Below are 461,373 nucleotides of genomic sequence, written 5' to 3'. Positions count from 1 at the left end.
TATTACCACTTCTCGGTGTAGGGGGAAACCAAATTTATCATGCAGAATCTTCAGGCGTAGAAATGAAAAATGATAAATTGCGACCGCGCATTTCTGAAGTAGCAAAACTGCTATGGTTGTGTTATTTCTTTTTCACTGCTTTGTGTGCAATTTCTTACTGGCTTGCGGGCATGAACTGGTTTGATGCGATTTCACATAGCTTTGCAACCCTATCAAATGGTGGATTTTCAACGCATAATGCAAGTTTACCGTATTTTAATAGCTCAGCTATTTACGTGATTTCAGCTATTTTTATGTTGGTGGGGGGATGTAACTTTAACTTGCATATCATTGCATTGAGTCATTTTCCACATAAAACAACCTTAACAACCTATTGGAAAGATCCTGAATTTAGATTTTTCGTATTCCTACAAGCCGCCTTTATTATTATTTTCTCATTAGGACTTTATATCCACTTTAATAATATCTCGCTCACACAGGCTTTTGTGAAAGGATCAGCTCAGGTGACTACCATGTCAATGAACTGTGGCTATTCAGTTTATAATATTGATGATCTGCCACCATTCCTTTCCATGCTTCTTGTGTTTGCGTGTTTATTAGGAGGCTGTGCGGGTTCAACTTCAGGTGGCTTAAAAATGATTCGTGCGTTAGTGCTTTGGTTACAAGGAAAACGTGAATTATTAATGCTGATTCACCCGAATATCATTCATCCAGTGAAACTCGGAGATAATGTTGTTCCACGCCGTGCGTTAGAAAATATTTGGGCATTTCTGATCGTGTATATTCTCGTATTCTGGCTTTGTGTATTTGGTGCAATTGCTTGTGGTATGGGTGGTTTTGATGCGATCGGTGCGGTAATTTCGACGATTACCAATACAGGACCTGGTCTAGGATCAACCAGCGAAAACTTTAGCTCAGTGCCAGACGCATCGAAATTAGTTTTCTCATTTGCAATGGTAGCAGGACGTTTAGAGTTCTTCTCATTACTCGTTGTCTTTATGCCAGCATTCTGGAAAAAATAATTAAAAACAATAAACACGCCCCGATTTTCCTAAAAATTTATGCGAAAATCGGGGGCGTGTTTTTTATTTATTTTCGCAATTCTTTTAAAATTGCGGCGTAATCAACTTTTACATTTCGCCATAAGGCAAAACTCTCTGCTCCTTGTGCAAGTAGCATTCCTAAACCATCGGCGTAATCAGATATTTGGTAAGATTTTAATTTTTTGATGAAAGGCGTATCTTCATGCAATTTGTATTGCATATCATAAAAGTGCGGGATATGACGTACCCAGTTGCCTAATAATGTGAAGTCTTCACCATTTAAGCCTAGAGAAGTCGCATTAATGCAAAGATCAAACCGCTGTGTTGCAATATCGGCAAAAGAAATGGTGCTAATTGCCCCAAGATCTTGAAATTCATTAACCAGTGCCTGGGCTTTTTCTTCATTTCGGTTTGCAATAAAGATATGTTGCTGGGCTTGGAGAAGGGGATAAAGTACCCCTTGGGTCGCACCACCCGCACCGAGAATAAGAATATTCTGGTGGGGTACTAGCCAATTTAAACGGGTTAAATCGTTGACCAACCCAATACCATCGGTATTGTCAGCGTAGAGGCGTCCATCTGGAAGTTTTTTAAGCGTATTACAACTTTTAGCATGTAAACAACGTTCGCTATGAAGATCAGCGAGAGCAAAAGCACGTTGTTTAAAAGGGGCGGTAATATTACATCCCATGGCACCATCTTGAAAAAAGAGGGATAACTCTTGTTCAAAACGTTCTAAAGAACCTAATTTTTTGGTGTAAACAATTGGTTGCCCTGTTGCTTTTGCAAAGTCCATTTGGATGCGTGGCGAAAGGCTATGTTCAATAGGATTTCCCCATACCGCATATTGATCACGATTTTCTTGCATAATTTACCCTTGGCGCACGATTTGATTTGTAAATAAATCTTTGATTTGAGATGGATTTTTTGCACCACCAACTTGTCCTTCTAGTACTGGAAAGTCTTTGCCAAATTGTTGGTAAACTTCGGCATAGGTTCTCGCAGGTTCTTTACCAGTGAGATTAGCACTGGTTGAAATTAGTGGCATCTTTCCTCTCTCGCATAGTGCAGTTACATCAGGATGAGCGCATAAACGAATTGCAATGGTGTCAAATTTTCCACGAACTAGGCGAGGTACGTCCATTTTCACAGGGACGATCCATGTTGTCGCAGGGGTATAAAGTTGATTGAGGCGCTGATATTGCTCATCAGTTAATGCTTCCAGATCAACGAAATCTTGAAAATAGTGGAGAGCAGGGGCAATGAGGATAAGTCCTTTTTCAATTGGGCGCTTTTTTAAAGCGAGTAAACGTTGGATGGCCGTTTCACTGTAAGGATTACAACCTAATCCAAACACTGCTTCTGTTGGATAAGCAATTACCTCATCATTCAATAAGGCAGCAATAATTTGTTGTGTATTCATAAAGTTATTCGTGTTTTTCTGATTCAATAGGAATATCAAATGTTTTTTCACAATGTGGGTTAACGCATTGGAAAGATCGATGATGTTCCGTTATTTTTTTTAATAAAGCTAATTGACCATGACAATCTGGGCATGTTTGAAAAACAGGTTTTTCATTAATTATCATTTTGCATTTAGGAAATTGATCGCATCCATAAAAGCTTTTTCCAAAACGACTACGGCGTAAAACAAGTTGCCCCTTTTGACAAAGTGGACAAGGATATTTTTCACTTGGTGTTTCTTGCACTTGGTGATGGAGTACATAATCACAGTCTGGATAAGCACTACAGCCAATAAACATGCCATAAGTACCTTGTTTTAATTGTAAATTTTCACCACATTTTGGACATAGTTCTGGTAAATCGTGAATAATTTGAAATTGTGAAGTTGTACGTAAAGGTTTTAAATAGTCGCATTCTGGATAGCCAGTACAACCGAGAAATAAGCCTCGTTTACTTTGTTTTATTTGTAAAACTTTACCGCATTTGGGGCAATATTCTTCTTGTTTATGCGGAGAGAAAAGTGAAGTCATAACCAAACCTTTATTAATGGATCATGATGTTATTTTGAAGTAAGCTATCGCAAAAAGCTATTTTTTAGATAAAAAAATGGCGACAATGGGAATGTCGCCAACTTCTCCGTACTGACTCGCATTATCTTTGCACAGAGAAAAGGGGGAAAATGACCTTTTTATCGTCTTCCAATGTCTTACAGCGTAGTGGAAGTCCATAAAGGCGCTCTAACCGATTTTCTTGTAACGCCTCATAAACAGGCGCATACAACCACTGTTGTTCTGGAAGTAATAATAAACACTGATCTGCCACAAGTTGGGCATGGTAAGGATCATGTGTTGTAAAAAGTACCGTTTTGTTTTGTTCTTTTGCCAATTTAGCGATGAAATTTAAAACAATCTGTTGATTAGCCAAATCTAGCGCCGAAGTGGGTTCATCTAAAACAATAAAGTCCGCTTCTGACATCAAGGCTCGTGCTAATAAAATTAACTGTTGTTGCCCACCTGATAAATGGTTAAACACCATATGTGCAAGGTGAGAGATTCCTAATTCCATCAATAATGCTAATGCGTGGGCTTCATCTTCAGGAGTTGGCTCATAAAAGAGTCCAACACGTTGACTTAATCCCATTAGCACAACATCTAGGACTAAATAGTCAAAACTCATTGTATTGTGTTGAGGCACATAACCGATATTCTTAACGCAATTTATTGAACCACTGAGTTTCGGCAAAATTCCTACGAGAGTATGGAGTAATGTTGTTTTACCCCGCCCATTTGTGCCAAGTATGGCAACGACTTCACCTTGTTGTAAACGGAGTGATATAGGTAAGCAGAGTGGTGTTTTATGACCGAAAGTGATATCGGTTGCTTCTAATATTATTTTCGCCATGATTTATTCTTTGCCAGTAAGAAAATAAACAACGGCGCGCCGAACAATGCCGTGATAATACTCAGGGGAATTTCAGATTGGCTTAAGGTACGTGCTAAGTCATCAACTAACAACATGATGATAGCACCCGCCAAGAAGGTTGTTCCCAATAATTTACGGTGATCGGCACCAACCAGTAACCGACCAATATGCGGTACGACTAAACCAATCCAGCCAACAGCACCAGTGACAGCAACTTGTGAGGCAATGAGTAATGCACTTAAAAATAATACACAGTAGCGTAAAGGGGTTACATGTAACCCCAACGCTTTGGCTTCAATGTCGCCCAAGGAGAGTATATTGATACGCCAGCGTAGTTTGTAAAGTACACCGCCAAAAATAACAATAGGTATCCACACAAGCCCTAACTTTTGCCAATTTGCCGTGGAAAAACTTCCCAACAACCAAAACACAATATTCGGTAATTTCTCTTCGGTGTCAGCAAGGTATTGCACTAAGTGAACTAACGCAGCAAAGATACCGCTTAAGACGATACCTAATAAAATCAGCATTAAGCGATCACTTTGCCCGAATAAGCTGGCAAGAAGATAAATTAGTGCTAAGGCTAATAGACCAAAGAAGAAGGTATTTAGCATCAATCCAAAGGTTGAAAAGCCTAATAAAATGGCCAAGGTCCCACCAAAGGCGGCACCTGAACTTACGCCAATAATATGAGGATCGACAAGGGGATTATGAAAAACACCCTGCAAAATAGCCCCACTAAAGGCTAACAGTCCGCCGACACCAATAGCGAGTAAAACTCGAGGTAAGCGAATATCTAATAAAATATGCTTATCAATCGCAGTTAAATGAGTTTGACTTGTAAAAGAACAAATAATTTTGGCGAAGCCAACGGGATATTGCCCTAGCGTGAGTGAAAACATACTCACGACCAGTAGTAATATCATTAAAATTAAGTTAATTTTTCTCGAATCTTTGTGGCGCATTATTTAACGTTTGGCGCAGCAATATAATTCGTACGATAGAATTGGTGATAGTAATCCTGTACTTTTTTCGCCAAATCTACATCTTTAAATCGTTGCGGATAAAGGGTTTTTGCCATCCAAAGCTCCCCTAACGCTACAGCTTCTGGCATTGGGTAGCCCCATGCCTTCGCATATTGTGGCATCAAATATACTTGATGATCTTTGACCGCTTTCAACCATTTCCAACTGTCGGAATCATTGATTTCGGTATAGACAGAAGGGAAACGATTTTGTACAAAAATAACTTGTGGATTCCAATTTAAAACTTGTTCCATAGATACGGCTTTGTAACCTTTTAAGGTTGCTGCAGCCACATTAACTGCACCTGCACGTTGCATCATCACACCTGTATATTTTCCACTACCGTAGGTATGGAGATCAGGGTTGGCAAGATAAACACGCACACGTTGTTCAGGTTTTAAATTAGCAAGACGTTCTTTGATTAATTTTTGATTGGCAAAGGTCGCTTTAATAAGTGCTTCACCATTTGCTTGTTTGTTAATGACATTTGCAATTAAACGGATCCCTTGTTTTAGCCCTTCGTTGTAAGCGTACTGCGGATCTTTGAGGGTTGGATTCATTTTATTATTTTGCGATTTCGGCTCAACACGCAAAGAGATTCCAATTACTGGAATACCTTGAGCCGTAATTTGTTTAATCATGCTTTCTGGCGCATAGTTTGCAACAAAAACTACTTGCGGTTTTAATGCCATTAAACTTTCAATATTTACATTCGTTAAATCGCCAGGCATCGGCATATTTTTAAGACTCGGTGCTAGGCGCAGATAATTTTCCCCGAGATCTTTTTCCCAGCTTGAAAGTACGCCCACAACGTCTTTCATACCATCTAATTGATTAATAATATTCAATGTTTGATGTTGTAAAACAACAACACGATTGACAGCATCGGGAATAGTCACTTCACGACCTAATTGATCAGTAATTTGGCGATCGGCATGTGCTAATGTTGAGAAAAATAATCCCGAACCTAGCGTGATAGCCATGAAGAGTTTTTTCAATTTCATAAATATACCCAAGATTAACTCCATTAACGTTATGTATAAAATTTTATATAAACTTTTTGAGTAGTGCAAATTTTATTTATATAAAATGAAATATTTTTTCTTATGGTAATTTATGCATAATTAAAAAAAATAATTACATTCTTAGATAAAAATCCTTAAAAATTTTAATAAAATCAATGCTATATTTATTTTCTTTATCGTAAATAACAAGATGTTCTTCTTGACAAGGTTTAGGCATTTTAGAAAAAGTCATTAGCATTCTAGAGGGCTGTTTACCAGATTTCGTTGTAATAATACATTTTCTAATACAATGAAAAGGGGCTTTCTCGATAAGATTTTGTGCAGCATCAAAGGGCAATACGAAAGAAATTTTTCCCGTTTCAGTTAAAAAATTAGCGGCAATTGTGAGCCAATCTAAATGAGAAAGTTCTGTATAGCGGGCTAAATCACGTGCTTGATTTTTACAAGGTTGTGCTTTAGGAAAATAGGGAGGATTTGCAAGAATATGATCAAAACACGCCCCGATTTTCGGCAAAATTTCTGCAATATCGCCTGAATAAAGCTGAATATTTTCTTTCCATGGGCTATTTTTAAAATTTTGTTGAGCTTGTTTGGTTGCCATTGCATCTTTCTCAATTGCGATAATGGAAAAATCTTGCGATACCGTGGCGAGGCGTTGTGCGGTCATTAACGCAATAAGTCCCGTACCCGTTCCCATATCCAAGACAGATTTGGTATTTTCTAAATCAGCCCAACCACCTAGTAAAACCCCGTCAGTTCCTACCTTCATTGCACAATGCGTTTGTTCGATAGAGAATTGTTTAAAATGGAAAAATTGTGGCTTAGGTTGGTGAGAAGAGGACATTTTTTTTGGAAAGCTCCGTATTTTTGTTGGAAGTACGTTATAATTGCCCTAATTTTAAATGAAAGGATTACAGAGAAAAAGATGAATACAGCGACTTTTGAAAGTTTCGACCTCTCGCCAGCGCTTCTCGCAGCAGTGGAGAAACAAGGTTATAGCCGCCCAAGTGCCATTCAGGTAGAAGCCATTCCAGCTGCCATGGATGGATTAGACGTATTAGGTTCAGCGCCCACTGGGACAGGGAAAACCGTAGCTTTCTTGCTACCTGCTATCCAGCACTTACTGGATTATCCACGTCGTAAACCCGGTCCGCCACGGGTACTGGTATTGACCCCTACCCGTGAATTAGCCATGCAAGTCGCAGAACAGGCAAAAGTACTTGCTCAATTTACTTCCCTTAAAATTGCAACGATTACGGGAGGAATATCTTATGAAGAGCATGGTGAAATTTTTAACGAAAATCAAGATATTGTCGTAGCAACCCCAGGGCGATTATTACAGTATATCCAACAAGAAAATTTTGATTGCCGTGCTGTTGAAATTTTAATTTTTGATGAAGCCGATCGCATGTTGCAAATGGGATTTGGTCAAGATGCAGAACGTATTGCGGCAGAAACACGTTGGCGTAAACAAACCTTACTTTTCTCTGCAACCTTAGAAGGTGAGTTATTGCAAAGCTTTACTGAGCGTTTACTAGAAAATCCAGTTAAAGTGGATGCCGAACCAAGTCGTCGCGAACGTAAAAAGATTCATCAATGGTATTATCATAGCGACAGCAAAGAACATAAGATCAAGCAAGTTGCGCGTTTTATCCAAACTGAAGATGTACAACGAGGTATCATTTTTGTCCGCCGTCGTGAAGAGGCGCAAGAGCTTTCTGATATTTTACGTAAGCGTGGCATTCGTTCTACCTTTATTCAAGGTGAGATGAATCAATATCAACGCAATCAGGCGATTGAAAGATTGAAAAATGGTGTGGTAACCGTGCTTGTTGCGACCGATGTTGCCGCGCGAGGAATTGATATTGAAGATATTAGTCATGTGATGAACTTTGACTTACCGTACAGTGCGGACGTATATACACACCGTATTGGGCGCACGGCACGTGCAGGTAAAAAAGGAACCGCCGTTTCTTTCGTTGAAGGGCATGATTATAAATTATTGGGTAAAATCAAACGCTATACTCAAGAATTGCTGAAAGCTCGTGTGCTTGAAGGATTAGAGCCTCGTACCAAACCGCCAAAAGATGGTGAAATTAAAAAAGTCAGCAAAAAATCAAAAGCAACCAAAAAAGCAAAAATTGCCGAGAAACAAAAGGCAGCCAAGAAAACCAAACAAAAATTACGTCATAAAGATAGTAAAAATGTGGGTAAACGTCGTAAGACGGCTACTAGTGATGCTGCAGAAAAATAAAAAGAAAACCGCTGAATACCAGCGGTTTTTTATTGCATAAATTTTTCGGAAAATCGGGGCGTGAGTTACAAGAGATTTTTTCCATCATTAGATTGTAATTTGGTGACAAGCCAAATGAGGAATAACCCAAAAAGGCTGGTCGTGAAGAAGGTGTAACTAAACGCATGTTGGAGTAAATCACTTGGTAAAATATTGCGATAGCCTGCAAGAATAGTAGAAGCGACAGCGATACCTAACCCAATTCCTACTTGTTGCGTGACACTCAATAATGTTGAACCGACACCAGCAGATTCCTGTGCTAGATCCCCAATCGTGAGCGTATTAATGGAAGTGAATAAAATCGACATGCAAGTTCCGTATAACGAAAATAGCACTACGATCCAGATAATTGGCGTAGATTCATGTAATAAGCCCATCATCGCAACCACGATCATAATCCCAATCGCACTATAAATTAAGGTTGTACGATAACCAATACGTCTTAATAATGGTGTAACAATACCTTTGGCGATAATAGAGCTTAAAGCAATAGGGGCGAGTAGCCAACCCACCATATCCGCACGGTAGCTGAAACAAATTTGGAACATTAGCGGAATTAGGAAAGGGATACTTGATGCACAAAGGCGAACGAATAGATTAATTGTTAAGCCTAAGCGGAAAGTACGGATATTGAAAACGTGTAAAGACAAGAGGGGGGCAAGGTGGCGTTTTGCATGGCGATAATAGGCAATGAAAAAGAGTACCCCAATTATAAATAGGAGGATCGCCCAATAGATAGCTACGACACTTTCGGCAATGAGATCAAGCCCTAATGTGATCCCAACCAAACCTCCAGCGAAGATAAAAAATCCTTTAAAATCAAGTGGTTTTGTTTCTCGAGTAAAATTAGGCATATAGTAAGCTGCCGCAAAAATACCGAGTAACCCGATAGGAATATTGATTAAAAATATCCAATGCCAACTCGCATAAGTTACTAGCCAACCCCCTAGGATTGGACCGAGGATAGGTCCCAACAATCCTGCGACAGCCGCTAAATTCCACGCATGAATAAGTTGTTTTTTAGGGACTGCTTGAATAAGTGTTAATCGTACAACAGGCATCATTAAAGCACCGCCCATACCTTGTATGATACGGAATAGAACAAGGATATCGAGTGATTGTGACATAGCACAACCAATAGATCCTAGTACAAAAACGGCGACCGAGTAGCGGAAAACGTGTAAGCTTCCAAATCGATCTGCCATCCACGCACTCAAGGGGATAAAAAGGGCAACACTCAATGCGTAGGCAATGATGGCAAGTTGCATATTAAGCGGTACGGTATGTAATGCTTTTGAAATTGCGGGGAGTGCTGTATTAAGAATGGTGGCATCTAAGGTTTGCATAAAGAAAGCAAGCGCTGCTATCCATGCTAAACCAAAATATTCTTTCGCTAATTTCTGTTTTTTTTCAGAAACTTCAGTCTCGCCCGAATTTTCGGATTTTTTTCTAAAAATATTCAAATTAATATCCTTTATTGCTTTATCCACCAATCTTTGATGAAGCGTGCGATTTGTTCGGGATTATTTATATCCAATACAGGCACATTGCATGAGATTGGATAGTTGGTAGCAATAGCGATAGTAAAGGTATCAATATCGGGCAGAGGGCGAGCCATTTCTTGGCGATGTAATAAAATCTTCGGAATAGGCTCATCTTTAAACCCTTCGACGAGCAGGATGTCGTTTAATGAAGGATCAAATTGTTTGGTTAGCTCTGCAAGTGTAATCGGTGCTGTAGGTGTTTCTGACATAATAGCCCAGCGCTTATCAGAAACCAATGCGACTTGAGCAGCCCCAGCCTCTTTCATTCGCCAGCTATCTTTTCCTGGAATGTCAGTTGATGCATCATGATGAGTATGCTTGATGACACCGATGCGTAAATCATATTTTTGTAAATAGGGTAACAGTTTTTCTAGTAATGTTGTTTTTCCACTATTACTATAGCCTGAAATCCCTAGTAATTTAGGAGAATTATACATGGATATTTTATCTTCTTCTTTTAAGGATAAACACGCAATAAAATCGGCTGATAAGCAGGATGAGATGCGAGTTTATCTGCAAAAATTTTTACAATAAAAAAGCAGAGGGTTGTGCAGGCAAAAATAATAGCAATGCAAATTAATTCACTGCTACAAAAATATTGGCTGACAATCGTACTCACGACTAAGGTTAAAAGCGGAATGGTGTAAAGTAATAAACTTGCAAGAACGAGCGCTTTTTCTTTCAATCCTATTTCAACCTGTTGTCCTATCCTTAACGGGGTTAATGTTTCAATAATGAATACATGATCTGACTTATTTTTCTTTTCATTGGTTAAATCAGATAGCGCAGCACTACCGCAAGAATCTTTAGCAGTACACGCCGTACAGCCGCCTTGACGTTGGCATTTGATTGTCGCTTTTCCCCCATGATAAGCAACAACCACTCCTCGTTCAGTTAACATAATTAGTTACTCTTAATATTTTCAATAATGCGTTTTGCTGTAGAAACTGGAATCTCTCCAATACAGGTAAAATCTTGGTTGTTTTGTGTTCTAGTGTAAAGTGATAATGCACCACGTGACCAGTTTTTATCTGGTGCGTCGGGAATAATGCTTGGCGCAACGTTTATTGTAAAGGAAAAAATTCCATCCGAATAGAATTGTGTTTCAATAGTTTTACCATTTAATGTATTAACTGTTTGTTTTATAAGGTGAAATCCATTAGGTAGCCAAGTTGGTTTCCAAGAAAAAGCACTTTTAGGTGATTGTAGTTTTGTGCTAATGAAAGGAGGCATATCTAAGGCATCAAGTGCAGAAATAAATTTTTTTACATTGGTTAACGGAATGAAGTCGACAACACGGAATTGGGCAAGCAAATTGCCATTATGATCAAGAATATCTTGACGTAATAACATATGATTTTTGGCATTTAGAAATAAAACCAGCTGATCACGATAACCATCTTTTGGTACAATACGTAATGTAGTAACAACATGATCGGCAATGCGGTTCATTCCAACAGGAATGATGTCGTAATATTTGCTTACATTTTTTAAATTTGCCCATAAGATACTTGGGAAATTATCGATAATATAATGTCCACGAATAGAGAAAGTTGGGTACAGTGGTGAAAAGTAGCTAATAATATCGCCCCTTTGCAAGATTTCTTGCTGAATACCGTCCATTGTGGTTAATTGAGCATAGTTTTTATTATCGGCATATGCATGATAATAACGGAAAGACTCTATACTTGCAGGTGTGATATTAACAAAAAACAGCCCATAATCTGTCATAGCATGGTTTGTTTGCATTAATTGTAGTTGTTGCATCGGCGATAAGTTTTTTGAGGAAACTTTTGGAAGATTTTGCGACATTGCATGGTCTTCAGGAGTCGCAACAACCATTCTCTCCGCATCGATTTGTTTTGAGGAGGTTGGAGTACTGGCTTGAGCAAGGGTAGGGGCAAAAAATAGAGTCAAAATAGCAAAGAGAGAGATAAATGGCATTTTGAGAACAGAAAAAATGACATTTTTAGACATAAAATACTCCAATTAATATTAAAAATCACCATAGTGTTGATAGCTTAATATGATGATTTTTATTCAAATTTATTTATGGATTTCTGAAGCATAGAGTCTGCGTTGTAGTTCATAACTTTGAACCATTTCGCCGATTTGTTTATTTTTTTCTTCCATTTGTTTTGGTGTCACAATAAATTGATGTGGTACGTTATAACTTACATCTTGGACTTGATTGTTAAAAGGAAGTGTTTGTAAAACAGGAATCGCACTTTCCGCAGGTTTTTTGGTAAATTGTTGTACGCCAAAAACAGCGACTAAGCAGACACTGGCTGCAACGCCTAATTGTAACATCGGCATGAAAGCCGGTTTAAGTTTCTGCCAAAATTTCTTTGATTTTGGCATGACTTTTTGTTGCGCTACTAAGATAGGTGCTTCTTCTGACTCTAAAGCTTCAGCGACACTTTTAGTAAAATCATCACCTAAAATGAAATCTGATTCTTTACGCATAACATCTCGAATAAGATGGAAATTTTGCCAAGTCTTTTCTAATTCAGGATCTTGGCTTATCTTGCGTAGCGTAGAACTATTGATTTCCTCTCCATCCATTAATGCGGATACTGAGATTTTTTGCATAAGTTACTCCGTTTGTAAAACCGTAATTTAATTTTGAAGCAGAGGGGCTATTTCTGTTTCAATGAGTTCACGTGCTCTAAAAATACGTGAGCGCACCGTTCCAACGGGACAATTCATAACACCTGCAATTTCTTCATAGCTCAAACCATCTATTTCACGTAAAGTGATAGCTACGCGCAGGTCTTCCTGCATATTAGCGATTGTCGTAAAAACGATATTTTTCAATTCATCTGAAAGTAATTCATTTTCTGGTGTCGCTACATCCCGTAAGGCTGTACCGGAATGAAGAACTTCGGCATCTTCGGCAAGAATATCTTCATTCGGTGGACGTCTGCTTTGAGACGTTAAGTGATTTTTAGCGGTATTCACCGCAATCCGATAGAGCCAAGTATAAAAAGCACTTTCGCCCCTAAATGTGTGGATAGAGCGATAAGCTTTAATAAAAGCCTCTTGAGCAACATCGGCAATTTCATGAGGATTAATGTAACGAGTGAGCAAACCGGCAACTTTGTTTTGATAACGTGCCACTAACAAATTAAAGGCTTTCTTATCTCCCTGTTTTACTCTTTCCACTAATGCCTGATCTGTTAGCTTTTCGGTCATATTACCTCTTTTTCCCTTACAAATCTGACACCAAAATTTATTGCTCTTTGGTAGTTAGATAGGTTTTATATTGAAAAGTTCAAAATCTAAATTAGTGTTCCATCTTAGATTGAATCAATGATATTAGGTTCTGTAATTTTGCATCATCGGCAGGTTTATTATTAAAGAACCAAGAAAATAACTGCAGATCACTACAAGCTAATAAACGCAAGAATGTAGATTTTTGCTCGTCAGAAAGACTATTAAAATGTTGTTTGTAAAAAGGCATAATGACCTTATCCAATTCTAACATACCACGACGGCAATCCCATTCAATACGAAATTGATCCCTTTCTTGCATAGTTGACATCCTTTGAAATAATGAACCCTCTAAAAAGATTTAGAGGGTTCTAAAAATTATAAAAATGCATAAATAATTAGTAAAACAATAAGAATGATAATAATAGATAAGGAGATACGATGAGCTCCTTTCTTAACAGCACATTTTCCCATGTGGGTTTCTTCAAGTGCTTCTTTTACTAAATCGTTATTACGTTCCCCAGTATAGATTTCAGCTTTCTCAAAGGCATGTAAGCATTCTTGTGCAGTATGTTTGATTGCAGCCATCGTGGATGTTCGGTAAACAGGTTTCCCCTTAAATTTACTTAAATCGATATCATGATCGGTTGCAACAATAACGACATCGGCTTGTTCAATATCTTTAGATGACAGAGGCATAATATGAGGCTCATCATGGTCATCTTTATGATTTCCATGCATTTCGACTTTAACTTGCCAGTTTTGTTCTTTTGCATAATCTGCAATGGCTTTAGCCGATAAGAAAGTTTGCGTCTCGCTATGAGGAGCAGAGGTAATAGCAACAATATTTTTTTTCATTGACGATTTCCACAATGGATCTTACTTAAGGTAATCTTCGTAAGGTTTGCATTCTTTTAACGCTTTTTCTAAAACTGCTTTAGAATCATTGAATGCTTTTTCTTCATCCGCAAGATATACTTTTTTCCCTTTGTATGCATCATTAGGTGTGAGTGAATTTCCGAAAGCAATGATAAGTTGTGCTTCCTCTACGTTATGAACAACGATAAGTCCATGATCTTCAAAAAGACGAGTAAGACGTTCCATTAGTTGGAATTCTTTTACATCACCGAAGTAAGCTGCTGGTACAAAATAAACAGTTTTAATCATAAGAAACCTCTTGATATCGTTTAAAAGTTCTTGGAATCTTAGCAGAAAATACCTCATACGGGAAAGAAAAATATACAGAATTCCGAATGAGGTATTCAAAGATTAGTAGCCGTTACCTTCAGCAATTTTGCCGCTGATAATAGCAATACCAGCACTTGCACCAATACGGTTTGCACCGGCTTCAATCATTGCCATTGCTGTTTGAGTATCGCGGATACCGCCTGATGCTTTCACGCCAACATTTTCGCCAACAGTTTTGCGCATTAATGCGATATCTTCAACTGTTGCACCGCCTTTATTAAAGCCAGTAGAAGTTTTAACAAAGCCTACACCAAGACCTTTACAAATTTCGCAAGCATGAACAATTTCTTCTTTAGTGAGAAGGCAAGTTTCTAAGATGACTTTTAAGGTTTTACGTCCACATGCTTCAAGAACAGCATGAATATCATCACGCACTGCGTCCCATTGATGAGATTTAATTAAACCAACATTGATCACCATATCAACTTCATCAGCTCCCGCTTCAATTGCTGCTTTCGCTTCAAATGCTTTTACTGATGGTAAGTTTGCACCAAGAGGGAAACCAACAACAGTACAAATTTTTACATCAGAACCTGCAAGTTCTTTTTTGGCAAGAGGAATGAAACCAGAATTGATACATACGGACCAAAAATGGTGTGCTTTTGCTTCCTCGCAAAGTTTAATAATGTCCTGTTCAGTTTTCTCTGCAGTTAAGGCAGTGTGATCGATAAATTGAGCAATTTCTTGGGGATTATTGATTTTAATTGTCATTTTATTTTCCTTCTTTGTGCTAAAAACTATCCGTATGATAACGCAAAAGAAATTACAAAAGAATAAGAAATCAGAGGGAAATAGCCGAGAAAATCCGATTAATTTTTATAGAAAGTATTATAAAATCTTGACCTTTTTTTATGGATATTGTGGTAGAATTCTGCCGTTCAACTTAGGTAGTAGATATGTTAAACCAAATACGAATCATTCTAGTAGAAACATCGCATAGCGGCAATATTGGTTCCAGTGCACGTGCAATGAAAACCATGGGACTGACAAAGTTAAGATTGGTTGCACCGCAGTGTGATATTGATGAGCAGGCAGTAGCCTTATCCGCTGGAGCGGAAGATGTGTTAAAGCAAGCAGAAATTTTTTCTTGTTTCGATGAGGCTATTGCAGATTGTGATCTAGTCATCGGAACGAGCGCACGTTTACGTCATCTACAAAATACTCTTGTCGATCCCAAAGACTGTGGCGAAAAGGTGATGGCATATCTTCATCAAAACCCCGAGGCAAAAATTGCACTGGTATTTGGGCGTGAACGGGTTGGGTTAACGAATGAAGAACTTTTAAAATGTCGTTATCATTTTTATGTACCAACGAATCCAGACTATGGTTCGCTTAATTTAGCGATGGCTGTGCAGTTGGCATGTTATGAATTACGTCAAGCATGGCTGAAAGCTGGTGATGATTATCAACTAGGTAAAACAACTCATAAAGATATGCGTATTTATCCTAAAGCAGCTGATTTTGCTTATTTTTTCAAACAAACAGAAACTCTATATCGTGAGCTAGGGTTTATTAAAAATGATGGTGTAATGCAAAAATTGCAACATCTATATCAACGTGCTGATTTAGATAAAGCAGAACTTAATTTATTGTGCGGTATGTTGAGCATTGTTCAGAAGAAATTAAATGATTAGGATAAAGTTGACTATTTTAGTCAGGAATGTATTATATGTAAGCAGTAAGTCCGGTAAAAGATAACAAAGGATTTTTAGAATGAAATTAACATCCAAAGGTCGCTATGCTGTAACCGCGACTTTAGATATTGCACTACATAATCAACAGCAAGCGGTGAGTTTAGCTGAAATTTCAGAAAGACAACAGATCTCACTTTCTTATTTAGAACAGCTTTTTTCTAAATTACGTAAGCATGGGATTGTGGCAAGTGTGCGAGGTCCAGGTGGTGGATATAAATTAAACTTACCACCAGAAGAAATTTCAGTTGGTATGATTATTAATGCTGTAAACGAGAATATTCAAGCTACAAAATGTTTAGGACATGGTAATTGTAAAGGCGGTATTCAATGTCTAACGCATGCACTCTGGGAAGAATTGAGTGGCAGAATTGAAGAATTTTTATATGACATTACGCTAGCAAGCCTCGTCAAACAACAGACTCAAAAACAGCGACAACGCAAAGAAAAATAAAATATTACATAATTTAGAGTGAGAAAAAGAATGCAATTACCTATTTATCTAGACTATGCTGCCACTTGTCCAGTGGATCAACGTGTAGCAGAAAAAATGATGAAGTTTATGACTAAAGAAGGGACTTTTGGTAACCCTGCAAGTCGTTCACACCGTTTTGGTTGGCAAGCGGAGGAAGCGGTAGATGTAGCACGTAACCAGATTGCTGATCTTATTGGTGCGGATAGCCGCGAAATCGTTTTCACATCAGGTGCGACAGAATCTGATAACCTTGCGATTAAAGGTGCTGCACACTTCTACAAAACCAAAGGTAAGCACATTATTACCTGTAAAACAGAACATAAAGCAGTATTAGATACCTGCCGTCAATTAGAACGTGAAGGTTTTGAAGTCACCTACTTAGCGCCAAAATCTGATGGGCTTATTGATCTAGCAGAACTTGAAGCGGCAATGCGTGATGACACTATTTTAGTTTCTATTATGCATGTAAATAATGAAATTGGTGTGATCCAAGATATTGAAAAAATTGGTGAAATGTGTCGTGCACGCAATATCATTTTCCATGTGGACGCAACTCAATCTGTAGGTAAAGTAGACATTGATTTAAAAAAATTAAAAGTTGATTTAATGTCTATGTCTAGCCATAAACTTTATGGACCGAAAGGGATTGGTGCGCTTTATGTTCGCCGTAAACCACGTGTTCGTTTAGAAGCGATTATCCACGGTGGTGGTCATGAACGTGGTATGCGTTCTGGAACATTACCTGTTCACCAAATTGTTGGTATGGGTGAAGCTTATGAAATTTGCCATAAAGAAATGGCAACAGAAATGCCTCGCTTAAAAGCACTTCGTGATCGTTTGTACAATGGGTTAAAAGATATTGAAGAAACTTATGTAAATGGTTCAATGGAACACCGTGTTGATACCAACTTAAATATCAGTTTCAACTATGTTGAAGGTGAAAGTTTAATGATGGCATTACGTGATATTGCGGTTTCTTCTGGTTCAGCATGTACTTCAGCAAGCCTTGAGCCATCGTATGTATTACGTGCTTTAGGTTTAAACGATGAGTTAGCGCATAGTTCTATTCGTTTTACTGTTGGTCGTTTCACCACTGAAGAAGAAATTGATTATACAATTGAGCTTGTTAAAAATGCCGTAGCAAAATTACGTGAATTATCTCCACTCTGGGATATGTATAAAGAAGGCATTGATTTAAATACCATTGAGTGGACAGCTCATTAATTTTGGAAAGTAGAGGAAATAAAAAATGGCATATAGTGATAAAGTGATCGATCATTATGAGAATCCACGCAACGTAGGTTCTTTTGATAAAAAAGATCAAAATGTTGGTAGTGGCATGGTGGGTGCGCCTGCATGCGGTGACGTAATGCAACTTCAAATTAAAGTAAATGATGAAGGCATTATTGAGGACGCAAAATTTAAAACTTATGGTTGTGGATCAGCGATTGCCTCTAGCTCATTAGTTACTGAATGGGTAAAAGGTAAATCATTAGATGAAGCACAGGCGATTAAAAATAGCGATATCGCAGAAGAACTTGAATTACCACCAGTAAAAATTCACTGTTCTATTTTAGCTGAAGATGCAATCAAAGCAGCGGTTGCGGACTATAAAGCAAAAAAAGCAAAAGCATAATAGGGTGAAAAGTGTGGGGATAACGCCACACTTTTCCTTTTTATTTTACTAAACTGATAAAACGACGGGGAAACGTATGGCGGTAACCTTATCTCAAAGCGCAGTAGAGCGTGTTAAAACCTTCCTAGAAAAACGTGGTAAAGGTGAAGGTGTGCGTCTTGGTATCAAAACATCTGGTTGTTCGGGTATGGCATATGTGCTTGAATTTGTTGATGAAATTAATTCTGATGATCGTGTTTTTGAACAAGATGGTGTCAAAGTCATTGTTGATGAAAAAAGTCTAGTGTATTTAGATGGTACGCAATTAGATTTCGTAAAAGAAGGATTAAATGAAGGCTTTAAATTTACCAACCCGAATGTTAAAGATGAATGTGGGTGTGGTGAAAGCTTTAATGTTTAATTTTTTACGCCCCAGTTTTCGAAAAATTTTATACAATGCGTAAGATTATTCAGATAGGAGCAAGATAATGCATAATCCATTTACTCTTTTTGATTTACCAGTAAATTATCAAATTGACGAAACCTTGTTAAAAAGCCGTTACTTACAGCTACAAAAACAACTTCATCCTGATAATTTTGCGCAAAGTTCACCTCAAGAGCAACGTTTAGCTATCCAGAAATCAGCCCAAGTGAATGATGCTTGGCAACAGCTGAGCGATCCAGTATTGCGTGCAGAATGTATTATCGCCTTAAATGCTGGTGATACGTTAATCTCATCTGAAACAAATCACGATCTTGAATTTCTTATGCAGCAAATGCAATGGCGAGAAGAACTCGCTGATATTGAAGAGAAGCAAGATCTTGACTTATTGGATGAACTTACTAAACAAGTAAACGAAGTTAGACAGCATGTACTAACTGAGCTTGTAAGTTCATTAGATGAGAAAAATTGGATCCAGGCTAAACAACAAACAGACCGTCTTCGTTTCATCCAAAAATTATTTGTAGAAATTGAACGCGTGGACGATAAGCTCTCTGATTTTTAATTTTCCATTAATAGTAAGTTATAGAGATTATTTATGGCACTTCTACAAATTGCCGAACCAGGACAAATGGCTGCACCGCATGAACAAAAATTAGCGGTCGGGATCGATCTTGGGACAACAAATTCCTTATTGGCTACCGTAAGAAACAGTAGTCCAGAAATATTATTGGACGAACAGGAACGTCCTTTAACACCTTCCGTGGTACATTTCGCACCAGAAGCAACAACTATTGGTTATGAAGCTCTTGAATTGGCTTCAAGTGATCCCAAAAATACCATCATTTCTGCAAAACGTTTAATCGGACGCAGTTTAGTAGATATTCAAAATCGTTATCCTAAATTACCTTATGCGTTTACTGCGAGTGCCAATGGATTACCGATGATGGAAACTGCACAAGGTACGAAAACCCCTATCGAAGTTTCTGCAGAAATTCTTAAAAAATTAAAAACATTGGCTGAAGCACGTCTAGGTGGTGAATTAACAGGCGCAGTAATTACCGTTCCTGCCTATTTTGATGATGCTCAACGTCAAAGTACAAAAGATGCGGCTAAGTTAGCGGGATTACATGTTTTACGCCTTTTAAATGAACCAACAGCTGCTGCAATCGCATATGGTTTAGATAGCCAAGAAGAAGGAATTATTGCGGTTTACGATCTGGGTGGCGGGACCTTTGATATTTCTATTTTACGTTTAAGCAAAGGTATCTTTGAAGTCTTAGCGACAGGTGGTGATACAGCATTGGGCGGTGATGATTTCGATCACCTATTAGCAAATTGGATTGTCGAAAAGTCACATCATCAGCCAAAAGATCTGAAAGAACAACGTGAGTTATTAGAACTTGCGACAAGTTTAAAAGTTACACTTAGCGATCAACACAGTGTTGCGTTCGGGTACGGTAACTGGACGGGAGAAATTTCACGTCGTGATTTTGATGGATTGATTGAACCTCTTGTAAAACGCTCATTATTGGCTTGTCGCCGAGTATTAAAAGATGCGAAGTTAACCATTGATGATGTGAAAAATGTCGTCATGGTCGGTGGGTCAACTCGTGTGCCTTTTGTACGTTCACAAGTGGGTGAGTTTTTTAATCGTCAACCACTGACAAGTATAGACCCTGATAAAGTCGTAGCTTTAGGCGCTGCGATTCAAGCAGATATCTTAGCGGGAAATAAACCTGATAATGAAATGTTATTACTTGACGTGATTCCATTATCATTAGGTATTGAAACAATGGGCGGTTTAGTGGAAAAAATTATTCCACGTAACACCACGATTCCTGTTACCCGTGCGCAAGATTTCACGACATTTAAAGATGGGCAAACAGGGATGAGTGTTCATGTTGTCCAAGGTGAACGTGAATTAGTAGAAGATTGCCGTTCGCTTGCACGTTTTAGCTTAAAAGGTATCCCTCCAATGGTAGCGGGTGCTGCTCAAATTCGTGTAACTTATCAAGTTGATGCTGATGGTCTGCTCAGTGTTACTGCTATGGAAAAATCGACAGGTGTTCAATCAAGTATTCAAGTAAAACCTTCTTATGGTTTGACGGATGAAGAAATTGCGCAAATGCTAAAAAGCTCATTGGAACATGCCAAAGAAGATATTGAATCACGTCAGTTAGCAGAGCAACGTGTCGAAGCAAAACGTGCTTTAGAAACAGTGAATGCTGCCCTTAAACAGGACGTGAAATTGCTTGATGATGCTGAGCTTGCTCAAATTGTCCAAGCAATGAAAGCACTAGAAAATTTATTGCCAGTTGGCACAATGCTTGAACTTAAAGAAGGTATCCAAGCGTTAGATAAATCGACACAACATTTTGCCGCAAAACGTATGGATCAGTCTGTCCGAGCGGTTTTGACAGGACAAAGTGTCGATAATTTAGAGGAATAAGAGGAAGAAATTATGCCAAAAGTTATTTTTTTACCGCACGAAGATATTTGTCCTGAAGGTATGGAAGTTGAAGTAGCTGAAGGTGCGAATTTATTAGAAAGTGCATTGGAAGCGGGCGTTGATATCGATCATGCCTGTGGTGGTGTTGGTGCTTGTACGACTTGCCATGTTATCGTTGAAGAAGGGTTTGATAGTCTTAATGAAAGCAGCGAACAAGAAGACGATATGTTGGATAAGGCATGGGGCGTCACGATGAATAGCCGTTTAAGCTGTCAGTGCCGAGTAGGGAAAGAAAATTTAACGATTGAAATTCCAAAATATACGTTAAATCATGCTAAGGAAGAATTATAAGATAATCCATTGAGGGGAGAATACCGATGAATATTCAACTAGCCATTAAGCAACATCAATTAGAATTGCTTTTTCAACAAGGATCTTATGGGCTTGAAAAAGAGAGTGTACGAATATGGCAAAATGGTGAATTGGCAACAACGCCTCATCCACATATTTTTGGTAATCGTCGGTTTCATCCCTATATTCAAACAGACTTTGCTGAAAGTCAGCTAGAACTTATTACGCCACCCAATAAGACGGTGCATGATACCATGCGTTGGCTTTCAGCGATTCATCAAATTGTACTTCGTACTTTACCTGAAGATGAATATATTTTTCCTTTCAGTATGCCACCTCGCCTGCCTAATGAAAGTCAAATCCAGGTGGCTAAATTAGATAATCCTGCTGATGTTGCTTATCGAGAACATCTTGTTGAGATTTACGGTAAGAAAAAACAGATGGTGAGTGGGATTCATTATAATTTCCAAATCTCACCAGAGTTTATCAAGCAACTTCATCAAATTTCGGGACAAAAAGAGAGTCTTGTTGAATTTCAGAATGCACTTTACCTTAAAATGACCCGTAATTTTTTACGTTATCAATGGATATTGGTGTATTTATTGGCAGCGACACCTACTGTCGATGCTGCCTATTTCCGTGATGGCTCGCCATTAAAAGCAGGGCAGTACGTACGTAGCTTACGCACTAGCCGTTATGGATATGTGAATGAACCAGAAGTCGTTGTATCTTTTGATAGCTTACAAGAGTATGTCAAAACACTCGAACATTGGGTAAGTATTGGTAAATTACAGGCAGAAAAAGAGTTTTATTCTAATGCGCGCTTGCGTGGTGCAAATAAAGCACGGGATCTGCTCGCATCGGGTATCCAATATATTGAGTTTAGATTATTCGATCTCAACCCATTTGAAGCTTATGGTATGAGTGAAGAAGATGCGAATTTTATTCACTATTTTATTCTTTTAATGCTTTGGCTTGATGAAGAAGGCACCCAAGAAAGTGTTCAGCTCGGTAAAGCACGCCTAGCTGAAGTTGCGTTAGAAAATCCGCTTACAGAAACAAAATTTAAAGCGGAAGGGGTGGCTATGATGGATAAACTATTGGCAATGCTAGATAGTTTACACGCCCCAATTTCCGTAAAAAATTATGCACAATCAAAACGTGAACAGTTTAATGATCCAAGCCAAACCCTTTGTGCAAAAGTTGTGAAAGCGATTGAAGAAGTCGGAAGTTATGAAAAATTAGGTACCGAACTTGCGATTAAATATAAAGCACAAGCGATGGAGCATTTTTTCTGTTTGGAAGCCTTTGCTAACATGGAACTTTCTACCCAAACTTTAATGTTTGATGCAATTGTTAAAGGGCTAAAAGTTGAGATTCTAGATGAGCAGGATAATTTCTTAAAATTGCAATTTGCTGAGCATATTGAATATGTGAAAAACGGCAATATGACGGGAAAAGATAGTTATATTGCACCGCTTATCATGGAAAACAAAGTGGTAACGAAGAAGGTATTAAAAACCGCAGGCTATAACGTTCCAGATAGTATTGAGTTTACTGATCCCGAAGTGGCAAAGGCAAGTTTCCCATTGTTTTTTGATAAACCTATGGTGATTAAACCAAAATCAACGAACTTCGGTTTGGGAATCAGTATTTTCCAAGATGGCGTAAAAGATAAAGAAGATTTTGCGAAAGCCATAGATATTGCCTTTAGAGAAGATAAATCCGTTATGGTAGAGAATTATCTTACTGGAACGGAATATCGTTTCTTTGTGATTGGTGATAAAACATTAGCGGTTTTATTGCGTGTTCCCGCTAACGTAGAAGGGGACGGTGAAAAAACGATTCGCCAACTTATTGAAATTAAAAATGATCATCCTCTTCGTGGTGATGGCAAACGAACTCCATTGAAAAAAATTGTGTTGGGCGATATTGAATTATTACAATTAAAAGCACAAGGATTAACGCCTGATAGTATCCCTGCGAAAGGTGAAATTGTACAACTGCGTGTAAATTCTAATATTAGCTCAGGTGGCGATAGTATTGATATGACGGATATTATGCATCCAAGTTATAAAGATATCGCAGTGGGCATTACAAAAGCATTGGGTGCGGCAGTTTGTGGGGTTGATTTGATTATTCCAGATTATACTCAACCTGCCACGGATAGTATCCATTCCTGGGGCGTAATTGAAGCGAATTTTAATCCCGCAATGCTTATTCATATTTTCCCACATCACGGCACCCCACGACGAGTGACGAGAGATGTATTGGAAATGCTTTTCCCAGAAATGAAATAGGATAAAAAACCGCAACATTGATTGCGGTTTTTCTTTAAGATCTAGTTTGTTATAGCAACGTAGAAAGTTTTTCCCAAACCATATTGGGTTGGATATCAATAAGACTTTGATGATAGCCCTCACTACTATCAGAACCTTTGCGAATTTTAATTAATCCCCCTTCAATTAGGCGAATAATGATCGCTTTATCCGATAATGGTGGTGTATAAGTTGGGCTTGTTGGTCCATAAAGTGCAACCAGTGGGCGATTAACGGCAGCGGCGATGTGCATAAGTCCACTATCATTGCTCACAATCGCTTGGCAATCTGCGATTAAATCGACGGCTTGGTTTAATGTCGTCGCTCCTGCCAAATTGCAGCAAAAAGATCGCATTTCTTCCGGTAAAGACTGAATAATTTCTTCACCTACTGCATGATCTTTTGGGGAACCAAAAATACGTATTGCAAAGCCTTTCTCGATAAGAAGTTTAGCTAGATTAGCATAGTGATAGTGTGGCCAACGTTTCGCTGGACCAAATTCTGCACCGGGACAAAAACCAATAACTTGGCGTTCATCTTCATACTTTAATTGTTCTGCAAAGTGTTGTTTGGTAAGCAGAATGTCTTGTTTAGAGTAGGAGAGTGCGGGTTTCTCAATAACGATATCCTTAGCCAATGGAACATCGGTTTTATCGTAACCAAGAGCAATATAACGTTGCACCATCATTGGGTAATCTTTTTTATTCGGGCGTAAGTCATTTAAAATAAAGTATCGACTTTCCCCTTTCCAACCACGGCGAAGTGGAATTTTCGCAAAAAGTGGAATAAATGCCGATTTAAAAGAATTTGGTAAAACCACCGCCATATCATATTGGTTTCTAAGTGATTTACCTATCTGATAACGTGTTTTAATTTCGAGTGCTTTATGTCCGATTGGCATCGTAATTGCGTTACGGACTTCTGGCATTCTTTCTAGTAAAGGTTTGCACCAATTTGGGGCAAGTACATCAATTTCACAGTTAGGATATTGCGTTTTTAAGGTTTTATAAAGGCTTTGGGACATGACCATATCCCCAACCCAAGATGGACCAATGATTAAGATATTCATACAAAATATTATTCAGAATTTAAATTGGCTATTATTGTACCTATTGTTTTATCAAAAGTCGCCTGTAAGCTCGATACTTACGTTACCATTCAGCAAAATAATCTGAAATCTCTTCATCGCTCATGCCAATAAATACCGAAAATTCATCGCTATTAAACCCATGTGAGAACATATATTGCCAAATTTTTTGTTTTTGTTTAGGTGTTAGGCTTTCTTGGAAGAAAGGGAATTTTTTACGCAGTACATTAAGGGCAACAGCTTGCCAATTAATGGCATTGTCTTCTTCCATTTCGGTAAGTACGTCAGAAATAGTACTTTCTTGCACACCTTTTAGTTGTGTCAATTCTTGCTGGATTCGTTTTAGCCCATATCCACGTTGTGAACGGGCGCGTAGATAGTTTTCGGCAAAACGGTGATCGCTTTGCCAATGGCGTTCTTGGCATTTGCCAATAGCATATTCAATTTCATCTTCACTATAGGCTTTTTCTTGGAGCTTACAACGTAATTCAAATTCGGAATATTCACGGCGCGATAATAGATTAATAACATAATTAAGAGCAAATGATTGGCGTTGTTGTGTTTCCATACCTCTTTCCTGAAAATATTATGTGCTAGGTTAAGAAAAAACCACGCTTATGCGTGGTTTTACAATAAAGATGAATTGTTTATTCGTCATCTGTTATGCGTTCAATGCTTTCGGCATCATCTTCATCACCCGATGCATCAATTTCTGCAAATAACGCTTGATCTGGATTTGCGAGTAATTCTGCACGGAGTTTTTCTTCCAACTCTTGCATTTTTTCAGGATGATCTTCTAACCATTTTTTCGCATTGTTTTTACCTTGACCAATTTTTTCGCCTTCGTAAGAGAACCATGCGCCTGATTTATTGATAAGTTTTTGTTTAACACCTAAATCAATGAGTTCACCAGTTTTAGAGATACCTTCCCCATAAAGGATTTGGAATTCAACTTGGCGGAATGGCGGTGCAACTTTATTTTTCACCACTTTAACGCGGGTTTCATTACCTAAGATTTCATCACCATTTTTCACGGCACCAACACGGCGGATATCAAGACGCACTGACGCATAGAATTTTAAAGCATTACCACCAGTGGTAGTTTCTGGATTACCGAACATAACGCCGATTTTCATACGAATTTGGTTGATGAAAACAACCAGGCAGTTAGAATTTTTAATTTGACCTGTTAATTTACGCAATGCTTGTGACATTAAACGTGCTTGTAACCCTACATGAGAGTCACCCATATCACCTTCAATTTCTGCTTTTGGTGTTAGTGCAGCTACTGAGTCCACAATCACTACATCTACCGCACCAGAACGTACTAATGCATCACAGATTTCAAGTGCTTGTTCACCATTATCTGGCTGAGATACAAGAAGATTTTTAATATCTACGCCTAGTTTTGCCGCATAGATTGGATCAAGTGCGTGTTCTGCATCGATAAAGGCACAAGTTTTCCCATTTTTTTGGGCTTCTGCGATAACAGAAAGGGTAAGGGTTGTTTTACCAGAAGATTCGGGACCAAAGATTTCTACAATACGACCCATTGGCAAACCACCGATACCAAGTGCGATATCTAAGCCTAGTGAACCTGTTGAAATGGATTCAATATCTAAGTTTTGTGTTTCGCCCAATTTCATAATTGAGCCTTTACCAAATTGTTTTTCAATTTGACCTAATGCGGCTTCGAGTGCCTTTGCTTTTTCCTCTGGAGTTGCCATTTTTTATCCCTTTCTGATAAATAATAAGACTGATTGGGTAATAATATAACTGTATTCTTATACAGTATCAAGTGCTTTTTTGGTGTGAATTTAAAACAAAATAAGACAAATTTTCGGCATTTTGCGGAAAAGATGAATTATTTTAATGATTAACGCTTAAACAAAACCATGTTTTCGAGAAACATGTGATGATGGACATCTACGGCAAAATTCTCGAAGTTTTCTACCATTTTGTTTACGAGATCGGAAGATATTTTATTATTTTCCAATTTGATTTTCGTAAGTAATTCAGAAAGTTGCTGTACTGATTGGGCAAGAATAATATGTTCTTTTGTAAGTTTATCCCAATTCACTTTTTCTCCGTGGAGAATTTTAGGGTAGAGGTCTTGTTCCTCTGATTCAAAATGATTTAATAATTCTTGATGTGCCACAATAAATTTTTGGTAAAAACTCAATAGCAAAGCATTATCGGGATATTTTTCACATGCTTGTAAAATAGTGTCTTCAAGTTGAGTCAGAATGAATCTTTCACGTTGATGATGTCGATCAATAATATACTGAATGAGGGCATCAGTATCCAAAATAGCAGCATTACGTGTAGATTGAGCTAAACTTTGCATCGATTTTGTCCTTATTAATATTATCGAAAAAAGCTTACTACAAATGGTAAGTAATAAAATTGCTCACCATAATACGCATAATTGTAAGGCTTGCAAAGGTTATTATTGATCATTCAAACTTAATTTGAGGAATGCTGCCTCATTTGCCTCTGAAAGTGCATCTTCTAGTGACGCACCACTTGATGCAGCCACGACAGCAGCTATCGTTCCTTCAATTAAAGGTGCATAACTTAAATGGACTTTTTCTGCTATTGCAGGATCAAGTAAGTCCAATGCGGTCTGTGTGCCAAGAATAGCACTTCCGAGATCCACAAAAACGATCACACCCTCTTCAGTAAATGCATTCTCAATCGCATGAATAATTTTAATAGTGTCTGTTCCAATACCATCAGGAGAATCTTCCAATCCTCCTGCAGCAACTATTTTACATTCAGGTGCTTTGATTTGGTTGGCAAGTGCTACAACACCTTCTGCTAACGCTTGACTATGGGAAACAATGACAAAATTAATCATGGCAATTCTCCATAGTCTGTGCAAGTGCTTTGAAAATATAACTGGTAGAGGTTGCACCAGGATCTTGATGACCGCAACTACGCTCATGTAAATAACTTGCACGCCCTTTTTTGGCAATTAAAGGAGTGGTGTCATGAGCAGCATGTTCTGCGGTATCAGCAAGGCATTGGAAAAGAGCAGGGGAATTTTCATGTTTATCTAATGCGAGTTGAAAGTCATGCAATACTGGAATTAAAACATCGCAAATGGTTTTATCACCGAGTTCTGCTCGTCCTCGAGCAATTAAACCATCACTTCCAGCTTTTAAAACATCATAAAATTCATTGAGAGTAAGTATTTCCTTGTTTTGAGCAACTTGTGCTGCTTTCAGGAAGAATGTACCAAATAACGGACCGCTAGCCCCTCCTACTTTTGATAATAATGTCATGCCTACCGTTCTTAAAATTGTACCAATATCTTTATTGGCAACATCAGGCAGTTTTTCTACCACGTAATTAAAGCCACGTTGCATATTTAATCCATGATCCGCATCACCAATTTCTCTATCAAGTTGTGTCAGGTAATCTTGTTGAGCGGTAAAGATATGGTGACAATTTATGAGCCACTGATAAATAGTATGACGAGTAATATTCATGGACTTCTCCTTAAGTTTTATTTTCCCCACCGCATGGCAGGTGTAACAACTGGGGCATCCCATAAGGTGAGATCATCTTCGTTTGTTTGTAATAAGGTAATAGAAAAGCCTTGCATATCTAAAGATGAACAGTAGGTGCCAATAAGAGAACGTTTAATTTTTATACCAAAATTATCACAACATTGTGTAAGTTTATGGTATATACCATATAATTCTGAGGTTGGTACGGTACCTAAATTATTGACTAAAGCGATAACTTCATCACCTTTTTGTAAAGGATGTTTACTTTGTTCCGTTTCACGCCAAGTGTTTTTATTTCTATCCCATTGGCGTAATTTGCGTTGATAAGTACTATTTTCAATTAATGTCGAAAACATTTGCTCGACAGTATCATCTAAATTTGTATAAGGGCGGCGTTCAATACCAGGTTCACCATGAATTCCGACACCAAATTCCATTTCATTTTCGGTTAGCATAAAAGAGGGTTTACCCGCTGCAGGGACGGTACATGCATTGAGTGCTACGCCAATCGAATGCCCTTGATTATTCAAACGCACACCAAGTGCTTCAATTTTATCAAGACTATCACCACGAGAAATTGCAGCACCTAACATTTTTTCAATTAGGACTGTGTTGGCAACCCCACGGCGCCCTGCGGTAAATAAACTATCTTTTACAGCGACATCGTCATCTACGATGATGAAACTAACTTTTCCCCCCATATCGGCGTAAAGCTCGGTAGCAGTTTCAAAATTTAGAACATCTCCCGTATAGTTTTTTACGAGAAAAACTACCCCCTTACCGCTATCTACAGCCATTGCACAACTAAGCATTTGATCAGGTGTCGGGGAAGTAAAAATCTCTCCAGGACAGGCAGCAGTTAACATTCCTTCACCAATGAAACCAATATGCATAGGTTCATGACCGCTACCACCACCTGAAATAAGCGCAACTTGGTTTGCGATGGGCGCCTCTTTACGTTTGATAAAACAGGGATCTAGATTTAATTCACATTGTGGATGAGCTTTGATAAACCCATGAAGTTGTTCTGATAGAATGGTATCTAATTGATTAATGAGTTTCTTCATGCTGACGCCCTTATTTGAAAAAGTGATGATTAAATAGGCTATTTAGTGTCAGTTTACAAAAATTTATGCGAAGAAACTGGGAAGGTGATCACAAATTAAGAAATTGATAAAAATGACGCCCCAATTTTCATAAATTTTTTGGAAAATTGGGGCGTGAAATTGAAATTAAAATTAATCGTCGAAGTTATTAATTAATGTCATTGATGGGAAGAAATAAAGATTACCCGTTACCGCTTGTACGAAGTCTAAAAGGCGATCGTAATTGCCATCTTTATCTGCGGTAATCATTTGTTTGATAGAAGTTAATAACACATCAGGATTTGCTGCAAAACCGACAAACATAGTACCGTGTTGTTGAGCATTCCCAAAAGGACGATTTTGACGGAACATTTTTTGTTCTACATCATCAAAAAATACTTTACTTTTAGCATTATGCGCCCAGACAGGTTTTACGTTATCTGCTAATTCAATATCATCAAATTTGGTGCGACCGATTACTTTTTCCTGATATTCAACAGGTTCTTTATCCCATGGAAGGAGATTATCAATATCTACATATTTTTGGACAAGTAAATAGGTTCCGCCTTTATGTAAATCAACGTCTTCTTCAACAAGAACTGTATCAAGGCGTTCTTGTAATTTAGGATTTTCTGTACCATCAACGAAATCAATTAAATCACGGCTATCTAAGTATTTATAACCTTGAGTATCTTCGGTTAAATCAGCTTTATTGAGGAATGCACGGCGAATATGTTTTGCCGCTTGGAAATTTAAATCCATACGTTCTGATTTAATCATGAAGAAAATATCGCCTGGAGTAGCGGGAAATTCACGTTTGCCATTTTTAAGCGGTTGAAAAGCAGTAAGTTGTTTTGGTTTTGGTAAGTCATTGAAAATACGTTCCCAGCCATTCAAAGATACACCGAAACTGACAGATAAATGGGCATTTGTATCTTTTTGTCCGATAGATTTTTGAATAACAAAGACTTGAGCTAATGCTTCTTTGATATCTTCAGCACTTACGCCATCTTTAATTACAAAAGTAAGATATTCCGCAAAAGAATTTGGATCAGTAATGGTGCCTTGTTGGGCAAGTTCAAAACGATGCATAGAGTACTCCTTAACAAATAACGTAATTAATTGGGCAATTTTAGATCATTTTATAAGACGAATCATCAATTAATCCAGACTATTTTTGTGAAAAAAGTGTCACAGAATTTTGCCAAATTTGCTGTTTTAATTGCTCACATTGTAACGGTGTAAGCGATTTCAAGTCACATAATGTATGAAAAATGGTTGGGATATTACTCGGAGTATTAGCTCGCCCTTGTTGCCCAGCTAAAGGCATATCAGGGCTATCTGTTTCTAAAAGTAAACAATCGTTAGGCAATTTTACGATGGCTTGGCGAGTTTTATTGGCTCGAGGGTATGTAATGACACCACCAACACCGATGAAATAACCAAGATCTACAAATTGTTTTGCTTGTTCATAACTGCCTGAAAAACCATGAATTACGCCACGAAATTCGGGAGAATTTTTTTTCAAGATAGCGAGAAGTTGGGGATGGCTTTTTCGGCTATGTAGGCTCACAGGAAGTTTAAATTGTTGCGCTAATTCAAGTTGTGCATGAAAAAATACGAGTTGTTTTTGCCAAAGCACAGGTGTAATCAGGGATTCAATACCTCGTTCTAAACCGATTTCAGCGATAGCGCAACAATTTGGTGCACGATGCATGAGGGCATCTTCAAGTTTTAATAAATCATTAGTTTGATGTTGTTCGATGAAGAGTGGATGCAGACCTAAGCCAAAGGGAATCTGTTGTTGGAATGGGGCGGTGAGTTGAGGAAATTCTGTAAATTGTTGTGCATTTACGGCAGTTAGCAACATTTTCTGTACATTTGCTCGATTTGCATCGTCAACAATTTGTGATAGTGGACGTTGTGTTCGTTGAGCCAAATAATCCAGATGAGTGTGGGTGTCAAAAAACATAAATTTCTCCGAAAATCATGGCGTTATTAAATTTTGTAACAGATTTTAAATGACCAAAATACGATAGAAAAAATGGATAAAAACCAAGGTAACTGGTCGGATGTGTCTTTGAAATAACCAGCTTTCATTGTGTATAAAAAATATTTTCCGTATATTCCACCCCGATTATTTTACCCGTGGTGGATTGGATTATATATGAAACAAAAAAATGCTAAAAACCTTTTGAATGTTTTTCAAAAGACAGCCCTTGCAGCTGCTGTACTTTCTTTATCAAGTGTTGCTTCAGCATCGGCTTTTCAACTCTCTGAAACTTCTGTATCTGGATTAGGACGTGCTTTTGCGGGCGAAGCAGCAACAGCGGATAATGCGTCTGTTGTCGCAACTAACCCAGCATTGATGACACAATTTAAACGTGCGGAAATCAGTGCAGGGGGCATTCTGTTTGCACCTAATTTGGATGTAAATGGAGAAATCCTTTCAACAGGAACTAAAGTTAGTGATCACAATATCGCACCAGCACAATTTGTACCGCAATTTTATGGGGTAATGCCTATCAATGATAATTTTGCGATCGGTGCTGGTATAAACCTAAATTATGGTTTAACGACAGATTATAATGATAATTTCATGGCGGGTTATCTTGGCGGTCATACGCATATTGCCGCAGTGAATACTAACTTTAGTGCAGCTTACCGTTATAATAATTGGAGTTTCGGTTTAGGTGCGAATGTGGTTTATACTCGTGCTGAAATTCGCCGTAATATGGGTTATTTAAGTGAATTAGCAAAACAAGCTGTGAATAATCCAGGTGAAACGATTGCGAATGCACAAAAAAATGGTGTCATTACTGCTAGCCAAGCTCAACAAATTCAAGCAGGGTTAAAAAATCCGATTATTCAACAAGCTGTCCAACATGCAGCACAACAGATTAATAAACTTCAGCCAAATTCAACACTCGTTAAACTTCGAGGAGATAATGTTAGTTTCGGTGTAAATGCGGGTATTACATATAACTTTAATGAAAATAACCGTATCGGTATTGCTTACCATTCACCGATTGAAGTTCACTTCAAAGGTAAGTTTACTAACAGTTTATCTGATTTAACCTCTGATCCAGTAATAAATGGACTAATTAATCAAGAACTTGCAAAACAAGGCATCATTCCAACGAATGGTAAAGAAATTGATGGTCGTTTGAAAATCGTCTTACCAGACTACGTAGAACTTGCTGGTTATGACCGTTTAACAGATCGTTGGGCGATTGGATATAGTGCGAAATGGACGAACTGGAGTCGATTTGATGAGCTTCATGCAACTCGTAAAGCAACGGGTGGCACTTTATTTACTAAACAAGAAGGCTTTAAAGATAGCTGGCGTTATGCAATTGGCACTTCTTACGACTTGAGTGATCAATGGACAGTGCGTACAGGTTTCGCTTATGAAACAAGTGCGATGGGACACCATTATACGATTTCAATCCCTGATACCAAACGTTATTGGTACACTGCTGGGGCAACTTATCGTCCAACCACCAACCTTTCTATTGATGTTGGGGCAGCATACTTACATGGTAAGAAATCTCACTTTACCGAAGAAGCGAATAACCCAATTCAAGCAGCAAGCTTTGACGTTACCGCAAGTGCAATGCTTTATGGTTTAAACGTTAATTACAAATTCTAATTCGTAGGATAAATCAAACACTTGTAGGAAAAAGCTCGCTTTGGCGAGCTTTTATTTTACCAATGTTCTTCATCAGATAAGGAAAGAAATGCCTCTTCGCCTGGAATAGTTTTTTCTTCATCCGCCCACTCACCAAGATCAATTAATTGGCAGCGTTTGCTGCAAAATGGACGATAAATATTTTTGCTTGTCCATTCCACGTCTTTTTTACATTGTGGACATTTTACAGTGAGGATTTCAGTAGTCATACGGTTCTCTTTTAGTAAATAAAAATATCACATCTTGAACGAAATAAAACTTCATCGAAGTATTTTGAAAAAGAAGCTTAAATTATAGTTATGGTAAGAGTAAAAAAAAATTGAAAAATAAACGATGGATTGCTATATTCTTAAGCAGTTTGGATTAAGTTTATACATATTAAGGAGACCATTATGAAAGCACTCGTGTATCACGGTGATCATAATATTGCGCTTGAGGAAGTGCAAAAACCTGTTATTGAAAAACCTACTGATGTGATTGTTCGCATCACTAAAACCACTATTTGTGGTACTGACCTTGGTATTTATAAGGGTAAAAACCTTTATATGCGTGATGGCATTATTTTAGGCCACGAAGGGGTTGGGATTGTTGAAGAAGTGGGTAGTAGTGTTTCCCAATTCAAAAAAGGTGATAAAGTTATCATCTCTTGTATTACTGCTTGTGGTAGCTGTGACTACTGTAAAAAACAACTTTATGCACATTGCCGTGATGGTGGTTGGATTTTAGGTCATATGATTGATGGTACACAAGCTGAATATGTTCGTGTTCCACATGCAGATAATAGCTTATTTAAAATTCCAAATGAAATTGATGATGAAGTAGCAGTAATGCTGAGTGATATTTTACCGACTGGGCATGAAATTGGTGTGCAATACGGTAATGTAAAACCAGGTGATGCTATCGCGATTATCGGTGCAGGTCCTGTTGGTTTGGCAGCATTGTTAACCGCTCAATTCTATTCTCCATCAATTATTATTATGGTTGATTTAGATGAAAATCGTCTTCAATTGGCGAAAGAATTAGGTGCAACTCATGCTGTAACACCAACTGGCGATATTAAACAAAAAATTGCAGAAATTGTTGGTCCAGACGGTGTGGATGTTGCGATTGAAGCGGTAGGTATTCCTGCTACTTGGGATATTAGCCAAGAAATCGTTAAACCTGGTGGTCATATTGCTAACGTAGGTGTTCACGGTAAACCAGTAGAATTCCAAATCCAAGATCTTTGGATTAAAAATTTAACTATTACTACTGGTCTTGTAAATACTAATACAACACCAATGCTAATGCGTGCAGTAGCAACAAATAAATTACCAGTAGGTAAATTGATTACTCACCATTTCGATCTCGATCAAATTCGTCATGCATATGATGTTTTCTTAAATGCAAGTAAAGAAAACGCAATTAAGATTATTATTAATGCAGACTAATTAATAGATGTTCTAAAAGGAAGGGAAACAGATGTTTCCCTTTTTATTTTAACGTTTATAGCGATCAGGGAAGTCTTGAGCAATGTCTGTAAAAATTCCAGCTACTCCCCAGTTAAATAATTGATTAGCTCGTGCTAAATCATTTACCGTCCATACATTAATTTTATATCCATATTTTAAAAATTCACTAACCATCTCTTTGGTTAGTCCATCATTTTGTGGATGGATATAGCGTGCTTGGCAGTTTTTCATGGTTGTTAACCAATCTTGATGAATGCTGTTGGAATCAAATAAGCATGCGACTGGTAATCCAGGGCATTTTTCTTTTAATAACATCAACATATTAGGATCAAAACTTGAAATGATGATTTCACGATTTGGATCTAATTTTTGGATTGCATGAAGAAAGTTATCAATGAGTAGGGTTGCCGTTTTTGGATTTGATGAATAAGATTTGAGTTCAAAATTGACGTTGAGTTCTAAACGATTAATAAGGTCGATCACACTGTCTAGTGTCGGCAGGGGTTCGCCAATAAAATTATCGCTAAACCAACTTCCCGCATCAATAGATTGAAGATCATGTTCAGTTAATTGAGAAAGTGAACCACAATGATTTGTACAACGATCTAATTCATTATCGTGGCTAATTACAACAGTGCCATCTTTTAGAATATCTAAATCACATTCAAACCATTTTACGCCGTATCCTTTGCAGCGTGTAAATGCAGATAATGTGTTTTCAGGTGCAATACTTGACATTCCACGATGGGCAAACAAGATTTTTTCCATTTTTCTCCCCGTGTTATCAGTTATCAGATATGTCTATTTTGCAACTTTAGGGAAGAAAAAACTAGTCTTTCTTCAGATAAGAAAGGCTAGTTTTTTTAATGTAAACAATAAATTAATGATTTCCACAACAAGGACTAATTCCATTTTTTAGGAACATCGCAGTGACGGTATCCATCGTGCGAATATGTTGAATCAGCCATGGCACAACATCAAGTGCGATAAATTTTTGTAAGGCGATAGGATTGGCATTTTGATTAAATTTATCAATTTCTGCACGAATAATAGCAAGGAAATTATCATGTTCATTTTTATGAATAATATATGGAGGAAAGTGTGTACGCTGCATTTCAACTTCTTCACCATTAAAGTGTGAAATAGTATGGGCGTACCATTTTTCACAATAATCGCTGACGTCTTCTTTAGCCTCTGGACTTGGTTCAGCCTCGTATGCGATGAGCTTATCATTAAGTGTATTCAACATTTCAATATCTTCTAAATGTACTTCATTCATAAAGTCCATTGCAACTAACGGCAAATCTGTTTTTTGAACTAGCATATTGTTCTCCAATATTTATAGAAAATTATTTAAACTCTTTCCTTTATCAAAATAAAAAGGCGATTTTTTATCGCCTTTTTATTTTATCATACTTATGATTAATTATTCATCATCATCAATCCAATGTTCTGCTCTTTTAACTGCTTTTTTCCAACCTTTATAACGACGTGTTCGTTTTTCTTCATCTTGATCAGGCATAAAGCTTTGTTCAATAATGGCAGTATCTTGTAGTTCCTCTAGATTTTTCCAAAAGCCTGTCGCTAAACCTGCAAGATAAGCAGCGCCTAGTGCTGTGACTTCTTTAACAACAGGTCGTTCAACAATAGTATTTAAAATATCAGCTTGGAATTGCATTAAGAAATTATTTGCTGTTGCTCCGCCATCTACACGTAAACTTTTTAATGTTGTACCACTATCAGATTGCATGGCCTCTAAAACATCTCGAGTTTGATAAGCAATTGATTCAAGAGTAGCACGCACGATGTGGTTGCGGTTTGCGCCACGAGAAAGACCTAGAATTGAGCCACGCGCATACGGATCCCAATATGGCGCACCTAGACCAGTAAAGGCAGGGACAACATAAACACCATTACAATCAGGGACTTTTTGAGCGAAATATTCACTATCTTGAGAATCATGAATAATTTTTAATTCATCTCGTAACCATTGAATAGCCGCACCAGCCATAAAAATAGAACCTTCTAATGCATAAGCTGGACCACCTTTAGCATCACAAGCAATCGTTGTTAATAAACCATTACGAGATTGTACAGCGGTATCACCTGTGTGCATTAACATAAAGCAACCTGTACCATAGGTATTTTTAGCTTGCCCCGCACGGACGCAAAGATGTCCATAAAGTGCAGCTTGTTGGTCACCCGCAATGCCAGCGACAGGGATACGAACACCCCCCATACCACCAATATTAGTTTGACCATAAATTTCAGAGGAATTTTTTACTTCAGGTAGCATAGAACGTGGAATATCCAAGAGTTCTAGCATTTTGTCATCCCATTGTTTAGTATGAATGTTAAATAACATGGTTCGGGATGCATTGGTATAATCCGTAACGTGGACACGACCTTGGGTTAATTTCCAAACTAACCATGTATCTACTGTACCGAAAAGTAATTCGCCACGTTCTGCTTTTTCACGTACACCTTCAACATTATCAAGAATCCATTTAATTTTTGAGCCTGAAAAATAAGGGTCAACAACAAGCCCTGTAGTTTGGCGAATATATTCTTCATGTCCATCTGCTTTAAGCTGATCAGTAATTGGGGCTGTACGGCGACATTGCCACACAATTGCATTATAAACAGGTTTTCCTGTTTCTTTCTCCCATACGATGGTGGTTTCACGTTGGTTAGTGATCCCAATTCCAGCGATAGTATCTGGACGAATATCTGCTTTTGCGACGACTTCGTGAAGAACTGAACTTTGGCTTGCCCAAATTTCCATAGGATCGTGCTCTACCCAGCCAGCTTTGGGATAAATTTGAGTAAATTCGCGTTGTGCAACAGCAATTACTTTAGCGTTATGATCGAGTAATAATGCACGGGAGCTTGTTGTACCTTGGTCAAGTGCAATAATGTATTTTTTTTCAGCCATAAATGTTTCCTTGATAAAATTTGCGAATGTGTACTGGATAATAAAGAATCAACTATTATTTTGCGTCATGGATATGTGATTGTTTTAACTTATCTTGTTCTAGTAAAAAGTTAACGCCCGTATCTGGGAAATCAGTAAAAATACCTGTAGCACCAGCTTTGAATAATGCACTGTACATCTCATCGACATTTTTAAAGAATGGTGGTAGGGCATCTTTGCGAACTGTATAAGGGTGGACTTGTAGATTGGTATATTGGGCGATCTCTTTCACGAGTGGCGTAAAATTCACTTTGCCTGGTTTTGATGTTTTTTCATCAATAAGCATATACCAGCCTGGACCAATACCGTCTGCATATTTACTGATCTCTTTTAACGCACCTGGCTTAAACATCCAGTTATAGTCATAATTTACCCATTTACCCTTAGCATTTTTTTCTTCCGTTTCATGCCAATCGTTATATGCAATCAATTGAACCAGTTTTAAGTCCATATTAAGTTGTGGCATAAGTTGGGTTTTAATACGTTTTAATTCATTATAATCAAAGGTTTGTAGATAAATTTTATCTGTTTTTTTAGTATAACCATATTTTTTTAACATTTTGAGCGTAGCGAGTGCGATATCTTTGCCCGCTTTATGATGTAACCATGGTGCTTTGATTTCAGGATAAATCCCAATTTTGTGTCCTAAAGTTTTTTCTAACCCTTGAATAAATTGTAATTCAGTCTCGAAAGTATGAATTTTGAAAGAAGGGCGCCATAGTGGAAAACGGTCTGGATAAACGAGTTGTTGTTCACCGTCAACTGTTTTAAACGTTTCCGTCATTTTTAATTTCTGAATTTCATCTAATGTAAAATCCATCACATAATAATGTCCATCACGTTTTCTATCTGGATAAATTTCGGCAACATTAGTAATGCCATCAAGATAAGGATCATGGATAACAACCAGGTAATTATCTTTAGTCATTGCAAGATCTTGTTCAATATAATCAGATTTCTGCCCGATGGCTAATGCTTTAGCCTCTAAGGTGTGTTCTGGTAAATAACCTGTTCCGCCACGATGTGCGATAATAATTTTCCCATCGGCTGATTGGGCAAAAGCATTCGTTGAAAACGCCGTAGTAAGTAATATGCCAGTTAAGCCTAGTATTTTAATTTTCATACCCATAAAAGTTTCCTCATTTTTAGTGCATAAAAAAGGCAAGTTTTTTAAAAACTTGCCTTATTAACGATTAATTATTTTTTGCCATTGTTTTATGGTGTTTCTCTTCTTGTAACATAGTCAGAAGAAGCAATAAACAAGCGATGATAGAACCCGCAATCATGATATGGAAACCACTATCCCAGCCATAACGAGTTGCTGCCCAGCCGATAATTGCACTTGCTGCTACGGAACCACCAAGGTAGCCGAATAATCCTGTGAAACCTGCAGCGGTACCTGCTGCTTTTTTCGGAGCAAGTTCAAGTGCATGTAAGCCAATAAGCATTACTGGACCATAGATAAGGAAACCTACGATGACCATCATTGTCATTGCCATATCTTGAGATGGTGTTTTCCAATAAACCCAAAGGGCAATAGTGGTTGCTACCATAAAGATAAAGCCAGTTAAACCACGTTTTGATTTAAATACGTAGTCAGATACCCAACCGCAGAATAATGTACCTGGAATAGCTGCAATTTCATAAAGTGCATATGCAGTTGATGACTTATCAATATTGAAATGACGGACTTCTTTAAGATATGTCGGTGCCCAGTCTAATACGCCGTAGCGAATCAGATATACAAACACATTTGCAATTGCGATGTACCAAAGAAGTTTATTTTTAAAGACATATTTCACAAAGATTTCTTTAGCGGGTAATTCTTTTTCGGATTTTTCTGCATCGTAATCGTCTGGATAGTCATTCTTATATTCTTCGATTGATGGCAAGCCACAAGATTGTGGGGTATCACGCATGACAATAAATGCAATGAATGAGGCAATAATTGCTGCAATACCCGGATAATATAATGCTTCTTGCCAAATAGCACGCTGTGGTACATCGTTAATAGATGGAAGTTGATGGCTATAAGCGTAAATACTGGTTGCTAGCATAAGGAGCAATGCAGGTACTGCACCACCTAAGTTATGTGCGGTATTCCAAATAGATACGATGGTGCCACGTTCTTTTTTAGACCACCAGTGAACCATGGTGCGTCCGCAAGGAGGCCAACCCATCCCTTGGAACCAACCATTTAAAAAGAGCAGAATTGAAATGATGTAAATGGAACTTGTTGCAAATGGGAAAAGCCCCATTGCTACCATAGTTGCACCAGAAAGGAATAATCCTAAGCTGATAAATGCACGGGAGTTTGAACGATCTGAAACTGAACCCATGATAAATTTAGAAATACCGTATGCAATTGATACGAAAGCTAATGCATAACCTAAATCTGCTTTGGTATACATCCCTGTTTCAATCATCCCAGGCATAGCAAGGGCAAAGTTTTTACGGACGAAATAGTAAGCCGCATAGCCAAAGAAAATTCCCATAAAAACTTGCCAACGTAAGCGACGATACGTGGGATCAATCTTTTCTTTCGGTAAACGCTCAATATGTGGAGCAGGGGATAAGAATTTAAGCATAATGACCTCGTTAAAGTGGTTAAGACGCCCCAATTATCAAAAAAAATTACGAAAATTAGGGCGAGACTTTTAGAAATAATATTGTTTTGCTAAGTCTTGGAATTGCTGAGTTTGGTCTGCTATCCAGGCCTCGTCTTTGCCCAATTCTTTTGCCATCACTTGAGCAACTTTTTCAGCAGAATCGCTAGCTGCACGAGCATCTAAGAATAAAAGACGAGCGCGACGGGCTAACACATCTTCAACAGAAAGTGCCATTTCTTCGCGGACAGCCCAAATAACTTCTGCCATAAAGAAAGGATAATCAGGGTGAATTTTTTCCGCATATTCTGGATTTTCTTTAGCAATCGCTTCGATGTATTGGCGATCGCTACCGTAGAAACCAAGATATGTACTCCAATCCGCTGGCGCATAGCCGTGAATATGAAGGTTTTCAGTATGACAAGTTTTTTGTGGTAATAGACCTGCATTGATGGCTGCATCAATGGTATCTTCTGCCATTTGACGATAAGTCGTCCATTTACCTCCGATGATATCTACTAAACCAGAAGCATTGACTTCGACTTTATGGCTACGTGAAACTTCTTTAGTCGATTGACTGCTATCTTTCGGTGCTGCAAGTGGGCGTAAGCCGACATATACACAGCGCACATCTTCACGAGTCGGTGCTTCAACTAAATAATCTTTGGCAGTTTTTAGAATGAAATCTACTTCTTGTTCGAGTGGTTTTGGCTCGTATTCAGCTTCTTTCACGAGGGTATCGGTAGTGCCTACAACCAGTTTGTCATGCCATGGCACGGCGAATAGAACACGACCATCAGAGGTTTTGGGTACCATTAGTGCAGATGCACCAGGCAAGAATTTACGATCAATAACGAGATGGATTCCTTGACTTGGCACGATAGTATCCCCTGCACTTGGATTATCCATTTTATTGATTTCATTAGTGAAAACACCAGTTGCATTAATAACACATTTTGCTTTTACATCAAATTCTTCACCGTCTATCATGTCTTTTACTTTGACACCACAAACTTTACCTTGAGCATTTTTGTCAAGACCGATGACACCGCAGTAATTTACTACTGTTGCACCTTGTTCAATTGCGGTCTGGGCAAGATTGATTGCAAGGCGAGAGTCATCAAATTGACCGTCGTAATAGCAAACGGCATTATTTAATTTTTCTGGTTTTACGCCACAGAGTTCTTCATTTGCTTGGCGTTGATTTAAATATTTTGTACGACCAATACTTAATTTTCCAGCAAGCGCATCGTAGATGCTAAGACCAAGGGTATAGTAATAAGCAGTCCACCATTTTTCTCCTGGAATAATGAAAGATTCACTTTTAAAAAGGTGAGGTGCATTTTTTGCTAGACGACCACGCTCACGTAATGCCTCACGCACTAATTTTACGTCACCTTGAGCGAGATAACGGACGCCACCATGGACAAGTTTTGTACTACGGCTAGATGTACCTTTAGAGAAATCGACACGTTCAAGTAGAAGTGTTGAGTAGCCACGGTTTGCTGCATCGACAGCAATCCCTAATCCGCTTGCTCCACCACCAATGATGACGACATCCCATACTTTATCTGTTTTTGCTTGTTGTAATTGATCTGCACGTTTCATTTCGATACCCTTCATCTTAAGTTTTACTCTATTTGTAGTAAGGATAAGAGAAAGAGTAGTTAACGACAATCATGTTGTATTTTTTTTGTGATAGCAGTCACATAAAAGTTAAATATTTTTTAAGAATATAATTATTTAAGGTAAAAATAGTTTAACAATGTAACTAAAAATTTAGAGTGATAACAATATGATTATCAATAAAATTTTTTTATTTTTTAGTCTAGCTTGCTAATCTCAAAGCTGCGATTTGGATAAATATAGATGGTGCAGGGTTAATACTTCTTTAGCAAGATGACAAAAGTTTTCTGACAGATCAATGTTGTTTTCGATAATTTCTGTTGCCCATTTTAAGCGTTCTACCCGAGAAATCTGTGATGAGATTATTTTTTTTATGAGCTTTTCTGACTGTTGATCTCGTTGGCAAGTGCGATTTAATTGAGTTTCTTCTGATACATCTACGACTAAAATAGATTGGCATAGATTATTTAAACCATTTTCTATAAGCAAAGGAACGACAAATAAAACATAGGGGGATTTTATAGCGGAGAGTTGATCAAGACATTCTTGGCGTATGATGGGATGTAGTAAGGTATTGAGCCAATTTTTCTCGCCAGGATTTTCGAAAATTTTTTTGCGTAATAAAGTACGATTAAGTGTACCATCAGCTAATAGAATTTCTTGTCCAAAATGATTCGCAATCATTTTTAAAGCGGGTTTCCCACAGGCAACGACTTCTCGTGCCACGATATCAGCATCCACGATAGGAACACCAAGGGCTGCAAATAAGTAGGCAATTGTACTTTTTCCACTTCCGATGCCACCTGTTAGACCGACAATATAGCTCATGATAATATCCTTTTTATTTTCTTTATTTTCTTAGTATAAAACGCTTTGTAATAACAGCAAAGTTTGACTTACTGCTAGAAAAGGAACGAAGGGAATTTGTATGATATTTCTTTGCCAATACCGAGCAAGTAGAACATAAGTGATTCCGAGTAGGCTAGCAATAAGGATAAGCCATGGAATTTGAATCAAAGAAAGTGAACTGCATAGCCCTAACATCAACCAACAGTCCCCCATGCCTAATGCCTCTTCTTTATAAATACATTTTGCAATAAGTGAAATAATATAAAACGTATTAAATCCAATAATAGCGTGATAAAGACTGGAAATTAAGGAGAGATCTATAACGTGATAAATTACAGCATTAATGCCCAAAAAGAAAAGGAAGTAGCAAAGTTCAATAGGAATGAGGCGATAACGTAAATCAAATAGGCATAATAGCCATAGTGTTTCAAAATATATGTTGAAGTATAAAGTTACCATTATATTTTGGTAAACGTGTTGTGTGAGGAAAGTAATTATTATTGAAATAATAATAAAACTTGTCACACAGAAACGTTGAGATGAATAAAAATATTGTGGAATGTTAAAGCTAATCCCATGATTTGTTTGTGGAAGTAGGTCGGGATATAAAGTAGTAAAATTTTTCCAGATTTGTTTTGCTATGGCTTTGGGATAGAAATTTAAATAAGTATAAGAGAGATAGCCACTTATAGCACTCATTAATCCAAATGTGATGAGAGTAAATAACATATTCTATCCTTGTATTAGTGAGCCCATATTAAAGATAGGAAGATAAAGCCCTAACATAATAGAACCAATCAATATACCAATAATGACCATCATAACGGGTTCAATTAACTGTGAAATCAGCGCTATTTCATGGTCTAATTTTTCCTGAGTGTTTTCGGCAATTTTTTCTAACATGAGCGGGAGGGAACCTGTTTTTTCACCAAGTTGAATCATATGCTTAGCTTGTGCAGAAAATAATTGTGTGCTTAATGAGGTTGAGAATGCATAACCCTGCATTAAGGCTTTACAGGTTTTTTCAATACTCTTTTTAAGAATCGGATCTTGTATGGAAGTACGTTCAGCTTGTATAAAACAACGTAAAGCCTCATTTAATGGGATACCAGCCTTTAACATAAGACTGAGGTTTTGGGAAATATGATATTGGCGATTCAGGCGATTGAAGCGGCTGAAAAATGGGGTTTGATTACGCAATTGCTGGCGTAATCTATGGAAGATTTGTGGAAAAAAGTATTTAGTAAAAGAGAATAGTGCAATGAAAATACTTATCCAGTAAATACCTTGCGTACGAATAAATTGTGAAATTATTAAAAGAATTTGCGTAAAAAGTGGGAGTGTTTGTTGGTGGTTTGCATACATTTGTGCAAATTGTGGAACGATAAAAATTAAGAGTAATAATGTTAATAAACATGAAACGCCCAATACGAGGCTTGGATAGAGCATGATTTTTTGGATTTTGCGTTGAATACTCAAACGTTGTTTTTGATTTTCGGCAATTTTATTGCATAAATGAGGCATGTTACCAGTCATTTCGCCAACTTTAATTAATGATAATTCTTGAAAAGTTAGATATTTATTTTCTTTTGTCATCGCATAGGAAAGTGAATATCCTTGGTTTAATAGGGTGATTAATGCTGAAATCCAACGATAAAGAGCAATATTGGTACAATCTTGTAAAGTAATTTGCAGCGCAATTTTAATAGGGATATTTGCTTTTAAGAGGACAGCAAGTTGTGCAAAAAATTGATAAATAATTTGCTGGCTGGGTGCTGTATTTAATTGCCAATTTTTTTGAATAGAAAGATGTTTTAAGCCTCTCTGTAAAAGTTGTTTTTGGGCTATTGATTTATTTTGAGCAATGATTTCGCCGTGTTCTTTTTCTTGAAAGGGATTTACGCCTTGCCAACGAAAACTATGCAAATGTGGCTGACTCTTCATAATCATTTCCTAATACACGATAAATTTCGTCATTATCCGTAATACCCTTTTGGACTTTAAGTAAACCACTCTCACGTAGATGTGGAAAATCAATATAAACAGCCCCTTCTTTCTCATCAGGTAATGGTCGTAAAAATTGGAAAATACCTATTCGTCCTTTATATCCATTATGGCATTTACAATTTTTCATTTTATGTGATGATTTTTGGCAGTGTGGGCATATTCTTTTTACTAAACGTTGAGCGATGATCAATAAAAGAGCGTGATCTAATTCATATTGCGAAATGCCTAATTGTTTTAAACGTGCGATAGCTGAAGGCGCATCGTTTGTATGTAATGTGGATAAAACCAAATGTCCTGTTTGAGCAGCATGCAATGCGATCTTAGCACTTTCTTCATCACGAATTTCGCCGAGCATAATAATATCGGGATCTTGCCGTAGAAAAGTACGGAGTAAGCGAGCAAAAGAAAGTTGGATAGCAGGATTTATTTGACTTTGTGTAATGCCAGGTAAGATGACTTCAATGGGATCTTCTGCTGTCAGAATATTCTTTTCTCCATCATTAAGCCGTGCTAATGCACTGTAAAGTGAAATGCTTTTGCCACTTCCAGTCGGTCCTGTCACTAGAATAAGTCCTTGGGGTTGACGTAAGGCCCATTCAAAAAGAGTACATTGCGGTTCTGTCATTCCTAATTGTGAAAAATCAGTGAAAATAGGCGTATTGTGTTGTAAACGTAATACAATTTTTTCTCCAAATTGAGTTGGTAGTGAGGAAAGACGAAATTCTAAGTAATCAGATAAGGGCGTTTTAAATTGAAAATGACCGTCTTGTGGTAAACGTGATTCACTAATATCTAATTTCGCAAGTAGTTTTAAGCGAGAAAGAATACGTGATATCGAGTTAGCAGGCATTTTTTTATAAAGTGCTAGTGTTCCATCAATACGGAAGTAAACCATTAAATTATTTGCCTGTGGATTAAAATGAATATCTGATGCACGTTGTTTTAATGCATCTTCAAAGCATTGGTTCAACCATAGAATAATTCCATCTTTTTGTTCTTCCTCAACGGAATAACCTCCAGACAAAGGTGATGGTGAAATTGGTTCGTAAAAGGTATCAAGTGTTATACCATCTTGTGGTGTTTGGAGTTGTTGTAAAAGTGCTTTTAATTGTTCATGGCATAATTCAACGGGTTCTATTGTTTTCGCAGTGAGAAAAGAAAATATCTCTACGGCTTGTAAATTTTCTAAACTTTCTACACCAAGCCAGAGCGTATCATTATCTTCTACGAGTGGAATGGCGAGATATCGACATAGAATGTGGTATTGGCTTTTATTTAACTGCCACCTTTCGCTGGACAGTTGAAATTGATTACCTTCAACATCAAAGACACATGGTGGTGTAGAAACGTTTATTGTCATATCAATTCCTATTGAGCTTGACAGAATGCAGCAGGGAAAACAGTTTTATCAGAACAAGTCACGGTCCACTGATTTTGGGCATTTGCTGGTGGTGTTAAATGGTATTCGATGCCTTTCAAATTATTTTGTCCAATAACAGAAATTACCCCTGCTTTTACAGTAAGAGATTGGATTCGACCTTGATTACTGATGTTATCAGGAATCCCATTTTCACCTGCATTACAAGTTGTCAGATCATCAGTTTGTAATAAGCATAATTCGACGGCTGATTTATAAGGTGCAGAGGCTTGAATAAGTTCTGTGACGGCCGCTTTTTTTGTATAGTTTTGGTAGGAAGGAATGGCAATAGTCGCTAAAATTGCCACGATTGCGATGACAATCATCAGTTCAATGAGGGTAAATCCACGATATAATTTCTGAGAAATAATCATAATAGACTCCAATAGTTAAATAGTAGAGTGGTATTATGAAGTAGGACTTTAAGGAGAAATAAGTTTCCCTTTATTTTTTACGATCTTCCTCACAGAAAGGCAAAATTATGTCTCAAAAACAACAGAATATAGTCGCTCCTCTGCAATTACAGATCATCAATGGTACTCTGCCCACCGTGGACCAGTGTCCATCCCCGCATTTTGATAAACGTCCCGATATAAATGATATTTCACTATTAGTGATTCATTATATTAGTTTGCCGCCAGAAGAATTTGGTCAGCATTTTATTGATGATTTTTTTCAAGGAAAACTCGATCCTAATGCGCATCCCTATTTTAAAGAAATTGCGGATTTACGCGTTTCTTCTCATTGTTTGATTAATCGTGAAGGAAATATAACGCAGTACGTTAATTTAAATGATCGTGCTTGGCATGCAGGATTATCTTCATTTCAAGGGCGTGATAGATGTAATGATTTTGCGATAGGGATTGAGTTGGAGGGGAGTGATAATCAACCGTTTACACAAGCCCAGTACGATACGCTCATTGCGCTAACGAAATCAATTATGCAAGCTTATCCGAAAATTACAGCAGAGCGAATTGTGGGGCATTGCCATATTTCACCAGAGCGTAAAATAGATCCAGGCAAATATTTTGAATGGGATAAATATTTAACGGCAATAAAGTAAAAAATTTTCCGAAAATCGGGGCGTAAAAAAACCTCTCAAGTGAGAGGTTTTTTAATTTATGGAAATTATTCGTCTAAGAAGCTACGTAATGTTTCGCTACGGCTAGGGTGGCGCAATTTACGTAGTGCTTTTGCCTCGATCTGACGGATACGTTCACGGGTAACATCAAATTGTTTACCCACTTCTTCTAACGTGTGGTCTGTATTCATATCAATACCAAAACGCATACGTAATACTTTCGCCTCACGTGGAGTAAGACCTTCAAGTACTTCGTTAGTCGCCATTTTAAGGCTTTGTGCTGTTGCAGAATCTAACGGTAATGCTAGGTTAGTGTCTTCAATGAAGTCACCTAAATGTGAATCGTCATCATCACCGATCGGAGTTTCCATAGAAATAGGTTCTTTGGCAATTTTAAGCACTTTACGGATTTTTTCTTCTGGAATACCCATACGTTCTGCTAACTCTTCAGGCGTTGCTTCACGTCCCATTTCTTGTAAACATTGACGAGAGATACGGTTAAGTTTATTAATCGTTTCAATCATATGTACTGGAATACGGATAGTACGTGCTTGATCTGCAATTGAACGAGTGATGGCCTGACGAATCCACCAAGTCGCATAAGTAGAGAATTTATAACCACGACGGTATTCAAATTTATCTACCGCTTTCATCAAACCAATGTTACCTTCTTGGATAAGATCAAGGAATTGTAAGCCACGGTTAGTGTATTTTTTCGCAATAGAGATAACTAAACGTAAGTTAGCTTCTACCATGTCTTTTTTCGCACGGCGTGCTTTTAATTCGCCTTGAGAAACTTTATCGCAAATTTCATGAAGTTGTTCGAGGGTTAAACCTGTTTCTTCTTCAATTTTTGCTAAATTATCAATGTGTTGGCGGATTTCAGGCTCATAACGAGCAAGTTTTTCTGCCCAAGTTTTTTTCACTTTTAACGCTTTATCTAACCAAGCTGCATTGCTACCTTTATTTTTGAAGCGTTCTGTAAAGTCATCTTTTGGCATTTTTGCACGTTCAACAGCAAGAGTACGAATTTGGCGTTCTTCTTGGCGAACACGTTTTGCCATTGCACGCATTTCTTCGATGAGGCGGTCGAATTGTTTTGGTACAAGGCGGAATTGAATGAAAATTTCGGATAATGCTTGAATTTGATCTTTAGCCGCTTTGCGAGTACGACCGTGTTTTTCAATCGCTTTAATGGTTTTATCGCACTGTACTTTTAATTCAGTGAATTTTTCACGTGCAAATTCTGGATCGATGCTGTTATCGCTATTTTCATCCGCATCATCACTATCATCTGTATCATCATCACTGTCATCTTCATCATCATCGTCATCAGCGATTGATTTTTTATGTGAATTGCTTGGTACGATTTCATCATCTTCATCGATTGGTAAATCGTCTTCATCTGCACCTTGAGCTTCTGCTTCAATTTCAGCATTGAGATCAACAAAGCCTGTAACAAGGTCAGCAAGGCGCATACCACCTTCTTCAACCAAATCATATTGTGCAAGGAATGGAAGTAGGACAGTTGGGTATGCTGCGATAGCACTTTGAACTTCTACGATACCTTCTTCAATACGTTTAGCGATGCTAATTTCACCGTCACGGGTTAAAAGATCGACACTTCCCATTTCACGCATATACATACGGACTGGATCAGTTGTGCGACCAAGTTCTGCTTCAACGGTAGAAAGAACCTGGGTTGCTTCTTCTACAGCGTCATCATCTGCATTGTTAGAAACATTTTCATTTAAGATAAGATCATCGGCATCAGGTGCAGCTTCTAGCACTTGAATACCCATGTCATTAATCATTTGGATAATATCTTCAATTTGATCTGCATCGAGAAGTTCACTTGGCAAGTGATCGTTTACTTCTGCATAGGTCAAATAACCTTGTTCTTTACCTTGCGCAATTAAAAGTTTTAATTGAGATTGTTGGGTTTGTTCCATATAAAATTTGCCTCAAAAAAGAAGAATGTTACAGTGAATGCACAAAACTGGACGAGTGTACCACTGTTGAAAAAGATTAACTATTATTTTATAAGTGATTTCCCTGAATAAGCATGGCTAATTCCACTCTTTCTTGATCTTCTAAACCAGAAGATCGTTCTTTTGCAATAAGCGTTGCGATCCGCTTTTCCAAATATTGTTTTTGGATAACACGTAAATTTTCAATAAACGTCATTTCATAAAGGTTCTCATCTTCTACAAGATGATCCCAAGTTGCAAGAATTTCAAGGGCATTGAAGAACTTACTTTCACGCCAATTTTCTAAAAGTTGCCCTGTTGTTAATCCAATATGCTCTTTACACTGTTGAAATAATTGGGAAAATAGTGAAAAGCCGACATCTTGGAGTTCATCCACTGGAGGCAAGATAATTTCATCGCCAGCAGCTGTTTTAAGATTAGCAAGGCTTGGATCTTGTAGTAATAAGCTAATTAATACACGAATTGGTGTAATTTTTCGATCGGTTGTCGTCGTTTTTTTATCAGGTGTTGCCTCTTCATCTTTTTGCTGTTGGTATAGTTTCATAAGTGCTTGTCTATCCCACACACCCACTAAACCTTGTAGGGTGGTAATCAGATGATTTTTTAGCATTTCACCAGGAATTTTAGCGATAAGAGGCATACTCAGTGACACTAATTTGATTTTGCCTTCTTCGCTAGAAAAATCAATTAATGGTTTTAAATGGTTGAAGAAGAAGTCACTAAACCCTTGTGCATTTTCAATATAAGCCTCAAAACTTTCTTTACCATATTTACGCACGAAAGTATCAGGATCTTCACCATCAGGTAGAAAAATAAATTTAATTTGGCGACCATCTTCTAAAAGTGGTAAAACATTTTCTAGTGCGCGCCATGCCGCATCTCGACCTGCGCGATCCGCATCATAACAGCAAACAATTTTATCGGTATGGCGATAAGCAATACGAAGTTGCTCAGGTGTGGTTGCTGTGCCAAGGCTTGCAACAGCATAATCTACGCCAAATTGTGCAAGTGCGACCACATCCATATAACCTTCAACAATTAAAAGTTGTTGAATATCATTGCGATTTTGTAAGACTTCATATAAACCGTATAATTCTCGCCCTTTATGGTAAGTTGCTGTTTCAGGGGAGTTGAGATATTTAGGCTTATCCGTATTATTTAAAACACGCCCACCAAAAGCAATAACACGCCCACGGCGATCACGGATTGGGAAAATTAAGCGGTCTCGAAAACGATCGTAATGTTTACCACGATCATTTGATGCAAGCATACCGAGATCTAATAAATCTTTCTGATAATTGGGGCGTGATCTAAAGGTATTTGTCAAAATATCATAACCCGCTGGCGCATAACCAATAAGATAGCGTGAAATCACTTCTGGTGAGAGATCACGAGTTCGCACATAATCCAATGCAGGCATGGAATGTGTCAATTGATCTCGGTAAAAAAGGGCGATCTGTTGCATAAGATCGTAAAGATCACGCTTAGCTTGTGGTGCAGGTTGAGGTTTTTGCGGATCAAAATTTGAGGATCGTTCGTAAGGGACGTCTAATCCTAAGCGACTTGCGAGTTCTTCTATCGCTTCAACAAAAGAAAGCTGATCATATTCCATCAAAAAAGTAATCGCATTACCTTTCGCATGACAGCCAAAACAATAATAGAATTGTTTTTTAGGGCTCACAGTGAAAGATGGTGTTTTTTCATGATGAAATGGGCAACAAGCATGGTATTCGCGCCCTGCTTTTTTTAATTTCACTCGACTACTAACGACATCAACAATATCTGTTTTTGCTAAAAGATCGTCAATAAATCCACGTGGAATGCTACCCGCCATTGTTTTGCCTGCTTATAAGTGATAGAGAATAAATGGAATTGGTATTTTGCCAAAAAAGGTCTTTATTATACAACAAAACCGTGACGCTCAACGCATCACGGTCTGTATAACTCGGTCTACTAAAAAAGTAAAAGATTCGACTTAATTAGTATAAACGTGTGTTACGTGCATTTTCACGAGCAACACGTTTTGCATGACGTTTTTTACGAGTTGCGTTTTCACGTTTGCGAATAGTAGTTGGTTTTTCGTAGAATTCGCGGCTGCGAACTTCTGCTAAGATTCCTGCTTTTTCGCAAGAACGTTTAAAGCGACGTAATGCAACGTCGAAAGATTCGTTTTCACGTACTTTAATTACTGGCATATGCCATCACCTCAATAATAGATATTTTGCAAAATTTATGTGTATATCAATAATGAACGCACGTGCGTTGCTAATTGATAGTCAAATAAGGGTCGCAATTTTAATCTAATTTTGGCTCAAAAGCAAAATAAACTTTGATCTTTTGCGGAAAATCCTTAACTAAACTTTTTAAATTGGCATAAACAGGGTAAAATCTTCGCCACTTTTTTAGGCTAAATTAAGAACAAATTCAGGAAAAAAATGCGTATTTTAGGAATAGAAACCTCTTGTGATGAAACAGGTGTCGCAATTTATGATGAAGAAAAAGGATTAATTGCAAACCAATTATATACTCAAATTGCAATGCATGCCGATTATGGCGGCGTAGTGCCAGAGCTTGCTTCGCGTGATCACATTCGTAAAACGGCACCTTTAATTAAAGCAGCACTTGAAGAAGCAAATTTAACTTCTGATGATATTGACGGTATCGCCTATACTGCAGGACCTGGATTAGTAGGAGCATTACTTGTTGGATCGACTGTAGCAAGATCTTTGGCATATGCATGGGGTAAGCCAGCTGTGGGTGTTCATCATATGGAAGGGCATTTATTGGCACCAATGTTGGAAAAAGATCGTCCTGATTTTCCATTTATCGCATTATTAGTTTCTGGTGGACATACTCAGATCGTACGAGTAGATGGTGTTGGGAAATATGAGATCCTCGGCGAAAGCATTGATGATGCGGCAGGTGAAGCCTTTGATAAAACAGGAAAATTATTAGGAATTGATTATCCAGGTGGAGCAGAATTATCTCGTCTTGCTGAAAAAGGATCGATGGATCGATTCCATTTTCCTCGACCAATGACGGATCGTCCTGGACTAGATTTTAGTTTTTCAGGTTTAAAAACATTTGCAGCGAATACGATTAATCAGATTCTTAAAGAGAAAGGTGAACTTTCAGAACAGGACCGAGCAGATGTAGCGTGTGCCTTCCAAGCAGCAGTAATTGATACGATGATTATCAAATGTCGCCGTGCATTAAAACAAACTGGCTTAAAACGCTTAGTGATTGCTGGCGGTGTGAGTGCAAATAAACCTTTGCGTGCAGGTTTGGAAAAATTAATGCAAGAATTTCACGGACAAGTTTTTTATCCTCAACCACAATTCTGTACTGATAATGGTGCGATGATTGCATATGTTGGTTTCTTACGTTTAAAACATGGCGAAACATCTCCGCTCTCTATCCAAGTTAAACCACGTTGGGCAATGACAGAATTAGCGGCAATTGAGGAATAAAAAATGGCAAAACTTTATTTTTATTATTCCTCTATGAATGCAGGAAAATCGACAACACTATTGCAATCTGATTATAACTATCGTGAACGTAATATGCGTACTTGTGTTTACACTGCAGCGATAGATGATCGTTTTGGTGTCGGAAAAGTATCTTCACGCATTGGTATCAGTTGCGATGCCAAGTTATTTAATAAAGAAACTAATTTATTTGAAGATATTCGCCGAGCGGATGCTGTTCAACACTTAGATTGTATTTTGGTAGATGAAGCACAGTTTTTGACAAAGCAGCAAGTTTTTCAATTGAGTGAAGTCGTAGATAAATTAGATATCCCCGTATTATGCTATGGATTAAGAAATGATTTTCGTGCTGAGCTTTTTGAAGGTAGCCAATATTTATTAGCTTGGGCAGACAAATTGGTAGAATTAAAAACAATTTGTCACTGTGGTAAAAAAGCAAATTTTGTTTTGCGTCTTAATGCTGATGGGCAGGTTATGAAAGATGGTGAACAAATTCAGATTGGTGGCAACGAAAGTTATATCTCTGTATGCCGTAAACATTACAAGGAAAAAATTTTCTAATAATTTGATACGAAAGGAAAATATATGCGTAAAGCAATAGCGGTTGTTTGCACTGTGCTTGTAGTAGGGATCGGATTTACGGTATGGAGTGGTTACCAAAAAATTACGCAATTTCCTAAGCAAAAATTAACTGTTCAAGCGGGGCAATTATTAGATGTGCCTCGTGGAACGACAACAAAAAGACTCGCAAAACTTATTGAAGAAGATCATATTCTTGCTGATGCAAGCTTATTACCTTGGTATTTAAAATTGCATCCAGAATTAGGACACATCAAAGCGGGTGCTTATTCATTAAATGGCGTATCTGATGTTCAGGATTTATTAGAGTTAGTGAATAAAGGGAAAGAAGTACAATTTCAAGCTCGTTTTATTCAAGGTACAACGTTTAAAGAGTGGCGACAAATTTTAGATAAATTATCTCATCTTAAACATACGTTACTCGGTAAAACAGATGCTCAAATCTATGCATTACTTGGGTTACCGACTACGACAGGAAATACCAATTTAGAAGGGTGGTTTTATCCTGATACGTATAGCTATACGCCTGATTCAACTGATCTGGAGCTACTAAAAAGAGCGAGTGTGCGGTTACAAAGAGGGTTAGCAGAAGCGTGGGAAAGTCGGGCAAAAGATTTGCCACTTAAAACGCCATATGATCTATTAATTCTTGCTTCTTTGATTCAAAAAGAAACGAGCCTTAAAGAAGAACAGCCGAAAGTGGCAGCAGTTTTTGTAAATCGTCTTAAAAAGGGTATGCGTTTACAAACCGATCCGACAGTCATTTATGGTATGGGCGATAATTATCACGGAAATATCCGTAAGAAAGATTTAATGACGCCAACGCCTTATAATACGTATATTATTAATGGGCTACCGCCAACACCAATTGCGATGGTAACGCAATCCGTATTAGAGGCAGCGGCACATCCTGCGGATATCAAAGCATTGTTCTTTGTTGCAGATGGTACAGGTGGACATAAATTTAGCGATACGTTAAGTGAACATAATCAAGCAGTACGTCAATATTTGCAGTGGTATCGTCAACACATTCAAGGGAAAAAATAGAATGCAAACAGGCAAGTTTATTGTCATCGAAGGATTAGAAGGTGCGGGTAAAACAACGGCTCATCAATATGTAGTTGAACTGTTGAAAGCACAGGGAATTACTGACATTATCACGACACGTGAGCCAGGCGGAACGCCATTGGCAGAAAAACTCCGTCAATTAATTAAACATGAAAATGAAGAAAATATTACTGATAAAGCAGAACTATTAATGCTTTATGCTGCGAGAGTGCAATTAGTTGAAAATGTAATAAAACCCGCCTTAGAAAAAGGGACTTGGGTTGTGGGTGATCGTCATGATTGGTCCTCTCAAGCCTACCAAGGTGGGGGACGAGGTATGGATAAAGCATTGATGCAAACATTACGCACGGCTGTGTTAGGTGATTTCAAACCTGATTTTGTTTTGTATCTAGATATTGATCCTACACTAGGTTTAGCAAGGGCGCGTGGTAGGGGAGAACTTGATCGTATTGAAAATCAAGCAATGGATTTTTTCACTCGTACTCGTCATGCTTATCTTGATTTAGTGCAACATGAGCCAAATGCTGTATTAATTCATGCAGGTGAACCACTAGATAGCGTTAAAGCACAAATTAAACAGGCAATTGAGAATTTTGTTAAAAATACGCAATAAAATCAAAGAAAAAAGAGACTATGCAACCACTTTACCCTTGGCTTATCACTGATTATCAAAAAATTACCTATGCCTTTCAGCGTGGGCTAGGGCATCATGCGTTGTTATTTAAGGGTGATACTGGTTTAGGCATTGAAGAATTAATTTTCCATATCTCTGGGTTTTTATTATGTCAATCTCATGAGGTACATCCTTGTGGGCATTGTCATCAATGCCGCCTTTATCAAGCAAATAATCATCCTGACTTTTATCACTTAGCACCGATTGAAGATAAAGATATCGGGGTGGATCAAGTACGTGAAGTGTTAGAAAAATTAACGCAGTCTGCTCAGCAAGGCGGAAATAAAGTTGTGTTTATTGATGGGGCTAATCGATTAACGGAAGCTGCAGCTAATGCAATTTTGAAAAATCTAGAAGAACCACGACCAAACACGTATTTTTTGATTAAGAGTGAACAGGGATTGCCACTTTTACCGACGATTTATAGCCGTTGTCAGCCATGGTTAATTGCCAGCCCTTCTGCGATGCAAAGCGTAGCGTGGTTACAAACACAATTACCTAATATATCAGAAGATATTTTGTTGCCTGCATTGCGGATGAGCGCCTATAGACCTTTATCTGCTCTTAATTTCGTACAAGAGAATTTATTAGAACAGAGAACAACATTATTGCGTCATTTCTGGCTTTTTTACACACGATTATCGCCACTAGAAATTTTACCTTCATTTGATAAAGCCATATTATTTCAACAACTTGATTGGATAGAAGCTTTTGTAAATGATAGTTTAAAATACAAGTTAGGTATCTTTTCTGGTTGGCAATGTGCAGATATCGCAAAAGGTATAGAACGATTTGCTGCAAATTTAAGTGTAGATTCATTGTTAGGTATTCAACAGATTTTACAAAAACTGCGTACAGATTTACGTGAGATTAATGCAGTGAATCAGGAATTAATTTTATTAGATGGGCTTACACAATTAATTACAAAAATTTTTGCCCCAAAACTTAAGGAAATAGAATAAATGTTTATTGTCGATAGTCATTGTCATTTAGACGCATTAGATTATGAAAAATTACATGAAAATGTCGCCGATGTGATTGCGAAAGCAAAAGCACAGGATGTGAAACATATGTTAGCGGTTGGGGTTACGCTTGATCGTTTTGAAAAGGCTTACGATATGTTAAGTCCTTTTAAGGAAGTGTCACTTGCCTGCGGTATTCACCCCTTAGATATTGAGGATGAGAAAATTGATTTTTCACGTCTTCGTCGTTTGGTGCAAGATCCTAAAGTTATTGCACTCGGCGAAATGGGGCTAGATTACTATTACAGTGAAGAAAGTAAAGCTGAGCAACAATCTGTTTTTGCAGAACAAATTCAAATCGCAAACGAAGTGAATAAACCAATTATTGTTCATACACGTCAAGCACGAGCAGATACTATTAGCCTATTAAAAGAAATGCAGGCAGATAAATGTGGTGGGGTAATTCACTGTTTTACAGAAAATTGGGAAATGGCAAAAGCGGTGTTAGATCTTGGTTTTTATATCTCAATTTCTGGTATTATTACTTTCAAAAATGCCGAAGAATTACGTGATGTAGTGCGTAAGGTGCCTGTGGATCGGTTACTTGTCGAAACGGATAGTCCATATCTAGCACCAATTCCATATCGAGGAAAACAAAATCAGCCAGCTTATACTCGTCAAGTGTGTGAATATTTAGCAACGTTAAAAAATCATAAAATAGATGATTTTGCACAGATTACGACAGAAAATTTTGAGCGTTTATTTAAAATTGATGTACAATCTTTAGGCTAAGGGTCTAGGAGTAAGGAGTATCAAATGAGATATGTAAAAGATTTTTTATTTATCGTGATCTTTGCTATTTTTGCAAGTTTAGCTATTGGTGTAAATTATGTTATGCCAAGCTATCGTACGGCTTATATTACAGGAATTGAAGTAAAACGTATGGACAAGGATGGGCTAATCAGTAAGTCTAATGTGGCAGATGGTCCAACACGTGATGTTTATTTTGTTTATACCCATGCACCAGACAACGATAGTAGTGTAAAAGTATATCGTGATGAGGATACTCGTTGGGGGTTCCCATTCTACTTTAAATTTAATTCTGCTGATGTGGCTGCCATGGCTCAAAGCCTTGAAGGTGATCATTTAGTGCAAATTAAATATTATGGTTGGCGAATTAAAATTTTTGATACTTATCCAAATATTGTATCAATTAAACCAATTATGAAAGCAGAAGAAGTATCTAGCCCAATTGTAAGTTATATTCTATATATCCTTATTTTAATTGGATTTATTGTGAGTATCCAATTTGTGCGAGGATGGTTCGATAGCCATCAAAAAACACACCAGAAATAAAGCGTATTTCTGAAGAACACCGCACTTTTTTAAGTGCGGTCTTTTTTTTAATTTATTGAGAGTAGAACATGAGCAAAACACCAAATATTGGCTTCGTAAGCCTTGGGTGCCCTAAAAATTTAGTTGATTCGGAACGTATTTTAACGGAATTAAGAACTGACGGTTATAACATTATTCCTACTTATGAAAATGCGGATTTAGTGATTGTAAACACCTGTGGATTTATTGATAGTGCGGTACAAGAATCATTAGAAACTATCGGTGAAGCACTAGAGGAAAATGGTCGTGTTATCGTAACGGGCTGCCTTGGAGCAAAAGAGGATCAAATCCGCCAAGTACATCCAAAAGTACTGGAAGTGAGTGGTCCACACAGTTATGAAACAGTGATGGAGCAAGTCCATAAATATGTACCAAAACCAGAGCGTGATCCTTTCGTCAGCTTAGTGCCAGCACAAGGCGTGAAATTAACGCCAAAACACTATGCTTATTTAAAAATTTCTGAAGGATGCGATCACAACTGTACATTCTGTATTATTCCTTCAATGCGAGGAAAATTAGATAGCCGTGATATCACACAGGTATTAGATGAAGCGAAACGCCTTGCTGATGCAGGCGTAAAAGAATTATTAGTAGTATCACAAGATACTTCTGCGTATTTGCTTGATCAAGGTAAAGAAAATCAAAATAAAACCGTTTTCTGGCAAGGTAAACCGATTAAAAATAATCTTGTTAGCCTTTGCCGTGAGCTTGGTACACTGGGTATTTGGGTGCGTTTACACTATGTGTATCCATATCCGCACGTTGATGATTTAATTCCACTTATGGCAGAAGGAAAAATTCTTCCGTATTTAGATATTCCACTTCAACACGCAAGTCCTAAAATTCTAAAAGCAATGAAACGCCCAGGTGCGGTGAATCGTGTATTAGAACGCATTAAACAATGGCGTGAGATTTGCCCAGAATTAACCTTGCGTTCTACTTTCATTGTAGGTTTCCCAGGTGAAACAGAAGAAGACTTCCAAATGCTATTGGATTTCTTAAAAGAAGCACAACTTGACCGTGTGGGCTGCTTTAAATTTAGTCCTGTAGAAGGGGCGACAGCAACAGATATGCCTGATCAAGTACCAGAAGATGTGAAAGAAGAACGCTTCCACCGCTTTATGCAACTTCAACAAGAAATCTCTGCGCAACGTCTTCAACAAAAAATTGGCAAAACGTTACCAGTGATGGTGGATGAAGTGAATGAAGAAGGCATTATTGGACGCTCTATGGCAGATGCTCCAGAAATTGATGGGCTAGTGTATATCGCTGCGACAGAAGATTTTAAACCGACCGTAGGTGAAATTCTTCAAGTCACAATTACTGATGCAGATGAATATGATTTATGGGGTGATGTTGTGATTGATTAATCACGCCCCGTTTTTCGGAAAAATTTATACAAATCTCACACTTCCCTTAAAAGTGTGAGATTTAACTAATTTATCAAAAATTCTTTTCCTCGTTTTAACACTCATTTAAACATTCTTACTTAAAAACCTTTCCTCAGACGAAACCCATTGCACAAAAAAATCCATTACCTATTATCTTATTAGTCATAAACTTTGTAGGGGATTAAATATGTGGGAAATTATTGTTGCAAGTGCGGTTACGATAGCCGTGGCATATTTTGTGTTAAAGGGATATCAAGCCCAAGCTACCCTCATGGGTGGTGGCATGCTTCTTATGTTGATTGCATTTATTTTTGGTACAGGTATGCCATTGCCAGCTGATAAATCAACAGGCTCGTATCTATTGGATATTTTTCAATATATGAAGAATACCTTTGCAGAACAAAATGCAGGACTTGGGCTAAAAATTATGGCAATTGCCGGCTTTGCTCTTTATATGCAACAGGTTGGGGCATCAGCGGCACTTGTTAAAGTTCTCACAAAACCTTTAGAAAAGATCCGCCATAAACCTTATTTGTTTATGGCTCTATGTTTTTTAGTCGGGGAATTTCTTTCTATCTTCATCACTAGCGCATCTGGATTAGGCGTTTTACTGATGGTGACGCTTTACCCATTAATGCGAGGCGTAGGATTAACACCATTAACTGCCTGTACACCAATTGCGACTGCCGTCGCCGTGGAAATGGGACCAGCACAAGGCAATGTGAATTTTGCCGCTGACATTATTGGCATTAATGTGGTGGAATACGTAGTGAAATATCAAATTCTAGTCAGTATTGCTTCTTTAGCTGTTATTGCCGTCCTATTAGTCATCGTGAATAAATTCCTTGATCGTAATACCGTTGACACAAATTGTGATGGTGATGATGACTTAAATATTGATGATCAAACTCAAGGTACATTAAGCAAAGCACCGACCATCTATGCGGTGTTACCTATTATTCCGCTTGTGTTAATTTTCATGTTTAACAAACTCACAATTAGTAGCATTAATATGGATGTCACCACAGCCATGTTTATTTCCGTTGTGATTGCACTAATTTTTGAATATATCTCCTTACGGCAAGGTAAAAAGGTCGTCAATTCATTACAAGTTTTCTTTGATGGCATGGGAAAACAATTCGCCACTGTTGTAACTTTTATTGTGGCAGGGCAAACTTTTGCAGAGGGTTTAAAAGCCATCGGCGCAATTGACATTATTATCCATAGTGCAGAAACCGCTGGTTTTGGACCGATCGCCATGACTATCGTAATGGTGGTGATCATTATGGTGACATCTATTCTTATGGGTTCTGGAAATGCCGCATTTTTCTCTTTCGCCAATTTAGTTCCAGAAATTGCAGGACGCATGGGGATTGCACCGGTCATGATGTTATTGCCAATGCAATTTGTTTCCGGTATGAGCCGAAATATTTCGCCAATCGCACCAAACGTGGTAGCCATCGCAGGTGTTGCAAATGTTTCACCATTTACACTCGCAAAACGTACTGCGGTGCCAATGTTAGGTGGTATTATTATTTCTACACTGATTAGTTTATTAACCTTTTAATAGGAGATGTTTATGCAAGTTTTCATGTTAAGTAATGGCAAATTACCGACCTCCAAAGTGTTATTAGAATTTGCATTACCTGAAATTAAGGCCTCATTTTTAAAACAAAATGTCCAAAGAGTTGTTGTAATTCCGTATGCAGTTATCCGTTTAAGCTACGACGAACGAGTGAATAGCGTGCGCGATAGCTTTAGTGATATGCCGTTAGATATTAAAGGTATCCATGAATTTAAAGATCCTGTTGAAGGTATTGAATGGGCAGATGCGATTTTAGTGAGTGGTGGAAACACGTGGTATTTAAATAAATCACTTCATGATTTTGGGTTAATCGAACCAATCCGTAAAGCCGTATTAAAACAAAATAAAGTGTATGTTGGCTGGAGTGCGGGTACAGTGATTTGTGCGCCAACAATGTGTACAACCAATGATATGTGTATCGTAGATGCCGCGATTACATCTTCACTTAATTTTGTTCCTTTCCAAATTAACCCGCATTATATTGATGCAACGATCGAAAACCACATGGGTGAAACTCGAGATGAACGTATTTTAGAATATTGTATTCGTAACCCACATCAAACCGTTGTAGGCATTCCAGAAGGAAGTTGGTTGCATCTACATGACGACGGACTAGATTACCATTGCCCAGCAGCTAAACCTTATGCCGTGTTTAAATATGGCAAAGAAAAACAAACTTGCTTCCAAGAAAATATGAGCCAGTTTTTAGAATAATTTGGAAAAGCCTAAAAATTTTTACGAAAATTGGGGCGTGATTTATAAAACTACCGTCACAAAAAGAAAGCAAAACATTTTTGTGGCGATAGTTTTTAGTCGAATTGATTCAAATTATTTTTGTTCGGGGAGTAAATTAAAACGGTTATTTTCATTACGGCTAGGTAAAACTAACAGAATAAAGAGAATAATACCGCCGATTAACGGAACAAATCCAATGAGTTGCCACCAACCTGATAAATTTACATCGTGAAGACGGCGTGCAGTTATTGCCCAAGTTTGGATAAGGATAACAAGTGGATAGGCAGAGCATATTGTGTTAATTACAAAGGTAAAAATCGCAATAGGCATTGAAATTGAATTACCTGATTGGGCGAATTGCACGCTACAAGCAAAAGAAATAGCAGTTATTATACCAATTAGTATAAAAACTAAAATTTGGGCTAAAACAAACAACCAATATTGCTTACGTGTTGCACGACCTTTAAAAGAAAAATTCTTTACAGTATCAATAAAATTTTGAAAAAAATAGTTCATTAGAACCTCTATAGTTGTGTATAAATTACAAATTGTTTATCTAAAAAATAAACTGGCGCATTGTACAAAAAGAAACAACAATTCAGAAGAACTATTTTTAATCAATTTTAATCTTAAGAGAGTGTTACGCAGAGCGTTCTAAGTCTAATAAAAATTGTTTGAGCGAGGTCCCGCAATCATACCCGCCTAAACCACCATTTTTCTGAATAACTCGGTGACAAGGGATCACAATTGGTAATAAATTAGCATTATTCGCCCCGCCAACAGCCCGAACCGCATTTATATTACCCACTTTACGTGCGATATCTTGATAAGAACAGGTTTTTCCATAGGGGATAGTCATTAATGCCTGCCACACCTTTTTCTGAAAATCAGTTCCTTCTAAAAATAGGGGGAGTGAAAAACTTTTAGATTCCTTATTGAAATAAGCGGTTAATTGTCGCTTTGCCTCTAATAAAAGCGGCGTTTCTTTTTCACAAAGTGTTGCATTTAATTTTTTTACTAAACGATTAAGATGCGTGTAGAGCTCGCCCTCAGGTGTAAATTGAATAAAACACAACCTATTTTGGTAATCGCCAAGCCATAGGGTACCGAGAGGGGAAGACATTGTTGATGTGAAAATCGTCATACAGATTCTTAATGGATGGAACAAAGGAGCTATTCTGCTTAATTATTGTTCTGTTTTCAAGTTTTGAAAATAGATAAATTCATTTACATAAGCAAAATGGATAAATTATAAACAAAAAATAACAAAATTATAAGTAATAATACTTAAATATAAGTATATTTTATAATTTTAATAAAAAAGTTAAAAATTTTTTAAAAAAGTGCTTGCAAAGGTTTTCAAAATATCTATAATACGCCCCACACAACGACGCGACGTTGTTAACAAGAATTTACTTCTCGCGTCGTTGTTTTTTGTTCTTTAACAACTAACTAGACAATCTGTGTGGGCACTTGTTGATTGACTTTGTTTAAATAATTTAACTAAGTCTTAATGAGTGTCAAACTAGAAATTCATTTTAAATGAAAGACTTTTTGTCAGCTTATTGAGCGAATCAAGCTTTGAATTGAAGAGTTTGATCATGGCTCAGATTGAACGCTGGCGGCAGGCTTAACACATGCAAGTCGAACGGTAACAGGAAGAAAGCTTGCTTTCTTTGCTGACGAGTGGCGGACGGGTGAGTAATGCTTGGGAATCTGTTTCATGGAGGGGGATAACTACGGGAAACTGTAGCTAATACCGCGTAATATCGAGAGATTAAATGTGTGGGACCGCAAGGCCACATGCCATGAAGTGAGCCCAAGTGGGATTAGATAGTTGGTGAGGTAATGGCTCACCAAGTCGGCGATCTCTAGCTGGTCTGAGAGGATGACCAGCCACACTGGGACTGAGACACGGCCCAGACTCCTACGGGAGGCAGCAGTGGGGAATATTGCACAATGGGCGCAAGCCTGATGCAGCCATGCCGCGTGAATGAAGAAGGCCTTCGGGTTGTAAAGTTCTTTCGGTGGTGAGGAAGGTTGGCGTGTTAATAGCACGTTGACTTGACGTTAGCCACAGAAGAAGCACCGGCTAACTCCGTGCCAGCAGCCGCGGTAATACGGAGGGTGCGAGCGTTAATCGGAATAACTGGGCGTAAAGGGCACGCAGGCGGTGACTTAAGTGAGGTGTGAAAGCCCTGGGCTTAACCTAGGAATTGCATTTCATACTGGGTCGCTAGAGTATTTTAGGGAGGGGTAGAATTCCACGTGTAGCGGTGAAATGCGTAGAGATGTGGAGGAATACCGAAGGCGAAGGCAGCCCCTTGGGAATATACTGACGCTCATGTGCGAAAGCGTGGGGAGCAAACAGGATTAGATACCCTGGTAGTCCACGCTGTAAACGATGTCGATTTGGGGATTGGGCTTTAGGTCTGGTGCCCGTAGCTAACGTGATAAATCGACCGCCTGGGGAGTACGGCCGCAAGGTTAAAACTCAAATGAATTGACGGGGGCCCGCACAAGCGGTGGAGCATGTGGTTTAATTCGATGCAACGCGAAGAACCTTACCTACTCTTGACATCCATGGAACCTTGTAGAGATACGAGGGTGCCTTCGGGAACCATGAGACAGGTGCTGCATGGCTGTCGTCAGCTCGTGTTGTGAAATGTTGGGTTAAGTCCCGCAACGAGCGCAACCCTTATCCTTTGTTGCCAGCGGTTTGGCCGGGAACTCAAAGGAGACTGCCAGTGATAAACTGGAGGAAGGTGGGGATGACGTCAAGTCATCATGGCCCTTACGAGTAGGGCTACACACGTGCTACAATGGCGTATACAGAGGGCAGCGAGCCTGCGAGGGTGAGCGAATCTCAGAAAGTACGTCTAAGTCCGGATTGGAGTCTGCAACTCGACTCCATGAAGTCGGAATCGCTAGTAATCGCGAATCAGAATGTCGCGGTGAATACGTTCCCGGGCCTTGTACACACCGCCCGTCACACCATGGGAGTGGGTTGTACCAGAAGTAGATAGCTTAACCTTCGGGAGGGCGTTTACCACGGTATGATTCATGACTGGGGTGAAGTCGTAACAAGGTAACCGTAGGGGAACCTGCGGTTGGATCACCTCCTTACCAAAATGAAGCGACAGTGAGTGCTCACACAGATTGTTTTAGTAGTTGTAAACAACAAAAGACAAGACTTTAAAGATACGATGTCGTATTAAAGTTTTAAAAGTATCTTTAAATGTTGTCCCCATCGTCTAGAGGCCTAGGACATCGCCCTTTCACGGCGGTAACAGGGGTTCGAATCCCCTTGGGGACGCCATTTAAAGATATTTTATTGTCTTAATTGTTCTTTAAAAATTTAAAATCAAGCTGAAAACTAAAGAGACTTTCAAGTAAAGTCTGAGTAGTTAAAAATCTTATGCTGAAAAAGGCAGCATAAGTCGAGTTGTTAATCGCAATCTTAATATGAAAATATTTGAGGTTGTATGGTTAAGTGACTAAGCGTACAGGGCGGATGCCTTGGCAATCAGAGGCGATGAAGGACGTGCTAATCTGCGAAAAGCTTGGGTAAGGCGATAAGAGCCGTTATAACCCGAGATATCCGAATGGGGAAACCCGATAGATGAAGAATCTATCATCTCTTTTTGAATATATAGGAAAGAGAAGCAAACCGGGAGAACTGAAACATCTAAGTACCCCGAGGAAAAGAAATCAACCGAGATTCTGTTAGTAGCGGCGAGCGAAAGCGGAAGAGCCTGTAAGTGATAGCAAAAGCGTTAGGAGAATGAGCTGGGAAGCTCAATCATAGAGGGTGATAGTCCCGTATCTTAAAACGCTTTTGTGGTACTGAGCTTACGATAAGTAGGGCGGGACACGTGTTATCTTGTCTGAAGATGGGGGGACCATCCTCCAAGGCTAAATACTCCTGATTGACCGATAGTGAACCAGTACTGTGAAGGAAAGGCGAAAAGAACCCCTGTGAGGGGAGTGAAATAGAACCTGAAACCCTGTACGTACAAGCAGTGGGAGCCACTTCGTGTGGTGACTGCGTACCTTTTGTATAATGGGTCAGCGACTTATATTTTGTAGCGAGGTTAACTGAATAAGGGAGCCGTAGGGAAACCGAGTCTTAACTGGGCGACTAGTTGCAAGATATAGACCCGAAACCCGGTGATCTAGCCATGGGCAGGTTGAAGGTTGGGTAACACTAACTGGAGGACCGAACCGACTAATGTTGAAAAATTAGCGGATGACCTGTGGCTGGGGGTGAAAGGCCAATCAAACCGGGAGATAGCTGGTTCTCCCCGAAATCTATTTAGGTAGAGCCTTGAGCGGACACCTTTGGGGGTAGAGCACTGTTTCGGCTAGGGGGCCATCCCGGCTTACCAACCCGATGCAAACTCCGAATACCAAAGAGTGATACTCAGGAGACACACGGCGGGTGCTAACGTTCGTCGTGGAGAGGGAAACAACCCAGACCGCCAGCTAAGGTCCCAAAGTCTATATTAAGTGGGAAACGAAGTGGGAAGGCTTAGACAGCTAGGATGTTGGCTTAGAAGCAGCCATCATTTAAAGAAAGCGTAATAGCTCACTAGTCGAGTCGGCCTGCGCGGAAGATGTAACGGGGCTCAAATATAGCACCGAAGCTGCGGCATCAGACGTAAGTCTGTTGGGTAGGGGAGCGTTCTGTAAGCGGATGAAGGTGTACTGAGAAGTATGCTGGACGTATCAGAAGTGCGAATGCTGACATAAGTAACGATAAAACGAGTGAAAAACTCGTTCGCCGGAAGATCAAGGTTTCCTGTCCAACGTTAATCGGGGCAGGGTGAGTCGACCCCTAAGGCAAGGCTGAAAAGCGTAGTCGATGGGAAACGGGTTAATATTCCCGTACTTGTAATAACTGCGATGTGGGGACGGAGTAGGTTAGGTTAGCCATCTTTTGGATTAGATGGTTTAAGCCGGTAGGCGGAATATCTAGGCAAATCCGGATATTCTTAACGCCGAGAAGTGATGACGAGCAACTACGGTTGTGAAGTAACTGATACCACACTTCCAGGAAAAGCCACTAAGCTTCAGGTTATTATAAATCGTACTGTAAACCGACACAGGTGATCAGGTAGAGAATACTCAGGCGCTTGAGAGAACTCGGGTGAAGGAACTAGGCAAAATAGCACCGTAACTTCGGGAGAAGGTGCGCCGGTGGTAGTTGTAGTCCCTCGCGGACGAAGGCGAATCCGGTCGAAGATACCAGCTGGCTGCAACTGTTTATTAAAAACACAGCACTCTGCAAACACGAAAGTGGACGTATAGGGTGTGATGCCTGCCCGGTGCTGGAAGGTTAATTGATGGGGTTAGCGCAAGCGAAGCTCCTGATCGAAGCCCCAGTAAACGGCGGCCGTAACTATAACGGTCCTAAGGTAGCGAAATTCCTTGTCGGGTAAGTTCCGACCTGCACGAATGGCATAATGATGGCCAGGCTGTCTCCACCCGAGACTCAGTGAAATTGAAATCGCCGTGAAGATGCGGTGTACCCGCGGCTAGACGGAAAGACCCCGTGAACCTTTACTATAGCTTGACACTGAACCTTGAATTTTAATGTGTAGGATAGGTGGGAGACTATGAAGCGAGAACGCCAGTTCTTGTGGAGTCGTTGTTGAAATACCACCCTTTAACGTTTGATGTTCTAACGACGTACCTGAAACGGGTACTCGGACAGTGTCTGGTGGGTAGTTTGACTGGGGCGGTCTCCTCCCAAAGAGTAACGGAGGAGCACGAAGGTTTGCTAATCACGGTCGGACATCGTGAGGTTAGTGCAATGGTATAAGCAAGCTTAACTGCGAGACAGACAAGTCGAGCAGGTACGAAAGTAGGTCATAGTGATCCGGTGGTTCTGCATGGAAGGGCCATCGCTCAACGGATAAAAGGTACTCCGGGGATAACAGGCTGATACCGCCCAAGAGTTCATATCGACGGCGGTGTTTGGCACCTCGATGTCGGCTCATCACATCCTGGGGCTGAAGTAGGTCCCAAGGGTATGGCTGTTCGCCATTTAAAGTGGTACGCGAGCTGGGTTTAGAACGTCGTGAGACAGTTCGGTCCCTATCTGCCGTGGGCGTTGGAGAATTGATTGGGGCTGCTCCTAGTACGAGAGGACCGGAGTGGACGCATCACTGGTGTTCCAGTTGTCTCGCCAGAGGCATTGCTGGGTAGCTACATGCGGAAGAGATAAGTGCTGAAAGCATCTAAGCACGAAACTTGCCAAGAGATGAGTTCTCCCCGACTTAAAGTCGGTAAGGGTTGTTTGAGACTAAGACGTTGATAGGTCTGATGTGTAAGCGCTGTGAGGCGTTGAGCTAACAGATACTAATTGCCCGAGAGGCTTAACCATACAACACTCAAATATTTTTAGAGAAAAGATTTGAAAGAAAGTCGGTTTTCAGTGAAGATTTTAAAGACTTAACGAAGCGAAGAGAAAGTAAAACGCAAATAAACGTTAAGTAAAGAACGACGAAAAGACAGATTATAAAGAATAATCCTGGCGGCGAAAGTGCAGTGGTCCCACCTGACCCCATGCCGAACTCAGAAGTGAAACGCTGTAACGCCGATGGTAGTGTGGAGTTACTCCATGCGAGAGTAGGACACCGCCAGGTCTCAACACCAACCTCTTGAGCAATCAAGAGGTTTTTTTATGCCTGAAATTTAAGAGTTTTCCTTTTTATTATCAAAGGTTTCACCCCTCTTCCCTGTAATTTTTATGTGATTTGAGTAAGTAATTCGATTAGGCTATAATCCTACTTCTAATTAGCTACTATGATAAAAGGAGAAGATAATGATAAGTGGTGCAAAGTTTTCTGATGATCGTCAGTATCGCTATGTATTGTGGCGCATATGGGATAATAGCGAGCCATATGTTACTTTTGTTTGTTTGAATCCTTCAACAGCAGATGAAAAAGAAAATGATCCTACAATAAGAAAATGTATCAGTTATGCGAGAAAATGGGGATATGGGGGGATTTATGTGATTAATCTTTTCGCATTTCGAGCAACTGATCCTAGCTTATTATTAGAGCAAGAAGATCCTGTCGGTAAAGACAATGATTATTGGATTACAAATATTACTCGAAATTCTGCAATGGTGATTGGAGCTTGGGGTAATAGTGGAAGAAAAGTAGAGCATTTTACAATGCGTACGAAAATGATAAAAAATCTTATTCCACAGCTTCATTATTTAATTCTCAATAAATCTGGGGAACCGAGTCATCCATTATTTTTATCGACTGCACTCAAGCCAATTCGCTTTTCAGAATAACATTCTCTAAATTTAAAAAAACAGTCCTTTTTAGTTAAATAAACTGATTGTTAAATAATCTAAAACTGGGGATAAATCGTCAAATTGTTTGTTTGCTTGTTTATTAATCTATGCTTGGTTAAATTTAAACCAAAATCTTGGCGCTTAAACGCCTTTAAAACCTGTTAAGAGTGAACGGTATCTTGTTTTATCTTTAGAGATAAAAACAACATAAATTGGTTAAAAGTACAATTAACTTATGGTGATTTATTATGTTATCTTTATTTAAAATTTTACGCTTAGAATACCCCGAAATGAATTTAGAAAATACGAAAATTCACTTAGCAGCGTATAACAGAGAAAATTTTCCACGGAAGTTTGTGGCTGTATTGACTCCGTTTTTAGTAAAGCAACATACTTGGGTAATTTAAAACGAGGAACAAACATGCAACATCCAGTAATTGAGTTTTATCTCGGAAAACGTAAAAGCCTTGAAGGATTTTCTTTGGAAGAAATGTGGAATATGTCTGATTTGATTTTTAGTGACGGTTATTTTTGGATTCCATGGCTATTACCGATTACACCTTTTAAGAATAAAGAGGTTGTTGTTGGGCGGAAATGGAATAAGCGCGTCCCTATCTTTTCACAGGCAGATGCAGATGTTTTTGCACAAAATGAAGATATTCAAAAGTGTTACTTAAAATCTATTGATCGTATTTTTGCTTATTTTGAATTAGAACGTGAGGGAAGTTTAGTTTTTCCTACAAAAGTTTTGCAAGATCGTTCTTTTTGGCTACATCCTGCAGGGCATGAAACGAAAAAAATATCTCGCCTAATTCATAGTTTATCGGTATGTGGACAATTTGAGTTAGCGGTTAATTTACAAAAATTGGCAATTTCACTTGGCACCGAAAAAGGTTATATCCAAGATAAAACCTTAGGTATCTGGCAGAAGATTATTTAATCTAAAATATATAAAACTCCTCTATTATTTAGAGGAGTTTTTGTAAAAATTTTTACGAAAATTGGGGCGTGATTTTATTTTTTAATGGCGATCATTGACCCAAAATTAAAGCATTGGAACCATAATTCAACTTGCGCAAAGCCGACATCTTTTAAACGCTTTTTATGTAACTCAATACTATCTGTACGCATCACATTTTCTAGTGCCGTACGTTTTTGGCTGACTTCTAATTCACTATAACCATTTGCACGTTTAAATTGATGGTGTAAATCAATGAGTAAATCATCCATTTCTTTTTCGTCAAAACGGAATTTTTCCGATAATACTAAAACCCCACCTTTATTTAACCCTTGATAGATTTTTGTTAAAAGGGCAATGCGATCTTCAGGAGGGAGGAATTGTAAAGTAAAGTTCAACACCACCATAGATGCATTTTGAATATCAATCTTACGGATATCCGCTTCTAAAATCTCTACGGTTACGTCACTATGGTATGCATTCAAATACTGACGAGCGCGTTCAACCATCGGAGCAGAATTATCCACACCAATAATTTTTACACCTTCCACATTTTCCACATTACGGCGAATAGAAAGGGTTGCGGCCCCACGCGAACAACCGAGATCGTAAACGTTAGAATTAGATGTAACAAAGCGGCTTGCCAGCATGCCGATTGCGGTGATGATATTAGAATAACCAGGAACAGAGCGGGAAATCATATCTGGAAAAACTTCCGCGACTTGCTCATCAAAAGTAAAGTCACCGAGTTTTTGAATCGGTGCAGAGAAAATTGTGTCTTTCATAAAATATCCTGAGGACTAAAATGCGGTTATTTTAGAGAAAGTTTTATATCCACTCAAATAAATTTCTTTTGCCCGTTTTTTGGGGTTGTCTTTTAAGCTATAATTTAAAAGTTTTTTACTCAATTTTTAAGGAATTGCTATGATGCGAACACATTATTGTGGGGATTTAAACCGCACAAATATCGGTGAAAACGTCACGTTAAGTGGCTGGGTGCATCGTCGTCGTGATTTAGGCGGCTTGATTTTTATTGATATGCGCGACCGTGAAGGTATCGTGCAAGTAACTTTCGATCCACAATTCAAAGACGCACTTGAAAAAGCAGCAAGCTTGCGTAATGAATATTGTATTCGTGTAGAAGGCGAAGTGATTGCACGTCCAGAAAATCAAATTAACAAAAATATGAAAACTGGCGAAGTAGAAGTGTTAGCGAAAAACCTACATATCTACAACGCATCGGATGTGCTTCCATTAGACTTCAACCAAAATAATACTGAAGAACAACGTCTAAAATACCGCTATTTAGATTTACGTCGTCCTGAAATTGCACAACGTTTCAAAGTACGTGCAAAAATTACCAGTTTCGTTCGTCGCTTTATGGATGATCACGGTTTCCTTGATATGGAAACCCCGATGTTAACCAAAGCGACACCAGAAGGTGCACGTGACTACTTAGTGCCAAGTCGTGTACACAAAGGTAAATTCTACGCACTTCCACAATCACCACAGCTTTTCAAACAGCTTCTTATGATGTCTGGTTTTGATCGCTATTATCAAATTGTGAAATGCTTCCGTGATGAAGATTTACGTGCCGATCGTCAACCTGAATTTACCCAAATCGATGTGGAAACCAGTTTCCTAACTGCACCTGAAGTTCGTGCATTAATGGAAGAAATGATCCGTGGTTTATGGATGAATATCTTAGACGTTGATCTTGGTGAATTCCCACAAATGACCTTCGCAGAAGCAATGCGTCGTTTCGGTTCAGATAAACCTGATTTACGTAACCCATTAGAACTTGTTGATGTTGCAGATATCGTTAAAGATGTTGATTTCAAAGTATTTAGCGGTCCAGCAAACGATCCAAATGGTCGTGTAGCAATGATTCGTGTACCAAACGGTAACGGCATTACTCGCAAACAAATCGACGATTACACTAAATTTGTTGGTATCTACGGTGCGAAAGGTTTAGCGTGGTTAAAAGTTAATGATGTAACGACTGGTCTTGAAGGTGTTCAAAGCCCAATCGCAAAATTCTTAACGGAAGATGTATTAAAAGCATTATACGAACGTGTTGGTGCACAAACTGGTGATATCTTCTTCTTCGGTGCAGATAGCATTAAAGTGACAACTGACGCAATGGGCGCATTACGCTTAAAACTTGGTACAGACCTTGGCTTAACTGATTTAACAGCATGGAAACCGCTTTGGGTTATCGATTTCCCAATGTTCGAACTTGATGATGAAGGTAAATTAAGTGCAATGCACCATCCATTTACCTCACCAAAAGATCGTACACCAAAAGAATTACAACAAGATCCACTTAATACCGTAGCGAATGCTTACGATATGGTTATCAACGGTTACGAAGTGGGCGGTGGTTCTGTACGTATCTACGAAGCACCAATGCAACAAATGGTATTCCATATTCTTGGCATTGACGAAAAAGAACAACGTGAAAAATTCGGTTTCTTATTAGACGCATTAAAATTCGGTACACCACCACACGCAGGTTTAGCGTTTGGTTTAGACCGTTTAACTATGCTTTTAACTGACACCACCAATATTCGCGATGTTATCGCTTTCCCTAAAACAACTGCTGCTGCATGTTTAATGACTGACGCACCAAGCCGTGCAAACAGCCAAGCATTACATGAATTAGCGATTGCTGTGGAAGAAAAAGCATAAACTAAAACAAAAAAGTGGGGTAAAACCCACTTTTTCTTTCTGTGCGGGGCAAAATGAAACGTAAGAAGTTAGCTATTTATCTCAGTATGCCTTTTTTACTTGGGTTAATTGCTATTATCGTTGCGAATTTGATGGTGATCTTAACGCCAACGGAGCGTATAGCCGATGTTAAAAAATTACCCCAGCATCAACCTTGCCTGGTTTTAGGTACGTCTAAGTATTTGAAAAAAGGTGGGATAAATGCCTTTTATGCTGATCGAATGGAAGCGGCGGCGATGGCATTCAAATTTCATAAATGTGCTAACTTTGTGCTTTCTGGAAATGGGCGCTATGGTGAAACCAAACGCATGCGTTTAACGTTAATGCGTCTTGGCGTACCAGAAACAGTTATTCAGCAGGATCAAAAAGGTTACCGTACTATTGATTCTATCCGCAATTTTAAAACTATCTATGGATATCACCGTGGCATTGTGATTTCACAAGGCTTTCATAATCAACGAGCCCTTTATTTAGCTAAGCGTGAACATCTTTCGCTTATCGGTTTTGACGCCCCGAAAATCAAACCTTATTTTGGATTTTTTACGCAAGTGCGTGAAGTTTTTGCAAGAGCAAGAGCGGTGTGGGATGTGTATTTTACCGAGCCGACATTTCACGTAAAATAGATGTTTTCTTAAATTGGTAAACGGTAATGACTTACAAAAATCCTGAAAGTGTTTTGGTTGTGATTTATGATGCAGTGTCGCATGAGGTGTTGATGTTGCAGCGACAAGATGACGTGTATTTTTGGCAGTCAGTAACAGGCTCATTGGAAAAAAACGAAACGCCACGTGATACGGCGTTGCGAGAAGTTTTGGAAGAAACAGGCATTGATATTGTAAAAGAGGGTTTGGATCTGATAGATTGCCATAAAAGTATTGAATTTGAAATTTTTCCGCAATTTCGCTACCGTTATGCACCAGATGTCAGCAAAGTTAAGGAACATTGGTTTTTATTGCCTTTAAATAGTAAACGTATTCCTCAGTTGGCAGAACATCAGGCTTACCGTTGGCTTTCGCCTGAAGATGCCGCTCAATTAACAAAATCGTGGAATAATGCCGAGGCGATTTTAGCTTTTCTTTGATTTATATCTATTTTTAAAAAGAGATTTTTATTGAGTCATAAGTATTTTTTCTATACACTTTGCTCAAAATTAATTAATTCTTTTGAGGTATAGGAGAAGAGAATGGCTAATACCGCATTATTAAAAAATGAAAGTGGGATGATCAAAAATGGGATTGTAGGCTTTAGTTGGACAACGTTATTTTTTGGTTTCTTTGTTCCCCTTATCCGTGGCGATGTAAAATGGCTTATTATCATGTTGATATGCGATATTATCACAGGTGGTTTGGCGAATATCGTTTTCTGTTTCATTTATAATAAACTTTACACTGAAAACCTTATTTCTCAAGGCTTTGTACCAGCAGATGATCATAGCAAAATGATGCTTCAAAAAAGCGGCATTTTAATGGCTAGCTAATTCATTACACACCGACAATCATATTAATGACAGCTCGCTAATGCTATCTTAGCGAGTGTCATTTTATTTCCTATCTAAATAATTTTTCAAAATCCTATGTTTTTCAGACAATAATTAAATTACTATTTGATATATTTTGCTCATCTCCAATAGATGAATCAAATTACCTAAGGATAAAAAAATGGCGAGAGAAGTATTTTTAAAAAATAATATGGGTGTGGTAAAAAGTGGCTATGTCGGTTTTAGTTGGACGGTCTTTTTCTTTGGCTGTTTTGCGCCACTTTTTCGTGGTAATTTTTCATGGTTTTTAATTATGGCATTTGTTGGCATAGTTAGGGTTATTGCAGAACGCCTTCCTCCTGAATATTATGCGTCTAGTAATGGGCAGATGTGGTTTTCTATTATTTTTATCGTAATTCATTTATTTTTTAGTTTTACTTACAACAAATTTTATACGCAAGGACTGATAGGCAAGGGGTTCTATCCTGCGGATAATGTCAGCGAACTTCTTTTGAAAAAATACCGTATTTTATAAGTCGCTTTAAATCTTAAAAAATCTCAGAAAACGCCTACTAAATGTGAAATAGTGGGCGTTGTTGTCGGTGTATGTTTGAATAAAAATTGAAATTTTGCCGTATTTTCGCTATAAATAGGCACGAATTTTTACGCCTCAATTTTCCGAAAAATTTTTCATAAATTTAGGCTCTTTAATTTTTTTAAACGATAACGCAAATTGCGTCAAGAAAAAGGATATATAACATGGCAGGACATAGTAAGTGGGCAAATATTAAACACCGCAAAGCAGCACAAGATGCACAACGCGGTAAAATCTTTACCAAACTTATTCGTGAATTAGTAACCGCTGCAAAAATTGGTGGCGGTGATGTGAATGCAAACCCACGCTTACGTACCGCTGTAGATAAAGCATTAGCAGCAAACATGACTCGTGACACCATTAACCGTGCAATCGACCGCGGTGTGGGTGGTGGTGATGACACCAATATGGAAACCCGTATCTATGAAGGTTACGGTCCAGGTGGCACTGCATTAATCGTTGAATGTTTAAGTGATAACGCAAACCGTACTATTTCTCAAGTACGTCCAAGCTTCACAAAATGTGGTGGTAACTTAGGAACTGAAGGTTCTGTAGGTTATATGTTTAGTAAAAAAGGTTTAATCCTTATCTTAGAAGGTGATGAAGAAACCTTAACAGACGCTGCAATCGAAGCAGGTGCAGAAGATATCGAACCACAAGATGATGGTAGCTTTGAAATTACTACTGCATGGGAAGAACTTGGTGCAGTACGTGATGCGTTAGAAAAAGCGGGTTACAAATTAGAAAGCGCTGAAGTAACCATGATTCCATCTACAACCGTTGAATTAGATGCTGAAACTGCACCTAAATTCATGCGTTTAGTAGATATGTTAGAAGATTGCGATGACGTTCAAAACGTATATCACAATGCTGAAATCAGCGACGAGATTGCTGAAACCCTTTAATCTGCTCTAAATAAGAAGGAGAGAGTGATGAAATCGTATGTTAAAATCTTATCACTTGCGAGTGTATTCGTTTTAGCTGCTTGTAGTAAACAAGTTCCAGTAGCATCTCAAAATGTAGCACCTCAAACTAATGTAACAACACAAACCGTTACTTATATGTGTGGTGCGAAACATAATCATCCGATGCATGTAACTTATCAATTTGCTGGCAATGATGCAGTTAAAGCTGATGTGCAATTTGCGGGTAAAACCTATGCAAATTTAGTACGTGTTAAAGACATCAATGACACCACAAAATTTGAAAATGCACAAAAATGGGTGTGGTTAGTCGATGGTATTAATGCGCAGAATGTAACGAAAAAAGATGGCATGATGCTACTTCAACACACTGCACAAGCAGATAAAATTTTGATTAACTATTGTGATGTTAAAAAATAGTTTTTCGATTCATTATTCTCTTTTTTAAAGGATAATCTTGCATATGAAAACTGTACATGTGACGACAAAAAATGCGTTGACGCTTGCCAAAGAGCAAGGCGTGGATGAAATTGTTGTGACAGGTCGTTTAGCAAAAAAATTAGATACGGTAAAAAAAGTAGCGACGGCAGGCACAGCGGTGATTGCATTGATCACCACTGCGGTAGGAGCGATGCCTTTTACAGGTGGGCTTTCTGCGTTCGCTGCTGCACCAATTGCTGCTATGACAGGCTTTGAGATTGCTGCCATTATTACGGCAGTGAGTCTTGGTATCGGTTTGATTGTCGCACTGTTTCGTGATTATGAAGAAATTAGTTTTATGAACGACAAGTTAGTTTTACGCAAGAAAAAAAGAAATAAAGATTAATGATAAAAAGCGAGCAGAGGCTCGCTTTTTCGTATGGAAAGAAAATGAGCATTATTTTAGGTATCGACCCAGGATCGCGCATTACGGGATACGGCGTGATTCGTCAACAAGGGCTGCATTTGGAATATTTAGGGAGCGGGGCAATTCGTACTGAGGTTGCTGATTTACCTAATCGTCTAAAGCGTATTTATGCGGGAGTGAGCGAAATTATCACCCAGTTTCAACCCGATATGTTTGCGATAGAAGAAGTATTCTTGGCTAAGAATGCCAGTTCTGCGTTAAAACTTGGGCAGGCACGCGGAACAGCAATAGTTGCGGCAATGAACCATGATTTACCTGTTTTTGAATATGCGGCTCGCCGAGTTAAACAGACGGTAACAGGAATTGGCTCAGCGGATAAAAGCCAAGTCCAGGCAATGGTAACCAAACTTTTACGCCTTTCTGCAACGCCTCAAGCCGATGCGGCGGATGCTTTAGCGATTGCCATAACGCACGCCCATACCATTAAATATGCCCACCAAATTACGCAAACACCACTTGGCAAACAAACCCAGGCATTACTGCAAAGTCGTTACAGTCGTGGACGCTTTCGTTTAAAAGCAGAATAAATAAGTGGATGTTTATACAGTATTATTTTATACTAATGTATATTTTTTAAATCATTGAAGGCACTTATGATCGGTCGATTAACGGGTATTTTAGCTGAAAAACAACCTCCTGAAATTTTGCTTGATGTGCATGGCGTGGGCTATGAACTGCTCTTACCTATGACAAGTTTTTATGATCTTCCTGAATTAAATCAAGAAGTCACATTATTTACGCATTTTGTGGTGCGTGAAGATGCTCAGCAACTCTATGGTTTCTCTCACAAAGCAGATCGTCATTTATTCCGCGAATTAATCAAAACGAATGGGGTAGGACCTAAGTTAGGTCTAGCCATTTTATCGGCGATGTCAGTGGAAGAATTTTCATATGCCATTGAACGTGAAGAAGTGTCTAAGTTAACCAAAATTCCAGGCGTGGGTAAGAAAACAGCGGAACGCTTAGTAGTTGAATTGAAAGGGAAATTTAAAGATAGCGTACAACGTGATTTCTTTATCGAAAGTAAAACTCTCCCTTCTTCATCACCTACACTTGAGAAAATGGATAATATGGCTGCCCAAGATGCGATTGCAGCACTAATTGCACTGGGTTATAAGGCTTCTGAAGCTGAAAAAGCAGTAAAACGTGTTGCGAAAGAGGATTTAAATAGCGAACAGCTTATTCGTGAAGCCCTAAAATCAATGCTTTAAGGATAAACAATGATTGAAGCAGATAGAATAATTAGCGGGCAGGCCCAATTTGATGAAGATTTTATTGATCGTGCGATTCGCCCTAAATTATTAGAAGATTATGTCGGGCAACCGCAAGTCCGTGAACAGATGGAAATTTTCATTAAAGCGGCAAAAATGCGTCAAGATGCCTTAGATCATCTTTTAATTTTTGGACCACCTGGGCTGGGGAAAACCACCTTGGCAAATATCGTTGCCAATGAAATGGGAGTGAATATCCGCACGACATCAGGACCTGTTTTAGAAAAAGCAGGGGATTTGGCAGCGATGTTGACCAATCTTGAACCGCATGATGTGTTGTTTATCGATGAAATTCACCGTCTTTCGCCAGCAATTGAGGAAGTGTTATATCCAGCGATGGAAGACTATCAGTTGGATATTATGATTGGTGAAGGTCCAGCAGCACGTTCCATTAAATTAGATTTACCACCCTTTACCTTAATTGGTGCGACAACGCGTGCAGGCTCCTTAACTTCACCATTGCGTGATCGTTTTGGGATTGTGCAACGTTTAGAGTTTTATTCAGTACCTGATCTTAGTGCGATTGTTCAACGAAGTGCGGATTGTTTAAACCTTACTATTGAGCCTGATGCTACCCAGGAGATTGCCTGTCGTTCTCGTGGAACGCCACGCATTGCGAACCGCCTATTGCGCCGTGTGCGTGATTATGCGGATGTCAAAAATGATGGGCATATTACCGCTGAAATTGCTCGCCAAGCCTTGACGATGTTAGATGTCGATCAGGCAGGGTTTGATTTAATGGATCGCAAATTATTGCAAGCGATTATCGAACGCTTTGATGGTGGTCCTGTTGGGTTGGATAATTTAGCGGCAGCAATTGGCGAAGAACGGGATACGATTGAAGATGTCTTAGAACCTTTCTTGATTCAGCAAGGTTTCTTACAACGCACGCCTCGTGGTCGCATTGCTACAGAAAGTACTTACCGCCATTTTGGTTTACGCAAATTAACGGAATAAATAAAAAGACGCCCCGATTTTCCAAAAAATTTATCGAAAATCGGGGCGTGTTGTTTCTAAAATTTGCAGTTTTCTCTCGTCGCTACATTACCACAATACTTTAGAAGTCATTTTGTCATTTAGGCAAAAATTTTTACCTGAGATTGACAATTCTGGATACGTGGGCTGTCTGCACTCGTTGCATAAATTGAAGTCTGGCATGCAGTATTTTCGATTGCAGTTACTCCCCAGCGTTGCTGATTTTCCCTTGCATAATTAGGGACAAGTCCATGCGAGAATGGACACTCAGACATTTGTTTACTAACATTCATATAAGTTCCTAATCCTCTTTATTATTTTTATTTATTTTAACTATTAAAATTATAAAATAAATACATGATGACCTATCAATATAATTACGATTTTAATTTTAAATAAAATATTTTATAAAAAAATACCGCCATGACGGCGGTATTAAGTTTATAGAGGAATAATAAAATTATTTCACATCAAAGCGATCATTATTCATCACTTTAGTCCATGCTTTAACGAAATCGCGGACAAATTTTTCACGGTTATCGTCTTGTGCATAGTGTTCAGCATAAGCACGAAGAACTGAGTTTGAACCGAATACAAGGTCAACACGAGTTGCAGTGTATTTGGTTTCACCTGTTTTACGATCCACAATGTTGTAGAGGTTGTCTGCAACAGGTTGCCAACGATAATTCATGTCAGTAAGGTTCACGAAGAAGTCGTTGGTTAACATACCTGGGCGATCGGTGAATACACCTTCTTTGCTGTGGGCAAAGTTGGTATCAAGCATACGCATACCACCGACTAATACAGTCATTTCCGCTGCAGTAAGTCCGAGCAATTGCGCACGATCAAGCATCAATTCTTCAGGTTGTACCGCATATTTTGTTTTCACAAAGTTACGGAACGCATCGTGTAATGGTTCTAATGGTGCAAAAGATTCAGCATCTGTTTGTTCTGCTGTTGCATCGCCACGTCCACTTAGGAATGGAACAGGAACATCAAAGCCTGCTGCTTTAATCGCATTTTCTAGACCAACAACACCACCAAGCACGATAAGGTCAGCCAAACTTACGCCTGTAGAGGATTGTTGTTTAATTTTTTCATAAACAGACAATACATGCGCTAAACGTGCAGGTTCATTTGCTACCCAATCTTTTTGTGGAGCAAGTGCAATACGTGCACCATTCGCACCACCGCGATAGTCAGAACCACGATAGGTTCTCGCACTGTCCCAAGCCGTTGTAATAAGATCTGAATTGCTTAACCCTGATGCACGAATTTGATCTTTTAATTCCGCTACTTCTTGTTCAGAAAGTGTTTTTCCTGCTGGAATTGGATCTTGCCAAATTAAATCTTCCGCAGGTACATCGCTACCAAGGTAACGTGATTTTGGACCAAGATCACGGTGAGTTAATTTAAACCATGCACGAGCGAAAACTTCGGAGAAGTAAGCTTGGTCGTCAGCAAAGCGTTGCGAAATTTTGTTATATTCAGGATCAATTTTTAATGCCATATCCGCATCGGTCATAATTGGCATACGACGTTTTGTTGGATCGTGAGCATCAAGTGGCATATCTTTTTCTTCAATATGCATTGGTTCCCATTGCCATGCACCAGCTGGAGATTTTTTAAGCCACCAGTCGTGGTTCATTAACATTTTGAAATAACCGTTATCCCATTGGGTTGGATTAGTTGTCCAAGCGCCTTCAATACCACTAGTGATGGTATCACCTGCATTGCCTTGACCATTTTTGTTATCCCAGCCTAAGCCTTGTTCGTGTAATGGTGCTGCTTCAGGTTCTTCACCTACAAGTGCAACGTTACCATTACCGTGACATTTACCAACTGTATGTCCACCCGCTGTCAACGCAACAGTTTCTTCATCATTCATTGCCATACGAGCAAAGGTAGTGCGCATATCACGAGCTGTTTTTAGCGGATCAGGTTTTCCGCCTACACCTTCTGGGTTTACATAAATAAGCCCCATTTGTACAGCTGCAAGTGGATTTTCTAATTCTTCACGGTTTTCGCTATCTGCATAACGTTTATCGCCAGCTGCAAGCCATTCTTTTTCGTCACCCCAGTAAATATCTTTTTCAGGGTGCCAAATATCTTCACGACCACCGCCGAAACCAAAGGTTTTTAATCCCATTGATTCGTAAGCCATATTACCTGCAAGGATAATTAAGTCCGCCCAAGAAAGTGCGTTACCGTATTTTTTCTTAATTGGCCATAAAAGACGACGTGCTTTATCTAAGTTTGCGTTGTCAGGCCAAGAGTTTAATGGCGCAAAACGTTGGTTACCAGTTGATGCACCACCACGACCATCAGTTGTACGGTAAGAACCTGCTTGGTGCCATGCCATACGAACCATTAAACCGCCGTAGCTGCCCCAGTCAGCTGGCCACCAATCTTGACTTTCAGTCATTAATTTTTTTAAATCACTTTTTACTGCTTCAAGATCGAGTTTAGCGAAGGCTTCACGATAGTTGAAACTTTCATCATAAGGATTGGTTTTGCGATCGTGTTGATGCAAAATATCCAAGTTTAATGCATTTGGCCAAAAAGCTTGTACTTCTTGATCATGATTTGTAGCTGCACCATGTGCAATCGGACAACCGCCTGATTTTTTAACTTCTGTTTTTTGGTGCATAGGACAATTTTTAATATCAGTCATAAATAAGCTCCAATAAGTTTAATTAAAAAAACTCAATTAATGTATTAGTGTTTGTTAGATAATAGCTATTAATTCTAAATTATCAATATACTAATATCTATCAAACTAATAAGATTATTTAATCGTTAATGAGGTGATTAGGGGATTGTTTATGTATTAAAAATAGGCTAAAAGGTCTAAGATTTAGCTAAAAAAAAGCTAATTTGTTGTTTATTCCTACAAATAAATAAAAAATTTAAAATTTTTGTTGATTATTAAAATAAATCCAGTAATATACGCCCCCGTTACAGCATGACGGGTCGTTAGCTCAGTCGGTAGAGCAGTAGACTTTTAATCTATTGGTCGAAAGTTCGAATCTTTCACGACCCACCACTCATGCAAAACCTCATAAATGGGTCGTTAGCTCAGTCGGTAGAGCAGTAGACTTTTAATCTATTGGTCGAAAGTTCGAATCTTTCACGACCCACCAATTTATGAAAACCTATAAGCGGGTCGTTAGCTCAGTCGGTAGAGCAGTAGACTTTTAATCTATTGGTCGAAAGTTCGAATCTTTCACGACCCACCACTTATAGCCAAGTTTGAAACCTTTCATTGGGCCGTTAGCTCAGTTGGTAGAGCAGTAGACTCTTAATCTATTGGTCGAAGGTTCGAACCCTTCACGACCCACCAACTTATCTTACTTATTCCATTTATTTTAAAAATATCCTATTGTGGGATTTTTGTTTTATTTGCAATCCATTTATTTATTCTTTTTTTATATTTTTTCTTTAATTTTGCGATCTTGTACGCAAAATTTCTAAAAATTTGATCGGAATGAGCGCCTTCATCCTTATCCTTTCTCTCATGTCTATCAAATAATTTTTTTACATGTACACTTCAATTAAATCTGCATTTTCAAATCTAGAATTGTTGATTGTTCTTTCGCTTATGAGCGCATTGAGTTTTATAGGGCTTTCGATGTGGAAGCAAGTTGATGATAATGTGCGTTTAATGCATGAAAGCCAACAAGTTACGGTATTTCTTACTCAACTTAAACAGCAAGCGATCGATTATCAAAATAAATGGGAGCTTTGGGGTTATCAGGAAGCTAATTCAACACATTGGTGTTTATTGGCAAAACCTAGTCAATCCATTTTTATGCCTGATAGTTGCACTTGTTCGGCAGCGGCGTGCAAAGATTTTCTTATCTATAATCCCATTGAAAAGAGTGAATTAGTTATTCCAAAAAACGATTCTTTCTATTTAATTACGTTATTTAATGGAATTCGGGGACGTAGTAAATCGAATCATTTTGCTCTCGCTTTGGAGAAACAATGTCAGAAATTTATTTTTAATGACCGCCTAACGATGCGTCTTGAAAAGGGGAAATGTTGAGATGTTGTATCGTGGGCAAACTTTATTAAGTTTAATGGTAGCGATGGCGCTCTCAATTATATTACTCTTTGTTTTAATTGAATTTTTTATACAAATCCAATATCAAAATACCCAACAATTTTCTTATCTATATTTACAGAAAACACTTGAAAGTCGTTTAGATCAAATGGTACGAGATATTCGCCGAGCTGGATTTCAAGCACCTAATGATCATGTGATTGCGAGTAATTTTAGCTATTTTCAGCAGGCAAATATCTGGAAAGTATTAAGAATTAATTCAGGATTAGGTGAGACAGAGCAAAGCTGTATTTTATTTTTTTACGATTTAGATCAAAGTGGGTGTTTGGGCGGAAAAAATAATCGTGGCAATGCTGATGATAAAAAAACGTATTGTATCCGCAATGGACATAATGCGATGGGAAATATTGAGAATGAATTATTTGGCTATCGTTTGTATCAAGGTATGTTGCAAACACGGAGTTTACAGAAGAAAGATGTAGATAGCTATTGTGATGAGAAAACATGTCGCAGTTATATGTCCGAAGATCAATGTAATCAGGGGAAATGGGAAAATTTATTTGATAAAAATGCGATTCGTATTTTATCTCTACATTTTCAACCGATGGCAGATAATCGTGCTGTGCTGGTTCAGTTAACGGGACAACTTATCCATAAACCTAATATTCAATATCAAACTCAAGCCGTTATCCCATTAATTAACTTATGGAAAGATGAGCATGCAACTACGCCACGGTTTCATTAGTCTAATGCTTTTATTTTTGTTACTTCCCTTGGCTATTGTTACATTATGGGGGAGTCAAGCATTATTGACACGCTATGCCAAAATTCATTTTAATCATCAAAAAGCTCAGCAAAGTCACTGGAAGTTGGAACAGGAAAGTACCGATTTTCAAAAGCTGAAACAGCAATGTGCTGAGATAAAACAGGATGATCATCATCCTTTTCGCATAAATTTTTCCGAAAATCTGGGCGTGAAAAAATTACAATTTGGGAGCTTTTGTCGTTATTTCTCCTTATTGGGAGCTGTGCCGAAGAAAAATCTTTTATTAGGGCAATGGCAGGACTATGTTCATGAAGATTTATTGCCTGAGTTGCATATTTTCCCCTACGTACAACCACTAGTCTTAACGAAAAAGATGCCGTTGTCTGTTTATTATCTGGATAAAGCTGAAAATGAAATTGTGGTACAAGGCACGGTGTATGCCCTTATCCTCGCTAAAGGGAATTTACATATTCGCGGAAAAGGGACTCTGCGAGGGATGATTATCACGCAAGGACAACTTTACGGCTTACAGCGCAATCGCTATGGGGCATGGGTAGAAGACACACAACGATGTACAACTAAAATCACCTCACGGTGTAAAGATAAAATCCGCTTGGTGTATGACAAAAACATACCGATTTTATTACATCAATTAGGTAAATGGGCGTGGCAGAAAGGGAGTTGGTATGATTATCAATACACCTATTAAAATATCGCGTGGGATTTCGCTTTTGGGCGTATTGGTGGCATTAATGAGTTTTAGCCTTGTATCTATTATTTTTTTCAAATGGCAAACTCAACAAGCTCGGCAAGCAAAAATGATTTTCCAACAGGTACAAATTCAGCGAATTGTTGAGAATCAACATCAGCGACAGTGGTTGCATTTAGAGTGTGAACAGGAAGTCTATCAAAATCAAAGACGTTTTTTTATTCAATGTGATAATGGGGATGTCAAGGTTCGTGCTAAAATAAGATGATCAACATTTTATGAGGGCTCGCGGGTGTTTTACATTTACTATTCCAACCTACTCGAAACGCAAAAAGATATTTTATTACATTTAATTCAATCTCGTCCTTTGACAAATCCGTTCCAAAAGGAAACGATTTTAGTACAAAGTCCAGGGATGGAGCAGTGGTTAAATTGGCAAATAGCGGAGAGTATGGGAATTGCGAGTAATATTGCTTACCCGATGCCTGCAAGTTTTATTTGGCAACTTTATGTTGATAATCTGCCGAACGTTGAGGAGCAAAGCCTATTTAAGAAAGATAGTTTAGTATGGCGGTTAATGCGTTTGTTACCTCACTATTTAGATACGCCTGAATTTTCTCCGTTACGTTACTATCTCGCCACTTCGCAGGAAATGGCACAACAGAAATGTTATCAACTTTCTTATAAAATCGCCGATCTGTTCGACCAATATCTTGTGTATCGTCCTCATTGGATAAACGCTTGGGAAGAAAAACGAGATGACGAGATCTCACAAGAAATTCTACGTTATGTCCAAGAAAAAACACCACATCTTGCTACCCAAATTCAACAGGATATTGCATGGCAAGGGATTTTGTGGCGAGCGATTGTGGATGATATTAAAGCTGAAACACAAAGTACCCAAGTACACCACCGTGCGAGTTTACATCATCAATTTCTCGAATTTTTAAGTCAGCAAGCGCCAAAAAATTTACCTGAGCGTTTATTTATCTTTGGGATCTCGGCATTACCGCGCACTCATTTAGAAACGTTACAGGCATTAAGTCAATATTGTGAGATCCATTTATTTTTTACTAATGGTTGTAAGGAATATTGGGGAGATGTATTAGATCCTAAGATCTGGAAAAAAGATCAATTACGACAACGTCTACATTATCTTCATCAACAGCCTTTAGAAAGTTATCCACAGGCACCTTGGATTTCAGAAACGCAACAACAAAATATCGCTCAGCAACCGCATATGACGACCAGTTATGCGGAGGAACTTGCAGTTGGGCATCCGTTGCTTGCAGCATGGGGGAAAATGGGGCGTGATTTTTTATATTTGCTTACTGAACTTGCTTCACAAGATACCGTTCCCGTCCACGAGATTGAGGCTTATGTAGAAAGCCACGGAGGCACGTTATTAAATCAAATCCAGCAACGCATTTTGGATTTCACACCTTCTCAGAAAGGAACTTTAGAATTTAATAAAGACGATCAATCATTGACTATCCATTCATGTTATAGCCCGATGCGTGAGGTGGAAGTGTTGCAGGATTATTTATTACACCTTTTTAATACTCACCCCGATATTGAGCCAAAAGATGTGGTGGTGATGGTGGCGAATATTGATAGTTATACGCCGTATATCCAAGCAGTTTTCGGGCAAAGCGAACCTTATATTCCATTTGCGATCTCTGATAATAAATTAACGGAAAGCGATGTATTAGTGGCAAGTTTTTTAAAATTATTACAATTAAAAAATAGTCAATTTAGTGCTGAAGATGTTCTGGAATTTTTAGATATTCCGATGATCCGCCAGAGATTTGAAATTGAATTACAAGACTTAGAGCTTATCCGAAATTGGGTGAAAACGGCGGGTATTCGTTTTGGATTAGAAAAAGAACCCGTTACCAATCATGAAACGAGCGCAGAAACGGCCCTGAAGAATTACAATGCATGGCAAGCGGGCTTAGAACGTATTTTATTAGGCTATAGTTTGCGTGAAGAAAATGGGATTTGGCAGGATAGTTTAGCTTTAGATGGAACCTCGGGCTTACAAGGTCAACTAGCGGGGAAATTGGTTGAATTTATTGAGGCACTATGGACGTGGCAACGTGTTCTCTGTGAGCCACAAATTATTAGTGTGTGGCATGAGAGCTTAACCGAATTAATTACCCGCTTTTTTGATGCGAATCAGCAAAACCAAATTTGGTGTTATCTCAAAGAGGCGATTGATAAATTACAAGAAAATGTCGAAAAAGGAGATTATCCTGCGCCGATTGATAGTGAAGTGATTACGCAAAGTTTACAAGAACGTTTGCAAGAACATCAAAATAGTTATCGCTTTACACTCGGCAAAATGAATTTTTGTACTCTATTACCAATGCGATCGATCCCATTTAAAGTAGTCTGCTTACTCGGGATGAACGACAGTGATTACCCACGGATCCAAGATCCAAATAGTTTTGACTTAATGCAATTTCATCACCAAAAAGGTGATCGTTTCCGCCGTGATGATGATCGCTATTTATTCTTGGAAGCGTTGCTTTCCGCACAACAGTACTTTTATATCAGTTATGTTGGGCGGTCGGTGAATGATGATACAGTAAAAGAACCATCGGTATTGGTAAACCAATTAATGGATTATCTTAAAGAGAATATCGATGGTGATGCAGATGAAATTCAACGTAATCTTTGGCAACAACACGCCTTAAATGCCTTTTCTGCCCAAAATTTTATGGGAAAATCGCCATCATTCGCACGAAAATGGCTACTTATGGCAAAAGGGGAATATAGTGGAGAAGGGCAAAGTTTTATTGCACCACTTGCACCCAAATCCATAATTGAAACGATAGAAATTGAGGATTTAATCAGTTTTATTGCTAACCCAGTTCGTTATTGCTTTGAAAAACAACTTGGGGTTTATTTCCGACAAGAATTAGAAACTATTGAAGATCGTGAGAATTTTCAATTAGATAATTTACAAAGTTATCAAATTAATAACCAATTATTGCAACATCGCCCCGATGAATTTTCTCAAGAATGGCAAAAGTGGGGGATAAAAGGGATGTTGCCACGTGCAAAATTTGCAGATATTGAGGAGCGAAAATTTTTTGAGAAATTAGCCGAATTTCGTGAGCAATTAATGCAATATCTTCCTCATGAAAATGGTCAAATTTCTCAAGAGGAAAGTGATTGGCGACAATGTGATTTTCCAGATTTAGCGGTAAAACTCCAAGGCAATATTGGACATTTATATCATAATAAACAACAGTTTATTCATTTTCGCTTAGCAAAAGTAAATGAAAAAGATCTAATTAGTACGTGGGTTTATACTCTCTTTTTATGGGCAAGTTGCTCTGATAAAAAAGCATATTTACCGAGTTATTATATTGGTAATGATAGTATTTGGCAGTTAGGTAAAAATTTAACGCCAGAAAGTGCGTGGACTCAATTACGACTTTATGTTGAGGATTTTCTGCTTGCCCAAGCGCAAATTTTCCTACTGCCTTCAAAAGGGCTTTTGGATTTTATTAAAGCAACGTTTAAACAGGAACACATTGATTCAGCATTTATCAGGGCACTAATTGAAGAAATGATTAGTCAGGAGGAAAGTTGGCGTATGGATGTTTATTGGAAACGTTTAGCAAGCCAGCAAAATTTTGCGGCATATTTATCATCAAAAGCAGAAGAATTATTTTTGACTTATCAGAAATGGTTTACGTTATTAGCGGAAAATGCAAGGAAAATATAACGGAAATAAAAGGCGCCCCAAAAATCAAAAAAATTTATGATTTTTGGGGCGTAAATTTAGAAAGGATGAATAAAATATTATAAGAATATCGATTATTTTAATATTTTTTATTTTAAAGTTTACCTATTATAGAAATTGTAGATAATTTTTTTTAATGTGCTAGATTCTAACCACCAAAGCAAAATTAAATTAGGTGTTATACCAACAGAATTAAAGGGGGAATTGTTATGTTAAAAATAAAATTTTACTTGCCTTTCTTCGTGCTTTTTTTGAGTACAGGAGCCTTTGCAATGCCACCCGCTGGTGCCAATCCACCTCAATCAACTAATTTTTATGTGTCCACCTTTAGTTCAAGTTATATTGAATCCGTGACACAAGGCGATAAGGTGACTAAACAGGGTGAGGCGACTGTTGCTAATATGCTGTGTAGTAAATATAACTTTGATACGACAATTTCCCGTTTGAAAAAAGCATTTGCTGATAAAAATTTACCTCTTTTAAAACAGGTTGATAATCCAGTCAGTACTAAAGAGTCAGGTGTGCATCGTTCCGTTACATTAATGTTTGGAAATTTACAATCTAAAATCGCACAGTCACCCTTTTTTGCGCTTAATTTACCGTTGAAAATTGTCGTAACACAAACAGATTTTGGTGTGAAAGTAAGCTTTAATAGTACACAATCACTGGTTAAGAAAAATAAATTAACTCAACAAGATGTGGTTAATAACCTCATCAAAGCAGAAATGCTGATCACGAAAACCATTACTCAATAAGGAGATAATTATGTCTAATGTATGTGCAACAAAATTAAATACTTATCTTGCTAACCTCATGGTGTGGACAGTGAAATTACATAATTACCATTGGAATGTGCAAGGTCCTACATTTGTTCCTCTTCATCATTACACTGAGGAAGTTTATGACCAAACTTTTGAAAAATTTGATGAAGTAGCGGAAATTTTAAAAATGCGTGGAGAAATGCCATTAGCAACAATGAAAGAATATTTAGCCGTTGCAACGATGCAAGAAACTCCAACTAAAGCATATAGTTGTTGTGAAGTTCTTTGTATGTTGGAAGCTGATGCTGAATTAATGCTTGCTGGAGCTGTAGATATCCGCAATGATGCTTGTGCAAAAGATGATTTCCAAGTACAAGCATTATTTGAAGGTTACATCAGTCACTTCCAAAAACAACTTTGGTTCTTAAAAGCAATGAAACAGCCTGACACAAAATGTTGCTAATGTTTAAAAAGAAAAATTAAAACATGTTTTACGCCCCGATTTTCGTAAAAATTTTTACGATTTTCGGGGCGTCACTATTTTAAAGCGTACTTAAAATTGTAGCGACATCATGGCGACATTGGTTAAGCCATTGGCGTGCTGATGGCTTTAAATAAGATTGTTGCGTTGTCAGAAAATCTTTGACTAATGGCAATTGATTCGGATATTGATGAAGTAATCGTGTCAATTCAGGTAAACTTATCAAGAATGGACGATGAGCATAGGCAAAATCGGCTAGGGCGACGTTATCTATATCGTTTAAGTCCATGTGTTTTTCTGGAAAATTATCTAAATCAAGCTGACTTTCCAAAGGGTAATGCGACAGTGCAAAGTTTCGTTGGAAATTGTTGATGATACTTTCACAAAATGTTTTTCCTGCTGAGGTAAGCGGTAAAACGGCGACTGCAGAATAACAACCACTGGAGGCGGTTTGCTGGTGGCTAAGATAGGCAAGACGAAATCCCGCTTTGCGCCAGAAGTGAGCAAGTTTTTCATCATATCCAAAACTGACTGAAAGGTAGTCAATATTGTCTCTTTCAAGTAATTGTTGCTTAAAAGCAGCTAACAATTTTTGTCCGAAACCTTGGTTTTGCAATCTAGGGTGTACCGCAATGCGCGAAATACGCACCGAACGCAATTTACCTGCACGTAAATCAAGATGATTTTGGAGCAGTAATTGGGCGACTAAATTTCCACTAGGACGACGTTCTCCACGGCGAATAGCGACCAGTAATGCTTCATTGTGCATATCACCTTCTTCCAAACCCCAAATCCCACTTTGTAAACGGTTCCTCTCATCGTAACTGGCAAAAAATTGCTGGCGTGGTGCATCAAGCAAACGGCGTAAATCCAGCGGAGTAGTACGATAATGCGCTAATTTTAGTAATTGATAAAAATCAGTAAGATCAGTGTTTTTATCTAATTGTGTTTGGCGTAAAAAGCGGTAGGTACTATTGGAATTTTGCGGTTCATTAAGTGAATTTGGTGCGACAAGAAGTAAATCCTCAATAAATTTTTCAAGAGGATCATGCTTTTGCCAACGTAGTGGCGCATCTAAACTAAGTGCATGAAAATTTTTCGCCGTACTTTGCATGAATTTTAGGCTAAAACCTTGTCCCGTACCTTCGTAGCTTTCAATGGTCGTTGTGCACAATACTTTTTCAAATGCCGTGCAAAGGGTTTGCAACATAGGAAGCGGTAGCATGGCGGCTTCATCAATAAAAAGCCATTTTCTTTGTTGGCGAATAGTGGCTAAATTTTCTAGTAAGGCATCTGGCGCACAAAAAGGGATTGGCAGATTGCAAAATTGCTGAAGTTTTTGGACTGCCTTTTTATTTGCTGCGGTAAGCAATAATTGCTGTGGATCTTCTTGCAACAAGAAATCTGCTAAAAAACCTGCCAAAGCTGATTTGCCTCGTCCTCGTTTGGCGGTGAGGATAAAGCGTTGCACGGGATGCGTTTTAATTTGATTTAAAAGCACCTCTTGTTCTCCCGTTGGACGAGGAATAAGTGATTGAATATCAGCAGGTTGCACAAGATAAAAAGGGATAGCTTGCGGCTGAGTGAACAGCGGGAAACCTGCATTTTTAACAGTATCTTGAAAAATTTTCCGAAAATGGGGGCATGATTGAACTATTCCATCAGCCCAACGAAGACTATCGAGATCTGTTTCGGATTGAAAACTTTGCCAATCGTTGATCCAAAGATAAAGTGTTCCACCTGCGAGTAGTGTGCCACTGGCAATCGCAAGTGCCTCTAAATGCAATGCTTTTCGGCAATCAAATAAGATCGTCTGCCATTCTTGACCAAGGGCGTTTTTAGCTTTGGAAAATGGGAATATATCCGCATTTAAATGGGGCAGACCAGCCTGCGTATCATGGCAAAAGATCGCTAAGGATTGGGCTAGGTTGGGAGAAAATTGGGCGCTGAATTGGGCATCGAGCCACTCTTCAGCACCCGCAACGAGGATTAATCGGCGTGATTGCATGTGTCTTCTTTTTCACAAGCATAAGGGTCGGCAAAGCCAAGATTTTGCATAATTTGTGTTTCTAAGCTTTCCATGATTTCAGCCTCATCGTCTTCAATGTGGTCGTAGCCTTGTAAATGGAGGCAGCCATGTACAATCATATGCGCCCAATGGGAATCTAAGGTAATTTGTTGTTCTTGCGCCTCGCGTTCAACGACTTGGCGGCAGATAATTAGATCACCGAGTAAAGGAATTTCCACTTCAGGTGGGCATTCAAATGGAAAAGAAAGTACATTGGTTGGACGATCTTTACCACGATAAGTCAGGTTCAATTCATGGCTTTCTGCTTCATCTACGATACGGACAGTGATTTCATTTGCTGTGGTATTTGGTTGAATCGCAGCACTTGCCCAAGTTTGTAATTGTTCTTCTGTTGGTAAATTCTCGGTGTTTTCACACGCTAATTGAAGGTCAATAATTGCCTCAGTTGTCATAGTTATTCCTTAAAAATGAAGGTAAGTAAAGGTTGCCCATAATGTTAAAGAGGCACTTAAAATAAGTAAAATTAATAAAATGAGATAATCCAATTTCTTTTCAAAGAAAAGGACAGCGCCAATAATAACCAGTAAAAGAATATGAATGGCAAAATAAAGAATCCAAGCAATTTGATTTGGAAATTCTACACTATTTAAATAGCAATAACCGAGTAAACCAAAAATAACCACGGCATTTATAAATAATGCAATGAGCATGGTCATTGGTAATAGTGCCATAAAATTGTGTAAGCGATTTTTCGCTGAAATAAGCATGAGATTTAATAAAATCGTTCCCACCAATAATTGTGCAAATGGATTAAAAATTGGAAGATAAATGAATGGAGTATTCATAAACATCATCAAATACACCAAAATAGCCACAGCACCGATACCTAATCCCATATAGATAAATGGTAAACGTTCTTGATGTTTTTTAGGTTGGAGCCAAATCGCAACGGTCATGCCAATCCCACACATGCTGACTAAATCAGTGATGAGATAATTGTAATTGGAAAAACCACTGACACATAACCACACGATCCAGAAAAGCAATAAACCTTTATTCGCATTGATTAAACGTCCACGTTGACCAGGACACATATCTGCTTTAAGAAAAAGCCACAAACTTAACATTTGTGCAGTGACTACAGCTAATGATAAATGCGAAATTGCATAGGATTGAGGTTGTAAATAGAGGGTAAATAAGTCTATTACCAATAAAATAACGGAGGGTAATAAGGCGTATGTTACCTGACTGATTTTGGAGTTTTCAGAAGACATATTCGGTAAATCCTTTAATGATAAAAAGTCATTTTATTATCCAATAATTTTATATTGGTGCAATGAATTTGCAAGAAAGCTGATATTTTTTAGCGTTTTTAGGTAGTATTTTTATTTTTGCACTACTAGAATAGGGGATTAATTTTATTTTCTTAAAAATTAGGAAATGGAAAATGCAATAATCAGGATTCATTTTCCATTAATGCATCATAACAAGAATTAAGGACAGAGATTATGCCCCTTCTTTCCGTAGCAAAATTTGGCGGAACAAGTGTCGCTGATTTTCCCTCTATGCAGGCTTGTGCAGACATTTTAGCCGCCGATCCCCATTCACGTGTTGTTGTTCTTTCCGCTTCCGCTGGCGTAACTAATTTGCTAGTTGCCCTTGCTAATGGTTGTGAACAAGATAAGCGTGATAAATTATTTGCGGAAGTGGTGCGTATCCAAGAAAACATTTTAAGCGAATTATCGCATTCTGAAGTGATTCGCCCATCAGTTGAAGAACATTTGACGAAGATTAAAGAATTAGCGGATGTGATAGCAGACAGTGCGCCATCTCTGATGCTAACGGATGAACTGATTAGCCGTGGTGAAATGATGTCTTCATTGATCTTCGTTCATCTTCTACGTGAGCGTGGTGTGGATGCTGAATGGGTCGATGTGCGTACGATTGTGCGTACAAGTAGTCACTTTGGCAAAGCATTACCAGATGAAACCGTAACAAAAGAAAATGTTGAGCGTCATATTAATCCATTACTTCAAGTGGGAAAAATTGTGGTGACTCAAGGTTTTATCGGGAGGGATGAAGAAGGTCATACGACAACATTGGGGCGTGGTGGAAGTGATTATTCCGCAGCATTGCTTGCTGGCGTGCTTGGTGCAAAAGATGTTTTAATTTGGACGGACGTGGCAGGCATTTATACAACAGATCCAAGAATCGTACCTGTAGCATGTCGTATTGATAGCCTAACTTTTGAAGAAGCGGCTGAAATGGCGACCTTTGGGGCAAAAGTATTACATCCTGCAACATTACGTCCCGCTGTTCGGAGCAATATTCCAGTTTATGTGGGTTCTAGTAAAGCACCAAATGCTGGTGGAACGTGGGTAACGAAACAAACTTCGCATACTCCGACTTTCCGTGCGATAGCGGTAAGACATGAGCAAACGTTGCTTACACTTTCTCGTTTGAATATGTCGCAAGAATCAGGTTTTTTACACAAAATGCTTTCGATTTTAGATAAGCATCATATCGCAGTAGATGCGATTAATGCATCCGATCTAAGTGTTGCGTTAACTTTGGATAAAATTGTGAGTGGCTGTGGATGCGGCAAAGGAGAACTTTCAGAACAATTACTGGAAGAATTAAGTCGGGTAGCAAGTGTAAAAGTCACAACTGGACTTTCCTTGATTGCATTAGTCGGGAATAATTTAGATACGCATTCTGGTTTGGTGAAAGATATTTTCACTGTTCTTTCTGGTTTTAATATTCGTATGATTAGTTATGGCACAAGTACGAATAATATTTGTTTATTAGTCCAAACGGAGCAAGCGACGGATATCGTCCGTGCGTTACATAAAAACTTATTTGAAAATTAAAAGGTTACTTTTTTTATTTATCTTGCACCGATTATGAAGGTATTCACATCGGTGCTTTCTATTTTTATATGTGAGATAAAAAGGGCGAATGATTAAGCGGATACACGCCCGCTTTTTCTTTAAATCTTAGTGCTTTTGTGCTTATAATACGGGTCATTTTTATTACACAGATGATATGAATTGGAATTAACTCATGACAGATCAAACTACAGATTATAAAAACACGCTGAATCTGCCTCAAACAGATTTCCCAATGCGTGGTAATTTGGCACAACGCGAGCCAAAAATGTTACAGAATTGGTACGATAAAGATCTCTACCAAAAAATTCGTCAATCTTCAAAAGGCAAAAAATCTTTCATTTTGCATGATGGTCCTCCATATGCAAACGGTAATATTCATATTGGTCATGCTGTTAATAAAATTTTAAAAGATATTATTATTAAATCAAAAACTGCATTCGGTTACGACTGCCCATACATTCCAGGTTGGGATTGCCATGGTCTTCCTATCGAACTTAAAGTAGAAGGTTTAGTTGGAAAACCAAACCAAAAAATTTCAGCGGCAGAATTCCGTGAAGAATGTCGTAAATACGCAAGAACGCAAGTTGAAGGTCAGAAAAAGGACTTCATTCGTCTTGGTGTGTTAGGGGACTGGGATCATCCATACCTTACTATGAATTTTGACACCGAAGCGAACATCATTCGTACATTTGCGAAAGTGATCAAAAATGGTCACCTTTATAAAGGTTACAAACCTGTTCATTGGTGTTTAGACTGTGCGTCTTCATTAGCGGAAGCCGAAGTAGAATACGAAGATAAAACTTCACCATCTATCTATGTTGCATTCAAAGCAGCAGATAACGTAGAAGTTGCAAAACGTTTTGGTTTAACTGATGTAGGTGAAATTGAAGCCGTTATTTGGACAACTACCCCTTGGACAATTCCATCAAACCGTGCAATCTCTTTACACGGCGATTTAGAATATCAAGTGGTAAAAGTTGGCGATCGTCAATTTATCCTTGCTGAAGCATTAGTTGAAAGCGTTGCGAAAACAATGGGCTGGGAAAACTATGAAATTCTTGGCACAACCAAAGGTGAAAACCTTAACGGTTTAATGTTCCATCATCCATTCTATGCGTATGATGTACCATTTATTCTTGGTGAACACGTCACAACTGAAGGCGGTACAGGTTTAGTTCACACAGCACCAGACCACGGTTTAGATGACTTTAATGTTTCTCAAGCAAATGGCGTAACTTTAGTTGGTTTAATCAATAACGACGGTATCTTCACAGACAAAGCCGAATTCTTCGCAGGCAAAAAAGTCTTTGAAGCTAACCCACTTGTTATCGAAAAATTACAAGAAGTGGGCGCATTATTAAAAGTTGAAAAAATCCGTCATAGCTATCCACACTGCTGGCGCCATAAAACACCAATTATCTTCCGTGCAACCCCACAATGGTTTATCGGTATGGATAACCACGGCTTACGTGAAAAAGCATTAGGCGAAATCAAATCTGTACGTTGGATTCCAGATTGGGGTCAAGCGCGTATTGAAAAAATGGTTGAAAACCGCCCTGACTGGTGTATCTCTCGTCAACGTACTTGGGGTGTGCCTGTAACATTATTCATTCATAAAGATACTGAAGAACTTCATCCACGTAGTGTTGAAATTGCAGAAGAAGTGGCAAAACTTGTTGAAAAACAAGGTATTCAAGCATGGTGGGATTTAGATCCTAAATCTGTATTAGGTGATGAGGCCGATCAATATCGCAAAGTAATGGATACGTTAGACGTATGGTTTGACTCAGGATCAACTTATGCCTCGGTAGTTCAAAGCCGCCCAGAATTTAACGGTGCGGACATTGATTTATACTTAGAAGGTTCTGACCAACATCGTGGTTGGTTCATGTCATCTTTAATGCTTTCAACCGCAACAGATAACAAAGCACCTTACAAACAAGTATTAACTCACGGTTTCACCGTAGATGGGCAAGGACGTAAAATGTCTAAATCTATCGGTAACATCGTAACGCCTCAAGAAGTGATGGATAAATTCGGTGGTGATATCTTACGTTTATGGGTAGCATCAACAGACTATACGGGTGAAATGACCGTATCTGATGAAATCTTAAAACGTGCTGCAGATAGCTATCGTCGTATTCGTAATACCGCGCGTTTCTTGCTTGCTAACTTAAATGGTTTTAATCCAGAAACTGACCTTGTAGCACCGCAAGATATGTTGCCACTTGATCGCTGGGCGGTAGATTGTGCATTACAAGCGCAAAATGATATTGAAACTGACTATGAAAACTACCAATTCCACTCAGTAGTGCAACGTTTAATGCGTTTCTGCTCAGTAGAAATGGGGTCATTCTATCTTGATATCATCAAAGACCGTCAATACACCACAAAAGCGGACAGCCTTGCACGTCGTAGCTGCCAAACTGCATTATGGCACATCGCTGAAGCATTAGTTCGTTGGATTGCGCCAATTCTTTCATTCACAGCGGATGAAATTTGGCAAGTACTTCCTGGTGCTCGTAGCGAATTTGTCTTCACCGAAGAATTCTACAAAGATTTATTCGCATTAGACGATAACGAAAAAATGAGCGATGCATACTGGCAACAAATTCAAGTATTACGTAACGAAGTAAACCGTGTACTTGAACAAGCTCGTAACGATAAAGTTATCGGTGGTGGTTTAGAAGCAGAAGTAACGCTTTATGCAAATGAAGAATACTTACCGCTTTTAGAAGCCCTTGGTGATGAATTACGTTTCGTTTTAATTACGTCAAAAGCAACCGTGAAACCACTTGCTGAAGCCGATGTTGCTGAAGGTGAGGTGAAAGGTCTTGCAGTGAAAGTAGAACGTTCACAAGCAGAAAAATGCCCACGTTGCTGGCATTATTCCGACACTATCGGTCAAAATGCGGAACATCCAACTCTTTGCGCACGTTGTGTTGAAAACGTGGCAGGTGAAGGCGAAGTGCGTCATTTTGCTTAATTAATAACGCAACGAATCAAGCCTCTGAAGGTCATGAGCTTTCAGAGGCTTTTTAGTAAATATGAGAAATTGCAAAAATTTTAGCGAAAATCGGGGCGTGTATTTTTTAAGAGTCGTGCAGAAAAATCGTGCTATACTGCACACTTTATGTGAATGATTTAGGAAAGTTACAAATGAAAAAATCTGGCGTTGTTTTTACCTGGCTTATCATAGCGGTAATTTGTTTAGATATGTTTACTAAGTTTTTGATTGTAGAACATTTTTCATTGTATGAAAGTGTTGAAATTTTACCTATATTCAATTTAACTTACGTCAGAAATTTTGGCGCTGCCTTTAGTTTTTTAGCAGATCATTCTGGCTGGCAGAAATTTTTATTTGAAGGGCTGGCTATCGTGATTTCACTCTTTTTGTTTATTCTAATGGTACGAAATAAACGAACACAGATTTTACAAAATTCTGGCTATGCTTTAATTATTGGTGGTGCGCTTTCCAATGCCTATGATCGTTTTACACGAGGTTATGTGGTCGATTTTTTCGATTTTCATTATCACCAATGGCATTATCCTGTATTTAATGTGGCAGATATTGCGATTTGTATTGGTGCGGGATTATTGATTTTAGATACATTGAGAAAAGATAAAAAAGCGAAAGCGGGGAATAAATGAGAATTATATTAGCAAATCCACGAGGCTTTTGTGCGGGGGTTGATCGTGCTATCAGTATTGTTGAATTGGCATTAGAGCTTTATGGTAGCCCGATTTATGTACGTCACGAAGTTGTGCATAATCGTTTTGTCGTGAATGGATTACGTGAGCGTGGAGCGATTTTTGTAGAAGAATTATCTGAAGTGCCAGATGGCGCAATCGTAATTTTTTCTGCACATGGGGTTTCGCAAGCTGTGCGCCAAGAAGCAAAAGATCGTGGTTTACGTGTTTTTGATGCGACTTGCCCATTAGTTACGAAAGTGCATATGCAAGTAGCCCGTGCAAGCCGTAAAGGGATGAAAGCCATCTTAATTGGGCATGAAGGACATGCTGAAGTAGAAGGCACAATGGGACAATACGACAACGCCGAAGGTGGAATTTTCCTGATTGAAGATGTGGAAGATGTTGCAAAATTACCACTTCGAGCCGATGAAGATTTAACTTTCATGACGCAAACGACACTTTCGATTGATGATACGCACGACGTGATTGAGGCTTTAAAAGCAAAATATCCAGCAATTCAAGGTCCTCGCAAAAATGATATTTGTTATGCAACAACGAATCGTCAACAAGCAGTGCGTGACTTAGCCGCACAATCTGATTTTGTTGTTGTCGTAGGTTCAAAAAACTCATCAAATTCTAACCGTCTAGCAGAGCTTGCGGTACGAATGGGCGTGCCTGCGAAATTAGTTGATGATGCAAATGATCTTGATCCAGCATGGTTTGCGAATGTGAAAACTATTGGCGTAACGGCTGGTGCATCGGCACCAGAAGTATTGGTTCAATCAGTTATCGAACGTTTACAAACATTTGGGCCAAGAACAGTTGAAGAACTTCAAGGTTGCCAAGAAGATACCGTCTTTGAAGTGCCACGTGAATTACGTGTTAATGTAAAAGAAGTGGAATAAAAAAATGCCGAAAGTTTTACTTTCGGCATTTTGACCATGAGGGTTAATGATTTACCAACCCACTTTAAATTCTAGTTGATTAGGCTCGACGACAATTGCTTTGGCAAATTTTTTGATAAGATGTTGCATGAATTTGTCATCATTTAAACGATAAATTGGCGTATCTTTTAATAAATCAGCCATACTATCGTTTAGCCAAGGTAATACTTTTTCTACGTCATCCATGTATTTTTCTGGGGTGACATCCGTTTTTATAATGTGGAAGTCTTTAAGATATACGGCACCAGTATTTGGATCGTAGTAGGGCAATGCACTAAATTCAATTTGGATTTGTGTTTGTAGTTGATCTTGCTTTAACAAGGTAAAATTTCCCGTTAAAGTGGCCGACATATTAATACGATTTGGCTCTTGCCCAATATTTGCTTTCATATTGGAAATATCATAATTAAAAGTAAAAAATCCAGGGAATCCAAAGGATTGATTGAGTTTTACTTTTTGTAATAAATATTGATTTACGTCTTGATTATTTAGGCTGTATGGAAAAGTAAACTCAAAAGCCGAGGCTTGAGTCGAACAAAAAATTGCCAAAAAGCTAATCAAAACAAGAAAGGGCTTTCTTAAAAACATAGGCTTTTCCTGTAAAAGAGAGTTTATAATAGATAACCCGTATAGCATACTCAATCTTTAGACAAGGCTCAAACGGGTTTTAAAATTTTAAACGAATAATAAATTAATATGAAAAAACAATTTCCCGATTTTTTAAGTGTTGTAGCAAATGAGCTTGAAGCACATAAAGGTACTCGCATTCACTCTTTTTACTTTCAAGACAAAAAATATTGGTTAAAACAACCAGAACAGCTTGAAGGTATAGAACGTTTTTTGAAACCAAGCCCTAAGCGATCGTTTCAGAAAGAATTAGATAATTTACGTTTTTTAAGCCAACATTCTGCACCTGTTGCTAAATTAATGTGTTATGGCGATGATTATATGGTTTTAGAAGATGCAGGCAGAAGCGCTAGTAGCTATATTGAAGGGCGTGAGCAATCAGATGATTTCATTAATCAAATGCTTGCAACTTGTGGCACAACACTTGCAAATTTACATCGCCAAAACCTTACTCACGGTCGCCCTGCATTGCGTGATATGGTTTATAAAGATGGTAAAGTCTGTTTTGTTGATTTTGAAAACGGTAAAATGGGGAAAAATCTTATGCACCAGAAGGTGCGGGATAGCTTGCTTTATATTCATAGTTTAGGGCGTGCTGAATTTTTGAAACCTGAACAAATGGCGATAGCAATTGAGCATTATCATCATGTTTGTGATAAAGATGAATGGCAAGCAATGTTAGATTTTTTAGATACATATCGACCACTTTACCGTTTTTTATGTCTATTTAAGAAAGTTGCTCGTACGGATTTGCAAGCAATTTACCGTTTATTTGAATATATGGGTGCTTTTCGGACAAAGCAAAATAGATAATAGAGAGATGAATATGAAAAAATATTTGCTTGTATTATTGATGATTTTAACTTTAAATGCTTGTTCGCTAGGCTACGGTGGTGGCTGGGGCGTAGCTGGTGGCTCAAATACGACGCCTGCATTAAATGTCGGGCTTAATTTTGGTACTAATTTTGATTTATAAATAATCAATAAGCAACATTATGTCCTTTTTTAGGCAAAAATTATAGAAAATATACTTGCAATTTTTTTTCAAAAAACTATAATACCGAACATATTTTTTCGGACGCGGGGTGGAGCAGCTTGGTAGCTCGTCGGGCTCATAACCCGAAGGTCGTTGGTTCAAATCCAGCCCCCGCAACCAATTACAAAGTTCAGTAAGAAGGACCCCTCAACGATGGGGTTTTTTTATACAAGAAATTCAGGATTTGTACTGTTTTTTGTACAAATAAAAGTAAGACTGGGCGGTTCGCCCTTTTTTTACGCCTTTAATTTAATGAGGAGTTGAAATGGCAACCTTAGAAGAAAAGTTACAAAATTTATTGCAACCAGTCGTGGAAGATTTTGGTTGTGAATTGTGGGGGATTGAAACCCAACGTGTTGGACGTTTCTTAACCTTACGTATTTTTATTGATAAGCCAGAAATCGGTGTTACTATTGACGACTGTGCAGATGTTAGCCGTCAAGTAAGTGCATTATTAGATGTAGAAGATCCAATTGCGGACAAATATAATCTTGAAGTATCTTCTCCAGGAATGGATCGCCCATTATTTACTTTGGCGCAATTTAGCCGTTATATCGGTCAAGAAATCGTTGTACACTTACGAATTCCGATGCTAAATCGTCGTAAATGGCAAGGTAAACTTGTTGATGTGCAAAATGATATGATTTCTCTTGAAGTAGATGGGGAAGTACAACAATTTGCTTTTGGTAATATTCAAAAAGCTCATATCGTGCCACAATTTTAAGAAATATTAAGGATTTATAAAATGAGTAAAGAAATTCTACTAGCAGCTGAAGCTGTTTCAAATGAAAAATTATTGCCACGTGAAAAAATTTTTGAAGCTTTAGAAAGTGCAATTGCGCTTTCTACTAAAAAGAAATATGACCAAGACATCGATGTACGTGTTGTTATCGATCCAAAAACAGGCGAATTTGATACTTTCCGTCGTTGGATGGTTGTTGAACATGTTACTCATCCAACTAAAGAAATGACCTTAGAAGCGGCACGCTTAGATGACGAAAACATCCAAGTAGGTGATTTTGTTGAAGATCAAATTGAATCTATCGCATTTGACCGTATTGCAATGCAAACTGCGCGCCAAGTGATTAGCACGAAAATCCGTGAAGCAGAACGTGCAAAAGTAGTTGAACAATTTGTTGATCACGAAGGTGAAATCGTGACAGGTACGGTGAAAAAAGTAAACCGTGATAGTGTAATCTTAGATTTAGGTAACAAAGCAGACGCTATTATTTTACGTGAAGATTTATTACCACGTGAAAATTTCCGTCCTGGTGATCGTGTGCGTGGTGTGTTATACAAAGTTGCGCCAGAAAGCAAAGGTGCACAACTTTTCGTAACTCGTGCAAAACCAGAAATGCTAATTGAATTATTCCGTATTGAAGTACCAGAAATCGGCGAAGAAATGATTGAAATTAAAGGTGCTTCTCGCGATCCAGGTTTACGTGCGAAAATCGCTGTAAAATCAAATGATAAACGTATCGATCCAGTAGGTGCGTGCGTTGGTATGCGTGGTTCACGTGTACAAGCGGTGATGAATGAATTAGGCGGTGAACGTGTCGATATCGTACTTTGGGACGAAAATCCAGCACAATTCGTTATTAATGCAATGGCACCTGCGGAAGTGAGTGCGATTGTGGTAGATGAAGACAATCACTCAATGGATATCGCTGTTGATTCTGCAAACCTTGCAAAAGCAATTGGTCGTAATGGACAAAACGTACGTTTAACTAACCAATTAACTGGTTGGGCAATCAACGTAATGACCAATGAAGAATTAAATGCAAAACACCAAGCAGAAGATAAGAAAATTATTCAACGCTTCATGGATGCATTAAACATTGATGAAGAATTTGCTCAACTTCTTGTAAACGAAGGATTTGAAAGTCTTGAAGAAGTTGCATATATTGCGGTGAATGAATTAACTGCAATTGACGGGCTTGAAGATGAAGATCTTGTTGAAGAATTACAAGCAAAAGCAAAAGATGCGTTAACAAAAGCGGCATTAGCCGAAGAAGAAGCATTAAAACAAGCAGATATTGAAGATCGCTTGTTAGCATTAGAAGGCATGGATCGTCACATTGCTTTGAAATTAGCAGAAAAACATATCACTACCCTTGAAGAACTAGCTGAACAAGGCGTAGATGACTTAGCAGATATTGAAGAATTAGATCCGCAACTTGCGGCAGACTTAATCATGGCTGCACGTAATATTTGTTGGTTTAATGAGGCTTAATGCTTAAGGAGGAACAATGACCGATAAAAAAGTGGCAGCTGACAAAGCTGACATGCCGAAGAAAATGACGCTAAAGCGTCGTGTGGAAACGACCGTTACTGGTACGACTACAGCGGGCAAAGCGAAAGAAGTAAAGGTAGAGGTTCGTAAAAAACGTACTGTTGAAACTGACGCAGCTAAGCAAGCCGCTAAAAAGGCAGCGGAAGAAGCAAAACAAGCTGCTTTAGCAAAAGCGAAGGCTGAAAAAGAAGCAGCAGAGAAAGCGGCAGCTGAAAAAGCTGCTGCTGAAGAAAAAGCGAAAAAAGAAGCAGAATTAAAAGCAAAACAAGCTGCAGAAGCACAAGCTAAAAAAGATGCAGCAAAAGCGACTAAAAAAGTCGATGCTGAAAAAGCAAAACGTTTAGCGGAAGAAGAAGCTTTCCATCGTAAAGCAGATGAAATGGCAAAACAAAAGGCAGAAGAAGCCGCACAAAAAGCGACTGAAGATGCAAAACGTTTTGCAGACTATGAAACGAAACAAGATATGAACGAAGATTATACGGATTATAATTTAACTTCTCGTTATGCACAGGACGCAGAAGATGAAGAAAGTCGTCGTAACGAAAATGCTCGTGGACGCGGTAAAAATAAAATTGCTAAAGTAAAAAAAGGTCGTGAAGAAATCGGCACAAAACGTGACCGTCAAGCAGATCGCCGTCAAAAAGATACTCGTGCTAAGGGCAAAGGTAAAAATGCGAAACGTGGTAGCGCTTTGCAACAAGAATTTACCAAACCAGCAGCACCAGTTAGTCGTGATGTAGTAATTGGTGAAACTATTACAGTAAAAGAACTTGCTGACAAAATGGCAGTAAAAGCGACTGAAATCATCAAAATTATGATGAAAATGGGCGAAATGGTAACGATTAACCAAGTGCTAGACCAAGAAACTGCACAACTTGTTGCGGAAGAAATGGGACACAAAGTTATCTTACGTAAAGAAAATGAACTAGAAGAAGCAATTCTTGGCGATCGTGATCTTGAAACCGAAAAAGTAACTCGTGCTCCAGTTGTGACTATCATGGGTCACGTTGACCATGGTAAAACCTCATTACTTGACTACATTCGTAAAGCAAAAGTTGCAGCGGGTGAAGCGGGTGGTATTACTCAGCACATCGGTGCTTATCACGTAGAAACTAACGGTAAAATGATTACCTTCTTAGATACTCCAGGACACGCAGCATTTACCTCAATGCGTGCACGTGGTGCGAAATCTACGGATATCGTTGTACTTGTTGTTGCAGCAGATGATGGTGTGATGCCACAAACTATCGAAGCGATTCAACACGCAAAAGCAGCGGGTGTACCATTAGTTGTTGCGGTAAACAAAATTGATAAACCAGAAGCAAACCCAGATCGTGTTGAACAAGAACTATTACAATATGATGTAATCAGTGAAAAATTCGGTGGGGAAGTACAATTCGTTCCAGTATCTGCAAAAGCAGGGATGGGGGTTGATGAACTTCTTGATGCGATTCTATTGCAATCAGAAGTATTAGAATTAACAGCCGTAAAAGAAGGTATGGCAACAGGGGTTGTAATTGAATCTTACCTTGATAAAGGTCGTGGTCCTGTCGCAACTATCCTTGTTCAGTCTGGTACTTTACGTAAAGGCGATATCGTACTTTGTGGATTTGAATATGGTAAAGTACGTGCAATGCGTGATGAAAATGGTAAAACCATTGAAGAAGCAGGTCCGTCAATTCCAGTGGAAGTATTAGGTCTTTCTGGTGTACCAGCAGCGGGTGATGAAGCGACTGTTGTACGTGATGAGAAAAAAGCACGTGAAGTAGCACTTTATCGTCAAGGCAAATTCCGTGAAGTGAAACTTGCTCGCCAACAAAAAGCGAAACTTGAAAACATGTTTAGCAACATGGCAGAAGGTGATGTAGCTGAACTTAACGTTATCGTTAAAGCAGACGTACAAGGTTCTGTTGAAGCAATTGTTCAAGCACTACAAGAACTTTCTACCGACGAAGTGAAAGTAAAAGTAGTCGGTTCTGGTGTAGGTGGTATCACTGAAACTGACGCAACCTTAGCGGCTGCATCAAATGCAATTATCCTTGGATTCAACGTACGTGCTGATGCAACTGCACGCCGTGTAATTGAAACTGAAAACATTGATTTACGTTACTATTCAATCATTTATGAATTATTAAATGAAATCAAAGCTGCGATGAGCGGTATGCTTGCGCCTGAATTTAAACAAGAAATTATTGGTCTTGCAGAAGTGCGTGATGTATTCCGTCACCCTAAATTTGGTGCAATCGCAGGCTGTATGGTAACTGAAGGTGTAGTGAAACGTAATAATCCAATCCGTGTTTTACGTGATAACGTAGTTATCTTTGAAGGCGAACTTGAATCTTTACGTCGTTTCAAAGATGACGTGAACGAAGTGCGTAACGGTATGGAATGTGGTATCGGCGTTAAAAACTACAATGATGTGAAAGTAGGAGATCAAATCGAAGTATTTGAAGTAGTTGAAATTAAACGTTCAATCTAATTTCTAACTTTTCATCTAAATTTCACACGCCTCGATTTCCGTAAAAATTTTCACGAAAATCGGGGCGTGTTTACTCATAAGGAAAAATAAAATGGCAAGAGAATTTAAACGTGCAGACCGTGTTGCACAAGAATTACAAAAAGAAATCGCCGTTATCTTACAACGTGAAGTAAAAGATCCTCGTATTGGAATGGTAACCGTATCTGATGTTGAAGTGACTCGTGATCTTGCTTATGCGAAAGTTTTCGTCACTTTCTTATTTGATAACGACCAACAATATATTGATCAAGCGATGAAAGGGCTAGAAAAAGCGGCCCCTTATATTCGTACATTAGTCGGCAAAGCGATGCGTTTACGTATTGTCCCTGAATTACGTTTTGTCTATGACAACACCCTTATCGAAGGGATGCGTATGTCTAACCTTGTTTCTAGTGTCGTGCGTGAAGACGAAAAACGCCACCAAGAAGACGACAAGGCAGAATAATGGCGAGAAAGAAAAAAGGGCGTGATATCCACGGTGTTTTCCTCTTAGACAAAGATCAAGGCATGAGTTCAAATGGCATTATGCAACGTGTTAAACGTTTATTTAATGCCAATAAAGCAGGGCATACGGGAGCGTTAGATCCGCTTGCAACAGGCATGCTCCCTATTTGCCTAGGTGAAGCAACCAAATTTTCACAATTTTTATTGGATGCGGATAAACGCTACGTTGTTACGGCAAAATTAGGGGAACGTACGGATAGTTCTGATGCCGATGGACAAGTTGTTGAAACTCGCCCAATTACTTGTAGTCTGGGTGATATTCTTGATGCATTGAATGATTTTCGTGGCGATATTCTTCAAGTTCCAACAATGTTTTCCGCATTGAAATATCAAGGAAAACCGCTTTACGAATATGCTCGCCAAGGAATTACAGTTGAACGTGAAGCTCGTCCTATTACAATTTTTGAGCTTAAATTTATTGAATGGCAAGCCCCTTACTTGACCCTAGAAGTTCATTGTTCTAAAGGGACTTATATTCGTACGCTTGTTGATGATTTAGGTGAGAAATTAGGTTGTGGTGCGCATGTTACCATGTTACGCCGTCTTGCAGTTGCTGATTTCCCCGCAGAAAAAATGATGAAATTGGCGGATCTTGAGGCATTAGCAGAACAAAGTGGTGATGATTTTAGTCAACTAGATGCACTTCTACTGCCAATGGATAGTAGCGTATCTCGGTTGCCTCGTTTAGATTTGACCTCAGAACAAGCAGAAGGAGTGCGTTTTGGACGTCGAGTTCGTTTTGACAATCATACTTCTCTAGGTGGACAAGTCAGAATTTTTGATGAACATGAGCGTTTTATGGGGATTGCTGAAATTGATGGGCATCTTATTCGTCCTCAGCGATTAGTCGTTTATTAGTAAAAAGCATCACGAAAGTGGTGCTTTTTTATTGTTATTGCAAGATTAAATTTATAGGGATTAATAGTTATTGTTATAGAAGCGCCGTAAATATATACATGAATGTATTAAGAAATGGTGTAAAAAACGTGATAAAGATCACAAAATTGAAATAAAAATTTAGTTTAATTGATTAAAAAATATAATGAATTGTATCAAAAATAAGTCAAATTAAATAATAATGAGAATAATTAAAAATCTTTTAAAATCATATTGTTATATTTATTTAATCTATAAAAAATTATTTTTTGTAAAATAATTGTTATGAATTTTTTAATAAATCATATATTTAACTTATTGTTTTATAATGATTTTATACCTTTATAAAAAAGTTCCAATAATATTGACAAAACTTTTTAGGCCAATATAGAATGTCAGTCATAGAGATACAGGACAAGGTGTATTTCTTTATTTTCTCACATGGTGTTTACATAAAGATTGAAGTCCTTTATGCAAACAAAAATAAACCTTTTAAAGGGTATTAATTATGAAAAAATCTCTCGTCGCTTTAACTGTTGCTGCAATCGCTGCATCTGGTGCAAATGCTGCAACTCTTTTCAATCAAAATGGTTCTAAATTAGACGTGACTGGTTCTGCACGTGTTATGTTAGTTAATCAAACTGGTTCTCGTACAGATTTACAAAATGATGGTTCACGTGTTAACTTCAAGTTTACTCAAGCAATCAGTGATGATTTATCAGCATTAGGACATATTGAAATCCGTCCTAGTGGTGAAGATTTTGGTGGTGGCATTACAACAAAATATGTGTATGCTGGATTAGAATCAAAATCTGTTGGTGAATTAACTTTCGGTAAACGTAAAACAGCAGGTGACAACTTTACTTTAGCTGATCCAACAGAACAATTCACTAACGTAAAAGGTGCTGTAGGGTTAACCACAAATGCTCAAAAAGTAATTAACTTTACATCTAGTGATTATTACGGTTTCGGTTTACAAGCAAGTTATATCTTTGATAATAGTGCTGCAAAACGTAGTGATGTAGTGAAAACAGATGCAAATGGTAACTCAGTTACAGTTGATACACGTGATGGTGATGCAAATGCATGGCAAGCACTTCTTACCTATAATGTAGATCTTGCACAAGACGTATCAATGCAAGCACATGCACTTTATGCAATTCAAAAAGCTACTAATAAAGACGATCAGTCAAATACTGTTTCTAATAAGATTTGGGGTCTATCAACAGGCTTAAATGCATATAATTTTGGCTTAGCAGTGGATTATTTACATGCTAAACAAAATTCAAATAATACTGCAGACTTTATGTCTTATATGAGCCAATCTAATAAAGATACTACAATCAATGCAAAAGAAGCGAAAGCCTTCCAAGTAGCAGCAACTTACCAAGTTACTGAACCAATGGATGTATATGCGGTATTCCACCAATTTAAATACAAAGATATTGCTGGTGTGAGTGGAACTAGTGTGCGTTTACGTGGTTTCTCTTTAGGTTCACATTACCAAATTAATAAAAATGTATTAACTTATGTAGAATATGATTCTAATAAAGCTAATATGAGCGATGCTAAACGTGATAATAAATTCTATGCAGGTTTACGCGTATTCTTCTAATGTTTAGTTAGAAAGATTAGTATCAATAAAATCCCCACTTTTGTGGGGATTTTTTTATTTCAATTTAAAAGATTATAGGCAATACAGAAAGTTATTTTATTTTCTTGCAACTAATATATTGCAATTAATTTTTTCGTGATATCCACAGCCTATACAGAAAATTAGCCGATAAAATTTCCATCAATATACCTTGTATTCGATTATTTTTAATATAGAAAAATATATTTAATGACAAGATGTTATGATTAAAAAATAGTAATTTAATTAAAAATGACGCAATTTTTCAAAAAAATGATGAGAATAAAACCAAAGAGAGTTTTATTTTTGTGCACAAAGTTATCCACAATCTTATGCACAAAAAACTAGCGATTTTTCCGATGGGCTCGAGGGTGGGCCTTATCGTAGGTAGCTGCGAGATGTTGAAAGTCTAAATGGGTATAGATTTGTGTTGTGGAAAGATTACTATGCCCAAGTAATTCTTGTACGCCTCGTAGATCAGCACTATTTTCCAATAAATGTGTAGCGAATGAGTGGCGGAGTTTATGCGGATTTAAGTGCGTGTCCAATCCTTGTTGGATTGCCCATTTTTCCATACGTTGCTCAATTGCACGTTGTGTAAGGCGTGTTCCCATTTTATTGACAAAAACAGCATTATCTTTAGGCTCAAAACGAGGGCGGATATCTAACCATTTTAATAACGCCTCTTTGGCATAATGTCCAAATGGCACAATACGTTCTTTGTTCCCTTTCCCTAAAATACGTAGCTCCTGATCATCCCATTGAATATCTGCAAGGTTAAGATTGCGCAATTCGGATAGACGTAATCCTGAACTATACATTAATTCAATCATAGTACGATCACGGACATCAAAGATGTCATTACTATCGTTTGCTAAGAGTTTTTGCACCTGCTCATTATTTAAATGTTTTGGTAAGTGTTTAGGTAACTTCGGGGGAGAGATACCCAGTGCAGGATTAGCAGAAATGATACCTTGTTGAATAAGATAGGTAAAGAAACTGCGTAATGCTGATAAACGTAGCGCGAGGCTACGAGAATGCAAGCCAGCTTTTTTTCCTTCTGCCAGCATAAAACGAATGAGACTTGGCGTAACGTCTTGCCAAGCCAAAATACCATTTTGAGTGAAAAGTTTATGAATTTCATTCAGTTGGCGTTGGTAATTTTGGCGTGTAATTGCACTTAATTGACGCTCAATACGCAGATACGCATCATATTTTGCCATCCATTGTTGCATTTCAGTTACTTCACTCATAGTCGAATTACTCCATCGTAAACATGTGTTGCTTCGCCAGTCATATAAAGTGGACTATTACCACCTTGCCATTCGATATCTAAACTGCCACCAGGTAAGTCAACACGGACTTTAGAAGCTAAAACGCCCTGCATAATACCCACTGCAACTGCACCGCAAGCTCCGCTACCACAGGCTTGGGTTTCACCACAACCACGCTCATAAACACGCAACTTAATATGGTGTGGATTGAGGACTTGCATGAAACCAACATTGGTTTTTTCAGGGAAACGTTCATGCTTTTCTAAAAGGCGACCAAGTGGGGCAATATCCATATTTTCTACATCATCTACTTGTACGACACAATGCGGATTTCCCATGGATACCACCCCGCAAATAACAGTTTTAATTTCCGTCATGAGTAAGTAATTTTTTTCAAATTTTTTAGCGGTAAAGGGGATTTTATTTGGTTGCCAAATTGGGGTACCCATATTAACACGGACTAAGTCTTTATCTAAAAGTTTGAGTTCAAGTTTGCCCTTAGCTGTACTGACGAGAATATCTTTTTTATTGGTTAAATGTTTGAGGTGAACAAAACGTGCGAAACAACGTGCGCCATTGCCACACATTGCAACTTCACTACCATCAGCATTAAAAATACGATAATGGAAATCTAATTCAGGATCATAAGGTGGTTCAACAATTAATAGTTGGTCAAAACCGATGCCCAAGTGGCGTGAAGCAAGGCGTTGAATAGTTTCGGGTGTGAAATAGACGTTCTGGGTTACGCCATCCACGACCATAAAATCATTGCCTAAACCATGCATTTTAGAAAAGTACATAATAATCACTAAGTTGCGTAAATGATGAATAACTTATTATAGTCAGGTGGCGATAAATTCTCAAAGTTCCAGAATAACTTTTTATAAAAAAGCCTAAAATTTTCGGATAAAAATATGCCCCGATTTTCTTAAAAATTTATGCTCTTTATATAAATTTTATCGAAAATCGGGGCGTGTTCAGTTAAAACAACTTATTGTTTTTTATGTAATGTCATTTTTTGGAAACCAATCAATAAGATGACGGTTGTAAAGTAGAACATGTTACCAATACGATGACGCATTAATACATCAGTTAATCCACAGCCCATAATCGTAATGATAAAGGTAATTCCCATAATACCGAAGACTTGAGAAAGCGGATTGTTTAATGCGACTTTGATATTTTTAGCAAAAATCCACATTGGAACCAAGAATACGCTTAGTAGCGAAAGTAGCCCTAAGATCCCGAATTTACTGCCTTGCTCTAAGAAAATATTATGTGCATGGGTATAAGTGCCAGCAACATGAGAAATAAAACCTTCTTCAGCTTGCTGTTGGCGCATTACATTTGTTCCTCCCACGCCCCAACCGAGGATAGGTTTTTCTTCCATTCCACGTAATGCACTTTTATAAAGTTGTAAACGAATACCGATACTAGTATCGCAGTGTGAACTATCCACGCATTGTGCAATTTCACCATCGACGAGATTCCAGCGACTTTGTGCTACTTTATAAGCGACGCCCCCCGATGCGATAGCGACAATTACAAAAAAGGCGATAAGTTTTTTAGAGAGCAAATCACGGTTTAACCAAAGCACGGCAACAAAACCTAAAGCGAATCCAACAAGCGCACCACGATTCATACAAAGTAAACTTGCCATAAAGGCTGAAATGAAGGCAAGTGAGCTGATAAGGGTTAAACCTTTTTGTTTAATACGGTAATAGTAGATTGCGAGTGAAAATGCGAGCATGGCGATGCCCATTGCCACATTGCCTGCGGTAATGCGGTTATATTTCATAAAAGGATCAGCCCAGTGTAAGTAGAATTTTTCGATAACTGCTCCTGCGCCAATACTAAAACATGCGACAAAAAAGAGTCCAATGAAATAGTGAATGTTGAGTTTTACTCGTGTGAAAATAGTTAGGATTGGGAGTAATAATAGGGCTTTACATGGGATATCTAAGAATGATAAACGCCCGTGATATTCAAACATTGAGAGCATCGGTACAATCAGGTAACTCGCAAAGGCAAGGATTAAGATTTTTGTTGATGCTTCCATTTGGGTTTGATGTTGCTTGATATTTAGCCCCATATAATACAAACCAAAAAGGAGTAAAATGCCTGGAATGATGTAGTAACTTGTTTGAGCGAACAGTGGGAAAATAAAAAACATTCCCATTAAACAGGACAATAAGATTGCCATTTTAGACGATTTTAGCGTTTCCATGCGACCTCAAAATTGCTAAATAGCGTATGATATGAATGAAAAAGGCATATTTTCCGAAGAAGATATGCCTATGTGAATAAATAAATTAAATATCTAAATTTGCACGTAATGCGTTACTTTCAATGAAGTCACGGCGTGGTTCAACATCATCACCCATTAATGTGGTAAAGAGTTGATCTGCTTCTACGGCATCTTTGATCGAAACTTTAAGCATGGTACGAGAATTTGGATCCATCGTAGTTTCCCAAAGTTGTTTCGGATTCATTTCACCTAACCCTTTATAGCGTTGGATTGTAAGTCCACGGCGTGATTCTTTGATTAACCAAGATACGGCATGGTCGAAAGAATCTACGGCTTGGCGGCGTTCACCACGTTCAACGTATGCACCAGCTTCAAGTAAACCTTGAAGTTGTTCGCCTAAATGAATGATTTGAGCATATTCATGACCTGACACAAATTCAGTATTTAAAATATAATCTTGTTCAATACCATGCTGACGAACGGCAATGATAATGTCATATACGCCACGTTCTGCATTGAATTCGACTTTAGCACGATAGCTACTACCGTTGGTTTCGATATTATTTAAACGTGCGATGAAACTTTCTGCCCAATCACTTGCAAGCATTTCATTACCCAACATGTCAACGGTCAGTTTTGGTTGGTAAACGAGATTATCTAATAAGTGCATTGGATAGTAACGGCTATAACGTTGAATCATACGGCGTACTTGGTGATATTCACTAAGAAGTTTTTCTAAACTATCGCCACGCATCGCTGGTGCGTTTTCATTTACGTATAAACTTGCTTCTTCAAGTGCAAGATTTAATTCGTACTGCGCCATGGCTTCATCATCTTTGATGTAAAGCTCATTTTTCCCTTTTTTCACTTTATAAAGTGGTGGTTGAGCAATATATACATAGCCACGTTCAATGAGTTCTGGCATTTGACGATAGAAGAAAGTCAGTAACAACGTACGGATGTGTGAACCATCCACGTCCGCATCGGTCATGATAACGATGCTGTGGTAACGGAGTTTATCTGGATTGTATTCATCACGACCAATACCACAACCAAGGGCTGTAATGAGGGTTCCTACTTCTTGAGAAGAAAGCATTTTATCGAAACGTGCTTTTTCAACGTTAAGAATTTTCCCTTTTAACGGTAAAATTGCTTGGTTTTTACGGTTGCGACCTTGTTTCGCACTACCACCCGCAGAGTCCCCTTCCACGAGGTAAAGTTCTGAAAGAGCAGGATCACGTTCTTGGCAGTCAGCGAGTTTTCCTGGAAGTCCCGCAATATCTAATGCACCTTTACGGCGAGTCATTTCACGTGCTTTACGAGCGGCTTCACGTGCGCGTGCTGCTTCTAAGATTTTAGACACGATAATTTTTGCATCCGTTGGATTTTCGTCTAAGTATTCTTGAAGGCGTTCATTCATTACAGATTCAACCGCGCTTTTCACTTCAGATGAAACGAGTTTATCTTTCGTTTGAGAAGAGAATTTTGGATCAGGCACTTTGACAGATATCACCGCTACTAATCCTTCACGTGCATCATCACCTTGCGTGTTGATTGTTTTTTTATCTTTTTTGTTGGAATTTTCTTCTGCGTATTTATTTAAAACACGGGTCAATGCGCCACGGAATCCAGAAAGGTGGGTACCGCCATCACGTTGAGGGATATTATTGGTAAAACAATAAACATTTTCTTGGTAGCCATCATTCCACTGTAATGCTACTTCAATACCGATACCGTCCTTTTCAGTTGCGATATAAAACGGTTTAGTATGAATTGGGTTTTTATTGTGGTTTAAATACTCAACGAATGCTTGAATACCACCTTCGTAGTGGAAATGTTCTTCTAAACCATCACGTTGATCAATTAAACGAATTGAAACACCTGAGTTTAAGAATGAAAGCTCACGTAAACGTTTTTTCAAAATGTTGTATTCAAACACGGTGTTTGCAAAAATTGATGGGCTTGGCCAAAAGCGAACTTCTGTTCCAGTTTTATCAGTTTCGCCAATAACTTTTAATGGTGCTTCAGGCTCACCTAAATGATAAATTTGTTCATGAACGTGACCTTGACGGCGAATAGTGAGTTGTAGTTTATCAGAAAGTGCATTTACAACAGATACACCAACCCCGTGTAGACCACCAGATACTTTATATGAGTTGGCATCAAATTTACCACCAGCATGAAGGACAGTCATAATCACTTCTGCGGCAGAGATCCCTTCTTCTGGGTGAATATCAACAGGAATACCACGTCCATTATCACGAACGGAGACAGAGTTATCAGAATGAATGGTGACGACGATATCCGTACAATAGCCTGCAAGTGCTTCGTCGATCGCATTATCTACGACCTCGAATACCATGTGATGTAAGCCCGTACCGTCATCAGTATCACCAATATACATCCCTGGGCGAGTACGTACAGCTTCTAGACCTTTTAAGACGCGAATACTCTCCGCACCATAACTTTCTTTAGCATTATCTGACATAAAATTTCTCTTTTTTTCATTCAAAAATTATCGAATATTATAGCAAAATTTTGTTCAAAACGCCCGATATTTAACAGGAAATTTACCAATAATAAAGTAACTTTCTTACGCCCCGATTTTCGTAGAAAATTATGCACTTTCTGTTGGTATTTTTTGACATTGCGGGCAGAAAAAGCTGTTACGTTGACCAATAACAAGGTTCTCAATTGGCGTAGTACATTTAGGACAAGGTTGCCCTTTTTTCCCATAAATTAGCAATTCTTGTGCAAAATAACCTGGCTTTCCATCGGGTTGTTGAAAGTCTTTTAAAGTCGTACCACCTTGTTGGATGGATTTTTCTAATACTGCCTTAATAGTTTTGGCTAACGTATGGCACTCTTCTAAACTTAACTGATTTGCAGGAAGTTGTGGATGAATATGGCAAAGGAAAAGTGTTTCGTTGGCATAAATATTACCAACGCCAACGACAACGGCATTATGCATGAGAAAACCTTTTACAGGCATTTTGCGCCGACGGCTTTGTTTAAATAAGTAATCCCCACTAAAGCTTTCATCTAAAGGTTCGGGACCAAGGTTTTTGAAAACAGAGAGATCTTCTGCTTTCTCAGCCCAAAGCCACGCACCAAAACGGCGGGGATCGTTGTAGCGTAAAATTTTGCCATTACTCAAAACAAAATCTACATGATCATGTTTAGATGGGGCTAAATCTTTATCGACGACACGGAGGGAGCCTGACATGCCAAGATGTCCAACAATATCGCCTTTTTCTGTATGAATAATAAGATATTTTGCACGACGAGAAAGTCCTTTGACTTTGACATCATGAAAAGTTTTTAGAATATCTGGAACCATCCAACGTAGTTTTGGCTGTCTTATAATAATTTGTTGAATAGTGTGATTGAGAAGGTGTGGTGTAATACCACGCTTAGTCGTTTCTACTTCTGGTAATTCTGGCATAGTTGATCCTTAAAAAAATAAAGCTACTAAGAGTTATCTTAATAGCTTTATGAAATATGGAAATAGATTTATCGGATTATTTAAAAAAACCTGAGTGGGCTTTGATCTCAGCATCACCCATTTTTTCTTTTAGTGCTTTATTGCCTTGTGCTTCTAAGCGATTCGCATCTGCTTCTGATTGTACTTTATCAATTTTAGCTTTAGCGTGAGCAAGTTCAACATCGACAAATTCATCAGCACGATTAGCGCGAGCTTCTTTCATTTTGATGTCTAACTCTTTATCTTTTAATTGTAAAGTACGCAGTTTATCTTCGTAATCTTGATCACGTTTTTTATCTGCGAGTTGTATTGCTGCTTGGCGATCTCGTTCGGCACGAATCGCTGCAGCACGTTTTGCTGCTTTTGCTCGTACTTTTGCCGCTTCATGTGCCTTGGCGTTTTCTTGAGCTTGATAGGCGACAGAAACGGTGCTTATATCTGTTGTTAAATCCGCAAAGACAAAAGGGGTTGAAAACAAAGCGGTTAAAGTGATAACTGCGACAGACGTAGTTTTAAGTGAGCGCATAGATATTTCCTTTAATTATTTTTTCGGACAGATCGCATTAGGTTGGATACGGGTTTCATTTGAGTTACCCATGCCAGTAATCATTAAGGCTTGACCACGATGGAATTGGCAAGGTTGACCTGCTTGGGTAGAATTATAAACTTGGTTTGTACCTTGAACACGATATGAAATACTTACGCCTGGTACAAGCACGGTACTTTTTATCATTGAACCAGCAAGCGCACCTGTTGTGCCTCCAGCAACGGCACCTGCAGCAGCGCCTGCACCACTATACTGATAACCGACAATACCACCGACCACAGCACCTAATAAAGTACCAGCAGTTTGGGCAATTTGTTTTTCATCACTATTATTAATACGAACTTTTGCAGGTAACACTGCAAGAATAGTGACAGGTTTCACTTCTTGTCGGGTATTCAATTGATTAGCACCAAAAACATCAGACTGAAGATATTCCCCAGTAGGCGCACAACCTGCAAGTGCAATACCAGAGATAAGGACCGTAGCAAGAGTTTTTTTCATATGAATCATCCTTTGTTAGAGATATGGAGAAACATCAAATCAGATTAGAGCAGTTATTATTCAATAACAAATTGGAAGTATTCTAAATGTTGTAAAAAAAATGAGCAACTATTAAATAATGATTTAATGTATGTGAAATTATAACAAGGATAGGAAAAGAGGGAGATAAAAAAACCCGAATTAAATTCGGGTTTCTTGTACACAAAAGCAAATTATTTAATTTTTGCTTCTCGATAAATAACGTGTTTGCGAACAACTGGATCAAATTTTTTGATTTCCATTTTGCCTGGCATGTTACGTTTGTTTTTATCAGTTGTGTAGAAGTGACCAGTGTTAGCACTTGATACTAAACGGATTTTATCACGAGCACCTTTAGCTGCCATTTTTTAGCTCCTTAGATTTTCTCGCCACGGGCACGGATGTCAGCTAAAACTGCATCGATACCTTTTTTATCAATAATACGCATACCTTTCGCTGTTAAGCGTAAAGTTACGAAACGTTTTTCACTTTCAACCCAGAAACGGTGAGTGTGAAGGTTTGGTAGGAAGCGACGACGAGTCGCGTTCAAAGCGTGTGAACGGTTGTTACCAGTCACTGGACGCTTGCCTGTTACTTGACAGACTCTAGACATATTCTTCTCCGATAAATATATAAGCTCGAGCTTGGGTTCGATTGACACGGTTTACATGGTGTGAAACCCTGTACTAAACCTTGCCGGCCTCGTCAGGCCGTATACCGACCCATCCAATATTAAAGGTCGGCAATTATACGAGTTTTATGTCGTTTTATCAAGCATAAAACTCAGCGACTTAGCATAAAATGACACCCGCTTAATCCTTATGTTGTAGTTTGACTAAAAAAAATGCATTGGTTTTTGATTGATAAATTTTAGTATTTTGATTAAAGGCAACCATTCTCTGCAAAGGAAAAATAGCAACCTTTTCCGATAATAAAATGATCCAATACCCGAATATTCATAAATTTTGCGACCTTTTGAATATCTTGAGTAATACTCCGATCGGCATTACTTGGTTCTGCAAGCCCAGAGGGATGATTATGAGCAAGGATAAGAGCAGCGGCATTGCAATAAAGTGCGGTTTTGATAATTTCACGGGGATATACCATGGCACAATTTACCGTGCCCAGAAACATTTCCTCACTTTTGATAAGGCGATGTTGATTATCCAAAAATAGGACAAAAAATACTTCACGTTCACGATGAGCGAGTTCACTTTGCAGATAAAGTCTTGCGACTTTTGCTTCAGTAAAAATTTGTTGCGTTCGCATTTCTTGCTCAAGATAACGTTTTGTCATTTCGGTGGTGGCTTGGAGTTGGATAAATTGCGTGATGCCTAATCCTTTTAAACTACAAAATGTCTTTTTATCGGCACTGATAAGCTCACGTAAGGATCCAAATTCTGCTAACACATTGTGAGCAAGTTGTAGAACAGGGCAATTTTTGGTACCAGTGCGTAGGAAAATAGCCAGTAATTCTTCGTCAGTCAAAGCACTAGCACCAAAGGTTAAGAGTTTTTCACGAGGCATTAATGATGAGCACATAAAAATTTTCCTTTTTGGAGAATAGCGTAAGGAATTTCAGAGATCTTGATAGTATTGTGCAGACATTTTTCGACATTGATCGCAAAAGAAAAGTTTTTATCTGCTATATTTTCAGTAAAATAGTGAGAGTATGAATTAAATCTAATGAGCGGATGAAATGGAAAATTTGCAAAATAAAAATATTGTTATTGGGATTACAGGTGGCATTGCTGCCTATAAAACAATTGAATTAATTAGACTTTTAAAAAAATCACAAGCAAATGTACGAGTTGTATTAACGCCTGCGGCGAAAGCCTTTGTTACGCCACTCACGTTGCAAGCCATTTCAGGAAATCATGTTGCAGAAAGTTTGTTAGATCCGAGTGCGGAATTAGCAATGGGACATATTGAATTAGCCAAATGGGCAGATTTGGTTGTGATTGCACCAGCATCGGCGGATTTTATTGCACGGTTACGTGTAGGTATGGCAAATGATTTACTTTCTACGCTTTGTTTAGCTACCTCTGCACCGATTTTATTGGCACCAGCGATGAATCAACAAATGTATCATCAAGCGATTACCCAAGAGAATTTAGCTACACTACAAACCCGTGGGGTACGTTGTATTGGACCGAATGCGGGAGAGCAAGCGTGTGGTGATGTTGGGAAAGGACGTATGAGCGAGCCCGCAGAAATTTATCAGGCGATTCAGCAATCTTTCGTTGAGCCTGATTGTCAGGGGTTATCGGTAGTCATCACTGCTGGAGCAACTCGTGAAGCACTCGATCCTGTTCGCTTTTTAAGTAATCATAGTTCAGGTAAAATGGGTTTTGCATTAGCGGAAGATTTTGCGAAACGTGGTGCGAAAGTAACAGTCATTGCAGGATCGGTGAATTTACCGACTCCACAAGGCGTAGAACGCATTAATATTGTGAGTGCTGAGGATATGCTTGAGGCGGCAAAAAAAATGGCTCCTCATCACGATATTTTCATTGCGTGTGCAGCGGTTGCGGATTTTAGACCTGCCGAAGTGTGTAAGCAAAAAATGAAAAAAGATCCCAAAATGGCAACGGAAACCATGACATTAACCTTGATCAAAAATCCTGATATTGTTGCTACGATTGCAGCAATGCAAGAAAACCGTCCGTTTGTGGTAGGTTTTGCTGCGGAAACACAAGATGTTGCAGATTATGCAAAAGATAAACTAGTGCGCAAAAATCTAGATATGATTTGTGCAAATGACGTATCAAATGGGAAAGGATTCAATCAGGAACAAAATGCGATTCAATTATTTTGGAAAGCGGGTGAAACGATTCACGAAAAATCTTTACCACTTGCGAGCAAATTACAGTTAGGTAATGAGATTATTGATGCCATTTTGACGCAATTTAAAAAATAAAAAATTAAATTCACGCCCCGATTTTCGCATAAATTTTTAGGAAAATCGGGGCGTCTTTTTATTTATTTTTTGCCATTACTTTTTCTGTTGAAGTCGTAATTTTCTCACCTGGATACGGGTCATTAAGCAATGTATCGTACGGAACATTCTTTTCAAGATTAAACACTTCAATATTTTTATCAGGGATATCACTCCAGAAATGATAGTTTTGATCTAAATCTGGGGTAGAAATACCAAGCCATTCGGCAAAACCTTGAATAAAATGATGTGCACTGCGTGGCACATGTACCATAGTATGAGCAGTGTCATCACTTGATAATTTAATAAATGGCACTTGGTAATCTTGTTTAAATTTACCATTGTGTGTCATTGAGGAGTCTTTTTGTTGTGATGCCGTAAGCGATGCGTAGTTCGGCAATGATACGGTTGCTAAATTATCAACATCGGCGACAGCATCGGCAGAATAGGAGTTTGCTAGCCCATGATCGCTAAAGTAAATAAGCGAATAGGATTGGTGCTGCGCCTTGAGTAAATCGACAACTTGTTTAATAAAATGATCTGTGAGGTGGATAGTATCCACGTAGCAAGAAAGATTTTTATTCTTAAAGTTGAAAATTTTCTCTTTATCGCTGTCTAGACGTGAGCAGAAATCAGGATGTGATCCCATCAAATGGAAAATAAAGAGACGTGGTTTTGAATCTTTATTCTGTTGTTTTAACGCATTTTTAAAATAAGGAAGTAGTTTCAAATCGCTAATATTTTCTGTGTTATAGCCGCCCTTATGTGTAAAGTATTTTTGATTAGACATCGCACCAAGACGAGAGGCAACGGTATCAAAACGCCCAATTGCTCCTTGATTTGACATCCAAATTGTTTCAAACCCCGCCGCTTTTGCAAGAGTGATGATGTTGTAAGCGTAGTTTAGATGCCCTTTTTCTATTCTTTCTTGGTAAAGTGTTTTAATTAAAGAGTGATAGGTTGCTGGTGCAGCCGAAATATAAGCGGAGTTAAAGTATCCGTTAGTTTTGTCTAAGAACGGTGTGTCGTCTAGCGGAAAACCGAAGACGTGGTGATAATCACGGCGAGCAGATTCACCAATAATTAAAACATAATTTTGGTATTTAGGTTTGACGGATGTAATTACCCATGGATCTTTAATGTTTTGAGCCTCTTCGAGGGCTTTTTTATCTGCATAGTAGTTTTCTGTACTATCAACAAGATTAGCGTAGAAACGCAAAATATTATTATTGGAATACGTTAAAGACCATGCTGGGGCAAGAGTTTGTACATCAAGTGGATCATTTTTGTGTTGAAAATAATATTTGATTGGTAAAGCAATTGAGCCAACGATACCGCCAAAAATTAAAATCCCAGTCAGAATTTTACGATTTTTAACTTCCTTCGGCGTATCATCTTGTGGTTTTGGTTGTGCATAAGCCAAGCGTAATGTGAAGTATAAGCAGATCACATAAAAAATAGGGAAGTAAAAATCTTCCAACGAAAAGTTTTTTAGAAATGCAAACGACTCTCCAACATTTGTCTCAAAAAAGGCTGCAACTACGCCAGAGTTTAAGTCCGAATAATGAAGGCTTACAGGATAGTAAAGTAATGGGAATAAGCTTATAAAGAAAAGCGTATAAGCAAAGATTCTACGGTTAAGTAAAAATAGCCCACAATAAAAGAAATAAATCGTGAAAAGCCCAATGAAATTTGCTCTATCAGGCACGATGAGCATGGAAAGGAAGCTAAAAAAGAAAAGCCAAATATAAAAAAACGAGATTTAAAGTACGAGAAAATTCTTTTTAGCATTTGGCGCTTCCTTCTATTTCAATGAGTTAGTTCAAAATTGTTGTTTCCTATCTTGCGCCGCGTACAACAATGGTTTTCCCATGGGCTGATATAAGGTCATCATTTTCTAACATTTTTAAGATTCTGCCAACTGTTTCTCGCGAACAGCCGACCATTTGACCAATTTCTTGACGGGTAATTTTAATTTGCATGCCATCTGGATGAGTAAGTGCATCAGGCATTTTGGCAAGATTCATCAGGGTTTGGGCAATACGACCAGTGACATCTAAGAAAGCGAGGTTGCTTGCTTGTTTGGATGTGTTATGAAGTCGATGAGAAAGTTGACCTGCAAGATACATTAAAATTTGCGGGTTAATATTAACAAGCTGTAGGAATTTGCGATAAGAAATCTCAGCAATTTGGCAAGAGGTTCGAGTTTTTACCCAAGCATTACGGACTGAATTTTTATCAAAAAGCCCTGACTCTCCAAAAAATTCGTTATCGCTAAGATAAGTCAGAATCATTTCTTTTCCTTCCTCATCTTTTACCATAACGACGACGGTCCCACGGATAACGTAGTAAAGCGTATCCGCTTTTTCACCTGCGTGAATAAGCGTACTTTTTTCTGGATATTTGCGAATATGGCAATGTGAAAGAAACCAATCTAAAGTAGGGTCGATTTGTTTCATTTTTTCTTTTACGTCAGATTGTTGTGTTTGTTCGGCATTTGGAAATGCTGATTTTACATAGAGATTCGACATAAGATTTCCTATTTTTCAATGTATGTATGAGGCTTTATATCAAAGGTTTCATGTAACTCAGACCAGAAAATAACAGCCTTCCCTTGCTTGATCTGCTGTAATAAATTTTCTCTTTTTTCATGTAATGAGAGTTCTTCTGCTCCGTAATCTGTTCCTTCACGAAGAATAAAACTTTCAATTAGATTGATGAGGGTTTCCTCTTTTAAACTTTGCCAAGGAATGATCATCTTATTTGCTCCGTATTAAGCTTTACCTGAATGACCAAAACCTCCAGTACCACGTTCGGTTTCTTCAAAATGTTCTACAACATTAAAAGTTGCTTGGACAACAGGTAAAAAGACAAGTTGAGCGATGCGATCACCCGCAGAAATTTTAAAAGGTTCAGTGCTGCGGTTCCAAATTGGCATCATGAGTGGACCTTGATAGTCAGAATCAATTAGACCAACCAAATTACCTAAAACAATACCATGCTTAGAGCCTAGACCTGAACGAGGTAAAATTGTTGCACAAAGTGATGGATCACGGATATAAATCGCAATTCCAGCAGGGATAAGTCGAGTTTCGTTGGGTTGTAAGACGACATCTTCTCCAACCATCGCACGAAGATCTAAGCCAGCAGAACCTGGAGTCGCGTATGCTGGTAATGGAAATTCTTTACCCAAACGTTTATCTAAAATTTTAATATCAATACTTTTCATTATCATACTGCCTTTTATTTAGTGAAAATTTTGCTGCTATCAACAGCTAAAACTGACTGATTCTAGCATACGAGCAAAAGGGAGAATAGGGGAAGCCATTTTTTCTTTATCGGGTTGGTTTCTCATTGGGCAAGGATAGCTTTAACTTTTTTGCCAAAATTTTAATTTCATTCAACGAAAGTTCTTTATATTCACCTATTGCGATATTGTCTAATGTTAAGTCACCAATATTATAACGGATAAGGCGCAATGTTGGATTACCGACGTGAGCGGTCATTCTTCTAACTTGGCGATTGCGTCCTTCTGTAATTTCTAGCCTTAACCATGTGGTAGGGATATTTTTGCGTTCTCGGATTGGCGGAATACGTTCCCATAGTGGAAAAGGAGGCAACATGCGTTCTGCTTTAGCAGGTAAGGTTTTTCCATCATTTAATGTGATACCTTGACGTAATTTTTGTAAGGATTCATCGGATACGTCGCCTTCAACTTGTACAAAATATACTTTAGGTAATTTAAATTTTGGATTAGCGAGGCGGTGTTGAATTTCTCCGTTATTCGTCAGTAGTAATAGACCTTCACTATCACGATCAAGCCGACCTGCTGCATAAACTTCAGGAACTGGGATAAAGTCTTTTAATGTTTTGCGACCACTGTCATCGCTAAATTGTGTTAAAACATCAAAGGGTTTATTAAAAAGCACCACTTTGGTTTGTTCCAAGGTTTTTTTTATTGGTGATTTTTTTGCAACGGGCGTGTTTCTAGGGGATTGTGCTTTGCGAGAAAAATGTGTTTTGGATGGGCGAAATCTTGTTTTTTGCATGGAAGTAGTATTGATTTAAATTAAGATGGAACATAGTTTAGCATTTTTTATATAAATTTCCTTTCACTTTAGAAAAATCGGCTAGTTACGTTAAGACTGTAAAAGCAACTGAAATACGGCTAGAATACACGGTCTAACCTGTTAATAAACCCATACCAAAAAGGATTCTAAAATATGGCTGCACCCCGTTTTGTTCATTTACGAGTACACAGTGATTTCTCTATGATTGATGGCTTACCCAAAGTAAAACCATTGGTAAAACAAGCAGCTAAACAAGAAATGGTCGCATTAGGTTTAACTGATTTTATGAATTTCTGCGGACTGGTAAAATTTTATGGGGAATGCTTAGGAGCGGGAATTAAACCTATTATTGGTGCTGATTTCAAAATAAAAAGTGATTTGCTTGGCGAAGACTTTTTCGATTTAACCCTTTATGCGAATAACAATGCAGGTTACCAAAATATTACCTTATTGCTTTCTAAAGCTTATCAGCGTGGTTATACCGATTTCCCTTACATTGATCAAGAATGGCTGATTGAACATGCAGAAGGGGTCATCATTTTATCGGGCGGTAAAGAAGGGGATATTGGGCAATTATTATTGCGTACCCGTACAGAACCTGAGTTACTTGAACAAGCAGTAAGTTTTTATGAAACACATTTTCCAGATCGTTTTTATTTAAGTTTAAGTCGGACAGGTAAAAATGATGAGGAACGTTATATCCAAGCTGCAGTTGCACTGGCAAAAGAAAAGAATTTACCTGTTGTGGCTGTCAATGATGTTTGTTTTTTAGAGCCTGAAGATTTCGAGGCACATGAAATTCGTGTGGCAATTCATGACGGTTATACGTTAGATGATGCAAGACGCCCTAAGAATTATACCCGCCAACAATATTTCCGCACAGAAGCTGAAATGTGTGAGCTTTTTGCGGATATTCCAAGTGCATTAGAAAATAGTGTGAAAATTGCAGAACGTTGTACGGCAACCTTGCATCTTGGAGAATATTTCTTACCACAATTCCCAACAGGGGAGATGAGTACTGAAGATTTCTTAGTACAAAAAGCACATACTGGCTTAGAAGAACGTTTGAAAATTCTTTTCCCAGATGAGGAAGTGAGAGCGAAAGAACGTGGCAAGTATGATGAACGCTTAGAGGTTGAACTAGGCGTAATTAACCAAATGGGATTCCCTGGATACTTTCTTATCGTGATGGAATTTATTCAGTGGTCTAAAGATAATGATATTCCTGTTGGACCTGGGCGTGGATCGGGTGCAGGATCGCTGGTTGCTTACGCATTAAAGATTACCGATTTGGATCCGTTAGAATTTGATCTGCTTTTCGAACGATTCTTAAATCCTGAACGTGTATCTATGCCCGATTTTGACGTAGATTTCTGTATGGATGGACGAGATCGTGTTATTGATCATGTTGCAGAAACCTATGGTCGAGGAGCAGTATCTCAAATTATTACCTTCGGTACAATGGCGGCAAAAGCCGTTATTCGTGATGTTGGACGTGTTCTTGGGCATTCTTATAGCTTTGTCGATAGAATTTCTAAATTAGTGCCCACTGAACCTGGCATGACATTAGAAAAAGCATTTGCTGCTGAGCCGAAATTACCCGAAATTTATGAGGCAGATGAAGAAGTTAAAGCACTCATTGATATGGCTCGCCGCTTAGAAGGGGTTACTCGTAATGCAGGAAAACATGCGGGTGGGGTAGTTATTGCTCCGCATTTGATCACTGACTTTGCTCCGCTTTATTGCGATAGCGAAGGGAAACATCCTGTTACGCATTTTGATAAAAGCGATGTGGAATATGCAGGGCTAGTGAAATTCGACTTTTTAGGGTTACGTACGCTAACTATCATTAAATGGGCATTGGATATGATTAATCCTCGCCTCATTGCGCAGGGTAAGCCACCCGTTGATATTAACCATATTCCTCTTGATGATCCAAAAGCATTTGAGCTTCTTCTTAAAGCGGAAACCACAGCGGTATTCCAGTTGGAATCTCGAGGCATGAAAGATCTGATTAAACGCCTACGTCCAGACTGTTTTGAAGATATCATTGCGTTGGTGGCATTATTTCGACCTGGTCCGTTGCAATCAGGGATGGTGGATAACTTTATCCGCCGTAAACACGGTGAGGAAGAAATTTCCTATCCAGATGCGGAATATCAACACATCTCTCTCAAACCGATTCTAGAACCAACCTACGGCATTATTTTGTATCAAGAACAAGTGATGCAAATTGCCCAAGTTTTAGCAGGTTACACCTTGGGTGGGGCGGATTTATTACGCCGTGCGATGGGTAAGAAAAAACCTGAAGAAATGGCAAAACAACGTAGTGTGTTTAAAGCAGGCGCTGAGAAAAATAATATTGATGGCGAACTTGCCATGAAGATTTTCGACTTGGTAGAAAAATTTGCAGGTTATGGTTTTAACAAATCTCACTCGGCTGCGTATGCACTCGTTTCCTATCAAACACTCTGGTTAAAAGCCCATTATCCGGCTGAATTTATGGCAGCCGTAATGACATCAGAAATGGATAATACTGACAAAATTGTTGGGCTTTATGATGAATGTTTACGCATGGGACTAACTGTGGTTCCACCTGATATAAATACTGGGAAACATCAATTTACCGTTAATGATAAAGGGGAAATTGTCTATGGTATTGGCGCAATTAAGGGGGTTGGTGAAGCACCGATCGGTGCAATTGTAGAAGCCCGAAAAGAGGGTGGTTTCTTTAAAGATTTATTTGATTTATGTGCAAGAGTTGACTTAAAACGTGTGAATCGCCGTACTTTTGAAAGCCTGATTAAATCGGGGGCTTTTGATAAACTCGGACCTCATCGTGCAGCCCTTGCAAAAAACCTTGAAGATGCCTTAAAAGCCGCTGATCAGCATGCGAAAGATGAGGATATTGGGCAAGGGGATATGTTTGGCGTATTAACTGATCGCCCAGAAGATGTCGAAACCAAATATGCGAATACACCAAAATGGACAGAACACCAAATTTTAGAAGGTGAGCGAGAAACCCTCGGACTTTATTTAAGCGGGCACCCGATAAGTCGTTATTTGCCTGAATTAGAGCATTATGCGAGTACACGTTTAAAAGATTTAACGCCAAGCCGTCGTGGGCAGATGAGTGTTGCTTGTGGTCTGGTCGTAAACTTCCGTGTAGCGACAACGAAGAAAGGAAATCGTATTGGTATCGCCACACTAGATGATCGGTCAGGTCGTCTTGATGTGACTTTATTTGGTGAGGCGTTAGATAAAAATATCGAAAAAATTGCGAAAGACAATATTATCGTGTGTAGCGGGCAAGTGAGCTTTGATGATTTTAGTCAGGGATTACGCATGAATGTGCGTGATGTGATGTCATTAGAAGAGGCTCGGGTACATCGTGCAAATCATCTTGCGATAAGCCTTTCACAAGACAAAATCACACCTGCGTTATTACGTCGATTAAAAGAAATTATTCAGCCTTACAGTGGAGGAGCGTTGCCTATTCAACTGTATTATCAAAGTCCACAGGGAAATGCGTTGGTACGTTTTGGCACACAGTGGGCGGTAAATCCACAGGATCCTCTTTTGAATAATTTAATGGAATTTTTAGGCAGTGATGCGGTTGAATTGGTTTTCAGAAATTAGACACGCCTCATTTTTCGATAAATTTTATGGGATTTAACGAATTTGTTAGATAACAAAATGGATAATTGGCAACGTGCATTTGTGCTACACCGTAAACCCTATGGTGAAAGCAGTTTACTCGTTGATATTTTTAGTGAAGAGACTGGGCGCCTTACTTTATTAGCAAAAGGCGCTCGGGGAAAACGTTCACCTTGGAAAAGTGTTTTACAGCCATTCACTCCGTTATTAGTCCGCTGGTCTGGGAAGGGCGCGTTAAAAATTCTTACCCGAGCTGAAGCTGCCGCTATAACCTTACCTTTACAGAATGCTGCGTTATATAGTGGTTTTTATGTGAATGAAATTATGATTCGGTTATTGGAAAAAGAAACAGCCTATCCTGCACTGTTCCAAGATTATTTAACATGTTTAACTGAATTAACCCAATATCCAGAACATTTAGAAGCAACTTTACGGACATTTGAGTTTAAGTTACTCGATTATCTAGGTTACGGAATTGATTTTTGCCATTGTGTCGGAACAGGAAAACCTGTCGATGAAAATATGACATATCAATATCGTGCTGAACGTGGTTTTATTGCCTCTATTGTTAAGGATAATATGACGTTTTATGGGCGCGAATTATTGGCTTTTGCGGAAAGAGATTTTTCTGATCCGCAAGTCAGAATTGCAGCAAAACGCTTTATGCGGGTAGTATTAAAAAGTTATTTGGGCGATAAACCATTAAAAAGCCGTGAACTATTTTCACAAGTTTATTTAGGAAAAAATAATTTAAAACTTTACTAGAAATGACCATGTTTAATTATATAGTACGGTGTATTTTGGAAAGGAATTGTAAATAAAATATATAGTAAACATGCATTTATTGTGAAATATTTCCCCAAAGTTTGCAAAAAGGGGGTAGAATAACCCCGCCTTTTTACCGTAGATAGGAAAAAAATATGGTTGCAATTCGAGGAACTCATTTATTAAATCCAGATAATTTTGATTTAAAAAAATGGAGCAGTACCCTAAACGTCCCTGCTGAGGTTGAAGCAGATTTGGAGCAAGCATGGAATTTTGCTTGTGAAAAAGTGATGGTAAGGGAACTTGATAAAGCACCTATTTATTATCTTCTAGCTGGCCCAGAAATGGTAGAAATTCTGCATAGTTTAAATATGGATGCAGAAAGTCTTGTCACTGCAATGTTATTTCCCGTCCTTACGCAAGGTAGCGATGATACCGTCCTTGATGAAATTGAAGAAGTTTTTGGAATAAAAATTCGTAAATTACTGAAAGGCGTGGCGGATATGGATAACATTCGTCAAATTAATACAGCTAATTCTAGTAATACTACCCAAATTGACAATGTTCGCCGTATGCTTTTAGCCATGGTGGAAGATTTTCGTTGCGTGATTATTAAATTGGCTGAACGGATTATTTTCTTACGTGATGATGCTCATAATCATACTCAAGAAGAACGGGAATTAGCGGCAAAAGAATGCAGTAATATTTATGCACCACTTGCGAATCGTCTTGGAATCGGACAATTGAAATGGGAATTAGAAGATTATTGTTTTCGTGTATTACATCCTGAAAGTTACCGAATTATCGCAAAATTGCTTGGAGAACGTCGTTTAGATCGTGAACAATATCTAGATGATTTTGTTTGTGAATTACGTCAATACCTTAAAGATAATCTTTATGAAGTTGATGTGTATGGGCGACCAAAGCATATTTACAGCATTTGGAAAAAAATGCAGAAAAAACATCTGGAATTTGAACAACTCTATGATGTGCGGGCCGTACGCATTATTGTTAAAGAATTACAAGATTGTTATGCCGTACTCGGTTTAGTTCATACGCATTTTAAACACTTACCAGATCAATTTGATGATTACGTTGCTAATCCGAAACCAAATGGCTATCAATCTATTCATACTGTTGTCTTAGGAAAAGACGATAAACCCGTCGAAATACAAATTCGGACCCAACAAATGCACGATAATGCTGAATTAGGCGTTGCGGCACATTGGAAGTACAAAGAGGGCATTGTTGGTGGGAAAACAGATTATGAAGAAAAAATTGCATGGTTGAGAAAACTTTTAGCGTGGCAAGCGGATATAGTGGATTCTGGCGATATCTTGGCGGAAGTACGCTCACAAGTTTTTGACGATCGGGTTTATGTCTTTACGCCACGAGGTGAGGTAGTAGATCTACCAACAGGCTCAACGCCGTTAGATTTTGCGTATGCAATTCATAGTCAAATTGGGCATCGCTGTATCGGCGCAAAAGTTGGTGGGCGGATTGTACCTTTTACCTATCAATTACAAATGGGTGATCAGGTAGAGATTCTTACTCAGAAAAATCCAAATCCAAGTCGAGATTGGGTAAATCCAAATTTAGGCTTTACTCGCACTCCGAAAGCACGCAGTCGCATTAATGCTTTTTTTAAAAAATTGGATAGAGAGAAAGATATTCCGCTTGGCAAAGAACAATTTGAACATGAAGTCAATGCATTGGGGCTAAATTTAAAACAAGCTGAGAAAAATGCATTGATGCGCTACAACCTCAAGCATATGGATGATTTTTATGCGGGGATTGGTTCTGGTGATATTCGTTTACAACACCTGATGAATTATTTACAAAATAAAAAAGGTAAAGCGACTGCTGAACAAGCGGATGCAGATATTTTACGTCAAGTAGCAAGTCGTACGACAGTTATCAATAAAGATGATAGAAATCAATTGGTTACTGTAGATGGTGTTGGAAATTTATTGCACTATATGGCGGGTTGTTGCCAGCCTATTTATGGCGATACCATAGCAGGTTATATTACCCTTGGGCGAGGCATTTCTATTCATCGTGTTGATTGTGAACAATTTATTGAGATGCAAAATAGCCATCCCGAACGTGTCGTCGAAGCTCATTGGGGACAAAAATATTCTCAAGATTTTCGAATTAGTATTCAGATTGTAGCAAGTGATCGCCATGGATTATTACGAGATATTACGACGGTTTTAGCCAATCATAAAATTAATGTCCTTTCTGTATCTACACACGCAGAAAGTAAAAAACAATTAGCGATTATTCAAATGGATATTAAATTAAGCGATGTCGATAGCTTGAGTAAAGTTTTGCTGGGATTAACGCAAATTCCAGATGTCATTGAAGCAAAACGTTTATAACTAAGAGAAAAATTATGCAACAAACGAAAGGATTAACGCATCTTATCAATTCAACACGTTATTCAATTAAAGGACTTAAAGCCGCATTGAGCGAGACTGCTTTTCGTCAAGAATTAATTCTAACAGCAATTTTAGTACCACTCGCATTATGGCTTGGTAAAAATAAAATTGAATGCATTTTACTAATTTGTTCCGTGCTTTTGGTGTTGGTTGTTGAACTGTTAAATACTGGAATAGAAGCAGTAGTGAATCGAATTGGAACGGAATATCATGAATTATCAGGTCGAGCAAAAGATTTGGGATCCGCAGCCGTTTTTGTTGCATTAGTCATTTTATTTGTGACGTGGTTTGGTATTTTAGTTTTTTAAAAATCGAAAACACGCCCTCATTTTCGTAAAAAATTATGTCTAAACGGTATTCGTGGATGAATACCGCTTTATCTAAATAGCGTATTAAAGTGAAAGTATTGCGAACCTTAGCAAGATAACAAAAATCTTGATATGGTTGCTTTATTGCAATCCTGTGAACTGGTAAACTAGCGCTACTTTTTTATATCGAATTAAGGAATTAAATATAATGCGAGCAAGTAAATATCTTTTTTCAACATTGAAAGAAACACCAAATGATGCTCAGGTTGTGAGTCACCAACTTATGTTACGTGCAGGGATGGTACGCCCTTTAGCATCAGGGCTTTATACATGGTTACCAACCGGCTTGCGTGTACTTAAAAAAGTTGAAAACATCGTTCGTGATGAAATGTCTAGAACTAGTGCATTAGAAATTGAAATGCCAGTTGTTCAACCAGCAGAATTATGGCAGGAATCTAAACGTTGGGAACAATATGGTCCAGAATTACTTCGTTTTGTTGACCGTGGTAATCGTGATTTCGTGCTTGGACCAACTCACGAAGAAGTTGTCACTGATTTAGTTCGTCGTGAAATTACCTCATACCGCCAATTACCGCTTGCATTATATCAAATTCAAACTAAATTCCGTGATGAAGTACGCCCACGTTTTGGGATTATGCGTAGCCGTGAATTTTTAATGCAAGATGGTTATTCTTTCCATTTAAGTCACGAATCATTACAAGAAACTTATGAAGAAATGTATCGTGCTTATAGCAACATTTTCCTACGCTTAGGCTTAGATTTCCGTGCAGTGCATGCAGATACAGGATCTATCGGCGGTAATGCATCTCATGAGTTCCAAGTTTTAGCAGATAGTGGGGAAGACGATATCGTATTCTCAACAGATTCTGACTATGCAGCAAATATTGAACTTGCAGAAGCAATTGCAGTAGGTGAACGTCAAGCACCAACAGCAGAAATGATTTTGGTTGATACGCCAAATGCAAAAACCATTGATGAATTAGTGCGTGAACACGGATTAAAAGCAGAAAAAATTGCGAAAACCCTTATTGTTAAAGGGGCAACCGAAGAAGCTCCTTTAATCGCATTAATGGTACGTGGTGATCATGAATTAAATGAGATCAAAGCACAAAAACATCCACTTGTTGCTGATCCACTTGAATTTGCAACCGATGAAGAAATTCGTGCCGTAGTTGGTGCGGGTACAGGTTCGCTTGGTGCATTAGAATTAAATATGCCAATTATCGTTGACCGTAGCGTTGCGATCATGAGTGATTTTGCGATGGGTGCAAACCAAGATGGTAAACATTATTTCAATGTAAACTGGGAACGTGATTTACCAATGGCAGAAGTTGCAGATATCCGTAATGTTGTAGCAGGTGATGTAAGTCCAGATGGTAAAGGTACACTTCATATCAAACGTGGTATTGAAGTTGCACATATTTTCCAACTTGGTAAAAAATACTCTGAAGCAATGAATGCAACCGTTCAAGGTGAAGATGGTCGCCCACAAGTGATGACAATGGGTTGCTATGGTATCGGTGTAAGTCGTGTTGTAGCTGCTGCGATTGAACAAAGCCATGACGATCGTGGTATCATTTGGCCAACTGATGAAATTGCACCATTCAAAATGGCAATCGTACCAATGAACATGCATAAATCAGAAGTGGTAAAAGAATTTGCAGAACAACTTTACGATGATTTACGTTTCAAAGGCGTAGAAGTTATTCTTGATGACCGTAATGAACGCCCAGGTGTGATGTTTGCGGATATGGAATTAATCGGTGTGCCACATATGATCGTAATTGGTGAGAAAAACCTTAACAACGGTCAAATTGAATATAAAAACCGTAAAACAGGCGAAAAATTATTAATTTCTAAAGATGAGTTAATGACTTTCTTAGCCTCTCTTTAATTAGTTGTTCATAAAGAAAAATGCCTGCTGATGCAGGCATTTTTTATATATTATTTTTGTTTATTAGTTGTTAAAACTTTTCCTTGATACTCGCCCGTTAAAGATTCTAAGAAGGCTTTAATATCAGAAACTTGTTCTGGAGTAAGATCTGTACCACTTTGATAATGTGCCATAAGTTTAATCGCTTCTCCTAGATCTGTTACGCTGCCGTCATGGAAATAAGGTGCGGTCAATGCAACATTGCGTAGCGTTGGCACTTTAAATCTATGTAAATCTGCTGGGTTTTGTGTTTGGGAGAAACGTCCTTTATCAGCATCTGTTTGTGGTTGTTTACGATTAGCGAAATAATTATCGTATATTCCGAACAATTCATAAGACTGTCCACCTAATGCAACGCCGACGTGACAAGTGCTACATTTATTTTCAATGAATAATTTATATCCTTTGATTGCACTTGGACTAAGTGCTTTTTTATCACCCTTGAGATATTTATCAAATGCACTGTTTGGTGTAATTAATGTTTTTTCAAATTCAGCAATTGCGTTCGTAATATTTTCTGGCGTAATAGCTGGGTAAAGTTCGAGGAATTGTTTTTTGAGAGCCTCATCTTGAGAAAGTTTATGGATGATTTCATTCCAATCTTTTGATCCCATTTCAACTGGATTGAGTGGCGGACCTCCAGCCTGTGCAGCAAGATCTTTAGCACGACCATCCCAGAATTGAGTTTTATTAAATGCTGCATTAAATACTGTTGGAGCATTAATTCCCCCTTTTTGCCCTTTAATTCCTGTAGAGGTAACAAGTCCATCTACACCACCATTATTTAGTTGGTGGCAAGTGTGGCAAGAAACAGTATTATCCCCTGAAAGACGCACGTCATGGTATAAAATGTTGCCTAAGGCTGCCTTTTTAGCATCAATAGAAAGGGCATTTGGGATTGGTTGGACACTACGTTTTGCATCAACGCCTTGCGTATTTTGTGGTAAGAATTTTTGTTGGCGCTGTTCATAAATCCAATCGAGTAATAGGTTATTTTCTTCTTGAGTTAAACCGCTTCCCCAGTGGATCATTTTAAAACGTAGAGGAGGCATGCTGTTATCTTTTAAGACATGTTCTAATTTTGCTAAATCAACCTCTGAGATTTTGCTCGGATCTTTTAAGCCTTCTAAAAAAGTATTTAAATTGAATAATTGATTACCACGTTTGATATCGAGATCAACTAATTTATTTAAACCAGGGATATTGGCATAAAAAGGTAAAGTGGGATTTGGGGTATGGCAATTTTGACACCCACTTTCATGTAAGATATTCGCAATTTGTTGATTTTTACCAGGATATTGCTGTTTTAATAGTTTTTCAGTTTGGGCTTTGTCAAAATTATGGACATACCCAACCGTCCCCAAATAGCCGATAACACCGAGAATACCGCAACCTAAGATAAATTTTTTCATCATGACTCCATAAAATAAGTTATACAAAAAATATGGTTTTGATTATAAAAGGAGTCTAAGGTTAAAAGTTGATCTATATCAAAAATTAAAAGCAAGATAGCCTATATATTCAATAGGTAAAATTAAACATTAATTTTAACTAACTATATTGAATTACTTAATAATTTTATAATGTGTTATTGAGTTATAAGATTGAAATAATCATCCGGTGTATCAATATCTTGAAAAATACCTGTTGATTCAGGAAGATTTAAGTAATGATAACAAAACATTTCTAAAAGAGATTTCATTTTGCTCGTGCGTTTTGGCGCTAGGCGAATAAAAGGAATAACCGACTTAGGTAATAAGACGGGGTGTCCAGTATTTTTTTTATTTCCTGGAAAGACAATTGTATTTTCCTCAACAGGATGTTGGATCAATGTTTCAAAGACGGAAGGATCTATACAGGGCATATCGCCATGCGTAATGAAAAAATGATCACCTTTTATGTATTCAACGCCGCATTGAATGGATGAAAACATACCCTGTTGAAAATCAGGATTGTAAACGGTAATAATATTGGGATTATCCGCATATTTTTGTTGTAAAACGTCATGACGGAATCCTGTGACCAAAATGATTCTTTGACAGGTATTTAACGCATTTTGGATCGCATGATCGAGGATCGTTTTGCCTTTGTAAGGAAGATCTTGCTTCCAGTCATTCATACGGGTTGATAAACCAGCACTAAGAATAATACATTCCATATCTAAATTCTCTTGAGTGTAATCGTGTTTTTAGTTGCAATTAAGTCAGCCATGATTGCTATTGCAATTTCAAAAGGTGTACGGCTTCCGATATCTAATCCAATTGGACCATGTAAGCGAGCGAGAGTAGCATCATCGTATTCGCCAATACGTTTTAAACGCTCTAAACGTTTTGCATTGGTTCGAGAGGATCCTAATGCACCGACGTAAAAAGCATTTGACTCTAAGCCAGCCATCATCGCTAAATCATCGACACGAGGGTCATGAGCAAGTGCTAATACTGCTGTTTTAGGGGTTACATTTTTCTCTACAAAGTCATCAGGTGATTGCCATTCGACTTCAATCCCCCCTTTTTCTACCCCCCAGTGCCAACTTTGGCGGTATTCTTCACGAGTATCACAGATGCGCACCGTAAAATTACCTTTATGTGCGAGGCGAGCTAACTCTTCGCTTACTTGACTTATTCCAATAAGAAGAAGTTGATATTTTTGTTGATAATTTTGGATTACCCAATCATCAGTTCTGTTTTTAGGAACGGAAGAAAAAATTTCTCTTTCTCCAGTGGTTAAATTGACAAGGCGAGAAAAATCTTGATCGGCATCGGCATATTCAAGCCAATGTTGAATATTAGTAAGATGACTAGGGTTAAGTTTTTCAATAAGAAGTTGGATATGTCCGCCACAAGGTAATTCATAATTTCCTGGTTCGGTGGCGATATGTGAACCATAATCAAACGTACGTTGACTATTTGTAAGTTTATCTTCTTTTATTAATTTAACGAAGGAGTCTTCAACGCAGCCGCCAGAAATTGATCCAAAACGGATATTTCCATCAGTCGCAAAAAGTGAACCAACGGGACGAGGTGCGGAACCATAAGTGGATAAAACACTGCATAAATAGATCGATTTCCCACTCTCTAACCACTTATAAACCTTAGTGAGAACATCTTGGTCTAATGCATTCATATTATCTCCTATTAAAACATAATCATAAATAAGCTCCCTCGTATCATGAAGGGAGCTTAATTTAATGGCAATGATGATTAATGATTAATTTTATTAATCACTGTTTGTACATCATTTTCAGCTACTGTAGGCATAGTAGATGTAGCGAGTGATTTATGTAAGAAGTTAATCAAATCAGTTATTTGCTTGCTATTAAGTCTATCTTTATAGCCAGGCATTGCATAATAAGATTTTAAGTGTCCATAAGTTTCTACTGGAATGCCATTCATAACTACTTCTACTGTATTGTAGATATTCGGGTTACTTATAGTTGCATTATGGAAAAGGGGAGGCGCAACATTTGGTGTACCTTCACCATGATTGCCATGACAACCCGCACAATGGGCCATATAGATGCCATAACCTGGCATTGCCATGTCTTCTTTTGTAAATGCAGTAAGATTATTAGCCACTTTAACTTGATTATCTCCATCAAGTAAATAAGTTACGATAGCATCAATATCCGCTTGTTTAGCATGGGTAAGGCTATGTTTTTCCACAATAAACATTTCATCAAAAGAAGTACCTTTGGGGGATGTGCCATCTTTAAGGAATTGCGTAAGATTATCTTTATTCCAGCCTTCACTGATTAATCGTTTAGTAGTGAGGTCAGGGGCATTAACGCCATCAACTACCGCACCTTGCAATGCCTTATTATTTTCACTACCCATAATAAAATTACGAGGAGTATGGCATTCACCACAGTGTCCGAGTCCTTCTACAAGATAGTGTCCACGATTCCAACTTGCAGATTTCTGAGGATCATTTTTGAATGGTTGATCGTTAAATTCCAACATATTCCAGAATTTTAAACCAAAGCGAATATCTGCTGGGAAGATCAGATCATTTTCACGATTTTTTTGATCGACAGGTTTAGTCTGCATGAAATAGGCATATAAAGCCTTCATATCATCAGGGGTAAGTTTTGAATAGGATACATATGGCATCGCTGGATAGAGGTTACCAATCGGTGCTACCCCTTTTTGTACCGCATTGACGAAATCCTCATAGGTATAATTACCGATACCATATTTTTTACTACTGCTAATATTAGTCGAATAAATAGTACCTAGTGGTGTTTTAAATCCTCGACCACCGCCATAAACCTGTCCTGTAGCGATAGTATGACATCCTGAACAGTCACCTAAGTCTGCCAAATAAGCGCCTCGTTGGATGAGTTTTAAATTATCGGTACTTGTATTATCTGCCGCAAAGGTGGTTTGCGATAGACCTGCTAATCCTAAAGCTATTAGTGTTAATGCTGATTTTTTCATTTGATAAGCCCCCCTTGCGATAGGATAAGATCACGTAGCCCCACATAATACTTGCGATAGCCCGTACAGCGACAAATATGCGTTTTTAAGGTGTTTTCAATTACTTGTTCAACTTCTTCTTTAGCGATAGGGTTTTTCTTCAATTTTTCTACGAGAACAGTAGATTCATTGACAAAGCCAGATGTACACCAACCACATTGGAAAGAAAAATGATCAACAAAGGTTTGTTGGACTGGGCTTAACGAAACAATTTGTCCCATTGGATTACGTTTTGCGTGACCTTCAATAGTACGTAACGTCTTACCATTAAATGCCCCGACCCCGTTAATACAGGTACGTTCGGTATGAGATGTACCATCTGGTTCATCAACAATGATTACGCATGCATGACAAACACCTATACCACAACCAAATTTTGTACCTGTAAGATTTAAATATTCATGCAGGAAGTCGATCATTTTTAGTGACTCATCCACTTCAAAAGGACCTACTTTTTTATTATTAATAGTCATTTGTACGGTAATCATAGGAAAGTCTCCTTAATATCTTGTGGCGTTACAGGTAAATGATAGAAACGTTTATTTGTGATTTGGTAAAGGGCTTCCATAATTGCAGGAACAATTGGAATCATTACAACTTCAGCAATACCTTTACGTTGATCATGATCACCTGTTGGTGGGAGAATAGTATGTTCCATATTCCAGACACCAACTTGGTTCGCAAGAGGAACATGATAACGGTTTAAGTTCCATGTACCATTACCTGGACCTTCAGTACCACCTGGCAGATATTCATGCAGAGCATAACCGATACCCATGACTAAACCACCTTCAATTTGACCTTCTACAAGTTCTTTCACAATGACTTTTCCCGCATCCAACCAAGTATGTGTTCGAATGATCTCAACGGTGCCTGAACCTGGTTCAACAGCAAGATCAACGACGGTCGCACAAGGCGCATAATAAACTACCATAGCATTATTCAGATCGGTGCTTGGATAACGTACATTTTGACGATCTAGGAGTTGCCAGCCATCGTCATTCATTAAGGCTTTTTTATCAGCGCTTGCGCCTTTACCATATTTAATTGCTAAAGCATCAATTTGATAACGTTTGGTTTCGCCATCAATGGTAAAATCGGCTTCAACCCAAGCCCAGCGGTTGAAAGAATGAACCATTGCAGATGTTACAAAACCGTGCTGGTGGGCATATTCGGCAAGGGTCGGTAAATCAAGAGGAATGAAGCCTTTTGCCGTTAGTTTACCATCTACCCAAGTAGCATTTTCTGGTGAGCCAAAATCAATATCAGCGTACTTAGTACCATCGGAATAATAGAGTTTTGCCCAAATTGCTTTGGCGGCAGGCCATAGACCATAATTAAAAATGATCTGAGCGGCATTTTCAGTCGCTTTACTTTGGAAGTAAGCAGAATTTGAAGCTGAAGAAGCCATTTCGATAGTTGGTGTCCAGCGAGGATCTTGTGCCATCTTAGTTTGGTAAGCTTCAGACATAGTAAATGAAGATTGAGTTTCGACTAATTTTAGCGGATCCCAAACATTTACACCGGCAAGATTAACTGTGTCAGCAGCACGTCCAAAGAATGGTGCAATAACTGCGCCTTGAGAAGTTTGAGAACCCGTACCAATCTCAACAGCGGCGACACCCATTACGATATTGCCTTTTTCATCTAGTTCAATGTACGTAGCAGGGGAGTCATTACCAGTACCGTAGTCTTTAGTACAGATAGCAAAGCCAGTTGCGAATTTTTTATTTGGATTTTTGGCTTCAAACTCTTTTTTACGTTTGAAACGATCTGTCCAAATTTCATGGTGTTGAACTTGATCAAGGATTTCTTGATAGTGTTCAGTACTAGATGGGATCGCCCCTTGAGTATTTGCTTGTCCGACCTTGATCGCATTTTTCTTGCGGATCTCAATTGGATCCATATTAAGAATTTGGGCAACTTCATTAACCATCATTTCCATGGCAGACATACTTTGCAAAGTACCGAAACCGCGCATTGAACCAGAGGTGACATTATCGGAAACGTAAGCATTTGCCATTAAGTCATTTTTAGGCAAATAATAGATAGATTGAATCGCACTCGCCCCAACAGAAGCAACAGCTGAACTGAAGTTTGCGCGACCACCACCATCTAATTCCATAGTACTGATTAACCCTTTGAATAAGCCTGTTTTTTTATCAACAGCAAGTTGATTATGCATATCAAATGGATGACGTTTCATTCCTGATTGGAATTGTTGGAAACGATCATTCGCCATACGAACAGGTTTATCGCAGTACATGGCAGCTAACAATCCATAATATGGAAGGATAGAGTGATCTTTACCTCCAAATCCCCCACCGATGTAAGGTGAATGAATGACAAGGTTTTTAATTTTACCAGCAAGTGGGCCAGTGGCTAACATTTCGCTTGCATTTTTGTGAATATTAGCAGGCGATTGCGAGGTTGGAATAGCATGCATCGTTTGGGTTTTTGCATCATACCAACCATTGAAGCATTCAGGTTCCATAAACATTGGATCGATGAATTGGGTTTGGTAATGACGATCTAAAACAAAGTAATCAGGATTTTTGAAATCTTCAGCAATTTCAGCGGCAATTGCCATTTGTTGTTCAATAGGCGTACCTGTAGCATTTGGAGCAGGCCATACTGGTTTATGATTTACATAAGGCGGAAAATTCACTCCGTCTTTTAAGGCACTATATTTATCTGGAAGCACACCTTGTGGATTACCTTCTACACGGGTAATACGCCATGTTCCCCATGGATTTTGGCTATCCGCCCAAAGCGGTGCTGTTTCACCAAGTTTGATCACATTTTTATTAAATTGAATCATGTTTTTAGCACGATCGAATTTAGGGAAAGTGTCAAAAATTAATAAAGCGACAGTTTGACCAATATAATCAGGAACTCGTCCTTTAGAAACAAGCATATCTACACCATAAAATGAAGGGAGGTGTACATTATCTGCTTTTAATGTTTCTGCGGTGATAACTTTGATTGGTTTAATATTATCGGGAAGAAAATCTAAATTAATTCCTTCAAAAATACGATCCGCACGATCAACACGAATATAATAGGCCCAATATTGTTCATTTGGCCAACCATCGATATCAATAGCACGAAGATCTCGTCCGTAAATTTTTTCACCTGTTACTTTGGCAACTGCATCGACACGATGATTAACATGTCCGTCGTTTTGCCAACTTTCTGCGAGTTCTGGTGAAATAAGAGAATTTGAACCATTTAGATTTAACTTAAAGCGAGCCAATACAGGAATGGTATATAACGTAATACCTGCAAGGACACCCTGTTTAATGAAATGACGTCTAGAAAGATCGTAAGGCATATGACCCCCTATAAGGATTAATGTCGTTATAAATCAAAAGTAGATTAAGTATTTATAATACCCATCAGTACAAATTCTACACTTAAAAATAGTTATGTAAATATCAAATTTTCGTTAAAAAATACACAAATAAATACTAAAATATTGTTATCAATTTTAAAAAGGTTAAAGTATAGATGGGCGGTTATTTCGCCTTACTTTTTGCAACGATAGATAAAAAAAAGAATATTTCAGGGTATAGTGAGTACTTCTTTATTGGAAGAATGAATAAATGAACAGAATATATACTATTATTTTTTATGCTTTATGTTTTTGCTTCAGTTCTCAGATAATTGCAGCGCAAAATTCTACAATTAAATTTGCTAATCTTACTTGGGAAAGTGGGCAGTTTACGACAGCTGTATTACGGCAATTAATTGAAAAGGGTTATGGTTATCCGACAGCGTTAGTTTCTGGCGCAGATGTGGCATTGGAAACAGGTTTAATTCAAAATGATATTCAGGTCATTGGTGAAGTATGGATGGGACGATCGCCTGTTCTTGCTAAAGGCATAGCCGAAGGAAAAGTGGAGTTAATTGGTAACACTTTAAAAGGCGGTACTGTACAAGGATGGTATATTCCGATGTATATACATGAACAGTATCCGCAATTAAAGACCGTACAAGATCTAGCGAAATTTGCTAAGGATTTTCCAGATCCTCAAAATCCACAGAAAGGGCGTTTTTTAAATTGCCCAACGGGGTGGACGTGCGAAATTTTTAATAGTCATCTCCTCAAGAATTTTCACCTAGACAAATTATTTACTAATCAACACCCTGGTACGGGGGCGGCGATGGATAGTGAGATTGCCTCTTATTATGCACAGAAAAAACCAATTCTTTTTTATTATTGGCAACCATCTGGCTTAATGGCGAATTATGAGGTTTACCCCTTAAAATTTCCACCATATGATGCCAAATGCTGGCAGGAAATGCTTGATCCTAACAGTAAAAGTACTTGTATTTCTGATTTTCCTGTTTCGCAATTAACGGTAGGGGTTTCGACCCAATTTGCAAAAAATTATCCGAATTTGCTGGCGTTAATGAGTAAAGTTCAATTCAATTTGCATGAGATGAATCAGCAAATTTATGAAATGACGAAATATCATCGTAGTGGTGAAGAACAAGCGGTTTTATTCTTAAAAAAATACCCGAGCCAATGGAAAAAATGGGTGCCTGAAGATGTTGCTTATCGTATTGAGCAGCAACTTGATACAACACCAAAGGTCACAGAGCATTTCTTTCCACAGTGGTCATTGCAAAGTGATTTTAATCAAGGATTACAAGATGTTGTAAAACGTTATGGCAGTATTTTCCGAAAATTAAGTCTTTTCCTACAGCAAGATATACTAAATCCTGTCAGCCACACATTGTTAGAAATTCCAGCATGGTTAATTATCTTATTTACCATGATATTAGGGTGGCATAGTACAAAACGTATTATTTTTGCTTTATTTTCTGGTGTAGGCTTATATTTAATTGGTGGTTTTGGTTTATGGCAATCTTCAATGCAAACCATTGCCTTAATGTTTGTATCTATTGGATTGACGGTGCTTATCGGTATTCCATTAGGGATTTTATTTGCACGTACACCGAAACTTTATCGCATGATATTGCCTCTTTTAGATGTCGCACAAACAATGCCAAGTTTTGTATATCTCATTCCCGTATTGATGCTTTTTGGTCTGGGAGAGGTCCCTGCAATTTTTGCGTGTCTTGTTTATGCCATCGTACCTCTTATCCGCCTTACTGTTTTAGGGATTAGAGATATTCCTAAAGAACTGATAGAGGCTGGACAGGCTTTCGGAAGTTCTTCTTGGCAAATGTTAAAGTGGGTTATTTTACCTACTGCTAGACCTCAAATTATGGCAGGTTTAAATCAGACAGTAATGATGTCTTTGTCAATGGTAGTAGTTGCCTCAATGATTGGTGCATCGGGGCTTGGACAAATTATCTTACAAGCAATTCAAACGCTCAATGTAGGGTTAGGCTTACAAGCTGGCGGTGCTATTGTGATTCTGGCGATTATTGTTGATCGTATTACTCAAGGGTACGGTGGACAATATGCCCCGCTATTAAATAGAGAAGAACAACATATGGAGATGGATGATGCAACAAATTGAATTTAAAGATGTTACTAAAATTTTTGGTAAAACAGTTGCATTAGATCATATTAGTTTTACCTTACCTGCTCATCAAATTAATTGCATTATGGGCTTATCAGGCTCGGGAAAATCTACGTTATTGCGACATATCAATCGCTTACTAGAACCGACCTCTGGTGAGGTCTGGGTAAATGAGCAAAATATCGCTTTGTTGGATAAGCAGGCGTTGCAATATTTTAGGCAAACTCAGGTAAGTATGGTGTTCCAGCATTTTGCGCTTTTCCCCCATCTAAACGTTTTAGAAAATATTGCCTACGGTTTACAAGTGATGGGAGAGAAGAAAAATATTCGATTGGAAAAAGCTCATCACTGGTTAGATGAAGTGGGATTAAGCGATTACGGCTTACGTTTACCAGCAGAGCTCTCTGGTGGACAGCAACAACGCGTGGGGATTGCTCGAGCTTTTGCATGCGACACTCCGATTTTATTAATGGATGAACCGTTTTCAGCGCTTGATCCAATTAATCGTCGTAGTTTGCAAGATCTTTTATTACAGTTGCAGAACAAATGGCAGAAAAATGTTGTATTTGTCACGCATGATTTAGATGAAACGGAATATTTAAGCGATAGTGTGATTTTGATGAAAGCAGGGAGAATTGAGCAACAAGGGGATTTCCAATCGCTTAAGGAGCATCCTGCTACGCCATATGTAAAAGCATTTATGCAAAATCGTATTCGTTAAATGCTATCACGCCCCGATTTTCTAAAAAATTTTTACGAAAATCGGGGCGTGATTTATTTAGATTTGATATTTGCTTTTATCACCAATATCAAAATGAAGTGGCATACGCCATTTCTGAATAGTCAAAATCAGTAAAAGTACAGTCACAATTACTGCGAGAATATAGCTGACTACCTGCCAATGTAAGACAAGCGATAACCAAAGCAATGCCATAAAAATAGGTTGGTAATTTAAGCCAAATACTCTGAAACAAAAGTACTCTTTAAAACATAGTCCACCGATTACAAAGAATGCAGCACCTAATGCTAGCCAATGGTAATGCGTGACAGAAAGAATAAGTCCAACCCACATCGCATACTGGAAAAGAATACGATAATTCTTAAGGTAGAGATGCACACTAGATGCCAGCATTGTAGCGGCAATTAATACACCAATTGTGTATGATTGAGCATGATGGATAACGCATAGCGGAACCATAATCGTAGCTAAAACATAGCCAAGACGATAAATGATAACAGTAAGATAGTCCAAACTATCCATCGGTGATTTCACTTGTGGATCAGCCATAAAGCACTCCTATTTCACGAAAAGATTAAAGGGTTTCGAGTAACGCTAACACCATTTTTGAAGATTGTTTCGCCGCAATTGGTAAAAATTCTTCAAAAGAAATATTTGCTTCGCCATTACCTGCATCTGAAATAGCACGAACGACGACGAAAGGCACCGCAAAAGCCCCGCAAACTTGAGCAATCGCAGCAGCTTCCATTTCAACAGCTAAGACTTCTGGAAAGTCACGTTTAATTTGCATAAGCGCATCGCCACCTTGAATGAAACTATCACCAGATGCAATCAAGCCAAATTTAATATGTTGACCTTGTGCTTTTGCAACAGTTGCAATTTGTTTTACTAAATTTTCATCAGAAGTGAAACGAGCAGGGCATGCTGGAAGTTGACCTTTTGCATAGCCGAATGCAGTAACATCTGCATCGTGGTGAACGGTTTCGGTAGAAATTACCACATCACCAACAGCTAAGCCTTCACCCACGCCACCTGCTGAACCCGTATTCAAGACTAAATCTGGTTTTGCAATGTTTAAAAGAAGGGTTGTACCCATTGCAGCTGCAACTTTACCAATACCTGATTGCATTAATGCAATTTCTTTATTACCGATTTTTCCTTGATAAAGGGTACAGTTAGCAATTTTAGTCACGGTTTTGTCTTCTAAAAGACCTGCTAAAATTTCAACTTCTTGTGGCATAGCGCCGATAATTCCAATTTTCATAAATAAATTTCCTTGTTAGTTAAGAGGCTCAATATGTTCAACGAGGAGTTGAAGATTACGTTGCCCACGAAATTCGTTAATATTTAATTTATAGACAAGACGTACTTCTTTTAATGATAAATCTGGATATAGACTACGATCAATATTAAAAGCGATGGCATCTAGTAATGGTCCGCCATTTTTAGGCTCAATCAGTAATTTTAAATGAGCATCCTTTAAGAGGCGTTGTTGTAAAATTTTAAATTCACCCTCAAAAATAGGCTCAGGGAAAGCCTGCCCCCATGGACCAGCTTGATTAATTAATTCTGCCGTTGAAATCGAAAGTAAATCTGGTGTTAACTCACCATCAGTCCAGATAATCCCTTGCATCGAATCATCTTTTACCCAATCTTTTACCACTTGGTTAAATGCTTTTTGGAAGTCAGATAAATATTCTGTTTTAAGACTTAATCCTGCAGCCATGGCATGCCCACCAAATTTAACGAGCATATCAGGGTAAAGTGAGTTTACGCGTTCTAAAATATCACGGATATGGATACCTTCAATAGAACGAGCAGAACCACGAAGAATACCTTCTTTATCATCGGCAAAGGCAATGGTTGGACGATGATATTTATCTTTAATGCGAGAGGCCAAAATACCAAGTACACCTTGGTGCCAATCAGCTTGATAAAGTGCAATAGCGTAAGGCAAGTCTTGTTCAAAGTTAGGCATATTTTGACAAAGTCTAAGGGCTTCTTCTTTCATGCCACTTTCTATTTCGCGACGTGCTTGATTTAAAGCGTCTAAGTCATAAGCTAAAGCACGGGCCTTTTCCATTTCTTTACACAATAGAAGCTCAACCCCAGCAGACATGTTATCTAATCGCCCCGCAGCATTTAGGCGAGGAGCAATCGCAAATCCTAAATCGCCAGCGGTTAATTTTTCACGATTACGATGTGCAACTTCAATTAATGCCTGAATACCAGGGCGGCAATGTCCCTTTTTGATTTGTCCCAAGCCTTGGAAGGCAAGAATACGGTTATTTTGGTCTAGAGGTACGACATCAGCAATCGTACCCAAGGCAACGAGATCGAGTAGATCAAGAAAATGCGGTTGAGATTGTTGATCGAATTTTTTTAATTCTCGTAATTTCGCACGCACTGCCAGCATTAAATAAAATGCCACACCAACGCCTGCTAAGGCTTTAGATGGAAAAGTCGAATCGTGAAGGTTTGGATTGATGATGCAATCTGCAATGGGGAGATTTTCCCCAGGAAGATGGTGATCTGTGATAAGCACTTTTACATTATGTTGTTTTAGAAAAGCGACCCCTTCTAGTGAAGAAATCCCATTATCAACCGTAATGACTAAACCTGCTTGGCTTGCAACAGCCATTTCAGCCACATCTAAACTTAATCCATAGCCCTGATCAAAGCGGTTTGGAATCAGATAACTTAGATTTTTAAAACCAAGTTGAGAAAGTGCATCCATCATTAATGCGGTACTTGTGGCACCATCTGCATCAAAATCGCCAACAATGATGATATTAGATTGTTTATCAAGGGCATCAATGAGTAATGCTACGCCTTGTCCAATCTCAGAAAGGAGATTGGGTGGGAGTAATTTTCCAAAAGAACGATCGAGTTCTACGCTTGTATTCACATGGCGAGCACGATAAATGCGATCAAGGAGTGGATGTTCACAGATTTTGTCACCTATTGGAATAGGACGACGTTTAATGAGTTTTTGTTCTCTTTTCATAGTGCATCTTAAGATACAAGGGCATAAATTGCCCTTGTATTTGTTTAATTAAAGTGTCATTGCAGCGATCCAACCAAAAACGAGCAATGGAATATTATAGTGAATAAACGTTGGTACTACGGTATCCCAAATATGGTCGTGTTCGCCATCGATATTTAAACCAGATGTTGGTCCTAAAGTGGAATCTGAAGCTGGTGAGCCTGCATCACCTAATGCAGCAGAAACGCCTACGATTACCACCGTAGCAAGAGGAGAGAAACCTAAACTAATGCAAAGTGGTACATACACAGAGGTAATAATTGGTACAGTTGAGAAAGATGAACCGATACCCATGGTAATGAACAACCCGATTATTAGCATTAAGAATGCCGCAACACCTTTACTGTGTGGACCTACGCCGTGGCTTAAGGTCGCCACCAAAGTTTGCACAGAACCTGTAGCATTAATCACGGCAGCGAAACCAGAAGCAGCAATCATAACAAAACCAATCATTGCCATTAAAGTTAAACCTTCGTGGAAGATATCGTTACTTTCTTTTAGTTTAAATACACCGCCTAGTCCAAAAATCACTAATCCTGCTACACCGCCAATAATTGTCGATGAGGTAATAAGTTGTAATGAGAAAGTCACTAAAATTGCAACTAACGCAATAATAACGTGTGATTTTTTGATACTTTTAATTTGACGATCAATCACTTCAAGTGATGGTGCCTCAACGGTACTGGTGTAGTGACGAGGTTTACGGTAAGAAATAAATACCGCCACTAAAAGCCCTAATAACATTCCTAGAACAGGAATAGTCATTGCCATAGTTACTTGGCTAACATCGGTGTGTAATCCATAAGGCGCACCCGCAATGTTAATATTTTTTACGAGAATGCTTTCAATGAAGATTTTACCAAAGCCAACGGGTAGCCACATATAAGTTGCGGTCAAACCAAAGGTAAGCACACAGGCAACTGCACGGCGGTCCAATTTTAAACGGTTAAAAATGGAAATGAGTGGCGGTACCATGATTGGAATAAACGCAATATGCACTGGAATCACGTTTTGAGATGAAATCGAGAAAGCCAGTAAGATTGCTAATAAAATATATTTTAAATATGCTACTGATTTACCCGTAGGGCGTTTCCCCATATGGTGAATAACTTTATAAGCAAGTAAATCGGTAATACCAGAACGGGAAATTGCAACAGCAAAAGCACCAAGAATTGCATAGTTCATAGCAACTTGTGCACCCCCACCTAAACCGTTTACAAAAGTATTGATGGTGTTGGTGATACCAATATCACTGGTAAAACCTGCGAGTAATGCAGAAAGTACTAATGCCAACACGACATTTACACGTAGTAAGCTAAGTATCAGCAATACAATAATAGAAAGTATTACTGGATTAAAAAGTAACATCTTTTATCCTTATAATATGTATTAAAATATGGTTAACTTATTGAAAATAAAATAATAATTTAGAGAAAATTACTACGCTAGACCTGCTAAGGGGGTCTAATGGAATGACAAAAGATGATGGGGATAGCCGCATTGCTGATTTACCTTAATTGCAAAATCGCAACGCAGCGCCTGAAAATTTTGACTATATAAATCTGCCGATGGCATAAAATAATTCCTTTAAATTAAAAATTTATTCATTATATACCTGTAAATATTTTTGATGTCTAGTAAAACAATAAATTTTTCCGAAAATCGGGGCGTAATCAAAATTATTTACAGATTGGTGTATGTGGAAAACCACCAAGATTTTTTAAATAATTCACCATATAACAAAAAAGCTCTGCTGTACGTTCGGTATCATATAATGCACCGTGAGCCTGTTTATGATCAAACGGAATTGCCGCACATTGGCATGCCTTGACTAAAACGGTTTGCCCAAACATCAATCCTGCCATACTTGCCGTATCAAAAATTGCAAAAGGGTGGAATGGATTACGTTTTACTTTCGCTCTTTCCACCGCTTCCATTAAGAAACTTTGATCGAATGTCGCATTGTGAGCAACCACAACTGAACGTTGACAGCCTGCAGCTTTTTGTTCATGACGAATTAGTTTAAACATTTCACGCAATGCATCGCCTTCATCAATGGCTTGGCGAAGTGGATCATCGACATTAATACCATTAATTTTTAATGAATCAGGGTTAAGATTAGCCCCTTCAAATGGCGAAATATGCGCATGGAAAACTTTGTCTGGGCAAAGCATACCATTTTCATCGACTTTAAGTGTAATAGCGGCAATCTCAAGTAATGCGTCCGTTTTAGCATTGAGTCCGCCAGTTTCAACATCAATAACCACAGGGAAAAATCCACGGAATCGATTTTTTAAAAGGTTGGGATCTTCTGTCGGTACTTCGTTTAATTGTTCTGTCATTGCGATTCCTTAATTTCCTAATCCTGCTTGCGCCATTTTATTTTCGATAAATTCAATTTTATAGCCATCAGGATCTTCGGCGAAGGCAATAATGGTTGTCCCACCTTTTACAGCACCTGGTGCCCGAGTAATTTTACCGCCTGATTGAACGACTTTTTCACAGAATTTAAAAATATCATCAACACCGATCGCAATATGTCCAAAACCTGTACCGAGGTCATATTTATCTTCATCCCAGTTATAAGTGAGTTCTAAAACAGCACTGTTTTCCTCATCACCGTAACCGAGGTAAGCGAGAGTATAGCGATATTCAGGATTTTCACTGGTACGTAATAAACGCATACCTAACGCATTTTGATAGAAGGTAAGAGAGCGGTCTAAATCGCCGACACGAAGCATAGTGTGTAAAATTCGCATGATTTTTCTCATCAGATTAAATAGCGGTCGAGTATGCCACAAATATGAAGAAAACTCTAATTTAAAATCATGCTTTGAGCAGTGAATAAATGAAATGAAAAACTTTTTATCAACCTTGAAAAAAGATTCCTTTTCTTCAAGGAAAAAGCTATGATGGTTCGAAATAGATTGTTTTTTAAACTAATTGCTAAATCATTGCACAGGCACAAAAATCTTGCTAAAGTGCGTGCACTTTTTTTGACATTGGACGATAAAATGCAACAAGATTACCTAGATTTTGAGTTACCGATTGCAGAATTAGAAGCAAAAATTGATGCTTTACGTAATGTAACTCATAAAGATGAAAAATTAGATTTAGATGATGAAATCGCGCGTTTACAGAAGAAAAGTACTGAATTGACGCAGAAAATTTTTTCTCATTTAGATGCTTGGCAAGTATCTAAATTAGCACGACATCCGAATCGTCCGTACACTTTGGATTATATCAAAGAAATTTTTACTGATTTCCAAGAATTAGCAGGCGATCGTGCTTTTGCTAATGATAAAGCGATTGTTGGTGGACTCGCTCGTCTAGATGGTGAACCTGTTATGGTTATTGGGCATCAAAAAGGGCGTTGTACGAAAGATAAAATCGCACGTAATTTTGGTATGCCTGCGCCAGAAGGCTATCGAAAAGCACTTCGATTAATGCAATTAGCAGAACGTTTTAACTTACCTATCTTTACCTTTATTGATACTCCAGGAGCTTATCCAGGGGTTGGCGCTGAAGAACGTGGACAAGCTGAGGCAATTGCACGAAATCTACGTGAAATGTCAACTTTGAAAGTTCCCGTAATTTGCACTGTTATTGGTGAAGGTGGTTCTGGCGGTGCATTAGCAATTGGTGTGGGTGATACAGTTAATATGTTGCAATACAGCACATATTCTGTGATTTCTCCTGAAGGTTGTGCATCCATTTTATGGAAAAGTGCAGATAAAGCCTCAACCGCAGCAGAAGCATTAGGTATTACAGCACCAAGATTGTTAGAACTTGAATTGATTGACAACATTGTTCCAGAACCGTTAGGTGGTGCTCATCGAGATCACAAACAAATGGCTGAGAATTTAAAAATTTGTCTAGTGAAAGAATTAGCTGAATTACGTCAATTTGATACAAATACTTTACAAGAAAGACGTTATCAACGATTGATGAATTACGGATACTGTTAAGCATTGAATGAAAATAAAGTGTGGCATTATGTCGCACTTTATTTTTATGGATAACTTCTAACGATGAGGAAGAAAACTATGAAGCATATTTTATCTATTCAATCACATGTTGTATTTGGTTATGCGGGTAATAAGGCTGCTACGTTTCCAATGCAACTTCTTGGTGCAGATGTATGGGCATTGAATACCGTACAATTTTCTAACCATACTCAATATGGTAAATGGAAGGGTGAAGTATTACCAAAAGGACTTATCGGTGAAATTGTTCAGGGTATTTTAGGGATTGATAGATTAAAACTCTGTAATGCCGTTTTATCAGGATATATGGGCTCGGCTGATCAGGTACAAGAAATCATTGATGTTGTGCATGAAGTGAAAAAAGCAAACCCTGAAGCGATTTATCTGTGTGATCCTGTTATGGGACATCCTGATAAAGGTTGTATTGTCGCTGAGGGTGTTAAGGAAGCTCTTTGTGAGTTGGCTGTTCCTGAAGCGGATATTCTTGCGCCAAATCTTGTAGAGCTTCGAGTTATTAGTGGACAACCCGTAGAAAATTTTGAACAAGCGATTACTGCGGTAAAAACGATTCTTGCAAAAGGGGTTAAAAAAGTTTTAGTGAAACATTTAAGTAATGTTGGAAAAGAAAAAGATACTTTCGAGATGTTACTTGGTACCACTGATGGTATTTGGCATATTACACGCCCACTTTATGCTTTTAAATTACAACCTGTTGGTGTTGGCGATCTTACGTCTGGTATTTTCTTAGCGAATTTATTAAATGGAAAATCAGATATTGAAGCTTTTGAGCATACTGCAAACGCAGTTAATGAAGTAATGAGATTAACTTCACAGTCTGAATTGTATGAATTGCAGATAATTGCAGCAAGAAATGAAATTCTTAATCCAACTTGTCACTATAAAGCAGTGAAAGTTGCTTAGGAAAAATTAATAAAAATATAAAAAAAGTAACGGGGCTTTGCAAAAGATATATAAAAAATGGTCGCTTAAAGTTTATTATATAAACATTAAGATCATAAATTATTCAAACAATAAAAAAAAACGATTTTTTTTAAAATTATTGTTGACTTAGGGACTGAAAAATCGTTTAATAAGCCCCGTTGAGACGTTACGCAGTAATTAAAACACTGATACGCAACGTTGCCTCGATAGCTCAGTCGGTAGAGCAGGGGATTGAAAATCCCCGTGTCGGTGGTTCGATTCCGCCTCGAGGCACCACTATTCCTCCTTAGTTCAGTCGGTAGAACGGCGGACTGTTAATCCGTATGTCGCTGGTTCAAGTCCAGCAGGAGGAGCCAAATTCTGAAAGGTCGCTTTAATAGCGGCCTTTTTTCATTTTAGCATTCCTAAAAAAATAAATCATTCCGCAAAAAAGTAATTGAATATTAATTCAGCAAAGTGTGATCTCTCCCATAAATTAAAATGTGATAGTTTCGTATAATTCTTTCTACTAAATATAAATTTCTATTTAGTAGATAGAATTTTAGATAACATTATAAAAATATAATCATTATAACTATCTTATTTTTATTAAATTAAATAATTTGGAGGGTATATGGGAATCACTCATAAGGAATTGCAAGATAGTATTCCAGATAAAAATAGTATTGAATGGAAAGAAGCAATCCGTTTTGATAGTACAGATTGGGGCTGGATTATATTAAGTATTGGAATGGCTATTGGTGCGGGTATTGTATTTTTACCCGTACAAGTTGGTCTGATGGGATTGTGGGTTTTCTTATTGTCATCCGTATTAGGCTATCCAGCGATTTATCTTTTTCAACGATTATTCATCAATACCTTAGCGACCTCGCCAAAATGTGAAGATTACCCAAGCGTAATTGCGGGATATTTAGGCAAGAACTGGGGAGCATTTTTAGGATTACTCTATTTTTTAATGTTGTTAATTTGGGTATTTGTTTATTCAACCGCCATCACCAATGATACCGCATCTTTTCTGCAAAGTTTTGGTTTGACTAAAACCTTATGGTCAGAAAATCCATTTTATGGATTAGTATTAATTTGTATTTTGGTGACGTTGGCATCGCAAGGAGAAAAATTTCTATTTAGAATATCTTCCTTTATGGTTTTAACCAAAATTAGCGTGGTAGCCATTTTAGGATTATTAATGGTAAGTAAGTGGAATTTAAGTAATATTGGTGCAATACCCGCTACACCATTATTGTTAAAAAATTCTGTTGTCATGTTGCCATTTACTTTGACTTCTATTCTATTTATTCAAAGCCTAAGTCCAATGGTAATTTCTTATCGTAGCCGTGAAAAATCTATTGCTGTGGCTCGTTATAAAGCAATGAGAGCAATGCGCATCTCATTTATCATTTTATTTACTGTTGTATTTTTTTATGCAGTTTCTTTCACGTTAGCCATTAGTCACGAACAAGCAGTAAGTGCTTATAAGCAAAATATTTCTGCGTTAGCATTAGTAGCTCAGGGAATGAGTGGAGACACATTGAAATTATTGAGTTTAATATTAAATGTTTTTGCTGTTATGACGGCATATTTTGGCGTGTATTTGGGGTTCAGAGAAGCATGCCAAGGACTTGCGATGAATGGACTAAGACGAATAATATCAGAGGAGAAAATTAATCCGAATTATGTCCGTTATGGCATCATTCTCTTTACAATTTTACTTTCCTGGAGTGCGATTGTATTAAATGCACCAGTATTAAGTTTTACTTCAATTTGTAGCCCTATTTTTGGTATGGTTGGATGCTTAATTCCCGCTTATTTAACCTATAAAGTTCCTGCTCTGCATAAATATAAAGGCATTGCACTTTATATCATTATTGCAACGGGGATTCTGCTTTGTATATCGCCATTTCTTGCGTTTTAGGTATTTCATGTCGTGGCAGGCATTATCGTTCTCTCAAATGACGATAAATTGTATGGATCGAAATTCCTGTCACTTCTGCAACTAATTGTTGACTATTTTTAAAATTGAATACACCAAGACAATCTAAACGATGTACAAGGGTCCTTGCTTTTTTGCCAGCACTAATTGTTTTATCTAACGTAATTTCTTGATAGGCATTTTCGATGGTTGTTTTTAACATTTCCTCTGAGCTATTTGTAAAGATCTCAATACTTTTTGTTTCTTCGCTGTTGGAGAGCGCAGGTAAAACAAAAGGACGGATGACTTCTTGAAAAGGTGCATCTAAATCTACATTTACACAGAGTGTACCAATAGCCTCACCTTGAGGATTCCGAATAATCGTAGTTGTTGAGCGTAGATTTCTACCTTTAGGCGACTTATTAAAATAGGGGACTGATAAATCTTCTTTTGCCGCAAGTTTATTTAAGACAAAATTTGTAATTGGAGCGCCTACATCACGTCCAGTGATATGACCATTAACAATTTTTATGATAGAGGGGTTACGCAGATCTAGGCTGTGTAATACTACTTCTGTATGATCGCCAAAGGTATTGGCGATCGCAGTAACCACATTATCAAAAGCAGCAAGAATCGCCTCATCTTGGGGGGTTAATATTTTCATAAGTTTATAATAAATGTACTAATTTACATCAGAGTAATTTGTTTCTTTTATTACTCTGACATTATTTCAATAATAGTATGATCTGTTTCAGCCATACCGTAGGTAACAAGTTTTCCAATATTTTGAATAGTTTGTTCTAGTATATCACCAACGATCCCTTGATTATGTGCTTCTTTATGTTGTAGTGCCATTAAAAATCCATTGATTGCAGCGTTTGTAGCTGTTTTGACTTTCATTGCACAAGTTGATTTTGCACCATCACAAACCATTCCCGCACAATCGCTCAATACATTTTGTGCTGCAAAACAGCTTTGCTCATAAGATCCGTTTGCGAGGTAAACCATAGCCGCAGCCGTCGCTGCTCCAGTAACTGTATTGCCACAAAATGCAGAGAGGGGAGGGTAAAAGGATTTTATATAAATTGCCCCTAAGTGGCTTATGATTAATGCTCTAGCAAGTTGTTCTTGTGAGTTATCATAATGTTTTGCGGTTAAATAAACAGGGATCGTCGCTGTAATACCTTGATTTCCACTACCAAAGTTACTCATTGCAGGTAATGTGGCACCTCCCATCCTAGCATCAGAAGCACTAGCCGTGTACATAATAATTTGATTGGCGAAATCTTGGCTTAGTACACCTGATTTTATGCCTTGTTCAATAGTTTTACCGATACAAAGACCATAATCTTTAGTGAGTCCTTCAAGCGCTAATGCGTGATTCAGTTTACAGGCATCTAAAATAAATTTAATGTCTTCAAAATTGGCATGAGTGGCGTAGTCATAAAGCTTTTTAAAAGAAATATCTATTCCCGTACAAATTGATCCAGTTGAGCTTACTTTTCCTTTATCTTGTTGGAAAATAATACGATTATTTAATTTTTTACAAATAATCTGGGTATGTCCACCCTTTAGCTCTACAGAAGCATGATCTTTTCCATCCGTCATTTCGATAAGGCAATAAATAAAATCATCAATATCTTTACGCATCACATGGATTTTATTATTCCCAATCAAAGTCTGAGCTTTTTGTACAGTATCCTCATCAATATCAGCTAATACTTCCAGCCCTTTTTCTGCATTGCCCCCTAAAGCGCCAACACCCGCTGCAATGGCAAGCCCCATTTTACCAGTACCAGGAACGAAAACACCCATTGCGTTTTTATAAAGGTTATCAGAAACATAAACATTAATTTCAGTGGGAGAATTTGATAGCATTTTTCGAGCAGTCGCTGCAGCATATGCGGCAGCAATAGGCTCAGTGCAACCTAAAGCAGGTTTAACCATTAACTTTATAATACCCTCATAAGCAGCCCAATTTGGATTCATTGGTTCCTCCTTAATTATTTTATTATTTATTGTAGATTTACCACTTGTTGTTAGATCAATTTCAAGCCTTTATAAAACGGAAAGTTCTCTTTGTTAAAATGGGTCAGAAAAATACAATAGATGCAGTACGACATCTTATTTGTTTTGACTACAAAACATACCTATAAAGAGTGGTAAGTGTTCAAAAATAAGAAAAAACCTATAATGCTCTATTCTGTTAATTCCGTCACATTTTGTGTCGATAAATTCGATTTACTTAGATCTATATCAATTTAATTGGAAAAAAGTATAAATTACGCGCATAAAAAATACAAAAAAAATTGCAAAATACAATAATTTTTTCAATAAAGTGGGGCGTGTTAAGCATTTTTAAGATTTTTGATAGGAAATAACGAATTTTAAAATCGTCTTAGGATAAATTTGCTTTCTCTTTTGCTAAAAAAGTTCAATCTAAGTAGAAAAAATGCATTTATTTGGTTAAAATGTGCATCTTGATTTTTATCAAAAATTAATTCGGTTAATTTTGAATTTTCCAAAGAGAAAATTTAACGAAAAAGAATTTGAGTATTATTTAATTATGTTTTGCTTAAGCGGATGATTTTTTGGCTTAAGCTGTAGCTCAAGACGAGGTTACGATATTTATCGTAGCTGTTTTTTTTAACTAACGAAAAGTAGTGCAAACAATATGATTACGATTAAAAAAGGCTTGGATCTTCCTATTGCAGGGAAGCCAGAACAAGTAATCCATAACGGCAATGCTGTTAGCGAAGTTGCTTTGCTTGGTGAAGAATATATAGGTATGCGTCCTTCGATGAAAGTTCGTGAAGGCGATGAAGTGAAAAAAGGTCAGGTTCTATTTGAAGATAAAAAGAATCCTGGTGTGCTTTTCACTGCACCTGTAAGTGGTAAAGTTACTGCGATTCACCGTGGTGAAAAACGCGTTTTACAGTCGGTTGTTATTGAAATGAAAGGGGATGAACAGGTTACTTTTGCAAAATATGCAGAAAATGAGCTGGAATCCTTAACTGATAACGATGTACGTAAGAATCTTCAGGAGTCTGGTTTATGGACTACTTTAAGAACGCGTCCATTCGGTAAAGTACCTGCTATTGATGCAATTCCGCATTCTATTTTTGTTAATGCGATGGACACTAATCCGTTAGCAGCAGATCCGACAGTAATCATCAATGAAGAAAAAGATGCATTTGTAAATGGATTAAAAGTACTTGGTCAGCTTGAAACAGATAAATTACATTTATGTAAAGCTGCTGGTGCAAATATCCCAGCAGTAAGTGCAAAATGGTTAGATGTACATGAATTTAAAGGACCACATCCTGCGGGTTTATCAGGTACTCATATTCATTTTATTGATCCAGTTGGTACAAATAAAACTGTTTGGTATATCAATTACCAAGATGTTATTGCAATTGGTAAATTATTCACTACCGGGGAACTATCATCTCAACGTGTTATTGCGTTAGGTGGTCCACAAGTTAATAAACCTCGTCTAGTACGTACTTTTGTAGGTGCGAATCTTTCTCAATTGACTAATGGTGAATTAAAAGCAGGGACTAATCGTGTTATCTCAGGTTCTGTATTAAGCGGAACAAAAGCTGAAGGTCCTCATAATTATTTAGGTCGTTATGCATTACAAGTATCTGTAATTGAAGAAGATCATAATAAAGAATTTTTAGGTTGGATCATGCCTGGTGCTGATGAATATTCTGTAACTCGCACTGTGCTTGGTCATTTCCGTAAAAAATTATTTAACATGACAACCTCTTTACATGGCGCATACCGTGCAATGGTACCAATTGGTCTTTATGAACGTGTAATGCCATTAGATATCCTTCCAACACTTTTATTACGTGATCTCGCATCTGGCGATACAGATAGCGCACAAGCATTAGGTTGCTTGGAATTAGAAGAAGAAGATTTAGCATTATGTACCTACGTTTGTCCAGGTAAAATTGAATATGCTCCACTTCTACGTCAAGCATTAGAACAAATAGAGAAGGATGGCTAAAAAATGGGTTTAAAACATCTTTTAGAAAAAATGGAACCTGCTTTTTTACCGGGTGGTAAATTTGAAAAATGGTATGCATTGTATGAAGCAACAGCAACCTTTTTATATACACCAGGCACGGTAACAAAAGGTGCATCACATGTACGTGACGCAATTGATTCCAAACGTATGATGGTATTGGTATGGCTTGCATTATTCCCAGCAATGTTCTACGGGATGTATAATGTTGGTCTCCAATCATTTTCTGCATTACATATGGGCGACTTCGCTCACAATATCGCATTAAACGTTGCTAACGATTGGCATTTTGCATTAGCAAATGCATTAGGTATTTTATCTCCTGATGCAGGCGTAGGTGCGAAAATGGCACTTGGTGCTATTTTCTTTCTTCCTATTTATATCACCATTTTCCTTGTTGGTGGTTTCTGGGAAGTGTTATTCGCAATGGTACGTAAACACGAAGTAAATGAAGGTTTCTTTGTAACTTCTATCTTACTTGCATTAATCGTGCCTCCAACATTACCACTTTGGCAAGCAGCATTAGCGGCAACATTTGGTGTTGTTGTAGCGAAAGAAGTATTTGGTGGGGTAGGGCGTAACTTTATTAACCCTGCACTTGCGGGTCGTGCGTTCTTATTCTTCGCATATCCAGGTCAGATTTCTGGTGACTTAGTTTGGACAGCAGCAGATGGTTATTCTGGTGCGACTGCGCTTTCTCAATGGGCACAAGGTGGTCAAGCAGCACTTAAACATGTATCAACAGGTCAACCAATTCACTGGATGGATGCCTTCTTAGGTAATATTCCAGGATCAATCGGTGAAACTTCTACACTCGCACTTATCATTGGCGGTTGTATTATCGTTTTCGCACGTATTGCTTCATGGCGTATTATTGCCGGTGTTCTTATCGGTATGATTGCAACTTCAAGCATGTTTAACTGGATTGGTTCTACAACAAATCCAATGTTTGCAATGCCTTGGTACTGGCATTTAGTATTAGGTGGTTTTGCATTAGGTACTATTTTCATGGCTACTGACCCAGTATCTGCTTCATTTACTAATAAAGGTAAATGGTGGTACGGTGCACTTATTGGCGTTATGTGTGTATTAATTCGTGTAGTTAACCCAGCATATCCTGAAGGTATGATGTTAGCGATCTTATTTGCTAACTTATTTGCACCGTTATTTGACTATGCGGTGGTTCAAGCCAATATTAAACGTCGGAGAGTTCGCAATGGCTAAGTTTAATAAAGATAGTTTCGGCGGAACAATTACAGTTGTTATTCTATTAAGTTTAATCTGTTCCGTAATTGTTGCGGGTTCAGCAACTTTATTAAAACCGAAACAAGAAGAACAGAAACAATTAGATAAACAAAGAAGTATCTTACGTGTGGCACACTTGTTACCTGCAGATGCTTCGGGTCAAGAAGTACGTGAAATCTTTGCTAAGAAAATTGAAACACGTTGTGTTGATTTAGATGCGGGTACTTATGCTCAATGCCCAGCGGGTTTTGATGCAATTACAGCGGCGAAAAATCCAAAAACTAGTCAACCGATCCCAGCTGACTTAGACAAAGCGGGTATTCGTGTTCGTGCTAAGTTAGCCCAAATTTACCTTGTTAAAGGTGAAGATGGTCAACTTCAACAAATGGTACTTCCAATCTATGGTAATGGGCTTTGGTCTGTAATGTACGGATTCGTATCTGTTGCACCAAATGGTGATACATTAAAAGGCATTACTTATTATGATGAAGGGGAAACTCCAGGACTTGGTGGGGAAATTGAAAACCCTAAATGGCAAGCACAATTTGTTGGTAAAGAATTATTTAATGCACAAGGTCAATCTGCAATTGTTGTAGGAAAAGGTGCTGCAAATAACCCTGTTTATGGACGTGAACATGGTATCGATAGTTTAACTGGTGCGACATTAACATCAAATGGTGTTCAAGGTACCTTCAGCTATTGGTTCGGTCCTAATGGTTTTGGTCCTTTCTTAAATCATTTCAGAAAAGGAGAACTTAAATAATGGCTAAGACTTCACTCAAAAAATTATTATTTTCTCCAATTATTGATAATAACCCGATTGCATTACAGATCCTTGGTATCTGTTCTGCATTGGCGGTTACTACAAAATTAGAGACAGCTTTTGTTATGGCGATTGCAGTAAGTTTAGTTACTGCTTTCTCAAGTTTCTTTATTTCTTGCTTACGTAACTATATCCCGAACAGTATCCGTATTATTGTTCAAATGACAATTATTGCATCATTAGTAATTTTGGTTGACCAATTACTACGTGCTTATGCGTATGGTTTATCAAAACAGCTTTCAGTATTCGTTGGTTTAATTATTACTAACTGTATCGTAATGGGTCGTGCGGAAGCATTTGCAATGAAATCTGGTCCAGTAGAAAGCTTTGTTGATGGTATTGGTAATGGGTTAGGATATGGTGCAATGCTTTTGGCTGTTGCATTTATCCGTGAGCTTCTTGGTTCTGGTAAGTTCTTTGGTATGACCGTATTCCAAACTATTCAAAATGGTGGTTGGTATCAAACTAACGGTTTATTCCTACTTGCGCCAAGTGCATTCTTTATTATCGGTTTTATCATTTGGGGTCTTCGTACCTTAAAACCAGAACAGGTGGAGAAATAATTTATGGAACATTATCTTAGCCTCTTCGTGAAATCCGTTTTCATCGAAAACATGGCGCTTTCGTTCTTTTTGGGAATGTGTACCTTCTTGGCAGTTTCCAAAAAAATCTCAACTGCGATTGGTTTAGGGATCGCTGTAACCATCGTTTTAGGTATTTCTGTACCTGCAAACCAATTGGTTTACACCTATATTTTAAAAAGTGGTGCATTAGTTAAAGGGATCGATTTAACATTCTTAAACTTTATCACTTTCATTGGTGTGATTGCTGCGTTAGTACAAATTCTAGAAATGATTTTAGATAAATACTTCCCAGCACTTTATGATGCACTCGGTATCTTCTTACCGTTAATTACAGTAAACTGTGCGATTTTTGGTGGCGTATCATTCATGGTACAACGTGACTATAATTTCTCAGAATCTATTGTGTACGGTTTCGGTGCAGGTTTAGGTTGGATGTTAGCAATCGTAGCACTTGCAGGGATTACTGAAAAAATGAAATATTCCGATGTTCCAGCTGGATTACGCGGTCTTGGTATCACCTTCATTTCTGCAGGTTTGATGGCAATCGGATTTATGTCTTTCTCAGGCATCAAATTATAATTTAAGGAGTGATACTAAATGGAGATGTCAATCATTTTAGGTATCGCGATGTTCACGATCATTATCCTAGTGCTTGCGATTATGATTTTATTTGCAAAATCAAAATTAGTTAGCACTGGTGATGTAACGGTTGAAATCAATCACGATCCTGAAAAAACAATTAAAGTACCCGCAGGCGGTAAATTACTTGGTGCTCTTGCAGGGAAAGGTATCTTTGTTCCATCAGCATGTGGTGGTCAAGGTACATGTGGTCAATGTGTTGTACGTGTAGAAGAAGGTGGTGGTAATATTTTACCAACTGAACTTACCAAAATTTCAAAAGCAGCAGCACGTGAAGGCTATCGCCTATCTTGCCAAGTTAGCGTAAAAAATGATTTAAAAATTGAAGTACCAGAAGAAGTCTTTGGTGTGAAAAAATGGCATTGTAAAGTTATTTCTAATGATAACAAAGCAACGTTCATTAAAGAGCTTAAATTGGCAATCCCAGCTGGTGAGGAAGTTCCATTCCGTGCTGGTGGTTATATCCAAATTGAAGCAGAACCACATACTGTTTACTATAAAGATTTTGATATTGCACCAGAATATCGTGACGACTGGGATAAATTAGATTTATGGCGTTATGTTTCTAAAGTTGATGAGCCGATTATGCGTGCATACTCTATGGCATCTTACCCAGATGAAAAAGGTATCATCATGCTTAACGTGCGTATTGCAACTCCGCCACCAAATAATCCTGATGTTCCGCCGGGTCAAATGTCATCATACATTTGGTCATTAAAAGAAGGTGATGATGTTGTGATTTCTGGTCCATTCGGTGAATTCTTCGCGAAAGATACCGATGCAGAAATGGTATTCATCGGTGGTGGTGCTGGTATGGCACCAATGCGTTCACATATCTTTGACCAATTAAAACGTTTACATTCTAAACGTAAAATTAGTTTCTGGTACGGTGCGCGTTCTAAACGTGAAATTTTCTATGAAGATGATTTCAATAAATTACAAGAAGAAAATCCTAACTTCGAATGGCATGTGGCTTTATCTGATCCACAACCAGGCGATAACTGGGATGGTTACACAGGCTTCATCCATAATGTAGTTTATGAAAATTACTTGAAAAATCATGAAGCACCAGAAGATTGTGAGTTCTATATGTGCGGACCTCCAATCATGACACAATCTGTTATTAAAATGCTGAAAGATCTCGGCGTAGAAGATGAAAATATCTTATTAGATAATTTCGGCGCTTAATAACTTGCGTTGATATAAACAGGCGGTCAGACTGGTTCTGACCGCCTTCACCGTTATTAAATCTTAGATAAATATAATAAAATTTATCGAAAATTGAGGCGTTTTATTTTATGAGTTTGATTAAACCACATCATGCAAGAACTATAAAAGTAGCAGTCCTAGGCATACTTGTTTTTGGATTTGCATTTATTTTTGCTCACTCTTTATTCAGTCGATTAGGACAGAAGGATGAGGTGAGTTTATCTGGACGTACTATGGGCACGACTTATCATATTAAGTATATTGATGATAAGTTGACAATGAATTCACAACAGGTACAAAAGAATATTGATGAAGTACTAAAAGAAGTGAATCAGCAAATGTCTACTTTTATTCCTTCTTCTGAGCTTAGTCGTTTTAATCAATTTAAAGAGATAAACACACCTTTTCCGATTTCTAAAGATTTTGCAACCGTTGTTGAAACAGCGATGCATCTTAATAAAGTGACTGATGGTGCGTTAGATATTACCGTTGGACCTTTAGTCAATATTTGGAGTTTTGGACCAACTAAACGTTCTGATACAGAACCAAGTGCAGAAAAAATTGCTGATACATTAAAAATTGTTGGGATTAATAAATTAAAAGTTTTCAAGAAAGGTGATCAATATTACCTTGAAAAATCTGTACCACAACTTTATGTGGACTTATCTTCTATCGCAAAAGGTTTTGGTGTCGATAAAGTAGCAGAATATCTTGCTTCTCTTGGCGTTAAAAACTATATGGTAGAAATTGGAGGGGAAATTCACGCCGAAGGTACTAATGAGCGTGGCATTCCTTGGGAAATTGGTATTGAAGATCCAATGTATAATGGGCAACGTGCTGTTCAACGTGTTGTGGGATTATATGATAAGGGGATGGCAACATCAGGCGATTACCGTAACTATTTTGAACAAAATGGTAAACGTTTTACGCATGAGATTGATCCAACAACAGGATATCCTGTGCAACATCATTTAGCATCAATTACGGTTGTTGCGAAAAATACAATGATTGCGGATGGTCTTTCTACTGGTCTTTTTGTTTTAGGTGAAAAGAAAGCAATGGAAGTCGCAGAGAAAAATAACATTGCAATTTATTTGATTATTAAACAAGGTGATAAATTTGTAACCCAAGCTTCACCAGCATTTGCCCGTTTGATTAATGGAGAAAAATAAAATGGAAGTCTTTATTCTAACATTCTGTATTTTCATTCTTGTTATCGTTGGCTTAGCCATTGGATTCATTTTTAAACGTCGTGTATTAAAGGGAAGTTGTGGTGGTATCACCGCTCTTGGAATGAAAAAAGCATGCGATTGCGAGGAACCTTGCGATAATCTAAAAGAAAAAGTCGCATTAGGTGAAATTAGCGAAACAGAACTTGATCGTTTTAAAAAAGGCGATCAATTCTATGAAGTTAAGTAAAGGAACTAATTAAATTAATAATGGAATCATTAACTTATAATAAATATTTTCCAGCACTTTCTGAAGAGGAATTGCTGGCAAATGGCAAAATTAAGGTAATCTGTGGTATGTCTGGCGGGGTGGACTCTTCCGTATCCGCCTTCATTCTTCAACAACAAGGCTATCAAGTTGAAGGTCTTTTCATGAAAAACTGGGAAGAGGATGATGATACTGATTACTGTACTGCAGCAGCTGACCTTGCTGATGCACAAGCTGTATGTGATAAATTAGGGATAAAATTACATAAAATTAATTTTGCAGCGGAGTATTGGGATAATGTATTCGAGCATTTTCTTGCTGAATATAAAGCGGGTCGTACGCCAAATCCCGATATTTTGTGTAATAAAGAAATTAAATTTAAAGCCTTTTTAGAATATGCAGCCGAAGATCTTGGCGCTGATTTTATTGCAACCGGGCACTATGTGCGTCGTGGCGAAAAAGATGGCGAGGCATTACTTTTACGTGGCTTAGATAACAATAAAGATCAAAGTTACTTCCTATATGCTTTAAATAAAAAGCAAGTAGGACAAAGTCTATTCCCAGTGGGTGAAATTGAAAAGCCGATTGTACGTGCGATTGCTGATGATCTTGGTCTAGCAACGGCGAAGAAGAAAGATTCTACAGGGATCTGCTTTATTGGAGAACGTAAATTCAAAGATTTCTTAGCACGTTTCCTACCAGCACAACCTGGTGATATTAAGACTACTGAAGGTGAAGTAATTGGTCGTCATGATGGTTTAATGTACCATACCCTTGGGCAACGTCGTGGTCTTGGGATTGGTGGCATTAAAGGCAAAGGTGAAAATGCGTGGTATGTAGTTGAGAAAGATTTAGTCAATAATGTACTTGTGGTTGCACAGGGATTGGATAATTCTGCACTACTTTCACGTGGGTTAGTTGCTCAGCAATTACAATGGGTAAGTGAAAGACCGCTACGTGAGAATTTACGTTGCACTGTAAAAACACGTTATCGCCAAGCGGATATTCCATGTGAAATTCGTCCGATTGATGATAACACCATTGAAGTGTATTTTGATGAGCCGCAAATTGCGGTGACACCGGGACAATCTGCCGTATTCTATCTAGGTGAAGTTTGCCTAGGTGGTGGTATTATTGAATCGGCAATTAAATAATATTTTATAAAGATAAAAATCCCTTATTAGTTTTTCTAACAAGGGATTTTTTTTAAATAATATCTGCTAGAGATACACCTTCCAATGACGACAAAAATGCCTCGTATGCAATGCGTAAGTGACGTTCTAATTTACAGGAATTTTTTCTCAATAAGCAGGTACTGCAATCCACAAGCTCAGAATTAGGTTCGAAATGTAGAATCACATCTTTTACCATTATCTGATCAAGTGGCATACCTATTTCCATTCCACCACCTCTTCCACGATAGGTGTTAATATAACCTAATTGTCCAAGTTGATGTACAATTTTAGTGAGATGATTAACTGGAATATTATAATTATCAGCGATTTCTTGTAAAAAGGTACGCATTCCAGCAGGTTGTTTGGCTAGATAAATGAGTGTCCTTAGTACAAAATCTGTTCGTTTAGTAAGTTTCATAGGTCTATATTAGCATATTTAGATAAAATAAATTGCTTGTGTAGAAAAAATAGCATTATAATTAAACATGTATTTTAAATGCATGTTTAATTAAGGAGCTTATTATGCCAACTGATATCGATTTAATTAATCGTCAAATATTGACCGCAGTAGATAACGCCTTAGTCATTTCAAAAACTGATTTGCAAGGTGTGATTACTTATGTAAATGATCTTTTTTGTGAGTTAACAGGCTTTTCTCGCGAAGAACTGCTTGGACAACCACATAGTATTGTTCGTGATCCGTCCGTACCAAAAGAAGTTTATAAAGAAATGTGGGATACCATTCAATCTGGTAAACAATGGACAGGTATCATTCCAAATCGTGGTAAAGGTGGCGTTTTATATGTTGTTGATACAAGCGTGCAACCAATTAAAAATGAAAAAGGTGAGATAGTAGAATACATTAGTGTGCGTCGTGTTATTAATGATCTTATGCAAAATTATGATGCAGTAGAATTTGCGAAAGAACAATTTGACGAATATTACGATGAATAATTAAATTACTAGGAACTTTATGCAATCATAATTAACAAAATAATGGGTATTCGTACCCATTATTTATTTTTAGGTGAAAATTATGGCGACTATATATATTGGTTACGGTTCAGAAACCGGAAATGCAGAAAATTTGGCGAAAACATTGGCGCAACACCTTAGCGAGTTGAATTTAGCGCCACAATTATCTTCGCTCAATGATATTGCATTAGATACATTACATCATGATGATTTTTTATTTATTGTAACGAGTAATTTTGGTGACGGAGAAGCACCAGGAAATGCGACAAAATTCTATGAATATCTTCAATCATTTCCAAAATTAACATGCCAATATGCAATTTTTGGGTTGGGTGATGTGTCTTATCCAAAATTCTGTGGTTTCACGAAAGATCTTGATAATAAATTGGCTACACTAGGAGCAACGCGTATTGCAAATCGTGTGGATGCAGATACCAGTTATCGTGAATTTTTCAAAAAATGGTTACATGCAGTAACTGCATATTTTAAAGGGGAAAAAGCGGCGTTAACTGAACTAAATTTACAAGTCAAAGCTTATGGTGCCAACCAAACTTTTAAAGGAAAAATTGCCAAAATAACACGAGTCAATCAAGGAGAATTCCCAGTGTATGACATTGAGATTGATATTCGTGGCAGCAACATGTGCTATGACGCAGGTGATTTGCTCTATCTTGTTCCGCCAACAAATACAACAACATTACAACGTATTCAAGATTTCTACGGACATCTAACCGCAAAAGAGCTTGAATTATTACATCAAAAAGAATTGCGTTTATTAAGCAAGTCACTTTTCCGAGCATTAGCTAAAAAAACAAATAATGAAACCTTAAAAGCATTAACGAAAATTAGTGCGGCAAAAGAATTTAATCAATACATCTATGGACGAGATATCGCCGATGTTTTAATTGATTTTTGCGATAAAAATCAGGTAAGTGTAGCGGAAATTACTTCAATGCTTCCCGATAAATTGCCACGCGCATATTCTATCGCTTCCGATGGACAGGTAAGCAGTGACTATGTGCGTTTATGCGTGCGTGAAGTACAGTATCATCTTAATGAAGTGGAATATCATGGTACTGCAAGTGGCTTTTTATGTCACACAAAAGAAGGTGATGAAGTGGATGTCTATGTGCGTGCAAATGCGCACTTCCATTTGCCAAAAGATGAAAAGGCACCTGTCGTTATGATTGGAGCGGGTACTGGGATTGCGCCTTATCTTGGTTTTTTACAATCGGATAGACAAGGGGAAATGCATTTATTCTTTGGTGAGCGCTACAAGGATAAAGATTTCCTCTACCAAAATTTACTAGAACACTATTTGCAAGAAAAACGTTTGACTTCATTACATACGGCTTTTTCACGTGATCAAGATGAAAAAATTTATGTGCAACATATTCTTCATCAACAAATGCCTCAATTATGGGAATTATTCCAAAAAGGTGCGCATATTTATGTTTGTGGAAGTAAAGCAAATCTCGGTAAACCGATTGATGAAGTCTTTTTAGAAATGGCAAAAAAATATGGAAATTTAGACGATGCACAAAGCCAGCAATGGCTATATGATTTAGTCAGTACGGAACGCTATCATAAAGATTTATATTAACTTTTTACCAAATAAATTAAGGCTATTTAGATAGCCTTAATTTTTATTTGAAATGTTTCCCAAAATCACGCCTTGATTTTCCAAAAAATATTTTCATAATCTATTAAAAATGTGCCAAAATGATCGGCTCAATTCTCTAACATTTTCTCTTCTAAAGGAAAGTTTAATAATGAAAAGTACTGCTCAAATTCGTCATGATTATCTTCATTTTTTTGAAGAAAAAGGGCATAAAATTGTAGAAAGTAGTTCACTTGTTCCGCACAACGATCCTACTTTACTTTTTACTAATGCGGGGATGAACCAATTTAAAGACGTTTTCTTAGGAATGGACAAACGTCCTTATTCTCGTGCAACGACCTCTCAACGTTGCGTACGTGCGGGTGGTAAACATAACGATCTTGAAAACGTAGGTTATACAGCACGTCACCACACATTCTTTGAAATGCTAGGTAACTTTAGTTTCGGTGATTATTTCAAACACGATGCAATTAACTTTGCATGGGAATTTTTAACCTCACCAAAATGGCTTGGTTTACCAAAAGAAAAACTTTGGGTAACTGTTTATGAGCAAGATGATGAAGCATATGGCATTTGGAAAAATGAAGTAGGTATTCCAGCTGAACGTATTATCCGTATTGGTGATAATAAAGGTGCACCTTACGCATCAGATAACTTCTGGCAAATGGGGGATACTGGTCCTTGTGGTCCTTGTACCGAAATTTTCTACGATCACGGTGAACATATTTGGGGTGGCGTACCAGGATCTCCTGAAGAAGACGGCGATCGATATATTGAGATCTGGAATATCGTATTTATGCAATTCAACCGCCTTGCAGATGGTACGATGGAAAAATTACCAAAACCATCTGTAGATACAGGTATGGGATTAGAACGTATTGCTGCGGTAATGCAACATGTTGATTCTAACTATGATATTGATATTTTCAAAACCCTTATCGCGGCTGTTGCAGAATTAACAGGAACAAAAGATCTTGAAAATAAATCATTACGTGTAATTGCGGATCACATTCGTTCTTGTGCGTATTTAATCGCTGATGGTGTAGTACCTTCAAATGAAGGTCGTGGTTATGTATTACGTCGTATTATTCGCCGTGCGGTTCGTCATGGACATTTATTAGGTGCACAATCACCATTCTTCCACAAACTTGTACCAACACTTATTCAAGTGATGGATCAAGCTGGCGATATTATTGAAGCAAATAAAGAAAATATCGTGACTTTATTAAAACGTGAAGAAGAACAATTCTCTCATACTTTAGATCGTGGTCTAACACTATTAGATGAAGCACTTGCTCAAGTAGAAAATAATACCTTATCTGGCGATGTTGCCTTCAAACTTTATGATACATACGGTTTCCCACTTGATTTAACTGCGGATGTATGTCGTGAACGTGGTATCGAAATTGATGAAGAAGGTTTCGATAAAGCAATGAATGAACAACGTCAACGTGCTCAATCTGCAAGTAACTTCGGTATGGACTACAACAGTGTAATTCGCATGGATGCCCAAACGCATTTCCATGGATATACTCAAGATAAAGCAGAAGGAAAAATCTTAGCTTTATTTGTAGATGGCAAAGAAGTAGAAGCTGTTAATGCAGGTGAAAAAGCAGTTATCGTACTTGATAACACGCCATTCTATGCAGAATCAGGTGGTCAAGTCGGGGATAGCGGTGAATTATTCGTAGGTGATGCAGTATTTAACGTCGAAGATACACAAAAATATGGACAAGTATTTGGTCATATTGGTACAGTGGCACAAGGCACTTTAAAAGTAGGTGATCAAGTTGTTGCTATTGTTGATGCTGAACGTCGTCAACGTACAGCAATTAACCACTCTGCAACACACTTACTCCATGCAGCATTACGCCAAGTATTAGGTACGCATGTTACTCAAAAAGGTTCTTTAGTTTCTGCAAATGGTTTACGTTTTGACTTTGTACAACCAGAGGCAATTTCAGCAGATAAATTAGTTGAAATTGAAAACCTTGTGAACGCACAAATTCGTAAAAATAATACGATTATCACTGAAGAAATGGATATTGAAGCGGCTAAGGGTAAAGGCGCAATGGCATTATTCGGTGAAAAATATGCCGATAACGTGCGCGTATTAACTATGGGCGATTTTTCAATTGAACTTTGTGGTGGCGTACACGCAAAACACACTGGTGATATTGGTTTATTTAAAATTGTATCAGAAAGTGCAATTGCTGCTGGCGTTCGTCGTATTGAAGCTGTCACTGGTCAAGGTGCTATGGATTGGCTACATCAACAACAAGCTGTTATCGCACAAAGTGCTGATTTATTAAAAGCAGATGCAACAAGTTTGGTAGAAAAAATCCAAGGCTTACAAGATAAAGCGAAAAAAGCTGAAAAAGAGTTACAAATGCTCCAACAAAAACTTGCTTTACAAGCAGGTGCTGATTTAGCTAAACAAGCTGAACAAATGCAAGGTCATGCTGTTATTCTTAAACAGCTTGATGGTATTGATACTAAAGCGTTACGTACGATGGTTGATGATCTTAAAAATCAACTTGGCTCAGGTATCGTTGTTTTAGCTTCAGCAAATGAAGATAAAGTAAACCTTGTTGTAGGTGTAACAAAAGATTTAACCGCAAAAGTTAAAGCTGGCGAGTTAGTTAATCTTATGGCACAAGCTGTGGGTGGTAAAGGAGGCGGTCGTCCAGATATGGCGATGGCTGGTGGTAACGAACCACAACATATTGCGAAAGCCCTAGAAGTTGCAAAAGAATGGCTTGCTAATCATCTTTAAAAAATAAAATTTGTGTTCTAGCTCACATTTTTAACTTTTGCTCAGTGTTTTTTTTTGGACAATCGTTAGAATGTGAGCTTGTTTTTATAATAAAAAACAAACAAGTATATTTGAATAAAAGTCTATTTATAAAGAAGGAACAATAATGCTTATATTATCAAGAAGAGTCGGGGAACGCTTTCTTATCGGTGACAACATCATCGTGACGGTATTGGGAGTGTCAGGATGTAATGTGAAATTAGGTATTGAGGCACCTAAGGAAACAGAAATTTACCGTGAAGAATTGTATGCAAAAATTCAGCAACAAAAGGAATCTGAAACACAGAAATCAGAATAGGCATGAGAGTTTTTTGATATTTTGTGCTAGATAAATTTGTTGTTGAATACATTCAAATTTAATATATGCCTCTCTTTTTTATAAAAGAGGTGGCATCGAAAGGTTATTATTTCAAATAGATACGTATATTTATCGTACCAAAATAAAGGATTTCTGTTACAATAATACGCATTTTCTTAACTAAATTAATAAGAGTATTGTTGTTAAAACTAAGGAAGAACTATGAAAGCGATTATTCCCGTTGCAGGATTGGGAACACGAATGTTACCCGCAACCAAGGCGATTCCAAAAGAAATGCTGACGTTGGTAGATAAACCGTTAATTCAATATGTTGTGAATGAATGTATTGCTGCGGGTATTAAAGAAATTGTTCTTGTTACACACTCATCTAAAAATGCAATTGAAAACCATTTTGATACATCGTTTGAATTAGAAACGATGCTTGAAAAGCGTGTTAAGCGTCAATTATTAGAAGAAGTACGTTCTATTTGTCCTAAAGATGTGACTATTATGCACGTTCGCCAAGGGAATGCGAAGGGCTTGGGACACGCTGTTTTATGTGGGTTACCACTCGTTGGGAACAATCCATTTGCCGTAGTATTACCCGATGTACTGTTAGCTGAATTTTCAGCAAATCAGCAAACAGAGAATCTTTCAGCCATGATTAAACGTTTTGAAGAAACGAAAATGAGTCAAATTATGGTTGCACCAGTAAATCCAGAAGAAGTCAGTTCTTATGGGGTTGTAGATTGTGCTGGTAAAGAATTACATGAAGGTGAAAGTGCTAAGATTGTAAACATTGTTGAAAAACCGAGTGTTGAGAATGCACCATCTAATCTCGCCGTCGTGGGTCGTTATGTATTTTCTGAAAATATTTGGGAACTTCTTGCCAAAACACCAGTAGGTGTTGGTGATGAAATTCAATTAACAGATGCAATCGATATGTTAATTGAAAAAGAACCTGTTGAAGCCTTTTGTATGAAAGGGGATACCTTTGACTGTGGAAACAAATTAGGCTATATGCAGGCTTTTGTAGAATATGGTATTCATCATGATAAACTTGGTGAAGACTTCAAAAACTATCTTAAAGCACTCGTAGCAGAATTCTAATCAATTAAAAGTCTAGATGGCTAGATTGCGACAAAAGTTGTTTTCCAGTAAAATATTGCCACAATATAATGCGTAATTTAATAATTAAGGATTTTTTATGGCTGAGTGGAATGGCGAATACATTAGCCCTTATGCTGAACATGGAAAAAAGAGTGAACAAGTAAAGAAAATTACTGTTTCTATTCCATTAAAAGTACTAGAAATATTGACTAATGAACGTACTCGTCGTCAAGTTGGGAATTTAAAACATGCAACAAATAGTGAATTGTTGTGTGAAGCATTTTTACATGCTTTTACTGGTCAGCCATTGCCTACAGACGAAGAATTGAAAAAAGATTAGTATTGAATACGCCACTATTTTCGTAAGAATTTATATAAATAACGCTATTCTTAAAGAATGGCGTTATTTTTTTATAACGATAAATTTTAGATAAAAAAAATCTCGCATAAAGCGAGAATTGGAAAATTGGTGGAGGTAAACGGGATCGAACCGATGACCTCTTGCATGCCATGCAAGCGCTCTCCCAACTGAGCTATACCCCCGATAGTATGGGCGAGATCATAAGACTCGCCCTAAAATTTGTCAATCTTATTCTTGTTAGAAATCAAACATATGATTGAAAATTAAGCGTTTTTAGCTTCAATAAAATCAATCGCTTGTTGGATTCGAGTAAGAGTACGATCACGACCAATTGCTTCTAACGTTACATCCATTGATGGAGATTGACCACATCCTGTTACGGCAACACGCAATGGCATACCCACTTTACCCATCCCAACTTCAAGTTCAGCAGCGGTATCTTGAATTGCTTGGTGAGTGGTTTCTTTTGTCCAGTTGTCTGTACTTAATGCGGCAAGTTTTTCTTTTACTAATTTTAATGGTTCAATCGCTGCTTCTTTAAGGTTTTTCTTCGCAGCAGCTTCATCAAATTCACTGAAATCTTCGAAGAAATAACGGCTTTTTTCTACCATTTCAACTAATGTTTTACTACGTTCACCAAGCATATCAATGATGGTGGTAAGTGCTGGACCATTTGTTGTATCTACGCCTGCTTGTGCGTAATGCCATGCCAATGCTTTTGCTACTTCTTCACGCGGAGAATTGTTAATATAGTGTTGGTTCAACCATTGTAATTTATCTACCATGAAACGACTAGCAGAGTGGCTTACTTGGTTTAATTCAAAATACTTAATCATTTCTTCACGACTAAAGATTTCTTGATCGCCATGTCCCCAACCTAAACGTACAAGATAGTTTACAAGTGCTTCTGGTAAGTAACCTTCACGATGGTATTCCATTGCACTTACCGCACCATGGCGTTTAGATAATTTACGACCATCATCACCATTAATCATAGAAACGTGTGCGTAAACTGGAATTGGTGCACCAAGTGCTTTGAGAATATTGATTTGACGTGGGGTATTGTTGATGTGATCTTCACCACGCACAACGTGGGTAATCGCCATTTCCCAGTCATCAATTACAACGCAGAAGTTATAAGTTGGGGAACCATCAGCACGGCGGATGATAAGGTCATCTAATTCGTCATTGCTAATTTCAATGCGTCCACGAATTGCATCGTCAAAAACAACAGAACCTGTTAATGGGTTTTTGAAACGAACAACAGGTTTTTCGCCAGCTGCAATACGTTTTTTCGCTTCACTTAATGGAAGATCGCGGTAAGTACGAGGTGCTTTTGGTTTTTCTTTATTTGCTTCTTGTTGTGCACGAATTTCAGCAAGTTCTTCTTTAGAGATAAAGCAGTAGTATGCAAGACCTTCTTCAAGCATTTGTTCGATCACTTCATCGTAACGATCGAAACGTTTTGTTTGGTAGTATGGACCGTGATCCCATTCTAAACCAAGCCATTCCATAGATTTTAAGATGCCTTCGGTTTTTTGTGGATCAGAGCGTTCTAAGTCGGTGTCTTCAATACGTAAAACAAATTCACCTTTGTGACCTTTAGCAAATAACCAAGAGTAAAGTGCAGTTCTCGCACCACCAACGTGTAATTCGCCTGTTGGGCTTGGAGCGAAACGCGTACGAACTTTAACATTAGGGTCTAAATCGAAAACATATTTAGGTTCAAATTTCATAAGCAATCCTTTTGTAAAAAAACTGTACCATTTTACGAGCTATAGGGGGGATTTCAATAGAATTAATATCAAAAACGTTTGTTTTTAAGACACTTAGATACAAAATAAAAAAAAGCGGTTGACGGCGGGAGAAAAATCCCTATAATGCCACCACACAACGCAGGGCGATTAGCTCAGTTGGGAGAGCACCTCCCTTACAAGGAGGGGGTCACTGGTTCGAGACCGGTATCGCCCACCACTCTTTTTTAGGTGGCTTCTGTGTTGTATCAATAAACTAAAACGGGCGATTAGCTCAGTTGGGAGAGCACCTCCCTTACAAGGAGGGGGTCACTGGTTCGAGACCGGTATCGCCCACCACTTCAACAAAGTGTCATCGTTTTAGTTTCTAAGGCTCAAGTGGGCGATTAGCTCAGTTGGGAGAGCACCTCCCTTACAAGGAGGGGGTCACTGGTTCGAGACCGGTATCGCCCACCACTTAGGCCTTCTCATTATCCTTTCAAATCTTTTCTAACTACTCAAGATAACATTTTAATAGCCGAAATAAACGTTTTTCTATTAACTTTCTTTTTGTAAAGAAAAAGCCCGTTTATCACGAGCTTCTTAGTATTATTTATGCGCATGTTTGAGCATAAGTTTATGCGCTTCTTTTTGTTGTTTCATTTTTTCACGAATCTCACGGCGTTGTTGAGATAATTCTGCATTACGGATATTGTAATCATCAACACGGCTTTCATAATCGTTACGCATATTTTCAATAATTTCACGAATTTCTTCGATTGTCATATCATCAGTAATGTATTGATCGAGATTTTCAAGTAATAAAGCACGTTTACGGTTATCTCGAATTTTACGATTATTATGTTCCAGATCGCGTTTTAAACGGTTTTTAAGACGATACATGCGAATGTATTCTAATACTTCTTGGAATGATTCTTTGCTATTATTTTCCATATTGACCTCAAATTGTATGACATTTTTCCAGTAATGTAGCCTTTTTCAATGGTATCGTCAAAGTCTTCTGATTAAAATATGAAAAAATTAATCTAAATTAAGTTTCTTGAGTGCCAAAATTGAATTGATTACAATAAAAAGAAAATTCTTTTAAGGAGAGAATATGCAGGATGTATTCAATTTCAGCGCAGGACCTGCGACTATGCCGAAAGCGGTTTTAGAGAAAGCACAGCAAGAGTTACTAAATTGGCAAAATTTACATACTTCAGTCATGGAAGTCAGCCACCGCGGTGAAGCGTTTATGAAAATGGTGGCGGAGGCAGAGCAAAATTTGCGTAAGCTTTATCATGTGCCAGATAATTATAAAATCCTGTTTCTTCAAGGCGGTGCAAGAGGACAATTCGCTGCTATTCCAATGAATTTATTAGGAAAAAATCAAAAAGCACTTTATTTAACAAGTGGTCATTGGTCAAAATTAGCAGCACAAGAAGCACGCCTTTTTGCTAACCTTGATGAGATTGATCTTTTAGAACAAGGAAAAGATACTTTACAAGTCGGGCAACTAGATTTTTCTGATATCGCCTCAAAATATGATTATGTTCATTATTGTCCAAATGAAACAATCAGTGGGGTAGAAATCTTTGATGTGCCAAATGTAGGGAATACCGTGTTAGTTGCGGATATGTCATCTTGTATTTTGTCACGCCAAATTGATATTTCTAAATTTGGAATGATCTATGCAGGAGCGCAAAAAAACCTTGGCCCATCAGGTATTACATTAGTGATTATCCGTGAAGATTTACTTACTCAGACAGAACAAAGCAAAATTCCGAGTATTTGGAATTACACTGTTCAAGCGAATCGTGATTCTATGATTAATACACCGCCGACTTTTGCTTGGTATCTATGTGGACTGGTCTTTGAGCATTGGCTTGCGCAAGGCGGATTACCTGCGATTGAAGTTCAGAATAAAGAGAAAGCATTATTACTTTACACCTATTTAGATGAAAGTGATTTTTATCATAATAATGTTGCTGTTGAAAATCGCTCTGAGATGAATGTAACCTTTACCACTGGCGATAGTGAATTGGATAAGTGTTTTGTTGCTGAAGCGCAAGAGCATGGGCTATTGGCCTTGAAAGGGCATAAAGTTCAAGGTGGAATGCGTGCATCGATTTATAATGCGATGCCGTTAAGTGGTGTGGTAGCATTGGTTACCTTTATGGAGTATTTTGCGAATACGCATAAAAAATAATGTAATTTATTAAACTCATTGAGCATAAAACGGTGCGTAGTTGAGACGCGCCGTTTTTTTCATAAAATTTTAGGAAAATTGGGGCGTGATAAAGGAGAAAATATGCAAAATAAGGCTGAATGTATCATCATCGGTGCGGGGGCTGCTGGGCTATTCTGTGCGGCAGAATTAGCAAAACGCGGAAAGGAAGTAGTTGTTCTAGATAAAGGTAAAAAAATTGGGCGAAAAATTCTGATGTCTGGTGGTGGATTTTGTAATTTCACTAACCTTGATGTTACGCCACATCATTATCTTTGCCATAATGCCCATTTTGTAAAATCTGCATTAGCACGCTTTACGCCATGGGATTTTATTGGGAAAGTTCTGGAATATGGGATTCCTTACCATGAAAAAGAGGCAGGACAGCTTTTTTGTGATAACGGAGCAAGTGATATTGTCGATATGCTTAAAAGCGAATGTGAGCGCTATGGTGTAAAATTTGCATTGCAGCAATCAGTTGAGAAAATTGATTATGTAGCCGAGGAAGAAAATCGTTTTTGCATATACTCTTTAGATAAAATGTGGCATTGCCGTCACCTTATTGTTGCGACAGGTGGGCTTTCTATGCCAGGGCTAGGGGTAAGTCCGCTTGGTTATCAAATTGCAGAACAGTTTGGGATTCCTTGTTATGCACCTCGTGCGAGTTTAGTCCCTTTTACTTGGCGTGAAAATGATAAATATTTTTCCGAATTAGCGGGCGTGGCATTGCCAGTTCGGGTTGAATCAGAAAGTGGTCAACAGTTTGAAAAACAAATGCTGTTCACGCATCGTGGGCTATCTGGACCTGCAATTTTACAAATTTCAAATTATTGGCAACCGAATGAGAAAGTAATGATTGATTTGCTACCAGGTGAAAACATCATTGATCTCATTCAAGAAACTCGCCAAACTTCACCCAAAATTCAATTAAAAACCTTGTTGGGGCGTTATTTGCCAAATCGGTTGGTTGAATTATGGTTTGATAGGGCAATCATAGAAAATCGCAGCCTAGCGGATATGAGTAAGCAACAAATGCATGATCTTGCAGAGATTATTCATCATTGGCAATTTTTACCAAATGGCACAGAAGGCTATCGTACCGCTGAAGTGACACTGGGCGGGGTTGATACCGATGCGATTTCTTCTAAGACAATGGAATGTAAAACGGTTGCTGGACTGTATTTTATTGGTGAAGTGTTAGATGTGACAGGCTGGCTAGGTGGTTATAATTTCCAATGGGCGTGGAGTAGTGCTTACGCCTGTGCTACGAGTATTTAATAAAAAAGCAGAGGAATACCTCTGCTTTTTTTGTCCGATAATTTTATCCAATAACACGATAATTTTTTTGAGCTTTACTTACTTTCATTAAATAACGACGTGCTTCTAATGATGGGTGTTCACGCTCAAGAATATTGTAAAGGCGTTGCGGGGATAAACGGTTGATTTTATTAATCGCATTTTGTGGCGTTTTATCAAAAATACGTAATACTGCACCAGCACCGCTGTTATAAGATGCGATAACGGCGTAACGTAGCGAGTCTTTATCTTTAATTCCCGCAAGATATTTATTTTTCAAAAGTGAAAGATAGTGCGTACCAATATCAATATTATGGCGTGGATTAAGTAAATAATGCTTGCTCGGTGCCCCAGGACGATTTTGATGTTTAAAGACATCACGACCTGCAGTAGTGCGCACAATTTGCATTAATCCAACTGCATTAGAATAGCTAACTGCGTATGGGTTAAAACTTGATTCTACTTGCATGATTGCAAGGATTAAGCTTTCATCCACATTGTAACGGCGAGATGCTTGGCGAACTAATGGAAGATAACTTTTTGCACGTAAGGCAACATGGTTTGCAACCATTGGAATCTCTACAAAATGTTCAATACGACCATTTTGTAAGCGACGAGTTTGCAGTCTATTTTTTATGAGATAGTTAGCGAAAGCGGTTGCTTCACGAACATTATCAATCGTTTTTCCTTTTTGATCCATAACCAGATCTTTTAAGAAAGGTTTATCGCTGATAGGCACATCACCAGAGGCAAAGAGATCGATACTGTCTGCATTTTCTCCCATTAGGAGAGTATGGACAATGGCATGTTGTAATTCTTTCGGCGTGCCTAGGGTGCCGATAGTAATAAGACCTTGTTCAAAGTTAATATGGCTACGAGTTTTGTATTGATCGGTATATTTTACATAATCTTGTCGGCTTGCTACGAGTAGCTCATTCACGCCCCAAATATCGTCAATATTATGTGAAAATTGACCGACAAGAATATCCAACCCTTTGGTATCAAGTGGTGGAAGTTCTGGTGTTTCAGTTTTACTCGCACAGGCAAAGAGAAAGGGTGCAAGGGCAAAGATTAAGTATTTTTTCATAGAATGTCTTACTGTTGGTTATCGTTAATTGGTGTATAGCCCTCAATATGTACATCTTTACCTTCAAAGAGGAAATTAACCATTTCTTTTTCTAATAATGCACGATGTTCTGGATTCATCATGTTTAATTTTTTTTCATTAACCAGCATGGTTTGTTTTTTTAACCATTCAGACCAAGCTTGTTTGCTGATATTGTCGAAGATACGTTTACCCAGATCACCTGGATAAAGTTGAAAATCAAGACCTTCTGCTTCTTTATTGAGATAAACGCAATGTATGGTACGTGCCATAATTATATCCTTGTTAAGTAATTTAAAATATTTTTTACGGGTGTTGCGAGTCCGACAACGTTTAAAGATGTTAAATCATACCAATAATCGTCTTCATTTTGTACATAAGATTTTAAAGGTGGTACGACCTCTTGAACACTTTGACAGCGTTTCCAAGGAAATTCTCCCTTATTTTCTACTTTTTTTGAGGTATCTGTACAGATAAAAATAGGAATAATATCTAAATGGAAATGGCTGAAAGTGTGGCGGAAACTATTCCATTCTTGATAGTAGTGAATGTTTCTTTCTTGCAAATGCTGAAATAATTCTGTTTGAGATTCAAATTGCGGGAAACAGTAAAGCCCACCCCATAAACCTTCTGGCGCACGTTTTCGTAATCTAATTTTGCCTTGATTTTCTTCAATTAAAAAGTAAGTTTGACGAATTGGTAAGTTTTTTTTCGGTTTTTTGGTTGGATAATTTTGCCAAGCATCTTGTTGTTTTGCTTTACAATTTTCTGCAAGAGGGCAAATGTCACATTTAGGTTTACTACGGGTGCAGACCATCGCCCCAATATCCATCATAACTTGGTTAAAATCGGCGATGCGATCACGAGGTGCAACCTCTTCGGCTTTTTCCCAAAGTAAATTTTCGACACGTTTTTCACCAGGATAGCCTTCAATAGCAAAGTAACGACATAAAACACGTTTTACGTTTCCGTCCAAGATCGGATAAGGTTTGTTTAAACAAGAAGAAAGGATAGCTGCTGCTGTACTACGTCCAATTCCAGGAAGCGCAAGAACATCTTCAAACTCTGTTGGAAATTGTCCATGATATTTCTCGCACATCACTTGTGCGGCTTTATGAAGATTTCTAGCACGCGCGTAATAGCCTAATCCTGTCCAAAGATGTAATACTTCATCTAAAGGGGCATGACCTAACGCCTCTATATTCGGAAAATTTTTTGTGAATCGTTCAAAATAGGGAATCACGGTAGCGACTTGCGTTTGCTGTAACATAATTTCAGACAACCATACGCCGTAGAGAGTCTTGTTTATTTGCCAAGGGAGATTTTTACGCCCAAAACGATCGTACCAAGCGAGTACCGCTTTAGCGAAAGGTGCCGTAGAATTTGAAGTAGCTTGCATAAAGTTCAATGAGTGTTAAAAGCAATTAGTTTAACAAAAAAAGCCATTCAGCAGAAATAGGATAACCTAAATCTCTGAATGGCAAAGTATAAAGATAGGAAGTTTATTTGTGTGAGCTATACATAGCTTCGATTTGTTTTTTATAACGTTCAAGAATGACTTTACGTTTTAATTTTAATGTCGGCGTAATTTCATTCATTTTCATAGTGAAAGCTTCAGGCAACAAGGTGAATTTTTTTACTTGTTCAAAACTTGGTAATTCTTTTTGTAAACGTTGAATACGTTTTTCAAAGAGTTTAAGAATTTCAGTATTTTTAACCAGATCAACACGGTTTTTATAATGAATATTCAACTCTTTTGCATAAGCTTCTAGCGTTTCGAAACAAGGCACAATTAAGGCTGATACGTATTTTTTGGCATCTGCAATAATCGCAATTTGATCGACAAATTTATCTTTACCAATTTTACCTTCAAGAACTTGTGGTGCGATGTATTTACCAGTAGAGGTTTTCATAAGCTCTTTGATACGATCAGTAATGAAGAGATTACCTTGTGCATCGATTTCGCCTGCATCTCCTGTTCTTAAGAAACCATCTTCGGTAAACGCTTCTGCGGTCGCTTGTGGATTTTTATAATAACCTTTCATCACCATACCACCACGAACTAAAATTTCATTGTTTTCTCCAATTTTAACTTCGCAATTCGGCATTGGTACGCCAATAGATTCTGGATTGAAATTATCTTCACGACCACAAGAAACAGTAGCTGTCGCCTCTGTTAAACCATAACCAGCCTTAATATTAATACCGATTGAGAAGAAAAATTTTGCGACACAGGGATCAAGTTTAGCACCACCACAAGGCATAATTTTGATGCGTCCACCCGTGATACCACGTAATTTACTTAAAACAAGTTTATCAGCGAGATTGAACTGTTTTTGTAATAGATATGAAACATGTTGTTTTTTACTTGTGCGGGTAAAGTAAGCTTTCCCTACACGTAATGCCCAATAGAAAATGGCTTTACGGAAAACAGGGGCTTGGTGAACTTTATCCATTACTGCGCCATAAACTTTTTCATAAAAGCGTGGAACGGCACACATTAAAGTTGGACGAACTTCGCTTAATGCTTCTTTGACAGCATGCGGATCTTCTAAGTAAGCATAGACTACACCACGATGTAGCATATACGCTTCCCAACCACGTTCATAAACGTGTGAAAGCGGTAGGAATGCTAACGAAATATCATTAGTACCAAGTGGTTGTAAAGCAAGATCATGGGCTTCCATTTGGTGGGCGAGATTAGCGTGGGTGAGCATAACACCTTTTGGATTGCCCGTTGTGCCGGATGTATAAATAAGGGTAAAAAGATCATCCATATTTTTTTCTTGTAAGCGTGCATTGAGCTCAGCTTGCATATCTGGATAACCATCTTTTACGAAATCAGCCCATGACATTCCAAGCGGTTGATTCCTAAGGTCAATATTTTCTTTCATTGCGACAATATGTTGTAGCTGTGAGCATTGTTGCACTGCTTTAATTGCTTCATCATATTGCTCTTGATTGCCGACGAATAAAATTTTAACGTCAGCATTATCTAGAATGTATGCTGCTTGTTCTGCGGTGTTCGTACCATAAATTGGCACAGCAATTGCACGAATTTGCATTGCTGCATAATCTGCGATTGTCCAACGTGGCATATTATTTGCAAAAATAGCGATTTTATCTTGGACGTTGATCCCGTAAGCTAATAATGCACGGGAAAGCATATCAATTTGTGCGAGAAAATCTTTCCAACTAATGTCTGTCCATTTACCATTACTGTTGTAACGTACCGCTGGATGATTGGCGAGCGTACGAGCTTGATTGCGGATACGTTCTACAATGTGATAGTGTAAATTGTTCATAAATTTATCTCTTTGAGCTAACAAGTGTTCGCTAATATAAAACTACTTTAAATAAATTGCTAGTAAAATATTCTAATAATCTAAGAAATTTAAAGGGCTAACATGAAAAAAATTTTTAAAACACTTGTTCACTGAAAAAAATTTCTTATGGATAAGAATAGCGTGAAGAAATTTTTCTTGTTGTATCAATAGGATAATTTTACGGTTTATTTTCTTTGTTATTCAGCATAGAATAGCCGACTTTTTATCATAAAATAGAGTTGTAAATAGTTATGTCATTTGTTATTGGTCAGCGCTGGATAAGCGAAAGTGAAAATAATTTAGGTTTGGGATTAATTACAGCAGTTGATGCTCGTACTGTAACCATTTTCTTCCCTGCATCAGAAGAAACCCGAATTTATGCAGTAAAAAGTGCGCCTCTTAATCGTGTTACATTCAATGTAGGGGATGAGGTGACACATTGTGAGGGATGGAAAGCGCAAGTCGTGGATGTGATGACACGCAATGATGTAAATATTTATTTGGTAAAACGTCAAGACAATGGCGAAGATGCTGTTATGCAAGAATTGGATATTGCGCATCATATTACTTTTAGTAAGCCACAAGATCGTCTTTTTAATGCTCAAATTGATAGAGCGGATCATTTTACACTTCGTTATAACAGTTTTTTACATCAACAAGCACAATTTCAATCTCCACTGCGTGGATTGCGTGGAGCAAAAGTTGGGCTAATTCCTCACCAATTACATATTGCAAACGAAGTAGGGAATCGTATTGCTCCTCGCGTTTTATTAGCTGATGAAGTGGGGTTAGGTAAAACCATTGAAGCGGGCATGATTCTTCAACAGCAAATTCTTTCTGAAAAAGCACAACGTGTGCTAATCATTGTGCCAGAGAGCTTGCAACATCAATGGTTGGTAGAAATGTTACGCCGATTCAACCTTCATTTTTCATTGTTCGATGAAGATCGTTGTAGCGATTTTGATGATAAAGGCGAAAATCCATTTGATAGTGAAAATTTAATTATTTGTTCACTTGATTGGTTAATGGCAAAACCACGTCGTGCGAAAGAAGCACTTGAAGCTGATTTTGATATGTTGGTAGTGGACGAGGCACACCATTTAAAATGGGAGATTGATAATCCAAGTGGCGAATATCAATTGGTTGCAAATTTTGCTCAAAAGATTCCAGGTGTTTTATTATTGACGGCAACGCCTGAACAATTAGGGCAAGAAAGTCACTTTGCCCGTTTGCATCTCCTTGATCCAGAACGTTTTTACAGTTTCGACGCCTTTTTAGAAGAACAACAAAATTATCAAAAAGTTGCGGATGCCTTAAAACCACTTTTTGCGAATAAAAAATTAACTAAAAAAGCAGAAACTCAAATTGTTAAATTGTTGCCTGAAGAAAAGGCACTATTAGAAGCACAATTTTCTGAGCTGAATGATGATGAGAAATCGGAAGAAGAAAAAATTGCGATTCGTCAAAATATTATGATGAAACTGATTGATCGTCATGGCACCAGCCGTGTGTTATTCCGCAACACACGCCAAGGTGTACAAGGCTTCCCAAAACGTATTTTTGAAGAAGTACGTTTGCCATTACCCAGCCAATATCAAAATACAATTAAGGTAATGAATTTATTGGGTGAAACAAAAAATATTAACTTGAATCATCCAGAACAAATGTTCTTAAAAATGAACCCAGATGCACGTTGGTGGGATTTTGATCCACGTGTGCAATGGCTCATTGATTTCTTAAAACAAAATCCAAAAGAAAAAGTATTGGTAATTTGTCAGCAAAGCCAAACAACGCAACAATTAGAACAAGCACTGCGTGAAAAAGAAGGGATTAATTCAGCACTTTTCCACGAGAAAATGTCGATTATTGAACGTGATCGTGCGGCAGCCTACTTTGCTGATGAAGAAGGCGCTCGTGTATTATTAAGTTCAAGCGTAGGCTCAGAAGGACGTAACTTCCAATTTGCCTGCCACTTAGTCCTATTTGATTTACCGCGTCATCCAGACTTATTGGAACAATGCATTGGACGTTTAGATCGTATCGGGCAAAAACGTGATGTACATATCTACGTACCATGTTTTGAAAATAGCCCAACTGATCGTCTTGCAAACTGGTATGACAAAGGTCTTAATGCCTTTGCAGAAACTTGCCCAATGGGGACGGCGATTTTTGAGCGCCATGGTGAAACGTTACAACAATATCTTGATCATCCTGAGAATACAGAAGGTTTTGATACGCTAATTAAAGAAACGCAAGCAAGCCGTGAAGAGTTATACAAAACTCTTGAAGCAGGGCGTGACCGTTTATTAGAAATGAATTCTAGCGGTGGAAAACAAGCTCAAGAACTTGCAGAAGCGATTGCTGAGCAAGATGGTTCGACAGAGTTAGTTAATTTTGCACTGAAACTTTTTGACATTGTAGGCGTAGAACAAGAAGACATTGGCGAAAAAACAATTGTTATCAAACCATCAAGCACCATGCTTGTGCCTGATTTCCCATATTTGAAGGAAGAAGGCGTGCCAGTAACATTTGAACGTGATTTAGCCCTCGCTCGTGATGAAGTCGAGTTTTTGAACTGGGATCACCCAATGATTCGTAATGGGATTGATTTGATTACCACAGGTGATATCGGTAAAAGTACCGTTTCTTTATTGATAAATCCAAATCTACCTGCAGGGACATTGTTGCTTGAGCTTATTTATGTTGTTGAGGCACAGGCACCAAAAGGCTTGCAAATTACACGTTTCCTACCGCCAACACCAATTCGTTTATTGGTGGATATGAAAGGTAATGAACTGAGCCAACAAGTACCGTTTAAAGTGTTGCAAAAACAGTTACGACCAATGAAAAAAGCCACAGCTAACTCAGTTGTGAAAATGATGCAGCCACAAATTATGCAATTATTAGCAACAGCAGAAAGTAAAATCGAACAACCTGCAAAAGAAGTTATCGAGAGCGCAAAAACATTGGCGGCGCAAACGTTAGATAGTGAAATTACACGTTTACAAGCATTGCAAAAAGTGAATAAAAATATTCGCGATAAGGAAATTCAAACATTAGAAGCACAACGCGATCAAATTGCTCAAGAGTTAGAATTGGCACGTTGGCGTTTAGATAGTTTACGCTTAATTGTAAGTAATAAAGCATAGGAATTGAAAATGGCATTATTGCACTATGATCCTCCCAAAGATCCTTATTTAGATGTGATTTATCACGACGATCACTTATTGCTTGTCAATAAACCGAGTGGCTTATTATCCGTCCCGGGAAGTCAGCCACAGTTTTTTGATAGTGCAATGACACGGGTGCAAGAAAAATATGGTTTTTGCGAGCCTGCGCATCGACTAGATATGGCGACAAGTGGGTTAATTGCATTTGCCATGAGCAAATTAGCGGATCGCGAATTGAAACGTCAATTCCGAGAACGTGAGCCTAAAAAGTATTATCAGGCGTTGGTATGGGGACATTTGAAAGAGGATCGTGGGGTAGTGGATTTACCCCTCATTTGCGATTGGGAAAATCGTCCTCGCCAACGGATTTGCTTTGAAAATGGTAAAAAAGCGAGAACAGAGTTTGAAGTATTAGAGCGCTTACCGAATAATACGACTCGTGTTAAGCTAACACCGATTACTGGGCGCTCTCATCAATTAAGATTGCATATGCTTGCGCTTGGACATCCAATTTTAGGGGATAAATTCTACGCACATCCACAAGCAAAAGCGATGTCACCACGCCTATGTTTGCACGCAGAGTTTTTACAAATTGCTCATCCTAAAACGGGTGAAATTATGCAATTTTCATGCCCTGTTCCTTTTTAAAAAGGTTTTTGGAAGCAAATAATTGATTATCACGCCTCAATTTTCCATAAATTTTTTGGAAAATTGAGGCGTTATTTTTATTTATCCTATAGAATTAATAGTGCTTTTTATGAGTAATATCACAAAATTTATTTTAAAATTAGGTAAAATAACCAGCAATTTTTTTATATTTAGGAGATCAATATGACAACTCGTAAAGAATTAGCTAACGCCATTCGTGTTTTAAGTATGGATGCTGTGCAAAAAGCCAATTCGGGACACCCAGGTGCACCGATGGGGATGGCAGATATTGCAGAAGTTTTATGGCGTGATTTTTTACATCATAGTCCAACCAATCCACATTGGGCGAATCGTGATCGTTTTATTCTTTCAAATGGTCATGGCTCAATGCTCATTTATAGCTTATTACATTTAACGGGCTATGATCTTTCAATTGATGATCTCAAAAATTTCCGTCAACTTCATTCAAAAACACCAGGACACCCAGAATATGGATATACGCCAGGTGTTGAAACCACAACAGGTCCACTAGGTCAAGGTATTACCAATGCTGTGGGTATGGCGATCGCAGAAAAAACTTTAGCGGCTCAATTTAACCGTGAAGGTCATAACATTATTGATCACCACACTTACGTATTCCTTGGTGATGGCTGTTTAATGGAAGGGGTTTCACATGAAGCTTGTTCTTTAGCGGGTACTTTAGGGTTAGGTAAATTAATCGCATTCTATGATGACAATAATATCTCTATTGATGGTGAAGTAGAAGGTTGGTTTACTGATAATACACAAGAACGTTTTGAAGCTTACGGCTGGCAAGTAATTCCAGGCGTGGACGGTCATAACAGTGATCAAATCAAAGCAGCGATCGAAAAAGCACAAGCAGAAACTGATCGCCCGACATTAATTATTTGCAAAACTATTATTGGTTACGGCTCACCAAACAAACAAGGCACTCATAACTGCCACGGTGCGCCACTAGGTAATGATGAAATTGCATTAGCACGTCAAAATCTTGGTTGGAATTACGGTCCATTTGAAATTCCAAAAGAAATTTATGCAGAATGGGATGCAAAAGTAAAAGGTGAAGCGTTTGAAAAAGCGTGGAATATTGAATTTACTGCGTATGAAGAAGCTTACCCAGAACTTGCTGCGGAATTAAAACGTCGTTTAAGCGGTGAATTACCAGCAGATTGGGCGAAACAAAGCCAAGCATTCATTGAACAATTACAAGCAAACCCTGCAAACATCGCAAGTCGTAAAGCTTCACAAAATGCTATTGAAGCGTATGCAAAATTCTTACCAGAATTTTTAGGTGGTAGTGCAGACTTGGCAAGCTCTAACTTGACTTTATGGTCAAATGCAAAACCAATTCGTGCAACGAAAAACCAAGATGGTAATTACCTCAACTACGGTGTGCGTGAATTTGGTATGTCTGCGATCATGAACGGTATCGCATTACACGGTGGTTTCTTACCATATGGTGCAACTTTCTTAATGTTCTTTGAATATGCACACAATGCAGTGCGTATGGCAGCATTAATGAAACAACGTGTACTTTTCGTTTATACCCACGATTCAATTGGTCTTGGTGAAGACGGTCCAACACACCAACCAGTAGAACAAACTACAGCATTACGTTTAATTCCGAATTTAGATACATGGCGCCCATGTGACCAAGTAGAATCAGCAGTTGCATGGCAACAAGCGATTGAACGTACTGATGGTCCAAGTGCGATGATCTTTAGTCGTCAAAACTTAACTCAAATGGATCGTACTGCGCAACAACTTGCAGACATCACACGTGGTGCTTATGTGCTTGTTGATTGTGAAGGTACACCAGATCTTATCTTCATCGCGACAGGTTCTGAAGTGGAATTAGCAGTAAAAGCCGCTCAACAACTAACTGCAGAAGGTAAAAAAGTTCGTGTAGTTTCAATGCCATCAACAAATGTCTTTGATAAACAAGATGCGGCATATCGCGAAAGCGTATTACCAAGCAATGTGACTAAACGTGTTGCAATTGAAGCAGGTATTGCTGATTTCTGGTATAAATATGTTGGTTTCGGTGGTCGTATCGTAGGTATGAAAACTTTCGGTGAATCAGCACCAGCAGGTGAATTATTTAAAGAATTTGGCTTCACAGTAGAAAATGTTGTGAATGTTGCGAAAGAAATTCTTTAATTTTTTGCGAAATCTTATAAACTGCACCATTTTGGTGCAGTTTTTTTATATTTTAAGGAAAGTAATGACAGCCGAACTTCAAAAACTTCGTAAACAGATCAATCAAATTGATGATGAACTCTTAACCCTTCTTCATCAACGCCAAATTATTGTGCATGAAATTGGTAAACAAAAACAGCAAGAGCATTTACCACTGCGTGATCTTAATCGTGAGCAGCAAGTTTTATCAAATCTAAAAATGAAAGCAAAAACACGTCAACTTCATTTAAGCGATGATGATATTGATGCAATTTTCCACATCATTATGCAACGTGCGCTTGATCTACAAGTACAAGAATCTCATCAAAATATTAAATAACGCCCTAATTTTCGGAAAAATTTATTTGATTTGAGTGATCAAAGTTAATGCGTAGAAGAGCATGAAGAAAAATACTTAGAGCAAGCAAATCTGCGCTTCCACCTGCACTTAAATTTTTTTCCATACATTGTGTATCAAAGTTTTCTAAACGTGATTTTAGATAAGGTAAATCATGATAAATTTGGTTGTCCTCTAGTAGTGCTTTAGCATGTTGTTGAATAAATTCTAAACCATCTAAACCACCACGGTGGAGAATATTGGTATCTGCATTTTCATGCATCAAATGTAATAGGAACAGGAATTTTTGATGTTCAAAACTTAGATGCTGATATTTATCAAAAATACAGAAATATTTGCGTAAAAGTGGAAAACCAGCCTCTGCCTCTCCACGAGCGCCTTTTACACCATATCGTTTGAATAAGGTGATACCTGCGGTAACAGGATATTGCCCATCAGTTAATTCTTTGGTGATACCTTGACACATTTCGGCAACTAAATTACAAATATTTTCTAATGTAAAAAAATGGTCCTGATGCCAAAAATTTTTAGTACTGCTCAATCGTCCGATAGCAGTACAGACTAAACCAAAGCTAAAAACAGCCCCTTTGTGCGTATTTACCCCTTTAGTAACGAGAAACATTGCATCTTCTGCTTTAATGCCTAATGGACGTAAGCGGGATAATATTTCAGAAATTGGTAAATGTGCAGTTTGTTGCCCAAAACGAATGAACTTAGCGAAATATGGACGTAAAACTCGGGCGCTTTGTTGTAAAAGCCGAACATTCATATCTTGGTGTGCGCCAGTATTTTTTGCGTCAACTAATCCTGGTTTAGGCGTTAAGCACGCTTCTTCGACCAAGGCATCACTTGCATGGTAAGCAAGTTTTTCAGCAAGATAATCTTGAGCGACTAAATTTTGCATATAGTTGTGAAGATCTGCGAGTGAGTGTTTACGATTTCTTGCACAAATTTTAGCATTATCATCACAAAGTAAGCAGCTTCGAGCAGGAACATAAAAATCGGTTCGGTTGAGGATTTCACCAGTTGGTGTAATGACATCAATATCCCAAAGGCGGGCTAGGGGTAAACTTTCTTCTATTTCGATGCAATATTGTTTTAATAAACGAGGGTCAATTGATAAGGCAAAAATTGCCTCATGCCCCGTGGATAAGAATTGGATAGATTGTGCAAGGGGAACGATTTTCAACATTTGGAATAATGTATTTAATCGATCGAGTGCACGTTTAAAAACATAATCAAGAAGTGGATTCCTTTTTACGCCACCCATTGCCACAAGTGTGACGGATAAGACTGATTTTTTATAGGTTTCGCAATATTTTTTTTGTAAACGTGCACGCTTTTCTTTTGCGTCCAGAAGTTCGAGTAAAGGAACATCGCTACCTTGTAGCGATGTTATATTATAAAAATTTTCTAAGTACATAGGGTAGATACTTATTCTTTTACTTGATAAACGGCATCGATTACTGAACCATCGCGATAACGAACAACAGCAACAGGACGATCCGTAAATTCAATTGCCTCCGGTTTGCCTGTAATACTGTAGGCAAGTTGACAAAGCTCTTCAATAGTGTGAAGTTTCATACCAGCATCTGTTAACATTTTAATCAGATCAGGGCGGCTTGGATTAACTGCAACACCATGGTCAGTGACAAGGATATCAATATTTTCACCTGGGGTCACGCAAGTGATGACATTTTCAACCACTGTTGGAATACGACCACGAACCAGAGGCGCTACGATAATGGCTACCTGAGCGCAAGCAGCAGTATCACAGTGACCGCCTGAGGCACCACGAATTACGCCATCTGAACCAGTTAAAACATTGACATTAAATTTCGTATCAATTTCCAATGCACTTAATACAACCACATCAAGACGATCAACTGAAGCCCCTTTTGAGCTACAGTTAGCATATTGATTTGCAGAGATTTCAATATGATTTGGATTGTGAGCAAGAGATTCAGCTGCATCTTTATCAAAGCTTTGGACATCAAGCAGTTTTTCAATTAGCCCTTCTTCATGAAGTTTCACGATAGTAGAAGTAATTCCACCAAGTGCAAATGAGGCTTTGATATTTTTAGCACGCATTTTATCGCCAAGGAAACGAGTTACAGCAAGGGCTGCGCCACCTGAACCTGTTTGTAATGAAAAACCATCTTTAAAATAAGTGGTATTCATGATTACATCGGCCGCTTTACGTGCAATGAGAAGTTCGCGAGGGTTGGTTGTAATACGAGTCGCACCGCCACCAATTTTGCTTGCATCGCCCACTTCATCTACTTTTACAATGAGATCAACATGATCTTGAGTAATGCTCGCAGGGCTATTTGGATAACCAACGATTTCTTCAGTTAATAGTACAACTTTGTGCGCAGCTTCTGCATCGGTACGAGCATAGCCAAGTGAACCACAAACACTTTTACCCGTATAACCATTTGCGTTACCAAAATTATCGCAGGCTGGTACGCCGAGGAAAGCCACGTCAATGTTGATTTCACCGCTTTTGATTAAGTGTACACGTCCACCGTGAGAGTGAATATTTACAGGAGTAGGTAATAGACCATGAGAAATCTCATCAGCTAATTCGCCACGTAATCCAGACGTATAAATACGGGAAACCACGCCATTTTTAATATGTTCAATTAGTGGTTTGTGGCTATCAATTAAAGAACTAGATGCTAGGGTTAAATCTTTAATTCCCATTTCTGCAATTTTTGCCATCACTTGGTTGATAACTTTATCACCGTTACGGAATGCGTGGTGGAATGAGATAGTCATGCCACTTTTTAAGCCACTACGTTTAATGGCTTCTTCTAAGCTATCGCAAAGTTTACGAGTAGGTTCTGTTTGTGCAAGAGAATCTGCTTTTTGAACAGGTTGATAAGCGTGTAGTTTAGAATTATTTTCGAGTACTTTTTCAATACGTTGTTCACGATCTGTCATATCCATTCTCCTTGCTTATTCGTCACGAATGCCAGATTTTGCACGTTCTAATACGAGTTTTGCACGTTCAATAATAGGTGCATCAATCATTTTACCGTTTAAGGAAGCAACGCCTGAACCTTCTCTTTCGGCTTGTTTGGCAGCTTCAATAATGCGTTTAGCCTGATCGACTTCTTTTTGAGTTGGTGCAAAGATGTTATGAATAAGCTCAATTTGGCGTGGATTAATTAATGATTTTCCATCAAAGCCAAGTTGTTTGATAAGGCTTGCTTCTTTTAAAAAGCCTTCTTCATTGTTTGCATTAGAATAAACGGTATCAAAGGCTTGAATACCCGCAGCACGGGCGGCTTGTAAAATGGAACAACGAGCATAGAAAAGCTCAACACCATCTGGTGAACGTTCTGTTTTTAAATTACGAACATAATCTTCCGCACCTAATGCAATTCCGATGAGGCGAGAAGAAGCGACTGCGATTTGATTAACTTGAGTAATACCAAGTGGTGATTCAATAGCAGCAAGAAGTTTGGTACTTCCTACTTCACGCCCACATTGTTTTTCAATTTCAGCAATGGCATGATCCATATCAATGACGTCTTGTGGTGTATCGGTTTTTGGCATACGCACAACATCAACGCCTGCACGCACAACCAGATTTAAATCTTTTAGACCAAATTCAGAATCAAGAGGATTAACACGGACAACGGTTTCGATACCATATTCTTTATAAAGTGGCATTCCCAATGTATGAGCGACGAGGATTCTAGCGGTATCTTTTTCTTTTAATGCGACAGAATCTTCTAAGTCAAACATAATGGAATCAGGGCGGTAAATAAAACTGTTGCTGAGCATTGCGGCATTTGAGCCTGGCACGAATAGCATGCTACGTCTTAATTTCATAGCAGATCCTCCCAACTTAGTTGATCATCGGTAGCACGTTGTAAAGCGGCTTTAAGGCGAGCTTGTAGTACACAATCTAATGCACCTTTATCTTCAATAATAAATAAGCCCTGTGTGACACCAAGTTGCGTTAGAACTTTTTCTACTGTAGCTTGAATGGCTTTACCAAATTGTTTACCGACAGAGCTATTGATTTCAATATCAAGCTCATCAGCAGGAGATACCCTTACCAATGCATCGCTTGATTCAAGGGTACCTGCGATAGCAGATTTTGTTATTTTCATTTTGTTTCCTTCTGTTGGGTTAACACAGATTACTTAAGAATATTTTTCTAATAAATAATCGAAAGTTGTTTTTGGGACGAGGTGTATAATTTCATCCCACTGCTTATCCTTAATCAACTTCCTGACATAAGAGGCTGAAATTGCCATACCATTATATGCCTTTCTTTCAATTTCGATAACATTAATTGCTGGTTTATTAAGCGGCGCTTTTTCTAGCCAATAGTGCATTTCTTGATTGTACTTTGCTGTTACAGGACAAAAAGGCTCTTGAGCGACAAACCGTTGATTGATATGTAATGCTGGGGCGATATGTTCACGGAACAGTTTGAGATCGATTTCTGCATAGCAATCATCGGTGATCCCCTGATCCTTAATAAAATAATTAGGGAAGGTCGCTTTAGAAATAATGTATTCTGAGCCTTTATGTAAACAAATTTTGTCACGAAGATCGGCAATTCCTTGTTCCACCAGAGAAAATCTTTCATCATAACTGAATGTAGAGGCATTTTCTCCTACTACAAAGATATGTAGAAAATCACATTGCGTTAATGCAAACTCAACAAGATAACGATGCCCTAATGTAAATGGATTAGCATTCATAACAATACTACCAATATGTGGAGCAATAATACTATTTTGACTTAATTTGTTGCAATATTTCTCCAACCTAGTTTTACTATTTTCGAGTAAAACCATATAGGGCAACGCATCGGATATTAAATAGAAACCACAAGATTTAAATACTTTTTGATATTCTGGTTTTGTATAGATAAATAAATCTTTACGTCCTAATTCATAGGCTTTGTTGATTAACTCAGTAGCAAGAGAAAGTAATATGTTTTCTCCTCTATAATTATCATCAATAGCGATACATTTTATTATATTATTGTCTAATCCACCACATGCTATAATGTTATCTTCTTGATAATAAATAATAAAATTATCAATCCCCTCATCAATAATGAGATTGTTTTTATGTAAAAATAATTTTATTTTATCTACTTCATTTTTATTATCTTTCAATATACATTTTGATAACACAGTATTCATAATCTATTCACATATTAATATTTTAATTTACTTAATGATATTTTTTTATTAGTAGTTTAATACTTAAATTTTAAAATGCGATATCTTTCGTAATTATTATTGATACATATCAAACTTAATTTTTAAAATATATTTAATCGAAAAATAAACGGAGTATAATACGGCTATATCCAAAACTGGATATATTAATTAGTCATATTTAAGGAAGGCAAAGAATGAATTTTAAAAAGATTATTCAGTATGCCATCATACTGATTTTCCCAGTATTAACATTTATTATTCCTGCACCAGCAGGGCTACCCGTCATCGGATGGTACCTCATTGGTATTTATATTGCAGCTATTTTAGGTATTATCTTTAAACCTTTTCCAACTCCTGTTGTTTTATTAACCGCTGTTGCTGTATCCGCCATTGTCATTGGTAACACTGCAGAACAAATTATGCCAGATGGAACTAAAGTGTTATTAAAACAAACTGACGTTTTAAGTGGATATAAATCAGGAACTACTTGGTTAGTATTCGCTGCATTTATGCTTAGTACCGCCTTTGTTATTACTGGCTTAGGTCGCCGTATCGCTTATAAAATGATTGGTGCTTTTGGTAGCACTTCATTGCGCTTGGGATATGTTAATGCTTTTTTGGATTTCATTATTTCTCCTGCAATGCCTTCTGTAACCGCACGTGGTGCTGGAATTATGTTACCGATTATGAATTCAATCTCCCTTTCTTTAGGCTCAGAGCCAACCAGTAAAGAAAGTGCGAAAAAAATTGGTTCATATTTGATGGTTAATACTTACATGGTTGTAAAAACAACAGGTTATATTACGTTCACTGCAATGGCAACCAATGCGATTGCGTTAAAATTATTACAACCTATTTTGAATTTACAACTTAGCTGGATGCAATGGTTCCTCGCAACCTGTGTACCTGGACTTGTTTGCTTATTCCTGGTTCCACTTATTACTTACTTCCTTAATAAACCGACTTTAAAAGCAATTGATAATAAGAAAATTGCGAGTGATGGTTTAGAAGAGATGGGACCAATGAGTTATGCAGAAAAAGCATTACTTGTTATTTTTATTCTTGCCGTATTAGCGTGGATGCTTTCTAGTTATCTCCATTTAAAATCTTCTATTATCGCAGTTGCGATTATGCCACTTCTTGTTTTATGCAAAATCGTAACGTGGGACGATTTACTTGCTAAAAAAAGTGCATGGAACACCTTTATTTGGTACGGGGGATTGCTTGGTTTAGCATCTGTCCTCGATAAAGCAAACTTCTTCCACTGGTTAGCAAGCGTAATGGAAAGCATGATTCATAGTGATGCAAATCATGCAACCCTTATCACAATTGTGATTTTATTCTTGAGTGTTGTCGTTCGTTATCTTTACGCTTCTGGTGGAGCATATGTGGCATCAATGTTGCCAGTATTTGCTGCCGTAGGGGTTGCAGCAGGCGCAAATCCATTTACATTAGGTATGGGACTCCTTTGTACAAGTTGTTTCGGTGGTGCTCTTACTCACTATGGTTCTGGTCCAGCTGCACCAATTTTTGGTACAGGGTATAACAGTATTAAATCTTGGTGGTTGACAGGTGGTATCATGGCATTAGTGTCATTGATCGTATTAGCGACTATCGGTTTTGGCTGGTGGAACTTCATCCTTCATATGGGATGGATTCAAGCTTAATTTGAATATATTTAAATAGTCACGCCCCAATTTTCATAAAATTTTTCGAAAATTGGGGCGTATTTTTATTTTTAAAATATAAAAAATCTCATCCGAAGATGAGATTTAAAAGATGACTAATTTTGCAAATTAGAATGGAATATCACCATCTACTGGACCATCAATTGGTGGCATTGGCGCTTCTGAACTTGGTGTTGGTTGAGGTGCGTATGCTGGTGCAGCTTGTTGATAGGTGTTACGTGGTGCTGCAGCTGGTGCAGGACGAGCCATATTGTTTTGTGCATAACCATTTGGATTATTGAAACCACCCATTTCAGCGCGTTCGTTACGGCTATCTAACATTTGTAGCACATCACCTTGAATTTCAGTGGTGTAACGATCTTGACCATTTTGATCTTGCCATTTACGAGTACGTAAACGACCTTCGACATAAACTTTAGAACCTTTACGTAAATATTCGCCAACGATTTCTGCTTGACGACGATAGAACACAATACGGTGCCACTCAGTAATCTCACGGCGTTCATTGGTGTTTTTGTCAATCCAGTTTTCGCTGGTTGCAACGCTAATGTTTGCAACTGCGCTTCCATTTGGTATCGTACGTACTTCAGGATCTGCACCCAAGTTACCTACGATAATAACTTTATTTACACCTGCCATTTTTTTCCTCTTATATTGGGTTAGTTTTTTTAATTAATGTAATTATTTTGCCTTAATATCATCAAAAAAGCTACCTTAAAAAATAAAGTTACCCTGCTATTTTTAGAATATGCGATAATGATCGTATGTTTTATTTTTGTACAGTTTAGTTATGGAAAATATCGATATTCGTGGTGCACGTACCCACAATTTAAAAAATATTAATCTTACCATCCCACGTGATAAATTGATCGTCATTACAGGGCTTTCTGGATCAGGAAAGTCTTCTTTAGCTTTCGATACGCTTTATGCTGAAGGGCAGCGCCGTTATGTAGAATCGTTGTCGGCATACGCTCGTCAATTTTTATCATTAATGGAAAAGCCAGATGTCGATCATATTGAAGGGTTATCACCTGCGATTTCTATTGAGCAAAAATCGACTTCACATAATCCACGTTCAACAGTAGGGACAATCACAGAAATCCATGACTATCTGCGCTTATTGTTTGCTCGAGTTGGTGAGCCACGTTGTCCTACGCACCATACACCGTTGACTGCACAAACCATTAGCCAAATGGTAGATAAAGTAATGAGTTTGCCAGAAGGAAGTAAATGGATGTTGCTTGCACCTTTGGTCCGTAACCGCAAGGGAGAACATTCAAAACTTCTAGAAAACATTGCTGCTCAAGGATATTTACGTGCACGAATTGATGGTGAAATTTGTGATCTTTCCGATCCGCCAAAATTAGAATTACAGAAAAAACACGATATTGAAGTCGTGGTTGACCGTTTTAAAATCCGTGAAGATTTAGCGCCACGTCTTGCTGAATCTTTTGAAACGGCACTTGAACTTTCAGGTGGATTAGCCGTGGTGGCATCTATGGATGATAAAGAGGCTGAAGAAATTTTATTTTCTGCAAATTTTGCCTGCCCACATTGTGGTTATTCGGTTTCTGAACTTGAGCCGCGTTTATTTTCTTTTAATAATCCTGCAGGGGCTTGTCCAACCTGTGATGGATTAGGTGTCCAACAATATTTTGATGAACATCTTGTGGTGCGTAATCCCTCCATTTCTCTTGCGGGTGGTGCAATTAAAGGATGGGATCGCCGTAATTTTTATTATTTTCAAATGCTAAGTTCTTTGGCAAAACATTATCATTTTGATATTGAAACTCCATGGGAAGATCTATCCCCTGAAATAAAAGATATTATTTTAAATGGGTCTAAAGACGAAGAGATTGAATTCCAATATATCAATGATCGAGGAGATGTGGTGGTTCGCCATCATCCTTTCGAAGGGATTCTCAATAATATGGCGCGTCGCTATAAAGAAACTGAATCTTTAGCAGTGCGAGAAGAATTGGCTAAAAATATGGGGCAACGACCTTGCAAAGATTGTGAAGGCTCTCGTTTACGTTTAGAAGCACGTAATGTCTTTATTAATGATGTGAATTTACCAATGATTGCTGAGCAAAGTATTGGTGAGGCATTGAGTTTCTTTGAAAATCTTGAATTAACGGGGCAACGTGCCAAGATTGCAGAAAAAATCTTAAAAGAAATTAAAGATCGTTTGCAATTTTTAGTCAATGTAGGGCTCAACTATCTTTCATTAGCACGTAGTGCCGATACGTTATCGGGCGGTGAAGCGCAGCGTATCCGTTTAGCAAGCCAAATTGGAGCAGGTTTAGTGGGCGTGATGTATGTGTTGGATGAACCATCAATCGGCTTGCATCAACGAGATAATGATCGTTTGCTAAAAACATTATTACATCTGCGTAATCTAGGGAATACGGTTATTGTTGTTGAACATGATGAAGATGCAATTTTAGCGGCAGATCATATTATTGATATTGGTCCTGGCGCAGGGGTACATGGTGGGGAAGTGGTTGCACAAGGTACGCCAGCGGAAATTATGCAGGATCCAAAATCTATCACGGGGAAATTCTTATCTGGTAAAGAAAAAATTGAGATTCCTGAAAAACGTACGCCGATCGATCACGATAAGCAATTAGTTTTAACTGGAGCGCACGGGAACAATTTAAAAGATGTAACCTTGAAAATTCCTGTTGGGTTATTTACTTGCGTGACGGGGGTGTCAGGTTCAGGAAAGTCAACTTTAATCAATGATACGCTGTTCCCATTGGCACAAAATGTATTAAATCGTGCTGAAAATCAACAAGTTGCGCCATATCGTAGTATTGATGGTTTACAGTTCTTTGATAAGGTTATTGACATTAATCAAAGCCCAATTGGACGCACGCCACGTTCTAATCCTGCGACATATACAGGCATTTTTACCCCAATTCGAGAACTTTTTGCTGGCGTACCAGAGGCTCGAGCACGTGGCTATAACGTGGGACGTTTTAGTTTCAACGTAAAAGGTGGACGGTGTGAGGCCTGCCAAGGGGATGGGGTAATTAAGGTAGAGATGCACTTTTTACCAGATGTCTATGTACCTTGCGATCAATGTAAGGGAAAACGCTACAATCGCGAAACACTAGAGATTTTCTATAAAGGAAAAAATATTCATCAAGTTCTCGATATGACTGTAGAAGAGGCACGAGAATTTTTTGATGCGATCCCAGTACTTGCGAGAAAATTACAAACCCTGATTGATGTCGGGCTTTCTTATATTCGTTTAGGACAGTCTTCAACAACGTTATCGGGCGGGGAAGCGCAACGTGTGAAATTGGCGACCGAACTTTCTAAACGTGATACGGGTAAGACTTTATATCTTCTTGATGAGCCGACAACAGGCTTACATTTTGCGGATATTAAACAGTTACTAACGGTATTGCATCGCTTACGGGATCAGGGCAATACCATTGTGGTGATTGAGCATAATTTGGATGTTATCAAAACGGCTGACTGGATTGTCGATTTAGGACCAGAAGGTGGTAATGGTGGTGGGCAAATTATTGCCGAAGGCACACCAGAGGATATTTGTAAGAAAGGTATTTCTCATACAGGGCGATTCTTAAAACCTATTTTGGATAAACAAAAATAAATGTAACGCCGTTAAATTCGGAAAAATTTATGGAAAACTATGAAAAAAGCATGACTTAACTAATAATAAGTAGAAAGTCATTTATCTTCATAGTACCATAGTAAAAATTTTGAATAAAAAATTGTAAATATTACCGCACTAATACGAAAAATAGTGGTCTAACCCCACGGGTGATTTTTCATCATAACAATAAAAATTTCTGTAAAAAAAGGGGTTTTTTTGTTAAATTAGTGCCAATTTTTTGGTAGTTCACACACGAACAGTGACGATGTAGAGTTGACGGAAGAGTTATGTTTAAAAAAATTCGAGGATTATTTTCCAATGATCTTTCTATCGATCTTGGGACCGCAAATACTTTAATTTATGTTAAAAATCAAGGTATTGTATTAGATGAGCCTTCAGTGGTCGCAATCCGTAAGGATCGCAGTGGTGCATTAAAAACAATTGCTTGCGTAGGACGTGAAGCAAAATCAATGCTTGGTCGTACACCGAAAAGTATTGAAGCAATACGACCGATGAAAGATGGCGTAATTGCAGATTTCTTTGTAACAGAAAAAATGTTGCAATACTTTATTAAGCAAGTTCATAGCCATAACTTTATGCGTCCAAGCCCTCGAGTTTTAGTGTGTGTGCCAGCAGGTGCGACTCAAGTTGAACGTCGTGCTATTCGTGAGTCTGCATTAGGGGCAGGAGCACGAGAAGTTTATTTAATTGAAGAACCAATGGCAGCGGCTATTGGTGCGAAATTACCTGTATCAACATCTGTAGGTTCAATGGTAATTGATATTGGTGGTGGTACAACTGAAGTAGCCGTTATTTCATTAAATGGTATTGTATATTCCGCATCTGTACGTATTGGTGGTGATCGTTTTGATGAAGCGATTGTTAATTATGTACGTCGTAAACATGAGGCGATTATTGGGGAACCAACTGCTGAACGTATCAAAAAAGAAATCGGTACTGCCTATGTTCGTGAAGGCGAAGAAGTCAAAACCATGGAAGTGCATGGTCATAAATTAAAAGAATCTGGACCTCGTGCCTTTACATTAACATCTAATGACTTATTAGAAGCATTACGTGGTCCGTTAAGTGGGATTGTAGATGCGGTTAAGAAAGCATTAGAAGAATGCCATCCAGAACATGCTGCGGATATTTTTGAACGTGGTATTGTATTAACTGGTGGTGGGGCATTATTACATAATATTGATCTTCTTCTTTCTCAAGCGACTGGTGTACCGGTCGTTATTGCTGAAGAACCATTAACCTGTGTTGCACGCGGTGGTGGCGAAGCTTTAGAAATGATCGATATGAATGGTGGCGATATTTTCAGTAATGAAATTTAACCTTATATCCATGAAAGTGCGGTTTCTGTACCGCACTTTTTTCCATATCCCTGTTAAAATATAATTAAATAATTGAATGAAATCTTGGTTTTCGCGCTCGCCAGCATTAGGCATTCGCTTTGTTGTTGCTCTCATATTGAGTTTACTCTTGATTTTAGCTGATGGGAATAAGATTCCTGTTATGGTTAGTTTGAGAAATATCATGGAAAATGGCATTAGCCTTGTTTACTATTTTGCCAATGCTCCACATTATTTATTAGATGGTGTTTCTGAAAATTTTGTTAATAGCCAAAAATTACGTCTTGAAAATAAAGTCCTTACTGCTGAATTAAAAGAAAAAGAAGCGGATCTTTTATTACTTGATCATTTAAAAGTAGAAAATCAACGGTTACGCCTCCTCCTCAATTCTCCTCTTCGCCAAGATGAATATAAAAAATTGGCTCAAGTTATTAATGCAGAAAATGATAATTACCATCAACAGCTTGTGATTAATCAAGGAAGTAAAGATGGAGCCTTTGTTGGGCAACCTGTTATTGATGAAAATGGGGTAGTTGGGCAGATTATTTCAACAGGGGAACATACCAGCCGTGTTCTATTGATTACCGATGTATCTCATTCAATTCCTGTACAAGTTCTGAGAAATGGTACCCGAATGATTGCAACAGGAACAGGGCATTCTGATGAATTAACATTAGATAATGTTCCAAGATCAACTGATATCAAAGTGGGTGATTTACTCGTAACATCGGGATTAAGCGGACGTTTTCCAGAAGGCTTCCCAGTTGCGACAGTCGAAAAAATCGAGCGTAATCAACAAAATTACTTTGCTACGATTACAGCTAAACCACAAGCGAATATTGCAGGACTTAGAGATGTTTTATTAGTTTGGCCAACTTCGCAAGATTTACATCGAGCACAAACAATCACACCAGATGAAGTAAAAGATATGGTGAAAGAGCGGTTTGCATTACAAGAGAAAAAACAGCATAGTGATTTATTTAGTCCTCCTAACACGTCTTCTGATGTGAATAAGCCGTTAAGTTTTACCGATTCATCTGTTGATGATATTGCGGATACACCTGATGCAACTGATCCTGAAGAAGTTGTTGCTGTGGATGCGGCAAATGAGAATAATCCTATTCCTCAATCGGATAGTATGCCATCGGATGATGCTAAAAAGGTTGAATCGATGCCTCATTCTAAACAAGACAGTAAAGCAAAACGTAACTAGGTAGGGAGAAGTAGAATGAAAAACCTGCATTGGGGACATTATCTTTGTATTCTTATCGTTTTCTTTTTGGCGGTAGTATTACAGGTGTTGCCATGGCCACAAGGTTGGCAAGGTGCAAGACCTGCATGGCTCGTATTGGCGGTAATGTATTGGATATTAGTATTACCAGATAAAATTAATATTGGTACGGCATTTGTTATCGGCATTGTTTGGGATTTAGTAACAGGTTCAGTGCTAGGTGTGCACGCCATGGTATTGGTGATCTTTGCTTACTTTATTCGTATAAAATATATGATGTTACGTAATCTATCATTGTGGTTTCAAAGTATTCTCGTCATTTTCTTCGTGATGTTTATTCGATTAGGTTTATTCGTGATTGAATATATTCTTTACCACAATGTTACCTTTGATCCACACTGCTTGTATGGAGCATTACTTTCAGGCATCTTATGGCCATGGCTAGTATTATTATTGCGTAGTGTTCGTTATCGTATTCGTTTATATTAAAAGACTAACACGCCCCAATTTTCTATAAAAATTATGTAAAAAAAACCGTATGTGGAAACATACGGTTTTTTATTATCAGTCAGTTAATTATTGATGAATTTCAATTTTATGATCTTTTTCATCAATGATGACAGGTTTTGCTGGAAGAAGTGAACCAGAAAGAATATCTTCAGCAAGTGGATTTTCAATTTCTTGTTGGATTGCACGTTTAAGTGGACGAGCCCCATAAATTGGGTCGTAACCTACACTACCAACGAAATCAACAGCTGCATCGGTAAATTCAAGTTCATAACCATGTTCTAACATACGTTTTGCCAAACGTTGTAATTGGATTTTCGCAATTTGACGAATGTTTTCTTGGTTAAGTGGGTGGAATACTACGGTTTCATCAATACGGTTGATAAATTCAGGGCGGAAGTGTTTACTTACCACTGACATAACCAATTCTTTCATTTCATCGTAGCTGAGATCTTTATTACCTTGGATAAGGTCAGAACCCAAGTTAGATGTCATGATAATGACCGTATTACGGAAATCGACAGTACGACCTTGACCGTCAGTTAAGCGACCATCATCTAATACTTGCAATAAGATATTGAAGACATCAGGGTGTGCTTTTTCAACTTCATCTAATAAGATTACGCTGTATGGATGACGGCGTACCGCTTCAGTCAAATAACCACCTTCTTCGTAACCAACATAGCCTGGAGGCGCACCAACTAAGCGTGACACGCTATGTTTTTCCATAAATTCGGACATATCAATACGTACCATTGCATTTTCATCATCAAACATAAAGCTTGCTAATGTTTTACAAAGTTCAGTTTTACCTACCCCAGTTGGGCCAAGGAATAAGAATGAACCTAATGGACGGTTTGGATCAGAAAGCCCTGCACGGCTACGGCGAATTGCATTTGCTACTGCATCCACTGCCTCATTTTGACCAACGACACGACGATGAAGCGCATCTGCCATGCGAAGAAGTTTTTCACGTTCACCTTCCATCATTTTTGCGACTGGAATACCAGTTGCGCGAGAAAGGACTTCGGCAATTTCTTCTTCTGTAACACGGTTACGAACAAGGGTCATTTCCTTGTCTTCCGCATTTTCAGCTTGAGCAAGTTGTTTTTCTAATTCAGGGATTTTGCCATATTGTAATTCTGACATTTCTTCAAAATTACCAGAGCGGCGTGCTTGTTCCCATTTAATGCGTGCATTTTCAAGTTCAACTTTAATATGTTGAGTACCTGAAAGGGCTGCTTTTTCACTTTTCCAAACTTCTTCAAGTTCAGAATACTCTTTTTCTTTCTCTTTTAATTCTTCCTCAACCATTTCTAAACGTTTACGGCTAGCCTCATCGTTTTCTTTGGTAAGAGCGTTTTGTTCAAGTTTTAATTGAATAATACGGCGTTCCAATTTTTCTAACGGTTGTGGTTTTGAGTCAATTTCCATACGGATACTTGATGCTGCTTCATCAATTAAATCAATGGCTTTGTCTGGTAATTGACGATCGGAAATATAACGATTAGAAAGTGTAGCTGCGGCTACAATTGCAGGATCGGTAATTTCTACATGGTGGTGAATTTCATAACGTTCTTTTAAACCACGTAAGATCGCAATGGTATCTTCTACACTTGGCTCATCGACTAATACTTTTTGGAAACGACGTTCAAGTGCTGGATCTTTTTCAATATATTGACGATATTCATCAAGGGTAGTTGCACCCACACAGTGTAATTCACCACGTGCAAGTGATGGTTTTAATAAGTTACCCGCATCCATCGCACCGTCGGTTTTACCCGCACCAACCATGGTATGGATTTCATCAATGAAAAGAATGATACGACCATTTTCTTGACCGATTTCTTTTAAAACTGCTTTTAAGCGTTCTTCAAATTCACCACGGAATTTTGCACCTGCGATAAGTGCGCCCATATCAAGGGAGAGTACACGCTTATGTTTTAAGCCTTCAGGCACATCGCCATTCACAATACGTAGTGCTAAGCCTTCAACGATAGCTGTTTTACCAACCCCTGGTTCCCCAATGAGAACTGGATTATTTTTAGTACGGCGTTGTAAAACTTGAATGGTTCGACGAATCTCCTCATCACGTCCGATTACAGGATCGAGTTTACCTTTTTCAGCACGTTCAGTAAGGTCAATGGTATATTTTTTCAGTGCTTGACGATTTTCTTCAGCATTTTGATCATTCACGCTTTCACCTCCACGGATTTTTGCGATTGCTGTTTGCAAACTTTCTTTGGTCGCACCGCATTTTTGTAAGATTTTGCTTAATTCATCTTTGCTATCCATAATAGCGAGTAAAAATAATTCAGAAGAAATGAATTTATCTTTATTCTGTTGGGCTAATTTATCGCAAAGATTGAGTAAATTAATTAAATTGCGTGAGATTTGTACATCCCCGCCTGTTCCTGAAACTTGTGGTAAGCGTGCCATTTGCGCTTCTAACTCACTGCGTAGAGTGCCTAAATTAACACCACTTGCAGTTAGAATTGAACCAATGGAACCATCTTGTTGGTTTAAAAGTGCAAGTAATAAATGCACGGGTTCAATAAATTGGTTATCACGACCTACGGCAAGAGATTGAGCTTCAGCAAGAGCTTGCTGGAACTTACTAGTAAATTTTTCAATATTCATAAATATCTCCTTTAAGAAGTGAAATTTATTATGTTTCTTATGGTGATTATGAGTTGCGTATTTACAAAAATAATACCCTTTTAGGGCTTTTCAAGGGATTTTGAAAAAAAATATAAAACTTTTTTTTTATAAAAAAGAAACAAAATTTGCTTTTAAAAATACAGCAACATAGCGTTGTAAGTTCTTTATTGAAGGGAAATATGTTAAAATTCCTACCTTAATTGAGTAAATATTAGGAAAATTAATGAACTTAACGGATTTTTTGATTTCAAAGTTGGAAGATTTGAAAGCAACGGATATTGTTGCTATTGATGTTAGAGGACGATCCTCCATTACCGATACTATGATTATCGGTACTGGAACGTCTGTACGTCATGTTTCTGCTATGGCACAACGCCTCATGGATGAATGTAAAACTGCGGGAATAGAAGCATTTGGTCAAGAAGGACAAAATACGGCGGAATGGGTTGTAGTAGATTTTGGACAAGCGATCGTCCATATTTTGCAATCAGAAAGTAGAGTAATGTATCAATTAGAACAGTTATGGACGGCAAAATAATGAAAATTCAGCTTATTGCCGTTGGAACGAAAATGCCAGATTGGGTTGTGACTGCTTTTAAAGAATATCAACGTCGATTCCCGAAAGATATGCCATTTGAGCTAGTAGAAATTCCTGCTGGAAAACGTGGCAAGAATGCGGATATAAAACGTATTCTTGAGCAAGAAGGAAAGGCAATGTTAGCAGCTTGTGGACGTAATCGTATTGTTACACTAGATATTCCAGGAAAACCATGGGATACGCCTAAACTCGCAGAGCAATTAGAAATGTGGAAAAATGATGGGCGTGATGTATGTTTACTCATTGGTGGTCCAGAAGGTTTATCGCCCGAATGTAAACAGGCTGCAGAACAAAGTTGGTCACTTTCACCATTAACGATGCCACATCCATTAGTTCGAGTGGTGGTGGTTGAAGCCATGTACCGTGCTTGGTCTTTGAGCACAAATCACCCATATCATCGAGAATAAGATAAATTATAATAAAAATAAATAGTTATGAACATTAAAGAGTGGCTAAAAAACCCTAAGCATGAGCCAATTCGTGATACAAAAGCGGAACGTGATTTATTTACACGGCGTGTAGTTGTATCTGTCTGTGTCTTATTCTTGATGTGCATTGTTTTGTTCTTGAATTTGTATCATTTACAAATTCAGGATCATACTATTTATCAAACTCGGTCTAATGATAATAGAATTAAGCTATTGCCACTCCCCCCAGCTCGCGGGTTGATTTATGATCGCTATGGACGTAAATTGGCAGAGAATATTACCTTTTTTGGGCTTTATATCGTGCCTGAAAAGGTCAAAAATCTTAATGAAACTTTTGCCGCTCTTAAACCACTTGTTGGTTTAACCGATGAAGATATCGATAATTTCAACAAAGCACGTCGTCGTGCTTCTCGCTATACTCCAATTCTTTTAAAACCTGCACTAACTGAAGAACAAATCGCACGTTTTGCAGTAAATCAATATAAATTCCCAAGCGTTGCGGTCCAGCCTTACTTTAAACGCCACTACATCTACGGTGAGCCTTTAACTCATATTTTAGGTTACGTAGGTAAAATTAATGAACGTGATGTAGAACGACTCAAAGCGGATGGTGAGCTCAGTAATTATGAAGGTACGCATGATATTGGAAAACAAGGTATTGAGCGTTACTACGAAAAAGAATTACATGGACAAGTTGGCTTTGAAGAAGTTGAAGTCAACTCACGAGGTAAGGTTGTTCGTAAATTAGAAGAACAACCTGCTGTTGCAGGAAAAAGTATCCATTTAACGATTGATCTTGATTTGCAGGAATACATCATGAATCTGCTAGGGGATGAACGTGCTGCCGTTGTTGTGCTTGATCCGAAAGATGGCAGTGTTTTAGCGATGGTTTCTACACCAAGTTATGATAATAATTTGTTTGTAGGCGGGATTTCTAGTAAAGATTACAATGCGTTACTGTATAACCCAAATCGCCCGCTTTATAACCGTGCCACTCAAGGTGCTTATCCGCCTGCATCCACGGTAAAACCTTTCATTGCTGTAGCGGGATTAACAGAAAAAGTAATTGATCCGAATAAAGAAATTTTTGATCCAGGTTATTGGTATTTACCAAACACCCAAAAACGTTACCGAGATTGGAAAATGGGTGGGCATGGCAAAACGAATTTATTAAAAGCAATCACTGAATCTTCTGATACTTATTTCTACCAAGTTGCTTACCATATGGGAATTGATCGACTTTCTGAATGGATGAAGAAATTTGGATTTGGTGAGAAAACAGGAATTGATTTAAAAGAAGAAACGCCAGGGGTTATGCCAAGCCGTGAATGGAAAAAAGCCCGATTTAAGCGTAGTTGGTTACAAGGGGATACCATTCCTGTTGGGATCGGTCAAGGTTATTGGAGTGCAACGCCATTGCAAGTAGCAAAAGCACTCACTATTTTGGTTGATAATGGTAAGGTGCATACGCCGCATTTGATGAAGAGTATTGATGGTGCGACTGTTCAATATTATAAAGATCCGCATTTATATCCTGATATTACAGAACCTAAATTAGAGTATTGGCAAGATGCAAAAGAAGGTATGTATTCTGTGATTAATAGTAAACATGGTACTGCACGTCGAGCCTTTTTAGGCACTGATTATAAGGCGGCAGGAAAATCAGGAACGGCACAGGTCTTTAGTTTAAAAGAAAACCAAGTGTACCATGCAAAAGATTTGAAAAATAACCTACATGATCATGCGTGGTTTATTGCTTTTGCACCTTATAAAAATCCAAAACTTGTTGTCGCAGCCATTTTAGAAAATGCAGGTGGCGGAAGTAGTCACGCAGCTCCGATTGTACGCAAAATTATGGATTATTATTTGGATGTCCGCTTACCACAAATTGCAGAAATGCAAAAAAAGAAAGATGACGCCACAAAAATCGAAAAAAATTCTGCACAAACAGTAAAAACGAGTAGTTCCATCACTGAGGAGAAACATTAATCGTGGACGAAAAAAGTAAATGGTTAAAATGTTGGAAAAAATTACATATTGATGGTTGGTTATTACTGGGATTAATCATGATAACTGCCTTTGGCATGGTCATTTTATACAGTGCATGTGGTGGAAGTATCGTGATGTTTGAAAAACGTATTGTTCAGGTCACACTTGGCTTTATTGTCATGTTTGTGGTTGCTCAATTCTCCCCACAATTTTATCAGTATATTGCACCATATCTTTATATCATTGGTTTAGTACTTTTGGTATTGGTAGATCTTGTTGGCACCTCCAGTAAAGGTGCACAACGTTGGCTGGATCTGGGATTATTCCGATTTCAACCTTCCGAAATTGTGAAAATAGCGGTTCCTTTAATGGTTGCAACTTATTTAGGGCGAAAACCTTCGCCTCTTAATCTTAAAGTGACATTGATCGCACTTGTTATGATCATCGTTCCAACTTTACTCGTGGCAGTTCAGCCAGATTTAGGGACGGCGATTCTTGTGGGGGCATCGGGTATTTTTGTTGTGTTCTTGGCAGGCATGAGTTGGTGGGTGATTAGCGCAGCTTGTGTTGCCGTTGCAGCATTTTTACCAATTATGTGGTTTTATTTAATGCACGATTATCAAAGAATGCGTGTGATGACATTATTAAATCCTGAAAAAGATCCTCTCGGGGCAGGGTATCACATTTTACAATCTAAAATCGCAATTGGATCAGGTGGTTTATGGGGAAAAGGTTGGATGCATGGTACGCAATCACAATTAGAATTTTTACCAGAACCTCATACTGATTTTATTTTTGCCGTATTAGGAGAAGAATGGGGATTGATTGGATTTTGTTTTTTAATGTTACTTTACATCTATATTGTCGTACGTTGTCTTCGTATAGGTGTACAATCCGAAAAATCTTTTGGACGTATTTTAAGTGGTGCGTTAGGATTAATCTTCTTTATTTATGTTTTCGTTAATATCGGTATGGTAAGCGGTATTTTACCAGTTGTAGGGGTGCCATTACCATTAGTCAGTTATGGCGGAACATCTTTTGTAACCTTGATGGCAGGTTTTGGTTTGGTAATGTCTGTCCAAACACATAAGAGCCATTTTTTTAAAGGGAATCAATGAGTTCTCTATTAAATTTTTTATTTTAAGTAAGGTGAATTTATGTTTAAACATTGGATAAAAACGACAACAGCCACTGCGTTATGTGGGTTATGTGCATTTCCTGCTATCGCTGCTCAAGATAATTCAGTTGCAGCACCTTCCGCACTTGCACCTGTTACAGCACCCGCACCCGCTACTACGACTCCAACAACTGATGCCGTAGAATTTGGGATTGCACCGCCACAACTTGATTCTCGTAGTTATATTTTAATGGACTACAATTCAGGTGCGATTTTAGCAGAAAAAAATTCTAATCAACGTGAAGCACCTGCTTCTTTAACTAAGATGATGACAAGCTACGTCATTGGTCAAGCTTTAAAACAAGGTAAAATTCATAACGATGATATTGTTACGGTTCCTGCTGATGCATGGGGCGGTAATAAAGCATTACATGGTTCTTCTTTAATGTTTTTACGCATTGGACAGAAAGTTCCAGTTTCTGAATTAAACCGCGGTATTATCGTAGATTCAGGTAACGATGCTTGTATCACTATGGCTGAATATGTATCAGGCTCTCAAAATACCTTCGTACAAAGTATGAACCGTTACGTTCAACAAATGGGATTAAAAAACACCCATTTTATGACCGTACACGGGCTAGATCATGAAAATCAATATTCTTCATCTCATGATATGGCAATCATTGCAAAACATCTTATCAAAGATCTTCCGCAAGAATATAAACTCTATTCGATTAAGAAATTAACCTTTAATAATATTACCCAATCAAACCGTAACGGTCTGTTATGGGATACTTCAATGCACGTTGATGGCTTAAAAACAGGTCACACCGATGAAGCTGGTTATAACCTCGTTGCATCTGCTGTGGGCGACAATAATATGCGTCTAATCTCTGTGGTCATGGGTACGCCAAGTAAACAAGCACGTGAACAAGAAAGTAAACAACTTTTACGTTGGGGATTCGCAAACTTTGAAACTTTACGTGCCTTAATCCCAGGTAAACCAATTCTAGAAGAACCTGTTTACTACGGTGATACTGATAAAGTCGCATTAGGGACTTTAGAAAATACTTACTTAACATTACCGAAAGGTCGTCGTCCAGATATTAAAATTCGTTATGAATTAGCCCAAAATCCACTGAAAGCACCATTAATGAAAGGTCAAGTGGTAGGTAAAGTGATTTATCAACTAGACGGTCGTGATATCGCAAGCATCAATTTACAAGTTTTACAAGATGTGAAAGAAGGTGGCGTATTTAGTCGTCTTTGGGATTGGATTGTACTTAATGTAAAATCTCTTTTTTAATTCTCTCTTGAATTTTAGAAATTAAGCTACATTTAAATAGGGCGGAAGGTGACTTCTGCCCATTTAATATATTTAAGACAAGGATAAATTATGGCGGATAAAAATATCACCATCAAAGATGGTCAAATTGAAGAAAAAAAATTAAAAGATTTACTTGAATTTCCATGCAATTTCACATTCAAAGTAGTGGGAACTACTCGTGCCGATTTAGCGAATGATGTTGTTAAAGTTATGGAGCAACATGCGAAGGTTATCGATACACCAAAAGTTCAACCAAGTTCTAAAGGTAATTATGAATCAGTGTCGCTCACGATGCGTGCTGAAAATATTGAACAAGTTGAAACCCTTTATAAAGAGCTTGCCAAAATTGATGGCGTAAGAATAGTTCTTTAATAAAATTTTTGAGGAACAGATTAATGAAAATTGATCTGTTCCTTTTCTTTATCTGAGAAATATATATGCACAATCAACCTTTAATTATTCGCCAACTTGGTATTCAACCATACGAAGAAATATGGCATAAAATGCAGGCTTTCACCGATGAACGAGATGTAAATACAACCGATGAAATTTGGCTCGTTCAACATCCTGCTGTATATACGCAAGGGACAGCGGGCAAACCCGAACATTTAATTCATCAAACGAATATTCCTGTTGTCCATTCAGATCGTGGTGGTCAAATTACTTATCATGGGCTTGGTCAGCAAGTCATGTATGTGTTGATTGACATTAAGCGTCTTAAGGCACTAGGTGAAGATATTAGTGTACGCCGACTCGTCACTGCTTTAGAACAAAGCGTGATCAATACATTAAAAAGCTATGGTATTGAAAGTTATGCGAAACCAGATGCGCCAGGAGTTTATATAGAGGGCAAAAAAATCTGTTCTCTAGGATTGCGTATTCGTAAAGGTTGTTCTTTTCATGGGTTAGCGTTTAATATCCAAATGGATTTAACCCCATTTCAACACATTAATCCTTGTGGCTATGCAGGGTTGCAAATGTGCCAATTAGCCGATTTTATTGATAAAGATGAGGCTTCTTGCGAAAAAGTTTCCCCTAAATTATTAGAATACTTTTTGTCTGATCTGGGTTACAATGCGGTAACATTTGCATAACAATCTAAGGGAAAGCAGAATGACAAGTCCGTTTAAAATGGAACGAGGTGTTAAATATCGCGATGCGGCAAAAACCTCAATTATCAAAGTAAAAAATATCGATCCAGAGCAAGAAGTTTTAAAAAAGCCTTCCTGGATGAAAATTAAAATTTCAGCCCATTCTGATAAAGTTCAAGCTATCAAAAATGGGATGCGTCGTCATAGTTTACACTCAGTATGTGAAGAGGCTTCTTGCCCAAATCTTAACGAATGTTTTAATCACGGCACTGCCACATTTATGATTCTTGGGGCGATCTGTACTCGTCGTTGTCCATTCTGTGATGTTGCTCATGGTAAACCACTGCCACCAGATGTGGATGAACCACGTAAATTAGCGGAAACGATTTCTGATATGAAATTGAAGTATGTTGTTATTACATCGGTAGATCGTGATGACTTACCCGATCGTGGTGCAGGACATTTTGCTGATTGTATCCGTGAAATTCGTCAATTAAATCCAGGAATAAAAATTGAAATTCTTGTTCCTGATTTCCGTGGACGCATTGAGCAAGCCTTAGATAAATTAAAAGATAATCCACCTGACGTATTTAACCATAACTTGGAAAATATTCCTCGTTTGTATAAAGATATCCGTCCAGGTGCAAATTATGAATGGTCATTAAAATTGCTACGTGAATTTAAAGCAATGTTTCCTAACATTCCAACCAAATCAGGGCTTATGGTTGGGCTTGGAGAAACGAATGAAGAAATTCTTCAAGTTATGCAAGATTTACGAGCAAATGGTGTAACGATGTTAACATTAGGTCAATATTTGCAACCGAGTCGTCACCATCTTCCAGTTGCACGTTACGTGCCACCTGAAGAATTTGACATGATGCGTGAAAAAGCGGAAGCAATGGGCTTTGAGCATGCAGCATGTGGTCCTTTCGTTCGTTCATCTTACCATGCTGATCTTCAAGCGAGTGGTGGATTAGTTCGCTAATAAAATGATATATGATAAAAATACCTCATATCTTTATGAGGTATTTTTTTATTTATGCTAAATAGCTCCTCCTTTTCATTTTATATTTTCATTTTTCTATAAAACACGCCCCAAAAATCTGCAAAAATTATGAATTATTTCTGTTTTATTAACATAAATTTTACATATGACGTATAGTGTAAATAATTATTCTCTTTTTATTAACAATACAACATAAAACACCACTTCTTTTGGAGTTTTTCAAGACAAAGGATATAAAAGGGGATAAAATACTTACCGTTGTTTATACAGATTTTCAAATCAACTTATTTTTATAAGAGGAAAACACAATGGCAAAATGTGAAATTATCAAAGTGATTGGTCGTGAAATCCTTGATTCACGTGGTAATCCAACTGTAGAAGCTGAAGTTCATTTAGAAGGTGGTTTTGTTGGTATGGCAGCTGCTCCATCAGGTGCATCTACAGGTTCTCGTGAAGCATTAGAATTACGTGATGGCGACAAATCTCGTTTCGGTGGTAAAGGTGTATTAACAGCAGTACACGCAATCAACACTGAAATTGCACAAGCCCTAGCAGGAAAGGACGCATCTAACCAAAAAGAAATCGATCAAATTATGATTGATTTAGATGGTACAGAAAATAAATCTAAATTTGGTGCAAATGCTATCTTAGCGGTTTCTATCGCAGCAGCTAAAGCAGCTGCAGCTGCAAAAGGTATGCCTCTTTATGCTTGGATTGCAGAACTTAATGGTACTCCTGGTGTTTACTCTATGCCGTTACCAATGATGAACATCTTAAATGGTGGCGAACATGCAGATAATAACGTTGATATTCAAGAATTTATGATTCAACCAGTAGGTGCAAAAACTGAACGTGAAGCAATTCGCATGGGTTCTGAAGTATTCCATAGCTTAGCGAAAGTTTTAAAATCTCGTGGTTTGAGCGTTTCTGTTGGTGATGAAGGTGGTTTCGCACCTAACCTTAAATCAAACGAAGAAGCGTTACAATGCATCAAAGAAGCAGTAGAAGCAGCAGGTTATAACTTCGGTAAAGATATTACTTTAGCGATGGACTGTGCAGCATCTGAATTCTATGATAAGAAAAACGGTCGCTATGACTTAAAAGGTGAAGGTAAAACTTTTGATGCTCAACAATTCACTCACTATCTTGAAAAATTAACAGAAGAATATCCAATTACTTCTATCGAAGATGGTCTTGATGAATCTGATTGGGAAGGCTTTGCATACCAAACTAAAGAATTGGGTAACAAAATCCAACTTGTTGGTGATGACCTATTCGTAACAAATACCAAAATTATCAAACGTGGTATCGAGAATGGTATTGTGAATGCGGTTTTAATTAAATTAAACCAAATTGGTACTTTAACTGAAACTTTAGAAGCTATTCAAATGGCGAAAAAAGCAGGTTACAGTACAGTAATTTCTCACCGTTCAGGTGAAACTGAAGATGCAACTATCGCAGATTTAGCAGTAGGTACTTCTGCTGGTCAAATCAAAACTGGTTCTATGAGCCGCTCAGATCGTATGGCAAAATATAACCAATTGATTCGTATTGAAGAAGTATTAGGTAACAAAGCGCCATTCTTAGGTCTTGCTGCAGTAACACATTATAAAAAATAAGTAGTTACTTAATTTATTACATAAAAATCCCTTGAAAGTGTTTTACTTTTGAGGGATTTTTTTATAATGGTAGTTGAGATAAAGTTAAGTAATTTTTAGGACAGGTATTATGTTAAAAGGTGTGGCTTGTTCCTTATCAGCCTCCATGTTATTCGGGTATATTTATTATTTTTCAACTATGTTAGTACCACTAACAGGTGAGGATATTTTTGCATTCCGAATCATTTTTACGCTCCCATTTATTTGGGCAGCTGTATTTCTATTCCGTCAGCGCTTCTTTTTAAAAAGACACTTTCGCCGTATTAAAAAACATCCCTGGTTGATGCTTGTATTTTTAACTACAGCTTCTATTACAGGATTTGAAATGTGGCTATTTTTATGGGCACCGAATAATAATGAAGCACTAAATGTGTCCGTAGGATATCTAATATTACCGTTGATGCTTGTTTTAATGGGACGCATTTTCTTTAAAGAGAAAATTACTCGCTTAAAACTTGTTGCTATTTTATTAGCTGCTTTGGGAGTTGCCACAGATATTTTTGCGAAAGGTGGTGGCTCTTGGACAAGTGCTGCAGTATGTGGCTATGCGGTTTATTTCTTGCTTAGAAAACGCTTTAATATCATGGATCTTGCAAGTCTAGCCATAGAATTTACTTTGCTATTGCCTGTGTGTATCTATTTTGGATGGCATACCGATATTGCCGCTGCACAGCAAGTTAATCCACATATCATGTGGCGTTTAGTTTTATTGGGATTATTAAGCGGGACTGCATTTATTTTTTACATTTTAGCCAGTAATCTTTTACCAATGAATATGCTTGGTTTACTGAGTTATATGGAACCTACGTTACTATTGATTAGTTCAATTTTTATCGGAGAAAAGATTTCCTCAGATAGTTATCCACTATTTGCAGGATTACTTGCATCAATTTTCTTTGTCATCTTAGATGGGGTGTGGGAACATTGGTATAGAGCTAAGCAACAGGCAAATCTACCACTGAAATAACTCAAATAAAGACGCCATAATTTTAATAAAAGTTATGGCGTTTTATTTTGAGTGCTTGGTAAAAATAAGTGCTGATTAGCAGAGAATCAAAAACTATTTATGGCGTTGTTGTAAGATAACGTCCAATGTTTTTTGTTTTGTCTTCTTAGTATTTTCTTCTTCGCCTTGAACAAGTGCAGCGTAGATTAAATCTAATACAAATAATTGTGCAATTTTAGTGCCGATAGAGTCACCTTGAAGTGCTTCTTGGCGATTACCGTTTGTCAACACATAGTCAGCAACTGAAGTTAAAGGGGTACGCATGTTATGAGTAATAGCAACAGTTGTCGCATTATTACTCTTTGCAATACGCAATGTTTCAATAATTTCTGGAGAATATCCAGAATGACTAATACCAATTACTACATCAGTAGGACGGGCAAGTGAGGCTTGCATGTACATAAAATGGTTGTTGGCACTTGCATCTACTTGAATACCGATACGCATGAATTTATTTTTTGCATCAATAGCGGTGATACCTGATGATCCCATGCCGAAAAGAAATAAACGATCCGCACGGCGAATAGCTTCGACAACCAATGCAAGTTGATTATAGTCAATCAGGTTCATGGTTTCAGCAACCACTTTTTGTAAGCTATTTGCTAATTTTTGACCAATTGTTTCTAGACTATCTTCCAATTGAATATGACTATCCAGCAAATCTGATTGCGGTTTACTTTTCGTAGCCAGTTCAATAGATAAGGCTAATTTAAAATCACTGAAACCTTTAAAACCAAGTGTACGGCAGAAACGAATAAAGGTTGCTTCACCAACATTTAAGCGTTTAGCAATATCAGCCAAAGAACTGTCGCTAAATAACATAGGAGAGGCGAGCAGCATATTGGCAATAATTTTTTCCGTTTTTGTCATACTATCGTACAGCGCACCAATAGTATCGAGAATTTTTACGCTATTTACATTTTGTATCATTGCATTTTACTCTTCATTTTTGTTGAGCAAGTTCATGGGTACTTTGACAACTAATTTTTTCAATTCTTTTTGCATAGAATCTGAAGAATACGCACAACAAGGTTTGTGAATTTCATATGGAAAGAAAATCACAAACATTTTAGGTCGTAGTTTTACCACGTTTTTATTTGGAACTTGCGGAATAAGTTGATAATCAAATTCACTGTTATAAGGGTCACATAGCTCCATAGCTGGCATATCGACACTATATTCAATCCATTCTTCGCCAGAGATAAGTAATTGAATATCTATATTATTGTGATGAAATTCTGCTTTTTTACTTTCTGGGGCAACAAGGTGAGTTTCATCCACATTAATTACAATCTCTTCAGTCAAATAGTGTTTACCTGGTTCGAGCGTAGCGAGATCAATTGTTTTTAGATAATCACAAATTTTTGCAAGAATGGGGGAAAGACCGTTTGCGTAGTCTGTACGCATTAAATCGCCAATAATCATTAGAACTCCTTAGGAAAAATGTTGTAGCGAATAAATCATCCTATTGAGCACGACAGAGATTAAATAAACGATGAAATGCGTCTATTTTAATATTCCATTTGGAGCGGCTCTGCGTCTAGTATAATTTTTTAAATATTGAATGCAAGAATCGTTGTATAAGATGTATTCAGTAAATAGATAATAAGATACTTTATTTTATAATGTTCCTGCCCTCATGAATATTTTCCTTTGCATAGATGATTAATTTTTATCATGAGAGCAGTTAAGTTGGTTAATAAATATAAAACTTATTAACAATAAGGGGATTACAGATCAATTTTCATTGTCGTAAATGTTTGTGCATTATCCGCAGTAATTACAATAGCATACGCCCCAATTCCCAACAGAGATTTTATTTCATCAAGATTTGAAGAATAGCTTTGTACAATAGGATGAATTCCTGATTTCTCTAGTGTTGTAATGATCTGTTTGGAAACACTTTTGTCAGATTCAGCACAAATTTCGATAAGATCGAATCCAAGTTTTTGGCAATTTAGAGCATCTTCAACAGAATAACATTCCGCCATTGCAAGACATTGCAATTCATGTGCTTTATTCAGTAAATCTTTAATTGCAATCGGATGAGGGCGGACGGTGCCGTCAATTGCAATGATATCTGCACCTGCTCTGGCGAGATCTTCAACGTCAACAAGAAAAGGTGTGGTTGTTACGGCTGTGTTCTCTAAATGTCGATTTACTGACGCAATAATAGGCGCTTTTATTGTTTTACGAATAGCTTCAAGTATTTTTAGTTCATTAACACGAATCCCTGTCGCGCCAGCATTTATGCAAGTTTGTGCCATGGTTGTAATTTGATTCGATGTTGTCGTAGAGCCATTTAAGGCTGTAAGGCTTTCAAATGGTGCGAGGGAGGCAACGGCTTCTTCTGTTTTAGCTAAATTTAGAGTTGGTGTATTGAAATCAACAATAAGTCCATGTTTAAGAAGATCTAGAATTTCTGTATGAGATAAATTAGACATTATGTAATCTCCATTTGAGTAAAAAAGACACGGTAGTTAGCTTACTCAAATAAAGTGAAAAGGCAACTAAAGATTAAAAATCGAGTTAAAAATTTATTGAATATTTTAGGCAGGAAATCGCATCATACGCCCCAATTTTCGTAAAAATTTTTATGAAAATCGGGGCGTGATTTACAAAAAATTAAAGAGCAGTTTTTGTCAGCGCTCTAAAGTTTTGTGGTAAGCAAGGCTGGATATGGTTAAGCATTGCTTTCATTAAACGTGGGGCAGTTGCCACGATGTGACCTTGTGCTAAATAGTTTGGTGTACCATTAAAATCACATACCAATGCACCTGCTTCGCGTGCGATAAGATCACCTGCTGCGATATCCCATGGTTTGATGTCTGCTTCAAAATATCCATCTACACGATTTGCAGCAACATAGCAAAGGTCAAGGGCAGCAGAACCAGTACGGCGGAAATCAGCACATTCTTCCGCAAGGCTTGCCATCATTGCAAATTGTGTTGGCATAAGGCTTGGACGTTTGAATGGGAAACCAGTTGCTAAGATAGTACCTTTTAATTCACGTAAGTTTTCAACACGTAAACGAAGTTCATTCATTTTTGCACCTTTACCACGTTGTGCAGTAAAGAGTTCATTGGTTACTGGATTATAAACAACCGCTGCTTCAGTACGATTTTTTACACGAATAGCGATAGATACGGCGAAGTGAGGAAAGCCTTTGATGAAGTTTGTTGTTCCATCAAGTGGATCAATAATCCATTGAACTTCGTCATCTTTACCTGCAAGTAAACCACTTTCTTCTGTAATGATAGTGTGGTCAGGATAAGCGGTACGGATAACATCTACGATTGCTTTTTCTGATGCTTTATCGAAGTTGGTTACATAATCGTTAGAACCTTTTGATGAAGATTCAATTTCATCACGGCGTTCAAAGCCTTGCATAAGGATATTACCTGCTCTGCGCGCAGCACGCACAGCGATATTTAACATTGGATTCATTTTTCCACCTGATTTTAAAGAACAAAATTTTCCTGATTATAAAGGCTTTAGTGTAAATCTACAAGAGGAAAGCCCGCTGATAGATAGACACATGCATCTAATATAGTTTTACTGATCATCGTATAAAAGAAAACACGAGAAATATCAGGATAATAGATTGATTATTTATTGTAAAAAGTGCTGGCTATTTTAGCAATGAAATTAAAATAACTTATTCATTATATTAAATAAAATGAGGAAATAATATTAGTATTATCTTGTAAGATAATACTGAAATTTTATTCTTAGTTATAATATTTATTTAAATGACTCCCCTTAGAATTAAATAACTTTTACAATTTCTAATTATAGATTAAATAATCTTTTAACCTATAGTAGTTAGGTGGAATAGGAGTTGTAATTTTGCTATTTTGAGAGGATAATAACAACCATTCTTATTTGTAATAATTATATTTAGGGTTCCACTTTGATTACTCGCAAATTTTATTATTTAATTATTTCTTCCCTTATTTTATTGTTCTTACCCCTTCGTGCTTTAGCTGATGATGCACAAAATTATCAACAATATGTTTCTGAAATTGAACAACGTCTTGATTCAGCAACAACGCTTTATGAACAAAATCATATGGATGAAGCACGTCGTACTGTACAAATGGCCTATTTCGAGATTTTTGAAAATTTAGAAGGTCCAATTCGTATCAATATTTCGGCAAAGAAAAGCTATCAAATGGAAGCGATGTTTGGCACTATTCGCAAAATGATGAATGAAAAACTGCCAAAAGAACAGGTCGTTGCTACTATTCATCAACTAAAACAAGATTTACAAGATGTTTTACCTGTTTTAGAAAATGGACAAAGCCTAGAAGGCGAGGCATCTCATGATGTTTATACACAGGCAAATATTGCTCCGCATTGGAAACAAAGTTTTAAAGCCATCGATGATAACCTTGCGAATATGTTAACGGCGTATCAAAAAGGTGATTTTAAAGCTGCGAAGAATTTTGCTCAAAAAGCGCAATATGATGGTTATAAAAACTCAGAAATGGAAATGTCAGTGCGTACCAATCGTTCTGCAAAAATTTCTGGTGCGATTAACCATCAATTCTACGATCTGATTAAATTAAGTGAAAAACCTAATAATATTAATGAATTAGGCTATCAAACTACGTTGTTACTTCAAGATATTAGTGATCTTCTTCCTAATTTGCCAACAACACGAGAAGAGCAAAATCAAGTTGCCGCTTCTAGCGCTGCTGATGCGGGTAGTGCGACAGAGAGTAAAGCGAATGATGCTGATTGGTCTAAAGTTGCACGTACTGTAAATCAACAGATTCAACAAGCTATCCAAACGTATAAGCAAGGCGACGCTCAAAAGGCAATGCTTGATGTGCAAGATACTTATTTTGATGTTTTTGAAAATTCAGGTTTTGAAACCAAAATTGGATCTCGTGATAGTAAATTCAAAGCACAATTAGAGGGTTACTTCACACGATTAGTCAGCTTGATGAAAGCAAAAGATAGTGTTGAGGCTATGCAAGTTCAAGCAAAAGGTCTTGAAAATGGTATGGATCAAGCAGTCAATATGATTCAAGGAACAGGAAAAAATGATTGGTCATTGTTCCTATATAGCTTGTTAATCATTTTACGTGAAGGTCTAGAAGCATTGCTTATCGTTGCTGCTATTGTGACTTATCTCGTTAAAAATAATCATCAAGATAAATTATCTGTTATTCGTCAGTCGGTTTATGTTGCCTTAGCTGCAAGTGTTGTTACTGCAATTATTTTCCAACTGATCTTTAGTAATGCTGGCGCAAGCCGTGAACTTTTAGAAGGTTTCACGATGATTTTTGCGGTTGTCATGTTATTCATGATGAGCTACTGGCTACTTTCTAAAGTTGAAGCGAATAACTGGAAGCGCTATTTGGAAGGGAAACTTTCCCTTGCACTCACGACGGGGTCATTAGTTGGACTATGGCTAACAAGTTTCTTAGCGGTCTATCGCGAAGGGGCAGAAACCGTACTGTTCTACTATGCATTAGCAGCTGATGCACAAACCACAATGGGAATTATGTATCTTGTTGCAGGTTTTGTCGTAGGCGCTATTTTATTAGCAATTTGCTACTTCATTATGCGTTATTCTGTGGTGAAATTACCACTTAAACCATTCTTTATGGTTACGGGGTCATTTATGTACTTAATGGCGTTTGTGTTTGCAGGTAAATCTATCCTTGAATTAATTGAAGGTAAGTTATTTGAGCCAACTTTATTACCAAATGTACCTGAAATTCCATGGCTTGGAATTTACCCTTATGTGCAAACACTTATTCCGCAAGTTATTTTAGTTGTTGCGGCGATCTTTGCCTTCATTTATATGAAACGTCAAAGTCGAATGGCACATTAAGTCCATTTTCATAAAATTATTAAATACTTAGAAATCAGAGGAGATTAAGTATGAAAAAAACCTTAGTTGCGACCACTCTTCTTGCAGGAATCCTTTCTGCACCTGCAGCGCTAGCATTTAAGGAAGTTCCAATTGGTGAACCTATCAACATGAATGGTATGGAAATTGCTGCGGTATATTTGCAACCAGTCGATATGGAACCACGTGGTATGGGATTATCAGCTAAACAATCTGATATCCATCTTGAAGCTGATATTCATGCTGATAATGGCAATAAAAATGGTTTTGGCGAAGGAGAATGGATTCCTTATTTAACAATTGCCTACAAACTCACTAATCTTGATACTGGTGCAACTCAAGAAGGTAACTTTATGCCGATGGTAGCGAGCGATGGTCCGCACTATGGTGCAAATATCAAAATGATGGGACCGGGTAACTATAAAGTGACTTACCATATCGATCCGCCACCAAAAGCGGGTATGCATAGACACACTGACAAAGATACTGGCGTTGCTAGATTCTGGAAACCGTTTGATGTTTCATATGAATTTAAATATGTTGGATTAAACTAAGTTATCCACCGCCTTTTCCAATAGATAGCATCATGCTATCTATTGGTTTTATGGATACTCAATGATCTTCTCAACAAATATAGCCTGAATGATGGTTTCGACCTGTTACAGGAATGAATTATGAACTATTTTTTTACTTTTCTATTACAACCTGTTTTACCACTCGCAATTTTGCTCGGTTGCCTTTGGACGCAATACCAACATCTTAATATAAAACGCCTTGTTTGGCTGACAATCATTGGATTTGCGTTAGGGATGGTTTTTGCTATTGAAGCCCTTTCTGGACAAACCGTGATTTTAAGTTTTAATGGTGCACTCATTGTTTTGTACCTTTTATTTTATATTACGCAATTCTGGCGCCAATCTACACTTGCTAGTATCTGGCAATTTGTGTTTGCCTTTATTGGTGGGGGGATCTGGGGGCAAGATCCGAATATTCACCTTATTACCAATACAGATGTGGTAAATACAACGTTTCTTTTAAATTTAAGTGCTGCAATTTTTGGATTCTTCTTTTGTATTGCTGCTATGGGCTGGATGGTTATTTTCTTCCACCAAGCAAAAGCTGATGCGAAAGGACGTAAGTTACGTATTATTCTCGTGACTGCGTTTGTTGTGATGTTATTGCTACCATTAACAGGCAACGTTTTGTTAAGCTTGATGAAATTACAAATCGTAGGCTTAACTAAATTCCGCCTCAGTTATGTAGCGAAAGTCAATAATCTCACAACTTACTTTAACTATATTAGTAGCTTATTCTTATTCATTACGGTGGTAATTTTTGCATGGCGTGTTTATTTGCCACGTAAAAAAATTGCGGCTGAAGAAACACAACCTATTGTTAAGCGTCAAAAATTAGCTCTTGCACGTAATGCAAGACGTACAGTGATTTTTGGTAGTTTTATTATTTTAGCGACATTTGCTGCGCAATTATATTGGGATCGTGTAGCGTCTTTACCGCCTGCTCTTTCTGAATCTACCTATGTAAAAATGGGGGCGGATAATGCGATTCATATTCCAATTGAAAGCGTAAAAGATGGTGATTTACACCGTTTTATTTGGGTCGCAAGTGATGGACATGCAATCCGCTTTTTTATCATCAACCGCTCAGATAAAAAATTAAGTCTTGCAACCGTGTTTGACGCATGTTTATTGTGTGGTGATAGTGGGTATGTCATTGATGGCGATAAATTAATGTGTGTGGCGTGTGGTGTACGCTTATTCATTCCATCAGTTGGTAAAGCTGGAGGCTGTAACCCAATTCCGATCGATGGTTGGAAAGAAGAAAATGGCGAAGTAGTCATTCCGAAAAAATCGTTATTGGTTGGTGCAAACTATTTCTCTACGGTTTTAGAAATCCCAGTAGTAGATCCTGTTAGTCATCAAAAATTAACAAATAAAAAAGCAAACTATCGTTACGATTACAACGATAATACCTATTTCTTCGCGAACGAACACGATCAAGAACTTTTCCGTGATAATCCAGAAAAATACGTGAAAAGTGCTGAGGTCGCGAAAGGAGATAATTAATGTTAGCAAGAATGCTATGGCAATCTTGGCGTTTTGGTTTAAAACGTAAGTTATTGTCAATCATTACTATTTTTCTCGCTGCAAGTTTGGTTTCTGCGCTTTTAGCCGTGTCGATTGATATCGGCGATAAAATGGCGAAAGAGATGAAATCTTACGGGGCGAATATTCTTGTTGAGCCAGCAAGTTCGGCTCTACTCGAGGGACAAGGCGATAATCTAAATAGCCTTGCTATGCAAGATTTTCTTGATGAAAAAGAATTGCCAAACGTAAAAGATATTTTCTGGCGTAATAATATCGTGGGCTTTGCACCATTATTGAGCGCTGAAGTAACGGCAAAACTACAAAATATTTCAGGAAAATCGGGGCGTGATGCCAACTGGCAAAAAGTAAAAATCCTTGGAACTTTCTTTGATCATGATATTGATGTGCCAGATGAAGATAATTATCACACGGGGCAACGTATCATTAGCCCATATTGGCAGGTAAAAGGCCAATGGGTAGATGATCGCAGTAAAGAAAGCCATTTCGGTGATGTTATACCTGTTCTTGTTGGAAAAAAATTAGCAGCAAGTCACGATTGGAAAATCGGTGATGAGGCAACATTGCATTATCAAGATGGGGATTTCCAAAAAGATATGTCAGTGAAATTTGTCGGTATTTTATCTACGGGTGGTGATGAAGAGAAAGAAATCGTCATGCCATTAAGTGCGGCTCAAACCTTGTTGAATTTACACGGTAAAATTCAAGGTATTCGCGTTTCTGCACTTACCGTGCCAGAAAACGAGCTTTCTCGTCGCGCACGTAAAAATAGTGATTCCCTTGATGCGGCAGAATATGATCGTTGGTACTGTACAGCATACGTGTCTTCCATTGCGTTACAACTTGAAGAGGCAATTTCTACATCGGTAGTAAAACCAATTTGGCAAGTGGCAGCCTCAGAAGGGGTGGTAATTAAGAAAATCCAATTACTCTTAGCCGTGGTAACCGTAGCTGCCGTGATTGCGGCTGCGATGGGGATTGCTTCATTAATGACGACCACTATCATTGAACGCAGTAAAGAAATTGGTTTAATGAAAGCGTTAGGCGCACATCAATGGCAAATCGTATTGCTTTTTTATTGCGAAGCCATTATGAGTGCGGTGATCGGTGGATTATTAGGATGTCTAGCGGGCTGGGGATTGGCAAAATTTATTGGTTTAGCTCTCTTTGGCGTTCCACTTTCCTTCGCGTGGATTGTGATCCCGTGCGTATTAGTCTTAGCAATTTTAATTGCACTTGTCGGTACATGGTTCCCAGCTCATAGAATTGCAAAACTTTACCCAGTGGAGGTGTTGTATGGACGTCAATAATACTGCACCAAGCTTACTGCGGAATCGGCAAATGTTTTGGCGACTAGTTTTCCGTGCTTTACGCCTTAAGTTACAGCGAGTCATGATCATTTTTGCTGCGCTTACGGTAGGGGCAGCCATTGTGACAGCAATGTCATCTGTATATTTCGATATTAATACGAAAATGAGCCAAGAATTACGAACCTTTGGGGCAAATTTCTATGTGGGATCGAATAACAGCGGTTTGATTAAAGAAAGCCAAGTTGAACAAATTGTTAAGCAAGCGCCGAAAGGACTGATTACAGCGGTAAGCCCTTATTTATATGGGGTAGCACGAAGCGAACAAGAAAAAATTGTTCTCATGGGGGTTTGGTTTGATGCGATGCCAACATTAGCGCCTTACTGGCAAATTACAGGTTCCTCTATTGGGGTTAACTTTGATGATCGCCACGCGTTAATCGGAAAAAGTTTAGCAGAACGCCTAAATCTTAAAGTGGGAGATACGCTCACTTTAGTAAAAGCGAACCATGATAAGCATAAATTTATCATTAAAGGCATTATTGAGGCAGGTGATGCGACCGACAATATGTTGGTGGTGAGTTTAGATTTTGCTCAACAATGGCTTGATAAAGAAGGCTTAGTGACGAATGCGCAGATGAATGTGCAAGATGATCGTGGTCAGGTTATGCAATTTGCGAAAAAATTGCATAAGGAATATCCAGATCTAGATATTCATCCAATTTTAAAAGTTTCCGCATCAGAAGGACAAATACTAGGAAAAATTAAAGGGTTAATGGGATTAATTTCTATCGTTATCCTCGTCTTAGCCACCCTTTGCGTAAATACTACCTTGATTGCTATCGTGGGGGAACGTGCAAAAGAATTTGCTCTCCAAAAAGCACTCGGCGCAAAACAGCAAGATATCGTTAAACAAATTGTGACAGAAATTTTAATTATCGCGATTGTGGCAACTGGTGTTGGCTTATTGCTAGGTTATTTATTAGCACAAATTTTGGGAATTACCGTATTCCATGCGTATATTGATATGCGCCTTCCTGTTATTCCAATTACTATTGTGCTTTCTCTTTTAGTCGCATTTATTTCTGTCATTATTCCAACACGTCGTGCATTGGGAATTGAAATGGCGAATGTGCTGAAAGGGGAATAGTTTAAGGACAAATTATGAAGAATTTTGTTATTGAAACTCAAAATTTATATAAACGTTTTGGACAAGTCACCGCTTTAGAAGACATTAGTATTCAAATTAAAGAAGGCGAATTTGTCACCATCATGGGAGCGTCGGGTTCAGGTAAAACGACATTAATGAATATTTTAACTGGGCTTGATACGGCGAGTGATGGGAAGGTTATTCTAGATGGCGTTGATGCTGCACAACTTGATGAAGAAGGACGCCAACGTTTTCGTGCCGAAAAAATTGGTTTAGTTTTCCAACAATTTCACTTAATTCCATATTTGACTGCCCTTGAGAATGTCATGCTCGCACAATACTACCACAGCGTCGTTGATGAAGCCGCTGCGAAAAAAGTATTAGAGCAAGTAGGGCTAGGGCATCGTATGGATCACCGTTCAAGCCAACTCTCAGGTGGGGAACAACAACGAGTGTGTATTGCTCGTGCTTTAGTCAATGAACCGCCTGTTATTTTCGCCGATGAACCAACGGGGAACTTGGACGAAGTGAATGAAAAATTGGTGTTAGATTTATTAACAGAATTAAATCGTCAAGGACGCACGATTGTCATGGTTACGCACAATCCAGATTTAGGAAAATTAACGGATAGAACGATCTTTTTACAACATGGTAAATTTTTACGTGAAGAAAAGAATCAGCGTAAATTAGAACGTGAGTAGTATGATGAGGAAATACCTGAAATCTTCGTTACGATTATTAAGTTTTGGTTTAATCCTTGCATCCCTTTGGGCATGCAAGGATCAGCATGTGGTCATCGGTCAAGATGCACCGCCCGTTGCTGTTTATGATATTAATGGCAATCAACTTACGCTAGATGCTTTTAAAGGTCATCCATTTTTGATTAACTTCTGGTCGCAAAATTGTGGAATGTGTATTGTCGAGCTACGAAAATTTGCTGCTTTCCATGACAAGTATCCACAACCTTTACGAATTTTAGCAGTTAATATTGATGGGCAAAGTGATAAACTTAAAAAGTTTCTAGCAAAAGAGAATTATCCGTTTAGTGTAGGCATTGATCAGATAAAAATTACTGCGGGTCGGTATAATCTTGTGGGGACACCGACCACGTATTATGCGGATAAAAATGGTAAAATTCAGGCGAAGTTTGAAAGTATTATTCCTGATGAAGAATTAGAAAAATTATTTAAAGGTTAAATTATGAAAAGAATGATTTTACTTGCTGGGGCAATCAGTGCAGTAGCGTTCGCTCATGCAGATGTTACACCGACAGCCTCAACTTCGACAGCTGCATCTACTACAGATGCTGCCATGATCGCCGAAGGACAACAAATTTTTGAAAATAATTGTGCGACTTGCCATGGTCGCCATGCAGATAAAAAAGCTTTTGGTCGTTCTGCAATTATTAATCAGCTTGATCAAGAAACGATTGTAAAAGCGTTGCAAATGCGTAAAGCAGGCTTAATCCAAGGACCAGGAAATCCCGCCAAATCCCGTTTAAACGACGAACAAATGCAAGCCGTAGCGGCGTATATTCAAACACTAAAAAAATAATTAGCAAGATAAATTGAGTTCGCACTCACTTTATTGTAGACTATATTCCCGTCTTAATTCGTGGTTGTTTATTGAACAATAAGCAACCACGTTATTCATTTTTACTCCAAGCAAAAAAGGTTTTATATGACAACGAATTATATTTTCGTAACAGGCGGTGTCGTTTCTTCATTAGGTAAAGGAATTGCAGCAGCTTCTCTTGCAGCTATTTTAGAAGCCCGTGGCTTAAATGTCACAATGATGAAACTTGATCCATACATCAACGTGGATCCAGGCACAATGAGCCCTACGCAGCACGGTGAAGTATTCGTAACCCAAGACGGTGCAGAAACCGACTTAGACTTGGGGCACTATGAACGTTTTATTCGTACTAAAATGACCAAAGCGAACAACTTTACCTCTGGTCGTATTTATTCAGAAGTTTTACGTAAAGAACGTCGCGGTGATTACTTAGGCGCGACTATTCAAGTTATTCCACATATCACTAACGAAATCAAAGATCGCGTTTTAGAAGGCGGTAAAGGTCACGATGTGGCAATCGTTGAAGTGGGTGGAACTGTTGGTGATATCGAATCACTTCCATTCCTAGAAGCATTACGTCAATTAGCCGTAGATGTTGGTCGTGAGCACACTTTATTTATGCACTTAACTTTAGTGCCTTATATCCCAACTGCGGGTGAAGTGAAAACCAAACCAACTCAACATTCTGTAAAAGAATTATTGTCTATCGGTATTCAACCTGATGTTTTAGTTTGCCGTTCAGATCGTATGATCCCTGCAAACGAACGTGCGAAAATTGCATTATTCTGTAATGTACCAGAACGTGCGGTTATCTCACTTAAAGACGTAAATTCAATTTACCAAATCCCTGCATTATTAAAATCGCAAGGGTTAGATGATTTCATTTGTAACCGTTTCCATCTTGAATGCAAAGAAGCGGATTTAAGTGAATGGGAACAAGTACTTTACCAAGAAGCGAACCCAACAGGTGAAGTGACTATCGGTATGGTTGGTAAATATATTGAATTACCAGATGCTTATAAATCTGTAAACGAAGCATTAAAACATGCAGGATTAAAAAATCGCTTAACGGTCCATATCAAATACATTGATTCACAAGACGTTGAAACCAAAGGTACAGAAGTGCTTCACGGTCTAGATGGTATCTTAGTACCAGGTGGTTTTGGTAACCGTGGTGTGGAAGGTAAAATTTTAACTGCACAATATGCACGTGAAAACAAAATCCCATATCTTGGTATTTGTTTAGGTATGCAAGTTGCTTATATCGAATATGCACGTAATGTAGCTGGCTTAAAACAGGCGAACTCAAGTGAATTTGATAAAAATTGTCCAGAACCTGTAATTGGTTTAATTACAGAATGGCAAGATGCAAGCGGTCAAACTGAAACACGTAGCGAAAATTCTGATCTTGGCGGTACAATGCGTTTAGGTGCTCAAAAATGTCACTTAGCGGAAGGTAGCCTTGCACGTAAATTATATGGTGCAGAAACCATTGAAGAACGTCACCGTCACCGTTATGAAGTAAACAACCAATTACGTCCACAACTTGAAAAAGCAGGATTACGTATTTCTGGTTTATCAGCAGATAAAAAACTTGTTGAAATCATCGAAGTACCAAACCATCCATGGTTCGTAGCAAGTCAATTCCACCCAGAATTTACTTCTACACCGCGTGATGGTCACCCATTATTCGAAGGTTTTGTTAAAGCTGCGAAAGAATATAAAAAAGAGCATGAAGCTTAATTTGATTCTAAACGCTTAAATTAAAATGACGCCCCAATTTTCATAAAATTTTTCGAAAATTGGGGCGTTTTGTTTTAACGACTTAATTTGGGATTAATGTGAATACGCAATTTTATGAATTGAGGGTAGTGGCGTTGCAGTGCCGTAAGAATTGATTTTTCTTGAGCTAAAATAGAGTAGCGTAACATCGCATTAGGAATATCAATGCCTAAGGTATCTTCTGAAAAAGCGTAACAACGGTGCGGAAAATGATTCAAAAAGGCGAGCTTGTCCTTAATACAGTCTTCAATACTTTGCTCATGGTGTTGTTGTTGGCAATGTTTGAGGAGAGTGCTACTTTTTAGCAGTTGTTGAATATTTCTAGGGGTACTTTGATGGGCCATAATTGCTAATTAATTGGTAATATTTATGACATTGTAGCGAAATTCCGCTACAATACGAAAGATTTAGTAAATTATTCTCATTGTGTCATAAAGGTTTGTACTCGTGATAAAAAGTAAGTCTTATTTTTGGTCGCCGCTTTTAATTGGCTTGCTCGCTATTTTTTCTTTAGCGAATAGCCATCATGATAGCCAAACGGGCGATCCAGTGAGTGTGCAAACACTCATGACACAATTGCAAAAAAATAGTGTGGCAGTTCAGCAACAGATGGCTGATCAGCAATTACCTCACCATTTTACTCACGCCAATGTTGACCCTAAATTTGAACGTTATGTATTAGGGCAATTCTCTCACTTTTTCTTCCTAAGCATTTTGATTCGTGCCGGTCCAGAACATCGCATTTTGACTTTTTAATTATTTTACTTTATTAATCAACTAGTTAATATTATTTTTATTCTATTATTTTAAAAGAGAAACCTATGTTAAGTACAATTTTTGCTAAAGTTTTAGGTAGCCGTAATGACCGTATTTTGCGTCGTTTAAATAAAAAAGTTGCTCAAATCAATAAATTAGAACCACAATTTGAAGCACTTAGTGATGAAGAATTAAAAGGAAAAACTGCAGAGTTCCGAGCACGTTTGGCAAAAGGTGAGAAATTAGAACATATCTTACCAGAAGCGTTCGCAACTGTTCGTGAAGCAAGTCGTCGTGTACTGGGGATGCGTCCATTCGATGTGCAATTAATTGGTGGTATGGTATTAAACGATCGCTGTATCGCTGAAATGCGTACAGGGGAAGGTAAAACACTTACCGCAACTTTACCATGTTATTTGAATGCGCTTTCTGGAAAAGGCGTACACGTAGTGACCGTAAATGATTATCTCGCAAGTCGAGATGCGGAAACAAACCGCCCGCTTTTTGAATTTTTAGGTATGACTGTTGGCGTAAATGTACCAGGGCTTGATCCTGCACAAAAACGTGCCGCATACGCTGCTGACATTACCTATGCGACCAATAGCGAATTAGGTTTTGACTATTTACGTGATAACCTCGCACACCGCCCAGAAGATCGTTGCCAACGTGAATTGCATTACGCATTAGTCGATGAAGTGGACTCTATCTTAATTGATGAAGCACGTACGCCATTAATCATTTCTGGTCCTGCTGAAGATAGCAGTGAACTTTATATTGCGGTAAATAAAATCGTACCGAATCTGATTAAGCAAGATAAAGAAGACAGTGATGATTATCAAGGTACAGGCGACTATACCTTAGATTTAAAAACCAAACAGGCGTATCTCACCGAACGTGGTCAAGAAAAAATTGAGCAATTATTGGTAAAAGAAGGCTTGATGGCGGAAAACGATACCCTTTACTCGCCAGCAAATATTGCTTTATTACACCATGTTTATGCGGCTTTACGTGCGAATACGCTTTTTGAAAAAGATGTCGATTATATTGTTAAAAATGGTGAAATTATCATCGTTGACGAACACACTGGTCGTACTATGGCTGGTCGCCGTTGGTCAGATGGTTTACACCAAGCGATCGAAGCGAAAGAAGGGGTAAAAATTCAAGGTGAAAACCAAACTGTTGCCTCTATTACATACCAAAACTACTTCCGTCTTTACGAAAAACTTGCAGGTATGACAGGTACAGCGGATACAGAAGCGTTTGAATTCCAAGAAATTTATGGATTGGAAACTGTCGTAATTCCAACGAATCGTCCTGTTCAACGTAAAGATTTAACAGATATCATGTTCGAAAATGAACAATATAAATTTAATGCGATCATTGAAGACATTAAAGACTGCGTTAAACGTCAACAACCAGTGTTAGTGGGTACGGTTTCTATTGAAAAATCTGAAGCGTTATCACATGCCCTTCAAAAAGCAGGGATTCCGCACAATGTATTGAATGCGAAATTCCACGCTAAAGAAGCAGAAATTGTCGCAAATGCAGGGGCACCGGGTGCGGTAACTATTGCAACTAATATGGCAGGTCGTGGTACCGATATTATGCTTGGTGGTAACTGGAAAGTTGAAGTAGAGCAGTTAGAAAATCCGACTCAAGAACAAATTGATGCGATTAAAGCGAAATGGCAAGAACGTCACGATATCGTAAAAGCGGCAGGTGGTTTGCATATTATTGGTACAGAACGTCACGAATCACGTCGTATCGACAACCAGTTACGTGGTCGTTCTGGTCGTCAAGGTGACCCAGGCTCAACACGTTTCTATCTTTCTTTAGATGATGCGTTAATGCGTATTTATCTTAACGAAGGAAAACTCAATCTGATGCGTAAAGCGTTTAGCACTGCGGGCGAAGGTATGGAATCTAAGATGCTAGCGAAAGTGATTGCATCAGCGCAAGCAAAAGTAGAAAACCATAACTTTGACGGACGTAAAAGCTTGCTTGAATTTGATGATGTTGCAAACGATCAGCGCCATGCGATTTACGCACAACGTAATGAATTATTAGATAACGATAATTTAGCTGAAAGTGTAGATGCCATTCGTCAAGATGTCTTTAATCAAGTTATTGATGAATACATTCCGCCACAATCTTTAGAAGAAATGTGGGATGTTCCAGCATTAGAAAAACGTTTAAAACAAGATTTTGGTTTAGATCTTCCTCTTGTAGATTGGATTGAAGATGATCATACACTTGATGAAGAACGTTTACGTGAACGTATTATTGAAGAGGCAGTAAAAGAATACAAAGCAAAAGAAGCGTTAGTTGGTGAAGAAACGATGCGTCAATTTGAAAAAGGCGTGATGTTACAAACCTTAGATGAACTTTGGAAAGAACATCTTTCTGCAATGGATCATTTACGCCGTGGTATTCATTTACGTGGTTACGCACAAAAAGATCCAAAACAAGAATATAAACGTGAATCCTTCCAAATGTTTACTGATATGCTTGATGCATTAAAATTAAGTGTTATCAGCACATTAAGCCGTGTTCAAGTAAGAACGGAAGATGAAGTACGTGCCGCAGAGGCTGCTCGTCAAGCGGAAGCAGACAGCCAAGCTACTCATTATCAAACAAATGGTGAGGAAATGCCTTTAGATGAGTCTGATCATAAGATTGGGCGTAATGAACCTTGTCCGTGTGGAAGTGGCAAAAAATATAAACATTGTCATGGAAACCGAGCGAGAAAATTTGATTAATTAATAACAAATAAAGCGGTAAATCTATTTGTTTACCGCTTTTTCTTTTTAGGAGTAAAAAAATGGCAGACAAGCCACGTGTGCAGGTTGCGGCAGGGATTATCCGTAATGCACTTGGACAAATTTATCTTACCGAACGTTTAGAAGGCAAAGATTTTGCACAAGCCTTAGAATTTCCAGGCGGTAAGGTAAAAAATGACGAAACACCACGTCAGGCTTTAGATCGAGAATTAGAAGAAGAAATTGGTATTCAAGTTTTAAAAGCCGAGCTTTTTGAGCAATTTGTTTATGACTATCCGCATAAAATTATTGAGTTTTATTTTTATTTAGTCGATGAATGGGTGAATGAGCCTTTTGGGCGTGAGGGGCAAGTTGGAATGTGGGTAAATCAGCAGGATCTGGATGCAGGAAGTTTTCCCCCTGCGAACTATGATTTGATTCAAAAATTGCGCCAATTGGCATAAAACATAAGAACACGCCCCAATTTTCATAAATTTTTACGGAAATTGGGGCGTCATTTATTAAGATTTATTTACTTTTTGCATGACGCTTTCGACTTGTTGTTGAGTAACTGTACTCGTTTGATCCGTCATTGCCTGATGCAAGAATGTGATTAAATCTGCCATAGTTTTACTATCCATTTTCGGATAGCTTGGCATTGCATAGTAAGCTTGATTACGATTATAGCGTTGGGCATTGATGCCATTCATAATCACTTCAACCGTGTTATAGATATTTGGATTCGCAAGCGTTGCGTTGCCTTGTAGTGGCGGTGCAAGATTTGGGATTCCCTCACCACGGTTACCATGACAACCAGAACATTTTGCCATATAGGTGCCATAGCCTGGCATTGCTTGCTGGGCAGCGGTAAAGGTAAGCGGAATTTTGCGATTACGAATTGTTGTATCACCATCAAGTAGATAAGTGACCATCGCATCAATATCTGCCTTGCTAAGCTGGGTTAGGCTGTGTTTTTCAACAATAAACATTTCACCAAAAGCAGTTCCTTTCGCTGATTTTCCTGTTGCGAGGAAATCAGTCAGTTGTTTTGCGTCCCAACCTTCTTCTTTTAAGCGTTGTGCGGTAATATTTGGCGCATTCACACCATCAATAACATTACCTTGCAATGCTTTATTGGTTTCAGAACCCATTAGGAAATTACGTGGAGTATGACATTCGCCACAGTGTCCTAAGCCTTCTACCAAATATTTACCACGATTCCACGTCTCTGATTTACCAGGCGTTACTTTAAATGGTGAATCTTTCACTTCAAGCCAGTTCCAAAATTTTAAACCGAAGCGAATGTTTGCTGGAAACATGACATCATTTTCACGGTTTTTTTGAGTGGCTGGTTTCGTCTGCATAAAATAAGCATAAAGTGCTTTCATATCTGCTGGACTAATTTTTTGGTACGATGCATATGGCATTGCAGGATAAAGATTACCATGCGGTGAAACGCCTTTTTGGACGGCATCCACAAATTCTTGGTAAGTATAATTACCGATGCCGTAAGTTTTGTCACTACTGATATTGGTTGAGTAAATAGTACCGAAAGGTGTAGGGAATGCTCGACCGCCACCATAAGTTTGTCCTGTCGGAATGGTATGACAACCTTCACAGTCACCAGCTGCTGAAAGGTAAGCCCCACGCGCAATAAGTGCGAGATTTTCATTTTTATCATTTGCTTGCGGCGAAGGTTGTGCAAATGCACTCACACTGGCAAGCCCAAGCATGCTAAGCGTTAAGATTTTTTTCATTTTACTAATCCCCCCTGTGAAAGAATTAAATCACGCAGACCAACATAATATTTGCGATAACCAGTACAGCGGCAAATATGATCTTTTAACGCATCTTCAATGCGTGCTTCAATTTGATCTTTTTCGATCGGATTTTTCTTAAGATCTTCCACTAATACGGTTGCTTCATTGACAAAGCCTGAAGTACACCAACCGCATTGGAAGGAAAAGTGTTTAATAAAAGTTTCTTGCACTGGGCTTAATGCTGTAATTTGTCCAAGTGCGTTACGTTTTGCATGACCTTCAATTGTTCGAAGTACTTTACCGTTAAAGTCACCCACACCATTAATACAAGTTCGCATTGTGTGTGATGTGCCATCTTTTTCATCGACAATAATGGTACAAGCATGACAAATTCCCGCACCGCAACCAAATTTTGTGCCAGTAAGCGAAAGATATTCATGCAAAAATTCAATCATTTTTAAACTTGCAGGTACTTCAATTGGACCTACTTTTTTATTGTTAATTGTCATTGATACAGTAATCATTGTAGGGCCTCTCTCATATCAGCAGGAGTTACAGGAGTGTGGTAAAAACGGGTGCCAGTTGCTTGGTAAATCGCTTCAATAATGGCAGGAATAACAGGAATCATCACGACTTCGGCAATTCCTTTATGTTGATCATTCTTACCCACTGGTGGGACAAGAATACTATTCATTTCCCAAACACCAACATTGTTTGCACGGCTTACTTGGTAGCGGTTAAGGTTCCATGTACCATTACCTGGACCTTCTTCACCATTTGGTAAGATTTCATAAAGTGCATGACCGATACCCATTGCGATACCGCCTTCTAATTGCCCCTCAACAAGCTCTTTAACAATTACTTGACCAGCATCAACCCAAGATTGAGTGCGAATAACATTCGTTGCGCCAGAGCCCATATCAATAGCCACATCAACGATTGTTGCACAAGGTGCATAGTACGTTCCCATTGCATGACGAAGTGCTGGAGACGGATACGCAGTATTAGTGCGATCTAATACGTGCCAGCCTTGGCTAGTCATTAAGGCTTGTTTATCTTTACTTGCACCTTTACCGTATTTTACAGCCACGGCGTCTAATTCGTAACGTTGGGTTTCACCTTCAATAGTGAAGTCTGCCTCTACCCACGCCCAGCTGTTATAACTATGTACCATTGCTGAGGTCACAAAACCGTGTTGATGGGCATATTGAGCTAGTGTTGGTAGATCAAGTGGAATGAAGCCACGAGTTGTAAGTTTTCCATCAACCCAACTCGCCTCTTCAGGTGCACCGAAATTAATATCTGCATATTGGCTTCCTGAGAAGTAAAGTTTTGACCAAATCGCTTTGGCGGCAGGCCATAAACCGTAGCGGAAAATAATTTTTGCCGCATTTTCTGTAGTTTTACTTTGGAAATAAGCCGAGTTAGAGGCAGCAGAATCGAATACTTTCGTGGTCACCCAACGTGGATTTTGTTGCATCTGCTTAACGTAATCTTCCGTCATGGCATAAGGTGATTTGGTTGCTTGCATTTGTAAGGCATCCCATGCCTTAACTTCAGTTAAATTCATAATATCTGCACCATGACCAAGATACTTACTCATTACAGCAGCTTGACCCGTTTGCGCACCCGTACCCATTTCAACAGCAGTGATTCCTGCGATGAGTTGACCTTTTTCGTTCATCTCAATATAGGTTGCTGGCGCATCGTTACCCGTACCGAATTTTTTAGTACAGATTGCAAAACCCGTACCGAATTTTTGATTTGGATATTTCGCCTCATGTGCTTTTTTACGTTCGGCACGTTTTGTCCACATATCATGTTTTTGAACTTCTTTTAAGATATCAGTGTAGCGTTCTGGACTGGTTGGGACGCCACCTTGCGTATTTGCTTGACCTGGTTGAAGTGCATTACGTAAACGTAATTCGATCGGATCGATATTTAAGGCCTGAGCAGCCTCATTGACCATATTTTCCATGGCAAACATGGTTTGTACTGTACCAAAACCACGCATTGAACCAGCAGCTGGGTTTTCCGATACGTAAGCAACAGCTGTAATATCATTTTGTGGGAAATAATAAATTGATTGCAAACCACTTGCTCCAACTGATGCCACAGCAGAACTTAAATTCGCACGACCGCCCCCATCAAGTTGCATATTACTGATGATACCCTGGAATTTTCCTGTTTTTTTATCAATCGCTAAACGATTTTCCATAACGAATGGGTGACGTTTTAATCCCGTTTGGAATTGTTCAAAACGATCGTTTGCCAAGCGCACTGGATTGTGATGATACATGGCCGCAATTAAACCGTAGTATGCGGTAATAGAGTGATCTTTACCGCCAAAACCGCCACCTACATAGGGAGAATGTACAATTAAATCTTTGACTTTTCCTGCTAATGGACCATTTGCCAACATATTGGCAACATTGGTATAGAAATCTTCAATAGATTGCAAGGTTGGAATAGTATGGAATGTTTGTGTTTTTTCATCGTACCAACCGTTAAAGCATTCTGGCTCCATAAACATTGGATCAACAAATTGCGTTTTGTAAGTGCGATTGAGGATATAGTAATCTTCATTCTCGAAACTTTTTGAAATTTCATCGGCAACTGCCATTTGTTGTTCTAATGGGGTGCCATTCGCATTTGGAGCAGGCCAGTTCGGTTTGTAATTAACATAATCAACGTGGGGAAGACCATTTTGTAGTGGACTATATTTATCTGGTAGGGTACCTTGCGGATTTCCTTCTATACGGGTAATACGATGAACTCCCCATGGATTCATGGTTTTACAAGCTAGCGGTGCTTTAGCACCATATTTCACGATAGATTGATTAAATTGTAATAGGCTTTTCGCCTCACGATAAGCAAGAAAATTATCGAAAATTAATAAAGCAACCGCTTGCCCTAAATAATCTGGCACAGTACCAATTTTTACTAACGGATTTTTACCATAGAAGTGAGGCAGAACAATTCCATCTTGTTCTAGCATTTCTGCGGTAATGATTTTTATTGGCTTTAATGGTGCGGGTAAAAAATCAATATCAATGCCCTCATAGAGCTGATCGGCTTTAGTGGCACGGATATAGTAAGCGAATGCTTGTGAGTTTGGCCAACCTTCGATGTCTGTTGCACGTAAGTCACGACCATAAATTTTTTCGCCAGTCACCTTGGCAATAGCATCAATGCGGAAATTGGTTTCACCGTTGGTGGACCATTTTTCATAAAGGTCTGGACTCACTTGGTTGCTTTGTCCATCTAGATCAAGTTTAAACTGGGCTAGTGCAGGAACCGTATAGACAGTAATCCCCGCAATAACCCCACGTTTAATAAAATTTCGACGCGATAATTTCATACGAGTCTCCCAATTGTATAAAGTAGATTTATCCCAAAATTTATTATTTTATTGATGTGGATCATATACTAAACAACTTTTGAGCAAATGCATAGCGCCTATGCTCAAAAGTTATGAAAAATAAAAATTTTTTGGAAATTGGGGGCGTGTTTAATTAACGATCGTCAATGTTAGTGAGAAGATAATGCCCATTGATATCAGTTAAGCTACGGAAGCCGACATTAGTGACTCGATGCGAGTATTTTTTGAAATGTTGATAAACATAGTTTTCGTGGTGGTGACCATGAAAAATATGTTTGACCCCCATTTTTTGAGCTAGTCGGTTTAATACAGCAAATCCATACGGATTAGGTTTTGGTGCTTCATGAGTGACTAAAATATCAGCTTTTTGGCTAGAGAGTGCCTCAATATCTGAAGGAAAGATTGTTGCTCGATGGCGTAATGGTAATCCTTGTCGCCATAAATTTTCTTGGTAGCAATATTGGCAATAATGAATCGGATCTTGATACATCGGTTTATTAGGAGGCATCCAAATTTTCCCACGGAATACACCGCCAAGTCCTGCAATTCGTACGCCTTGGATCGTTTGTACTTTTTTATGTAAGTTGCGATCTTTCCATTTATCATTCCATAATGCATCATAATTTTCAGGTGTGCGGGTATCGTGGTTGCCATGAATGTACCAAAGATCGCAACGACTCGCTAATTCATCTAATTCATCAGGAGAATGGATTTGAATATCCCCCAATAAAATGACAGCAGGAAGTTGACCATTTTCGTCAGGTTTTAAAAAAGGATATAAGTGATCGAACCTACCATGAGGATCGCCAGCAAATAGGATCATAGGTTACTCCCGTGTAAATAAGGGTTCAATTTCTTCGTTATTGAGAATTTTTTCTACAATAACTTTAACCTGATTGTAGCGCTCCAAATAACTTGGTGATTCAATTTCAATATAAGGAATATTATGTTTATGTAATAATTTTTTTAATAATTGTTGGAATTGCTGACGTTGTTTTTGATTACCTAATGAACGTAATCCGTCGTTAACCCACTTCGTATTATTATCCAAGAGAATCGTTACGTCAAAGGGATATTCTTTGATCATGGAGTCTAAGAATGGGTGAGATTTTCCTTCGTATTGGATACAGAAGGCTTGGGTAGTAATGAAATCGGTATCCACAATCGCAATTTTATGAGCATGGCGTAACGCATAATCAATATAATGCTGATGTCCAATTGCCATTTTAGGGTAGTCGGAATATTGCATAGCTTGCTCATCTCCGCCAAGTTTTTCAAAGACAAATTCACGTCCATATTCCCAAGCAGAGGTGGTATTAAATACATTGGCTAGTTTGCTGACTAGGACGGTTTTACCGCTACTTTCTCCGCCCAAAATTGCGATAGTTTTTACAAAGAATGGACGTACTTCTTTCGGAATGAATTTCCAATATTCAAACGGATTATTGCGAATTTTTGTTGCAGAAACGTTGAAGAAATTCCGTTGTGGATCGACAAGCTCAACGTTTAAATTTAAATGAGTCTCGTATGGCGCTTTATCTTGGATCTCACTACTAAAAACGACGGAAGGTTGAAAATGTTTTTCGGCAAAGAGTGTACGAACACGATCTGCCCAACCTTGCCAGCCGTTAGGATAACTTGGTAAACCGTCTTCAATGAGGTGGTGAATGAAGATTTGCCCTTTCTGATATTTAAAAATCTGTTGCATCCAGCGTAAACGATCTTGAACAGTAGGCATTTTTTTCATTTTACTGTTAAGGAAAAGTTGTAAATCTCGTTCAGTATCGCTACATACGACTACATGTAATTCATCAACTTTACTGAATGCCTCGTAAATCATATTGATATGTCCAGTATGCACGGGATAGAACTTGCCAAAGATGACACCCACTTTACGCATCGGATCCTCATTAATTTCTAATGCCGCATGTAATGCTTGGAGTTTTGCAGCACTTGGATTTTTAATTTTTCCACTGACTAATTGGTTAAAATAGGCTCGTGTAATTTGAGCTTTTTGACAAACATCATTAACTTTTAATTGCAATTGTTTACGTTTTGTTTGTAGATATGAAAAATCCGTCATACACGAGTCCTTAGATATTATTAATTTTATTGATCTTGCTTACCTTCTAAAGCCGCAAGGCGTTCTTGAAGAAGCGTAATTTGATCTTGTAATTGTTTAATTTGAGCGGATTGGGCTTCAAATTCTTCTTTTGTGACAAAGCCCAATGCCACTAAACGTGCTTTAAATGAGGCTTTGCATTTTTCTTCCGTATCTTGGCTAAATTCTTTTAAGCCAGCGGGTAATGCACTTTGAATTTGGTGGAAAAAGTTTTCAATTTTATCTTTATCGAAATCTGACATGATTGCCTCCGAATGATTCATAAGTGAGAGAATATTGTATGCAATCTTAGTCCTAAAGAAAAATTTTTTCTTGTCTATTTTACTGGGAAAGACGCTTTTTTTATCAAGGAATTCGGTTATACTATGCGAGTTCTCAGGGCAGGGTGAAAATCCCTACCGGTGGTAAGTTTCCAGTAGCGAAAATAAGCCCACGAGCGTTTGCCTAAGCAAAGACAGCAGATTTGGTGAGAATCCAAAGCCGACAGTGATAGTCTGGATGAAAGAGAATTTTAATCACTCCGTGATTTTGTGGACGATTTTTTATCGTCTTTTACTTTTCCATCAAGCCCTGATTCAAGTACAACAATTTTATTTCAAGGAAATTTTACTATGAATCAGTCTATTTTATCTTCATTCGGAAACGCAGAAGAACGTGTTGAACGTGCACTTGCTGCATTAAAAGCAGGCAAAGGCGTGCTTGTGTTAGATGATGAAGATCGTGAAAATGAAGGGGATCTTATTTTCCCTGCTGAAACCATTACTGCTCCACAAATGGCACAACTTATCCGTTATGGCAGTGGTATCGTTTGTCTTTGTTTAACGGATGAGCGTTGCAAAGAATTGGATTTACCTGTTATGGTTGAAAATAATAATTGTGTTAATCACACGGCATTTATGGTAACAATCGAAGCAGCCAAAGGGGTAAGTACAGGTGTGAGCGCCAGCGATCGTGTTATGACGATTAGAACAGCGGTTGATGAAAAGACAGTGCCGAATGATTTAAATCGCCCAGGACATGTTTTTCCATTAAAAGCTCAAACAGGTGGTGTCCTAGTGCGTCGTGGTCATACAGAAGCTTCTGTTGATTTAGCTCGTATGGCAGGATTTAAGCCAGCAGGTGTAATTTGTGAAATCACCAATGATGATGGCACGATGGCACGCGCTCCTGAAATTATTGCCTTTGCAAAACAATTCGATTATCCCGTAATGACGATTGAAGATTTAGTTGCTTATCGTGAAAAACACCATTGTTAATAAACAATTTAAAATCGCACCGTTTTTCGGTGCGTTTTTGTAAGAAGGTCATGTGGTTATTCATTCATTTCCCCCTAAAACAGAAAATGAGCTTTTAGAAAGAGCGTGGGCTATTGCTGGGCTTACTTTTGCAGAGATTGCACAAATGCTTAATGTAATGGTACCTGATAATTTAAAGCGACATAAAGGTTGGGTAGGAAATTTAATTGAGCAAGCTCTTGGTGCAACAGCAGGTAGTAAAGCCGAACGTGATTTCCAAGCACTGGGTATTGAATTAAAAACTTTGCCGATCGATCGTAACGGAAAGGTTTTAGAAACGACGTTTGTAAGTCTTGCACCTTTGACACAAACAACGGGTATTATTTGGGAAACGAGCCATGTGCGTTACAAATTGTCAAAAGTTCTTTGGATTCCTATTGAAGGAGAAAGAGATATTCCATTAGCCATGCGCCGTGTTGGAGCCCCGATTTTATGGAAACCGACGCTACAGCAAGAATTATTGTTAAAACGTGATTGGGAAGAATTAATGGATTACATTATTCTTGGGCGTGTCCAAGAAATTAATGCAACATTAGGGGAAGTATTACAATTACGTCCTAAAGCCGCCAATAGTCGAGCGTTAACAACGGGCATTAATATTCAAGGCGAGCTTATTCAAACCTTGCCTCTTGGTTTTTATTTACGCAAACAATTTACGCAAGAAATTTTACAGAATTATTTACAAAATTGAAGATAAGCGCAATTTTATTAAAAATTAAGCTATAATGTTTGAAAATCATCCATTTGTTAGGAGAATTGCGATGAATAAACAAGATATTGTTGATAGCACACAATTTATTCATACTGTTTCTAGGATTGCCTATGAAATTGTTGAAAAGCATGATGATTTGTCTTCAATTGTCATCGTGGGTATTAAACGTCGTGGTGCAGATATTGCCCATTTATTGAAAGAACAGATTCAAAAATTCACCAATAAAAGTCTGCCATCTTTTGATGTTGATATTACGCTTTATCGTGATGATTTTATAGATGAACATACAGAACTTTATCCAACTTATTATGGTGCAACAAGTTTCATTAATATTGATAATAAGACGGTCATTTTAGTGGATGATGTTCTTTGTACTGGTCGTACGATTCGGGCAGCGTTGGATGCTCTAGTAAGTTTTGGACGTGCAAAACGTGTTGAATTAGTTGCCTTTATTGACAGAGGTCATCGTGAACTTCCTATTCAGGCAGATTATGTTGGTAAGGTTGTTGCAACGACACTTCAGCAAGACGTTCAGGTACATACCGAACATTCTGACGGTTTTTATGATGTGGTATTAGCAGATGCGTAGGGAACTTTCTGTTCAATTTATACACTAAATAAATAGTTGAATTTTAGGAAAAATCTAATGAGAAAAAAAACATTACAAACTTTACTCGTTTCCTGTATAGGATTTTCTGCTTTTTATGCTCAAGCGCAATCTCTCGGTGATCGTGTTGTAGCAAGTGTTAATGGTGCACCTATCTTGCAAAGTCAAGTTAATCAGTTATTACAGCATCATAAAGCAACGCCTGCCGCTCGTAAGGAAGCCTTGAATGAATTGATTAATCAAGCTTTATTAGCAACGACTTTACAACAGGCAAAAATCACGGTTCCACAACAACAATTTCAACAAATTTTAAAACAAGAAGTGGATCGTCAAATGCAATTGATTGCCCAACAAAATGGTATGAGTTATGGGCAGTTTTTATTAGCGTTAACACAACAAGGTGTGAACCTTGAACAATATCGTTCACAGTTGGCAGCTCAGATTGCACCAGCTTTACAGCAACAGGTACGTTTAGCCACTTTACGTGATCAAGTAATTGGACAAGAAGTCAATACGTTACGCCAAAGTATTAATCGTAATGAGATTCAAACATTAGCGAAAAAACTAGAGGCAGAGGCAAAAACTGCTGGAAAACATGCGCCAATTACAGCTAAACAATATGATGTGCGCCATATCCTGCTGACTATCAATCCATTGATGACCGACAGTGAAGCGAAAGCAAAATTAACTAAAATCCGCAATGATATTTTGACGAAAAAAATAAGTTTTGGAAAAGCAGCATTAGAATATTCTAAAGATTATTTATCAGGTGCGAATGGTGGCGATCTTGGTTATCAATTCCCTGATATGTATGCGCCTGCTTTTGCAAAAACCATTTTATCCACGCCACAAGGCAAAATTTCTCAGCCTTTCAAAAGCACATTTGGCTGGCATATTTTAGAAGTGACAGGAAGTCGTCAGCAAAATGTAACTAATGAAGTTTATATGCAAAAAGCGTATGAAATGCTGATGCGTAAGAAACTGGGTAATCTTGAAAAGAATTGGATTGATTTATTACGCAAGAATGCCAATATTCAAATTGATGCAAATTAATTGAATTGAAAATAATACGCCCCAATTTTCGAAAATTTTTATGAAAATTGGGGCGTGTTTTTATTTAAGCATTATCTTGATTTAAGAATCCACCTGATTGATGTTGCCATAATTTGGCATAAAGTCCGTTTTTGGCAAGTAATTCTTGGTGCGTACCTTGTTCAATGATATGCCCCTTATCTAAGACGATAAGGCGATCCATCGCTGCGATGGTGGAAAGACGATGAGCGATTGCAATCACGGTTTTGTTTTCCATCATTTTATCAAGACTTTCCTGAATCGCAGTTTCTACTTCCGAATCTAAAGCACTGGTTGCTTCATCAAGAATTAAAATAGGTGCGTCTTTTAGCATAACACGGGCAATCGCAATACGTTGACGTTGTCCACCTGAGAGCTTAATGCCACGTTCACCCACATGTGCATCTAAACCTGAACGACCATTTGGATCGGTAAGATGTGGAATAAAATCCGCCGCTTTTGCACGTTCTGCAGCTTGTAAGATTTCTTCCTCAGTTGCATCTGGGCGACCGTAGATAATATTATCACGCACACTTCGATGTAAAAGCGAGGTATCTTGTGTCACTAAGCCGATATCTGCACGCAAACTTTCTTGGGTTACATCGGCGATATTTTGGTTATCAATACTAATTTCGCCTGATTGCGGTTCATAGAAACGCAATAAAAGATTCACGATAGTCGATTTTCCAGCACCTGAGCGTCCAATTAAACCGACTTTTTCACCCGGTTTAATATGAAGATTAAAATCTTTTAGCAACGGTTCATCACCGTAGGCAAAATCAACGTGTTCAAAATGAATATCACCTTTGCCTACGTTTAATGGGTGAGCATTCGGTTTATCGAGAATCGTATGCGGTTTTGAAAGCGTACGCATCCCATCATTTACTATACCGATATTTTCAAATAAACGCGCAGATTCCCACATAATCCAATGTGATAAACTATTCACACGTAAAGTCATCGCAATCGCCGTCGCAATTGCCCCAACTGCGATTAAACTCGCACTCCAAAGCCAAATACTTAAAATAGATGTGGATAGAATTAAAAGTACGTTGTTGGCATAAGTTAATGTATCTAAATATGTGGCTAAACGCATTTGCTTGCGTACCGTAATCATAAATTCTTCCATTGAACGTTTAGCATAATCTGCTTCACGAGAGGCGTGAGAGAATAATTTTACGGTAGTAATATTTGCGTAAGCATCTGTAATTCGACCTGTCATCAAAGCACGCGCATTAGCTTGCTCTTGTGCGGTTTTAGAAAGGCGAGGAATAATAAAATAGAGAATAGTAACAAAAAGCCCCAACCAAACTAAAAAAGGCAAAATGAGATAGGTATCTAATGAAACAAGAATAACGCCTGAGGTGACAAAATAAACACTGATATACACCATAATATTGGCGAGTGTTAGTACGCTATCACGCACTGCCAGTGCAGTTTGCATGACTTTTGCAGAAACACGCCCTGCAAATTCATCTTGGTAAAAGCTAAGGCTTTGTCCGAGCATGCGGCGGTGGAAGTCCCAACGTAAACGCATGGGGAAATTCCCTTGTAAGGCTTCAAGGCGAGTGGTAGTAGAGAAGAATGACCAGAACACGCTGACAATTAAAACGCCAGCCATAGCTAGTAATAGATAGCCTTTCTGTTGCCAAAGTTGATGTGGCGTGTATTTCCCTAGCCAGTCGATTACTACTCCCATAAATTGGAAGAGTAGGGCTTCAATGATGCCTGTTCCCATGGTGAGGAAAGCGAGAAGTAGGATCCACCCTTTCATACCACTAAGACTTGACCAAACAAAGCCGAATAATCCATGTTGTAATTGTTGGGGATTATTTTCTGGGTAAGGATCAATACGTGACTCAAACCAAGTAAAAATACGATTTACAATGTTCAAATTAACTATCCTTTTTGAAGATTTTAGTGAAAATAGAAAATTAAATTTTGTTTAAAATTGTCTATTATAAGGGATTATAGAGGCAAGCGGCATAAGTTCTCATAAAATTTAATTTAAATAAGAATGTTTTTCAGTTGCATTTAAATAAAAAATCTGTATGTTTAAGATCCCAAAGTAATACGTTTTAAGTGAGTTGTACGATGAAAGCACTTTATATTTTATTAGGTTTTGTTTTTTTAGTATTAGGCATTGTGGGCATTGTCGTTCCTATTTTACCTACGGTACCTTTTTTATTACTTACACTCTTTTTCTTTGCTAAAGGATCTGATCGACTTCATCAATGGTTCTTACAAACGACGATTTATCAAAAGCATTTGAAAACTTTCCAAGAGCAGGGGGCAATGAGTAAAAAGTCGAAGTTCTGGATTCTAGGCTTTGTTACAGTGATGCTCACAATTGGCTTTATCTTTACGCCTGTTGTTTGGGCAAAAGTTCTCATCGTTGCTGTTTTATTGGTAAAATATTGGTTCTTCTTTTTTAAAATAAAAAATTTAGATGAGGAAACAGCATAAACGATGGAAAAAGACCTTGATGATGAAGCACTTTTTAGAAGTGCTATGCAAGGCGTAAAGCCCTTAGAGCAGAATACATATGTCCCGAAAAGGATGTCGGTGAAAAAGAAAAAGCAAGTTTTGCGTGATACACGGGAAACTGAAGATGCACTATTTTTCTTTTCAGATGGCTATGAGCCTTTATTAAATGAAGAGGATAAGGTCCGCTATTTACGGGCAGGCGAGGATAGCCATTTGTTAAAACAATTACGCCGTGGTGATTTTTCGCCAGAAATATTTTTAGACTTACATGGCGTAACCAAAAAACAGGCAAAATTAGAATTAGCTGCACTGTTGTTAGCTTGTGAAAGAGAGAATTTCTTTTGTGCAAGTATTATGACTGGCTATGGAACCTTTACATTAAAGCATCAAATTCCTCGCTGGTTAGTGCAACATCCGAGAGTAAGAGCATTACATCAGGCACCTAAAGAATGGGGCGGTGATGCGGCGATTTTGGTCCTGCTTGATGTTTAGTGGGTTTTATAAACAACTACGCCACAATTTTCATAAAAAATTATGAAAATTGTGGCGTAGTTTTTAGTATTGGATAGATAACTAAGACAGAGAATTATTCGCCTGAGAAATCTTCAATATTGTCAGCGATAACGCCTGAAAGTGTGTAAACACGTTTTGCAGACGCGATACGGGTACGATATTTACCCCATACTTTTTCAAAGAAAGTTTCTGCTGGGTGTTCGCCACGACAGAAAGCAACAAAAGATTTTTCTTCTTCAGTTACTGGCGCACGTTCACCTTTATCTAACGCTTTGAATGCTTGTCCAAATTGTTCTAAAACTTGTGCTTCTTTGATTGTGTAATCGCCATGACGAGCAAAGCCGCGTGGGTAATTTTCATCATCAAAGTAACGACGGGTAACGATAAAACTCTCTGTCATAATTTCCTCGATGTATTTCTATAATGTAGATTTAAAAAGGGTCGCATTAAAACAAACTTTTAGTGCTTTTGCAATAAATCATTGATAGTTTTTACATAGCCATTAATAAAACCTTCTTCATTTTTCGGAAGGGCTTCTGGATTAATGCGATATTTTTCATCAACGTAAAAATCAGGTACACCACGTACGTTGAGTGATTGTGCAAGATTTTCTTGTTTTTTAGTTAATGCGGTGACAGCGAAACTATTAAATGCATTAAATTCATCTGGAGTAACGCCTGCATCTAAGAAGATCTTACGAACTGTATCCATTGTTGGGATATTCGGATCGCCTGCTTCTTCTCCTGCACGTACTGAATTAAATAATGGCTCACGAACTTTGTCTTGTACATTTAATAACATCGCAAGTGACCATGCACGTGTCAACATTTCACCTTGAGCACCTAAAAAAGCAACGTGGTATTGTTTAAACGTTACATTTTTTGGTAATGAGGCTTCTACTTTTTGTGGAATTTTGTAAACGTATTGGAAATTATAGCAATGTGGACAGTAGAAAGAGAAAAATTCGATAACGGTTGGTGTTGGTGATGGAGTACGATCTAGTTCTGTATAAGCAGAGTCCGCATTTGCTTGAGCAAGACCGAATAATGCGATAAAAGCTAAAAGTAGTTTTTTCATTGGTTTTCCCTCTGTTGTTATTTAATGACACCACGTGCTTTTAATATAGCGGTTTTAAAATCTTCTTCATAATCTTTTTGAAGACCTGGAATCGGTGCATTTTTATCTTTTCCAAACATTTTTAAATGGTAGATGATCACTTCATCAGATAAGGTGTCGAGTGGTTGATCAAATCCTGCTTCTTTGGCAATTTGCCCAAGCACTTGCATAAGATTAAGTTCTGGATTCTTAGTCCAGTAAGGTTGAAGTAGCTCCAATACTTCATTTAAGCGATGACATTTCATCTGGTTTTCCTTATGATCATAATGGGATGTACATCATACTTGAATTAAAGACGGAATAAAATATGACAATAACAATTAGTGGCGTAATTTTAGCCGGTGGAAAAGCACGCCGAATGCAGGGGCAAGACAAAGGACTTGTTTCTTTTCAAGGTAAACCGATGATTACACATTGCTTGGCACGCCTGTTACCGCAAGTTTCAATGGTGAGCATTAATGCAAACCGAAATCATGAAAAGTATGTGACCTATGATGTGCCTGTTTTTGCAGATGATCTGCCAGATTTTCAAGGACCACTCAGTGGTATGTTAACTGCACTTAAGCGTGCGAGGACGGATTACGTACTTTTTGTTCCTTGTGATAATCCATTTTTATCTGAACATCTATGCTCACGATTGTTGCAAGCAGTTCAACAACACAATACGCAATTAGCGTATGCAAATGATGGGGAACGAGATCATCCCACTTTCTGCTTGATGTCACGTCAACTCGTTGCAGATTTAGAAGAATATTTAGCTAAGGGGCAACGTCGCATTTTAACTTTTATGCAACAGCAAGGGGGAATTGCGGTAGATTTCTCTGATGAAAAAAATGCTTTTCAAAATTTTAATACGTTAGATGACGTACGTACGATGGAAGAAAACGCATAAATTTTTACGAAAAATGTGGCGTGATTTTATCATCGCAAATAAAAAAGAGTAGCACGGTGCTACTCTTTTTATTTGATTTAATGATTAACGGCGACCACGTTCTTTGAATGAACGTTTTTTCTCGCTAAATTTTCTCTCACGATCGCCACGCTCTCTACGTGAATCACCAAAGTTTTTGCGACCACGCTCTTTACCACCACGATCGTTGCTTTGAGCTTTTACTTCATTTAGGAATGACATTTGCATTGGTTTATTTAACACACGGGCTTTATTGAAATGTTTCAATAATGCTTTTGGCATACCTTGTGGTAATTCAACGGTTGCGTAGTCATCATAAAGCTTAATATGACCGATATTACGGCTACTGATGTCACCTTCATTTGCGATTGCACCAACAATATGGCGAACATCGACACCATCTGCACGACCTACTTCAATACGGTAAAGATCCATTGCCATTGGTGTGCCATAACCACGACGTTCACGAGAGCGAGGATTTTCACGATCGCTACGATCACGACGATCTCCACGGTTGCGATCACCACGTTCACGGCGAGGTTCGATTACAGGATCTGGTGGAAGGATCAGTTTTTGTTTTCCTTGTAGTAGCATTAACATCGCTGCTGCAATATCTTCTTGATCTTGATCTGCAGTGAAGAGATCTTCAAGTAAACTGCGGTATTCAGCAAGATCGTGATGTTCAAGTTGTTTTGTTACTTTTTCAACGAATTTTTTACGGCGACTTGCTTGTAGCACTTCGTGATTTGGTACACCTACTTCTTCGATAGGTTTATTCATCAAGCGCTCAATGTTTTTCAATAAGCGGTTTTCACGAGGTTCTACGAATAAAATTGCACGCCCTGCACGTCCTGCACGCCCTGTACGTCCGATACGGTGTACGTAGCTTTCGGCATCAAGTGGAATGTCATAGTTTACAACAAGGCTAATGCGTTCCACGTCAAGACCGCGGGCTGCAACATCGGTTGCAACTAAAATATCAAGGCTACCATTACGTAAGCGATCAAGGGTTTGTTCACGTGCTTGTTGGGTCATATCACCATTTAAAGCAGCCGCACGGAAACCATTACGTTCAAGTAATGCAGTGATATCCATTGTGCCAGATTTGGTGCGTGTAAAAATGATCGCTGCGTCAAAGTCTTCTACTTCAAGAAAACGTAAAAGTGCTTCATTCTTACGGAAACCACGCACGTACCAGCAACTTTGTGTAATATCTGGTGCGGTTGTTTTACTTGCTTTAATTTTAATTTCTTGTGGTTCACGCATAAAACGTTTCGTAATGCGGCGAATCGGTTCTGGCATTGTGGCAGAGAAGAGGGCTGTTTGGTGATCTTCTGGTAACTCTGCCATCACGGTTTCAACATCGTCAATGAAACCCATACGTAACATTTCATCTGCCTCATCTAAAACGATAGATTTTAGATGTGAGAGATCTAGGGTATTGCGACGTAAATGGTCAAGAATACGTCCAGGTGTTCCCACAACAATTTGTGCACCTTGGCGAAGTGCGCGCAATTGGATGTCATAGCGTTGACCACCGTATAAAGTGACAACACGTAAACCTTTTGCGTGTTTAGTAAATTGTTCACAAGCGTCCGCTACTTGAATAGCAAGTTCACGGGTTGGTGCCATTACGAGCATTTGTGGATATTTTTGATTACTATCTAAATGAGCAAGTAACGGTAAAGAAAATGCAGCTGTTTTACCACTTCCTGTTTGTGCCATACCTAACACATCTTGTCCTGCTAATAGTGCAGGGATACATTTTTCTTGGATAGGGGAAGGTTGAGTAAAGCCCATGTCTGCAACGGCATTCAGTAGGTATTCTGGCAAGCCTAAATCATTAAAAGTTAATTGTTGTTCTGTCATTAAATATTCTCGAAATGATATGAAATAGATGAAACGAGGATAACGGAATGGTTATGGCGTTTCAGATAAACCAAATAGGATTATGTCTATTTAAATAAAAAAAAGCAGAAAATTAAGCAACGCACGAAACGCTACTTAATTTTCTGTAGTGTAAGGTTAAATATTATTCTTCAACTGTTGCTGATGGTTCAACAACGGTTTCTTCTGCTACTACTGCTTCAGCAGGTACAATATCTTTCATTGTTAAGCGGATACGACCTTGACGATCAATTTCTACAACTTTTACAGTTACTTCTTGACCGACTTTTAAGTAGTCACTTACACGTTCTACACGTTCATCAGCGATTTGTGAAATATGAACAAGACCTTCTTTGTTGCCAAGGATTGAAACAAATGCCCCAAAATCAGCAAGGCGAGTCACTTTACCTTGGTAGATTTTGCCTGCTTCAACTTCTGCAACGATATCTTCAATACGACGCATGACTTCTTTCGCTGAGTTACCGTCAGTCGCTGCAATTTTTACAGTACCGTCGTCATCAATATCAATAGAAGTATTAGTTTCTTCAGTTAAAGAACGGATAGTTGCGCCACCTTTACCGATAACATCTTTGATTTTCTTAGGATCAATTTTCATGGTGTAAATACGTGGAGCAAATTCAGACAATTCTTCACGAGGTGCAGGAATTGCTTTTTCCATCACGTTTAAGATGTGCATACGTGCACTTTTCGCTTGGTTAAGTGCGATTTGCATAATTTCAGGGGTGATACCTTCAATTTTGATATCCATTTGTAATGCTGTAACCCCTTCACGAGTACCTGCTACTTTGAAGTCCATATCGCCAAGGTGATCTTCATCGCCAAGAATGTCGGTTAATACAACAAAGTTTTCATCGCCTTTTACAAGACCCATTGCGATACCAGCAACAGCTGCTTTAATTGGTACACCTGCATCCATTAATGCTAGAGATGCACCACATACAGATGCCATAGAAGATGAACCATTAGATTCAGTAATTTCTGAAACTACACGTACGGTGTATGGGAATTCAGTAATGCTTGGCATCACTGCAGCCACACCACGTTTTGCAAGACGACCATGACCAATTTCACGACGTTTTGGTGAGCCGATCATTCCAGTTTCACCTACAGAGAATGGAGGGAAGTTGTAGTGGAATAAGAAGTGATCGTTACGTTCACCTGTTAATTCATCGATGATTTGTGCATCACGTTCAGTACCGAGTGTTGCAACTGCTAAAGATTGAGTTTCACCACGAGTAAATAGTGCAGAGCCGTGAGTACGTGGTAATACGCCAGTACAAATATCTAATGCACGCACAGTGTCTTTTGTACGACCATCGATACGTGGTTCACCTGCAAGGATTCGGCTACGTACAATATTACTTTCTAATTCGGTGATGATATCAAGGATTTTGTTTTCTTCGATAGTTTCATCTTCAGCCTGTAATTGTGCAACAACATCGGCTTTGATTTCATCAATTGCTGCGTAGCGAGCTTGTTTTTCGGTAATACGATATGCATCACCAACACGAGTTTCTGCTAATGCTTTAACTTTGTTAATTAAATCGGTATTTGGTTCTGGAGCTACCCAATCCCAACGTGGTTTACCTGCTTCTTGGGCAAATTCTTTGATCGCTTGGATAACAACTTGTTGTTGTTCATGACCAAATACAACTGCTGCAAGCATTTGTTCTTCTGAAAGAATTTTTGCTTCAGATTCAACCATTAATACCGCTTTTTCTGTACCAGCAACAACGAGATCTAGATCGCTAATTTTTTGTTCGTTGATTGTTGGGTTTAAGACGAATTGGTTGTTGATGAAACCAACACGAGCGACACCGATAGGGCCATTGAATGGTACCCCAGATAAAGTTAATGCAGCTGAAGCACCGATCATTGCAACAAGATCAGGGCTTACTTGTGGATTTACAGAAACCACAGTTGCAATGATTTGGATTTCGTTAAAGAAACCTTCTGGGAATAATGGGCGAATCGGACGATCGATTAAACGTGCAATAAGGGTTTCGCCTTCACTTGGGCGTCCTTCACGTTTAAAGAAACCGCCAGGAATTTTACCCGCAGCGTAAGTTTTTTCTTGATAGTTTACGGTAAGAGGGAAGAAGTCTTGACCTTCTTTTACATCTTTTTTAGCAACAACAGTTACAAGCACAGATGTATCATCCATACTTGCCATAACGGCAGCGGTTGCTTGACGTGCAATGGCACCTGTTTCTAACGTTACAGTATGTTGACCATATTTAAATTGTTTTACAATTGGCGTCATAAATTATCCTTTTAATTAAAAATTATTCACTAAGGCTATTATTTTCCAATTGCGACTAGCAAAAATAATCTTGGACTAATTTATATTTTTCAGAAATTATTTTTGTTAGCCGCACGCTAATGGGAAAATAAAGCCTAGACATTATACAGAGTTTTTCCTATTTCGATAGGATTTTATTTAGATTAATGCGTTGAACAGTCTAGGGAGCTTGTTTTTTTAACCATTCCTCTAATTCAGCAACATTAGTTTTCCAAGATTTGTGGAGTTCTTCAATCCAAGTTTGGATATGCGATTTCCATTCAGGCTTGTCATCTTGTTGCGCATTTTGCATTAACTCTTGAATTTTTAGTAACCCTACTGATGCTGCTGCGCCCTTAATTTTATGTGCCACAGAGGCAACTTGCGGGGCAAGTGATGCATCTTGTTCGTATTTTGCATAGATTTCATCTAATTCTTGTAAATACGTTGGCATAGTCTCTTCAAAAAGATGGAGATTCTTTGTCAATAATTCAATATCTAAGATTTCTAAAAGTTCTTTGAGCATTGGAATATTGACCGAATCAGATATTTCAGGTGTTACGGCTTGTACGGGGGCTGGTGGCGTTTCAAGCACGGGTTCTTCACTGAGTGTTGGAATGAGGTTTTCTGTTTGATGTGATTCTGCTTCCATATTTATTTCATCAGCAAAATAATGTCGGATACAAGCAACAAGTGCTTCTAATTCAAGTGGTTTACGTAATACATCATCCATGCCATATTTTTTATAATCAGCTTTGTTTTGCATGACATTTGCAGTTAATGCAATGATTGGCGGAAGATAATCATAGACACCGCTTTCGTATTTACGACGTAAATGTTGTGCGATTTCAAACCCAGAAATATCAGGAAGTTGAATGTCTAACAACAAGAGATCATAATCATTACGTTCAAATTTATGAATGGCTTCTTTCCCCGTCATCGCAACATCAACAGCATACCCGAGTTTTTCTAAAACTGCTTTCGCCACGATAATATTCACTTCAATATCTTCAACTAATAGAATGTTTAGTGTAGTCGGAAGTTGCTCTATATCATCAAATGATTTTTGCGTGACTTCAGCTTGAAAGGTAACGGTAAAGGTCGAACCTTCATTAAGTTTACTTTCAACCGTAAGATCGCCTCCCATCAATTTACTAATTGTTTTAGAAACCGCGAGCCCAATCCCGCTTCCTGCTGGCTTATATCCGCTAGATTTTACTTGATAGTACATGTCAAAAATGTGAGAGAGATCTTCCTCAGGAATACCAATCCCAGTATCTTCTAAGATAAATGCAAATTTATTTTCTGCACGTTGTTCTACCCGTAGGGTAATGGTCCCTTTAGGCGTAAATTTTACGGCATTATTAATAAGGTTCCATAATACCTGACTAAGACGTGGACTATCTAATAAGAGGCATTGGGGTAAATCTTTCGGGCAATCTAAAACAAATTTAAGATTACGTTGGCGTGTCATTAATGTTGCAAAATTAGAAATATCATGAATGAAACGAGGGAGTTCGGTTTCTTTACGACATAGTTCAATACGATTTGCATCAATTTTCTCTAAATCAATGATATCACTAAAAATATAGCCTAAAGCAACGGCACTGGTATTAATTGTTTGTAGATAGTTACGCTGTTGTTCAGTTAGATTATCATCTAGAAGAATTCGGCTTAGACCAATGATCCCATTTAATGGAGTACGTAGTTCATGGCTAATTGTTGCCATTAATGCAGATTTTTCACGGTGGTTTTGGGCAAGACTGGATAAGGCCTCTGAGAGGCGTTTTTCAGCATTAATACGATCTGAAATTTCATGGCGAAGATTATCAACAGATGCCGCTAAACGTAAACGTGAGCGCTCTAGACGTTCTACGAGTAGTGTAAAAAAATAAACGACAAAGGGGGCGGAAAAAAGTCCAAAGATGATAGAGCGAATCATATCGGGAAGATAAATTTTATCAATAAAAATTAGACTAAGAAGACTTTGGGTGAAAAGTGCGAAAATAGCCAAAATCACAACACCGAGTAAAGAAAATTTTACTCTACCTAGGTGAATAATCCAGTCGATATAACGTGTTGTAAAATTTCTAATACCGTTAAATGGTTTTTTCATTCTTGTTTTAGACCTTTTATTAGTAGTAATGATTGCGGAGAATTTTACTGTAAAACAGAGTGTTAAGGAAAAGATTTTATAAAAAAGAAAACGAGAATTTTCTCGTTTTCTTCATTGATGAGTGAAAGATTAAATTTCGTTATTTGCCTTTTGCAACATTGCATACACCTGATCTTTTAAAAAGAGTTTCTCTTTTTTTAACTCTTTTAATTCTTGATCGGAGGTGGTGGCTTTGTGGCGTTTGAGTGCCGCTATTTTGTTATAAAGTACTTCGTATTTATCATACACATATTTGAATTGTGGATTGTCGTTTCTTAAACGAATAATGAGATCACGATATTCTGGAAACATAGCGTTCCTCCTTCTTTGGTGTGTTATAGATATTTTTATACTTAGTAAAATCCCTTCTTAAAACAAAATATTAATTTTCTATAAAAAACGCTCGGATTTCCCGAGCGTAATTTTATAACCATGAAAACCAGCCTGTACTAGGCTCAACTGTTTTAGTTGAAACGATAACATTATTGACAGCCGCTTCAGGATCTTTTGGAAGTGGCTTATCTAGATCAAAGCTGGTTACTTTACCTGATTTATCAAAGTTAACAATTAGGGTATGTTGTTGAGGTGCTTCATATGCTTTACGTTGAATAAACACATAATACCAATGATTATTGCTAAACGGATCTTCAAGTGCCGGCGTACCGAGTAAATATTGTATTTGGGTTTTAGTCATGCCGGTTTTAATTTTAGCTACCTGTACTTGTTCTAAATAATTTCCTTGTGGAACATCAATGCGATACACCACTTTTTGCACGGTAGAACAAGCGGTTAAACCTAAAATGATAAATAAGATGGAAAATACTTTTTTCACAAGCATGACAAGTCCTTGATGTAATTTTAGTACGAATTTATATTTTGCTGGATGATACCGAAACTTTTAGTTTATGCCAAGTTTATTACGCTAAGATTTTATTTTGCACGTTTTAGTTGATCGCGTAGATTAGGCGGTAATCCATTGATTGTAAGGCGATCGTTTTCTTCATCCCACTCAATTCTATTATTTAGTAGTTTAGCTTCAAAACTAATGGTAACACCTTTACCGCTACCAGAGTATTTTGTTAGTGATTTTAAACTACTACGCATAGGTGGGATTGTATCTTCTAAATCGTAGTCTTTTTCTTGAGTAAAATGACTAAATGTATGGTCATTTAGAGTTGGTAACTGCTCAGAAAGTTCATTTAATTGTATCTCTTCGCCATTTTTAATTTGGGTTTTGCAATAATCAAAAGCTTTATTTTTTGCCTCTAACGTTTCGGTTATTGCCAACTCTGCTGAGTTACAGTAATCGTCAATCGCTTGGACAAGAGTTTGGTTTTGAACTTTAGGATTCAGTCCAGCTTCTGCACCTAAATAGTCCATAAAAAAGTCGCCCACTTTATGCCCAAGTCGCCCTTTTATAAAAGTAAGATAACGTTTTGAATGTGCATGATTTTGTAGATCAGTTAAATTTATACGACAGGCCATATTAAGTTGTTTGATGTCTAAATATTGTGTAAGTTGAATATTTAGTTCATTGTCCACTAACATGCTTGCTTGATTACTTAGCATACCGATAAAAAGATAATCGGTAGCGAGATAATTATAGTGGCACATAAAGAGCGTACCCTCTTGAGCAAAAGAATACTTAGCTAAAATTTGGGTAAAAAGGTGAGTTGCTTCATTACTGAAAGCAAGGAAGTTTTCTTCATTAGAGAGCCATTTATTGAGTAAATTTGCGAATGATGAATCTTCTCTAAAAATACCATAACCAATACTACGACTTTGATAAACCTGGTGTAGTGTTAATACCATCTGTTCTATTTCTGGCGTAATGCTAAGGGGAGTTTTACGTAAATTTGCATTTAGAATAATGGGAGTGGATTCTTCGTTGTTTGAAATCTGCATTACGATCTGGTGTAAAACAGCTTGTTTAACAATAATACTCATTAAAAGCCTCATTTTGCTGAAAAATTGGCTTATTATTATAGCCGTATTTTTTAGAAAATATGCTAACATACCGAGGATTATTATTTTTTATTTGTGAGATTTTTAGGAAAATATATGGCAAAACAGTCAAAATTTAAGGATAGTCAAGTAAATGCAATTTTAGGTGATATGGTCGCCGTTCTTGAAAAACATCAAGCTCCTGTCGATTTATCATTGGTCGTATTAGGTAATATGACAACTTATCTTTTGAATAACAGTGTTGGAAAACAACAACGCAAAGCACTCGCAAAAGCTTTCTCTGATGCACTTATGCAATCTGTAACTATGGAAAAATAAATATGTTTGGGAGTAAAAATCGCAGACAATATATAGAGCTGACTGCGAAGAAGATTAGTTGGGGACACTGGTTTGTCTTTTTCAATAGTCTTTGGTTAATCATTATTGGTTCACGTTATGCTTTTTTAATTGACTGGCCGGATACATTGCTTGGAAAAATCTATTTCTTTGTAAGTCTGGTTGGTCATTTTAGTTTTATTGTTTTTGCGTTTTATTTACTCCTTCTCTTCCCGTTAAGCTTTTTAATAAAAAATGAACGAACTTATCGTGGAATATCCGTTATTCTTGCAACAATAGGGATTAGCCTCATGCTTGTAGATACAGAGGTATTTGCAAGCTTTCATTTACATTTAACTAGTTTAGTCTGGAATCTTGTCGTCAATCCTGAGAATGGTGAATTAGCACGGCAGTGGCAATTATTCTTTGCACCAATGCCATTAATTTTATTGGCACAAATGGTCTATTCAAGATGGTCATGGCAGAAGCTACGTAGTTTAGAACGCCAAAGATGGCTTAAATATGTAGGAATTTTTTACCTTGTGACCTTCCTCGCTATGCACATTATGTATGCTTGGGCGGATGCCGTTTTATATCGTCCAATTACTATGCAAAAATCCAATTTCCCACTTTCTTACCCGATGACAGCACGCACTTTCTTACAACGTCATGGATTCTTAGATAAAGAACGTTTATTGGCAAAAGCGAGGGAGCAAGGGCGCGCCGATGCGTTGAAAATTGATTATCCAAAACACGCATTACGTTTTGGAAATGTACAAGATACGCCAAATATTATTTTTATTAATTTGACGGGCTGGCGAAAAGACAGTGTTACTGCTGCCTTAATGCCAAACCTTAGTGCATATTTACCAAAAGCAACACAATTTGATCATCATTACAGTACAGGAAATGATGAGGTAACAGGACTATTTGGGTTATTTTATGGTTTATTACCTGAATATATTGATAGTGTTTCTCAACAAAAAGTGATGCCGATTCTACTCACTACATTGGCAAAACATCATTATCAGATCTGTCGCTACTATGATGAAGAAAATAAAGTAGCATTAAGACGAATGCTTTTTTCTGCAAATCACTACGATAAATTGGGTGCTTACAGTTGCGAACAATCACGCCCCGATTTTCAAAAAAATTTATTTCATTCGCCTTATTTTGTGTTTATGGATATGCAAATTCCTGCAGGGTTATCGCAAGAGGCTTATCAACAACAAATCCGTAATTTTGATACGAAACTAGGAAATATATTCAAAGATATTGATTGGAAGAATACGCTCGTTATTTTAACTGCAGCCTCTGGATATGAGTTCCAGCATGAATCGGATAAAGTTGATAATCAATTTTCACGAATGCGCATTGAAGTACCAATGTATGTCTTCTGGAAAGGGTTACCTGCGATGAAAGTAGAGACTTTGACCAGTAATTTAGATGTCGTTCCTGCTTTGATGAAACACATTTTTGATGTAAAAAATCCAGCTTCGGATTATTCACAAGGTCAAGATTTATTTAATTTAAAGAAAAATAGAGATTGGGTACAGTCAGGCGATCAAAAATGGAATGTCATTATTACGCCAGATGATGTGCAATATCATTTAAATCGTAAGGGTGATTATGAAAAATTTGATGCACAAGGTGACCCTGTTTCATCATCCAGACCACCACTAGGACTATTTTTAGATGTTTATAAACGGGCTGGAAATTTTTGGGCACATTAATCAATGATTGTTGGAGCAGTGAAACCCTATTTAGTATTGTTAAATGGTATTCAATGCCTTTGAATCTGATTGAATAATGGTTATACTAACGGTCTATTTTTATTTTATATTGAGAGAATTATGCAAGGATCTAATCTTCAAGAATTTTTACCGCAAGCTATTGAATTTGCGAAAAATCATAGCTTTCTTGTTATCGCATGGATTGTATTATTCGTGATGACAATTTACTTTTTTTATAAAGATGGAACACGTAAATTTAAAATTATTGAAAACGATGATGCAATTCGTTTAATGAATACTAAAGATGCGGTTCTTATCGACTTAAGACCTATGGAAGATTTCCAACGTGGACATATTGTAGGCAGCCTAAATATCCTTCCACAAGAAATTAAGGAAGATAATATTGGTAAATTAGAAAAATACAAATCTTCGCCAGTTATTATTATTGATCAAGTTGGAATGGGCGGTATTAATGTTGCCAAATCTGCTGAAACCTTGGTTAAGCTTGGATTTGCAGACGTATATATTTTAAGAGAGGGTATTGTTGGTTGGAATTCTGCTAACTTACCTTTAGTAACCAAAAAATAAGGATGAAATATGACTGATGAAGTAAAAAATGATGCAGCAATTGCAGATGAGCAAGCAGCACAACCTGTATTGGATATCCAACGTATTTATGTGAAAGATATCTCATTTGAAGCACCGAATCTTCCACATATTTTTAAACAAGAATGGAAACCACAATTAAGCTTTGATTTAAATACAGAAGCGAATCAGTTAGAAGGTGATCTCTATGAAGTATGCTTAAACATTTCAGTAGAGACTACCTTAGAAGATAGTGGTGATGTTGCGTTTATTTGTGAAGTAAAACAAGCTGGCGTATTCACAATCAGTGGGTTAGATGAAATCCAAATGGCACATTGCTTAACCTCTCAATGTCCAAGCATGCTTTTCCCATACGCACGTGAATTAATTTCTAATCTTGTTAACCGAGGAACGTTCCCTGCATTAAATTTAAATCCTATTAATTTTGATGCATTATTTGTTGATTATATGCAACGTCAGCAAGCTGAGTTAGAAGCTCAAAAGGAAAATCCTGATAATCCAACTGCACATTAATGTAATTAGGGAAGTGCTAAGCATTTCCCTTTTTTGTATATTGATGTTGATCGTGTAAATCTGTATTTAAGGAGAGATGATGAATATGGCGACCTCACCTACACAAAATCATATCGCTGTTCTCGGCGCAGGCTCTTTTGGAACATCGTTGGCTGTTGCTTTTGCAAGAAATGGACATCCTACTTTTCTTTGGGGGCATGATGCAGAACACTGTCATAAATTGAAAGAAGATAGAGAAAATAAGGCATATTTACCAGGTATTTCTTTTCCACCAACTTTGACAGTAGAAGCAGATTTAAAAACAGTAATAGCGCACTCACGTGATATTTTTATTGTTGTACCTAGTCATGCAGTGGCAGATCTTGTGAAACAACTTAAACCTTATCTTCGTTCTGATAGCCGCATTGTTCTTGCAAGTAAAGGTTTAGAAACAGATACAGGGCGTTTATTACAAGAAGTGATTGAAGATGAATTAGGTAAACGTTATCCATTTGCCGTATTGTCTGGACCTACTTTTGCTAAAGAGCTCGCTGAAGGATTGCCGACTGCAATTACATTAGCTTCAAAAGATCAAGACTTTGCGAAAGAATTGCAAGCAAAAATTCATTGCAGTAAAAATTTCCGTGTTTATATCAATGATGATGTTATTGGCGTTCAGTTGGGAGGAGCGATTAAAAATGTCATTGCGATCAGCACGGGTATTTCTGATGGAATGGGATTTGGTGCAAATGCAAGAACAGCACTAATTACGCGTGGCTTAGCTGAAATTAGTCGTCTTGGAGCAAGTTTAAATGCAAAACCAGAAACTTTTACTGGTATGTCTGGCTTAGGTGATTTAGTTTTAACATGTACCGATAACCAATCACGTAACCGTCGTTTTGGATTAATGCTTGGACAAGGATTATCTGCCTTTGATGCAATGAAAGAAATCGGCCAGGTGGTGGAAGGGTATCATAATACTCGAGAAGTCTTTAAATTAGCACAACGTCAAGGCGTAGAAATGCCAATTACGGAACAAATTTATCAAGTGCTATTTTGTGGTAAGGATACGAAAGATGTCGTATTACATTTACTCGGTAGAGAAAGTAAAAGCGAGTCTTAAAATAATTCAAAATTAAGGAAGAATGACATGGCAAGTGTTTCAGCAGAGGTATGGCAAATTCTACGGGAAGAAACTCAAATTCAAGTAGAAGCAGAGCCAGTGCTGGCAAGTTTTTTGTATTCAACAATTTTAAAGCACCCTCATTTGGGTGCAGCATTAAGCTATATTTTAGCTAATAAGCTGGCAAATCCTATCATGCCAGCAATTGCTTTGCGTGAAATTATTGAAGAAGCATACCGTGCTGAGCCGCAGATTATTGAAAGTGCTGCTTATGATATTAAAGCGGTAAGAATGCGTGATCCTGCGGTGGAATTATGGTCAACCCCTTTATTGTATTTAAAGGGTTATCAAGCACTTCAAAGCTTTAGAATTACTCATTATCTATGGAAACAGGGACGTAAAGCACTTGCAATTTATTTGCAAAATCAGATTTCTGTTGCATTCGATGTCGATATTCATCCTGCTGCCCGTATTGGTTGTGGAATTATGTTTGATCACGCTACGGGCATTGTTGTGGGTGAAACATCTATTATTGAAAATGATGTTTCAATTCTGCAAGGTGTTACCCTTGGGGGAACAGGTAAGGAATGTGGCGATCGTCATCCTAAGATTCGAGAAGGCGTTATGATTGGGGCAGGGGCAAAGATTTTAGGAAATATTGAAATTGGACGCTACGCAAAAATTGGGGCAAATTCAGTGGTACTAAAGCCAGTTGCTCCTTATACCACTGTCGCTGGTGTGCCGGCTCGTGAAATTGGAAAAAATCCACAAGAAAAACCAGCTTTTGAAATGAATCAAGATTTTACTAAAGGTCAAATTATTTAATTCGATCTAAAATTAAAAAACGTAAATCATAAGGATTTTTTTCGTCTTTAGGGCGGAAAAGATCCTTTTCAATTTTCCAGTCGGAAAGCGAAAATTCAGGGAAAAACGCATCACCTTCTAATGATGTTTGGATTTCCGTAAGATAAAGACGATCAATTTTATTGAAATATTGTTTAAATACTTCTCCACCACCGATAATCATGATTTCTTGCGCTTCATTTACTAATTCGATTGCATCTTCAATATTTTTCGCCCAAAGCACACCTTCATGAATAAAAGGTTTGCGTGATAAAACGATATTGGTTCTTTGTGGAAGTGGTTTACCAATACTTTCAAAGGTCTTACGTCCCATAACGATAGGTTTTCCAACGGTATTTTCTTTAAACCATGCAAAATCTGCAGGCAAGTGCCATGGCATACTATTGTTGCGACCAATGACATGATTTTGTGTCATCGCCACGATAAAACTAAGGCGTGGGGATTGCATATTTATATAACCTCTCAATAAAAGCTATAAATTTTACCGAAAATTGGGGCGTCATGAAAGTTAGACAACGGGTTTGTGGCGGTAAAATAACATGCCTGGTAGAGATAATCCGAATGCTAATGCGCCGACTAAGAAGGTGGTGGTAATAAAATTATTCACCATGGCATGAAAGCGAATATCAGAAAAGCCGTAATGGTGAATTTGTACCATTGCGATCATAGCTTTATAGGCATAAACCCCAGGAATCATAGGAATAATCGCTGCAACCGTAAATACTTTCGGATGAGCCAAATAACGATGGGAGAGATGAACGCCTAAGAATCCGATAAGCGATGATGCAAAAAAGGTTGAGAATACCAAAGGCAGACCAAAATAGACGAGTATAGTTCGTGTACCATGTCCAAGTGCAGCAAGAATTGCACAGTATTTTAATGCACGAGGCGGTACGTTAAAAATTAACCCAAAGCCAACTGCTGGAATCATTGAAAAAAACATATCATCTAATATGTGTAAAAAAAATGCCGACATATTATGCCCCCCAATGTGTGATTCTTAAAACGCTCAAGGCAAATACGATGCCTAGGCAAGCACCGAAAGTTAAAATAGTAGCAATTGCCCACCGAGCCATCCCCATACTAATATGACCTTTTAAAATATCAGCTAAGGAATTAACGAGTGGAAATCCAGGGACAAGTAAGAGTACGCTTGAAGCAAGGGCGATTTGAGGATCATTACCCAAATGATATTTTAAAGCTAATCCCGATATGAGCGATGCGACAAAGGCAGTAATAGAAAAAACAATGAGGGGATTAAAATGCCGAGAGGCAAGGGCCTGGCGGACATACATACCGATAGAGGAAGCAATAAACGTTACAAGAGATATCATAGCATTGCCGCCCGCTAAATGGGCAAAAGAAGCGCAAGAAAGCCCTATCATACCGACGACGACATAGCGATTATAATGAAGTGGTTTGATGTTATCTAATTTACAGCGGACTTGCTTCCAATCATAAATCTGGTGTTCGGCGAGGATGACAATGTGCTGGACTTCCGTTACTACCTGCATATTAATTCCCTTATCGTAATTATTACGCACGGTTGTGAGGCAATGACCGTCTGCGATGGTTGTTACAATAACGGCATTTGGTGTGAGTGCACATTCTACATTTTCCATGCCAAGAGCAAGTCCTAAACGCATAGTTAACTGAACGATAACGGCACTTTCAGTTCCATGTTGTAGCAGTAATAATGCAGTACGGGCACACAGTTTGGTTATTTCACGTTGATGATCGTGTTTTTCCTGCATAAATAAACGTCCTAAAAGGTAAATTTAATTAAACCCTTTTATTATAAATGATTTTTTTATGAACAGAGGATATCCTTTCACATTTATTTAAAAGTGGAACAATAGTAACTATGTTTTATCGTACCAAATTTTATTAATATAAAAAGTCGTTAATCCTTTAGGCGTATTCACTTGAATTTCAGCATCAATTTCTTTGCCAATTAATGCTCGGGCAACAGGACTATCAATGGAAATCCAGTTTTTACTTGGATCAAACTCATCGCCACCAACGATTCTATACTGATTTATTTGACCATGCTCATCTTCTAGTTCAACCCATGCACCAAAGAATACTTTCCCTTCTTGATTAGGGTGATAATCAACGATTTTTAAAGCTTCTAAGCGTTTACTCAGAAAACGGACACGGCGGTCAATTTCACGTAAACGACGTTTTCCGTAAATATATTCAGCATTTTCACTGCGATCGCCTTGAGCGGCTGCTTCCGATACGCTACGGGTAATTAAAGGGCGTTCTTCTTTCCAAAGATATTTTAGTTCCTGATCCAGTGCGTTCCACCCAGCACGGGTAATATAATCTGATTTTGCCATAAAATTTATCATTAAATTATTGATGGAATAATGATAGCATACAGCTCTTGTTTTTTAATCTATTCCATAAAAACTATGCAAAATTCAACTATTTCTCACATTATTGCCAAAGAATTGGCAGTAAATCCGCAACAAATTCTTGCTGCAATCAGCTTACTTGAAGATGGTAATACCATTCCATTTATCGCACGTTATCGAAAAGAGGCAACAGGCGGTCTTGATGATACACAACTTCGTTATTTTGAAACACGCCTAAATTACTTGCGTGAATTAGATGATCGTCGCCAAACGATTCTGCGATCTATCGAGGAACAAGGCAAATTAACTGAAGAACTCGCACATAAAATTCAACAGTGTGAAAGCAAAACAGAACTAGAAGATCTTTACTTACCGTATAAGCCAAAACGTCGCACTAAAGGGCAAATAGCCATCGAAAATGGTTTACAACCGCTAGCACAACAATTATGGGAAGGTAAAGATCTGGATCCAGAGAGTCTTGCCTCAACTTTTGTTGATGGTGATAAAGTGGCGAATACAAAGGCAGCACTTGATGGCGCCCGTTATATCTTAATGGAGCAATTTGCAGAAGATGCAGCCCTTATCGCAAAATTACGTAATTTTTTACAAAAGAATGCATACATAAAAGCAACGGTAATTTCTGGCGAAGAGGAGCGAGGTGCGAAGTTCCAAGATTACTTTGCGTATAGCGAACAATGGAAACATATTCCTTCGCATCGTGCATTAGCGATGTTGCGTGGTCGTAACGAGGGAGTTTTAAATTTAGCGATGGTGACTGAGCCTGATGAAGAAATGGCAACAAAAAGTTACTGTGAAGATCTTATTCAGGAACATCTTGGAATTACTTTAACAAACAATGCTTTGGATAAATGGCGCGCTCAGGTCATTAGTTGGACGTGGAAGATCAAACTTGCTCTTCACTTGGAAACTGAATTGATGGCGGATCTTAAAGATCGTGCAGAGAGTGAAGCGATTGATGTATTTGCGACAAATCTAAAAGCGTTACTCATGGCAGCGCCTGCGGGTGCTAAAACAACGATTGGTCTAGATCCTGGTATTCGTACAGGGGTAAAAGTCGCAGTTGTTGATAATACGGGAAAAGTTTTAGCAACGGATGCGATTTATCCGCATACAGGGCAAGAAAAACAAGCGATGGCAACCCTAGCAAGTTTCATTAAAAAATATCATGCGGAACTGATTGCGATTGGTAACGGTACTGCATCACGTGAAACAGAACGTTTTGCAAAAAATGTTGTGAGTTTATTAGACGGCGATAAACCGCAAATTGTAGTAGTGAGTGAGGCAGGTGCATCTGTATATTCTGCATCAGAATTTGCTGCCAATGAATTTCCAGATATGGATGTAGCGTTGCGTGGGGCAGTATCTATTGCGCGTCGTTTACAAGATCCCCTTGCTGAATTAGTAAAAATTGATCCAAAAGCGATTGGTGTAGGGCAATATCAGCACGATGTAAACCAAAATCAATTAGCCAAAAAACTGGATAATGTCGTGGAAGACTGCGTAAATGCGGTTGGGGTTGATCTAAATACCGCCTCTGTACCACTTTTATCACAAGTCGCAGGGATGAATAAAACATTGGCACAAAATATTGTTACTTATCGTGATGAACATGGTCGTTTTGAAACTCGCAATGAACTGAAAAAAGTGCCACGTTTAGGTCCTAAAGCCTTTGAACAATGTGCGGGATTTATGCGAATTAATGGTGGTAAAAATCCGCTTGATGCATCAGGTGTTCATCCAGAGGCTTATCCTGTTGTAGAGAAAATTTTACAGGATTGTAAACAATCAATCCTTGACATTATGGGAAATATCAGCATACTCGAAAAACTTGATGCAAAAAACTTTACAGATAGTCAATTTGGCTTGCCAACTGTTAAAGACATTTTTAAAGAGCTAGAAAAACCAGGAAGAGACCCACGTGGTGAGTTTAAAACTGCAACTTTCATGGATGGCGTGAATGAGATTTCCGATTTAAAAGAGGGCATGGTTTTAGAAGGCACAGTCACAAATGTTACAAATTTTGGTGCTTTTGTTGATATCGGTGTGCATCAAGATGGACTTGTCCATATATCCGCGCTTGCAGATAGTTTTGTTGATGATCCGCATAAAGTTGTCAAAACAGGGGATATTGTCAAGGTTACCGTAACTGAAGTTGACATCCCGAGAAAACGTATTGCACTTAGCATGCGTACTCAAAATATTGATGGACGTAAAAAGGAAAGCAGTAAAACATCTGCTCGCTACGAGGGTTCTTTACGAACTCGTCAGCAACAATCACTCCAAAGTTCAGCGATGGGCAATGCTTTTGCCGATGCGTTGAAACATTGGAAAAAATAGAAAAGGGGCTACATGAATAAAAATACATTTGTTGTCGGATTCATGCTTTTCGCCATTTTCTTTGGCGCAGGCAACTTAATATTTCCACCAAAGCTCGGTGCTGATTCGGGCGTTGATTTTTGGCCATCAATTTTAGGATTTGTGGTAACAGGCGTGGGGCTGCCATTACTTGGTATTGCCGTAGGCTCTTTTTATAAAGGTGGTTATAAAGAAATACTGAAACGCATTCATCCGGCTTTTGCACTTTGCTTATTACTTGCAATTTTCCTGGCATTAGGACCATTTTTTGGTGGCCCACGTACGGCAGCGACTGCCTATTCGATTGCGATGGTGCCATTTTTAGATCATCCAAATGCAACTGCACAATTTATCTTTTGCTTGATTTATTTCTTAATCTCATTGTGGTTAAGTTTAAATCCTGCACAAATGGTCGATCGTGTAGGGGAAATTCTGACACCAGCATTATTAATTGGGTTAATTGCTTTGATTGTAAAATCATACTTCTTATTCAACGCTTATCCCGCTATTCCTGTAGAACATCCGATTCCTGCACCTTTTATTAATGGAATGGTTGAAGGGTATTCTACCTTAGATGCACTAGCATCAGTGGTATTTGCGGTAGTAGTATTAACAGCAATTAAAGAAAAAAGTCCAAAAGGAACATCGATTTCTAAACAAACCGTTTATGCAGGGATTATTGCCTCTGTATTTTTAACCATTATTTATATTGCATTAGGATGGTTAGGAAATCGTTTGCCAGTGGAAATTAATGAGCATCAAAGTATTGGTCCACAAATTTTGAATACAGCCGCAGTACTTGCGTATGGTGAATTTGGACGTGTTTTACTTGGTATTATTGTAACGTTAGCTTGTTTAACAACAACTATCGGGATTGGTACGGCAAGTAGTGAATATTTCCATGAAATTTTCCCACGCATTTCGTACAAAACGTATGTGGTGTTATTTACTATTGTAAGTTTCATCATTGCTAATATTGGATTAAAAGCAGTAATTGATAAATCCTTACCAGTTTTATTAATTCTTTATCCAATCACGATGACAGTAATTATTTTATTACTAATTAACTTATTCGTGAAATTACCATTGGCATCCCATCGTTTCGCTGCAGGATTGGTAACTATTGAGTCATTTTGTGTTGTTTTAGGAAAATCACACCTGACCTGGCTCTCATCATTACCGATTCGTGAAGATATGGTTTGGATTTTCTTTGCCTTTGCTGGGGTAATCTTAGGCTATATTTGGCAAGCTTTCTCTAAAAAGAAAGAAGTACTAGTAGGTGTTCCAGATTAGTGGTTTAAATAAAAAACGGTTCTTCGGAACCGTTTTTTTTATTGCATCTTTATTAAGATTTTATATGTCGCTTTTGGGTTAAAGCAAGCAGCATCCCTATTATAAATCCACTGATATGGGCAGCATTCCCTGTATAAATACCAATAATTGGTGTCGCAAAACCGAGAATAATCCCAATAATCAACATAGTGAAGAAACCATCAGGTAGCATAAAACGGTCAGGGAAAAATTTATTCAGAATAAGGACAAATCCAAGTACGGCATAAACTACGCCGGATAGCCCAAAGAAATCAGGACCTGAGAAATAATTTTCAACCATGGCTGAAATTAGTGCAGAACAGAAAAATAAAATGATCAGTTGTAATGTACCGCATTGTCTTTCAATTAATCCTGCAAATAACCACCAGAATAGAAGATTAAATCCTAAATGCCACCACGATAAATGAACAAGGGCAGGTGTGATATATCGCCACCAATCCTTCTGTTCAAAAGCATCGGTTGGATAATGGAAAAGTTGCATAATTGCTTCCCTAAACCCTATGACTTCTAACACATAAATTCCGAAACAAAGTAGGGTGATGAATAATGTAAATTTGATTGGATAAATATTTTTCCAACTAAAGGTATCTTTTGTAAAAAATTTTTTGAAAATCGTGGCGTAATAATTCGTTGTATTTTGGGAAACCATTCCGACTTCCCAACTAGTTTGTGTTGTTTTATCATCGGGATTAAAGGACTGAGCTGCTTGCATAATTTTTTGAAAATAAGGGTTATTTTCTTCTAGAAACGCAGCAAAGAGATAATGTGTTTGGTCGCTTTGAGGAATGGCATAAAGCGTTAGTGAAACACCATATTGTTTGAAAATATAATCCCTAAATTGCAAGGTAATTTGTTCTATTTGACTAGCGAAAACCTGTTGCATTTTTTATAATCCTAATACTTTCTTTTTGATAAGGGAACTTTATGAAATCTCGTAAGAATAATTCATTACCTACAGGATTCACACCTTTTGCCTGGGCGATAGGTTTCTTCTGTTTACCGATCGTATTGTATCCTGTGGCATTGTTGTTATCTCCTAATATTATGGATAATCCCCATCTTTCGCAATGGACAATTCGTATCATGATTACGTTCTTTTGGATTTATCCATTTTTATTAGGACTCGTGTCACGTATTTGGTATGTCGTCCATCAACGTAATCCCTTGATTGGGCGTTGGGGCTTGGGACTAAGTATTCTTGCTTTCTATCTTATTGTTTACTATATATTAGATGTTGGGTTTATTTATCATTTACCCTCAGTCATGCATTAAAAAAATCCCTCATTAATGAGGGATTTTTTATATCTAAAACCAGAAGAAATATGCCACTGTTGATATGAGTAGGATACTGATAATATTCAACCAGAAACCTGCTTTTAGCATATCTTGTTGCCGAATTTCACCTGTACCAAAGACAATTGCATTCGGTGGCGTGGCGACTGGAAGCATAAAGGCACACGATGCTCCGATACCGATAATAAGTGCTAAACCTGTATCTGGTAGCCCTAAAGATTGAGCGATTGAAATAAAAATAGGGACCAGTAAAGCGGCACTCGCAGTATTAGATGTAAATTCAGTTAAGAATACAATAAAGGTCGCAACCAGTAATCCGATAAGATAGAAATGTCCTCCTTTAATGAGGAAAACGATACCATCAGCAAGAATTTTACTTGCACCTGAATTTTTCAATACCATACTCAGCGTAATGCCACCACCAAATAAAATGAGTACGCCCCAGTCAGTACTATTTTGGATATCTTTCCAACGGGCAGTCTGAGTAATGCAAATTAGAATTACCGCAAGGAGTGCAATGACACTATCAAATTGGACAATTTTATTACCTAACCCTAATAAACTAGAAATGATAGGATTAAGTTGTTTACTAAAAATCCATAACACAGAGATTAAAATAAAAATCGTTAGCGCAGTCATGCGTTCTTTGGTTAGTGGGATTTTTTCTAAATCTTGTTCAAAATGAAAATCTAATTTAGGTTTAAAAATAATGTAAAGTGTACCGACCATGAGTGGCAACAATAAAAGCATGATTGGTAAACCAAACTTCATCCACTCAATAAAGTTCATATTTAATTGAGAGGCAACGATCGCATTTGGTGGGCTACCAACGAGAGAACCCATGCCCCCGATACTTGCACTATAAGCGATACCTAACAGAATAAAGACATAAGTATTATGGTAGGTGCGGCGATCGAGTTGGCTTAAAATTCCCATGGCAAGAGGTAGCATCATGGCTGCAGTTGCCGTATTACTCATCCACATAGAGAGGAACGCAGTAATACCAAACAAATATAATGCAGCGACAAAAACTTTTCCTTTTGCAAGTGCCATAATTTTATTTGCGATAATTTGATCGATTTTTTGTTTGTGGAGAGCCGTTGCGAGTGCGAAACCACCAAAGAATAAGAAAATGATCGGATTTGCAAAAGAAACCAGCGCTTCGTGCGTATCGACTAATCCTAGGAATATTGAAATGACAGGAACAAGCAATGCCGTTATTGATACATGAAGGGTTTCTGTTAACCACAAGATAGCAACAAATGCTAATAATGCGAGTCCTTTATTTGCCTGTTCGGGAAAGGGAAGAAAAGCTAATAACAAGAAAAATAGAATGATATCAGCAATAAGTATGACATTTTTTTTATTTAACGGAGAAGAAGGGGGAGGGGATGAATGCATAAAAGTCTCCTCAAAAAATTATTTATTGTAAAGATAATAAAAAAATTATTATTTTTCAAACAAAATTAATTTGTTATTAGTTTAGAAACAAGGCATTTTAGTATACTATAAAAGTTATTTTTATGTATAGATAAAGTTATTTTTATGTGAAAACATAAAAATAACGCCCCAATTTTCATAAAAATTTTCGAAAATTGGGGCGTGCGTGAAATATAAAAAATTAAATAAAAATTATTTAGCTAATTTAGCTGCATGGAATTTAATATGATCTTCCATGTAGGTTGCGATGAAGTAATAGCTGTGATCATAACCGTCATGATAACGGATATTTGCGTTTACACCCATTTTTTCGCAAGCTTCAGCGAAAAGTTCAGGTTTTAATTGTTCTGGATAGAACGGATCACTTAAACCTTGATCGATTAAGATTTCATCGACTTTTTTACCAGCAAGAATTAAACGCATTGGATCATATTCCGCCCAAGTGTTTTCATCTGCACCAAGGTAAGCGGTAAATGCTTTTTGTCCCCACGGTACGATACTTGGTGTAACGATAGGCGAAAATGCAGAAACGCTTTGATACATTTCTGGATTACGTAACGCTAGAACCAGCGCGCCTAAACCACCCATTGAGTGACCAAAGATGCCTTGTTTACCATTGGTGTTAAAGGTTTCGTTAACAAGTTTTGGTAATTCTTTAGTGATGTAATCATACATCTTGAAGTTTTTCGCCCAAGGTTCTTGAGTTGCCATTAAATAGAATCCCGCACCTTGACCTAAATCGTAATCTGGGCTGTTTGGAATATCTTCGCCACGTGGACTTGTGTCTGGCGCGATAATGATAATGCCATGTTCTTCAGCGTAGCGTTGGAAACCTGATTTTGTTGTTACGTTTTGTTCAGTACAGGTTAAACCAGATAAGAAATAAAGCACTGGGCATTTTTCAGTTTTAGCTTTACTTGGAATGAAAGCAGCGAAAGTCATATCGCAGCCTAATGTATCTGAATGATGTTGCCAAATTTCTTGGTCGCCACCAAACATTACATGAGATTCGGTTTTTTGCATAAATATTCCTAAAAAATTTGTGAAGAATAAATATAAAGAAGGGCGGTCATGCCGCCCTAATTTTGCATCAAATTAGTATTTGATAACGGTACGAATTGCTTTACCTTGGTGAAGTAATTCGAATGCTTCGTTGATTTTGTTAAGACCCATTGTATGAGTAACGAACGGAGCTAATTCAATTTCACCGCGCATTGCTTGTTCAACCATGCCTGGTAATTGGCTACGACCTTTAACACCACCGAATGCAGAACCTTTCCATACACGACCAGTTACTAATTGGAATGGACGAGTAGAGATTTCTTGACCTGCACCAGCAACACCGATAATAATTGATTGACCCCAACCACGGTGAGCAACTTCTAATGCATCACGCATGATGTTTACGTTACCGATACATTCAAAAGTATGGTCGATACCCCATTTGTTTACTTTTTCAAATAAAACTTCTTTGATTGGTTTATCGTAGTCTTTAGGGTTAATGCAGTCAGTTGCACCGAATTGTTTTGCTAATTCGAATTTTTCTGGGTTGATATCGATAGCGATGATACGACCAGCTTTAGCTTGGCGAGCACCTTGGATAACTGCTAAACCGATAGCACCAAGACCGAATACAGCAACAGTGTCACCTTCTTGTACTTTAGCAGTGTTGTGAACTGCACCGATACCAGTAGTTACACCACAACCTAATAAGCAAACTTGTTCGTGGTTAGCTTCTGGGTTGATTTTTGCTAAAGAAACTTCAGGAACAACAGTTAATTCACTGAAAGTTGAGCAACCCATGTAGTGGAAAATTGGTTGACCGTTGTAAGAGAAACGAGTTGTACCGTCTGGCATTAAGCCTTTACCTTGAGTTTCGCGAACTGCTACACAAAGGTTAGTTTTACCAGATTTACAGAATTCACATTCACCACATTCAGCTGTGTAAAGTGGAATTACGTGATCACCAGGTTTAACGCTAGTTACACCTTCACCAACTTCAACAACGATACCAGCACCTTCGTGACCAAGAACAACTGGGAAGATACCTTCTGGATCTGCGCCAGATAAAGTGAATGCGTCAGTGTGGCAAACACCTGTGTGAGTATTGCGAATTAAAACTTCACCTTTTTTAGGTGCTTCAACATCAATTTCTACTAGTTGTAGAGGTTCGTTTGCAGCAAAAGCAACTGCTGCACGTGATTTATAAGTTTTTTTCATTTCACTTCCTTTCAAATTGAAATTTAGTTTTATTTTAAATAAGTACGAATAAGCTCTATGGCATCATTCACTGTTGCCTGCATACGGTAATCTACCGATGGGCAGTGATCAGAAAAGGTTTCTCTTAAATGGCTTTCTAAAATTTGTGCCATTAAACCATTTGTAGCGCCGCGCACTGCAGCAATTTGCTGCAAAATGGCTTTACATTCAACTTCATTTTCTAAGGCTTGTTCCAAAGAATTAAGCTGACCTTTTAAGCGGCGAACGCGAGTGAGAACTTTCTTTTTTTCTTCAGGCGTACTTGGCATAAATTAATATCCTCGCTGATCGTTAACTTGTAATATACTATACTCCAGTATATTTATATCGGCAAATAGAAATTAATAAAAAATATAAAAATACTAATTAATAGGTATAAATACTATTTTTGAGATAACAAAATAGGCTGGGAAAGAGAGAGCGCATATAGATTGGCGATAAGATGAGTTTGTTCGTTTGCAGGAATGTGAAAAGGAATATGGGAGAGAAGTTGCTGATGATAATAAAGGATTTTAGGGTAGGTTTGGCTATCTTTAATTTCTTGAAAAAAACTTGGATGTAAAGCGCTAACGCAAGCACCTCTTTTGATACGACCTAATGCCATCGCTAAATGAAACAGTAGAATTTCAACTTGGGGGGTATGCACATTAATTTTCCACTTTTCTAAATGGTGCTGCCATTTCAATGTAAGTTTTACGATATCTTCATCAATATTTTTATATTGAATTTGCGCTTGAAGCCGAGAAATAAGCGTCATAACGATCTTCCTACTAAACCTAAAAAAAACCCTTCTCGAAAGAAGGGCAATATACCTAAGGAATCACTTTTATTATAACAACTGCAAGTTGCATCTGCTTATTAAGACTAATGCAAACTAAAAAAGTTCTAAAAATAATAAAAAAGACTCAGAAAATTGAGCCTTTTTTTAGAAAATATTAGTTTTTTGCTTTTGCAGCTGCTTTCACAATGGCAGCAAATGCGGGAGCTTTAAGAGAAGCACCACCTACCAATGCACCATCAATATCTGGTTGTGCAAATAATTCCGCTGCGTTTTTATCGTTCACACTACCGCCGTATTGAAGAATAACTTGTTCTGCGACTGCTTTATCGTTTTGTGCGATGTGATCACGGATAAATTTATGTACTGCTTGTGCTTGAGCAGGGGTTGCAGATTTGCCTGTACCAATTGCCCAAATTGGTTCATAAGCAATGACCGCCCCCATTAAAGCTTGTACGCCAAGGCTATCAATGATGGCATCGATTTGAGATGCACAAACACTTTCTGTTTCGCCTTTTTCATTTTGTTCAGCAGTTTCGCCGATACAAAGTACTGGCACCATGTCAAATTTTTTCAATGTAGCAAATTTTTCAGCAATAAAACTATTGCTTTCTTTGTGATATGCACGGCGTTCTGAGTGACCGATGATCACATATTTAACACCAAAATCTTTTAACATTTCAGCAGAAATATCACCTGTGTAAGCACCATTTACGGTAATATCGACATTTTGTGAGCCTAAAGCAATTTTACTGCCATTTAACGCCATTTCTGCTTCTGCTAAATACATAACAGGTGGTGCGATTGCAACATCACAACCTTCAACACCAGTTAATTCTGCTTTGAGTTCGGTAACCAGTTCTTTAGTAAATCTTTTAGTACCATTTAATTTCCAGTTACCCATAACTAAAGGACGACGTGCCATAATATGATCTCCATTGTAAGTTATTAAAAATCTGGGCTGATTGTAGCAAATTTTTGATCGCTTTAAGAGCAATTTTCAAATTAACTGACTAATTTTCTGACATTTTTTGATTAAAATCAGAAAGTAATCTTTGAATGATTTCTGGTATTTGTTTAGGTGCTTGAATGCGTACATATTTATGTCGGCTTAATTCACCTTTTTCCAGAATAACTGCACTTTTAGGAACACGGAAACTTTTACTTAAAAACTTAATAAGATGTTCATTCGCTTTGCCATCAATAGGTGGGGCAGTAATGGTAATTTTAAGTTCGTCATTGTGGATACCAACGAATTGGTCTTTGCTTGCTTTAGGTTGTAAAAAAAGGCGAATATGTAAATCGCCTTCTTGTAAATAAATTGGGGGCATAAATTTTTCCGAAAATTGAGGCGTAGTTAATTACGCCAAGAACCAATATGGAACATATTGATTAAATAATTGATTAATAAATAATAAAATAAATGCGAGAACCATAGGTGAAAAATCAATCATGCCAGTATTAGGTAAAATACGGCGAATCGGTTTTAAAACAGGTTCGGTTAATTGATATAAAATATATTGTAGTGGGTTAGGCGCACGATTAAACCAGCTTAAAATAGCTGCGAAAAAGAGTACATACAATAAAGTTTCACCAGCAACGCTCAGAATATGTAAGACACCAATGAGTACATAGGCAAGGATTTCACTTGGCATAAAACTCATGCTAAGCAGTGGAACCTTAATAAAACCTAATGCAAACACTACAAAAAGTGCGGCTAGGTTTACATGTTTTACAGTTGGAATAAATTTACTTAGCGGTTTAATTACGGGGTTGGTAAATTTTGCCAATGATTGTGAAATAGGATTATAAAAATCAACTTGGCAATATTGAAACCACATTCGTAATATAAAAATTACACTTAATGCACCAATAACGGTACTAAATAAAAATTGAAATGCTTGCATTATAACCATCCTTTACGTTTGAAATACCAATATGGTGCAAATGCCGCTAAAGCCATAAGAACCAGAGCGAGCGGATAACCATATTTCAAATGTAATTCTGGCATAAAACTAAAGTTCATACCATAGTTAGATGCAACAAGTGTTGGTGGTAAGAATATAACGGATACCACTGAGAAGATTTTGATAATGCGGTTTTGTTCAATATTAATAAAACCCATTGCTGCTTGAAGTAAGAAGTTTACTTTTTGGAATAGAGATTCATTATGTGGTTGTAATGATTCAATATCTCGTAAGATTTCACGTGCTTGTTCTAATTGGGTGGCAGGTAAGCGGGTTTTACGCACCAGGAAACTCAGCGCACGTTGGGTATCCATCAAACAGAGGCGTACTTTGGAGCTAGTATCTTCTTGTTCGGTTAAAGTCGCAAGTGCTTCATCAAATTCTTCCCCTTGTTTACCATCAAGAATGACGTGACTTAACTTTTCTAGATCGGCATAAACATTTTCGATGACATCAGCAAGCTGTTCGATTTTAGTTTCAAGGAGATCAAGTAGCACCTCATAGGCGTTGCATTCAGCAAGGCGTTGGCTACGAGAACGCATTCGATAAAGGCGGAAAGCAGGAAGTTCACGATCACGTAAGGTAAATAGACGACCATCACGTAGGGTAAATGCCACACTGGCTAAATCAGCATAGTCATTTTCATCTTCGCAGTAGAAAAATGAGTGCAAGTGAAGACCATCTTCATCTTCAAAGAAACGTGCAGATGCTTCGATATCTTCGAGTTCAAGAAAAGTTGCAAGGCTTTGCTTTAAGTTATCACGAAGTAATTTACGCTCGTCAGGGGTTGGCGCAATGAGATCGATCCAAATTGCTTGATTAAGATCTTGATAGGCGGTTTCATCAATATGAACGAGGCGATCATTTTTTATAGCAAAAGCATTTATCATATTTGTTGTCTCTTGTTGAAGTATAAACAAGCGGAACAGCAAAGATTTCACCACATGGTGTGGATTAATGAAAAATTTTAAAGATACCTGATGACGAGTAGGTAAATTCTACTTATCTGCGATTCCCGCCGATAAGTATAGAAAGGCGAGAGATCAAGAAAATATGATTTGGTATCGACTGTGACTGTCCAACGGGCTTATCCTTATATTGCTTAAATCGTCGGAATGTTACGCCGTAATAATAAGAGCGTCAAGATTTCCAGTAAAACTTTTAAAAAGTTGCTGAAAAATTAGTAAAATATCCGAATAAACGAAAAGCGATGGTATCCCATCGCTTTTTTAAGATTATTTGGTTGGGTATGCCCACCAAATGTCAAAAAGTTCGCTCACTTCAACTTGTTGTAATCCATTGTTTTCTAACCATGTTTTAACAAGTTCACGTTGGCTTTCATCGCATTTGCCAATTTTTTCTAAGCAAACTAGACCTTCCCAATTTAAATAACCGCTACCTTCATAAGCTAAACCGTTAGGTTGGATAACTTCTGCAATAAAACGATCTACTACACTGTCAATTTGATCAATTGGGGTATTTTCAGCAAATTGCCATTTTACTAAAAAGCCTAATTCTTCAAATTCAGCAAGATGCATTTTTTTACGTTGTCTTCTATTACGAGTCGCCATTTTTTTCTCCTTATAAATAACGATTAGACAATCTTTACCTTTTGTTAGCGTAGCTTAAATTTTTGTAAAATACAAATCCCATACGCCATGACCAAGACGATGTCCACGTTCTTCAAATTTTGTCAAAGGACGGAAATCAGGGCGTGGAATGTAATCATTGGTAGCAGAGGTATTAGTTAAACCTTTTTCTGCTTGGAGGACTTCTAGCATATGTTCTGCATAGTTTTCCCAGTCTGTTGCAAAGTGAACAAAAGCGCCTTGTTTAAGTTTGCTTAATACAAGAGTTAAGAATGCAGGCTGTACGATGCGACGTTTATGATGACGTGCTTTGTGCCATGGATCTGGGAAAAAGAGTTGTAAGCCACTTAAACTTTCATTTGGAATACAATAGTTTAGAATTTCAACTGCGTCGTGGCAAATTACACGTAGATTTTTTACCCCTTTTTCAACTGCAAGCGCAATACAAGCCCCTACGCCTGGCGTATGAACTTCAATTCCGATGTAGTTTTTATCAGGATTCGCGATAGCCATTTCAACAAGGGATTTACCCATACCAAAACCGATTTCAAGAATAACAGGATTATCGTTACCAAAAATCGCTTTGAAATCAAAGAGTGATTCTTGGAAATCTAAACCAAATTCACCCCAGTGATTATTCATCATGTTACGTTGGTATCCGCTAAAACGTCCTGTTCTTAGCGTAAAACTACGAACTTTACGTTTATAACGTCCGTCTTCGGTGAGTTCAACGGTTTCAACCGTTTTGCGTTTTTGATCAGCTAAATTCATTTGATTATCTTGCATAAGAAATGTTCATTATATAAAAAGGCAAGATTATAAGGGGTTTAAACTAAAAAGCAACGGACAATCTGTTGTCGGCAAATAATATAAATTTTTACGAAAATCGGGGCGTGAAGGAAATTTTGGTTTTTAAATGAGAAGAAGGGTGGGGGAAAAGAAAAGGTAAGGTTGCCCTTACCTTTTGTGGAATTAATGTAAGAATGTAACGATGGCTAAGAAAATTTTTAAAGCGACCGTATTTAATAAGTCGATGAAGAATGCCCCTACCATTGGTACAATAAGGAAGGCTTTATGACTTGGTCCGTAATGATCGGTAATTGCCTGCATATTTGCAACGGCAGTTGGTGTTGCACCCAAACCGAAACCGCAGTGCCCAGCACTTAACACGACAGCATCGTAATCACTTCCCATAGCTCGATAGGTGATAAAAATAGCATAAGCTGCCATCAAAATAACTTGCAGAGCAAGAATACCGAAAATAGGGAGAGCGAGATTCGTTAATTGCCATAATTTTAATGACATTAAGGCAACAGCTAAGAAGAGAGAAAGCCCAACTGAACCGAGTAAATCAATCGTGGATTCTGCCGCTTTAAATTTCATTGCATGAGTTAAGAAATTACGGATTAACACACCAGTAAATAAACACCAAACAAAGGTTGGTAATTGAAATGCAGTGTCATGGGTAAGTTTTTCTACGGTTTGCCCAACCCATAAGCAGACCGAAAGCATGGCAACTGTTTCAATCACGGAGCGGGTATTTACTTTACGGCGAAATTCTGGTTTTTCAAAAATTTCTTTTACGTCATCAACATTATCATCTTCTTTTACTTTATGGCGATGAAGACGTTTTAAAAGATAGCTAGCAACAGGGCCACCAATTACGCCACCTGCAACTAAACCAAAAGTGGCGCACGCCATTGCTAATTCCAATCCGCCCTGAATATGGAAATTACGCATTAACGTATCTGCCCATGCTGCCCCTGTTCCGTGCCCGCCTGTTAATGTCATGGAGCCTGCGATTAAACCGTATGCAGGATCTAAACCGAATAGCATAGCTGAGCTAACGCCGAGAGCATTTTGTAAGAGGATTAATCCAAAAGCCGCAAATAAAAATATAACTAAAGGCTTTCCACCTTGAATCAGGCGTGCAAAGTTTGCACTAAGACCAATGGAGCTGAAGAAAACCAGCATCATGGTACGTTGTAATGTAGCATCAAATTGAAAGCTAATTCCCCAGATATAGTGAACAAGTGTGAGGATAAGGGCGACAACAAAGCCACCAGCAACGGGTTCTGGAATGTTATACTGATTCAATAACGGAATACGTTTTACTAAAAAATATCCAAACAACAACACTAAACACGAAAGTGCGACGGTTTGATAACCATCAAAAGACATATTTTCTCCTTAAATTCTTAATAAAATGATTTCTGTAATAATAATGACCTTTTTTATCCTAAAATAGCTATGTAAGCTACCATATAATTCAGAGATTAACCAATAAAATAGGAAAATAATGTATAAAAAATACTCTTTTCTTTTGTAAAATATACAACATTTTTTATAGAAATTTAAAAAAATTAAAAAATAGTTGGCTTATGATATTGAAACAAATATAATCCTACGGATTAATCACAGTATTAATCAATCTTCATTAATTATCGTTCAATTTTAAGGATATTATTTTATTTATGGGAACTTTGATTAGTATTGTGGGTATGTTCGTACTACTCGCTATCGCATTCCTCTTATCTTCAAATCGTAAAGCTATCAATTATCGTACCGTTTTCGGTGCTTTCTTCATTCAAATTGCTATAGGTGCACTTATCTTATATGTTCCTGCAGGTCGCGATTTCCTGAAAGGGGCTGCTGATTTTATTCAGACAATTATTGATTATGGTTATGATGGGATTCGCTTCCTCTTCGGTGGGCTAGCTCCCAAAGCCGATGGTAGTCTTGGCTCCGTCGGCTTTATTTTTGCCGTAAACGTCTTGTGTGTCATCATTTTCTTCTCCGCATTAATTTCAGTTTTATATCACCTTGGTGTGATGCAATTCATTATTAAATTACTAGGCGGATCGTTGCAAAAAGCACTCGGAACATCTCGTGCGGAATCTATGTCTGCGGCAGCAAATATTTTTGTGAGCCAAACAGAAGCACCGCTTGTGATAAAACCGTATATTTCTAGAATGACCGAATCTGAATTATTTGCAGTAATGGTCGGGGGGATGGCATCTATCGCAGGCTCAGTTTTAGCTGGGTATGCCGGTATGGGTGTCCCTCTAACGTATTTGATTGCGGCTGCTTTCATGGCTGCGCCTGCTGGTTTACTTTTTGCAAAAATTGTGGTGCCGCAGACACAATCTTTCAGTGATGAACTAGATGTTGATGAAGATGAAAGCCCAGCCAATGTGTTAGATGCAGCTGCTACAGGGGCATCTGCTGGTATGCATTTAGCAATGAACGTTGGGGCAATGTTAATTGCATTTGTGGCGTTAATTGCTCTTGTAAATGGTTTATTGGGAGAAATTGGTAGCTGGATTCACTATCCAAAACTTTCTTTAGGTTTAATTTTTGGTTGGATTTTCCGCCCACTCGCATGGATTATTGGGGTGCCGTGGCATGAGTCAGCAGTAGCTGGACAGATGATTGGGACGAAATTAGCTATCAATGAATTTGTTGGTTACTTAGAATTTTCACCATACCTAACACCAGATGCACCAATGCATTTAAGTGATAAGACAAAAGCGATTGTAACCTTTGCTTTGTGCGGTTTTGCAAACTTTAGTTCTATTGCTGTATTAATCGGTGGGCTTGGCGGCATGGCACCAGCTCGTCGTGGGGATATCGCACGTTTAGGTATTAAAGCCGTGTTAGCCGCTTCTCTTGCTAACTTAATGAGTGCAACGATTGCCGGATTCTTTATTGGAATTGGTGGTGCCGTTTTATAGTTAAAATACTGTATTTGGGTTAAAGAAAAGATACGATTCTTTGTATATCGTATCTTTCTTTTTTGTCTTATTTTTGAGCTAAAAAAGATAAAAAGCGAGATCTGTGTCAAAAAATAGAAACTTGAAACGGATTTTTCCACCTAAAACTTCTAAAATTTGGACAGATCAAAAGACTTTGATCATGATTTCAGATTCTGTTTTTAACAAGGTAACATTATGGGTTCATTAATTAGTATCATTGGTATATTTGTGCTGATGTTTATCGCTTATTTATTTTCAACCAATAAAAAAGCAATCAGTGCACGTACAGTGTTTGGTGCGTTAGCAATTCAAATTTTAATTGGGGCATTTATTCTTTATGTACCTGCAGGCCGTGAATTTTTAAAAATGCTTGCAGATGGGGTACAGGCTGTTATTGATTATGGTTACGAAGGTATTCGTTTCTTATTTGGTAGCGTAGCACCGAAAAAAGATGGTTCGATGGGGTCCGTTGGTTTCATCTTTGCTGTGAATGTCTTATCAATCATTATCTTCTTCTCCTCCCTCATTTCTGTTCTTTATTACATGGGCGTTATGCAATTCTTCATCAAAATTATTGGTGGCGGATTACAAAAAGCACTCGGTACCTCACGTGCTGAATCCATGTCTGCAGCTGCAAATATTTTCGTAGGACAAACAGAAGCACCACTTATTGTTAAACCATTTATTTCAAAAATGACAGAGTCTGAATTGTTTGCAGTAATGGTAGGTGGTCTTGCTTCTATCGCAGGTTCTGTACTCGCGGGTTATGCGGGAATGGGTGTGCCACTTACTTATTTAATCGCAGCATCATTTATGGCGGCACCAGCAGGTTTATTATTTGCGAAAATCATCGTTCCTCAAACTGAAAAATTTAGCGATGATATGGCTGTAATTGATGAAGAAAAACCAGCGAATATTCTTGACTCTGCCGCTGCTGGGGCATCAACTGGTATGCAACTAGCTTTAAATGTAGGTGCAATGTTAATCGCTTTTGTTGCGTTAATCGCACTTATTAATGGATTGTTAGGCACTATTGGTGGTTGGATTCATTATCCACAACTTTCATTAGGTCTTATCTTCGGTTATGTATTCCGTCCACTCGCATGGATTATTGGGGTACCATGGCATGATGCTGCAATTGCAGGTCAAATGATCGGGACAAAATTAGCCATCAACGAATTTGTGGGTTACTTAGAATTTGCACCGTATCTTGCTGCAGATGCAACAGTGCATTTAAGCGATAAAACTAAAGCAATCGTTACCTTTGCACTTTGTGGATTTGCAAACTTTAGCTCAATTGCAATTTTAATCGGTGGTTTAGGCGGTATGGCACCAAATCGTCGTGGTGATATTGCTCGTTTAGGTTTAAGAGCCGTACTTGCGGGATCTTTAGCAAACTTAATGAGTGCAACTATCGCAGGTCTATTTATTGGAATTAGTGGTGCGGTTTTATAACCTCAGCACTCACGATTAAAATAAAAACTGTAGTATTACATTGAAAGAAACACACCACGATTTTTCGTGGTGTGCTTGCTTAAGACAGGTGTAGCCTGTTTAAAAATTAAGGAGTATGAAATGAAACGTGTATTTATCATGATGCTCGACTCTTTTGGTATTGGCGCAGCAGCTGATGCAGCAAAATTTGGGGATGAAGGTGCAAATACGCTTGGTCATATTGCACTTGAATGTGCTAAAGGACGTGCGGATAATAGCAATCGTCAAGGTCCATTACATTTACCAAATTTTGAAAAATTAGGTCTTGGCTTAGCTGCTGAAAAAGCATCAGGGGTATTGCCTGCTGGCTTTAATCCAAATCCAACATTAATTGGTGGATATACTTACGCTCAAGAGATTTCATCTGGTAAAGATACACCATCTGGGCATTGGGAAATTGCAGGTGTACCAGTTTTATTTGACTGGGGGTATTTCCCTCAACATGAAAATAGTTTTCCACCTGAATTACTGGAAGATATTGTTAAAAAATCGGGTATTCCAGGTTATTTAGGAAATTGCCATGCATCAGGAACTGCAATTCTTGATGAGCTAGGCGAAGAACATATGAAAACGGGAAAGCCTATTTTTTATACTTCTGCTGATTCAGTTTTCCAAATTGCGTGTCATGAAGAAACATACGGCTTGGATAAATTATATGAACTTTGTCAAATCGTAAGAGAAGAGCTAGCTGATTATAATATTGGTCGTGTTATTGCTCGCCCATTTATTGACAATCAAGCGGGAGAATTTAGTCGTACTGGAAACCGTCGTGATTATTCCATTGAACCACCAGCAAAAACAGTTTTACAAAAACTAGTGGAAGAGAAAAATGGTGAAGTGGTAAGTATTGGTAAAATTGCGGATATTTATGCACATACGGGAATTACTCAGAAAGTCAAGGGATCAGGTATTCCAGAACTTTTTGATAAAACGCTTGCCGAAATGAAAAAAGCGGGTACGAATACGATTGTTTTTGCAAATTTTGTGAATTTTGACTCTGATTATGGTCATCGTCGTAACGTTGCAGGTTATGCGGAAGCACTAGAGTATTTTGATAGTCGCATTCCAGAGCTTTTAAAAGAAGTAATTGAAGACGATATGATTATCTTCGTTGCAGATCATGGTTGTGATCCAACATGGGAAGGAAGTGATCATACTCGTGAGTATATTCCTGTGCTTATTTATGGTGCAAGTGTACCGAAAGAATTTTTAGGCAAATGCGATACATTTGCTGATGTTGGACAAACCATTGCAAGTTATTTTGACTTGTCAAAAATGGATTACGGTAAATCACTCATTAATTTTAACAAATAAGGAAAAATATATGACTCCACATATTAATGCCCCTGAAGGTGCTTTTGCAGATGTTGTACTAATGCCAGGCGATCCGCTTCGTGCAAAATATATTGCAGAAACTTTCTTAGACGATGCAAAAGAAGTAACTAACGTACGTAATATGTTAGGTTTTACAGGGTTTTATAAAGGTCGTCGTGTATCTGTAATGGGTCACGGTATGGGTATCCCTTCTTGCTCAATCTATGCAACTGAACTTGTAAAAGATTACGGTGTGAAAAAAATTATTCGTGTAGGATCTTGCGGTGCAGTGAGTGAAGCCGTGAAAGTACGTGATGTTATCATCGGTCTTGGCGCATCAACTGACTCAAAAGTAAACCGTATCCGTTTCAAAGATAATGATTTTGCAGCAATTGCTGACTTTGGTATGGCGCAAGCAGCTGTGCAAGCAGCAAAAGAAAAAGGTGTGAAAGCGAAAGTGGGTAACATCTTCTCTGCAGATTTATTCTATACACCAGATCCACAAATGTTTGACGTAATGGAAAAATACAATATCTTAGGTGTTGAAATGGAAGCTGCAGGTATCTATGGGGTTGCAGCAGAATTCGGTGCTAAAGCACTTTGTATTTGTACTGTATCTGACCATATTCGTACTGGTGAAAAAACTACCTCAGAAGAACGTCAATTTACATTCAATGAAATGATTGAAATTGCATTAGAATCTGTATTAATTGGTGATAAACAAGACTAATTTACTTGTTTATTCTCATTAACACGCCCCGATTTTCGCAAAAATTTTTACGGAAATCGGGGCGTTTTTATTGGAGAAAAATAAAATATAAATTGCTTTTTTTATCGCCTATTTTCGTTATTCCTATATCTATAATTGAGGATAAAGGGGAAAATATGCTATAATGACAGAAATTTTTAATTTATTCTAGGAATGTATAAATGTCTGATTTTATTCCAAATATTACTCCTGTCAGTATTGAAGAAGAATTAAAATCTTCTTATCTTGACTATGCAATGTCCGTAATTGTTGGGCGTGCATTGCCAGATGTACGTGATGGATTAAAACCCGTTCACCGCCGTGTACTTTTTTCAATGAATCAAAGTGGTAACACTTTCAACAAACCATACGTTAAGTCTGCACGTGTAGTTGGGGATGTAATCGGTAAATATCACCCACACGGTGATAGTGCAGTTTACGATACTATTGTTCGTATGGCACAACCTTTCTCTTTACGCTATATGTTAGTTGATGGGCAAGGTAACTTTGGTTCTGTGGATGGTGATGCACCCGCTGCGATGCGTTACACCGAAGTACGTATGCAAAAAATCACGCAGGAATTATTAACAGACCTAGATAAAGAAACGGTAGATTTCTCGCCAAACTATGATGGCAAAGAAATGATCCCAGATGTACTGCCGACAAAAATTCCAGCATTACTTGTCAATGGTTCATCAGGTATTGCGGTAGGTATGGCAACGAATATTCCACCACATAATTTAGGTGAAGTATTAGATGGTTGTCTTGCTTACGTTGATGATGAATCAATTACCATTGATGAGTTGATGCAATACATTCCTGGTCCAGATTTCCCAACTGCAGCACAAATTAATGGACGCAAAGGGATCGAAGAGGCGTATAAAACGGGGAAAGGTAAAATCTATATTCGTGCGAAAGCCGAAGTAGAAACGAATGAAAAAGGACGTGAAACGATCGTGATCACGGAGTTACCTTACCAAGTTAATAAAGCGCGCTTATTAGAAAAAATTGCTGAATTAGTGCGTGAGAAAAAAGTTGAAGGTATCAGCAATGTATTAGACGTATCAAGCGATACGATCCGTATTGAAATTGAAGTTAAACGTGATGCTGTGGGGGAAGTGGTATTAAATAACCTTTATGCCCTTACGCAAATGCAAGTGACCTTTGGTATTAACATGGTTGCTTTAGATCATGGTCAACCTAAGTTACTGAACCTAAAACAAATTATTGATGCTTTCGTTAAACATCGTCGTGAAGTGATTACGCGTCGTACGGTTTATGAATTACGTAAAGCTCGTGAACGTGCGCATATTTTAGAAGGGCTAGCGATTGCGTTAGCGAATATTGATCCTGTGATTAATTTAATTCGTGCGTCTAAAACAGCAGATGAAGCACGTGATGGCTTACTTTCTCGCCCTTGGGAATTAGGCAATGTCAGTGCAATGCTTGAAGCGGCAGGAGGGGAAGTTTCTCGTCCAGACGGTTTAGCAAAAGAATTAGGTATTCGAGATGGTCATTATTACCTTTCTGAAGAGCAAGCTCGTGCAATTTTAGATTTACGTTTACAACGTTTAACAGGTTTAGAATATGAAAAAATCGTTGATGAATATAAAGAAATTCTCGTTGAAATCGGTGAATTATTACATATTCTAAATAGTGCAGAACGTCTTAAAGAAGTTTTACGTGAAGAATTGGAAAATGTAAAAAATAGCTTTAATGATGAACGCCGTACCGAAATTACCATGGCATCTGGCGATATCAATTTAGAAGATTTAATTGCACAAGAAGATGTCGTTGTTACCCTTTCTCACGAAGGTTATGTGAAATATCAACCACTTGCTGATTATGAAGCACAACGTCGTGGTGGTAAAGGTAAATCTGCAACGAAAATGAAAGATGAAGATTTCATTGAACGTTTATTAGTGGCAAATACGCACGATACGATCCTTTGTTTCTCAAGCCGTGGTCGTTTATATTGGCTTAAAGTGTATCAATTACCACAAGCAAGCCGTGGTGCACGTGGTCGTCCGATTGTGAATATTCTTCCGTTAGAAGAAAACGAACGTATTACTGCATTATTGCCAGTGGCAGATTACGATCCTAATAAATTTATCGTGATGGCGACAGCTGGTGGTATGGTTAAGAAAACGGCTTTAGATGAATTTAGTCGTCCGCGTACGAATGGTATTATCGCAATTAATCTACGTGATGAAGATGAATTGGTTGGTGTAGATATTACTGATGGCAACAATGAAATTATGCTATTCTCCTCACAAGGACGTTGTGTACGCTTCGATGAAAATCAAGTTCGTGCAATGGGGCGTGGTGCAGCTGGGGTACGCGGTATTAAATTAGCCTTAACGGTTATGTCTGACGATGATAATGATTCAGACGACGTGGATGATGGTGTAGAAGATGAAACACTCGATCTGAACTTAGATAAAGTGGTGTCACTCGTTATCCCACGTACTGATGGGGCAATTTTAACTGTGACGCAAAACGGTTACGGTAAACGTACAGAGCTTGCGGAATATCCAGCGAAATCTCGTAATACTAAAGGGGTGATTGCGATTAAAACCTCTGAACGTAACGGTAAAGTTGTAGCAGCAGCACAAGTTGAAGAAAACGATCAAATTATGCTTATTACGGATGCAGGGACTTTAGTTCGTACTCGAGTTAATGAAGTCAGCATTATTGGTCGAAACTCTCAAGGAGTTCGTTTAATTCGTACAGCGGATGATGAACATGTGGTGAGTCTTGAACGAATTTGTGATGTGGAAGATGATGAAACTGAGGATGAAATCTCAGAAGAAATTCCAGCAAATAATGAATAATTTTTGATAATATACCGTGCAGAGTCTGTGCGGTATTTTTTATTTAGGATACATTATGTTTAAGCTTTGTTTATCTATTCATGTTTTTTGTGCTTTTTTAAGTTTACTTCTATTAATTATCAGAGGACGCTTACAAATTAAAGGAAAAGATTGGCGTAGTAGCGCATTATTACGTGCGCTTCCACATGCTTCTGACACGTTTCTTATTTTAAGCGGACTGACACTATGGTATTTAAGTGGCATTGGATTTGCATGGTGGTTACTTGTAAAAATTGGATTACTTATTGAATATGTCATTTTTTCTGCGAAATTCTTCAGTAAAAAAGCGACACCTAAAAATAGCAGTGCATTTTTCTTTGCATTACTTTGCTTATCATGTGCAGTGTTATTGGCCTATTATCATTAAGCGCATATCATTTGAAACGGAATGGATGTCCCATTCCGTTTTTTATATATCAAGGGCAAAATTTTGATGATATAGCGTATTAATATTTTGATTTTTCAATATCTTTTGATTCTGATTATCGACAATTTTAGGCGTAACAAAAATGATGAGTTCACGTTTTTGATGACGTTCTCCCTTGTGTCTGAAAAGACTTTTAATGAGAGGGATATCACCGAATAAAGGAACCTTTTCAATATAATGGCTTACAGTATCATGCAAAATTCCTCCGAGGACAATGGTTTCACCATTTTTTGCAAGAACTTGGGTTTCTATTTCTTGTTTTTCAATAGCGACAAATTCATTTTTCCCCATTTTGGATTGTTCACTTGGTGTATTTTCAGTAATTTTGAGGTTGAGTAGAATTTTATTACTTTGAGTGATTTGCGGTGTGACTTCAAGACTCAGTAATGCATCTTTAAACTCCACATTCTGCGTATCGTCTTTACCATTCACCACATAAGGCAACTCTGTACCTTGTTGAATTTTAGCGGGGTGCTTATATGTTGTGAGTAATTTAGGTCGAGCGATGATGCTTACAGAATTTTCTTTCTCCAATGCGCTAAGCTCGAGATCTAAGAGGCGACCATTGAAACTGCCTAATTGTAATGCGACTTTTCCTGCTGGATTAACCACACCTAAATTAATATTACTTTGTGTATTGGGGAAGGCTGGAGCATTTCCGCCAAAGGGGGAGGTGTTATCGGCTTTATCAAAAACTCCCCAGCGTACGCCTAGTTCTTTAAGACTAATATCATTCATTGTGACGATACGGGCCTCGATCATGATTTGAGGCATTGGCTTATCGAGTGTTTTTACCATAGATTGGATTTGAGCTAGGGTATGCGAGTCACTATGTACGATGATACTATTAGTTCTGGGATCGGCAGCAAGCACATTGTTTGCAAATAAGGGCGATAATTTTTTGACCATTTGTTCCGCATCACTATGTTTTAGCGGTATTGTTTTAACAACACTTGTATCGGTGGGTGCTGTAGTGGCTATGTTTACGGTATTAACGTGATCGTTTTCAGGATAAAAAGGATCTTGCCATGCCAAGACAACGTGGGGAATGAAATAAAATATATAACTTAAAAAGAGAAAGAGTTTTTTCATAAGGTATCCTTTGATTTCAAGAATTTAAGCGGTTAATCGCCAAATCATTTTGACTGAGAGCGCATCGATCACGCCCCGATTTTCGTTATATTTTTTACGAATATTTAATTGATTAAGATGTAATAAAGGAAATTTCTGTTGGACCAATTGAATAAAATGCATGAGATTTTTGTAATTGGTAATGACATTCATACTTAGATAAGGCATATCAGTTTCCCATTGCATTTGTAGAATTTTAATCTGAGATTTTTGATGCAAAAAATATTCAGTAATAAGTGTATGCGAAGGAACGGATAATGCAGACGGAAATACTTGTTTTAATGCATGATAATCATTGTAGAGTTGGGCTAATTCTTCCTGATATCCAGTTCGTTTTTGATAGACTTGATGTAGGTTATGCCATTGGGCATGCATATGATCAAAGGGAATATACAAAATAAAACCAGTCATTATTCCTATCACTAATATTTTCTTCCAAAAAGGAGCGAAAATGAGAGGATCAAGATAATGGGATAAAGAATGAAATTTTTTCATAATATTTTAATCTTTTAAAACAAAAGTAATTGTAAAGGCTATTTGATTATTTGAATTTTCAATATGTTGTAGTTGTAAGTTACTTACATCCGATTGTTGTTTTAAAAATGAGGTAATTTTATCTAATTCAACTTGTTGCAGGCTGAGTCCATGTAGCGTAATGGTGTTATTTTTTATGTTGAGATCATTTAAGATCGCTTTTCTAACAGGAATACGAGCCAGTCTGATTAGCAGTTTAGGCACATCGGGATAAATAATTTTTTGCGAATGTGTTGATGTATGCCGTTTTTTTAATTGATAGATCTGTTTACGATAACGTGCAATAAGGTGGCGCTGTTGTTGAATCTGACTATCAATGACCATTTTTTTCTGTATAAAATCATGTGATAGAACATGGCTGATATAAAATCCAAAGATCAGTATTCCAGCCCAACTCATCAGGATCACAAGTAAATTTTTGAGATGATGAGTACGATGTAATGTCCGCCATGGTAAAAGATTTATAGCGGGCTTTATCATAATCCTTCGTCTCCTCCTTCCCATAATGCGCAGCCTAATGCAATCAGTGAAAATGGCGTGATGATTTGAGTATATTTATTAGGATAGGAATAATTAGATTGCGCACAATCGTGGATGAAATGGTGTTTGGGCGTAATGTTATGTTGCAAACAAAAAGAGCTAATTAACGTCAAAGGGTTTGCACTCTTTTTTACTTGGAATAACCAGCTATGTGGTTGATTAACAAAGACAATGGTAAAGTCATCATCTCTGTACAGATAAAGCACATCGTATTTGTCTTCTTGAGACGGTAAGGTAAAGTAATGGAAACCTCGTAGTAGTGCATTAAGGGCGCAGTCGAGGACGTGTATATTAATTGGTTTATAGGGCGCTACAGTTTGGAGTGCAGTCTCCTTTATAACGGCAAAGATATCAATGCGACGGCTTTGATTTGCTTGATTTTGGGGGAGTTCTCTATCCATAAAATCAAACCAAATATCATTTAATGACAGAGGTAAATTTTCTTCTAAAGCGATTATGCATTGAGTTTCTAGCTCTTTAGGACTAATATCATGCGGAAGAATAAGTGTTTTTAGGAAAATTTTATGCGGCAGAATAGCCGTAATAAACTTTAATTGAATAGTTGTATATTGCGGAAAGCTTTCTGCAATTTTGTTCATTATTACTGCTTCATTAAGTTGGTTGACTATCAGTGACTGAGGCATATTTTCATCGTTAAACCATATACATAGCCATTGGCTAGATGTGTGATTTATTTCCCAAATTCCCACGGGGATTTGTTTACTTTTGCGTAAGTTTAGGTTGTACATATTGTTCCTTAATGGTATTAACATATTGTAAAAATGTATAAAAAATGATTTTTTACTTTTGATTTAGGGTATGAAACTTTATACTTAGGCGCTTATTTTGAAGATGTTGAAATTTACTGCATAAGACAAGAGAGACTTTTACGATGCGGATCACAAAACTAATATTAAGTAGTTTATTAACCCTGGTATTTTTTGGTGCGATTGCTGGTGGTATTCTTTTTTATGCGCTAAAAAAGGATTTACCCAAGGTTGAAACCTTAAAAACAGTGGAATTACAACAACCAATGCAGATTTATACTGCAGATGGCAAATTAATTGGTGAAGTAGGGGACCAACGTCGTATTCCAGTTCCTTTAGATCAAATTCCTGAAAATTTAATTCATGCTGTTATTGCAACAGAAGATAGTCGATTCTATGAACATATTGGGATTGACCCTATCGGGATTATGCGTGCGGTAATGGTTGCCATTACCCATGGTGGTGCAACGCAGGGTGCAAGTACCATTACGCAACAATTAGCTAGAAACTTTTTCTTAACTCGTGAAAAGACATTAACACGTAAAATTAAAGAGGCGATTCTAGCGATTGATATTGAACGTACATTAACGAAAAATGAAATTTTAGATCTCTATTTAAATAAAATTTATCTTGGTAATCGTGCTTATGGGATGGCGGCTGCGGCACAAACCTATTTTGGTAAAAAACTTAATCAATTGACGTTATCAGAAATGGCCGTGTTAGCAGGTTTACCAAAAGCACCTTCTACATTAAACCCAATTTATTCTGTAAAACGTGCTACAGAACGTCGTAATGTCGTATTATCACGCATGTTAGAAATGAAATACATTACGAAGGCACAATATGAGGCAGCGAAGAAAGAACCCATTATTTCTTCTTACCACGGTGTAAAATTGGCATTCCACGCAGGTTATGTAACTGAAATGGTTCGTCAACAAATGGTGAAAAAATTTGGTGAAGAAGCGGCGTATAATAAAGGATTTAAAGTTTACACCACTATTTTATCGAAAGATCAAATCGCAGCTCAACAGGCTGTGCGTAACAATTTGATTGCTTATGATATGCGCCACGGCTACCGTAAACCAGCTTATCTTTGGAAAGCTGATGAAACCCCGTGGACTGAAAATAAGATTGTCAATTATTTGAAAGAATTACAACCCGCTAACCCGCTTATTCCAGCAGCTGTTTTGTCAAAAGATAGTGATGGTTTAAATTTATTACTAGCTAATGGAACGAAGATGTTATTACCTAATAAAGGCATGGCATGGATTAAGCATCGTAATACGCCTGTTGCTGGGGATTTAGTCTGGATTCATCAAAAAGAAGATGGATCTTGGTTATTAGGTGAAATTCCAGAAGCAAACTCTGCGTTAGTTTCTCTAAATAGCGATAATGGAGCAATTGAAGCATTAGTTGGTGGTTTTAGCTTTGGTCAAAGTAAATTTAACCGAGCAACTCAATCACTTGTTCAAGTTGGATCAGTGATTAAACCATTTATCTATGCGGCAGCACTCGAACGTGGGTTAACGCTTTCAACAATTTTGCAAGATAGCCCAATTATTTTACGTCAGCCAGGTCAACCAGATTGGCGACCACTTAACTCACCAAATCGCTTTGATGGTCCACTACGTCTTCGTGTGGGATTAGGCGAATCTAAAAATATGATTGCTATTCGCACTATTAAAATGGCAGGTATTCCATTTACAGCAGATTTCCTAGAACGTTTTGGTTTCAAACGTGATCAGTATTTCGCAAGTGCATCTTTAGCACTAGGGGCAGCATCATTTACCCCACTTGAATTAGCACGTGCTTATGCTGTATTAGATAATGGTGGATTTTTGATTAATCCATATCTTATTCAAAAAGTGGTGAATAATAATGGCGATGTGATTTATCAAGCTCAACCGAAGATTGCATGCCCAACTTGTGATAATATTCCAGTGGCTTATAAAAAAGTACAGGAAATTCAAGGATTACAAGACTCTGATGTAGCAAATTCTGATGTTATTGATGATGATGGTAGTCAAGCGGGCGAAGGTATTGATGAAAGTACAGGCGATATTAAAGATATCACTCCTACGGATAAACCAGCCGATGATAATGCGCTAGTTGGTGTTAATGGCTTAGATAGTTACTCTGCGAATTTTATGAAATCATCGCAAGCAACATTAGTTCAAGATAATCAACAAAAAGAAGATGAAAATTCACAATATGCACCACGAGTAATTAGTGGAGAAGTTGCATATTTGATTCGCAGTGCGTTACATACAGCTGTGTACGGTGAACCAGGGCAACATTGGTTAGGTACAAGTTGGCGTATGCGTCAAAGTATTAAACGTTCTGACGTTGGTGGGAAAACAGGTACAACTAACCAAAATAAAGTTGCATGGTATGCAGGTTTTGGTGCAAATATTACTACTGCTGCCTATATTGGATTTGATAATAATGCACGTAATCTTGGACGTAGAGAATATGGTGCTAGTGCTGCGATGCCAATGTGGATCCATTACATGGAAAAAGCATTACAAGATGTTCCACAACGTCATTTACCGTTGCCTAAAAATATCGTGACACGTCGTATTGATCCAACAACAGGATTATTGGCTGGACCAAATCAACCGAGTTTGACAGAATATTACATAAAAGGTACTGAACCGAAACGAATGTATATTCCACAAGGACAGGGGTACTTACCATCTCAAAGTACAGATCCTACCCAAGGTGATACGATGGATGCCACAACGGTACCAAGCCAAGAAATCTTTTAACATTTACACCGCACTTATGTAGTGCGGTGTAATTTTTTAATTTACTATTTAATTAAGAAGGACATATATGCTGAGCTATAGACACAGCTTTCATGCAGGTAATCATGCAGATGTATTAAAACATATCGTTTTAATGCTTATCCTTGAGAACTTAAAACAAAAAGAAAAAGGATTTTATTATCTAGATACTCACTCTGGTGTGGGACTTTATCGCCTTTTAAGTGCAGAAGCTCAAAAAAATGCTGAATTTGAAACAGGAATCGGCAAATTATGGGACCGTGATGATTTACCAGAAATTGTAAAACGTTATGTTGATATGATTAAAAAGATCAATCACAACAAGCCTCAATTACGTGAATATGCGGGTTCACCATTAATCGCTGCACAAATGTTACGAGAACAAGATCGAGCATTATTAATGGAATTGCATCCAAGCGATTATCCACTTCTTCGTCAAAACTTTAGACAATATAAAAATATTATGACGAAACAAGATAATGGTTTCCAACAAGTTAAAGCGACATTACCGCCCAAAGAACGCCGAGGTTTAGTGTTGATCGATCCTCCTTATGAATTAAAAGAGGATTATCAATTGGTAGTAAATGCGATTATTGAAGGATATAAACGCTTTGCCACAGGTACCTATGCAATTTGGTACCCTGTTGTACGCCGTTCATATATTAAACGAATGGTCAAAGAATTAGAAACGACAGGGATTCGTAAAATTTTACAAATTGAGTTAGCGGTTCGTCCAGACAGTGATCAACGTGGGATGACAGCAAGCGGTATGATTGTGGTAAATCCACCATGGCAACTTGAAAGTCAAATGAAAGAAATCCTGCCATACCTTAACAAAGTATTAACACCGGAAGGTACAGGTAACTGGAAAGTAAGCTGGATTACGCCAGAATAATAAAATAATAATCACGCCCCGATTTTCAAAAAAATTTATGAAAATCGGGGCGTGACTTATTTGTAACCATATACTTTATTTTTGTAGAGAGTAGAATATTAGGGTGTCATAGTTATTGAGGTAAAATTTTTTAAAATGAATGTATTTACAGCGATTTTAATTATTTTGTTATTAATTAGTATCAGCGCCGTGATTTCATCGGCAGAAATATCTTTGGCTGGTGCACGCAAATTAAAATTACAAGCATTGGCAAATGATGGTGATGAACGCGCTTCACAGGTTTTAGCGTTACAACAATCTCCAGGACGTTTCATCACAGTAGTACAAATTGGGCTAAATATGGTGGCTATCCTAGCAGGGGTTATTGGAGAAGGAACCATAACTCCCCATTTACAGGGTATATTTTCTCAATATTTTTCACCTGATGTCGCTCAAACTTCTGCAAGTTGGCTTTCGTTTATTTTGGTAACGGTTAGCTTTATTTTATTTGCAGATTTAATTCCTAAACGTATTGCTATGAGCTACCCTGAAACCACTTCATTACGCACTGTGCGTATCATGAAATTGAGTATGTTTATTTTAAAACCAATCGTGTGGTTTTTAGATAGTATTGCTAACAGCTTTTTCAAAATTTTTGATATTTCTACTGTTAGAGAAGAAAATTTAACATCAGAAGATATAGTAGCTTTAGTCGGTGAAGGGGCTCAAGCTGGTGTGCTTAAAGAGCAAGAACATTATCTCATTGAGAATATTTTTGATATGCAAGAGCGCACTGTTACTTCATCCATGACAACCCGTGAAAATATCATCTATTTAGATAAAAAATTTAATCGAGCGCAAGTTGTCGCTACGATTCAAGAAAATCCTCACCCTAAAGTCCTGATTTGTGATAAAGGGATTGATAATATTTTAGGTTATGTAGATACGCATACACTGCTTACACAATATTTACATGTACAAGAAGTGGAATTAACCGATCCAAGTCTATTACGCAAACCACTTTTTATTCCTGATACACTTTCTTTGTTTGAAGTATTAGAACTCTTCAAGTCTGCGGGTGATGATTTTGCAATTATTGTTAATGAATATGCATTGGTGGTCGGATTGATTACATTAAAAGATGTGATGAACATCGTGATGGGTGAGTTAGTTTCTACAGAAGAAGAACAAATTATTCGCCGTAACGAAACATCTTGGCTAATAGATGGGGCTACACCGCTAGAAGATGTAATGCGAGCATTAGATATTGATGCGTTCCCAGATGACGAAAATTATGAAACGATTGCTGGTTTCATGATGTATAGTCTCCGTAAGATCCCGAAAAAAACGGATTTTGTTCTTTTTGACCGTTATAAGTTTGAAATTATTGATACGGAAAATTTCAAAATTGATCAGCTCATGGTTTCACTACGAGATGACTTAGCAGCAAAAAGTTTTGAAACGAAATTAACAGAACAATAAAAAACTTTAAAAAAATGTTAAAAATGTGCGGTGCTTCAAATTTTTTAGTTTAAGAGTTATCTATAATTTATTCGTCATACATAAAATACAAAATGAAGAGGATATATTATGGATAAACAATTAAAACAAGCTGCATTGGATTTTCATGAATTTCCTATGCCAGGTAAAATCTCTGTTGAACCAACTAAACCTTTGGTGACACCGCATGATTTAGCCCTCGCTTATTCTCCAGGTGTTGCTGAACCTTGTTTAGCCATTCAAAAAAATCCCTTAGATGCCTATAAATATACAACCAAAGGTAATCTTGTTGCTGTCATTTCAAATGGTACAGCCGTTTTGGGATTAGGGAATATCGGTGCATTGGCTGGTAAGCCTGTTATGGAAGGGAAAGGCGTATTATTTAAAAAATTTGCCGGAATCAATGTTTTTGATATTGAAGTCGATCAACTTGATCCCGATAAATTTGTTGAAGTTGTTGCAGCATTAGAACCGACTTTTGGGGGTATTAACTTAGAAGATATTAAAGCACCAGAATGTTTTTATATTGAACAAAAACTGCGTGAACGCATGAATATTCCAGTTTTCCATGATGATCAGCATGGTACAGCAATTATTTGTGCAGCAGCGGTACTCAATGCCTTACATATTGAACATAAGCAAATTGAAAATGTAAAAGTGGTTACCTCAGGTGCAGGTGCTGCCGCAATTGCATGTTTAAATCTTTTAGTTGCACTAGGCGTTAAACGTAGCAATATCACGATTTGTGATTCTAAAGGGGTCGTTTATAAAGGTCGTGATGCACACCTAACTGAAACCAAAGCACAATATGCGATTGATGATAACGGTATGCGTACACTAGCGGATGCGGTAAAAGGTGCAGATATTTTCCTTGGATGCTCCGCAGCAGGCGTGCTTACACAAGATATGGTAAAAAGTATGGCGAGCTATCCTTTAATTTTAGCTCTCGCTAATCCAGAACCAGAAATTCTTCCACCACTTGCTAAAGCTGCACGTTCAGATGCCATTGTTTGTACTGGACGTTCTGATTATCCAAACCAAGTTAATAATGTTCTTTGCTTTCCATTTATCTTCCGTGGTGCATTAGACGTTTCAGCAACAACAATTAACGAAGAAATGAAAATGGCAGCGGTCAAAGCGATTGCCGATTTAGCACGTGAGGAACCTTTGGCAGAAATCAAAGCCGCATACGATAATCCAGATTTAACATTTGGTGCGGATTATTTAATTCCAAGTCCATTTGATCCACGTTTAATCACACGTGTTGCCCCTGCCGTTGCAAAAGCTGCTATGGATACTGGCGTAGCACGTCATCCGATTAGTGACATGCAAGCTTATATGACCCAATTATTAGCACGCACTGCAAAATAATTTTGTAAGCTAAAATTAGAAAATTCACGCCCCAAATTTCGTAAAAATTTACCGAAAATTGGGGCGTGTTTTTATTTAAAAGCTATGATTAAATGCACAAAATTAAAACAGAACATATAAATAAATATGATCTAAATCAAAAAATATATGCTAAACTTTCGCAGAGATTTTACGAAGAAACACTACTTTGTTACAAAAGGAGCAAAAAATGGCATTTACATTACCACCACTAGGATATCCATATGATGCATTAGAACCATACATTGATGCACGTACAGTGGAAATTCACTATAGCAAACACCATCAAGCTTATGTAAACAATGCAAACAAAGCGATGGAAGGATTAACTGAGTTTGAAGGTTTATGTCCAGGTCAAATCCTTGCACAATTAGATAAGATTCCAGCAGAACGTCGTATGGCAGTACGTAATAATGTTGGTGGTCACGCAAACCACAGCCTACTTTGGAAATGTATGAAAGTAGGTACCGAATTAAAAGGTGCATTAAAAGACGCAATCGTTCGTGATTTTGGTTCTGTCGAAAAATTACGTGAAGAATTAACCAAAGCTTCTGTAGGACAATTCGGTTCAGGTTGGGGTTGGTTAGTGCTTTCAAAAGAAGGTAAACTTTTCGTTGCTTCTACACCAAATCAAGATACCCCAGTAATGGGTGAAAAATATGCAGGTGTTGAAGGTTATCCTTTACTTGCATTAGACGTTTGGGAACATGCGTATTACTTAAAATACCAAAACCGTCGCCCTGAATATGTAGATTGTTTCTGGGATCTCATTAACTGGGATTATGTGGCAGAACGTTTTGAAAATGCAGGTAACCCACATTTTCATCTATAATGATAATGTTCTCTAAATAAAAAAATACCAAGGTTTAACCTTGGTATTTTTGTTTGTAGATTATGATTTTTTATGAAGTAGCCACCAAATGACCCCAACGAAGAAAATACTTGGGACGATAGCACCAATAACAGGTGAGATATTATAGATAAGACTCATTCGGCTTACGACTTCATTAATTACATAGAAAAGGAAACCGAAACAAATCCCTGTTACGATACGTGCTCCAGCACTGACACCACGCAATTGCCCAAAAATAAAAGATAAGGCGAGTAGCATCATAATACTCACAGTGATAGGTTGGAAAATCTTTTGCCAAAAAGTTAATTCAAAGCGTTTTGCATCTTGCCCAGTCTGTTTCATAAATTCGACATAACGGTACAAACCAGAAATAGATAGAGAAGTGGGGCGTAAAGAAGCAATGCCTAGCTTATCTGGGGTTAGCGTAGTTTTCCATAATAAATCAGGGCGAGTAGAGGTAATGACTCGATTCGGGGTAATAGTTGATGTTTTAAGATCAATCAATTTCCACTCACCATTCACATATTGGGCTGAATTGGCATGTGTCATGCTTTTCAATTTATGTTGATCATTAAAGGCATAAATATATAAATCATGCATCTGGGTATTATCCGTAATACGTTGGATATAAACGAAATTATTCCCATCTTTAGCCCAAATACTATTTTTATTTGTTAAGATCGAACCACCATAGAATGCTTGTGCACGCATATTACGAGCATATTGTTCAGATTGAGGCACGCCCCATTCCCCCATTAGCATCGTTAAAAATACAAGAGGGATCGCTGCTTTTAATACAGATAATGCAATTTTAAAGCGAGAAAGCCCCGCAGATTGCATGACGACTAATTCACTGCGACTGGCAAGTCCACCTAGCGCAATAAGCCCGCCGAGTAGGGCAGCCATAGGGAAAAAGGTTTCGATATCTTTAGGAATAGTCAGAATCGTAAAAGCACCTGCTTTCCAAATATCATAAGTTCCTTCGCCAATACTTCTAAATTGTTCAACAAATTTAATAATCGCAGATAAACCAACAAGAGCAAATAATGTTGCAAAAATTGCGCCAAGAATACTTTTACCAATATAACGATCAATTGTACTTAATATCATTTACTACTTACTCCTGTTTTTTTAAATTTTGTATTAAATTGAGCACGCCATTTATAGACTAAAGGGGTATTCCAGCTATTTAACACTATGCCTAGGATTAAGAAAAAGATATTAACGATTGGCATTAAAATTCCAGCATCTAATTTGCCTGATGAGCCTGCTGATTTCAGTGAGCTCTGTAATAAGAAATAAATTAAGTATAAAAGTAGTGCAGGAAGAATTTTAGCAAAACGCCCCTGACGAGGGTTTACTCGACTTAACGCAATCGCAATTAATGCCATAATTGGTACAGAAACAATAAGCGTGATTCGCCAGTGTAATTCTGCTATTTCAGATTGGGAGTGCGTTTTTAACAGTTGGGGTAGGGTTTTCATTTCTTCATCTTTTCGTTGATGATCACCCACTGCCTTATATCCCAAATAGGCTTCATACGTATCAAAGTGAGTAAGCGTAAAGTTTGCAGCACCTGCTGTACCTTCTGTACGGTTTGCTTGATTTAAATGTAAAATCTGATCACCATTTTTTAATGATTTAATCGTTCCACTTTGTGCAACAGTTACTGAGGGTTGAAGTTTTTTCGCTGGAGCATTTTGGAAAATATAAATATCTTGTAATTTATTTTTTTTGATATTGTCCACAAATAGTACAATGTTATCTACAGTGACAAATTGTCCAGGCGCAACCAGACTCATTGTCGGGTTAGCTTTTGCTTCGTCCAAAATTTTAGCTTGTTTTTTTAAGCTCAGAGGCGACAAGTAAAAAGTATTATACGCTGCAAATACAGCAGTAAATAAAGAAAGAATTAAGGCAACCTTAACCAAAATGCCTTGACCAACCCCACAAGCTCGCATTACAGTAATTTCACTCTCTGCATAAAGACGACCTAGAGTAAGCATTAATGCGATAAATAAACTTAACGGTAAGATAAGCTGTATCATCGTCGGAATGCCGAGAGTGAGCAAAGAAAATACCAGATCAGTCGGGACTTTTCCGCTAGTAGCTGAGCCTAAAATTCTCACGAGTTGTTGTGAGAAAAAAATTAATAAAAGAATAAATAAAATCGCAATTTGCGTTTTAAATACTTCTTTACTTAAATATTTCGTTAAAATCACATTATTACCTTGTTTTACTTGCTTTTTTGAGAAAAAGAGGTAGTTTTATCGTATTCGTTTTACCCTAAATTAAAAGGTATAAAACGGTTTATAGTAACGCATTTTATTTATAAGATCAGTAATAAGTGAGGACAAAATGCAATATCTTGCAAAAAACCAAGCACTTAATACGGTGCAAGACAGCATCGTTATCGGGGTTTTTGAAGATCATCAGCTCACCCCGAGTGCAAAAGAATTCGATGATTTAACTCAGCATTATCTAACCAACCTTCTTAAAAGTGGTGAAATTACCGCAAAAACTGGTGAAATTACCCTTTTACGAAATGTACCAAATAGCCCAGCCAAACGTGTTTTTGTTGTAGGTTGCGGTAAAGAAAACGCACTTAGCGTACGTGACTACAAAAAAATCTACCATTCACTTTTAAAAGAAATTGAAAAAACACAAGCAAAAACAGTTGTAAGTTATTTGAATGAAATTGCATTGCAAGACCGTCATCTTTTATGGCAACTTCGTTTTGCTATTGAAAGTATGCAAGACGCACGTTATGTGTTTGATGAATTTAAAAGTAAAAAAACACCAAATACCTCTCCATTAGAAGAAGTCATCTTCGTTGTTAAACCAGAACAAGAAGCAAATGCTGCAGAAATTATCAAAGAAGCAGTAGCAATTGAATATGGTGTAAAACAAACCAAAGATCTTGCAAATTGCCCACCAAACGTGTGCAATCCAGCATACCTTGCAACACAAGCAGAAGCTTTGGCAGCACGTTCAAATAAAATTGAAGTACAAATTGTTGACGAAAAAGAGATGCAAGAATTAGGCATGACGTCTTATCTTGCTGTTTCTCAAGGTAGTGCAAACGAAGCAAAAATGTCTATCATGACTTATCGCAATAATCCGAATCCAAATGCAAAACCAATTGTACTTGTTGGTAAAGGTCTAACCTTTGATGCTGGTGGTATTTCACTTAAACCAGGTGCAGGCATGGACGAAATGAAATACGACATGTGTGGTGCTGCAACAGTGTTTGGGGTAATGAATGCACTTGCTGAGCTTGATTTACCAATTAATGTTATTGGTGTAATGGCGGGTTGTGAAAATATGCCTGATGGTAATGCTTATCGCCCAGGTGATATCGTGACAACAATGAGTGGATTAACAGTTGAAGTATTAAATACCGATGCGGAAGGTCGTCTAGTACTTTGCGATGCGTTGACCTATGTAAAACGTTTTGAACCAGAACTTGTTATTGACATGGCAACCTTAACGGGAGCTTGTGTTATTGCATTAGGTTCACATAATAGTGGTTTAATGACAGAAGATGAAGCACTTGCAGAGGCATTACTAACTGCAGCGAATGAAACTCAAGATAAAGCATGGCGTTTACCAATTGGTGAAGAGTATAACGAACAACTTAAATCAAATTTTGCAGATCTCGCAAACATTGGTGGACGTTGGGGCGGTGCATGTACTGCGGGGGCTTTCTTATCTAACTTCACAAAAGATTATCGTTGGGCTCATTTAGATATTGCAGGTACAGCTTGGAAACAAGGTGCAGAAAAAGGCGCTAGCGGACGTCCAGTTCACTTGGTAATGCAATATTTACTTAACCAAGTAAAATAATATCCATTATAAAATAGCTATTTTAAGCCCTGAGATATTCAGGGCTTTTTTTATATATAATCACGCCACGATTTTCGACAAAAATTATGCAATAAATACAAAAAAGAGTAGAGAAGTATCGGAGATGAAGGGGAAAAATAATTTATTACTTATAAATGATTATTCATAAAATAAGCGAAATATTAGGAGTAGAATGTGGAAAACTTTATAAACCAGCTGTTTTTTTATTCTTTTATTCACAAAACATGTACAAAAAAACGCTTTTTAGTTTAAAAAATAGGCAAGCAATAAGTTTTTTATAATTTTTTTGAAAAAAGTACTTGCGCTACATCGGAAAATATCTATAATACGCCCCACACAACGACGCGACGTTGTTAACAAAAATTTACTTCTCGCGTCGTTGTTTTTTGTTCTTTAACAACTAACTAGACAATCTGTGTGGGCACTTGTTGATTGACTTTGTTTAAATAATTTAACTAAGTCTTAATGAGTGTCAAACTAGAAATTCATTTTAAATGAAAGACTTTTTGTCAGCTTATTGAGCGAATCAAGCTTTGAATTGAAGAGTTTGATCATGGCTCAGATTGAACGCTGGCGGCAGGCTTAACACATGCAAGTCGAACGGTAACAGGAAGAAAGCTTGCTTTCTTTGCTGACGAGTGGCGGACGGGTGAGTAATGCTTGGGAATCTGTTTCATGGAGGGGGATAACTACGGGAAACTGTAGCTAATACCGCGTAATATCGAGAGATTAAATGTGTGGGACCGCAAGGCCACATGCCATGAAGTGAGCCCAAGTGGGATTAGATAGTTGGTGAGGTAATGGCTCACCAAGTCAGCGATCTCTAGCTGGTCTGAGAGGATGACCAGCCACACTGGGACTGAGACACGGCCCAGACTCCTACGGGAGGCAGCAGTGGGGAATATTGCACAATGGGCGCAAGCCTGATGCAGCCATGCCGCGTGAATGAAGAAGGCCTTCGGGTTGTAAAGTTCTTTCGGTGGTGAGGAAGGTTGGCGTGTTAATAGCACGTTGACTTGACGTTAGCCACAGAAGAAGCACCGGCTAACTCCGTGCCAGCAGCCGCGGTAATACGGAGGGTGCGAGCGTTAATCGGAATAACTGGGCGTAAAGGGCACGCAGGCGGTGACTTAAGTGAGGTGTGAAAGCCCTGGGCTTAACCTAGGAATTGCATTTCATACTGGGTCGCTAGAGTATTTTAGGGAGGGGTAGAATTCCACGTGTAGCGGTGAAATGCGTAGAGATGTGGAGGAATACCGAAGGCGAAGGCAGCCCCTTGGGAATATACTGACGCTCATGTGCGAAAGCGTGGGGAGCAAACAGGATTAGATACCCTGGTAGTCCACGCTGTAAACGATGTCGATTTGGGGATTGGGCTTTAGGTCTGGTGCCCGTAGCTAACGTGATAAATCGACCGCCTGGGGAGTACGGCCGCAAGGTTAAAACTCAAATGAATTGACGGGGGCCCGCACAAGCGGTGGAGCATGTGGTTTAATTCGATGCAACGCGAAGAACCTTACCTACTCTTGACATCCATGGAACCTTGTAGAGATACGAGGGTGCCTTCGGGAACCATGAGACAGGTGCTGCATGGCTGTCGTCAGCTCGTGTTGTGAAATGTTGGGTTAAGTCCCGCAACGAGCGCAACCCTTATCCTTTGTTGCCAGCGGTTTGGCCGGGAACTCAAAGGAGACTGCCAGTGATAAACTGGAGGAAGGTGGGGATGACGTCAAGTCATCATGGCCCTTACGAGTAGGGCTACACACGTGCTACAATGGCGTATACAGAGGGCAGCGAGCCTGCGAGGGTGAGCGAATCTCAGAAAGTACGTCTAAGTCCGGATTGGAGTCTGCAACTCGACTCCATGAAGTCGGAATCGCTAGTAATCGCGAATCAGAATGTCGCGGTGAATACGTTCCCGGGCCTTGTACACACCGCCCGTCACACCATGGGAGTGGGTTGTACCAGAAGTAGATAGCTTAACCTTCGGGAGGGCGTTTACCACGGTATGATTCATGACTGGGGTGAAGTCGTAACAAGGTAACCGTAGGGGAACCTGCGGTTGGATCACCTCCTTACCAAAATGAAGCGACAGTGAGTGCTCACACAGATTGTTTTAGTGGTTGTAGACAAAGAAAGACAATGCCCTGTGGGTCTGTAGCTCAGGTGGTTAGAGCGCACCCCTGATAAGGGTGAGGTCGGTGGTTCAAGTCCACTCAGACCCACCACTCTCAACGAAACGAAGGTTTAGTGGGGGTGACACAGGAATGAAAAGATGGGGATATAGCTCAGCTGGGAGAGCGCCTGCCTTGCACGCAGGAGGTCAGCGGTTCGATCCCGCTTATCTCCACCAAATTTTCATTACAAAGGGAAGAAGAAAAAATTTTTTCACTTTCTAATGATAATTTGTTAAAATTGTCGAATTGTTCTTTAAAAATTTAAAATCAAGCTGAAAACTAAAGAGACTTTCAAGTAAAGTCTGAGTAGTTAAAAATCTTATGCTGAAAAAGGCGGCATAAGTCGAGTTGTTAATCGCAACCTTGATATGAAAATATTTGAGGTTGTATGGTTAAGTGACTAAGCGTACAGGGCGGATGCCTTGGCAATCAGAGGCGATGAAGGACGTGCTAATCTGCGAAAAGCTTGGGTAAGGCGATAAGAGCCGTTATAACCCGAGATATCCGAATGGGGAAACCCGATAGATGAAGAATCTATCATCTCTTTTTGAATATATAGGAAAGAGAAGCAAACCGGGAGAACTGAAACATCTAAGTACCCCGAGGAAAAGAAATCAACCGAGATTCTGTTAGTAGCGGCGAGCGAAAGCGGAAGAGCCTGTAAGTGATAGCAAAAGCGTTAGGAGAATGAGCTGGGAAGCTCAATCATAGAGGGTGATAGTCCCGTATCTTAAAACGCTTTTGTGGTACTGAGCTTACGATAAGTAGGGCGGGACACGTGTTATCTTGTCTGAAGATGGGGGGACCATCCTCCAAGGCTAAATACTCCTGATTGACCGATAGTGAACCAGTACTGTGAAGGAAAGGCGAAAAGAACCCCTGTGAGGGGAGTGAAATAGAACCTGAAACCCTGTACGTACAAGCAGTGGGAGCCACTTCGTGTGGTGACTGCGTACCTTTTGTATAATGGGTCAGCGACTTATATTTTGTAGCGAGGTTAACTGAATAAGGGAGCCGTAGGGAAACCGAGTCTTAACTGGGCGACTAGTTGCAAGATATAGACCCGAAACCCGGTGATCTAGCCATGGGCAGGTTGAAGGTTGGGTAACACTAACTGGAGGACCGAACCGACTAATGTTGAAAAATTAGCGGATGACCTGTGGCTGGGGGTGAAAGGCCAATCAAACCGGGAGATAGCTGGTTCTCCCCGAAATCTATTTAGGTAGAGCCTTGAGCGGACACCTTTGGGGGTAGAGCACTGTTTCGGCTAGGGGGCCATCCCGGCTTACCAACCCGATGCAAACTCCGAATACCAAAGAGTGATACTCAGGAGACACACGGCGGGTGCTAACGTTCGTCGTGGAGAGGGAAACAACCCAGACCGCCAGCTAAGGTCCCAAAGTCTATATTAAGTGGGAAACGAAGTGGGAAGGCTTAGACAGCTAGGATGTTGGCTTAGAAGCAGCCATCATTTAAAGAAAGCGTAATAGCTCACTAGTCGAGTCGGCCTGCGCGGAAGATGTAACGGGGCTCAAATATAGCACCGAAGCTGCGGCATCAGACGTAAGTCTGTTGGGTAGGGGAGCGTTCTGTAAGCGGATGAAGGTGTACTGAGAAGTATGCTGGACGTATCAGAAGTGCGAATGCTGACATAAGTAACGATAAAACGAGTGAAAAACTCGTTCGCCGGAAGATCAAGGTTTCCTGTCCAACGTTAATCGGGGCAGGGTGAGTCGACCCCTAAGGCAAGGCTGAAAAGCGTAGTCGATGGGAAACGGGTTAATATTCCCGTACTTGTAATAACTGCGATGTGGGGACGGAGTAGGTTAGGTTAGCCATCTTTTGGATTAGATGGTTTAAGCCGGTAGGCGGAATATCTAGGCAAATCCGGATATTCTTAACGCCGAGAAGTGATGACGAGCAACTACGGTTGTGAAGTAACTGATACCACACTTCCAGGAAAAGCCACTAAGCTTCAGGTTATTATAAATCGTACTGTAAACCGACACAGGTGATCAGGTAGAGAATACTCAGGCGCTTGAGAGAACTCGGGTGAAGGAACTAGGCAAAATAGCACCGTAACTTCGGGAGAAGGTGCGCCGGTGGTAGTTGTAGTCCCTCGCGGACGAAGGCGAATCCGGTCGAAGATACCAGCTGGCTGCAACTGTTTATTAAAAACACAGCACTCTGCAAACACGAAAGTGGACGTATAGGGTGTGATGCCTGCCCGGTGCTGGAAGGTTAATTGATGGGGTTAGCGCAAGCGAAGCTCCTGATCGAAGCCCCAGTAAACGGCGGCCGTAACTATAACGGTCCTAAGGTAGCGAAATTCCTTGTCGGGTAAGTTCCGACCTGCACGAATGGCATAATGATGGCCAGGCTGTCTCCACCCGAGACTCAGTGAAATTGAAATCGCCGTGAAGATGCGGTGTACCCGCGGCTAGACGGAAAGACCCCGTGAACCTTTACTATAGCTTGACACTGAACCTTGAATTTTAATGTGTAGGATAGGTGGGAGACTATGAAGCGAGAACGCCAGTTCTTGTGGAGTCGTTGTTGAAATACCACCCTTTAACGTTTGATGTTCTAACGACGTACCTGAAACGGGTACTCGGACAGTGTCTGGTGGGTAGTTTGACTGGGGCGGTCTCCTCCCAAAGAGTAACGGAGGAGCACGAAGGTTTGCTAATCACGGTCGGACATCGTGAGGTTAGTGCAATGGTATAAGCAAGCTTAACTGCGAGACAGACAAGTCGAGCAGGTACGAAAGTAGGTCATAGTGATCCGGTGGTTCTGCATGGAAGGGCCATCGCTCAACGGATAAAAGGTACTCCGGGGATAACAGGCTGATACCGCCCAAGAGTTCATATCGACGGCGGTGTTTGGCACCTCGATGTCGGCTCATCACATCCTGGGGCTGAAGTAGGTCCCAAGGGTATGGCTGTTCGCCATTTAAAGTGGTACGCGAGCTGGGTTTAGAACGTCGTGAGACAGTTCGGTCCCTATCTGCCGTGGGCGTTGGAGAATTGATTGGGGCTGCTCCTAGTACGAGAGGACCGGAGTGGACGCATCACTGGTGTTCCAGTTGTCTCGCCAGAGGCATTGCTGGGTAGCTACATGCGGAAGAGATAAGTGCTGAAAGCATCTAAGCACGAAACTTGCCAAGAGATGAGTTCTCCCCGACTTAAAGTCGGTAAGGGTTGTTTGAGACTAAGACGTTGATAGGTCTGATGTGTAAGCGCTGTGAGGCGTTGAGCTAACAGATACTAATTGCCCGAGAGGCTTAACCATACAACACTCAAATATTTTTAGAGAAAAGATTTGAAAGAAAGTCGGTTTTCAGTGAAGATTTTAAAGACTTAACGAAGCGAAGAGAAAGTAAAACGCAAATAAACGTTAAGTAAAGAACGACGAAAAGACAGATTATAAAGAATAATCCTGGCGGCGAAAGTGCAGTGGTCCCACCTGACCCCATGCCGAACTCAGAAGTGAAACGCTGTAACGCCGATGGTAGTGTGGAGTCCCTCCATGCGAGAGTAGGACACCGCCAGGTCCCAACACCAACCTCTTGAGCAATCAAGAGGTTTTTTTATACCTGAAAATCAAGAAAAAAGATTAAGAAAGGCTATCCCATTTTATCCCTGCTTATTTTTCTCTTCTTATTCATATTCATCTCTAATTTTTTTAATTATTATTTTTATTTTAAAAAATTGAAAACACGCCCTATTTTTCCTAAAAATTTATGCGTTTTAAATTGCTCACAAACTTACATAAGTTTTATAGATTATTCCTCTACACACATTTGTTGCCTTTCCATCACTGACTTACACATCACGCCCCGATTTTTCGTAAATTTTATGTACTTTTTATGACCGCCTGTGATCGCATAAATTTTTAGGAAAACCCATAATTTTTATTGTTCTCTACCTAAAGACTACGATAAAAAATATCTTAAAATAGTTATTTTATAACTATTAATAGTATTTTTTTTGAAAGTATTGCTTTATAATCGTACTAATGTTATGAATTTGGTAATTATATTGGGGTAGGTTTGTTATGAATAGAATTTTTAGCGTTATTTATAGCGTTAGTCAGCAAGATTACGTGGTATGTAGTGAATTAGCTAAACAAAAGAATAAAGTAAAAAACTATTCAAGAGGTAGATTAAGTAGCAAATTGATACATATATTTTCTTTGAGTTTACTGACTTTGGCTGTGCTTGGTGTAAATACCGTAGAAGCAGCCTCTACGATTTCAAAACATACTGAAAGTTGTGTTCAAATGGAATCAGGGAAATGTGTAGCCGAACATAAAGCGGATAAACAGAAGAATGCAACTAATACAACTATAGCTGAAACCAATTTCACTACTTCTTTTGATCCTTTCTTTTCTCAAAATTTATTATTGGATGTTAGCCATTCGTTGCCAGCGAATACTCTTAATTTACGCGTTGATCCATGGGGAGACTTTGTTGATAAACTAAGATCTATACAACAATCGATAACTAATTTAAGGAGTCATACCCATTTTCATTACATTAGTATTAATGGTGATGGAAGCAGTGCAGGAAATTATAATAATGATGGTGCCCAGGTTTCAGATGCTATTGCTTTAGGAAGTAACGCAACAGCAGGTTCTAACGGGACGAGTATGTATCAACGTTATCGGGGTAATCCTTTTAACGGGTATACGAATAATCCTAGTAATCTTGCTCCTTATGGTCAAGATCAAGTTTTACAAATTGGCGGATTCCCTGGTACTCAAACAGCAGCACCAATTTCTATAGGGGCTTATACTAAATCAAACGGTGCGGGTATTTCTCTTGGATATGGAGCTAGTACCAATATTATGGGAGTTGCCATCGGAGCATTAGCAACTGCTGATAGTTCCTCAATCTCTATCGGTGCAGGTGCTTTTACACAAGGTAATACATCAATTGCATTAGGAAGACAGGCTGCAGCAATACATGATTATTCTATTGCCCTTGGTAATGTATCAGCTGCGGCTGATCTTGGTTCGCTCGCTATGGGACATTCTGCTACCGCGAAAGGATATCGTGCAATCGCGATTGGTGCTGCAGATATTCGGGCAGAACAAAATACTTCGGGCAATGATTTATATGGAGATGGTGAATACTATGCACCACAAAATTTAAGGACCTTTGCTACTGGAGATGGAGCAATTGCTTTTGGTGCAACAGCACAGGCTACAGGAACGAATAATATTGCTTTTGGTTCAAGTTCTGTTGTAAATGGTAATGATAATGTTGCAATGGGACATGGTGCCCAAGCACAAGCTAATCAGGCATTGGCATTTGGGTTTAATGCTATTGCTGGGCAGAATGATACAAATCAAACTCAAACGACTACTGGCAATGGCGGTGTGAGTGCAGTTGCTATCGGTAGTGGTGCCCACGCTTTGGGAGACAGTACTTTAGCGATTGGTGCGGGGTCACAAGCATTAGCAAGTAATTCTTTATTAAATGAAATTAACTCATTAGGACAAGGTCAGCAGCAGCTAGACGGTAAATCCATCGCAATTGGTGATACTTCGAGCGCTATTTACGATGAAAGTATAGCTATTGGAGCTAATGCACAAGCAGGCGTTAATACGAATAATACAAGTGCACAATTTAATGGAGAAGGAGGAATTCGCTCTGTTGCTATAGGAAGTCATGCGACAACAACTTTTGATAATAGTGTTGCAATTGGTTCGGGCTCTGTTACAACTGTGGATGCTGGAGTACAAGGATATGATATTCAAACTGGTTCTACAACAACACAAACAACAGGTGCATGGCAATCTACTGCAGCAGCTGTAGCTGTCGGTAATGGTACTCAAGTTACTCGTCAAATTACGGGAGTTGCAGCAGGTACTAATGATACAGATGCTGTTAACGTTGCTCAATTAAAACGTATCCAAACTTCTTATACTGGTGATAATACGACAACGATTGTTACTCGAACACCTAGTCAAAATTTACAAATTCTCGGTGGAGCATCTGGAGACACTATTGCTGATGGAATTAAGACAATTGGTAATGAAAACGGCTCTATTTCAATTCAACTAGCTCAAGTTCTTAATGGTTTGAAAACTGTAGGAGTTGGTAATATAACTATTAATTCAACCAAAGGGATTGATGCAGGTAATTTGCCAATATCTCATATTCCCGATACGCCAACATCTGGTGATCAGGCAGTAAATAGAAATTATGTATGGGGATTAGGTTGGGAACTTAGTAATAATGGTAATAGCGTTGGTAACGTTAGTGTAATGGGCAATACCGTAAATTTTAAAAATGGTAAAGGAACACTAGCTAATACAACGGTTGGGAGTGATAAGTCATTTGATGTTTCATATGATGTAAATGTTGACGGAAAAACTATCACAATTAATAAATCTGGACAATTGGTTGCTAATGCCTCAGAGAGCCCTTTCCAAGTTGGGGGAGGGACTGGTAAGCCAATTACAATCAACTCCGATAATAATCAATTTAATATTATTGGAGCGGCAGATGGCGATATTATTACGACAGTGAATGGTAATAATATTATGGTCGATTTAAATAAAGCCACGAAAACTGCCTTAAAAAATGCGCAAAATCATACCTTTATTAATAAAGCAACACTCGGTGAAGACAATAAACTTACATTAGATTATAACAATGATACTAAACCGATTAGTGTAGATTTAAGTAGTTTAAAAACTCAAATAAAATCGGGAAATAACGTAACTATTACTGGGAACGGTACTTTGAATTCACCATACTCAGTTAATGTAGCAACAACGAGTCTTTCTGTTGGTAATGGAGCTGTGAATGATCCTGATGCAGGAGCTTCACAGGATTTAGTAACAGCGGGAAATATTGTTAATGTGCTAAATGGGCTTGGGATTTATATGGAAGCTCAAAGCGCAAATCCATTTATTGTGAACCCCGGTGGTACGGTTAATTTTACAAATGGTGATAATAATATTTTAGTATCTAGCGATGGTAGTAGCTCCATTAATTTTAACCTAAGTAATCAAATACACCTTACTCAAGGGACAATATCAGGTATTGCAAATAATATTAATTTTGCCGATGCCGGTAGTGTTAGACAACGCGGTAGTAATGCTGCAAGTCTAAATGATGTTCTTCGCATGGGATGGATATTGCAAGCAAATGGTAAGAAAAAATTACAGGTTAATCCATATAGTACGGTAAATTTTGAAAATGGTAATGGTACGACCATAAGTATTAGACCAGCTGGTCCTACAGCTAAGGTGAAATACGATGTGAATGTTGATGGAACTACGATCAAAGTTAATAGTCAGAATCAACTAACAGCAGATTTAAGTAGCGCTAAGACAGTACTAGTGAGTGGTTCCAATACAACATTATCTGGTGACGGTACTGCTACAAACCCATATAAAGTCAATGTTGCAGATATGCACGTGAAATCAGGTGCGATGGCATATAACGATCAAGGTGAGGGGACATTAACCTTAACAAGTGGCGACGGAACAACAACCACAATCACGGGCGTAGATAACACCTTTGTCAATAAAGCTACTCTTGGTTCAGATAACAAACTCAGTTTGACTTACAATAACGGTCAGGCTCCATTAAGTGTTGATCTAAGTGGCTTAAAAGCCCATATGGTAGCTGGTTCCAACACAACCTTAGATGGTGACGGTACTGCTACAAACCCATATAAAGTCAATGTTGCAGATATGCACGTGAAATCAGGTGCGATGGCATATAACGATCAAGGTGAGGGGACATTAACCTTAACAAGTGGCGACGGAACAACAACCACAATCACGGGCGTAGATAACACCTTTGTCAATAAAGCTACTCTTGGTTCAGATAACAAACTCAGTTTGACTTACAATAACGGTCAGGCTCCATTAAGTGTTGATCTAAGTGGCTTAAAAGCCCATATGGTAGCTGGTTCCAACACAACCTTAGATGGTGACGGTACTGCTACAAACCCATATAAAGTCAATGTTGCGGATATGCACGTGAAATCAGGTGCGATGTCATATAACGATCAAGGTGAGGGTACATTAACCTTAACAAGTGGCGACGGAACAACAACCACAATCACGGGTGTAGATAACACCTTTGTCAATAAAGCTACCCTTGGTTCAGATAACAAACTCAGTTTGGCTTACAATAACGGTCAGGCTCCATTAAGTGTTGATCTAAGTGGCTTAAAAGCCCATATGGCAGCGGGGACTAATACAACATTATCTGGTAATGGTACTGCCATAAATCCATATAAAGTCAATGTTGAGGATATGCACGTGAAATCAGGTGCGATGGCATATAACGATCAAGGTGCTGGGACATTAACTTTAACGAGTGGCGATGGTACGAAGACAACAATTACGGGCGTAGATAACACCTTTGTCAATAAAGCTACCCTTGATTCAGATAACAAACTCAGTTTGACTTACAATAACGGTCAGGCTCCATTAAGTGTTGATCTAAGTGGCTTAAAAGCCCATATGGTAGCTGGTACCAACACAACCTTAGATGGTGACGGTACTGCTACAAACCCATATAAAGTCAATGTTGCGGATATGCACGTGAAATCAGGTGCGATGTCATATAATGATCAAGGTGAGGGGACATTAACTTTAACGAGTGGCGATGGTACGAAGACAGCAATCACGGGCGTAGATAACACCTTTGTCAATAAAGCTACCCTTGGTTCAGATGACAAACTCAGCCTAGATTACAACAATGGACAAACACCATTAAGTGTTGATCTAAGTGGCTTAAAAGCCCATATGACAGCAGGCACTAACACAACCTTAACTGGTAATGGTACTGCCATAAATCCATATAAAGTCAATGTTGCGGATATGCACGTGAAATCAGGTGCGATGTCATATAACGATCAAGGTGAGGGTACATTAACCTTAACGAGTGGCGATGGTACGAAGATAACAATTACGGGCGTAGATAACACCTTTGTCAATAAAGCTACCCTTGGTTCAGATAACAAACTCAGTTTGACTTACAATAACGGTCAGGCTCCGTTAAGTGTTGATCTAAGTGGCTTAAAAGCCCATATGGTAGCTGGTACTAACACAACCTTAGATGGTGACGGTACAGCTACAAGCCCATACAAAGTTAATGTTGCTGATATGCACGTGAAATCAGGTGCGATGTCATATAACGATCAAGGTGAGGGTACATTAACCTTAACAAGTGGCGACGGAACAACAACCACAATCACGGGTGTAGATAACACCTTTATCAATAAAGCAACCCTCGGTTCAGATAATAAACTTAGTTTGGATTACAACAATGGACAAACACCGTTAAGTGTTGATCTAAGTGGCTTAAAAGCCCATATGGTAGCTGGTACTAACACAACCTTAACTGGTAATGGTACGCAAGATAATCCATTTATAGTGAATGTTGCGACGACACCACTAACTATTTCAAATGGTAAAGTCATGACTCCAGCGACGACTGACGCAGGCAAACTTGCAACAGCGGGTGATATAGCGAAAGCCTTAAATGGTGTTGGTTTCAATATTGAAGGTAATGGTGCATCTCCTGAATTTATCTCAAGTGGTGCAACGGTTAACTTTGTGAATGGTAATGCGACGACTGCGACAGTATCGAAAGACGGCACAACACCAACCGTGAAATATGATATTGCGGTTGATAATGACACCATTAAGATCGAAAACGGTAAATTGACTGCAACCGTGAGTGCAGGTGATTTAGATCTTCATTACAAAGCAAATAGTAAAGCACCAGACAACACAGTATCTTTAGCTGAGGGACTCAACTTCATGAATGGTGCCAATACCACCGCGAAAGTTGAAGCAGATGGTAAGGTTACTTATAGTGTTAATCCAGCATTAACCAATATTAAGAGTATTAGTAACGGCACTGATGGTAAAGGTGCAACGATTACCCTTGGTAGTGCAGAGAAAACCGTTGATGTCGGTGGAAGTCGTATCACCAATGTAGGTACACCAACCGCTCCTACAGATGCTGTAAATAAAGGTTATGTAGACGGACAAACTTTTGGGCTTAGTGGCGATAGTGGTAAAGCGACAACCCAACTTAATAAAACTATCGCGGTAACTGGCGTGAAAGACAATAGTGGTGTTGGTATTCAAACCACTGCAAGCGGTACGAGTTTAACCATTGGTTTAACTGAAGCGACTCAAAAAGCGATAGCAGATGGTCAAAAACATACCCAAGTGTTGAAAGGCACGAATGTTACAAGCATTACGTCAGGTGCAGCAAAAGATGGTGCACCAACATATACCGTCAACGTTGATGATATGCGCGTGAAATCAGGCACCGTATCTTATAGTGCAGATGGTGCAGGTACAGCGACTCTACAAATGGACGGTACGCACACTGCAACCATTACGGGATTAAAAGACACGTATGTAAATGGTGCAACCTTCGATGCTTCAAAAGATGAACTCACCTTAAATCATAATGATGGTAAAAACCCTGTTACTGTTGATTTAAGTGGCTTAAAAGCCCATATGGCTAACGGTACAGATACAACTGTTACCGGTACGGGAACAGAAGCGAAACCATTTGTTGTGAACGTTGTGACTACACCGCTAACTGTATCAAACGGTAAGGTAACAGCGCCGACAACAGCAGATGCAGGTAAACTTGCAACAGCAGGTGATATTGCAAAAGCCTTAAATGGTATTGGTTTCAATATTGAAGGTAATGGTGCATCTCCTGAATTTATCTCGAGTGGTGCAACGGTTAACTTCGTGAATGGTAATGCGACGACTGCGACAGTATCGAAAGAAGGTACAACACCAACCGTGAAATATGATGTTGCGGTGGATAATGACACCATTAAGATCGAAAACGGTAAATTGACTGCAACCGTGAGTGCGGGTGATTTAGATCTTCATTACAAAGCGAACAGTAAAGCACCAGACAACTCAGTATCTTTACCTGAGGGACTCAACTTCATGAATGGCGCTAATACCACTGCAAAAGTTGAAGCAGATGGTAAAGTTACTTATAGCGTTAATCCAGCATTAACCAATATTAAGAGCATTAGTAACGGCACTGATGATAAAGGTGCAACGATTACCCTTGGTAGTACAGAGAAAACCGTTGATGTCGGTGGAAGTCGTATCACCAATGTAGGTACACCAATCTCTGGTACAGATGCTGTAAATAAAAATTATGTAGATGGACAAACCTTCGGGCTTAGTGGTAATAGTGGTAAGACAACGGCTAAACTTAATAGCACTATCGCTGTTACTGGTACAAAAGATGGTAACGGTCTTGGTATTCAAACCACCGCAAGTAATACTGGTTTAACCATTGGTTTAACTGATGCAACGCAAAAAGCAATAGCAGATGGTCAAAAACATACCCAAGTATTGAAAGGGGCGAATGTCACCAGCATTACTGTGGCTAAAGCAGACAATGGTGCACCGACATATACCGTCAACGTTGCCGATATGCGCCTGAAATCAGGCACCGTAACTTATAGTACAGATGGTGCGGGTACAGCGACTCTACAAATGGATGGTAACCACACTGCAACCATTACGGGATTAAAAGACACTTATGTAAATGGCGCAACTTTCGATGCTTCAAAAGATGAACTCACCTTAAATCATAATGACGGTAAAAATCCTGTTACTGTTGATTTAAGTGGCTTAAAAGCACATATGAGTGCTGGGAGTAACACAACCTTAACTGGTAATGGTACGAAAGATAATCCATTTATAGTGAATGTTGCAACGACACCGCTAACTGTATCAAACGGTAAGGTAACAGCGCCGACAGCAGCGGATGCAGGCAAACTTGCAACAGCGGGTGATATTGCAAAAGCCTTAAATGGTGTTGGTTTCAATATTGAAGGTAATGGTGCATCTCCTGAATTTATCTCAAGTGGTGCAACGGTTAACTTCGTGAATGGTAATGCGACGACTGCGACAGTATCGAAAGAAGGTACAACGCCAACCGTGAAATATGATGTTGTGGTTGATAATAACACCATTAAGATCGAAAACGGTAAATTGACTGCAACCGTGAGTTCAGGTGATTTAGATCTTCATTACAAAGCAAATAGTAAAGCACCAGACAACTCAGTATCTTTAGCTGAGGGACTCAACTTCATGAATGGCGCTAATACCACTGCAAAAGTTGAAGCAGGGGGTAAGGTTACCTATAGCGTTAATCCAGTATTAACCAATATTAAGAGCATTAGTAACGGCACTGGCGGTAAAGGTGCAACGATTACCCTTGGTAGTGCAGAGAAAACCGTTGATGTCGGTGGAAGTCGTATCACCAATGTAGGTATACCAACAGCAGATAGCGATGCCGTAAACAAAGGTTATGTCGATGGACAAACTTTTGGGCTTAGTGGCGATAGTGGTAAAGCGACAACCCAACTTAATAAAACTATCGCAGTAACTGGCGTGAAAGACAATAGTGGCATTGGTATTCAAACCACCGCAAGCGGTACTAGTTTAACTATCAGTTTAACTGATGCAACGCAAAAAGCGATAGCGAACGGACAAAAACATACCCAAGTGTTGAAAGGTACGAATGTCGCCAGCATTACTGCAGGTACAACTCAAGATGGTGCACCAACATATAAAGTTAATGTTGATGATATGCGCGTGAAATCAGGCACCGTAACTTATAGTACAGATGGTGTGGGCACAGCGACCCTTCAAATGGATGGCAACCACACTGCAACCATTACGGGATTAAAAGATACTTATGTGAATGGTGGTAGTTTCAATCCTGAAAATGATACTTTAACTTTAACGCATAATGATAATAGTAATCCTGTTGCGATTAATTTAAGTGGTTTGCGTATTAATATTGTGAATGGTGACAGTACAACAGTAGAAGGTAACGGTTCTGCAAACGATCCATATCGCATTAATATCAACACAGGTGATGTAACGATTACGCCTGATGGAAAAGCTCAAGGTCCATCAACATTACCATCAGATCAAATTAAGACATTGAAAGATAATTTGAATAAAGCGCATGGTGGAGTGACGAGTGCTGAAAACGCTTTGAATAGTGCCAATAAAGCTCTCGCTGGTGCGAAAACACCTGCTGAAAAACAACAGGCACAAGCGAAAGTGACGGCAGCTCAGAATGCGTTAAAAGCAGCCCAAGATGCATTAACTAAAGCACAAAATGCCTACAATGGTGCTGGCCTTAATAAAGTTGCGACAGCACAAAGTGTTGCAGATGCGATAAATCATAGCGGTTTTAATGTCCAAGCTGCTGCAAATGGCGGTGAGTTAATAGGTTCTGCGAATAAAACGATTGTTCATAATGGTGCTTTAGTGAAATTTGAAGCAGGTAAAAATCTTCAAATCCAACAAAATGATCAAAACTTCACCTATTCACTTAATCCGAAGATTGAAGTTCAACAAGTGACTGTTAAGGGTACAGATCCAAATGATAATGGCGTTACGATTACCAGTGGTGTTGGTAGTGATAAGACACCAACCCTACAGCTAGGTAGTCAAAATAAACCGGTGCGTATTGCGAATGTTGCGGATGGTACAGCGCCGAATGATGCGGTGAATCATAAACAACTTGAACAAGTTGCAGCTGGTATTACGAATAAAGCAATTAATTTTGGTGGTGATAGTGGTAAGGCAGTCTCAACAAAATTAGGTGATACACTTAATATTCAAGGTGGTGTTAAAGATCCGACTAAATTAACAGACGGTAATATTGGTGTTGTAACAGATCCTACAACTCATAGTTTGAAAGTGAAATTGGCAAAAGATCTCAAAGATCTCAGTTCTGTACAGCTTACTGATGCGAAAGGTAAACCGAATATCAAACTTGATGGACAAAGCGGTACGATTGCTGGATTAACAAATACGAAATTTGATCCGAATAATATTAATCCAAGTCGTGCGGCCACTGAAGGTGAGGTGAATGATGTTTACAATGCAGCTAAAGTGAAAACGAAAGTTACAGCTGGAAAAGGTGGCGTGATTGTCGATAATATTGGTACCGAGCAGGCTCCAAATTATCAAATTAGCATTGATCCTAACCAAATCGCACAAGGAACGAATATTCATTACCGTGCTAATGGTGGAACCGTACAAAGTGTAAGTTTAGATACTGGCTTTAATTTCACCAATGGTACGAATACAACGGCGGTTGTGGGTAAAGATGGTAATGTTACTTACAATATTAATCCTGATCTTAGTGGTATTAACAGCATTAGTAACGGTGCGTCTGGTACAGGTGCAAAAATTACTTTAGATAAAGGCGATAAGAATATTAGTGTTAATGGAGGTAAAGTAACTGGCGTTGCGGATGGTACGGTGGCTCCAAATTCTACTGATGCGGTTAATGGCAAACAACTTTACCAAACTCAACAACAGATAGTGGCTAACAAAAATGCTATTGCAACTAATGCACAACATATAGCGGATAATGCAAGCAATATTGCATCCAACAAACAAAGTATTGCACAAAATATGCAAAAAATTACGGATAATAGCAACAAGATCGCTCAAAATACTCAAAAAATTGATCAAGTAAAAAATCATATAGATCAGGTTGCTGGTGATATTGATAAGAATAGTCAAGCCATTAAAAAAGGCATAAATATAGCAGGTAATGCAGGAAATGGAGATCAGGCATTAGGTAGTACGGTCAATATCGTGGGTTCAGCTAAAGCACAAGATAGTAGCTATTCTAGTGATAATATTACGACAACTTATACTCAGGATAAGGATGGTAATGGTACTGTAAAAGTAGAAATGAAAGAAAAACCGACTTTCAAAGGCGTTGAAGTGACGGATAGCCAGGGTAAGAATAAAGTGAGTATTAGTACGACCTCAACCCGCTATCAAGGCGATAAAGATGCCGTACCAACTGTATCATTAAGTGGGGGTACGGATAAGAATGGTAAAGTTGTTCCTGTTCGTATTGAGCATGTTGCTGATGGTGTCCGTGATGATGATGCAGCTAATATGGGGCAAGTGCGTCGATTGGCACAGGGAGTCAGCAATGGTTTCACGAAGTTAAGTGAACATGTTAATGATGTTGATAAACATGCTCGTGCTGGTATCGCTTCTGCGGGTGCAATTGCGACTTTACCGCAAGCCATTTATGCAGAACGTTCACAAGTTGCGGCAGCGGTTACACAATATCGTGGACAGTCTGCATTAGCTATCGGTTATTCAACTGTATCTGATAATAGTAAATGGACAGTACGTTTTACTGGCTCCACTAATACCCAAAAAGACACCATGGTTGGTGTTGGGGCAGGTTATAGTTGGTAAAATAACTGTCTAGTAAAAGATAAAAACGCATCTCATTGGGATGCGTTTTTTATATAAATTTTTCCGAAAATCGGGGCGTGATACATAAATTTTAAAATTTTTCTAAAAACTGCGAGTAGCATTTTATTTTTTATGACTTTTTCGCTAGAATTACCCCCTTTATATATTTCTTAATCAATGCAGAGTCTTTATGCCACAAGCACAATTTTATTTAATTCAAGAAGCCGTTCCTGAGAATGATGAGCTTTCACTCGTAGAGAATAAAGCTTGTGATTTAGCTACCTCTTATTTTCGTGCTGGGAAAAAAGTTCTCCTGTGGTGTGAGAATAAAGAGCAGGCAGAACGTTTAGATGATGCACTTTGGCAACGAGATGGAAATGCTTTTGTTCCACATAATCTTGCAGGAGAAATAACTAAAATCCCTACTCCAGTAGAACTCGCCTGGGCAGGGAAACGCAATAGTCAACGCCGAGATGTCATAATTAATTTAAGTGTACAGGTACCTGAATTTATCAATAGTTTCAACCATGCTATTGACTTTGTACCTCTTGATGAGGCTGAGAAAGTTTTAGCTCGAGAACGCTATAAATATTATCGTCAATTAGGTTGGCAATTAAAGATGGAACAATAATAAACGCTAGAATTCAATCAACAGAGAAAAACAGATGAGTAAAAAAATTGAAATGGCGGATCGTTTTGATCCGAGTGCGGTAGAGCAAGGGCTTTATCGTCATTGGGAAGAAATGGGTTATTTTAAACCAACAGAAGATATCAATAACCCAAGCTATTGTATTGCTATTCCGCCACCGAATGTTACTGGTAGCCTTCATATGGGGCATGCGTTCCAACAAACTTTAATGGATACCTTAATCCGTTTCCACCGTATGGAAGGGGATAATACCTTATGGCAAGCAGGGACTGACCATGCAGGTATTGCAACCCAAATGGTGGTGGAGCGTAAAATTGCTGCCGAAGAAAATAAAACTCGTCATGATTATGGACGTGATGCTTTCATTGAAAAAATTTGGCAATGGAAAGGTGAGTCTGGCGGTAATATCAGTCAACAAATGCGTCGCTTAGGTGATAGCGTTGATTGGGATCGTGAACGTTTCACAATGGATGAAGGGTTATCAAATGCAGTAAAAGAAGTATTTGTTCGTTTACATGAGGAAGGACTTATTTATCGTGGTAAACGTCTTGTAAACTGGGATCCAAAACTTCACACTGCTATTTCTGATCTTGAAGTAGAAAATAAAGAGAAAAAAGGTAGCCTTTGGCATTTCCGTTACCCACTTGCAAATGGTGCAAAAACAGCGGAAGGCTTGGATTATTTAGAAATTGCGACAACTCGACCAGAAACCATGCTTGGGGATACGGCAGTAGCGGTACACCCTGAAGATGAGCGTTACCAAGATTTAATCGGTAAATCTGTGATCCTTCCAATCGTTAATCGTGAAATCCCAATTATTGCAGACGATTACGTGGAAAAAGATTTCGGAACAGGTGTTGTGAAAATTACTCCAGCACATGACTTTAACGACTACGAAGTGGGTAAACGTCATCAATTACCAATGGTTAACGTAATGACCCCAAATGCAGATATCCGTGAAGAAGCAGAAATCGTAGGTAGTGACGGTAAAGTTTTAGCGGATTATATTGCTGAAATTCCAGCAAAATACCGTGGAATGGAACGTTTTGCTGCGCGTAAACAAATCGTTGAAGATCTTGACGCATTAGGTTTACTTGGCGAAATTAAACCACATGATCTAAAAGTACCATACGGCGATCGTGGTGGCGTGCCTATTGAACCAATGCTAACCGACCAATGGTATGTAAGCGTTAAACCATTAGCGGAAGTTGCAACCAAAGCCGTTGAAGATGGTGAAATTCAATTTGTACCAAAACAATATGAAAACCTCTATTTCTCTTGGATGCGCGATATTCAAGATTGGTGTATCTCTCGTCAATTATGGTGGGGACATCGTATCCCAGCTTGGTATGATGCAGAAGGTAATGTTTATGTTGCACGTAATGAAGAAGAAGTACGCAGCAAATATAATTTACCAGCAGACCTCGCCCTTCGCCAAGATGAAGATGTGTTAGATACTTGGTTCTCATCTGGTCTTTGGACATTCTCAACCTTAGGCTGGCCAGAAAATACCAAAGAACTTAAAATGTTCCATCCAACTGATGTATTAATCACTGGATTTGACATTATTTTCTTCTGGGTCGCTCGTATGATCATGTTTACCATGCATTTCATCAAAGATGAAAATGGTAAACCACAAGTACCATTTAAAACCGTTTATGTTACGGGCTTAATCCGTGATGAAAATGGCGATAAAATGTCTAAATCAAAAGGTAACGTTATCGATCCGATCGATATGATCGATGGTATTGATCTTGAAAGTCTTGTTGCAAAACGTACAGGCAACATGATGCAACCACAACTTGCAGCAAAAATTGAGAAAAATACCCGTAAAACCTTCCCTGAAGGTATTGCCCCACACGGTACAGACGCATTACGTTTTACCTTAGCTGCACTTGCAAGTAATGGTCGAGATATTAACTGGGATATGAAACGTCTAGAAGGTTACCGCAATTTCTGCAATAAACTTTGGAATGCGAGCCGTTTCGTATTAACGAACGATAAACTAGATCTTTCTGAAGGCGAAGTTGAATACAGCTTAGCAGATCGCTGGATTGAAGCGGAATTTAATCATGCAGTAGAAACCTTCCGTCAATCTTTAGAACAATATCGTTTTGATATGTGTGCAAATGCACTTTATGAATTTACTTGGAACCAATTCTGTGACTGGTACTTGGAATTAACCAAACCAGTATTTGCAAAAGGTACACAAGCACAAATTCGTGGAGCAAGCCGTACTTTAATTAACGTATTGGAAAAACTATTGCGTTTAGCTCACCCAATTATGCCTTTCATTACTGAAGAAATTTGGCAACAAGTGAAAGGTTTAGCGGGCGTTGAAGGTGAAACTATCATGTTGCAACCATTCCCGAAAGCGGATGCGAGCAAAAATGATGAAAAAGCCGTAGCAGAAATGGAATGGTTACAAGCGATTATTACTGCTGTACGTAATATCCGTGCAGAAAGTAATATCGCACCAAGTAAACCATTAGAACTTGCGTTACGCTATTTAACCGCAGAGCAAAAAGCAACACTTGAAGCAAATGTTGATTTACTTAAAGCCATGGCGAAATTATCTGATATCAGTGTATTGGCAGATAATCAAGAACCACCACTTTCTGTAAGTAAACTTGTTGAAAACGTTGAAGTATTTGTACCAATGGCAGGTTTTATCGATAAAGATAAAGAACTTGCACGTTTACAAAAAGAACTTGATAAAACAGCAAATGAAATTTCACGTATCGAAAATAAACTAAATAACGAAGCTTTCGTAGCAAAAGCACCAGAAGCCGTTATCGTAAAAGAACGTGAAAAAATGCAAGGCTATCAACAAGCCCAAGAAAAATTACAACAACAATATAAAGCAATTGAAGCGTTGTAGTTTTTGATGATACTAAAAAAGGGATTAACTTGTTAATCCCTTTATTTTTGCGTTATATTTAGGAGAAAATGAATATGCGTTATCAACGCACAGTTTATATACGGATTATCTTAGTTATTTTATATTCTATTTTTACTGTTTATGCATTAGGGCTAAATTATGACCTATTTAGAAATAGAAATATTACTAGTATGATAACATTGATACTATCAATCTTTATTTTAAGAAGATTATCGTATCCTATATTTTGTATTTATTTTGTGTTTAATACATTATTAGCTGTTTTATTACTACCTACTTCTTTTGTTTATAGAGAAATAAGTAGTGATATGATTATTGCAGGATTTAGTACTAATATTGCGGAGGCAACCGAATATATTTTAAATTTACCTGTAACTGCATTTTTGTTAGATACTATATATGTTATATTGTCAATACTTACATTTCTCATATGCAAGAAGAATATTATTAAGAATAATAAACTTATGTATGGGATATGTTCTATTTTTATTATATTAGTTTTATTTTCTCCTATTAAGCATTATTTAAAGGGGAAATATGATATGCCATTAGAATTAATAACTTATATTAATCCACCGATTGTAAAGGTTTTTACAAAGTACTATTATGTTCATCATAATTATGAGAAAACATTACAATTAATTAAAAATAAGAAAAATGAGAATACATGGGTATTAGATAAGGAAAATAATTTAGATAGTACTAGTATTCATAAATATCATACTTATGTTGTTGTCATTGGTGAGAGTAATCGAAGAGATTATATGTCTGTATATTCTTACCCTATTGATGATACACCTTTCCTGGATAAAGTGAATGGAGTATTTTTTAAAAATTATATTTCAGCACAATCCCATACAGTAGCTTCATTAAAAGCAATGTTTATAAAAAATGATATTATCCATTATGATTATACTAAGAATGTGATTAATTTAGCTAATAGTGCAGGATATAAAACTTATTGGATTTCTAATCAGGGATTCATAGGTGTTTTTGATACGCCTACAACATTAATTGCAACAAATGCAAATAAAACATATTTTTTAAATAAAGGTGATTATACTTCAGATTTACATAGTGATGTAATTGTTGAAAATACATTGAATACTATTTTAAAAGAATCCCCAAATAGTGATAAAGTAATTTTTATTCATATTATGGGTTCTCATCCAAGATTTTGTCGCCGTCTTAGTCCTGATTTCCATATTAAAGATTATCATAATATTTTAAATCCAAATATGGATTGTTATTTAAGTTCTATCAAGCAGACTGATAAATTACTTTCGGATATTTATACGATGTTAGAAAATACGCATCAATCTTTTTCTATGATGTATTTTTCAGATCATGGATTAAGTCACACAAGTTTAGATGTTTCAAAAACATCGCTTGTTCATGGTGATTTACATAAATCAAACTTTAATGTACCAATGATAGTGCTTTCTAGCGATAGTAAAAAACGTACTTTTATCAATGCTTATAAATCAGGGTTTAATTTTGTAAATCAATTTGCACAATGGTTAGGTATTAAGGCTGAAGGATTATCTGATACACCAAAATTTTTTAGTGAAGAGTCACCGAAGAATATTTATGTTTTGGATAAAAATCACTTGTATAAAAATTTAAAAGATGATCCTGCTTTTTTACCTGTGAATAAATAACAAAATCCCCCAAAAATTGGGGGATTTTTTATTGTGTAACGTTAGCCGATGACGGAAGGCAGATATCCTGCTTGTATTAAAAAAGGAACGCAAGCAATGCTGATACCAATGATTAAAGTGATGATAAGTGCGGGTTTACCACCAATTACTTGATAATTTAAATTAGGATATTGGTTACGTAGTTTCCATGCCATGGCTACGGGAAGAACAATGGCATAGCATGCAAACATTTGTCCTGCGTATCCGAGTGCGAGAATAAAGCCTTGTGGAAAAAAGAGCGCAAAGGCGAGAGGCGGAACAAAAGTTGCTAGCCCCACCGCCTTGCGAGAATGAGAAATTTTCATTCTTTTGAACAAGTCTTCTAATGTTTCAAATAGTCCGAGTGCTACGCCCAAAAAAGAGGTGATAAGGGCGAGTGCTGAGAAAAGGCGTACAACAATACCGATAGTTTGACTTCCCGTACTTTGAGTGATCGCTACAACGAGTCCATTTAAAGTAGGATCTTTGTCGAGAATTTGTAAAAAAGCGGATTGATTTAATACACCATGTGTTGCAAATTGCCATAAAATATAAGCGATTAAAGGAATCAAAGTTCCTATCAAAATAGCAAGACGTAAGGCTGAAGTATTGCCTTTTAAGTAGCGATTTAAACTGGGAATTGAACCATGAAATCCAAATGCTGTAAAAAAGATAGGGCTAGCTGAAATCAGTAGGGCATTATTTAGTGGGATTTCCATGAGATTTTGCCAAGTAATATTGGGTAGTAAGAGTAGAAGTACTAATGCAAAAAAGCTAAATTTCAGAGAAAGGATTAAACGATTAACTCGATCGACCGTACTCGTTCCGAGGAAAATAATCCCACCAAAGATGAGTGTAAATAGTACGCCACTGAGTTGCAGCATAAATGTATTCGTTGCTAGGTGTGGTAATAGACCTGCAAAGATGGCGCTTCCACCTGAAATATAGGCAGAAACGAGTGCATATAGAAAAATAAGTAAAATACTGGTGGCAAAAACACGCCCCGATTTTCCGAAAAATTTTTCAGCAAGCGTGCCAATACCTGCATCACTTTCGACAGTTTGATATACTTCAACGAATAAAAGAGCAGAATAGGTTAGTAACGCCCATAAGGCAATTAAGAGGAAAATTGTAAAACCAAAGCCAATCCCTGCTGATGTGAGAGGCATAGCAAGCATCCCGCCACCGATAGTTGTACCGGCAACAATTAAGCTACTACCAATCATTTTGTTCATTTTGCACTCCTTTGTTGTGTAAAGGAAGTTTAACAAAAATAAATTTAAGTTGTAAACTTAATAATACATAAAATGTAAAAAATAAATTACATTTTGTTTATGGAGATTTTATAAGTAATGGATGAACAGATAACGTTATGTTTTTTACATGGATTACTCGGATCAGGGGAAGATTGGCAGGAAGTTATTCAGTATATCCAAAAAAATGCACCTTTAATTAAGTGTATTACATTAGATTTACCTTTTCATGGAGATGAAAAAAAGACTTGTGTTAAGGATTTCGCTGAAACTGAGATATTCATTCAAAAAGAAATAGAGCGAAAAATTGGAAATGAATCTTATTGGTTAATCGGTTATTCTCTTGGCGGACGGATTGCATTGGATTTTGTTTTACAAAAAAATGTAAATAAAAATTTACAAGGATTAATTCTTGAAGGAGCAAATTTTGGATTATCTAGCGAAGAAGAAAGAAAAGCACGTTGGGCAAATGATGTGAAATGGGCTAATCGTTTTGCCACAGAGGCACTTTCAAATGTGCTAGCTGATTGGTACCAACAAAAAGTATTTTCTCATTTAAATGATAAGCAACGTCAGGCATTAATAACGAAGCGAGCGGGAAATAGCGGTACAGGGATTGCTCAAATGCTAAAGGCGACCTCATTAGCCAAGCAAGAATATTTTTTATCACCTTCATGGATAATAAAATGGGAGATATTCCGAAAACAGCACCATGTTGTTTATATTTGTGGCGAACGTGATGAAAAATTTAAGAAACTTGCCAAAAATATTCAAATTCCAATGAGGGTAATTCCAAATGCGGGGCATAATAGTCATCAAGAAAATCCTGAAGCTTTTGCACAGTCTTTATTGGATTATGTGAAATCTTGTTATGAAGTATAATTCTAGTTGATATTTACTTGTAAGAAAGGATAATATTTAGCAGAATTTTTGAAGGAATAATCTTTCAGTACTTAGAAATTACAGCAATGTGCGAAATATTGCTGTTATATTTTTTTTGTGTGTGAAATTTACAAGGAACTCCATTATGCAACAAATCCCTATGACCGTGCGTGGTGCAGAATTATTAAAACAAGAACTAGATTTTTTAAAAAATACCCGTCGCCCAGAAATTATTAAGGCAATTGCGGAAGCACGTGAACACGGTGATTTAAAAGAAAACGCAGAATATCATGCAGCCCGTGAACAACAAGGATTCTGTGAAGGTCGAATTCAAGAAATTGAAGGTAAATTAGCAAATTGCCAAGTTATTGATGTGACTAAATTACCGAATAATGGACGTGTTATTTTTGGTGCGACAGTTGTTTTAGCTAATACTGAAACGGAAGAAGAAGTTACCTATCAAATCGTAGGTGATGATGAAGCAGATATCAAAGCAGGTTTAATTTCTGTAAATTCACCGATTGCCCGAGGTCTTATTGGTAAGGAAGTTGATGATACAGTAAACATCCAAACTCCGGGCGGTAAAATTGAATTTGATATTCTTGAAGTAGAATATAAATAGAAAAGTAACAAAAGGACATCTTGTCCTTTTGTTTTTACGTTAATAAATTAGCGAGGAAGGTGAATTTTTTTATCTTCGCTTTGTCTATAAAGCACAAGAATATGTCCAATTTTTTGAACTTCTTGTGCTTGTGTTTCACGGATGATGGCATCAATAATAAGTTGTTTGGTTTCGCGATCAGCGCCAGCAATCTTTACTTTGATTAATTCATGATGATTTAAGGCATTGTCAATTTCAGCCAATACCCCCTCTGTTAAGCCATTGCCACCTAGCATCACAACAGGATTTAAGTGATGAGCAAGGCCTTTTAGATATTGTTTTTGTTTGGTTGATAATGTCATGTATATTTATTCCTAATAAATAAAGAAAAAAGTCGTGAATAAAATTCAAGATGACTCATTGAAGTACAAGATTTTACCCTTATATTGGGTAAATCGCTATAAGAATTGAGAAATTATGGGAAAGAAAAAACGTTCAGCGAGTTCATCTCGTTGGTTAAATGAACATTTTAGTGATCCTTTTGTACAAAAGGCACATAAACAGAAACTACGCTCTCGTGCGTATTTTAAATTAGATGAAATACAGCAAACTGATCGATTATTCAAACCTGGAATGACGGTTGTTGATCTTGGTGCTGCGCCAGGTGGTTGGTCGCAGTATGTTGCTAGTCAAATTGGCGGTAAGGGTCGTATTGTCGCTTGTGATATTTTAGAAATGGATCCGATTGTAGGCGTTGACTTTTTACAAGGAGATTTTCGTGATGAAAATGTCCTTAATGCATTATTAGAACGTGTTGGTGATGCAAAAGTGGATGTTGTTATGTCGGATATGGCACCGAACTTTAGTGGCACTCCAGCGGTGGATATTCCACGAGCTATGTATCTAGTAGAGTTAGCATTGGATATGGCAAAAGATGTGTTAGCTAAAGGTGGTTCTTTTGTTGTTAAAGTCTTCCAAGGGGAAGGGTTTGATGAATATTTACGAGATATTCGATCTTTATTTACAAAAGTAAAAGTACGTAAACCCGAAGCATCACGAGGACGCTCTCGAGAAGTGTATATCGTTGCTTCTGGATTTAAAGGTATGTAATTAAATCGACCTATTGCGGTAATTGCTTTTACTTTTCTATTGAATATAGTAGTCTTTACTAACAAATTTTAACTTATAAAAAAGGGGTATGAACCTTGAACGATATGGTAAAAAATATAGTCTTATGGGTGGTGATTGCCATCATTATGATGACGGCATACCAAGGTTTTAGCGACCATTCTTCAGCGGACAATCGTGTAACCTACACGAATTTTATTAGTGATGTGGCTAAAAGTGATGTCGCTGCGACAAAATTTACGGATCGCGGTGAAATTTATGTTACACGTAAAGACGGTACAAAATATACAACCGTTTTACCGAGTCCATTACGTGATAATCAATTGTTAAATGATTTACTTAAAGAAAAAGTACAAATCCAAGGTGCATTACCGCAAGAGCGTAGTTTATTAGCATCAATTTTTATTTCTTGGTTCCCAATGATTTTATTAATTGGAGTATGGATTTTCTTTACTCGCCAAATGCAAGGCGGTGGTAAAGCGATGAGCTTTGGTAAGAGCAAAGCACGTATGCTTACCAAAGAACAAATTAAAACACGTTTATCAGACGTGGCGGGTTGTGAAGAGGCGAAAGAAGAAGTTGGCGAAATTGTTGACTTTTTACGTGATCCACAAAAATTCCAAAAACTGGGTGGGCGTATTCCGAAAGGCGTACTTATGGTTGGTCCTCCAGGTACAGGTAAAACTCTGTTAGCAAAAGCGATCGCAGGTGAAGCGCAAGTACCATTCTTTACTATTTCAGGCTCAGATTTCGTTGAAATGTTTGTTGGTGTGGGTGCCTCTCGTGTGCGTGATATGTTCGAACAAGCGAAGAAAAATGCACCTTGCATTATCTTTATTGATGAAATCGATGCGGTAGGTCGTCAACGTGGTGCTGGTCTTGGTGGTGGACATGACGAACGTGAACAAACTCTAAACCAAATGCTTGTTGAAATGGATGGTTTTGAGGGCAAAGAGGGAATTATCGTTATCGCAGCGACTAACCGTCCAGATGTACTTGATCCTGCTTTAACTCGACCAGGACGTTTTGACCGCCAAGTGACTGTAGGTTTACCAGATGTGCGTGGTCGTGAGCAAATTTTAAAAGTACATATGCGTAAAGTACCCCTTGCTCCAGATGTCGATCCAATGGTGTTGGCTCGTGGTACACCAGGTTATTCTGGTGCCGACTTGGCGAACCTTGTAAATGAAGCAGCACTATTCGCAGCCCGTGCAAACAAAAATCTTGTGACTATGCAAGAATTTGAACTTGCAAAAGATAAAATTAATATGGGTCCTGAACGTCGTACGATGATCATGACTGATAAACAAAAAGAATCGACTGCTTACCATGAAGCAGGACATGCGATTGTAGGTTATTTAGTACCAGAACATGATCCAGTGCATAAAATTACTATCGTGCCTCGTGGACGTGCATTAGGTGTGACTTTCTTCTTACCAGAAGGCGACCGCATTAGCATGAGCTATAAACAACTTGAAAGTAAACTTTCAACTCTTTACGCAGGTCGTTTAGCTGAAGGCATTATCTATGGCGATGAAAATGTGTCTACAGGTGCATCAAATGATATTAAAGTAGCGACAGATATTGCTCGTAATATGGTAACGCAATGGGGCTTCTCTACTGAGTTAGGTCCGATTCTTTATGCTGAAGATGACAATGAAGTATTCCTTGGTCGTTCAATGGCGAAAGCAAAACATATGTCTGATAGTACAGCACATACGATTGATGAAGAAGTACGTAAGATTGTGGAACGTAACTACAACCGTGCGAAACAAATTCTTCTAGACAATATGGATATTCTTCATGCAATGAAAGATGCATTGATGAAATATGAAACTATTGAAATGGAACAAATTAAACAACTTATGGAACGTCGCCCTGTGACTCCACCACCAGGTTGGGATGGAAATGACAAAACTACATCTACTTCTTCAAATGAAGGCTCTCAAGGGAAAGGTACTGTAAGTGAAGAAAAAAATGAAAAGACAACAGAAACACCTGCCTCTGATGTAAAACCAGCAAGTGTCGCTGAAAAATCAACAGATGTAAGTTCTGAGTCTTAATAAATTCCTGTTCGTAGTTAAAAGCCTAATATGTTGTGTGTATTAGGCTTTTTTATTGGAATAACATAATTTTTTACGAAAATAGTGGCGTAAATATTCAAACAATTGTCCTTAAAAAGGACTCACGGTATGATAGAGATCACGTAAATACAATTTATTTTGCGATTTAAGGCTAAAAAAGGGTAAAATACACGCCTTTAACAAACAACCCCATTATTTTGAGGAATTTATGGCTACATATAGCACTACAGATTTCAAACCAGGTTTAAAATTTATGCAAGACGGTGAACCATGCGTTATCGTTGAAAATGAATTTGTAAAACCAGGTAAAGGTCAAGCGTTTACACGTACTCGTATTCGTAAATTAATTTCTGGTAAAGTTTTAGATATCAACTTCAAATCAGGTTCTACTGTTGAAGCAGCTGATGTTATGGATAGCGATTATACTTATTCATATAAAGACGAAGCTTTCTGGTACTTCATGCACCCAGAAACTTTCGAACAAATCGCAGCTGATGCAAAAGCAGTTGGTGATGCTGAAAAATGGTTATTAGATCAAGCAGAATGTATCATTACTCTTTGGAATGGTAGCCCAATTACTGTAACTCCACCAAACTTCGTAGAATTAGAAGTGGTAGATACAGACCCTGGTCTTAAAGGTGATACAGCAGGTACTGGTGGTAAGCCAGCAACTTTAAGCACAGGTGCTGTGGTTCGTGTTCCATTATTCGTTCAAATTGGCGAAGTAATTAAAGTAGATACACGATCAGGTGAATACGTTTCTCGCGTTAAATAATTTTTTTAAAAGCCAGTATTTTTAATACTGGCTTTTTTTTTGCGTCATTTTTACACACAACAGATATCATACAGAGGATTTAATGGAATTTAAGATGAAGGCTTGTGCACTACAATTATTGGTTCTTGGTACAGCAGGATTGGCTTATGGACAAATAGCACATGCAGCACAAGTTGCTCCAACGCAAGATAAAACGGTAGAAATCACAATTTTACATACCAATGATAATCATGGGCACTTTTGGAAAAATCAGCATGGTGAATACGGTATGGCGGCGCGTAAAACCTTGATCGATAGTATTCGTAAAGAAGTACAAGCTAAACATGGTTATGTATTGCTATTCTCTGGCGGTGATATTAACACTGGCGTACCAGAATCCGATATGCAAGATGCCAAACCAGATTTTATGGGTATGAATGCACTAGGATATAATGCAATGGCGGTTGGAAACCATGAATTTGATAATCCTCTCTCAGTATTAATGAAACAGGCTCATTGGGCAAACTTTCCATTTTTAGCTGCAAATATTTATGATAAAAAAACGGGTAAACGTATTTTTCAACCGTATAAAATTTTTAATGAAGGTGGGGTACGGATTGCCGTAATTGGTTTAACGACGGAAGACACTGCAAAAGTCGGTAATCCAGCTTATGTAAAAAATATCGTCTTTAAAAACCCTATCGAAGAAATTAAAACGCTCATTCCAGAAATTAAGAAAAAAGATCATCCTGACTTGATTTTTGCCATTACGCATATGGGGCACTATCACAACGCTGAACACGGCGTTAATGCGCCCGGAGACGTAACGTTAGCACGTTCTTTACCGCAAGGTGAGTTAAATATGATTATTGGCGGACATAGTCAAAATCCAGTGTGTATGAATCCAGATCTTAAAACCTACGATAAAAACTTTAAACCAGGGGCAGCTTGTCGACCAGATAAACAAAATGGAACATGGATTGTGCAAGCCTACGAATGGGGTAAATATGTTGGACGAGCAGATTTTAAATACAAAGATGGTAAATTTACTTTAGTCAATTACCAATTAATCCCAGTTAATATGACGGAGAAAAAACGCATCGATGGTAAGGAAATTTATCAAGTTGTGGGGAAAACAATCCCAGAAGATCCACAAATGCTAAAAATTTTGAAGCCGTATCAAGAGAATGGTAAAAAATCACTCAAAATTAAAATTGGTGAAGTGCATGGATTATTATTAGGTGATCGTGACGTCGTCCGTTTTAAACAGACAAATCTCGGTAATTTTATTGCTACGATACAATATAAAAAAGTGAATGCCGATTTTGGTATTAAAAATTCTGGAGGGATTCGCGATTCTATTAATTCTGGGGCAGTGACGTATAAAGATATTTTAAAAGTACAACCATTTGGTAATACTATTGCTAAGGCAACTTTAACAGGTGCTGATTTAATTAAATATCTTGATGTTGTGGCGAATATGTCAGTTGATTCTGGGGCCTATCCACAGTTTTCATCAAATATTTCGATGATTGTGACCAAAAAAGGTGTGCAAGATGTAAAACTGAATGGTAAACCGATTCAAGCAAAAGCGACTTATACTTTTGCATTACCGTACTATAATGCTGTGGGTGGCGATGGTTATCCAAAACTTAAAAATGTTGTAAATACAGGATTAACCTATGCGAATGTATTGAAAGAATACATTCAAACCCATAGCCCTATAGATGCAGAGGCATTTATGCCAAAAAATACTGTAATTTTTAAAAACGAGTAGTTTGTTATTTTCACTTTCTAAATATGAGGATAAGAAGATGAAACTTAAAGCAAAGCGTTCTACTATTGGGTTGTTAGTACTAGGGGTGGCAACATTAGGAGCAAGCAATATGGCATTTGCTACTCAAGTTGCACAAACACAAGATCAAGGTATTGATATTACGATTTTACATACCAATGATAACCATGGGCATTTTTGGAAAAATCAACGTGGTGAGTACGGTATGTCTGCTCGTAAAACCTTGATTGATAATATTCGTAAAGAAGTACAGGCTAAACATGGTTATGTACTTTTATTTTCTGGTGGCGATATTAATACAGGCGTACCAGAATCGGATATGCAGGATGCGAAACCTGATTTTATGGGAATGAATGCGCTAGGTTATAACGCAATGGCGGTTGGTAATCATGAATTTGATAATCCACGAGCTGTTCTTATGAAACAAGCAAAATGGGCTAAATTTCCATTCTTAGCTGCGAATATTTATGATAAGAAAACAGGAAAACGCTTATTTCAACCATATAAAATTTTCAATGAAGGTGGAGTGAAAATTGCTGTTATTGGTTTAACGACAGAAGATACCGCTAAAATTGGTAATCCTGCGTACGTGGGGGATTTAGAATTTAGAAATCCTGTTCAAGAAATGAAAACCCTCATTCCTGAAATTAAGAAAAAAGATCATCCTGATTTGATTTTCGCAATTACGCATATGGGACACTATCATAATGCAGAACACGGTATTAATGCACCGGGCGATGTAACAATGGCTCGTTCTTTACCACGTGGCGAATTAAATATGATTGTAGGTGGGCATTCACAAAACCCAGTTTGCATGAATGCGGATTTAAAAACCTATGATACTAACTTTAAACCGGGTGCTGCCTGCCGACCAGATCAGCAAAATGGTACTTGGATCGTTCAAGCCTATGAATGGGGTAAATATGTAGGGCGAGCTGACTTTAGATATAAAGACAGCAAATTAACGCTCTTAAATTATCAATTAATCCCTGTGAATATGACAGAGAAAAAAGTAGTTAATGGTAAAAAAGTTTATCAAGTTGTTGGGAAAACTATTCCTGAAGATCCACAAATGCTCAAAATTTTAAAACCGTATCAAGATAATGGCGTGAAATCGTTACAAATTAAGGTCGGTGAAGTTGAGGGTACTTTAATGGGTGATCGAAATGTTGTACGTTTTAGACAAACCAATTTAGGAAATCTTATTGCCACTGCACAATATAAAAAGGTCAATGCTGATTTTGGTATTATGAATTCTGGCGGTGTGCGTGATTCCATTAATTCAGGCGATGTGACTTATAAAGATATTTTAAAAGTTCAACCATTTGGTAATACGATCGCTAAGGCAACCATGACAGGTGCAGAATTAATTAAATATCTTGATGTTGTCGCAAATATGTCAGTCGATTCAGGAGCATACCCACAATTCTCATCTAATATTTCTATGGTCGTGACTAAAAAAGGGGTTGAAGATGTGAAAATTAATGGAAAACCACTCCAAGCAAATGCGACCTACACCTTCAGTGTACCGCATTATAATGCGATTGGTGGTGATGGCTATCCAAAACTTACACATGCAGTTGATACAGGATTTGTGGATGCGAATGTATTAAAAGAATATATTCAAACCCATAGCCCGATTGATGCTGCAGCCTATGCACCAAAAGATACGGTGATCTTTAAAAATAACTGATCCTAAATTTTTATTCACTATTAATAAAAGGATTAAGCCGAAAGGTTTAATCCTTTTTTACTGCTAAACTGGCTTAACTTTGTTATAATCTCAGGTATTTTTAGATTTAGTGTAAGACAAATTATGAAACAACTTTTTGCTACCACTGCACGTGGATTTGAAGAACTTTTAAAAGTGGAATTGACCCAACTGGGTGCCCAACAATGCCGTATCGCACAAGGCGGGGTACATTATGAGGCGGATCAAGAAACACTCTATCGAACCTTATTATGGTCACGTTTAGCGTCACGTATTTTACTACCTCTTACACAAGCTAAAATTTTCAGTGATATGGATTTGTATTCCTCAGTTTATAATCAAAACTGGAAAGATATTTTTGATCCTCGTTGTACTTTTTTTGTTGATTTTAATGGAACAAACGAAGTTATTCGCCATAGTCAGTTTGGTGCAATGCGTATCAAAGATGCGATTGTAGATTACTTTGAACGTCATGGTTTTCCTCGTCCAACTGTGGATAAACAAAATCCTGATATCCGTATTCATGCTTATTTAAATCGTGATGAATTAATCCTTTCTCTTGATTTAAGTGGTGAGGCTTTACATTTAAGAGGTTACCGTACGGCAGCAGGTGAAGCACCACTACGTGAAACCTTAGCAGCCGCAATTATTTTGCGCTCAGGTTGGGATAAAGTAACGCCATTAGTTGATCCAATGTGTGGTTCAGGAACACTTCTGATTGAAGGTGCGCAAATGGCTGCAAATATTGCACCAAATTTAAAACGCCAACATTGGGGATTTGATTTCTGGAAAGATCATGATGAAACTATTTGGACAAAAGTAAAAGCCGAAGCTGAGCAACAAGCAAAAGATGGTCAAAATATTCCTGCACAATTCTATGGCTCAGACTTGGATTCGAAAGTTTTAGAAAAAGCAAAACGTAATGCCGAACAAGCCGACGTAGGGCATCTTATCCATTGGCAACAAAGTGACATCGCAGATTTTAAAAATCCTTGTGAAAGTGAAGTTACGGGAACCGTCGTGTGTAACCCGCCATACGGTGAGCGACTAGGCACAACCCCAGCACTAATTGCACTTTATTCTGTCTTTGGACAAAAATTAAAAACAGAATTTGCTGGTTGGAATGCATCGATTTTTAGTAGCGAACCAAGTTTATTAGATTGCTTACGTTTACGTTCTCATCGCCAATTTAAAGCGAAGAATGGACCGTTAGAATGCTTACAAAAGAATTATAAAATCAGTGAAAATGCGAAAGATCGAGCTGATCAGCAGTTAACTTTTGAGAAAAATGCACAAGTGGCGCCTGATTTTGCTAACCGTTTACAAAAAAATCGTAAAAAAATTGAAAAATGGGCGAAAAAAGAGGGGATTGAGGCATATCGTTTATATGATGCGGATTTGCCTGAATATAATCTCGCTGTCGATGTTTACGGGGATCATGTTGTTATCCAAGAATATGCTGCACCTAAGAATGTGGATGAAAACAAAGCTCGTCAACGCTTATTAGATGCAATTAGTGCGACATTGTCTGTTTTAGATGTTGAAACAAATAAGCTTATTTTAAAAGTCAGACAGAAACAAAAAGGAACCAATCAATACGAAAAATTAGCGCATAAAGGCGAATATTTTTATGTGAAGGAATATAACGCAAATTTATGGGTAAATTTAACTGATTACTTGGATACAGGCTTATTCCTCGATCACCGTAAAACACGCAAAATGCTAGGCGAGATGGCTGCAGGAAAAGATTTCTTAAATCTTTTTGCTTACACGGGAGCAGGAACCGTTCACGCAGCAATAGGTGGGGCAAAATCCACAACGACCGTTGATATGTCGCATACCTATCTAAACTGGGCAGAACAAAACTTAGAGCTGAATGATATTCATACAGGACGTAAACACCGACTTATTCAAGCTGATTGTTTGCAATGGTTAGATGAATGTAAATCTGATTTTGATCTTATTTTCGTTGATCCACCAACATTTTCGAATTCAAAACGTATGGAAGATAGTTGGGATGTTCAACGAGATCATCCAAAATTATTCACAAATCTAGCGAAGATCTTACGACCGAATGGGACGATTATTTTCTCAAATAATAAACGTGGATTTAAGATGGATTTTGATGCTTTAGAAAAATTAGGTTTAAAGGCCATTGAAATTTCTAAAAGAACATTGCCATTAGATTTTGAACGTAATCCTAAAATTCATAATTGCTGGCAAATTATTTGGCAACCAATGCCAGTAGATAACAAATAGAACGGGGATTGGATGTTAGATTTTGATGGGTATCGCCCAAATGTAGGGATCGTTATTTGTAATGCTCAACGACAAGTTTTGTGGGCAAAACGCTTTGGACAAAATTCATGGCAGTTTCCGCAAGGTGGCATTAATGAAAATGAAACGTTAGAACAGGCGATGTATCGGGAACTTTACGAGGAGATTGGTCTAAGACCACAAGACGTAAAAATTCTTTATGTATCAAAATATTGGTTGCGTTATAAGCTACCTAAACGCTTATTACGTTACGATACAAAGCCTGTGTGTATTGGTCAGAAGCAACGTTGGTTTTTATTACAATTTATTGGTGATGAAAAACAAATTAACATGCAAACAACGAATACGCCTGAGTTTGATGGATGGCGCTGGGTAAGTTTTTGGTATCCCGTGCGTCAAGTGGTATCTTTCAAAAAAGATGTTTATCGACGTGCGATGAAAGAATTTGCTCATCAGCTTTTTGATAAAGACAGTGCAATAGGAGCTGGACGGGATGACCAGAAACGCTACCAAAGCAAAAATACAAACCGTTATCATGGCGATAAATCGAAACGACATATGATAGAGGAGGTATAAATTGGTAACTTTCTTAGGCTTTTTCATTTGTTTCCTTATCTTGGGGGCGTTTTCAGGCTTTTTAGCGGGATTATTTGGTATTGGTGGGGGAATGGTAGTTGTTCCCGCACTATTCTATCTTTTGCCGTGGCTTGGCATAAATAGCCCTTTACAAATGAGTATTATCCTTGGTACTTCATTTGCAACAATTGCCATAACGACCCTTGCCTCAACAGAAAAACATTACAAATTAGGTAATATTCAGTGGGAGGCAGCAAAATATTTAGCTCCAACTTTAGTATTAACAGGTTATATTGCGAGTGATTTTATTACGAAACTTGATAAACATTTGGTTGTCAAAATTTTTGCTGTATTGATGATTTATCTTGCGGTAAAAATGTTCCGTTCTATCAAGAAAGTCTCACAGGATAAAAAATTAACCCCTTTTTCTGCAATTTTAGGTGGAATTGGAATAGGTCTTGCTGCTAGTGCTGCAGGGATCGGCGGTGGCGGTTTTACCGTACCATTCCTAAACTCTCGTGGTGTATCTATTAAAAAAGCGATTGGGACTTCAGCATTTTGTTCTATGTTATTAGGGCTTTCTAGCGCTATTAGCTATATGATCCATGGTTGGGGCGTTAAAGCATTACCACCGTATTCTTTAGGATATGTTTATGTACCTGCCGTTGTTGGTATTACATTAGCATCATTTTTTACAGCAAAATTAGGCGCAAAAATGGTAGATAAGTTACCAGTGCCAACCTTGAAAAAGTGTTTTGCAGGATTATTGATTGCGATCGCAATTGATATGTTATTTAGATAAAGGAATTTTATGGCTCATCATTTTATTACTTATCCTCATTTTAATCCCGTCATCTTTGAATTTGGACCGATAGGTTTACGTTGGTATGGATTAATGTATTTAATTGGTTTCTTGTTTGCTCGCTGGTTAGCTGTAAGCCGTGCTAAGCGTTCAAACGGGGTATGGACGGTTGACCAAGTTGATAATTTATTATTCAACGGCTTCTTAGGCGTTTTCCTTGGTGGTCGTATTGGCTATGTTTTATTCTACCAATTTGAATATTTTATTCATAACCCATTGTATTTATTTAAAGTATGGGATGGTGGCATGTCTTTCCACGGCGGCTTAATCGGTGTGATTTTAGCCATGTGGTGGACCGCACGTCGCCAAAATCATGGATTTTGGCAAACTGCTGATTTTGTTGCCCCGCTCATTCCATTTGGATTAGGTGCAGGACGTATCGGTAACTTTATTAACGATGAATTATGGGGACGAGTGACAGATGTACCATGGGCAGTGCTTTTCCCATCTGGTGGTTATTTACCACGTCATCCTTCGCAATTATACGAAGCATTTTTAGAGGGTGTAGTTTTATTCTGTATTCTTAACTGGTTTATTAAAAAGCCACGCCCAACAGGCTCAGTTGCAGGTTTATTTTTATTCTTTTATGGAATTTTCCGCTTCTTTGTAGAATTCTTCCGTGAGCCGGATCCGCAGCTTGGATTGTTCTTTGGTCACCATGTGTCCATGGGACAAATTCTTTCTACCCCAATGATTATTTTAGGTGCCTTCATTATTTGGTACTCTTATTCGCATGTAGGACGAGTAGGGCTCGATCCTGTTTATACTAAAAATAAAGAAAATCAAGGGGAAAAATAATGCGTCAATATCTTAATCTTTGTCAGCGTATTGTTGATGAGGGCACTTGGGTTGAAAATGAACGAACGGGAAAACGTTGCTTGACCGTGATTAATGCGGATCTCACCTATGATGTAGAAAAGGGTGAATTTCCTTTAATTACAACCCGTAAAAGTTTTTGGAAAGCAGCGATTGCGGAACTATTAGGATATCTTCGCGGATATGATAATGCAGCTGATTTCCGTGCTCTTGGTGCAAAAACTTGGGATGCTAATGCGAATGAAAATAGCGCATGGTTGAATAATCCACATCGTAAAGGGCATGATGATATGGGGCGTGTTTACGGTGTGCAAGGACGTCGCTGGCAAAAACCAAATGGTGGTACATTGGATCAACTTCAAAAAATTGTAGATGATTTAAATCGTGGGATTGATGATCGTGGTGAAATTCTCACCTTCTATAATCCAGGTGAATTTGAACTTGGTTGTTTGCGTCCATGTATGCATACGCACACGTTCTCCTTATTAGGCGATAAACTTTATTTGACGAGTTATCAACGTTCTTGTGATGTACCGTTAGGTTTGAATTTTAACCAAGTGCAAGTTTATACCTTACTTGCATTGATGGCACAAATCACAAATAAACAGCCTGGACAGGCATATCATAAAATTATCAATGCTCATATTTATGAAGATCAGTTGCCGTTAATGCGTGATGTGCAATTAAAACGTGAGCCATTCCCATCGCCAAAATTGGAAATTAATCCTGATATCAAGAGCCTGCGTGATTTAGAAACGTGGGTGACGATGGATGATTTTAAGGTGACGGGCTATGAATGCCATGAACCGATTCGCTATCCATTTTCTGTATAATTTTTTACGAAAATCGGGGCGTGATAGCGTTTATTTATGACTGAACAAACGGTATGTATTGATGAGCAATTTATGCGTCATGCGATGCGACTTGCTCAGCGTGCTGAAGCCTTAGGTGAGATTCCTGTTGGTGCAGTGTTGGTGGATGCGAATGGGACGGTTATTGCCGAGGGCTTTAATACCTCAATTATTCAACACGATCCAACCGCCCATGCAGAAATGCAAGCCTTACGACAAGGTGGGCTTGCACAGCAGAATTATCGCTTATTAGACTGTACATTATATGTAACGCTTGAGCCTTGCACGATGTGTGCAGGTGCAATTTTGCATAGCCGCATAAAACGGTTAGTCTTTGGTGCGTATGATTATAAAACAGGGGCAGTTGGTTCACGCTTTCACTTTTTTGATGATTATAAAATGAATCATGAAGTTGAAATTGTTGGTGGCATATTGGCTGATGAATGCGGTACGATGCTCAGTGAATTTTTTAAGAAACGGCGTGCTGCCAAAAAACAAGAGAAGTTGACAGCACGAGTTGATTAAATAGTGAATGAAAGCCTTATTTTTTTAAGGCTTTTTTACTTCCTTTCATCTTTTTATTTTTCTTCTGTTTTTTATGTTCGTTCTTATTTTTTTGAGTAGTAGACATCTCTTTTTGCATATCTGGCATAATTTGGTCATCAATTGTTGATGTTTCAAGGAATCCATTGTGGGCTAAGTAATTTAATAAATTAATGAGTTGTTCATTTAATATATGACGTAATTCTTTTTGAGAAAAATCGGGAATTGATGTTAGAGCTTGTGAATTATCATGGGTTACTTCAAGAGTGTAATTTCCATTTTCAACGCCTTGGATAATGTGATCGATAATTTCTGCCAAACTGTGTTTACCATCGCATAGCGTCATAAATATTTTTTCTATTGGTGTAAAAGAAACGATATGGTGGTAACAGTTTGCAAAATTGATATCATCATACGTGATTAGATGCTCGGCAAGAGAACGATAGCTTGCGGGAATATATGGTTTTTCATGAAAGGTATCGTTAACTTTAACGCAATGAGGTCGTAATGTAATATCAGCGGCCGCCGCTAATAACGCTACGCTGGAAAAGAAAGAATTGATCGATATTTCAGGATAGCTTTTCTGAAATGCCTGATAAATTTCAGAAACAGGCGTAGTACTCAGTTTTTTATCAAAAATATAATCTAAAATAAAACGGGTAGAGGGATCATCTGCCAATTTTTTTTCATTATGATAATAACTCACCATCCCTTCTTCATCTTCACGCTTAGTAAGATTAGATGCAATATGCAAATTTAGCCATTCATTTGGCATATCTTTCATGTTGTTAAAATTATTTAATCTCGTTATAACAGATTGGCGGAAATGGCGATTATTTATAAAGTCTTTTAATTGTTCTTCATAAATAACATCGCCATTTGCTAAAGATTGCAATTGAGCAATTTGCTCTTGCGTTAAATGTGATGGGTAGTTGAATTGTGGCAAGAAATCTGCATCAACAAGATGGAGTAGATTATGTTTTTTTAGCATATTGTTGAATTGCATGAAGTAGAGTGGCATATTGCAAGGCTCTAAATATTCATGAAGCATGTAATAACTTGGTTGCTGGGTTAAGGAATCATAATTATTATCTAAAGCAGTGCCTAATGGGGTAGAAGATGGGACTGTATCTTTTAAAAACCCGAACGTTGTCATCATATTTTGATAGCGTGTTTCGGCGGTTTCAGTCGGAAGATCTTGAAAAAGGGCAATATCACGATAAGCAATCGAAGTATGCCACCCTGGATAAGTATTGTAAGAGACAAAGGCAATACCACTTGGACTTAATGCTTTTTCGATGAGTGCTAGAATACTTTCTTGTACTGCAGGTGGTACCCATGAAAACACACCGTGACAAATAATATAATCAAATAGTCCATCATCACAAGTGACTTGAGAAATATCCGCATTAATTAACACGATATTTTTTAATCCCATTTTTTGAATAATCTCATTGCCTTTTTCCACTTGAACAGAAGATAGATCAATGCCAACGATATTCATTTGAGGGTATTGGATCGCAAGGGGAATAATATTCCCACCCATTGAACAGCCAATTTCTAAAACACGTGCTGTTTCTATTGGTGCAGATCTGATATTACAGAGCGCCAGAATGCTTTTTAAATAAGCAGGATGGCTTTTAAAAAAAGGATTAGAAATGTATGGAATTTGATTGTAAGTATTATTGCTCATATTAAAACTGTACCCTTATTCAGATAACTAAGATAGTTATAGAGGTTGAAAATAAAATATTTATGAGGTGTTTTTATGATCGTAGTATGCCCAATAAATATAGTAATACTCAGATAAATTATGTGGAGAGTTAACTGAAATTGAGAATTATAAGTTATTGTTGTGACAAGTAATTCGCTAATTATTATCAGAGGAATTAGAAATGAAATTACGTAGCTTATAATTCTAAGTTGAATGGTGATGTTTTTTCTAGAGAGAGGTAAAAAAGTTTGTTTCTTACTTAACGGGAGTGACATGATTAATGACCCCATATAAATAGAGAAATGTATAAAAACAGTTGTTGGACATTTTATATCTCTCTCGTAAAAAAATAAAAAAGGCAATTTTCAGTAAGTTTTGATTAATTTTAGTGCATTATATAAATAAAATAAATAGGATAGGAAAGAGAATAAAAAAATCCCCTCAAAAAGAGGGGATTCTTATCAGTATAAATTATGCAGTTGCGCTATTACGCATTGCACGGCGACGATCTAATTCAGTTAAGAATTTTTTACGAATACGGATAGAGTTTGGTGTAACTTCTACTAATTCGTCATCATCGATAAATTCTAATGCTTGTTCAAGGGTAAAGTGGATTGGGGTAGTTAACGCAATCGCATCATCTTTACCAGATGCACGCATATTGGTTAATTTTTTACCTTGAAGCGCATTAACGGTTAAGTCGTTAGTACGGCTGTGGATACCGATAATTTGACCTTCGTAAACCTCAGTACCGTGATCGATCATTAATTTACCACGTTCTTGTAAGCCCCATAATGCGTATGCAAGTGCTTTACCTGTTGCATTAGAGATCAATACACCATTTTTACGTTGACCGATTTCGCCTGGGCGAACGTCATCGTAGTGGCTGAAGCTTGAATATAATAAGCCAGTACCAGAAGTCATAGTCATAAATTCGTTACGGAAACCGATTAAACCACGGCTTGGGATAACGTATTCTAAACGTGTACGACCTTTACCATCTGGAACCATATCTTTTACTTCACCTTTACGGATACCTAATGCTTCCATTACGGCACCTTGGTGTTGTTCTTCGATATCGATAGTAACTTGTTCAAATGGTTCTTGTTTACGACCATCAATTTCACGGAAAATTACTTTTGGACGTGATACTGCTAATTCATAGCCTTCACGACGCATATTTTCGATTAAAACAGATAAGTGTAATTCACCACGACCAGAAACACGGAATGCATCTGGATCTTCTGTTTCTTCAACGCGTAATGCTACGTTGTGAACTAATTCTTTTTTCAAACGTTCAAGAATTTGACGAGAAGTTACGTATTTACCTTCTTGACCACAGAATGGAGAAGTATTTACGCAGAAATACATCGTTACAGTTGGTTCATCAACAGTAAGTGCTGGAAGTGCTTCTACTGCATTTACATCACAAACGGTATCAGAAATATTAAGTTCACCAAGACCAGTAATTGCGATGATATCACCCGCAGTTGCTTCGTCTTCTTCATAACGTTGTAAACCAAGATGACCTAATACTTGACCAACGCGACCGTTACGAGTTTTACCTTCTGCGTCAATAATTGTCACAGCTTGGTTCGGTTTAACGCTACCGCGTTTGATACGACCAATACCAATAACACCTACATAGTTGTTATAGTCAAGTTGTGAAATTTGCATTTGGAATGGTTCATCTAATTGAACATCTGGTGGAGATACTTTTTCCACGATAGCTTCGAATAACGGAGTCATATCTTCCGCCATATCTTCGTGATCTAAACCAGCAATACCATTTAATGCAGAAGCATAGATGATGGGGAAGTCTAATTGTTCATCAGTTGCACCAAGGTTTACGAAAAGATCGAATACTTGATCTACAACCCAGTCAGGACGAGAACCTGGACGGTCAACTTTATTGATAACAACGATTGGTTTTAAACCGTGCGCAAATGCTTTTTGAGTTACGAAACGAGTTTGTGGCATAGGACCATCAAACGCATCCACAACTAAAAGTACACTATCAACCATAGAAAGAACACGTTCTACTTCACCACCGAAGTCCGCGTGTCCCGGAGTATCTACGATATTAATACGGTAGTCATTCCAGTTAATCGCAGTATTTTTTGCAAGGATAGTAATACCACGTTCTTTTTCAAGTGCGTTTGAATCCATTACACGTTCATCAACATCACCACGAGATTCGCCAAGGGTGCCTGATTGTTGTAAAAGTTTGTCCACCAGGGTTGTTTTCCCATGGTCAACGTGCGCAATAATCGCAATATTACGCAATTTTGATGTATCAATTGTTTGTGTCATTTGATTTGTCTTTTTCTGAAAGAATGAAATTCGATGGCATTTAGATTAAGACTTTGAATGCGTAAATGCCATCGAAGGATAAAGGATAAAATTATAACGTGTTTTATAAAAACTGGCTAGAAAATTGTCCGCCAATTACGCCCCTTTATTCGGAAAAATTTATGTGATTTATCTAAAAAATTAGGCAACTTTAAGTTTTTGTTTAAGAATTTTTAATGCATTCGCACGATGAGAAATTTGTTTTTTCTCAGTTGGTTCTAATTCAGCAAAGGTACAATTTTTTTCAGGTGAGAAAAAGAGGCTATCGTATCCAAAACCATTTTCGCCTTTTTCTTCAAAAGTAATTTCGCCATAACACTCGCCTTCAGCAATAATCGGTGAAGGATCGGTTGGGGTTTGCAACATAACGATACAGCTTACAAATTTTGCTTCACGTTCATTTTTAGGCACGTTTGCCATTTCTGCTAAAAGTTTTTTACGGTTATGAAAACCAGGATCTTCATCATCTACGCCAGCATAACGTGCAGAATATAAGCCTGGTGCATTATTTAGTGCTTTTACGACAAGACCGCTATCATCCGCAATGGCTGGTAATCCTGATTTTTCGCTCGCATAGCGGGCTTTTAAAAGTGCATTTTCAACAAAGGTTAATCCTGTTTCTTCAGGGCTTTCAATACCGAGTTCAGATTGAGCAACCACTTCAAAACCAAAGTCTGCTAAGACATCGGCCATTTCTTTTACTTTACCTTTATTGCTTGTAGCAAGAACAATTTTCTGTTTCATAATTCCTCAATTAGACTATTGTTAGTTTGCAAAAATTATAGCAACAAATATAAAAAAGCGCTTATCAATATTTGATAAACGCTCTATTGAATTTCTTAACGGTTTGAAAAATTATAAATCAATGTGTGATTTATTTTTTGCAAAAATACTTTCGCCGATACCTTTAACATCCATTAATTGTTCTGCTTTGGTGAATTTACCGTGTTCTTTACGGTATTCAACGATAGCTTGTGCTTTCTTTTCACCGATGCCAACTAAAGCTGCTTGAAGTTCTGCTGCTGATGCAGTGTTGATATTGACTTCTTTAGCAACTTTTGAGAGGCTTTTTCAGTTTTTTTAGCCTTATTTTCTTGTTTCTTAACAGTGGATTTTTCTTCATCCATTGTTTTTTTCACTTCAAGTTTTTTGTGTTTCATCTCTTTATGAGATGTTTTTTGAGTCATGTGAGTTTTTACACTTTCTACTTTCGATTTATCTGAGTGGTGTGCTGCCATTGCATTTGAAGTCGCAAAAAGTACAGAACCTGCAAAGATAGCTGTAAGTAGTGGTTTAAAAGATTTCATAAATTTCTCCTTATCTGTAAATTAAATGAAATACATGTTTAGCTACATAAATTGTAATTTGTCAAAACACATCTAACTTATCTATTTAATTCAATTTGCGAGATTGGTCACAAAGTGAAAAAAATAACAGCCCGAAAGTAAATATATTTTGCGATAATAAAAAACGCCTTCTCATATAAAACAAGAAGACGCTTTTTAAATTTTTAATCTCGGAAATTAGTAAATTGGAATGGTTGTTCAAAATCCGCAGTTTTAACAAGTTGGATCGCCGCTTGTAGATCATCACGAGATTTACCCGTTACTCGAACTTGTTCTCCCTGAATTTGCGGTTGAACTTTTAATTTATTATCTTTAATGAGTTTAATAATTTGTTTTGCAACGTCTTTTTCGATTCCTTGTTTAAGTTTAATGGTCTTACTGTAAGATTTACCATTACGTTCTGGTTCTTCAGGAATATCAAGAGAATTGCGTTGAATATCACGTTTAACACAGGCATTGATTAACATATCAAGTAATTGTTCTAATTGGAAATCAGATTCTGTGCTGATAGTGATAGTTTCATTTTTTTCGTTTAACTCAATGCTCGCTTCTACGCCACGAAAATCATAGCGAGTACTTAATACACGATTGGCATTTTCTACGGCATTACGCACTTCATGAAGTGTGATTTCTGAAACAATGTCAAAAGATGGCATAATTTTTCCTTAATATTGTATTTAAACCTATAACTTGGCTTGAGAGTCTAGCATACTTCAATGGATATAAAAATTATGTATCCGACTAGAATAATCCTTATTGATTAAAATGTGAATCTGAAAAGAAAGATATTTTCTGTTACACTATGAAGAAAGTTTAAGAAAAATTGACGTAAAATTAACTAACTTTTTGTAATTTAAAGATAAATTAAGTAAACGAATGTAAATAGAGAGAGGATAGAATTGCAGACTACGCGAACTAAATTAATTCATACAGGATTCTTTTTCCTTATTGCTTTTATTTGTTTTTGTACCTGTGTTGTAATTTTTTATGGTGTGAAATCATTGGAAAATCATTCTCTAGAATTTGAACGTAATGAGTTTTCCTATTTTTTACAAAAATATTTAGCAAAAGAAGATGAGCTACTTGGTTTTATGATTAAACAGGGAGCAAGTACACAGGTATTGCATCAGCAATTGGTGGAACTTGTTCAAGAACCTTATATAGTGAATGCTAAATTATACAGTGATAACGGTAATTTACTAACCGAAGCAAATAGATCCACAGAACAGGCAGATGCCCCGCAGATTTTACAAAAAGAGGTGACGACGATCTATTCGGATCACGCTGTTCAAGGTTTTTTGGAAATTCAAAAAATCACTTTAGAGAAAGCGAAGAAAAAACAAATGGATAGAGTCTTTTTGCGTTTTTATGCCTTGCAAATCATTTTATTTTTACTTGGTTGTGCATTTGGTATCGGGCTTTATCGATTATGTAAACATTGGTTTATGAGCATGAAATAACGTAGTGATACAACGTCAAATAAGTGGGGTTATGATGAGTAATCCCGCTTATTTATTTAGGAATAATGGAGATTTAGGCGCTTTTAAATTGAAAAAATCATCAAAATAACGCAAAATAACTGCTATTTTTAATTAGAATCAGTTTAATCAAATAAACAATTATGACATATCCTCAACAAGTTAATAAACGTCGCACCTTTGCGATTATCTCTCACCCCGATGCGGGTAAAACCACCATTACTGAAAAAGTATTGTTGTACGGACAAGCAATTCAAAAAGCAGGTTCGGTAAAAGGAAAAGGTTCGCAACAACATGCGAAATCTGACTGGATGGAAATGGAAAAAGAACGTGGAATTTCCATTACCACATCCGTGATGCAATTCCCTTATGGCGATTGCCTAGTAAATCTTTTAGATACTCCAGGGCATGAGGACTTCTCTGAGGATACTTACCGTACATTGACCGCCGTAGATAGCGCATTGATGGTTATTGATAGTGCGAAAGGGGTTGAAGAGCGAACCATTAAGTTAATGGAAGTTACCCGTCTTCGTGATACGCCTATTCTTACTTTTATGAATAAACTTGACCGTGATATTCGTGATCCAATGGAATTATTGGATGAAGTGGAAGACGTATTGAAAATTCACTGTGCGCCGATTACTTGGCCAATTGGCTGTGGAAAACTATTTAAAGGGGTTTACCATCTTTATAAGGATGAAACTTATCTTTACCAAACTGGACAAGGACATTGTATTCAAGAAGTCCGAGTTATCAAAGGATTAGACAATCCAGAACTTGATGCAGCAGTAGGAGAAGACTTAGCTAGTCAATTACGTGATGAGTTAGAATTAGTAAAAGGTGCAAGTAACGAGTTTGATGAAGAATTATTCTTACAAGGTGAATTAACGCCAGTATTCTTTGGTACTGCGCTTGGTAACTTCGGTGTTGATCATTTCCTAGATGGTTTAACCGCATGGGCACCAGCACCACAAGCACGCCAAGCGGATACACGTTTAGTTGAGCCAAGCGAAGAAAAACTCACAGGATTTGTATTTAAAATTCAAGCAAATATGGATCCAAAACATCGTGACCGCGTTGCTTTTATGCGTTTAGTATCAGGTAAATACGAAAAAGGCATGAAACTTAAACATGTTCGCATTGGTAAAGATGTGGTTATCTCTGATGCGTTAACTTTCATGGCAGGCGATCGTAGTCATGCTGATGAAGCGTATGCAGGGGATATCATCGGTTTACACAATCACGGTACCATCCAGATTGGGGATACTTTTACGCAAGGTGAAATGTTGAAATTTACGGGTATTCCAAACTTTGCCCCAGAACTTTTCCGCCGTATTCGTTTACGTGATCCGCTTAAACAAAAACAATTACTGAAAGGGCTTGTACAACTTTCAGAAGAAGGTGCGGTACAAGTTTTCCGTCCACTTATCAATAACGATTTAATCGTGGGTGCGGTGGGTGTACTTCAGTTTGATGTCGTTGTAGCACGTTTAAAATCAGAATATAACGTTGAAGCTATTTATGAACCTGTAAACGTAGCAACAGCTCGTTGGGTGGATTGTAGTGATGCGAAGAAATTAGAAGAATTTAAACGAAAAAATGAACAACATCTTGCACTTGATGGTGGCGATAATCTTACTTATATCGCACCGACAATGGTAAATTTAAACCTTACACAAGAACGTTACCCAGACGTAGTATTCTTTAAAACTCGTGAACACTAATTATAGTTCAAATAAAATACGGTAAATTTTTTGCCGTATTTTTTTATGCTAGAATACCTCCATTTGATAGGAATAAAATCAGGATTTTGCATGCGTGTATTAATTATTATTCTACTTGGCTTATTAGCCTACTTTCAGTATGAATTTTGGTGGGGAAAAAATGGCTTCACTGATTATCGCCATTACCAGCAGGAAGTGGTGCAATTAAAACAAGAAAATGCAAAAAAAACGGCACGCAATAATCAAATGTTTGCACAAATTCGTGACTTAAAAGAAGGCACGGATGCCATAGAAGAGCAAGCTCGAGAAGATTATGGCATGGTCAAGCCTGATGAAACGTTCTATCGTATCGTAAAAGATAAATCATAAAGATGAAAAATAATAAAGAAATTATTGCTTTAATCCCAGCTGCAGGCGTTGGCGCTCGTATGGGAAAAGGCATAGCAAAACAATATTTGCAATTAAATGGGAAAACAATTTTAGAACGCAGTATCGAAGTTTTTTTAGATAAACCAGAAATTGGTAAAGTGATTATCGCCGTTGCTTCAGATGATGAAAATATAAAAGGCTTGGGCTGTTTTTTTCATCCTAAAATTCAGTGGGTAATTGGTGGTGAAACCCGTGCTGAAAGCGTACTTAATGGCTTAAAAGCGATTGATAATCCAGAGAATAAATGGGTATTAGTACACGACGCAGCTCGCCCTTGTGTTCGTTGGGCTGACATTTTGCGATTATTAGCAATTGAAAACGAACAAGGTGCTATTCTAGCCGTCCCTGTTGTGGATACATTAAAAAGACAACACGCCACAAAAATCGGAGAAAATTATGCAATTTCTGAGACTGTTGATCGCCAAGGGTTATGGCAAGCACAAACACCGCAATTTTTTCCTGCATCTACATTGACCACGGCGTTAGAACAAGCCTTACATGAAGGAAAAAATATTACTGACGAAGCAAGTGCAATGGAATTAGCTGGGTTTAATCCCGAACTTGTAGAGGGTAGCAAAACAAATCTGAAAATCACTTATCCAGAAGATTTGGAATTAGCTGAGTTTTATCTTTCTCAACAACAGGAGAAATAATCATGTTTAGAATTGGTCACGGTTTCGATGTACATAAATTTGGTGAAGGTACATTTGTCACATTGGGAGGGGTTCAAATTCCATTTTCAAAAGGATTGATTGCCCATAGCGATGGTGATGTCGCATTACATGCACTTATTGACGCATTAATTGGCGCAGCTGCATTAGGTGATATTGGTAAACTTTTCCCAGATACGGACGATAAATATAAAGGGATTAGTAGCCGTGCTTTATTAAAAGAAACATTTAAAACGCTAACAGGTTTGGGCTATAAAATTGGCAATGTTGATATTACGATTATTGCTGAAGCACCAAAAATGCGACCTTATATTGATGAAATGCGCTTTAATATTGCAAATGATCTTAATTGCGAAGTCGATCAAGTAAATGTAAAAGCAACTACGACTGAAAAATTAGGTTTTACAGGTCGTGGAGAAGGCATCGCATGTGAGGCAGTTGCCTTATTATTAAAAGAGATTTAAACATAAATGGAATTAACATATTTAAATGACGTTCCTGAACAAACAGGACGGTTAAAAGCGGAAAATAAAGATTTTATTGTACGTGAAAGACTTGGCTATGAAATGTCAGGCGATGGTGAATTTGTCGCTTTATATGTCCGTAAAAATGGTGCGAATACACTTTTTGTTGGAGAAAAACTGGCAAAATTTGCTGAAGTTTCTGTAAAAAATATGGGATATGCGGGCTTAAAAGATCGCCACGCAGTGACAGAACAATGGTTTTGCCTCCAAATGCCAGGAAAACCTACACCTGATTTTAGCCAATTTGAACTGGATGGCGTAGAAATACTTACCGTAACACGCCATAACCGAAAAATACGTGTCGGTAGCCTGGAAGGTAATGAGTTTGAATTATTATTGCGTGATGTAAAAGAAACGGAAGAATTAGTTTCACGTCTAAATGCAATAAAAACGCACGGATTCCCTAATTATTTTGGTGAGCAGCGTTTCGGTCAAGATGATAACAACCTGGCACAAGCGTTGCGTTGGGCGCAAGGTGAAATTAAAGTCAAAGATCGTAAAAAACAAGGTTTCTATCTTTCGGCAGCACGTAGCTATATCTTCAACCTGATTGTGGCAAAACGTATTGAAAAAGGTTTAGCACAGACAGTTTGTTTAGGTGATGTTCTACAATTGGCGGGTACGCATAGTTGGTTTGTTGCTGATGAAACACAAGATTTAGCACAGCTACAACAACGAGTGAATGAAGGTGACTTACTTATTACTGCGCCACTTATCGGTGAAAGTGATAATAAGGGAAGTGAATTCGAACAAGAAATTATTGCAGAAAATGCTGACTTCTTAGCGCTTATGCAAAAAGAAAGAATGAAAGCAGCTCGCCGAGCAATTTTAATGAAACCTGAAGATTTTACCTGGCAATTTGAAACAGAAGGTTTACGTCTTAAATTTTATCTGCCCGCAGGAAGTTATGCGACGGCTTTAGTGCGTGAACTCATCCATGCACAAGAGGAACGATAGATGAATAATAAATTACATATTTTACTGTCTAATGATGATGGTATTCGTGCTGAAGGTATTCAAACTTTAGCAAAAGAATTACGTAAATTTGCTAAAGTCACTATTTTTGCGCCAGATCGCAACCGTAGTGCAGCCTCAGGTTCATTAACACTTACCAATCCATTACGTCCGCAAAATATGGGTAATGATGATTATTGTTTAAATGGGACGCCAGCAGATTGTGTCCATTTAGCTCTAAACGGCTTTTTAACTGAAAAAGTAGATGTGGTGGTATCAGGGATTAATCACGGTGCAAATTTAGGTGATGATGTACTTTATTCGGGTACTGTTGCCGCAGCGTTGGAAGGTCGTCATCTTGGATTACCAGCAATTGCGGTATCATTAGTTGGTGATAAACATTATGCTACGGCTGCACAGATTGTGGCGGAACTTTTACAAAAAGCCCCAAAAGATGTGCTAAAACCGCAAGAAATTCTAAATATTAATGTGCCTGATTTACCACGCGATCAAATTAAAGGAATTAAAGTATGTCGCTTAGGGGCTCGCTCTTCAGCCGCTCAGATTATTGCGACGGAAGATCCACGTGGTGATAAAGTATATTGGATTGGCGCACCAGGTGAGCCGAAAGATTGTGAAGATGGAACAGATTTTTGTGCCGTTGAAAATGGATTTGTCTCCATTACTCCAATTCAGCCAGATATGACAGCATATCAATCATTAACTCAAGTCAGTGAATGGTTATTAAAAGAATAATTTTTTTATAGATTTAAAATCAGAAAAGGGTATCAGATGATATCCTTTTTTATTAAAACATGGTTGTAAAATAGACTATTATTTTGCTTGTAAATAGATATAATTTGGAAGGGATAGAGTTTTATAAGTGAAGAAGGCTAAATTATGATTGATGAAAATTTTAAGTTTGTTTTAAATCTATGTATTTATGCTATTGATGTTGTATCTATTATTGTACTGCTTTGGGGTGTTATTTTAGTAAGCCAAAAATTTATCCGTATTGAATTTACAGCAAAAATCCGTGCTGAAGCAGTGGAACATCTGATGGTCGCTAAAACTAATTTAGGGACATATATTTTGTTAAGTTTAGAAATTCTGATTTGTGCGGATATTTTAGAAACGATTTTAAACCCATCTTATCGTGATTTAATTGTATTAGGTGCGATTGTCGTTATCCGTACGGTTATTTCTTTTTTCTTAAATAAAGAAATTGAAAGCGCTCGTAAAGTTCATTTGGGAGTACATTCGCCTAAAGATACGGTATCGGAATAAAATATGGTTCATACGGTTATCAAAATTATCAGTGACCTCCTGCAACTAATGTGTGTAGTAGTCATGATATATGGATTGATACGTGAATTAATTTGGTTTCTGATGGAGCGTGCGAAAGGAGTTGTTTTTGATTGGCATAAAATGCTAGTGCTACGTTTTGCAATTGGCCAATATTTTTTATTTGGACTTGAATTTTTAATTTGTTCTTTTGCGCTAGTATCTATTATGCATCCTAGTTTTTCACAGATTGCATGGTTAGCTGGTACGGTTTGTCTTCGAGTAAGCACACGTGTTTTTTTAGGTACTGAACTAAAAGAATTAAAAGAACGATAGAAATAAAAAGGTATTCGTTATGAATACCTTTTTTCTTTCGTATTATTACTGGGTGAAACTACGTTTTTCTTCGAGTTCTTCCCAACGTATGAAAGCATTTTCCAGAGCTGCCTCAGCTTCGCTTAACTCAGCAAGTTTTTTATCCGTTACGGTATGATCTTGTTGGAAAAAGGCAGGATCAGCCATTTCAGCTTGAAGAGTAGTAATTTTTTCTTCAAGGTCTTCTAATAATTGTGGAAGTTTTTCTAACTCACGTTGTTCGTTATAACTCAATTTAACTTTTTGCGTAGATTTTACTTTTCCGACTTTGGCATTATCTTCTTGGGGTTCATTCACTTTAGTATTTTTGGCAACTTCTGCTGCTTTTAATGTAGCAACATTTGCTTGTTGCTGTTTTGCATCAAAGAACCCGCCCACGTATTTATTGATTTCGCCTTGCCCTTCAAAAATAAAGCACTCGGTTGCCGTATTATCAATAAATTGACGGTCGTGGCTTACAATTAAAAGAGTACCAGGATAATCGCTTAATAATTCTTCAAGTAATTCTAAAGTTTCTACGTCTAAATCATTGGTTGGTTCATCGAGAATAAGTAAATTGTTCGGTTTGAGTAAAATTTTTGCCAATAATAAACGATTACGTTCACCACCAGATAGTGCTTTAACAGGCGTCATCGCACGTTTAGGAGGGAATAGGAAGTCTTGAAGATAACCAAGAACGTGACGTTTTACCCCATTGATTTCAACATCTTGCTTACCATCTGCCACATTATCCATTACCGTTTTTTCAGGATCAAGGCTCGCACGGTATTGATCGAAGTACGCAACATCGAGTTTTGTTCCACAATGTACGCTTCCGCTTGTGGGTTGGATTTCACCAAGCAGCAATTTAATCAAGGTTGTTTTACCGCAACCATTTGGACCGATAAAGGCGATTTTATCGCCTCGCATAATACGGGCAGTAAAATCTTTGATTAAGGTTTTACCATTAATTTCGTAACAAAGATTTTCTACATCAAAGACGATCTTACCGCTACGGCTCGCGTTATCTAATTGGATTTTTACGTTCCCCTGAACATCACGGCGTTGGCGACGTTCTTCACGTAAGGCTTTCAATGCACGCACACGCCCTTCATTACGAGTACGACGTGCTTTAATGCCTTGGCGGATCCATGCTTCTTCTTGGGCTAATTTTTTATCAAAAAGGGCATTTTGCTGTGCTTCGACACGTAAATCATCGGCTTTGGTTAGAAGATAACTATCATAATCTTCATCATAAGATTGGAGTTTACCGCGATCTAAATCGACAATGCGGGTTGCCATTTTACGAATGAAAGCTCGGTCATGGGAAATGAAAACGATACTGCCTGTAAAATCCATCAGTAAATTTTCAAGCCATTCGATAGTTTCAACATCCAAATGGTTAGTCGGTTCATCTAAAAGCAGAACATCTGGCGAGCTAACTAAAGCACGCGCTAATGCAGCTTTACGTAACCAACCACCTGAAAGTGATTTTAATTCTGTATCGGCATTGAGTCCGAGTTTTTGTAAAATTTCGTTAATTTTTTGTTCAAATTGCCAACCATTAGCGTGATCGATCTCAGCTTGAACCTGTTCTAATGCTTTTAATACGGAATCAGAAGCATCGGTTGCTAATTGTTGGACAATATGATGATGTTTTTTTAAGAGATTGGCTAAATGTCCGATACCCTCAGCGACATAGTCAAACAATGTACCTTCAGCATTGCGTGGCGGGTCTTGTTCTAAGCGTGAAATTACTAAGTCTTGTTCAAAAATAAGTTGCCCATCGTCTAGTTGAATTTCGCCACCTAATACTTTTAACAACGTTGATTTTCCCGCACCGTTACGTCCGACTAAACAAACCCGTTCCCCTGGTTCAACGAATAAATCACTTTTATCAAGGAGAGGGTGATCACCAAAGCTTAATTCGCCTTGATGTAAATTAATTAATGCCACAAGTTTATCCTTTAAATAAATACCAAAATATCCACAAATTCTAGCAAAAAACTGTGGTCTTTTCTAATAAGAACAATCGGTGAAAAGTGTTAGAGTTATCGTTGATTTTTAAACGGATTTGATAGACTTAATCGTACATTTTGTTTAGACTAGTGTTCAATTTTTTGACTTTGTATCAATGGAGAACAGTGAATGTCAATGAACAATTCAGACCAGGATCCGTGGAGCAAGCCAGGTGAACAAAAACCGAATGGTAACCAACGCCCACAGCAGAATGGACAAGGTAATCAAGAACAATCGCCTCCCGATTTAGAAGAAATGTTCAATAATCTACTAAAAAAATTAGGTAGTGGCGGACGAGGCAATAAAACACCACGCTCATCTAATGCGTCCCCATTGAATTGGAAAAAAATTATTCCCGCAGCGATTGTGGTTGCGGTAGGAATTTGGGGTGCAAGCGGTTTTTATACAATTAAAGAGGCTGACCGCGGGGTTGTTTTACAATTTGGTAAATTAGATGGAGTAGTTCAACCAGGATTAAACTGGAAACCAACTTTTATTGACCGTGTTATTCCGGTTAATGTTGAGCAAGTAAAAGAACTACATACATCAGGCTCAATGCTTACGCAAGATGAAAATATGGTTAAAGTCGCAATGACTGTCCAATATCGAGTTGAAGATCCAGCTAAATATCTCTTTAGTGTGACCAATCCAAATGAAAGCCTAATGCAAGCGACAGATAGTGCATTACGTTATGTGATCGGTAACATGAATATGGACGAAATTTTAACAACAGGTCGTAGCGTTGTACGTGAAAAAACTTGGAAAGCGATTGAACAAATCATTAAACCTTACAATATGGGGCTTGAGATTTTAGACGTGAACTTCCAGTCAGCACGTCCACCTGAAGAAGTGAAAGCTGCGTTTGATGACGCGATCAAAGCACAAGAAGACGAACAACGTTATATCCGCGAGGCAGAGGCTTATGCCCGTGCGAAAGCACCAATTGCACGTGGTGAAGCGCAACAAATCGTCCAAAGCGCAAATGCATATAAAGAACAGGTTGTCTTAAATGCACAAGGTGAAGTAGAGCGTTATCAACGTCTATTGCCAGAATATTTAGCAAATCCAAAACTTTTACGTGAACGTATTTATCTCCAAACCATGGAAAAAATTATGGCGGAAACACCAAAAGTTGTGATGGATAATAGTAATGCGTTAAATATATTACCGTTAAATAAACTGATGGAAACCATGAAAACTGCACCTAAAAAAGCAGAACAAAAATCTGTTGTGGTGACGCATGCAGATACACCTGCTTTGGAGAAAAAAGTCGTTACTACATCGGATTCTGATGGGACATTTAATATCTATTCAGATAGAAAAGGGAGATTTAACTAATGCGTAAATTAGTACCTAGCTTGATTGTCTTAGTATTAATCCTACTTTATTCGAGTGTCGTAGAAGTACAGGAAGGTACGCGTGGAATCATGGTACGTTTCGGTAAAGTTCAGCGTAATGCAGAAAACCAAGTTGAAGTTTATCAACCAGGATTACATTTTAAACTTCCGTTTATTGATCAAATGAAGATCTTAGATGCACGTATTCAAACTTTAGGCGATACGGCAGACCGCTTCGTGACAGTTGAGAAAAAGGATCTGCTGGTTGATTCTTATGTAAAATGGCGTATTAGCAATTTTGGTCGTTTCTATACCGCAACAGGTGGTGGCGATTATAATCAAGCATCAAATTTATTACGCCGTAAAGTGAATGATCGCCTACGTTCTGAAATCGGTTCTCGTACGATTCAAGATATCGTTTCAGGCACACGTGGTGAATTAATGGCAGATGCGAAAAAAGCCTTAAATACTGGACCAGATAGTACATCTGATTTAGGTATCCAAGTGATTGATGTTCGTGTTAAACAAATTAATTTACCAGACGAAGTATCGGCATCAATTTACCAACGCATGCGTGCAGAACGTGACGCAGTGGCACGTGAACACCGCAGTGAAGGTAAAGAAAAGGCGGCATTTATTCAAGCTGATGTGGATCGTAAAGTAACCGTAATTCTTGCTCAAGCAAATAAAACCGCACTTGAATTGCGTGGGGAAGGGGATGCTCAAGCAGCTAAACTTTACACCGATGCTTTTAGTAAATATCCAGATTACTTTAGCTTTATCCGTAGCATGCAGGCTTACCAACAAGCCTTCAAAAATCACAATAACTTGATGGTGGTGAACCCACAAAAAGGTGATTTTTTCAAATATATGCAAAATCCTGATGCAGATATGGCAGCCGCGAAGTAATTAGGTTATTTGTCAAAATAACGAATCACGCCCCAATTTTCGTAAAAATTTTTACGATTTTCGGGGCGTGATTTTTTGTGCTTAAATTTTCCTATCCTGTCTCAATTTTATTTCCAAAACGCTTTAAAGGTTTATTCAGGCTGCTCATTCGTAATAAAAGTTCAGAATTCATACAAAATCAATAGCGGTTCGACCTGTTAATAAAAAATAGCTATTTTGTTTTTTTTTGTACAATCCGTAAGCTTTAAGCAAAGGCTCAGCGGTTATCCGCTGAGAAATGAAAACAACACGATAGGAAGAAAAAATGCACTTCAAACATCTTTTAAAAGGCTTAACCATCACCACACCAATTTTAGCCACTGCGGTATTAACCGCATGCCATGATAATACTAATATTGCGGGAAAATATGTAAATTCAGATAACCCGAAACAAATACTTGATGTATTAAATGAAGGACGATATCAAGATGATAAAGAATTTCTTTTTATTGAAAATATGCACTGTGGTTCTATAAGAAAGAGAACTGGGGTTAAATTGGTAAAAGATAAGTTTATTACTATGGGAGATTACTTTACTCGTGGTGGAGATAAAATAGGAAGTATCAATGGGGATGATATTACTATTTATGATAGTAAATGTAAGCCAGTAATTTATGAGAAGGTTCAGGATTACAATAGAGAAGATCAAGAAAAAATAGAAGAAAGAGAAAGTATTTTACAAAGAAATGCTTATATAGAAGCTAACGGAGGCTAATAAATTACTTATAAAGAATTATTTTCCGTTTTTATAAAATCACGCCCCCATTTTCGTTTAAATTTATGTGTTTTTTAATAAAAGTCATAAAAATTTCCGAAAATCGAGGCGTGATTTTTTATTTAAAAAAAACAAAAACCCCCGTTTGCACGAGGGTTTTTTATTAAACGTGAGTTATCAATTATAGGCTTTCAGTGAAAGTACGAGTGATAACGTCGCGTTGTTGTTCAGGGGTTAATGAGTTGAAACGTACTGCGTAACCTGAAACACGAATAGTTAATTGTGGATATTTTTCAGGGTGTTCAACCGCGTCTAATAAAGTTTCACGGTTTAATACGTTAACGTTCAAGTGTTGACCACCTTCGATTGTTGCTTCGTGGTGGAAGTAACCATCCATTAAGCCCGCAAGGTTGCGTTTTTGTGCTTCGATGTCTTTACCTAACGCATTTGGAACGATAGAGAAAGTATAAGAAATACCATCTTTCGCGTAAGCAAATGGAAGTTTAGCCACAGAAGTTAATGACGCTACCGCACCTTTTTGGTCACGACCGTGCATTGGGTTAGCACCTGGACCGAATGGTGCACCAGCTTGACGACCATCTGGGGTGTTACCTGTTTTTTTACCGTACACTACGTTAGAAGTGATGGTTAATACAGATTGAGTTGGCACTGCATTGCGGTAAGTTGGGTGTTTTTGAATTTTTTTCATGAAACGTTCAACTAAGTCGCAAGCGATTTCGTCAACACGTGGGTCATTGTTACCGAATTGTGGATATTCGCCTTCGATTTCGAAGTCTAATGCCATGTTTTCAGCAACGACATTACCGTCTTTGTCTTTGATGTCGCCACGAACTGGTTTAACTTTTGCGTATTTGATTGCAGAAAGTGAGTCAGCTGCAACAGAAAGTCCTGCGATACCGCAAGCCATTGTACGGAATACATCGCGATCGTGTAATGCCATTAATGCTGCTTCATAAGCATATTTATCGTGCATGAAGTGGATGCAGTTTAGCGCAGTTACATATTGAGTTGCTAACCAATCCATGAATTCATCCATACGTGCCATTACTTTATCGTAATCTAAAACTTCATCTAAGATAGGTTCAGATTTAGGACCGATTTGTGCACCAGATTTTTCATCGCGACCACCGTTGATTGCGTAAAGCATAGTTTTCGCTAAGTTTGCGCGCGCACCGAAGAATTGCATTTGTTTACCAACAACCATTGGGCTTACACAACAAGCAATTGCGTAGTCATCGCTGTTGAAGTCTGGACGCATTAAGTCATCGTTTTCGTATTGAACTGATGAAGTGTCAATAGAAACTTTCGCACAGAAACGTTTGAATGCTTCTGGTAATTTTTCAGACCAAAGGATAGTTAAGTTTGGTTCTGGAGATGGACCCATGGTGTAAAGGGTATTTAACATACGGAATGTATTTTTAGTTACTAAAGTACGTCCGTCTAAGCCCATACCACCAAGACTTTCAGTTGCCCAGATTGGGTCGCCTGAGAATAATTGATCGTATTCTGGAGTACGTAAGAAACGAACCATACGGAGTTTCATTACTAAGTGATCCATTAATTCTTGAGCTTCTTTTTCTGTTAATGTGCCTTCACGTAAATCACGTTCAATGTAGATGTCTAAGAAAGTAGAAGTACGGCCGAAAGACATTGCAGCACCGTTTTGTGATTTAACAGCTGCTAAGTAACCGAAGTAAGTCCATTGGATTGCTTCTTTTGCGTTTTGTGCAGGACCAGAAATATCGCAACCGTAAGATGCTGCCATTTCTTTCATTTGTCCTAATGCACGATGTTGTTCTGCGATTTCTTCACGCAATTGAATAGTCATTTGTAAATCTTCGCCAGCTTCTAATTTGCTTTGTAAAGATTTGAATTGCGCAAATTTGTCTTTCATTAAGTAGTCGATACCGTATAGAGCAATACGACGGTAGTCACCAATGATACGACCACGACCGTAAGCATCTGGAAGACCAGTGATTACGCCTGATTTACGGCAACGTAAGATGTCTGGGGTGTAAACATCAAATACGCCTTGGTTGTGGGTTTTACGATAGTCAGTAAAGATATGCTCAATTTCAGGATCTAATTCACGACCATAAACTTCGCAAGAACCTTTAACCATACGGATACCACCGAATGGCATGATTGCACGTTTTAATGGTGCATCAGTTTGAAGACCAACGATTTGTTCAAGTGCTTGGTCAATGTAACCTGCTTTATGAGAAGTGATAGTTGACGGAGTATTTGGATCAATGTCATAAGGTTCGTGAGTTTGGTTTTCAACCTTAATTTTTTCCATTACTTCGTTCCAAAGCTTAGTAGTCGCTTCAGTTGCGTCTGCTAAGAAACTTTCATCACCTTCATAAGGGGTATAGTTTTTTTGGATGAAGTCACGAACGTTAACTTCTTTTTGCCAATCACCACCTTTAAAGCCTCTCCAGGCTTCAATTTGTTGTTCGGTTAGTTGAGACATATTCTTCTCCTATAACGAATTAAAAAATAAATTTTAAAAAAATTTTTAAAATAAAATTGCTTATGGATTCTGCGGAGATTTTAAGGACAACATGATAATTGCCGCAATAATTGAGAATACGAGGATTAAATAGAAAGTTGCTGTGAAGCTTCCCATGATACTCGCAATAGCTCCGCCAAGTAATCCACCAATACCAAAACCTTGATAGATAATGCCATAGTTTTTGGTATGGTTTTGTAGGCCAAAATATTCACCAACGATAGCAGGGAATACTGGTAAATTGCCACCAAATGAGAAAGCAATTCCGCCTACAGATAATAAAAATAAACTATAATTCAATGGCACGAATAAAATGATACTGACTGAAATAGCGATAATTACAAATCCTAATGCAGACACCTTTGTACGTTCGATTTTTTCTGATAGCCATCCGAAGATAAACCGACCTAAGGTGTTAAAAATAGCAATGATAGCCACCGCATTAGCTGCATCTTCTAGAGATACATGTGCAAATTCTACTCCAATATTTTTCGCAATACCAATGACATATAAACCACTTAAACATGATGCTAAAAAGCAAATAAATAATAAGTAAGCTTGTGGACTTGAAAAGAGTTGTTTAGGGGTAAACTCTTTGATTTGTCCTTGATTGTTACGTGTTGCAGTGGTTTTAACGACTGCATCTTTTAGTAGGAGTGCCCCGATAAACACAAGGGCAAAGGTTAAGATTCCCCAATACATAAAAGATGCTTCGAGTCCAACAGACTTGAGTAGGGCAACATTGATGTATTTGAACCCTAATGAACCAAGACCGTATGCACCAACTGAAATACCCGAAATCACCCCCTTCTTATCTGGAAACCATTTCATGCAGTTAGAGAGTGTAAGCATGTAAGCGATACCATCGGAAGCACCAACAATAATTCCGCAGATATAAAGCATAATAAGAGAGTGTGTTTTCGGAATGAAAACTAACCCAAGACCTAAACCTATTGCACAAAGGATAACGACTTTTTTTATCCCCAAATATTCTTGCAATTTTCCTGAAAATAATGTCGAAAAAGCAAGCGCAAAACTTATAATTGAAAAAGTTAGCGTAATATTGGGCAATGCAGCATGTTCAAACTCTGCTAATTGCGAGTTAAATAAACTCCAAGTATAAATAGAACCTAATCCAAACTGCGCAATAATCGTACCAAATAAAACAATATTTCGATTTTGATCCATCGTGTAAGTTCCCGTTATTTCATGGAGTAGTTCTACTCAATAAATGAGTAAAACTACAAGTTTTTAAATTAATGATGATGTGGCTTGTTAAGATAATATTGGACAAGCGAAATACAAACTCCACCGCCGATTAAATTTCCTAAAGTCACAGGAATAAGATTCTTAACAATAAAATGGTAAATATCTAGATCTGCAAACTGAGCTTGATTGATACCAAGTTGTTGCCAAAAATCAGCACTGCCAAAGTGAGCAACAATGATGCCCATTGGAATCATGAACATATTTGCAACACTATGTTCAAAGCCAGATCCTACAAACATACCAATTGGTAAGATCATAACTAAAATTTTATCTGTCAGTGTTTTACCTGAATAGCTCATCCATACTGCAGCACATACCATAATGTTACATAACATACCTAGACAGAAAGCTTGCCACCATGTATGGTGAATTTTGTGTTGAGCTGTTTTTAAAATCGTTAATCCCCATTGACCATGATCAGCTAAGGTTTGTCCAGACCACCAAATAAGCATAACGATAAACATAGCACCAACAAAGTTACCTAAATAGACTACGATCCAGTTTCTAATCATTTGAAACGTAGTAATTTTGCCTGTTACACGGGCTACCATTGACATGGTTGATGAGGTAAAGAGTTCTGCACCGCAAACAACAACCATAATTAAACCTAATGCAAAGACCATACCACCAACTAATTTAGTAAGTCCCCAAGAGGCAGTAGGTGATATACCAGTTTGAGTTGTTGTATAAAATACGAAAGCAAGGGCTATGAATGCGCCAGAAGTGATAGCTGAAACAAAAGATAAAAATGGTCTTTTGCGTGCTTTATATGCTCCAACGTCTTCGCCAATTTGAGCCATTTGTGTCGGCGAAGCCATAAGTTCAATAATTTTTTCCATAATTTTTTTGATAACTTTCCTTGAAAAAACAGTTGCAAATATTCTAAAGGATAGAAACATTTTTTAAAATGCTAAAAAAAAGCAGAAAATTGATCGAAAACAAAATAAAGTCATTTAATATAAGGCAATCTACTGTTAATGAGGTAAATCTGAAATCGATATAGACAATTATATAAAGTATTCAAATAAAAGCTGGGTAAAATTTATAAAAAATAACTTCACATTTTTTATAAATTTTGTATAACAGGGAAAATAACTTTATGTGACGTTGTATGTACAGAAGAAATAGGATTATGAATCGCTATTCAAAGTAACTAAAATAACCTATAATTCACAGTTTAATAATTTACGGAGAAATAGGTGATGTTTGAAATTAATCCACTAAAAAATCACCTCGCAGATTTGACGCAACGAACGCAGTCAATTCGGGGGTATCTTTGACTTCGACAGTAAATTAGAACGTTTAGAAGAAGTTAATGCTGAATTAGAGCAACCAGATGTTTGGAATGAGCCTGAACGAGCACAAGCATTAGGGAAAGAGCGTTCTACGCTAGAAGAAATTGTAAATACCATCAATCAACTTAATCAAGGAATTGATGATATTGAAGGCTTGATTGAATTAGCCATTGAAGCTGAAGATGAAGAAACTTTCTTAGAAGCAGAAGCTGAAGCAAACACATTAGAAGAACAGCTTGCAAAATTAGAATTTCGCCGTATGTTTAGTGGTGAAAATGATGCAAATGATTGCTACCTCGACTTACAGGCTGGCTCAGGTGGTACTGAAGCACAGGATTGGACTGAGATGCTTTTACGAATGTACCTGCGTTGGGCAGAAAGTAAGGGATTTAAGACAGAACTTATAGAGGTTTCAGATGGTGATGTGGCAGGAATAAAATCTGCGACTGTAAGAATTTCAGGTGAATATGCTTATGGATGGTTGCGTACAGAAACGGGTATCCATCGTTTGGTTCGTAAATCACCTTTTGACTCAAATAATCGTCGCCATACTTCTTTTAGTGCTGCGTTTGTTTATCCTGAAATTAACGATAATATTGATATCGATATTAACCCTGCAGATTTACGTATTGACGTATACCGAGCATCAGGTGCAGGCGGACAACATATTAATAAAACGGAAAGTGCCGTACGTATCACGCATATTCCATCAGGTGTTGTAGTGCAATGTCAAAATGATCGCTCTCAACATAAAAATAAAGATCAAGCGATGAAGCAATTACGTGCTAAATTGTACGAACTTGAAATGAAAAAGAAAAATGCGGAAAAACAAGCGATGGAAGATGCAAAATCAGATATCGGTTGGGGTAGTCAAATTCGCTCGTATGTGCTTGATGACGCTCGCATTAAAGATTTACGTACCGGTGTTGAAAACCGGAATACTCAGGCAGTTTTAGACGGCTCTTTAGATCCTTTTATTGAAGCAAGTCTTAAAATGGGACTATAACATTCATTTAATAATACATTAAGGAGTTATTATGTTTGAAGAACAAAATACAGAACTTGATTTTAATGGTGAAATGGCGGTACGCCGTGAAAAATTACAAAAATTACGCGAAAAAGGAATTCCATTCCCAAATACTTTTCGTCGCGACGCATTAGCGGCCGACTTACATAAGAAATATGATGATGTTGACAATGAAGCACTTGAAGCTGAATCAGTAAAAGTTGCTGTAGCTGGACGTATCATGATGCGTCGTGCAATGGGTAAAGCAACCTTTATCTCATTACAAGATATGAGTGGACGTATCCAACTTTATGTTGCGAAAAATAACCTTCCTGAAGGCGTATACGCAGACGATGTGAGCCAATGGGACTTAGGTGATATTGTTGGTGTTAAAGGTGAATTATTTAAAACTAAAACTGGTGAATTAACGGTTCGTGTAAGTGAAGTTCAACTTTTAACTAAAGCATTACGTCCATTACCAGATAAATTCCATGGATTAGCGGATCAAGAAGTGCGTTATCGTCAACGTTATTTAGATCTTATTTCTAATGAAGAATCACGCCGTACTTTTATTATTCGTTCTAAAGTGATCGCGGGTATGCGTGAATACTTCTTAAGCAAAGGCTTTATTGAAGTTGAAACTCCGATGTTACACGTTATTCCGGGCGGTGCGGCAGCACGTCCTTTCGTGACACACCATAACGCATTAGATATTGATATGTATCTTCGTATTGCACCAGAACTTTACTTAAAACGTCTAGTAGTCGGTGGTTTTGAACGTGTATTCGAACTTAACCGTAACTTCCGTAATGAAGGGGTATCTGTTCGTCATAATCCAGAATTTACTATGCTTGAATACTACCAAGCATACGCGGATTATCATGATTTAATGGATAATACGGAAGAATTATTACGTAAACTTGCATTAGATATTCTTGGTACAACTATCGTTCCTTACGGCGAATATGAATTCGATTTTGGTAAACCATTTGAACGTATCACTATGCATGACGCTATCGTGAAATACGGTAATGGTATTGCGAAAGAAGAACTTTACGACTTAGAAAAAGCAACTGCACGTTGTAAACAACTTGGTATTGAAGTTCAAAAATCTTGGGGCTTAGGTAGCATCGTTAATGCTATCTTTGAAGAAGTGGCAGAACATCACCTTATTCAACCAACATTCTTAATGGCACACCCAGCTGAAATTTCACCATTAGCACGTCGTAATGATGAAAACCCAGATGTTACAGATCGTTTTGAATTATTCATCGGTGGTCGCGAAATCGGTAACGGTTTCTCAGAATTAAACGATGCAGAAGACCAAGCAGAACGCTTTGATGCACAAGTTGCTGCAAAAGAAGCGGGTGATGATGAAGCGATGTTTAAAGATGATGACTTCGTAACTGCACTTGAACACGGTTTACCACCAACAGCAGGTGAAGGTCTTGGTATTGACCGTTTAGCAATGTTATATGCTAATGCGCCGTCAATCCGTGACGTGATTCTTTTCCCTGCAATGAAACAAAAAGCTTAATTAATTTAGCGGAAAATGGCTTAGCCTAAGGCTAAGCCCTTTTTTTATGGATAAAAGAAAATGCCAGAGAATCAATTACCAATAAAAGATGACAGTCGTGTCGGTAAAATTGAACAAGTTTTACCGCCAATTGCTTTATTAGAAAAATTTCCAGTTTCACCAGTTGCAGCTACAACAGTGAAGCAAGCACGCCGTGCGGCGAGTGAGATTATCCAAGGAAAATCTGATCGTTTGCTTGTCGTTATCGGTCCTTGTTCTATTCATGATCCAGAATCAGCGGTTGAATACGCAAAAAAACTTAAAACAATGCGTGATAAATACCAAGATGAATTAGAAATTATCATGCGTGTCTATTTTGAAAAACCACGCACAACGGTAGGTTGGAAGGGATTAATTAATGATCCTTATTTAAACCATACTTATGCGCTTAATGATGGTTTACAGATTGCACGTAAATTGCTAGCTGAAATTAACGATCTCGGCATGCCTACTGCAGGGGAATTTTTGGATATGATCACGCCCCAATATTTGGCAGATTTTATGAGCTGGGGTGCAATTGGCGCACGTACTACAGAATCCCAAGTCCATCGTGAATTGGCATCAGGATTGCCTTGTCCAGTAGGTTTTAAAAACTCGACAAATGGTAGTGTTAAAATCGCATTAGATGCGATTCGTGCAACTCGCTCACCACATTCTTTCTTGTCGGTTACAAAATTTGGACATTCTGCCATCATCTCAACGACAGGGAACGAAGATTGCCACATTATTTTACGCGGTGGTGAAAATGGTACAAATTATGATGCAAAATCTATCGCAACAGTCTGTGAAAAAATCCAAGAAATGAATGGGTTAGCCCATGTAATGGTCGATTTTAGTCATGCAAATAGCCAAAAAGATTTTAGAAAGCAAATGGTTGTTTGTCAGGATGTATGTCAACAAGTCAGCCAAGGATCTAAACAGATCTTTGGAGTAATGATCGAAAGCCATCTTAAAGAAGGACGTCAGGATCTCATCGAAGGACAACCTTTAACATACGGACAAAGTATTACTGATGCGTGTCTAGGTTGGGCAGATTCAGAAAATGTATTAGGCGAACTTGCTGCGGCGGTTCGAGCACGTCGCCAAAAATAAGCATAAATTCTCACGAAAAACGTGGCGTGATTCTCTTTTAAATTTAAAAGGTATGATTAATGAAATTAAATCCACAGCAACAACAGGCTGTTGAAAGTGTAGAAGGTGCGTGTCTCGTTCTTGCAGGTGCAGGATCGGGAAAAACACGTGTGATTATCAACAAAATTGCTTACCTCATTCATAAAGGTTTTTATCGTCCGCATCACATTGCTGCGGTGACATTCACGAATAAAGCCGCACGTGAAATGAAAGAAAGGGTAGCAAGTTCTATTGGTAAAGATCAAACACGTGGATTACGAATTTCTACTTTTCATACCTTAGGATTCGAGATTGTTAAACAAGAATATCGTGAATTAAATTTTAAGGCGCATATTACGTTGCTCGACGATCATGATCAATTTGCTTTATTAAAAGAATTGACCTCGGATCTGCTACAAGAGGATCGAGAAAAAGTGCGTGCCGTGATGGCTCGGATCAGTAAATGGAAAAATGATCTGATTTTGCCTAAGCAAGCCTTGGCATTAGCAACAATGCCTGATGAGCGCTTAGCGGCGACCTGTTATGCGCGCTATCAAAATCAAATTCACGCATATAATGCGTTGGATTTTGATGATCTGATCATGATGCCAACACTTTTACTAAAAAATAATGAAGAAGTCCGTATGCGTTGGCGTGATAAGATCCGTTATTTACTCGTCGATGAATATCAAGACAGTAACACCAGTCAATATATGCTAATTAAAATGTTGGTGGGAGAAAACGGGAACTTTACGGTTGTTGGCGATGATGATCAGTCTATCTATGCGTGGCGTGGTGCTGAACCACAAAATATGATGCGCCTTAATCAGGATTTTCCGAACTTACACGTTATAAAACTCGAACAAAATTATCGTTCAAGCCAACGTATTTTGCACTGTGCTAATATTCTCATTGAAAATAATGAACATATTTTTGAGAAAAAATTATTTTCTGTTCTTGGTGAAGGCGAAAAATTACAGGTTATTACCGCAAAAAATGAAGAGCATGAAGCGCAACGTATTGCAGGGGAAATCCTAACGCAACATATGCTTTATCAAATGCCTTATAAACGTTTTGCCGTATTATATCGTGGTAATCATCAATCACGCTTGTTAGAACGAATTTTTGTGCAAAACCGCATACCTTATAAAATTTCTGGCGGAACATCCTTTTTCTCTCGTCCAGAAGTCAAAGATATGATGGCATACTTGCGTTTGATCGTGAATCCCGATGATGATGCCGCTTTCTTGCGAATTGTGAATACACCAAAACGCTCAATTGGTCCCGCAACGTTAGAAACGTTAGGTTCATTAGCAAAAGAAAGACATCTTAGCTTATATGAAGCAATTTTTGATTTTGAATTAATCAATCGCTTAACCCCTCGCAATTATGATGCCTTACAGAAGTTTGCAAACTGGATCCAAGGGCTTTCTGAGAAAGCTCAACGAACCAGTCCAGAAAGTATTTTACGTAGTATGCTAGGTGATTTGCATTATGAAGAATATCTTTATGAGCAGGCGAGTAGCCCGAAAATTGCAGAAATGCAAGCTCGTAACATTGCGACACTCTTTAATTGGGTGGAAAACATGCTTACTGGTGATGGGTTAAATGACACGATGACCTTAGCGCAGGTTGTAGTTCAATTAACCTTACGTGATATGTTGGAACGTAACGCTGCCGATGAAGATGCCGATCAGGTGCAATTAATGACATTACATGCTTCGAAAGGTTTAGAATTTCCGCATGTTTTCTTGATGGGAATGGAAGAGGGTATTTTGCCACATCAAACCAGTATTGATGAAGATAATGTGGAAGAAGAACGTCGTCTTGCTTATGTGGGGATTACACGAGCAAAAGAAAAATTGACCTTCACATTATGTAAAGAACGTTCTCAATTTGGTGAAACCGTACAAACTGAACCAAGCCGTTTTTTAGCTGAATTACCGCAAGATCATATTGAATGGGAAAAAAATGTAAGCGAGCGAGATAAAAAACGTGATGAAGAAGTTGCAGCGAATGCCTTTGCAAGTATGCGCGCAATGTTGGGGAAATAAACGCAAAATGTTTCTTTTAAAAACAAAATAGAAACAGATTGATAATAATGATCTTTTTTTATGCAAACAAATGCATAAAGTAAAAAAACTATTTGACTTATTTCTATAAAACCGTATCATACGCCGCACAAACCAATTGCGGTGAGATGGCCGAGAGGCTGAAGGCGCGCCCCTGCTAAGGGCGTATAGGGCAAAACTCTATCGAGGGTTCGAATCCCTCTCTCACCGCCATTTTTTTATTACGCACCCATAGCTCAATTGGATAGAGTACTCGGCTACGAACCGAGCGGTTAGAGGTTCGACTCCTCTTGGGTGCGCCATTTAAAAATTGGTTTTAATGATACGCACCCATAGCTCAATTGGATAGAGTACTCGGCTACGAACCGAGCGGTTAGAGGTTCGACTCCTCTTGGGTGCGCCATTTCAAAATAGATTTTATGATACGCACCCATAGCTCAATTGGATAGAGTACTCGGCTACGAACCGAGCGGTTAGAGGTTCGACTCCTCTTGGGTGCGCCATTTCAAAATAGATTTTATGATACGTACCCATAGCTCAATTGGATAGAGTACTCGGCTACGAACCGAGCGGTTAGAGGTTCGACTCCTCTTGGGTGCGCCATTTCAGATTCCGCATTGCACTTCTTAATTCCTTAGATTCCTATATAGTAAAGAATTTAATATTTTACCTTCTAATTAACATTTTAAACCTTTTAAAGATATAAATTTACTCCTTTTAAGTATTATTTTATCTAATTAAAGAGCCAAAAAAGATTGTTTTTTATAATTGTACTAGTAAACTAGTACAAAGTAATAAACAATAGGGTAGGTAGTAAATGAACAAAGATACTCGCAAACCGTCATTATTAGGCGGAATAATGATCATCACGGGAACAACTGTTGGTGCAGGAATGTTGGCAAATCCTACTTCAATGGCAGGTGTTTGGTTTATTGGATCAGTAATTTTACTTGTTTATACCTGGTTTTGTATGATGACATCGGGATTAATGATCCTTGAGGCGAATCTTCATTATCCCAAGGGGGCGAGTTTTCCTACTATTGTAAAAGATCTATTAGGGGATCATTGGAATTGGATTACGGGACTCTCGATTGCCTTTGTTCTTTATATTTTAACCTATGCTTATGTGACCTCAGGTGGAGGAATGACGCAAGCATTATTACAGCATCTTTTTCCTACGTTACCCATACCACGGAGTATAGGCTCCCTTATTTTTTGTTTTGGACTCGGGTTTTTTGTTTGGATATCTACCAAAGCAGTGGATAGGTTTAATGTCATTTTGCTAGGTGGGATGGTGATAGCCTTTTTATATTCAAGTTTAGGTTTGATCGCATCGGCGAAAGCAACGATTTTATTTAATACCTTATCGCCAGCGAACGAACATTATTACCCCTATATTCTTGGTGCATTACCTGTATGTTTAGTATCTTTTGGATTTCATGGCAATGTACCGAGTTTGGTGAAGTATTATCGTCGAGATGGAAAGCGCGTAGCGAAGGTTATTTTTTTAGGAACAGGGCTTTCGTTAGTGATTTATTTGTTATGGCAATTAGCAGTACAGGGTAACTTGCCACGTGCTGATTTTGCACCTGTTATTGCGAAAAATGGTGATATTCATGCATTATTAACCGCACTTTCAAACATGATTAAGGTCGAAACGCTAACTATTGCTTTACGTTTTTTTGCTTATATGGCGATTGCTAGCTCATTTTTAGGCGTAACACTAGGGCTTTTTGATTATATTAGCGACTTGTTTAAATTATCTGATAATACTAAGCGTGAACGCATTAAGATTTGTATGATAAGTTTCTTGCCACCGCTTATTCTGAGTCTATTATTTCCATACGGATTTGTCATGGCGATTGGATATGCTGGGCTGGCTGCAACGGTGTGGACAGGGATTGTACCTGCGCTATTGGTTAAAGCAGCACGTAAGAAATTTAATCCGCCACGTTACCAAGTGTATGGTGGTAATTTTATTATTTATTTTATTATTGTTTTCGCTATGCTAAATATTTTTGCACAAATTGCGCAACAGTTTCACCTTTTGCCGATTTTTACAGGATAAGGAAGACCCATGCAACAAAAATCAGTTTATGACGAAGAAGAATTTTTTAAGCTATACCAAAAATTACGCCAAAATCCGCACAGTTTGAATGAAATCGTTGAAAAGAAAACGATGTTAGAAATGGTACCTAACCTTACAAATAAACGTGTCTTAGACTTAGGTTGTGGCATGGGAGAACATTTAGCCCTTTATTTGAAAAATGGTGCGGATTTTTTAGCAGGCGTAGATTTATCTGAGGCTATGTTGAGTGTAGCGCAAGAAAATTTACATAAATTTTGTGGAAAATCGGGGCGTGATGAAAAAGAAACGTTTTCGTTAAATCAGTGTCCGATGGAAAAATTTGATGAATTACATTTACCGCTGATGGATGTTATCACTAGCTCATTTGCTTTCCATTACATTGCCAATTTTCCTGATTTATTAAAGAAAATTACGCAACAATTGAAAACAGGAGGAACACTAGTCTTTTCTCAAGAGCACCCAATCGTTACATGTCATAAAGATGGGGATCGTTGGCAAAAAGATGAACAGAAACGCCCGCTTGCTTATCGTTTAAATTATTATCGTGAAGAAGGGGAGCGCGACAGAAATTGGTTTAAAAAACCGTTTAAAACCTATCATCGTACAGTTTCTACCATTATTAATGACTTAATTTCTGCAGGGTTTACGATAGAAGAAATGCGTGAGCCGATGTTGCAAAATGAGCCTGAATGGCAAGAAAATTTCAAAGATCTTGCTCATCGTCCCGTGCTTTTATTTGTGAAAGCACGCAAAAATTAAGTTTTACCTCTAGTTTTTACTTAAATTTAGACAATATCATGATCTTTTTTGGATAGATAGGGGAACTTTCCGCTATAATGAACCATTTATCCATTATATTTAATGAATTTTATTAATGAGGTTTCTATGAATATGCCTGTGGTGGCGCTAGTTGGGCGTCCAAATGTAGGGAAATCAACCCTGTTCAATCGCTTAACGCGCACACGTGATGCGTTAGTCGCGGATTTCCCAGGTTTAACACGTGATCGTAAATATGGTCACGCAAATGTAAATGGTTATGACTTTCTCGTGATTGATACTGGTGGTATTGATGGGAGCGAAGAAGGTGTTGAAGAAAAAATGGCTGAACAATCTCTCCAAGCGATTGAAGAAGCAGATATTGTATTGTTCCTTGTTGACGCGCGTGCGGGGCTAATGCCAGCTGATATTGGTATCGCCCAATATTTACGTCAACGCCAAAATAAAACTACCATTCTTGTTGCAAATAAAATTGATGGGATTGATGCTGATTCTCATTGTGCTGAATTTTATGCATTAGGATTGGGGGAAATGGCACAGATCGCAGCGAGCCAAGGGCGTGGTGTAAATAATTTAATTGAAAATTTATTAGCCCCATTAGCTGAAAAAAATGACACATCTGAAGAGTCATCCGAGGAAAACGAAGAAAATATTGATCAGGCAGAACAAGATGAATGGTCAAAAGATTTTGACGTTGAAAACGAAGCCGATGCAGAAATGCTTGATGAAGCCCTTGAAGCGGAACAAGAAGAGCAAGATAAAAATATTAAAATTGCGATTGTTGGACGTCCAAATGTGGGTAAATCGACATTAACTAACCGCATTCTCGGGGAAGATCGTGTTGTGGTATACGATATGCCAGGTACAACACGTGACAGTATCTATATTCCGATGGAGCGTGATGGTCAAGCCTATACCTTAATTGATACAGCTGGTGTGCGTAAACGTGGTAAAGTACACTTAGCTGTTGAAAAATTCTCTGTAATTAAAACCCTTCAAGCGATTCAAGACGCAAACGTGGTGTTATTAACAATTGATGCTCGGGAAGGGATCTCGGATCAAGATCTTTCTTTACTCGGTTTTATTCTAAATGCGGGTAAATCATTAGTAATCGTGGTCAATAAATGGGATGGGCTAGATCAAGATATTAAAGATCAAGTGAAATCTGAACTTGATCGTCGTCTTGGTTTCTTAGATTTTGCTCGTGTGCATTTTATTTCTGCATTGCATGGAAGTGGCGTAGGTAACTTGTTTGGTTCAATCAAAGAAGCTTATGCATGCGCAACTCAAAAAATGACAACTTCTATGCTCACACGTATTTTGCAGATGGCAACTGAAGAACATCAGCCACCACTTGCAAATGGTCGTCGCATTAAACTTAAATACGCTCACCCAGGTGGTTATAATCCACCAATTATTGTGATTCACGGTAACCAAATGGATAAATTGCCTGAAAGCTATAAACGTTATCTTTCAAATTATTTCCGTAAAAGTTTGAAAGTTATTGGTACACCAATTCGTTTATTATTCCAAGAAGGTGATAATCCATTTGCAGGTCGTCGTAATAAATTAACACCAACGCAATTGCGTAAGCGTAAGCGTTTGATGAAATTTATTAAGAAAAATAAACGATAACAAAAAGTTAACATTTTAGAAATTAAACAAATCCCTGATTTTTATAGGTGTTTTTATAGGAATCAGGGGTTTGTACATAAATAAGCAAAATAGACTAATAAGTAGTCTATAGTAGTTTACTTTTAGGAAACTTTAGAAATAGAAAAGTGAGGAATTAAAATTTATTTTGAGAAGTAATGTAAACTAATTATTTGTAGTTAAATTAGAGGTAAAGTTTATAAATTTACACGATTTTAACAAAAAATAAACAAGATTTTAAAAAAAAATCCTGTTTGTCTAAATAATATGCTTTGCAAATTGTCTAAAAATGCGTATTATAACGGGCCTTGCCGTTAGGCTAAAATACGACGAAATAGCAACCCTTATGAGGTTGCTATTCTTCTTCTTAAATAGGGGGAAATGAAATGCGAATTGGTTGTTATCAATTACGGAATCCTGTTTTTTTAGCACCAATGGCAGGCATTACAGATCAACCTTTTCGACAATTGTGTAGTGAGTTTGGAGCTGGATTAACATTTTCAGAAATGATGTCTAGCAACCCTCAAGTTTGGCACACAGAAAAGTCGAGGTTAAGATTAGCCCGTGTCACGGATTCAGAGATTAATGCCGTGCAGATTGCTGGTAGTGATCCTGAGGAAATGGCACAAGCTGCACAAGTAAATGTGCAATATGGTGCAGATCTAATTGATATTAATATGGGGTGTCCTGCTAAAAAGGTTAATCGCAAGTTAGCAGGTTCTGCATTATTGCAGTATCCCAAATTGGTGGAAGAGATTTTGCACGCTGTCGTTAAGGCAGTAGATGTCCCAGTTACGTTAAAAATACGTACAGGGTGGAATAAAGACAATCAGAATTGCGTGGAAATTGCCAAGATTGCCGAGCAAGCGGGAATTAGTGCTTTAACTATTCATGGACGAACAAGAGCTTGTTTATTTAATGGGCATGCGGAGTACGAGAATATTAAAGCGGTAAAATCGCAAGTGAGTATGCCAGTTATTGCTAATGGCGATATACAAACTGCAGAGCAAGCGTTAGCCGTGTTAGATTATACGCAAGCTGATGGTGTAATGATCGGTCGAGCAGCCTTAGGAAATCCTTGGATTTTCCAAGAAGTTGTTGCAAAGCTGACTCATGGCGAAACGATAAAGGCGTTAGACTTAGAACAAAAATTTGCAGTGGTATATCGGCATATTAAAGATCTTCATCAGTTTTATGGTGAAGCGAAAGGATATCGCATAGCACGTAAACACGTTGCTTGGTATTTAAATGGCCTTGTACCCGATACTGATTTTAAGCATAGCTTTAATGCAATCGAAAGTGCTGCGGAGCAACTAGATGCATTAGAAAATTTTTTTACATTACAAATTTTGGAAAAGAAACGATGGTAGAACAACGTAATCCAACTGAAGCATTAACAACTTCAGTGTTAAATTCTCAATCACAAGTAACTCAAAAACCATTACGCGATTCTGTAAAAATTGCGGTTAAAAACTATCTAGCACAATTAGATGGTCAAGATGTAGATGATCTTTACGAATTAGTATTATCTGAAGTTGAACATCCAATGTTAGATATGATTATGCAATATACTCGTGGTAACCAAACTCGTGCAGCAAACATGCTTGGTATCAACCGCGGTACATTACGTAAAAAATTAAAAAAATACGGAATGGGTTGATTTTAAACCAGTTTCTTGACAGCGCACTGTGTAAACAGTGCGTTTTTTTATGTCTATTATTAAGACATTCCGTGAATAGTGCTAAAATGATTCATCATGTTGGACTTACGATAAGATTAAAAAAGATGAATTATTTTAAATTCCCTCTCCCTCAAACAGCTGCTGATCATAAAATTCTTGGAAATGCCTTACGTGGTGCAGACAGTTTTGCTATTGCGACAGCTAGCCAAACCCACCAAGGTGTGATTTGTGTTGTTACGCCTGATACTCAAACCGCAATTCAATTACAGAAGGTTCTTGAAACTCTGGTTACGACACCGATTGTTTTATTTCCAGATTGGGAAACGCTTCCGTATGATAATTTTAGTCCACATCAAGATATTATCTCGCATCGCTTAAGTGCATTATATTTTTTGCGTACGGCAAAAGCAGGGATTTTTATTCTACCGATTAATACGCTAATGCAACGTCTAGCACCGCCAGAATTTTTGCAACAAAACGTATTCTTAGTCAAAAAAGGCGAGCAACTAGATTTTACGAAACTATGCCAACAACTCGCCAAAGCAGGCTATCGTGCAGTTGATCAAGTGTTATCACACGGGGAATATGCATTACGTGGTGGCTTACTCGATCTTTTTCCAATGGGAAGCGACGTACCATATCGTTTAGATTTTTTTGATGATGAAGTGGATTCTATTCGGATTTTTGATGTAGATAGTCAGCGGACTTCTCAAGAAATTGATGAAATTCGCCTTTTACCCGCACATGAGTTCCCAATTAACGATCAAGGCATTGAGACTTTTCGCCTCAATTTTCGCCAAAATTTTCCTGAAATTCGCCGTGATCCTGAGCATATCTATCAACAGGTCAGCAAAGGGACATTAGTTGCTGGGATAGAATATTGGCAACCGTTATTCTTCGATCATATGGCAAGCTTTTTTGATTATTTACCAGCGAATACCTTATTTATCAACTGGATGGATAATCAAGAAAAAGGGGAACTCTTTTACCAAGACGCGGAAAAACGTTACGAAAGTCGTCGTGTGGATCCGATGCGACCATTATTGCCACCTTCTGTGCTATGGCTTTCAATGGAAACGATCAATAAGCAGTTAAAACAGTATCCTGTCTTAAGTTTCAAACAAGAAAAAGTGCTGCGCCAAAGCGTTAAGCAACAGAATTTACCTGTTGCGACTGTTCCTGATATTACGCTACAAGCTCAATCTAAACAGCCGCTGCGTGAACTTTCTGATTTCTTAGATAATTTTAAAGGACGAGTAGTATTTATCGCAGAAAGTGCAGGGCGTCGTGAAACACTTTTAGAACTATTAGCACCTTTAAAATTAGGTTTAAAACAAATCACGGATTTAGAAAAACTTACTGAGAAATATTCACTTTGGATAAGTCCGCTTGAATATAGCTTTATTATTGAAAATGATGAACCGATAGCTTTTATTTGTGAAAGTGCCTTACTTGGTGCAAAAGTGCAAAATCGTCACCGCAAAAGTATGTCGGTTAATCCAGATACGCTAATTCGAAATCTGGCTGAGTTAAAGATCGGTCAACCTGTGGTGCATTTAGAACAGGGAATTGGGCGTTATCAAGGACTTGTTTTTATGGAAAATGGGGGAATTTCCTCTGAATTTTTAATGTTGGAATATGCTAATAATGCCAAACTGTATGTGCCTGTTGCCAATCTCCATTTAATTAGCCGTTATGTTGGTGGTAATGAAGAACATGCGCCATTACATAAATTGGGAAGTGATAACTGGGCAAAAGCCAGAGCGAAAGCGATTGAGAAAATTCGAGATGTTGCTGCAGAACTTTTGGATGTCTATGCACAACGTGAATTGAAAAAAGGTTTTGCGTTTGAATATGATCGTGAGGCTTTCCAACAATTTTCTGCAAGTTTCCCTTTTGAGGAAACCGATGATCAAAAACGTGCGATCGATGCTGTCATCAGTGATATGGCACAAGCTAAAGCTATGGATCGTTTGATCTGTGGGGATGTGGGGTTCGGTAAGACGGAAGTTGCAATTCGGGCTGCCTTTTTAGCGGTGATGAATCACAAACAAGTTGCAGTGCTTGTGCCAACAACCTTATTAGCCAAACAGCATTATGAAACGTTCCGTGATCGTTTTGCGGATCTGCCAATTAATGTCGCAATGTTATCACGATTTAATTCAGGCAAAGCTGAAAAACAAATTCTAGCGGATCTGGCAGAGGGTAAGGTCGATATTTTGGTGGGGACACATAAAGTCCTGCAAGAAGACGTGAAATTTAAAGATCTTGGTTTATTGATTATTGATGAAGAGCATCGATTCGGTGTACGCCAAAAAGAAACGATTAAAGCGTTGCGAGCGAATGTTGATATTTTAACGCTTACCGCCACGCCAATTCCACGGACGTTGAATATGGCGATGAATGGGATTCGTGATTTATCTATCATCTCCACGCCACCCGCACGCCGTTTAACCGTGAAAACCTTTGTTCGTGAAAAGGACGATAATCTTATCCGTGAGGCAATTTTGCGTGAAATTATGCGTGGTGGGCAAGTTTATTATTTACATAATGATGTTGCAAGTATTGAAAATTGTGCCGAAGAAGTCGCAAAACTGGTGCCAGAAGCACGAGTTATAGTCGGACATGGACAAATGCATAAACGTGAATTAGAGCGCGTGATGACGGATTTCCATCATCAACGCTTTAATGTATTAGTTTGTTCAACCATCATTGAAACAGGAATCGATATTCCAACAGCGAATACGATTATTATCGAACGTGCGGATAAATTCGGTTTAGCACAATTGCATCAATTACGTGGGCGAGTCGGCCGTTCTCATCATCAAGCTTATGCTTACATGCTCACGCCTCCGCCTAAATTAATGAGTACGGATGCACGTAAACGTTTAGAAGCACTAGAAAGCCTTGATACGCTCGGTGCAGGGTTCTTATTAGCCACACAAGATTTAGAAATTCGTGGAGCAGGGGAATTACTTGGCGATGAGCAAAGCGGACAAATTGAAAGTATCGGTTTTGGTCTTTATATGGATCTGCTCGAAAATGCGGTGAAAGCGTTACAAAGTGGGAAAGAACCGACATTAAATGAATTAACAGGTAACCAAAGTGAAATTGATTTAGGTATGCCTGCCTTAATTCCTAAAGAATATTTAGGTGATGTAAATATGCGGTTATCTTTCTATAAACGGATTGCGAGTGCCGAAAGTGCTGCAGAACTTGATGAACTAAAAGTTGAATTGATCGATCGTTTTGGATTATTGCCAGAACCTGTGAAGAACTTATTCAATATTGCTTTATTGCGTTTGCAAAGTAAGGACATGGGGATTAAACGGATTCAGATGAATGATAAAGGCGGTTTTATTGAGTTTTATCCGAATGCTGATCTTGATCCGATGAAGTTCCTTGCACTGATTCAGCAAGACCCTAAAGTATATCGATTTGATGGGCAAACAAAATTCCGCTTTACGCAAGATTTGGAAAATCGGGAGGCCCGTTTGCGGTTTATGCAAGATCTCCTCGCTGCACTCAAATAGTACATAAATTTTGGGGAAAATTGAGGCGTGTTTGTAAAGAAAAAGGACGGTTTCCCGTCCTTTGTTATTATTCAATGCCGACTAATTTATGAGTTTGTAAACTCAAAAGCCACGGCATTTCAGAATGGTTTTGATTGAGTTTGCCGAGATAATTTAATGTTTGATGTAAATTCATTTCACCCTCGTTATCGCAAGGGGAAAGGAAATAAAAACGTGCAGGAATATTGGCACGAATAAATTCACAAAATTGCACAAATTTCTCTGGGTTATCTTTATCATCCACCACGATACGCACTTCATCAGCATGCGAAAGACATTGTTTTGCATACATTTTTGCATATTGTGCTTTTGGGCTTGTGGCAATGTAATCAATTTCAGCGGGAACTTCCTGTAAACCATTGGTTTCAATGGCAAGAAAGTAGCCACGTTTTTTAAGAGCCTGTAAGATAATGTCAATGTTTGGTACAACGGCAGGTTCACCACCCGTTACGATAATATTTTTAGCATTAAACGCCTCAATTTTCGTTAAAATTTCTGACATTGTCATGCTTTGATATTCTTCGTATGGCGTATCACACCAGGTGCAACGGAGATTACACTTGCCAAAACGTAAGAAAATTGCAGGCATACCACAATTTGCACCTTCGCCTTGTAAGCTCTCAAAGATCTCTACGATCGCATAGCTTGGATCCACTAAATTTTGCATTAATCCTCACGATATTCACAAAAAGAAGTTGGGGTTTCCCAAAGACGAATCGCACTAATCGGAAGTTGGCTATGTTGTTTTAATTGGGTAAACATAAAATGGGCCATATTTTCTGCTGTACTGCGACACGGAAGGGCAAATGTTTTTGAATTGAGCTCTTGAAGTAAGCGTGCAATTTTTTGCTCACGTTCGCTGTTTTCATCATAAATGAATGCATGATCCATATGATCGAGCAATAAACCTTTTACAACCGTTTTCACTTCGCTAAAATCTGCGACCATACCTGATTTTGGTCCATCTTGTACCAGATTACCGCTTAATTCGACTTGCAATTTATAAGTGTGACCGTGTAGATTTTTGCATTTACCATCATGACCATCTAAAAGATGAGCCATATCAAAACTAAATTCTTTACTAATTCTAAACATCAATCATTCCTTATTTTTTACTTGCAAGATATTCTGCTAAGCCTTTTTCACGTAATTTACAACTTGGGCATTCACCACAACCACCCTCAACACCCATATAGCAGGTATGAGTGTGATGGCGAACGTAGTCTAGTTGTCCCAGTTCATCTGCCATTTGCCAAGTTTGCGCTTTAGTTAAGTACATTAGTGGGGTGATAATGCGAAAATCATATGCCATCGCAAGATTTAATGTCACATTCATTGATTTAATAAACACATCACGACAATCTGGATAGCCACTAAAATCGGTTTCACACACGCCCGTAATGATGTCGCTAATGCCTTGCCCTTTTGCATAGATTGCCGCATAGAGTAAGAATAACGCATTACGTCCATCAACAAAGGTATTCGGTAAACCATTATCGCCTGTTTTGATTTCTTGTTCGCTCATTAAAGCGTTATGGGTAATGGCTTTCATTAAACTGGTATCGATAAACGTTTGTTTTACCCCAAGATCTTGAGCAATCCATTTGGCTTTTTCAAGTTCAATCGCATGACGTTGACCATAGGCAAAAGTCACGGTTTCGACATTTTCAACACCATAATCAGCAATCGCTTGTAATAAACAGGTGGTGGAGTCTTGTCCGCCAGAAAAAATGACTAATGCTTTACGATTATGGTTTGGATTTAAAAAATTCATATATTTTCCTAGTTTTTTAAAGTGGGAGGGTTGCGAACCACACGGTTAAAGAAAAGTATTGTAGACGGATAAAAATAAATTACTACAAAAAAATCGTAAGAAGTGGCATTATTGATACACTTAATTGGTATAATTTTTTATCACGACGATATGTAAGAGATATCGTTATTTTTTGATAGTTCTGTGAGGAGTATTATGGGCGAAGCATGTCCCTGTCAGTCGGGAAAAACCTACCAAGATTGTTGCCAACCTTATCATCTAGGCGAAGATGCGCCAGATGCCGAAAGCTTAATGCGTTCCCGTTATAGTGCCTTTGTTTTAGGGAATATTGATTATATTGTAAAAACCACCTTTCCACGTCAACAATCTGCAATGGATATCGCAGCGCTAAAAAAATGGGCGCAAGAAAAGCAATGGCAAGGGCTTTGTGTGTTAAAAGTGCAAGACGAATTTGCTAAAAATAAAAGTAGTGTCGAATTTGAAGCTTATTTTGCACAAGACGGTGTTGATGAAATTCATCACGAAAAATCATTATTTATTCATCAAAATGGACGTATTTATTTTCTTGATCCTACATTAAATCTCCCTGCTGAGAAATCCCCTTGCGTTTGTGGAAGTGGACGCAAATTTAAACTTTGTTGTGGAAAGTTACTGCGTGAGTTTTATTCATAATTAGCAGATTTTTATTATGTAAATTATACAATACATAGAATGAACTACTTCGAGAAGGTAATTATTTTTATGTATTGTTTTTTTTTTGTTCAATGAGTATATAATGCCTCTTTCTAATTAGTTAAAAATAGAGGTAAATTTGAATTACGCATTTGTAGATTATGAGAATGTCGGCACATTAGATTCGCCAATTCTTAAATCAGAAATAAATTGGAATGATTATAGTAAAATCTTTGTTTATATTGGTGCAAAACAATGTAGTTTTACGTTTCCAGAGGAATGGGATGATTTAAGAAATGTCGATTTTATAAAAATTTCCGATTGTGCAAAAAATAATTTAGATTTTCATATTGCTTTAGATCTCGGTCGTTTAGATGCGACTGTTGATAAAACTATTGAGTTCCATATTCTTTCACAAGATAGGGGCTATGAAGGCATTTGTAAAACATTGACCAAACATGGGCGTATAGCCAAAATTGCACTTCCACCTAAGAACTCACCTTCCCCAACAGCAGAGTCTCTTCCAAAACCTGCAAAGACAAATGTTCCTGAACAGCCTATCATTACGCCAAGACCCTATACAGTAAAGTATTCTGAGCAAACATATCTGCAACTAAAAGTATTTTTGGATAAGTTTTTATCTGATCTATCTTTGGATACGAACGAAGAACGTAAATTACGTTTTTATGATAATTTTATTGGTGGTTTAGTAAAATGTAATCTTGCTAAGGAAGTTGATGGTGAAGTAGTATTAGATGGTTTTGAATTATCTAAAAAGGAAACGAGACAGCCTGTTGTTAATAATCAAAAGCCACCTGTTGAGCCACAAGAATCGTTTAATATTGAGTGTGTGGCTGTACCTGGAAACACAAATAAACCAGAGCCTGTCGTTGTAGAGGATGAAGGTAAAATTAATGCGTCTAATATAGAAAGCGTTTTACAAGAAAAAGTGGAGATCATTCCTGGATCAACGATTAACACTGGATGTTCTAAAGAAACATTTTATTTAGGATTGAAAGAGTCCTTTTTACGGACCTGTAATTTACCTGGTAGTATAACAGCATTACATAACGTGATACGTGTTAGATTACGAGGGATATTTCTTTTAGGACTTATAGAACTTACTACAGAACAAATACAATCATATTCAGATTATTGCTGCTCAATGTTTAAAAAAGAAGGGCTTGTACGGCAGAATAACACAAAATTACAATGGTTAGTTAATAGTGATAGTAGTATTACTGAAACTAAAGAGCTTATTAGCTCATATAACAGATATTGTGATTATATTCATAGTAGAGGGCATTATCCTAAAACTAAATTAACATTATTCAGAAATATCCCAAGTGTGATTACAAAAACAATATCTAAGGAGTATTTTGATATTGCTTGCCAATATATTTATGAAAAATTACTCAGTAGTTCGAGGTTGACTGTAGCTAATGATGGGAATACGCTTACCTGGCACAAAAATAAATTCTGATAATAAAAAAACCGCCATGAGGCGGTTTTTTATTATGCTGGGTTTGGGATATCTTTAAATTCGACATCTACATCGTAGTTTTCGGCGAGCCATTTACCGAGCGCCATGATACCGTAGCGTTCGGTTGCGTGATGACCGCCTGCGTAGAAGTGAATGCCTTGTTCGCGAGCGGAGTGGATGGTGCGTTCGGATACTTCACCAGTGAGGTAAGCATCCATACCTTTTAATGCAGCAAGATCAATATAGTCTTGACCGCCACCTGTACATAAACCAAGGCGTTTGATTTGCGTTGGAGCGTTATCGTGGCTAGTTAGTGGCGTTTGCCCAAGCAAATTTTGTAAACGTATTTGTAGTTCTGCTGGAGAAATAGGGGTATCAAATTCTCCCCAAACTGGAATGCTAGGTGTTTTATCTTCAAGAGGTTGCAGGGTATTTAAACCAAGTAACATAGCCAATTGTGCGTTATTACCTAATTCAGGATGCACATCAAGTGGTAAATGGTAAGCATAGAGATTGATATCATGTTGCATTAACGTTTTAATGCGTTTACCTTTCATACCAATAAGGCGTGGGTCCTCATTTTTCCAAAAATAACCGTGATGTACGATTATTGCATCGGCATTTTGGCTAACAGCATAGTCGAGTAGAGCTTGGCAGGCAGTAACACCTGTAATAATTTTTTTTATGTCTTTTTTACCTTCGACTTGCAAACCATTAGGGCCGTAGTCACGAATGGCATTGATATTCAATTTTTCATTTAAAATCGTTTCAAGATGACGATTATTCATATTCCTGATCCTTATAAAATAAATTTCTGCGAAAAAGTGGGCGTGCCATTTCTTCATTCTACTCTAATTACGGTTAAAAAGAGGGAATTAGTCTATTGAATGGCTGATAGATATTGATTATATTTTACAAGTTTTTCTCAAAGAAGGATGCAGAAAATGAAATTGAAATTAACTGGATTATATATAAGTTTAGGTTTGGTTTTTGCTACCCCATTGTACGCTGTAACAGCAGAAGAAGCACCTATTAAAGTGAGTACACAAATGGTTCATTCACAGATTATTAAAAGCCAAAATGATAAACGTGATTATGCATTTACGACTTTACCAAATGGCTTGAAACTATTAGTTGTGTCGGATAAAAATGCACAGCGTGCAGCCGTTGCAGTAGATGTGGCAGTGGGAAGTGGCAATGAACCTGAAACCTATCCTGGACTTGCTCATTTTCTTGAACATATGCTGTTCCTAGGAACGGATAAATATCCGCAGCCTGATGAATTTATGCAATATATTAGCCAGCACGGCGGGACTAATAATGCGTTTACAGCATTTGATCACACCAATTTCTTCTTTGATATTGATCCGCAATATTTAGAACAAGGCATGGCAAGATTTTCACGTTTCTTTGTAGCTCCTTTAATGACATCAGAATATGTGGATCGCGAACGTCATGCGGTAAATGCGGAATATCAATCTAAAATGCGGGTTGCAGGTTGGCGTAATTTAGATGTGTTTAAGCAAGCATTAAATCCAGCAAATCCATTTTCACGTTTTAGTGTTGGTAGCTTAGCGACATTACCAACAGCGACAGTACGTCCTGCTTTATTAAAATTCTATAAAGATTATTATTCGGCTGATCGTATGTCAGTGGTGATTATTGGTAAAGAAGATACTGCGACTTTGATGAAATGGGGTAAAGCGATGTTCTCTGAAGTACCGAGAGGACAAAATCTAGCGAGTACCAAAATTACTGCGCCATTATTTAAGAAAGATCAGCTTCCTGTTTTCATCCAAAATCAGTCGCTTGATCAAGATAAAACATTAAGTGTAAGCTTCATGTTGCCTTATCATTTAAAAGAAATCTATTCTAAAGTTTTTACATATATTGCCTATAATCTTGATTATAAAGGTGCGGATAGTCTAGCGGGAACGCTTAAAAAAATGGGCTATATTACGCAAATGAGTTCTGATTTTTCCGAAAAAATTGGAAATGAATTACCTTTTGGCATTCAAATGGTACTCACTGATAAAGGGTTTGCTCATCGTGATGAGGTCTTGGCTGTAGTATTTGATTATTTACATTTATTGCAACAACAAAGTGCTAAAGCGGGTGAGGAAAATTATCAAGAATTGGCGATGATTGCGAAACGTGATTTTCAATTCCAAGAAAAAACAGGTGCAATGGATGAGGCTTCGGATTTAGCTGCACGAATGAATAATTATCCTATAAAAGATATTCTTGCTTTGGATTCGACCTATAGCGGTTATGATCGCCAAGCTATTATGCAAAACCTTGCATTAATGACACCACAAAATGCCGTTGTCCAGCTCAGTGCTCCTCAGTTACATTTTAAACAACAAACGCATTATTTCCACGTGCCTTATTCAATTACCCCGTTGGATACCAAAGCAATTTTAGCCGCTAAAATTCCTGATCATGCCGCATTAAAAGCGATGCAATTACCAGGTAAAAATACCTTTATTGCAACGAACTATGATTTACAAAAATCTGCAATAAATGCAAAACAAGAAACGCTTTCTGACGGCATTCATCTTTTCTATCAATTCAATGGAAAATTCGATGTGCCTCGTAGTACGGTAGCGATTAGTCTTGAACCGCAAGGCAACTTATCCTTGCAAGAACGTGTCGCAATGGCGCTTTGGTCTAGTTTTAAAAATGAAGAACTTATTCATACTTTTTATGAAGCATCGCTTGCTGGATTGCAAGGAAATTTTGATGCAGATGGACAAAGTTTACAACTCAGTATTTCTGGTTACAGTCAGAAAATACCATTGTTATTACAAACAATGTTACAAAACTTCAAAAATTTTGACGAAAATCCTGGCGTGTTTAAACGAATCAAACAAACCTATGTGCAAACATTAGAAAGTTTTCCAACGCTCATGCCATTTAGACAAACACTAGCATACTTAAATCATAGCTTATTACCGACATCCGACTTACCGCAAGAAACTTTACAAGTTTTGCGCAATATGAATGAAAAAACGATGCAAGAGTTGGTGAAAAAAGCCTTATCAAAATTGAATGTACGCATGATGGTATATGGCGATACAACACTTGAGCAAGCAAAATTGTTGGCTAAAGAAGTGAGTAGCAGTTTTAAAGATAGTCAGCTAAAAAATAAATGGATAAGCCCTAAAGTAAATATCATCAATAAAAATGAAGTCGTACATTTTGATGTTCCTCATCACGATAGTGCAGTGACTTACTATTTACAGGGCAAAGCAGGGTATCAGGCAAAAGCGGAAGTGGCATTACTTGCACAGATGATTAGAACACCATTCTTTAATCAATTACGTACGCAACAACAATTAGGCTATATCGTGGCGGCTTATAATAAACCTTATTATGATTACGCAGGGTTAGGCTTTAGTGTTGAGTCACCACAAAGTACAAATGCACAGTTGGTAGAGGCTATCCAACACTTTAAACAGAATTTCGCAAAAGGTTTAGCAAATTTAACGGAAAGTGATTTTACTCACTATAAAACAATCGTTAAAAATGAATTATTGCAAAAACCAGAAAACTCCGCTGCTGCTGCAAATCGTTATTGGAATGATATTTTAATGACGAATAAAACAGCATCACAACGTCAAGCTATGGTTGACGCAATTGATAAATTATCGTTAAAACCTTTTACCCAAAATATGCAACAATTCTTACTACAAAAAGATAGATTAATCATTGAAGCAAATCCACTTTTAAAAAAGAATTAATCTGAGATAAATAAAATGCCACAAATTATTGTGGCATTTTAGGGTTTAGTTAGATTATGCATCTAAATTACAGTTTTTATTTTCTGTTACGGCATTTGATGTATCTTTACAATCAAAACGAGGTGAGATGAAGCCATATAATGTCCAACCAATAAAGGTTACTAATGAACCATAGAACATTGCTTCTTCTCCTGAAGCATACATAGCATATAAGCTATATAAAGAGCCAATAAATGCAACACCAGTCGTAATTTTAACTTTAGATACAGAAGCATTTCCAAGTTTGAGCAACACTGTCAATGCAGCCATTGATAATAGATAAGGGACAAGGTTAGTTACTACTGCTAGATTAACTAGCACATTGAATTGAGCATATAAGTTAGGGCTAATAGTCATTAAAGATAATAACGTTTGAATAATAGTAAGAACGATCATACCAATAATTGGGGCATCTTTGCTTGTAACTTTTTTAAAGAAAGCAGGGAAATAACCTTCTTCTGCTGATGCTTTAAATACTTGTGCAATTGTAAATTGCCAACCTAACAATGAGCCGATACATGCAATTACCATTAATGCCATGATAATTTTACCAGTAATAGGATTAAACATATACGCAAAAGCTAAACCAAACGGAGCTGATGATTTAGCTAATTCCATATTTGGAACAATACCAGCAATTACATTAGTAGAAATAATATAGATGATAGCTGCACCAATAGTAGCACCTAAAACTGCGATAGGAATATTTTTTTCTGGTTGATCTACTGCATCAGAGTTTGCACATGCAGATTCTAACCCTAAAAATGACCAAAGAGTCATTGAAATTGAGGCACTAATCGCTTCAAAAATTGGGGTATGATGTGGATTCCATGAGTCTACATACATTTTACCGCTGAACCAGAACCAACCAATGATACAAACACCAACTACTGGAATAATTACCCCCCAAACAGTTACGCCTGAGATATTACCAGTGATACGTGCGCCCCAGAAATTTAGGATAGTAGTGATCCAAAGAACAACAATGGTCCACATCGCTGTTTGGACAGGAGATAAATTAACGTTTAAAACTTCTACGGCATAACCAACCGCACTGATAGCGATAGCCACATTGGCAATTAATAAGGAAAGTGCATAGGTATAGTTTGCTAAAAAATTACCAGATTTTCCAAAAGAGTATTCTGAATATCCTCCCATTCCACCTGTTTTTTTACTAAACATACCACATTGTGCGAAAGCGTACGCAAGGGCACATGAGCCTAGTGCTGTAACTAGCCATGATACGATAGAAATGGTACCTACTTGTGCTAACTTCGTTGGCAACATAATAATACCAGACCCCATCATATTAACCATTGTGATGATTGTCAGTTGTCCAACACCCATCTTATTACTTTTTGTAGTCATAATTTTTCCTCCAGTTTTATAGTGCGGTAACTGAATTTATTTAGATACCGCACTTATTTTCTATTAATTTTCTAAAACATAACCATATGCTCTAGTTCTACCATCGGGATCTTTTTGTAGATAAACTCCTTGAATTTCTGGTGCAAAACCAGGGAATAAATTAATACCTTCTTCAAGAGCTAAGAAATATTGTTGAGCTGTATTGTTCCATTTTTCTCCAGGTACAACACAAAGGACACCCGGAGGATAAGGTAATGCACCTTCTGCAGCAATTTTTCCTACAATATCAGATAGAGGAACTAATTTAGCTTTATTACGGATATATTCAATATGAGCTTTTTGAGGCAACATAACATATTCAGGGAAATGATCTCTTCTAAAAAGATCTTTCTGTAGTGTTTTTACATTACGACTAACATAGAGATTATGCATTTCTTGACATAATTGACGGATTGTATAGCCAGCATAACGTTCCTCATTATTTTTATAGACAGTAGGAAGTACATCTTTAAGTAATGAGTTATTTTTAATATGTTGTTCAAATGCTTTAATTTGGGCTACAACAGTTTGCATCTTAGTTAATGTTTCTGCTGGAGTAAGCAAGAATAAAATAGAGTTTAAGTCACATTTTTCTGGAATAATGCCATTTTCGCGTAAGTAGTTAGCTAAAATTGTGGCAGGAACACCAAATTTTTCATATTCACCTGTTTTTAAATCAATACCTGGAGTTGTTAGCATGAATTTGCACGGATCAACGAAATATTGGTTTTCTACATATCCATCAAATTTATGCCAATTATCATTTGGATGGAATTTAAAGAAATCTAGACTATTAGCAATTTCATCTGTTGAGTATTCTTCCCATTTTTTACCTCGTACCATATCAGGGATAAATGGACGAATAAGTTCACAACTATTTAAAACCATTTTTCTAGCTTCAATACCGATACGAACGCAATCATCCCATAAGCGTACACCAGCAGGTGTACCTTGGATTTGGGCATTAACATCTAGTGTTGCAAATAATGGATAGAAAGGACTAGTTGATGCATGTAGCATAAAAGCATTATTAAAATGTTTATGGTTACAATATCTTTCTTGGCCTTTTATATGTTTATCTTTTTTATGGATCTGTGAGGTTTGAGAGAAACCTGCTTGTTGTTTATGAACTGATTGGGTAACAATAATACCAGGGTCATTTTCATTGAGTTCTAAAAGAAGAGGTGAACAGTCACGCATAATTGGAATAAATTGTTCATATCCTACCCATGCAGAATCAAATAAAATGTAATCACATAGGTGTCCAATTTTATCAACAACTTGACGTGCATTATAGATAGTACCATCATAGGTACCTAATTGAATAACTGCTAAACGGAATGGACGTTGTTGATTTAATTTTTCTGGTGCTGTTTCTTTAATTAGAGATTTTAGGTAATCTTCATCAAAACAATGAGCATCAATACCACCAATAAAACCAAAAGGATTACGAGCAGTTTCTAAGTAAATAGGAGTCGCTCCAGCTTGAATAAGAGCCCCATGGTGAATAGATTTATGATTATTACGATCAAATAATACAAGATCACCCGGTGTTAATAGAGCATTTAAAACGACTTTATTTGAAGCAGATGTACCATTAAGAACGAAATAAGTTTTATCAGCATTAAATACTTTAGCTGCGTGACGTTGAGCATCTAATGCCGCACCTTCATGAATAAGTAAGTCTCCCAATTTAACATCAGCATTACAAATATCAGATCTAAATATATTTTCACCATAAAAATCGTATAAATATTTTCCTGCAGGATGTTTACGGAAATATTGACCACCTTGATGTCCTGGACAATCACATTCGATATTTCCCATATCTACATATTCACTCAGCATTTTAAAAAATGGAGGTAGAATATTTTCCTCGTATAGATGGGCTGCAGTCTCAATTTGGCGACTATACAGGTTAATATCAAAATTATTAAGATCTTGAATATGATAAACTTTATCAAAGTATTTATTATCAACTAATTGACCATTAGGTACGACAACAAAAATTGGAATCTTAAACTCTGTAGCAAGAATTTTATCAATATAATTATCTAAATCGTTATAACTTAAAACAATAGCACCAATATCTGTAAAATCAGTTTGATTTACAGGAACTAAAGTTCTATTAGTATGGAAATAGACACTAATTTCTGGACTATATGCAATTTTTAAATTTAACATAATAGGCTCCTTTTAAAATTTAATTTAAATAAAACATATAAGTCTATGTAATAAAAATTACAAAGACGAGCCGACCTACTTTTGAATATAATCAAAAGTAAAGTATTCATATAGAAACGTAAGAATATACTAATAAAGTAGACTATTAGTAATACGGATTAGATATATGGGAATTAAAAAAAGAATAAGAAAAGCAAGGGCGAAAGAAAGGCATTGTTAAGTGTCTTGTTCTTCGAATATGAGCCATTATAGATAGGCCTCGATCGGGTGAATACTGAGTATTCAAATCAATGTATGACATAAGAACTCCATACCTTAAAATATAGAAACATGTATAAAATGATTTATTACTATCTATTTATGGCTCATAGTTTAAAACTTTATTTGAATAAGTATAGTATTTTTTTTTATTTTGTGATGTAGGTCAAATATTCTAAGCAAATTTATAATTTTAAAGGATTACCCTCCAGCTATTTTAACTTGATAATTTTGGGATTCTAAGTAGCTCTTAAGCAGTTCACGGTTATCAGATTGTATTTCAATCACACCGTTTTTAACGGTACCGCCACAGCCACAACGTTGTTTGAGGGTTTTGGCTAATTTTTTTAGTTCAATATCATCAAGATCTAGTCCTGTTATTAAACTTACGCCATTACCTTTACGACCACTTGTTTGGCGGCTAATGCGAACAATACCATCCCCTTTGGGGCGTGCAATCGTTTTAGGTTGAGGTTTAATACGTCCAGTTTCAGTAGAGTAAACGAGGGTGCTCATAGTAGTTTTGGCTCATGATTAAATTAATGAATGGATTTAAAGCTGGAAATGGGTTTAATACCTTCCCACTTTTGACAGGATGGGCAACACCAACTTAATTTGTGGCTTTGGTATCCACATTGTGTACAACGGTACTCAGCATTTTGTTTGATATATTCATTTACCATTTTTTGCAATAGAACCAGGCTATGTTGTGATTTTTCATCTGTCGTTTGTTCTATTTGATACTGGATAAAACGCTCAAATAGTACTGGAGTACGGTTAGTCTTTATTTGTTGGTATAGCTTCATTTGCGCTGCTATTGGACCTTCTTTTTGTTCAATAGTATCAATCAAAGCAAGTTCAACAGCGCTATTATTTTTTAAGTGTTCTGCTCGAATTAAAAATAACTCGAAATTATCTTCTTGGTTAAGCTCCGTATAAAGGTATTGTACAGGGAGAATGATTTCACTAACATAATCTGGGTTTTGTTCTAGTGTATTAGTGAAATAATTTAATGCCTTTTGGTAATCAAGGTTCATTACAGCAATTTCTGCAAGAAGAATGGAAGCTCGTACGCAAGTGGGGGAAACTTTTAATGCTTGTTGCAACAATGCTTCGCTTGCGACGGGATTACTTTTCAATACTTTTTGTGCTTCTTCACAATAGTAATGTGCAAGAGGAATATTATTCTCTTGCGGGTTTAGAACCTGAAGTTTTTCAGCCACATTAATAGCCTTTTTCCACTCTTTTGTTTTCTGATAAATTTGAGTCAATTGTTGCAAAGCATTTTCTGCAAAATCTGGCTCATCTACGAGAAGAATGTATAAATTTTCTGCTCTATCATAAAAACCGACACTGATAAAATCTTTCGCTAGTTGTTGTTTGGTAAGAAGTTTTTGCTCAAAGCTATATGCATCACTTCTGTTAAGGTTTTGGTGAATACGGATAGCTTTATCTACTTCCCCTTTAGAGCGGAAGAGGTTACCGAGTGTCAGTTGAGCTTCAAATTGAGCTTGAACGTCAGATTCATCAGGATTATCGGGATTAGCTTCTTGTTTTTGTATGATATCTAAGAATAAATCAACAGCTTTATTCGTTTGGTTTGACAACAGGAAGTTAACCCCCGTCATATATTCACGGGAGAACTTATTATTGGCATCCTCTTGTTGTTTTTTTACACTTCTATATCCCATGAACCAACCATAGGCAGCAGCGATAGGAAGTAACAAGAAGAGAAGATCTAACATAGAGTAATTATGCCTTAGGAGTTGAAGTCACTGCCGTTGTATTAGTTTGAGTCTGGTTTTTTTGGACATTCATTTGACGTTTTAATTGGCGGGTAAGTGCCATATGTTTTAGACGTAATTTTACATAAAAGAAAGATGAAATAAGCCAACCAAGGATTAAACCAATACCAAATAAGATTGCAACGAGGGTAGATAGTTGAATATCTGTTTGTGCAATAATGTAATTGAAAGTAATAATCTGATCATTATTCGCTCCCACAGTCACACCGACTAAAAGTAAAGCAAGAAGGATAATGAGAGCAATAATATATTTGAACATTTTTCAACTCCTTTAATAAATGCATGCAGAGGTACATATTATGCCAAAAATACATAAAAAAAACGACACTTAATGTGTCGTTTTTAGGAAGTCATATTATTACATTATGCGGAGAAGTCCACTCGTTCGCGTAATTCCTTACCAACTTTAAAATGTGGTACTGATTTAGCGGGAAGTTGAACACTTTCCCCAGTTCTTGGATTTCTACCTGCGCGAGGTTGATGAAAGTGCAAGGAAAAACTTCCAAAGCCACGAACCTCAATTCGCTTACCTTCTTCCAAGCTTTCAGACATTTGGTCAAGAATCATTTTTACTGCTAAATCAATTTGTTTGAAAGACAAATCTGGATTGGTAGTAGTCAATTTTTCTACAAGTTCTGATTTAGTCATAATACGCTCCTAAACTCTGATGGATAATTAGCTTGGTAATTATACCAAGCTAATTTTGTTAAAGAGAATAACTTAATTATTCACCTTTTGCTGCTTTGAATGCTTCAGCCATTGCGTTAGGAATTTCTACTTCTTCTTGTTTGTTTACATTTGCAAGAGCAGTAGCTTCGTCTGCTTGGTCTTTAGCACGAACAGATAAATGAACGATGCGAGTTTTACGATCTGCACCAGTGTATTTAGCTTCGATTTCTTCGCCAGCAGCAACTTCAGAAGTTAAATCTGCAGCACGGATGTAACCTTCAACACCGTCAGCTAATTCAACTTTAGCACCTTTAGCGTCAGCTTCAACTACAGTTGCTTTTACGATAGCACCTTTTTTGGTTGCTGCAACAAAGTTGTTGAATGGATCTTCTTCAAGTTGTTTGATACCTAAAGAGATACGTTCTTTTGCTGAATCTACTTGTAACACGATAGCTTCAACTTCGTCGCCTTTTTTGTATTGACGAACTGCTTCTTCACCTGGGATATTCCAAGAAATATCAGATAAGTGAACTAAACCGTCGATACCACCTTCAAGACCGATGAAGATACCGAAATCAGTGATAGATTTGATTTTACCGCTTACACGTTCACCTTTTTGGTGAGTTTCAGCAAATTTTAACCATGGGTTAGGTTGGCATTGTTTTAAACCTAGAGAGATACGACGACGTTCTTCATCAATGTCTAAAACCATAACTTCAACTTCGTCACCTAAAGAAACAACTTTAGATGGGTGGATGTTTTTGTTTGTCCAATCCATTTCAGAAACGTGAACTAAACCTTCAACGCCTTCTAAAATTTCAACGAAGCAACCGTAGTCAGTTAAGTTAGTTACTTTACCAGTTAATTTGCTGTTTACTGGGTGATTTTCAGCGATTGCAATCCATGGATCTTGACCTAATTGTTTTAAGCCTAAAGATACGCGGCTACGATCTTTGTCAAATTTTAATACTTTAACATCAATTTCGTCACCAACATTTACGATTTCGCTTGGGTGTTTAACACGTTTCCAAGCCATGTCAGTGATGTGTAATAAACCGTCAACACCACCTAGGTCTACGAATGCACCGTAGTCAGTTAGGTTTTTAACAACACCTTTAACTTCTGCGCCTTCTTCTAGGTTTTCAAGAACTTGTTCACGTTCTTGGCTGTTTTCAGATTCGATTACAGCACGGCGAGAAACAACAACGTTGTTACGTTTTTGATCTAGTTTGATTACTTTGAATTCTAATTCTTTACCTTCAAGGTGAGCAGTATCGCGTAATGGGCGAGTGTCAACTAAAGAACCTGGTAAGAATGCACGAACACCGTTTAACTCAACTGTGAAGCCACCTTTAACTTTACCGTTAATTAAACCAACAACTGTTGCTTGATCTTCGTATGCTTTTTCTAGTTCAATCCAAGATTCGTGACGAACTGCTTTTTCACGAGAAAGTTTAGTTTCACCGTTACCATCTTCGAAAGCTTCTAAAGCTACTTTAACGGTATCGCCGACTTTAACTTCTAATTCGCCTTGAGCGTTTTTAAATTCTTCTTCAGAAATACGTGCTTCTGATTTTAAACCTGCATCAACATAAACGTTGCCTTTTTCGATAGCAACAACAGTTGCATCGATGATGTCGCCTAGGTTAGGTTGTTGGGTTTTTAGTGATTCTTCAAATAGTTGAGCAAAAGATTCTGTCATAATTAATCTTCAATATATAAAAAATAACGACCACGTTCCATCCATGAAATGTGGGGTTGATAACACAAGTTTATTTGTCCATAAATAAACTCAACGGAAATTTTAGAGAGATTCTGATAATTTTTGCTGGATAAACGAGAGAGCTTGTTGAATGACTTCATCAATACTCAATGTTGTACTATCAAGCAATAGTGCATCTTCCGCAGGTTTTAACGGTGCTACAGCACGGTTTCTATCACGGAAATCACGTTCTTGAATCTCGGTTAAAATCTGGGCAAAGTTACCATTAATTCCCTTGCTTTGCAACTGTTTATAACGTCTTTTGGCTCTTTCTTCTGCACTAGCATCTAAAAAGAGTTTTATTTGAGCATTTGGGAATACAACTGTACCCATATCACGACCATCAGCAATTAAACCGTTACCTTTTGCGAAGTCGCGTTGTAATTGTAAGAGTGCAGCCCGAACGCCTGGATAGGCCGCAACTTTAGATGCGGCTTCGGCAACTTCTTGAGTGCGAATTTTTTTGCTGACATTTTCATCGCCTAGAAATGCATTTACTTCACCATCTTGTGGGCAAAAACGAAGGTCGAGGCCTTTAGCAAGGGCTGTAAGAGCTTCTTCATCGTCTAAATGAATATTTTGTTGTAATGCGGCTAAACCACATACACGGTAAATGGCGCCACTATCAAGTAATTGATAATTAAAATTTTCTGCAAGTGCATAGCAAAGGGTACCTTTACCTGCACCGCTTGGTCCATCTACGGTAATAATGATTGTCATACGTTCTCCTTAAAGAAACGAGTAATTTGCTGCGCAGTTTCATCTAACATAGCGTAGCGTTTTTTATACATGGAACGTTTTTTACTTTGGATTTCTTCTAGTGGTTTACGTTCAATGTCGAGCGGGAGATGCCAATAGCCATCTGCATTTAATACGCCCTGATTTTCGCTCCAAAATTCATCATAATTGAAAAGTAATTTGGTGTGATCGTTAAAACGGTATTTACCTTGGTTTTTATGAGCAATACCTTCAAGGTCGAGCTGTAAGTCTTGGGCAAGCATTTTGAAAATATTAACTAGCATAAACATTGGGCGAACGCCGAACAATGATTTTGTTGCGGTTTTTACAAGTTGTGCTGCATCTTCACCTTTTGGACCTTGGATACTTGCAATAAGGATCTTATTGGGCGGTAAGAAAGTGAAGGAGGCGTCATAGACTCGTTCTTTTTCACTCGTCAGAATATTTAATGAAAAGAATCCTTCAAAAGGATCGATTCGGTTGATATTCAAATAAACTTGTAAATCTTCAGTTAAATTAGCGAGTAAAAGTTTTTGTTCACTAATGAGCTTTTGACAAAGTGGTTTTCCAAGATAATTTTCAGCCAAAATGAAATTATGGCAAATCATACGCAAACGTTCTTCAGCTGAGAAACGGTTATCACAATATTTACGTAATAATGTATTGCAACGATATGGCTCTTCATTAAAAAGTGGTTGCCAAAGAGCATTTTGATTTAAAAATGTCTCGAAGGTATGGATTTGTGAGCGAATCGTTGTTTTTGCATAACAAAAGCGTATCCATGAGCGGAAACGTTTAAGAACACGTTTCTCATGTGGCATAAATTGTGCAAATGAGGGAAATTTATATACAGAATTCTTTGTCATAAGTACTCACTATTTGAAATAATTGCGAGATTTTAACAAAAAAAAATAAGACTTTATAGACAGGAGAGATTTTATCCTGTCTTATTGAGTAAACAAATCAAAAAAATTTTTCCGAAAATTGAGGCGTTTAGGTAATAATTTCAGGATTTTGATAAACAAAACCAAGTTCTTGGCAAATTTTTGTGCCTTCAATAATTTGTTGTGCTGCTTGTTGGCGATCCTCTAGGCTTGCGTGATGGTTTAAGAAGTATTGAATTTGTAGCGTTGGGGCAACAAGGTGATATAGTCGACGTCCACATGGCATTTTTAGTAATAAATAAACGGCACGGCAGCAATCTTCAGCATGGATAAGATTAAGCGATGAAAGAATATCATCTTTTGTAGAATGGTGTGGAATGAGATTCGGATCAATAAATTTACCTAAGCGTAAAATATCACAATGAATAGTATCTAATTGATTTAGCATAGATTCAATTTGGCTAAGAGCATGAGTAACTTCATTATAAGGTTTAGGTAATGTCGTTTCGTTAAGGATACCAGGTTGGCTACCCAGAATGGTGGTAGAACTAATAAAGATGATGTGGGAAACAGTATGGAGAAGGGCTTCATTGATGATATTTTGAATACTTTTTACATAGTCATGGTTATGAAAGAAATATCGACTGGGAGGAATATTGATAACTAGCGCATCAACATTAAAAAGCGCATTAATATCTTCTGGAGATGCATTGATTTCAGGCGTTAACTCAAGTTGGTAAGCCTCTAATTCTTGCAGACGAGCGCTTTCTACTTTCTCGTAAGTGCGAGTACTTCCTTTCACATCATATCCGAATTGCTTCAGGTATCTTGCTAATGCACGACCCCATGTATTTAACCCTATGATAGACACCGATTTCATATATTATTATCCTTATGTAAAACGCAGTAAATGAATAAAATTTACTGCGTTTATTTTAAGCTACATTACAATATTTACCAAATCTGAGATGTTCGTTATTTCAAATGTTGGTTTGATATGTTCTGGTGAGGTTTGTTGGTGTTGATTTAGCCAACAAGTATCAAAGCCAAACGCATTTCCCCCCGCAATATCTGACGATAGGCTATCACCGACCATCAAAATCTGCGATTTTTGTACTGGAAATCTTTGTTGTATTTGATCAAATGCAGCAGAGAAAATACCTGTTTGTGGTTTCGGAACACCAACTTCTTCAGAAATAATGAGCAAATCAAAGAACTTAGCGGTTTTGGTAAAATCCAAACGTGCTTGCTGCATTGATGCAAAACCATTGGTAATAATACCCATATTCACTTTACCGTGGAGTTTTTCAAGCATAGGGATAGTTTCACGATAAGCAGGGCTTAGCGTTGCCATTTGATCCATTAACTCTGCATTTATTTGTAATGGATCAATACCGATTTTTTTACTTAAATTCTGAAAACGATAGCATTTTAGTTGATTAACATCGATTTTCTGTTGCTGATATTGCAACCATAGTGGCTGATTAATATTTTCATATTCTTCAAAATCCTGTTTTGTAAAGTCCATGCCATATTTGGCACAGACATTTACAAGACCTTGATAAGAGCTGAATGAAAATAACGTTTGATCGGCATCGAATAAGATCCATTTATATTTCATGATTTAGCCCTTAATGCCTTTATGACGAAGTAATGCGTCTAGTGTTGGTTTACGACCACGGAAACGTTCAAAGAGAACCATTGGTTCTTCGCTACCACCACGACTTAAAATTTCTTTTAAGTAAGATTGTCCTGTGACTGGGTTAAAAATACCTTCTTCTTCAAAGCGAGAAAATGCGTCTGAAGATAATACTTCTGCCCAAAGGTAACTATAGTAGCCTGCTGCGTAACCTCCAGCAAAGATATGGCTAAAGCTATGAGGCATTCTTGCCCAATCCACACCTTTTACGACAGCCACTTCATCTTTGACTTTTTTCAAGGTTTCTAAGACTTGGCTTGGATTATTTGGATCGATGTTATGGTGGAGGCGAAAATCAAATAAACCAAATTCTAATTGACGTAAAACAAACATTGCTGCTTGGAAGTTCTTAGCATCAATAAGTTTTTGTAATAGATCTTGTGGTAATGGTTCGCCTGTTTCGTAATGACCAGAGATAAATTCTAGTGCTTTTGGTTGCCAGCACCAGTTTTCAAGGAATTGGCTTGGTAATTCCACCGCATCCCATGGTACCCCATTAATTCCAGCAACATCTGGCACGTCGATTTCTGTTAGCATGTGATGGATACCATGTCCAAATTCGTGGAATAGGGTGGTCACTTCATCGTGAGTAAATAATGCTGGTTTATCACCAATTGGTGCATTGAAATTACAAGTTAAGAAAGCAACTGGAGTTTGAATATGATCTTTATCTAACACTTTACGACCAATACAATCATCCATCCATGCACCACCACGTTTATGTTCACGCGCATAGAGATCAAGGTAGAAACTTCCGAGCAATTTACCGCTTGTTTTATCCTTAAGATCGAAGAAACGAACAGATTTATCCCAAGTATCTACGTCAAAACGTTCTTCAGCTTTAATATTGAATAAGCGTGAAATTAACTCAAATAACCCTGAAATAACGCGATTTTCTGGAAAATATGGGCGAAGTTGCTCATCGCTAATTTGATATAACGCTTGTTTTTGTTTTTCGCCGTAGAAAGTGATATCCCATGGGTTAAGCTGTTCTACACCGTATTGTTCTTTACAGAATGCTTGTAAATCTTGTAATTCTTTTTCGCCCTGAGCTTTTGAACGTAATGCAAGATTATCTAAAAATTGCATCACTTGATCGGGTGTTTCTGCCATTTTGGTGGCAAGAGAAAGTTCGGTATAGGTATCAAAGCCAAGAAGTTTAGCCAATTCTAAACGTAAAGTGAGAATTTCTTGCATAATCGCAGTGTTATCCCATTTTCCTGCGTTCGGACCTTCATCAGAAGCACGGGTTGCGAAAGCACGATACATTTCTTCACGAAGAGCCGCATTTTCTGCATACATCATAACTGGCAAATAGCTTGGAAATTCAAGAGTAAAACGCCAGCCATCTAAGCCTTTACTTTGTGCCGATTGCGCAGCAGCTTGTAAAGTACTTTCTGGTAAGCCTTTAAGCTCATTGATATCAGTAATAATTTTTTCCCAGCCCATAGTCGCATCAAGAACATTGTTGCTGAATTTTGAGTTAAGTTCAGATAAACGAGCAACAATTTCTGCATAACGTGCTTGTTTTTCATTATCGAGGGCAATACCTGATAATTCAAAATCGCGCAGTGCATTTTCAATGGCTTTTTGTTGAGCAAGCGAATAAGTTGAAAACTCAATGCTATTTTTTAGAGAGAGGTAGGCATCATATAAACCTTTGTGCTGACCAAGCCAAGTGCTGTATTCAGATAATAAAGGTAAGCAAGCTTCATATGCGTCACGGAGTTCAGGGCTATTTTTTACTGAGTTTAAATGGCTTACTGGTGACCAAGCACGTTGTAATTTTTCACCGAGGTTATCCATCGGTTCAATAAAATTTTCCCAAGTGAATTGTGATTGGGTAAGAAGTTTTCCAATTGTTTCTCTGCTTTCTTTTATGATTTGTTCAATGGCAGGTTGAATATGTTCTGGTTTGATTTTTGAGAATTCTGGTAAACCAGTAGTTGTAAGAAGTGGATTAGACATAATTGTTCCTTTTAAAATAAATCTCTATTGTTGAGATCGTTAAGAAAACTAAGTTAATTCCGCTTAAAATAACAAATTTATATAGAGCTTAAAAGCAAAAAATTTTCTGAAAATACAGGCGTCATAAAAATAAAAAACCTCATTTAAAAATGAGGTCTTTTGAGTTGAATTTGTGGTTATTTTTTTAGTGTAAGGATAACACTTTCCCCAGCAACAACTGGACCTGATTTTTTTTCAAGGTGACAAATTTCTTCCATATTAGCGATAACAACTGGCGTTAATAAAGATTTATCAGTGTGTTGCAATTCATCTAAATGAAGTTCAATGATGGGATCGCCACATTTCACTTGCTGCCCTTCTTTTGCGATACGAGTAAAACCTTTCCCCTTAAGTTCTACAGTATCTACACCAAAATGTACAAATAACTCAACACCATTTGTTGTAGTCATTGAAAAAGCATGGTTGGTTTCAAAAATTTTATTAATCACGCCATCTGCTGGTGCTACGAGAAGTGAACCAGAGGGACGGATTGCAATACCATCACCAACGATTTTTTCTGAAAAAACAACATCAGGTACATCTTCAAGACTAATTAGCTCGCCAGTGACAGGGGCATAGATTTCAACATTGATGGTTTTTTTTTCTTTTGAACCAAATAATTTACCTAAAAAGCTCATTCTGTACTCCTACTTTATACAAAATCCCTGTCATTTTAGCGAAAAAATGATGAAATTAATATTTATTTAGCCTTTGTCTGCTAAAAAATCTGCAATAAGGTCAGCAATTTCTTGTGCTGTCGGTTTTTGTAATGCTTCTTTAGCAAGAGTTTGTGCTTCTTCAAACGTTACGTTACGAATCAGTTTTTTAATACGAGGGATTGAAATTGCACTCATACTAAATTCGTCAAGTCCCATACCGAGAAGAAGTAGGGTAGCACGTTCGTCACCAGCTAATTCACCACACATACCAGTCCATTTACCTTCAGCATGAGAAGCTGAAATAACTTGGTTAATGAGGTTTAAAACAGCAGGAGTCATCGGGTTGTAGAGATGAGCAATTAACTCATTACCACGGTCAACGGCAAGGGTATATTGAGTTAAATCATTTGTCCCAATACTGAAGAAATCGACTTCTTTTGCTAAGAATTTTGCGTTTACTGCGGCTGCTGGAGTTTCAACCATTACACCGACTTGAATATTTTCATCGAATGCAATGCCTTCTGCTCTAAGATCAGCTTTAAGTTGTTTAATAACTGATTTTAACTCACGAATTTCTTCAACTGAAATAATCATCGGGAACATTACAGCGAGATTACCGAAAGCAGAGGCACGAAGTACAGCACGTAATTGTGTATTGAGAATCTCACGGCGATCAAAAGCAATACGAATAGCACGCCAGCCAAGGAATGGATTCATTTCTTTAGGTAGATCCATATAAGGGAGATCTTTATCACCACCAATGTCCATCGTACGAAGGACAACTAGGCGACCATTCATTGCTTCAACGACATCTTTATACGCCTTAAATTGTTCTTCTTCACCTGGTAATTGGTCACGATCCATAAATAAAAATTCGGTACGGTACAAACCGATACCTTCAGCTCCATTACGTTCTGCACCTTCGCAGTCACGTAATGTACCGATATTGGCTACTACGTCAACCTGATGACCATCTAATGTAACGGCGGGTAAATCTTTTAATTTAGCTAATTCTTCTTTTTCTTCATCAAGACGTTTCGCTAAAGTGTGAAGACGTTTTACTTCTTCTTCAGATGGATTGATATAAACGCGATTATCCGTTGCATCTAAGATGATATAATCATTAGTTTTAATGGCTTGAGTCGCATTGTTTGTTCCAACAATGGCAGGAAGTTCAAGTGAACGGGCCATAATTGAGGTATGTGATGTACGGCCACCTAAATCAGTAATAAAGCCTAATACATTTTCCAAGTTAAGCTGAGCTGTTTCAGATGGTGTTAAATCTTTAGCAACAAGGATAACTTTATCTTTGATTTCCCCAAGATCGATGATTTTGATACCTAAAATATTTTTAATTAAACGATTACCAATATCTCGAATATCGCCAGCACGTTCTTTTAGGTATTCATCATCCAATTCGGAAAGCATGGCTACTTGAGAAGCAATAATTTTCTCTGCTGCAACGGCTGCGGTAGTCTTATTAGAACGAATATACTCGATGATTTCTTCTTCTAATTCTTCATCTTCAAGAATCATCAAATGACCTTCAAAGATTGCCGCTTTGTCTTCGCCAAGCGTTTTTTGTGCACGATCTTTGATCGCATTTAACTGGGCGATTGCCTCAGTTCGACCTTGATAAAATTGTGCGATTTGTTCGCCTACTTCAGAATCTAAAATTTTGCGAGTATCGAAAACAATTTCATCTTCTTTTAAAACAAGTGCGTTTCCAAAGACAATCCCTGGAGATGCCGGAATACCTGACAGCATATGAACCTTCCAAATTTTGAGTTACGAGAATAGAAAATGCCACAAAATGAATGAGGAAATTTTGTGGCATAATGGTTTGATTTTTTTATTCTAATGTTGGAATGAGAGCCACTAAGTGATCAACTGCTTCTTTCTCATCATCACCTTCAGCAGAGATGGTAATGACAGTACCTTGTGTTAAACCTAAGGTTTGAAGTTTAAATAAGCTTTTTGCACTTGCTGTTTTACCACCTGAGGTAACATTGATATTAGAAGTAAAACCTTTTGCTTCTTTTACAAATTGTGCAGCAGGGCGAGTATGTAAACCATTTGGGGCTGTAATTTCAACTTCTTTTGAGTACATGTCTGTGTCCTTAATCAAATAAAAATGGATGAGTCTTTCACCCTAGGAAAAGATGCATAAATCAACTTTCTTAACTTAAATTTTAAGCGGAACAAGTATCTAATGGGCACTTTAAATAATCAATAAAAAAGGTTGTAAAATTTGAAGTACATCACAAAAAAGGCAAAAAAAAGAGTGTATCGGACACTCTTTTGGTTATTTTTTGTTCATTTGTTGTTGTTAGATATCGCTAGAAAAATGACGTTGAGACTTTGTTTCGGACAGGCTAGTTAATAAACGATGGTAATTTTCAAAGCGGATTGGGTTTATTTTCCCAGCCTCTACCGCCTCTCTTAATGCACATTGTGGATCAGTAAGATGTTTGCAATCACGGAATTTGCATGTTCCTAGGAAATCATGAAACTCACGGTAACCATCAGTAATTTGCGTTTCAGTAAGGTGCCATAAACCAAATTCACGGATTCCTGGACTATCAATTAATTCGCCGCCTTGGGGAAGATGGTACAGACGTGAAGATGTTGTGGTGTGCTGACCTAAACCCGATACTTCACTGACATCTCCAGTTAGGACATTGAGGTCAGGGAAAATTTGATTAATCAGGCTTGATTTTCCGACGCCAGATTGACCGACAAAAATACTTGTACCTTGTGCAAAAAGTGAGGTGAGTGCATTCATGTTTTCGCCTGTTTTGGCGGAAACGAGTAATACTTCGTAGCCAATGTCTTGGTAAATTTTTAATTGTTCTTCTACCTCATGGCGACTTTTAGCATCTAGCAGATCAACTTTATTTAAGACAATGGTGGCGGGAATTTTTGCATTTTCACACATGACTAAATAACGATCGATAATATTTAGAGATAATGCTGGAATAACGGCAGAAACTATAATAATGCGATCGATATTTGCCGCAATAGGTTTTAAACCATCATAATAATCAGGGCGTAAAATTTCACTTTTTCGAGGATAAACGCCCTCAATCACGCCACTTATACCTTGTAATTGCTCATTGCCTTCACGCCAAATTACGTAGTCCCCAACAACTAAGCTAGATAAAGTACGGCGAAGATTACAACGGAAAATTTCACCATGTGCATTCTCAACATCTGCATGTGATGCATAGCGAGTAACGATGCGCCCATCTTGGGTTTCACCAAGCATTTCATCTTGCCATTCGACATCTTGTTTTTGATGGCGATGGAGGGTTTTAGAACGGTTTGCCTGAATACGGCGTTTTTGGTTTTGAGTTAATTTGCGTTTAGCCAAAGAGAATCCTTACAGAAAAAAGCTTTTTCCGCTAATATAGGGAAGTAAATTTCTATAGGATACCGAAATTATGAGTACAGATAAAGCAAAACAAAAAGACCGCCAAAACTTGATTTGGATTGATTTAGAAATGACGGGATTAGATCCAAATAAAGAACGTATTATTGAAATTGCAACGATTGTTACGGATAAAGATCTAAATATCTTGGCAGAAGGTCCCGTATTAGCCGTACATCAATCGGATGAGTTATTAAATAAAATGAGTGCATGGTGCCAGACAACACATAGTCAAAATGGTTTGATTGATCGAGTGCGAGCAAGTAAATTGACGGAAAGAGCCGCTGAATTACGCACACTAGATTTCCTAAAAAAATGGACTGAAAAAGGAGCCTCGCCAATTTGTGGGAACAGCGTGGCACAAGATAAGCGTTTTTTATATAACTATATGCCTGAGCTTGCCGATTATTTCCATTATCGCCATTTGGATGTGAGTACGTTAAAAGAATTAGCCGTACGCTGGAAACCTGAAATCCTAGCTGGATTTAAAAAGAAAAATACACATCTTGCTTTAGATGATATCCGTGAATCTATTGCCGAACTTGCTTACTATCGTGAGCATTTTATTGATTTGGATAAGGCATAATTGAATAAATTTAGACCATTTTTAATAATTTTTTCCGAAAATCGTGGCGTGGTTAAAATCGTCACGATTTTTTTGTTGGTGGGATGGATGAATAGAAATTTGAGATTTAACTGCTATACTCATCACTTTCTATTTATTGTTTGAAAATTGAGATTATGAGTAACGAAAATAAAGCGATTGTTTATGTGCTGATTGCTTATGTCAGTATTGCGATTATGGGGATTTTTGTAAAATTTGCCTCAGCGACCGTACCATCAAGTGAAATATTGTTTGTCCGTTTTTTCTTAGGGGCAATATTTCTACTACCTTTTGTCGTGAAAACAAAGCAGCTAAAGATTAATTTTACTAAACCTCAGTATTTTATCTTACGTAATGCGGCGGGGATTTCGGCGATGTTGTTGATGTTTTATATCATAAAGCATTTACCAGTCGCGATTGCCATTTTATTGATGAATACATCTGCACTTTTCGTTCCGATCATTTTATTGTTCTTGGGGATCCGTACCACGTTAACTCAAGTAATATTGATTTCTCTTGGTTTTATCGGCGTATGTGTCATCTTGTTGGGTAGCCATTCACAAGCACATATTGATAATTTTTATGTATTTATCGGGATAGTGAGCGCTATTCTTGCTGCCATTGCTTATTGTAGTTTACAAGAATTGAATAAATATAATTCTCCTCAAAATATCGTCTTTTACTTTCATACCATAGGGTTTCTCTCTATTGCACTAATTTTTGGGCATGACTGGGTATGGGTATCATTATCTAGCTTTATCTTATTGATTTGCGTTGGAATTTTTGGATTAAGTTTCCAAATTTATGTGACGAAAGCATTTAAATATGCAAGTGCCAGTACACTTACCCCCTTCACCTTTATCGGGGTGGTTTTTTCAGGGTTGTTTGATGCTTTTATCGTGAAAGATCATCTTCCCACTACATTTTGGATTGGCGCATTAATTATTGTTATCGCTGTAAGCCTTTTAGCTAAAGATAATGCGAAACGTGCAAAATTAAAAAAATTAGCCGAAAATCATGGCGTGATTTCTAAAAAATAACTAAAAAAGGGCGGTCCATTATCTGCCCTTAATTTATCTTTTCATCTGCCATCAAATCTTATCTAACAACGAATGATATTCATGAGTTTTCCATAACTTTTTATTTATTTCTATTTTAATTAAACAGATTCAGACATCCTACTCACAATTTATCTTCTATTTTTTAATAAATTTAGTTTTAAAGATCTCGTGTAGGTATATATTTTATATAAATTAAAACATATACAATAATGATTGTTTATTTTTAAAATTCGATTATAAAGCAATCATTATAATCAGTTATCATAATTTTTTTTAATATAATAAAAAAGTAGTATTTGTGTAACTCTTTTAAATTATTTATTTTTTATGTTTATACACTTTATCTGCGCTTGCACGGATAAAAATATCGCTATATACTAATTTTGATTAACATCATGGAGTTAACACTTGAGTTGTAATTAGTAGTGTAGAAGGCGGTTATGAATAGAATTTTCAACATTATTTTTTCTAGAACGTTAAATAGTTTGGTTGTTGTGTCTGAATTAGCTAAAAATCATGGAAAAGGACAAACGACACGGAATGGAGTTATTTTAGATACTGCAGTTGATGTAGTGAAAATGACGCCTCATCTATCTTTACGAGGGCTTATAAGGAAAGCTTTAATTCTAGGAATCTCTGTAGGTTTTATGAATAATGCTTTTTCAGAAGACTTTTATCATTACTTTAATAGCATTAATGGTGGACAGAGCTGGATAAGTTCTAATAAAAATACAAAAAGTTATAACTATGAAAATAATGTCACAGTGGGAAATAATGCTGTTGCAGAAAGTCCAGATAATTTGTTAATCGAATTTAAAAAAAATTACGATAATTTGGATTATCTCAATCCTCGCCATAGCGATGTAAAGAGTAAGAAAAATATTGTTAAACTTGTTTATCTGATGTCGCGTGGTTTCGGAAAAGATTTAGCCACGATCAAACTCCCCGATCCCAATAATCCTAGAAATAAAATTTCAGCAATAAATTTATTAAAAAACTTTTGGGATAATCCAACAGAAGAAGGATTTATTCAAAATGTTGGTCCAATTTTGCAAAAGGTTCAGGCTCATTATAAACGTAGTGATGAATTAATAGATCACATATTTACGGGTAAACGGGATCCAAAATCGGGACAACAGTTATATGCGTATGGAGATTCTGCAATAGCCATGGCACAGATGGGAAATGCAGTTGCATTTGGACCATTTTCTATCGCTAGAAGTGGAGATACTATTTCTGCTGGGATTAATTCAGCTGCTTCAGGCTTTGAATCTACAGCATTAGGTAGCTCAGCCGAAGCGCAAGGGGTTCGTTCATTAGTATTAGGGTACAAAGCGAAAGTTTATAAAGTAAAAGGTGCGCCTGATCGTCAGGATGATATGACAGATGGGCAACGAATAGGCGGATCAGTTGCGTTAGGGAGTTATTCTAGTGTTTCACAAAGCGATTTAACGTCATTATTGAAAGAAGTTGGACAAAATTCAGAAGAATCTTTATCAGACCCTACTTACCATCCTACTGATGGCTTGGTGTCTATTGGTGGTCAATACGATGATGGAACTGAGCGCACTCGCCGTATTATTCATGTTGCTGCTGGGGTGAATGATACAGATGCAGTTAATGTTGCACAGTTGAAGAAAAAATGGGGTGAAACTTATTGGACGATTTCTGGTAAGCCTAGTGAAGATAGTAAGAGCGTAAAGAATAATGTTTATCCATATGGAGTAATTAATTTTAAGAATGGACGCAATACACAGGCTTTTGTCACGAGTGATGATAATGGTATTCATATAACTTATGATCTATCTAAGACTTTAAGTGATATTCAAAGCATCAGCAATACCAAAGATGGTGCAAGGATTACGTTAAATACCGATAAGACGATAGATTTTAATCAAAGTCGTTTAACACATATTGCTAAGGCGAAAGCAGATGATGATGCTGTTACCTTTGGGCAGCTTAAAGACGAATTATCAAATGTAGAAAATAAGCTTAATCAAAGTATCGAAAATAAATTAAAGGATCTTTCAAAGCACGATGGAGAAATAAGTCAATCTGTACAGAAGAAGATTGATCAAGTAGTTCAAAAAGCAACAGGTAAGATCGAGCAAGTAACAATAGCTGCAACGAATACTGCAAAAGTAGATATTACCAAGGCGGGTAAACAAGCAACAGATGATATCGCCAAAGCCTCTAAAGATGCTAAAGAAGCCATTAATACAGCAAAAACTGATGCCACTGAAACATTGCATCAAAATGTAGAACAAGCTAAAACCGATATTGGTACTGCGACTACCAAAGCAAAAGGTGAAATCACCCAAGCAACGCAGACAGCAACTGGTGCGGTAAATAAAGCTGGAAATCAAGTGAAAGCGGAGATTAGTAAAGCGGGTACCGATGCAACGAATAGTATTGCTACAGCTAGCCAAACAGCAACAGATAGTATCGCTAAAGCCTCGAAAGATGCTAAAGAAGCCATTAATACAGCAAAAACTGATGCCACTGAAACATTGCATCAAAATGTAGAACAGGCTAAAACCGATATTGGTACTGCAACCACCAAAGCAAAAGGTGAAATTACCCAAGCAACGCAGACGGCAACGGGTGCGGTAAACAAAGCTGGAAAACAAGTGAAAGCGGAGATTAGTAAAGCGGGTACCGATGCAACGAATAGTATTGCTACAGCTAGCCAAACAGCAACAGATAGTATCGCCAAAGCCTCGAACGATGCTAAAGAAGCCATTAGTACAGCGGCAAATGATGCTACTAAAACAGTACATCAAAATGTAGAACAAGCTAAAACCGATATTGGTACTGCAACCACCAAAGCAAAAGGTGAAATTACTCAAGCAACGCAGACAGCGACGGGTGCGGTAAATAAAGCTGGAAATCAAGTGAAAGCGGAGATTGGTAAAGCGGGTACCGATGCAACGAATAGTATTGCTACAGCTAGCCAAACAGCAACAGATAGTATTGCTAAAGCCTCGAAAGAGGCTAAAAAAGCCATTAGTACAGCGACAAATGATGCTACTAAAACAGTACATCAAAATGTAGAAGATGCGAAAGTCGATATTGGTACTGCGACTACCAAAGCAAAAGGTGAAATTACCCAAGCAACGCAGACAGCAACGTGTGCGGTAAATGATGCTGGAAACCAAATGAAAGCGGAGATTAGTAAAGCGGGTACCGATGCAACGAATAGTATTGCTACAGCTAGCCAAACAGCAACAGATGATATCGCCAAAGCCTCGAACGATGCTAAAAAAGCCATTAGTACAGCGACAAATGATGCTACTAAAACAGTACATCAAAATGTAGAAGATGCGAAAGCTGATATTGGTAGTGCGACTACCAAAGCAAAAGGTGAAATTACTCAAGCAACGCAGACAGCAACGGGTACGGTAAATGATGCTGGAAACCAAATGAAAGCGGAGATTGGTAAAGCGGGTGCTGATGCAACGAATAGTATTGCTACAGCTACTCAAACAGCAACACAAAAAGCCCAAGAGGCGATTAACACTGCGACACATAATGCCACTAAAACAGTACATCAAAATGTAGAACAAGCTAAAACCGATATTGGTACTGCAACCACCAAAGCAAAAGGTGAAATTACCCAAGCAACGCAGACGGCAACGGGTGCGGTAAACAAAGCTGGAAAACAAGTGAAAGCGGAGATTAGTAAAGCGGGTACCGATGCAACGAATAGTATTGCTACAGCTAGCCAAACAGCAACAGATAGTATCGCCAAAGCCTCGAACGATGCTAAAGAAGCCATTAGTACAGCGGCAAATGATGCTACTAAAACAGTACATCAAAATGTAGAACAAGCTAAAACCGATATTGGTACTGCAACCACCAAAGCAAAAGGTGAAATTACTCAAGCAACGCAGACAGCGACGGGTGCGGTAAGTAATGCTGGAAACCAAGTGAAAGCGGAGATTAGTAAAGCGGGTACCGATGCAACGAATAGTATTGCTACAGCTAGCCAAACAGCAACAGATAGTATCGCTAAAGCCTCGAAAGATGCTAAAGAAGCCATTAATACAGCAAAAACTGATGCCACTGAAACATTGCATCAAAATGTAGAACAGGCTAAAACCGATATTGGTACTGCAACCACCAAAGCAAAAGGTGAAATTACCCAAGCAACGCAGACGGCAACGGGTGCGGTAAACAAAGCTGGAAAACAAGTGAAAGCGGAGATTAGTAAAGCGGGTACCGATGCAACGAATAGTATTGCTACAGCTAGCCAAACAGCAACAGATAGTATTGCCAAAGCCTCGAAAGATGCTAAAGAAGCCATTAATACAGCAAAAACTGATGCCACTGAAACATTGCATCAAAATGTAGAACAGGCTAAAACCGATATTGGTACTGCAACCACCAAAGCAAAAGGTGAAATTACCCAAGCAACGCAGACAGCAACGGGTGCGGTAAGTAATGCTGGAAATCAAGTGAAAGCGGAGATTAGTAAAGCGGGTACGGATGCAACGGATAGTATTGCTACAGCTACTCAAACAGCAACACAAAAAGCCCAAGATGTGATTAGTACAGCGACAAATGATGCTACTATCAAAGCAAAAGGTGAAATTACCCAAGCAACCAATACAGCAATCGGTGAAATTGGTAAGGCTACGGGTAATAGTAAAGATGAAATTGCTCAAGCGACTACAAGTGCTGAAAGTGCAATTACGGCAACGGCGGATAGTGTGACAAGTAACGTAACTAAAGTGGTAGAGGGAGCTAAAACGGCACTTGATCAGGCGACATTAAAAGCAAAAAAAGCGACTCATCACGCTGAAGATGTAACAAAAGATCTAAGCAATATAGTAGAACAAGCTGTGGATACTAAGAACGGGATTATAACGGCAACTGGGGAAGCTAAAAAAGCAGCAGAACATGCAAATGGTGTAGCGGAAAAATGACAGAAGAAGTAAAAAATACACTTAAAAAAGTCGATTTGGTTTCTTCTAAAGCTCAGGCTACTGCAGATTCGGCTGAGCGTACGGCTCGTTCTGCTAAAATTACTGTTGATAAAGCCGATGGTGTTGCTAATAAGGCGAAGGAAATAGCACAAACTGCCAAAGAAATTGTGACTAAAAATGCGGCGAGTATTCAAGCTGTAAAAGATAAAATTAAAAATCAGACAATCAAAGTCAATGGAAAAAATGTATCTCTTGAAAAAGGTTTAATTTTATCTGGTAATGGTGAAGTTGTTATTGACACATCGTCTGAAAAACCTGGAGCTATCAAAGTAACATTAAATAAAGATTTTGTGAACAAAGTGGATGCAACGGCGACAAAATTAGCTAATTTGGAAAAGGCACAAAATGAGACGAAAGGTTTCCGTATTCATGGTGATAATGGTCTTGAAAATGCATTAAATACCGAATTAACTGCAGAGTATGGCGTACGTATCGGCGGTAAGAAAAAAAATGGTCATCAAAATATTTATGTCACAGCTGATAGTAAAAATAATGAGTTAGCGATTAGCCTTGATGCAAATGTTAAAGTTGATGAAAGTATTACTGCGGGGGATGAGCACGGTCAGCATACGAAAATTGCGAAAGACGGTGTAACTGTTGCGGATAATGCAGGTAGTACTGTGATAGCGATTAAATCTAATCAAGAACGTAAAGTGATTAGAAATGGTAAGGCTACGATTGAACGTCATAATGTTATTGCCTTTAAAGAAGGTCCACATGGAGAAGGTGCGACTGGGGAAATAACGGGGATTGCTACTCCAACAGCCGATCAAATTACCCATGTTGCCAATGTAGATTATGTCAACCGTACCGTTTCACAGGGAATGCAACAGGTGAATCATAGGATAGATAATCTAAGTAATACGGTAAGCACCATGAATAAAGATCTTCGTGCGGGTATTGCAGGATCTACTGCGATTGGCTTTTTGCAACGACCAAATTCAGGAGGGAAAAGCATGATTTCAGCAGCATTAGGTGGCTATCGTGGACAACATGCTGTGGCATTGGGCTTTGCTAGAACCTCTGAAGACAATGGTATTTCATTTAAGGCAGGTATTAGTTTGAATACACGTAATGATTTTAACTACGGAACAAGTATTGGTTACCAATGGTAGTAAACAAAAATGTGGCAGAAATGCCACATTTTTATTTTTAGCACGCCACAATATTCAAAAAATTTTATGAAAATTGGGGCATGATTTTTATTTTAATCTTGCTTTAAAACAAGCAACTTTATGATTTGTTACGCCTTCTAAAAAAGGTTTTACGGTAATGCAATGTTCATAGGCAAGCGGACAGCGAGTACGGAAAACACATCCTGATGGCGGATTGATTGGAGAAGGAAGATCACCTTCAATAAGTTGAATAGTTTTATTGCGTTCTAATTCAGGATCAGGAATCGGTACAGCAGACATGAGTGCTTTCGTATAAGGATGAAGTGGCGTGTCATATACTGCTTTTTCGGTCCCCATTTCAACGACATTCCCTAAGTACATAACCAAAATACGATTGGATATATGTTTTACTACCGCTAAATCATGAGCAATAAAAATCAATGATAAGTTCATTTCCTTCTGTAACGATTTTAAAAGGTTTACTACTTGTGCTTGAATGGAAACATCAAGTGCTGAAACGGGTTCATCGCAAATGATAAGTTTAGGTTCTACGATAAGCGCACGGGCAATTCCAATGCGTTGGCATTGCCCACCAGAAAACTCATGTGGATAACGGTTAATGAGGTTAGGCAAAAGCCCAACTTTCATCATCATTGCTTTAACTTTTTCTTGCACTTCATTTGCAGTTAAATGGGGTTGATAGATTTTTAATGGTTCGGCAATGATATTACCAATAGTCATGCGTGGATCGAGCGAGGCAAGAGGATCCTGAAAAATCATTTGTAATTGGCTACGATAAGGTTTCCACTGACGTGCATTTTTGTCAGCAAGATCTTCACCTAACCAAAGGATTTGTCCTTGGGTACTTTTTACTAAACCAATAATAGCGCGTGCAAGGGTTGATTTACCACAGCCAGATTCGCCCACGACTCCTAATGTTTCTCCCTCATATAGTTTAAAAGATACATCATTAACTGCTTTAAGTGTTTGTTTCTTATTCAAAAAGAGATTTTTATTATCAATTATGTTGAAGTAAACACTTAAATTTTTTACATCAAGAAGTAATTTTTTTTCCATAATATCTCATCTCCTATTTAAATTTTTGCACAATTTCAATCAGTTCTGATTGGGGAATGAAACACGCTCTTAAGCGATTATCAGGAGTACGTTCTAACGTTGGTGCTGTGACACATTCAGAACGTGCATATTGGCAACGTGGCATAAAGGGACAGCCTGATGGTAATTTCAATAAATTAGGCGGATTTCCTGGGATTGTGGTGAGCTCAGTTTGTGACTCATTTAATCGAGGGACTGCCTCAATTAAACCGATTGAATAAGGGTGAGAAGGAGAATAGAAAATTTGTTCTGCCGTGCCATATTCCATGGTACGTCCTGCATACATCACGAGAACATTATCACAAATGCCTGCCACAACACCGAGATCGTGTGTAATCATAATAATAGCCGTGTTAAATTCTGTTTTTAGTTCATTTAATAAGGTCATTATTTGGGCTTGAACAGTTACATCAAGTGCAGTGGTAGGTTCATCTGCAATAAGTAATTTCGGACGACAAAGTAATGCCATAGCGATCATGACCCGTTGCCGCATTCCACCAGAAAATTCATGGGGATACATGCCCATACGTTTGCGAGATTCTGGTATTTTTACTGCATCAAGCATGGCAACGGATTGTGCGAATGCTGTTTTATGATCCATCCCTTTGTGGATTTTAAGCACTTCCATCAGTTGATCGCCGATTTTCATATATGGGTTAAGTGACGTCATTGGATCTTGGAATATGATCGCCATTTGCTCAGCACGTAAACGATTGAGCTGTGTTTCTGGCAAGTTTAAGATTTCTTGCTGATCAAAACGCGCAGAACCACTGATAGTCCCGTTTTGAGCAAGCAGTCCCATCAATGCAAAAGCCGTTTGTGATTTACCAGAACCTGATTCGCCAACAATGCCAAGGGTTTCGCCTGCATTTAGCGAGAAGGTGAGATTATTTACCGCAGTGACAGGACCATCAGGAGTTTTGAAACTGACGAAAAGATCCTGAACATGTAATAAAGGTTGGTTGTTATTTATCATTGTTATTCTCCGAATCTATTAGCGATCTTTGGGATCTAAGGCATCACGTAACCCATCCCCAATAAAGTTAAAACAAAAAAGAGTGATAACTAGAAAGAGAGCGGGGAAAATTAATAACCATGGAGCAGCTTCCATAGCATTCGCCCCATCATTTAATAATGCCCCCCAACTGCTGAGCGGTTCTTGAGTGCCTAGTCCAAGGAAACTTAAGAATGATTCAAAAAGGATCATTGAGGGTACGAGTAAAGAAGCATATACAACAACGACACCGAGTACATTTGGAACAATATGTTTCCAAATAATTTGTGATGTAGGTACACCACAAACTTGTGCTGCTTCAATAAATTCTTTCTGTTTTAAGCTAAGGGTTTGACCACGGACAATACGAGCCATATCGAGCCATGAAACCATACCGATCGCCACGAAAATCAGAAAAATATTTCGACCAAAAAAGGTGACTAATAAAATCACGAAGAACATGAATGGAAATGAGCTTAGGATCTCTAAAATACGCATCATGATGATATCTGTTTTACCACCGATATAGCCTGATGTTGTCCCATAAAGCGTTCCCATAATAACGGCAATTAAGGCACCAATAATGCCAACGAGCAAGGATATACGCCCGCCAATAGCCACTCTGACTAAAAGATCACGTCCAGATGAGTCTGTTCCAAAATAATGATGAGAAATAAAATCAGGTGATGCTGACATCATATTCCAATCTGTATCGTAATAATGGAATGGCATTAGCATCGGTGCAAAAGAAACAAAAAGTAGGATACCTAATAGCACAACTAAGCTAACAATGGCGGCTTTGTTATGGAAAAAACGGCGACGGGCATCTTGCCATAATGTGCGGTTATCTACCTCAACCAGTTCCTCTGTAATTCTTTCTAGTGCTTCACGGTTTTCTTTTCTAAGGTTTAGCATTGTTGACCCCTTTTTAATATTTAATTTGCGGATCGACAATGGCGTAGAGAATATCTACAACAGCATTGACGGCGATAGTTAAAGTACCAATTAAAATCGTGAGACTAAGCACTAAAGCATAGTCACGATTTAAGGCACCATTTACGAAAAGTTGCCCAATACCTGGGATACCAAAAATACTTTCAATAACCATTGAACCTGTAATGATTCCAACGAAAGCAGGTCCCATGTAGGAAATAACAGGGAGCATGGCTGGGCGCAAAGCATGAACCAATAAGATTCGACGCATAGGTAAACCTTTGGCTTTAGCGGTACGAATAAAATTTGAATGCAAAATTTCAATCATTGAACCTCGGGTGATACGAGCGATACTAGCGATATATGAAAGACAAAGTGCAATAACGGGTAAAATCATAAATTTTACGGCACCATCATTCCATCCACCTGCAGGTAGCCAGCCTAATGTAATTGCGAAGAGAAGAATCAACAGGGGAGCTACAATGAAACTTGGGATAACAACCCCTGTCATTGCAAAAGCCATGATGAAGTAATCTATCCATTTATTATGTTTCAAAGCTGCGATGGCACCTGCACTAACTCCAAAAATAAGTGCAATAATGAAAGCGACAACGCCTAGTTTGAGCGACACAGGAAAAGCATGATCCACTAATTGATTTACCGTGTAATCTTTATATTTGAACGACGGTCCGAAATCGCCATGCGCAAGATCTTTAAGATAGATGAGATATTGTTTAAGAATAGGCTCATCTAAGTGATATTTGGCGTTAATATTTGCCATAACTTGCGGCGGATAACTTTTTTCTGAGGAAAAAGGACTGCCTGGCGCAAGACGCATGAGGAAAAAAGACAAGGTAATTAAAATAAAGAGCGTAGGTATTGCTTGTAATATTCGGAAAAAGATAAGTTTTATCATAATAATTTTATCCCTAAAAGCAGACGATGAAAGAAGAGGGTGATAGAAAAACTATCACCATTTCTTTCTATAAATTTGATTTAATGTTCTTCAATATAAACGTTTTTTAAATAATAATTGTTTGCTGGATTATCTACATCAAACCCTTTTACATAAGGCTTAATCATGCGTGCATTCACACTATTGAAAATAGGAATAACGGCAACATCCTGATCTAAAATTGCTTCCGCTTTCGCATAATCTTCAGCCCGTTGTGTATTTGTTTTGGCACGGTAGCTTTGAGCAACTGCCTCGTCATAGAATTTATTATGGTAGAATGAAGAGTTTGTCGTAGAATGGGAAAGAAAATAATTCAGGAAACTACTTGCATCATTGTAGTCTGCACACCAGCCAGCACGGGCAACGTCATAGTTACCTTGATGGCGAGAATCTAAATAAGTTTTCCATTCTTGATTTTCTAATTTTACCCTTACTAATCCTTTCAAATTTTGACGCAGTATCGCAGAGGCGGCGATAGCAATGCGTTTATGGTTCTCGGAAGTGTTATAAAGCAAATTAAACGTGAGCGGATTGGCGCTTGAGTAACCAGCTTTTTCTAATAATTCAATCGCTTTTTGATTACGTTCTGCTTGTGTCCAAGAAGCCCATTCTGGATTTTTAATTTTTTCTCCACCATTAATATAATTTGGGGTAAATGTGTAGGTAACTTGTTGACCTTGCCCCATAACTTTATTGGTAATGATATTGCGATCAAGCGCCATTGAGAGTGCAAGACGAACATCACGATTATTAAATGGTGCACGTTTATTATTGATTTCATAATAATAAGTACACAGTGTTTTGGGCGTATATACTTGATTTGGATAATCTTTTTTTAAACGATTAAATAAATCAACAGGTAATGCACCACCTGTAATATCAATTCCACCAGAACGATAGCGATCGACATCCGTATTTGCAGATGCAATTGGATAAAGAATCACTTGTTTCAATTTAACGTTTTTGGCGTCCCAATAATAAGGATTTGGGGCTAGCTCAATTTTTTCATTCACAATCCAATTACTTGGTTTGAAAGGACCATTTGTGACGATATTTTCAGGTTTTGTCCAGGCATCACCATATTTTTCAACAACTTTTTGATTCAAAGGAACCATAGAATAGTATTCTAAAAGCTCATCCGCATAGGGAATGCTTTGAGATAAGTTCAGTTGTAATCGATTATTATCTAATGCAGTCACGCCCAAATTTTCGGGAGATTTTTTGCCAGATATGACTTCTTCAGCATTTTTTAATTTTAAGAATGTCAGATAACTCGCATAAGGGGAGGCAGTTTGTGGATCTGCTAAGCGGCGGAATGCATACACAAAATCATTTGCTGTTACTGGATCGCCATTTGACCATTTAGCATCGGGTCTTAGATAAAATGTCCAAACCGTATAATCATCATTATGTTCCCATCTTTCTGCCACACCGGGTAAAAGATGTCCTTGATTATCAGAAACGACCAGGGTTTCAAAAATATTTTGTGCGACATGACCTTCAGGAACGCCTTCAATTTTATGTGGATCTAATGAAGCAGGATCGGCACCAATATTCCAACGTACGGTTTGGTTGGATGAAAGTTTAGCATTTGCCCCAGTATTTTCTGCCCAAAGAAACGGATTTATACCCAAAAAGACAGAGCTAACAACGACGGATAACGTAATTTTGCGATTGAATAAACGCATATTTCACTCCTATTATGACTCTATATAAGTATATTTTTTATTAAGATGCCTAATCATATATACCATTCAAATTTGAATAGTCAATAAAAAATTTTATGTAATATATTAGTTTTTTTAATTCAAAAGACAGGTTATTTACATAAAAGACTTGTTAAAATTATTCTAAAAAGTGATAATTTCCTTTGACTAATAGAACATCAAAAGGTAATATTCACGGTCTATGCAAAAGGTAAAACTACCCCTAACTACTGACCCGGTAAAAGATGCACAACGTCGTATTGATCTTAATGGGGTTTATACGGCAAATATGTTGACGCGTTTGGCGGAATCAGTAAATAAAGTGCTTAGTGATGCACAGGTTTCATTATCATTTTTTATTGATGCGCAAAAATTGCCGGTCATGAAAGGTAATGCACGTGTTGATGTAGAATTAACTTGTCAACGTTGTGGAGAACCATTCATTGACACACTGGAATGTGAATTTATTTATAGTCCAGTTAGATCAGTAAGTAAAATAGATGAGTTACCTGAAATTTATGAACCAATCGAATTAAATGCGTTCGGTGAAATAGATTTACTTGGTATCGTAGAAGATGAGCTTATTTTAATGCTCCCTCTGGTACCAAAGCATACATCTGAACACTGTGAAGTGTCCATAGCGGAACAGGTATTTGGTGAATTGCCTGAAGAACTGGCAGAAAAACCAAACCCTTTCGCTGTATTAGCTAATTTAAAGAAAAAGTAAATTTAGGAGTATGGCCAATGGCTGTTCAACAAAACAAAAAATCTCGCTCACGTCGTGACATGCGTCGTTCACATGATGCCTTAACAACTGCTGCAGTATCTGTAGATAAAACCAGCGGTGAAACCCATTTACGTCACCATGTAACTGCTGACGGTTACTACCGTGGTCGTAAAGTAATCAACAAATAATCGTTGTTGCTTAAGGTAATCCATTGAGTCGTCTAACTCTTGCGTTAGATGTAATGGGCGGGGACGTAGGTCCCCGTATTACTATGCCTGCTGCAATTAAAGCGGTGGGAGATGATCCTCAACTTTCTCTTTTATTATTTGGTCATCGGGATCAAATATCTCCGTATTTAAAGCAAATCCCCGAGCATTTAAAAGATGTGAAAGAGCGGCTTGTGCTTTGTCATACATCTAAACAAATTCAAAGTGAAGACGGAATTTTACGTGCTATGCGTCGTAGTCACGATACGTCAATGTATCTTGCCTTAGAATCGGTTGCCAATGGCGATGCGCAGGGATGCGTAAGTGCGGGAAATACTGGCGCTTTAATGGGATTAGCAAAACGGTTAATTCGGCCATTGTTTAATATTGAGCGGCCAGCACTGATGTCTATTATTCCGAGTCTAGATAATACTCCCCAAGTGATGTTAGATTTGGGGGCAAATATTGATTGTTCTGCCAAAAATTTATATCAATTCGCATTAATGGGCACAATTTTTGTAGAACAATATTTTAAACTTTTTCACCCACGTGTTGCCTTATTAAATGTCGGTACTGAAACCTATAAGGGTACTGCAACTATTCGCCAAGCTTCACAAATGCTAGAGGCGGATAATCGAATAAACTATATTGGTTTTATTGAGGGGGATAATCTTTTAGAAGGCAAAGCAAATGTTATCGTACAAGATGGTTTTTCGGGGAATATTGCACTAAAAACTCTTGAAGGGGCGGTAAAAAATTTACAAATTTTGCTTAAAAAACAACATTCACTTTTTAATCCTGAACAATATAATGGTGCTTCTTTGCTTGGTTTACAGTCAGTTGTTGTAAAAAGCCATGGGGGTGCTAACATGTCAGCCTTTTATTATGCGATTTTGAATGCAGCTAAACAAGTGCGTTCGCATATCCCACAACAAATTGCCAAGGCGTTGACAATTAACTCTTTTATTTAGAAATTTAGATTTAATGTGAGAATAATATGTATAGTAGAATTTTAGCCACCGGTTCCTATTTACCAACAAAAATTAGAACCAATGCCGATTTAGAAAAAATGGTAGATACCAGCGATGAATGGATCACAGCACGCTCTGGTATCAAAGAACGCCGTATTGCTGAATCAGAAGAAACCGTTGTGAGTATGGGTTTTACTGCAGCTCAAAATTGTTTACAAATGGCTAATATTGATGCCAATGATATTGATTTAATTATCGTGGCAACCACAAGTGGTGAAAACGCTTATCCAAGTGCTGCTTGTGATATTCAGGGGTTATTAGGTATTAAAGATGCAATTTCTTTTGATATTGCTGCAGCTTGCAGTGGTTTCGTATACGCATTAGGGATTGCCGATCAATTTATTCGTGCTGGACAAGTAAAAAAAGCATTGGTGATCGGTTCCGATCTTAACTCACGTAATTTAGATGAAACGGATCGTAGCACAGTGATCTTATTTGGTGACGGAGCAGGTGCAGTGATCTTAGGAGCGAGTGAAGAGGCAGGAATCCTTTCTACTCATTTACATGCAAACAGTGAGAAAAGTGATATGCTACGCTTACCGCATAAAAAACGTGGTGACGCGCAGTCTGGCTTTATTCAAATGCAAGGGAACGAAACCTTTAAACTTGCTGTGCGTGAATTATCTAACGTTGTCGTTGAAACATTAGAAAAAAATCAATTAGCAAAAACAGATATCGACTGGTTAGTGCCACATCAAGCGAATTTACGCATTATCACAGCAACTGCTAAAAAACTCTCCATGGATATGTCACAAGTTATTGTTACCCTTGATCGCACAGCGAATACAAGTGGTGCGAGTGTGGCTATTGCACTGGATGAAGGGGTACGTGATGGACGTATTCAACGTGGACAACTGCTACTTCTTGAAGCATTCGGTGGTGGTTGGACCTGGGGTGCAGCACTCGTTCGTTTCTAATATAATTAAACACGCCTCAATTTTCATAAAAATTTTCGAAAATTGGGGCGTCATTTCTTTCTATAAAATAACCTTCGTAAAAAGGATAACATATGAAAAAATTTGCAATGGTATTTCCAGGACAAGGCTCTCAAGCTGTTGGTATGCTTAGCGAATTAGCTGAGCAATTTCCTATCGTGAAAGCGACTTTCCAAGAAGCAAGTGATGCGTTAGGCTACGACCTCTGGAAATTAACTCAAGAAGGTCCAGCTGAAGAACTTAACAAAACTTGGCAAACTCAACCAGCCTTATTAACTGCTTCCGTTGCGATTTTCCGCCTTTGGCAACAACAATATCCTGATGCAAAACCAAGCATGATGGCAGGACATAGTTTAGGGGAATATTCTGCATTAGTTTGTGCGGGTGTGATTGATTTTAAAAAAGCAGTAAAACTTGTAGAACTGCGTGGACAACTTATGCAACAAGCTGTACCTACTGGTGAAGGGGCAATGTTCGCAATTATTGGTCTTGATAATGAAAGTATTATCAAAGCGTGTGCGGATGCTGCACAAGGTGAAGTTGTTTCTGCGGTAAACTTTAACTCACCAGGTCAAGTGGTTATTGCGGGTCAAAAAGCAGCGGTAGAACGCGCGGCAACGCTTTGTAAAGAAGCAGGGGCAAAACGTGCGCTACCATTAGCTGTAAGCGTACCATCTCACTGTGCATTAATGAAAGAAGCAGCAGAAAAATTTGCAGAAACCCTTTCAGAAATTACATTTAATGCGCCTGTGTTTGAAGTCATGAATAACGTAGATGTAGAAACACCAGTAGAACCTGATGCAATCCGTGATGCGTTAGTACGTCAACTTCATAGCCCAGTACGTTGGACTGAAAGCGTTGAAAAAATGGCTCAGCAATTAGGTATTGAAGTATTACTTGAAATGGGACCAGGTAAGGTATTGACTGGTTTAGCAAAACGTATTGATAAATCATTAGAAGCAGCTGCAGTAAATGATGATGCAAGTCTTAAAGCGGCATATGAATTAGTTTCAGCATAAGGAATTAACAATGGAAAAGAAAATTGCATTAGTGACAGGCGCAAGCCGTGGTATTGGTCGTGCTATCGCTGAAAAATTAGCAAGCCAAGATATGTTTGTTATTGGTACAGCAACTACTGAACAAGGTGCTGAAAAAATTTCTGCATACTTAGGTGAAAATGGTAAAGGTATGGTACTAAACGTTACCGAACCAGAAAGTATTGATACTTTATTAGCACAAATCAAAGAACAATTCGGCGATATTGATGTGCTTGTTAATAACGCAGGAATCACTCGTGATAACCTTTTAATGCGTATGAAAGATGATGAATGGTTTGATATTCTCCAAACTAACTTAACGCCGATTTATCGTCTATCTAAAGCTGTTTTACGCCCAATGATGAAAAAACGCTTTGGTCGTATCATCAATATCGGCTCGGTAGTGGGTAGCATGGGTAACCCAGGTCAAAGCAACTACTGCGCAGCAAAAGCGGGTGTGATCGGTTTTAGCAAATCATTAGCAAAAGAAGTGGCAAACCGTGGTATTACAGTAAACGTTGTAGCACCAGGCTTCATTGCAACTGATATGACAGATGCACTTACTGAAGATCAAAAAAATGCGATTTTAAGCCAAATTCCAGCAGCGCGTCTTGGTGAAGCGAAAGATATCGCAAATGCCGTTGCGTTCTTAGCATCAGAAGATGCAGGCTACGTAACAGGTACAACCATGCATGTTAATGGCGGTTTATACCTTGCTTAATTAATGCGTATCAAATATAAAAATACCGCTTTAGTTAGCGGTATTTTTTTGTGTTTTAAATATAAAAAACGCTGTAGAAATACAGCGTTTTATTCAAATTAAGAAACTATGAACGTTTCATAATATCAAAAAACTCTTCGTTAGTTTTACCTACGGCAAGTTTATCGATAAGCCATTCCATACTTTCCACTTCACCCATTGGATTAAGGATTTTACGAAGAATCCACATTTTTTGAAGTTCATCTGGGGTAGTAAGAAGATCTTCTTTACGTGTACCAGAGCGGTTAAAGTCGATAGCAGGGAAGACACGTTTTTCGGCAATTTTACGAGAAAGGTGTAATTCCATGTTACCAGTACCTTTAAATTCTTCGAAAATAACTTCATCCATTTTTGAACCTGTATCAACAAGTGCAGTTGCAATAATGGTTAAGCTACCACCTTCTTCAACGTTACGCGCAGCACCGAAGAAACGTTTTGGACGATGTAATGCATTCGCATCCACACCACCAGAAAGGATCTTACCAGATGCAGGGGTTACGGTATTGTAGGCACGTGCAAGACGCGTAATACTATCTAACAAAATAACCACATCTTTTTTATGCTCTACAGCACGTTTTGCTTTTTCAATTACCATTTCAGCAACTTGTACGTGACGTGATGCAGGCTCATCGAAGGTTGATGCAATCACTTCACCTTTTACGGTGCGACGCATTTCGGTTACTTCTTCTGGACGTTCGTCAATCAGTAAAACGATTAATTCAACGTCTGGATAGTTATGGGTAATGCTTTGTGCAATATTTTGAAGAAGCATAGTTTTACCCGCTTTTGGTGGCGCAACGATAAGACCACGCTGACCTTTACCGATAGGGCTTGCTAAATCTAAAATACGAGCAGTTAAATCTTCTGTTGAACCGTTACCACGTTCCATACGAAGGCGAGAGTTTGCGTGTAAAGGAGTCAGATTTTCGAAAAGGATTTTATTGCGGGAGATTTCAGGACGGTCATCATTGACACGGTCAACTTTTAGGAGGGCAAAATAACGTTCACCTTCTTTTGGTGGGCGGATTTTCCCCTCAATCTTATCACCCGTTTGTAAATTAAAACGACGAATTTGACTTGGGCTTACGTAAATATCATCGGAACCTGCTAAGTATGAACTATCTGCAGAACGTAAGAAACCGAAACCATCTGGTAAGATTTCTAAAACGCCACCGCCAAAGATATCCTCACCACTTTTAGCGTGTTGTTTTAAAATTGCGAAAACAATATCTTGTTTACGTAAACGAGCAAGATTTTCTAATCCCATTTGTTCGCCTAAAGCGATCAAATCAGATACAGGAGTATTTTTAAGTTCTGTTAAATGCATAATACTTGATTGGTTTAAATAGAATTGGTTAATAGAAGTGATATCTTTTTATTTCGCTGGATTTTAGCATTAAAAGAGCAGAGTGTCTAAATAAAATTACAAAACCCATAATAAAAAAGCACCCGAAGGTGCTTTGATTTATTATTTTTTACTCGGTGGGTTATTGCCACGGCTACCGCCTGATGGATTACCTGTGCGAGAAGGCCAGTTTGGATTTGAATTTCCAGTGCGATTAACTGCCATACATTACTCCTTGTAAGTTAATTATTGCGAGTTAATTGTACAAAAAAAAAACAAAACGCAACCACTATTACGCACTTTTTTTCGGTGTTTTTTTAGATTTATGCTATCATTTCGTCAATATTTTATTTTTTTATCAAGAAATTATGTCTGACACTTATTTAACTCAACAACGCTTTTCCGATCTTCCTTTAGAAAGTAGTATAAAACAAGCATTAGCACAGAAAGGCTTTGAGTTTTGTACCCCTATTCAAGCACTAACGTTACCGCTTAGTCTAGCAGGACGTGATATTGCAGGACAGGCTCAAACAGGGACTGGTAAAACAATGGCATTCTTAATTGCTGTTTTTCACCAACTTCTTTCCAAACCTCAAAAAACGAAACAAATTCGATCACTGATTTTAGCTCCTACTCGCGAACTCGCCGTTCAAATTCATGATGACGCAAAATTTTTAGCGAAAGCAACTGGCTTACGTTTAGGCTTGGCTTATGGTGGCGAAGGGTACGATCAACAATTGCAAACGCTTGAAAAAGGCGTTGATATTTTAATTGGGACAACGGGACGGGTTATTGATTACGTGAAACAAGGTGTAGTTTCATTAAACCACATTCAAGCCGTTGTATTGGATGAAGCTGATCGCATGTTTGACTTAGGATTTATCCGTGATATCCGTTATATCTTGCGTCGCTGTCCTAAACCGCAGGAACGCTTAACCTTACTTTTCTCTGCAACTTTATCTTACAAAGTACGAGAATTAGCATTTGAGGATATGAATGAACCTGAATATGTTGAAGTAGAGCCAATGCAAAAAACGGGACACCGTATTCAAGAAGAACTTTTCTACCCATCTAACCAAGATAAAATGGCACTCCTGCTTACCCTTATTGAAGAAGAGTGGCCAGATCGTGCAATTATTTTTGCTAATACTAAACATCAATGTGAAGAAGTTTGGCGTTATTTACAAGCCGATGGACATCGTGTCGCTCTATTAACTGGCGATGTTGCACAGAAAAAACGTTTAGCGCTACTTAAAGCCTTTACGGATGGTGATCTTGATTTGTTGGTGGCAACCGATGTCGCCGCTCGTGGATTACATATCCCAGATGTGACTCACGTATTCAACTACGATCTCCCAGACGATCGAGAAGATTATGTTCATCGTATTGGTCGAACAGGGCGTGCTGGTGAAAGTGGTGTATCTATTAGCTTTGCTTGCGAAAAATACGCAATGAATTTACCCGCGATCGAAGAGTATATCGAACACCAAATCCCAATTAGCCAATACGATCCAACCGCATTACGTACGGATTTGCCAAAATTAACTCATTCTTATGTAAAACGTAGAAAATAATGAATAAGAATAATAGGAATAAAATATGACAAAGACTATGTTGCCACCCATTTTTATTATTAGTTTAAAACATTCTGATCGTAGAGAATTTATTAGCGATTGTTTAAGTAGTTTAGGGTTAAGATTTCAGTTTATTGATGCTGTATATGGTAAAGATCTTACAGATGAAGATTTGTCTAAAGTCGATTTTGAATTTTATCCTCAACGTTTTGGAGCTAAAAAGCCATTAACCAAAGGAGAGTTAGGTTGCGCACTGAGCCATATTAGTATTTATGAGAAGATGGTGAAAGAAAAGATTCCAGAGGCAATTATCCTAGAAGATGATGCTATCGTGAATTTGTATTTTCCTGAGATTTTAAAAAAGGCGTTAGAGAAGTTACCTAAACGTGCAGAAATGTTATTTTTAGATCATGGTAAAGCAAAAGTATTTCCAATTATGCGTTCTTTACCTGAGCGTTATCGATTAGCACGATATTTGACACCTTCTAAAAATTCAAAACGTACAATTACATGTACAGCCGCTTATTATCTTAAATTAGATGGTGCTAAAAAACTTTTATCAAAAGCCTATCCATTGAGATTGCCTGCCGACTATCTAACAGGACTTTTACAATTAACTGGCATTCATGCGTATGGTATAGAACCTGCTTGTAGTACCAGTGGACATCGTTCACAAATTGATGATCAAGGGAATAGGTACGATTAATGTCACTTAAAAAAACTTTACAAAATTTCCGTATTAAAATTGGAAAGGCATTATTAGATAAAACAATTGTTCGTGATACGCCCACTACTCCAAAACGTTTTTTATTCTTGCGACAAGATGGGAAAATAGGGGATATCATAGTTAGTTCATTCGTCTTTAAAGCGTTGAAGAAATACTTCCCAGATTGTGAAATTAGTGTAGTTTGTTCTGAAACTAACAGAGAATTACTCCATAAATTTCAGGAAATTGATAAAATTTACACCTTACCCAAACGTAGCATCAAAGCTCGATTTCATTTAGGAAAAGTTCTTCGGAAAGAAAAATTTGATTATCTATTAGATCCAACGGTATTTTTGCGTAATAGGGATCTCTTTTTTATCCGTCTTATTGGGGCGAAGAATAATGTTGGCTTTTTGAAAGCAGATTATAAGATTTTTAATTTTAATATTGAGAATAGTTCACAACATTTTGCAACGGTGTATGAACAAATGTTGAAATATTTCATTAAAGATAATTTTGATACACACTACATTATTCCGCAAGATGAAAAGGCAGAACAAAATATAGTTAATTTTTTGCATAATAATCAATTAGAACATTATATTGCTTTAAACCTTTTTGGCGCAGGTTCCAATAGGCAATTTAGTGAAGAAAAAGCGATTGAGTTGATTAATTATGTTCTCAATTCTTCAATGAAAAATATTGTATTGCTAGGCTATCCAGCAGTTATGGATAAATTAAAAAATTATCGTCAAAAATGTGTAGAACCAGAGAGAACATATCTCTACAAGGATACAAAAACTATTTTTGATAATATCAGTTTGATCAAATATGCGGATTTATGTATTTCTCCTGATACATCAATCGTACATATTGCAGTCGGATTGGATAAACCTTTAATTAGTTTCTATAGTGAAGGCGAAGAAAATTTCCAACACTGGAACCCTAATACAAAAAATCCAAGTTATATTTTACGTTATAGTAAACATGTTAATAATCTGGATATAAAGGATATCAAACCCGATTGGCTCAATTAGAAAAAATCCCTTTACCACTCAGTAAAGGGATTTTTTATATAAATTTTTACGAAAATAGGGGCGTGATTACACAGTTTGTAAGCGGCGGGTGAGGTTTTGTAAATGGTGCATGATGTAATTAAGAATTACACCATAAGCTGGTACAAAGAGCACTAAGCCAACAAACAGTTTAAAGCAATAATCTACTACACCAATTTCAAACCAATGATTTGCCATGAATATATCAGTGCTTGCATAAAATGCCACGCTAAAGAATACGTAGGTATCTGCCATGGAACCAAAAATCATTGAAGATGTTGGCGCAATCCACCACCATTTTAATTGACGTAAGCGATTAAATACAGTTACATCTAATAATTGTCCCACGGCATAAGCTGCAAAACTTGCTGCCGCAATACGGAATACAAAGAAATTAAAATGTGTTAATGCCGAAAAGCCTTGGAAATGGGCATTATCAAATAGCGTAGAAATCACATAACTGATGAGCAATGCGGGAAACATCACAGAAAAAATAATTTTTCGTGCTAAGGTTGCCCCAAAAACACGCACAGTCAGATCCGTTGCCAAGAAAACAAATGGAAAGGTCAATGTTCCCCATGTTGAATGGAACGTAAAATCCTGAAACCCAAACCAATGTAGTGGAAGTGTGACAGGGAAAGAAATTTGCACTAAATAGTTACTGGCAGTGATAACCAAAATATGGAAAAAACTCAGAATGATAAGTGCGTAGATTTTTTGTTGATGAGAAAGGGTGAGTGTTTTGTTATGCATAAAATTATCCTTTTTAAATAAAACATCATTGAGGTAAGGGAACTCAATTTCTTACGAAAATGCGTAAAAAATACACATTAATTAAGGGGCGACATGATACAAGATAAAGAAAATAATTCAATAGGTTAAATGGAAAAAATAAAATTGGCGTATAATGATCGTGCTTTATTTTTTATTTTTTGTTTGGATCATACACATTATAATTATGAAAGAAGAAATTTTAGTATCAAAAAAAACTTCTCAAGAAAGTACCGATTTTGGTTTCCAACAGGTTGCCAAAAATGAAAAACAATTACTTGTCGCTAATGTCTTTAATTCGGTGGCGACAAAATACGATTTAATGAATGATTTACTGTCTTTCGGCATTCATCGTCATTGGAAAAAGTTTACGTTAGCACATTCTGATATTCAACAAGGACACCACGTATTGGATTTAGCAGGAGGAACAGGCGATTTTACTGCTAAACTTTCACCACTCGTTGGTGAAAATGGGCGAGTTGTTCTGGCGGATATCAATCCACGCATGTTAGCGGTGGCAAAAGAAAAATTAGCGCATTTTTCACTTTTAGATAATGTTGCCTATCAACAAGCAAATGCGGAAGCGTTACCCTTTAAGGAAAATAGCTTTGATCGCATCATTATTGGCTTTGGATTGCGTAATGTTACAGACAAAAATAAAGCCCTGCGTTCTATGTTGCATGTATTAAAACCGGGCGGACAGTTATCTGTTTTAGAGTTTTCCCATCCTTGCCGACGCAGTCTCGCATCAGCATATCATTTCTACTCTTTTCATATTTTACCGCATTTAGGACATATGATTGCACATGATGCGGCGAGTTATCGCTATCTCGCAGAATCTATTCGCATGCATCCCACTCAAGAGGTTCTGAAAAAAATGATGTTGCAAGCGGGCTTTAAAAATGTACATTATAAAAATCTAAGTGGGGGCATCGTAGCACTTCACACCGCTAAAAAATAAAATATCCAACCTTAGGAGGCAATATGCCCAAAACGTTCGCTAATTCAAAGCGTCTTTATCATATTTTACGAACTTTTTTACGTTATGGATTAGATGAAAAATTACCGAAACAAAACATCATATTGCCTTTTAAACTCGGACGAAAATTGATTTTTTGGGAAAAAAATCAATATCCCGATTTAGCTTATGGCGTGCGATTACGTTATGCGCTCCAAGAATTAGGTCCTGTATGGATCAAGTTCGGGCAAATGTTGTCAACTCGCCGTGAGCTTTTTCCTCCAGAAATTGCTAATGAATTAGCTTTGCTTCAAGATAAAGTACCTCCTTTTTCTGGGGTATTGGCTCGAGCTGAAATTGAGAAATCGCTTGGAGGAAAATTAGAAACCTGGTTTTGTGATTTTGATGAAATCGCATTAGCCTCAGCCTCACTTGCTCAGGTACATACTGCCAAATTTAACGCTACGCAACCAAATGCAGGAAAAGAAATTGTTATTAAAATTTTACGCCCCGATATTCGAGAAAAAATACAGGCTGATTTAGAACTTATGCATCAATGTGCTGAAATTCTTTTAAAAATTGCGCCAGAATCTTACCGCTTACGCCCTGTTGAAGTGGTTAAGGAATATGAAAAAACATTAAATGATGAGCTTGATTTACGAGTAGAGATGAAAAATGCACAAAAGCTTCGTCATAATTTTCTCAATAGCGATAAACTTTATATTCCCGAAATGTATCCGCAATTTGCCCACCAAAATATGATTGTGATGGAGCGAATTTATGGTATCCCAGTGGGGGATATTGAGGCACTTAAAACAGCAGAAATAAATTTACCTATCTTAGCGGAACGTGGCGTAGAGGTATTTTTTACCCAAGTTTTCCGTGACAGTTTTTTCCATGCCGATATGCATGCGGGTAATATTTTTGTTAATCCTGATAAAAAAGAAGATCCCCAATATATTGCTGTCGATTGTGGGATTGTCGGTTATCTTAATGAAAAGGATAAACGCTACTTAGCAGAAAGTTTTGTTGGCTTTTTTAATCGTGATTATCGTCTTGTAGCAGAAATGCATGTGGCTGCAGGCTGGACACCGCCTGATACAGATATTAATGCATTTGAGGCAGCATTCCGCCAAGTTTGTGAGCCGATTTTTGAAAAATCGTTGTCGGAAATATCGTTTGGTGAAGTGCTAATGAATTTATTTAATGTCGCACGTGACTTTAATATGCAAGTGCAACCCCAATTAGTTCTTCTTCAGAAAACAATGCTTTATGTTGAAGGATTAGGAAGACAGTTAGATCCTCATCTTGATCTTTGGAAAACGGCAAAACCATTCTTGCAAAATTGGCTAGAAGAGCAGATGAGTCTTAAAAAGGCACTTAATAAATTAAAAGTACAGTTACCTTTTCTACAAGAACATTTGCCTGATATGCCTGTTAAATTTATTGAAGCACTAGAACAACAGAAAAACCTGTCGTATCAATTAATCCAGATCAATAAACAATTAATTGCTCAACAAAAGTGGCAGAAAAAGGTGTTATTATTGGTAAGTAGTGGAGTATTTTTTCTTGCGGGATTATGGCAATTTCAGACCTCTTCTAGCCTCATGGCGAGTGTATTTTGGCTCATGAGCGTTTGTTTCTTCCTATTCGGGTGGCGACGCTAATAAGTTAAAAAATTGTAAAGAAAATTGTCCTTTATACTTTTTCATTCACAGCAAAAGGGTTATACTTCGCAAGTTATTACTATTATCTAATTATTTTATGGAGGAACATTATGTTCGCAGGCGTTAGTATTTGGCAATTACTTATCTTATTACTTGTTGTTGTTGTAATTTTTGGTACCAAAAAACTTCGTACCATTGGTTCAGATCTTGGTGGTGCCGTACGAGATTTCAAAAAAGCAATGAGTGAAAACGATCAAGAAAACAATGCAAGTAGCGTGAACAATGATGCTAAATTCAATAAAATTGAAGAAAATGCACAACCAAGCGCACAAACTACCGAAAAAGCAAAAGATAAAGAACAGGCATAATCCGTGTTTGATATTGGTTTTTCAGAAATACTGTTACTCTTGGTGATAGGGCTTATTGTACTTGGTCCAAAAAGACTACCAGTAGCAATCCGTACGGTAATGGGGTGGATCAATACCGCACGAAATCTTGCTAATACAGTACAAAATGAACTAACCCAAGAGTTAAAACTTCAGGAACTGCAAGAAAGCATTAAAAAAGCAGAGCAGCTTAATGTGGAAAAACTTTCTCCAGAATTAAGTCAAACTGTTAAAGATTTGCGTGCTTCAGCAGAAAAAATGAAAGCGGATTTAAGCAAGGGTATCCAAGAAACTGAAAAAAGTTTTAATGATGCAGTAAATCCTCCTTCTGCGCCTGTAAAAGATACCTCTACTGCGGAAGTTGCAGAAAAACCTTCTACAAATGAAGAAAAAGCACCAGAAACAGAATCTGATGCAACAGCAGTTTCGACAACGAAAACAGTGGAAAATCAAGCGTCAGAATTGGCAAAAAATGCCGAGGAAGAAGAGGCGGTTGCTGCAGCAGAGCAGGAAGTGGAATTTATTCCTGAAAGTTGGTCAGTAGAACCATTCAATGCTTCTCCGACTGCAAATATCCCAATGCCTCCGCCAGATGAACCAGAGTATGTGCAAAAACCTGCACATAAAGAAAATGAAAATACAGCAGAAGAAAAGCAAGCGAAAGAGATTGTGATTAACCCTGCCTATTTTACCTCTGATGACTTAGCGGATTACGAAGAAGTTGAACCTGCATCGCATGTTTCAAATAGCCCATCACAGCAGAAAAAAACAGTATGACAAAACAAAGTGAAGAAGAACGTGTTGAGCAAACACAACCGCTAATCACCCATTTACTTGAGCTACGTGATCGTTTATTACGTAGCATTATTTTTGTGGCGGTCGTTTTTTGTTGTTTGATTTATTTTTCAAATGATATTTATGGCTTTGTGGCAGCGCCATTATTAGCTGTTCTGCCAAAAGGCTCAACAATGATTGCAACCAGTGTGGTAACACCATTTTTTACCCCACTCAAATTGACAGGTGTTGTTGCCGTTTTCCTTTCTGTACCTTATTTACTTTATCAGGCTTGGGCATTTGTCGCTCCCGCTTTGTACAAGAAAGAAAAACGTTTAATTTATCCATTACTGATTTCAAGTACGATTTTATTTTATCTTGGTGTCGCTTTTGCGTACTACGTCCTTTTCCCGATGGTTTTTGCGTTTTTAACCAAAACCACGCCACATGGCGTAGCGATTGCGACGGATATTAGCAGTTATCTTGATTTCGTATTGACGATTTTCTTAGCATTCGGTGTTTGTTTTGAAGTACCCGTTGCAATTATCTTATTAGTATGGGCAGGGATTACGACACCAGCAGATTTACGTAAAAAACGACCATACATCATTGTGGCGGCATTCTTTATCGGGATGTTATTAACCCCGCCAGATGCGATTTCACAAACTTTACTTGCTATACCAATGTGGCTTCTTTTTGAGATTGGTGTTGTTTGTGCAACATTCTATCAACCAAAAGAAGACAAGGAAGAAAAAGAAGATGTAGATGCGGATAAAACCTCAGAAACATCACCAGTTGTAAAACCGACAGAAGAGGGAACCGCAGAGGGAAGCTCAACCCACCCTACGGATAAGCAGTAATTTCCGTATAATTTTTTATAGGAAAATACCATGGAAAATCAAGTAATTACTGAATCTTCTGAGCATAATCAACAAATTATGCAAAATAATAGAATGTGGATGATCGCCATGTACATTTGTTTTATTGGCGGGATGACGATTCTACCTGGCATCGCTGCGATTGCAGGTCTAATTATCGCTTATGTAAAACGTGATGATGTGCGGGATACGATTTATTATTCGCATTGTAACTGGTTGATTAAGACGTTTTGGTATCCGTTTTTCATTGCCATTTGTGCTTTTATCGTTGTTGCAATTGGAATGGTGATTCCATACGTGGGTATTATCCTAGCAATTTGTGCATATTTGGTCTTATTCGTGATTTCAATTTGGTATATCGTGCGTGTTATTTACGGTTTTATCAAATTGTTAAATGATCAAAGTGTCAACGCAGATTCTTGGTTACTATAAATGAACACGCAAGCGATTTCAGAACAACAAATCATAAAGGAAAATAGAGCGTACATGATTACGATGTATGTATTCTATTTTCTCGGTATGACATTTTTGCCAATTGTTGGGACACTCGTTGGCGTGATTATGGCGTATTGCAAGCGTCGTAAAATGCTTGGCACGATCTACTTTGAGCATTGCACATGGTTAATTAGAACCTTTTGGTATCCGATTTGGGCAAATATTATCCTTGCCCTCCTCTTTATTACGGTATGGATTATTCCGATTGTGGGGGGATTTGCGATTGCTACAATTCACGTTCTTTTCCCACTAGTAGGGATTTGGTACATTGCTCGTGTGATATTTGGTTTTATAAAATTACTCATGAATCAAGGAGTTAATGCAGATTCTTGGTTCTTTTAATTTTTAAGTTAGACGCCTCGATTTTCGCATAAATTTTTGTGAAAATTGGGGCGTGTTTGTTTTACTTTTAAGGAAATTTCATGCCACTTTTTTCCCAGCCTCCTAAGTCTATTTGTATCTTACGCCTATCTGCGATTGGGGATGTTTGCCATGCCTTAGCGGTTGTGCAAGCGATTCAACGTTATTGGCCAGAAACCAAAATTACCTGGATTATTGGTAAAGTTGAACGCCAATTATTTGCACAAGTGGATGGGATTAATTTTGTCGTTTATGATAAAAAGGCAGGGATTAAAGGTATCTTAGCCCTTTGGAAACAACTTAAAGGACAACGTTTTGATGCGTTGTTAAATATGCAAACCGCATTGCGTGCCTCCATTCTTTCTTTAGGCATTAAAGCAAAATATAAAATTGGTTTTGGAAAAGTGCGCAGTCGAGAAGGGCAACAGTGGGTGGTGAATCGTCGTATTCAAGATCCAGAAAATCCGCATGTACTCAATGGATTCATTGCTTTTGCAGAAATGCTTGGTGCCCCCGTTTCTCAGTTGACCTGGCACTTAAATATTCCAGAAAGCACTCAGCAGAAAATGGCGCAGTATATTGATACGAGTCATCAAACTTTGATCATTGCGCCTTGTTCGAGTAAAGCAGAAAAGGACTGGTTGCCAGAGCGTTATGCGGATATAGCTAACCTTGCCCATGCACAAAATAAACAAGTGATTTTATGTGGCGCTAATTCTGCAAGGGAACAAAAAATGTTAGCGGATATTGAAAAAGCATGTAATTTCAAACCACTAAATTTAGCGGGTAAAACCAGTTTGCTTGAGCTTGCAGCGTTAATTCAACAAGCGGACTTAGTTTTAGCGCCAGATAGTGGACCAGCCCATATCGCCACCGCTGTTGGCACACCAGTTATCGGACTTTATGCTTATCACAATCCAAAACGTACTGGACCTTATAATGATTTGGATAAAGTGATTTCCGTATATGATGACTTTCTGGCTAAAGAGCAGCCACAAGCAAAAAAATTACCATGGGCATATAAATTAAAAACGCCCCGTCTTATGGAAAATATCACGTCTGAACAAGTGATTGCCAAGATGCGAGAAATCGGATTTTTGGCATAAAATAAAAAAGCACAAAGAATTGTGCTTTTTTATTACCAATGTATTTAATTTTTTTGCATAGTCGCCAGATTTTGTGGCGCAGGATCTTGCCCTGCTGGATTTTGCGTAACAAAAAGTTGTTGTGTCGGAAATGCAAATTCTGCACCATGGCGATCCACAATATCACGAATTAATAATAGGATTTTTTGTTTCACTACATAAAATTCCACCCAAGCGGTTGTTTTCGTAAAGGTATAAACCATAATATTGAGTGAAGATGCAGCGAATTGATCGAATGCCACAATGATTGTTTGTTGATTATCAATATCAGGATGGTTGTAAAGCATTTCTTTGATTTCAGCGACAATTTTATCAATAACATTGATATCATCGTAACGCAATCCGATATTCTCATAAATTCGGCGATGGAGCATACGGCTTGGATTTTCCACGGCAATATTCATAAATGTACTGTTTGGAACATATAACGGACGTAAATCAAAGGTACGGATACGCGTCATGCGCCAACCGATATTTTCAACCGTTCCTTCAATTTGACGATCAGGTGAGGAAATCCAATCACCCACTCGGAAAGGTTTATCAATAAAGATCATGAACCCACCAAAAAAGTTGGCGAGTAAGTCTTTTGCGGCAAAACCAATTGCAATGCCACCAACGCCACCAAAAGCGAGTACCCCAGAAATCGAAAAGCCAAAATTTTGCATTATCATTAAAATAATAATAATAACGATAGATAATCGTAATAATCGCCCTACGGCCATAATAGTCGTACTATCATATTTAGGCTTTGTGCGTTTTATCATATTAAGCTCAAAGGCTTTGATGAGTGAAAGCAGAAATGCGCCGAATAACAGGATAACCCCAAGATTCCAAACTTCTAATAAAAAACCGCTCCAATCAATTTGATGATATTGTGTAATGGTTTGGCAGATCCAAATAAACGCACCGAAATTGATGAAATAATTAATCGGCTTACGTGCTGCCTCAACGACACTTTCATCAAGTAGAGAATGGGTATGATTTACCCAACGTTTCATGCGGTTGAGTACAAGTTTAAGCGTAAGGCGAAGTAGAACGGCGAGTCCTAAAATAACCAAAATCATTAAGACCCAGTTAAATTTAGTGGGAAAGAATTGATTGAACTTCATCATCATGTTAATTACGAATTGATTGATCGTATCAAAATGCGAAAAGTTCGATAATGTATTCATAAGATAACTTCCTTATTTTAGCTGTAATAACGTTATACGCTCTTTTTTATTGTGCCATAAATAAGAAAGTGGAGAAAGCATATGAAAATACGCCCCGATTTTCGTAAAAATTTTTAGGAAAATTGGGGCGTGAATTAAAAAAATAGAATTATGCTTTACGCCATGTTGTGCCGTTAGCGGTATCTTCTAAAACGATATTCATCGCTTTAAGTGCATCACGAGCTGCATCGGCTGCCGCCCAGTCTTTGTTTTGGCGTGCAGTGTTGCGTTGTAAAATGAGCGCTTCAATTTTAGCCACTTCATCATCTTCCGCATCACCTTTTAAGAAGGCATCTGGATCATTTTCTAGTAAGCCTAAAACACCACCTAATTGACGTAAACGAGCTGCCATTGCATCTGCTTCAGGTGCTTGTTGTGCTTTTAAAGTATTGACTTCACGTGCTAAGTCGAAAAGGACAGAGAAAGCGTTTGGCGTATTAAAATCGTCATTCATCGCTTCTTCAAATGCACTTACAAATTGTTCGCCACCCGCAGGTTGTGCGTTTTTATCAGTACCACGCAGGGCAGTGTAAAGACGTTCTAACGCACTTTGCGCTAAGTTTAGGTTTTCTTCCGTATAATTTAATGGGCTACGGTAATGCGTGCTTAATAAGAAATAGCGCACGGCTTCTGCGTTGTAATGTTTTAATACATCACGAATAGTAAAGAAATTGCCAAGTGATTTAGACATTTTTTCTTTGTTTACCATAATCATACCACTGTGCATCCAGTAGTTTACGTATGGGGTTTCAAATGCACAGCAAGATTGGGCAATTTCGTTTTCATGATGAGGGAACATCAAGTCGCTACCACCACCGTGGATATCAAAATGCGTTCCCAATTCTTTGCTATTCATTGCAGAACATTCGATATGCCAACCTGGACGACCTTTACCCCATGGAGAGTCCCAACTTGGTTCATTCGGTTTTGACATTTTCCAAAGTACGAAATCCATTGGATTTTTCTTGATCGCAGAAATTTCAACACGTTCACTCGCACCCGCTTGTAATTGTTCAAGATTTTGGCGAGAAAGTTTGCCATATTCTTTAAAACTTAATACGTCAAACATAACATCGCCGTTTTCTGCAACGTACGCATGATTTTTTTCAATCAAGCGCGAAACGAGATTGATAATTTCTGTAATGTGGTAAGTCGCACGAGGTTCGCTATTCGGTGGCAGAATATTAAGGGCTTCGAAATCTTTATGCATTTCTTTTACCATGCGATTCACTAGATCTTCGCAGCTTTCACCATTTTCTAATGCACGTTTAATGATTTTGTCGTCCACATCGGTAATGTTGCGCACATAGTTTAAGTCATAACCTAAGTGACGCAGATAGCGTGCTACCATATCGAAACAGACGAAAGTACGACCATGTCCAATATGACATAAATCATATACCGTTACGCCACAAACATACATGCCCACTTTCGGCGGATTAAGGGGCGTAAATTCTTGTTTTTCTCGGGAAAGTGTATTGAAAATTTTTAACATAATATTTCTCGGTTATAAGGAAAATCTTTTAAGCTTTCTAGCACTGATTAGTAATTTATGGAATAATATTTTTCTTTTTAGTAAGGAAAAAACAATATGATTACACTACATACTAACTATGGCGATATCAAATTAGAATTAGATTTTGACAAAGCACCAGCAACGGCAGAAAACTTTTTAAATTACTGCAAAGAAGGCTTTTATAATAACACAATTTTCCATCGTGTAATTGATGGATTTATGATTCAAGGTGGTGGTCTAGAATCAGGTATGCTTGAAAAAGATACCAAAGCACCAATCGCAAATGAAGCAGATAATGGTCTTTCTAACAAACGCGGTACAATCGCAATGGCACGCACAAGCGATCCGCATTCTGCGACTGCACAATTCTTTATCAATACTGTAGATAATGGCTTCTTAGATCACAAATCTAAATCAATGCAAGGTTGGGGCTATTGTGTATTTGGTAAAGTAGTAGAAGGTATGGATGTTGTTGATAAAATCAGCAAAGTAAAAACTGGCAATTACGGTTTCCATCAAGATGTACCAAAAGAAGAAGTGATCATTAAAGACGTCACTATCGACTAATTTACATTTTTTAAAACAATCACGCCTCGATTTTCCTAAAAATTTTTACGAAAATCGGGGCGTAGTTTTAAAAATCGCCTTTTAGATTGCGATTTAAAATATCAAGCAATCCCATCAATTCTGCTTGTTCATCGTAGGTTAATTTTTTCGGTAAACTAGCGTACAAGTTCTTTTGCATTTCATAGGCTTCGGGTTTAAGTGCCAACGCTTTTTCTGTCAATTTCACTTTTTTACTCCGTTTATCACTTTGTTGTGTCACAATTTCAATAAAGCCTTTTTCGACTAATTTTTTAAGCATGACACTGAGCGACCCGCAATCAATTTCCGTAATAGAATGGAGTTCCCCGATCGTCAAATCATCCTCTTCCCAAAGTGCTACCATCGTCAAATATTGCGGATAAGTCAGGTTTAGTTTTTCTAAAAATGGGCGGTAAAGGCGAGTAATACGGTTTGAAACCACATACAAGCGGTAGCAAAGCAAATTTTTTAAAGAGGGTGTTTTTGACATAAAGTGTTCCTATGAAAATGATGTCTTATTATACGTTGCAGACAAATTCTTGCAAAACCATTCTTAGCTAGCGTAAACTGCTGGGATACAAAAAGCATAAAACTTAAACAAAAAGGGGAGAAAAATGCAAAACTTCATTTACCAAAACCCAACCAAAATTCTATTTGGGGAAGGACAAATCGCTAATTTACCTGCACAAATTCCACATGATGCCCGTATTCTTTTGTTATACGGTGGTGGCAGTATCAAGAAAAATGGCATTTATGATCAAATTCAAAAAGCCTTTTCGCATTTTCATCTTGTAGAGTTTTCAGGTATTCCCGCCAATCCAGAATATGAAGTCTTACTGCAAGCCGTTGAAAAAATCAAAGAACAAAACCTTGATTACATCTTAGCAGTCGGTGGTGGCTCAGTAATTGATGGGGCAAAATTTATCGCTGCAGCGGCGAAATATGAAGGGGATGATCCTTGGCAATTATTAGCAAAAAGAAATGAAATTAAAATTACGGATGCCGTGCCATTCTCTGCAATCCTAACTCTCCCTGCGACAGGTTCAGAAATGAATAGTGGGGCAGTCGTTTCACGCCGTGCGACCAAAGAAAAATTATCGTTTAATTCACCGTTGTTATATCCAAAATGTTCCGTGCTTGACCCAACGGTTATCCGCTCTTTACCACGTCGCCAATTAGAAAACGGAATTGCCGATGCCTTTACTCACGTCTTGGAACAATATATGACCTATCCTGCTGGTGGTTTATTACAAGATCGCTTTGCAGAAGGCATTTTACAAACCTTAATTGCGGTTAGTCAGCCTGTGTTAGAAGATCAAAGTAATTATGAAGCGGCAGCTAACTTTATGTGGAGCTGTACTATGGCATTAAATGGCTTAATTGCACAAGGCGTGCCACAAGATTGGGGCGTGCATGCGATTGGGCATGAATTTACCGCACTTTTCGGCATTGATCATGCGCGCACCTTAGCGATTGTCGCACCACGTTATTATGAACATTGCTTTGAGGATAAAAAAGCCAAATTAGTACAATACGCAGAACGTGTATGGCAAATTACGAGCGGTTCGGACGATGAAAAAGCACACCAAGCGATTCAAAAAACGGAAACTTTCTTTAATTCTATTGGGATTAAAACCGCATTATCTGATTACACAGAAGATTATGCGACTGCGCCAGAAATTATTGAGAAACGTTTCCAAGATCGTGGCTGGGTAGGCATTGGCGAAAATCGTAAAGTCACACCTGCGGAAGTAAAAGATATTGTGAAACGCACTTTTTCACCCGCAGTAAAATTTGATTAAGCATAAATTTTAACGAAAATGGGGGCGTGGTTGATTTTTTGTAACCCGCCCCCATTTTTGTGGAAACTATTTATCGTTTATTAACCATAAGGATAAAAAATGAGTCAAGATCAACAAACACTCGGTTTCCAATCCGAAGTCAAACAACTTCTCCAATTAATGATCCATTCTTTGTATTCCAACAAAGAGATTTTTTTGCGTGAATTAATTTCAAATGCTTCTGATGCGGCGGATAAATTACGATTTAAAGCGCTTTCTGATCCTGCTTTATATGAAGGCGATGGACAATTACGTGTGCGTATTCAAGCAGATAGCAACGCAAACACCATTACTATTAGCGATAATGGTATCGGGATGGATCGCCAACAAGTGATTGAAAATTTAGGGACGATCGCTAAATCTGGCACTAAGGAATTTTTAGCTGCTATGGGCGAAGATAAAGCGAAAAATAGCCAACTTATCGGGCAATTTGGGGTTGGATTCTATTCCGCATTCATCGTTGCGGACAAGGTGACAGTAAAAACTCGCTTAGCGGGCGATAGCAAAGCGAATGGTGTACTTTGGGAATCCACCGGGGAAGGTGAGTATACGATTTCTACTATCGAAAAAGAGGATCGTGGGACTGAAATTACCTTACATTTACGTGATGAAGAAAAAGCCTTCGCCAGCGAAGGGCAGCTTCGTGCAGTAATCAGTAAATATTCCGATCATATTGATTTACCTGTTGAATTATGGGTTACACAATATGATGAAAAAGGCGAAGTATCAGGGCAACAATGGCAACAAATTAACAAAGCACAAGCCCTTTGGACGCGCAATAAAAACGATGTTACCGATGAAGAATACATTGAATTTTATAAACATCTTACCCATGACTATCAAGCACCGCTTACATGGGCACGTAATAAAGTAGAAGGAAATCTAGAATATACCAGCTTACTTTATGTACCAAGCCAAGCACCATTCGATCTCTTTACACGTGACATGCAACACGGCTTAAAACTTTACGTACAACGTGTATTTATTATGGATGATGCGCAAGCCTTTATGCCGAATTATTTGCGTTTTATGCGTGGTCTTTTGGATACCAGTGATTTACCGCTTAATGTTTCCCGTGAAATTTTGCAAGATAACAAAGTGACGGCTGCGTTACGTCGTGCTTTGACAAAACGTTCTTTACAAATTTTAGAAGATTTAGCGAAAAATGATGTAGAGAAATATCAACGTTTTTGGCGTGAATTTGGCGTTGTGCTAAAAGAAGGGCTAGCTGAAGACATGGCGAATGCGGAAAATATTGCAAAATTACTGCGTTTTGCCTCTAGTAAAAATGAAGGCATTGACCAAACTACTTCGCTTGAAGATTATGTTGTACGTATGCAAGAAGGGCAAAAAGCGATTTACTATATCACTGCCGATACCTATGTGGCTGCGAAAAATAGCCCGCATTTGGAATTATTTAATAAAAAAGGTATCGAAGTACTTTTACTCGCAGATCGTATTGATGAATGGATGTTGAGTTTCTTAACTGAATTTGATGGCAAACCGTTACAATCTGTAACCAAAGCAAATCTTGATCTGGGTGATCTTGCAAATAGTGAAGAAAAAGCGCTACAAGAACAGCAACAAGAAGAGTTTGGCGGCTTTATTGAGCGTGTACAAGCTTATCTTGGCGATCGTGTAAAAGGTGTGAAATTAACGAATCGCTTGACAGATACCCCTGCGATTGTTTCTACCGAACAAGATGAAATGACAACGCAAATGGCAAAACTTTTTGCAGCCACAGGACAAAGTGTGCCTGAAATTAAGTACACCTTGGAAATTAACCCAACGCATCCATTAGTCAAAAAAGTCTCTGAAATAGGGGATGACACGACCTTTAATGATTGGGTAGAATTACTCTTTGAAGAAGCGCTCTTTACGGAATGCGGTTCACTTCAAGATCCAACTGCATTTGTAAAACGTATGAACAAATTACTTGCATAATGCAAGCAAATTAAGGAGAAAGCTCGTTTCGGCGAGCTTTTTTATTGGAATGACAAAGTATTCTATCGCCTATGCGAATTTAAATGACCCCCAAAATTGGCAAGATTTCCCTGAACATGCATTGCCAAGTTACGTTCATTTACCTGAAAATCCCAATCCTGCCCAGCAGAAAAGTTATCAGCGCCGTCGTTTAGCTTATTTTCTCCTATGGCAACTCGGGAAAACCTATCCTGATTTTGCTAACCTAATGGCAAAAATTGAAAAAGACGAATTAGGACGCCCGCAAATTCGGAGTAATTTTTTTGATTTTAATATTAGCCATTCAGGAGAATGGGTGATTGTTATCTTGGCTAAGAGTCCAATAGGGATGAAACCTTTAGTCGCAATTGATATGGAATCCGTAACTCATAAACGGAATTATATTGCGTTATTAAAGCATTTTGCGAACCCCATGGAATTAGCATGGTTTCAGCAACAAAAGCATCAGGAAACAGCTTTTTATGAATTATGGTGTATTCGTGAAGCAGTTTTAAAAGCGACAGGAATTGGATTGCGAAAACTTTCTGATATTCAATATTCCCCGCAAAATCAATGTCTTACTACAGATTATTGTCCAGTGGGTAAACTGGTCTTTTGTTCTGAACTTCCTTTCTATCTTGCCGTTTTCATTGGCATGGTATCAGCAACCGAGGTGAATCTACTTTGTTATCATCTCACTACTAGCCAAAAGACCTTTCAACGCTTAAATCGGACTAAATTAATTCTAGTTAATTAGAATACTACCTATTTTTGATTAAAAAATTGAGTTTTTTTGCTAGATCAAATTTTTATATAACTATAAACATTAACAAATGTAAATTAATCGTACTAAATACGTTAAAAAATACACTTTTATTTAACATTTATCTATCGAACAAAGAGATGTCATTAGAATAAAATTAAGAAAATAATTTATTTTTAGTTTAATTTTAAACGATATTTAATCTTACTAAATCATATTTAATAAAATAGAGAATCTTTATAAAAATCTTAAAATCGATGTTATTTAACAATTAGTATAAAAAACACCCTTTTAAAGTGTGTTTTTTAAGCGTTTATAAATCCTGATGAAATGAATCGGAAATCTATTTCTATTAAAAATTGCTTAAAAAAAAGCAAAATTCAGAAAAGTTGACCTAAAAATGTAAATAAAAAATGAAAAAATATAGGTAATTTTTAGGTTATTTTGCTTAAAAATTAATCGTTATAAGTAAAATTTTAATAGAATTTATCTATTGTAGCAATTATGTTTTTAATTGTTTTGTATATTTTTTAATCATAATAAGAAATATATAATTATTCTTATCCTACCCTTTATGAAGTACTAAATCCTAGTGATATAAGGCTTCACGCCAAGTTTTTCGCAAAAAAATATTCCTTAATAGTTAGTAAGCTATACAAAAAGCCAAAAAATACCGCACTTGATAAGAAAAATAAGAATGATATTCTTGTAACCACTTAGAGGGAGTATGGGACGTATCCTTCTACGGAAAGAACATATAAGGGTTAATCTTCGATTACGAAAATTAGGTAGGTTTAAAAATGTTGAACAACTTTTCAATAAAGGCATACGTCATGGCAAATGAACTTGCTGATGTCGCCACAACGAAAATCGTTCGATATTTTGCTAAAAACGAACGTGGTGTGACGTCTATTGAGTATGGATTGATCGCTTTTGCTATTTCTGCAGCTGTTATTTTTATTGCCTACGGTAAGGGCAGTTTTGTCCAAAGCTTAGGTGCAAAATTGAATGGTATGGCGGATGCAATCAAAACAGCGCTACTCACGGTAAACGACCACTAATTATACATAATTTTGAAGAGAATGCGATTAGAAGCAGATATGTGACCTATAACGTGTTCTTAATGTGTATTGGAAGAACTCCAAGTTAATAGTTATTAATTTTCATAAATGAAAATTGAGTGAGGTAAAAAATGTTAAATGAACTTTCTACAAAAGCATACGTAACAGTAACTGAAAATGTACGTTCAGCAGTACGTTCTGGTATCCGTGCATTCGCTAAAGACGAACGCGGTGTAACTGCAATTGAATACGGTCTAATCGCTGTAGCTGTAGCTGCAATGATCATCGCAGTATTCTACAACAAAAATGGTTTCATCCATAAATTAGAAGACCGCTTCGGTAGCTTAAGCTCTGCAATCAGTACAGCTACATTAAGCGTTACTGGTGCATCAACAAGTTCTACACCAGCTTAATAGTCTATTGTTTTAATATAGATGTATAAATAGTAATGAGGTTGTCATCTTAAAAGGTGGCAACCTATTAATAGTTTTGAAAAATTTTCATTTTTTATAATTTTTGTATTTTTAGGTCGTAAGTATGCTCCCTGCATCATATAGCATTAGTTTGGGAATGGTGGGAATCTTTTTCATTTGTTCGGTTGCCATCGTTACAACACTTATTATGATTAGCTGCTCCGATGTTAGACACCGTTTGATCAGCAATCAGCTTGTGTTTGCGTTAGGGTGTGCGATTCTTCCTTATTCCATTTTATTGCACGGAAATATTTATTTTGTTCCTGCACTTGTAATTTTGGCCATAGGCTTTTTTCTTTTCCTTATTCACATTATTGGTGCTGGCGATATCAAACTGTTATCGATACTCGTTTTAGCAATCCCACCATCACAGTTAATGTTCTTTTTCTTCTTTGTGACCGTCTTAGGTGTCATTTTGGCGCTCGGTGGTCTGATATTTTTCCGCAGAAATGTTAAAGAGAGAGGACTTCCTTATGGAGTAGCTATTGCTGGTGGGTTTCTTTTGCAGGAGGTTTTGTTTTTTCCTCTCGTGAGTTAGTAAAGGGTTTTCTTCGTTATTAGGTTTTTAATTTGTCACAAAGATCTAAGGATTTATTATGAATTATCGTCTTTTATTTATCATTTCGTTTCTAATATTAGGGGTAGGTGTAGTTGGTCTTGTTGTGATGAATAAGTCACACGACGATGAACGTGCGGAGATCCGCCACCAAGAACAAGTTGTTGCACAAAAACCAGTATATAGAAATGTTGTTCTTGAAACGGCAGTTGCCACAAAAGATCTGGCGAAAGGAACCGTTTTACAAGTAGGTGATTATAAAGTTACAACAAAAACCTATTCTATTCCTGTTAAAGCAGATGAAAAAAAAGCAATTCCACAAATTGTTTTCAATATCCGTCCAGACTTAGATCAAACAGATAACGGTACATTAAGCGCTTTCTTACTTACGGAAAACGTGACTAAAGGTAGCATGATTGATCCTAAAGTACTTATTTCTCCGAAATCTGATGATTACATCGTAGCTAACTTAGATCCAAATAAAGATATTGCTTATACGCTAACAATACCTCTTGATCAGTCTTATCTTTTGACCACCCTAAAAACAGGGGCGCATGTTTCATTATTCGGTCAGTTTTACCGAGATAACAAAAGTAATCTCGTCAAAGTTTTGGATTACCTCCAAGTCTTGCGTATCGACAAACCCAATGCAAAATCAAATAGCGGTATTGCAGGTCGCATAGTGTTGAAAATGACACTTAAACAATTAAAACAGTTATACCGACTAGAATCTGGTATTTCATTAGTTGCTCTTCCAGCTGCAGCCCCTGCAGCCGTAAATAGCGAAAGTCTATTAATCCGTCAATTAAGAGGATAGGTATTATGCGTAAGTTATTTCTATTTGTTATGACACTTGCGGTGATGGTCATGCCTGGAATTTTACAGGCTCAGACTATCACGCTAGCACCGGGTGAAAGTCGTGAAATGACGTTTAACCAGAAAATTGACACTATTTTTGTGACTAATCCAAGTATCGCAAATTATAAAATTTTAGGTGACAAACGCTTACTCTTTTATGGATTAGCTGCAGGGATGACAGAGGTTAATGTATTAAGTAATACAGATAAAAATTTACTTAGTGCAAATATTATTGTAAGTGATCTTGGTAATGCTTCTGACTCCAATCGTCAGCTTAAAATTAAGTTACCGAATACTAATTTACAAGTTGTAAAAATTGGTCAAGCTTATGTCATTAAAGGTAAAGCAAAAGATCAAGCAGAGTTGGAAAATGCTCAACGCATTGTAGCAGCAGCCGTTGGTAATACCCCAGATAAAGACACAGATACTATTGGTGATGATTTAGGTAAAGATATTTTAACTCACTATACATTTGATAATGTTATCAATGATGCCCAAGTATTGGATCCTAAACAAATTAATGTGCAATTAACAGTAGCGTCTATTAATAAATCCTTAGTTGATAATCTTGGCATGTCTTGGTCATATCTTGGTGGCAAAATTTCTGATGCATTTGATCATGCATTAAGTAGTGCTTCAGCGATAGCATCATTTAATAAAGATAATTCAGGTGCAACACAAATATCTTTCAATGCGGCTAACTTTCAAGGTTTCATCAATGCATTACACAACAATAATGATGCCAAAATTTTAGCTCAACCTAATCTTTCTATGTTGTCTGGACATAAAGCGAACGTATTAATTGGGGGACAAATTCCTGTTGTTCAATATACGTCTAATGGTACGCCAACAACCAGCTATCAAAATTACGGTATTGATTTACAAGTTGCTGCCAAAGTGGAAAACAGTGGTCGTATCCGTGTTGCACTTGCTCAAAGTGTATCTGATGTGGTGGGTACATTAGCGGGTGCGCCAATTTTAAATACAACAAGTAGCCAATCTAGTTTTGAAGTAGCCAATGGGCAAAGCTTTGTTATCGGTGGATTGTATAGTACGACTCGTAGTGAAGGCTTATCAAAAGTGCCACTTCTTGGCGATGTTCCAATTTTAGGCGCATTCTTCCGTAATGCCTCTACTTCAACAAAAGAACAAGAACTCGTTATCGTAGCAACCGTACATCTTGTTAACCCAGTTGATAAAAATAAAATTGTTTTACCTAACTTTGATAACACAGGAACTTTACAAAGCTTCTTCAATCTTCGTCCATTAAAAAAAGTTTACGATAAAACGCAAGTAAGTAATTTCTTACAACGTGGAGGATTTATTCAATGAGAAAATTAGTATTAGTCGCCGTTTTAGCAGGCTACTCAGTTTTCGCCAATGCGTTGGATAAGAATGTTTCTGATAACGTTTATGTTTATGGAAGTTTAACTCAACAATTGGCACATCATCCAGCTTTTGGAAATACATTAAAACATAATGTTTATGGCGTAACTGTCTATAACAGTGCCTACGTACGTAGCAAACTTAAACATAATGAACATGGACCTGTATCGCCACAAGGCGGTCAGTTTGCACCTGTCGTACTCCAAGAAAATATTTATCCATTATATAGCGGAACACTTTATGGATTAAAAAATCTTGAATATCAGTTAACACAAGCAATATCTGAGCCGACAGAAACTGGTGCTAGGGTTATCTATAGCTATGCGTTACGTCAAATTGCGCCAAAAGTAAAAGTGTTTTTACTTGAGCAGGGGCTGGATCCAAGAAATATTCAAATGATAGAACAGGCACATCCTCTCTATCCACTGTATGTAGGATTAGGTACTTTCGGTAAAAGTAGACCAACTTGTACTTATTCGACAACAGATTCTAGTTTTATTGAGAGTATTGGTGCGGTGGATGATCTCACCCCGTGTTCTGTTGAAAACAATATGATTATTCAAAGTGCATATTAAGGATAAGGAGAAGATTTATGTTATTGCTTGATGGTAATAATGCTACCGTTGATAGTTCAAGGAAAGTCGTTGTCATTTCTCCTTCAAAACCGATTCAAGATGAATTGGCAGAGTTACTAAGATCGCATGGCGTTGAGTATGTTGAGGTCGTTGGTAAGTCCTTTGAAAGTGAAGATATTTCCTTAGATGCTGAAGAAACCGTTGGTGTCGTCATTGATATTGAAAGTGATACGAACGTTTCTGAAATTGTTGAACGTGTCAGTGCTATTGTACCGCAAAAAATTTGGTGTTGTTTGGTTGGTGAAAGTGATTCTATTTCACTTGCGCAACGTCTTGCGGAATCTAACATTCTGTATTTTAACCGTAAAAGTCAGCTTAATTTAATGGTAACTCGCATTACGGCGAGTAAGATGACTGTCCCAACCATCCGTAATACCGTAAAAGTTTGTGTTTTAGGATGCAAAGGTGGGATTGGTGCGACATTTGTATCAGCACAGATCGCTAACAAAATTGCAAAAGATAAAAAAGTACCTGTTTTACTCGTACAAGGAAGTCATGGTTCGCAAGATCTTGACCTACTTTTTGATAAAAAATTGCAAGGCGATATTGTAGAGTTTGAGAAAAATCTTGATATTTTTATGGGAGATTTTGAACATCTTCCAGAAGATGAACTAGAAAAATATAACTTTATCATTTATGACCAACCTATTTTCAATGTAACGAAAGACGAATATATCCATTACTTTAATGTAGCAAGTAGTTTCGTATTAGTTGCAGAACGTCATCCTGATTCATTGCGTGTAGCGAAACGATTTATGGAACAGTGTGAACGTCAAAGATCTAACAATAATCAATTAATTAGAACATTTGTTTGTGTGGAAGACAGTCGTTTAGAACATTCACGATTGATGTCTAAAGCGGATATTGAAAGTTTATTAACCTGTAAAGTGGATGCCATTGTTCCATTTTTAAAAAATACCAATGCAAAAACGGTGCTTGATATAAAAATGCCAAAATCAAATCAAAAGATTATCAAGCAACTTGCAATGCTTATTATTGGTGCGTTGTCACGTGAAGAGGGTAAAAAAGAACAAAGTAGTTTATTCAAAACTATTTGGCAAAAACTCATTAGTTAATAGGTGGTTGGTATGTTAACGCTAGAGCAACAAGCAGAATTTCGTGATGGAGTTTTAAGTAACTTAGAAGTTAATAAACTCGATCAATTAAAAGAAGATCGAGAAAAACTCGTCAATGAATTGATTCAGGTCGCCTATCAGGTTGCGAGTAAAACCAATAATTATCTTACTGCTGCCGATGCCGTAACAGTTGCGGAGATGGTTGCAGATGAAATTTTGGGATTCGGTCCACTTCGTACACTTATGGAAGATGAATCAGTCAGTGATATTTTGGTTAATGGACCTTATAACGTTTGGGTTGAACGTCGAGGTTTGCTAGAAAAAACTGACAAGATGTTCATTAATAATGATCAATTGACAGAAATTGCTCGCCGATTGGTAGCAATGGTTGGGCGTCGTATCGATAGTGGTTCTCCGTTGGTGGATAGTCGTCTGCCAGATGGTAGCCGTCTTAACGTTGTTATTCCGCCAATTGCGCTTGATGGGACATCGATCTCTATTCGTAAATTCTCTAAAAACAAGAAAAGTTTACAAGAGTTAATGAATTTCGGCTCTATGAGTTTAGAAATGGCGAATTTCCTTATTATTGCTGCACGTTGCCGTGTCAACATTATCGTGTCAGGTGGTACAGGTTCGGGTAAAACTACTTTGCTGAATGCACTTTCTGCATATATTTCGCATACAGAACGTGTCATTACTATGGAAGATACCGCTGAATTGAAACTAGAGCAGCCTCACGTAGTTCGTTTGGAAACACGTATCGCAGGGGTTGAAAATACTGGGGCGGTTACAATGGGGGACCTTGTTATCAATGCACTACGTATGCGTCCTGAACGTATTATCGTAGGGGAATGTCGTGGTCCTGAAGCATTTCAAATGTTGCAAGCGATGAATACTGGTCACGATGGTTCAATGACAACCCTTCACGCCAATAGTCCACGTGATGCGATTTCTCGTGTGGAAGCAATGGTTATGATGGCAAGTTCGAGTCTTCCTCTAGAAGCGATTCGCCGTAATATTGCTTCTGCGGTCAATATCATTGTTCAAGCCTCTCGTCTAAATGATGGTTCTCGTAAGGTAATGAATATTACTGAAATCATGGGGATGGAAGGCGGACAAGTGGTGCTTCAAGATATCTTTAGTTTTGAAGTCGGTCATGACAGGACTAAAGATGGAAAAATTACAGGGCGTTTTATCAATCATGGGTTAATTTCTCGTAGTTGTGTAGCGCAAAAGGCACAAATGTTCAATTTAGAAAATGAATTGAAATCAATCTTTGCTGGGGTGGAAACAGAATGATTCTATACTACGTCGTATTAGCGTTCGGTGTATTGTTGTTACTCTACACTGCAGTTCAGTTCTCAGGAACGAAAAAGAAGATTGTGGCGAAAGAGTACACCACAACTTTTTGGAGCAATCTTTATCATAAAACCAAAGATAAGGTTTTGTTGTGGAAGTATTATTTTGTTAATGGTAAGCCACAAAATCTAATACGAAATAGTGTGATTACCCTCCTTATTTATATGGTGGTGTATTTTGTAAATGCACAATTTATCCGTTTTAACTCCACAATTATTAGTGTGATTTATTTCCTGCTTTTCTTTGTGTTTGTTTGGAAATGGGGACGCCGCCGTAATCGGAAGGAATTTGATAGTAGTTTCCCTGAAGTTATTCAGGTATTGAATAGTGCAACAACAGCAGGGGCGGGGCTATTACAGGCCATTGAGCGTTGTGGTCAAGACGTTCGAGGACCTTTTGGCGAAGAGTTTAAATACATTTATAAACGTTTAGCTATCGGGGAAGATGTTGATACGGTAATGGCAGATAGTTATACACGTTGGCCTTACCGTGAATTCTATTTCTTTATCACTATTTTGAAGATCAACCTTGAGAAAGGTGGTCAGATGAAAGAAATCATTAAACGTCTTGGTCGTGTAATTGCGGACGGACAAAAGATGGAACAAAAGAAAAAGGCAATGACATCTGAAGCACGTATGTCTGCGATGATTGTTGGTGTATTCCCGTTATTTTTCTTCTTCTTTATGAAGTTCCAGATGCCAGATAACTTTAATTATATTATTACCGATCCGAAAGGTCGTCTTGTGTTGTACTACGTACTCGGTTCTGAATCCTTGGGTATGGGTATTATTTGGTGGTTAATGAAGAAGGCAACCTGATTATGCTTACACAGATTCTATTTTTTGCACTTATTTTCGGCTGTTTTATTGTTGTTATTATCTTTGCCATTATTGCGAGAAAAAAAATGCAAGGGTACCGTGAAATTCTTGCAGGTATTCGACCAATGGAAACTAAAGAAGATGATAACAAGAAAGGGAAACGTAAAGAACAAATTGAATTGGAATTACTTATTATTAGTAATAATAAATTCTTACGAGTATTGGGGTTAATTGATAAAAATTTAAAACTAAAATTATTGTTCGCAGGGTTAGTAGTATTTATTACTTACATTATTACTTCAGATACTGACCAAGGCGATGCATTAATGACATTCTTTATTGCATTAATTGCTTCTATTGTATTGCCGGGCATGATTACTGGGATGGTAATTAATGCACGGGTTAAATCCATTATGGAAGATTTACCAGGTTTTATTGATTTAACTGCGGTATGTGTGCAAACAGGGATGACTATCGATATGGCATTAAAACGTGTGGCGATCGATTTTAAAGTATTAAATCCAGATTTAACTTATGTAATGCTCCGTATTTTACGTAAAGCAGAATTAACTTCATTAGTGGTTGCACTTGATGAATTATCCGTTTCATTACCGACAAAAGAAATTCGTATGTTTACTACAGTAATGCAACAAAGTTTAAATTTTGGTTCGGCAATTTATGATCAGTTAATTCAGTTATCAGCAGATATTCGTGAAATGCAGTTACTTAGAATTGAAGAACATTTAGGAACATTATCAGCGAAGATGAGTATTCCACTTATTCTTTTCATTATGTTCCCGATTATTATTCTAATCTTAGCACCAGGTTTCATGCGTGTATTTCCACAAATGGGCTTCTAAGAATAGTATTAAAGAAATTTTCCAGGTTAGTAAGGATGAAATTATGGCGTTCAAAAAAGTATGTAAAAGTACTCTCGTACTCAGTGTTATTTTAGGTTTAACTGCTTGTGTTAGTAACCACCGTGGGAATAGTACATCGCAACGTTATACATTGAATAAAACACAATTAACTCCCGAAAAAATAGCAGTATCTGAAACACTTTATAATTCGACAGGAAATTATGCGAGTTTAGTATCGTTGTATCGTACTGTATTAGAGAATACGGATAAGAAAAATTCAGTAACGTATAACGGTTATCTTTATAAATTAGTTAAAGCTTATTTTGATGAAGGGGATTACACCTCAGCATTACTTTATGTGAAACCATTATTAACTAATCCACAATTTAGAGAACGTGGATTACTTATTCAATTACGCTCGCTTGTACAACTTCAACAATATAATGAAGCGTTAAATGTAGCGAAAACACTTATTAGCCAGTATCCAAATAATTCACAAGCATACAACAGCCAAGGAATTGCTTATGCACAATTAGGTTATTTACGCAAAGCAACACAAAGTTTTAATACTGCTCGTACTTATTTCTTAAATGATACGATTGCTTTGAATAATCTGGCAATGATTTCTATTTTAGAAGGAAATTATAGTAATGCAGTCCGTTTATTATTACCACAATATTTAAATGGACAACATGATCAACGTTTACTCTATAACTTAGTTTTTGCATTGGTGAAAAGTGGTGATGTGCCTTATGCACAAAAAGTTATTGAACGTGAAAGTATGAATACTAATCCAGATGAGTTGATTAATGCATTGAAAAATACAACCAGAACTTCAAATCATGTTATGCCAACAATGTAAGAACATAAATTTTTCTGAAAATTGAGGCGTATAAGGAAAAGAAGATGATAGGAAATTTAACACAAAGGCTCCGTCAATTCTTAAAACAAGATAAAGGCGACATGATGGTTGAGGTTGGCTTAACCATTGGTATTTATTTTCTGATCATCTTCATGATCTTTGAACTAGGACGCATGGCAATTACCAATGCCTATTGGACATATGCCGTTTCTGAAGGTGTACGTTTAACACAGACAACGGATTTACATGATGAAGGGGGCGATTATCAAGATGCCCTTCGCCGTAATATTTTGAAAAGTTATGACAGTATTGTTGGTCAAACCACAATGGGGTTATTTGCAGCGAATATTGATGGATTAACCGTCCATATAGATTATGCAAGTAACTTAGCAAATCTCGTTGATGCCGTAAAAAATAATCAAGGTAGCGATTCATCGGATTACATCCATAATTGCTTAAAAGGTAAATCTTGTAGTTACGATGCCCCCCTCGCACGTTATGTTATTTCGTATAAATATCATTTTATCGTGCCAATACCTTTTATTAACTCAACGGTAGAACACTTATTTACTCGACAATTTTTCGTGGTACAAATTTATGAACGTTCATACTTTAATAAAACTTCTTAACCCCATAAAGCGATTTCTCCGAGAAACCAAAGGGGCCGCAGCGATAGAGTTCTTATTGACGGTGATGTTTTTAGTCTTAGTCCTCTTTTTTATGATGGACTTAGCCATTACACGTGCGACAGTGGCACAGCTAGATAATATTTCTTATTCGTTAGTGACTGTCTTACGGGAACGTACCCAACTTTACCGTACAGCGGACGGTAAAGGGAAAGTAGAAGCGATATCTGAATCAGAAGTCAAACCATTAAAAATTTTGGCTAAGGCGATGTATTACGGTAATCCAAATGATTCAAGACCGCTTTATTTAGTCATTCAATCTTTACAATTTAAACAAACCTCGGCGATGAAAGAACCCGTTGTAGATATGTCACTTTCACAACCGTTAGGGGATACACAACAATGTGTTCCAACCACAAATTTATTAAATTTTCAAAATATAGCTCCTCGTAGTGAGCAAAATGATGAGAGAACTATACCACTGTACCAGGTTACAGTTTGTGTTCCTGCTTATAGTGTATTTAGATCATTAGTAGTAGGACCTGCTTATGCGAACGGAACGTTACGTTCTTCTTCCCTTGCAGTTGGGCGGTAGTATGTTTTAGGAGTGGAGTTAGGGTATTAGTATGGACGCACGCATTTTAGAAAAACAAGCGCAATCTTTACTAAGTAAAAAAATCAGTGAGTTTTACCGTGATGAATCAGGTATTTACGGGATTATCACAGCTTTATTATCAGCAGTAATATTGGGATACGCAACATTCGTTGTAGATGGAACAGGAATTTTATTTGATAAGGTACGTTTTACACAAGGGTTACAACAAGCAGGATTATTTTTAACTGCGGAAGATAATCGTTTTCGTGAAAATCAAAATATTATAGGAGTAAATTCACAACCGAAATTGCAGCAGGTATCTGATGATATTCCACCAATGCCTGAACCTTTTACTCAAGAATTTCCAATATTTCGTAACGATAAGTATGTTGGAGAGGATGGATATGATGATAATGGTTGGCCTGTTTGGCTTTGCCCTGTAAATAGTAGTTATGAAGATTGTAAGCAGAATTACTATCAAATTGATGATCCTAGCAGTAAACAAAAAAATAGTTGGAAGAGTTTTCAAAAGTATTATCAAAGATATTACGCTAAACAATTACGCCCTTATTTAGCAGCGAAAAATAAATATGATGAGAAAGTGAAAGCTCATGAACAAGCGATTCAAGCACGTAAGAGTTATCCAGCCTTTCAGGAACATGCTAAGAAAGTGGGCATTCCTCTTGAAGGATGCTCAGAAAATGATGTTGATTCAACAAATTATAAAAAATGTGATCTCGCATTTAGACAGTATGGACGCAATATTCAAATGATTACGAGTATTGTGCGTAGTTATTATTTACCGACAAGTTATAAGCATTATATGGCAAATGGTAATTTAAAAAATAACTATAATATTAAAGATGAATTTTATTATCACTGTGATCATACATTAAAAAATGGGGTTATTACTAATGATATTGCTTGTGTAGTTGATGGAGGATTTGAAAGACCTTCATGGCTATATTGGGGAGATACATTTAAGAAAAATCATCGGCTATCATTTAATCGCACACAAAAAGTAAGTGTTGATAATACAGTTTATATTGGTAAAAGTCGGGCGAATATTCCTGTAGATATTGTATTTGTGAATGATTTTTCAGGATCAATGAATAATTCGATATGTCGTAATAAGAAAGGATGTAATTCTAAAGATCCTAAAAATATAAAAATTACAATTTTACGTAATGTAATTGAACAAATATCTAGTGAGATACTTAAATCTCCGACAGATCCTAGAGCACCGAAAAATTATAACCGAATTGGATTTGTTGATTTTGCATATGGTGCACAATTATTAAAGGATCCAGAAAGATGCGCTCTCCCTTATCAGTATGATCAAGGTAACTTACTTGAATCAAATGTTCTTATTAAAGGAAGTAAAAAAGAATGTGATAGGTTAGATGCTGATATTAAAAAATTGAAATCGAATATTGAGGATATAAAAGGAATTTTAGAAGACGGTAAGTATAAACCAAGTAATTTACAGAAATATGAAGATTATTTATATAAAAATGAGGAAATTTTAAAGGAACGTCAGGATAAAAAACGTCAATCTTGCGTTTACAAAGATATATACGGACAGAAGTTAAATTATTTTTCAACATTAAAAATGATAGATAAGCTAAATGGACAACCATTTTTAGATAATTCAGAAAATAAAGTATTTTCTTTCCGTAAAGATGAGCGTTGTTTAGGGCAGTATGATGGTAAGGATTTAATAAAATATCAGCCAAATACAACACAGGCATGGTTTTATGCAAATCCGAATGATCTGAAAAATTTAAATAGGCAATTTGCAAGTATTAAGCCGAAAGGATATACGCTAGCTTCATCAGGTTTGATTATTGGTGCAAATTTATTAATGAATCAAAACCCAGAAACGAAACCAGAAAATATTCAATCAAATACGAAACGATTTATTGTGGTGCTTTCGGACGGGAATGATGAATATAGTAATAAATATGACGATAACAGCGATCCTTATGAGAAAAGCTTTATTCAAGGAGGCGGACAGGCAAGTACGCAATATAATCCTAGTGAAGTACATTTTGCCCAAGATACAGGGGACGTACAAGATAGAGGAAGCTACATCACTAGGACATTAATGGATCCGACAAGATATCTGAATCTAGGTTTGAGACCTTATGATGAACATCTTAAGAAAATTAAAGATGAAGATAAAGATGGGAAAGTTGTGATTAGATCAGGGATTGAAGGTATTTGTACTCGGATTCGTAATAAATTGAATACATATCTAGGCGATACTAGTAAATACGGGAACTATCCAGCACAAATTAGTTTTATTGCGATAGGTTACGATCCTTCTAAATCAGATAATTTGGATCAGCAAGAGCAATATGAGGCTTGGATAAAGTGTGTTGGTAAAACGAATTACTATGTAGCACAAGATAAAGATGAATTAATAAATGCAATTCGTAGTGCAACAGGATTGAATGAAGAAGTAGGCAAAATTACGGATAAACGTCCTGTTTTTGACGATTAATGATGGTTTTAGTAGAAGAATTTATTAAAACAGAATGCTCAGCGCATGGGTAGATAAGGAAAAGAAGATGATAGGAAATTTAACACAAAGACTCCGTCAATTCTTAAAACAAGATAAAGGCGACATGATGGTTGAGGTTGGCTTAACCATTGGTATTTATTTTCTGATCATCTTCATGATCTTTGAACTAGGACGCATGGCAATTACTAATGCCTATTGGACGTATGCCGTTTCCGAAGGTGTACGTTTAACACAGACAACGGATTTACATGATGAAGGGGGCGATTATCAAGATGCCCTTCGCCGTAATATTTTGAAAAGTTATGACAGTATTGTTGGTCAAACCACAATGGGGTTATTTGCAGCGAATATTGATGGATTAACCGTCCATATAGATTATGCAAGTAACTTAGCAAATCTCGTTGATGCCGTAAAAAATAATCAAGGTAGCGATTCATCGGATTACATCCATAATTGCTTAAAAGGTAAATCTTGTAGTTACGATGCCCCCCTCGCACGTTATGTTATTTCGTATAAATATCATTTTATCGTGCCAATACCTTTTATTAACTCAACGGTAGAACACTTATTTACTCGACAATTTTTCGTGGTACAAATTTATGAACGTTCATACTTTAATAAAACTTCTTAACCCCATAAAGCGATTTCTCCGAGAAACCAAAGGGGCCGCAGCGATAGAGTTCTTATTGACGGTGATGTTTTTAGTCTTAGTCCTCTTTTTTATGATGGACTTAGCCATTACACGTGCGACAGTAGCACAGTTAGATAATATTTCTTATTCGTTAGTGACTGTCTTACGGGAACGTACCCAACTTTACCGTACAGCGGACGGCAAAGGGAAAGTAGAAGCGATATCTGAATCAGAAGTCAAACCATTAAAAATTTTGGCTAAGGCGATGTATTACGGTAATCCAAATGATTCAAGACCGCTTTATTTAGTCATTCAATCTTTACAATTTAAACAAACCTCGGCGACGAAAGAACCAGTTGTAGATATGTCACTTTCACAACCGTTGGGGGATACACAACAATGTGTTCCAACCACAAATTTATTAAATTTTCAAAATATAGCTCCTCGTAGTGAGCAAAATGATGAGAGAACTATACCACTGTATCAGGTTACAGTTTGTGTTCCTGCTTATAGTGTATTTAGATCATTAGTAGTAGGACCTGCCTATGCGAACGGAACGTTACGTTCTTCTTCCCATGCAGTTGGGCGTTAAGAAATTTGCTAAAAGGATATTGAAATGAAAAAACGCATTTTGAAAGAGAAATTAGTGAAGTCACTGCTAAGTAGAAAAATTGAAGAATTTTACCGTGATGAATCGGGTGTTTATGGCATGATTACCGTTTTACTTTCTGCGGTAATCATTGGTTATGTTACTTTTGTTGTAGATGGCACAGGGATTTTATTTGATAAAGTACGTTTTACACAAGGGTTACAACAAGCAGGATTATTTTTAACTGCAGAAGATAACCGTTTTCGTGATAATCAAAATATTGTAGGCATTAATTCTCAACTCGGTTTGGGAGATGCTAATAAACCTTTACCACCTAAACCTGGTCCTTTTACACAACAACCGCCAACACAACCTGTAGCACCAACTGCACCCGTTGCACCACAAAGACCAGATAGAGAACAGGTATGTGATGCTGCTGGGTACGATTACTATAGCCATGCATGCCATAGAGCATACAGAGAGGCTGAACGTAACTATGAAGATCAGGTAGATGATTACCGACAAAAATGGCAAGATTACCAAGATGCTATGAACACCTACCATGATGAAGTCGATCAATATAATGCGGCTGAACAACAATATGAACAAGCAAAAGCTGACTATAAACAGCAAGTTGATGCATACAATAGTGCAGTTAATGCGAAAAGCATCATAGCGCAAAACTTTAAAAATTTTGAGTTACATGCAAAAAATGTGGGGATTCCTTTAAAAGGTTGTTCGGAATCAAAAACTGATCCAACCGCCTATAAACAATGTGACTTAGAATTTAAAGAATACGAACGTAATATCCAAATGGTTGCGAGTGTCGTCCGTAGCTATTACTTGCCTGATACTTATAAAGATTATACAAGCACAGGAAATGCAGGAAATAACTATAATATTAAAGATGACTTTTATTATCACTGCGACCATGTTTTAAGAAATGGCGTATTAACAAACGATATTGCCTGTGTGGTCGATGGAGGATTTGAACGTCCATCTTGGTTATTCTGGGGAAATGACTTCAAAAAAGATTATGGCTTATCTTTTGGTCGTAGTCAAAAAATTGCGGTTGATAATACTGTTTATATCGGTAAATATCGTGCGAATATTCCAGTTGATATTATGTTTGTGGCTGACTTTTCAAGCTCAATGATGGATGGTATTGATGGGAGACCAGCAAAAGATTTATCACCTGATGATCCTGATGTAAAAATTAACGTATTGCGTTCAGTAATTAAAAAAGTATCTACTTCTTTATTGAAACCATCATCAGATCCGAATGCACCTAAAGTTTATAACCGAATTGGTTTTGCTTTGTTTGGTTATGGTTCGCAATTATATAAGGATTCGCAACAATGTGCTTTACCTTATATTTATAACAAGACTCAACTTGATACGCCAATTTATATTGGTGATCCGAGAAATAAAGATTTTTGTGATAGGGCTACACAACAAACCGCTGATCAACAATCTAGCATTCAAAATGATCAAACTCAGATTAAACAACTTCAACAGAACATACAAGACGTGAATGGACGGATTCCAGCAGAACAACAAAAGGTAAATCAGTGTCAAATGGACTGGACAACTGGCTGTAATGATGCGTATGATAATTTAGATAATGATCAAAACAAACTACAAGATCTACAAGATCAACTAACAGATACGCAAGATACACTGACTAATGATCAAAACACTTTGAAAACGTTGCAAGCTCAACAAAAACAAATGTGTATTTATAAAACAGATAGTTATGATTTAGACTACTTCAAGACATTAGATATGGTAGATCATTTCGATGGTTCGCCATTAACTAGTCAAAAATCATTTTATAAATTCAATAAGAATATGTATTGTTTGCATCAACGTGACAAAGATCCGCAACCATCCACTACACAAGTATGGTATACCAGCACCAATGCTGATTTAGATAAATTAAATGCGGACTTTGAAAATATTGCTCCGCAAGGAGCAACGTTGGCCTCTTCTGGATTAATGATTGGTGCTAATTTATTAATGCAAGAAGATAAAACAGCATTACCAGATAAAATTAAATCGAATACTAAACGTTTTATCGTTGTTTTATCAGACGGTATTGATACCACACCACAAGGAACATTGCGACGGACTATGTTACCTGTTGCAGGCGGGGAAGAAAGTAAACAGTATAACTCAGATCAAGTTCCAGTAAATGTTGATGGTACATTAGTGCCGTACGGATATAGCAGTCGTAGAAGAGGGCATCTACCAGCATATCATAACTACATTACTCGTAGTTTAATGGATCCCGCTAAATATTTACGTAGCCAGTCAAATGGAGTACAAGGACAAGGACAAGGACAAGAAGAAATGGGGCTTTGTGATCGTATTCGTCGTCGATTAGATAGCTTGCAACAAGATGGTTATACTAAATATAACTCCAAGATCAGCTTTATTGCGGTAGGGTATGACCCACGTCAAGCTAAAGATACTGATACCCGAGAACAAACAGCAGCATGGCAAAAATGTGTTGGAGAAGGTAATTATTACACAGCAAAAAGTGCTGATGAACTGGCAAATGCTATCCGCAGTGCGACAGGACTTAATAATGAAGTCGGACAAATTACAGATAAACGCCCTGTATTTAACAATAATACCGACCCATTAACAAACTCACCTGTTTTAGGTTCGCCGTCATCTAGTTCATCCTCTGGATTACCTGTTCCATCGGATAGTGGAACAAGCTCATCCAATGGTTCTACTAGCTCATCGTCCACTGGTTCGGCAACAGGAACGACATCATCAGGCACTGCACCAGATGGCTCAACTCCACCAGGACAAGGTTCAAGTTTTGATCCAGCAGGGGTATCCCCACCGTAAAGATAAAAAATGCCTTGGTCATCGCCAAGGCATTTTAATTTTTTGATATATTAATTAGATAACAGAAGGTAGCACTATGCTACCTTTTTGCTTAATTTAAGAAACTATTGATTATCTTCATCAATGCGACTTGCAACCGCATTTTGTTGATTTTTATATTTTGCATCACGACGCACATTATAAGGGCGTGCCGCATTATTACTTAGAATCTCAAAACTTAATGCACCAATTGTCATTTTAGGACGAAGTGCCAGCGGTAATTTACCTGAATTGAAAAATTCTAAAACAATTTTGCCCTGCCAACCCGGATCGATTCGGTGTGCCGTAACATGTACCATTAATCCAAGGCGAGCAAGGGAAGAGCGCCCATCGAGCCAGCCAATAATATTTGCTGGTAACTCTACATTTTCATAGGTGGTTGCGAGTGCTAATTCTCCAGGATGTAAGAAAAAAGCATCGCCATCTTCTACGATAATTTCATCGCTCATCACTGCTTCAAGTTGGGCAGCGACAGTTTCACGTGGACCGCTTAAATCAATGTAAGGTAATGCATAATCCTTAAACACTCGGAAAGAATTTCCTAAACGGACATCAACCGTTGCACCGTTAATTTGGTCGTTGTCTGGACGAGGAGTAAGTTTAATTTTTCCTTCATCTAAATAGCGTTCAATATCGGTATCACAAAGTCGCATCGGCTTTCCTTTTTTGAATTAGTTTGAGTGGTGTGGAGTTTTCCCTAATAAATGGAGAATTTGAGCTTTTAACATATTGATTGCAATACGGTTTTTACCGCCACGAGGCACGATAATATCCGCATAGCGTTTTGATGGCTCAATAAATTGTAAGAACATTGGACGCACAGTCGCATGATATTGATTAATCACGGATTCCATAGAACGACCGCGTTCTTCCATATCACGTTTTAAACGGCGAATAAAACAAATATCAAGTGGAGTATCAACGAACACAGACATATCTGCGATTTCACGGATACGTTCATCAGTTAAAAGTAAAATCCCTTCTAAGATGATAATTTTTTTAGGTTCAAAATGATGGATTTTTTGGGTACGAGTATGTTCAACGTAACTATAATCTGGAATATCTACCGCTTTTCCTGCTTTTAGGGTTTGTAAATGAGCAAGAAGTAGATCACGATCCATCGCATTTGGGTGGTCATAGTTAGTTTTCACACGTTCTTCTAATGCTAAATGTGACTGATCTTTATAGTAATTATCTTCAGAAATAATTCCGATATCGTTCACGCCTTCAGTTTTTAGTTCCTTTAAAATAGTTGACGCAAATAGACTTTTACCCGACGCAGATGCCCCTGCGATTGCGATAATTATGCAAGATTGATCAGACATTTTTTTTCCTTTACTGATGAAATGATAAATTTTAAGAATTATAAATAAAAAGAGTAAAACTTAATAACAATTTATTTACAATTTAGTTTCTTTTTATAAAAAGAGAACATGATGAACAATTAAATACCCACAAAGAATTACCTTCCTGTCATGCAAGAAGGGTATGGGCTACTAGACTGGGATCGTATTTTAGCATAAAAATTTAATATTTTTTTAATTCATATAAAAAACTTCACTCCATTTGATAAAAACACGCCCCGATTTTCCATAAATTTTTTAGAAAATTGGGGGCGTGATTAGTAGGAAATCAGCAGAAATTATTCTTCGCCGATAAGTTTAAGTTCACGGTTTTGAACTTGGTTTTTAAGAAGTTGAGTAAATTCTTCCACTGTCATTGTGCCGAGATCTTGACCTTTACGGGTACGGACAGCTACTTTGCCTTCTTCAATTTCTTTATCACCGACAACAAGCATGTACGGTACACGATGTAAGGTGTGTTCGCGGATTTTGAAACCAACTTTTTCGTTACGTAAGTCTGCTTTTGCACGAAGACCTGCATCAGAAAGGGTTTTCACCACTTTTTTCACATAGTCTGCTTGGCTATCAGTGATGTTCATTACAACCGCTTGAGTTGGTGCTAACCATGCTGGGAAGAAACCTGCGTATTCTTCAGTGATGATACCGATGAAACGTTCGATAGAACCTAAAATTGCACGGTGAATCATAACTGGTGTTTTGCGGTCATTGTCTTCTGCTACGTAGGTTGCGCCAAGGCGACCTGGTAATGCGAAGTCAAGTTGGATAGTACCACATTGCCATTCACGATCTAGACAGTCACGAAGTGCAAATTCAATTTTCGGACCATAGAATGCACCTTCGCCTACTTGGATTTCATATTCTAAACCATTTGCAGTTAAGGCTTTTGCTAAGTCTTCTTCTGCACGATCCCACATTTCATCGCTACCGATACGATTTTCTGGACGAGTAGAAAGTTTTACTTCGATATCAGAGAAGCCGAAAGTTTTATAAATGTCGTAAACCATACGGATACAACTTGTTACTTCGCTTTCAATTTGATCTTCAGTACAGAAAATATGAGCATCGTCTTGGGTAAAGCCACGAACACGCATTAAACCGTGTAATGAACCTGATGGTTCGTTACGGTGGCAAGAACCAAATTCTGCCATACGTAATGGTAAATCGCGGTAAGATTTCAAACCTTGGTTGAAGATTTGTACGTGCCCTGGGCAGTTCATTGGTTTGATTGCATATTCACGGTTTTCT

General features: G+C 37.8%; 405 protein-coding genes, 19 tRNA genes, 6 rRNA genes, 5 pseudogenes and 2 riboswitches (2 of these 437 cut by a window edge). Of the genes and pseudogenes, 251 read left to right on the top strand and 184 right to left on the bottom strand.

All coding sequences use genetic code 11. The annotated features are described in order from the left end of the window. Window positions 1-1,022, top strand: the 3' portion of a protein-coding gene (locus tag EL259_RS03480) for a TrkH family potassium uptake protein (RefSeq protein WP_172594214.1). It extends 445 nt beyond the left edge of the window; the window shows 1,022 of its 1,467 coding nt (coding positions 446-1,467); its start codon lies beyond the left edge, outside the window; it ends in the stop codon at window positions 1,020-1,022. A 67-nt stretch (window positions 1,023-1,089) separates the two neighbouring features. On the opposite strand, the gene aroE is transcribed toward EL259_RS03480, so the two are convergent. The 7 genes from aroE to EL259_RS03445 form a co-directional block, all read right to left on the bottom strand. Then, entirely contained in the window at window positions 1,090-1,911 is an 822-nt protein-coding gene (aroE, locus tag EL259_RS03475; protein ID WP_126599046.1) for a shikimate dehydrogenase, read from the bottom strand. 3 nt (window positions 1,912-1,914) lie between these two features. After that, window positions 1,915-2,466 (bottom strand): Sua5/YciO/YrdC/YwlC family protein, encoded by a 552-nt coding sequence (locus tag EL259_RS03470; protein ID WP_126599044.1) that lies wholly within the window; start codon window positions 2,464-2,466, stop codon window positions 1,915-1,917. Window positions 2,467-2,470: 4 nt separating this feature from the next. Beyond that, window positions 2,471-3,037 carry a DNA topoisomerase family protein gene (locus EL259_RS03465; RefSeq protein WP_126599042.1) on the bottom strand — a complete coding sequence of 189 codons (567 nt, stop codon included), beginning with the start codon at window positions 3,035-3,037 and terminating at the stop codon, window positions 2,471-2,473. 121 nt (window positions 3,038-3,158) lie between these two features. Beyond that, window positions 3,159-3,908 carry an ABC transporter ATP-binding protein gene (locus tag EL259_RS03460; RefSeq protein WP_126599040.1) on the bottom strand — a complete coding sequence of 250 codons (750 nt, stop codon included), beginning with the start codon at window positions 3,906-3,908 and terminating at the stop codon, window positions 3,159-3,161. Beyond that, a complete protein-coding gene (locus EL259_RS03455; RefSeq protein ID WP_126599038.1) occupies window positions 3,896-4,894 on the bottom strand; it encodes a FecCD family ABC transporter permease in 999 nt (332 codons plus the stop codon). The genes EL259_RS03460 and EL259_RS03455 overlap by 13 nt, the downstream gene beginning before the upstream one ends. Then, window positions 4,894-5,958 carry an ABC transporter substrate-binding protein gene (locus EL259_RS03450; RefSeq protein WP_126599036.1) on the bottom strand — a complete coding sequence of 355 codons (1,065 nt, stop codon included), beginning with the start codon at window positions 5,956-5,958 and terminating at the stop codon, window positions 4,894-4,896. Before EL259_RS03450 ends, EL259_RS03455 begins: the two co-directional genes overlap by 1 nt. A 133-nt stretch (window positions 5,959-6,091) precedes the next feature. Further along, a complete protein-coding gene (locus tag EL259_RS03445; protein ID WP_126599034.1) occupies window positions 6,092-6,823 on the bottom strand; it encodes a tRNA1(Val) (adenine(37)-N6)-methyltransferase in 732 nt (243 codons plus the stop codon). Between the two features lie 81 nt (window positions 6,824-6,904). On the opposite strand from EL259_RS03445, the gene srmB reads away from it, so the two are divergent. Next, window positions 6,905-8,233, top strand: coding sequence for an ATP-dependent RNA helicase SrmB (gene srmB, locus EL259_RS03440; protein ID WP_126599032.1), 1,329 nt, complete (start codon window positions 6,905-6,907; stop codon window positions 8,231-8,233). A gap of 65 nt (window positions 8,234-8,298) precedes the next feature. Here the strand turns inward: srmB and EL259_RS03435 are convergent, their stop codons facing one another. The 10 genes from EL259_RS03435 to deoC all read right to left on the bottom strand — a co-directional run bounded on the left by EL259_RS03435 (window position 8,299) and on the right by deoC (window position 14,988). Then, window positions 8,299-9,639 (bottom strand): MFS transporter, encoded by a 1,341-nt coding sequence (locus tag EL259_RS03435; RefSeq protein ID WP_269471089.1) that lies wholly within the window; start codon window positions 9,637-9,639, stop codon window positions 8,299-8,301. A 107-nt stretch (window positions 9,640-9,746) separates the two neighbouring features. Then, the gene (mobB, locus tag EL259_RS03430; protein ID WP_126599030.1) at window positions 9,747-10,253 is read right to left on the bottom strand and encodes a molybdopterin-guanine dinucleotide biosynthesis protein B; all 507 of its coding nucleotides are present in this window, start codon (window positions 10,251-10,253) and stop codon (window positions 9,747-9,749) included. 20 nt (window positions 10,254-10,273) lie between these two features. Then, entirely contained in the window at window positions 10,274-10,717 is a 444-nt protein-coding gene (locus EL259_RS03425) for a SoxR reducing system RseC family protein (protein WP_126599028.1), read from the bottom strand. 2 nt (window positions 10,718-10,719) lie between these two features. After that, window positions 10,720-11,793 (bottom strand): MucB/RseB C-terminal domain-containing protein, encoded by a 1,074-nt coding sequence (locus EL259_RS03420; protein ID WP_126599026.1) that lies wholly within the window; start codon window positions 11,791-11,793, stop codon window positions 10,720-10,722. 69 nt (window positions 11,794-11,862) lie between these two features. Then, window positions 11,863-12,408: a sigma-E factor negative regulatory protein gene (locus tag EL259_RS03415; RefSeq protein WP_126599024.1), complete on the bottom strand. Its 546-nt coding sequence runs from the start codon at window positions 12,406-12,408 to the stop codon at window positions 11,863-11,865. A 27-nt stretch (window positions 12,409-12,435) separates the two neighbouring features. Beyond that, entirely contained in the window at window positions 12,436-13,011 is a 576-nt protein-coding gene (gene rpoE, locus EL259_RS03410) for an RNA polymerase sigma factor RpoE (protein ID WP_126599022.1), read from the bottom strand. A 91-nt stretch (window positions 13,012-13,102) separates the two neighbouring features. Further along, window positions 13,103-13,351, bottom strand: a complete 249-nt coding sequence (locus tag EL259_RS03405; RefSeq protein ID WP_126599020.1) for an FAD assembly factor SdhE — start codon at window positions 13,349-13,351, stop codon at window positions 13,103-13,105. A gap of 56 nt (window positions 13,352-13,407) precedes the next feature. Beyond that, complete coding sequence (locus EL259_RS03400; RefSeq protein WP_126599018.1) at window positions 13,408-13,887, bottom strand: hypothetical protein; 480 nt, start codon at window positions 13,885-13,887, stop codon at window positions 13,408-13,410. 21 nt (window positions 13,888-13,908) lie between these two features. Beyond that, window positions 13,909-14,196, bottom strand: coding sequence for a hypothetical protein (locus EL259_RS03395; protein WP_126599016.1), 288 nt, complete (start codon window positions 14,194-14,196; stop codon window positions 13,909-13,911). 102 nt (window positions 14,197-14,298) lie between these two features. Beyond that, on the bottom strand, window positions 14,299-14,988 hold the full coding sequence (deoC, locus tag EL259_RS03390; RefSeq protein ID WP_126599014.1) for a deoxyribose-phosphate aldolase: 690 nt from the start codon (window positions 14,986-14,988) through the stop codon (window positions 14,299-14,301). A gap of 185 nt (window positions 14,989-15,173) precedes the next feature. Here deoC and trmJ point away from each other — a divergent pair, with 185 nt between their 5' ends. The 9 genes from trmJ (at window position 15,174) to gshAB (ending at window position 23,603) form a co-directional block, all read left to right on the top strand. Continuing rightward, entirely contained in the window at window positions 15,174-15,911 is a 738-nt protein-coding gene (gene trmJ / locus EL259_RS03385; RefSeq protein WP_126599012.1) for a tRNA (cytosine(32)/uridine(32)-2'-O)-methyltransferase TrmJ, read from the top strand. Between the two features lie 79 nt (window positions 15,912-15,990). Beyond that, window positions 15,991-16,422 (top strand): Fe-S cluster assembly transcriptional regulator IscR, encoded by a 432-nt coding sequence (iscR, locus tag EL259_RS03380; RefSeq protein ID WP_126599010.1) that lies wholly within the window; start codon window positions 15,991-15,993, stop codon window positions 16,420-16,422. A gap of 30 nt (window positions 16,423-16,452) precedes the next feature. Then, window positions 16,453-17,667: an IscS subfamily cysteine desulfurase gene (locus EL259_RS03375; RefSeq protein WP_126599008.1), complete on the top strand. Its 1,215-nt coding sequence runs from the start codon at window positions 16,453-16,455 to the stop codon at window positions 17,665-17,667. Between the two features lie 25 nt (window positions 17,668-17,692). Further along, entirely contained in the window at window positions 17,693-18,079 is a 387-nt protein-coding gene (iscU, locus tag EL259_RS03370; protein WP_126599006.1) for a Fe-S cluster assembly scaffold IscU, read from the top strand. Between the two features lie 76 nt (window positions 18,080-18,155). Then, on the top strand, window positions 18,156-18,479 hold the full coding sequence (gene iscA / locus EL259_RS03365; RefSeq protein WP_126599004.1) for an iron-sulfur cluster assembly protein IscA: 324 nt from the start codon (window positions 18,156-18,158) through the stop codon (window positions 18,477-18,479). A gap of 67 nt (window positions 18,480-18,546) precedes the next feature. After that, window positions 18,547-19,065, top strand: a complete 519-nt coding sequence (gene hscB, locus EL259_RS03360) for a Fe-S protein assembly co-chaperone HscB (RefSeq protein ID WP_126599002.1) — start codon at window positions 18,547-18,549, stop codon at window positions 19,063-19,065. Between the two features lie 33 nt (window positions 19,066-19,098). After that, window positions 19,099-20,952 (top strand): Fe-S protein assembly chaperone HscA, encoded by a 1,854-nt coding sequence (hscA, locus tag EL259_RS03355; RefSeq protein WP_126599000.1) that lies wholly within the window; start codon window positions 19,099-19,101, stop codon window positions 20,950-20,952. A gap of 12 nt (window positions 20,953-20,964) precedes the next feature. Next, a complete protein-coding gene (gene fdx / locus EL259_RS03350) occupies window positions 20,965-21,303 on the top strand; it encodes an ISC system 2Fe-2S type ferredoxin (RefSeq protein ID WP_126598998.1) in 339 nt (112 codons plus the stop codon). A 26-nt stretch (window positions 21,304-21,329) separates the two neighbouring features. Further along, window positions 21,330-23,603: a bifunctional glutamate--cysteine ligase GshA/glutathione synthetase GshB gene (gene gshAB / locus EL259_RS03345; RefSeq protein ID WP_126598996.1), complete on the top strand. Its 2,274-nt coding sequence runs from the start codon at window positions 21,330-21,332 to the stop codon at window positions 23,601-23,603. 49 nt (window positions 23,604-23,652) lie between these two features. On the opposite strand, the gene waaF is transcribed toward gshAB, so the two are convergent. From waaF to EL259_RS03300, 9 genes are all read right to left on the bottom strand, one after another. Further along, a complete protein-coding gene (gene waaF / locus EL259_RS03340; protein WP_126598994.1) occupies window positions 23,653-24,690 on the bottom strand; it encodes a lipopolysaccharide heptosyltransferase II in 1,038 nt (345 codons plus the stop codon). Window positions 24,691-24,772: 82 nt separating this feature from the next. Continuing rightward, window positions 24,773-25,276, bottom strand: coding sequence for a recombination regulator RecX (gene recX, locus EL259_RS03335; protein WP_126598992.1), 504 nt, complete (start codon window positions 25,274-25,276; stop codon window positions 24,773-24,775). A 79-nt stretch (window positions 25,277-25,355) separates the two neighbouring features. Continuing rightward, window positions 25,356-26,435, bottom strand: a complete 1,080-nt coding sequence (gene recA / locus EL259_RS03330) for a recombinase RecA (RefSeq protein ID WP_126598990.1) — start codon at window positions 26,433-26,435, stop codon at window positions 25,356-25,358. 149 nt (window positions 26,436-26,584) lie between these two features. After that, entirely contained in the window at window positions 26,585-27,055 is a 471-nt protein-coding gene (locus EL259_RS03325; RefSeq protein WP_126598988.1) for a hemerythrin domain-containing protein, read from the bottom strand. 102 nt (window positions 27,056-27,157) lie between these two features. Continuing rightward, complete coding sequence (dhaM, locus tag EL259_RS03320) at window positions 27,158-27,568, bottom strand: dihydroxyacetone kinase phosphoryl donor subunit DhaM (protein WP_126598986.1); 411 nt, start codon at window positions 27,566-27,568, stop codon at window positions 27,158-27,160. After that, on the bottom strand, window positions 27,561-28,202 hold the full coding sequence (dhaL, locus tag EL259_RS03315) for a dihydroxyacetone kinase subunit DhaL (protein ID WP_126598984.1): 642 nt from the start codon (window positions 28,200-28,202) through the stop codon (window positions 27,561-27,563). Before dhaL ends, dhaM begins: the two co-directional genes overlap by 8 nt. 17 nt (window positions 28,203-28,219) lie before the next feature. Then, window positions 28,220-29,290 (bottom strand): dihydroxyacetone kinase subunit DhaK, encoded by a 1,071-nt coding sequence (gene dhaK / locus EL259_RS03310; protein WP_126598982.1) that lies wholly within the window; start codon window positions 29,288-29,290, stop codon window positions 28,220-28,222. A 171-nt stretch (window positions 29,291-29,461) separates the two neighbouring features. Continuing rightward, the gene (locus tag EL259_RS03305) at window positions 29,462-30,400 is read right to left on the bottom strand and encodes a Dyp-type peroxidase (RefSeq protein ID WP_126598980.1); all 939 of its coding nucleotides are present in this window, start codon (window positions 30,398-30,400) and stop codon (window positions 29,462-29,464) included. A 79-nt stretch (window positions 30,401-30,479) separates the two neighbouring features. Then, window positions 30,480-31,280 carry a TatD family hydrolase gene (locus tag EL259_RS03300; RefSeq protein WP_126598978.1) on the bottom strand — a complete coding sequence of 267 codons (801 nt, stop codon included), beginning with the start codon at window positions 31,278-31,280 and terminating at the stop codon, window positions 30,480-30,482. Between the two features lie 195 nt (window positions 31,281-31,475). On the opposite strand from EL259_RS03300, the gene EL259_RS03295 reads away from it, so the two are divergent. Next, a complete protein-coding gene (locus tag EL259_RS03295; RefSeq protein ID WP_126598976.1) occupies window positions 31,476-32,960 on the top strand; it encodes an outer membrane protein transport protein in 1,485 nt (494 codons plus the stop codon). Window positions 32,961-33,016: 56 nt separating this feature from the next. Here the strand turns inward: EL259_RS03295 and yacG are convergent, their stop codons facing one another. Continuing rightward, window positions 33,017-33,208, bottom strand: coding sequence for a DNA gyrase inhibitor YacG (gene yacG / locus EL259_RS03290; RefSeq protein WP_126598974.1), 192 nt, complete (start codon window positions 33,206-33,208; stop codon window positions 33,017-33,019). A gap of 183 nt (window positions 33,209-33,391) precedes the next feature. Between yacG and EL259_RS03285 the strand changes: the two genes are divergently transcribed. Next, entirely contained in the window at window positions 33,392-34,429 is a 1,038-nt protein-coding gene (locus tag EL259_RS03285) for a zinc-dependent alcohol dehydrogenase family protein (RefSeq protein WP_126598972.1), read from the top strand. A 48-nt stretch (window positions 34,430-34,477) separates the two neighbouring features. Here EL259_RS03285 and EL259_RS03280 read toward each other — a convergent pair whose 3' ends face one another. The 11 genes from EL259_RS03280 to ppdD form a co-directional block, all read right to left on the bottom strand. Then, window positions 34,478-35,218 carry a glycerophosphodiester phosphodiesterase family protein gene (locus EL259_RS03280; RefSeq protein ID WP_126598970.1) on the bottom strand — a complete coding sequence of 247 codons (741 nt, stop codon included), beginning with the start codon at window positions 35,216-35,218 and terminating at the stop codon, window positions 34,478-34,480. Window positions 35,219-35,330: 112 nt separating this feature from the next. Further along, window positions 35,331-35,774 carry a bacteriohemerythrin gene (locus tag EL259_RS03275; RefSeq protein WP_126598968.1) on the bottom strand — a complete coding sequence of 148 codons (444 nt, stop codon included), beginning with the start codon at window positions 35,772-35,774 and terminating at the stop codon, window positions 35,331-35,333. Window positions 35,775-35,876: 102 nt separating this feature from the next. Further along, window positions 35,877-37,385 (bottom strand): glycerol kinase GlpK, encoded by a 1,509-nt coding sequence (glpK, locus tag EL259_RS03270; RefSeq protein ID WP_126598966.1) that lies wholly within the window; start codon window positions 37,383-37,385, stop codon window positions 35,877-35,879. Window positions 37,386-37,440: 55 nt separating this feature from the next. After that, window positions 37,441-38,547 carry a glycerophosphodiester phosphodiesterase gene (gene glpQ, locus EL259_RS03265; RefSeq protein ID WP_126600847.1) on the bottom strand — a complete coding sequence of 369 codons (1,107 nt, stop codon included), beginning with the start codon at window positions 38,545-38,547 and terminating at the stop codon, window positions 37,441-37,443. 70 nt (window positions 38,548-38,617) lie between these two features. Beyond that, a complete protein-coding gene (gene glpT, locus EL259_RS03260) occupies window positions 38,618-40,012 on the bottom strand; it encodes a glycerol-3-phosphate transporter (protein ID WP_126598963.1) in 1,395 nt (464 codons plus the stop codon). A gap of 69 nt (window positions 40,013-40,081) precedes the next feature. Beyond that, window positions 40,082-41,638, bottom strand: a complete 1,557-nt coding sequence (locus EL259_RS03255) for a glycerol-3-phosphate dehydrogenase/oxidase (RefSeq protein ID WP_126598961.1) — start codon at window positions 41,636-41,638, stop codon at window positions 40,082-40,084. 234 nt (window positions 41,639-41,872) lie between these two features. Then, entirely contained in the window at window positions 41,873-42,484 is a 612-nt protein-coding gene (gene coaE, locus EL259_RS03250; RefSeq protein ID WP_126598960.1) for a dephospho-CoA kinase, read from the bottom strand. Window positions 42,485-42,514: 30 nt separating this feature from the next. Beyond that, window positions 42,515-43,234 carry a prepilin peptidase gene (locus EL259_RS03245; RefSeq protein WP_126598958.1) on the bottom strand — a complete coding sequence of 240 codons (720 nt, stop codon included), beginning with the start codon at window positions 43,232-43,234 and terminating at the stop codon, window positions 42,515-42,517. A 3-nt stretch (window positions 43,235-43,237) separates the two neighbouring features. Continuing rightward, complete coding sequence (locus EL259_RS03240) at window positions 43,238-44,449, bottom strand: type II secretion system F family protein (protein ID WP_172594213.1); 1,212 nt, start codon at window positions 44,447-44,449, stop codon at window positions 43,238-43,240. Continuing rightward, complete coding sequence (locus EL259_RS03235; RefSeq protein WP_126598954.1) at window positions 44,424-45,872, bottom strand: GspE/PulE family protein; 1,449 nt, start codon at window positions 45,870-45,872, stop codon at window positions 44,424-44,426. The genes EL259_RS03240 and EL259_RS03235 overlap by 26 nt, the downstream gene beginning before the upstream one ends. Window positions 45,873-45,880: 8 nt before the next feature. After that, the gene (ppdD, locus tag EL259_RS03230; RefSeq protein ID WP_126598952.1) at window positions 45,881-46,303 is read right to left on the bottom strand and encodes a prepilin peptidase-dependent pilin; all 423 of its coding nucleotides are present in this window, start codon (window positions 46,301-46,303) and stop codon (window positions 45,881-45,883) included. Between the two features lie 107 nt (window positions 46,304-46,410). Here ppdD and ampD point away from each other — a divergent pair, with 107 nt between their 5' ends. Then, a complete protein-coding gene (ampD, locus tag EL259_RS03225) occupies window positions 46,411-46,992 on the top strand; it encodes a 1,6-anhydro-N-acetylmuramyl-L-alanine amidase AmpD (protein ID WP_126598950.1) in 582 nt (193 codons plus the stop codon). A 65-nt stretch (window positions 46,993-47,057) separates the two neighbouring features. Here the strand turns inward: ampD and rpoD are convergent, their stop codons facing one another. The 3 genes from rpoD to rpsU all read right to left on the bottom strand — a co-directional run bounded on the left by rpoD (window position 47,058) and on the right by rpsU (window position 51,196). Then, window positions 47,058-48,962, bottom strand: coding sequence for an RNA polymerase sigma factor RpoD (gene rpoD / locus EL259_RS03220; RefSeq protein ID WP_126598948.1), 1,905 nt, complete (start codon window positions 48,960-48,962; stop codon window positions 47,058-47,060). Window positions 48,963-49,050: 88 nt separating this feature from the next. Further along, window positions 49,051-50,835 (bottom strand): DNA primase, encoded by a 1,785-nt coding sequence (gene dnaG / locus EL259_RS03215; protein WP_126598946.1) that lies wholly within the window; start codon window positions 50,833-50,835, stop codon window positions 49,051-49,053. 145 nt (window positions 50,836-50,980) lie between these two features. Further along, entirely contained in the window at window positions 50,981-51,196 is a 216-nt protein-coding gene (gene rpsU, locus EL259_RS03210; protein WP_126598944.1) for a 30S ribosomal protein S21, read from the bottom strand. Between the two features lie 240 nt (window positions 51,197-51,436). On the opposite strand from rpsU, the gene tsaD reads away from it, so the two are divergent. The 10 genes from tsaD to pepE all read left to right on the top strand — a co-directional run bounded on the left by tsaD (window position 51,437) and on the right by pepE (window position 60,856). Further along, complete coding sequence (gene tsaD / locus EL259_RS03205) at window positions 51,437-52,471, top strand: tRNA (adenosine(37)-N6)-threonylcarbamoyltransferase complex transferase subunit TsaD (RefSeq protein WP_126598942.1); 1,035 nt, start codon at window positions 51,437-51,439, stop codon at window positions 52,469-52,471. A 3-nt stretch (window positions 52,472-52,474) separates the two neighbouring features. Further along, a complete protein-coding gene (locus EL259_RS03200; RefSeq protein ID WP_126598940.1) occupies window positions 52,475-53,050 on the top strand; it encodes a thymidine kinase in 576 nt (191 codons plus the stop codon). A gap of 24 nt (window positions 53,051-53,074) precedes the next feature. After that, entirely contained in the window at window positions 53,075-54,115 is a 1,041-nt protein-coding gene (gene mltG, locus EL259_RS03195; RefSeq protein WP_126598938.1) for an endolytic transglycosylase MltG, read from the top strand. Between the two features lies 1 nt (window position 54,116). Then, window positions 54,117-54,749, top strand: a complete 633-nt coding sequence (tmk, locus tag EL259_RS03190; RefSeq protein ID WP_126598936.1) for a dTMP kinase — start codon at window positions 54,117-54,119, stop codon at window positions 54,747-54,749. Between the two features lie 20 nt (window positions 54,750-54,769). Next, the gene (locus EL259_RS03185; protein WP_126598934.1) at window positions 54,770-55,771 is read left to right on the top strand and encodes a DNA polymerase III subunit delta'; all 1,002 of its coding nucleotides are present in this window, start codon (window positions 54,770-54,772) and stop codon (window positions 55,769-55,771) included. Continuing rightward, window positions 55,772-56,563: a YchF/TatD family DNA exonuclease gene (locus EL259_RS03180; RefSeq protein WP_126598932.1), complete on the top strand. Its 792-nt coding sequence runs from the start codon at window positions 55,772-55,774 to the stop codon at window positions 56,561-56,563. Window positions 56,564-56,587: 24 nt separating this feature from the next. Beyond that, the gene (locus tag EL259_RS03175) at window positions 56,588-57,127 is read left to right on the top strand and encodes a DUF1523 family protein (protein WP_126598930.1); all 540 of its coding nucleotides are present in this window, start codon (window positions 56,588-56,590) and stop codon (window positions 57,125-57,127) included. Between the two features lie 68 nt (window positions 57,128-57,195). Next, entirely contained in the window at window positions 57,196-58,536 is a 1,341-nt protein-coding gene (rimO, locus tag EL259_RS03170) for a 30S ribosomal protein S12 methylthiotransferase RimO (RefSeq protein ID WP_126598928.1), read from the top strand. 208 nt (window positions 58,537-58,744) lie between these two features. After that, the gene (gene dcuC, locus EL259_RS03165) at window positions 58,745-60,124 is read left to right on the top strand and encodes a C4-dicarboxylate transporter DcuC (protein ID WP_126598926.1); all 1,380 of its coding nucleotides are present in this window, start codon (window positions 58,745-58,747) and stop codon (window positions 60,122-60,124) included. A 12-nt stretch (window positions 60,125-60,136) separates the two neighbouring features. Further along, entirely contained in the window at window positions 60,137-60,856 is a 720-nt protein-coding gene (pepE, locus tag EL259_RS03160) for a dipeptidase PepE (RefSeq protein WP_126598924.1), read from the top strand. Window positions 60,857-60,970: 114 nt separating this feature from the next. On the opposite strand, the gene EL259_RS03155 is transcribed toward pepE, so the two are convergent. Both EL259_RS03155 and EL259_RS03150 read right to left on the bottom strand, forming a co-directional pair. After that, window positions 60,971-61,393 carry a DUF805 domain-containing protein gene (locus EL259_RS03155; protein WP_126598922.1) on the bottom strand — a complete coding sequence of 141 codons (423 nt, stop codon included), beginning with the start codon at window positions 61,391-61,393 and terminating at the stop codon, window positions 60,971-60,973. Window positions 61,394-61,517: 124 nt separating this feature from the next. Further along, window positions 61,518-62,021 carry a methylated-DNA--[protein]-cysteine S-methyltransferase gene (locus EL259_RS03150; protein WP_126598920.1) on the bottom strand — a complete coding sequence of 168 codons (504 nt, stop codon included), beginning with the start codon at window positions 62,019-62,021 and terminating at the stop codon, window positions 61,518-61,520. A 439-nt stretch (window positions 62,022-62,460) separates the two neighbouring features. Here EL259_RS03150 and EL259_RS03145 point away from each other — a divergent pair. The 6 genes from EL259_RS03145 to EL259_RS03120 all read left to right on the top strand — a co-directional run bounded on the left by EL259_RS03145 (window position 62,461) and on the right by EL259_RS03120 (window position 69,129). Further along, a 16S ribosomal RNA gene (locus EL259_RS03145) occupies window positions 62,461-64,003 on the top strand. Window positions 64,004-64,120: 117 nt separating this feature from the next. Continuing rightward, a tRNA-Glu gene (locus tag EL259_RS03140) sits at window positions 64,121-64,196 on the top strand. Between the two features lie 168 nt (window positions 64,197-64,364). Further along, window positions 64,365-67,265 (top strand): 23S ribosomal RNA (locus EL259_RS03135). Between the two features lie 146 nt (window positions 67,266-67,411). Further along, window positions 67,412-67,527: ribosomal RNA gene (gene rrf, locus EL259_RS03130) — 5S ribosomal RNA — on the top strand. The 16S, 23S and 5S rRNA genes sit together here with 1 tRNA gene alongside, the layout of an rRNA operon. A 179-nt stretch (window positions 67,528-67,706) precedes the next feature. Beyond that, window positions 67,707-68,186, top strand: coding sequence for a DUF1643 domain-containing protein (locus tag EL259_RS03125; protein ID WP_126598919.1), 480 nt, complete (start codon window positions 67,707-67,709; stop codon window positions 68,184-68,186). Between the two features lie 424 nt (window positions 68,187-68,610). After that, complete coding sequence (locus EL259_RS03120; RefSeq protein WP_126598917.1) at window positions 68,611-69,129, top strand: hypothetical protein; 519 nt, start codon at window positions 68,611-68,613, stop codon at window positions 69,127-69,129. Window positions 69,130-69,203: 74 nt separating this feature from the next. On the opposite strand, the gene cmoA is transcribed toward EL259_RS03120, so the two are convergent. Then, window positions 69,204-69,932 carry a carboxy-S-adenosyl-L-methionine synthase CmoA gene (cmoA, locus tag EL259_RS03115; RefSeq protein ID WP_126598915.1) on the bottom strand — a complete coding sequence of 243 codons (729 nt, stop codon included), beginning with the start codon at window positions 69,930-69,932 and terminating at the stop codon, window positions 69,204-69,206. Window positions 69,933-70,071: 139 nt separating this feature from the next. Between cmoA and aspS the strand changes: the two genes are divergently transcribed. The 11 genes from aspS to ruvB all read left to right on the top strand — a co-directional run bounded on the left by aspS (window position 70,072) and on the right by ruvB (window position 78,007). Further along, window positions 70,072-71,838: an aspartate--tRNA ligase gene (gene aspS / locus EL259_RS03110; RefSeq protein ID WP_126598913.1), complete on the top strand. Its 1,767-nt coding sequence runs from the start codon at window positions 70,072-70,074 to the stop codon at window positions 71,836-71,838. Between the two features lie 53 nt (window positions 71,839-71,891). Continuing rightward, window positions 71,892-72,500 (top strand): SanA/YdcF family protein, encoded by a 609-nt coding sequence (locus EL259_RS03105; protein WP_126598911.1) that lies wholly within the window; start codon window positions 71,892-71,894, stop codon window positions 72,498-72,500. Between the two features lie 26 nt (window positions 72,501-72,526). Then, window positions 72,527-72,958, top strand: coding sequence for a dihydroneopterin triphosphate diphosphatase (gene nudB / locus EL259_RS03100; protein WP_126598909.1), 432 nt, complete (start codon window positions 72,527-72,529; stop codon window positions 72,956-72,958). 102 nt (window positions 72,959-73,060) lie between these two features. Further along, window positions 73,061-73,354: an HrgC protein gene (locus EL259_RS03095; protein ID WP_126598907.1), complete on the top strand. Its 294-nt coding sequence runs from the start codon at window positions 73,061-73,063 to the stop codon at window positions 73,352-73,354. Between the two features lie 181 nt (window positions 73,355-73,535). Continuing rightward, window positions 73,536-73,889: an HrgC protein gene (locus EL259_RS03090; protein ID WP_126598905.1), complete on the top strand. Its 354-nt coding sequence runs from the start codon at window positions 73,536-73,538 to the stop codon at window positions 73,887-73,889. 224 nt (window positions 73,890-74,113) lie between these two features. After that, the gene (locus EL259_RS03085; RefSeq protein WP_126598904.1) at window positions 74,114-74,854 is read left to right on the top strand and encodes a YebC/PmpR family DNA-binding transcriptional regulator; all 741 of its coding nucleotides are present in this window, start codon (window positions 74,114-74,116) and stop codon (window positions 74,852-74,854) included. Window positions 74,855-74,881: 27 nt separating this feature from the next. After that, window positions 74,882-75,292, top strand: coding sequence for a hypothetical protein (locus EL259_RS03080; protein WP_126598902.1), 411 nt, complete (start codon window positions 74,882-74,884; stop codon window positions 75,290-75,292). A 43-nt stretch (window positions 75,293-75,335) separates the two neighbouring features. After that, window positions 75,336-75,698 carry a hypothetical protein gene (locus EL259_RS03075; protein ID WP_126598900.1) on the top strand — a complete coding sequence of 121 codons (363 nt, stop codon included), beginning with the start codon at window positions 75,336-75,338 and terminating at the stop codon, window positions 75,696-75,698. Between the two features lie 44 nt (window positions 75,699-75,742). After that, window positions 75,743-76,306: a crossover junction endodeoxyribonuclease RuvC gene (ruvC, locus tag EL259_RS03070; RefSeq protein WP_126598898.1), complete on the top strand. Its 564-nt coding sequence runs from the start codon at window positions 75,743-75,745 to the stop codon at window positions 76,304-76,306. A 66-nt stretch (window positions 76,307-76,372) separates the two neighbouring features. Continuing rightward, window positions 76,373-76,990 (top strand): Holliday junction branch migration protein RuvA, encoded by a 618-nt coding sequence (gene ruvA, locus EL259_RS03065; RefSeq protein WP_126598896.1) that lies wholly within the window; start codon window positions 76,373-76,375, stop codon window positions 76,988-76,990. A gap of 9 nt (window positions 76,991-76,999) precedes the next feature. Further along, the gene (gene ruvB, locus EL259_RS03060) at window positions 77,000-78,007 is read left to right on the top strand and encodes a Holliday junction branch migration DNA helicase RuvB (RefSeq protein WP_126598894.1); all 1,008 of its coding nucleotides are present in this window, start codon (window positions 77,000-77,002) and stop codon (window positions 78,005-78,007) included. A 119-nt stretch (window positions 78,008-78,126) separates the two neighbouring features. On the opposite strand, the gene EL259_RS03055 is transcribed toward ruvB, so the two are convergent. Further along, window positions 78,127-78,318, bottom strand: a complete 192-nt coding sequence (locus EL259_RS03055) for a hypothetical protein (protein ID WP_126598892.1) — start codon at window positions 78,316-78,318, stop codon at window positions 78,127-78,129. A gap of 167 nt (window positions 78,319-78,485) precedes the next feature. After that, a complete protein-coding gene (gene katG, locus EL259_RS03050; RefSeq protein WP_232019072.1) occupies window positions 78,486-80,699 on the bottom strand; it encodes a catalase/peroxidase HPI in 2,214 nt (737 codons plus the stop codon). Window positions 80,700-80,995: 296 nt separating this feature from the next. Here katG and EL259_RS03045 point away from each other — a divergent pair. The 11 genes from EL259_RS03045 (at window position 80,996) to EL259_RS02995 (ending at window position 88,547) form a co-directional block, all read left to right on the top strand. Beyond that, window positions 80,996-81,071 (top strand) — tRNA-Lys (locus tag EL259_RS03045). 21 nt (window positions 81,072-81,092) lie between these two features. After that, window positions 81,093-81,168: transfer RNA gene (locus tag EL259_RS03040), tRNA-Lys, on the top strand. Between the two features lie 20 nt (window positions 81,169-81,188). Further along, a tRNA-Lys gene (locus EL259_RS03035) sits at window positions 81,189-81,264 on the top strand. A 28-nt stretch (window positions 81,265-81,292) separates the two neighbouring features. After that, window positions 81,293-81,368: transfer RNA gene (locus EL259_RS03030), tRNA-Lys, on the top strand. Between the two features lie 288 nt (window positions 81,369-81,656). Continuing rightward, a complete protein-coding gene (locus tag EL259_RS03025; protein WP_126598890.1) occupies window positions 81,657-82,073 on the top strand; it encodes a hypothetical protein in 417 nt (138 codons plus the stop codon). Window position 82,074: 1 nt separating this feature from the next. Next, window positions 82,075-82,836, top strand: a complete 762-nt coding sequence (locus tag EL259_RS03020) for a hypothetical protein (RefSeq protein WP_126598888.1) — start codon at window positions 82,075-82,077, stop codon at window positions 82,834-82,836. Further along, window positions 82,805-83,566 (top strand): DUF2572 family protein, encoded by a 762-nt coding sequence (locus EL259_RS03015; RefSeq protein WP_126598886.1) that lies wholly within the window; start codon window positions 82,805-82,807, stop codon window positions 83,564-83,566. The genes EL259_RS03020 and EL259_RS03015 overlap by 32 nt, the downstream gene beginning before the upstream one ends. Continuing rightward, a complete protein-coding gene (locus tag EL259_RS03010) occupies window positions 83,544-83,834 on the top strand; it encodes a DUF5374 domain-containing protein (RefSeq protein ID WP_126598883.1) in 291 nt (96 codons plus the stop codon). The genes EL259_RS03015 and EL259_RS03010 overlap by 23 nt, the downstream gene beginning before the upstream one ends. A gap of 24 nt (window positions 83,835-83,858) precedes the next feature. Further along, window positions 83,859-87,305, top strand: a complete 3,447-nt coding sequence (gene recC / locus EL259_RS03005; RefSeq protein ID WP_126598881.1) for an exodeoxyribonuclease V subunit gamma — start codon at window positions 83,859-83,861, stop codon at window positions 87,303-87,305. A gap of 227 nt (window positions 87,306-87,532) precedes the next feature. Next, window positions 87,533-88,078 (top strand): DUF302 domain-containing protein, encoded by a 546-nt coding sequence (locus EL259_RS03000; protein WP_126598879.1) that lies wholly within the window; start codon window positions 87,533-87,535, stop codon window positions 88,076-88,078. Window positions 88,079-88,088: 10 nt separating this feature from the next. Beyond that, entirely contained in the window at window positions 88,089-88,547 is a 459-nt protein-coding gene (locus EL259_RS02995) for a Dps family protein (RefSeq protein ID WP_126598877.1), read from the top strand. A gap of 79 nt (window positions 88,548-88,626) precedes the next feature. Here the strand turns inward: EL259_RS02995 and EL259_RS02990 are convergent, their stop codons facing one another. From EL259_RS02990 to EL259_RS02980, 3 genes are read right to left on the bottom strand one after another with little or no spacing between them, the layout of a single operon-like run. Further along, complete coding sequence (locus tag EL259_RS02990; protein WP_126598875.1) at window positions 88,627-90,573, bottom strand: GNAT family N-acetyltransferase; 1,947 nt, start codon at window positions 90,571-90,573, stop codon at window positions 88,627-88,629. After that, window positions 90,555-91,046, bottom strand: coding sequence for an rRNA maturation RNase YbeY (gene ybeY / locus EL259_RS02985; RefSeq protein ID WP_126598873.1), 492 nt, complete (start codon window positions 91,044-91,046; stop codon window positions 90,555-90,557). Before ybeY ends, EL259_RS02990 begins: the two co-directional genes overlap by 19 nt. 9 nt (window positions 91,047-91,055) lie before the next feature. Then, window positions 91,056-91,868: a hypothetical protein gene (locus EL259_RS02980; protein ID WP_126598871.1), complete on the bottom strand. Its 813-nt coding sequence runs from the start codon at window positions 91,866-91,868 to the stop codon at window positions 91,056-91,058. A gap of 234 nt (window positions 91,869-92,102) precedes the next feature. On the opposite strand from EL259_RS02980, the gene lysC reads away from it, so the two are divergent. The 4 genes from lysC to ispH all read left to right on the top strand — a co-directional run bounded on the left by lysC (window position 92,103) and on the right by ispH (window position 98,083). Beyond that, on the top strand, window positions 92,103-93,464 hold the full coding sequence (gene lysC / locus EL259_RS02975; protein ID WP_126598869.1) for a lysine-sensitive aspartokinase 3: 1,362 nt from the start codon (window positions 92,103-92,105) through the stop codon (window positions 93,462-93,464). A gap of 193 nt (window positions 93,465-93,657) precedes the next feature. Then, on the top strand, window positions 93,658-96,471 hold the full coding sequence (ileS, locus tag EL259_RS02970) for an isoleucine--tRNA ligase (RefSeq protein WP_126598867.1): 2,814 nt from the start codon (window positions 93,658-93,660) through the stop codon (window positions 96,469-96,471). 173 nt (window positions 96,472-96,644) lie between these two features. After that, complete coding sequence (lspA, locus tag EL259_RS02965; protein ID WP_126598865.1) at window positions 96,645-97,136, top strand: signal peptidase II; 492 nt, start codon at window positions 96,645-96,647, stop codon at window positions 97,134-97,136. Next, a complete protein-coding gene (ispH, locus tag EL259_RS02960; protein ID WP_126598863.1) occupies window positions 97,133-98,083 on the top strand; it encodes a 4-hydroxy-3-methylbut-2-enyl diphosphate reductase in 951 nt (316 codons plus the stop codon). Before lspA ends, ispH begins: the two co-directional genes overlap by 4 nt. Window positions 98,084-98,134: 51 nt before the next feature. Here ispH and EL259_RS02955 read toward each other — a convergent pair whose 3' ends face one another. Continuing rightward, window positions 98,135-98,710, bottom strand: coding sequence for a DUF1439 domain-containing protein (locus tag EL259_RS02955; RefSeq protein WP_172594212.1), 576 nt, complete (start codon window positions 98,708-98,710; stop codon window positions 98,135-98,137). 108 nt (window positions 98,711-98,818) lie between these two features. Here EL259_RS02955 and EL259_RS02950 point away from each other — a divergent pair, with 108 nt between their 5' ends. The 9 genes from EL259_RS02950 (at window position 98,819) to EL259_RS02915 (ending at window position 107,591) form a co-directional block, all read left to right on the top strand. Further along, window positions 98,819-99,562, top strand: a complete 744-nt coding sequence (locus EL259_RS02950) for a phosphotransferase (protein WP_126598858.1) — start codon at window positions 98,819-98,821, stop codon at window positions 99,560-99,562. A 13-nt stretch (window positions 99,563-99,575) separates the two neighbouring features. Beyond that, window positions 99,576-99,725 (top strand): hypothetical protein, encoded by a 150-nt coding sequence (locus EL259_RS08560; protein WP_172594211.1) that lies wholly within the window; start codon window positions 99,576-99,578, stop codon window positions 99,723-99,725. Between the two features lie 103 nt (window positions 99,726-99,828). Next, window positions 99,829-99,905, top strand: a tRNA-Met gene (locus tag EL259_RS02945). A gap of 145 nt (window positions 99,906-100,050) precedes the next feature. After that, complete coding sequence (gene rimP / locus EL259_RS02940) at window positions 100,051-100,509, top strand: ribosome maturation factor RimP (RefSeq protein WP_126598856.1); 459 nt, start codon at window positions 100,051-100,053, stop codon at window positions 100,507-100,509. A 21-nt stretch (window positions 100,510-100,530) separates the two neighbouring features. Beyond that, the gene (gene nusA, locus EL259_RS02935) at window positions 100,531-102,018 is read left to right on the top strand and encodes a transcription termination factor NusA (protein WP_126598855.1); all 1,488 of its coding nucleotides are present in this window, start codon (window positions 100,531-100,533) and stop codon (window positions 102,016-102,018) included. A gap of 16 nt (window positions 102,019-102,034) precedes the next feature. Then, window positions 102,035-104,557 (top strand): translation initiation factor IF-2, encoded by a 2,523-nt coding sequence (infB, locus tag EL259_RS02930; protein WP_408608232.1) that lies wholly within the window; start codon window positions 102,035-102,037, stop codon window positions 104,555-104,557. A gap of 91 nt (window positions 104,558-104,648) precedes the next feature. After that, window positions 104,649-105,041: a 30S ribosome-binding factor RbfA gene (gene rbfA / locus EL259_RS02925; RefSeq protein WP_126598853.1), complete on the top strand. Its 393-nt coding sequence runs from the start codon at window positions 104,649-104,651 to the stop codon at window positions 105,039-105,041. Then, on the top strand, window positions 105,041-105,958 hold the full coding sequence (gene truB, locus EL259_RS02920; protein ID WP_126598851.1) for a tRNA pseudouridine(55) synthase TruB: 918 nt from the start codon (window positions 105,041-105,043) through the stop codon (window positions 105,956-105,958). Before rbfA ends, truB begins: the two co-directional genes overlap by 1 nt. 526 nt (window positions 105,959-106,484) lie before the next feature. Then, entirely contained in the window at window positions 106,485-107,591 is a 1,107-nt protein-coding gene (locus EL259_RS02915; RefSeq protein WP_126598849.1) for a porin, read from the top strand. Between the two features lie 362 nt (window positions 107,592-107,953). Here the strand turns inward: EL259_RS02915 and xerC are convergent, their stop codons facing one another. The 10 genes from xerC to radC all read right to left on the bottom strand — a co-directional run bounded on the left by xerC (window position 107,954) and on the right by radC (window position 117,223). Continuing rightward, window positions 107,954-108,844: a tyrosine recombinase XerC gene (gene xerC, locus EL259_RS02910; RefSeq protein WP_126600841.1), complete on the bottom strand. Its 891-nt coding sequence runs from the start codon at window positions 108,842-108,844 to the stop codon at window positions 107,954-107,956. Window positions 108,845-108,858: 14 nt separating this feature from the next. Beyond that, on the bottom strand, window positions 108,859-109,683 hold the full coding sequence (dapF, locus tag EL259_RS02905; protein WP_126598847.1) for a diaminopimelate epimerase: 825 nt from the start codon (window positions 109,681-109,683) through the stop codon (window positions 108,859-108,861). 191 nt (window positions 109,684-109,874) lie between these two features. Beyond that, a complete protein-coding gene (locus tag EL259_RS02900; protein WP_126598845.1) occupies window positions 109,875-111,110 on the bottom strand; it encodes an O-antigen ligase family protein in 1,236 nt (411 codons plus the stop codon). A gap of 85 nt (window positions 111,111-111,195) precedes the next feature. Continuing rightward, on the bottom strand, window positions 111,196-113,619 hold the full coding sequence (gene gyrB, locus EL259_RS02895; protein ID WP_126598843.1) for a DNA topoisomerase (ATP-hydrolyzing) subunit B: 2,424 nt from the start codon (window positions 113,617-113,619) through the stop codon (window positions 111,196-111,198). A gap of 129 nt (window positions 113,620-113,748) precedes the next feature. Continuing rightward, window positions 113,749-114,576, bottom strand: a complete 828-nt coding sequence (gene mutM / locus EL259_RS02890; RefSeq protein WP_126598841.1) for a bifunctional DNA-formamidopyrimidine glycosylase/DNA-(apurinic or apyrimidinic site) lyase — start codon at window positions 114,574-114,576, stop codon at window positions 113,749-113,751. Between the two features lie 76 nt (window positions 114,577-114,652). Beyond that, window positions 114,653-115,141: a DUF5384 family protein gene (locus EL259_RS02885; protein ID WP_126598839.1), complete on the bottom strand. Its 489-nt coding sequence runs from the start codon at window positions 115,139-115,141 to the stop codon at window positions 114,653-114,655. Window positions 115,142-115,156: 15 nt separating this feature from the next. Further along, window positions 115,157-115,663, bottom strand: a complete 507-nt coding sequence (locus EL259_RS02880; RefSeq protein WP_197721294.1) for a hypothetical protein — start codon at window positions 115,661-115,663, stop codon at window positions 115,157-115,159. Window positions 115,664-115,875: 212 nt separating this feature from the next. Continuing rightward, entirely contained in the window at window positions 115,876-116,046 is a 171-nt protein-coding gene (gene rpmG / locus EL259_RS02875) for a 50S ribosomal protein L33 (protein WP_126598835.1), read from the bottom strand. Window positions 116,047-116,057: 11 nt separating this feature from the next. Further along, the gene (rpmB, locus tag EL259_RS02870) at window positions 116,058-116,294 is read right to left on the bottom strand and encodes a 50S ribosomal protein L28 (protein ID WP_126598833.1); all 237 of its coding nucleotides are present in this window, start codon (window positions 116,292-116,294) and stop codon (window positions 116,058-116,060) included. A gap of 269 nt (window positions 116,295-116,563) precedes the next feature. Continuing rightward, window positions 116,564-117,223 (bottom strand): RadC family protein, encoded by a 660-nt coding sequence (gene radC, locus EL259_RS02865; RefSeq protein ID WP_126598831.1) that lies wholly within the window; start codon window positions 117,221-117,223, stop codon window positions 116,564-116,566. 157 nt (window positions 117,224-117,380) lie between these two features. On the opposite strand from radC, the gene coaBC reads away from it, so the two are divergent. Beyond that, the gene (gene coaBC, locus EL259_RS02860; RefSeq protein ID WP_126598829.1) at window positions 117,381-118,601 is read left to right on the top strand and encodes a bifunctional phosphopantothenoylcysteine decarboxylase/phosphopantothenate--cysteine ligase CoaBC; all 1,221 of its coding nucleotides are present in this window, start codon (window positions 117,381-117,383) and stop codon (window positions 118,599-118,601) included. 58 nt (window positions 118,602-118,659) lie between these two features. Here coaBC and EL259_RS02855 read toward each other — a convergent pair whose 3' ends face one another. From EL259_RS02855 to EL259_RS02835, 5 genes are all read right to left on the bottom strand, one after another. Then, window positions 118,660-120,336 carry a phosphoethanolamine transferase gene (locus tag EL259_RS02855; protein WP_126598827.1) on the bottom strand — a complete coding sequence of 559 codons (1,677 nt, stop codon included), beginning with the start codon at window positions 120,334-120,336 and terminating at the stop codon, window positions 118,660-118,662. A 121-nt stretch (window positions 120,337-120,457) separates the two neighbouring features. Further along, window positions 120,458-121,078 (bottom strand): cAMP-activated global transcriptional regulator CRP, encoded by a 621-nt coding sequence (gene crp / locus EL259_RS02850; RefSeq protein WP_126600839.1) that lies wholly within the window; start codon window positions 121,076-121,078, stop codon window positions 120,458-120,460. A gap of 80 nt (window positions 121,079-121,158) precedes the next feature. Continuing rightward, window positions 121,159-121,377 carry a YheU family protein gene (locus EL259_RS02845; RefSeq protein ID WP_126598825.1) on the bottom strand — a complete coding sequence of 73 codons (219 nt, stop codon included), beginning with the start codon at window positions 121,375-121,377 and terminating at the stop codon, window positions 121,159-121,161. 15 nt (window positions 121,378-121,392) lie between these two features. After that, window positions 121,393-121,848: a dUTP diphosphatase gene (gene dut / locus EL259_RS02840; protein ID WP_126598823.1), complete on the bottom strand. Its 456-nt coding sequence runs from the start codon at window positions 121,846-121,848 to the stop codon at window positions 121,393-121,395. A gap of 106 nt (window positions 121,849-121,954) precedes the next feature. After that, a complete protein-coding gene (locus EL259_RS02835; RefSeq protein ID WP_126598821.1) occupies window positions 121,955-122,668 on the bottom strand; it encodes a pseudouridine synthase in 714 nt (237 codons plus the stop codon). A gap of 174 nt (window positions 122,669-122,842) precedes the next feature. On the opposite strand from EL259_RS02835, the gene dnaE reads away from it, so the two are divergent. The 5 genes from dnaE to proS all read left to right on the top strand — a co-directional run bounded on the left by dnaE (window position 122,843) and on the right by proS (window position 131,775). Continuing rightward, on the top strand, window positions 122,843-126,328 hold the full coding sequence (dnaE, locus tag EL259_RS02830) for a DNA polymerase III subunit alpha (protein ID WP_126598819.1): 3,486 nt from the start codon (window positions 122,843-122,845) through the stop codon (window positions 126,326-126,328). 57 nt (window positions 126,329-126,385) lie between these two features. Beyond that, the gene (gene recO / locus EL259_RS02825) at window positions 126,386-127,111 is read left to right on the top strand and encodes a DNA repair protein RecO (RefSeq protein ID WP_126600837.1); all 726 of its coding nucleotides are present in this window, start codon (window positions 126,386-126,388) and stop codon (window positions 127,109-127,111) included. A 155-nt stretch (window positions 127,112-127,266) separates the two neighbouring features. Then, a complete protein-coding gene (gene relA, locus EL259_RS02820) occupies window positions 127,267-129,492 on the top strand; it encodes a GTP diphosphokinase (RefSeq protein WP_126598817.1) in 2,226 nt (741 codons plus the stop codon). Between the two features lie 14 nt (window positions 129,493-129,506). Then, window positions 129,507-129,860 (top strand): diacylglycerol kinase, encoded by a 354-nt coding sequence (locus EL259_RS02815; RefSeq protein WP_126598815.1) that lies wholly within the window; start codon window positions 129,507-129,509, stop codon window positions 129,858-129,860. Window positions 129,861-130,068: 208 nt separating this feature from the next. Beyond that, on the top strand, window positions 130,069-131,775 hold the full coding sequence (gene proS / locus EL259_RS02810; RefSeq protein ID WP_126598813.1) for a proline--tRNA ligase: 1,707 nt from the start codon (window positions 130,069-130,071) through the stop codon (window positions 131,773-131,775). A 50-nt stretch (window positions 131,776-131,825) separates the two neighbouring features. On the opposite strand, the gene EL259_RS02805 is transcribed toward proS, so the two are convergent. From EL259_RS02805 to EL259_RS02780, 6 genes are all read right to left on the bottom strand, one after another. After that, entirely contained in the window at window positions 131,826-133,226 is a 1,401-nt protein-coding gene (locus EL259_RS02805) for a cytochrome c peroxidase (RefSeq protein WP_126598811.1), read from the bottom strand. 176 nt (window positions 133,227-133,402) lie between these two features. After that, entirely contained in the window at window positions 133,403-133,972 is a 570-nt protein-coding gene (locus EL259_RS02800) for an NTP transferase domain-containing protein (protein ID WP_126598809.1), read from the bottom strand. 2 nt (window positions 133,973-133,974) lie between these two features. Continuing rightward, the gene (locus EL259_RS02795) at window positions 133,975-134,937 is read right to left on the bottom strand and encodes an XdhC family protein (RefSeq protein WP_126598807.1); all 963 of its coding nucleotides are present in this window, start codon (window positions 134,935-134,937) and stop codon (window positions 133,975-133,977) included. A gap of 77 nt (window positions 134,938-135,014) precedes the next feature. Beyond that, entirely contained in the window at window positions 135,015-136,250 is a 1,236-nt protein-coding gene (locus EL259_RS02790; protein WP_126598805.1) for a cytochrome c, read from the bottom strand. Continuing rightward, complete coding sequence (locus EL259_RS02785; RefSeq protein ID WP_126598803.1) at window positions 136,247-136,777, bottom strand: (2Fe-2S)-binding protein; 531 nt, start codon at window positions 136,775-136,777, stop codon at window positions 136,247-136,249. Before EL259_RS02785 ends, EL259_RS02790 begins: the two co-directional genes overlap by 4 nt. Further along, window positions 136,774-139,623 carry a xanthine dehydrogenase family protein molybdopterin-binding subunit gene (locus tag EL259_RS02780; RefSeq protein ID WP_126598801.1) on the bottom strand — a complete coding sequence of 950 codons (2,850 nt, stop codon included), beginning with the start codon at window positions 139,621-139,623 and terminating at the stop codon, window positions 136,774-136,776. Before EL259_RS02780 ends, EL259_RS02785 begins: the two co-directional genes overlap by 4 nt. A gap of 271 nt (window positions 139,624-139,894) precedes the next feature. Between EL259_RS02780 and EL259_RS08705 the strand changes: the two genes are divergently transcribed. Together EL259_RS08705 and EL259_RS02770 are read left to right on the top strand one after the other, a co-directional pair. Further along, window positions 139,895-141,784, top strand: coding sequence for a glycine betaine ABC transporter substrate-binding protein (locus EL259_RS08705; RefSeq protein WP_126598799.1), 1,890 nt, complete (start codon window positions 139,895-139,897; stop codon window positions 141,782-141,784). Then, a complete protein-coding gene (locus tag EL259_RS02770; RefSeq protein ID WP_126598797.1) occupies window positions 141,768-142,508 on the top strand; it encodes an ATP-binding cassette domain-containing protein in 741 nt (246 codons plus the stop codon). The genes EL259_RS08705 and EL259_RS02770 overlap by 17 nt, the downstream gene beginning before the upstream one ends. Before the next feature lie 57 nt (window positions 142,509-142,565). On the opposite strand, the gene EL259_RS02765 is transcribed toward EL259_RS02770, so the two are convergent. From EL259_RS02765 to gloA, 6 genes are all read right to left on the bottom strand, one after another. Beyond that, window positions 142,566-143,075 (bottom strand): DUF2301 domain-containing membrane protein, encoded by a 510-nt coding sequence (locus tag EL259_RS02765; protein ID WP_126598795.1) that lies wholly within the window; start codon window positions 143,073-143,075, stop codon window positions 142,566-142,568. 25 nt (window positions 143,076-143,100) lie between these two features. Continuing rightward, window positions 143,101-143,790, bottom strand: coding sequence for a 5'-methylthioadenosine/adenosylhomocysteine nucleosidase (locus EL259_RS02760; protein ID WP_126598793.1), 690 nt, complete (start codon window positions 143,788-143,790; stop codon window positions 143,101-143,103). A 15-nt stretch (window positions 143,791-143,805) separates the two neighbouring features. Further along, window positions 143,806-145,533, bottom strand: coding sequence for a single-stranded-DNA-specific exonuclease RecJ (gene recJ / locus EL259_RS02755; protein ID WP_126598791.1), 1,728 nt, complete (start codon window positions 145,531-145,533; stop codon window positions 143,806-143,808). Window positions 145,534-145,581: 48 nt separating this feature from the next. Beyond that, window positions 145,582-146,940 (bottom strand): Na+/H+ antiporter family protein, encoded by a 1,359-nt coding sequence (locus EL259_RS02750; protein WP_126598789.1) that lies wholly within the window; start codon window positions 146,938-146,940, stop codon window positions 145,582-145,584. A gap of 311 nt (window positions 146,941-147,251) precedes the next feature. After that, complete coding sequence (gene rnt, locus EL259_RS02745) at window positions 147,252-147,914, bottom strand: ribonuclease T (protein ID WP_126598787.1); 663 nt, start codon at window positions 147,912-147,914, stop codon at window positions 147,252-147,254. A 9-nt stretch (window positions 147,915-147,923) separates the two neighbouring features. Further along, window positions 147,924-148,331 (bottom strand): lactoylglutathione lyase, encoded by a 408-nt coding sequence (gloA, locus tag EL259_RS02740; protein WP_126598785.1) that lies wholly within the window; start codon window positions 148,329-148,331, stop codon window positions 147,924-147,926. A 255-nt stretch (window positions 148,332-148,586) separates the two neighbouring features. Here gloA and accA point away from each other — a divergent pair, with 255 nt between their 5' ends. The 5 genes from accA (at window position 148,587) to EL259_RS02715 (ending at window position 152,412) form a co-directional block, all read left to right on the top strand. Beyond that, window positions 148,587-149,540 carry an acetyl-CoA carboxylase carboxyl transferase subunit alpha gene (accA, locus tag EL259_RS02735; RefSeq protein ID WP_126598783.1) on the top strand — a complete coding sequence of 318 codons (954 nt, stop codon included), beginning with the start codon at window positions 148,587-148,589 and terminating at the stop codon, window positions 149,538-149,540. Between the two features lie 78 nt (window positions 149,541-149,618). Beyond that, window positions 149,619-150,479, top strand: coding sequence for a pyridoxal kinase PdxY (pdxY, locus tag EL259_RS02730; RefSeq protein WP_126598781.1), 861 nt, complete (start codon window positions 149,619-149,621; stop codon window positions 150,477-150,479). Window positions 150,480-150,700: 221 nt separating this feature from the next. Continuing rightward, window positions 150,701-150,776: transfer RNA gene (locus EL259_RS02725), tRNA-Phe, on the top strand. 4 nt (window positions 150,777-150,780) lie between these two features. Further along, window positions 150,781-150,856, top strand: a tRNA-Asn gene (locus EL259_RS02720). Window positions 150,857-151,113: 257 nt separating this feature from the next. Then, the gene (locus EL259_RS02715; protein ID WP_197721293.1) at window positions 151,114-152,412 is read left to right on the top strand and encodes an SLC5/6 family protein; all 1,299 of its coding nucleotides are present in this window, start codon (window positions 151,114-151,116) and stop codon (window positions 152,410-152,412) included. Window positions 152,413-152,434: 22 nt separating this feature from the next. Here EL259_RS02715 and EL259_RS02710 read toward each other — a convergent pair whose 3' ends face one another. Both EL259_RS02710 and EL259_RS02705 read right to left on the bottom strand, forming a co-directional pair. Further along, window positions 152,435-153,073: a helix-turn-helix transcriptional regulator gene (locus EL259_RS02710; RefSeq protein WP_126598779.1), complete on the bottom strand. Its 639-nt coding sequence runs from the start codon at window positions 153,071-153,073 to the stop codon at window positions 152,435-152,437. A gap of 50 nt (window positions 153,074-153,123) precedes the next feature. Continuing rightward, window positions 153,124-154,398: an L-cysteine desulfidase family protein gene (locus EL259_RS02705; RefSeq protein WP_126598777.1), complete on the bottom strand. Its 1,275-nt coding sequence runs from the start codon at window positions 154,396-154,398 to the stop codon at window positions 153,124-153,126. A 685-nt stretch (window positions 154,399-155,083) separates the two neighbouring features. Here EL259_RS02705 and EL259_RS02700 point away from each other — a divergent pair. From EL259_RS02700 to mnmA, 9 genes are all read left to right on the top strand, one after another. After that, window positions 155,084-156,424 carry a Na(+)-translocating NADH-quinone reductase subunit A gene (locus EL259_RS02700; RefSeq protein WP_126598775.1) on the top strand — a complete coding sequence of 447 codons (1,341 nt, stop codon included), beginning with the start codon at window positions 155,084-155,086 and terminating at the stop codon, window positions 156,422-156,424. A 3-nt stretch (window positions 156,425-156,427) separates the two neighbouring features. Continuing rightward, complete coding sequence (locus tag EL259_RS02695; RefSeq protein WP_126598773.1) at window positions 156,428-157,666, top strand: NADH:ubiquinone reductase (Na(+)-transporting) subunit B; 1,239 nt, start codon at window positions 156,428-156,430, stop codon at window positions 157,664-157,666. After that, window positions 157,659-158,450, top strand: a complete 792-nt coding sequence (locus tag EL259_RS02690) for a Na(+)-translocating NADH-quinone reductase subunit C (RefSeq protein ID WP_126598771.1) — start codon at window positions 157,659-157,661, stop codon at window positions 158,448-158,450. Before EL259_RS02695 ends, EL259_RS02690 begins: the two co-directional genes overlap by 8 nt. Then, complete coding sequence (locus EL259_RS02685) at window positions 158,450-159,073, top strand: NADH:ubiquinone reductase (Na(+)-transporting) subunit D (RefSeq protein ID WP_126598769.1); 624 nt, start codon at window positions 158,450-158,452, stop codon at window positions 159,071-159,073. The genes EL259_RS02690 and EL259_RS02685 overlap by 1 nt, the downstream gene beginning before the upstream one ends. A gap of 3 nt (window positions 159,074-159,076) precedes the next feature. Then, window positions 159,077-159,673, top strand: a complete 597-nt coding sequence (gene nqrE, locus EL259_RS02680) for an NADH:ubiquinone reductase (Na(+)-transporting) subunit E (RefSeq protein WP_126598767.1) — start codon at window positions 159,077-159,079, stop codon at window positions 159,671-159,673. A gap of 24 nt (window positions 159,674-159,697) precedes the next feature. Beyond that, window positions 159,698-160,921, top strand: a complete 1,224-nt coding sequence (gene nqrF / locus EL259_RS02675) for an NADH:ubiquinone reductase (Na(+)-transporting) subunit F (RefSeq protein ID WP_126600833.1) — start codon at window positions 159,698-159,700, stop codon at window positions 160,919-160,921. 143 nt (window positions 160,922-161,064) lie between these two features. Further along, window positions 161,065-162,114 (top strand): FAD:protein FMN transferase, encoded by a 1,050-nt coding sequence (locus EL259_RS02670; protein ID WP_408608234.1) that lies wholly within the window; start codon window positions 161,065-161,067, stop codon window positions 162,112-162,114. A gap of 1 nt (window position 162,115) precedes the next feature. After that, a complete protein-coding gene (nqrM, locus tag EL259_RS02665) occupies window positions 162,116-162,361 on the top strand; it encodes a (Na+)-NQR maturation NqrM (RefSeq protein WP_126598763.1) in 246 nt (81 codons plus the stop codon). 20 nt (window positions 162,362-162,381) lie between these two features. Continuing rightward, window positions 162,382-163,533 carry a tRNA 2-thiouridine(34) synthase MnmA gene (gene mnmA / locus EL259_RS02660; RefSeq protein WP_126598761.1) on the top strand — a complete coding sequence of 384 codons (1,152 nt, stop codon included), beginning with the start codon at window positions 162,382-162,384 and terminating at the stop codon, window positions 163,531-163,533. A gap of 52 nt (window positions 163,534-163,585) precedes the next feature. On the opposite strand, the gene EL259_RS02655 is transcribed toward mnmA, so the two are convergent. Beyond that, window positions 163,586-163,972, bottom strand: coding sequence for an RrF2 family transcriptional regulator (locus EL259_RS02655; protein ID WP_126598759.1), 387 nt, complete (start codon window positions 163,970-163,972; stop codon window positions 163,586-163,588). A gap of 104 nt (window positions 163,973-164,076) precedes the next feature. Between EL259_RS02655 and EL259_RS02650 the strand changes: the two genes are divergently transcribed. The 6 genes and pseudogenes from EL259_RS02650 to metJ all read left to right on the top strand — a co-directional run. Continuing rightward, window positions 164,077-164,508, top strand: a complete 432-nt coding sequence (locus EL259_RS02650; RefSeq protein ID WP_126598757.1) for a PAS domain-containing protein — start codon at window positions 164,077-164,079, stop codon at window positions 164,506-164,508. Between the two features lie 82 nt (window positions 164,509-164,590). After that, a complete protein-coding gene (locus tag EL259_RS02645) occupies window positions 164,591-166,132 on the top strand; it encodes a diflavin oxidoreductase (protein ID WP_126598755.1) in 1,542 nt (513 codons plus the stop codon). Window positions 166,133-166,301: 169 nt separating this feature from the next. After that, on the top strand, window positions 166,302-168,926 hold the full coding sequence (gene alaS / locus EL259_RS02640) for an alanine--tRNA ligase (RefSeq protein ID WP_126598753.1): 2,625 nt from the start codon (window positions 166,302-166,304) through the stop codon (window positions 168,924-168,926). A gap of 145 nt (window positions 168,927-169,071) precedes the next feature. Then, window positions 169,072-169,263 (top strand): carbon storage regulator CsrA, encoded by a 192-nt coding sequence (gene csrA / locus EL259_RS02635; RefSeq protein ID WP_126598751.1) that lies wholly within the window; start codon window positions 169,072-169,074, stop codon window positions 169,261-169,263. A gap of 222 nt (window positions 169,264-169,485) precedes the next feature. Next, window positions 169,486-170,373: a UTP--glucose-1-phosphate uridylyltransferase GalU gene (gene galU / locus EL259_RS02630; RefSeq protein ID WP_126598749.1), complete on the top strand. Its 888-nt coding sequence runs from the start codon at window positions 169,486-169,488 to the stop codon at window positions 170,371-170,373. 97 nt (window positions 170,374-170,470) lie between these two features. Beyond that, window positions 170,471-170,710: pseudogene (gene metJ / locus EL259_RS02625) on the top strand (met regulon transcriptional regulator MetJ); the annotation flags it as partial. A gap of 130 nt (window positions 170,711-170,840) precedes the next feature. Here metJ and EL259_RS02620 read toward each other — a convergent pair. Both EL259_RS02620 and gltX read right to left on the bottom strand, forming a co-directional pair. Further along, window positions 170,841-170,916, bottom strand: a tRNA-Ala gene (locus tag EL259_RS02620). An 81-nt stretch (window positions 170,917-170,997) separates the two neighbouring features. Then, window positions 170,998-172,470 carry a glutamate--tRNA ligase gene (gltX, locus tag EL259_RS02615; protein ID WP_126598747.1) on the bottom strand — a complete coding sequence of 491 codons (1,473 nt, stop codon included), beginning with the start codon at window positions 172,468-172,470 and terminating at the stop codon, window positions 170,998-171,000. Window positions 172,471-172,632: 162 nt separating this feature from the next. Between gltX and EL259_RS02610 the strand changes: the two genes are divergently transcribed. The 3 genes from EL259_RS02610 (at window position 172,633) to EL259_RS02600 (ending at window position 172,944) form a co-directional block, all read left to right on the top strand. Continuing rightward, window positions 172,633-172,708: transfer RNA gene (locus tag EL259_RS02610), tRNA-Val, on the top strand. 43 nt (window positions 172,709-172,751) lie between these two features. Continuing rightward, window positions 172,752-172,827, top strand: a tRNA-Val gene (locus tag EL259_RS02605). A 41-nt stretch (window positions 172,828-172,868) separates the two neighbouring features. After that, window positions 172,869-172,944, top strand: a tRNA-Val gene (locus EL259_RS02600). Window positions 172,945-173,076: 132 nt separating this feature from the next. Here EL259_RS02600 and EL259_RS02595 read toward each other — a convergent pair. After that, window positions 173,077-173,421 carry a DUF496 family protein gene (locus tag EL259_RS02595; protein ID WP_126598745.1) on the bottom strand — a complete coding sequence of 115 codons (345 nt, stop codon included), beginning with the start codon at window positions 173,419-173,421 and terminating at the stop codon, window positions 173,077-173,079. A 163-nt stretch (window positions 173,422-173,584) separates the two neighbouring features. Here EL259_RS02595 and serC point away from each other — a divergent pair, with 163 nt between their 5' ends. Both serC and EL259_RS02585 read left to right on the top strand, forming a co-directional pair. Beyond that, complete coding sequence (serC, locus tag EL259_RS02590) at window positions 173,585-174,676, top strand: 3-phosphoserine/phosphohydroxythreonine transaminase (protein ID WP_126598743.1); 1,092 nt, start codon at window positions 173,585-173,587, stop codon at window positions 174,674-174,676. 102 nt (window positions 174,677-174,778) lie between these two features. Then, window positions 174,779-175,972 (top strand): BaiN/RdsA family NAD(P)/FAD-dependent oxidoreductase, encoded by a 1,194-nt coding sequence (locus EL259_RS02585; RefSeq protein WP_126598741.1) that lies wholly within the window; start codon window positions 174,779-174,781, stop codon window positions 175,970-175,972. Window positions 175,973-176,015: 43 nt separating this feature from the next. Here the strand turns inward: EL259_RS02585 and mltC are convergent, their stop codons facing one another. The 4 genes from mltC to EL259_RS02565 form a co-directional block, all read right to left on the bottom strand. Beyond that, a complete protein-coding gene (gene mltC, locus EL259_RS02580) occupies window positions 176,016-177,077 on the bottom strand; it encodes a membrane-bound lytic murein transglycosylase MltC (RefSeq protein WP_126598739.1) in 1,062 nt (353 codons plus the stop codon). An 8-nt stretch (window positions 177,078-177,085) separates the two neighbouring features. Further along, entirely contained in the window at window positions 177,086-177,367 is a 282-nt protein-coding gene (locus EL259_RS02575) for an oxidative damage protection protein (protein ID WP_126598737.1), read from the bottom strand. A gap of 2 nt (window positions 177,368-177,369) precedes the next feature. Continuing rightward, complete coding sequence (mutY, locus tag EL259_RS02570) at window positions 177,370-178,494, bottom strand: A/G-specific adenine glycosylase (protein ID WP_126598734.1); 1,125 nt, start codon at window positions 178,492-178,494, stop codon at window positions 177,370-177,372. 103 nt (window positions 178,495-178,597) lie between these two features. Next, window positions 178,598-180,400: an AMP-dependent synthetase/ligase gene (locus EL259_RS02565; RefSeq protein ID WP_126598732.1), complete on the bottom strand. Its 1,803-nt coding sequence runs from the start codon at window positions 180,398-180,400 to the stop codon at window positions 178,598-178,600. A gap of 272 nt (window positions 180,401-180,672) precedes the next feature. On the opposite strand from EL259_RS02565, the gene rapA reads away from it, so the two are divergent. The 4 genes from rapA (at window position 180,673) to EL259_RS02545 (ending at window position 186,778) form a co-directional block, all read left to right on the top strand. Continuing rightward, window positions 180,673-183,570, top strand: a complete 2,898-nt coding sequence (gene rapA, locus EL259_RS02560; protein WP_126598730.1) for an RNA polymerase-associated protein RapA — start codon at window positions 180,673-180,675, stop codon at window positions 183,568-183,570. Between the two features lie 9 nt (window positions 183,571-183,579). Then, window positions 183,580-184,239 (top strand): bifunctional tRNA pseudouridine(32) synthase/23S rRNA pseudouridine(746) synthase RluA, encoded by a 660-nt coding sequence (gene rluA / locus EL259_RS02555; protein ID WP_126598728.1) that lies wholly within the window; start codon window positions 183,580-183,582, stop codon window positions 184,237-184,239. Between the two features lie 183 nt (window positions 184,240-184,422). Further along, complete coding sequence (tkt, locus tag EL259_RS02550; RefSeq protein WP_126598725.1) at window positions 184,423-186,420, top strand: transketolase; 1,998 nt, start codon at window positions 184,423-184,425, stop codon at window positions 186,418-186,420. A 64-nt stretch (window positions 186,421-186,484) separates the two neighbouring features. Further along, window positions 186,485-186,778 (top strand): chorismate mutase, encoded by a 294-nt coding sequence (locus EL259_RS02545; protein WP_172594208.1) that lies wholly within the window; start codon window positions 186,485-186,487, stop codon window positions 186,776-186,778. Window positions 186,779-186,782: 4 nt separating this feature from the next. On the opposite strand, the gene citG is transcribed toward EL259_RS02545, so the two are convergent. Genes citG through citC form a run of 5 tightly spaced genes read right to left on the bottom strand, consistent with a single transcriptional unit; the run spans window position 186,783 to window position 191,973 of the window. Then, window positions 186,783-188,219 carry a triphosphoribosyl-dephospho-CoA synthase CitG gene (gene citG, locus EL259_RS02540; RefSeq protein WP_126598721.1) on the bottom strand — a complete coding sequence of 479 codons (1,437 nt, stop codon included), beginning with the start codon at window positions 188,217-188,219 and terminating at the stop codon, window positions 186,783-186,785. 11 nt (window positions 188,220-188,230) lie between these two features. Further along, the gene (gene citF / locus EL259_RS02535) at window positions 188,231-189,742 is read right to left on the bottom strand and encodes a citrate lyase subunit alpha (RefSeq protein ID WP_126598719.1); all 1,512 of its coding nucleotides are present in this window, start codon (window positions 189,740-189,742) and stop codon (window positions 188,231-188,233) included. 15 nt (window positions 189,743-189,757) lie between these two features. Further along, window positions 189,758-190,639: a citrate (pro-3S)-lyase subunit beta gene (citE, locus tag EL259_RS02530; RefSeq protein ID WP_172594207.1), complete on the bottom strand. Its 882-nt coding sequence runs from the start codon at window positions 190,637-190,639 to the stop codon at window positions 189,758-189,760. Further along, entirely contained in the window at window positions 190,636-190,923 is a 288-nt protein-coding gene (gene citD / locus EL259_RS02525; RefSeq protein WP_126598717.1) for a citrate lyase acyl carrier protein, read from the bottom strand. Before citD ends, citE begins: the two co-directional genes overlap by 4 nt. Before the next feature lie 33 nt (window positions 190,924-190,956). Continuing rightward, complete coding sequence (gene citC, locus EL259_RS02520) at window positions 190,957-191,973, bottom strand: [citrate (pro-3S)-lyase] ligase (protein WP_126598715.1); 1,017 nt, start codon at window positions 191,971-191,973, stop codon at window positions 190,957-190,959. A 215-nt stretch (window positions 191,974-192,188) separates the two neighbouring features. Here citC and EL259_RS02515 point away from each other — a divergent pair, with 215 nt between their 5' ends. After that, window positions 192,189-193,661 carry a DASS family sodium-coupled anion symporter gene (locus tag EL259_RS02515; RefSeq protein WP_126598713.1) on the top strand — a complete coding sequence of 491 codons (1,473 nt, stop codon included), beginning with the start codon at window positions 192,189-192,191 and terminating at the stop codon, window positions 193,659-193,661. Window positions 193,662-193,790: 129 nt separating this feature from the next. Here the strand turns inward: EL259_RS02515 and ssb are convergent, their stop codons facing one another. Further along, entirely contained in the window at window positions 193,791-194,321 is a 531-nt protein-coding gene (gene ssb / locus EL259_RS02510) for a single-stranded DNA-binding protein (protein WP_126598711.1), read from the bottom strand. A 151-nt stretch (window positions 194,322-194,472) separates the two neighbouring features. Between ssb and uvrA the strand changes: the two genes are divergently transcribed. From uvrA to mreD, 4 genes are all read left to right on the top strand, one after another. Beyond that, window positions 194,473-197,307 (top strand): excinuclease ABC subunit UvrA, encoded by a 2,835-nt coding sequence (uvrA, locus tag EL259_RS02505; protein ID WP_126598709.1) that lies wholly within the window; start codon window positions 194,473-194,475, stop codon window positions 197,305-197,307. Window positions 197,308-197,597: 290 nt separating this feature from the next. Beyond that, entirely contained in the window at window positions 197,598-198,650 is a 1,053-nt protein-coding gene (locus EL259_RS02500; protein WP_126598707.1) for a rod shape-determining protein, read from the top strand. Window positions 198,651-198,726: 76 nt separating this feature from the next. After that, entirely contained in the window at window positions 198,727-199,881 is a 1,155-nt protein-coding gene (gene mreC / locus EL259_RS02495; protein WP_126598705.1) for a rod shape-determining protein MreC, read from the top strand. Between the two features lie 15 nt (window positions 199,882-199,896). Next, the gene (mreD, locus tag EL259_RS02490; RefSeq protein ID WP_126598703.1) at window positions 199,897-200,388 is read left to right on the top strand and encodes a rod shape-determining protein MreD; all 492 of its coding nucleotides are present in this window, start codon (window positions 199,897-199,899) and stop codon (window positions 200,386-200,388) included. An 87-nt stretch (window positions 200,389-200,475) separates the two neighbouring features. Here the strand turns inward: mreD and clpB are convergent, their stop codons facing one another. After that, window positions 200,476-203,046: an ATP-dependent chaperone ClpB gene (clpB, locus tag EL259_RS02485; RefSeq protein WP_126598701.1), complete on the bottom strand. Its 2,571-nt coding sequence runs from the start codon at window positions 203,044-203,046 to the stop codon at window positions 200,476-200,478. 244 nt (window positions 203,047-203,290) lie between these two features. Here clpB and rsfS point away from each other — a divergent pair, with 244 nt between their 5' ends. From rsfS to rarD, 10 genes are all read left to right on the top strand, one after another. Next, complete coding sequence (gene rsfS, locus EL259_RS02480; protein ID WP_126598699.1) at window positions 203,291-203,605, top strand: ribosome silencing factor; 315 nt, start codon at window positions 203,291-203,293, stop codon at window positions 203,603-203,605. After that, entirely contained in the window at window positions 203,605-204,072 is a 468-nt protein-coding gene (rlmH, locus tag EL259_RS02475) for a 23S rRNA (pseudouridine(1915)-N(3))-methyltransferase RlmH (RefSeq protein ID WP_126598697.1), read from the top strand. Before rsfS ends, rlmH begins: the two co-directional genes overlap by 1 nt. 27 nt (window positions 204,073-204,099) lie before the next feature. Next, the gene (gene mrdA, locus EL259_RS02470) at window positions 204,100-206,082 is read left to right on the top strand and encodes a penicillin-binding protein 2 (RefSeq protein ID WP_126598695.1); all 1,983 of its coding nucleotides are present in this window, start codon (window positions 204,100-204,102) and stop codon (window positions 206,080-206,082) included. 2 nt (window positions 206,083-206,084) lie between these two features. Further along, window positions 206,085-207,200, top strand: coding sequence for a rod shape-determining protein RodA (rodA, locus tag EL259_RS02465; protein ID WP_126598693.1), 1,116 nt, complete (start codon window positions 206,085-206,087; stop codon window positions 207,198-207,200). Window positions 207,201-207,239: 39 nt separating this feature from the next. Further along, a complete protein-coding gene (locus EL259_RS02460; protein WP_126598691.1) occupies window positions 207,240-208,505 on the top strand; it encodes a serine hydrolase in 1,266 nt (421 codons plus the stop codon). Between the two features lie 90 nt (window positions 208,506-208,595). Continuing rightward, window positions 208,596-208,898, top strand: coding sequence for a DUF493 family protein YbeD (gene ybeD / locus EL259_RS02455; protein ID WP_126598689.1), 303 nt, complete (start codon window positions 208,596-208,598; stop codon window positions 208,896-208,898). A gap of 65 nt (window positions 208,899-208,963) precedes the next feature. Continuing rightward, window positions 208,964-209,620, top strand: a complete 657-nt coding sequence (gene lipB / locus EL259_RS02450; protein ID WP_126598687.1) for a lipoyl(octanoyl) transferase LipB — start codon at window positions 208,964-208,966, stop codon at window positions 209,618-209,620. A 19-nt stretch (window positions 209,621-209,639) separates the two neighbouring features. Continuing rightward, window positions 209,640-210,602: a lipoyl synthase gene (gene lipA, locus EL259_RS02445; RefSeq protein WP_126598685.1), complete on the top strand. Its 963-nt coding sequence runs from the start codon at window positions 209,640-209,642 to the stop codon at window positions 210,600-210,602. A 329-nt stretch (window positions 210,603-210,931) separates the two neighbouring features. Then, on the top strand, window positions 210,932-212,242 hold the full coding sequence (eno, locus tag EL259_RS02440; RefSeq protein ID WP_126598683.1) for a phosphopyruvate hydratase: 1,311 nt from the start codon (window positions 210,932-210,934) through the stop codon (window positions 212,240-212,242). Window positions 212,243-212,351: 109 nt separating this feature from the next. Further along, window positions 212,352-213,248 (top strand): EamA family transporter RarD, encoded by an 897-nt coding sequence (rarD, locus tag EL259_RS02435; RefSeq protein WP_126598681.1) that lies wholly within the window; start codon window positions 212,352-212,354, stop codon window positions 213,246-213,248. Between the two features lie 93 nt (window positions 213,249-213,341). On the opposite strand, the gene EL259_RS02430 is transcribed toward rarD, so the two are convergent. From EL259_RS02430 to suhB, 4 genes are all read right to left on the bottom strand, one after another. After that, window positions 213,342-214,217 carry a MurR/RpiR family transcriptional regulator gene (locus EL259_RS02430; protein WP_126598679.1) on the bottom strand — a complete coding sequence of 292 codons (876 nt, stop codon included), beginning with the start codon at window positions 214,215-214,217 and terminating at the stop codon, window positions 213,342-213,344. Between the two features lie 6 nt (window positions 214,218-214,223). After that, window positions 214,224-214,712 (bottom strand): YhcH/YjgK/YiaL family protein, encoded by a 489-nt coding sequence (locus tag EL259_RS02425; protein WP_126598677.1) that lies wholly within the window; start codon window positions 214,710-214,712, stop codon window positions 214,224-214,226. A gap of 305 nt (window positions 214,713-215,017) precedes the next feature. Next, a complete protein-coding gene (locus tag EL259_RS02420; RefSeq protein WP_126598675.1) occupies window positions 215,018-215,731 on the bottom strand; it encodes a beta/alpha barrel domain-containing protein in 714 nt (237 codons plus the stop codon). 181 nt (window positions 215,732-215,912) lie between these two features. Further along, on the bottom strand, window positions 215,913-216,734 hold the full coding sequence (gene suhB, locus EL259_RS02415) for an inositol-1-monophosphatase (protein ID WP_126598673.1): 822 nt from the start codon (window positions 216,732-216,734) through the stop codon (window positions 215,913-215,915). Window positions 216,735-217,200: 466 nt separating this feature from the next. On the opposite strand from suhB, the gene EL259_RS02410 reads away from it, so the two are divergent. The 9 genes from EL259_RS02410 to pyrG all read left to right on the top strand — a co-directional run bounded on the left by EL259_RS02410 (window position 217,201) and on the right by pyrG (window position 227,051). Continuing rightward, window positions 217,201-219,135 carry an FTR1 family iron permease gene (locus EL259_RS02410; protein ID WP_126598671.1) on the top strand — a complete coding sequence of 645 codons (1,935 nt, stop codon included), beginning with the start codon at window positions 217,201-217,203 and terminating at the stop codon, window positions 219,133-219,135. Window positions 219,136-219,185: 50 nt separating this feature from the next. Further along, the gene (locus EL259_RS02405) at window positions 219,186-219,707 is read left to right on the top strand and encodes an iron transporter (protein ID WP_126598669.1); all 522 of its coding nucleotides are present in this window, start codon (window positions 219,186-219,188) and stop codon (window positions 219,705-219,707) included. A 120-nt stretch (window positions 219,708-219,827) separates the two neighbouring features. Then, complete coding sequence (locus EL259_RS02400; RefSeq protein WP_126598667.1) at window positions 219,828-221,237, top strand: Fe-S-containing protein; 1,410 nt, start codon at window positions 219,828-219,830, stop codon at window positions 221,235-221,237. Next, window positions 221,237-222,586: an ABC transporter permease gene (locus EL259_RS02395; protein WP_126598665.1), complete on the top strand. Its 1,350-nt coding sequence runs from the start codon at window positions 221,237-221,239 to the stop codon at window positions 222,584-222,586. The genes EL259_RS02400 and EL259_RS02395 overlap by 1 nt, the downstream gene beginning before the upstream one ends. 31 nt (window positions 222,587-222,617) lie before the next feature. After that, entirely contained in the window at window positions 222,618-223,733 is a 1,116-nt protein-coding gene (locus tag EL259_RS02390; protein WP_126600829.1) for an ABC transporter permease, read from the top strand. A 14-nt stretch (window positions 223,734-223,747) separates the two neighbouring features. Next, entirely contained in the window at window positions 223,748-224,434 is a 687-nt protein-coding gene (locus EL259_RS02385; protein WP_126598663.1) for an ABC transporter ATP-binding protein, read from the top strand. Between the two features lies 1 nt (window position 224,435). Further along, window positions 224,436-224,930, top strand: a complete 495-nt coding sequence (locus EL259_RS02380) for a TlpA family protein disulfide reductase (RefSeq protein ID WP_126598661.1) — start codon at window positions 224,436-224,438, stop codon at window positions 224,928-224,930. 3 nt (window positions 224,931-224,933) lie between these two features. Beyond that, window positions 224,934-225,287: a cytochrome c gene (locus EL259_RS02375; protein ID WP_126598659.1), complete on the top strand. Its 354-nt coding sequence runs from the start codon at window positions 224,934-224,936 to the stop codon at window positions 225,285-225,287. Between the two features lie 126 nt (window positions 225,288-225,413). After that, a complete protein-coding gene (gene pyrG / locus EL259_RS02370; RefSeq protein ID WP_126598657.1) occupies window positions 225,414-227,051 on the top strand; it encodes a glutamine hydrolyzing CTP synthase in 1,638 nt (545 codons plus the stop codon). Between the two features lie 74 nt (window positions 227,052-227,125). Here the strand turns inward: pyrG and EL259_RS02365 are convergent, their stop codons facing one another. After that, window positions 227,126-227,434: a hypothetical protein gene (locus EL259_RS02365; RefSeq protein WP_126598655.1), complete on the bottom strand. Its 309-nt coding sequence runs from the start codon at window positions 227,432-227,434 to the stop codon at window positions 227,126-227,128. Between the two features lie 103 nt (window positions 227,435-227,537). Here EL259_RS02365 and EL259_RS02360 point away from each other — a divergent pair, with 103 nt between their 5' ends. From EL259_RS02360 to mutT, 3 genes are all read left to right on the top strand, one after another. Continuing rightward, the gene (locus tag EL259_RS02360) at window positions 227,538-227,846 is read left to right on the top strand and encodes a secA translation regulator SecM (RefSeq protein WP_126598653.1); all 309 of its coding nucleotides are present in this window, start codon (window positions 227,538-227,540) and stop codon (window positions 227,844-227,846) included. A gap of 65 nt (window positions 227,847-227,911) precedes the next feature. Further along, on the top strand, window positions 227,912-230,605 hold the full coding sequence (secA, locus tag EL259_RS02355) for a preprotein translocase subunit SecA (RefSeq protein WP_126598651.1): 2,694 nt from the start codon (window positions 227,912-227,914) through the stop codon (window positions 230,603-230,605). A 62-nt stretch (window positions 230,606-230,667) separates the two neighbouring features. Continuing rightward, window positions 230,668-231,069, top strand: a complete 402-nt coding sequence (mutT, locus tag EL259_RS02350) for an 8-oxo-dGTP diphosphatase MutT (protein WP_126598649.1) — start codon at window positions 230,668-230,670, stop codon at window positions 231,067-231,069. Between the two features lie 57 nt (window positions 231,070-231,126). Here mutT and EL259_RS02345 read toward each other — a convergent pair whose 3' ends face one another. The 6 genes from EL259_RS02345 to EL259_RS02320 all read right to left on the bottom strand — a co-directional run bounded on the left by EL259_RS02345 (window position 231,127) and on the right by EL259_RS02320 (window position 238,111). Beyond that, entirely contained in the window at window positions 231,127-232,362 is a 1,236-nt protein-coding gene (locus EL259_RS02345; protein WP_126598647.1) for a cytochrome c, read from the bottom strand. Continuing rightward, window positions 232,359-232,889, bottom strand: coding sequence for a (2Fe-2S)-binding protein (locus tag EL259_RS02340; RefSeq protein ID WP_126598645.1), 531 nt, complete (start codon window positions 232,887-232,889; stop codon window positions 232,359-232,361). The genes EL259_RS02345 and EL259_RS02340 overlap by 4 nt, the downstream gene beginning before the upstream one ends. Continuing rightward, window positions 232,886-235,726 carry a xanthine dehydrogenase family protein molybdopterin-binding subunit gene (locus EL259_RS02335; RefSeq protein ID WP_126598643.1) on the bottom strand — a complete coding sequence of 947 codons (2,841 nt, stop codon included), beginning with the start codon at window positions 235,724-235,726 and terminating at the stop codon, window positions 232,886-232,888. Before EL259_RS02335 ends, EL259_RS02340 begins: the two co-directional genes overlap by 4 nt. 154 nt (window positions 235,727-235,880) lie before the next feature. Further along, window positions 235,881-236,570 (bottom strand): metallophosphoesterase family protein, encoded by a 690-nt coding sequence (locus tag EL259_RS02330; protein ID WP_126598641.1) that lies wholly within the window; start codon window positions 236,568-236,570, stop codon window positions 235,881-235,883. Between the two features lie 3 nt (window positions 236,571-236,573). After that, entirely contained in the window at window positions 236,574-237,830 is a 1,257-nt protein-coding gene (gene nadR, locus EL259_RS02325) for a multifunctional transcriptional regulator/nicotinamide-nucleotide adenylyltransferase/ribosylnicotinamide kinase NadR (protein WP_126598639.1), read from the bottom strand. A gap of 26 nt (window positions 237,831-237,856) precedes the next feature. Beyond that, complete coding sequence (locus EL259_RS02320; RefSeq protein WP_172594206.1) at window positions 237,857-238,111, bottom strand: accessory factor UbiK family protein; 255 nt, start codon at window positions 238,109-238,111, stop codon at window positions 237,857-237,859. 125 nt (window positions 238,112-238,236) lie between these two features. Beyond that, a riboswitch (FMN riboswitch) is annotated at window positions 238,237-238,383 on the top strand. 97 nt (window positions 238,384-238,480) lie between these two features. Between EL259_RS02320 and ribB the strand changes: the two genes are divergently transcribed. The 4 genes from ribB (at window position 238,481) to EL259_RS02300 (ending at window position 241,536) form a co-directional block, all read left to right on the top strand. Further along, on the top strand, window positions 238,481-239,125 hold the full coding sequence (ribB, locus tag EL259_RS02315) for a 3,4-dihydroxy-2-butanone-4-phosphate synthase (protein WP_126598636.1): 645 nt from the start codon (window positions 238,481-238,483) through the stop codon (window positions 239,123-239,125). 58 nt (window positions 239,126-239,183) lie between these two features. Further along, complete coding sequence (gene mutH / locus EL259_RS02310; RefSeq protein ID WP_126600827.1) at window positions 239,184-239,855, top strand: DNA mismatch repair endonuclease MutH; 672 nt, start codon at window positions 239,184-239,186, stop codon at window positions 239,853-239,855. Between the two features lie 70 nt (window positions 239,856-239,925). Then, on the top strand, window positions 239,926-240,465 hold the full coding sequence (gene pyrR / locus EL259_RS02305; protein WP_126598634.1) for a bifunctional pyr operon transcriptional regulator/uracil phosphoribosyltransferase PyrR: 540 nt from the start codon (window positions 239,926-239,928) through the stop codon (window positions 240,463-240,465). A 57-nt stretch (window positions 240,466-240,522) separates the two neighbouring features. Next, a complete protein-coding gene (locus EL259_RS02300) occupies window positions 240,523-241,536 on the top strand; it encodes a peptidylprolyl isomerase (protein WP_126598632.1) in 1,014 nt (337 codons plus the stop codon). A 64-nt stretch (window positions 241,537-241,600) separates the two neighbouring features. Here the strand turns inward: EL259_RS02300 and EL259_RS02295 are convergent, their stop codons facing one another. After that, entirely contained in the window at window positions 241,601-243,442 is a 1,842-nt protein-coding gene (locus EL259_RS02295) for an ABC transporter ATP-binding protein (protein ID WP_126600825.1), read from the bottom strand. Between the two features lie 206 nt (window positions 243,443-243,648). Here EL259_RS02295 and EL259_RS02290 point away from each other — a divergent pair, with 206 nt between their 5' ends. Continuing rightward, entirely contained in the window at window positions 243,649-244,020 is a 372-nt protein-coding gene (locus EL259_RS02290) for a YbaN family protein (RefSeq protein ID WP_126598630.1), read from the top strand. Between the two features lie 3 nt (window positions 244,021-244,023). Next, a complete protein-coding gene (smrB, locus tag EL259_RS02285; RefSeq protein ID WP_126598628.1) occupies window positions 244,024-244,533 on the top strand; it encodes an endonuclease SmrB in 510 nt (169 codons plus the stop codon). A 94-nt stretch (window positions 244,534-244,627) separates the two neighbouring features. Here the strand turns inward: smrB and EL259_RS02280 are convergent, their stop codons facing one another. From EL259_RS02280 to EL259_RS02270, 3 genes are read right to left on the bottom strand one after another with little or no spacing between them, the layout of a single operon-like run. After that, complete coding sequence (locus tag EL259_RS02280; protein ID WP_126598626.1) at window positions 244,628-244,954, bottom strand: DUF413 domain-containing protein; 327 nt, start codon at window positions 244,952-244,954, stop codon at window positions 244,628-244,630. Between the two features lie 59 nt (window positions 244,955-245,013). After that, on the bottom strand, window positions 245,014-245,631 hold the full coding sequence (locus EL259_RS02275) for a DsbA family protein (protein WP_126598624.1): 618 nt from the start codon (window positions 245,629-245,631) through the stop codon (window positions 245,014-245,016). A 17-nt stretch (window positions 245,632-245,648) separates the two neighbouring features. Beyond that, window positions 245,649-245,915, bottom strand: a complete 267-nt coding sequence (locus EL259_RS02270) for a YihD family protein (protein ID WP_126598622.1) — start codon at window positions 245,913-245,915, stop codon at window positions 245,649-245,651. 62 nt (window positions 245,916-245,977) lie between these two features. On the opposite strand from EL259_RS02270, the gene mobA reads away from it, so the two are divergent. Further along, window positions 245,978-246,562, top strand: coding sequence for a molybdenum cofactor guanylyltransferase MobA (gene mobA, locus EL259_RS02265; protein WP_126598620.1), 585 nt, complete (start codon window positions 245,978-245,980; stop codon window positions 246,560-246,562). 84 nt (window positions 246,563-246,646) lie between these two features. Here mobA and EL259_RS02260 read toward each other — a convergent pair whose 3' ends face one another. From EL259_RS02260 to yejK, 6 genes are all read right to left on the bottom strand, one after another. Further along, window positions 246,647-248,449 carry a DEAD/DEAH box helicase gene (locus EL259_RS02260; protein WP_126598618.1) on the bottom strand — a complete coding sequence of 601 codons (1,803 nt, stop codon included), beginning with the start codon at window positions 248,447-248,449 and terminating at the stop codon, window positions 246,647-246,649. 163 nt (window positions 248,450-248,612) lie between these two features. Continuing rightward, window positions 248,613-250,751 carry a polyribonucleotide nucleotidyltransferase gene (gene pnp / locus EL259_RS02255; RefSeq protein ID WP_126598616.1) on the bottom strand — a complete coding sequence of 713 codons (2,139 nt, stop codon included), beginning with the start codon at window positions 250,749-250,751 and terminating at the stop codon, window positions 248,613-248,615. 199 nt (window positions 250,752-250,950) lie between these two features. Then, window positions 250,951-252,885 (bottom strand): ATP-binding protein, encoded by a 1,935-nt coding sequence (locus EL259_RS02250; RefSeq protein ID WP_126598614.1) that lies wholly within the window; start codon window positions 252,883-252,885, stop codon window positions 250,951-250,953. 129 nt (window positions 252,886-253,014) lie between these two features. Beyond that, the gene (locus tag EL259_RS02245) at window positions 253,015-253,236 is read right to left on the bottom strand and encodes a YdcH family protein (protein WP_126598612.1); all 222 of its coding nucleotides are present in this window, start codon (window positions 253,234-253,236) and stop codon (window positions 253,015-253,017) included. Between the two features lie 112 nt (window positions 253,237-253,348). Next, window positions 253,349-253,762, bottom strand: a complete 414-nt coding sequence (gene bamE, locus EL259_RS02240; protein ID WP_126598610.1) for an outer membrane protein assembly factor BamE — start codon at window positions 253,760-253,762, stop codon at window positions 253,349-253,351. A 92-nt stretch (window positions 253,763-253,854) separates the two neighbouring features. Next, complete coding sequence (yejK, locus tag EL259_RS02235) at window positions 253,855-254,871, bottom strand: nucleoid-associated protein YejK (RefSeq protein ID WP_126598608.1); 1,017 nt, start codon at window positions 254,869-254,871, stop codon at window positions 253,855-253,857. 114 nt (window positions 254,872-254,985) lie between these two features. On the opposite strand from yejK, the gene EL259_RS02230 reads away from it, so the two are divergent. The 6 genes from EL259_RS02230 to cysE all read left to right on the top strand — a co-directional run bounded on the left by EL259_RS02230 (window position 254,986) and on the right by cysE (window position 259,983). Further along, window positions 254,986-255,207, top strand: a complete 222-nt coding sequence (locus EL259_RS02230) for a YejL family protein (RefSeq protein ID WP_126598606.1) — start codon at window positions 254,986-254,988, stop codon at window positions 255,205-255,207. 2 nt (window positions 255,208-255,209) lie between these two features. Next, the gene (locus tag EL259_RS02225) at window positions 255,210-256,937 is read left to right on the top strand and encodes a DUF3413 domain-containing protein (RefSeq protein ID WP_126598604.1); all 1,728 of its coding nucleotides are present in this window, start codon (window positions 255,210-255,212) and stop codon (window positions 256,935-256,937) included. Between the two features lie 120 nt (window positions 256,938-257,057). Further along, entirely contained in the window at window positions 257,058-257,525 is a 468-nt protein-coding gene (locus EL259_RS02220) for a rhodanese-like domain-containing protein (protein ID WP_126598602.1), read from the top strand. A 9-nt stretch (window positions 257,526-257,534) separates the two neighbouring features. Next, window positions 257,535-258,056 (top strand): protein-export chaperone SecB, encoded by a 522-nt coding sequence (gene secB, locus EL259_RS02215; RefSeq protein ID WP_126598600.1) that lies wholly within the window; start codon window positions 257,535-257,537, stop codon window positions 258,054-258,056. Window positions 258,057-258,141: 85 nt separating this feature from the next. Continuing rightward, window positions 258,142-259,158, top strand: a complete 1,017-nt coding sequence (gene gpsA, locus EL259_RS02210; protein WP_408608231.1) for an NAD(P)H-dependent glycerol-3-phosphate dehydrogenase — start codon at window positions 258,142-258,144, stop codon at window positions 259,156-259,158. A 27-nt stretch (window positions 259,159-259,185) separates the two neighbouring features. Then, on the top strand, window positions 259,186-259,983 hold the full coding sequence (gene cysE, locus EL259_RS02205) for a serine O-acetyltransferase (protein ID WP_126598598.1): 798 nt from the start codon (window positions 259,186-259,188) through the stop codon (window positions 259,981-259,983). Here cysE and folA read toward each other — a convergent pair. The 4 genes from folA to greB form a co-directional block, all read right to left on the bottom strand. Then, window positions 259,976-260,470, bottom strand: coding sequence for a type 3 dihydrofolate reductase (gene folA / locus EL259_RS02200; RefSeq protein WP_126598596.1), 495 nt, complete (start codon window positions 260,468-260,470; stop codon window positions 259,976-259,978). The genes cysE and folA overlap by 8 nt on opposite strands. Window positions 260,471-260,530: 60 nt before the next feature. Further along, entirely contained in the window at window positions 260,531-260,998 is a 468-nt protein-coding gene (locus tag EL259_RS02195; protein ID WP_126598594.1) for a threonine/serine exporter family protein, read from the bottom strand. Window position 260,999: 1 nt separating this feature from the next. Beyond that, the gene (locus tag EL259_RS02190; protein ID WP_126598592.1) at window positions 261,000-261,776 is read right to left on the bottom strand and encodes a threonine/serine exporter family protein; all 777 of its coding nucleotides are present in this window, start codon (window positions 261,774-261,776) and stop codon (window positions 261,000-261,002) included. 108 nt (window positions 261,777-261,884) lie between these two features. Further along, window positions 261,885-262,364: a transcription elongation factor GreB gene (greB, locus tag EL259_RS02185; RefSeq protein WP_126598591.1), complete on the bottom strand. Its 480-nt coding sequence runs from the start codon at window positions 262,362-262,364 to the stop codon at window positions 261,885-261,887. 75 nt (window positions 262,365-262,439) lie between these two features. On the opposite strand from greB, the gene EL259_RS02180 reads away from it, so the two are divergent. Next, the gene (locus EL259_RS02180; protein WP_126598589.1) at window positions 262,440-264,740 is read left to right on the top strand and encodes a Tex family protein; all 2,301 of its coding nucleotides are present in this window, start codon (window positions 262,440-262,442) and stop codon (window positions 264,738-264,740) included. 12 nt (window positions 264,741-264,752) lie between these two features. After that, entirely contained in the window at window positions 264,753-266,051 is a 1,299-nt protein-coding gene (gene brnQ, locus EL259_RS02175; protein WP_126598587.1) for a branched-chain amino acid transport system II carrier protein, read from the top strand. A 52-nt stretch (window positions 266,052-266,103) separates the two neighbouring features. Here brnQ and EL259_RS02170 read toward each other — a convergent pair whose 3' ends face one another. Then, window positions 266,104-266,973: a rhomboid family intramembrane serine protease gene (locus EL259_RS02170; RefSeq protein ID WP_126598585.1), complete on the bottom strand. Its 870-nt coding sequence runs from the start codon at window positions 266,971-266,973 to the stop codon at window positions 266,104-266,106. A gap of 41 nt (window positions 266,974-267,014) precedes the next feature. On the opposite strand from EL259_RS02170, the gene EL259_RS02165 reads away from it, so the two are divergent. Next, window positions 267,015-267,362: a DUF5389 family protein gene (locus tag EL259_RS02165; protein WP_126598583.1), complete on the top strand. Its 348-nt coding sequence runs from the start codon at window positions 267,015-267,017 to the stop codon at window positions 267,360-267,362. 33 nt (window positions 267,363-267,395) lie between these two features. Here the strand turns inward: EL259_RS02165 and EL259_RS02160 are convergent, their stop codons facing one another. The 12 genes from EL259_RS02160 to gltS all read right to left on the bottom strand — a co-directional run bounded on the left by EL259_RS02160 (window position 267,396) and on the right by gltS (window position 277,597). After that, window positions 267,396-268,784, bottom strand: coding sequence for a DASS family sodium-coupled anion symporter (locus EL259_RS02160; RefSeq protein ID WP_126598581.1), 1,389 nt, complete (start codon window positions 268,782-268,784; stop codon window positions 267,396-267,398). 231 nt (window positions 268,785-269,015) lie between these two features. Continuing rightward, the gene (fghA, locus tag EL259_RS02155; RefSeq protein ID WP_126598579.1) at window positions 269,016-269,846 is read right to left on the bottom strand and encodes an S-formylglutathione hydrolase; all 831 of its coding nucleotides are present in this window, start codon (window positions 269,844-269,846) and stop codon (window positions 269,016-269,018) included. A gap of 72 nt (window positions 269,847-269,918) precedes the next feature. Further along, entirely contained in the window at window positions 269,919-271,043 is a 1,125-nt protein-coding gene (locus EL259_RS02150; RefSeq protein WP_126598577.1) for an S-(hydroxymethyl)glutathione dehydrogenase/class III alcohol dehydrogenase, read from the bottom strand. A 29-nt stretch (window positions 271,044-271,072) separates the two neighbouring features. Continuing rightward, window positions 271,073-271,351: a formaldehyde-responsive transcriptional repressor FrmR gene (gene frmR, locus EL259_RS02145; protein ID WP_126598575.1), complete on the bottom strand. Its 279-nt coding sequence runs from the start codon at window positions 271,349-271,351 to the stop codon at window positions 271,073-271,075. A 113-nt stretch (window positions 271,352-271,464) separates the two neighbouring features. Further along, window positions 271,465-271,839 carry a hypothetical protein gene (locus EL259_RS02140; protein ID WP_126598573.1) on the bottom strand — a complete coding sequence of 125 codons (375 nt, stop codon included), beginning with the start codon at window positions 271,837-271,839 and terminating at the stop codon, window positions 271,465-271,467. Between the two features lie 178 nt (window positions 271,840-272,017). Further along, window positions 272,018-272,785, bottom strand: coding sequence for a triose-phosphate isomerase (gene tpiA / locus EL259_RS02135; RefSeq protein ID WP_126598572.1), 768 nt, complete (start codon window positions 272,783-272,785; stop codon window positions 272,018-272,020). Window positions 272,786-272,873: 88 nt separating this feature from the next. Continuing rightward, window positions 272,874-273,191 carry a DUF167 family protein YggU gene (gene yggU / locus EL259_RS02130; RefSeq protein ID WP_126598570.1) on the bottom strand — a complete coding sequence of 106 codons (318 nt, stop codon included), beginning with the start codon at window positions 273,189-273,191 and terminating at the stop codon, window positions 272,874-272,876. A 30-nt stretch (window positions 273,192-273,221) separates the two neighbouring features. Beyond that, window positions 273,222-273,767: a YggT family protein gene (locus tag EL259_RS02125; RefSeq protein ID WP_126598568.1), complete on the bottom strand. Its 546-nt coding sequence runs from the start codon at window positions 273,765-273,767 to the stop codon at window positions 273,222-273,224. Further along, on the bottom strand, window positions 273,767-274,717 hold the full coding sequence (gene corA / locus EL259_RS02120; protein WP_126598566.1) for a magnesium/cobalt transporter CorA: 951 nt from the start codon (window positions 274,715-274,717) through the stop codon (window positions 273,767-273,769). The genes EL259_RS02125 and corA overlap by 1 nt, the downstream gene beginning before the upstream one ends. 345 nt (window positions 274,718-275,062) lie before the next feature. Then, window positions 275,063-275,398, bottom strand: a complete 336-nt coding sequence (locus tag EL259_RS02115) for a YggL family protein (RefSeq protein ID WP_126598564.1) — start codon at window positions 275,396-275,398, stop codon at window positions 275,063-275,065. A gap of 54 nt (window positions 275,399-275,452) precedes the next feature. Continuing rightward, window positions 275,453-276,202, bottom strand: coding sequence for a tRNA (guanosine(46)-N7)-methyltransferase TrmB (trmB, locus tag EL259_RS02110; protein ID WP_126598562.1), 750 nt, complete (start codon window positions 276,200-276,202; stop codon window positions 275,453-275,455). A gap of 186 nt (window positions 276,203-276,388) precedes the next feature. After that, window positions 276,389-277,597 (bottom strand): sodium/glutamate symporter, encoded by a 1,209-nt coding sequence (gene gltS / locus EL259_RS02105; protein WP_126598560.1) that lies wholly within the window; start codon window positions 277,595-277,597, stop codon window positions 276,389-276,391. 293 nt (window positions 277,598-277,890) lie between these two features. Between gltS and EL259_RS02100 the strand changes: the two genes are divergently transcribed. From EL259_RS02100 to EL259_RS02075, 6 genes are all read left to right on the top strand, one after another. Then, window positions 277,891-279,150: a NupC/NupG family nucleoside CNT transporter gene (locus EL259_RS02100; RefSeq protein ID WP_126598558.1), complete on the top strand. Its 1,260-nt coding sequence runs from the start codon at window positions 277,891-277,893 to the stop codon at window positions 279,148-279,150. A gap of 216 nt (window positions 279,151-279,366) precedes the next feature. Continuing rightward, complete coding sequence (locus EL259_RS02095) at window positions 279,367-280,626, top strand: NupC/NupG family nucleoside CNT transporter (RefSeq protein ID WP_126598556.1); 1,260 nt, start codon at window positions 279,367-279,369, stop codon at window positions 280,624-280,626. A 120-nt stretch (window positions 280,627-280,746) separates the two neighbouring features. Continuing rightward, the gene (locus tag EL259_RS02090; RefSeq protein ID WP_126598554.1) at window positions 280,747-281,979 is read left to right on the top strand and encodes a phosphopentomutase; all 1,233 of its coding nucleotides are present in this window, start codon (window positions 280,747-280,749) and stop codon (window positions 281,977-281,979) included. 10 nt (window positions 281,980-281,989) lie between these two features. Continuing rightward, entirely contained in the window at window positions 281,990-282,709 is a 720-nt protein-coding gene (gene deoD, locus EL259_RS02085; RefSeq protein ID WP_126598552.1) for a purine-nucleoside phosphorylase, read from the top strand. 200 nt (window positions 282,710-282,909) lie between these two features. Further along, complete coding sequence (gene gyrA / locus EL259_RS02080) at window positions 282,910-285,561, top strand: DNA topoisomerase (ATP-hydrolyzing) subunit A (RefSeq protein WP_126598550.1); 2,652 nt, start codon at window positions 282,910-282,912, stop codon at window positions 285,559-285,561. 55 nt (window positions 285,562-285,616) lie between these two features. Beyond that, window positions 285,617-285,967, top strand: a complete 351-nt coding sequence (locus tag EL259_RS02075; protein ID WP_126598548.1) for a SirB2 family protein — start codon at window positions 285,617-285,619, stop codon at window positions 285,965-285,967. A 42-nt stretch (window positions 285,968-286,009) separates the two neighbouring features. On the opposite strand, the gene pilQ is transcribed toward EL259_RS02075, so the two are convergent. The 4 genes from pilQ to EL259_RS02055 form a co-directional block, all read right to left on the bottom strand. Next, complete coding sequence (gene pilQ / locus EL259_RS02070; RefSeq protein ID WP_126598546.1) at window positions 286,010-287,119, bottom strand: type IV pilus secretin PilQ; 1,110 nt, start codon at window positions 287,117-287,119, stop codon at window positions 286,010-286,012. Between the two features lie 24 nt (window positions 287,120-287,143). Further along, on the bottom strand, window positions 287,144-287,569 hold the full coding sequence (locus tag EL259_RS02065) for a hypothetical protein (RefSeq protein WP_126598544.1): 426 nt from the start codon (window positions 287,567-287,569) through the stop codon (window positions 287,144-287,146). Window positions 287,570-287,659: 90 nt separating this feature from the next. Next, a complete protein-coding gene (locus EL259_RS02060; RefSeq protein ID WP_126598542.1) occupies window positions 287,660-288,172 on the bottom strand; it encodes a PilN domain-containing protein in 513 nt (170 codons plus the stop codon). Continuing rightward, the gene (locus EL259_RS02055; protein ID WP_145962150.1) at window positions 288,169-288,831 is read right to left on the bottom strand and encodes a type IV pilus biogenesis protein PilM; all 663 of its coding nucleotides are present in this window, start codon (window positions 288,829-288,831) and stop codon (window positions 288,169-288,171) included. The genes EL259_RS02060 and EL259_RS02055 overlap by 4 nt, the downstream gene beginning before the upstream one ends. Before the next feature lie 293 nt (window positions 288,832-289,124). Here EL259_RS02055 and EL259_RS02050 point away from each other — a divergent pair, with 293 nt between their 5' ends. From EL259_RS02050 to EL259_RS02030, 5 genes and pseudogenes are all read left to right on the top strand, one after another. Continuing rightward, on the top strand, window positions 289,125-291,767 hold the full coding sequence (locus EL259_RS02050; protein WP_126598538.1) for a penicillin-binding protein 1A: 2,643 nt from the start codon (window positions 289,125-289,127) through the stop codon (window positions 291,765-291,767). A 67-nt stretch (window positions 291,768-291,834) separates the two neighbouring features. Further along, on the top strand, window positions 291,835-292,680 hold the full coding sequence (locus EL259_RS02045; protein WP_126598536.1) for a 23S rRNA (adenine(2030)-N(6))-methyltransferase RlmJ: 846 nt from the start codon (window positions 291,835-291,837) through the stop codon (window positions 292,678-292,680). A gap of 135 nt (window positions 292,681-292,815) precedes the next feature. Next, window positions 292,816-294,141 (top strand): hemolysin family protein, encoded by a 1,326-nt coding sequence (locus EL259_RS02040; RefSeq protein WP_126598534.1) that lies wholly within the window; start codon window positions 292,816-292,818, stop codon window positions 294,139-294,141. A 108-nt stretch (window positions 294,142-294,249) separates the two neighbouring features. Further along, window positions 294,250-295,509 (top strand): annotated as a pseudogene (locus EL259_RS02035) (malic enzyme-like NAD(P)-binding protein); the annotation flags it as partial. Between the two features lie 229 nt (window positions 295,510-295,738). Further along, entirely contained in the window at window positions 295,739-296,380 is a 642-nt protein-coding gene (locus tag EL259_RS02030) for a superoxide dismutase (protein WP_126598530.1), read from the top strand. A gap of 60 nt (window positions 296,381-296,440) precedes the next feature. Here EL259_RS02030 and lptG read toward each other — a convergent pair whose 3' ends face one another. Both lptG and lptF read right to left on the bottom strand, forming a co-directional pair. Then, a complete protein-coding gene (lptG, locus tag EL259_RS02025; RefSeq protein ID WP_126600820.1) occupies window positions 296,441-297,508 on the bottom strand; it encodes an LPS export ABC transporter permease LptG in 1,068 nt (355 codons plus the stop codon). After that, window positions 297,508-298,623, bottom strand: coding sequence for an LPS export ABC transporter permease LptF (lptF, locus tag EL259_RS02020; RefSeq protein WP_126598528.1), 1,116 nt, complete (start codon window positions 298,621-298,623; stop codon window positions 297,508-297,510). The genes lptG and lptF overlap by 1 nt, the downstream gene beginning before the upstream one ends. 136 nt (window positions 298,624-298,759) lie before the next feature. Between lptF and EL259_RS02015 the strand changes: the two genes are divergently transcribed. The 10 genes from EL259_RS02015 (at window position 298,760) to EL259_RS01970 (ending at window position 322,945) form a co-directional block, all read left to right on the top strand. Continuing rightward, window positions 298,760-300,247, top strand: a complete 1,488-nt coding sequence (locus EL259_RS02015; protein ID WP_126598526.1) for a leucyl aminopeptidase — start codon at window positions 298,760-298,762, stop codon at window positions 300,245-300,247. A 556-nt stretch (window positions 300,248-300,803) separates the two neighbouring features. Next, window positions 300,804-302,346: ribosomal RNA gene (locus EL259_RS02010) — 16S ribosomal RNA — on the top strand. Window positions 302,347-302,419: 73 nt separating this feature from the next. Further along, window positions 302,420-302,496, top strand: a tRNA-Ile gene (locus EL259_RS02005). A 49-nt stretch (window positions 302,497-302,545) separates the two neighbouring features. Further along, a tRNA-Ala gene (locus EL259_RS02000) sits at window positions 302,546-302,621 on the top strand. Between the two features lie 214 nt (window positions 302,622-302,835). After that, window positions 302,836-305,736, top strand: a 23S ribosomal RNA gene (locus EL259_RS01995). 146 nt (window positions 305,737-305,882) lie between these two features. Further along, a 5S ribosomal RNA gene (gene rrf, locus EL259_RS01990) occupies window positions 305,883-305,998 on the top strand. 503 nt (window positions 305,999-306,501) lie between these two features. Continuing rightward, window positions 306,502-317,733: a YadA-like family protein gene (locus EL259_RS01985; protein ID WP_126598524.1), complete on the top strand. Its 11,232-nt coding sequence runs from the start codon at window positions 306,502-306,504 to the stop codon at window positions 317,731-317,733. Window positions 317,734-317,923: 190 nt separating this feature from the next. Continuing rightward, on the top strand, window positions 317,924-318,364 hold the full coding sequence (locus tag EL259_RS01980) for a DNA polymerase III subunit chi (protein WP_126598522.1): 441 nt from the start codon (window positions 317,924-317,926) through the stop codon (window positions 318,362-318,364). 34 nt (window positions 318,365-318,398) lie between these two features. After that, window positions 318,399-321,263: a valine--tRNA ligase gene (locus tag EL259_RS01975; RefSeq protein WP_126598520.1), complete on the top strand. Its 2,865-nt coding sequence runs from the start codon at window positions 318,399-318,401 to the stop codon at window positions 321,261-321,263. A 68-nt stretch (window positions 321,264-321,331) separates the two neighbouring features. Beyond that, the gene (locus EL259_RS01970; RefSeq protein ID WP_126598518.1) at window positions 321,332-322,945 is read left to right on the top strand and encodes a sulfatase-like hydrolase/transferase; all 1,614 of its coding nucleotides are present in this window, start codon (window positions 321,332-321,334) and stop codon (window positions 322,943-322,945) included. 41 nt (window positions 322,946-322,986) lie between these two features. Here EL259_RS01970 and EL259_RS01965 read toward each other — a convergent pair whose 3' ends face one another. Then, entirely contained in the window at window positions 322,987-324,198 is a 1,212-nt protein-coding gene (locus tag EL259_RS01965; protein ID WP_126598515.1) for an aromatic amino acid transporter, read from the bottom strand. A gap of 117 nt (window positions 324,199-324,315) precedes the next feature. Between EL259_RS01965 and menH the strand changes: the two genes are divergently transcribed. Together menH and greA are read left to right on the top strand one after the other, a co-directional pair. Further along, on the top strand, window positions 324,316-325,098 hold the full coding sequence (gene menH, locus EL259_RS01960) for a 2-succinyl-6-hydroxy-2,4-cyclohexadiene-1-carboxylate synthase (RefSeq protein ID WP_126598513.1): 783 nt from the start codon (window positions 324,316-324,318) through the stop codon (window positions 325,096-325,098). 145 nt (window positions 325,099-325,243) lie between these two features. Then, on the top strand, window positions 325,244-325,720 hold the full coding sequence (gene greA, locus EL259_RS01955) for a transcription elongation factor GreA (RefSeq protein ID WP_126598511.1): 477 nt from the start codon (window positions 325,244-325,246) through the stop codon (window positions 325,718-325,720). A 47-nt stretch (window positions 325,721-325,767) separates the two neighbouring features. Here greA and yhbY read toward each other — a convergent pair whose 3' ends face one another. After that, window positions 325,768-326,061 carry a ribosome assembly RNA-binding protein YhbY gene (yhbY, locus tag EL259_RS01950; protein ID WP_126598509.1) on the bottom strand — a complete coding sequence of 98 codons (294 nt, stop codon included), beginning with the start codon at window positions 326,059-326,061 and terminating at the stop codon, window positions 325,768-325,770. A 115-nt stretch (window positions 326,062-326,176) separates the two neighbouring features. Between yhbY and rlmE the strand changes: the two genes are divergently transcribed. The 11 genes from rlmE (at window position 326,177) to tadA (ending at window position 339,078) form a co-directional block, all read left to right on the top strand. Beyond that, window positions 326,177-326,809: a 23S rRNA (uridine(2552)-2'-O)-methyltransferase RlmE gene (gene rlmE, locus EL259_RS01945; protein ID WP_126598507.1), complete on the top strand. Its 633-nt coding sequence runs from the start codon at window positions 326,177-326,179 to the stop codon at window positions 326,807-326,809. 104 nt (window positions 326,810-326,913) lie between these two features. After that, window positions 326,914-328,890, top strand: a complete 1,977-nt coding sequence (gene ftsH / locus EL259_RS01940; protein ID WP_126598505.1) for an ATP-dependent zinc metalloprotease FtsH — start codon at window positions 326,914-326,916, stop codon at window positions 328,888-328,890. 229 nt (window positions 328,891-329,119) lie between these two features. Next, complete coding sequence (gene efp, locus EL259_RS01935) at window positions 329,120-329,686, top strand: elongation factor P (protein ID WP_126598503.1); 567 nt, start codon at window positions 329,120-329,122, stop codon at window positions 329,684-329,686. An 82-nt stretch (window positions 329,687-329,768) separates the two neighbouring features. Continuing rightward, window positions 329,769-331,442: a bifunctional UDP-sugar hydrolase/5'-nucleotidase UshA gene (ushA, locus tag EL259_RS01930; RefSeq protein WP_197721292.1), complete on the top strand. Its 1,674-nt coding sequence runs from the start codon at window positions 329,769-329,771 to the stop codon at window positions 331,440-331,442. 37 nt (window positions 331,443-331,479) lie between these two features. Beyond that, on the top strand, window positions 331,480-333,153 hold the full coding sequence (ushA, locus tag EL259_RS01925) for a bifunctional UDP-sugar hydrolase/5'-nucleotidase UshA (protein WP_269471087.1): 1,674 nt from the start codon (window positions 331,480-331,482) through the stop codon (window positions 333,151-333,153). Between the two features lie 123 nt (window positions 333,154-333,276). After that, on the top strand, window positions 333,277-335,430 hold the full coding sequence (rlmKL, locus tag EL259_RS01920) for a bifunctional 23S rRNA (guanine(2069)-N(7))-methyltransferase RlmK/23S rRNA (guanine(2445)-N(2))-methyltransferase RlmL (protein ID WP_126598501.1): 2,154 nt from the start codon (window positions 333,277-333,279) through the stop codon (window positions 335,428-335,430). A 12-nt stretch (window positions 335,431-335,442) separates the two neighbouring features. After that, window positions 335,443-336,024, top strand: a complete 582-nt coding sequence (gene rppH / locus EL259_RS01915) for an RNA pyrophosphohydrolase (protein WP_126598499.1) — start codon at window positions 335,443-335,445, stop codon at window positions 336,022-336,024. Window position 336,025: 1 nt separating this feature from the next. Continuing rightward, on the top strand, window positions 336,026-336,826 hold the full coding sequence (locus EL259_RS01910; protein WP_126598497.1) for a sulfite exporter TauE/SafE family protein: 801 nt from the start codon (window positions 336,026-336,028) through the stop codon (window positions 336,824-336,826). A gap of 9 nt (window positions 336,827-336,835) precedes the next feature. Continuing rightward, a complete protein-coding gene (gene lgt, locus EL259_RS01905) occupies window positions 336,836-337,684 on the top strand; it encodes a prolipoprotein diacylglyceryl transferase (protein WP_126598495.1) in 849 nt (282 codons plus the stop codon). After that, window positions 337,684-338,535 (top strand): thymidylate synthase, encoded by an 852-nt coding sequence (locus EL259_RS01900; protein WP_126598493.1) that lies wholly within the window; start codon window positions 337,684-337,686, stop codon window positions 338,533-338,535. Before lgt ends, EL259_RS01900 begins: the two co-directional genes overlap by 1 nt. Window positions 338,536-338,571: 36 nt before the next feature. Beyond that, the gene (tadA, locus tag EL259_RS01895; protein ID WP_126598491.1) at window positions 338,572-339,078 is read left to right on the top strand and encodes a tRNA adenosine(34) deaminase TadA; all 507 of its coding nucleotides are present in this window, start codon (window positions 338,572-338,574) and stop codon (window positions 339,076-339,078) included. Between the two features lie 16 nt (window positions 339,079-339,094). Here tadA and EL259_RS01890 read toward each other — a convergent pair whose 3' ends face one another. From EL259_RS01890 to EL259_RS01865, 6 genes are all read right to left on the bottom strand, one after another. After that, the gene (locus tag EL259_RS01890; protein WP_126598489.1) at window positions 339,095-340,789 is read right to left on the bottom strand and encodes a methyltransferase regulatory domain-containing protein; all 1,695 of its coding nucleotides are present in this window, start codon (window positions 340,787-340,789) and stop codon (window positions 339,095-339,097) included. Between the two features lie 492 nt (window positions 340,790-341,281). Continuing rightward, window positions 341,282-343,123 (bottom strand): translational GTPase TypA, encoded by a 1,842-nt coding sequence (gene typA, locus EL259_RS01885; RefSeq protein ID WP_126598487.1) that lies wholly within the window; start codon window positions 343,121-343,123, stop codon window positions 341,282-341,284. A gap of 180 nt (window positions 343,124-343,303) precedes the next feature. Then, window positions 343,304-343,906 (bottom strand): RdgB/HAM1 family non-canonical purine NTP pyrophosphatase, encoded by a 603-nt coding sequence (rdgB, locus tag EL259_RS01880; protein ID WP_126598485.1) that lies wholly within the window; start codon window positions 343,904-343,906, stop codon window positions 343,304-343,306. A 111-nt stretch (window positions 343,907-344,017) separates the two neighbouring features. Continuing rightward, complete coding sequence (locus tag EL259_RS01875) at window positions 344,018-344,200, bottom strand: ComEA family DNA-binding protein (protein WP_126600815.1); 183 nt, start codon at window positions 344,198-344,200, stop codon at window positions 344,018-344,020. After that, complete coding sequence (locus tag EL259_RS01870) at window positions 344,161-344,469, bottom strand: hypothetical protein (protein WP_126598483.1); 309 nt, start codon at window positions 344,467-344,469, stop codon at window positions 344,161-344,163. The genes EL259_RS01875 and EL259_RS01870 overlap by 40 nt, the downstream gene beginning before the upstream one ends. Before the next feature lie 203 nt (window positions 344,470-344,672). Next, window positions 344,673-345,164, bottom strand: coding sequence for a YajQ family cyclic di-GMP-binding protein (locus EL259_RS01865; RefSeq protein WP_126598481.1), 492 nt, complete (start codon window positions 345,162-345,164; stop codon window positions 344,673-344,675). A 243-nt stretch (window positions 345,165-345,407) separates the two neighbouring features. Here EL259_RS01865 and EL259_RS01860 point away from each other — a divergent pair, with 243 nt between their 5' ends. The 9 genes from EL259_RS01860 to EL259_RS01820 all read left to right on the top strand — a co-directional run bounded on the left by EL259_RS01860 (window position 345,408) and on the right by EL259_RS01820 (window position 351,908). Further along, entirely contained in the window at window positions 345,408-345,968 is a 561-nt protein-coding gene (locus EL259_RS01860; RefSeq protein WP_172594205.1) for an AhpA/YtjB family protein, read from the top strand. Between the two features lie 161 nt (window positions 345,969-346,129). Beyond that, window positions 346,130-347,710 carry a peptide chain release factor 3 gene (gene prfC / locus EL259_RS01855; RefSeq protein WP_126598477.1) on the top strand — a complete coding sequence of 527 codons (1,581 nt, stop codon included), beginning with the start codon at window positions 346,130-346,132 and terminating at the stop codon, window positions 347,708-347,710. A gap of 90 nt (window positions 347,711-347,800) precedes the next feature. Next, window positions 347,801-348,079: a cell division protein FtsB gene (gene ftsB / locus EL259_RS01850; protein ID WP_126598475.1), complete on the top strand. Its 279-nt coding sequence runs from the start codon at window positions 347,801-347,803 to the stop codon at window positions 348,077-348,079. Window positions 348,080-348,081: 2 nt separating this feature from the next. Further along, the gene (ispD, locus tag EL259_RS01845; protein ID WP_126598473.1) at window positions 348,082-348,792 is read left to right on the top strand and encodes a 2-C-methyl-D-erythritol 4-phosphate cytidylyltransferase; all 711 of its coding nucleotides are present in this window, start codon (window positions 348,082-348,084) and stop codon (window positions 348,790-348,792) included. 2 nt (window positions 348,793-348,794) lie between these two features. Beyond that, a complete protein-coding gene (gene ispF, locus EL259_RS01840) occupies window positions 348,795-349,274 on the top strand; it encodes a 2-C-methyl-D-erythritol 2,4-cyclodiphosphate synthase (RefSeq protein ID WP_126598471.1) in 480 nt (159 codons plus the stop codon). A 6-nt stretch (window positions 349,275-349,280) separates the two neighbouring features. Further along, a complete protein-coding gene (truD, locus tag EL259_RS01835) occupies window positions 349,281-350,291 on the top strand; it encodes a tRNA pseudouridine(13) synthase TruD (protein ID WP_126598469.1) in 1,011 nt (336 codons plus the stop codon). Then, window positions 350,292-351,044 carry a 5'/3'-nucleotidase SurE gene (gene surE / locus EL259_RS01830; RefSeq protein WP_126598467.1) on the top strand — a complete coding sequence of 251 codons (753 nt, stop codon included), beginning with the start codon at window positions 350,292-350,294 and terminating at the stop codon, window positions 351,042-351,044. It abuts the gene before it with no gap. Window positions 351,045-351,188: 144 nt separating this feature from the next. Continuing rightward, a complete protein-coding gene (locus tag EL259_RS01825) occupies window positions 351,189-351,575 on the top strand; it encodes a DUF1622 domain-containing protein (RefSeq protein ID WP_126598465.1) in 387 nt (128 codons plus the stop codon). A 3-nt stretch (window positions 351,576-351,578) separates the two neighbouring features. Next, window positions 351,579-351,908 carry a DUF1622 domain-containing protein gene (locus tag EL259_RS01820; protein ID WP_126598463.1) on the top strand — a complete coding sequence of 110 codons (330 nt, stop codon included), beginning with the start codon at window positions 351,579-351,581 and terminating at the stop codon, window positions 351,906-351,908. A 45-nt stretch (window positions 351,909-351,953) separates the two neighbouring features. Here the strand turns inward: EL259_RS01820 and EL259_RS01815 are convergent, their stop codons facing one another. After that, window positions 351,954-353,882 (bottom strand): ABC transporter ATP-binding protein, encoded by a 1,929-nt coding sequence (locus tag EL259_RS01815; RefSeq protein ID WP_126598461.1) that lies wholly within the window; start codon window positions 353,880-353,882, stop codon window positions 351,954-351,956. 192 nt (window positions 353,883-354,074) lie between these two features. Here EL259_RS01815 and hflK point away from each other — a divergent pair, with 192 nt between their 5' ends. The 3 genes from hflK to EL259_RS01800 all read left to right on the top strand — a co-directional run bounded on the left by hflK (window position 354,075) and on the right by EL259_RS01800 (window position 356,945). Next, window positions 354,075-355,283, top strand: coding sequence for an FtsH protease activity modulator HflK (hflK, locus tag EL259_RS01810; protein ID WP_126598459.1), 1,209 nt, complete (start codon window positions 354,075-354,077; stop codon window positions 355,281-355,283). After that, window positions 355,283-356,191 carry a protease modulator HflC gene (hflC, locus tag EL259_RS01805; RefSeq protein WP_126598457.1) on the top strand — a complete coding sequence of 303 codons (909 nt, stop codon included), beginning with the start codon at window positions 355,283-355,285 and terminating at the stop codon, window positions 356,189-356,191. The genes hflK and hflC overlap by 1 nt, the downstream gene beginning before the upstream one ends. 304 nt (window positions 356,192-356,495) lie before the next feature. Further along, window positions 356,496-356,945 carry a hypothetical protein gene (locus EL259_RS01800; protein WP_126598455.1) on the top strand — a complete coding sequence of 150 codons (450 nt, stop codon included), beginning with the start codon at window positions 356,496-356,498 and terminating at the stop codon, window positions 356,943-356,945. A gap of 181 nt (window positions 356,946-357,126) precedes the next feature. On the opposite strand, the gene pflB is transcribed toward EL259_RS01800, so the two are convergent. The 3 genes from pflB to focA form a co-directional block, all read right to left on the bottom strand. Then, window positions 357,127-359,439 carry a formate C-acetyltransferase gene (gene pflB, locus EL259_RS01795; protein WP_126598453.1) on the bottom strand — a complete coding sequence of 771 codons (2,313 nt, stop codon included), beginning with the start codon at window positions 359,437-359,439 and terminating at the stop codon, window positions 357,127-357,129. Between the two features lie 60 nt (window positions 359,440-359,499). Continuing rightward, window positions 359,500-360,666: an L-lactate MFS transporter gene (locus EL259_RS01790; RefSeq protein WP_126598451.1), complete on the bottom strand. Its 1,167-nt coding sequence runs from the start codon at window positions 360,664-360,666 to the stop codon at window positions 359,500-359,502. A gap of 68 nt (window positions 360,667-360,734) precedes the next feature. Continuing rightward, window positions 360,735-361,586 carry a formate transporter FocA gene (focA, locus tag EL259_RS01785; RefSeq protein WP_232019071.1) on the bottom strand — a complete coding sequence of 284 codons (852 nt, stop codon included), beginning with the start codon at window positions 361,584-361,586 and terminating at the stop codon, window positions 360,735-360,737. Window positions 361,587-361,949: 363 nt separating this feature from the next. Here focA and prfB point away from each other — a divergent pair. The 15 genes from prfB (at window position 361,950) to mfd (ending at window position 377,539) form a co-directional block, all read left to right on the top strand. Beyond that, a protein-coding gene (prfB, locus tag EL259_RS01780) for a peptide chain release factor 2 (RefSeq protein ID WP_126598449.1) occupies window positions 361,950-363,048 on the top strand; the annotation gives its coding sequence in 2 pieces (ribosomal slippage) (window positions 361,950-362,024 and window positions 362,026-363,048; 1,098 coding nt in all). A 31-nt stretch (window positions 363,049-363,079) separates the two neighbouring features. Next, on the top strand, window positions 363,080-364,585 hold the full coding sequence (gene lysS / locus EL259_RS01775) for a lysine--tRNA ligase (RefSeq protein ID WP_126598447.1): 1,506 nt from the start codon (window positions 363,080-363,082) through the stop codon (window positions 364,583-364,585). Between the two features lie 60 nt (window positions 364,586-364,645). Then, window positions 364,646-365,716 carry a 3-deoxy-7-phosphoheptulonate synthase AroG gene (gene aroG, locus EL259_RS01770; RefSeq protein ID WP_126598445.1) on the top strand — a complete coding sequence of 357 codons (1,071 nt, stop codon included), beginning with the start codon at window positions 364,646-364,648 and terminating at the stop codon, window positions 365,714-365,716. Window positions 365,717-365,775: 59 nt separating this feature from the next. Further along, window positions 365,776-367,788 carry a DNA helicase Rep gene (gene rep, locus EL259_RS01765; RefSeq protein WP_126598443.1) on the top strand — a complete coding sequence of 671 codons (2,013 nt, stop codon included), beginning with the start codon at window positions 365,776-365,778 and terminating at the stop codon, window positions 367,786-367,788. A 140-nt stretch (window positions 367,789-367,928) separates the two neighbouring features. Further along, a tRNA-Ser gene (locus EL259_RS01760) sits at window positions 367,929-368,019 on the top strand. 12 nt (window positions 368,020-368,031) lie between these two features. After that, window positions 368,032-368,108, top strand: a tRNA-Arg gene (locus tag EL259_RS01755). Between the two features lie 24 nt (window positions 368,109-368,132). Further along, window positions 368,133-368,209 (top strand) — tRNA-Arg (locus EL259_RS01750). A gap of 23 nt (window positions 368,210-368,232) precedes the next feature. Then, window positions 368,233-368,309: transfer RNA gene (locus tag EL259_RS01745), tRNA-Arg, on the top strand. Window positions 368,310-368,332: 23 nt separating this feature from the next. Beyond that, window positions 368,333-368,409, top strand: a tRNA-Arg gene (locus EL259_RS01740). A gap of 214 nt (window positions 368,410-368,623) precedes the next feature. Next, complete coding sequence (locus EL259_RS01735) at window positions 368,624-369,874, top strand: aromatic amino acid transporter (protein WP_126598441.1); 1,251 nt, start codon at window positions 368,624-368,626, stop codon at window positions 369,872-369,874. Window positions 369,875-369,883: 9 nt separating this feature from the next. Continuing rightward, window positions 369,884-370,654: a class I SAM-dependent methyltransferase gene (locus EL259_RS01730; RefSeq protein ID WP_126598439.1), complete on the top strand. Its 771-nt coding sequence runs from the start codon at window positions 369,884-369,886 to the stop codon at window positions 370,652-370,654. Between the two features lie 126 nt (window positions 370,655-370,780). Then, window positions 370,781-372,307 carry a ribosome biogenesis GTPase Der gene (gene der / locus EL259_RS01725; RefSeq protein WP_126598437.1) on the top strand — a complete coding sequence of 509 codons (1,527 nt, stop codon included), beginning with the start codon at window positions 370,781-370,783 and terminating at the stop codon, window positions 372,305-372,307. A gap of 404 nt (window positions 372,308-372,711) precedes the next feature. Then, complete coding sequence (gene dusB / locus EL259_RS01720) at window positions 372,712-373,695, top strand: tRNA dihydrouridine synthase DusB (protein ID WP_126598435.1); 984 nt, start codon at window positions 372,712-372,714, stop codon at window positions 373,693-373,695. Continuing rightward, window positions 373,689-373,985 carry a DNA-binding transcriptional regulator Fis gene (gene fis / locus EL259_RS01715; protein ID WP_126598433.1) on the top strand — a complete coding sequence of 99 codons (297 nt, stop codon included), beginning with the start codon at window positions 373,689-373,691 and terminating at the stop codon, window positions 373,983-373,985. Before dusB ends, fis begins: the two co-directional genes overlap by 7 nt. A 125-nt stretch (window positions 373,986-374,110) precedes the next feature. Next, on the top strand, window positions 374,111-377,539 hold the full coding sequence (gene mfd, locus EL259_RS01710; RefSeq protein ID WP_126598431.1) for a transcription-repair coupling factor: 3,429 nt from the start codon (window positions 374,111-374,113) through the stop codon (window positions 377,537-377,539). A 67-nt stretch (window positions 377,540-377,606) separates the two neighbouring features. Here mfd and EL259_RS01705 read toward each other — a convergent pair whose 3' ends face one another. The 3 genes from EL259_RS01705 to queC are packed head-to-tail and all read right to left on the bottom strand — an operon-like array spanning window position 377,607 to window position 379,352. Further along, window positions 377,607-378,245 (bottom strand): 7-carboxy-7-deazaguanine synthase QueE, encoded by a 639-nt coding sequence (locus EL259_RS01705; RefSeq protein ID WP_126598429.1) that lies wholly within the window; start codon window positions 378,243-378,245, stop codon window positions 377,607-377,609. Beyond that, window positions 378,245-378,673, bottom strand: a complete 429-nt coding sequence (queD, locus tag EL259_RS01700) for a 6-carboxytetrahydropterin synthase QueD (protein WP_126598427.1) — start codon at window positions 378,671-378,673, stop codon at window positions 378,245-378,247. Before queD ends, EL259_RS01705 begins: the two co-directional genes overlap by 1 nt. A 10-nt stretch (window positions 378,674-378,683) precedes the next feature. Further along, a complete protein-coding gene (gene queC, locus EL259_RS01695; RefSeq protein WP_126598425.1) occupies window positions 378,684-379,352 on the bottom strand; it encodes a 7-cyano-7-deazaguanine synthase QueC in 669 nt (222 codons plus the stop codon). A gap of 2 nt (window positions 379,353-379,354) precedes the next feature. Continuing rightward, a riboswitch (PreQ1 riboswitch) is annotated at window positions 379,355-379,399 on the bottom strand. A 148-nt stretch (window positions 379,400-379,547) separates the two neighbouring features. Between queC and EL259_RS01690 the strand changes: the two genes are divergently transcribed. Beyond that, window positions 379,548-380,024 carry a YchJ family protein gene (locus EL259_RS01690; RefSeq protein ID WP_126598423.1) on the top strand — a complete coding sequence of 159 codons (477 nt, stop codon included), beginning with the start codon at window positions 379,548-379,550 and terminating at the stop codon, window positions 380,022-380,024. Between the two features lie 139 nt (window positions 380,025-380,163). Continuing rightward, window positions 380,164-381,507, top strand: coding sequence for a PIN domain-containing protein (locus tag EL259_RS01685; protein WP_126598421.1), 1,344 nt, complete (start codon window positions 380,164-380,166; stop codon window positions 381,505-381,507). A 32-nt stretch (window positions 381,508-381,539) separates the two neighbouring features. Here the strand turns inward: EL259_RS01685 and EL259_RS01680 are convergent, their stop codons facing one another. After that, a complete protein-coding gene (locus tag EL259_RS01680) occupies window positions 381,540-382,295 on the bottom strand; it encodes a Nif3-like dinuclear metal center hexameric protein (RefSeq protein ID WP_126598420.1) in 756 nt (251 codons plus the stop codon). A 156-nt stretch (window positions 382,296-382,451) separates the two neighbouring features. On the opposite strand from EL259_RS01680, the gene EL259_RS01675 reads away from it, so the two are divergent. Next, window positions 382,452-385,250 (top strand): insulinase family protein, encoded by a 2,799-nt coding sequence (locus EL259_RS01675; RefSeq protein ID WP_172594204.1) that lies wholly within the window; start codon window positions 382,452-382,454, stop codon window positions 385,248-385,250. Between the two features lie 54 nt (window positions 385,251-385,304). Here EL259_RS01675 and potE read toward each other — a convergent pair whose 3' ends face one another. The 17 genes from potE to rsgA form a co-directional block, all read right to left on the bottom strand. Further along, entirely contained in the window at window positions 385,305-386,657 is a 1,353-nt protein-coding gene (gene potE, locus EL259_RS01670) for a putrescine-ornithine antiporter (protein WP_126598416.1), read from the bottom strand. Window positions 386,658-386,720: 63 nt separating this feature from the next. Continuing rightward, window positions 386,721-388,880, bottom strand: a complete 2,160-nt coding sequence (speF, locus tag EL259_RS01665; protein ID WP_126598414.1) for an ornithine decarboxylase SpeF — start codon at window positions 388,878-388,880, stop codon at window positions 386,721-386,723. 145 nt (window positions 388,881-389,025) lie between these two features. Then, window positions 389,026-389,127, bottom strand: coding sequence for a leader peptide SpeFL (gene speFL / locus EL259_RS08700; protein WP_269471088.1), 102 nt, complete (start codon window positions 389,125-389,127; stop codon window positions 389,026-389,028). A gap of 212 nt (window positions 389,128-389,339) precedes the next feature. Continuing rightward, complete coding sequence (gene yciH / locus EL259_RS01655; protein ID WP_126598410.1) at window positions 389,340-389,654, bottom strand: stress response translation initiation inhibitor YciH; 315 nt, start codon at window positions 389,652-389,654, stop codon at window positions 389,340-389,342. A 23-nt stretch (window positions 389,655-389,677) separates the two neighbouring features. Then, on the bottom strand, window positions 389,678-390,883 hold the full coding sequence (gene lapB, locus EL259_RS01650; protein ID WP_126598408.1) for a lipopolysaccharide assembly protein LapB: 1,206 nt from the start codon (window positions 390,881-390,883) through the stop codon (window positions 389,678-389,680). 7 nt (window positions 390,884-390,890) lie between these two features. Then, window positions 390,891-391,202 carry a LapA family protein gene (locus EL259_RS01645; protein WP_126598406.1) on the bottom strand — a complete coding sequence of 104 codons (312 nt, stop codon included), beginning with the start codon at window positions 391,200-391,202 and terminating at the stop codon, window positions 390,891-390,893. A 104-nt stretch (window positions 391,203-391,306) separates the two neighbouring features. After that, the gene (locus EL259_RS01640) at window positions 391,307-391,591 is read right to left on the bottom strand and encodes an integration host factor subunit beta (protein ID WP_126598404.1); all 285 of its coding nucleotides are present in this window, start codon (window positions 391,589-391,591) and stop codon (window positions 391,307-391,309) included. 76 nt (window positions 391,592-391,667) lie between these two features. After that, window positions 391,668-393,314, bottom strand: coding sequence for a 30S ribosomal protein S1 (gene rpsA / locus EL259_RS01635; RefSeq protein ID WP_126598403.1), 1,647 nt, complete (start codon window positions 393,312-393,314; stop codon window positions 391,668-391,670). Window positions 393,315-393,416: 102 nt separating this feature from the next. Beyond that, window positions 393,417-394,094, bottom strand: coding sequence for a (d)CMP kinase (gene cmk / locus EL259_RS01630; protein WP_126598401.1), 678 nt, complete (start codon window positions 394,092-394,094; stop codon window positions 393,417-393,419). After that, window positions 394,091-394,978, bottom strand: a complete 888-nt coding sequence (locus EL259_RS01625) for a VirK/YbjX family protein (RefSeq protein ID WP_126598399.1) — start codon at window positions 394,976-394,978, stop codon at window positions 394,091-394,093. The genes cmk and EL259_RS01625 overlap by 4 nt, the downstream gene beginning before the upstream one ends. A 127-nt stretch (window positions 394,979-395,105) precedes the next feature. Next, window positions 395,106-395,876, bottom strand: coding sequence for an NAD-dependent epimerase/dehydratase family protein (locus EL259_RS01620; RefSeq protein WP_126598397.1), 771 nt, complete (start codon window positions 395,874-395,876; stop codon window positions 395,106-395,108). 60 nt (window positions 395,877-395,936) lie between these two features. Next, window positions 395,937-396,617, bottom strand: a complete 681-nt coding sequence (gene yjjG / locus EL259_RS01615; protein ID WP_126598395.1) for a pyrimidine 5'-nucleotidase — start codon at window positions 396,615-396,617, stop codon at window positions 395,937-395,939. A gap of 3 nt (window positions 396,618-396,620) precedes the next feature. Next, window positions 396,621-398,663 carry an oligopeptidase A gene (gene prlC / locus EL259_RS01610; RefSeq protein WP_126598393.1) on the bottom strand — a complete coding sequence of 681 codons (2,043 nt, stop codon included), beginning with the start codon at window positions 398,661-398,663 and terminating at the stop codon, window positions 396,621-396,623. Window positions 398,664-398,839: 176 nt separating this feature from the next. Next, window positions 398,840-399,340 (bottom strand): PTS glucose transporter subunit IIA, encoded by a 501-nt coding sequence (gene crr / locus EL259_RS01605; protein WP_126598391.1) that lies wholly within the window; start codon window positions 399,338-399,340, stop codon window positions 398,840-398,842. Between the two features lie 66 nt (window positions 399,341-399,406). Further along, window positions 399,407-401,128, bottom strand: a complete 1,722-nt coding sequence (ptsI, locus tag EL259_RS01600; protein ID WP_126598389.1) for a phosphoenolpyruvate-protein phosphotransferase PtsI — start codon at window positions 401,126-401,128, stop codon at window positions 399,407-399,409. Window positions 401,129-401,213: 85 nt separating this feature from the next. Beyond that, complete coding sequence (ptsH, locus tag EL259_RS01595) at window positions 401,214-401,471, bottom strand: phosphocarrier protein Hpr (protein WP_126598387.1); 258 nt, start codon at window positions 401,469-401,471, stop codon at window positions 401,214-401,216. A gap of 219 nt (window positions 401,472-401,690) precedes the next feature. Next, window positions 401,691-402,734: a small ribosomal subunit biogenesis GTPase RsgA gene (rsgA, locus tag EL259_RS01590; RefSeq protein ID WP_126598385.1), complete on the bottom strand. Its 1,044-nt coding sequence runs from the start codon at window positions 402,732-402,734 to the stop codon at window positions 401,691-401,693. A gap of 70 nt (window positions 402,735-402,804) precedes the next feature. On the opposite strand from rsgA, the gene orn reads away from it, so the two are divergent. From orn to EL259_RS08665, 4 genes are all read left to right on the top strand, one after another. Continuing rightward, window positions 402,805-403,377 (top strand): oligoribonuclease, encoded by a 573-nt coding sequence (gene orn / locus EL259_RS01585; protein WP_126598383.1) that lies wholly within the window; start codon window positions 402,805-402,807, stop codon window positions 403,375-403,377. Between the two features lie 155 nt (window positions 403,378-403,532). After that, window positions 403,533-404,435 (top strand): DMT family transporter, encoded by a 903-nt coding sequence (locus EL259_RS01580; RefSeq protein WP_126598381.1) that lies wholly within the window; start codon window positions 403,533-403,535, stop codon window positions 404,433-404,435. A gap of 461 nt (window positions 404,436-404,896) precedes the next feature. Further along, window positions 404,897-409,384, top strand: a complete 4,488-nt coding sequence (locus tag EL259_RS01575; protein ID WP_126598379.1) for an apolipoprotein A-IV repeat region-like domain-containing protein — start codon at window positions 404,897-404,899, stop codon at window positions 409,382-409,384. Continuing rightward, window positions 409,381-410,559 carry a YadA C-terminal domain-containing protein gene (locus EL259_RS08665; RefSeq protein WP_197721291.1) on the top strand — a complete coding sequence of 393 codons (1,179 nt, stop codon included), beginning with the start codon at window positions 409,381-409,383 and terminating at the stop codon, window positions 410,557-410,559. Before EL259_RS01575 ends, EL259_RS08665 begins: the two co-directional genes overlap by 4 nt. 87 nt (window positions 410,560-410,646) lie before the next feature. Here the strand turns inward: EL259_RS08665 and oppF are convergent, their stop codons facing one another. The 5 genes from oppF to EL259_RS01545 all read right to left on the bottom strand — a co-directional run bounded on the left by oppF (window position 410,647) and on the right by EL259_RS01545 (window position 416,245). After that, window positions 410,647-411,636, bottom strand: a complete 990-nt coding sequence (gene oppF, locus EL259_RS01565) for a murein tripeptide/oligopeptide ABC transporter ATP binding protein OppF (protein WP_126598377.1) — start codon at window positions 411,634-411,636, stop codon at window positions 410,647-410,649. A gap of 13 nt (window positions 411,637-411,649) precedes the next feature. Continuing rightward, on the bottom strand, window positions 411,650-412,651 hold the full coding sequence (oppD, locus tag EL259_RS01560) for an oligopeptide ABC transporter ATP-binding protein OppD (protein ID WP_126598375.1): 1,002 nt from the start codon (window positions 412,649-412,651) through the stop codon (window positions 411,650-411,652). Window positions 412,652-412,669: 18 nt separating this feature from the next. Beyond that, window positions 412,670-413,584 carry an oligopeptide ABC transporter permease OppC gene (gene oppC, locus EL259_RS01555; RefSeq protein ID WP_126598373.1) on the bottom strand — a complete coding sequence of 305 codons (915 nt, stop codon included), beginning with the start codon at window positions 413,582-413,584 and terminating at the stop codon, window positions 412,670-412,672. 13 nt (window positions 413,585-413,597) lie between these two features. Beyond that, complete coding sequence (oppB, locus tag EL259_RS01550) at window positions 413,598-414,518, bottom strand: oligopeptide ABC transporter permease OppB (protein WP_126598371.1); 921 nt, start codon at window positions 414,516-414,518, stop codon at window positions 413,598-413,600. An 80-nt stretch (window positions 414,519-414,598) separates the two neighbouring features. Then, a complete protein-coding gene (locus EL259_RS01545) occupies window positions 414,599-416,245 on the bottom strand; it encodes an ABC transporter substrate-binding protein (protein ID WP_126598369.1) in 1,647 nt (548 codons plus the stop codon). Between the two features lie 220 nt (window positions 416,246-416,465). On the opposite strand from EL259_RS01545, the gene yceD reads away from it, so the two are divergent. From yceD to fabG, 6 genes are all read left to right on the top strand, one after another. Beyond that, window positions 416,466-416,990: a 23S rRNA accumulation protein YceD gene (gene yceD, locus EL259_RS01540; RefSeq protein ID WP_126598367.1), complete on the top strand. Its 525-nt coding sequence runs from the start codon at window positions 416,466-416,468 to the stop codon at window positions 416,988-416,990. Between the two features lie 17 nt (window positions 416,991-417,007). Continuing rightward, window positions 417,008-417,178, top strand: a complete 171-nt coding sequence (gene rpmF, locus EL259_RS01535; protein WP_011608316.1) for a 50S ribosomal protein L32 — start codon at window positions 417,008-417,010, stop codon at window positions 417,176-417,178. A 23-nt stretch (window positions 417,179-417,201) separates the two neighbouring features. Then, the gene (gene plsX, locus EL259_RS01530) at window positions 417,202-418,167 is read left to right on the top strand and encodes a phosphate acyltransferase PlsX (protein WP_126598365.1); all 966 of its coding nucleotides are present in this window, start codon (window positions 417,202-417,204) and stop codon (window positions 418,165-418,167) included. A gap of 26 nt (window positions 418,168-418,193) precedes the next feature. Continuing rightward, window positions 418,194-419,144: a beta-ketoacyl-ACP synthase III gene (locus tag EL259_RS01525; protein WP_126598363.1), complete on the top strand. Its 951-nt coding sequence runs from the start codon at window positions 418,194-418,196 to the stop codon at window positions 419,142-419,144. A gap of 92 nt (window positions 419,145-419,236) precedes the next feature. Continuing rightward, a complete protein-coding gene (gene fabD, locus EL259_RS01520) occupies window positions 419,237-420,181 on the top strand; it encodes an ACP S-malonyltransferase (RefSeq protein ID WP_126598361.1) in 945 nt (314 codons plus the stop codon). A 10-nt stretch (window positions 420,182-420,191) separates the two neighbouring features. After that, window positions 420,192-420,920 carry a 3-oxoacyl-ACP reductase FabG gene (fabG, locus tag EL259_RS01515; RefSeq protein ID WP_126598359.1) on the top strand — a complete coding sequence of 243 codons (729 nt, stop codon included), beginning with the start codon at window positions 420,192-420,194 and terminating at the stop codon, window positions 420,918-420,920. A 106-nt stretch (window positions 420,921-421,026) separates the two neighbouring features. Here fabG and rho read toward each other — a convergent pair whose 3' ends face one another. After that, on the bottom strand, window positions 421,027-422,286 hold the full coding sequence (rho, locus tag EL259_RS01510; RefSeq protein ID WP_126598357.1) for a transcription termination factor Rho: 1,260 nt from the start codon (window positions 422,284-422,286) through the stop codon (window positions 421,027-421,029). A 386-nt stretch (window positions 422,287-422,672) separates the two neighbouring features. Between rho and rhlB the strand changes: the two are divergent. The 3 genes and pseudogenes from rhlB to EL259_RS01495 form a co-directional block, all read left to right on the top strand. Beyond that, a pseudogene (gene rhlB / locus EL259_RS01505) lies at window positions 422,673-423,845 on the top strand (ATP-dependent RNA helicase RhlB); the annotation flags it as partial. 58 nt (window positions 423,846-423,903) lie between these two features. Beyond that, on the top strand, window positions 423,904-424,584 hold the full coding sequence (locus EL259_RS01500; protein ID WP_126598353.1) for a glycosyltransferase family 25 protein: 681 nt from the start codon (window positions 423,904-423,906) through the stop codon (window positions 424,582-424,584). Beyond that, a complete protein-coding gene (locus tag EL259_RS01495) occupies window positions 424,584-425,621 on the top strand; it encodes a glycosyltransferase family 9 protein (RefSeq protein ID WP_126598351.1) in 1,038 nt (345 codons plus the stop codon). Before EL259_RS01500 ends, EL259_RS01495 begins: the two co-directional genes overlap by 1 nt. 66 nt (window positions 425,622-425,687) lie before the next feature. Here EL259_RS01495 and EL259_RS01490 read toward each other — a convergent pair whose 3' ends face one another. Continuing rightward, complete coding sequence (locus EL259_RS01490) at window positions 425,688-426,392, bottom strand: 7-cyano-7-deazaguanine/7-aminomethyl-7-deazaguanine transporter (RefSeq protein ID WP_126598349.1); 705 nt, start codon at window positions 426,390-426,392, stop codon at window positions 425,688-425,690. Between the two features lie 205 nt (window positions 426,393-426,597). Here EL259_RS01490 and ubiE point away from each other — a divergent pair, with 205 nt between their 5' ends. From ubiE to EL259_RS01450, 8 genes and pseudogenes are all read left to right on the top strand, one after another. After that, window positions 426,598-427,371: a bifunctional demethylmenaquinone methyltransferase/2-methoxy-6-polyprenyl-1,4-benzoquinol methylase UbiE gene (gene ubiE / locus EL259_RS01485; protein ID WP_126598347.1), complete on the top strand. Its 774-nt coding sequence runs from the start codon at window positions 426,598-426,600 to the stop codon at window positions 427,369-427,371. Between the two features lie 23 nt (window positions 427,372-427,394). After that, on the top strand, window positions 427,395-429,035 hold the full coding sequence (gene ubiB, locus EL259_RS01480; RefSeq protein WP_126598345.1) for a ubiquinone biosynthesis regulatory protein kinase UbiB: 1,641 nt from the start codon (window positions 427,395-427,397) through the stop codon (window positions 429,033-429,035). A gap of 110 nt (window positions 429,036-429,145) precedes the next feature. Continuing rightward, window positions 429,146-429,403, top strand: coding sequence for a Sec-independent protein translocase subunit TatA (tatA, locus tag EL259_RS01475; protein ID WP_126598343.1), 258 nt, complete (start codon window positions 429,146-429,148; stop codon window positions 429,401-429,403). 3 nt (window positions 429,404-429,406) lie between these two features. Beyond that, window positions 429,407-429,689: pseudogene (tatB, locus tag EL259_RS08740) on the top strand (Sec-independent protein translocase protein TatB); the annotation flags it as partial. 505 nt (window positions 429,690-430,194) lie between these two features. After that, a pseudogene (gene tatC / locus EL259_RS01465) lies at window positions 430,195-430,956 on the top strand (twin-arginine translocase subunit TatC); the annotation flags it as partial. A 129-nt stretch (window positions 430,957-431,085) separates the two neighbouring features. Further along, entirely contained in the window at window positions 431,086-431,505 is a 420-nt protein-coding gene (locus EL259_RS01460; RefSeq protein ID WP_126598337.1) for a hypothetical protein, read from the top strand. After that, window positions 431,506-431,910 carry a hypothetical protein gene (locus tag EL259_RS01455; protein ID WP_232019069.1) on the top strand — a complete coding sequence of 135 codons (405 nt, stop codon included), beginning with the start codon at window positions 431,506-431,508 and terminating at the stop codon, window positions 431,908-431,910. 80 nt (window positions 431,911-431,990) lie between these two features. After that, entirely contained in the window at window positions 431,991-433,034 is a 1,044-nt protein-coding gene (locus EL259_RS01450) for a glycosyltransferase family 9 protein (protein ID WP_126598335.1), read from the top strand. Window positions 433,035-433,078: 44 nt separating this feature from the next. Here EL259_RS01450 and EL259_RS01445 read toward each other — a convergent pair whose 3' ends face one another. Both EL259_RS01445 and cysS read right to left on the bottom strand, forming a co-directional pair. Beyond that, the gene (locus EL259_RS01445) at window positions 433,079-434,245 is read right to left on the bottom strand and encodes a mechanosensitive ion channel family protein (RefSeq protein WP_197721290.1); all 1,167 of its coding nucleotides are present in this window, start codon (window positions 434,243-434,245) and stop codon (window positions 433,079-433,081) included. A gap of 148 nt (window positions 434,246-434,393) precedes the next feature. Beyond that, window positions 434,394-435,779 carry a cysteine--tRNA ligase gene (cysS, locus tag EL259_RS01440; protein WP_126598333.1) on the bottom strand — a complete coding sequence of 462 codons (1,386 nt, stop codon included), beginning with the start codon at window positions 435,777-435,779 and terminating at the stop codon, window positions 434,394-434,396. 96 nt (window positions 435,780-435,875) lie between these two features. Here cysS and EL259_RS01435 point away from each other — a divergent pair, with 96 nt between their 5' ends. Further along, window positions 435,876-436,367, top strand: a complete 492-nt coding sequence (locus tag EL259_RS01435) for a peptidylprolyl isomerase (protein WP_126598331.1) — start codon at window positions 435,876-435,878, stop codon at window positions 436,365-436,367. Between the two features lie 67 nt (window positions 436,368-436,434). Here EL259_RS01435 and EL259_RS01430 read toward each other — a convergent pair whose 3' ends face one another. Next, the gene (locus tag EL259_RS01430; RefSeq protein ID WP_126598329.1) at window positions 436,435-436,875 is read right to left on the bottom strand and encodes a MarR family winged helix-turn-helix transcriptional regulator; all 441 of its coding nucleotides are present in this window, start codon (window positions 436,873-436,875) and stop codon (window positions 436,435-436,437) included. Window positions 436,876-436,999: 124 nt separating this feature from the next. Here EL259_RS01430 and EL259_RS01425 point away from each other — a divergent pair, with 124 nt between their 5' ends. The 20 genes from EL259_RS01425 to EL259_RS01330 all read left to right on the top strand — a co-directional run bounded on the left by EL259_RS01425 (window position 437,000) and on the right by EL259_RS01330 (window position 458,725). Next, a complete protein-coding gene (locus EL259_RS01425; protein ID WP_126598327.1) occupies window positions 437,000-438,187 on the top strand; it encodes an iron-containing alcohol dehydrogenase in 1,188 nt (395 codons plus the stop codon). A gap of 99 nt (window positions 438,188-438,286) precedes the next feature. Further along, the gene (gene htpG, locus EL259_RS01420; RefSeq protein WP_126598325.1) at window positions 438,287-440,170 is read left to right on the top strand and encodes a molecular chaperone HtpG; all 1,884 of its coding nucleotides are present in this window, start codon (window positions 438,287-438,289) and stop codon (window positions 440,168-440,170) included. 49 nt (window positions 440,171-440,219) lie between these two features. Continuing rightward, window positions 440,220-440,945 (top strand): 4'-phosphopantetheinyl transferase family protein, encoded by a 726-nt coding sequence (locus EL259_RS01415; RefSeq protein WP_126598322.1) that lies wholly within the window; start codon window positions 440,220-440,222, stop codon window positions 440,943-440,945. 839 nt (window positions 440,946-441,784) lie between these two features. Beyond that, window positions 441,785-442,012, top strand: a complete 228-nt coding sequence (locus EL259_RS01410; protein ID WP_172594203.1) for a Flp family type IVb pilin — start codon at window positions 441,785-441,787, stop codon at window positions 442,010-442,012. A gap of 131 nt (window positions 442,013-442,143) precedes the next feature. After that, complete coding sequence (locus EL259_RS01405) at window positions 442,144-442,425, top strand: Flp family type IVb pilin (RefSeq protein WP_126598318.1); 282 nt, start codon at window positions 442,144-442,146, stop codon at window positions 442,423-442,425. Window positions 442,426-442,549: 124 nt separating this feature from the next. After that, entirely contained in the window at window positions 442,550-443,023 is a 474-nt protein-coding gene (locus EL259_RS01400; protein ID WP_232019066.1) for an A24 family peptidase, read from the top strand. A gap of 58 nt (window positions 443,024-443,081) precedes the next feature. Further along, window positions 443,082-443,858, top strand: a complete 777-nt coding sequence (locus tag EL259_RS01395; RefSeq protein ID WP_126598316.1) for a hypothetical protein — start codon at window positions 443,082-443,084, stop codon at window positions 443,856-443,858. Window positions 443,859-443,863: 5 nt separating this feature from the next. Beyond that, window positions 443,864-445,231, top strand: coding sequence for a type II and III secretion system protein family protein (locus EL259_RS01390; protein WP_126598314.1), 1,368 nt, complete (start codon window positions 443,864-443,866; stop codon window positions 445,229-445,231). Next, window positions 445,228-445,860 carry a hypothetical protein gene (locus EL259_RS01385; RefSeq protein WP_126598312.1) on the top strand — a complete coding sequence of 211 codons (633 nt, stop codon included), beginning with the start codon at window positions 445,228-445,230 and terminating at the stop codon, window positions 445,858-445,860. Before EL259_RS01390 ends, EL259_RS01385 begins: the two co-directional genes overlap by 4 nt. A 17-nt stretch (window positions 445,861-445,877) precedes the next feature. Continuing rightward, window positions 445,878-446,996, top strand: coding sequence for a pilus assembly protein (locus tag EL259_RS01380; RefSeq protein WP_126598309.1), 1,119 nt, complete (start codon window positions 445,878-445,880; stop codon window positions 446,994-446,996). 12 nt (window positions 446,997-447,008) lie between these two features. Continuing rightward, window positions 447,009-448,295 carry a CpaF family protein gene (locus EL259_RS01375; RefSeq protein ID WP_126598307.1) on the top strand — a complete coding sequence of 429 codons (1,287 nt, stop codon included), beginning with the start codon at window positions 447,009-447,011 and terminating at the stop codon, window positions 448,293-448,295. Further along, window positions 448,292-449,173 (top strand): type II secretion system F family protein, encoded by an 882-nt coding sequence (locus EL259_RS01370; RefSeq protein ID WP_126598305.1) that lies wholly within the window; start codon window positions 448,292-448,294, stop codon window positions 449,171-449,173. Before EL259_RS01375 ends, EL259_RS01370 begins: the two co-directional genes overlap by 4 nt. Then, window positions 449,173-450,033, top strand: a complete 861-nt coding sequence (locus EL259_RS01365) for a type II secretion system F family protein (protein WP_126600804.1) — start codon at window positions 449,173-449,175, stop codon at window positions 450,031-450,033. Before EL259_RS01370 ends, EL259_RS01365 begins: the two co-directional genes overlap by 1 nt. A 43-nt stretch (window positions 450,034-450,076) precedes the next feature. Next, window positions 450,077-450,895: a tetratricopeptide repeat protein gene (locus EL259_RS01360; protein ID WP_126598303.1), complete on the top strand. Its 819-nt coding sequence runs from the start codon at window positions 450,077-450,079 to the stop codon at window positions 450,893-450,895. Window positions 450,896-450,939: 44 nt separating this feature from the next. After that, the gene (locus EL259_RS01355; RefSeq protein WP_126598297.1) at window positions 450,940-451,524 is read left to right on the top strand and encodes a TadE/TadG family type IV pilus assembly protein; all 585 of its coding nucleotides are present in this window, start codon (window positions 450,940-450,942) and stop codon (window positions 451,522-451,524) included. Beyond that, the gene (gene tadF, locus EL259_RS01350; protein ID WP_126598301.1) at window positions 451,493-452,116 is read left to right on the top strand and encodes a tight adherence pilus pseudopilin TadF; all 624 of its coding nucleotides are present in this window, start codon (window positions 451,493-451,495) and stop codon (window positions 452,114-452,116) included. The genes EL259_RS01355 and tadF (EL259_RS01350) overlap by 32 nt, the downstream gene beginning before the upstream one ends. A gap of 31 nt (window positions 452,117-452,147) precedes the next feature. Continuing rightward, complete coding sequence (locus tag EL259_RS01345) at window positions 452,148-454,622, top strand: hypothetical protein (RefSeq protein ID WP_126598299.1); 2,475 nt, start codon at window positions 452,148-452,150, stop codon at window positions 454,620-454,622. A gap of 67 nt (window positions 454,623-454,689) precedes the next feature. Next, window positions 454,690-455,274, top strand: coding sequence for a TadE/TadG family type IV pilus assembly protein (locus tag EL259_RS01340; protein WP_126598297.1), 585 nt, complete (start codon window positions 454,690-454,692; stop codon window positions 455,272-455,274). Then, window positions 455,243-455,866 carry a tight adherence pilus pseudopilin TadF gene (gene tadF / locus EL259_RS01335; protein WP_126598295.1) on the top strand — a complete coding sequence of 208 codons (624 nt, stop codon included), beginning with the start codon at window positions 455,243-455,245 and terminating at the stop codon, window positions 455,864-455,866. The genes EL259_RS01340 and tadF (EL259_RS01335) overlap by 32 nt, the downstream gene beginning before the upstream one ends. Before the next feature lie 24 nt (window positions 455,867-455,890). Beyond that, entirely contained in the window at window positions 455,891-458,725 is a 2,835-nt protein-coding gene (locus EL259_RS01330; RefSeq protein ID WP_126598293.1) for a hypothetical protein, read from the top strand. Window positions 458,726-458,829: 104 nt separating this feature from the next. Here EL259_RS01330 and dcd read toward each other — a convergent pair whose 3' ends face one another. The 3 genes from dcd to thrS form a co-directional block, all read right to left on the bottom strand. Next, on the bottom strand, window positions 458,830-459,417 hold the full coding sequence (gene dcd / locus EL259_RS01325; RefSeq protein WP_126598291.1) for a dCTP deaminase: 588 nt from the start codon (window positions 459,415-459,417) through the stop codon (window positions 458,830-458,832). Between the two features lie 18 nt (window positions 459,418-459,435). Beyond that, window positions 459,436-460,089, bottom strand: a complete 654-nt coding sequence (gene udk / locus EL259_RS01320; RefSeq protein ID WP_126598289.1) for a uridine kinase — start codon at window positions 460,087-460,089, stop codon at window positions 459,436-459,438. A gap of 317 nt (window positions 460,090-460,406) precedes the next feature. Continuing rightward, window positions 460,407-461,373: the 3' portion of a threonine--tRNA ligase gene (gene thrS, locus EL259_RS01315; protein WP_126598287.1), read on the bottom strand. It continues 965 nt past the right edge of the window; only the last 967 of its 1,932 coding nucleotides appear in the window; its start codon lies off the right edge, out of view; the stop codon is at window positions 460,407-460,409.

Origin of the sequence: Actinobacillus delphinicola, from assembly GCF_900638385.1 — a bacterium.
Lineage (GTDB): Bacteria > Pseudomonadota > Gammaproteobacteria > Enterobacterales > Pasteurellaceae > Actinobacillus_C > Actinobacillus_C delphinicola.
This window is presented reverse-complemented; position numbering and strand designations above follow the sequence as displayed.

What these genes read in the sequence shown, in the direction of transcription:
- aroE (WP_126599046.1), bottom strand. Translation starts at nt 1,911, where the DNA reads ATGCAAGAAAATCGTGATCAATATGCGGTATGGGGAAATCCTATTGAA.
- EL259_RS03470 (WP_126599044.1), bottom strand. Translation starts at nt 2,466, where the DNA reads ATGAATACACAACAAATTATTGCTGCCTTATTGAATGATGAGGTAATT.
- EL259_RS03465 (WP_126599042.1), bottom strand. Translation starts at nt 3,037, where the DNA reads ATGACTTCACTTTTCTCTCCGCATAAACAAGAAGAATATTGCCCCAAA.
- EL259_RS03460 (WP_126599040.1), bottom strand. Translation starts at nt 3,908, where the DNA reads ATGGCGAAAATAATATTAGAAGCAACCGATATCACTTTCGGTCATAAA.
- EL259_RS03455 (WP_126599038.1), bottom strand. Translation starts at nt 4,894, where the DNA reads ATGCGCCACAAAGATTCGAGAAAAATTAACTTAATTTTAATGATATTA.
- EL259_RS03450 (WP_126599036.1), bottom strand. Translation starts at nt 5,958, where the DNA reads ATGAAATTGAAAAAACTCTTCATGGCTATCACGCTAGGTTCGGGATTA.
- EL259_RS03445 (WP_126599034.1), bottom strand. Translation starts at nt 6,823, where the DNA reads ATGTCCTCTTCTCACCAACCTAAGCCACAATTTTTCCATTTTAAACAA.
- srmB (WP_126599032.1), top strand. Translation starts at nt 6,905, where the DNA reads ATGAATACAGCGACTTTTGAAAGTTTCGACCTCTCGCCAGCGCTTCTC.
- mobB (WP_126599030.1), bottom strand. Translation starts at nt 10,253, where the DNA reads ATGTATAATTCTCCTAAATTACTAGGGATTTCAGGCTATAGTAATAGT.
- EL259_RS03425 (WP_126599028.1), bottom strand. Translation starts at nt 10,717, where the DNA reads ATGTTAACTGAACGAGGAGTGGTTGTTGCTTATCATGGGGGAAAAGCG.
- EL259_RS03420 (WP_126599026.1), bottom strand. Translation starts at nt 11,793, where the DNA reads ATGTCTAAAAATGTCATTTTTTCTGTTCTCAAAATGCCATTTATCTCT.
- EL259_RS03415 (WP_126599024.1), bottom strand. Translation starts at nt 12,408, where the DNA reads ATGCAAAAAATCTCAGTATCCGCATTAATGGATGGAGAGGAAATCAAT.
- rpoE (WP_126599022.1), bottom strand. Translation starts at nt 13,011, where the DNA reads ATGACCGAAAAGCTAACAGATCAGGCATTAGTGGAAAGAGTAAAACAG.
- EL259_RS03405 (WP_126599020.1), bottom strand. Translation starts at nt 13,351, where the DNA reads ATGCAAGAAAGGGATCAATTTCGTATTGAATGGGATTGCCGTCGTGGT.
- EL259_RS03400 (WP_126599018.1), bottom strand. Translation starts at nt 13,887, where the DNA reads ATGAAAAAAAATATTGTTGCTATTACCTCTGCTCCTCATAGCGAGACG.
- EL259_RS03395 (WP_126599016.1), bottom strand. Translation starts at nt 14,196, where the DNA reads ATGATTAAAACTGTTTATTTTGTACCAGCAGCTTACTTCGGTGATGTA.
- deoC (WP_126599014.1), bottom strand. Translation starts at nt 14,988, where the DNA reads ATGACAATTAAAATCAATAATCCCCAAGAAATTGCTCAATTTATCGAT.
- trmJ (WP_126599012.1), top strand. Translation starts at nt 15,174, where the DNA reads ATGTTAAACCAAATACGAATCATTCTAGTAGAAACATCGCATAGCGGC.
- iscR (WP_126599010.1), top strand. Translation starts at nt 15,991, where the DNA reads ATGAAATTAACATCCAAAGGTCGCTATGCTGTAACCGCGACTTTAGAT.
- EL259_RS03375 (WP_126599008.1), top strand. Translation starts at nt 16,453, where the DNA reads ATGCAATTACCTATTTATCTAGACTATGCTGCCACTTGTCCAGTGGAT.
- iscU (WP_126599006.1), top strand. Translation starts at nt 17,693, where the DNA reads ATGGCATATAGTGATAAAGTGATCGATCATTATGAGAATCCACGCAAC.
- iscA (WP_126599004.1), top strand. Translation starts at nt 18,156, where the DNA reads ATGGCGGTAACCTTATCTCAAAGCGCAGTAGAGCGTGTTAAAACCTTC.
- hscB (WP_126599002.1), top strand. Translation starts at nt 18,547, where the DNA reads ATGCATAATCCATTTACTCTTTTTGATTTACCAGTAAATTATCAAATT.
- hscA (WP_126599000.1), top strand. Translation starts at nt 19,099, where the DNA reads ATGGCACTTCTACAAATTGCCGAACCAGGACAAATGGCTGCACCGCAT.
- fdx (WP_126598998.1), top strand. Translation starts at nt 20,965, where the DNA reads ATGCCAAAAGTTATTTTTTTACCGCACGAAGATATTTGTCCTGAAGGT.
- gshAB (WP_126598996.1), top strand. Translation starts at nt 21,330, where the DNA reads ATGAATATTCAACTAGCCATTAAGCAACATCAATTAGAATTGCTTTTT.
- waaF (WP_126598994.1), bottom strand. Translation starts at nt 24,690, where the DNA reads ATGAATATCTTAATCATTGGTCCATCTTGGGTTGGGGATATGGTCATG.
- recX (WP_126598992.1), bottom strand. Translation starts at nt 25,276, where the DNA reads ATGGAAACACAACAACGCCAATCATTTGCTCTTAATTATGTTATTAAT.
- recA (WP_126598990.1), bottom strand. Translation starts at nt 26,435, where the DNA reads ATGGCAACTCCAGAGGAAAAAGCAAAGGCACTCGAAGCCGCATTAGGT.
- EL259_RS03325 (WP_126598988.1), bottom strand. Translation starts at nt 27,055, where the DNA reads ATGCAAAGTTTAGCTCAATCTACACGTAATGCTGCTATTTTGGATACT.
- dhaM (WP_126598986.1), bottom strand. Translation starts at nt 27,568, where the DNA reads ATGATTAATTTTGTCATTGTTTCCCATAGTCAAGCGTTAGCAGAAGGT.
- dhaL (WP_126598984.1), bottom strand. Translation starts at nt 28,202, where the DNA reads ATGAATATTACTCGTCATACTATTTATCAGTGGCTCATAAATTGTCAC.
- dhaK (WP_126598982.1), bottom strand. Translation starts at nt 29,290, where the DNA reads ATGAAGAAACTCATTAATCAATTAGATACCATTCTATCAGAACAACTT.
- EL259_RS03305 (WP_126598980.1), bottom strand. Translation starts at nt 30,400, where the DNA reads ATGCATCGTTTTGAACTTGCCCAACAAGGCACCATTACTGATCCAAAT.
- EL259_RS03300 (WP_126598978.1), bottom strand. Translation starts at nt 31,280, where the DNA reads ATGTTTTTTGACACCCACACTCATCTGGATTATTTGGCTCAACGAACA.
- EL259_RS03295 (WP_126598976.1), top strand. Translation starts at nt 31,476, where the DNA reads ATGAAACAAAAAAATGCTAAAAACCTTTTGAATGTTTTTCAAAAGACA.
- yacG (WP_126598974.1), bottom strand. Translation starts at nt 33,208, where the DNA reads ATGACTACTGAAATCCTCACTGTAAAATGTCCACAATGTAAAAAAGAC.
- EL259_RS03285 (WP_126598972.1), top strand. Translation starts at nt 33,392, where the DNA reads ATGAAAGCACTCGTGTATCACGGTGATCATAATATTGCGCTTGAGGAA.
- EL259_RS03280 (WP_126598970.1), bottom strand. Translation starts at nt 35,218, where the DNA reads ATGGAAAAAATCTTGTTTGCCCATCGTGGAATGTCAAGTATTGCACCT.
- EL259_RS03275 (WP_126598968.1), bottom strand. Translation starts at nt 35,774, where the DNA reads ATGCTAGTTCAAAAAACAGATTTGCCGTTAGTTGCAATGGACTTTATG.
- glpK (WP_126598966.1), bottom strand. Translation starts at nt 37,385, where the DNA reads ATGGCTGAAAAAAAATACATTATTGCACTTGACCAAGGTACAACAAGC.
- glpQ (WP_126600847.1), bottom strand. Translation starts at nt 38,547, where the DNA reads ATGAAAATTAAAATACTAGGCTTAACTGGCATATTACTTACTACGGCG.
- glpT (WP_126598963.1), bottom strand. Translation starts at nt 40,012, where the DNA reads ATGCTTAAATTCTTATCCCCTGCTCCACATATTGAGCGTTTACCGAAA.
- EL259_RS03255 (WP_126598961.1), bottom strand. Translation starts at nt 41,638, where the DNA reads ATGAAACGTGCAGATCAATTACAACAAGCAAAAACAGATAAAGTATGG.
- coaE (WP_126598960.1), bottom strand. Translation starts at nt 42,484, where the DNA reads ATGAGCTATATTGTCGGTCTAACAGGTGGCATCGGAAGTGGAAAAAGT.
- EL259_RS03245 (WP_126598958.1), bottom strand. Translation starts at nt 43,234, where the DNA reads ATGTTATTTACTCTCATCACATTTGGATTAATGAGTGCTATAAGTGGC.
- EL259_RS03240 (WP_172594213.1), bottom strand. Translation starts at nt 44,449, where the DNA reads ATGAAGAGTCAGCCACATTTGCATAGTTTTCGTTGGCAAGGCGTAAAT.
- EL259_RS03235 (WP_126598954.1), bottom strand. Translation starts at nt 45,872, where the DNA reads ATGACAATAAACGTTTCTACACCACCATGTGTCTTTGATGTTGAAGGT.
- ppdD (WP_126598952.1), bottom strand. Translation starts at nt 46,303, where the DNA reads ATGATTATTTCTCAGAAATTATATCGTGGATTTACCCTCATTGAACTG.
- ampD (WP_126598950.1), top strand. Translation starts at nt 46,411, where the DNA reads ATGTCTCAAAAACAACAGAATATAGTCGCTCCTCTGCAATTACAGATC.
- rpoD (WP_126598948.1), bottom strand. Translation starts at nt 48,962, where the DNA reads ATGGAACAAACCCAACAATCTCAATTAAAACTTTTAATTGCGCAAGGT.
- dnaG (WP_126598946.1), bottom strand. Translation starts at nt 50,835, where the DNA reads ATGGCGGGTAGCATTCCACGTGGATTTATTGACGATCTTTTAGCAAAA.
- rpsU (WP_126598944.1), bottom strand. Translation starts at nt 51,196, where the DNA reads ATGCCAGTAATTAAAGTACGTGAAAACGAATCTTTCGACGTTGCATTA.
- tsaD (WP_126598942.1), top strand. Translation starts at nt 51,437, where the DNA reads ATGCGTATTTTAGGAATAGAAACCTCTTGTGATGAAACAGGTGTCGCA.
- EL259_RS03200 (WP_126598940.1), top strand. Translation starts at nt 52,475, where the DNA reads ATGGCAAAACTTTATTTTTATTATTCCTCTATGAATGCAGGAAAATCG.
- mltG (WP_126598938.1), top strand. Translation starts at nt 53,075, where the DNA reads ATGCGTAAAGCAATAGCGGTTGTTTGCACTGTGCTTGTAGTAGGGATC.
- tmk (WP_126598936.1), top strand. Translation starts at nt 54,117, where the DNA reads ATGCAAACAGGCAAGTTTATTGTCATCGAAGGATTAGAAGGTGCGGGT.
- EL259_RS03185 (WP_126598934.1), top strand. Translation starts at nt 54,770, where the DNA reads ATGCAACCACTTTACCCTTGGCTTATCACTGATTATCAAAAAATTACC.
- EL259_RS03180 (WP_126598932.1), top strand. Translation starts at nt 55,772, where the DNA reads ATGTTTATTGTCGATAGTCATTGTCATTTAGACGCATTAGATTATGAA.
- EL259_RS03175 (WP_126598930.1), top strand. Translation starts at nt 56,588, where the DNA reads ATGAGATATGTAAAAGATTTTTTATTTATCGTGATCTTTGCTATTTTT.
- rimO (WP_126598928.1), top strand. Translation starts at nt 57,196, where the DNA reads ATGAGCAAAACACCAAATATTGGCTTCGTAAGCCTTGGGTGCCCTAAA.
- dcuC (WP_126598926.1), top strand. Translation starts at nt 58,745, where the DNA reads ATGTGGGAAATTATTGTTGCAAGTGCGGTTACGATAGCCGTGGCATAT.
- pepE (WP_126598924.1), top strand. Translation starts at nt 60,137, where the DNA reads ATGCAAGTTTTCATGTTAAGTAATGGCAAATTACCGACCTCCAAAGTG.
- EL259_RS03155 (WP_126598922.1), bottom strand. Translation starts at nt 61,393, where the DNA reads ATGAACTATTTTTTTCAAAATTTTATTGATACTGTAAAGAATTTTTCT.
- EL259_RS03150 (WP_126598920.1), bottom strand. Translation starts at nt 62,021, where the DNA reads ATGACGATTTTCACATCAACAATGTCTTCCCCTCTCGGTACCCTATGG.
- EL259_RS03125 (WP_126598919.1), top strand. Translation starts at nt 67,707, where the DNA reads ATGATAAGTGGTGCAAAGTTTTCTGATGATCGTCAGTATCGCTATGTA.
- EL259_RS03120 (WP_126598917.1), top strand. Translation starts at nt 68,611, where the DNA reads ATGCAACATCCAGTAATTGAGTTTTATCTCGGAAAACGTAAAAGCCTT.
- cmoA (WP_126598915.1), bottom strand. Translation starts at nt 69,932, where the DNA reads ATGAAAGACACAATTTTCTCTGCACCGATTCAAAAACTCGGTGACTTT.
- aspS (WP_126598913.1), top strand. Translation starts at nt 70,072, where the DNA reads ATGATGCGAACACATTATTGTGGGGATTTAAACCGCACAAATATCGGT.
- EL259_RS03105 (WP_126598911.1), top strand. Translation starts at nt 71,892, where the DNA reads ATGAAACGTAAGAAGTTAGCTATTTATCTCAGTATGCCTTTTTTACTT.
- nudB (WP_126598909.1), top strand. Translation starts at nt 72,527, where the DNA reads ATGACTTACAAAAATCCTGAAAGTGTTTTGGTTGTGATTTATGATGCA.
- EL259_RS03095 (WP_126598907.1), top strand. Translation starts at nt 73,061, where the DNA reads ATGGCTAATACCGCATTATTAAAAAATGAAAGTGGGATGATCAAAAAT.
- EL259_RS03090 (WP_126598905.1), top strand. Translation starts at nt 73,536, where the DNA reads ATGGCGAGAGAAGTATTTTTAAAAAATAATATGGGTGTGGTAAAAAGT.
- EL259_RS03085 (WP_126598904.1), top strand. Translation starts at nt 74,114, where the DNA reads ATGGCAGGACATAGTAAGTGGGCAAATATTAAACACCGCAAAGCAGCA.
- EL259_RS03080 (WP_126598902.1), top strand. Translation starts at nt 74,882, where the DNA reads ATGAAATCGTATGTTAAAATCTTATCACTTGCGAGTGTATTCGTTTTA.
- EL259_RS03075 (WP_126598900.1), top strand. Translation starts at nt 75,336, where the DNA reads ATGAAAACTGTACATGTGACGACAAAAAATGCGTTGACGCTTGCCAAA.
- ruvC (WP_126598898.1), top strand. Translation starts at nt 75,743, where the DNA reads ATGAGCATTATTTTAGGTATCGACCCAGGATCGCGCATTACGGGATAC.
- ruvA (WP_126598896.1), top strand. Translation starts at nt 76,373, where the DNA reads ATGATCGGTCGATTAACGGGTATTTTAGCTGAAAAACAACCTCCTGAA.
- ruvB (WP_126598894.1), top strand. Translation starts at nt 77,000, where the DNA reads ATGATTGAAGCAGATAGAATAATTAGCGGGCAGGCCCAATTTGATGAA.
- EL259_RS03055 (WP_126598892.1), bottom strand. Translation starts at nt 78,318, where the DNA reads ATGAATGTTAGTAAACAAATGTCTGAGTGTCCATTCTCGCATGGACTT.
- katG (WP_232019072.1), bottom strand. Translation starts at nt 80,699, where the DNA reads ATGACTGATATTAAAAATTGTCCTATGCACCAAAAAACAGAAGTTAAA.
- EL259_RS03025 (WP_126598890.1), top strand. Translation starts at nt 81,657, where the DNA reads ATGTGGAAGCAAGTTGATGATAATGTGCGTTTAATGCATGAAAGCCAA.
- EL259_RS03020 (WP_126598888.1), top strand. Translation starts at nt 82,075, where the DNA reads ATGTTGTATCGTGGGCAAACTTTATTAAGTTTAATGGTAGCGATGGCG.
- EL259_RS03015 (WP_126598886.1), top strand. Translation starts at nt 82,805, where the DNA reads ATGAGCATGCAACTACGCCACGGTTTCATTAGTCTAATGCTTTTATTT.
- EL259_RS03010 (WP_126598883.1), top strand. Translation starts at nt 83,544, where the DNA reads ATGATTATCAATACACCTATTAAAATATCGCGTGGGATTTCGCTTTTG.
- EL259_RS03000 (WP_126598879.1), top strand. Translation starts at nt 87,533, where the DNA reads ATGTTAAAAATAAAATTTTACTTGCCTTTCTTCGTGCTTTTTTTGAGT.
- EL259_RS02995 (WP_126598877.1), top strand. Translation starts at nt 88,089, where the DNA reads ATGTCTAATGTATGTGCAACAAAATTAAATACTTATCTTGCTAACCTC.
- EL259_RS02990 (WP_126598875.1), bottom strand. Translation starts at nt 90,573, where the DNA reads ATGCAATCACGCCGATTAATCCTCGTTGCGGGTGCTGAAGAGTGGCTC.
- ybeY (WP_126598873.1), bottom strand. Translation starts at nt 91,046, where the DNA reads ATGACAACTGAGGCAATTATTGACCTTCAATTAGCGTGTGAAAACACC.
- EL259_RS02980 (WP_126598871.1), bottom strand. Translation starts at nt 91,868, where the DNA reads ATGTCTTCTGAAAACTCCAAAATCAGTCAGGTAACATACGCCTTATTA.
- lysC (WP_126598869.1), top strand. Translation starts at nt 92,103, where the DNA reads ATGCCCCTTCTTTCCGTAGCAAAATTTGGCGGAACAAGTGTCGCTGAT.
- ileS (WP_126598867.1), top strand. Translation starts at nt 93,658, where the DNA reads ATGACAGATCAAACTACAGATTATAAAAACACGCTGAATCTGCCTCAA.
- lspA (WP_126598865.1), top strand. Translation starts at nt 96,645, where the DNA reads ATGAAAAAATCTGGCGTTGTTTTTACCTGGCTTATCATAGCGGTAATT.
- ispH (WP_126598863.1), top strand. Translation starts at nt 97,133, where the DNA reads ATGAGAATTATATTAGCAAATCCACGAGGCTTTTGTGCGGGGGTTGAT.
- EL259_RS02955 (WP_172594212.1), bottom strand. Translation starts at nt 98,710, where the DNA reads ATGTTTTTAAGAAAGCCCTTTCTTGTTTTGATTAGCTTTTTGGCAATT.
- EL259_RS02950 (WP_126598858.1), top strand. Translation starts at nt 98,819, where the DNA reads ATGAAAAAACAATTTCCCGATTTTTTAAGTGTTGTAGCAAATGAGCTT.
- EL259_RS08560 (WP_172594211.1), top strand. Translation starts at nt 99,576, where the DNA reads ATGAAAAAATATTTGCTTGTATTATTGATGATTTTAACTTTAAATGCT.
- rimP (WP_126598856.1), top strand. Translation starts at nt 100,051, where the DNA reads ATGGCAACCTTAGAAGAAAAGTTACAAAATTTATTGCAACCAGTCGTG.
- nusA (WP_126598855.1), top strand. Translation starts at nt 100,531, where the DNA reads ATGAGTAAAGAAATTCTACTAGCAGCTGAAGCTGTTTCAAATGAAAAA.
- infB (WP_408608232.1), top strand. Translation starts at nt 102,035, where the DNA reads ATGACCGATAAAAAAGTGGCAGCTGACAAAGCTGACATGCCGAAGAAA.
- rbfA (WP_126598853.1), top strand. Translation starts at nt 104,649, where the DNA reads ATGGCAAGAGAATTTAAACGTGCAGACCGTGTTGCACAAGAATTACAA.
- truB (WP_126598851.1), top strand. Translation starts at nt 105,041, where the DNA reads ATGGCGAGAAAGAAAAAAGGGCGTGATATCCACGGTGTTTTCCTCTTA.
- EL259_RS02915 (WP_126598849.1), top strand. Translation starts at nt 106,485, where the DNA reads ATGAAAAAATCTCTCGTCGCTTTAACTGTTGCTGCAATCGCTGCATCT.
- xerC (WP_126600841.1), bottom strand. Translation starts at nt 108,844, where the DNA reads ATGCAACAATGGATGGCAAAATATGATGCGTATCTGCGTATTGAGCGT.
- dapF (WP_126598847.1), bottom strand. Translation starts at nt 109,683, where the DNA reads ATGTACTTTTCTAAAATGCATGGTTTAGGCAATGATTTTATGGTCGTG.
- EL259_RS02900 (WP_126598845.1), bottom strand. Translation starts at nt 111,110, where the DNA reads ATGGAAACGCTAAAATCGTCTAAAATGGCAATCTTATTGTCCTGTTTA.
- gyrB (WP_126598843.1), bottom strand. Translation starts at nt 113,619, where the DNA reads ATGTCAGATAATGCTAAAGAAAGTTATGGTGCGGAGAGTATTCGCGTC.
- mutM (WP_126598841.1), bottom strand. Translation starts at nt 114,576, where the DNA reads ATGCCAGAATTACCAGAAGTAGAAACGACTAAGCGTGGTATTACACCA.
- EL259_RS02885 (WP_126598839.1), bottom strand. Translation starts at nt 115,141, where the DNA reads ATGCGCTCACTTAAAACTACGTCTGTCGCAGTTATCACTTTAACCGCT.
- EL259_RS02880 (WP_197721294.1), bottom strand. Translation starts at nt 115,663, where the DNA reads ATGAAAAAAACTCTTGCTACGGTCCTTATCTCTGGTATTGCACTTGCA.
- rpmG (WP_126598835.1), bottom strand. Translation starts at nt 116,046, where the DNA reads ATGGCAGCTAAAGGTGCTCGTGATAAAATCCGTTTAGTATCAAGTGCT.
- rpmB (WP_126598833.1), bottom strand. Translation starts at nt 116,294, where the DNA reads ATGTCTAGAGTCTGTCAAGTAACAGGCAAGCGTCCAGTGACTGGTAAC.
- radC (WP_126598831.1), bottom strand. Translation starts at nt 117,223, where the DNA reads ATGTGCTCATCATTAATGCCTCGTGAAAAACTCTTAACCTTTGGTGCT.
- coaBC (WP_126598829.1), top strand. Translation starts at nt 117,381, where the DNA reads ATGGAAAATTTGCAAAATAAAAATATTGTTATTGGGATTACAGGTGGC.
- EL259_RS02855 (WP_126598827.1), bottom strand. Translation starts at nt 120,336, where the DNA reads ATGCTCATCGTGCCTGATAGAGCAAATTTCATTGGGCTTTTCACGATT.
- crp (WP_126600839.1), bottom strand. Translation starts at nt 121,078, where the DNA reads ATGAAACAAATCGACCCTACTTTAGATTGGTTTCTTTCACATTGCCAT.
- EL259_RS02845 (WP_126598825.1), bottom strand. Translation starts at nt 121,377, where the DNA reads ATGATCATTCCTTGGCAAAGTTTAAAAGAGGAAACCCTCATCAATCTA.
- dut (WP_126598823.1), bottom strand. Translation starts at nt 121,848, where the DNA reads ATGAAAAGTATTGATATTAAAATTTTAGATAAACGTTTGGGTAAAGAA.
- EL259_RS02835 (WP_126598821.1), bottom strand. Translation starts at nt 122,668, where the DNA reads ATGCAAAAAACAAGATTTCGCCCATCCAAAACACATTTTTCTCGCAAA.
- dnaE (WP_126598819.1), top strand. Translation starts at nt 122,843, where the DNA reads ATGGCTGCACCCCGTTTTGTTCATTTACGAGTACACAGTGATTTCTCT.
- recO (WP_126600837.1), top strand. Translation starts at nt 126,386, where the DNA reads ATGGATAATTGGCAACGTGCATTTGTGCTACACCGTAAACCCTATGGT.
- relA (WP_126598817.1), top strand. Translation starts at nt 127,267, where the DNA reads ATGGTTGCAATTCGAGGAACTCATTTATTAAATCCAGATAATTTTGAT.
- EL259_RS02815 (WP_126598815.1), top strand. Translation starts at nt 129,507, where the DNA reads ATGCAACAAACGAAAGGATTAACGCATCTTATCAATTCAACACGTTAT.
- proS (WP_126598813.1), top strand. Translation starts at nt 130,069, where the DNA reads ATGCGAGCAAGTAAATATCTTTTTTCAACATTGAAAGAAACACCAAAT.
- EL259_RS02805 (WP_126598811.1), bottom strand. Translation starts at nt 133,226, where the DNA reads ATGAAAAAATTTATCTTAGGTTGCGGTATTCTCGGTGTTATCGGCTAT.
- EL259_RS02800 (WP_126598809.1), bottom strand. Translation starts at nt 133,972, where the DNA reads ATGGAATGTATTATTCTTAGTGCTGGTTTATCAACCCGTATGAATGAC.
- EL259_RS02795 (WP_126598807.1), bottom strand. Translation starts at nt 134,937, where the DNA reads ATGAATGCATTAGACCAAGATGTTCTCACTAAGGTTTATAAGTGGTTA.
- EL259_RS02790 (WP_126598805.1), bottom strand. Translation starts at nt 136,250, where the DNA reads ATGAAAAAATCAGCATTAACACTAATAGCTTTAGGATTAGCAGGTCTA.
- EL259_RS02785 (WP_126598803.1), bottom strand. Translation starts at nt 136,777, where the DNA reads ATGATTACCGTACAAATGACTATTAATAATAAAAAAGTAGGTCCTTTT.
- EL259_RS02780 (WP_126598801.1), bottom strand. Translation starts at nt 139,623, where the DNA reads ATGCCTTACGATCTTTCTAGACGTCATTTCATTAAACAGGGTGTCCTT.
- EL259_RS08705 (WP_126598799.1), top strand. Translation starts at nt 139,895, where the DNA reads ATGAACAGAATATATACTATTATTTTTTATGCTTTATGTTTTTGCTTC.
- EL259_RS02770 (WP_126598797.1), top strand. Translation starts at nt 141,768, where the DNA reads ATGATGCAACAAATTGAATTTAAAGATGTTACTAAAATTTTTGGTAAA.
- EL259_RS02765 (WP_126598795.1), bottom strand. Translation starts at nt 143,075, where the DNA reads ATGGCTGATCCACAAGTGAAATCACCGATGGATAGTTTGGACTATCTT.
- EL259_RS02760 (WP_126598793.1), bottom strand. Translation starts at nt 143,790, where the DNA reads ATGAAAATTGGAATTATCGGCGCTATGCCACAAGAAGTTGAAATTTTA.
- recJ (WP_126598791.1), bottom strand. Translation starts at nt 145,533, where the DNA reads ATGAAAAGAGAACAAAAACTCATTAAACGTCGTCCTATTCCAATAGGT.
- EL259_RS02750 (WP_126598789.1), bottom strand. Translation starts at nt 146,940, where the DNA reads ATGTTACTTTTTAATCCAGTAATACTTTCTATTATTGTATTGCTGATA.
- rnt (WP_126598787.1), bottom strand. Translation starts at nt 147,914, where the DNA reads ATGACAGAACAATTAAACGAAGTACCGACAGAAGATCCCAACCTTTTA.
- gloA (WP_126598785.1), bottom strand. Translation starts at nt 148,331, where the DNA reads ATGCGAATTTTACACACTATGCTTCGTGTCGGCGATTTAGACCGCTCT.
- accA (WP_126598783.1), top strand. Translation starts at nt 148,587, where the DNA reads ATGCAACAAGATTACCTAGATTTTGAGTTACCGATTGCAGAATTAGAA.
- pdxY (WP_126598781.1), top strand. Translation starts at nt 149,619, where the DNA reads ATGAAGCATATTTTATCTATTCAATCACATGTTGTATTTGGTTATGCG.
- EL259_RS02715 (WP_197721293.1), top strand. Translation starts at nt 151,114, where the DNA reads ATGGGAATCACTCATAAGGAATTGCAAGATAGTATTCCAGATAAAAAT.
- EL259_RS02710 (WP_126598779.1), bottom strand. Translation starts at nt 153,073, where the DNA reads ATGAAAATATTAACCCCCCAAGATGAGGCGATTCTTGCTGCTTTTGAT.
- EL259_RS02705 (WP_126598777.1), bottom strand. Translation starts at nt 154,398, where the DNA reads ATGAATCCAAATTGGGCTGCTTATGAGGGTATTATAAAGTTAATGGTT.
- EL259_RS02700 (WP_126598775.1), top strand. Translation starts at nt 155,084, where the DNA reads ATGATTACGATTAAAAAAGGCTTGGATCTTCCTATTGCAGGGAAGCCA.
- EL259_RS02695 (WP_126598773.1), top strand. Translation starts at nt 156,428, where the DNA reads ATGGGTTTAAAACATCTTTTAGAAAAAATGGAACCTGCTTTTTTACCG.
- EL259_RS02690 (WP_126598771.1), top strand. Translation starts at nt 157,659, where the DNA reads ATGGCTAAGTTTAATAAAGATAGTTTCGGCGGAACAATTACAGTTGTT.
- EL259_RS02685 (WP_126598769.1), top strand. Translation starts at nt 158,450, where the DNA reads ATGGCTAAGACTTCACTCAAAAAATTATTATTTTCTCCAATTATTGAT.
- nqrE (WP_126598767.1), top strand. Translation starts at nt 159,077, where the DNA reads ATGGAACATTATCTTAGCCTCTTCGTGAAATCCGTTTTCATCGAAAAC.
- nqrF (WP_126600833.1), top strand. Translation starts at nt 159,698, where the DNA reads ATGTCAATCATTTTAGGTATCGCGATGTTCACGATCATTATCCTAGTG.
- nqrM (WP_126598763.1), top strand. Translation starts at nt 162,116, where the DNA reads ATGGAAGTCTTTATTCTAACATTCTGTATTTTCATTCTTGTTATCGTT.
- mnmA (WP_126598761.1), top strand. Translation starts at nt 162,382, where the DNA reads ATGGAATCATTAACTTATAATAAATATTTTCCAGCACTTTCTGAAGAG.
- EL259_RS02655 (WP_126598759.1), bottom strand. Translation starts at nt 163,972, where the DNA reads ATGAAACTTACTAAACGAACAGATTTTGTACTAAGGACACTCATTTAT.
- EL259_RS02650 (WP_126598757.1), top strand. Translation starts at nt 164,077, where the DNA reads ATGCCAACTGATATCGATTTAATTAATCGTCAAATATTGACCGCAGTA.
- EL259_RS02645 (WP_126598755.1), top strand. Translation starts at nt 164,591, where the DNA reads ATGGCGACTATATATATTGGTTACGGTTCAGAAACCGGAAATGCAGAA.
- alaS (WP_126598753.1), top strand. Translation starts at nt 166,302, where the DNA reads ATGAAAAGTACTGCTCAAATTCGTCATGATTATCTTCATTTTTTTGAA.
- csrA (WP_126598751.1), top strand. Translation starts at nt 169,072, where the DNA reads ATGCTTATATTATCAAGAAGAGTCGGGGAACGCTTTCTTATCGGTGAC.
- galU (WP_126598749.1), top strand. Translation starts at nt 169,486, where the DNA reads ATGAAAGCGATTATTCCCGTTGCAGGATTGGGAACACGAATGTTACCC.
- gltX (WP_126598747.1), bottom strand. Translation starts at nt 172,470, where the DNA reads ATGAAATTTGAACCTAAATATGTTTTCGATTTAGACCCTAATGTTAAA.
- EL259_RS02595 (WP_126598745.1), bottom strand. Translation starts at nt 173,421, where the DNA reads ATGGAAAATAATAGCAAAGAATCATTCCAAGAAGTATTAGAATACATT.
- serC (WP_126598743.1), top strand. Translation starts at nt 173,585, where the DNA reads ATGCAGGATGTATTCAATTTCAGCGCAGGACCTGCGACTATGCCGAAA.
- EL259_RS02585 (WP_126598741.1), top strand. Translation starts at nt 174,779, where the DNA reads ATGCAAAATAAGGCTGAATGTATCATCATCGGTGCGGGGGCTGCTGGG.
- mltC (WP_126598739.1), bottom strand. Translation starts at nt 177,077, where the DNA reads ATGAAAAAATACTTAATCTTTGCCCTTGCACCCTTTCTCTTTGCCTGT.
- EL259_RS02575 (WP_126598737.1), bottom strand. Translation starts at nt 177,367, where the DNA reads ATGGCACGTACCATACATTGCGTTTATCTCAATAAAGAAGCAGAAGGT.
- mutY (WP_126598734.1), bottom strand. Translation starts at nt 178,494, where the DNA reads ATGCAAGCTACTTCAAATTCTACGGCACCTTTCGCTAAAGCGGTACTC.
- EL259_RS02565 (WP_126598732.1), bottom strand. Translation starts at nt 180,400, where the DNA reads ATGAACAATTTACACTATCACATTGTAGAACGTATCCGCAATCAAGCT.
- rapA (WP_126598730.1), top strand. Translation starts at nt 180,673, where the DNA reads ATGTCATTTGTTATTGGTCAGCGCTGGATAAGCGAAAGTGAAAATAAT.
- rluA (WP_126598728.1), top strand. Translation starts at nt 183,580, where the DNA reads ATGGCATTATTGCACTATGATCCTCCCAAAGATCCTTATTTAGATGTG.
- tkt (WP_126598725.1), top strand. Translation starts at nt 184,423, where the DNA reads ATGACAACTCGTAAAGAATTAGCTAACGCCATTCGTGTTTTAAGTATG.
- EL259_RS02545 (WP_172594208.1), top strand. Translation starts at nt 186,485, where the DNA reads ATGACAGCCGAACTTCAAAAACTTCGTAAACAGATCAATCAAATTGAT.
- citG (WP_126598721.1), bottom strand. Translation starts at nt 188,219, where the DNA reads ATGTACTTAGAAAATTTTTATAATATAACATCGCTACAAGGTAGCGAT.
- citF (WP_126598719.1), bottom strand. Translation starts at nt 189,742, where the DNA reads ATGACAGATCGTGAACAACGTATTGAAAAAGTACTCGAAAATAATTCT.
- citE (WP_172594207.1), bottom strand. Translation starts at nt 190,639, where the DNA reads ATGAAATTAAGACGTAGCATGCTATTCGTGCCAGGCTCAAATGCCGCA.
- citD (WP_126598717.1), bottom strand. Translation starts at nt 190,923, where the DNA reads ATGAAAATAACAAAATCTGCTATCGCAGGTACCCTTGAATCAAGCGAT.
- citC (WP_126598715.1), bottom strand. Translation starts at nt 191,973, where the DNA reads ATGAATACTGTGTTATCAAAATGTATATTGAAAGATAATAAAAATGAA.
- EL259_RS02515 (WP_126598713.1), top strand. Translation starts at nt 192,189, where the DNA reads ATGAATTTTAAAAAGATTATTCAGTATGCCATCATACTGATTTTCCCA.
- ssb (WP_126598711.1), bottom strand. Translation starts at nt 194,321, where the DNA reads ATGGCAGGTGTAAATAAAGTTATTATCGTAGGTAACTTGGGTGCAGAT.
- uvrA (WP_126598709.1), top strand. Translation starts at nt 194,473, where the DNA reads ATGGAAAATATCGATATTCGTGGTGCACGTACCCACAATTTAAAAAAT.
- EL259_RS02500 (WP_126598707.1), top strand. Translation starts at nt 197,598, where the DNA reads ATGTTTAAAAAAATTCGAGGATTATTTTCCAATGATCTTTCTATCGAT.
- mreC (WP_126598705.1), top strand. Translation starts at nt 198,727, where the DNA reads ATGAAATCTTGGTTTTCGCGCTCGCCAGCATTAGGCATTCGCTTTGTT.
- mreD (WP_126598703.1), top strand. Translation starts at nt 199,897, where the DNA reads ATGAAAAACCTGCATTGGGGACATTATCTTTGTATTCTTATCGTTTTC.
- clpB (WP_126598701.1), bottom strand. Translation starts at nt 203,046, where the DNA reads ATGAATATTGAAAAATTTACTAGTAAGTTCCAGCAAGCTCTTGCTGAA.
- rsfS (WP_126598699.1), top strand. Translation starts at nt 203,291, where the DNA reads ATGAACTTAACGGATTTTTTGATTTCAAAGTTGGAAGATTTGAAAGCA.
- rlmH (WP_126598697.1), top strand. Translation starts at nt 203,605, where the DNA reads ATGAAAATTCAGCTTATTGCCGTTGGAACGAAAATGCCAGATTGGGTT.
- mrdA (WP_126598695.1), top strand. Translation starts at nt 204,100, where the DNA reads ATGAACATTAAAGAGTGGCTAAAAAACCCTAAGCATGAGCCAATTCGT.
- EL259_RS02460 (WP_126598691.1), top strand. Translation starts at nt 207,240, where the DNA reads ATGTTTAAACATTGGATAAAAACGACAACAGCCACTGCGTTATGTGGG.
- ybeD (WP_126598689.1), top strand. Translation starts at nt 208,596, where the DNA reads ATGGCGGATAAAAATATCACCATCAAAGATGGTCAAATTGAAGAAAAA.
- lipB (WP_126598687.1), top strand. Translation starts at nt 208,964, where the DNA reads ATGCACAATCAACCTTTAATTATTCGCCAACTTGGTATTCAACCATAC.
- lipA (WP_126598685.1), top strand. Translation starts at nt 209,640, where the DNA reads ATGACAAGTCCGTTTAAAATGGAACGAGGTGTTAAATATCGCGATGCG.
- eno (WP_126598683.1), top strand. Translation starts at nt 210,932, where the DNA reads ATGGCAAAATGTGAAATTATCAAAGTGATTGGTCGTGAAATCCTTGAT.
- rarD (WP_126598681.1), top strand. Translation starts at nt 212,352, where the DNA reads ATGTTAAAAGGTGTGGCTTGTTCCTTATCAGCCTCCATGTTATTCGGG.
- EL259_RS02430 (WP_126598679.1), bottom strand. Translation starts at nt 214,217, where the DNA reads ATGATACAAAATGTAAATAGCGTAAAAATTCTCGATACTATTGGTGCG.
- EL259_RS02425 (WP_126598677.1), bottom strand. Translation starts at nt 214,712, where the DNA reads ATGATTATTGGCGATTTAATGCGTACAGACTACGCAAACGGTCTTTCC.
- EL259_RS02420 (WP_126598675.1), bottom strand. Translation starts at nt 215,731, where the DNA reads ATGTCTAATTTATCTCATACAGAAATTCTAGATCTTCTTAAACATGGA.
- suhB (WP_126598673.1), bottom strand. Translation starts at nt 216,734, where the DNA reads ATGAATCCAATGTTAAATATCGCTGTGCGTGCTGCGCGCAGAGCAGGT.
- EL259_RS02405 (WP_126598669.1), top strand. Translation starts at nt 219,186, where the DNA reads ATGAAAAAAACCTTAGTTGCGACCACTCTTCTTGCAGGAATCCTTTCT.
- EL259_RS02400 (WP_126598667.1), top strand. Translation starts at nt 219,828, where the DNA reads ATGAACTATTTTTTTACTTTTCTATTACAACCTGTTTTACCACTCGCA.
- EL259_RS02395 (WP_126598665.1), top strand. Translation starts at nt 221,237, where the DNA reads ATGTTAGCAAGAATGCTATGGCAATCTTGGCGTTTTGGTTTAAAACGT.
- EL259_RS02390 (WP_126600829.1), top strand. Translation starts at nt 222,618, where the DNA reads ATGTTTTGGCGACTAGTTTTCCGTGCTTTACGCCTTAAGTTACAGCGA.
- EL259_RS02385 (WP_126598663.1), top strand. Translation starts at nt 223,748, where the DNA reads ATGAAGAATTTTGTTATTGAAACTCAAAATTTATATAAACGTTTTGGA.
- EL259_RS02380 (WP_126598661.1), top strand. Translation starts at nt 224,436, where the DNA reads ATGATGAGGAAATACCTGAAATCTTCGTTACGATTATTAAGTTTTGGT.
- EL259_RS02375 (WP_126598659.1), top strand. Translation starts at nt 224,934, where the DNA reads ATGAAAAGAATGATTTTACTTGCTGGGGCAATCAGTGCAGTAGCGTTC.
- pyrG (WP_126598657.1), top strand. Translation starts at nt 225,414, where the DNA reads ATGACAACGAATTATATTTTCGTAACAGGCGGTGTCGTTTCTTCATTA.
- EL259_RS02365 (WP_126598655.1), bottom strand. Translation starts at nt 227,434, where the DNA reads ATGGCCCATCAAAGTACCCCTAGAAATATTCAACAACTGCTAAAAAGT.
- secA (WP_126598651.1), top strand. Translation starts at nt 227,912, where the DNA reads ATGTTAAGTACAATTTTTGCTAAAGTTTTAGGTAGCCGTAATGACCGT.
- mutT (WP_126598649.1), top strand. Translation starts at nt 230,668, where the DNA reads ATGGCAGACAAGCCACGTGTGCAGGTTGCGGCAGGGATTATCCGTAAT.
- EL259_RS02345 (WP_126598647.1), bottom strand. Translation starts at nt 232,362, where the DNA reads ATGAAAAAAATCTTAACGCTTAGCATGCTTGGGCTTGCCAGTGTGAGT.
- EL259_RS02340 (WP_126598645.1), bottom strand. Translation starts at nt 232,889, where the DNA reads ATGATTACTGTATCAATGACAATTAACAATAAAAAAGTAGGTCCAATT.
- EL259_RS02335 (WP_126598643.1), bottom strand. Translation starts at nt 235,726, where the DNA reads ATGAAATTATCGCGTCGAAATTTTATTAAACGTGGGGTTATTGCGGGG.
- EL259_RS02330 (WP_126598641.1), bottom strand. Translation starts at nt 236,570, where the DNA reads ATGATCCTATTTGCTGGCGATCCTCATGGTAGGTTCGATCACTTATAT.
- nadR (WP_126598639.1), bottom strand. Translation starts at nt 237,830, where the DNA reads ATGACGGATTTTTCATATCTACAAACAAAACGTAAACAATTGCAATTA.
- EL259_RS02320 (WP_172594206.1), bottom strand. Translation starts at nt 238,111, where the DNA reads ATGTCAGATTTCGATAAAGATAAAATTGAAAACTTTTTCCACCAAATT.
- ribB (WP_126598636.1), top strand. Translation starts at nt 238,481, where the DNA reads ATGAATCAGTCTATTTTATCTTCATTCGGAAACGCAGAAGAACGTGTT.
- pyrR (WP_126598634.1), top strand. Translation starts at nt 239,926, where the DNA reads ATGAATAAACAAGATATTGTTGATAGCACACAATTTATTCATACTGTT.
- EL259_RS02300 (WP_126598632.1), top strand. Translation starts at nt 240,523, where the DNA reads ATGAGAAAAAAAACATTACAAACTTTACTCGTTTCCTGTATAGGATTT.
- EL259_RS02290 (WP_126598630.1), top strand. Translation starts at nt 243,649, where the DNA reads ATGAAAGCACTTTATATTTTATTAGGTTTTGTTTTTTTAGTATTAGGC.
- smrB (WP_126598628.1), top strand. Translation starts at nt 244,024, where the DNA reads ATGGAAAAAGACCTTGATGATGAAGCACTTTTTAGAAGTGCTATGCAA.
- EL259_RS02280 (WP_126598626.1), bottom strand. Translation starts at nt 244,954, where the DNA reads ATGACAGAGAGTTTTATCGTTACCCGTCGTTACTTTGATGATGAAAAT.
- EL259_RS02275 (WP_126598624.1), bottom strand. Translation starts at nt 245,631, where the DNA reads ATGAAAAAACTACTTTTAGCTTTTATCGCATTATTCGGTCTTGCTCAA.
- EL259_RS02270 (WP_126598622.1), bottom strand. Translation starts at nt 245,915, where the DNA reads ATGAAATGTCATCGCTTAAATGAAGTATTGGAGCTACTTCAACCTTAC.
- mobA (WP_126598620.1), top strand. Translation starts at nt 245,978, where the DNA reads ATGACAATAACAATTAGTGGCGTAATTTTAGCCGGTGGAAAAGCACGC.
- EL259_RS02260 (WP_126598618.1), bottom strand. Translation starts at nt 248,449, where the DNA reads ATGACAGAACAACAATTAACTTTTAATGATTTAGGCTTGCCAGAATAC.
- pnp (WP_126598616.1), bottom strand. Translation starts at nt 250,751, where the DNA reads ATGACGCCAATTGTAAAACAATTTAAATATGGTCAACATACTGTAACG.
- EL259_RS02250 (WP_126598614.1), bottom strand. Translation starts at nt 252,885, where the DNA reads ATGAAAAAACCATTTAACGGTATTAGAAATTTTACAACACGTTATATC.
- EL259_RS02245 (WP_126598612.1), bottom strand. Translation starts at nt 253,236, where the DNA reads ATGTTTCCAGAATATCGTGATCTCATTATTCGTTTAAGAAACGACAAT.
- bamE (WP_126598610.1), bottom strand. Translation starts at nt 253,762, where the DNA reads ATGCTTGTGAAAAAAGTATTTTCCATCTTATTTATCATTTTAGGTTTA.
- yejK (WP_126598608.1), bottom strand. Translation starts at nt 254,871, where the DNA reads ATGAGTATTATTGTTAAACAAGCTGTTTTACACCAGATCGTAATGCAG.
- EL259_RS02230 (WP_126598606.1), top strand. Translation starts at nt 254,986, where the DNA reads ATGGCAAAACAGTCAAAATTTAAGGATAGTCAAGTAAATGCAATTTTA.
- EL259_RS02225 (WP_126598604.1), top strand. Translation starts at nt 255,210, where the DNA reads ATGTTTGGGAGTAAAAATCGCAGACAATATATAGAGCTGACTGCGAAG.
- EL259_RS02220 (WP_126598602.1), top strand. Translation starts at nt 257,058, where the DNA reads ATGCAAGGATCTAATCTTCAAGAATTTTTACCGCAAGCTATTGAATTT.
- secB (WP_126598600.1), top strand. Translation starts at nt 257,535, where the DNA reads ATGACTGATGAAGTAAAAAATGATGCAGCAATTGCAGATGAGCAAGCA.
- gpsA (WP_408608231.1), top strand. Translation starts at nt 258,142, where the DNA reads ATGGCGACCTCACCTACACAAAATCATATCGCTGTTCTCGGCGCAGGC.
- cysE (WP_126598598.1), top strand. Translation starts at nt 259,186, where the DNA reads ATGGCAAGTGTTTCAGCAGAGGTATGGCAAATTCTACGGGAAGAAACT.
- folA (WP_126598596.1), bottom strand. Translation starts at nt 260,470, where the DNA reads ATGCAATCCCCACGCCTTAGTTTTATCGTGGCGATGACACAAAATCAT.
- EL259_RS02195 (WP_126598594.1), bottom strand. Translation starts at nt 260,998, where the DNA reads ATGTCGGCATTTTTTTTACACATATTAGATGATATGTTTTTTTCAATG.
- EL259_RS02190 (WP_126598592.1), bottom strand. Translation starts at nt 261,776, where the DNA reads ATGCAGGAAAAACACGATCATCAACGTGAAATAACCAAACTGTGTGCC.
- greB (WP_126598591.1), bottom strand. Translation starts at nt 262,364, where the DNA reads ATGGCAAAATCAGATTATATTACCCGTGCTGGGTGGAACGCACTGGAT.
- EL259_RS02180 (WP_126598589.1), top strand. Translation starts at nt 262,440, where the DNA reads ATGCAAAATTCAACTATTTCTCACATTATTGCCAAAGAATTGGCAGTA.
- brnQ (WP_126598587.1), top strand. Translation starts at nt 264,753, where the DNA reads ATGAATAAAAATACATTTGTTGTCGGATTCATGCTTTTCGCCATTTTC.
- EL259_RS02170 (WP_126598585.1), bottom strand. Translation starts at nt 266,973, where the DNA reads ATGCAACAGGTTTTCGCTAGTCAAATAGAACAAATTACCTTGCAATTT.
- EL259_RS02165 (WP_126598583.1), top strand. Translation starts at nt 267,015, where the DNA reads ATGAAATCTCGTAAGAATAATTCATTACCTACAGGATTCACACCTTTT.
- EL259_RS02160 (WP_126598581.1), bottom strand. Translation starts at nt 268,784, where the DNA reads ATGCATTCATCCCCTCCCCCTTCTTCTCCGTTAAATAAAAAAAATGTC.
- fghA (WP_126598579.1), bottom strand. Translation starts at nt 269,846, where the DNA reads ATGCAAAAAACCGAATCTCATGTAATGTTTGGTGGCGACCAAGAAATT.
- EL259_RS02150 (WP_126598577.1), bottom strand. Translation starts at nt 271,043, where the DNA reads ATGAAAAAAACTTATAAATCACGTGCAGCAGTTGCTTTTGCTGCAAAC.
- frmR (WP_126598575.1), bottom strand. Translation starts at nt 271,351, where the DNA reads ATGCCAAGTACGCCTGAAGAAAAAAAGAAAGTTCTCACTCGCGTTCGC.
- EL259_RS02140 (WP_126598573.1), bottom strand. Translation starts at nt 271,839, where the DNA reads ATGACGCTTATTTCTCGGCTTCAAGCGCAAATTCAATATAAAAATATT.
- tpiA (WP_126598572.1), bottom strand. Translation starts at nt 272,785, where the DNA reads ATGGCACGTCGTCCTTTAGTTATGGGTAACTGGAAATTAAATGGTACT.
- yggU (WP_126598570.1), bottom strand. Translation starts at nt 273,191, where the DNA reads ATGCCCCCAATTTATTTACAAGAAGGCGATTTACATATTCGCCTTTTT.
- EL259_RS02125 (WP_126598568.1), bottom strand. Translation starts at nt 273,767, where the DNA reads ATGCAAGCATTTCAATTTTTATTTAGTACCGTTATTGGTGCATTAAGT.
- corA (WP_126598566.1), bottom strand. Translation starts at nt 274,717, where the DNA reads ATGATAAATGCTTTTGCTATAAAAAATGATCGCCTCGTTCATATTGAT.
- EL259_RS02115 (WP_126598564.1), bottom strand. Translation starts at nt 275,398, where the DNA reads ATGGCGACTCGTAATAGAAGACAACGTAAAAAAATGCATCTTGCTGAA.
- trmB (WP_126598562.1), bottom strand. Translation starts at nt 276,202, where the DNA reads ATGCAAGATAATCAAATGAATTTAGCTGATCAAAAACGCAAAACGGTT.
- gltS (WP_126598560.1), bottom strand. Translation starts at nt 277,597, where the DNA reads ATGTCTTTTGATGGTTATCAAACCGTCGCACTTTCGTGTTTAGTGTTG.
- EL259_RS02100 (WP_126598558.1), top strand. Translation starts at nt 277,891, where the DNA reads ATGGGAACTTTGATTAGTATTGTGGGTATGTTCGTACTACTCGCTATC.
- EL259_RS02095 (WP_126598556.1), top strand. Translation starts at nt 279,367, where the DNA reads ATGGGTTCATTAATTAGTATCATTGGTATATTTGTGCTGATGTTTATC.
- EL259_RS02090 (WP_126598554.1), top strand. Translation starts at nt 280,747, where the DNA reads ATGAAACGTGTATTTATCATGATGCTCGACTCTTTTGGTATTGGCGCA.
- deoD (WP_126598552.1), top strand. Translation starts at nt 281,990, where the DNA reads ATGACTCCACATATTAATGCCCCTGAAGGTGCTTTTGCAGATGTTGTA.
- gyrA (WP_126598550.1), top strand. Translation starts at nt 282,910, where the DNA reads ATGTCTGATTTTATTCCAAATATTACTCCTGTCAGTATTGAAGAAGAA.
- EL259_RS02075 (WP_126598548.1), top strand. Translation starts at nt 285,617, where the DNA reads ATGTTTAAGCTTTGTTTATCTATTCATGTTTTTTGTGCTTTTTTAAGT.
- pilQ (WP_126598546.1), bottom strand. Translation starts at nt 287,119, where the DNA reads ATGAAAAAACTCTTTCTCTTTTTAAGTTATATATTTTATTTCATTCCC.
- EL259_RS02065 (WP_126598544.1), bottom strand. Translation starts at nt 287,569, where the DNA reads ATGACTGGTTTTATTTTGTATATTCCCTTTGATCATATGCATGCCCAA.
- EL259_RS02060 (WP_126598542.1), bottom strand. Translation starts at nt 288,172, where the DNA reads ATGATAAAGCCCGCTATAAATCTTTTACCATGGCGGACATTACATCGT.
- EL259_RS02055 (WP_145962150.1), bottom strand. Translation starts at nt 288,831, where the DNA reads ATGAACAAAATTGCAGAAAGCTTTCCGCAATATACAACTATTCAATTA.
- EL259_RS02050 (WP_126598538.1), top strand. Translation starts at nt 289,125, where the DNA reads ATGCGGATCACAAAACTAATATTAAGTAGTTTATTAACCCTGGTATTT.
- EL259_RS02045 (WP_126598536.1), top strand. Translation starts at nt 291,835, where the DNA reads ATGCTGAGCTATAGACACAGCTTTCATGCAGGTAATCATGCAGATGTA.
- EL259_RS02040 (WP_126598534.1), top strand. Translation starts at nt 292,816, where the DNA reads ATGAATGTATTTACAGCGATTTTAATTATTTTGTTATTAATTAGTATC.
- EL259_RS02030 (WP_126598530.1), top strand. Translation starts at nt 295,739, where the DNA reads ATGGCATTTACATTACCACCACTAGGATATCCATATGATGCATTAGAA.
- EL259_RS02015 (WP_126598526.1), top strand. Translation starts at nt 298,760, where the DNA reads ATGCAATATCTTGCAAAAAACCAAGCACTTAATACGGTGCAAGACAGC.
- EL259_RS01985 (WP_126598524.1), top strand. Translation starts at nt 306,502, where the DNA reads ATGAATAGAATTTTTAGCGTTATTTATAGCGTTAGTCAGCAAGATTAC.
- EL259_RS01980 (WP_126598522.1), top strand. Translation starts at nt 317,924, where the DNA reads ATGCCACAAGCACAATTTTATTTAATTCAAGAAGCCGTTCCTGAGAAT.
- EL259_RS01975 (WP_126598520.1), top strand. Translation starts at nt 318,399, where the DNA reads ATGAGTAAAAAAATTGAAATGGCGGATCGTTTTGATCCGAGTGCGGTA.
- EL259_RS01970 (WP_126598518.1), top strand. Translation starts at nt 321,332, where the DNA reads ATGAATATGCGTTATCAACGCACAGTTTATATACGGATTATCTTAGTT.
- EL259_RS01965 (WP_126598515.1), bottom strand. Translation starts at nt 324,198, where the DNA reads ATGAACAAAATGATTGGTAGTAGCTTAATTGTTGCCGGTACAACTATC.
- menH (WP_126598513.1), top strand. Translation starts at nt 324,316, where the DNA reads ATGGATGAACAGATAACGTTATGTTTTTTACATGGATTACTCGGATCA.
- greA (WP_126598511.1), top strand. Translation starts at nt 325,244, where the DNA reads ATGCAACAAATCCCTATGACCGTGCGTGGTGCAGAATTATTAAAACAA.
- yhbY (WP_126598509.1), bottom strand. Translation starts at nt 326,061, where the DNA reads ATGACATTATCAACCAAACAAAAACAATATCTAAAAGGCCTTGCTCAT.
- rlmE (WP_126598507.1), top strand. Translation starts at nt 326,177, where the DNA reads ATGGGAAAGAAAAAACGTTCAGCGAGTTCATCTCGTTGGTTAAATGAA.
- ftsH (WP_126598505.1), top strand. Translation starts at nt 326,914, where the DNA reads ATGGTAAAAAATATAGTCTTATGGGTGGTGATTGCCATCATTATGATG.
- efp (WP_126598503.1), top strand. Translation starts at nt 329,120, where the DNA reads ATGGCTACATATAGCACTACAGATTTCAAACCAGGTTTAAAATTTATG.
- ushA (WP_197721292.1), top strand. Translation starts at nt 329,769, where the DNA reads ATGGAATTTAAGATGAAGGCTTGTGCACTACAATTATTGGTTCTTGGT.
- ushA (WP_269471087.1), top strand. Translation starts at nt 331,480, where the DNA reads ATGAAACTTAAAGCAAAGCGTTCTACTATTGGGTTGTTAGTACTAGGG.
- rlmKL (WP_126598501.1), top strand. Translation starts at nt 333,277, where the DNA reads ATGAAACAACTTTTTGCTACCACTGCACGTGGATTTGAAGAACTTTTA.
- rppH (WP_126598499.1), top strand. Translation starts at nt 335,443, where the DNA reads ATGTTAGATTTTGATGGGTATCGCCCAAATGTAGGGATCGTTATTTGT.
- lgt (WP_126598495.1), top strand. Translation starts at nt 336,836, where the DNA reads ATGGCTCATCATTTTATTACTTATCCTCATTTTAATCCCGTCATCTTT.
- EL259_RS01900 (WP_126598493.1), top strand. Translation starts at nt 337,684, where the DNA reads ATGCGTCAATATCTTAATCTTTGTCAGCGTATTGTTGATGAGGGCACT.
- tadA (WP_126598491.1), top strand. Translation starts at nt 338,572, where the DNA reads ATGACTGAACAAACGGTATGTATTGATGAGCAATTTATGCGTCATGCG.
- EL259_RS01890 (WP_126598489.1), bottom strand. Translation starts at nt 340,789, where the DNA reads ATGAGCAATAATACTTACAATCAAATTCCATACATTTCTAATCCTTTT.
- typA (WP_126598487.1), bottom strand. Translation starts at nt 343,123, where the DNA reads ATGACACAAACAATTGATACATCAAAATTGCGTAATATTGCGATTATT.
- rdgB (WP_126598485.1), bottom strand. Translation starts at nt 343,906, where the DNA reads ATGAAACAGAAAATTGTTCTTGCTACAAGCAATAAAGGTAAAGTAAAA.
- EL259_RS01870 (WP_126598483.1), bottom strand. Translation starts at nt 344,469, where the DNA reads ATGAAATCTTTTAAACCACTACTTACAGCTATCTTTGCAGGTTCTGTA.
- EL259_RS01865 (WP_126598481.1), bottom strand. Translation starts at nt 345,164, where the DNA reads ATGCCATCTTTTGACATTGTTTCAGAAATCACACTTCATGAAGTGCGT.
- prfC (WP_126598477.1), top strand. Translation starts at nt 346,130, where the DNA reads ATGACATATCCTCAACAAGTTAATAAACGTCGCACCTTTGCGATTATC.
- ftsB (WP_126598475.1), top strand. Translation starts at nt 347,801, where the DNA reads ATGCGTGTATTAATTATTATTCTACTTGGCTTATTAGCCTACTTTCAG.
- ispD (WP_126598473.1), top strand. Translation starts at nt 348,082, where the DNA reads ATGAAAAATAATAAAGAAATTATTGCTTTAATCCCAGCTGCAGGCGTT.
- ispF (WP_126598471.1), top strand. Translation starts at nt 348,795, where the DNA reads ATGTTTAGAATTGGTCACGGTTTCGATGTACATAAATTTGGTGAAGGT.
- truD (WP_126598469.1), top strand. Translation starts at nt 349,281, where the DNA reads ATGGAATTAACATATTTAAATGACGTTCCTGAACAAACAGGACGGTTA.
- surE (WP_126598467.1), top strand. Translation starts at nt 350,292, where the DNA reads ATGAATAATAAATTACATATTTTACTGTCTAATGATGATGGTATTCGT.
- EL259_RS01825 (WP_126598465.1), top strand. Translation starts at nt 351,189, where the DNA reads ATGATTGATGAAAATTTTAAGTTTGTTTTAAATCTATGTATTTATGCT.
- EL259_RS01820 (WP_126598463.1), top strand. Translation starts at nt 351,579, where the DNA reads ATGGTTCATACGGTTATCAAAATTATCAGTGACCTCCTGCAACTAATG.
- hflK (WP_126598459.1), top strand. Translation starts at nt 354,075, where the DNA reads ATGTCAATGAACAATTCAGACCAGGATCCGTGGAGCAAGCCAGGTGAA.
- hflC (WP_126598457.1), top strand. Translation starts at nt 355,283, where the DNA reads ATGCGTAAATTAGTACCTAGCTTGATTGTCTTAGTATTAATCCTACTT.
- EL259_RS01800 (WP_126598455.1), top strand. Translation starts at nt 356,496, where the DNA reads ATGCACTTCAAACATCTTTTAAAAGGCTTAACCATCACCACACCAATT.
- pflB (WP_126598453.1), bottom strand. Translation starts at nt 359,439, where the DNA reads ATGTCTCAACTAACCGAACAACAAATTGAAGCCTGGAGAGGCTTTAAA.
- EL259_RS01790 (WP_126598451.1), bottom strand. Translation starts at nt 360,666, where the DNA reads ATGGATCAAAATCGAAATATTGTTTTATTTGGTACGATTATTGCGCAG.
- focA (WP_232019071.1), bottom strand. Translation starts at nt 361,586, where the DNA reads ATGGAAAAAATTATTGAACTTATGGCTTCGCCGACACAAATGGCTCAA.
- lysS (WP_126598447.1), top strand. Translation starts at nt 363,080, where the DNA reads ATGTTTGAAGAACAAAATACAGAACTTGATTTTAATGGTGAAATGGCG.
- aroG (WP_126598445.1), top strand. Translation starts at nt 364,646, where the DNA reads ATGCCAGAGAATCAATTACCAATAAAAGATGACAGTCGTGTCGGTAAA.
- rep (WP_126598443.1), top strand. Translation starts at nt 365,776, where the DNA reads ATGAAATTAAATCCACAGCAACAACAGGCTGTTGAAAGTGTAGAAGGT.
- EL259_RS01735 (WP_126598441.1), top strand. Translation starts at nt 368,624, where the DNA reads ATGAACAAAGATACTCGCAAACCGTCATTATTAGGCGGAATAATGATC.
- EL259_RS01730 (WP_126598439.1), top strand. Translation starts at nt 369,884, where the DNA reads ATGCAACAAAAATCAGTTTATGACGAAGAAGAATTTTTTAAGCTATAC.
- der (WP_126598437.1), top strand. Translation starts at nt 370,781, where the DNA reads ATGAATATGCCTGTGGTGGCGCTAGTTGGGCGTCCAAATGTAGGGAAA.
- dusB (WP_126598435.1), top strand. Translation starts at nt 372,712, where the DNA reads ATGCGAATTGGTTGTTATCAATTACGGAATCCTGTTTTTTTAGCACCA.
- fis (WP_126598433.1), top strand. Translation starts at nt 373,689, where the DNA reads ATGGTAGAACAACGTAATCCAACTGAAGCATTAACAACTTCAGTGTTA.
- mfd (WP_126598431.1), top strand. Translation starts at nt 374,111, where the DNA reads ATGAATTATTTTAAATTCCCTCTCCCTCAAACAGCTGCTGATCATAAA.
- EL259_RS01705 (WP_126598429.1), bottom strand. Translation starts at nt 378,245, where the DNA reads ATGCAAAATTTAGTGGATCCAAGCTATGCGATCGTAGAGATCTTTGAG.
- queD (WP_126598427.1), bottom strand. Translation starts at nt 378,673, where the DNA reads ATGTTTAGAATTAGTAAAGAATTTAGTTTTGATATGGCTCATCTTTTA.
- queC (WP_126598425.1), bottom strand. Translation starts at nt 379,352, where the DNA reads ATGAATTTTTTAAATCCAAACCATAATCGTAAAGCATTAGTCATTTTT.
- EL259_RS01690 (WP_126598423.1), top strand. Translation starts at nt 379,548, where the DNA reads ATGGGCGAAGCATGTCCCTGTCAGTCGGGAAAAACCTACCAAGATTGT.
- EL259_RS01680 (WP_126598420.1), bottom strand. Translation starts at nt 382,295, where the DNA reads ATGAATAATCGTCATCTTGAAACGATTTTAAATGAAAAATTGAATATC.
- EL259_RS01675 (WP_172594204.1), top strand. Translation starts at nt 382,452, where the DNA reads ATGAAATTGAAATTAACTGGATTATATATAAGTTTAGGTTTGGTTTTT.
- potE (WP_126598416.1), bottom strand. Translation starts at nt 386,657, where the DNA reads ATGACTACAAAAAGTAATAAGATGGGTGTTGGACAACTGACAATCATC.
- speF (WP_126598414.1), bottom strand. Translation starts at nt 388,880, where the DNA reads ATGTTAAATTTAAAAATTGCATATAGTCCAGAAATTAGTGTCTATTTC.
- speFL (WP_269471088.1), bottom strand. Translation starts at nt 389,127, where the DNA reads ATGGCTCATATTCGAAGAACAAGACACTTAACAATGCCTTTCTTTCGC.
- yciH (WP_126598410.1), bottom strand. Translation starts at nt 389,654, where the DNA reads ATGAGCACCCTCGTTTACTCTACTGAAACTGGACGTATTAAACCTCAA.
- lapB (WP_126598408.1), bottom strand. Translation starts at nt 390,883, where the DNA reads ATGTTAGATCTTCTCTTCTTGTTACTTCCTATCGCTGCTGCCTATGGT.
- EL259_RS01645 (WP_126598406.1), bottom strand. Translation starts at nt 391,202, where the DNA reads ATGTTCAAATATATTATTGCTCTCATTATCCTTCTTGCTTTACTTTTA.
- EL259_RS01640 (WP_126598404.1), bottom strand. Translation starts at nt 391,591, where the DNA reads ATGACTAAATCAGAACTTGTAGAAAAATTGACTACTACCAATCCAGAT.
- rpsA (WP_126598403.1), bottom strand. Translation starts at nt 393,314, where the DNA reads ATGACAGAATCTTTTGCTCAACTATTTGAAGAATCACTAAAAACCCAA.
- cmk (WP_126598401.1), bottom strand. Translation starts at nt 394,094, where the DNA reads ATGACAATCATTATTACCGTAGATGGACCAAGCGGTGCAGGTAAAGGT.
- EL259_RS01625 (WP_126598399.1), bottom strand. Translation starts at nt 394,978, where the DNA reads ATGACAAAGAATTCTGTATATAAATTTCCCTCATTTGCACAATTTATG.
- EL259_RS01620 (WP_126598397.1), bottom strand. Translation starts at nt 395,876, where the DNA reads ATGAAATCGGTGTCTATCATAGGGTTAAATACATGGGGTCGTGCATTA.
- yjjG (WP_126598395.1), bottom strand. Translation starts at nt 396,617, where the DNA reads ATGAAATATAAATGGATCTTATTCGATGCCGATCAAACGTTATTTTCA.
- prlC (WP_126598393.1), bottom strand. Translation starts at nt 398,663, where the DNA reads ATGTCTAATCCACTTCTTACAACTACTGGTTTACCAGAATTCTCAAAA.
- crr (WP_126598391.1), bottom strand. Translation starts at nt 399,340, where the DNA reads ATGAGCTTTTTAGGTAAATTATTTGGTTCAAAAGAAAAAAAAACCATC.
- ptsI (WP_126598389.1), bottom strand. Translation starts at nt 401,128, where the DNA reads ATGCTGTCAGGTATTCCGGCATCTCCAGGGATTGTCTTTGGAAACGCA.
- ptsH (WP_126598387.1), bottom strand. Translation starts at nt 401,471, where the DNA reads ATGTACTCAAAAGAAGTTGAAATTACAGCCCCAAATGGTTTACATACT.
- orn (WP_126598383.1), top strand. Translation starts at nt 402,805, where the DNA reads ATGAGTACAGATAAAGCAAAACAAAAAGACCGCCAAAACTTGATTTGG.
- EL259_RS01580 (WP_126598381.1), top strand. Translation starts at nt 403,533, where the DNA reads ATGAGTAACGAAAATAAAGCGATTGTTTATGTGCTGATTGCTTATGTC.
- EL259_RS01575 (WP_126598379.1), top strand. Translation starts at nt 404,897, where the DNA reads ATGAATAGAATTTTCAACATTATTTTTTCTAGAACGTTAAATAGTTTG.
- EL259_RS08665 (WP_197721291.1), top strand. Translation starts at nt 409,381, where the DNA reads ATGACAGAAGAAGTAAAAAATACACTTAAAAAAGTCGATTTGGTTTCT.
- oppF (WP_126598377.1), bottom strand. Translation starts at nt 411,636, where the DNA reads ATGGAAAAAAAATTACTTCTTGATGTAAAAAATTTAAGTGTTTACTTC.
- oppD (WP_126598375.1), bottom strand. Translation starts at nt 412,651, where the DNA reads ATGATAAATAACAACCAACCTTTATTACATGTTCAGGATCTTTTCGTC.
- oppC (WP_126598373.1), bottom strand. Translation starts at nt 413,584, where the DNA reads ATGCTAAACCTTAGAAAAGAAAACCGTGAAGCACTAGAAAGAATTACA.
- oppB (WP_126598371.1), bottom strand. Translation starts at nt 414,518, where the DNA reads ATGATAAAACTTATCTTTTTCCGAATATTACAAGCAATACCTACGCTC.
- EL259_RS01545 (WP_126598369.1), bottom strand. Translation starts at nt 416,245, where the DNA reads ATGCGTTTATTCAATCGCAAAATTACGTTATCCGTCGTTGTTAGCTCT.
- yceD (WP_126598367.1), top strand. Translation starts at nt 416,466, where the DNA reads ATGCAAAAGGTAAAACTACCCCTAACTACTGACCCGGTAAAAGATGCA.
- rpmF (WP_011608316.1), top strand. Translation starts at nt 417,008, where the DNA reads ATGGCTGTTCAACAAAACAAAAAATCTCGCTCACGTCGTGACATGCGT.
- EL259_RS01525 (WP_126598363.1), top strand. Translation starts at nt 418,194, where the DNA reads ATGTATAGTAGAATTTTAGCCACCGGTTCCTATTTACCAACAAAAATT.
- fabD (WP_126598361.1), top strand. Translation starts at nt 419,237, where the DNA reads ATGAAAAAATTTGCAATGGTATTTCCAGGACAAGGCTCTCAAGCTGTT.
- fabG (WP_126598359.1), top strand. Translation starts at nt 420,192, where the DNA reads ATGGAAAAGAAAATTGCATTAGTGACAGGCGCAAGCCGTGGTATTGGT.
- rho (WP_126598357.1), bottom strand. Translation starts at nt 422,286, where the DNA reads ATGCATTTAACAGAACTTAAAAATACTCCTGTATCTGATTTGATCGCT.
- EL259_RS01500 (WP_126598353.1), top strand. Translation starts at nt 423,904, where the DNA reads ATGACAAAGACTATGTTGCCACCCATTTTTATTATTAGTTTAAAACAT.
- EL259_RS01495 (WP_126598351.1), top strand. Translation starts at nt 424,584, where the DNA reads ATGTCACTTAAAAAAACTTTACAAAATTTCCGTATTAAAATTGGAAAG.
- EL259_RS01490 (WP_126598349.1), bottom strand. Translation starts at nt 426,392, where the DNA reads ATGCATAACAAAACACTCACCCTTTCTCATCAACAAAAAATCTACGCA.
- ubiE (WP_126598347.1), top strand. Translation starts at nt 426,598, where the DNA reads ATGAAAGAAGAAATTTTAGTATCAAAAAAAACTTCTCAAGAAAGTACC.
- ubiB (WP_126598345.1), top strand. Translation starts at nt 427,395, where the DNA reads ATGCCCAAAACGTTCGCTAATTCAAAGCGTCTTTATCATATTTTACGA.
- tatA (WP_126598343.1), top strand. Translation starts at nt 429,146, where the DNA reads ATGTTCGCAGGCGTTAGTATTTGGCAATTACTTATCTTATTACTTGTT.
- EL259_RS01460 (WP_126598337.1), top strand. Translation starts at nt 431,086, where the DNA reads ATGGAAAATCAAGTAATTACTGAATCTTCTGAGCATAATCAACAAATT.
- EL259_RS01455 (WP_232019069.1), top strand. Translation starts at nt 431,506, where the DNA reads ATGAACACGCAAGCGATTTCAGAACAACAAATCATAAAGGAAAATAGA.
- EL259_RS01450 (WP_126598335.1), top strand. Translation starts at nt 431,991, where the DNA reads ATGCCACTTTTTTCCCAGCCTCCTAAGTCTATTTGTATCTTACGCCTA.
- EL259_RS01445 (WP_197721290.1), bottom strand. Translation starts at nt 434,245, where the DNA reads ATGAATACATTATCGAACTTTTCGCATTTTGATACGATCAATCAATTC.
- cysS (WP_126598333.1), bottom strand. Translation starts at nt 435,779, where the DNA reads ATGTTAAAAATTTTCAATACACTTTCCCGAGAAAAACAAGAATTTACG.
- EL259_RS01435 (WP_126598331.1), top strand. Translation starts at nt 435,876, where the DNA reads ATGATTACACTACATACTAACTATGGCGATATCAAATTAGAATTAGAT.
- EL259_RS01430 (WP_126598329.1), bottom strand. Translation starts at nt 436,875, where the DNA reads ATGTCAAAAACACCCTCTTTAAAAAATTTGCTTTGCTACCGCTTGTAT.
- EL259_RS01425 (WP_126598327.1), top strand. Translation starts at nt 437,000, where the DNA reads ATGCAAAACTTCATTTACCAAAACCCAACCAAAATTCTATTTGGGGAA.
- htpG (WP_126598325.1), top strand. Translation starts at nt 438,287, where the DNA reads ATGAGTCAAGATCAACAAACACTCGGTTTCCAATCCGAAGTCAAACAA.
- EL259_RS01415 (WP_126598322.1), top strand. Translation starts at nt 440,220, where the DNA reads ATGACAAAGTATTCTATCGCCTATGCGAATTTAAATGACCCCCAAAAT.
- EL259_RS01410 (WP_172594203.1), top strand. Translation starts at nt 441,785, where the DNA reads ATGGCAAATGAACTTGCTGATGTCGCCACAACGAAAATCGTTCGATAT.
- EL259_RS01405 (WP_126598318.1), top strand. Translation starts at nt 442,144, where the DNA reads ATGTTAAATGAACTTTCTACAAAAGCATACGTAACAGTAACTGAAAAT.
- EL259_RS01400 (WP_232019066.1), top strand. Translation starts at nt 442,550, where the DNA reads ATGCTCCCTGCATCATATAGCATTAGTTTGGGAATGGTGGGAATCTTT.
- EL259_RS01395 (WP_126598316.1), top strand. Translation starts at nt 443,082, where the DNA reads ATGAATTATCGTCTTTTATTTATCATTTCGTTTCTAATATTAGGGGTA.
- EL259_RS01390 (WP_126598314.1), top strand. Translation starts at nt 443,864, where the DNA reads ATGCGTAAGTTATTTCTATTTGTTATGACACTTGCGGTGATGGTCATG.
- EL259_RS01385 (WP_126598312.1), top strand. Translation starts at nt 445,228, where the DNA reads ATGAGAAAATTAGTATTAGTCGCCGTTTTAGCAGGCTACTCAGTTTTC.
- EL259_RS01380 (WP_126598309.1), top strand. Translation starts at nt 445,878, where the DNA reads ATGTTATTGCTTGATGGTAATAATGCTACCGTTGATAGTTCAAGGAAA.
- EL259_RS01375 (WP_126598307.1), top strand. Translation starts at nt 447,009, where the DNA reads ATGTTAACGCTAGAGCAACAAGCAGAATTTCGTGATGGAGTTTTAAGT.
- EL259_RS01370 (WP_126598305.1), top strand. Translation starts at nt 448,292, where the DNA reads ATGATTCTATACTACGTCGTATTAGCGTTCGGTGTATTGTTGTTACTC.
- EL259_RS01360 (WP_126598303.1), top strand. Translation starts at nt 450,077, where the DNA reads ATGGCGTTCAAAAAAGTATGTAAAAGTACTCTCGTACTCAGTGTTATT.
- EL259_RS01355 (WP_126598297.1), top strand. Translation starts at nt 450,940, where the DNA reads ATGATAGGAAATTTAACACAAAGGCTCCGTCAATTCTTAAAACAAGAT.
- tadF (WP_126598301.1), top strand. Translation starts at nt 451,493, where the DNA reads ATGAACGTTCATACTTTAATAAAACTTCTTAACCCCATAAAGCGATTT.
- EL259_RS01345 (WP_126598299.1), top strand. Translation starts at nt 452,148, where the DNA reads ATGGACGCACGCATTTTAGAAAAACAAGCGCAATCTTTACTAAGTAAA.
- EL259_RS01340 (WP_126598297.1), top strand. Translation starts at nt 454,690, where the DNA reads ATGATAGGAAATTTAACACAAAGACTCCGTCAATTCTTAAAACAAGAT.
- tadF (WP_126598295.1), top strand. Translation starts at nt 455,243, where the DNA reads ATGAACGTTCATACTTTAATAAAACTTCTTAACCCCATAAAGCGATTT.
- EL259_RS01330 (WP_126598293.1), top strand. Translation starts at nt 455,891, where the DNA reads ATGAAAAAACGCATTTTGAAAGAGAAATTAGTGAAGTCACTGCTAAGT.
- dcd (WP_126598291.1), bottom strand. Translation starts at nt 459,417, where the DNA reads ATGCGACTTTGTGATACCGATATTGAACGCTATTTAGATGAAGGAAAA.
- udk (WP_126598289.1), bottom strand. Translation starts at nt 460,089, where the DNA reads ATGTCTGATCAATCTTGCATAATTATCGCAATCGCAGGGGCATCTGCG.